At 62.5% G+C, this 461,373-nt stretch carries 406 protein-coding genes, 4 tRNA genes, 3 pseudogenes and 1 riboswitch (2 of these 414 cut by a window edge); of the genes and pseudogenes, 210 read left to right on the forward strand and 203 right to left on the reverse strand.

The features are described 5' to 3' along the window. The 5 genes from BLR13_RS15065 to BLR13_RS15085 form a co-directional block, all read left to right on the forward strand. Positions 1–249, forward strand: partial view of a hypothetical protein gene (locus BLR13_RS15065; protein ID WP_074822574.1) — the end only. The gene continues 327 nt to the left of window position 1, outside the view; only the last 249 of its 576 coding nucleotides appear in the window; the start codon falls outside the window, past its left edge; it ends in the stop codon at positions 247–249. A gap of 160 nt (positions 250–409) precedes the next feature. After that, a complete protein-coding gene (locus tag BLR13_RS15070) occupies positions 410–1,090 on the forward strand; it encodes a hypothetical protein (RefSeq protein WP_074822571.1) in 681 nt (226 codons plus the stop codon). A 214-nt stretch (positions 1,091–1,304) separates the two neighbouring features. Next, on the forward strand, positions 1,305–2,243 hold the full coding sequence (locus tag BLR13_RS15075; protein ID WP_074822568.1) for a hypothetical protein: 939 nt from the start codon (positions 1,305–1,307) through the stop codon (positions 2,241–2,243). Between the two features lie 327 nt (positions 2,244–2,570). After that, complete coding sequence (locus BLR13_RS15080) at positions 2,571–3,128, forward strand: hypothetical protein (RefSeq protein WP_074822563.1); 558 nt, start codon at positions 2,571–2,573, stop codon at positions 3,126–3,128. Next, positions 3,125–4,684: a DNA primase family protein gene (locus BLR13_RS15085; protein WP_083387609.1), complete on the forward strand. Its 1,560-nt coding sequence runs from the start codon at positions 3,125–3,127 to the stop codon at positions 4,682–4,684. The genes BLR13_RS15080 and BLR13_RS15085 overlap by 4 nt, the downstream gene beginning before the upstream one ends. 693 nt (positions 4,685–5,377) lie before the next feature. On the opposite strand, the gene BLR13_RS15090 is transcribed toward BLR13_RS15085, so the two are convergent. The 3 genes from BLR13_RS15090 to BLR13_RS15100 form a co-directional block, all read right to left on the reverse strand. Next, the gene (locus tag BLR13_RS15090; RefSeq protein WP_143039729.1) at positions 5,378–5,896 is read right to left on the reverse strand and encodes a hypothetical protein; all 519 of its coding nucleotides are present in this window, start codon (positions 5,894–5,896) and stop codon (positions 5,378–5,380) included. A 265-nt stretch (positions 5,897–6,161) separates the two neighbouring features. Beyond that, complete coding sequence (locus BLR13_RS15095; protein ID WP_074822555.1) at positions 6,162–6,605, reverse strand: very short patch repair endonuclease; 444 nt, start codon at positions 6,603–6,605, stop codon at positions 6,162–6,164. A 27-nt stretch (positions 6,606–6,632) separates the two neighbouring features. Beyond that, complete coding sequence (locus tag BLR13_RS15100) at positions 6,633–7,706, reverse strand: DNA cytosine methyltransferase (RefSeq protein ID WP_074822553.1); 1,074 nt, start codon at positions 7,704–7,706, stop codon at positions 6,633–6,635. A gap of 154 nt (positions 7,707–7,860) precedes the next feature. Between BLR13_RS15100 and BLR13_RS15105 the strand changes: the two genes are divergently transcribed. Beyond that, positions 7,861–9,270, forward strand: a complete 1,410-nt coding sequence (locus BLR13_RS15105) for an ATP-binding protein (RefSeq protein ID WP_143039728.1) — start codon at positions 7,861–7,863, stop codon at positions 9,268–9,270. After that, positions 9,270–10,298: an O-methyltransferase gene (locus BLR13_RS15110; protein WP_074822550.1), complete on the forward strand. Its 1,029-nt coding sequence runs from the start codon at positions 9,270–9,272 to the stop codon at positions 10,296–10,298. The genes BLR13_RS15105 and BLR13_RS15110 overlap by 1 nt, the downstream gene beginning before the upstream one ends. A 494-nt stretch (positions 10,299–10,792) precedes the next feature. Here BLR13_RS15110 and BLR13_RS15115 read toward each other — a convergent pair whose 3' ends face one another. After that, on the reverse strand, positions 10,793–11,794 hold the full coding sequence (locus BLR13_RS15115) for a hypothetical protein (protein ID WP_074822548.1): 1,002 nt from the start codon (positions 11,792–11,794) through the stop codon (positions 10,793–10,795). A 194-nt stretch (positions 11,795–11,988) separates the two neighbouring features. Then, entirely contained in the window at positions 11,989–13,497 is a 1,509-nt protein-coding gene (locus tag BLR13_RS15120) for an integrase family protein (RefSeq protein WP_083387607.1), read from the reverse strand. Between the two features lie 237 nt (positions 13,498–13,734). On the opposite strand from BLR13_RS15120, the gene BLR13_RS15125 reads away from it, so the two are divergent. From BLR13_RS15125 to BLR13_RS40180, 5 genes are all read left to right on the forward strand, one after another. Continuing rightward, positions 13,735–14,313, forward strand: a complete 579-nt coding sequence (locus BLR13_RS15125; protein ID WP_074822543.1) for a methylated-DNA--[protein]-cysteine S-methyltransferase — start codon at positions 13,735–13,737, stop codon at positions 14,311–14,313. 9 nt (positions 14,314–14,322) lie between these two features. Beyond that, positions 14,323–15,162 (forward strand): helix-turn-helix transcriptional regulator, encoded by an 840-nt coding sequence (locus BLR13_RS15130; RefSeq protein WP_074822540.1) that lies wholly within the window; start codon positions 14,323–14,325, stop codon positions 15,160–15,162. A 55-nt stretch (positions 15,163–15,217) separates the two neighbouring features. Beyond that, complete coding sequence (locus tag BLR13_RS15135; RefSeq protein WP_074822538.1) at positions 15,218–15,577, forward strand: VOC family protein; 360 nt, start codon at positions 15,218–15,220, stop codon at positions 15,575–15,577. 146 nt (positions 15,578–15,723) lie between these two features. Further along, the gene (locus tag BLR13_RS15140; protein WP_074822535.1) at positions 15,724–16,155 is read left to right on the forward strand and encodes an SRPBCC family protein; all 432 of its coding nucleotides are present in this window, start codon (positions 15,724–15,726) and stop codon (positions 16,153–16,155) included. Positions 16,156–16,285: 130 nt separating this feature from the next. Further along, positions 16,286–16,756: a hypothetical protein gene (locus BLR13_RS40180; protein ID WP_074822533.1), complete on the forward strand. Its 471-nt coding sequence runs from the start codon at positions 16,286–16,288 to the stop codon at positions 16,754–16,756. Positions 16,757–16,868: 112 nt separating this feature from the next. Here BLR13_RS40180 and BLR13_RS15155 read toward each other — a convergent pair whose 3' ends face one another. Continuing rightward, positions 16,869–18,311, reverse strand: a complete 1,443-nt coding sequence (locus BLR13_RS15155) for an MATE family efflux transporter (RefSeq protein ID WP_074822530.1) — start codon at positions 18,309–18,311, stop codon at positions 16,869–16,871. Positions 18,312–18,431: 120 nt separating this feature from the next. After that, positions 18,432–19,496, reverse strand: a complete 1,065-nt coding sequence (locus tag BLR13_RS15160) for a hypothetical protein (RefSeq protein ID WP_074822528.1) — start codon at positions 19,494–19,496, stop codon at positions 18,432–18,434. 135 nt (positions 19,497–19,631) lie between these two features. Between BLR13_RS15160 and BLR13_RS15165 the strand changes: the two genes are divergently transcribed. Further along, on the forward strand, positions 19,632–21,107 hold the full coding sequence (locus BLR13_RS15165; protein WP_074822524.1) for an amidase: 1,476 nt from the start codon (positions 19,632–19,634) through the stop codon (positions 21,105–21,107). 1 nt (position 21,108) lies between these two features. Here BLR13_RS15165 and BLR13_RS15170 read toward each other — a convergent pair whose 3' ends face one another. Further along, on the reverse strand, positions 21,109–21,792 hold the full coding sequence (locus tag BLR13_RS15170; RefSeq protein WP_074822521.1) for a TetR/AcrR family transcriptional regulator: 684 nt from the start codon (positions 21,790–21,792) through the stop codon (positions 21,109–21,111). A 90-nt stretch (positions 21,793–21,882) separates the two neighbouring features. Here BLR13_RS15170 and BLR13_RS15175 point away from each other — a divergent pair, with 90 nt between their 5' ends. Both BLR13_RS15175 and BLR13_RS15180 read left to right on the forward strand, forming a co-directional pair. Further along, a complete protein-coding gene (locus BLR13_RS15175; RefSeq protein ID WP_074822519.1) occupies positions 21,883–23,163 on the forward strand; it encodes an HlyD family secretion protein in 1,281 nt (426 codons plus the stop codon). After that, on the forward strand, positions 23,102–24,724 hold the full coding sequence (locus BLR13_RS15180) for a DHA2 family efflux MFS transporter permease subunit (protein ID WP_079586306.1): 1,623 nt from the start codon (positions 23,102–23,104) through the stop codon (positions 24,722–24,724). Before BLR13_RS15175 ends, BLR13_RS15180 begins: the two co-directional genes overlap by 62 nt. Before the next feature lie 16 nt (positions 24,725–24,740). On the opposite strand, the gene BLR13_RS15185 is transcribed toward BLR13_RS15180, so the two are convergent. Further along, complete coding sequence (locus BLR13_RS15185; protein WP_074831491.1) at positions 24,741–25,847, reverse strand: 2'-deoxycytidine 5'-triphosphate deaminase; 1,107 nt, start codon at positions 25,845–25,847, stop codon at positions 24,741–24,743. A gap of 123 nt (positions 25,848–25,970) precedes the next feature. After that, positions 25,971–26,050: riboswitch (SAM riboswitch) on the forward strand. 73 nt (positions 26,051–26,123) lie between these two features. Between BLR13_RS15185 and BLR13_RS15190 the strand changes: the two genes are divergently transcribed. Then, a complete protein-coding gene (locus tag BLR13_RS15190; protein WP_074822514.1) occupies positions 26,124–27,317 on the forward strand; it encodes an O-succinylhomoserine sulfhydrylase in 1,194 nt (397 codons plus the stop codon). A 38-nt stretch (positions 27,318–27,355) separates the two neighbouring features. On the opposite strand, the gene BLR13_RS15195 is transcribed toward BLR13_RS15190, so the two are convergent. The 3 genes from BLR13_RS15195 to BLR13_RS15205 are packed head-to-tail and all read right to left on the reverse strand — an operon-like array spanning position 27,356 to position 30,455. Next, entirely contained in the window at positions 27,356–28,420 is a 1,065-nt protein-coding gene (locus tag BLR13_RS15195; protein ID WP_074822511.1) for an SGNH/GDSL hydrolase family protein, read from the reverse strand. A gap of 14 nt (positions 28,421–28,434) precedes the next feature. Then, a complete protein-coding gene (locus BLR13_RS15200) occupies positions 28,435–29,193 on the reverse strand; it encodes an SGNH/GDSL hydrolase family protein (RefSeq protein ID WP_074822508.1) in 759 nt (252 codons plus the stop codon). Beyond that, positions 29,190–30,455, reverse strand: a complete 1,266-nt coding sequence (locus BLR13_RS15205) for an OpgC domain-containing protein (RefSeq protein WP_074822503.1) — start codon at positions 30,453–30,455, stop codon at positions 29,190–29,192. The genes BLR13_RS15200 and BLR13_RS15205 overlap by 4 nt, the downstream gene beginning before the upstream one ends. A 244-nt stretch (positions 30,456–30,699) precedes the next feature. On the opposite strand from BLR13_RS15205, the gene apaG reads away from it, so the two are divergent. Continuing rightward, positions 30,700–31,092 carry a Co2+/Mg2+ efflux protein ApaG gene (apaG, locus tag BLR13_RS15210; RefSeq protein WP_074822499.1) on the forward strand — a complete coding sequence of 131 codons (393 nt, stop codon included), beginning with the start codon at positions 30,700–30,702 and terminating at the stop codon, positions 31,090–31,092. A 673-nt stretch (positions 31,093–31,765) separates the two neighbouring features. On the opposite strand, the gene BLR13_RS15215 is transcribed toward apaG, so the two are convergent. Beyond that, positions 31,766–32,674: a LysR substrate-binding domain-containing protein gene (locus BLR13_RS15215; RefSeq protein ID WP_074822496.1), complete on the reverse strand. Its 909-nt coding sequence runs from the start codon at positions 32,672–32,674 to the stop codon at positions 31,766–31,768. 165 nt (positions 32,675–32,839) lie between these two features. Here BLR13_RS15215 and BLR13_RS15220 point away from each other — a divergent pair, with 165 nt between their 5' ends. Continuing rightward, positions 32,840–33,943, forward strand: a complete 1,104-nt coding sequence (locus tag BLR13_RS15220; protein WP_171944959.1) for an acyl-CoA dehydrogenase family protein — start codon at positions 32,840–32,842, stop codon at positions 33,941–33,943. A 29-nt stretch (positions 33,944–33,972) separates the two neighbouring features. Here BLR13_RS15220 and BLR13_RS15225 read toward each other — a convergent pair whose 3' ends face one another. The 4 genes from BLR13_RS15225 to BLR13_RS15240 form a co-directional block, all read right to left on the reverse strand. Beyond that, positions 33,973–34,350: a hypothetical protein gene (locus tag BLR13_RS15225; RefSeq protein WP_074822490.1), complete on the reverse strand. Its 378-nt coding sequence runs from the start codon at positions 34,348–34,350 to the stop codon at positions 33,973–33,975. A gap of 80 nt (positions 34,351–34,430) precedes the next feature. Beyond that, the gene (locus tag BLR13_RS15230; RefSeq protein WP_074822487.1) at positions 34,431–35,429 is read right to left on the reverse strand and encodes an Hsp33 family molecular chaperone; all 999 of its coding nucleotides are present in this window, start codon (positions 35,427–35,429) and stop codon (positions 34,431–34,433) included. A 187-nt stretch (positions 35,430–35,616) separates the two neighbouring features. After that, positions 35,617–36,543 (reverse strand): ornithine carbamoyltransferase, encoded by a 927-nt coding sequence (argF, locus tag BLR13_RS15235; RefSeq protein WP_074822485.1) that lies wholly within the window; start codon positions 36,541–36,543, stop codon positions 35,617–35,619. Then, a complete protein-coding gene (locus tag BLR13_RS15240; RefSeq protein ID WP_074831490.1) occupies positions 36,543–37,751 on the reverse strand; it encodes an aspartate aminotransferase family protein in 1,209 nt (402 codons plus the stop codon). The genes argF and BLR13_RS15240 overlap by 1 nt, the downstream gene beginning before the upstream one ends. Before the next feature lie 593 nt (positions 37,752–38,344). On the opposite strand from BLR13_RS15240, the gene BLR13_RS15245 reads away from it, so the two are divergent. Further along, a complete protein-coding gene (locus BLR13_RS15245) occupies positions 38,345–38,854 on the forward strand; it encodes a GcrA family cell cycle regulator (RefSeq protein WP_074822483.1) in 510 nt (169 codons plus the stop codon). A gap of 229 nt (positions 38,855–39,083) precedes the next feature. Here the strand turns inward: BLR13_RS15245 and phoB are convergent, their stop codons facing one another. The 10 genes from phoB to BLR13_RS15295 form a co-directional block, all read right to left on the reverse strand. Continuing rightward, positions 39,084–39,788, reverse strand: a complete 705-nt coding sequence (phoB, locus tag BLR13_RS15250; protein WP_074822480.1) for a phosphate regulon transcriptional regulator PhoB — start codon at positions 39,786–39,788, stop codon at positions 39,084–39,086. A gap of 28 nt (positions 39,789–39,816) precedes the next feature. Continuing rightward, on the reverse strand, positions 39,817–40,533 hold the full coding sequence (phoU, locus tag BLR13_RS15255; protein WP_027537441.1) for a phosphate signaling complex protein PhoU: 717 nt from the start codon (positions 40,531–40,533) through the stop codon (positions 39,817–39,819). A 24-nt stretch (positions 40,534–40,557) separates the two neighbouring features. Further along, positions 40,558–41,388, reverse strand: coding sequence for a phosphate ABC transporter ATP-binding protein PstB (gene pstB, locus BLR13_RS15260; protein WP_074822477.1), 831 nt, complete (start codon positions 41,386–41,388; stop codon positions 40,558–40,560). Further along, positions 41,385–42,230, reverse strand: a complete 846-nt coding sequence (gene pstA / locus BLR13_RS15265; RefSeq protein WP_074822474.1) for a phosphate ABC transporter permease PstA — start codon at positions 42,228–42,230, stop codon at positions 41,385–41,387. The genes pstB and pstA overlap by 4 nt, the downstream gene beginning before the upstream one ends. Position 42,231: 1 nt before the next feature. Further along, positions 42,232–43,233 (reverse strand): phosphate ABC transporter permease subunit PstC, encoded by a 1,002-nt coding sequence (gene pstC, locus BLR13_RS15270; RefSeq protein WP_091976517.1) that lies wholly within the window; start codon positions 43,231–43,233, stop codon positions 42,232–42,234. 209 nt (positions 43,234–43,442) lie between these two features. Then, complete coding sequence (gene pstS, locus BLR13_RS15275; protein ID WP_074822467.1) at positions 43,443–44,453, reverse strand: phosphate ABC transporter substrate-binding protein PstS; 1,011 nt, start codon at positions 44,451–44,453, stop codon at positions 43,443–43,445. Between the two features lie 140 nt (positions 44,454–44,593). Further along, a complete protein-coding gene (locus BLR13_RS15280; RefSeq protein WP_074822464.1) occupies positions 44,594–45,895 on the reverse strand; it encodes an ATP-binding protein in 1,302 nt (433 codons plus the stop codon). 142 nt (positions 45,896–46,037) lie between these two features. Further along, positions 46,038–47,093, reverse strand: a complete 1,056-nt coding sequence (locus tag BLR13_RS15285) for a lysylphosphatidylglycerol synthase domain-containing protein (protein ID WP_074822459.1) — start codon at positions 47,091–47,093, stop codon at positions 46,038–46,040. Positions 47,094–47,373: 280 nt separating this feature from the next. Further along, complete coding sequence (locus tag BLR13_RS15290) at positions 47,374–47,670, reverse strand: hypothetical protein (protein ID WP_074822454.1); 297 nt, start codon at positions 47,668–47,670, stop codon at positions 47,374–47,376. 2 nt (positions 47,671–47,672) lie between these two features. Next, positions 47,673–49,067: an OmpA family protein gene (locus BLR13_RS15295; protein WP_074822450.1), complete on the reverse strand. Its 1,395-nt coding sequence runs from the start codon at positions 49,065–49,067 to the stop codon at positions 47,673–47,675. A 167-nt stretch (positions 49,068–49,234) separates the two neighbouring features. On the opposite strand from BLR13_RS15295, the gene BLR13_RS15300 reads away from it, so the two are divergent. Beyond that, entirely contained in the window at positions 49,235–50,293 is a 1,059-nt protein-coding gene (locus BLR13_RS15300) for a polysaccharide deacetylase family protein (RefSeq protein WP_074822448.1), read from the forward strand. A gap of 202 nt (positions 50,294–50,495) precedes the next feature. Next, entirely contained in the window at positions 50,496–51,296 is an 801-nt protein-coding gene (locus BLR13_RS15305) for an SDR family oxidoreductase (protein WP_074831488.1), read from the forward strand. 131 nt (positions 51,297–51,427) lie between these two features. Here the strand turns inward: BLR13_RS15305 and boxB are convergent, their stop codons facing one another. The 5 genes from boxB to BLR13_RS15330 all read right to left on the reverse strand — a co-directional run bounded on the left by boxB (position 51,428) and on the right by BLR13_RS15330 (position 57,853). Beyond that, positions 51,428–52,864 (reverse strand): benzoyl-CoA 2,3-epoxidase subunit BoxB, encoded by a 1,437-nt coding sequence (gene boxB / locus BLR13_RS15310; protein ID WP_074831487.1) that lies wholly within the window; start codon positions 52,862–52,864, stop codon positions 51,428–51,430. Positions 52,865–53,023: 159 nt separating this feature from the next. Then, on the reverse strand, positions 53,024–54,712 hold the full coding sequence (gene boxC, locus BLR13_RS15315; RefSeq protein WP_074822444.1) for a 2,3-epoxybenzoyl-CoA dihydrolase: 1,689 nt from the start codon (positions 54,710–54,712) through the stop codon (positions 53,024–53,026). Between the two features lie 168 nt (positions 54,713–54,880). Beyond that, positions 54,881–55,324: a DUF309 domain-containing protein gene (locus BLR13_RS15320; RefSeq protein WP_244525183.1), complete on the reverse strand. Its 444-nt coding sequence runs from the start codon at positions 55,322–55,324 to the stop codon at positions 54,881–54,883. Between the two features lie 24 nt (positions 55,325–55,348). Beyond that, positions 55,349–56,164, reverse strand: coding sequence for an alpha/beta fold hydrolase (locus tag BLR13_RS15325; RefSeq protein ID WP_074822441.1), 816 nt, complete (start codon positions 56,162–56,164; stop codon positions 55,349–55,351). 126 nt (positions 56,165–56,290) lie between these two features. Next, entirely contained in the window at positions 56,291–57,853 is a 1,563-nt protein-coding gene (locus BLR13_RS15330; RefSeq protein WP_074822438.1) for a benzoate-CoA ligase family protein, read from the reverse strand. Positions 57,854–57,976: 123 nt separating this feature from the next. Between BLR13_RS15330 and BLR13_RS15335 the strand changes: the two genes are divergently transcribed. After that, complete coding sequence (locus BLR13_RS15335) at positions 57,977–58,885, forward strand: helix-turn-helix transcriptional regulator (RefSeq protein WP_074822433.1); 909 nt, start codon at positions 57,977–57,979, stop codon at positions 58,883–58,885. Here the strand turns inward: BLR13_RS15335 and BLR13_RS15340 are convergent, their stop codons facing one another. Both BLR13_RS15340 and BLR13_RS15345 read right to left on the reverse strand, forming a co-directional pair. Further along, positions 58,886–59,305, reverse strand: coding sequence for a hypothetical protein (locus BLR13_RS15340; protein WP_079586302.1), 420 nt, complete (start codon positions 59,303–59,305; stop codon positions 58,886–58,888). Between the two features lie 57 nt (positions 59,306–59,362). Continuing rightward, positions 59,363–60,154, reverse strand: coding sequence for an IclR family transcriptional regulator domain-containing protein (locus BLR13_RS15345; protein WP_074822430.1), 792 nt, complete (start codon positions 60,152–60,154; stop codon positions 59,363–59,365). Positions 60,155–60,256: 102 nt separating this feature from the next. Here BLR13_RS15345 and BLR13_RS15350 point away from each other — a divergent pair, with 102 nt between their 5' ends. Next, the gene (locus tag BLR13_RS15350; RefSeq protein WP_074822427.1) at positions 60,257–61,615 is read left to right on the forward strand and encodes an aromatic ring-hydroxylating dioxygenase subunit alpha; all 1,359 of its coding nucleotides are present in this window, start codon (positions 60,257–60,259) and stop codon (positions 61,613–61,615) included. A gap of 139 nt (positions 61,616–61,754) precedes the next feature. Further along, a complete protein-coding gene (locus tag BLR13_RS15355; RefSeq protein WP_074831484.1) occupies positions 61,755–63,191 on the forward strand; it encodes a glutamine synthetase family protein in 1,437 nt (478 codons plus the stop codon). Between the two features lie 99 nt (positions 63,192–63,290). On the opposite strand, the gene BLR13_RS15360 is transcribed toward BLR13_RS15355, so the two are convergent. The 9 genes from BLR13_RS15360 to BLR13_RS15400 form a co-directional block, all read right to left on the reverse strand. Continuing rightward, entirely contained in the window at positions 63,291–64,682 is a 1,392-nt protein-coding gene (locus tag BLR13_RS15360) for a hypothetical protein (protein ID WP_143039726.1), read from the reverse strand. Positions 64,683–64,739: 57 nt separating this feature from the next. Beyond that, positions 64,740–65,360, reverse strand: coding sequence for a hypothetical protein (locus BLR13_RS15365; protein ID WP_079586301.1), 621 nt, complete (start codon positions 65,358–65,360; stop codon positions 64,740–64,742). A 156-nt stretch (positions 65,361–65,516) separates the two neighbouring features. After that, complete coding sequence (locus tag BLR13_RS15370; RefSeq protein ID WP_074822420.1) at positions 65,517–66,245, reverse strand: ABC transporter ATP-binding protein; 729 nt, start codon at positions 66,243–66,245, stop codon at positions 65,517–65,519. Further along, on the reverse strand, positions 66,238–67,005 hold the full coding sequence (locus tag BLR13_RS15375) for an ABC transporter ATP-binding protein (RefSeq protein WP_074822416.1): 768 nt from the start codon (positions 67,003–67,005) through the stop codon (positions 66,238–66,240). Before BLR13_RS15375 ends, BLR13_RS15370 begins: the two co-directional genes overlap by 8 nt. Further along, positions 66,998–67,945 carry a branched-chain amino acid ABC transporter permease gene (locus BLR13_RS15380; protein WP_074822413.1) on the reverse strand — a complete coding sequence of 316 codons (948 nt, stop codon included), beginning with the start codon at positions 67,943–67,945 and terminating at the stop codon, positions 66,998–67,000. The genes BLR13_RS15375 and BLR13_RS15380 overlap by 8 nt, the downstream gene beginning before the upstream one ends. Further along, a complete protein-coding gene (locus tag BLR13_RS15385; protein WP_074822410.1) occupies positions 67,942–68,859 on the reverse strand; it encodes a branched-chain amino acid ABC transporter permease in 918 nt (305 codons plus the stop codon). The genes BLR13_RS15380 and BLR13_RS15385 overlap by 4 nt, the downstream gene beginning before the upstream one ends. A gap of 265 nt (positions 68,860–69,124) precedes the next feature. Further along, positions 69,125–70,297, reverse strand: coding sequence for an ABC transporter substrate-binding protein (locus BLR13_RS15390; protein ID WP_074822407.1), 1,173 nt, complete (start codon positions 70,295–70,297; stop codon positions 69,125–69,127). Positions 70,298–70,617: 320 nt separating this feature from the next. Beyond that, the gene (locus tag BLR13_RS15395) at positions 70,618–71,505 is read right to left on the reverse strand and encodes an RNA polymerase sigma factor (protein ID WP_074822404.1); all 888 of its coding nucleotides are present in this window, start codon (positions 71,503–71,505) and stop codon (positions 70,618–70,620) included. A 22-nt stretch (positions 71,506–71,527) separates the two neighbouring features. Further along, positions 71,528–71,836 (reverse strand): hypothetical protein, encoded by a 309-nt coding sequence (locus tag BLR13_RS15400; RefSeq protein WP_074822402.1) that lies wholly within the window; start codon positions 71,834–71,836, stop codon positions 71,528–71,530. Between the two features lie 174 nt (positions 71,837–72,010). Here BLR13_RS15400 and BLR13_RS15405 point away from each other — a divergent pair, with 174 nt between their 5' ends. Beyond that, the gene (locus BLR13_RS15405) at positions 72,011–73,417 is read left to right on the forward strand and encodes a DHA2 family efflux MFS transporter permease subunit (protein ID WP_074822399.1); all 1,407 of its coding nucleotides are present in this window, start codon (positions 72,011–72,013) and stop codon (positions 73,415–73,417) included. A 114-nt stretch (positions 73,418–73,531) separates the two neighbouring features. Next, positions 73,532–74,806, forward strand: a complete 1,275-nt coding sequence (locus tag BLR13_RS15410; RefSeq protein WP_074822396.1) for an NAD(P)/FAD-dependent oxidoreductase — start codon at positions 73,532–73,534, stop codon at positions 74,804–74,806. A 200-nt stretch (positions 74,807–75,006) separates the two neighbouring features. On the opposite strand, the gene BLR13_RS15415 is transcribed toward BLR13_RS15410, so the two are convergent. Next, complete coding sequence (locus BLR13_RS15415) at positions 75,007–76,233, reverse strand: ABC transporter substrate-binding protein (protein ID WP_074822394.1); 1,227 nt, start codon at positions 76,231–76,233, stop codon at positions 75,007–75,009. A gap of 23 nt (positions 76,234–76,256) precedes the next feature. Next, complete coding sequence (locus tag BLR13_RS15420) at positions 76,257–77,480, reverse strand: cytochrome P450 (protein ID WP_074822391.1); 1,224 nt, start codon at positions 77,478–77,480, stop codon at positions 76,257–76,259. Positions 77,481–77,563: 83 nt separating this feature from the next. On the opposite strand from BLR13_RS15420, the gene BLR13_RS15425 reads away from it, so the two are divergent. After that, positions 77,564–78,082 (forward strand): MarR family winged helix-turn-helix transcriptional regulator, encoded by a 519-nt coding sequence (locus BLR13_RS15425; protein WP_074822388.1) that lies wholly within the window; start codon positions 77,564–77,566, stop codon positions 78,080–78,082. A gap of 188 nt (positions 78,083–78,270) precedes the next feature. Here the strand turns inward: BLR13_RS15425 and BLR13_RS15430 are convergent, their stop codons facing one another. Next, positions 78,271–80,133, reverse strand: a complete 1,863-nt coding sequence (locus BLR13_RS15430; protein WP_074822385.1) for a feruloyl-CoA synthase — start codon at positions 80,131–80,133, stop codon at positions 78,271–78,273. 296 nt (positions 80,134–80,429) lie between these two features. Between BLR13_RS15430 and atzF the strand changes: the two genes are divergently transcribed. Further along, positions 80,430–82,238 (forward strand): allophanate hydrolase, encoded by a 1,809-nt coding sequence (gene atzF, locus BLR13_RS15435; RefSeq protein WP_074822382.1) that lies wholly within the window; start codon positions 80,430–80,432, stop codon positions 82,236–82,238. On the opposite strand, the gene BLR13_RS15440 is transcribed toward atzF, so the two are convergent. From BLR13_RS15440 to ugpB, 10 genes are all read right to left on the reverse strand, one after another. Then, positions 82,239–82,973: a GntR family transcriptional regulator gene (locus BLR13_RS15440; RefSeq protein ID WP_074822379.1), complete on the reverse strand. Its 735-nt coding sequence runs from the start codon at positions 82,971–82,973 to the stop codon at positions 82,239–82,241. Positions 82,974–82,975: 2 nt separating this feature from the next. Beyond that, on the reverse strand, positions 82,976–83,365 hold the full coding sequence (gene hpxZ / locus BLR13_RS15445) for an oxalurate catabolism protein HpxZ (RefSeq protein ID WP_074822377.1): 390 nt from the start codon (positions 83,363–83,365) through the stop codon (positions 82,976–82,978). Positions 83,366–83,367: 2 nt separating this feature from the next. Next, complete coding sequence (locus BLR13_RS15450) at positions 83,368–84,744, reverse strand: AtzE family amidohydrolase (protein WP_074822373.1); 1,377 nt, start codon at positions 84,742–84,744, stop codon at positions 83,368–83,370. 28 nt (positions 84,745–84,772) lie between these two features. Beyond that, the gene (locus tag BLR13_RS15455) at positions 84,773–84,955 is read right to left on the reverse strand and encodes a DUF4089 domain-containing protein (RefSeq protein ID WP_074822370.1); all 183 of its coding nucleotides are present in this window, start codon (positions 84,953–84,955) and stop codon (positions 84,773–84,775) included. Positions 84,956–84,974: 19 nt separating this feature from the next. Beyond that, the gene (locus BLR13_RS15460; RefSeq protein WP_074822367.1) at positions 84,975–86,690 is read right to left on the reverse strand and encodes a dipeptide ABC transporter ATP-binding protein; all 1,716 of its coding nucleotides are present in this window, start codon (positions 86,688–86,690) and stop codon (positions 84,975–84,977) included. Between the two features lie 100 nt (positions 86,691–86,790). Beyond that, a complete protein-coding gene (locus tag BLR13_RS15465) occupies positions 86,791–87,690 on the reverse strand; it encodes an ABC transporter permease (RefSeq protein ID WP_074822365.1) in 900 nt (299 codons plus the stop codon). 9 nt (positions 87,691–87,699) lie between these two features. Continuing rightward, positions 87,700–88,713, reverse strand: coding sequence for an ABC transporter permease (locus tag BLR13_RS15470; protein WP_074822363.1), 1,014 nt, complete (start codon positions 88,711–88,713; stop codon positions 87,700–87,702). A gap of 6 nt (positions 88,714–88,719) precedes the next feature. Then, entirely contained in the window at positions 88,720–90,342 is a 1,623-nt protein-coding gene (locus BLR13_RS15475) for an ABC transporter substrate-binding protein (protein WP_074822360.1), read from the reverse strand. Between the two features lie 241 nt (positions 90,343–90,583). Further along, positions 90,584–91,534, reverse strand: a complete 951-nt coding sequence (locus BLR13_RS15480) for an aminoglycoside phosphotransferase family protein (protein ID WP_074822357.1) — start codon at positions 91,532–91,534, stop codon at positions 90,584–90,586. 70 nt (positions 91,535–91,604) lie between these two features. Beyond that, positions 91,605–92,915 carry a sn-glycerol-3-phosphate ABC transporter substrate-binding protein UgpB gene (ugpB, locus tag BLR13_RS15485; RefSeq protein WP_244525184.1) on the reverse strand — a complete coding sequence of 437 codons (1,311 nt, stop codon included), beginning with the start codon at positions 92,913–92,915 and terminating at the stop codon, positions 91,605–91,607. A 272-nt stretch (positions 92,916–93,187) separates the two neighbouring features. Here ugpB and BLR13_RS15490 point away from each other — a divergent pair, with 272 nt between their 5' ends. From BLR13_RS15490 to BLR13_RS15540, 11 genes are all read left to right on the forward strand, one after another. After that, complete coding sequence (locus BLR13_RS15490) at positions 93,188–94,183, forward strand: TRAP transporter substrate-binding protein (RefSeq protein ID WP_074822352.1); 996 nt, start codon at positions 93,188–93,190, stop codon at positions 94,181–94,183. Positions 94,184–94,214: 31 nt separating this feature from the next. Next, a complete protein-coding gene (locus tag BLR13_RS15495; RefSeq protein ID WP_074822349.1) occupies positions 94,215–96,269 on the forward strand; it encodes a sensor histidine kinase in 2,055 nt (684 codons plus the stop codon). Further along, entirely contained in the window at positions 96,239–97,984 is a 1,746-nt protein-coding gene (locus BLR13_RS15500; RefSeq protein ID WP_074822344.1) for an ATP-binding response regulator, read from the forward strand. The genes BLR13_RS15495 and BLR13_RS15500 overlap by 31 nt, the downstream gene beginning before the upstream one ends. Beyond that, entirely contained in the window at positions 97,981–98,721 is a 741-nt protein-coding gene (locus tag BLR13_RS15505; RefSeq protein WP_074822341.1) for a response regulator, read from the forward strand. The genes BLR13_RS15500 and BLR13_RS15505 overlap by 4 nt, the downstream gene beginning before the upstream one ends. A gap of 215 nt (positions 98,722–98,936) precedes the next feature. Further along, positions 98,937–99,548, forward strand: a complete 612-nt coding sequence (locus BLR13_RS15510; RefSeq protein ID WP_074822338.1) for a sigma-70 family RNA polymerase sigma factor — start codon at positions 98,937–98,939, stop codon at positions 99,546–99,548. A 178-nt stretch (positions 99,549–99,726) separates the two neighbouring features. Further along, the gene (locus BLR13_RS15515; RefSeq protein WP_074822335.1) at positions 99,727–99,930 is read left to right on the forward strand and encodes a hypothetical protein; all 204 of its coding nucleotides are present in this window, start codon (positions 99,727–99,729) and stop codon (positions 99,928–99,930) included. A gap of 214 nt (positions 99,931–100,144) precedes the next feature. Beyond that, positions 100,145–101,554, forward strand: a complete 1,410-nt coding sequence (locus tag BLR13_RS15520; protein WP_074822332.1) for a cytochrome ubiquinol oxidase subunit I — start codon at positions 100,145–100,147, stop codon at positions 101,552–101,554. Beyond that, positions 101,551–102,561, forward strand: a complete 1,011-nt coding sequence (gene cydB, locus BLR13_RS15525; RefSeq protein WP_074822329.1) for a cytochrome d ubiquinol oxidase subunit II — start codon at positions 101,551–101,553, stop codon at positions 102,559–102,561. The genes BLR13_RS15520 and cydB overlap by 4 nt, the downstream gene beginning before the upstream one ends. After that, positions 102,558–102,689 (forward strand): DUF2474 domain-containing protein, encoded by a 132-nt coding sequence (locus BLR13_RS41720; RefSeq protein ID WP_091976526.1) that lies wholly within the window; start codon positions 102,558–102,560, stop codon positions 102,687–102,689. The genes cydB and BLR13_RS41720 overlap by 4 nt, the downstream gene beginning before the upstream one ends. A gap of 164 nt (positions 102,690–102,853) precedes the next feature. Next, positions 102,854–103,453, forward strand: coding sequence for a L,D-transpeptidase (locus tag BLR13_RS15535; protein WP_074831482.1), 600 nt, complete (start codon positions 102,854–102,856; stop codon positions 103,451–103,453). A gap of 60 nt (positions 103,454–103,513) precedes the next feature. Next, the gene (locus BLR13_RS15540) at positions 103,514–104,554 is read left to right on the forward strand and encodes an amino acid ABC transporter substrate-binding protein (RefSeq protein ID WP_074822327.1); all 1,041 of its coding nucleotides are present in this window, start codon (positions 103,514–103,516) and stop codon (positions 104,552–104,554) included. Between the two features lie 99 nt (positions 104,555–104,653). On the opposite strand, the gene BLR13_RS15545 is transcribed toward BLR13_RS15540, so the two are convergent. Together BLR13_RS15545 and BLR13_RS15550 are read right to left on the reverse strand one after the other, a co-directional pair. After that, positions 104,654–105,793, reverse strand: a complete 1,140-nt coding sequence (locus tag BLR13_RS15545) for an acyl-CoA dehydrogenase family protein (protein ID WP_074822324.1) — start codon at positions 105,791–105,793, stop codon at positions 104,654–104,656. Between the two features lie 174 nt (positions 105,794–105,967). Next, positions 105,968–107,152: an acyl-CoA dehydrogenase family protein gene (locus BLR13_RS15550; protein ID WP_074822322.1), complete on the reverse strand. Its 1,185-nt coding sequence runs from the start codon at positions 107,150–107,152 to the stop codon at positions 105,968–105,970. 159 nt (positions 107,153–107,311) lie between these two features. Between BLR13_RS15550 and BLR13_RS15555 the strand changes: the two genes are divergently transcribed. Continuing rightward, positions 107,312–107,857 carry a carboxymuconolactone decarboxylase family protein gene (locus tag BLR13_RS15555; protein WP_074822319.1) on the forward strand — a complete coding sequence of 182 codons (546 nt, stop codon included), beginning with the start codon at positions 107,312–107,314 and terminating at the stop codon, positions 107,855–107,857. A 66-nt stretch (positions 107,858–107,923) separates the two neighbouring features. Beyond that, entirely contained in the window at positions 107,924–108,418 is a 495-nt protein-coding gene (locus BLR13_RS15560; RefSeq protein WP_074822316.1) for a VOC family protein, read from the forward strand. On the opposite strand, the gene BLR13_RS15565 is transcribed toward BLR13_RS15560, so the two are convergent. The 4 genes from BLR13_RS15565 to BLR13_RS15580 all read right to left on the reverse strand — a co-directional run bounded on the left by BLR13_RS15565 (position 108,369) and on the right by BLR13_RS15580 (position 112,325). Then, positions 108,369–109,613, reverse strand: a complete 1,245-nt coding sequence (locus tag BLR13_RS15565) for an MFS transporter (protein ID WP_074822313.1) — start codon at positions 109,611–109,613, stop codon at positions 108,369–108,371. The two genes, BLR13_RS15560 and BLR13_RS15565, sit on opposite strands and share 50 nt — an antisense overlap. 148 nt (positions 109,614–109,761) lie before the next feature. Next, positions 109,762–111,006 (reverse strand): MFS transporter, encoded by a 1,245-nt coding sequence (locus tag BLR13_RS15570; RefSeq protein WP_074822310.1) that lies wholly within the window; start codon positions 111,004–111,006, stop codon positions 109,762–109,764. A 182-nt stretch (positions 111,007–111,188) separates the two neighbouring features. Further along, positions 111,189–111,896: a DUF938 domain-containing protein gene (locus BLR13_RS15575; protein ID WP_074822307.1), complete on the reverse strand. Its 708-nt coding sequence runs from the start codon at positions 111,894–111,896 to the stop codon at positions 111,189–111,191. Positions 111,897–111,959: 63 nt separating this feature from the next. Beyond that, positions 111,960–112,325 carry an ArsR/SmtB family transcription factor gene (locus tag BLR13_RS15580; RefSeq protein WP_074822305.1) on the reverse strand — a complete coding sequence of 122 codons (366 nt, stop codon included), beginning with the start codon at positions 112,323–112,325 and terminating at the stop codon, positions 111,960–111,962. A 154-nt stretch (positions 112,326–112,479) separates the two neighbouring features. Between BLR13_RS15580 and soxC the strand changes: the two genes are divergently transcribed. The 13 genes from soxC (at position 112,480) to BLR13_RS15645 (ending at position 121,610) form a co-directional block, all read left to right on the forward strand. Then, on the forward strand, positions 112,480–113,775 hold the full coding sequence (gene soxC, locus BLR13_RS15585; protein WP_074822302.1) for a sulfite dehydrogenase: 1,296 nt from the start codon (positions 112,480–112,482) through the stop codon (positions 113,773–113,775). Positions 113,776–113,827: 52 nt separating this feature from the next. Next, entirely contained in the window at positions 113,828–114,457 is a 630-nt protein-coding gene (locus BLR13_RS15590; RefSeq protein ID WP_074831481.1) for a c-type cytochrome, read from the forward strand. Between the two features lie 63 nt (positions 114,458–114,520). After that, complete coding sequence (gene soxX, locus BLR13_RS15595) at positions 114,521–114,844, forward strand: sulfur oxidation c-type cytochrome SoxX (protein ID WP_074831479.1); 324 nt, start codon at positions 114,521–114,523, stop codon at positions 114,842–114,844. Between the two features lie 43 nt (positions 114,845–114,887). After that, positions 114,888–115,379, forward strand: a complete 492-nt coding sequence (soxY, locus tag BLR13_RS15600; protein WP_074822299.1) for a thiosulfate oxidation carrier protein SoxY — start codon at positions 114,888–114,890, stop codon at positions 115,377–115,379. Positions 115,380–115,455: 76 nt separating this feature from the next. Further along, the gene (gene soxZ / locus BLR13_RS15605; RefSeq protein WP_074822296.1) at positions 115,456–115,767 is read left to right on the forward strand and encodes a thiosulfate oxidation carrier complex protein SoxZ; all 312 of its coding nucleotides are present in this window, start codon (positions 115,456–115,458) and stop codon (positions 115,765–115,767) included. Further along, positions 115,764–116,627 (forward strand): sulfur oxidation c-type cytochrome SoxA, encoded by an 864-nt coding sequence (gene soxA / locus BLR13_RS15610; protein WP_074822293.1) that lies wholly within the window; start codon positions 115,764–115,766, stop codon positions 116,625–116,627. Before soxZ ends, soxA begins: the two co-directional genes overlap by 4 nt. Further along, a complete protein-coding gene (locus BLR13_RS15615) occupies positions 116,624–116,932 on the forward strand; it encodes a hypothetical protein (RefSeq protein ID WP_074822289.1) in 309 nt (102 codons plus the stop codon). Before soxA ends, BLR13_RS15615 begins: the two co-directional genes overlap by 4 nt. 18 nt (positions 116,933–116,950) lie before the next feature. Continuing rightward, positions 116,951–118,693 carry a thiosulfohydrolase SoxB gene (soxB, locus tag BLR13_RS15620; protein ID WP_074822286.1) on the forward strand — a complete coding sequence of 581 codons (1,743 nt, stop codon included), beginning with the start codon at positions 116,951–116,953 and terminating at the stop codon, positions 118,691–118,693. Next, complete coding sequence (locus tag BLR13_RS15625; RefSeq protein ID WP_079586294.1) at positions 118,690–119,151, forward strand: hypothetical protein; 462 nt, start codon at positions 118,690–118,692, stop codon at positions 119,149–119,151. The genes soxB and BLR13_RS15625 overlap by 4 nt, the downstream gene beginning before the upstream one ends. Before the next feature lie 152 nt (positions 119,152–119,303). Beyond that, on the forward strand, positions 119,304–119,747 hold the full coding sequence (locus BLR13_RS15630; RefSeq protein ID WP_074822284.1) for a DsrE family protein: 444 nt from the start codon (positions 119,304–119,306) through the stop codon (positions 119,745–119,747). A gap of 104 nt (positions 119,748–119,851) precedes the next feature. Further along, positions 119,852–120,892, forward strand: coding sequence for an MBL fold metallo-hydrolase (locus tag BLR13_RS15635; protein ID WP_074822281.1), 1,041 nt, complete (start codon positions 119,852–119,854; stop codon positions 120,890–120,892). Positions 120,893–121,065: 173 nt separating this feature from the next. Further along, a complete protein-coding gene (locus BLR13_RS15640) occupies positions 121,066–121,323 on the forward strand; it encodes a hypothetical protein (protein ID WP_074822276.1) in 258 nt (85 codons plus the stop codon). A 5-nt stretch (positions 121,324–121,328) separates the two neighbouring features. Then, positions 121,329–121,610: a hypothetical protein gene (locus BLR13_RS15645; protein ID WP_244525185.1), complete on the forward strand. Its 282-nt coding sequence runs from the start codon at positions 121,329–121,331 to the stop codon at positions 121,608–121,610. A gap of 154 nt (positions 121,611–121,764) precedes the next feature. On the opposite strand, the gene BLR13_RS15650 is transcribed toward BLR13_RS15645, so the two are convergent. Further along, on the reverse strand, positions 121,765–122,007 hold the full coding sequence (locus BLR13_RS15650; RefSeq protein ID WP_074822274.1) for a hypothetical protein: 243 nt from the start codon (positions 122,005–122,007) through the stop codon (positions 121,765–121,767). A 166-nt stretch (positions 122,008–122,173) separates the two neighbouring features. Here BLR13_RS15650 and BLR13_RS41085 point away from each other — a divergent pair, with 166 nt between their 5' ends. Beyond that, positions 122,174–122,329 (forward strand): hypothetical protein, encoded by a 156-nt coding sequence (locus BLR13_RS41085; protein WP_091976529.1) that lies wholly within the window; start codon positions 122,174–122,176, stop codon positions 122,327–122,329. A 189-nt stretch (positions 122,330–122,518) separates the two neighbouring features. On the opposite strand, the gene BLR13_RS15660 is transcribed toward BLR13_RS41085, so the two are convergent. Then, positions 122,519–123,775 (reverse strand): hypothetical protein, encoded by a 1,257-nt coding sequence (locus BLR13_RS15660; RefSeq protein WP_074822272.1) that lies wholly within the window; start codon positions 123,773–123,775, stop codon positions 122,519–122,521. A 171-nt stretch (positions 123,776–123,946) separates the two neighbouring features. Between BLR13_RS15660 and BLR13_RS15665 the strand changes: the two genes are divergently transcribed. From BLR13_RS15665 to BLR13_RS15675, 3 genes are all read left to right on the forward strand, one after another. Next, a complete protein-coding gene (locus BLR13_RS15665) occupies positions 123,947–125,155 on the forward strand; it encodes an MFS transporter (protein WP_074822269.1) in 1,209 nt (402 codons plus the stop codon). Positions 125,156–125,259: 104 nt separating this feature from the next. Continuing rightward, a complete protein-coding gene (locus tag BLR13_RS15670) occupies positions 125,260–127,002 on the forward strand; it encodes an N-acyl-D-amino-acid deacylase family protein (RefSeq protein WP_074822265.1) in 1,743 nt (580 codons plus the stop codon). Between the two features lie 334 nt (positions 127,003–127,336). After that, positions 127,337–128,674, forward strand: coding sequence for an IS701 family transposase (locus BLR13_RS15675; RefSeq protein WP_083387700.1), 1,338 nt, complete (start codon positions 127,337–127,339; stop codon positions 128,672–128,674). Between the two features lie 94 nt (positions 128,675–128,768). Here BLR13_RS15675 and BLR13_RS15680 read toward each other — a convergent pair whose 3' ends face one another. Beyond that, positions 128,769–129,245: a MarR family winged helix-turn-helix transcriptional regulator gene (locus tag BLR13_RS15680; protein WP_074822260.1), complete on the reverse strand. Its 477-nt coding sequence runs from the start codon at positions 129,243–129,245 to the stop codon at positions 128,769–128,771. 98 nt (positions 129,246–129,343) lie between these two features. On the opposite strand from BLR13_RS15680, the gene BLR13_RS15685 reads away from it, so the two are divergent. Continuing rightward, positions 129,344–129,712, forward strand: a complete 369-nt coding sequence (locus BLR13_RS15685) for an antibiotic biosynthesis monooxygenase family protein (protein ID WP_074822257.1) — start codon at positions 129,344–129,346, stop codon at positions 129,710–129,712. A 415-nt stretch (positions 129,713–130,127) separates the two neighbouring features. On the opposite strand, the gene BLR13_RS15690 is transcribed toward BLR13_RS15685, so the two are convergent. Beyond that, positions 130,128–131,417: an MFS transporter gene (locus tag BLR13_RS15690; RefSeq protein ID WP_074822253.1), complete on the reverse strand. Its 1,290-nt coding sequence runs from the start codon at positions 131,415–131,417 to the stop codon at positions 130,128–130,130. Between the two features lie 245 nt (positions 131,418–131,662). Between BLR13_RS15690 and BLR13_RS15695 the strand changes: the two genes are divergently transcribed. From BLR13_RS15695 to BLR13_RS15720, 6 genes are all read left to right on the forward strand, one after another. Beyond that, positions 131,663–132,427 carry a class I SAM-dependent methyltransferase gene (locus BLR13_RS15695; protein ID WP_074831475.1) on the forward strand — a complete coding sequence of 255 codons (765 nt, stop codon included), beginning with the start codon at positions 131,663–131,665 and terminating at the stop codon, positions 132,425–132,427. Between the two features lie 39 nt (positions 132,428–132,466). After that, a complete protein-coding gene (locus BLR13_RS15700; RefSeq protein ID WP_074831473.1) occupies positions 132,467–133,132 on the forward strand; it encodes an ABC transporter ATP-binding protein in 666 nt (221 codons plus the stop codon). Further along, positions 133,129–135,591 carry an ABC transporter permease gene (locus BLR13_RS15705; RefSeq protein ID WP_074822250.1) on the forward strand — a complete coding sequence of 821 codons (2,463 nt, stop codon included), beginning with the start codon at positions 133,129–133,131 and terminating at the stop codon, positions 135,589–135,591. Before BLR13_RS15700 ends, BLR13_RS15705 begins: the two co-directional genes overlap by 4 nt. Next, a complete protein-coding gene (locus tag BLR13_RS15710) occupies positions 135,581–136,666 on the forward strand; it encodes a lipocalin-like domain-containing protein (RefSeq protein WP_074822247.1) in 1,086 nt (361 codons plus the stop codon). Before BLR13_RS15705 ends, BLR13_RS15710 begins: the two co-directional genes overlap by 11 nt. 27 nt (positions 136,667–136,693) lie before the next feature. Next, positions 136,694–137,086: an MAPEG family protein gene (locus BLR13_RS15715; RefSeq protein ID WP_074822244.1), complete on the forward strand. Its 393-nt coding sequence runs from the start codon at positions 136,694–136,696 to the stop codon at positions 137,084–137,086. A gap of 486 nt (positions 137,087–137,572) precedes the next feature. Continuing rightward, positions 137,573–139,159, forward strand: coding sequence for a porin (locus BLR13_RS15720; RefSeq protein WP_074822242.1), 1,587 nt, complete (start codon positions 137,573–137,575; stop codon positions 139,157–139,159). Between the two features lie 151 nt (positions 139,160–139,310). Here the strand turns inward: BLR13_RS15720 and BLR13_RS15725 are convergent, their stop codons facing one another. From BLR13_RS15725 to BLR13_RS15735, 3 genes are all read right to left on the reverse strand, one after another. Next, complete coding sequence (locus BLR13_RS15725; protein ID WP_074822240.1) at positions 139,311–140,504, reverse strand: ABC transporter substrate-binding protein; 1,194 nt, start codon at positions 140,502–140,504, stop codon at positions 139,311–139,313. Between the two features lie 182 nt (positions 140,505–140,686). After that, positions 140,687–143,842, reverse strand: a complete 3,156-nt coding sequence (locus BLR13_RS15730; RefSeq protein WP_074822237.1) for an efflux RND transporter permease subunit — start codon at positions 143,840–143,842, stop codon at positions 140,687–140,689. Then, positions 143,839–145,005 carry an efflux RND transporter periplasmic adaptor subunit gene (locus tag BLR13_RS15735; protein ID WP_074822234.1) on the reverse strand — a complete coding sequence of 389 codons (1,167 nt, stop codon included), beginning with the start codon at positions 145,003–145,005 and terminating at the stop codon, positions 143,839–143,841. The genes BLR13_RS15730 and BLR13_RS15735 overlap by 4 nt, the downstream gene beginning before the upstream one ends. Positions 145,006–145,479: 474 nt before the next feature. On the opposite strand from BLR13_RS15735, the gene BLR13_RS15740 reads away from it, so the two are divergent. After that, on the forward strand, positions 145,480–147,252 hold the full coding sequence (locus BLR13_RS15740) for an acyl-CoA dehydrogenase family protein (protein WP_074822232.1): 1,773 nt from the start codon (positions 145,480–145,482) through the stop codon (positions 147,250–147,252). Between the two features lie 7 nt (positions 147,253–147,259). Here the strand turns inward: BLR13_RS15740 and BLR13_RS15745 are convergent, their stop codons facing one another. Continuing rightward, positions 147,260–147,922 carry a glutathione S-transferase family protein gene (locus tag BLR13_RS15745; RefSeq protein ID WP_074822230.1) on the reverse strand — a complete coding sequence of 221 codons (663 nt, stop codon included), beginning with the start codon at positions 147,920–147,922 and terminating at the stop codon, positions 147,260–147,262. Positions 147,923–148,005: 83 nt separating this feature from the next. Here BLR13_RS15745 and BLR13_RS15750 point away from each other — a divergent pair, with 83 nt between their 5' ends. The 7 genes from BLR13_RS15750 to BLR13_RS15780 all read left to right on the forward strand — a co-directional run bounded on the left by BLR13_RS15750 (position 148,006) and on the right by BLR13_RS15780 (position 156,489). Continuing rightward, the gene (locus BLR13_RS15750; protein ID WP_074822227.1) at positions 148,006–149,160 is read left to right on the forward strand and encodes an iron-containing alcohol dehydrogenase; all 1,155 of its coding nucleotides are present in this window, start codon (positions 148,006–148,008) and stop codon (positions 149,158–149,160) included. A gap of 10 nt (positions 149,161–149,170) precedes the next feature. Continuing rightward, positions 149,171–150,733: an AMP-binding protein gene (locus tag BLR13_RS15755; RefSeq protein WP_074822224.1), complete on the forward strand. Its 1,563-nt coding sequence runs from the start codon at positions 149,171–149,173 to the stop codon at positions 150,731–150,733. Between the two features lie 252 nt (positions 150,734–150,985). Then, positions 150,986–152,581, forward strand: a complete 1,596-nt coding sequence (locus BLR13_RS15760; RefSeq protein ID WP_074822221.1) for an ABC transporter substrate-binding protein — start codon at positions 150,986–150,988, stop codon at positions 152,579–152,581. Between the two features lie 42 nt (positions 152,582–152,623). Then, positions 152,624–153,571, forward strand: coding sequence for an ABC transporter permease (locus BLR13_RS15765; RefSeq protein WP_074822218.1), 948 nt, complete (start codon positions 152,624–152,626; stop codon positions 153,569–153,571). Between the two features lie 25 nt (positions 153,572–153,596). Next, entirely contained in the window at positions 153,597–154,490 is an 894-nt protein-coding gene (locus BLR13_RS15770) for an ABC transporter permease (RefSeq protein WP_074822216.1), read from the forward strand. Further along, on the forward strand, positions 154,490–155,503 hold the full coding sequence (locus tag BLR13_RS15775) for an ABC transporter ATP-binding protein (RefSeq protein ID WP_074822212.1): 1,014 nt from the start codon (positions 154,490–154,492) through the stop codon (positions 155,501–155,503). The genes BLR13_RS15770 and BLR13_RS15775 overlap by 1 nt, the downstream gene beginning before the upstream one ends. After that, the gene (locus BLR13_RS15780; RefSeq protein WP_074831472.1) at positions 155,500–156,489 is read left to right on the forward strand and encodes an ABC transporter ATP-binding protein; all 990 of its coding nucleotides are present in this window, start codon (positions 155,500–155,502) and stop codon (positions 156,487–156,489) included. Before BLR13_RS15775 ends, BLR13_RS15780 begins: the two co-directional genes overlap by 4 nt. Positions 156,490–156,614: 125 nt before the next feature. Here the strand turns inward: BLR13_RS15780 and BLR13_RS15785 are convergent, their stop codons facing one another. The 9 genes from BLR13_RS15785 to BLR13_RS15825 form a co-directional block, all read right to left on the reverse strand. After that, on the reverse strand, positions 156,615–158,576 hold the full coding sequence (locus BLR13_RS15785; protein WP_074831470.1) for an acetyl/propionyl/methylcrotonyl-CoA carboxylase subunit alpha: 1,962 nt from the start codon (positions 158,574–158,576) through the stop codon (positions 156,615–156,617). Between the two features lie 5 nt (positions 158,577–158,581). Further along, the gene (locus tag BLR13_RS15790) at positions 158,582–160,198 is read right to left on the reverse strand and encodes an acyl-CoA carboxylase subunit beta (protein ID WP_074822210.1); all 1,617 of its coding nucleotides are present in this window, start codon (positions 160,196–160,198) and stop codon (positions 158,582–158,584) included. Between the two features lie 109 nt (positions 160,199–160,307). After that, positions 160,308–161,909, reverse strand: a complete 1,602-nt coding sequence (locus tag BLR13_RS15795) for an AMP-binding protein (protein WP_074822207.1) — start codon at positions 161,907–161,909, stop codon at positions 160,308–160,310. Positions 161,910–162,020: 111 nt separating this feature from the next. Then, on the reverse strand, positions 162,021–162,887 hold the full coding sequence (locus BLR13_RS15800) for a 3-keto-5-aminohexanoate cleavage protein (protein ID WP_074822204.1): 867 nt from the start codon (positions 162,885–162,887) through the stop codon (positions 162,021–162,023). Between the two features lie 58 nt (positions 162,888–162,945). Continuing rightward, on the reverse strand, positions 162,946–163,779 hold the full coding sequence (locus BLR13_RS15805) for a helix-turn-helix domain-containing protein (RefSeq protein WP_074822201.1): 834 nt from the start codon (positions 163,777–163,779) through the stop codon (positions 162,946–162,948). A gap of 173 nt (positions 163,780–163,952) precedes the next feature. After that, a complete protein-coding gene (locus tag BLR13_RS15810; protein WP_074822198.1) occupies positions 163,953–164,609 on the reverse strand; it encodes a glutathione S-transferase family protein in 657 nt (218 codons plus the stop codon). A gap of 59 nt (positions 164,610–164,668) precedes the next feature. After that, positions 164,669–165,880: an acyl-CoA dehydrogenase family protein gene (locus tag BLR13_RS15815; RefSeq protein WP_074822195.1), complete on the reverse strand. Its 1,212-nt coding sequence runs from the start codon at positions 165,878–165,880 to the stop codon at positions 164,669–164,671. Between the two features lie 25 nt (positions 165,881–165,905). Beyond that, entirely contained in the window at positions 165,906–167,063 is a 1,158-nt protein-coding gene (locus tag BLR13_RS15820) for an acyl-CoA dehydrogenase family protein (RefSeq protein WP_074831469.1), read from the reverse strand. A gap of 134 nt (positions 167,064–167,197) precedes the next feature. Further along, positions 167,198–168,352, reverse strand: coding sequence for an acyl-CoA dehydrogenase family protein (locus BLR13_RS15825; RefSeq protein WP_074822193.1), 1,155 nt, complete (start codon positions 168,350–168,352; stop codon positions 167,198–167,200). A 243-nt stretch (positions 168,353–168,595) separates the two neighbouring features. Here BLR13_RS15825 and BLR13_RS15830 point away from each other — a divergent pair, with 243 nt between their 5' ends. Then, positions 168,596–169,813 carry an ABC transporter substrate-binding protein gene (locus BLR13_RS15830; protein ID WP_074822191.1) on the forward strand — a complete coding sequence of 406 codons (1,218 nt, stop codon included), beginning with the start codon at positions 168,596–168,598 and terminating at the stop codon, positions 169,811–169,813. A gap of 228 nt (positions 169,814–170,041) precedes the next feature. On the opposite strand, the gene BLR13_RS15835 is transcribed toward BLR13_RS15830, so the two are convergent. Then, the gene (locus BLR13_RS15835; RefSeq protein ID WP_079586290.1) at positions 170,042–170,455 is read right to left on the reverse strand and encodes a nuclear transport factor 2 family protein; all 414 of its coding nucleotides are present in this window, start codon (positions 170,453–170,455) and stop codon (positions 170,042–170,044) included. 314 nt (positions 170,456–170,769) lie between these two features. Here BLR13_RS15835 and BLR13_RS15840 point away from each other — a divergent pair, with 314 nt between their 5' ends. Further along, positions 170,770–171,747, forward strand: a complete 978-nt coding sequence (locus BLR13_RS15840; protein ID WP_074822188.1) for an ABC transporter substrate-binding protein — start codon at positions 170,770–170,772, stop codon at positions 171,745–171,747. Between the two features lie 236 nt (positions 171,748–171,983). Further along, positions 171,984–173,012 carry an alpha/beta fold hydrolase gene (locus tag BLR13_RS15845; RefSeq protein WP_074822185.1) on the forward strand — a complete coding sequence of 343 codons (1,029 nt, stop codon included), beginning with the start codon at positions 171,984–171,986 and terminating at the stop codon, positions 173,010–173,012. 109 nt (positions 173,013–173,121) lie between these two features. Here BLR13_RS15845 and BLR13_RS15850 read toward each other — a convergent pair whose 3' ends face one another. Continuing rightward, positions 173,122–176,373 (reverse strand): adenylate/guanylate cyclase domain-containing protein, encoded by a 3,252-nt coding sequence (locus BLR13_RS15850; RefSeq protein ID WP_074822182.1) that lies wholly within the window; start codon positions 176,371–176,373, stop codon positions 173,122–173,124. 935 nt (positions 176,374–177,308) lie between these two features. On the opposite strand from BLR13_RS15850, the gene BLR13_RS15855 reads away from it, so the two are divergent. Both BLR13_RS15855 and BLR13_RS15860 read left to right on the forward strand, forming a co-directional pair. Next, entirely contained in the window at positions 177,309–178,862 is a 1,554-nt protein-coding gene (locus BLR13_RS15855) for an acyl-CoA synthetase (RefSeq protein WP_074822179.1), read from the forward strand. Between the two features lie 76 nt (positions 178,863–178,938). Continuing rightward, on the forward strand, positions 178,939–180,162 hold the full coding sequence (locus BLR13_RS15860) for an ABC transporter substrate-binding protein (protein WP_074822177.1): 1,224 nt from the start codon (positions 178,939–178,941) through the stop codon (positions 180,160–180,162). A 100-nt stretch (positions 180,163–180,262) separates the two neighbouring features. Here the strand turns inward: BLR13_RS15860 and BLR13_RS15865 are convergent, their stop codons facing one another. Next, positions 180,263–180,472 (reverse strand): cold-shock protein, encoded by a 210-nt coding sequence (locus BLR13_RS15865; protein WP_074822174.1) that lies wholly within the window; start codon positions 180,470–180,472, stop codon positions 180,263–180,265. A 179-nt stretch (positions 180,473–180,651) separates the two neighbouring features. Then, entirely contained in the window at positions 180,652–181,416 is a 765-nt protein-coding gene (locus tag BLR13_RS15870) for a helix-turn-helix domain-containing protein (RefSeq protein ID WP_074822171.1), read from the reverse strand. A 186-nt stretch (positions 181,417–181,602) separates the two neighbouring features. Here BLR13_RS15870 and BLR13_RS15875 point away from each other — a divergent pair, with 186 nt between their 5' ends. From BLR13_RS15875 to BLR13_RS15885, 3 genes are all read left to right on the forward strand, one after another. After that, complete coding sequence (locus BLR13_RS15875; protein WP_074822169.1) at positions 181,603–183,876, forward strand: marine proteobacterial sortase target protein; 2,274 nt, start codon at positions 181,603–181,605, stop codon at positions 183,874–183,876. A gap of 193 nt (positions 183,877–184,069) precedes the next feature. After that, on the forward strand, positions 184,070–184,639 hold the full coding sequence (locus BLR13_RS15880) for a class GN sortase (protein ID WP_074822166.1): 570 nt from the start codon (positions 184,070–184,072) through the stop codon (positions 184,637–184,639). Between the two features lie 200 nt (positions 184,640–184,839). After that, complete coding sequence (locus BLR13_RS15885) at positions 184,840–187,062, forward strand: acetate--CoA ligase family protein (RefSeq protein WP_074822164.1); 2,223 nt, start codon at positions 184,840–184,842, stop codon at positions 187,060–187,062. Positions 187,063–187,172: 110 nt separating this feature from the next. Here BLR13_RS15885 and BLR13_RS15890 read toward each other — a convergent pair whose 3' ends face one another. After that, positions 187,173–187,934, reverse strand: a complete 762-nt coding sequence (locus BLR13_RS15890; protein ID WP_074831466.1) for a S1 family peptidase — start codon at positions 187,932–187,934, stop codon at positions 187,173–187,175. Positions 187,935–188,043: 109 nt separating this feature from the next. Here BLR13_RS15890 and BLR13_RS15895 point away from each other — a divergent pair, with 109 nt between their 5' ends. From BLR13_RS15895 to BLR13_RS15905, 3 genes are all read left to right on the forward strand, one after another. Further along, on the forward strand, positions 188,044–188,679 hold the full coding sequence (locus tag BLR13_RS15895) for an HAD-IA family hydrolase (protein ID WP_074822163.1): 636 nt from the start codon (positions 188,044–188,046) through the stop codon (positions 188,677–188,679). 108 nt (positions 188,680–188,787) lie between these two features. After that, a complete protein-coding gene (locus BLR13_RS15900) occupies positions 188,788–189,735 on the forward strand; it encodes an AAA family ATPase (protein WP_074831464.1) in 948 nt (315 codons plus the stop codon). A gap of 7 nt (positions 189,736–189,742) precedes the next feature. Continuing rightward, positions 189,743–191,119 carry a vWA domain-containing protein gene (locus tag BLR13_RS15905; RefSeq protein WP_074822155.1) on the forward strand — a complete coding sequence of 459 codons (1,377 nt, stop codon included), beginning with the start codon at positions 189,743–189,745 and terminating at the stop codon, positions 191,117–191,119. On the opposite strand, the gene BLR13_RS15910 is transcribed toward BLR13_RS15905, so the two are convergent. Beyond that, the gene (locus BLR13_RS15910) at positions 191,113–191,466 is read right to left on the reverse strand and encodes an Hpt domain-containing protein (protein ID WP_074822152.1); all 354 of its coding nucleotides are present in this window, start codon (positions 191,464–191,466) and stop codon (positions 191,113–191,115) included. The two genes, BLR13_RS15905 and BLR13_RS15910, sit on opposite strands and share 7 nt — an antisense overlap. Before the next feature lie 162 nt (positions 191,467–191,628). On the opposite strand from BLR13_RS15910, the gene recQ reads away from it, so the two are divergent. Continuing rightward, complete coding sequence (recQ, locus tag BLR13_RS15915; protein ID WP_074822149.1) at positions 191,629–193,491, forward strand: DNA helicase RecQ; 1,863 nt, start codon at positions 191,629–191,631, stop codon at positions 193,489–193,491. Positions 193,492–193,494: 3 nt separating this feature from the next. Here the strand turns inward: recQ and BLR13_RS15920 are convergent, their stop codons facing one another. After that, positions 193,495–194,508, reverse strand: a complete 1,014-nt coding sequence (locus BLR13_RS15920) for a 1-aminocyclopropane-1-carboxylate deaminase (protein WP_074831462.1) — start codon at positions 194,506–194,508, stop codon at positions 193,495–193,497. A 159-nt stretch (positions 194,509–194,667) separates the two neighbouring features. Here BLR13_RS15920 and BLR13_RS15925 point away from each other — a divergent pair, with 159 nt between their 5' ends. After that, on the forward strand, positions 194,668–195,132 hold the full coding sequence (locus BLR13_RS15925; RefSeq protein ID WP_074822144.1) for an Lrp/AsnC family transcriptional regulator: 465 nt from the start codon (positions 194,668–194,670) through the stop codon (positions 195,130–195,132). A gap of 132 nt (positions 195,133–195,264) precedes the next feature. Next, positions 195,265–195,816 carry a hypothetical protein gene (locus BLR13_RS15930; protein WP_244525186.1) on the forward strand — a complete coding sequence of 184 codons (552 nt, stop codon included), beginning with the start codon at positions 195,265–195,267 and terminating at the stop codon, positions 195,814–195,816. Positions 195,817–195,840: 24 nt separating this feature from the next. On the opposite strand, the gene BLR13_RS15935 is transcribed toward BLR13_RS15930, so the two are convergent. Together BLR13_RS15935 and BLR13_RS15940 are read right to left on the reverse strand one after the other, a co-directional pair. Further along, entirely contained in the window at positions 195,841–196,149 is a 309-nt protein-coding gene (locus BLR13_RS15935; protein ID WP_143039725.1) for a hypothetical protein, read from the reverse strand. Next, the gene (locus tag BLR13_RS15940) at positions 196,137–196,316 is read right to left on the reverse strand and encodes a hypothetical protein (protein WP_074831459.1); all 180 of its coding nucleotides are present in this window, start codon (positions 196,314–196,316) and stop codon (positions 196,137–196,139) included. The genes BLR13_RS15935 and BLR13_RS15940 overlap by 13 nt, the downstream gene beginning before the upstream one ends. A gap of 220 nt (positions 196,317–196,536) precedes the next feature. On the opposite strand from BLR13_RS15940, the gene BLR13_RS15945 reads away from it, so the two are divergent. Beyond that, a complete protein-coding gene (locus tag BLR13_RS15945) occupies positions 196,537–196,845 on the forward strand; it encodes a hypothetical protein (RefSeq protein ID WP_074831458.1) in 309 nt (102 codons plus the stop codon). A gap of 17 nt (positions 196,846–196,862) precedes the next feature. Here BLR13_RS15945 and BLR13_RS15950 read toward each other — a convergent pair whose 3' ends face one another. The 3 genes from BLR13_RS15950 to BLR13_RS15960 form a co-directional block, all read right to left on the reverse strand. After that, a complete protein-coding gene (locus BLR13_RS15950) occupies positions 196,863–199,085 on the reverse strand; it encodes an SLC26A/SulP transporter family protein (RefSeq protein WP_074822137.1) in 2,223 nt (740 codons plus the stop codon). 68 nt (positions 199,086–199,153) lie between these two features. Continuing rightward, positions 199,154–200,224 carry a S1C family serine protease gene (locus BLR13_RS15955; RefSeq protein WP_349517736.1) on the reverse strand — a complete coding sequence of 357 codons (1,071 nt, stop codon included), beginning with the start codon at positions 200,222–200,224 and terminating at the stop codon, positions 199,154–199,156. A 287-nt stretch (positions 200,225–200,511) separates the two neighbouring features. Next, positions 200,512–201,255 (reverse strand): DUF2786 domain-containing protein, encoded by a 744-nt coding sequence (locus BLR13_RS15960; protein WP_074822131.1) that lies wholly within the window; start codon positions 201,253–201,255, stop codon positions 200,512–200,514. Between the two features lie 1,561 nt (positions 201,256–202,816). On the opposite strand from BLR13_RS15960, the gene BLR13_RS15965 reads away from it, so the two are divergent. Together BLR13_RS15965 and BLR13_RS40190 are read left to right on the forward strand one after the other, a co-directional pair. Further along, positions 202,817–203,290: a hypothetical protein gene (locus BLR13_RS15965; protein WP_074822129.1), complete on the forward strand. Its 474-nt coding sequence runs from the start codon at positions 202,817–202,819 to the stop codon at positions 203,288–203,290. Positions 203,291–203,310: 20 nt separating this feature from the next. After that, positions 203,311–203,790 carry a hypothetical protein gene (locus BLR13_RS40190; RefSeq protein WP_143039724.1) on the forward strand — a complete coding sequence of 160 codons (480 nt, stop codon included), beginning with the start codon at positions 203,311–203,313 and terminating at the stop codon, positions 203,788–203,790. 54 nt (positions 203,791–203,844) lie between these two features. Here the strand turns inward: BLR13_RS40190 and BLR13_RS42250 are convergent, their stop codons facing one another. The 3 genes from BLR13_RS42250 to nagA form a co-directional block, all read right to left on the reverse strand. Further along, entirely contained in the window at positions 203,845–203,967 is a 123-nt protein-coding gene (locus BLR13_RS42250) for a hypothetical protein (RefSeq protein ID WP_283806910.1), read from the reverse strand. Positions 203,968–204,172: 205 nt separating this feature from the next. Beyond that, on the reverse strand, positions 204,173–205,093 hold the full coding sequence (locus tag BLR13_RS15980) for a hypothetical protein (protein WP_143039723.1): 921 nt from the start codon (positions 205,091–205,093) through the stop codon (positions 204,173–204,175). A gap of 787 nt (positions 205,094–205,880) precedes the next feature. Next, positions 205,881–207,068 (reverse strand): N-acetylglucosamine-6-phosphate deacetylase, encoded by a 1,188-nt coding sequence (gene nagA, locus BLR13_RS15985; protein WP_074822113.1) that lies wholly within the window; start codon positions 207,066–207,068, stop codon positions 205,881–205,883. A gap of 155 nt (positions 207,069–207,223) precedes the next feature. On the opposite strand from nagA, the gene BLR13_RS42420 reads away from it, so the two are divergent. The 3 genes from BLR13_RS42420 to BLR13_RS16000 all read left to right on the forward strand — a co-directional run bounded on the left by BLR13_RS42420 (position 207,224) and on the right by BLR13_RS16000 (position 210,060). Further along, a complete protein-coding gene (locus BLR13_RS42420; protein ID WP_349517733.1) occupies positions 207,224–207,778 on the forward strand; it encodes a BadF/BadG/BcrA/BcrD ATPase family protein in 555 nt (184 codons plus the stop codon). Positions 207,779–208,151: 373 nt separating this feature from the next. Then, positions 208,152–209,045 (forward strand): N-acetylmuramic acid 6-phosphate etherase, encoded by an 894-nt coding sequence (locus BLR13_RS15995; protein WP_074822110.1) that lies wholly within the window; start codon positions 208,152–208,154, stop codon positions 209,043–209,045. After that, positions 209,032–210,060: an SIS domain-containing protein gene (locus BLR13_RS16000; RefSeq protein ID WP_074822108.1), complete on the forward strand. Its 1,029-nt coding sequence runs from the start codon at positions 209,032–209,034 to the stop codon at positions 210,058–210,060. Before BLR13_RS15995 ends, BLR13_RS16000 begins: the two co-directional genes overlap by 14 nt. 21 nt (positions 210,061–210,081) lie before the next feature. On the opposite strand, the gene BLR13_RS16005 is transcribed toward BLR13_RS16000, so the two are convergent. The 7 genes from BLR13_RS16005 to BLR13_RS16035 form a co-directional block, all read right to left on the reverse strand. Next, a complete protein-coding gene (locus BLR13_RS16005; RefSeq protein WP_079586283.1) occupies positions 210,082–211,278 on the reverse strand; it encodes an aspartate kinase in 1,197 nt (398 codons plus the stop codon). A gap of 1,045 nt (positions 211,279–212,323) precedes the next feature. Continuing rightward, complete coding sequence (locus tag BLR13_RS16010) at positions 212,324–213,553, reverse strand: ABC transporter substrate-binding protein (protein WP_074822102.1); 1,230 nt, start codon at positions 213,551–213,553, stop codon at positions 212,324–212,326. A 13-nt stretch (positions 213,554–213,566) separates the two neighbouring features. Further along, entirely contained in the window at positions 213,567–214,460 is an 894-nt protein-coding gene (locus BLR13_RS16015) for an NAD(P)H-dependent flavin oxidoreductase (protein ID WP_079586281.1), read from the reverse strand. 80 nt (positions 214,461–214,540) lie between these two features. Continuing rightward, the gene (locus tag BLR13_RS16020) at positions 214,541–215,293 is read right to left on the reverse strand and encodes a crotonase/enoyl-CoA hydratase family protein (RefSeq protein ID WP_244525187.1); all 753 of its coding nucleotides are present in this window, start codon (positions 215,291–215,293) and stop codon (positions 214,541–214,543) included. Positions 215,294–215,323: 30 nt separating this feature from the next. Then, positions 215,324–216,115: an SDR family NAD(P)-dependent oxidoreductase gene (locus BLR13_RS16025; RefSeq protein WP_074822093.1), complete on the reverse strand. Its 792-nt coding sequence runs from the start codon at positions 216,113–216,115 to the stop codon at positions 215,324–215,326. Then, a complete protein-coding gene (locus tag BLR13_RS16030) occupies positions 216,112–217,656 on the reverse strand; it encodes a class I adenylate-forming enzyme family protein (protein WP_074822090.1) in 1,545 nt (514 codons plus the stop codon). Before BLR13_RS16030 ends, BLR13_RS16025 begins: the two co-directional genes overlap by 4 nt. Further along, positions 217,653–218,306, reverse strand: coding sequence for a TetR/AcrR family transcriptional regulator (locus BLR13_RS16035; protein ID WP_074822083.1), 654 nt, complete (start codon positions 218,304–218,306; stop codon positions 217,653–217,655). The genes BLR13_RS16030 and BLR13_RS16035 overlap by 4 nt, the downstream gene beginning before the upstream one ends. A gap of 112 nt (positions 218,307–218,418) precedes the next feature. Here BLR13_RS16035 and BLR13_RS16040 point away from each other — a divergent pair, with 112 nt between their 5' ends. Further along, positions 218,419–218,841: a Zn-ribbon domain-containing OB-fold protein gene (locus tag BLR13_RS16040; protein WP_079586280.1), complete on the forward strand. Its 423-nt coding sequence runs from the start codon at positions 218,419–218,421 to the stop codon at positions 218,839–218,841. 13 nt (positions 218,842–218,854) lie between these two features. Further along, complete coding sequence (locus BLR13_RS16045; protein WP_074822077.1) at positions 218,855–220,000, forward strand: thiolase family protein; 1,146 nt, start codon at positions 218,855–218,857, stop codon at positions 219,998–220,000. Here the strand turns inward: BLR13_RS16045 and BLR13_RS16050 are convergent. Further along, positions 219,970–220,455, reverse strand: a complete 486-nt coding sequence (locus tag BLR13_RS16050) for a DUF6876 family protein (RefSeq protein WP_074822075.1) — start codon at positions 220,453–220,455, stop codon at positions 219,970–219,972. The two genes, BLR13_RS16045 and BLR13_RS16050, sit on opposite strands and share 31 nt — an antisense overlap. Positions 220,456–220,580: 125 nt before the next feature. On the opposite strand from BLR13_RS16050, the gene BLR13_RS16055 reads away from it, so the two are divergent. Next, positions 220,581–221,526 (forward strand): IS630 family transposase gene (locus BLR13_RS16055; protein WP_143039769.1). Its coding sequence is split into 2 segments (ribosomal slippage): positions 220,581–220,918 and positions 220,917–221,526, totalling 948 coding nucleotides; the frame shifts between segments, so codons are not numbered across the junction. A 482-nt stretch (positions 221,527–222,008) separates the two neighbouring features. Here BLR13_RS16055 and BLR13_RS16060 read toward each other — a convergent pair. Next, positions 222,009–223,121 carry an MFS transporter gene (locus BLR13_RS16060; protein ID WP_244525188.1) on the reverse strand — a complete coding sequence of 371 codons (1,113 nt, stop codon included), beginning with the start codon at positions 223,119–223,121 and terminating at the stop codon, positions 222,009–222,011. 229 nt (positions 223,122–223,350) lie between these two features. Between BLR13_RS16060 and BLR13_RS16065 the strand changes: the two genes are divergently transcribed. Next, positions 223,351–224,013 carry a TetR/AcrR family transcriptional regulator gene (locus tag BLR13_RS16065; RefSeq protein ID WP_079586278.1) on the forward strand — a complete coding sequence of 221 codons (663 nt, stop codon included), beginning with the start codon at positions 223,351–223,353 and terminating at the stop codon, positions 224,011–224,013. A gap of 61 nt (positions 224,014–224,074) precedes the next feature. Here the strand turns inward: BLR13_RS16065 and BLR13_RS42255 are convergent, their stop codons facing one another. The 3 genes from BLR13_RS42255 to BLR13_RS16080 all read right to left on the reverse strand — a co-directional run bounded on the left by BLR13_RS42255 (position 224,075) and on the right by BLR13_RS16080 (position 227,147). Then, on the reverse strand, positions 224,075–224,266 hold the full coding sequence (locus tag BLR13_RS42255; protein ID WP_079586277.1) for a helix-turn-helix domain-containing protein: 192 nt from the start codon (positions 224,264–224,266) through the stop codon (positions 224,075–224,077). Between the two features lie 511 nt (positions 224,267–224,777). After that, the gene (gene lysA / locus BLR13_RS16075; protein ID WP_074822070.1) at positions 224,778–226,118 is read right to left on the reverse strand and encodes a diaminopimelate decarboxylase; all 1,341 of its coding nucleotides are present in this window, start codon (positions 226,116–226,118) and stop codon (positions 224,778–224,780) included. Positions 226,119–226,187: 69 nt separating this feature from the next. Beyond that, the gene (locus BLR13_RS16080; protein WP_074822067.1) at positions 226,188–227,147 is read right to left on the reverse strand and encodes a 2OG-Fe dioxygenase family protein; all 960 of its coding nucleotides are present in this window, start codon (positions 227,145–227,147) and stop codon (positions 226,188–226,190) included. Between the two features lie 382 nt (positions 227,148–227,529). Between BLR13_RS16080 and BLR13_RS16085 the strand changes: the two genes are divergently transcribed. Together BLR13_RS16085 and BLR13_RS16090 are read left to right on the forward strand one after the other, a co-directional pair. After that, on the forward strand, positions 227,530–228,492 hold the full coding sequence (locus BLR13_RS16085; RefSeq protein ID WP_074822063.1) for a hypothetical protein: 963 nt from the start codon (positions 227,530–227,532) through the stop codon (positions 228,490–228,492). Between the two features lie 72 nt (positions 228,493–228,564). Continuing rightward, complete coding sequence (locus BLR13_RS16090) at positions 228,565–229,473, forward strand: polyprenyl synthetase family protein (RefSeq protein WP_074822060.1); 909 nt, start codon at positions 228,565–228,567, stop codon at positions 229,471–229,473. A gap of 240 nt (positions 229,474–229,713) precedes the next feature. On the opposite strand, the gene BLR13_RS16095 is transcribed toward BLR13_RS16090, so the two are convergent. Then, positions 229,714–232,158: a hypothetical protein gene (locus BLR13_RS16095; RefSeq protein ID WP_143039722.1), complete on the reverse strand. Its 2,445-nt coding sequence runs from the start codon at positions 232,156–232,158 to the stop codon at positions 229,714–229,716. A gap of 122 nt (positions 232,159–232,280) precedes the next feature. Here BLR13_RS16095 and BLR13_RS16100 point away from each other — a divergent pair, with 122 nt between their 5' ends. Continuing rightward, a complete protein-coding gene (locus tag BLR13_RS16100) occupies positions 232,281–232,469 on the forward strand; it encodes an SMI1/KNR4 family protein (protein WP_074822054.1) in 189 nt (62 codons plus the stop codon). 227 nt (positions 232,470–232,696) lie between these two features. Here BLR13_RS16100 and BLR13_RS40195 read toward each other — a convergent pair whose 3' ends face one another. After that, complete coding sequence (locus BLR13_RS40195; protein ID WP_143039721.1) at positions 232,697–233,515, reverse strand: hypothetical protein; 819 nt, start codon at positions 233,513–233,515, stop codon at positions 232,697–232,699. Positions 233,516–234,210: 695 nt separating this feature from the next. Between BLR13_RS40195 and BLR13_RS16120 the strand changes: the two genes are divergently transcribed. From BLR13_RS16120 to BLR13_RS16135, 4 genes are all read left to right on the forward strand, one after another. Next, positions 234,211–236,019 carry an ABC transporter substrate-binding protein gene (locus tag BLR13_RS16120; RefSeq protein ID WP_157793704.1) on the forward strand — a complete coding sequence of 603 codons (1,809 nt, stop codon included), beginning with the start codon at positions 234,211–234,213 and terminating at the stop codon, positions 236,017–236,019. A gap of 36 nt (positions 236,020–236,055) precedes the next feature. Further along, positions 236,056–243,981, forward strand: coding sequence for a hypothetical protein (locus tag BLR13_RS16125; protein ID WP_074822037.1), 7,926 nt, complete (start codon positions 236,056–236,058; stop codon positions 243,979–243,981). Beyond that, positions 243,978–249,143, forward strand: a complete 5,166-nt coding sequence (locus BLR13_RS16130; protein WP_074822035.1) for a hypothetical protein — start codon at positions 243,978–243,980, stop codon at positions 249,141–249,143. The genes BLR13_RS16125 and BLR13_RS16130 overlap by 4 nt, the downstream gene beginning before the upstream one ends. A 466-nt stretch (positions 249,144–249,609) precedes the next feature. Continuing rightward, positions 249,610–249,686, forward strand: a tRNA-Arg gene (locus BLR13_RS16135). A gap of 114 nt (positions 249,687–249,800) precedes the next feature. Here BLR13_RS16135 and BLR13_RS41355 read toward each other — a convergent pair. Then, positions 249,801–249,974 carry a hypothetical protein gene (locus BLR13_RS41355; RefSeq protein ID WP_197679553.1) on the reverse strand — a complete coding sequence of 58 codons (174 nt, stop codon included), beginning with the start codon at positions 249,972–249,974 and terminating at the stop codon, positions 249,801–249,803. After that, the gene (locus tag BLR13_RS41360; RefSeq protein WP_074822031.1) at positions 249,971–250,225 is read right to left on the reverse strand and encodes a hypothetical protein; all 255 of its coding nucleotides are present in this window, start codon (positions 250,223–250,225) and stop codon (positions 249,971–249,973) included. Before BLR13_RS41360 ends, BLR13_RS41355 begins: the two co-directional genes overlap by 4 nt. A gap of 489 nt (positions 250,226–250,714) precedes the next feature. Here BLR13_RS41360 and BLR13_RS16145 point away from each other — a divergent pair, with 489 nt between their 5' ends. From BLR13_RS16145 to BLR13_RS16155, 3 genes are read left to right on the forward strand one after another with little or no spacing between them, the layout of a single operon-like run. Continuing rightward, positions 250,715–251,920 carry an ABC-three component system protein gene (locus tag BLR13_RS16145; RefSeq protein ID WP_074822028.1) on the forward strand — a complete coding sequence of 402 codons (1,206 nt, stop codon included), beginning with the start codon at positions 250,715–250,717 and terminating at the stop codon, positions 251,918–251,920. 52 nt (positions 251,921–251,972) lie between these two features. Beyond that, a complete protein-coding gene (locus tag BLR13_RS16150; protein WP_244525189.1) occupies positions 251,973–252,425 on the forward strand; it encodes a three component ABC system middle component in 453 nt (150 codons plus the stop codon). Beyond that, positions 252,422–254,359 carry a DUF3732 domain-containing protein gene (locus tag BLR13_RS16155; protein ID WP_074822020.1) on the forward strand — a complete coding sequence of 646 codons (1,938 nt, stop codon included), beginning with the start codon at positions 252,422–252,424 and terminating at the stop codon, positions 254,357–254,359. Before BLR13_RS16150 ends, BLR13_RS16155 begins: the two co-directional genes overlap by 4 nt. Positions 254,360–254,558: 199 nt before the next feature. Here the strand turns inward: BLR13_RS16155 and BLR13_RS16160 are convergent, their stop codons facing one another. From BLR13_RS16160 to BLR13_RS16165, 3 genes are all read right to left on the reverse strand, one after another. Next, positions 254,559–255,347 carry a hypothetical protein gene (locus BLR13_RS16160; RefSeq protein WP_143039720.1) on the reverse strand — a complete coding sequence of 263 codons (789 nt, stop codon included), beginning with the start codon at positions 255,345–255,347 and terminating at the stop codon, positions 254,559–254,561. Between the two features lie 42 nt (positions 255,348–255,389). Then, positions 255,390–255,497 (reverse strand) — tRNA-OTHER (locus tag BLR13_RS40200). A gap of 6 nt (positions 255,498–255,503) precedes the next feature. Next, positions 255,504–256,013: a helix-turn-helix domain-containing protein gene (locus BLR13_RS16165; protein ID WP_074822014.1), complete on the reverse strand. Its 510-nt coding sequence runs from the start codon at positions 256,011–256,013 to the stop codon at positions 255,504–255,506. A 639-nt stretch (positions 256,014–256,652) separates the two neighbouring features. Between BLR13_RS16165 and BLR13_RS16170 the strand changes: the two genes are divergently transcribed. The 4 genes from BLR13_RS16170 to BLR13_RS16185 all read left to right on the forward strand — a co-directional run bounded on the left by BLR13_RS16170 (position 256,653) and on the right by BLR13_RS16185 (position 263,089). Beyond that, positions 256,653–257,174 carry a hypothetical protein gene (locus tag BLR13_RS16170; RefSeq protein WP_074822009.1) on the forward strand — a complete coding sequence of 174 codons (522 nt, stop codon included), beginning with the start codon at positions 256,653–256,655 and terminating at the stop codon, positions 257,172–257,174. Then, positions 257,171–257,350, forward strand: a complete 180-nt coding sequence (locus tag BLR13_RS16175; RefSeq protein WP_074822005.1) for a hypothetical protein — start codon at positions 257,171–257,173, stop codon at positions 257,348–257,350. Before BLR13_RS16170 ends, BLR13_RS16175 begins: the two co-directional genes overlap by 4 nt. A 202-nt stretch (positions 257,351–257,552) precedes the next feature. Further along, complete coding sequence (locus tag BLR13_RS16180; protein WP_091976541.1) at positions 257,553–259,094, forward strand: Fic family protein; 1,542 nt, start codon at positions 257,553–257,555, stop codon at positions 259,092–259,094. Beyond that, entirely contained in the window at positions 259,091–263,089 is a 3,999-nt protein-coding gene (locus BLR13_RS16185) for a hypothetical protein (protein ID WP_091976543.1), read from the forward strand. Before BLR13_RS16180 ends, BLR13_RS16185 begins: the two co-directional genes overlap by 4 nt. A 286-nt stretch (positions 263,090–263,375) precedes the next feature. Here BLR13_RS16185 and BLR13_RS16190 read toward each other — a convergent pair whose 3' ends face one another. Both BLR13_RS16190 and BLR13_RS16195 read right to left on the reverse strand, forming a co-directional pair. Further along, entirely contained in the window at positions 263,376–263,621 is a 246-nt protein-coding gene (locus BLR13_RS16190) for a conjugal transfer protein TraD (RefSeq protein WP_074821992.1), read from the reverse strand. Between the two features lies 1 nt (position 263,622). Continuing rightward, complete coding sequence (locus tag BLR13_RS16195; protein ID WP_171944957.1) at positions 263,623–263,949, reverse strand: conjugal transfer protein TraD; 327 nt, start codon at positions 263,947–263,949, stop codon at positions 263,623–263,625. A gap of 171 nt (positions 263,950–264,120) precedes the next feature. Between BLR13_RS16195 and traA the strand changes: the two genes are divergently transcribed. Together traA and BLR13_RS16205 are read left to right on the forward strand one after the other, a co-directional pair. Beyond that, complete coding sequence (gene traA / locus BLR13_RS16200) at positions 264,121–267,081, forward strand: Ti-type conjugative transfer relaxase TraA (RefSeq protein WP_074821987.1); 2,961 nt, start codon at positions 264,121–264,123, stop codon at positions 267,079–267,081. Positions 267,082–267,210: 129 nt separating this feature from the next. Then, entirely contained in the window at positions 267,211–267,426 is a 216-nt protein-coding gene (locus BLR13_RS16205; RefSeq protein ID WP_074821984.1) for a helix-turn-helix transcriptional regulator, read from the forward strand. 63 nt (positions 267,427–267,489) lie between these two features. Here the strand turns inward: BLR13_RS16205 and BLR13_RS16210 are convergent, their stop codons facing one another. From BLR13_RS16210 to BLR13_RS16220, 3 genes are all read right to left on the reverse strand, one after another. After that, on the reverse strand, positions 267,490–267,780 hold the full coding sequence (locus BLR13_RS16210; RefSeq protein ID WP_244525190.1) for a helix-turn-helix domain-containing protein: 291 nt from the start codon (positions 267,778–267,780) through the stop codon (positions 267,490–267,492). A 179-nt stretch (positions 267,781–267,959) separates the two neighbouring features. Next, positions 267,960–269,183 carry a tyrosine-type recombinase/integrase gene (locus BLR13_RS16215; protein ID WP_074821981.1) on the reverse strand — a complete coding sequence of 408 codons (1,224 nt, stop codon included), beginning with the start codon at positions 269,181–269,183 and terminating at the stop codon, positions 267,960–267,962. Positions 269,184–269,347: 164 nt separating this feature from the next. Then, positions 269,348–269,437 (reverse strand) — tRNA-Ser (locus tag BLR13_RS16220). Positions 269,438–269,643: 206 nt separating this feature from the next. On the opposite strand from BLR13_RS16220, the gene BLR13_RS16225 reads away from it, so the two are divergent. After that, positions 269,644–269,991: a hypothetical protein gene (locus BLR13_RS16225; protein ID WP_074821978.1), complete on the forward strand. Its 348-nt coding sequence runs from the start codon at positions 269,644–269,646 to the stop codon at positions 269,989–269,991. Between the two features lie 159 nt (positions 269,992–270,150). On the opposite strand, the gene BLR13_RS16230 is transcribed toward BLR13_RS16225, so the two are convergent. From BLR13_RS16230 to BLR13_RS16245, 4 genes are all read right to left on the reverse strand, one after another. After that, positions 270,151–271,614 carry a trehalose-6-phosphate synthase gene (locus tag BLR13_RS16230; RefSeq protein WP_074821973.1) on the reverse strand — a complete coding sequence of 488 codons (1,464 nt, stop codon included), beginning with the start codon at positions 271,612–271,614 and terminating at the stop codon, positions 270,151–270,153. Between the two features lie 198 nt (positions 271,615–271,812). Beyond that, complete coding sequence (gene otsB / locus BLR13_RS16235) at positions 271,813–272,646, reverse strand: trehalose-phosphatase (protein ID WP_074821969.1); 834 nt, start codon at positions 272,644–272,646, stop codon at positions 271,813–271,815. Between the two features lie 6 nt (positions 272,647–272,652). After that, positions 272,653–274,083, reverse strand: a complete 1,431-nt coding sequence (locus BLR13_RS16240; protein ID WP_074831452.1) for an MFS transporter — start codon at positions 274,081–274,083, stop codon at positions 272,653–272,655. Positions 274,084–274,363: 280 nt separating this feature from the next. After that, positions 274,364–276,397 (reverse strand): methyl-accepting chemotaxis protein, encoded by a 2,034-nt coding sequence (locus BLR13_RS16245; RefSeq protein ID WP_074831450.1) that lies wholly within the window; start codon positions 276,395–276,397, stop codon positions 274,364–274,366. 473 nt (positions 276,398–276,870) lie between these two features. On the opposite strand from BLR13_RS16245, the gene BLR13_RS16250 reads away from it, so the two are divergent. From BLR13_RS16250 to BLR13_RS16265, 4 genes are all read left to right on the forward strand, one after another. Next, entirely contained in the window at positions 276,871–277,356 is a 486-nt protein-coding gene (locus tag BLR13_RS16250) for a (2Fe-2S)-binding protein (RefSeq protein WP_074821965.1), read from the forward strand. Positions 277,357–277,443: 87 nt separating this feature from the next. Further along, positions 277,444–279,783, forward strand: coding sequence for a xanthine dehydrogenase family protein molybdopterin-binding subunit (locus BLR13_RS16255; protein ID WP_074821962.1), 2,340 nt, complete (start codon positions 277,444–277,446; stop codon positions 279,781–279,783). 12 nt (positions 279,784–279,795) lie between these two features. Continuing rightward, positions 279,796–280,596, forward strand: coding sequence for an FAD binding domain-containing protein (locus tag BLR13_RS16260; protein WP_074821959.1), 801 nt, complete (start codon positions 279,796–279,798; stop codon positions 280,594–280,596). Positions 280,597–280,756: 160 nt separating this feature from the next. Continuing rightward, positions 280,757–281,869: a CaiB/BaiF CoA transferase family protein gene (locus BLR13_RS16265; protein ID WP_074821956.1), complete on the forward strand. Its 1,113-nt coding sequence runs from the start codon at positions 280,757–280,759 to the stop codon at positions 281,867–281,869. A gap of 159 nt (positions 281,870–282,028) precedes the next feature. On the opposite strand, the gene hppD is transcribed toward BLR13_RS16265, so the two are convergent. Continuing rightward, complete coding sequence (gene hppD / locus BLR13_RS16270; RefSeq protein ID WP_074821953.1) at positions 282,029–283,147, reverse strand: 4-hydroxyphenylpyruvate dioxygenase; 1,119 nt, start codon at positions 283,145–283,147, stop codon at positions 282,029–282,031. Positions 283,148–283,269: 122 nt separating this feature from the next. On the opposite strand from hppD, the gene BLR13_RS16275 reads away from it, so the two are divergent. Together BLR13_RS16275 and BLR13_RS16280 are read left to right on the forward strand one after the other, a co-directional pair. Beyond that, positions 283,270–283,737 carry an Lrp/AsnC family transcriptional regulator gene (locus tag BLR13_RS16275; protein ID WP_074831448.1) on the forward strand — a complete coding sequence of 156 codons (468 nt, stop codon included), beginning with the start codon at positions 283,270–283,272 and terminating at the stop codon, positions 283,735–283,737. An 85-nt stretch (positions 283,738–283,822) separates the two neighbouring features. Beyond that, the gene (locus tag BLR13_RS16280; RefSeq protein ID WP_074831447.1) at positions 283,823–284,134 is read left to right on the forward strand and encodes a DUF1272 domain-containing protein; all 312 of its coding nucleotides are present in this window, start codon (positions 283,823–283,825) and stop codon (positions 284,132–284,134) included. Between the two features lie 124 nt (positions 284,135–284,258). Here BLR13_RS16280 and fahA read toward each other — a convergent pair whose 3' ends face one another. The 5 genes from fahA to BLR13_RS16305 form a co-directional block, all read right to left on the reverse strand. After that, the gene (gene fahA / locus BLR13_RS16285; RefSeq protein WP_074821949.1) at positions 284,259–285,530 is read right to left on the reverse strand and encodes a fumarylacetoacetase; all 1,272 of its coding nucleotides are present in this window, start codon (positions 285,528–285,530) and stop codon (positions 284,259–284,261) included. 225 nt (positions 285,531–285,755) lie between these two features. Continuing rightward, the gene (gene hmgA / locus BLR13_RS16290) at positions 285,756–287,102 is read right to left on the reverse strand and encodes a homogentisate 1,2-dioxygenase (RefSeq protein WP_074831444.1); all 1,347 of its coding nucleotides are present in this window, start codon (positions 287,100–287,102) and stop codon (positions 285,756–285,758) included. 2 nt (positions 287,103–287,104) lie between these two features. Continuing rightward, positions 287,105–288,058, reverse strand: a complete 954-nt coding sequence (locus BLR13_RS16295; protein WP_074831445.1) for an MBL fold metallo-hydrolase — start codon at positions 288,056–288,058, stop codon at positions 287,105–287,107. A 33-nt stretch (positions 288,059–288,091) separates the two neighbouring features. Continuing rightward, complete coding sequence (locus tag BLR13_RS16300; protein WP_074821946.1) at positions 288,092–288,319, reverse strand: DUF2783 domain-containing protein; 228 nt, start codon at positions 288,317–288,319, stop codon at positions 288,092–288,094. 9 nt (positions 288,320–288,328) lie between these two features. After that, positions 288,329–289,942 (reverse strand): FAD-dependent oxidoreductase, encoded by a 1,614-nt coding sequence (locus BLR13_RS16305; protein WP_074821943.1) that lies wholly within the window; start codon positions 289,940–289,942, stop codon positions 288,329–288,331. Positions 289,943–290,084: 142 nt separating this feature from the next. On the opposite strand from BLR13_RS16305, the gene BLR13_RS16310 reads away from it, so the two are divergent. After that, positions 290,085–290,648 carry a MarR family winged helix-turn-helix transcriptional regulator gene (locus tag BLR13_RS16310; protein ID WP_074821939.1) on the forward strand — a complete coding sequence of 188 codons (564 nt, stop codon included), beginning with the start codon at positions 290,085–290,087 and terminating at the stop codon, positions 290,646–290,648. Positions 290,649–290,702: 54 nt separating this feature from the next. Here the strand turns inward: BLR13_RS16310 and BLR13_RS16315 are convergent, their stop codons facing one another. Further along, on the reverse strand, positions 290,703–291,509 hold the full coding sequence (locus BLR13_RS16315) for an N-acyl homoserine lactonase family protein (RefSeq protein ID WP_074821936.1): 807 nt from the start codon (positions 291,507–291,509) through the stop codon (positions 290,703–290,705). A 498-nt stretch (positions 291,510–292,007) separates the two neighbouring features. Between BLR13_RS16315 and BLR13_RS16320 the strand changes: the two genes are divergently transcribed. The 6 genes from BLR13_RS16320 to BLR13_RS16345 all read left to right on the forward strand — a co-directional run bounded on the left by BLR13_RS16320 (position 292,008) and on the right by BLR13_RS16345 (position 299,218). Beyond that, a complete protein-coding gene (locus tag BLR13_RS16320) occupies positions 292,008–293,489 on the forward strand; it encodes a caspase family protein (RefSeq protein WP_074821933.1) in 1,482 nt (493 codons plus the stop codon). Between the two features lie 145 nt (positions 293,490–293,634). Continuing rightward, a complete protein-coding gene (locus tag BLR13_RS16325) occupies positions 293,635–294,306 on the forward strand; it encodes an OmpA family protein (RefSeq protein WP_074821930.1) in 672 nt (223 codons plus the stop codon). Positions 294,307–294,477: 171 nt separating this feature from the next. After that, complete coding sequence (locus BLR13_RS16330) at positions 294,478–295,401, forward strand: efflux RND transporter periplasmic adaptor subunit (protein WP_074821926.1); 924 nt, start codon at positions 294,478–294,480, stop codon at positions 295,399–295,401. Beyond that, positions 295,401–298,559, forward strand: coding sequence for an efflux RND transporter permease subunit (locus BLR13_RS16335; RefSeq protein WP_074821923.1), 3,159 nt, complete (start codon positions 295,401–295,403; stop codon positions 298,557–298,559). The genes BLR13_RS16330 and BLR13_RS16335 overlap by 1 nt, the downstream gene beginning before the upstream one ends. 57 nt (positions 298,560–298,616) lie before the next feature. Further along, positions 298,617–298,856: a DUF433 domain-containing protein gene (locus tag BLR13_RS16340; protein WP_074821920.1), complete on the forward strand. Its 240-nt coding sequence runs from the start codon at positions 298,617–298,619 to the stop codon at positions 298,854–298,856. Next, positions 298,853–299,218 (forward strand): DUF5615 family PIN-like protein, encoded by a 366-nt coding sequence (locus BLR13_RS16345; protein ID WP_074821917.1) that lies wholly within the window; start codon positions 298,853–298,855, stop codon positions 299,216–299,218. The genes BLR13_RS16340 and BLR13_RS16345 overlap by 4 nt, the downstream gene beginning before the upstream one ends. 15 nt (positions 299,219–299,233) lie before the next feature. Here BLR13_RS16345 and BLR13_RS16350 read toward each other — a convergent pair whose 3' ends face one another. Then, complete coding sequence (locus BLR13_RS16350) at positions 299,234–299,908, reverse strand: Crp/Fnr family transcriptional regulator (RefSeq protein WP_074821914.1); 675 nt, start codon at positions 299,906–299,908, stop codon at positions 299,234–299,236. Positions 299,909–300,127: 219 nt separating this feature from the next. On the opposite strand from BLR13_RS16350, the gene BLR13_RS16355 reads away from it, so the two are divergent. Continuing rightward, entirely contained in the window at positions 300,128–302,188 is a 2,061-nt protein-coding gene (locus tag BLR13_RS16355; protein ID WP_074821911.1) for an AsmA family protein, read from the forward strand. Between the two features lie 338 nt (positions 302,189–302,526). Then, positions 302,527–304,980, forward strand: a complete 2,454-nt coding sequence (locus BLR13_RS16360) for an adenylate/guanylate cyclase domain-containing protein (RefSeq protein ID WP_074821908.1) — start codon at positions 302,527–302,529, stop codon at positions 304,978–304,980. A 727-nt stretch (positions 304,981–305,707) separates the two neighbouring features. Here the strand turns inward: BLR13_RS16360 and BLR13_RS16365 are convergent. Continuing rightward, entirely contained in the window at positions 305,708–305,941 is a 234-nt protein-coding gene (locus tag BLR13_RS16365; protein ID WP_074821905.1) for an AbrB/MazE/SpoVT family DNA-binding domain-containing protein, read from the reverse strand. 132 nt (positions 305,942–306,073) lie between these two features. On the opposite strand from BLR13_RS16365, the gene BLR13_RS16370 reads away from it, so the two are divergent. Both BLR13_RS16370 and BLR13_RS16375 read left to right on the forward strand, forming a co-directional pair. Continuing rightward, a complete protein-coding gene (locus BLR13_RS16370) occupies positions 306,074–306,973 on the forward strand; it encodes an efflux RND transporter periplasmic adaptor subunit (protein ID WP_074821902.1) in 900 nt (299 codons plus the stop codon). A 149-nt stretch (positions 306,974–307,122) separates the two neighbouring features. Continuing rightward, positions 307,123–307,404: a GIY-YIG nuclease family protein gene (locus tag BLR13_RS16375; protein ID WP_074821898.1), complete on the forward strand. Its 282-nt coding sequence runs from the start codon at positions 307,123–307,125 to the stop codon at positions 307,402–307,404. 153 nt (positions 307,405–307,557) lie between these two features. On the opposite strand, the gene BLR13_RS16380 is transcribed toward BLR13_RS16375, so the two are convergent. Beyond that, positions 307,558–308,397: a caspase family protein gene (locus BLR13_RS16380; RefSeq protein ID WP_074831442.1), complete on the reverse strand. Its 840-nt coding sequence runs from the start codon at positions 308,395–308,397 to the stop codon at positions 307,558–307,560. Between the two features lie 356 nt (positions 308,398–308,753). Here BLR13_RS16380 and BLR13_RS16385 point away from each other — a divergent pair, with 356 nt between their 5' ends. The 8 genes from BLR13_RS16385 (at position 308,754) to BLR13_RS16420 (ending at position 319,245) form a co-directional block, all read left to right on the forward strand. Further along, positions 308,754–310,481, forward strand: coding sequence for a hypothetical protein (locus BLR13_RS16385; RefSeq protein WP_074821894.1), 1,728 nt, complete (start codon positions 308,754–308,756; stop codon positions 310,479–310,481). A gap of 293 nt (positions 310,482–310,774) precedes the next feature. Then, positions 310,775–311,500, forward strand: a complete 726-nt coding sequence (locus BLR13_RS16390) for a thermonuclease family protein (protein WP_074821892.1) — start codon at positions 310,775–310,777, stop codon at positions 311,498–311,500. Between the two features lie 202 nt (positions 311,501–311,702). Continuing rightward, positions 311,703–312,542 (forward strand): LssY C-terminal domain-containing protein, encoded by an 840-nt coding sequence (locus BLR13_RS16395; RefSeq protein WP_074821889.1) that lies wholly within the window; start codon positions 311,703–311,705, stop codon positions 312,540–312,542. Positions 312,543–312,694: 152 nt separating this feature from the next. Further along, on the forward strand, positions 312,695–313,879 hold the full coding sequence (locus tag BLR13_RS16400; protein WP_074821887.1) for a pyridoxal-phosphate-dependent aminotransferase family protein: 1,185 nt from the start codon (positions 312,695–312,697) through the stop codon (positions 313,877–313,879). A 252-nt stretch (positions 313,880–314,131) separates the two neighbouring features. After that, a complete protein-coding gene (locus BLR13_RS16405; RefSeq protein ID WP_074821885.1) occupies positions 314,132–315,193 on the forward strand; it encodes an ABC transporter ATP-binding protein in 1,062 nt (353 codons plus the stop codon). A gap of 27 nt (positions 315,194–315,220) precedes the next feature. After that, entirely contained in the window at positions 315,221–316,285 is a 1,065-nt protein-coding gene (locus BLR13_RS16410; RefSeq protein ID WP_074821882.1) for a substrate-binding domain-containing protein, read from the forward strand. Between the two features lie 23 nt (positions 316,286–316,308). Then, positions 316,309–317,385, forward strand: coding sequence for an ABC transporter substrate-binding protein (locus tag BLR13_RS16415; RefSeq protein WP_074821879.1), 1,077 nt, complete (start codon positions 316,309–316,311; stop codon positions 317,383–317,385). Positions 317,386–317,526: 141 nt separating this feature from the next. Continuing rightward, positions 317,527–319,245, forward strand: a complete 1,719-nt coding sequence (locus BLR13_RS16420; RefSeq protein ID WP_074821876.1) for an ABC transporter permease — start codon at positions 317,527–317,529, stop codon at positions 319,243–319,245. A 107-nt stretch (positions 319,246–319,352) separates the two neighbouring features. Here BLR13_RS16420 and BLR13_RS16425 read toward each other — a convergent pair whose 3' ends face one another. Beyond that, positions 319,353–320,459, reverse strand: coding sequence for a hypothetical protein (locus BLR13_RS16425; RefSeq protein ID WP_074821871.1), 1,107 nt, complete (start codon positions 320,457–320,459; stop codon positions 319,353–319,355). Continuing rightward, positions 320,459–321,895: an MBOAT family O-acyltransferase gene (locus BLR13_RS16430; protein ID WP_074821866.1), complete on the reverse strand. Its 1,437-nt coding sequence runs from the start codon at positions 321,893–321,895 to the stop codon at positions 320,459–320,461. The genes BLR13_RS16425 and BLR13_RS16430 overlap by 1 nt, the downstream gene beginning before the upstream one ends. 229 nt (positions 321,896–322,124) lie before the next feature. Between BLR13_RS16430 and BLR13_RS16435 the strand changes: the two genes are divergently transcribed. Further along, complete coding sequence (locus tag BLR13_RS16435; RefSeq protein ID WP_433994268.1) at positions 322,125–324,242, forward strand: S9 family peptidase; 2,118 nt, start codon at positions 322,125–322,127, stop codon at positions 324,240–324,242. Positions 324,243–324,388: 146 nt separating this feature from the next. On the opposite strand, the gene BLR13_RS16440 is transcribed toward BLR13_RS16435, so the two are convergent. The 6 genes from BLR13_RS16440 to BLR13_RS16465 all read right to left on the reverse strand — a co-directional run bounded on the left by BLR13_RS16440 (position 324,389) and on the right by BLR13_RS16465 (position 330,775). Further along, positions 324,389–325,108 (reverse strand): ribonuclease activity regulator RraA, encoded by a 720-nt coding sequence (locus BLR13_RS16440; protein WP_074821861.1) that lies wholly within the window; start codon positions 325,106–325,108, stop codon positions 324,389–324,391. A 109-nt stretch (positions 325,109–325,217) separates the two neighbouring features. Beyond that, positions 325,218–326,309 carry an SMP-30/gluconolactonase/LRE family protein gene (locus BLR13_RS16445; RefSeq protein ID WP_074821858.1) on the reverse strand — a complete coding sequence of 364 codons (1,092 nt, stop codon included), beginning with the start codon at positions 326,307–326,309 and terminating at the stop codon, positions 325,218–325,220. 111 nt (positions 326,310–326,420) lie between these two features. Then, positions 326,421–328,157, reverse strand: coding sequence for an L-arabinonate dehydratase (gene araD, locus BLR13_RS16450; RefSeq protein WP_074821856.1), 1,737 nt, complete (start codon positions 328,155–328,157; stop codon positions 326,421–326,423). Then, positions 328,154–329,014, reverse strand: a complete 861-nt coding sequence (locus BLR13_RS16455) for an ABC transporter permease (RefSeq protein WP_074821854.1) — start codon at positions 329,012–329,014, stop codon at positions 328,154–328,156. Before BLR13_RS16455 ends, araD begins: the two co-directional genes overlap by 4 nt. Positions 329,015–329,025: 11 nt before the next feature. Continuing rightward, entirely contained in the window at positions 329,026–329,790 is a 765-nt protein-coding gene (locus tag BLR13_RS16460) for an ABC transporter ATP-binding protein (RefSeq protein ID WP_074821848.1), read from the reverse strand. Positions 329,791–329,794: 4 nt separating this feature from the next. Next, positions 329,795–330,775, reverse strand: a complete 981-nt coding sequence (locus BLR13_RS16465; protein ID WP_433994282.1) for an ABC transporter substrate-binding protein — start codon at positions 330,773–330,775, stop codon at positions 329,795–329,797. A gap of 151 nt (positions 330,776–330,926) precedes the next feature. Between BLR13_RS16465 and BLR13_RS16470 the strand changes: the two genes are divergently transcribed. The 3 genes from BLR13_RS16470 (at position 330,927) to BLR13_RS16480 (ending at position 335,906) form a co-directional block, all read left to right on the forward strand. Then, positions 330,927–331,646 (forward strand): GntR family transcriptional regulator, encoded by a 720-nt coding sequence (locus tag BLR13_RS16470; RefSeq protein WP_074821844.1) that lies wholly within the window; start codon positions 330,927–330,929, stop codon positions 331,644–331,646. 188 nt (positions 331,647–331,834) lie between these two features. Continuing rightward, a complete protein-coding gene (locus BLR13_RS16475) occupies positions 331,835–332,269 on the forward strand; it encodes a response regulator (RefSeq protein ID WP_074821837.1) in 435 nt (144 codons plus the stop codon). A 133-nt stretch (positions 332,270–332,402) separates the two neighbouring features. Continuing rightward, entirely contained in the window at positions 332,403–335,906 is a 3,504-nt protein-coding gene (locus BLR13_RS16480; protein ID WP_074821833.1) for a PAS domain S-box protein, read from the forward strand. Positions 335,907–335,928: 22 nt separating this feature from the next. On the opposite strand, the gene BLR13_RS16485 is transcribed toward BLR13_RS16480, so the two are convergent. Next, positions 335,929–336,564: a response regulator transcription factor gene (locus tag BLR13_RS16485; protein ID WP_074821830.1), complete on the reverse strand. Its 636-nt coding sequence runs from the start codon at positions 336,562–336,564 to the stop codon at positions 335,929–335,931. A gap of 154 nt (positions 336,565–336,718) precedes the next feature. On the opposite strand from BLR13_RS16485, the gene BLR13_RS16490 reads away from it, so the two are divergent. Then, positions 336,719–337,171, forward strand: a complete 453-nt coding sequence (locus BLR13_RS16490) for a hypothetical protein (protein ID WP_074821828.1) — start codon at positions 336,719–336,721, stop codon at positions 337,169–337,171. A 43-nt stretch (positions 337,172–337,214) separates the two neighbouring features. Here BLR13_RS16490 and BLR13_RS16495 read toward each other — a convergent pair whose 3' ends face one another. From BLR13_RS16495 to BLR13_RS41725, 8 genes and pseudogenes are all read right to left on the reverse strand, one after another. Then, a complete protein-coding gene (locus BLR13_RS16495) occupies positions 337,215–337,538 on the reverse strand; it encodes a pilus assembly protein PilZ (protein WP_074821824.1) in 324 nt (107 codons plus the stop codon). A gap of 3 nt (positions 337,539–337,541) precedes the next feature. Beyond that, positions 337,542–338,414 (reverse strand): CheR family methyltransferase, encoded by an 873-nt coding sequence (locus BLR13_RS16500; protein WP_074821815.1) that lies wholly within the window; start codon positions 338,412–338,414, stop codon positions 337,542–337,544. Between the two features lie 29 nt (positions 338,415–338,443). Next, positions 338,444–338,830 (reverse strand): response regulator, encoded by a 387-nt coding sequence (locus BLR13_RS16505; protein ID WP_074821812.1) that lies wholly within the window; start codon positions 338,828–338,830, stop codon positions 338,444–338,446. A 42-nt stretch (positions 338,831–338,872) separates the two neighbouring features. Next, positions 338,873–339,349: a chemotaxis protein CheW gene (locus tag BLR13_RS16510; RefSeq protein WP_074821808.1), complete on the reverse strand. Its 477-nt coding sequence runs from the start codon at positions 339,347–339,349 to the stop codon at positions 338,873–338,875. A gap of 12 nt (positions 339,350–339,361) precedes the next feature. After that, positions 339,362–342,097, reverse strand: coding sequence for a hybrid sensor histidine kinase/response regulator (locus BLR13_RS16515; protein ID WP_074821805.1), 2,736 nt, complete (start codon positions 342,095–342,097; stop codon positions 339,362–339,364). 502 nt (positions 342,098–342,599) lie between these two features. Then, positions 342,600–342,980: a flagellar biosynthesis repressor FlbT gene (flbT, locus tag BLR13_RS16520; RefSeq protein WP_074831439.1), complete on the reverse strand. Its 381-nt coding sequence runs from the start codon at positions 342,978–342,980 to the stop codon at positions 342,600–342,602. Positions 342,981–343,146: 166 nt separating this feature from the next. Then, on the reverse strand, positions 343,147–344,856 hold the full coding sequence (locus tag BLR13_RS16525; protein WP_074821802.1) for a DUF1522 domain-containing protein: 1,710 nt from the start codon (positions 344,854–344,856) through the stop codon (positions 343,147–343,149). Between the two features lie 274 nt (positions 344,857–345,130). After that, positions 345,131–345,443: pseudogene (locus tag BLR13_RS41725) on the reverse strand (response regulator); the annotation flags it as partial. A gap of 178 nt (positions 345,444–345,621) precedes the next feature. Between BLR13_RS41725 and BLR13_RS16535 the strand changes: the two are divergent. From BLR13_RS16535 to BLR13_RS16545, 3 genes are all read left to right on the forward strand, one after another. Further along, entirely contained in the window at positions 345,622–346,347 is a 726-nt protein-coding gene (locus BLR13_RS16535) for a Crp/Fnr family transcriptional regulator (RefSeq protein WP_074821799.1), read from the forward strand. A 288-nt stretch (positions 346,348–346,635) separates the two neighbouring features. Then, a complete protein-coding gene (locus BLR13_RS16540; RefSeq protein ID WP_074821796.1) occupies positions 346,636–347,022 on the forward strand; it encodes a response regulator in 387 nt (128 codons plus the stop codon). Positions 347,023–347,339: 317 nt separating this feature from the next. After that, complete coding sequence (locus tag BLR13_RS16545) at positions 347,340–347,585, forward strand: hypothetical protein (RefSeq protein WP_074821794.1); 246 nt, start codon at positions 347,340–347,342, stop codon at positions 347,583–347,585. Positions 347,586–347,763: 178 nt separating this feature from the next. On the opposite strand, the gene BLR13_RS16550 is transcribed toward BLR13_RS16545, so the two are convergent. Continuing rightward, a complete protein-coding gene (locus BLR13_RS16550; RefSeq protein WP_074821791.1) occupies positions 347,764–348,372 on the reverse strand; it encodes a helix-turn-helix transcriptional regulator in 609 nt (202 codons plus the stop codon). Between the two features lie 718 nt (positions 348,373–349,090). On the opposite strand from BLR13_RS16550, the gene BLR13_RS16555 reads away from it, so the two are divergent. Further along, positions 349,091–349,501, forward strand: a complete 411-nt coding sequence (locus tag BLR13_RS16555; protein ID WP_371722545.1) for a hypothetical protein — start codon at positions 349,091–349,093, stop codon at positions 349,499–349,501. Between the two features lie 45 nt (positions 349,502–349,546). Here BLR13_RS16555 and BLR13_RS16560 read toward each other — a convergent pair whose 3' ends face one another. The 6 genes from BLR13_RS16560 to BLR13_RS16585 form a co-directional block, all read right to left on the reverse strand. After that, positions 349,547–349,753, reverse strand: a complete 207-nt coding sequence (locus tag BLR13_RS16560; protein ID WP_074821786.1) for a hypothetical protein — start codon at positions 349,751–349,753, stop codon at positions 349,547–349,549. Between the two features lie 175 nt (positions 349,754–349,928). Further along, positions 349,929–350,315, reverse strand: a complete 387-nt coding sequence (locus BLR13_RS16565) for a non-heme iron oxygenase ferredoxin subunit (protein WP_244525191.1) — start codon at positions 350,313–350,315, stop codon at positions 349,929–349,931. Continuing rightward, entirely contained in the window at positions 350,312–350,737 is a 426-nt protein-coding gene (locus BLR13_RS16570; RefSeq protein WP_074821780.1) for a Rieske (2Fe-2S) protein, read from the reverse strand. The genes BLR13_RS16565 and BLR13_RS16570 overlap by 4 nt, the downstream gene beginning before the upstream one ends. 2 nt (positions 350,738–350,739) lie before the next feature. Further along, on the reverse strand, positions 350,740–351,846 hold the full coding sequence (locus BLR13_RS16575; protein WP_074821777.1) for an amidohydrolase family protein: 1,107 nt from the start codon (positions 351,844–351,846) through the stop codon (positions 350,740–350,742). After that, positions 351,846–352,901, reverse strand: a complete 1,056-nt coding sequence (locus tag BLR13_RS16580) for an amidohydrolase family protein (protein ID WP_074821774.1) — start codon at positions 352,899–352,901, stop codon at positions 351,846–351,848. The genes BLR13_RS16575 and BLR13_RS16580 overlap by 1 nt, the downstream gene beginning before the upstream one ends. A 73-nt stretch (positions 352,902–352,974) precedes the next feature. Then, on the reverse strand, positions 352,975–353,949 hold the full coding sequence (locus tag BLR13_RS16585) for a Bug family tripartite tricarboxylate transporter substrate binding protein (protein WP_074821769.1): 975 nt from the start codon (positions 353,947–353,949) through the stop codon (positions 352,975–352,977). A gap of 88 nt (positions 353,950–354,037) precedes the next feature. Between BLR13_RS16585 and BLR13_RS16590 the strand changes: the two genes are divergently transcribed. Then, complete coding sequence (locus tag BLR13_RS16590; RefSeq protein ID WP_074831437.1) at positions 354,038–354,838, forward strand: IclR family transcriptional regulator domain-containing protein; 801 nt, start codon at positions 354,038–354,040, stop codon at positions 354,836–354,838. 28 nt (positions 354,839–354,866) lie between these two features. Here the strand turns inward: BLR13_RS16590 and BLR13_RS16595 are convergent, their stop codons facing one another. Next, complete coding sequence (locus tag BLR13_RS16595) at positions 354,867–355,907, reverse strand: glycoside hydrolase family 3 N-terminal domain-containing protein (protein WP_244525192.1); 1,041 nt, start codon at positions 355,905–355,907, stop codon at positions 354,867–354,869. An 80-nt stretch (positions 355,908–355,987) separates the two neighbouring features. Between BLR13_RS16595 and BLR13_RS16600 the strand changes: the two genes are divergently transcribed. The 5 genes from BLR13_RS16600 to BLR13_RS42595 all read left to right on the forward strand — a co-directional run bounded on the left by BLR13_RS16600 (position 355,988) and on the right by BLR13_RS42595 (position 360,931). After that, positions 355,988–358,045, forward strand: coding sequence for an acetoacetate--CoA ligase (locus BLR13_RS16600; protein WP_074821763.1), 2,058 nt, complete (start codon positions 355,988–355,990; stop codon positions 358,043–358,045). Between the two features lie 83 nt (positions 358,046–358,128). Next, positions 358,129–358,641: a peptide-methionine (S)-S-oxide reductase MsrA gene (gene msrA, locus BLR13_RS16605; protein WP_074821761.1), complete on the forward strand. Its 513-nt coding sequence runs from the start codon at positions 358,129–358,131 to the stop codon at positions 358,639–358,641. 423 nt (positions 358,642–359,064) lie between these two features. Further along, entirely contained in the window at positions 359,065–359,424 is a 360-nt protein-coding gene (locus BLR13_RS41730) for a hypothetical protein (protein ID WP_244525193.1), read from the forward strand. A 219-nt stretch (positions 359,425–359,643) separates the two neighbouring features. Continuing rightward, positions 359,644–360,393: an outer membrane protein gene (locus BLR13_RS16615; protein WP_074831436.1), complete on the forward strand. Its 750-nt coding sequence runs from the start codon at positions 359,644–359,646 to the stop codon at positions 360,391–360,393. Positions 360,394–360,637: 244 nt separating this feature from the next. Then, positions 360,638–360,931, forward strand: a complete 294-nt coding sequence (locus tag BLR13_RS42595; protein WP_433994269.1) for a PilZ domain-containing protein — start codon at positions 360,638–360,640, stop codon at positions 360,929–360,931. A gap of 1,223 nt (positions 360,932–362,154) precedes the next feature. On the opposite strand, the gene BLR13_RS16620 is transcribed toward BLR13_RS42595, so the two are convergent. Continuing rightward, positions 362,155–362,244, reverse strand: a tRNA-Ser gene (locus tag BLR13_RS16620). Positions 362,245–362,366: 122 nt separating this feature from the next. Between BLR13_RS16620 and BLR13_RS16625 the strand changes: the two genes are divergently transcribed. Beyond that, positions 362,367–363,230, forward strand: a complete 864-nt coding sequence (locus BLR13_RS16625) for an alpha/beta fold hydrolase (RefSeq protein WP_074821756.1) — start codon at positions 362,367–362,369, stop codon at positions 363,228–363,230. Between the two features lie 194 nt (positions 363,231–363,424). Here BLR13_RS16625 and BLR13_RS16630 read toward each other — a convergent pair whose 3' ends face one another. After that, complete coding sequence (locus BLR13_RS16630) at positions 363,425–364,525, reverse strand: ROK family protein (protein ID WP_074821753.1); 1,101 nt, start codon at positions 364,523–364,525, stop codon at positions 363,425–363,427. 388 nt (positions 364,526–364,913) lie between these two features. Here BLR13_RS16630 and rplU point away from each other — a divergent pair, with 388 nt between their 5' ends. The 3 genes from rplU to BLR13_RS16645 all read left to right on the forward strand — a co-directional run bounded on the left by rplU (position 364,914) and on the right by BLR13_RS16645 (position 366,501). Beyond that, a complete protein-coding gene (gene rplU, locus BLR13_RS16635; protein ID WP_074821750.1) occupies positions 364,914–365,387 on the forward strand; it encodes a 50S ribosomal protein L21 in 474 nt (157 codons plus the stop codon). A gap of 93 nt (positions 365,388–365,480) precedes the next feature. Next, a complete protein-coding gene (gene rpmA / locus BLR13_RS16640) occupies positions 365,481–365,750 on the forward strand; it encodes a 50S ribosomal protein L27 (RefSeq protein WP_074821745.1) in 270 nt (89 codons plus the stop codon). 154 nt (positions 365,751–365,904) lie between these two features. Further along, the gene (locus tag BLR13_RS16645; protein WP_074821742.1) at positions 365,905–366,501 is read left to right on the forward strand and encodes a GNAT family N-acetyltransferase; all 597 of its coding nucleotides are present in this window, start codon (positions 365,905–365,907) and stop codon (positions 366,499–366,501) included. Positions 366,502–366,541: 40 nt separating this feature from the next. Here the strand turns inward: BLR13_RS16645 and BLR13_RS16650 are convergent, their stop codons facing one another. Continuing rightward, positions 366,542–367,456 (reverse strand): DMT family transporter, encoded by a 915-nt coding sequence (locus tag BLR13_RS16650; protein WP_074821739.1) that lies wholly within the window; start codon positions 367,454–367,456, stop codon positions 366,542–366,544. Between the two features lie 207 nt (positions 367,457–367,663). Here BLR13_RS16650 and BLR13_RS16655 point away from each other — a divergent pair, with 207 nt between their 5' ends. From BLR13_RS16655 to proB, 3 genes are all read left to right on the forward strand, one after another. Next, complete coding sequence (locus tag BLR13_RS16655; RefSeq protein ID WP_074821736.1) at positions 367,664–368,146, forward strand: MaoC family dehydratase; 483 nt, start codon at positions 367,664–367,666, stop codon at positions 368,144–368,146. Between the two features lie 324 nt (positions 368,147–368,470). Continuing rightward, positions 368,471–369,529 carry a GTPase ObgE gene (gene obgE / locus BLR13_RS16660; RefSeq protein WP_074821733.1) on the forward strand — a complete coding sequence of 353 codons (1,059 nt, stop codon included), beginning with the start codon at positions 368,471–368,473 and terminating at the stop codon, positions 369,527–369,529. A 103-nt stretch (positions 369,530–369,632) separates the two neighbouring features. Continuing rightward, positions 369,633–370,775, forward strand: coding sequence for a glutamate 5-kinase (proB, locus tag BLR13_RS16665; protein ID WP_074831434.1), 1,143 nt, complete (start codon positions 369,633–369,635; stop codon positions 370,773–370,775). 66 nt (positions 370,776–370,841) lie between these two features. Here proB and BLR13_RS16670 read toward each other — a convergent pair. Then, positions 370,842–372,641, reverse strand: a pseudogene (locus tag BLR13_RS16670) (autotransporter domain-containing protein); the annotation flags it as partial. 85 nt (positions 372,642–372,726) lie between these two features. On the opposite strand from BLR13_RS16670, the gene BLR13_RS41735 reads away from it, so the two are divergent. The 12 genes from BLR13_RS41735 (at position 372,727) to BLR13_RS16725 (ending at position 383,967) form a co-directional block, all read left to right on the forward strand. Then, complete coding sequence (locus tag BLR13_RS41735; RefSeq protein ID WP_244525194.1) at positions 372,727–373,275, forward strand: hypothetical protein; 549 nt, start codon at positions 372,727–372,729, stop codon at positions 373,273–373,275. Positions 373,276–373,791: 516 nt separating this feature from the next. Next, on the forward strand, positions 373,792–374,901 hold the full coding sequence (locus BLR13_RS16675) for a helix-turn-helix transcriptional regulator (RefSeq protein ID WP_079586269.1): 1,110 nt from the start codon (positions 373,792–373,794) through the stop codon (positions 374,899–374,901). Between the two features lie 220 nt (positions 374,902–375,121). Then, the gene (locus tag BLR13_RS16680; protein WP_074821727.1) at positions 375,122–376,414 is read left to right on the forward strand and encodes a glutamate-5-semialdehyde dehydrogenase; all 1,293 of its coding nucleotides are present in this window, start codon (positions 375,122–375,124) and stop codon (positions 376,412–376,414) included. 22 nt (positions 376,415–376,436) lie between these two features. Next, a complete protein-coding gene (locus tag BLR13_RS16685) occupies positions 376,437–377,099 on the forward strand; it encodes a nicotinate-nucleotide adenylyltransferase (RefSeq protein WP_074821724.1) in 663 nt (220 codons plus the stop codon). Between the two features lie 223 nt (positions 377,100–377,322). Continuing rightward, positions 377,323–377,679 carry a ribosome silencing factor gene (rsfS, locus tag BLR13_RS16690; protein WP_074821721.1) on the forward strand — a complete coding sequence of 119 codons (357 nt, stop codon included), beginning with the start codon at positions 377,323–377,325 and terminating at the stop codon, positions 377,677–377,679. Positions 377,680–377,779: 100 nt separating this feature from the next. Then, positions 377,780–378,262 (forward strand): 23S rRNA (pseudouridine(1915)-N(3))-methyltransferase RlmH, encoded by a 483-nt coding sequence (gene rlmH, locus BLR13_RS16695; protein WP_074821719.1) that lies wholly within the window; start codon positions 377,780–377,782, stop codon positions 378,260–378,262. A 39-nt stretch (positions 378,263–378,301) separates the two neighbouring features. Beyond that, positions 378,302–379,678, forward strand: a complete 1,377-nt coding sequence (locus tag BLR13_RS16700; RefSeq protein WP_074821717.1) for a murein hydrolase activator EnvC family protein — start codon at positions 378,302–378,304, stop codon at positions 379,676–379,678. Beyond that, the gene (locus tag BLR13_RS16705; protein WP_074821712.1) at positions 379,675–381,045 is read left to right on the forward strand and encodes a S41 family peptidase; all 1,371 of its coding nucleotides are present in this window, start codon (positions 379,675–379,677) and stop codon (positions 381,043–381,045) included. Before BLR13_RS16700 ends, BLR13_RS16705 begins: the two co-directional genes overlap by 4 nt. Positions 381,046–381,208: 163 nt before the next feature. Continuing rightward, entirely contained in the window at positions 381,209–382,417 is a 1,209-nt protein-coding gene (locus BLR13_RS16710; protein ID WP_074821709.1) for a divergent polysaccharide deacetylase family protein, read from the forward strand. Positions 382,418–382,495: 78 nt separating this feature from the next. Beyond that, the gene (locus tag BLR13_RS16715; protein WP_074821706.1) at positions 382,496–382,999 is read left to right on the forward strand and encodes an RNA pyrophosphohydrolase; all 504 of its coding nucleotides are present in this window, start codon (positions 382,496–382,498) and stop codon (positions 382,997–382,999) included. An 83-nt stretch (positions 383,000–383,082) separates the two neighbouring features. Next, a complete protein-coding gene (locus tag BLR13_RS16720) occupies positions 383,083–383,592 on the forward strand; it encodes an RNA pyrophosphohydrolase (protein ID WP_074831430.1) in 510 nt (169 codons plus the stop codon). A gap of 153 nt (positions 383,593–383,745) precedes the next feature. Beyond that, entirely contained in the window at positions 383,746–383,967 is a 222-nt protein-coding gene (locus tag BLR13_RS16725) for a hypothetical protein (RefSeq protein ID WP_074821705.1), read from the forward strand. 22 nt (positions 383,968–383,989) lie between these two features. On the opposite strand, the gene BLR13_RS16730 is transcribed toward BLR13_RS16725, so the two are convergent. From BLR13_RS16730 to BLR13_RS16755, 6 genes are all read right to left on the reverse strand, one after another. Next, positions 383,990–385,624: an adenylate/guanylate cyclase domain-containing protein gene (locus tag BLR13_RS16730; protein WP_074821702.1), complete on the reverse strand. Its 1,635-nt coding sequence runs from the start codon at positions 385,622–385,624 to the stop codon at positions 383,990–383,992. Positions 385,625–385,813: 189 nt separating this feature from the next. Further along, positions 385,814–386,221, reverse strand: coding sequence for a F0F1 ATP synthase subunit epsilon (locus BLR13_RS16735; protein WP_074821697.1), 408 nt, complete (start codon positions 386,219–386,221; stop codon positions 385,814–385,816). A gap of 91 nt (positions 386,222–386,312) precedes the next feature. After that, positions 386,313–387,755, reverse strand: coding sequence for a F0F1 ATP synthase subunit beta (gene atpD / locus BLR13_RS16740; RefSeq protein ID WP_074821694.1), 1,443 nt, complete (start codon positions 387,753–387,755; stop codon positions 386,313–386,315). A gap of 57 nt (positions 387,756–387,812) precedes the next feature. Continuing rightward, the gene (locus BLR13_RS16745; protein WP_074821691.1) at positions 387,813–388,691 is read right to left on the reverse strand and encodes a F0F1 ATP synthase subunit gamma; all 879 of its coding nucleotides are present in this window, start codon (positions 388,689–388,691) and stop codon (positions 387,813–387,815) included. Positions 388,692–388,797: 106 nt separating this feature from the next. Continuing rightward, entirely contained in the window at positions 388,798–390,327 is a 1,530-nt protein-coding gene (gene atpA / locus BLR13_RS16750) for a F0F1 ATP synthase subunit alpha (protein WP_074821688.1), read from the reverse strand. Then, the gene (locus tag BLR13_RS16755; protein WP_074821685.1) at positions 390,327–390,887 is read right to left on the reverse strand and encodes a F0F1 ATP synthase subunit delta; all 561 of its coding nucleotides are present in this window, start codon (positions 390,885–390,887) and stop codon (positions 390,327–390,329) included. The genes atpA and BLR13_RS16755 overlap by 1 nt, the downstream gene beginning before the upstream one ends. Before the next feature lie 642 nt (positions 390,888–391,529). Between BLR13_RS16755 and BLR13_RS16760 the strand changes: the two genes are divergently transcribed. Next, positions 391,530–392,021, forward strand: a complete 492-nt coding sequence (locus BLR13_RS16760) for a septal ring lytic transglycosylase RlpA family protein (RefSeq protein WP_074821682.1) — start codon at positions 391,530–391,532, stop codon at positions 392,019–392,021. A gap of 164 nt (positions 392,022–392,185) precedes the next feature. Here BLR13_RS16760 and BLR13_RS16765 read toward each other — a convergent pair whose 3' ends face one another. Continuing rightward, on the reverse strand, positions 392,186–394,396 hold the full coding sequence (locus BLR13_RS16765) for a primosomal protein N' (RefSeq protein ID WP_074821679.1): 2,211 nt from the start codon (positions 394,394–394,396) through the stop codon (positions 392,186–392,188). Positions 394,397–394,535: 139 nt separating this feature from the next. On the opposite strand from BLR13_RS16765, the gene BLR13_RS16770 reads away from it, so the two are divergent. Then, on the forward strand, positions 394,536–395,507 hold the full coding sequence (locus tag BLR13_RS16770; protein WP_074821676.1) for a tyrosine recombinase XerC: 972 nt from the start codon (positions 394,536–394,538) through the stop codon (positions 395,505–395,507). 128 nt (positions 395,508–395,635) lie between these two features. Further along, positions 395,636–396,226: a DUF4337 domain-containing protein gene (locus BLR13_RS16775; protein WP_074821673.1), complete on the forward strand. Its 591-nt coding sequence runs from the start codon at positions 395,636–395,638 to the stop codon at positions 396,224–396,226. 68 nt (positions 396,227–396,294) lie between these two features. On the opposite strand, the gene BLR13_RS16780 is transcribed toward BLR13_RS16775, so the two are convergent. The 12 genes from BLR13_RS16780 to BLR13_RS16835 all read right to left on the reverse strand — a co-directional run bounded on the left by BLR13_RS16780 (position 396,295) and on the right by BLR13_RS16835 (position 410,467). After that, positions 396,295–396,825: a hypothetical protein gene (locus BLR13_RS16780; RefSeq protein WP_074831428.1), complete on the reverse strand. Its 531-nt coding sequence runs from the start codon at positions 396,823–396,825 to the stop codon at positions 396,295–396,297. A gap of 125 nt (positions 396,826–396,950) precedes the next feature. Beyond that, the gene (gene lpdA / locus BLR13_RS16785; protein WP_074821670.1) at positions 396,951–398,354 is read right to left on the reverse strand and encodes a dihydrolipoyl dehydrogenase; all 1,404 of its coding nucleotides are present in this window, start codon (positions 398,352–398,354) and stop codon (positions 396,951–396,953) included. A gap of 35 nt (positions 398,355–398,389) precedes the next feature. Then, entirely contained in the window at positions 398,390–399,136 is a 747-nt protein-coding gene (locus tag BLR13_RS16790; protein WP_074821667.1) for an SDR family oxidoreductase, read from the reverse strand. A 175-nt stretch (positions 399,137–399,311) separates the two neighbouring features. Further along, positions 399,312–400,553 carry a 2-oxoglutarate dehydrogenase complex dihydrolipoyllysine-residue succinyltransferase gene (odhB, locus tag BLR13_RS16795; RefSeq protein WP_074821663.1) on the reverse strand — a complete coding sequence of 414 codons (1,242 nt, stop codon included), beginning with the start codon at positions 400,551–400,553 and terminating at the stop codon, positions 399,312–399,314. 157 nt (positions 400,554–400,710) lie between these two features. Continuing rightward, on the reverse strand, positions 400,711–403,668 hold the full coding sequence (locus BLR13_RS16800) for a 2-oxoglutarate dehydrogenase E1 component (RefSeq protein WP_074821660.1): 2,958 nt from the start codon (positions 403,666–403,668) through the stop codon (positions 400,711–400,713). Positions 403,669–403,802: 134 nt separating this feature from the next. Further along, on the reverse strand, positions 403,803–404,687 hold the full coding sequence (gene sucD / locus BLR13_RS16805; RefSeq protein ID WP_074821657.1) for a succinate--CoA ligase subunit alpha: 885 nt from the start codon (positions 404,685–404,687) through the stop codon (positions 403,803–403,805). Positions 404,688–404,738: 51 nt separating this feature from the next. Next, positions 404,739–405,215 (reverse strand): DUF1579 family protein, encoded by a 477-nt coding sequence (locus tag BLR13_RS16810; RefSeq protein WP_074821654.1) that lies wholly within the window; start codon positions 405,213–405,215, stop codon positions 404,739–404,741. A 2-nt stretch (positions 405,216–405,217) separates the two neighbouring features. Beyond that, entirely contained in the window at positions 405,218–406,414 is a 1,197-nt protein-coding gene (sucC, locus tag BLR13_RS16815; protein WP_074831426.1) for an ADP-forming succinate--CoA ligase subunit beta, read from the reverse strand. Positions 406,415–406,534: 120 nt separating this feature from the next. Then, entirely contained in the window at positions 406,535–407,503 is a 969-nt protein-coding gene (gene mdh / locus BLR13_RS16820; protein ID WP_074821651.1) for a malate dehydrogenase, read from the reverse strand. A gap of 141 nt (positions 407,504–407,644) precedes the next feature. After that, entirely contained in the window at positions 407,645–408,829 is a 1,185-nt protein-coding gene (zapE, locus tag BLR13_RS16825; protein WP_074821647.1) for a cell division protein ZapE, read from the reverse strand. Positions 408,830–409,042: 213 nt separating this feature from the next. Next, entirely contained in the window at positions 409,043–409,579 is a 537-nt protein-coding gene (gene thpR, locus BLR13_RS16830; protein ID WP_074831425.1) for an RNA 2',3'-cyclic phosphodiesterase, read from the reverse strand. 171 nt (positions 409,580–409,750) lie between these two features. Continuing rightward, the gene (locus BLR13_RS16835) at positions 409,751–410,467 is read right to left on the reverse strand and encodes an arylesterase (protein ID WP_091976553.1); all 717 of its coding nucleotides are present in this window, start codon (positions 410,465–410,467) and stop codon (positions 409,751–409,753) included. Between BLR13_RS16835 and BLR13_RS16840 the strand changes: the two genes are divergently transcribed. From BLR13_RS16840 to BLR13_RS41740, 5 genes and pseudogenes are all read left to right on the forward strand, one after another. Continuing rightward, positions 410,466–411,179 carry an ABC transporter ATP-binding protein gene (locus BLR13_RS16840; RefSeq protein WP_074821641.1) on the forward strand — a complete coding sequence of 238 codons (714 nt, stop codon included), beginning with the start codon at positions 410,466–410,468 and terminating at the stop codon, positions 411,177–411,179. The two genes, BLR13_RS16835 and BLR13_RS16840, sit on opposite strands and share 2 nt — an antisense overlap. Further along, positions 411,176–413,746: an ABC transporter permease gene (locus tag BLR13_RS16845; RefSeq protein WP_074821638.1), complete on the forward strand. Its 2,571-nt coding sequence runs from the start codon at positions 411,176–411,178 to the stop codon at positions 413,744–413,746. The genes BLR13_RS16840 and BLR13_RS16845 overlap by 4 nt, the downstream gene beginning before the upstream one ends. A 243-nt stretch (positions 413,747–413,989) precedes the next feature. After that, a complete protein-coding gene (locus BLR13_RS16850) occupies positions 413,990–414,781 on the forward strand; it encodes a Bax inhibitor-1/YccA family protein (RefSeq protein WP_074821626.1) in 792 nt (263 codons plus the stop codon). Positions 414,782–414,975: 194 nt separating this feature from the next. Beyond that, complete coding sequence (locus tag BLR13_RS16855) at positions 414,976–415,515, forward strand: GNAT family N-acetyltransferase (RefSeq protein ID WP_074821623.1); 540 nt, start codon at positions 414,976–414,978, stop codon at positions 415,513–415,515. Positions 415,516–415,964: 449 nt separating this feature from the next. Then, positions 415,965–416,148 (forward strand): annotated as a pseudogene (locus tag BLR13_RS41740) (hypothetical protein); the annotation flags it as partial. Positions 416,149–416,871: 723 nt separating this feature from the next. Here BLR13_RS41740 and BLR13_RS16865 read toward each other — a convergent pair. The 3 genes from BLR13_RS16865 to acnA form a co-directional block, all read right to left on the reverse strand. After that, entirely contained in the window at positions 416,872–417,258 is a 387-nt protein-coding gene (locus tag BLR13_RS16865; RefSeq protein WP_074821617.1) for a DUF2794 domain-containing protein, read from the reverse strand. 456 nt (positions 417,259–417,714) lie between these two features. Beyond that, entirely contained in the window at positions 417,715–418,476 is a 762-nt protein-coding gene (locus BLR13_RS16870) for a DUF1223 domain-containing protein (RefSeq protein ID WP_074821615.1), read from the reverse strand. 157 nt (positions 418,477–418,633) lie between these two features. Next, complete coding sequence (acnA, locus tag BLR13_RS16875; RefSeq protein WP_074821614.1) at positions 418,634–421,354, reverse strand: aconitate hydratase AcnA; 2,721 nt, start codon at positions 421,352–421,354, stop codon at positions 418,634–418,636. A 223-nt stretch (positions 421,355–421,577) separates the two neighbouring features. Here acnA and ccmA point away from each other — a divergent pair, with 223 nt between their 5' ends. The 6 genes from ccmA to BLR13_RS16905 all read left to right on the forward strand — a co-directional run bounded on the left by ccmA (position 421,578) and on the right by BLR13_RS16905 (position 424,921). After that, positions 421,578–422,180 carry a heme ABC exporter ATP-binding protein CcmA gene (gene ccmA, locus BLR13_RS16880; RefSeq protein ID WP_074821612.1) on the forward strand — a complete coding sequence of 201 codons (603 nt, stop codon included), beginning with the start codon at positions 421,578–421,580 and terminating at the stop codon, positions 422,178–422,180. Further along, positions 422,177–422,845: a heme exporter protein CcmB gene (gene ccmB / locus BLR13_RS16885; RefSeq protein WP_074821609.1), complete on the forward strand. Its 669-nt coding sequence runs from the start codon at positions 422,177–422,179 to the stop codon at positions 422,843–422,845. The genes ccmA and ccmB overlap by 4 nt, the downstream gene beginning before the upstream one ends. Before the next feature lie 86 nt (positions 422,846–422,931). Next, the gene (locus BLR13_RS16890) at positions 422,932–423,663 is read left to right on the forward strand and encodes a heme ABC transporter permease (protein WP_074821607.1); all 732 of its coding nucleotides are present in this window, start codon (positions 422,932–422,934) and stop codon (positions 423,661–423,663) included. 4 nt (positions 423,664–423,667) lie between these two features. After that, positions 423,668–423,844: a heme exporter protein CcmD gene (gene ccmD, locus BLR13_RS16895; protein WP_074821605.1), complete on the forward strand. Its 177-nt coding sequence runs from the start codon at positions 423,668–423,670 to the stop codon at positions 423,842–423,844. Further along, positions 423,844–424,440: a DsbE family thiol:disulfide interchange protein gene (locus tag BLR13_RS16900; RefSeq protein ID WP_074821602.1), complete on the forward strand. Its 597-nt coding sequence runs from the start codon at positions 423,844–423,846 to the stop codon at positions 424,438–424,440. The genes ccmD and BLR13_RS16900 overlap by 1 nt, the downstream gene beginning before the upstream one ends. A gap of 112 nt (positions 424,441–424,552) precedes the next feature. After that, positions 424,553–424,921 (forward strand): ComEA family DNA-binding protein, encoded by a 369-nt coding sequence (locus BLR13_RS16905; RefSeq protein WP_074821599.1) that lies wholly within the window; start codon positions 424,553–424,555, stop codon positions 424,919–424,921. Positions 424,922–425,129: 208 nt separating this feature from the next. Here BLR13_RS16905 and BLR13_RS16910 read toward each other — a convergent pair whose 3' ends face one another. Both BLR13_RS16910 and ftsY read right to left on the reverse strand, forming a co-directional pair. Continuing rightward, the gene (locus BLR13_RS16910; RefSeq protein ID WP_074821596.1) at positions 425,130–425,729 is read right to left on the reverse strand and encodes a septation protein A; all 600 of its coding nucleotides are present in this window, start codon (positions 425,727–425,729) and stop codon (positions 425,130–425,132) included. A gap of 145 nt (positions 425,730–425,874) precedes the next feature. Continuing rightward, positions 425,875–426,822 (reverse strand): signal recognition particle-docking protein FtsY, encoded by a 948-nt coding sequence (gene ftsY / locus BLR13_RS16915; RefSeq protein ID WP_074821593.1) that lies wholly within the window; start codon positions 426,820–426,822, stop codon positions 425,875–425,877. 157 nt (positions 426,823–426,979) lie between these two features. Between ftsY and BLR13_RS16920 the strand changes: the two genes are divergently transcribed. After that, positions 426,980–427,615, forward strand: coding sequence for an RluA family pseudouridine synthase (locus BLR13_RS16920; RefSeq protein ID WP_244525256.1), 636 nt, complete (start codon positions 426,980–426,982; stop codon positions 427,613–427,615). 132 nt (positions 427,616–427,747) lie between these two features. Here BLR13_RS16920 and mtaB read toward each other — a convergent pair whose 3' ends face one another. After that, positions 427,748–429,013: a tRNA (N(6)-L-threonylcarbamoyladenosine(37)-C(2))-methylthiotransferase MtaB gene (mtaB, locus tag BLR13_RS16925; protein ID WP_074821589.1), complete on the reverse strand. Its 1,266-nt coding sequence runs from the start codon at positions 429,011–429,013 to the stop codon at positions 427,748–427,750. Between the two features lie 14 nt (positions 429,014–429,027). Continuing rightward, entirely contained in the window at positions 429,028–429,900 is an 873-nt protein-coding gene (gene dapF / locus BLR13_RS16930) for a diaminopimelate epimerase (protein ID WP_074821587.1), read from the reverse strand. A gap of 200 nt (positions 429,901–430,100) precedes the next feature. Here dapF and BLR13_RS16935 point away from each other — a divergent pair, with 200 nt between their 5' ends. Next, on the forward strand, positions 430,101–430,874 hold the full coding sequence (locus BLR13_RS16935) for a GyrI-like domain-containing protein (RefSeq protein WP_074821584.1): 774 nt from the start codon (positions 430,101–430,103) through the stop codon (positions 430,872–430,874). A gap of 5 nt (positions 430,875–430,879) precedes the next feature. After that, positions 430,880–431,575 (forward strand): SIMPL domain-containing protein, encoded by a 696-nt coding sequence (locus BLR13_RS16940; protein ID WP_074821581.1) that lies wholly within the window; start codon positions 430,880–430,882, stop codon positions 431,573–431,575. A 140-nt stretch (positions 431,576–431,715) separates the two neighbouring features. On the opposite strand, the gene BLR13_RS16945 is transcribed toward BLR13_RS16940, so the two are convergent. Beyond that, positions 431,716–432,696, reverse strand: coding sequence for an MBL fold metallo-hydrolase (locus BLR13_RS16945; RefSeq protein WP_079586261.1), 981 nt, complete (start codon positions 432,694–432,696; stop codon positions 431,716–431,718). Between the two features lie 565 nt (positions 432,697–433,261). Between BLR13_RS16945 and ffh the strand changes: the two genes are divergently transcribed. The 8 genes from ffh to BLR13_RS16980 all read left to right on the forward strand — a co-directional run bounded on the left by ffh (position 433,262) and on the right by BLR13_RS16980 (position 439,123). Beyond that, positions 433,262–434,803: a signal recognition particle protein gene (gene ffh, locus BLR13_RS16950; protein WP_074821578.1), complete on the forward strand. Its 1,542-nt coding sequence runs from the start codon at positions 433,262–433,264 to the stop codon at positions 434,801–434,803. Positions 434,804–434,853: 50 nt separating this feature from the next. Next, on the forward strand, positions 434,854–435,186 hold the full coding sequence (rpsP, locus tag BLR13_RS16955; RefSeq protein WP_074821575.1) for a 30S ribosomal protein S16: 333 nt from the start codon (positions 434,854–434,856) through the stop codon (positions 435,184–435,186). Between the two features lie 19 nt (positions 435,187–435,205). Beyond that, complete coding sequence (rimM, locus tag BLR13_RS16960; protein ID WP_074821568.1) at positions 435,206–435,730, forward strand: ribosome maturation factor RimM; 525 nt, start codon at positions 435,206–435,208, stop codon at positions 435,728–435,730. An 11-nt stretch (positions 435,731–435,741) separates the two neighbouring features. After that, positions 435,742–436,461: a tRNA (guanosine(37)-N1)-methyltransferase TrmD gene (gene trmD / locus BLR13_RS16965; RefSeq protein WP_074831420.1), complete on the forward strand. Its 720-nt coding sequence runs from the start codon at positions 435,742–435,744 to the stop codon at positions 436,459–436,461. A 105-nt stretch (positions 436,462–436,566) separates the two neighbouring features. Further along, positions 436,567–436,947 (forward strand): 50S ribosomal protein L19, encoded by a 381-nt coding sequence (rplS, locus tag BLR13_RS16970; protein ID WP_074821565.1) that lies wholly within the window; start codon positions 436,567–436,569, stop codon positions 436,945–436,947. Between the two features lie 136 nt (positions 436,948–437,083). Beyond that, on the forward strand, positions 437,084–437,218 hold the full coding sequence (locus tag BLR13_RS42260) for a hypothetical protein (RefSeq protein ID WP_283806909.1): 135 nt from the start codon (positions 437,084–437,086) through the stop codon (positions 437,216–437,218). Positions 437,219–437,295: 77 nt separating this feature from the next. Continuing rightward, positions 437,296–438,702: a 3-isopropylmalate dehydratase large subunit gene (leuC, locus tag BLR13_RS16975; protein WP_074821562.1), complete on the forward strand. Its 1,407-nt coding sequence runs from the start codon at positions 437,296–437,298 to the stop codon at positions 438,700–438,702. Between the two features lie 199 nt (positions 438,703–438,901). Beyond that, positions 438,902–439,123 (forward strand): hypothetical protein, encoded by a 222-nt coding sequence (locus BLR13_RS16980; RefSeq protein WP_074821559.1) that lies wholly within the window; start codon positions 438,902–438,904, stop codon positions 439,121–439,123. Between the two features lie 57 nt (positions 439,124–439,180). Here BLR13_RS16980 and BLR13_RS41090 read toward each other — a convergent pair whose 3' ends face one another. The 3 genes from BLR13_RS41090 to BLR13_RS16995 all read right to left on the reverse strand — a co-directional run bounded on the left by BLR13_RS41090 (position 439,181) and on the right by BLR13_RS16995 (position 440,734). Then, positions 439,181–439,750, reverse strand: coding sequence for a hypothetical protein (locus BLR13_RS41090; protein ID WP_074831419.1), 570 nt, complete (start codon positions 439,748–439,750; stop codon positions 439,181–439,183). A 311-nt stretch (positions 439,751–440,061) separates the two neighbouring features. Beyond that, the gene (locus BLR13_RS16990) at positions 440,062–440,361 is read right to left on the reverse strand and encodes a hypothetical protein (protein ID WP_074831417.1); all 300 of its coding nucleotides are present in this window, start codon (positions 440,359–440,361) and stop codon (positions 440,062–440,064) included. A 139-nt stretch (positions 440,362–440,500) separates the two neighbouring features. After that, a complete protein-coding gene (locus BLR13_RS16995; RefSeq protein ID WP_074821556.1) occupies positions 440,501–440,734 on the reverse strand; it encodes a hypothetical protein in 234 nt (77 codons plus the stop codon). A gap of 217 nt (positions 440,735–440,951) precedes the next feature. Between BLR13_RS16995 and BLR13_RS17000 the strand changes: the two genes are divergently transcribed. Further along, positions 440,952–441,188: a hypothetical protein gene (locus BLR13_RS17000; protein WP_074821553.1), complete on the forward strand. Its 237-nt coding sequence runs from the start codon at positions 440,952–440,954 to the stop codon at positions 441,186–441,188. Between the two features lie 5 nt (positions 441,189–441,193). Here BLR13_RS17000 and BLR13_RS17005 read toward each other — a convergent pair whose 3' ends face one another. Beyond that, positions 441,194–441,511, reverse strand: coding sequence for a hypothetical protein (locus BLR13_RS17005; RefSeq protein WP_074821549.1), 318 nt, complete (start codon positions 441,509–441,511; stop codon positions 441,194–441,196). Positions 441,512–441,619: 108 nt separating this feature from the next. Between BLR13_RS17005 and BLR13_RS17010 the strand changes: the two genes are divergently transcribed. The 3 genes from BLR13_RS17010 to BLR13_RS17020 all read left to right on the forward strand — a co-directional run bounded on the left by BLR13_RS17010 (position 441,620) and on the right by BLR13_RS17020 (position 443,559). Next, entirely contained in the window at positions 441,620–442,018 is a 399-nt protein-coding gene (locus tag BLR13_RS17010; RefSeq protein ID WP_074821546.1) for a metallopeptidase family protein, read from the forward strand. An 85-nt stretch (positions 442,019–442,103) separates the two neighbouring features. Then, on the forward strand, positions 442,104–442,709 hold the full coding sequence (gene leuD / locus BLR13_RS17015; protein ID WP_074821542.1) for a 3-isopropylmalate dehydratase small subunit: 606 nt from the start codon (positions 442,104–442,106) through the stop codon (positions 442,707–442,709). Positions 442,710–442,767: 58 nt separating this feature from the next. Beyond that, complete coding sequence (locus BLR13_RS17020; RefSeq protein ID WP_074821539.1) at positions 442,768–443,559, forward strand: hypothetical protein; 792 nt, start codon at positions 442,768–442,770, stop codon at positions 443,557–443,559. Positions 443,560–443,734: 175 nt separating this feature from the next. On the opposite strand, the gene BLR13_RS17025 is transcribed toward BLR13_RS17020, so the two are convergent. Continuing rightward, positions 443,735–444,613 (reverse strand): HpcH/HpaI aldolase/citrate lyase family protein, encoded by an 879-nt coding sequence (locus tag BLR13_RS17025; protein ID WP_074821536.1) that lies wholly within the window; start codon positions 444,611–444,613, stop codon positions 443,735–443,737. 218 nt (positions 444,614–444,831) lie between these two features. On the opposite strand from BLR13_RS17025, the gene BLR13_RS17030 reads away from it, so the two are divergent. After that, positions 444,832–445,482, forward strand: coding sequence for a carbonic anhydrase (locus tag BLR13_RS17030; RefSeq protein ID WP_074821533.1), 651 nt, complete (start codon positions 444,832–444,834; stop codon positions 445,480–445,482). A 108-nt stretch (positions 445,483–445,590) separates the two neighbouring features. Here BLR13_RS17030 and BLR13_RS17035 read toward each other — a convergent pair whose 3' ends face one another. After that, positions 445,591–446,625, reverse strand: coding sequence for an aspartate-semialdehyde dehydrogenase (locus BLR13_RS17035; RefSeq protein ID WP_074821531.1), 1,035 nt, complete (start codon positions 446,623–446,625; stop codon positions 445,591–445,593). Positions 446,626–446,798: 173 nt separating this feature from the next. Here BLR13_RS17035 and BLR13_RS17040 point away from each other — a divergent pair, with 173 nt between their 5' ends. Beyond that, positions 446,799–447,545 carry a hypothetical protein gene (locus tag BLR13_RS17040; protein WP_244525196.1) on the forward strand — a complete coding sequence of 249 codons (747 nt, stop codon included), beginning with the start codon at positions 446,799–446,801 and terminating at the stop codon, positions 447,543–447,545. Between the two features lie 216 nt (positions 447,546–447,761). Continuing rightward, on the forward strand, positions 447,762–448,142 hold the full coding sequence (locus tag BLR13_RS17045) for a hypothetical protein (protein WP_074821525.1): 381 nt from the start codon (positions 447,762–447,764) through the stop codon (positions 448,140–448,142). 176 nt (positions 448,143–448,318) lie between these two features. On the opposite strand, the gene leuB is transcribed toward BLR13_RS17045, so the two are convergent. Then, positions 448,319–449,431: a 3-isopropylmalate dehydrogenase gene (gene leuB / locus BLR13_RS17050; protein ID WP_074821522.1), complete on the reverse strand. Its 1,113-nt coding sequence runs from the start codon at positions 449,429–449,431 to the stop codon at positions 448,319–448,321. A 260-nt stretch (positions 449,432–449,691) separates the two neighbouring features. Here leuB and BLR13_RS17055 point away from each other — a divergent pair, with 260 nt between their 5' ends. Next, a complete protein-coding gene (locus tag BLR13_RS17055) occupies positions 449,692–450,555 on the forward strand; it encodes a DMT family transporter (RefSeq protein WP_074821515.1) in 864 nt (287 codons plus the stop codon). Positions 450,556–450,557: 2 nt separating this feature from the next. Here the strand turns inward: BLR13_RS17055 and BLR13_RS17060 are convergent, their stop codons facing one another. After that, the gene (locus BLR13_RS17060) at positions 450,558–450,968 is read right to left on the reverse strand and encodes a VOC family protein (protein ID WP_074821512.1); all 411 of its coding nucleotides are present in this window, start codon (positions 450,966–450,968) and stop codon (positions 450,558–450,560) included. Between the two features lie 160 nt (positions 450,969–451,128). Here BLR13_RS17060 and BLR13_RS17065 point away from each other — a divergent pair, with 160 nt between their 5' ends. Continuing rightward, entirely contained in the window at positions 451,129–452,331 is a 1,203-nt protein-coding gene (locus tag BLR13_RS17065) for a YbfB/YjiJ family MFS transporter (RefSeq protein ID WP_074821505.1), read from the forward strand. Positions 452,332–452,420: 89 nt separating this feature from the next. On the opposite strand, the gene BLR13_RS17070 is transcribed toward BLR13_RS17065, so the two are convergent. From BLR13_RS17070 to BLR13_RS17090, 5 genes are all read right to left on the reverse strand, one after another. Continuing rightward, on the reverse strand, positions 452,421–453,206 hold the full coding sequence (locus BLR13_RS17070; protein ID WP_074821499.1) for a molybdopterin-dependent oxidoreductase: 786 nt from the start codon (positions 453,204–453,206) through the stop codon (positions 452,421–452,423). A gap of 14 nt (positions 453,207–453,220) precedes the next feature. Next, positions 453,221–453,850, reverse strand: coding sequence for a cytochrome b/b6 domain-containing protein (locus BLR13_RS17075; RefSeq protein ID WP_074821495.1), 630 nt, complete (start codon positions 453,848–453,850; stop codon positions 453,221–453,223). 177 nt (positions 453,851–454,027) lie between these two features. After that, positions 454,028–454,582, reverse strand: a complete 555-nt coding sequence (locus BLR13_RS17080; protein WP_074821492.1) for a fasciclin domain-containing protein — start codon at positions 454,580–454,582, stop codon at positions 454,028–454,030. A 329-nt stretch (positions 454,583–454,911) separates the two neighbouring features. Next, entirely contained in the window at positions 454,912–456,204 is a 1,293-nt protein-coding gene (locus tag BLR13_RS17085) for a M20/M25/M40 family metallo-hydrolase (protein ID WP_074821489.1), read from the reverse strand. Between the two features lie 66 nt (positions 456,205–456,270). Continuing rightward, on the reverse strand, positions 456,271–457,032 hold the full coding sequence (locus BLR13_RS17090; RefSeq protein ID WP_074821487.1) for an SDR family oxidoreductase: 762 nt from the start codon (positions 457,030–457,032) through the stop codon (positions 456,271–456,273). Positions 457,033–457,152: 120 nt separating this feature from the next. Here BLR13_RS17090 and BLR13_RS17095 point away from each other — a divergent pair, with 120 nt between their 5' ends. After that, complete coding sequence (locus tag BLR13_RS17095; protein ID WP_091977521.1) at positions 457,153–458,667, forward strand: malonate--CoA ligase; 1,515 nt, start codon at positions 457,153–457,155, stop codon at positions 458,665–458,667. A 142-nt stretch (positions 458,668–458,809) separates the two neighbouring features. On the opposite strand, the gene BLR13_RS17100 is transcribed toward BLR13_RS17095, so the two are convergent. Both BLR13_RS17100 and BLR13_RS17105 read right to left on the reverse strand, forming a co-directional pair. Next, a complete protein-coding gene (locus BLR13_RS17100) occupies positions 458,810–459,484 on the reverse strand; it encodes a cytochrome c oxidase assembly factor Coa1 family protein (protein WP_079586256.1) in 675 nt (224 codons plus the stop codon). Positions 459,485–459,503: 19 nt separating this feature from the next. Next, positions 459,504–460,367, reverse strand: coding sequence for a sulfite exporter TauE/SafE family protein (locus BLR13_RS17105; RefSeq protein WP_074821479.1), 864 nt, complete (start codon positions 460,365–460,367; stop codon positions 459,504–459,506). 281 nt (positions 460,368–460,648) lie between these two features. Here BLR13_RS17105 and sdhC point away from each other — a divergent pair, with 281 nt between their 5' ends. Both sdhC and sdhD read left to right on the forward strand, forming a co-directional pair. Then, positions 460,649–461,047: a succinate dehydrogenase, cytochrome b556 subunit gene (sdhC, locus tag BLR13_RS17110; protein WP_074821476.1), complete on the forward strand. Its 399-nt coding sequence runs from the start codon at positions 460,649–460,651 to the stop codon at positions 461,045–461,047. Between the two features lie 20 nt (positions 461,048–461,067). Next, positions 461,068–461,373: the 5' portion of a succinate dehydrogenase, hydrophobic membrane anchor protein gene (gene sdhD, locus BLR13_RS17115; protein WP_079587878.1), read on the forward strand. The gene runs 69 nt beyond the window's last position; 306 of the gene's 375 nt are visible here — the first part of the coding sequence; the start codon lies at positions 461,068–461,070; its stop codon lies beyond the right edge, outside the window.

A 461,373-nucleotide genomic window follows, 5' to 3' on the forward strand; every position in this document is an offset into this window, starting at 1 on the left:
AGGACCCTTAGGCCGGGACGCGAACCGGGCACTTCAACGGAAGAGGTCGTCGAGAAGGCGGAGAAGATCGTGAGGTCCGACAACGAGAATGCGAACAATCCGTTCAACCCGAAAAAGAAGTACTCGTCGGATCAGGCTCGACAGAACGAAATCGGAAAGTTCATCACGTTCTTCGGCACAAAGTCCGCAGCAGCCGCCGCCAAGAAATTCGGAACGGACCTGGCGGGCCGTCCGCTGCGTCCCTCGTAACACACAAGTCTTCGCCGCCGCACGAGTACCAGCAATAAAGAGCTTCGGTCGATGGCTGACCGATACGAGCGGAGCCGGGCGTTCTCGAAGTGGGGGCCGCTCCCCCTCGCCGCGTTTTGGCCGGACTCCGCTTAGATTTTTCAACAGAAGGAACCACCCCATGCAAAGTATTTTTGACGCTCAAGGACTGCCCCGACGTGATCTCGACGAGAAATCGATTGCGAAGCTCTCGAAGCCTCAGCAAAAGGCTCTGTTCGCTGTGCAGTCCACCTACTTGGCGTCTGACGAAGCAGAGGTGGAGTTCATCGCCACCGAGAAAGCGACGCGCTCTGCCGCTCAGGACCTCAAGAAACGTATGGCTGAGTACGAGGCGGTCGTTCCGAGAAGGACATTCTACGACGAGTGGAAAGTCACCGTCGCAAAGCAGCCGGAGAGAACGATCTCGTCGGAGAAACAGGCGCAAATTGAGGCCGCGCTGCAGGCTGTGGACCACGCGAACGTTGCGCTTGAGCAACGCCGCGCTGCCGAGTTTCCCGCCAAGCAACGGCGCAAGGAAGCCCGACAGGCATTTGCTAACGCGCTCCGGGACTGGAGCCTCGTCGATGGCCGACCGAAGTCCGTAAGCGATCTAGTCAAGGAAAATGCCAAACGCGAAAGCGATCGCAAACTCGCGCTAATTGCAGCGGGACTTCCACCCGATCATGACGCGGTTCAATCCTCTGTCGGCGACAGTCACCTCGACCGGGTAAAAGCAAGCGGAGGTCGCGGTCACTCAGCTAACTTCGGGTACAACCGCAACTCGATGAGGGGCGCAACCGTGAAACCGCCCAGTCAGCGGTGAGCATCATGTCCGGCTACCATCCGCGCCCATGGCGACCGCGCAGGCTGAGCGACACTGCGGCAGCTGATCGGTCGAAGTATCTTAATGCCAGGATAAATGCCGCGATTGGCTTATGCCCCGCGCCGAAACATCCGCTGGATTTTGACGACAAGAAAACCCAGAGCGCGTCCTGGGGCAAGCGCGTTGTTCTGGGACCGAGAAGGAAATATTGATCATGCCGCTCACAAAGTACAAGCAGCCGGGCAAATTCGGCGAAGTGCTCGACAACATCCACACCTATGGCTCACTCGGAAAAGCCTCAAGAGCTAGCGCGGTTGACCCGTGGACGCTCGCACGCTGGCGCAGAATGTCAGAGGCCGGCGATCAGGATTTTCAGGATGTCGAATATCGGGGCGTGATCCAGCCGTTTCACCTTCACGTGGAAGACGCGATAGAGAACAGCGTCGATGAGATCGAAAGCAACTTCCGAGCTACCGCGCGCGACGGATACTGGAGGCCGGTGATCTGGCACGGGGACTACTGTTTTGAACCTGATGAGGCCGCGGAAGCCATGAGCGAGACAGAATTTCAAGACGCCGTTGAGCTAGGCCTCGCATGGCCGGACAAAAAGCGGCGCGTTAAAAACGAGGAAACCGGCCGGTGGGAGCGCGTTAAGATAACCGAGTGGATAGCGCCGAGCGTTGACGCGCAGGTGAAGGTGTTATCGTCATGGTCTGACCGTTACGCCGACAAACGTTCGCTCAAGCTCGATATGAATGTGAACCAGACCCTTGGCGTGACCGTGATCGGCAGTAGGCCAAGCGTTGCTCCTCCGCTGCCCGCACTTGAAACAATCCCGCCCGAGATTGCCAAGCCCAACGAAACGACAAGCGAAGCCATATATTCGGAGATCACTAACGAACGTTCGCTCGACGAAACGAGAACGGACCTCGCCGAGCAGGCGCTGGTGGAGCAGCCGGTAGGAACTGAAAACCTCCTCGACATGGAGCAGCGTGATATTTTGCAGCGTATGCGCTCGCACAATCCGCTTGCGCGTGAACTGGCGCAGAAGGCGGAGGACAATCTAAAGCGGCGCATCGCAGCTGGAGACCCCGATGTTGATCCTCGCCGGACGGGAAGAGGACCGACGCCCACCGGTTTCAAGGTGGTCTGATGCCTAAATTTGACTTCAAGCGCCGACGGCGCGGCAACGAACCTCAGAGCCTGGGGCTCGTGGTCGGCCTGCGAGCTTTGACACCTACACAGAATGGCGGAGTTGATGAGCTTGCAGTGTGGGAACAGGCGTACAGGCGCAAGGGGAGACCGGCAGTCGTCTTCGAAGAGGATGAAGATAACGTGCCATCATCATAAAGCGGGACGCCCGACCGGATCAGGGTCGAGCGTTTCAGACGCAGGCAGGCAGAGAACCAATGTCGTACAAATTCCAACACCACTGTCAATCCCAGGCTCGGCCCCCCGGCCAATCCCCGGAGGGCCGACCATGGCGAATTTAGATGAATTGCGGAAGCTCGACGCCGACACGCTCGGGGACATGCTCGACAACGCCGAGCGAGACTTTTTCGCCGCCGACGAGGCCGGACTGACGATGGTCGAAGGAATGGCTGGCATATGCAAGCGTCATAGGGAGATCGGCATTGCGTACTTCGGGGTGATACGGAAGCCACTACTTGCCCGCGTGAGAATGTTGGAGCGGGTCATATCGTCTAAGGTGATCACGCCGCACCAGTGGAGCGCCGCCGATGACGCGCACTGTGAAGCAGTTGCTCGACTGCAACTCATGTATGCCGCAGGCCGTGAGTTCTACACTACACGCGAGCACTGCGACGCGGAGGCACGCGAGGAGTACACCGAAGCCATAACGGAGATTTACTGGCAGAGATTTTGCGAGCTACGCGACACCGAGAAGCTCATCGACAGCGCGCGCAGAGAGGGCCAATCTATCAGGCGAAGCCTCAGGTCGCCCACAGGATACGTGAAAACGGGCAAGCATGTTCGCGGCGCTGATGGCGTCAAGATCCCGGTAGTGAGGAAGCAATGATGACACCGAACCCGTCTTCAGCCGACCCCGTAGTGCTGTCAGCGGCAACGCCGCAGCTCAGCGCGTCTAAGTTCAAGGCCACTGAGTTTCCAACGCTCATCTGCTATCAGAATGAGTGGATGTCTTGGGATGGTGCGGCTTATCAGGGGCTCGAAGCCGAGACTGTTGAGGCTCACCTGAGCGCGTTTATGGGTAACGCAAAGACGGCGACATATGAAGAAGTCACAGACCCGGAAACCGGCGACGACAGGCGCGCCGTCAAGCTGACGCCGTTCAATCCGAAGTCGCGCGATATCAACGATGTGTACAAGATGCTCAAGCATCTGTGTCACGTGCCGATCGGTACGATGGACCCGCCGTCGTGGCTTAAAGGCACACCAACGCAATATGCGAAGCTCCTCCCGAAAAACCTAATAAGTTTCCAAAACGGATTGCTCGATATCGAGACGCGCGTATTGCATCCAGCGACGCCGTTCTTTTTCACCCGAACCGCATTGCAGATGAACTATGACCCAAACGCGCCGGAGCCGACCCTATGGCTTGAGTTCATGCGGCAGGTAACGAAGGACCGACAGCCGCTCATTGAACTTACTCAGGAAATGCTGGGGTATCTCATCTCGACCGATACCAGCATGCACAAAATATTTTTCCTTTGGGGTCGTCCACGCTCGGGAAAAGGAACCATTTTGCGCATCACGACCGCGCTCGTCGGCGAGAAGAACATGCGCTATCCGAGCATCGAGACGCTGGCGGGTCGGTTTGGTATGCACAACCTCATCGGCGGCTCGGTCGCACAGATCACTGATGCAAATACGATGGACAACCGAGACCTCGGCAAGTGCGGTTCGCGGATGAACGGTATCAGCGGCGAGGATGGGCAAACGGTCGAGCGCAAAGGCATTGGCGATTGGAACGGCAAAATTTCGGTACGTTTCCAGATTGCAGGCAACACGCTGCCGAACTTCGGAACCAATACGGTTGCGATGGCGACGCGGCTCTTGATCATTCCATTCGACGAGACCTTTGAGGGCCGGGAAGATCGCGCGCTAACGGACAAGCTCATCGCCGAGCTTCCCGGTATTTTGAATTGGGCGTTGGTCGGGCTCGACCGCTTGCGACTGATGGGCGACTTCGTCGAGCCGAACGACAGCAAGGTCGCTAAGAAGCGGCTCGTGCATCTGTCCGACCCGATACATGGCTTCGTCGAGGACTATTGCGTCTTGAAGGGTGGCGCAGGCGTCGATAGGGATGTGCTCTATGGTGCCTATGTTCGGTTCTGCGAAGGCAATCATGTGAAGGCTAAGGGCCTCGGAGAGTTCACCGAAGGTCTGCAAGCCATCCATTCGAGTGTGCTCACGGGCCGTCGCCGCAAAGGCAACGAGGCACAAGTTCACTGCTATCGCAACATCACCTTAAATGACGAAATCGCCGAGAAGGTCTATCAGGTCGACCGGGACGAAAGCGACGACCTCGGGGTCGGCGTGCTGATCACAATCAAGCGCGACGTTTCGGGCTGGCCGGTGCCGCGAGCGACCGGTGGTGACTTCGCACCCTAACCCTTGGCCATTTGACGACCGCTCGGCTTGTCATCGGATTGCGGGGAGATGGCTTGCGTGAGGATTGAGGTTTTTGGGGTGTGCAGACTGTGCAGCCTTCTCCATTACCCAGCTAAACTATTTGAGATGAATATCTACAAAGAACTCCGCTTTAGCCTGCACAGACTGCACACCTCTGACAATGGCTTGCGGGGGAGCGGCACGCGCGGACTAGGGACACCGCGATAAACGTCGATAGCGTAGCCTGGGGGGACCGAAATTAACCTTAACGTCTACAATTCGACCGACTAATCTTAACCAGCGTTAAAGACTTGACAGGGGGTCGCGTTAATGTGGAATTAACCACTAAGTCATTGATCGCACTGCGAGATATTCCATATCACCCCATACGCGAATGATGCTGCACCGCGTTTCACGTTACGTCCCATGGTTGGCACGATACTTGTCCCGCGCCAGGCCAGAAATCGAGCAATATAGCTAACGACGCGGTCCCTCGGGTCCTAGGATCGTTAACCAAGAGTTACCGGGTAGTCATGGTTAACGGGGGGTAAACGCCATTTGGCTATGTCCCCTTGGACGTTCACTCACTTTGAAAAACGATGGCGGATTTCAAAAAATAAAAATCTAAATGCTGCAAATTGTTTTCGACCTACCTCGTCCAGGTCGCTGCGTCGCATTCGTTTCCTAGCGCATCTAAGCTGGCTTCCGCAAAAGCCCGACCAATCTTCGAAATTCTAGGTCGTTTTCTGCCCCCTTCCATTTGTTCACGAAGCGGCAGACCACCTGAAGATTGTCGATAGTGTAATGTGCTTCGCTGTCTATTCTATCAAGCGAGCACAAAAGCGCGACGTCGTCGCACTTTCCATCGAGCTGAAGCGGGATACCCGTGATCGCGCATCGGCCGCTTTGCATATCCAACAGATTCCGAATGTGATCCGACAATTCGCTTGGCGTCAAAGGCAGTAGCTTATTTTTGATCCTTCGAACAACCGCTTGACCGTTTGCGTTCGCCGCAGTTCGTACAGCCGTCTTGGCCATTCTGATTGTTGTATTCTGCATCGCGACATCTTCGGGTGCACTGGCCGCAATATTTGCAACGTCAGCGATCTTCGCAAACTCCGCCTCGGAGATCGATCGGACACCTCGCTGGAAATATCCCTTCCGCTGTCCTCCGATCTCAAGATAGCCCGACCGTCCTTGCTTAAATGGCACGGGGCTATCGAAGGGCCGGTAGTTTAAGACCTCGCACCTTAGCCTGTCAGGGGTGTCTCCAGTAACCGACCCTACGATCCCCATGCCAAAATACACTTGAAGTTGTCGGCCACCCGCCCTCTTCCGACCCCGATAGTAGACAAACGCCAAGCCAGGCAAGATTATGCGACGATACATCTTGGGAAATTGGTAGGACACACCGGTATCGTCGTCGTATGAGATGCCCGACTCTGTCGCTTCATTCTCAGAAAAGACAAGCGGCATGCTATCTCACAGATTTAACTGTTTTACGCTGGTCACATGCAGAAAGAAATTTCTGAACACGTTTTTCAACAAGGGTAGGCTTTTTCAATTGGCATTCCCAGACTGTCAGCACACGCCAGCCTTGTTTCTTAAGCGCCAGCCTCACGGCAATATCGCGCGAAACATTCCTCTCAAACTTCGCTTTCCAAAACTCTATGCGCGTCTTCGGCATCGATGCTTTGCGGCAATTTGAGTGCCTATGCCAAAAACATCCGTGAACTAAAATTACAGACCGAAGCCTGGGAAACACCAAATCGGGTGTTCCCGGCAACTCCTTTTTGTGAAGACGAAATCGATAGCCCAATCGATGCGATATCGCACGAACGGCACGCTCCGGCCCGGTGTGCTGCGACCGTACCTTGGCCATCAAGGCCGAACGGCGATCTGGCGTCAACCTATCCGTCATAGATCTTCGACCGCATTATGCGCGTGTTCAGGCCTTAAGACCATTATAGATCACTGCCAGGATTTCGCGCGCGATGATCGGACTAACACTATTACCGATCATTCGAAAACTGTGCCACGTGGTTGGATGAAAAAGGAAGCGATCGGGAAAGCCTTGCAGGCGGGCGGCTTCGCGTACGGTGATCACTCGATCTTTCGTTGGATGAAGCGGCCTAACCGCTTGATATGAGCCACGGTCAGAACCGGTCCCGGCCCTTATTGTTGGGCACTGGCCTGTCCAAGATAGGCGAACGTGCTTCCCGACTTCGTCCTTGCCCCCTTGGGGGACTGTAGCAAAGCGACCGACAATTTCCTTTTTGTGCGGTGTCTTCCGGTGCCCGGTCACCAGTTTTGTTTTGCCCCTGAGGCTTTGTGCGTAAGTGGAGCGGCTGCTATCTTTCTCCGAAGACCATAGATCAAATCCGCTCGAATCAAGGCCGCGTGGCTTTAGCTTCCCAAGGTCAGCTATGGCATCTCTAACAGTCACGGGACTCTTCCCGCCCTCGAACATTGAGGGATCAAATGCACGCATTTCGTTCGTGTCGTAACCAAAGACAAATATTCTGGGTCGACTCGTTGCCGCTCCAAAACTCGCGCTGTTGAGCAGCATTGGGCCAATCACACGGTATCGTTTGGGCAAAAGCTGCAGTCCATCATCGAGAACTTTGCGGTTGCGCTCGTAGGCCAGCCCCCGAACATTCTCCATGAGAAAAAATTTTGGGCTCACCTCTCGAACGATTCGAAAGAAATCGAGGAGCAAGCCTCGCCGCGGATCATCTTCATCCTGTCTCCCAATGGAGCTGAAGCCTTGGCATGGCGGTCCGCCGATTACGCCATCTACCTTCGAGCCAATAGCCTGTTTAATCGCGCGCGCGCTTTCTCGGCCAATATCCGCGATTCTCAGGTTCGACGACGGAAAATTATGGGCGAACGAAGACGTGAGGTGCAGGTCTTGGTCGATCGAAAGCGCCGAACGAAATCCGGCCTGCTCGGCGCCGAGAGATAGCCCCCCGCACCCGCAAAATAGATCGAGAACCTGCGGGCGATCTGGGCGGTGAGGCATGTCTATCGCAACTTTTCAACCGAGGAATCGGCGTATCGCTTAGCATACTAGAAGAGCTTTTGTCGATCGTTAACGGTCTATAGCCTAAATCACTAGTTGAATTCCCTGAGTTTCTCGCCATTCTGAGGGCATTAGGGCTAGGGAGGAATACGGAGTGGCCAAGACACCCCAACTGGGCGAGGCAAAAAACCCGCTCAGAATGAAAATCAATAAACGCTTCTTCGTCGATATGCTCACACGCGACATAGAGCTCGAAGACGCCGTGCTCGACTTGCTCGACAACTGTTTGGATGGCATCGTGCGATCCACGCCCAAATCACTCTCAGGCAAGAAGCCATACAGAAGCTATTGGAGCAAGATTACGCTCAACGAAGATACTTTCGAAATTGTCGATAACTGCGGCGGCATTCCCAAAAACTTGATTGAAAGGGCGTTTGGGATCGGTCGAGATATCGATCCAAACGAGCACTACAAGACTATCGGCATTTACGGCATCGGAATGAAGAGAGCCATTTTTAAGATGGCCCTCGAAGCGTCAGTTCAGTCGCATTGCGACTTCGGTTTCGAAGTTCAAATAAGCGAGCAATGGCTCAAGGACGAAGATGAGTGGAGATTGGACTATCACCGCCGGAAGGTGCCCTTTCAAAAGGGCACTCGCATTGCGGTCACAAAGTTGAGAAGGGACATCGCCAAAATATTCAAGACCGCCTCATTCGAAGCTCGCTTGCATGAATTCATTGCGCGCCATTATGCGATAATCATAAACAAGGGCTTTCGCGTCGAACTGAATGGGAAGGTCATCCTTGCCGCCCCTGTTTCGATCCTATCTACCAAATTCGACGATATCTCCGACGATAGTCCATCGCTTGCACCATACATGGCGAAGTACGAGGCGGATGGGGTGAAGGCAAGCCTTTGGGTAGGCATGTATCGCAGTCCGTCCGAATCCGAAGGTGACGAGGAAAGCGAGACGGAGCAACGTCAGAGCAGCGACAATTCGGGTTGGACGATCATATGCAACGACAGAGCAATAGTTTCGAACGACACGACAATTTTGACGGGATGGGGTGAAGCGGGAGTTCCTCGCTTCCACCCGCAGTTCATTGGAATCCGCGGCATATTAGCGATGGAATCGGACTATCCATTGAAGCTACCGCTTACGACAACAAAACGTGGCTTAGATGCTTCGTCTGAATTGTATTTAAACCTAAAGCAATTCATGCGAGAGGGGACAAAATTCTATACAAGTTTCACAAACCATTGGAAAGCTGACCGCGTAAAAGCAAAGAAGCTATTTGCGGAGGCTGAGTTACTCGAGATGCCGGAGCTTCGAGCTCTCATGTCTAAGAGCGAGCTCTCCGCAGTAAAAAGGCTGGATGGTGCTTTTAAATATGAGCCCCACCTACCCACACCCGCACCTTCGGAAATGAAAAGAATTTCGTTCACTCGGCACAAGGATGATATTTCGAAAGTGGCGTCGAAGATGCTTGGCGACCCAAAGGCTAAGCCCACCGATGTGGGGGCCGCCTGCTTTGACGAAATGCTGAAGAAGGTGTCGCGCTGATGACGGCCGCCGGCGCGCCGGGCGCATTCGGGGTGAATTACGCGATACGGCCTCACAAATTTGTCGACAGACGCGTGTTCGTAGAGGTCATATCAAGATATTCGAACTTCACGTCAATCGATAAGCACATTTACGTTGGCTTGGGCAGCTTCGCCATGGAAGATCACAAGCTGATGAATCTCTCGTTTGGCATCAGCCCCCTGCTTTCACTGGAAATCGACAGCGATGTATTGAAGCGCCAACAATTCAACACGCCTCTATCGTGCATTAAGCCGACCCGATATTCCACGAACGATTTCGTTGTGCGAAGAGCCTCAATTCTTGCCGAGATCGGGGCGTCGTCTGAGACGAATTCGATTGTCTGGTTCGATATGACGGATGCCACATCGTTGCGCGCAAACTTAGATAATTTTGGACAGCTGCTATCCGCGAGCCAGCCGGGCGATCTTCTCCGAATGACTGTCGATGTGGATGACAAGGCGTTCGGACGAAATAATCCTGACGAGACTTACGAAGACTTGCAATATCGCCGATTCGCCACGCTGCAAGAACTCATCGGAGCTCAGCTAAAGCCAGGAGCGACACAGGACGACATAGGAGAAAAGCTCGGTATTGCAAAGTTAGTTAGCCACGCATTTTCGTTGGTGGCGGAAGAGGCCTTCGATCACGACGCTCGCTACAAGTTTGAACCGATCTCGATAACGACTTACGCTGACGGCCACCGAATGTTGAGCGTCACGGGAGTAATCGTTGAACGAGATCGCAGCAAGGAGTGTAGAGAGCGGATGGCTCTCGCAGACGTTCCGGGAGGAGTGAATGACTGGCAGGAGTTGATCGAAATCCAGATACCTCAACTGACTGTCTGGGAAAAGCTAATGATTGATCGCGACGTACACTCCAGCGACCCAAGCGGCTTGTTACGGCTGATCGATTTTAAACTTCACGAAACAATACCGACTATCGATCTGTTGGGCGGCTATCAAAAATTTCAGCGCTTCTATCCAACGTTTCGGCATGTCTTGCTATAGAATTAGACCTTAGCCGTCACAAACGGACATCGTCGGTTTGGCGTGGCATGTCCGAAAAGTGGCTGAGCTCGAACATCGGCGCCGCCATCGCGATAGACTTTTCGGAATTTCTCAGGTGACCGTCATCTAAAACAGCCGACAGCGAGCTCTTGCTGGCCTTCTCTCTGTCCAGACGCTCACCTCAGAGTTTAGGTGGACCGGAACAAGCTGGACAATCCGGACCTGCAGCGTTTATGCGGATCAAAGCATCATAATTCGTGTGTCCAACAGACCATAAAGTATCACTCACGTCTAAAGTAAGGTCTGCTTGATCACACTCCGCGAGAAAAAACTCCAATGCGTTCGTCCCGTCTGGCCTCGTTGCGGATTCAAGGGCCTTAAAGAAGTTATACACCCCCCGAACTGTCAGGGGTCTGCTTCCAACATTCTTCTGTTGCTCGGCCATCGTTAGTCTCCCGTTTGAATAGCCTCAAATACGTAGTACGCTCACGTCCTCAAGGGACATTTAGCCGACCTACGCCCGTCCCCAATCGTGTGAGGGCGTTCTGGGTATTGATCTCTCGCTGGCGATCCAAGCCCTCCGACGCGGCCGCACGCACTCCCGCTTTTCCGGGAGCTAATATCCGGCCATATTCGTCAAACTGCGGTATGCCATTTTTCGTGGGCGGCAGGCTGACCAGGATGATGATTGTATGCAAATCTTGTCGGAAGTTATCGACATTGAGCCCGGCACTGGAGGGCACAAATCTGCCAACAACCGAATTCGTTGTTGTCGAGGGGTCAAAGTTGCCGGTCGACTTAGTCGTGAACGTAAGAGTGTCTGTCATCTGCGCTGTCGTGTAATCTGTTTTATCCCCAGCTAGATTTTCCCACTGGTTAGCGACCAAGAATGAATCGACCAGCGTGTTGATCCTCAGCAATCCGGCTGTTGGAAATAGATAGTTCGGCGCCTGCGGCTGATTTTGGCAGGCTTCTTCCTTCATCAGCCGCGCGAGGCTGTCGAACGTATCGAACACTCGGAAATGCCGGCTTGCCTCGCGGGTACGATCATTCTTGGCCAGCAGCCCAATAGTGTCGGTCCCAGCATTGAGAGCCTTCAACAAAGTGATATTCAGCCCCAACGTGTTCATCTCGGTTGAGTCAATAGTGAAATCGTAGCTGATGTTGGTGTCCTTGTAGAACTCGAAGGGCTTCCTCAGCTCGGGCGCGAACAGTGGCCATTTTAGAGCCCGATAGTTCGCAGAATTGCTGTCAAGCCAAGCCAACATCTCGTCGCGCGCCATGCGCTGATAAACAATGTAGCTTGCCGGCACCGCCGCAATATTCCGACGAATTACTGCCCGTATTGCGTCACGCGTCTGACACCGGATCGTCGCGGCGATCCTGTCGCTTGTGTACGGCTGGTCGGTGTTCGAAGGCAGATAGTCTTCAGGCAATGGATAAATTGAGCATCCGCCAAGAATAAGCACAATAAGAAGCCAGGCGAAACGTTGCATGGTGCCCCCATATCGCAACGACGATCGCAAAATTTTTTGTTTTCAACCCTAAGACGTCGAGCAACTTCCTGTCAACTATTGAACGGCTATTCGGCCCGGGCGGGCCACTATCGCCGCCGTCCTATGGCAGGCCCCCATTCATGATGGCTCGTTCGTTACCCTTGGCGCGCTCCAGCTCCCTCGCCCTCACCGTCTCAAACGATGCGGGTCGGAGCGGCGGCTTTTGCTCTTTTTCGGCTCGTTTCGACCCGGGTCGGCGCATCCGGCACGAGCGGCGCATCGTCATAGCCGCCGAGCGTAAGCCCGAGCAATTCGGAAATCCGGCGGCTGATCTTCTCTTGAGCTGCGCGGAGAGCCTGCGAGTTAGCGATCATCAACTCGTTAGTGTACTTCGCGGAGACGCCTTGCAGACTATGCCCCATCAGGAACGAAATCAGCATTTCGGATATTTCGAGAGAGACTGCGATGCTGCGGAACGTATGCCGAAGTGCGTTACCTGAGACGGGAAGACCTGATCGATGCCCAGCTTGACGGACGCCCGGGAAAATCAGATCGGCAGCTGCGACCTCATGATGAGACTTCTTGCGTTCGATCACGCGGACCTCGCCGCGCTTCATTCCGCGAAGACCCCTCATTGTGATGGTTTGCGGGGGCGCGTTGATGGCCATCGCCAGCGCGAAAGCAATCTCGCCAGTGATCGGCAGCGAGATATCGTTTCCGGCTTTCGCGTTCCGAATAATCATGCGCCGTGCGTCGAGATCGATATCGCTCTCGCGGATCATGGCAAGCTCAGTTGGCCGACAGCCGGTCAAAAGCGCGGCGAGATGATAGCCCTTATGTACCGGGTTTTCGATCTTGTCCCATGCCTTGCGCCACGCCGAGAAGTCGGGGAAGTCGAGCACGGCTTTCGAAACCTTGACCTTGCCCAGACGGATGCCCGAGGTTGGCGAGGCGGCCGGATTAAGCGTGCGATCAAGCCGCGCCTCTTCGCGGTAGCAGGCCCGAATGAGCCGTGCGCAATGGTCGGCGGTTGTGGGGATGGTCTTCGAAAGTTTCGCGTGCCATGTCTTCACGGCTCGCGGGTTCTGCGACATCTCGGAGAGCGTCCAACCGTCCCATTGAGGCATGATGTGCGCCTCAGAGAGCTTGCTGGCATTGAGCCACCATCGCGGTGGCTTCCCTTTGGCTTCGGCCTGCGCCTTGAGATGGGCGAGGTAGCTTTCAAAGGCTCTGCGGAAGGGCATTGCTTGGCGTTTGCCGGGGGCTGCTGTACCGGCGGCAACCGCACCCGAATATATGAGGGCTTCCTTGCGTGCCTCATCAGTGGTCACCGCAGGCCAGTTGCCGAGCGTCTTGAAGACCGATGACCGATTGCCCTTCGTCCGGCTCTGTTGGCGGAACCGCCAGACCGTAGATTTAGCGCCGAGGAAAACGGTCAGGCCGAAGACCTTGCTGTCGGGGTAGTAACCGCGAAACTTCTCATCATCGTCCGCGAGATCGCGCAACCATTCAATGTGATCGTCGTCGAGCAAACGGGGCTTGCGCTTCGCGTTCGGCTCCGTTTGAACTGGGGCCTTGCCGTTATGCGTGCTCTGAAAATCGTTGTGCCATCGTGATGTCATTGTGATGCCATTTGACCAGTTCGGATGCTGGGTTTTCAGCCGCCGAGACATCACAGATAACAAGAAAAGCCTGCGAAACATGGGCTTTAGTCAATGGTTTCGGGCGTATCTTGTAACGTGGTAAAAATCGGCTGATTAGATTGGGAAGCTGCCGTTCTACCATTGAACTACGCCCGCAAATGCTCGCCCCATGATTAGCCGACCCCGCGCGATCCGCCAAGCGGTTCCGGCCGCTCCGCCCCCGCCCTTAACCGATTGCAAAGATTCCGGATGCGCCGGTTCCGGACGGTGTTATGATGCCCGAGGGGTTGGTGGCGTATGGCGGGGCTTGGGTACACCATATTCGACACGGGGATTGGCCGGTGCGGCATCGCATGGGGCCCACTGGGCGTCATTGGCGTGCAGCTCCCCGAAGCCCGCGAGATCGATACCAGGCGGCGGCTGTACCAGCTTTATCCCGACGCGCGCGAACTTCGCCCGCCGCTGAACGCCGAGATCGCGATCGAAGGCATCGCAGCACTGGTGCGCGGTGGTAACAGCGATCTTTCCGACGTCGCCCTCGACATGACCGGCATCCCGGCCTTCAACCAGCGCGTCTATGCGTTCGCCCGCCAGATCCCGCGCGGGGAAACCCGCACCTATGCCGAGATCGCTTCCGGCCTGCGCGCCTCGGGCGCGGTCTATTCGGTGGCGCAGGCGATTGCCCGCAACCCCTTCATGATCATCGTGCCCTGCCACCGCGTGCTTGAGGCGGGCCACTATGCCGACAAGATCTCGCCGAACGGCGGCGCCATCTCCAAGCGGCGGCTGCTCTCGATCGAGGGCGCGCACCCGACCTCCAGCAAGACCCTGTTCGACGTGCTGCTGCCCGTTGCGCCGCCCCGGGCGCCTACTTAAGTAGGCGGGATGACCGCGACCACGCTGCTCGAGCGCCCATCCATCTCGGTATCCGACTTCCGCTGCGACGCCGGCCCGGGCGACCGGCCGTTCGCCGAACAGCATCGCTGTCACTCGATCTCCTATGTGCGCAAGGGCAGTTTCGGCCTGCGCTGCCGCGGCCGGTCCCATGAGCTGGTGGCGGGATCGGTGTTGATCGGCCATCCCGGCGACGAATATACCTGCACCCATGAGCACGTCTGCGGCGACGAGTGCCTGTCGTTTTTCCTGAGCCCCGAGCTGGTCGAGACGCTCGGCGACAGCAAGGCGATCTGGCAGGCGGGCTGCGCGCCGCCGCTGCCGGAACTGGTGGTGCTCGGCGAACTGGCGCAATCGGCGGCAGATGGCAACAGCGACATCGGGCTCGACGAGATCGGCCAGGTGCTCGCGAACCGCTTTATCGAAGTCGTCTCCGGCAAACCGCGCAAGGCGGCCTCGCCAGCCGCCCGCGACCGCCGCCGCGCGGTGGAAACCGCGTTGTGGATCGATGCCCATTCGCACCAGGCCATCGGCCTGGAAGACGCCGCCGATCAGGCCGGCATCAGCCCGTTCCATTTCCTGCGGCTGTTCGCGGACACGCTCGGCGTCACCCCGCACCAGTATCTGGTGCGCTCGCGGCTGCGCCACGCGGCGCGGCGGCTGGCCGACGACGACAGCGCGATCACCGATATCGCCTATGATGTCGGTTTCGGCGACCTCTCCAATTTCGTGCGCACCTTCCACCGCGCCGCCGGCGCCTCGCCGTTGCGATTCCGCCAGGCCTCGCGGGGGATGCGCAAGATTCTCCAAGAACGCCTTGCCCTCAACTGACTAGGGTTGCTCCAGGCCGCGCGGCAATCTCGCGCGCGTGTCACTGGAGAACACCATGTACGACCACATCGGATTGCGCGTCGGCAACCTCGACGCCAGCGTTCGCTTCTATACTGCGGCGCTCGCTCCCCTGGGCTATGTACTCTGCTCGCGCGATGATTCCGGCGCGGGCTTTGGCCCGAAGGGCGAGCCCGCGCTCTGGCTGCACCTGCACAAGGGAAATTCAAGCACCGGCGCACACGTCGCGTTCCGCGCGCCGGATCATGCGGCGATCGGAAAATTTCACGCCGAGGGCCTGAAGGCCGGCGGCCGCGACAATGGCGGCGCCGGACCGCGCGCCGATTACAGCCCGACCTATTTTGCCGCGTTCCTGATCGACCCCGACGGCAACAATGTCGAGGCGGTGTGCGCGTAGTGCGCGACCGCGTCATGCGAGCACCCGTAGGGTTGGCAAAGCGAAGCGTGCCCACCATCAATGACTCGATCTGATCGACGGTGGGCACGGCGCAATAGCGCCTTTGCCCACCCTACTCATCAACTCCCGACAACAGGATTCAAACCATGGCTTCCATCTACAAGGACATCATCATCGACGCCCATCCTGACGACGTCTGGGACGCCGTGCGCGATTTCGGCGCGGTGCATACACGGCTGGCACCGGGATTCGTGCTCGACACCAAACTCGACGGCGACGCCCGTATCGTGACGTTTGCGAACGGCTCGGTCGCGCGCGAAACCCTGGTCGATTGCGACGACAAGCGGCGCCGGCTGGTCTACGCCATCGCCAGCGAACGCCTGAAGCAGCACAGCGCGTCGGCGCAGGTGTTTGCCGAGAGCGATGGACGCACACGCTTCGTGTGGATTACCGATGTGCTGCCGAACGAGATCGCGCCCTATATCGACGCGCAGATGGATCAAGGCGCGCTCGCGATGCAGAAAGCGCTCGCGCGATCAGCAAAAGTGGCATCCGGTTTTGCGTCCGATCGCGCGTAGAAACATCAACCTGACGCAGCGTCGCGTGATCTTTCTCACAGATCGGCCAATCGCCCTCTCCTAGCCTCACCCCCGTGCGTTCGAATGGCACCGCGTCCGCGGGCATCGCCAGCGCACGGGGAGCCGAACCATGACTGGAGCTGACAAGGTGGTGTGCCAGGCGGCCACGCTGCTGCTGCTGTTTGCGCTCACGTCGATGCCGGCCAAGGCGCAGTTCTTTGGCGGTGGAGGCGGCGGCGAAGACATGATGACGCAGATGGCGCCGATGCTGGAAATGATGAAGGCGAAGATGGGCAAGCGCCGCTTCGCCATGATGATGCAGACCATGGGGCCGATGATGGGCCGCATGATGGAAGGCGGCGGCGGAGGTTTTGGCATGATAGGCGGCGGCGGAATCCCCGGCGGTCTCGGCGGGATGGTCCCCGGCGGCTATGGCGGCGGGTATATGCCCGAAGGTTACGGCGCCGACATCGGCGGCGGCGACATCATGGGGATGCTCGGCGGCGGTGGCGGCGGCGAACTGATGGGCATGGTCCCGCAACTGATGCGCATGGCCAATCTCGGCGGCGGCAGGTATGGCCGAAGGCATCGGCGGAGGTAGATATGAACTCCGTCATTCCGGGATGGTCCGAAGGACCAGACCCGGAATCTCGAGATTCCGGGTTCGATGCTTCGCATCGCCCCGGAATGACAGTCGTGGTCGCGGGTTTAACTCACGACAACGCCGGCCGTGCGGCCGGCACCTCGGCCTGCTTCGGTCCCCACCGCGTCAGGATCACGCTGGCGCAGGACAGCACGCCGAGCACCACCATCGATGCCGAAGCCAGCACGAAAAAATCCTGCGCGGTGGCGTTGTGGGTCGACAGCCACCAGCCACCGGTGCCGATGAACAGCAGCCGCGCGGTCTGCGCCATGACAGGGCCGATCACCTTGGCAGCACCCTGCGACGAAAAATACATCGACGACGCGAGACCGATGAAGGCGTACATCGGCGCCGCCGTCGACAGATATTGATGGCTCGCCGCGCGCACGCTGGCATCGCTGGTAAAGAGGTTGACCCAGACGTCGGGGAAAATCGCGATGAAGGTCGCGATGGTGCCGACCGCAAGGAAAGAGACAAATCCCGCGGTCCAGGCGACGCGGCGGGCGCGCGCGATACGTCCCGCGCCGACCGACATGCCGATCATCGGCACCGAGGCGATGCCGACCGCAAACGACACCGACGTCAGCAGGAATTCGAGCCGCGCGCCGATGCCGTAGCCGGCAAGAATTTCGGTACCGAAACTCGCCAGCATGTGGGTGAAGATGCTGATGGTCAGCACCGATTGCAGCGGCGAGAAGCAGGAGATGGCGCCGACCTTGAGGATGTCGAAGAACATCGCCCCTTGAATCCGCAGGCCGAAGATTTTCGGCACCACGCGCGACCGTCCTGAAAACAGGTACCAGGACATCACGGAGATGCTGATGAGATAGGCGGTCAAAGAGCCGGCGGCGACGCCGCGCATGCCGAATTGCGGGATCGGGCCGAGACCAAGGCCAAGCGTGCCGCCGAGAATGATCTGGCAGACCGCGGAAGACAGCATCATCAACGACGGCAGTTTCATGTTGCCGGTGCCGCGCAGAACGCCAGCCATCGTGTTCATCAGCCAGGGCGCGACGGCGCCGCCGAAGAAGATCTGCGTATAGGCGATCGCCTGCGCCAGCACGTTGCCGCGGCCGCCGAGCAATTCCAGCAATTGGGGCCCGAAGATCAGCATGCCCAGCATGAAGGTTAAGCCGAAGCAGAGGCCGATCAGCAATGCGTGCGAGGCCAGCGTCGAGGCGCGCTCGACGTCGCCGGCGCCGAGCGCACGCGCGATGGCGGAAGCCACCCCGCCGCCCATCGCGCCGCCCGACATCGTCATGGTCAGGATCACGCAGGGAAACACCAGCGCCATTGCGGCGAGCGACTCGACGCCGAGCCGGCCGATATAAGAGGTCTCGGCAATGACCACGCAGGTGCTGGCGCTGAGCGCGATCACGTTGGGCCAGGCGAGCCACAGCAGCGTCGGCAGGATCGGGCGATCGAGCAGCGCATTCTTGGCCGGCGCTTCCGGCGGCGGAAGCGGACGTTCCTCCTCGTCTACGGGCAGTTCGGCGACGGCAATATCGGGCATTTCGTCTCCCGCCGCGCAGTCTGATTGCTGCGCCGCGGTGTTTTCCTACCACGATCGGACAGGATTCCCTGTGCATGGGGCGCAAGGGGGGCCTGCACGATTGCAGGCGAGCAGGTTTCCCTACCCGATCGACCAGACAAACGGCGCCTTGCCGCCGACCGGCGGCTTCAAATGCACCGGAATGTGGCGGCCACAGCCGGCCGCCAGGCCCTCGAACAGGCCTGTGAGAACGCTGGCACAGGCCGGGTGATAATCGCCGACATCGGCCATTAATTTCCAGCTCTGCTGCCGGACTTCGAAGGCGCCTTCCGAGGCGCTGATCTCGGCGACATCGTCCTGTGACTCGAACAGCACGCGCAGGAAGGCGACGAAATCTTTCGCCGAGCCTTGCGCCGCTCCCTGACCCATCGCAAAGCTCTTCGCGATCTCGTGGAAATACTGCATGCCGATCAGCTTGCCGGTGAGGTGCAGCAGATAGGCGGCATCTTCCGGCCCGAACACCTGCACCATCACCGGCGCCGCCGTCTTCACATATTCCATCGCGTAGTTGCGATAGGCCTTTTCCAGCCGCGGCTTCGGCCAGCTATCGACCGGCAGCGCCGGCGCGGTGGCGGGATCAAACTGGGGCGATTCGAGATGCCGCGCGAATACCAGCCGCGCGTCGAGCTCCAGCGGATGATCGTATTCGCAGTAATAGCCTTCGAGCCCGTCCTGGCCGTCGACGCTCTGCTTGGTGCAGACGAAGCCGAGATTGAGATTGCCCAGCGCCACGCCGTTGTTGGCGTGCCATCCGCGCAGCATCGCGCGCGAAACTTCGCCCGGCACGCCGCAGATCGCAGTCCCGCGCCAGATCCAGCGCGGCGGCGGATAGCGGATCCAGGCCTTGCGGTCGGTCTCGTGCATGTATTCGACATGCACGCCGCCGATCCAGTTCGACAGATAGTGATAGCGCGCAGCGGCGACCGCGGGCGGCAGATGATCGAGCCCGAGTTTGACCAGCCCGGGCAGGAAGCGCTCCTGCTGCTGGCGGCGGAATACCCTGAATACGAATTCGGCGGCATCCGCGGTGCCGCGCCTAGAGACCACAGTGAGAATGAGGCCGGTGAAAAACGCATGATAGAGATCGGCGACGCTGCGCCACTTCGCCCATTGCGCTTCGTGTTCGCTGTCCTGCCGTCCGACCATCGTCGCTCCCTTTTTTGTGAAAGCACATTGTCATCGCGCGCGAAGTGGCGCAATGCGCCGCGCGCGAGGCTGGATTGCCTTGACGCGGGCGCTTGCGAACCTAAGGTCCGAAGCCACGCCGAAGGGATCGATTGCATGACATTGCCGATGAGCTGGGACGAATGGACGCGGCACGACGGCACGGCACTGGCCGCACGCGTTCGTAAGGGCGAACTCACCGCCGCGGAATTAGCCAAGCAAGCCGCCGCAGGGATCGCCAAGGTCAATCCCGCGCTGTCAGCCGTCGTCGAAGTGTTCGAGGACGCGATCGCCGATCCCGGCAGCAACGGCGCCAATCCAGATGGGCCGTTTGCCGGGCTGCCTTTCCTGATGAAGGATCTCGGCCCGACCATGAAGGGCCGGCTGCAGGAGATGGGCTCGCTGATCATGCGCGGCAATCGCGCGACATCCGATACGTTCCTGACCGGGAAATTTCGTCACGCGGGACTCAATCTCATCGGGCGCACCACCACGCCGGAGTTCGGGGTCTGCAGTTCGGCCGAAAATCCCGCCGTTTATATCACGCGCAATCCCTGGAACACCGACTACACCACCTGTGGATCGTCGGCCGGCAGCGCCGCGACGGTCGCGGCCGGTGTGGTGCCGATCGCGCATGCGACCGACGGCGGCGGCTCCATCCGGATTCCGGCCGGCGTCAACGGCAATATCGGGTTGAAGGTCTCGCGCGGGGTGTTCTCGCTCGCACCGCTGATGTCTGACCTGACAGGGCTGGTCTCGATCCAGGGCTGCCAGTCGCGTTCGGTGCGCGACACCGCGGCCTTTGTCGATGCCTGCCGCGGTCCGGCGCCCGGCGAGTTCATGCCGTTCTGGACTACGCCGGAGCCTTACACCGAGATGATCACGCGCGATCCGGGCCGGCTCCGCATCGCGCTCTCGCACCAATGGGGCGAATATCGCGCCACACCGCAGATCGCGACCGAACTCGCGCGGGTCGGAAAATTCCTCGAAAGCCTCGGCCATCATGTTGATTATGCGCTGCCGGACCTGGACTTCCCCGCCGCCTTCGAGGCGCAGACGGCCTGTTATGTCAGCAACTTCGCGCAGGTGATCGGCAATATGCTGGCCGCGCGCGGGCTCGACCGGCCACCGGCCGACCTGATCGAACCTGTTAACATCAGGATATGGGAAGCCGGACGGCACAACAGTTTCACCGAACGCGCGCGCATGCAGGCGGTGTTCAACACCACGTCGCGCGGCTTCGGCGATTTCTTCGAGCAGTGGGACATCATCCTGACGCCGATCACGGCGCTGCCGACACCGAAGGTCGGCACGACAGAATATCTGACGATCAGCGACAACCCGTCGGTGGCGGACTGGTTCGGCAATCTCTGGCGCAATTTTGCGTTCACGCCGCTCGCCAATCTCTGCGGCATTCCCGCGATCTCGTTGCCGCTCGCAACGCACGAGCACGGGTTGCCACTCGGCATTCAGGCGCAGGCCAAGCAGGCCAATGACGGCCTGCTGCTTCAGCTGGCCGCCCAGATCGAGCGCGCGATCGGCGGCAAATGGAATTCAGGCGAGAGGCCTGGCGTGCACGTGACGAACGGCTAGCTCAAGCTGCCCGATATCCCCTCAGGAACAGCGCGACGCATTTCCGAACCCGCGCCTCGATCTGCGGGCGCGATGGCAACGGCAGGCCACCGAACATGGTGGCGCGCCGCGGCGCATCCGCGACCATGCCGAGCAACATCCCGGCAACTTCTTCGGCATCGTCGAGCTTCATCAGCCCGCGGCTCTGCTGCATGGTCAGCCAGTCGGCCAGAGCCGTCACGGTTCGCTGGATGCCGTTGCGGTAGAACGCCCCGGCGAGATCAGAAAACTTGCCGGACTCCTGCAGCACCATGCTCTGCAGCGCAACGACCTCCTTGTCGAGCGCGAGATCGGCGCAGGCCATCAGCGCCGCGTAAAGCGCTTCGTCGATCTCGGCATGATCGATCGCCTCCAGATTGATTTCGGACAGGAACCGGTCGATCCGATCCGACGTCATGCCTTCGAACAGCGCCGCCTTGTTCGGGATTAAACGATAGAGCGTCTTGGTCGAGACTCCGGCACGACGGGCCACGCTCTCGATACTGGTCGCGGCATAACCGTTGTCCGAAAATTCGTGCCGCGCGGCTTCGTAGATGAGCTGGCGCGTGTCGCAGTCAGGACGGACCTGCGGCCGGCCCCGGAGGCGACGCTCTGCGCACGGATCCCCGTCTGGGTCGGACGTTTGGGTGATCTTGATCTCAGCCATGTGATTAAATGATGCCTGTCATTCCATTGACAGTTCAAACGTAGGGTCTATTTTGGAAAATATCAAGTTTCCTAATTTAGGGATACGGCCATGACCCGCCATTCCACCGCCTTCGAAATCGAGAGCCCGGTTCCAGCCGACGCCACCGAGGCCTTGCTGCCCGGCACCGGCGCTCCAACGAATACGGCTGCGCCAGCCGCGCCGACCGCCAGGAAGTTCAATCTCCGCAAGGCCTTGCTGACCGGTGCGGCGTTGGCGGTACTGGCCGGCGGCGTCTGGTACGGCTGGGATTACTGGACGGTTGGCCAGTATCTGGTCTCGACCGACGACGCCTACGTCAAGGCCGACAACACGACCATCGCACCGAAGGTTTCCGGTTACCTGCATGAGGTACTCGTGGGCGACAATGAGCGGATTAGGGCCGGACAGGTTCTGGCACGGATCGATGACCGGGATTTCAAGGTCGCGCTCGATCAGGCCAAGGCCGACGTCGCTGCGGCGAGAGCCACGATCGCGAGCAAGCAGGCGCAGCTCGAAGTCCAGCAGGCGGTCATCTCCGCGGCCGAGGCCACCATCGATGTCGACCGGGCCACGCTGACTTTCGCAGTCCAGGAAAACAAGCGCTATTCCGATCTTGCGACCACTGGATACGGAAGCGTGCAGAATGCGCAGCAGGCGCAATCGCGCAACGGCGGCGCGCAAGCAGCCCTGGCGCGCGATGCGGCCAACCTGACGTCAGCGCAAAAGCAGGTCGACCTGTTGAAGGCCGAGATCGTGCAGGCCGAGGCATCGCTCGCCCGCGCCAAGGCGATCCAGAGCCAGGCTGAACTCAACCTCGGCTACACCACGATTACGGCACCGATCGATGGCGTGGTCGGCAACCGCACGCTGCGGGTCGGCCAGTACGTGCAGGCCGGCACGCAGCTGATGTCGGTGGTGCCGGCCAGCGGCGCCTATGTGGTCGCGAACTACAAGGAAACCCAGCTCACCGACGTCCATGAAGGACAGGCTGTCGACATCGCCGTCGACATGTTCCCCGGCCAGATCGTGCACGGCCACGTCGACAGCATCGCGCCGGCCAGCGGCCAGGAATTCGCGCTGCTGCCGCCGGATAACGCCACCGGCAACTTCACCAAGGTGGTGCAGCGCATTCCCGTGAAGATCGCGCTCGACCGCGGCAAGGCTTCCATTGTGGAACTGCGGCCGGGCATGTCTGTCATCCCGACCATCGAGACCCGCGCGCAGGCGCCGATCCGTCAGGCCGCGGCCGGATCCAAGGTATCGAATTCTGTTCAGGGAGCATCGTGCCATGTCAAATCTCAACCCGTCAGGTCAGATATCCGCGCTTCCGACCTCGCAAGCCGGATCTGACAGCGCAGCCGTCGATCCAAACCGCGCCAGCGTCACCGTCTGGATCGCCGTGATCGCGGCCATGATCGGCTCGTTCATGGCGATCCTGAACATCCAGATCACCAACGCCTCGCTGCTCAACATCGAAGGCGGTATCGGCACCGGCGTCGACAACGGCTCGTGGATATCGACCTCCTATCTGATCGGCGAGATCGTCGTCATTCCCCTGACCGATTTTCTCAGCCGCGTTTTCTCGTTCCGCCGCTACATGCTGGTCAGCGCGGCGCTGTTCGCGGCCTTTTCGGTAGCCTGCGCCTTCACCCACGATTTGCCGTCGATGATCGCGATGCGCGGCCTGCAGGGGTTTGCCGGCGGTGTGCTGATCCCGATGGCGTTCACGCTGGTGCTGACCAAGCTGCCGAAGTCGCAGCAGCCGGTGGGGCTGGCGATCTTCGCGCTGTCGGTCACCTTCGCGCCCGCGATCGGACCGACCATCGGCGGCTATCTCACCGAGAATTACGGCTGGCGGACCATCTTCTTCGTCAACGTGATCCCAACAGCGGTAATGGTCAGTGCGCTCTATCTGACACTGCCGCGGCAACCGATGCAGCTCAAGCTGCTCCGGGAAGGCGACTGGGCCGGCATTTTCACCATGGCGATCGGATTGTCGGCGCTGCAGACCGTGCTCGAGGAAGGCAACAAGGACGACTGGTTCGCCTCGCCCTTCATCCTGCGCCTCGCGATCCTTGCGGTGGTCAGCCTGTCGCTGTTCGTGTGGATCGAGCTCACGGTCGAGAAACCGTTGATCCGGCTGCGGCTCTTGAAGGGACGCAATTACGGTTTCGGCGTCGCGGCACTGACGCTGGTGGGCTTTGCGCTGTTCGGCTCGGTTTACATCCTGCCGGCCTATCTCGGCCAGGCCCAGGGCTACAACGCCGAACAGATCGGCAACGTACTGGCCTGGACCGGCCTGCCGCAACTGCTCCTGATTCCGCTGATCCCGAAAATGATGCAGCGCTTCGATGTGCGCTACATCGCTTTCACCGGCCTGATGATCTTTGCCTATAGCTGCTTCATGAACACAGCGATGTCGCCGGACTATGCCGGCGACCAGCTCTGGATTCCGAACATCGTGCGCGCGATCGGTCAGGCCATGGTGCTGACGCCGCTGACCTCGGTGACGACAAGCGAGATCGCGCCGCAGGACGCCGCCGCCGCATCGGGTATCAGCAACATGCTGCGCAATCTCGGCGGCGCGATCGGCACCGCCGTGCTCGCCACCGTGATCACCAAGCGCGAGCAGTTCCATTCCAACATCATCGGCCAGTCGGTCACGCTCGGCCGCGAGGAAGTGCGCAACCGGATCGCCCAGACCACCGACTACTTCATGGCGCATGGCGTACCCGATCCGGCCGCCGCGCATCAGCAGGCGATCATTGCGCTCGGCAAGACCGTGAGGCATCAGGCGCTGGTGATGGGGTTCAGCGACACCTTTGCAGTGATCGGCGTGGTGCTTGTGATCGCAGCGCTGGCGGTTGCGCTGACGCGCAAGGCGAAGGCGGCGACGGCCGCCGCGCATTGAAGGCGACGTCCGGACTTTAGACCTTGAAATGCTTGGAGAGCTTCAGGCCCTGCGCCTGATAGTTCGAGCCGATCTTCTGGCCGTACATCGCGTCGGGCCGCGCCAGCATTTTCTCGTAGACGAGGCGGCCGACGATCTGGCCGTGCTCGAGGATGAACGGCACCTCGCGCGAGCGCACTTCGAGCACCGCGCGCGAGCCCTTCCCGCCGGCGCCGGCATAGCCGAAGCCGGGATCGAAGAATCCGGCATAATGCACACGGAATTCGCCGACCAGGGGATCGAACGGCACCATCTCCGCGGCGTAGTCCGGCGGCACCTGCACGGCCTCTTTCGACGCCAGAATGTAGAACTCACCGGGATCGAGGATCAGGCTGCCGTCGGGCCGCGCTTCTATCGGCTCCCAGAATTCGCCGACCGCGTAGCCGCCGCGGCGATCGATATCGACCACGCCGGTGTGGCGCTTGGCGCGGTAGCCGACGAAGCCGCTGGTGTTCTCGCCGGACAGATCGACAGACAGCGCGACGCCATTGGCGAGGTCGGCGTCATCGATATCGACCAGCCGTTCGGCCTCGTGCAGCGCGTCGAGTTCGTCGGCATTGAGGATGGCGTCGCCGGTGCGGAAGCGGACCTGAGAGAGCCGCGAACCCTCGCGCAGCAGCACCGGAAACGTCTTCGGGCTGATCTCGGCATAGAGCGGGCCGTGATAGCCGGCGCCGATCATGTCGAAGCGGCGGGTGCCGTCGGCGATCACGCGGGTGAACACGTCCAGCCGCCCGGTCGAACTCTTGGGGTTGGCGGCGGCGACGATCTCGGGCGGCAGCGCCAGGCTTTCCAGCAACGGGACGATGTAGACGCAATTCGTCTCCAGCACCGCGCCGTCGGAGAGATCTATTTCATGCAGCTTCAATTCGTCGATGCGCTCGGCCACGGTGGCGCCCGGCCCGGGCAGGAAGCTCGCGCGCACCCGGTAGGCAATATTGCCGAGGCGCAGGTCGAGGCTTGCCGGCTGGATCTGGCTTTCGACAAAGGGATATTCGGGCAGGATGAGACCCGCATCCGCCATCGCCGCGATCATGCGGTCGGGCAGAATTCCGTTGGCGTCGGGCGGCAGCGAAAACGACACGGCGTGGTCCTCTGAGGCGGCCCATCGGAATGGTCCGAATGCCATCCGGACCGCACAAATAAGGGCTTTTAGGGGTTATCCGATGGCCGCCTTGACGAAAAGGGCGCGAGGGAATATCAGCATGACTTATCCCGTGGTGATTTGAGCCGGCCGGCTTGCAGCCACGTTAAATAAGTCGCTAAACAGGCCGGGGACATGTGTGATCCCGGCCTGTGGAAATTTTTCCAGGCCGGTTTTTTGTGACCATTTTCAAGGGATGGTCACGACGGAGGTCACATGTCTGAGGCTAATTCTACCGCCCGCTATCGTCCCGAAACCCGGCTGGTCCACGCCGGCGCCCTGCGCTCGCAATATGGCGAGACCTCCGAGGCGCTGTTCCTGACCCAGGGCTTCATCTACGACAGCGCCGAGCAATGCGAGGCGCGCTTCAAGGGCGAAGATCCCGGCTTTCTCTATTCGCGGTTTTCCAATCCCAACATCTCGATGTTCGAGCGCCGCATGATCGAGCTCGAAGGCGCGGAGGCCGCGCGCGCGACCGCCACGGGAATGGCCGCGGTGACCACCGCGATCCTGGCGCCGCTGAAGGCCGGCGACCACGTGGTGGCGGCGAAGGCGATGTTCGGCTCCTGCCGCTACGTGGTGGAAGACCTGCTGCCCCGCTACGGCATCCAGTCGACGCTGGTCGACGGCCTCGACCTCGACCAGTGGAAGAACGCGATGCGGCCGAACACCAGGACCTGCTTCCTGGAGAGCCCGACCAATCCGACGCTCGACGTGATGGACATTTCCGCGATCGCCGAGATCGCGCATCAGGGCGGCGCGCGGCTGATCGTCGACAACGTGTTCGCGACGCCGATCTGGCAGAGCCCGCTGTCGCTCGGCGCCGACGTCGTGGTCTATTCCGCCACCAAGCACATCGACGGCCAGGGCCGCTGCCTCGGCGGCATCATCCTGTCCTCGGAAGCGTTCATCGCCGAGCACATTCACAACTTCATGCGCCAGACCGGCCCGTCGATGTCGCCGTTCAATGCCTGGGTGCTGCTGAAGGGGCTGGAGACGCTGGCCGTGCGCGTGCGCGCGCAGACCGAGACCGCGGCGAAGATCGCCGACGCACTCGCCAGCCATCCGAAGATTTCGCGGCTGATCTATCCCGGCCGCGCCGATCATCCGCAGGCTGCATTGGTGAAGAAGCAGATGCGCGCGGGTTCGACCCTGATCGGCTTCGAGGTCAAGGGCGGCAAGGCCGGCGCGTTCCGCTGCCTCAACGGGCTGAAGATCTCCCGGATCTCGAACAATCTCGGCGACGCCAAGAGCCTCGTCACCCATCCCGCCACCACGACGCACCAGCGGCTGGCGCCGGAAGCGCGCGCCGAACTCGGCATCAGCGAAGGTTTTATTCGCTTCTCCGCCGGGCTCGAACATGCCGACGATCTGATCGAGGATTTTGCGGCGGCGCTGGAGAAGGTGTGAGGTTTAGCTTCACCCTCCCCTGGAGGGGGAGGGTAAGTTCACATCGGCCGATAGGTCCGCACGTCGGACGGCACGTTGACGCCGAGCTTGATCTGGCCGACCGACTTGATGATGTCGTCGCCGAGCAGTTGCGCGAAGCAGGCGTAGCCCCAGTCGTTCATGTGCAGGCCGTCGGAGATGACGAAACTGTCGATCGGGATCGCCTGCTTCTCGTGCCAGTCGCGCATCACCTCGAAGCGCGGAAACACGCCGACGTGACGGAGCTCGGCGACCCTGCCGAGTAACTTCACCATCTTGCCCGCGCTTTCACCCTTGGCGGTGACCGCCGGAGAATATTGCGGATCGACCAGCACCAGATCGGCGCCGGCTTCCTGAATCCGCTTGACGCCCTCCTCGACCATGGTGGCGGTGTCGCCGGGATCGAGGTTGCGCAGCACCGCGTTGGTGCCGACCTGCCAGATCACCATGTCCGGATGCATGTCGATCACTTCGGCCTGCAACCGCTTCATCATTTCGGGCGCGTCCTCGCCGCCCTTGCCGCGATTGACGACGGTGATGTCGGCGCTCGGATACTGCCGGCGCAATTGCGCGGCGAGCCGGTTGGGATATTTGAATTCGGGCGACGACGCGCCGTAGCCGTCGGTCGAGGACGACCCGAACGCGACGATCACGACCGGCTGGCCCGCGGCGAGCTTGCTCGCGACATGCGGCAGCGAGCCCATCGATTTGGCGCCGCCCTTCGGCGACAGGCAAGGCACGCGGCTGAAGATATCGCTCGCCGATTTCGCGACCTCCTTCACCTTGTCGATCGCCCGGCCGGTGAGGCCCTTTGGCTGTGCCGGAGCGGCCTGATCGACGGCCGCAACATTGCCGGCGCCCGCCGCGCCTGTGGTCGGTGAACTGCCTGTCGTCGGTGAACCGCCAGTGGTCGGCGCGGCCTGCGGCTTGGCGGCTTCAGCCTTGGCGTGGTCGCCGAGTGCGGCCTGCTGCGCCACCTGCGGCTGGGCAACTTCCGCGTGTAGCGGCAAAACGCAGGCAGCCGTCAACAGCGCAAACGCGGCAGTGGCGAATGTGGTCAAACGAAAAGGGTAGTGACAACTCATTAACGCTAGTTCCCTTAATTCTGCTGCGCCACATCAAGGTGGGCGGTGTCGATCACGAATTTCGACAGCGCGCGGCCGAGACAGGCGTGAACGCGCTTGGCCAGATCCGGGCCGTGCGCGGTACTGAACAGGTCGAAATCGCCGGCGTCGTTCCAGTGGCGCATGATCGCAAACCGGTCGAACAGCGGAACCTCGTGCTGCTGTGCCACCACCCGCATATTATCTAGGTACGGCGGCGCAGAAATCATCGTCTCCGTGCGCGGACTGTATTGCAGATTGACCAAGACCACATCGGTTCCGGCGGTTTGCAGCGCAACAACACCTTCGTTCAAAGCGCTGCGAAAATCGTCGGGATCGACGGATCGCATAGCATCGACGGTGCCGGTCTGCCAGATGACCAAAGTAGGCTTTTTTGCTTCCACCAGCTTAACGAGCGTGCCGGCCGCTTCCTCGGCGGTTTTCGCGCTCTGTAGTTCTACGGATAGGTTGATCGCGAGCTGCGGCAGCCGCTCTTTCAGCGCCGCCTGCAACCTTGCGGGGTAGGCGCTGGCTTCCGACGAGGGGATGCTGGAGGAACGGCTGCCGACCACCAGGATGGTCAGCGGCTGGCCTTTTTTCACGGCCTCGGTGACCTTCGGCAGCGAGTTTTCGCTGGTCAGGAGATAGGCCGGCACATCGCAGGGCTGGGGAGCATCCTCGGCGCGCGCGAAGCCGGTGGCCGCCAAGCCGGCGAGCAGCGTCACGCCCAGCAAAGTCCTGAATGCGGACCTCATGCGCCCCCTCCCGCCATGTCGGCGTTGCCGGCGGCGCTTTTTGTTTTCGACGCACCCTTGTCGGCCGAGTGCTTGTACCACGAAATCACCCACGCCATTCCCCACATGATGAGGATTCCGGAGATGCTGACCAGCAAGTGCATTGCAGCACCGCCGGAGACTTCGGCCAGCACGAAATGCCCTGCGAAAGCCAGGAAGACACCGAGGCAGAATATCTCAAGCGAATGCTGGCCGCACAGGATCAATGGTCGCAGCCAGGGCGATTTCAGCCCTGGCCAATCCCTGGGCAGGAAGCGCACGGTGATGGCCGCCAGCGCCAGGAAATGGGCGAAGCGCAACACGTCCAGATCGGTCTTGTCGATCGGATACATCCACTGCTCGACGATGCGGGGCAGGCGGCCGAGTTGAGGCACAGACCAGGTCAGGGCGACGCAGAAAGCGGCAAACAGATAGACGAAGCAAATCCACATCGTCACCGGCGACGACAGCAGCCGCGACATCCGCTGCGCCCCGCCCATCGCGCACCAGGCCCCGAACACGAACAGCAACTGCCAGGCCAGCGGGTTGAAGAACCAGAAGCCGTTCGGGTAGGCCGTCAGGTACCAGTCGAAATGCCAGGTCAGCACATAGATCAGCGCCGACAGCGCCAGCGTGACGTCGGCCTTCCACTTCATCAGCCACAGGATCAGCGGCAGGAACAGCATCAGCACGATATAGAGCGGCAGCACGTCCATGTTGACGGGGCGAAATCTCAGCAGCAGCGCCTGGACGATGGTGACGTCCGGCTGCTTGAGAAAATCCATGATGCCCATCTCTTCGCTGTAGAGCGGGTTCTCGAAACTGGTGGCGACGTAGGAAATCTCGGCCAGGAAGATCGTGAACAGGAACACATGCGCGACATAGATCTGCCAGACCCGGCGCAGGATCCGCGCGGTCGCCACCACGACGCCCGCCTGCAGCATCGCGCGGCCATAGACGAAGGCCGCGGTGTAGCCGGAGATGAAGATGAATATCTCGGTAGCGTCGGAAAATCCGTAATTGCGGATCGTGAACCAGGTCAGGATGTTCGGCGGCAGATGATCGATGAAGATCAGCCAGAGTGCCAACCCGCGAAACAGGTCGAGCCGCAATTCGCGCTCGCCCGCCGCCGGGAACGCGATCGCCGGTGCGGACGCCGCCGCGGCATCGCTGGTCGCGGGCGCACACGTGGCTTTGGCACCTTCAAGCGGCGTACCGGCAACAGGATCGGCAATGGACGTCATTCGGCACCGTTGGGGCAGTTGGAAATTTCGCGCTGGCACTGTCCAAAATCGATCATATCGGCCCGCAAGTTGCAGACAAGATACGCAGGAACAAGGCCAGCCGCGCGCGGCTGCGCTTTAGAATGGAACTATGTTGAAACCGCGATGAAATCCGCCGCAACCGGCCCCCCCGGTCTTTCCTGCGATTGGTTCCGGTCGTTTTGTTGGGTATGATGCGCGACAGGATTTTCGAAGGCTTTTTCGCATGTACCGTGCCGTCACCCGTCAAATCGAAGTTACCGTCGAACCGAACTTCATGCCGGAACGCTCGGCGACCGACCGGGGCCAGTATTTCTGGTCCTACACAATCGTGATCACCAATACCGGCGCCGAGACCGTGCAGCTCCGCACCCGGCATTGGGTCATCACCGACGCGACCGGGCGCAAGCAGGAAGTCCGCGGCGAAGGCGTGGTCGGCGAACAGCCAGTGCTCGCGCCCGGCGAGCGCTTCGAATACACCTCCGGCGTGCCGCTGCCGACCGCCTCCGGCTTCATGGCCGGCCGCTACCAGATGGTCAACGAGAGCGGCGAACGCTTTGAGATCGACGTGCCGACGTTCTCGCTCGACAGCCCGGAAGGCAAGCGGGTGTCGAATTAGGGGCACCGCCGTCTCCGCGCATTGTGGACCGTAGGATGGGTGGAGCGCAGCGATACCCATTAATACCGCCCGTGTGGCGATGGGTATCGCTTCGCTCCACCCATCCTACGCGCCGTCATTGCGAGCGCAGCGAAGCAATCCATCGCACGGCATAACGGATAGATGGATTGCCGCGTCGCTTCGCTCCTCGCAATGACGTGTTGAGACATGCCCTCTTGTTCTCGCGGCGCGATGCGCCCGGAGTTTTGCAAGAAACCTTTACCCTCGAAATCAGAGGGCACAGGGAAGGCCGGGTGCGCGCCGCACCCGCGGTCTCGCGTGCAATGTGCATAAAAAAATGCTGCACACGAGCATACAGGTTCAGCGGAAACACTCCGGCCTTCCCTGCGCAATGGCTTTACGGCCTATACGCGTTCGTCCTGGTGACCGGCTTTCTTGCCACCATCGTCAGCTCGAAGCGTTAGCCTCTCACGAACTTGACGCCAGCACCGGGGCGTCGGATCCAAACGATTTCACCGTACGCAACAGCAGCGTTCGTCTTCGCCGCCGAAGGGCTGGACAGACTTTTGGTGATTTGCCCGTCGTGCCAATTTGTCGCGGGCCTTGTGACTTGCCTTGTCGGGCAAAATCGTCGCGGCCGGCGTGACGCGAGGGTGTGAAGAGCAGTCAAATTCTACGTTTGAAACTGCGCTTGCGACCAGAGCAGGAACTCCCGGATTGCTGTCTGCATCGGGTGATCGGGTCGATAGCTCACGTGGAAGCAATAGCCCGGCAAGATAACATCGGATAGACAGCGGAGGCTGCCAGCGGCCAATTCCGCCGCGACGATGATATCGCTGCACAAGGCAATTCCCTGTCCGGCAAGAAGGGCGGCGATGGCATGCGGCTCTTCGCGAAAGCTCAGACTGACGAGGTTGCCTAGCGGCGGGACAAGCGCGTATTTCTCCCGCGCAGCGATTTCCCAGCGACGCCATGTCGGCGCATTCGTATCCGAGGACGGCCAAGCGTAACTGATCAGAGGAAAGGTCGCCAAATCGGCGGGGCTGAGGCTATCTGTGACATGCCCCACAAGGGCCGGGCTCCCGACAACCAGGAAGCGATCGCAGGACAATTCGACAGATTGAACATCCGGCGGCGGTGATCGAGCGTAGCGGATGGCGATATCCGCCTCCCCTGTCTTCAGGTTCAGCACTTCGTCCGTTCCGATAACGTCGAGGTGCAGATGCGGATGCAGAGTTCGCCACAAGGGCAGCCGCGGCACCAGCCAGCGAGCGACGAACGCGTTCGTACCGGTGATACGCAGACGACCGCCGCGAGTCCCGACCGTCGCGCCGGCCACCGCCGCCGCCATCCGCGCCAGGCATTCGTTGACAACCGGGTAGATCTGCAGACCGGCGGGTGACAATTGCAGCGGTCGCGGCCGGCGGCGAAATAATGGCTGCCCGCAATGGCCTTCCAGCAGCCGAATCTGGTGACTGATCGCAGTCGGCGTAACGCCCAATTCAGCCGCCGCCTCCTTGAAGCTCATGTGCCGGGCGGCGGCCTCGAACGCTCGCAGCTCTATCAACGGTGGAAGGCCCATGCCTTTATTCTAGATGAACGGAATTCATCTGCACCTGAAATGTTGCCGTGTTGCCGACCGAGATCGTCACAGGGATGATGATCTATCGGACAACAGCAGGACCGCACCGCAATGATGCAACGAAAGCCGGAAGTCGTCGGAAAATTCCTGCAAAAGATCAGGCTGTTGAGCCCGCTGGTCGAAGAGCACCGCGCTGCATTCGACCGTGACCGGCGCATGCCAAAGCCGGTGTTCGATGCGCTCACCGAATGCGACCTGTTGCGCTTGTGGATGCCGGAATCCCTGGGCGGGCCAGAACTTTCCCCGCTCGATTTTCTCGAGGTGGTCGAGGCCGCATCGGAGCTGGAAGCCTCGGTCGGATGGATCATCGGCAACGGCGCCGGGATGAGCCGGGCCGCGGGCTATTTTCCCACCGACGTTTCCCGCGCTTGGTTCGCTGATCGGCGTTCTTTCGTCGTCGCCGCGACCGGCGGCGTGGGCACCGCGACGCGGGTAGCCGGAGGCTTCCGCCTCACGGGCCGATGGCCATTCGCCAGCGGCATTCATCACGCCAGCAAGATCATGGCGCTTTGCGCCGTCGCGCCGCCCGCGGGCGAAAGCGAGCCCGAACTGATCAGCTGTTACCTCGAGCCTTCTGACGTTACCATCGTCGATACGTGGCAAGTCTCCGGCCTGCGCGGCACCGGAAGCTGCGATTTCGAAATCAGGGACCGCTTTGTGCCTGGTGAGCACGTCCACGATTTCCTCAACTTCCAGCCGGCGCAAAGCGGCCTGCTCTACCGGATTCCCACCGTGTCGATTTTCGCGACGAGCATTTCTGCGGTGCCGCTGGGAATAGCCGGTTCGGCGGTGTCGACCTTCGCCAAGCTTGCCGGCAAAGCGCGCCCGGGATCGAAGGCGACGCCCGGAGAACGCGAAGTCATTCAGGATCAGGTCGGCCGCGCGGACGCCATCCTGAGGGCTGCCCGCGCCGGTCTACATGAGGCTCTCGGTGAGTTGATGGCGGCGATCGACGGTGGGGGGCAACGCCTGATCCATGCACGGGTGAATTTTCGATCTTCCGTGTCGCACGCGGCCGAAAGCGCGGTGCGCATCGTCGAAATGATGACGTCGGCAGCGGGCTCCATCGCCATCTTCGAGGGGTGCGGGCTGGAGCGCTGCACACGCGACATGCACGCGGCCGTCAAGCATATTGCGATGTCGCCCAACAACTACATCCTCGCCGGACGTGTGCGACTGGGCCTCGCTCCCGGGACATCCCGTTTCTGATCGGGCGCCGCATTCTGTTGCCCAGACGCCTACATCACCCGGATCGGCAACTGGACACTGACGCCGCGGCCCGCCGGAAACAACGCTTCCAGCACGACGAGATCGGGCCCGATATATCCGCGCTGGGAGGTGTAGATCGCCTGTACCCCCGGCACGCGGCGACGGTTGCAGACGTTGCGGGGGTTGGCCGGCGGAAAATTCGGAAACACGCCGGTCTGCCGGATGCTGACCCGGCCATGTTCGGGCGGCTGCACCACCCGCACGACGACCGCGCCGGCGGACGTACAATCGGGATTGGTGGCGTAGGCAAAGTACAATTGTAGCGGCCTGCCCGAGGCTACGACCTTGTCGGCCTGCGCCGGCGCCATCGACAACAACAGTCCCAAAACAATCACGACCAAACGCATTCCCGGATTCCCCAGCCACTGAGCCGACAGGCGGCGGCGAGGAAATCTACACGCCGGAATTGTGATCCGTCGAGAGGGCTCTACTCCACGCCCGCTTCCTGCGGTGTGAACTCATACACCGACGAGCAGAACTCGCAGGTCACGACCACCTTGTTGTCCTTGACCATGTCGGCGCGGTCCTTGGCGGCAAAATTCTTCAGCATCGCCGAGACCGCATCGCGCGAGCAGGAGCATTGCGCGCGCAAGGTGAGCTGCGGAAACACCCGCACGCCGCGTTCGTGAAACAACCGATACAGGAGTCGCTCGCCCGACAAATCCGGATCGATCAGTTCGACGTCCTCGACGGTCGCGATCAGCGACTGGCCTTCGACCCAGGCGTCATCCTCCTCGATCTCGGGCCTTTCCACGCCTTCCGGGACGTCGCCGGGATCGAGATCTTGCCGCGCCCGCTCCGGGGCCTTGGGCAGAAACTGCAGCAGCATGCCGCCGGCGCGCCAGCGATGTTTTGGACCTTCGCCGCCGCCACGCCATTCCTCGCCGACGGCGAGCCGCACCCGGGTCGGGATCTGCTCGGAGCGCAGGAAATATTCGTGGGCGGCATCTTCGAGATTGCCGCCGTCGAGCGCCACCAGGCCCTGATAGCGGCTCATGTCCGGGCCCTGGTCGACCGTCATCGCCAGATGGCCCTTGCCGAGCAGGGTGCCGGAATCCTGGCCGTCCTTCAGCTTTGTCGCGTCGTAGCGCGCATAGGCGCGCAGCCGATCGGGCGCCTGGAAATCCACGATCAGGAACGACACCGGGCCGTCGGTCTGGGTCTGCAGGATGAAGCGGCCGTCGAATTTGAGCGACGAGCCCAACAGCGTCGTCAGCACGATCGCCTCGCCCAGCAGCTTGCCGACGGGGGCGGGATAATCGTGCTTGGTCAGGATGTCGTCGAGCGCGGGGCCCATGCGCGTCAGCCGGCCGCGCAGGTCGAGCGCACTGACCTCGAACGGCAGCACCGCATCGTCGACGGGAACCGATGACGGCGCGCGGATAGGGGCCTCGGCCGTGATTTTGATATCGGGGGATTGTGACATGGCGCTCTATCTGGGGTCGGCGGGGGCGGAAAGTAAGGTCTCTCGGCGTCATGGCCGGACTTGTTCCGGCCATCCACGCCTTGCTTACCGATAGTCTTGAAGACGTGGATGCCCGGGACACCTAGCGCGAAGACGCGCTTCGCGCCACTGCCCGGGCATGACGAAACTTTAGGCTTTCCGACGCTCTCTACGCCACCGCCCCAAAACACCAGGCCAGGATGCCCTTTTGGGCATGCAGGCGGTTTTCGGCTTCGTCGAACACCACCGATTGCGGGCCGTCGATCACCTCGTCGGTGACTTCCTCGCCACGATGGGCCGGCAGGCAGTGCATGAAAATTGCGTCCTTCTTCGCCAGCGACATCAGCTTGGCATTGACCTGATAGGGCTTCAGCACGTTGTGACGATGTTCGCCTTCCTTATCGCCCATCGACACCCAGGTATCGGTGACGACGCAATCGGCGCCGCGCACGGCTTCTTCCGGATCGGCGCCGAGCACGATCGGGGCTTGGGTGGCCTTGATCCAGTCCTTCATCGCCTTGTTCGGCGCGAACTGCGGCGGGGTGGCGACATTGAGCTTGAACTTGAACCGCTCGGCGGCATGCGCCCAGGAGGCCAGCACGTTGTTGTCGTCGCCGGTCCAGGCCACGGTGCGGCCCTCGATCGGCCCGCGATGCTCCTCGAACGTCATCAGGTCGGCCATCACCTGGCAGGGATGCGAGCGCCGCGTCAGCCCGTTGATAACGGGCACAGTGGCGTAGGCGGCCAGTTCCAGGAGCGCCTCGTGGTTGAGGATGCGGATCATGATCGCATCGACATAGCGCGACAGCACGCGCGCGGTATCGGCGATGGTCTCGCCGCGGCCGAGCTGCATTTCCGCGCCGGTCAGCATGATGGACTCGCCGCCGAGCTGGCGCATGCCGACGTCGAACGACACCCGCGTCCGGGTTGACGGCCGTTCGAAGATCATCGCCAGCGTCTTGCCTTCGAGCGGCTTCTTCGCCTTTTCATGCGCCTTCAGCTTCGCCTTCATGGCGGCGCTGGCGTCGAGCATGTTGCGCAGCTCTTGCAGCGGCAGCTCGCTGATATCGAGAAAGTGACGGACGGGCTGGCTCATCACCCCGCCACCTTCTTCAACGCCGCTCCGGACAGCGCGATGCAGGCGCGCTCGAGCATCTGCACGGATTGCTCGATCTCGGCCTCGTTCACGATCAAGGGCGCCAGGAAGCGCACCACATTGTCGCCGGCGCCGACGGTGAGCAGCTTTTGCTCGCGCAGCGCATTGACGAGATCGCCCGAGGGCACCACGGCCTTGACGCCGACCAGGAGCCCCTCGCCGCGCACTTCCGACAGCACGTTCGGATAGCGATCGACCACCGAGGCCAGCTTCTGCTTCAACAGCAGCGACATCTTCTGCACATGGTCGAAGAAGCCGGGCTTCAGCATCACGTCGAGTACGGCGTTGGCCGCCGCGATCGCCAGCGGATTGCCGCCGAAGGTCGAGCCATGCGAGCCCGGCGTCATGCCGGACGCGGCTTCCGCGGTCGCCAGGCAGGCGCCGATCGGGAAGCCGCCGCCGAGCGCTTTCGCCAGCGACATCACATCGGGGGTGACGCCGAGGCGCTTATAGGCAAACAGATCGCCGGTGCGGCCCATGCCGGTCTGCACCTCGTCGAACGCCAGCAGCAGGCCATGCTTGTCGCACAACTCGCGCAACGCCTTGAAGAACGCGTTCGGCGCCGAGCGGACGCCGCCCTCGCCCTGCACCGGCTCGATCAGGATGCCGGCGGTATGCGGGCCGATCGCCTTCTTCACCGCTTCGAGATCGCCATGCGGCACCTGGTCGAAGCCGTCCATCGGCGGCCCAAAACCTTCGAGATATTTGGCGGAGCCGGTCGCGGCCAGCGTCGCCAGCGTGCGGCCGTGGAAGGCGCCCTCGAAGGTGACGATGCGATAGCGCTCGGGATGACCCTTGGCGGCGTGATACTTGCGCATCACCTTGATCACGCATTCCATCGCCTCGGCGCCGGAATTGCAGAAGAACACATAGTCGGCAAAGCTCTGCTCGCACAGCCGCGCGGCGAGTTTGTCGCCGTCGGGCGACTTGAACAGGTTCGACATGTGCCACAGTTTCGTGGCCTGCTCCTGCAGGGCGGCGACCAGTTGCGGATGGCAATGGCCCAGCGCATTGACCGCGACGCCCGAGGTGAAGTCGAGATAGCGATCGCCGTTGGTGGCGACCAGCCACGCGCCCTCGCCGCGCTCGAAGCCGAGATCGACCCTGGCGAAAACGGGGAGCAGATGCGACGTAGCGCTGTTGGTCATGGCGATCACTTGTTGTTTGAGAGCGGCCAGGTTTGAGAGCAGCCAGTTTGAGAGCCGCCAGGGCGCGTGAGCCTTCGCGCACGCAACCGCCAGCCACCCGAAAACAAAACGTGCCGCCTTTTGGGGCGGCACGTGAGGGCATTCTATGCTGGCGGCGGAACGTGTCAACACGCCGTAGAGCCTGCTTCGCAGGCTCGTTAATCTTCTTGTTTGAGCATGATCTTTTCGGAAAACCGGTGTCCACTTTTCCGGATCATGCTCAAGAGCCGGCTTCCTGCACTGCAAGAAAAGGCAATCCGTACATTTCCGGTGTGGTGGAAAACGCGCATTGCAATGCCTAGATGTCGGAACATGTGGACGCATGGCCGCGGACTCTTGCGCCAGAGTCACGCCATATTGTAGCGTCTGGGCTGTCGGGTACGACATCTCGTGCGGCAGTTCTGATCCCAAGAGTCTATTTGTACAGCGTACACGTTCGGGCGCGATTTTCGCGCCCGGCGAGGGCTAAGGGATTCTGACCGCTGGGATATTTGAGATTTGGCATCGCCAGCGCTGCCCCCGGTTGGCCAGCGCGAAGCGAAGGGAAGAATTCGATGACGGTATTGACCTGGTCTGACGATCGCGTCGAACAGCTTAAGAAGCTCTGGGAAGGCGGCCTGTCCGCCAGCCAGATCGCCGCGGAACTTGGAAATGTGACGCGAAACGCCGTGATCGGCAAGGTGCACCGGCTCGGTCTGTCCGGCCGCGCCAAGAGCCCCTCCTCGGCCGCGCCGCGCCAGCGCAAGGCCCGCCCCGCCCAGCACATGATGCGGGTGGCGCGTCCGGTCTCGCGCGGCAACACCGCGCTCGCCCACGCCTTCGAAGTCGAGATGGAGCCGGATCCGATCTCCTACGACAACGTCGTGCCGATGAGCCAGCGGCTGACGCTGCTGGAGTTGAACGAGGCCACCTGCCACTGGCCGGTCGGCGATCCCTCGAGCTCGGACTTCTTCTTCTGCGGCGGCAAGGCGCTCGGCGGCCTGCCCTATTGCGCGCACCACTCGCGCGTCGCCTACCAGCCGGCCTCCGATCGCCGCCGTCCGGCGCCGAAGCCGACCAGGTAAGTAGCCGCGTCGTCGCGCAGTAGCGGCACGCGCAATACGAGCCGTCGTCCCGGCCTAGTGCGCAATTGCGCACGGGCGCCGGGACCCATAACCACAGGAGCTTGTGGTTATGCCAGGCTGGCGCTCCAGCTCATTTCAAAATTTAACATCGGTGGTTATGGGTCCCGGCTCAAGGCCGGGACGACAGCGGAGCTTTAACCGCCGCTGTCGCAAAAACTATCGCGCCGCCCTACGACTCCGCCTTCGCGAAGCGATCGTCGAGCGCGTAGCCGGCGCCGCGCACGGTGCGGATCGGGTCCTGCTCACGGCCGGGATTGAGCAGCTTACGCAGGCGGCCGATGTGGACGTCGACGGTGCGCTCGTCGATATAGATGTCGCGGCCCCAGACGCTGTCGAGCAACTGCTCGCGCGAGAACACGCGGCCGGGATGCTCGAGGAAGAACTCCAGCAGGCGATATTCGGTCGGGCCGAGATCGATCTGGCGGCCGGAACGGGCGACGCGGCGTTTCTCACGATCGAGTTCGATATCGCCGTAGGTCAACACGGTGGCGAGCCGCTCGGGGCTGGCGCGCCGCAACAGGCCCTTCACCCGCGCCAGCAATTCGGGCACCGAGAACGGTTTGACGATGTAGTCGTCGGCACCGGTGGCCAAGCCACGGACGCGCTCGCTTTCCTCGCCGCGCGCGGTCAGCATGATGATCGGCAGCTGCTTGGTCTCCGGCCGCGCCCGCAAGCGGCGGCACAGCTCGATGCCGGACAGGCCCGGCAGCATCCAGTCGAGCACGATCAGGTCGGGCACCCGTTCCTTCAGCCTTGTATCGGCGTCATCGCCGCGGCCGACGGTTTCGACTTCGTAGCCTTCGGCATCGAGGTTGTAGCGCAACAGCGTGGTCAGCGCTTCCTCGTCTTCAACCACCAGAATGCGTGCGTTCATCGATTCTGCTTCCCTTGGTTTCGACGCGTCAGTTACCGGGTACTGTCGTGGCGAACGTCGTCATGTCGCCCTTCGGGCGTTTGTCGAGAATCTGCTGACCCTCGATCATGTAGAACACGGTTTCGGCAATGTTAGTGGCGTGGTCGCCGATCCGCTCGATATTCTTGGCGCAGAACATCAGGTGAATGCAGAACGAGATGTTGCGCGGATCTTCCATCATGTAGGTCAGCAGCTCGCGGAACAGCGAGGTGCAGATGGCGTCGACTTCCTCGTCGCCCTTCCAGACCGCCATCGCGGCCGGCAGGTCGTGCGCCGCATAGGCATCCAGCACCGACTTGACCTGCGACTGCACCAGATCAGTCATGTGCTCGAGGCCGCGGATCAGCTTCAAGGGCTGGAAATCGTTCTCCAGCGCCGCGACCCGCTTGCCCATGTTCTTGGCGAGGTCGCCGATCCGTTCGAGATCGGTGGCGACGCGCATGGCGCCGACGATCTCGCGCAGGTCGATCGCCATCGGCTGGCGCCGCGCGATGGTCAGCACCGCGCGCTCCTCGATGACATGCTGCAGGCGGTCGATCTCGGCGTCGGAGGCGACGACGCGGTTGCCGAGCGCGATATCGCGGCGGACCAGCGCATCGACGGATTCGGTGATCATGCGTTCGGCGAGGCCGCCCATCTCGGCAACCAGGCGGGTCAGTTCCTGCAGGTCGCCGTCGAACGCCTTGGCGGTGTGTTCAGAAGCCATGTGTTATCTCCTCCGGATCATGCTCTAGCCGAACCGGCCGGTGATGTAGTCCTGGGTTCGCCGATCGCTCGGCGAGGTGAAAATCTTGTTGGTGTCGTCGAATTCGATCAATTCGCCGAGATACATGAAGGCGGTCTTGTCGGAGACGCGCGCCGCCTGCTGCATGTTATGGGTGACGATGGCGATGGTGTAGTCCTCCGCCAGCTCCTGGATCAGTTCCTCGACCTTGGCGGTCGAGATCGGATCGAGCGCCGAGCAGGGCTCGTCGAACAGGATCACCTCGGGCCGCACCGCGACCGTGCGGGCGATGCAGAGCCGCTGCTGCTGGCCGCCGGACAGGCTGAGGCCACTTGCGTTCAGCTTGTCCTTGACCTCGTTCCACAGCGCGCCGCCGCGCAGCGCCTTCTCGACCCGGCCGTCCATCTCGGATTTCGAGATCTTCTCGTAGAGGCGGATGCCGAAGGCGATGTTTTCGTAGATCGTCATCGGGAACGGCGTCGGCTTCTGGAACACCATGCCGACGCGGGCTCGCAGCAGATTGAGATCGAGCTTGGGATCCAGGATGTTGGTCTGGTCGAGCATCAACTGTCCGGTGGCCTTCTGGCCCGGATAGAGATCGTACATCCGGTTGAAGATCCGCAACAGGGTCGACTTGCCGCAGCCGGACGGGCCGATGAAGGCGGTGACGCGGTTGGTGCCGAGCGCGAGGTTGATGTTCTTCAGTGCGTGGTGCTCGCCGTAATAGAAGTTCAGGTTGCGCGCCGTGACCTTGGCAGGCGCCTCGGGCAGCGCCGACGCCGCGGGAGGAAGGCCGCCAGCAGCGCTCATGGATGATGATACGGAAACGTCGGTCATTTTGCTGTCCTCTCGGCGCCGAGGATGCGTGCGCCAATGTTCAGGGCAAGAACGGTCAGGGTGATGAGCAAGGCCCCGCTCCAGGCGAGCTGTTTCCAGTAGACGTAGGGGCTCTGCACGAAATTGTTGATGGTGACCGGCAGGTTCGCCATCGTCTTGGTCAGGTTGAGGCTGAAGAACTGGTTCGACAGCGCCGTGAACAACAGCGGCGCGGTTTCGCCGGCGACGCGGGCGGTGGCGAGCAGCACGCCGGTGATCAGGCCCGAGCGCGCCGCGCGGTAGGCGATGCGGCGGATCACCAGCGAGCGCGGCAGGCCGAGCGCGGAGGCCGCTTCACGCAGCGGATTGGGCACCAGCCCCAGCATGTCCTCGGTGGTGCGCACCACCACGGGGATGACGATGACCGCCAGCGCCAGACAGCCGGCAAAGGCCGAGAAGCCGCCCATCGGCACCACGATGGCGCCATAGACGAACAGGCCGATGATGATCGAGGGCGCGCTGAGCAGGATGTCGTTGATGAAGCGGATGATCGAGGTGAGTTTGTCGTGCTTGCCGTATTCGGCCAGATAGGTTCCGGCGAACAGGCCGAGCGGCGCGCCGATGCCGACGCCGATCACGGTCATGATGATCGAGCCGACGATGGCGTTGCGCAGGCCGCCCTCGGTCGATCCGGGCGGCGGGGTGTCCTGGTAGAACACCGCCAGATGGATGCCGGCGAGGCCGTTATAGAACAGCGTGAACAGGATCAGCGCGAGCCAGGTGACGCCGAACAAAGCGGCGCCGACGCACAGCGCCCGGATCACGATGTCGAAGCGGCGGCGCGAGGCGTAAATCGGGTTCATCTCAGTTCCCCGCCTTCTTTTCCAGCCGCATCAGCATCAGCCGCGCGGCCGCCAGCACGAAGAAGGTCAGCACGAACAGCAGCAGGCCGAGCAGGATCAGGCCGGACTGGTGCAGCCCGTCGCTCTCGGCGAATTCGCTGGCGATCGCCGCCGAGATCGTGGTGCCCGGCGCGAAGATCGAGGACGAGATCTTGAACGAGTTGCCGATGATGAAGGTGACAGCCATGGTTTCGCCGAGCGCGCGGCCAAGCGCCAGCATGATGCCGCCGATCACGCCGACCCTGGTATAGGGAATGACGACATTGCGGACGACTTCCCAGGTGGTGCAGCCGACTCCGTAAGCGGCCTCCTTCAGCACCGGCGGCACCGTCTTGAACACGTCGACCGAGATCGAGGTGATGAACGGCAGCACCATGATCGCCAGAATCAGCGCAGCGTTGAACAGCGAGAGATAGGACGGCGGACCGGCGAAGATCGAACCCAGCACCGGAACGCCTTCGAAGATGCTGATCATGAAGGGCTGGAACGTGTTGGCCAGAAACGGCCCCAGCACGAAGAAGCCCCACATGCCGTAGATGATGGAGGGAATGCCGGCCAGCAGCTCGATGGCGAGGCCGATGGGGCGGCGCAGCCAGAGCGGACAGATCTCGGTCAGGAACACCGCGATGCCGAGGCCGACGGGAATGGCGATCATCATCGCGATCACGGAGGTGACCAGCGTGCCGTAGATCGGTCCGAGTGCGCCGAGCACCGGCGGATCGGCTGATGGCGCCCAGCGCGAGGTGAACAGGAAGGAGAAACCGTATTCCCTCATCGCGGGCCAGGCGCCGGCGATCAGGGAGATGATGATGCCGCCGAGAATGAGGAGCACCGAAATCGCGCAGGCGCGGGTGATCCAGTAAAACGTGACGTCGCCGAACTTGAAGGCGCTGAGGGCCCGGGCACGATCGTAAGGTCCAGCAGCAGCTTCCATTACGTCGCCTTGAACCGCCATGTCTGCCACGCCAATCCCCTGTACTTATAACCCAACAACCCGAAATCCTGTGCGCGGATTTCGCAGCTGGTTCGGCCGCGCGTTGTTCTTGGTTTTTGCTGTTGTTTTTGCCCCGCCCCGCCGGGAGGGAAAACCCAACCCGGGGTGAAGCCGGGTTGGGCAGAGGGAGCAGGCTCCCGTTGTGGTGTGAGCTCGTTATCGCAAGAGCGAAACGGGACTCAGCTCTTGATGTCGGCCGACCAGGTCTTCTCGATCAGCTTGACCACGGCATCCGGCATCGGGATGTAATCGAGCTCTTCAGCCATCTTGCCGCCCTTTTCGAACGACCACTTGAAGAACTTGATGGCTTCCTGGGACGCGGCCTTGTCGGTCGCATCCTTGTGCATCAGGATGAAGGTCGCCGCGGTGATCGGCCAGGAAGCATCGCCGGGCTGGTCGGTCAGGATCACGTAGTAGCCGGGCGCCTTGGCCCAGTCGGCGTTGGAAGCGGCCGCCTGGAACGCTGCGATGGTCGGCTGCACGGTCTTGCCGCCCTTGTTGATCAGCGCGGTGTAGGTCAGCTTGTTCTGCTTGGCGTAGGCATATTCGACGTAACCGATCGCGTTCTTGGTCTGGCCGATGTTGCCGGCAACGCCTTCATTGCCCTTGGCGCCAACGCCCGCCGGCCATTCGACCGCGGTGCCGGAGCCGACCTTGGTCTTCCACTCGGCATTCGACTTCGACAGATAGTCGGTGAAGTTGAAGGTGGTGCCCGAACCGTCGGAGCGACGCACCACGGTGATGGCGTCGGTCGGCAGCTTCAGGCTCGGATTGAGCTTGGCAATCGCGGCGTCGTTCCACTTGGTGATCTTGCCGAGATAGATGTCGCCGAGCACTTCGCCCGACAGCACCAGCTCGCCCGGCTTGATGCCTTCGAGGTTCACGACGGGGACGATCGCGCCCATCACCATCGGCCACTGCACTAGGCCGTCCTTTTCGAGCACTTCGGCCTTCAGCGGCGCGTCGGTGGCGCCGAAGGTCACGGTCTTGGCCTGGATCTGCTTGATGCCGGCGCCGGAACCGATCGACTGATAGTTCAGACCGTTGCCGGTTTCCTTTTTGTAGGCGTCAGCCCACTTCGAATAGATCGGGAACGGGAAGGTGGCGCCCGCGCCAGTAATATCGGCCGCGAAGGCCGACGTCGAAGCGGCGACCAGGCCGGCAGCGACGATTGTCTTGATGAAATTCATGGTCGGTCTCCATCTGGTGAGCGAAGCGTCTGATACGCCCGATCGCGCTCACGCCGCCCGTGTAGGTGCGGTCGATAGAGCTTTTACGAAGGTTTGGTGACAGTTGGATGACAAGTCTAAGCGATTGAAATTACTTGTATTTATGCCGGTATCGAGGTCTTCGCCTGGGGAAAACAGGCGGTAAAGGTGGCCCCGTTTTTGGGCACGCTTTCGATCAAAAGCCGGCCGCGATGGCGGTTAACAATATGTTTCACCAGCGATAAACCGAGCCCGGTTCCGCCCTGTGCGCGGCTGTCGCCGACATCGACCCGGTAGAAGCGCTCGGTCAGCCGCGGCAGGTGTTCCGGGGCAATGCCCGGGCCGAAATCGCGCACCAGCACGCGCACTTCCGGCGCCCCCTCGGCGGAATTCGCATGGACCAGGGAAACGATCACCCGGCCGCCCGACGCGCCGTATTTCAGCGCGTTCTCGATCAGGTTTTCGAACAGCCGCAGCAGCTCCTCGCGATCGCCCGCGATCGTCACCGGCAGTTCCGGCAGATCGATCTCGATCGCGACTTGGCGTTCGCGCGCCAGCGGTTCCAGCCCGTCGGCGACCTGGCGGATGATCGGCACCAGGTCGACCGAGGTATCGGGGCGGACATGGGCCGACAACTCGACCCGCGACAGCGACAGCAAGTCGTCGATCAGCCGCGCCATCCGCGTCGCCTGCGCATGCATGATGCCGAGAAAGCGCTCGCGCGCCTTGGCGTCATCCTTGGCCGGCCCCTGCAGCGTATCGATGAAACCCGAGAGTGCTGCCAGCGGCGTGCGCAGTTCGTGACTGGCATTGGCGACGAAATCGGCGCGCATTTCCTCGACCCGCCGCAGCGGCGTCTGGTCGTGGAAGGTCATCAGCATGCACTTGTCGGTGCCGCCGAACAGCGTCGGCACCGGCACCGGCGTGATGATCAGCTCCATCCAGCGATCGACCGGGACATGGTCGAGGTAGGTCGCCCGCCGCGGCTCGGTGGTCGCGATCGCCTCGCGCAGCGCGGTGATGATCTCCGGCGAGCGCAGCGCGAACTGGGCCAGTTCGTTCTTGCGCAGCGCCGGCGCGAGCTGGGCAGCGGCGGCGTTGAGATGCAGCACGCGGCCGGCGCGGTCGAGCAGCACGGCCGGATCCGGCATCCCGGCCACGACCGCGCTGACGGCGGCGGCCTCGACCGGATTGACGCCGCGGACATCCTCGCGGGACGTGACCGCGTTATGCAGCCGCCACGGCACCAGGGCTGCGGCAGCGATGCAGAGGAAAACCGCGGCGGCGCGCGCCGCCGAGAGTTCGGACAGGATCACCAGCACCGAAAGCGCGATCGCCGCGACGAGCAGAATGATGGCCGCATGGCGCAGGCGGTCCGGCCACGGCGCAAAGAAGGTGGATGAGGAGGAATCGTCTATCGCCATCGCGCCGGCTTTCTTCCCTCTGTCTCTATTAAAGACGCGTTTTCTACCGCAGATAAGTCTACGCAAGCTGCGTAAACTTGATTGCTATGCGAACCGGTGCCCACTTCGCTCGAAAACGCTTACCCTGGCGCTTTCCGCGGCTTCAGGCGCCGGAGTCTCCGCGCTCGCGCACATAGACCGCCTCACGTCTCGGCTCGGCGTCCGGGCCGGGCGTCATCTGGCGCAGGCGCTTGAGTCGCGCGCCGATGATGACCTCCCGAAGCGTCAGCAAGATTACAGATATGATGAACGGCGCAATATAGTAGAGCACGCGGAACAGCAGCATCCCGGCCAGCAGGTCTTCGCGGTCCATCTGCCACAGGCCGACCAGCATGGCGGCGTCGAACACCCCGAGCCCCCCGGGCGAATGGCTGGCAAAGCCCAGCAGCGTCGCCGAGACGAAAATGACCGCGACGACGACGAAGCCGAGATTGGGCTCGTCCGGCACCAGCACATACATCGCCAGCGCGCAGAACCCGAGGTCGACGATGCCGATCGCGATTTGCAGCAGCGTCAGCGGGCCGCCCGGCAGCATGACGGTCCACGGTCCGCGGCCGACGCCGCGCGGCTGGGTCCAGACCCAGACCACGTACCCCACCAAACCGACGATGATCGCAAACGCCACGACACGGTTGAGCCAGGGCGGCAGCAGGTCGATCGAGGAGGCGGCTTCCGGATGGTAGGCGATGCCCAGTCCCAGCACCGCGGCATTGCCGAGCCAGAAGGTCAGTCCGGCGAGGAAGCAGATCTTGGCGACGTCGATCGCGTTCAATCCCCAGGCCGAATAGATCCGGTAGCGAACCGCGCCGCCGGTGAAGACGCTGGCGCCGACATTGTGGCCGATCGAATAGGAGGTGAAGGCGGCCAGCGCGTTGACGCGGTAGGGGATGTTGCCGTGGCCGATCGCGCGCACCGCGAACCAGTCGTAGAATGTCAGCGTGAAATAGCCCGCAGCCACGAACAGCGCCGCCAGCCATATCTGGCGCGGTTCCGTGCTCTTGATGGCCTCGATCACCTCGTTGGAGTCGATGCCGCGCAGCATGTGATAGAGCACGTAGCAAGCGATCGCGATGACCGCGACGCTAATCACAACCCCGAGCTTATGCAGGACTTGCTTCTGGCGCAGAAACGAGATCGCCCTGCGTATTGCTTCCAGCATCTAGACCTCGAATTGCGATCCGGCGACGACGCTAACGGTGCGAAGCCCGCCGGCACCACGCTGCTCCCTGACCCCTCTGGTAGCGCGTTTTGGGCCGGAGTGGAATTCGCCGTAGGACAATAAAACGCGCTTCTTCAACATATTAGGCGGGGTTGATGACACCGGAAGCACAGTTTTGCTGCAATCGCGCCGCCCAAATGAGCTTTCGGGACGGGGAAGGGACCGGCTGATGGCGCGGGACGGCGGCAGGGGCTGCGCGATGACCTGCCCCTGCATCGTGTCAGGCCGCAGGCTGGCTGCGCGAAACCACCCAGTTGCGCAGCCATGACCCGACCGCGCAACCGCAGAGATAAAGCGCGAACATGATCAGGCCGAGGTCGAGCCAGTAGCCGAAACGGCCGGGAACCACGCGGGTGAGGGCCGCCGCAACCAGCGCCGCCGCCAAGGCCGCCAGCGCCCAGCGCCATTTCTTCGGAACGCCCTCGCCGTGCTGAACCACGGAAATCCAGCCCATCGCCAGCCCAAGCAGCACTGAACCCAGCAGCCAGCCCCAATAGAATGTCGCCAGATAGGCCATGCTTACCTCACCACGAAATCAATGCGGCGGTTCTGCGCCTTGCCGTCCTCGGTGTCATTGCCCGCAATCGGTTGCGTCGAGCCATAGCCAACCGCCATGAAGCGGTTCGCCGGCAGCCCCGCTTTGACCAGGTAGTCGGTGACCGACTGCGCCCGTTTCTCCGACAGCGCCTGGTTGGCCGCTGCGTCGCCGTCGGTATCGGTATGTCCGGCAATCTCGATATTGGCGTTCGGACAGCGCAGCGCGGTTTCGATCAGGCGATCGAGCAGTCCGGCGGAATCCGCCACGATATCGGCCTTCCCGGACTCGAACCGGATCCGGGCCTTGCCGAGCAGTTCGGCGAACAATTGCTGACAGACGGTGGCGTCGACCGGCGCTGCGGCCGGCTTGACCGAGATTTCCGGCTTGAACTGCCAGCCCTGCGGAAAATCCTTGCCGAGGCCGGCGCGGATCTGATTGCCAGCGGCTTCATAGAGCGCGTCGCCCGACAGCTTCACCTCGCGGTCGCTGACCACGAGCGTGCCGGTCGACAGCCGCGACAGCGCGCCGAGCGCGGGCACCACCGCATTGGCAAATCCGGCCGGCGCGCCGACGCTCGCCTTGAGATTATCGACGACCTTTTCACTGAAGAACTTGCGTCCCGCCGCCGCCACCAGCGCCGCATGGACGTTGTTGTCGGGCACATAGCCGGTCAGCGTCAGCGTCACCGCGACCGGATCCTTGTAGGCCTGGAAGATGTAGGGCGGCGCCTTGACGTCGTTGGCCGCCACCGAAAACCCTTCGGGAAGATTCTTCAGTGCAGCTGATATCGCTTCCCTGCCGCCGAGATCGCGCGCCATGCCCGACAGGCTGACCTTGGTGTCCGACAGCGTGATCTTGCCGTCCTTCAATTTGCCGATCTGGTCGAGCAGCAGCAGCGCGGCGTTGTCGAAACGCGGCGGCGCGCCGCGCGACAAATTCATGCGGTCAACGACCTCGATGCCGCCGAGATTGGCGCGCGCCGCCTCCGTCAGCTTGCTTTTGCTCTCCGGCAGCGGCGAACTGCCCGACAGCGTCACCCGGACGACGTCGCGCTCGGCCGACCAGACGAACGGCTTGGCTTCGGGAACGAGACGGGTTTCGTCATTGACGAGCCGAACGCCCGGCACGGCTTCCACCGAGGCGACCGCGCTCTGACGGCCGTCTTCCGAGAACGCATCGGCCACGAACGTCACATCGCGGCCCTCGACCACGATACGCGTCTTGTCGAGCACGGTATCCTTGAGCGCGGCGGTCGAACGCTGCACCAGATCGGCTTCCAGCGGTTCCGTGCTGGTCCAGGCCGCGATAGCCCAAAAGATGACCAGCGGAATTACCCCCGGCCACCATTTGCTGCTCCACCTGAAAAGTCCGTGCATTCGAGGTCCTGCGGATCCGGGGGAATTGAGAGAAAACAAACCCTTGCGAGGCTGTCAAACCCGAAATACCACAGAAACGTCTGCGCGCGGGTATTTGGCCGGCTAACCTTTTGTTCAATGGTCAGCCGTTAACTTGCAGTCAAACTCCAACCGGCCAACCGCTTGTGATGAAGCAGCTCCGCAACACCGTTATCCGGACCGGACTGGAAGTGCTTTCTCGGTCCGGGGTGCATCACCTGCTGCGACCATTCTTCGCGGGTGTCGGCGCCATTTTCATGCTGCACCAGGTCCGCCCGGGCCGCGACGCCGAATTCCAGCCCAACCGTCATCTCGAGATCGAGCCCGAATTCCTGCGCGCGACGCTGCAGCATCTTCGCCAGCTCGACGTCGATCTCGTCACCATGGACGAGGTGCATGCGCGGCTTTCGCAGCGCAATTTCGCGCGGCGGTTCGCCTGTTTCACCTTCGACGACGGTTATCGCGACAACCGCGATTTCGCCCTGCCGGTGATGCGCGAATTTGACGCGCCCCTCACCGTCTATGTCGCCAGCGATTTTGCCGAAGGCACCGGCCGGCTGTGGTGGGTCGCGCTCGAGAGAGCGATCGCCGGGGCATCCTCGGTCGAGATCCCCTTCGGCGGCAACCTCGCACGCCTCGATACCTCGACGCCGGCGGCCAGGCAGGCCGCCTTCGACCGGATTCACGACTGGCTGCGCGCCCTGCCCGGCGAGCACGATCAGCAACGCGAAATCTCAGCGCTATGCACGCGCCATGAGGTGGACGAGGCCGCCATTGTCCGCGACCTCTGCCTGTCCTGGGACGAATTGAAACCGTTCGCGGACGATCCGCTGGTCACGATCGGCGCGCATACCATCAGCCATTGCAACCTCGCGCGGCAGAGCGAAGCGAGCGCTTCGCTCGAGATCGCCACCAGCCGCGCGCGGATCGAGAATGCGCTGCAGCGGCCGGTGCTGCATTTCGCCTATCCCTATGGCGACCGCACGGCCGCCGGGGTGCGCGAATTCGCAGCGACGAAAGCGGCGGGATTCAAGACCGCGGTTACGACGCGGCCGGGCATGATCTATCCGGAAAGCGCCGGCCACCTGACGGCGCTGCAGCGGGTCTCGCTCAACGGCAATTACCAGGATCTCCGCATCCTCCCCGTCCTGACCTCCGGCACCGCCACCGCGATGTGGAACGGTTTTCGCCGCATCGACGCGGCGTAGCGGCACCCACTATTGTCGTCCCCGCGAACGCGGGGACCCATAGCCACCGGCTCCAATTATTGAAAAAGATGACGACTCCATTGCCCGACCGATAGGCCGCGGCGTATGGGTCCCTGCGTTCGCAGGGACGACAGAGAATGGAGTTTCTTGACTCGCTCCGCGCCCGCGCCCAAAACCTGCGGCAAATCAAATGGAGGAACGCATGTTCAAGGATCTGTTTTCGTTGAAGGGCCGTATTGCAGTCGTGACCGGCGGATCGCGCGGCATCGGCAAGATGATCGCGGCGGGATTTCTCGCCCAGGGTGCGGCGAAGGTCTACATCACCGCGCGCAAGGCCGGGCCCTGCGAGGCGACTGCGAAGGAGCTTTCGGCCGCCTATGACGGCGAATGCATCGCGCTGCCGATCGACATTTCGACGGTCGAAGGCTGCAACAAGCTTGCCGCCGAAATCATCAAGCTGGAGCCGAAGCTCGACATCCTCGTCAACAATGCCGGTGCGGCCTGGGGCGCTGAATTCGACGAATTCCCCGAGAGCGGCTGGGACAAGGTCATGGACCTCAACGTCAAGTCGCTGTTCTTCCTGACCAAGGCGCTGGCAAAGCCGCTGCGCGCCGCAGCCAGCCGCGAGCGGCCTGCCAAGGTCATCAACGTCGCCTCGATCGACGGCATCTTCGTCAACCCGGGCGAGACCTATTCCTACGCCGCGAGCAAGGCCGCCGTGATCCACCTGACGCGGCGCATGGCGACCAAACTGATCAAGGACAGCATCAACGTGACCGCGATCGCGCCGGGTGCGTTCGCCTCCGACATGAACAGGGCTGCGCGCGACCGCTCGGACGAACTCGCGGCGCGGATTCCGGCCCAGCGCATCGGCACCGATGAGGACATGGCGGGAATCGCCATCTATCTCGCCTCGCGCGCCGGCGATTACGTGGTCGGCAACACCATCGCGGTCGATGGCGGCGTGGTCTACGCGAATGCGGGGCTGGAGATCGCGGGGTAAATTGCTGTCGTCCCGGCGAACGCCGGGACCCATACCGCGTGATCCATCGATAGAGCGCTGTGGCAGACGTCATCGCAAAACAGTGAAGTCCTGTGGTTATGGGTCCCGGCGTTCGCCGGGACGACATAGACTCACGTATCGATCTTCACATACTCGAAATCGCCGGGCTTGTTGTCGATGCCGACCTTGGGCGGCGAGATCCAGGACGCGTACTGGCCGGTTTCGGTGACCGGCTTCATCAGCGAAGCGATGAAGTCGCCGTCGGCGGATGACGGCAGCCATTCGCCCTTGCGCTGGTTCCAGGTGGCGTCGTCGATCAGCACGCCTTCGGGCGTGGCGTGGATATCCCTGAACTCGCCGATCTGGCGATGGAACGCGACGTTCGGCAGCGTCAGCTTGAAATGGAAGCCGGCCAGCGAAATGATCTTGTTCCAGCGCAGCATGCCCTTGACGCAGTCCTGCGTGTAGTCGTCGCGCAGCCGCATGTTGAGTGCGGTCAGCGCCGGCTCGTCGACGCGCTTGATTACGCCGTCGACCAGCTTGAGCACCGGATAGGTCGCGCTCTTCAACTGATGGTCGTCGTCGATCTGGGTTTCCTTGTAACGGCCCTTGATGCCGGCATTGAAGGCGTTCGCCGCGTTGGTCGAGACTTCCGAACCGAACAGGTCCAGCGACAGCGAGTAATGCAGATGCAGCTTCTTCTGGATGGTCGGCAGGTCGATGACGCCGAGCGCGCGGACTTTGGCGATATCGTTGGGATCGGTGATGCCGGCCGCCTTCATCGCCTCGCAGGTGCGCTGCACGACGCGGCTGATGCCGGTCTCGCCGACGAACATGTGATGCGCCTCTTCGGTCAGCATGAAGCGGCAGGTGCGTGACAGCGGATCGAAGCCGGACTGCGCCAGCGAGTGCAACTGCATCTTGCCGTCGCGGTCGGTGAAGTAGGTGAACATGAAGAACGACAGCCAGTCCGGCGTCGCTTCGTTGAAGGCGCCGAGCATGCGCGGTGAATCTGCGTCGCCAGAGCGGCGGCGCAACAAGTCATCGGCTTCCTCGCGGCCGTCACGGCCGAAATATTTCTGCAGCAGGTAGACCATCGCCCAGAGATGGCGGCCTTCCTCGACATTGACCTGGAACAGGTTGCGGAGGTCGTAGAGCGAGGGCGCGGTCTTGCCGAGATGGCGCTGCTGTTCGACCGAAGCCGGCTCGGTGTCGCCCTGGATCACGATCAGGCGGCGCAGCGTGGCGCGATGCTCGCCCGGGACTTCCTGCCAGGCCGGCTTGCCAAAATTCTCGCCGAACGGAATGACGCGGTTCTCTTCCTGGGGCGCCAGAAGAATGCCCCAGCGATATTCCGGCATCTTGACGTAGTCGAACTTGGCCCAGCCGCGCGGATCGACCGAATAGGCGGTGCGCAGGTAGACCAGCGACTGCTGAAAGCCTTCCGGCCCCATGTCGCTCCACCAGTCCATATAGCCGGGATGCCAGCCCTCCAGCGCCTTCAGCACCTGGCGATCTTCACTGAGATTCACGTTGTTGGGAATCTTGGTTGAGTAATCGACGTTCATGAAGTTCATGGCGTGCACTCCTTGCTCGGTCTTGTGTCCCGGACGCGGTGCAGCGCGAAGCGGTGCGCCGCAGAGCCGGGACCATTTCAGTGACGGTCCGTGTGGGTCCCGGTTCTGCAGCGCGTCACTTGCGCGCCGCGCAGCGCCCGGGACACGAAATCAAACCCGCGTCATATCGAACTGCGCCTTCTGGCCGGTGCCGTAGCGGCGCAGCGCGCCGTTTTCGCCGACTGCGTTGGGGCGCTGAAAAATCCAGTTCTGCCACGCCGTCAGGCGCGAAAAGATCTTCGATTCCATGGTCTCGGGTCCGACGAAGCGCAAATTGGCTTCCATGCCGGTGAGCCCGTCGGGCGAGAACGAGGTGCGTTCTTCGAGGAACACCCGCACCTCGTCGTCCCAGTCGATATCGTCGAGCGCGAAGGTGACGAGGCCGAGTTCCTCGGCCTGTTCGGCATCGAGGCTGGTGCCGATGGTGGCTTCGGCGCGGTCCAGGTCGGACGGGTCGGCCTGGAAGCGCGACTGCAGCCGGGTCAGCCCGTGGCTCATCGGATAGGGCCCGAAATTCATCGCGGTGAGTTGGATCGACGGCGGCTCGCGGTTGTCGCCCTGCTTCTGTCCGATCAGCATGTACGAGCGGTCGGCGGCGAACACGAGTTCGGCCAGCGTGCCGACGAAGCAGGAGCCGGGCTCGACCAGCGTCACCAGCGTGCGCGAGGTGACGTCGATGCGCTTCAGCACCCGTTTCCAGTACTGCCTGATCTCGTTGACCAGCCAGTGCGCCTTGTTGGCCTCGAGGAAAGCGTCGGCGGCAATGATATTGGCGCGATCACCATGCGACTTGAACAGCAGCATCGCGATTTCGAGTTCGTTGATGCGCAAGTGAAGAATGGCGTCGTCGAGTTCGCGCGCCACCTGAAGCGGCCAGAACGCGGCCCCCTGCGCGATCAGGCCGTCGATATCGGCCGGGGGTGCAGCCTCCGGCGCCTTGATCGAAATGGTCGCGATCCGGGTCGCGCGGTCGATGTCGACGCTGACGAAGCCATAGCGGATCGAGGTGTCGTCGATGATGCGATGGAGCGGCGTCAGCGTGATGCCCTTGCCACTGCCGTTGCGCTTCGAGAGGCCGGCGAATTCCTTGGCGCGCTCGGTGACTTTGGCTTCGAGCTTGCTGTTCGGCGCGATCTCGTCGACGAGGCGCCATTGCACGGCGCGCTTGCCCTTGATGCCTTCCTCGATGGTGCAGAAGAAATCGGCATGGTCGCGGCGCACCTTGCGCTTGTCGACCACGCGGGTCAGCCCGCCGGTGCCCGGCAGCACCGCCAGCAGCGGCACTTCCGGCAGCGACACCGCGGCAGCGCCGTCGTCGGCGAGGATGATGTGATCGGTGGCGAGCGCCAGTTCATAGCCGCCGCCGGCCGCGGTGCCGTTGACCACCGTGATGAAGCGCTGCCCGGAATTTTCGGAAGAATCTTCCAGACCGTTACGGGTCTCGTTGGTGAACTTGCAGAAGTTGACCTTGTGGGCGTGCGTCGAGCCCGCCAGCATGCGGATATTGGCGCCGGCGCAGAACACCCGGTTCTTGCCCGAGCGCATCACGACGACCTTCACCGCGGGATGTTCGAAGCGCAGCCGCTGCACGGCATCCGCAAGTTCGATGTCGACGCCGAGGTCGTAGGAATTCAGCTTGAGCTGATAGCCTTCGAACAGCCCGGCATTCTCATCGACATCCATGGTCAGCGTGGCTGTGTCGCCATCGACGGCGACCTTCCAGTGCCGGTAGCGCGACGGATCTGTTTGGAAATCGATGAATTTTGCGCCGCCTGCGAGGACGCGATCTTCGCCAGCCATTGGGCCACCCTTGACGCTCTTATTGGCTTATCTGATTATGCACAATAATGCATGTCATTGGTCAAGTCCAGCCCAAAGCGCGATAACATGCATTTTATTTCATGTCCGGCTGACGGCTGAAAAGGCCACCCAATCGGCCTTGGCGAGCAGCGGCCGCTCCAGTTTGGCCTAGATCAGGCCGGCCATGGCCGCCACCGGAAAGCCGTCGGCGAAACCATCGCCGCCGGCGCTGCGCACCCCCAGCGCCTTGAGTTCGCCGAGTGCTTCGCGAAACAGCCGCGCCGCGGCGTGCGGCTTCTGCATCCGGAGCCGCAAATTCGCGGTCGCAATCAGGATGCAGGCGCGCAGCAGGATCCGCTCGCGGCCACCCTGCGGCGCCGCCGCCCACACCGCTTCGAGGATCTCCTGCGATTCCCAGAAATAGCCGCGGTCGTTCAGCGACATCGCGTAGCGCAGCGCCGGATGACGCGCCGGTACATTGCCCTGGAAGCGTGACGGCACCAGCAGCGTCACCTGCGCCAGCGTTTCGTAATCGGCATTGGCTTCGTCGGTTTCGCCGGGCACATAGGCCCATCGCGGCAGCGGCAGATTGGCGGCCGGCGATATCGTCATCGGGGCGTCGCCCAGATCAAAAGACTAAGCGGCCCGCCCCCGCGAACCATGGACACGCAACACGGCGTTGGCGAATTCGGTGATCGCATCCAGCGTCGGCCCCGGCGCTTCCCGATGCGGCTGATGTCCCGCCCCCGGGATAACAGTCACATCGACCGGACAATAGCACTCCTGCTGCGCGATCTCGACCTGACGCATTGTCCCATACACGTCGTCCACACCCTGCAGGATCGCTGTGGGCACGCGGATATAAGCCAGGAATTCCGAGATATCCCAGTTGCGGAAGGCCGGATCGAGCCAGGCGTTGTTCCAGCCGTAGAAGGCGTTGTCGACGTCCTTGTGCCAGCGCGCCAGCTTTTCCTTTAGATTCGTGGTCTCAAAGGCGGTCCTGATGGCGGCGATCGAAGCCACCGAAATATCCTCGACGATGAAGTGCGGCGCGATCAGCGCGATGCCTTCGACGCGGTGGTCCTGATGCGAACCGGCATAGATCGCCGCGATCGAGGCGCCGTCGGAGTGACCGAGCAAAAGGCCGCGGCGAAAGCCGATCGCGTCGAGCAGTTTTGGCAGCACGTCGCGCGCCTCGATATGCATGTAGTCGATCGGCCGCGGCAGTCTGACTGATGTCGAGGCGCCATAGCCGGCGCGCGAATAGACGAACACGCCGGCGCCGGTCGCGGCCTGGAGTTTTTCCGGAAAATCACCCCACAGCCCGGCCGAGCCGAGGCCTTCGTGCAACATCACGATGGTGGGCGCGCTGTCAGACGCGGGACCGATCATGCGGTATTCGAGTTCGGCGGCGCCGATGGTGAGGAAGCCGGTGGGGGAGAGGGTTGTCATTCTTTTTGTACCTGCGACCCGATATCTCTCGTTCGTCATGCCCGGGCTTGACCCGGGCATCCACGACTTTCTTCGTCACGGCGCTAAAGACGTGGATGGCCGGGTCAAGCCCGGCCATGACGACTGTTATTTTGCCCCATCCCGCAACTTGAACCGCTGAATCTTACCCGTCGCCGTCTTCGGCAGGCTTTCCACCACATCGATCCAGCGCGGATATTTCCACGGCCCGATCTTCTGCTTGACGTGCTCCTTCAGCGCCTCATGCAACCCGTCGACCTTGGTATCGGCGCGCAGCACCACGAAGGCTTTCGGCTTCAGCAAGCCTTCCGGATCGGCCTCGGGCACCACCGCGGCTTCCAGCACCGCGGGATGGGTGATCAGCGCGCTCTCGACTTCGAACGGCGACACCCAGATGCCGGAGACCTTGAACATGTCGTCGCTGCGGCCGCAGAAGGTGTAACGGCCGTCGGCGTCGCGGATGTATTTGTCGCCGGTGCGGGTCCAGTGGCCCTCGAACGTCTGCCGGCTCTTGCTGCGCTGGTTCCAGTAGCCCTCGCCGGCCGAGGGCGCATCGACCAGCAACTCGCCGACCTCACCATCGGCGACGTCGGCGCCGGCCTCGTTGACCAGCCGCACTTTGTAGCCAGGCACCGGACGCCCCGAGGAGCCGTATTTGATATCGCCCGGCGCGTTGGAGAGAAAGATGTGCAAGAGCTCGGTCGATCCGACGCCATCGAGAATGTCGACACCGAACCGCGCCTTCCAGGCATTGCCGACCGATTCCGGCAGCGCTTCGCCGGCCGACGTGCAGACCCGCAAGCGGTTGCCGGCACCGGTGCTTTTCAGCGTGTCGTCGTTGAGCATCGCGGCAAACAACGTCGGCACGCCGAAGAAGATGCTCGGATGATACTTGTTCATCAGCGCGAACATCGTTCCCGGCGTCGCCCGCTCGGAATTCAGCACCGTGGTGGCGCCGACCGACATCGGAAACGTCAGCGCGTTGCCGAGGCCGTAGGCAAAGAACAGCTTTGCCGCCGATAGCCCGACGTCGTCCTCGCGAATGCCGAGCACCTGCTTTGCGTAGGTCTCGGCGGTGGCGGCGAGATTGGAATGCAGATGCCGCACGCCCTTGGGCATGCCGGTCGAACCCGACGAATACAGCCAGAACGCGGGCTCATCGGGATGCGTCGCCGCGGTCGTGAAGGAAGTGCTTTCGTTGGCGAGTTCGTCGGAGAGCTTCTTGTGGCCGTGGGCATCCTTGCCGGAAACGATGACATGTTCGAGGTCCGGCATCCGCCCGACCATGTCCTTGACCACGGGCAGCAGCGCCTCGGAAACGAACAGGACGCGAGCGCGGCAATCCGCCAGCACGTAGGCATATTGCTCCGACGTCAACAGCGTGTTGAGCGGCACCGGCACGATGCCGGCGCGGATCGCGCCGAGGAACACGCAGGGGAAATCCACGGTGTCGAGCATGATCATCGCGACGCGTTCTTCGCGGCGGACGCCGAGCCGGCGCAGCATGTTGGCGACCCGGCAGGACTGCTTTTGCAAGTCGCCGTAGGTGAGTTCGGCGACGGTGTCGGTGAAAGCGAGCTTGGCGCCGCGGCCTTCCTCGACATTGCGGTCGAGCAGCCACGTCACCGCATTGTAGGAACCGGCACTGTCGGAACCGGAGTTGCCACTCACGACGCTCTCTCCCCAACTTTTAAGAATTATAATTCATATAAAGCCACTGCACACGCTTGCTGTCAATCTTCATCGGAACTATCCTTCCTCGCAGTGCATATCCTTGGATGTTCTTGGGCGGAAATGACCGACACCAGCGATCCCGAAACCGGCTTTCTCGAAGCGCTCGGCCAGCGCGTTCGCACCATGCGCGCGCTGCGCGGCATGTCGCGAAAAGTGCTGGCAAAAGTGTCGGGGATTTCCGAGCGCTATATCGCGCAACTCGAAGGCGGCAAGGGCAACGTCTCGATCGTGCTGCTGCGCCGGGTCTCGAATGCGATGGGCGCGCATCTGGAAGATCTGATTCCCGCCGCAGAGCCGGCGCCGGACTGGGCTGTCATTCGCGATTTGCTGCGCAAGGCAACGCCGGCGCAGATCGCGCAGGCCAAGGATGCGCTCGCCGGCGGGAGCCATTCGACACAACGGCGCAGTGCGTTCTCCGGCATTGCGCTGATCGGCCTGCGCGGCGCCGGCAAGTCGACACTCGGCAAGATGCTGGCGAAGAAAATCGGCTGGAGCTTTGTCGAGCTCAACAAGGAGATCGAGGCGCAGAACGGTTTGTCGGTCGCCGAGATCATCGCGCTCTACGGCCAGGAAGGCTTTCGCCGCATGGAGCAGGCCGCGCTGACGCAATTGCTGGCGCGCAAGGAACTGATGGTGCTGGCCACCGGCGGCGGCATCGTCTCCGAGCCGCTAACGTTCGATCTGATCCTGTCGTCGTTCTACACGATATGGGTCAAGGCCGATCCCGAAGAACACATGGCGCGGGTGCGCCGCCAGGGCGACCTGCGCCCGATGGCCGACGACCGCTCCGCGATGGCCGAACTGCGCAACATTCTCGTCAGCCGCGAACCGCTTTACGCGCGCGCGTCCGCCGTGGTCGATACTGCGGGCCTGAGTGTCGATGCCGCGGCAGCACGCCTGAGCGACGCGGTAGCGCCTGTGCTGCGCAGCGACGCGCAGGTGTTCGGCCTGCGCAGCGCGGCTTCCTGATCAGATATCCGCGATCCGGCAGACTTCTTCGTGGAAGATCAGATAGCGCTTCGGCGCGATCAAATGCGGCGTGTTCTCGCGCCACCACATGGCGGCCTCGGGGCTCCTCGCGCCGAGAATGCCGACCGCTGGAATGGCCTCCACCGCATAACCTGCGACGAGGTCAGCGCCGCCTCTGATGACGGTGAGCCATTGCCCGAGCCAAGACCGCGGCATCGACAGCACGCCAAGGCCGAGAAACCGGCCTCGGCCGGAATAGCGCGCCACCGGCAGATCGAGGCCGACCCATTTCTGCCGCACCCATAGCGGCGCCTCGCCGGGCGGTGCTGCGATAATACGAACGGTCCAGTCTGGCTTGTTCACGATGGCTTCCACGAAGGGTGCATCGTCTTCGTGCACGCCGCGCGGAAACGCGTTCATGGCGAAACGGGAAAATTCTTTTCCGGCTGCTGCCCAAACCCGCGTCGCAGGCCGGTCTCACACCAGCAACGATTTGACCGAGGCCGCCGCCTCGCGAAGCGGCGGCAGAAAACGTTCGATCATTTCGCTGGCCGAGACGCGGTCGACATGCGCGCCCATGTTGATGGCGGCGACGATCGTGCCGTCATAGCGGCGGACCGGCACCGAGATCGAGCGGAACCCCGGTTCGGCCTCGCGATCGACCAGGGAATAGTCTTGGGCGCGATCGCTCTTGATAGCCTGCAGCAGGCGTTTTTTGTCGGTCACGGTGAATGGCGTCAGCGGCGCGATATCCATCGCCTGCAGCGCCGCCGCAAGTTCATCGTCGGATAATCGCGACAGCAGCACACGGCCGACCGACGTGCAGAACGCCGGCAACCGGTAGCCGATATCGATGCCGGACGAAAACACCCGCGTCGGGCTGGCGCGCGCGATGAACACGACATCGTTGCCGTCAAGGATCGCCATCGAACTGATTTCCTGCGCATCGCTGGAAAGCCTGTCGAGCGCCGGCTGCAACACCGACACGACATGGTTGGAGGCGAGATAGGCCGACGCCAGCACCAGCACGCGCGGCGTCAGCCGAAACAGCTTGCCGTCGCTGGCGACGAAGCCGGCGCGTTCGAGCGTGAACAGAATCCGCCGCGCCGTGGCGCGCGGCAGGTCGGCCGCCTTGGCGAGGTCGCTCAGCGTCATCGGTTGTTGCCCGCCGCCGAACAGCTCGAGCACGCGCAGGCCACGGTCGAGGCTTTCGATGAAATCGGTCGCGCTGCGGTTGTCCGCCTCGCCCTCGCGCTTCAGCTTTGGCATGCTCTGCCTCCAAAATCCGCTTGCCTAAAACCGAGCCTACGTTAAAATCGCCCAAAAGTTCAATAGACGAACAAATCTAGCCTTTCGAAAGGTTCTCTCGCCATGATGAGCCAGGAAGCGAACGACCAGATCACCCGCACCGGGCGACAAGACCCCTGCGGCAAGCTGATGCGGATGTACTGGCAGCCGGCGGCGCTGGTCGATGAATTGCAGGGGCCGCGCGCGGTGCGACCGGTCAAGCTGCTGGGCGAGAATCTCGTGCTGTTTCGCGACGAGCAAGGCCGCTACGGCCTGATCGATCGCCACTGCGCGCATCGCGGCGCCGATCTGGCCTTCGGCCGCCTCGAGAATGGCGGACTGCGCTGCGCCTTCCACGGCTGGCTGTTCGACGTTTCCGGCCTGTGTCTCGAGACGCCGGCCGAGCCGAAAGACTCAAAACTGTGCCAGGGCATCAAGCAGCGCGCCTATCCCGTGGTCGAGAAGCGCGGCATCCTCTGGGCTTACCTCGGCGAAGGCGAACCGCCGGCGTTTCCGGAGATCGACTGCTTCGTCGCGCCCGACAGCCACACCTTCGCCTTCAAGGGCCACATCAACTGCAACTGGCTGCAGGCGCTGGAAGTCGGCATCGATCCGGCGCACGCCTCCTTCCTGCATCGCTTCTTCGAGGACGAGGACACCTCGACCGCCTACGGCAAGCAGTTCCGCGGCGCTTCCGCCGGCTCCGACATGCCGATGACGAAGATTTTGCGCGAATACGACAACCCGATCATCAATGTCGAGCATACCGAATACGGCATGCGGCTGATCGCGCTGCGCGAGATCGACGAGGAGCGCACCCATGTGCGCGTCACCAACCAGCTTTTCCCGCACGCGTTCGTGATTCCGATGAGCACGGAAATGACGATCACGCAGTGGCATGTGCCCATCGATGACGAGAACTGCTACTGGTACGCGATCTTCACCAGCTATGCGGCGCCGGTCGACAAGAAGAAGATGCGCGACCAGCGCCTCGAACTCTATGAGCTGCCGGACTACACCTCGCGCAAGAACAAGGCCAACGATTACGGTTTCGATCCGCACGAGCAGGCGACCGAGACCTATACCGGCATGGGCAACGACATCAACGTCCACGACCAGTGGGCGGTGGAATCGATGGGCGCGATCCAGGACCGCACCAACGAGCACTTGGGCACCTCGGACAAGGCGATCGTGCAGTACCGCCGCCTGTTGCGGCAGGAAATCGAAAAGGTCGTGGGCGGCGAAAAGCCGTTCATGTTCCTTGATGAAGCGCATGCGCGCAGCATCCAGGGCCCTGCGACGATGGACGGCATCGGACCGACCCGCGGCTGGGAAATTTACTGGATGGAAGTCGACGTCAAGCGCCGCCGCGGCGCGCCGTGGGCCGCGCCGGTGCCGAGCGAGATCGCCGGCAAGATCCGCCATCTGTCGGCGGCGGAGTGATGGTGTTTCCCCGTCATTGCCTGCAACAAACGCGAAGCGTCTGTGCAAGGGAGCGTAGCGACGAAGCAATCCATCTTGCTCCTGCAAGAAAGAATGGATTGCTTCGCTTCGCTCGCAATGACGACCAATGAGTGACGCGTTGAGTTTCGTTGAACGTCACGGCCTGTGGTCGAACGAACACAAAGAAGCGGCAAGCCGCCTGCGCCGGATCGTCGAGGAAAAGAAGATCGAGGTGATCCGGCTGTCGTTTCCGGACCAGCACGGCATTTTGCGCGGCAAGACCCTGGTCGCCAGCGAAGCGCTGGCTTCGCTGGAGAGCGGCTGCTCCATCACCACCACCATGCTGGCCAAGGACACCTCGCACCGCACGGTGTTCCCGGTGTTCACCTCAGGCGGCGGCTTTGGCATGAAGGAGATGGAAGGCGCCGCCGACGTCCTGATGGTCGCGGATCCCATCACGTTTCGCGTGCTGCCATGGGCGCCGGAATCCGGCTGGCTGTTGTGCGACCTTTATTTCAGCGACGGCCGCCCGGTGCCGTTCGCGACCCGGCAACTTTATCGTGGCGTGCTCGATCGGCTCGGAGCGCGCGGCTACGATTTCGTCGCCGGTCTCGAGGTCGAATTCCACATCTTCAAGCTGGAAGATGCGCGGATGTCGCCCGAAGACGCCGGCCAGCCCGGCACGCCGCCATCGGTGAGCCTGCTGTCGCACGGCTATCAATATCTGACCGAGCAGCGCTACGACCAGATGGAGCCGGTGCTGGAAATCATCCGGCGCGACGTGCTGGCGCTCGGCCTGCCGTTGCGCTCGGTCGAGGTCGAGTTCGGCCCGAGCCAGTGCGAATTCACGTTTGCGCCGACCAAGGGACTGACACCCGCCGACAACATGGTGCTGTTTCGCTCAGCCGTGAAGCAGATCGCCCGCCGTCATGGCCATCACGCCACCTTCATGTGCCGGCCGAAATTGCCCAATCTATTCGCCTCCGGCTGGCATCTGCACCAATCGCTGGTGTCGCGCGCGAGCGGCGAGAACGCGTTCATGGCCAGCGACAAGGGCGAAGCCTTGAGTTCGTTCGGCCGCGCCTATCTCGCGGGGCTTTTGGCGCATGCCCGTGCGTCAACCGTGTTCACCACGCCGACCATCAACGGCTACAAGCGTTACCGCACCTATTCGCTGGCGCCGGATCGCGCGATCTGGGGCCGCGACAACCGCGGCGTCATGATCCGCGTGCTCGGCGGCCCCGGCGATGCCGCGACCCGGCTGGAAAACCGGATCGGCGAACCCGCCGCCAATCCCTATCTCTACATGGCCTCGCAAATTCTCTCCGGCCTCGACGGCGTCGACCGCCAACTCGACCCCGGCCCGTCGGCCGACACGCCGTATGAGACCAAGGCGGCGCTGTTGCCAAAGACACTGCGCGAGGCGGTGTTCGCGCTTCAGGACGACCCGTTTTTCCGGCAGGCGCTGGGGCCTGAGTTCGTCGACTATTACGTCCACATCAAGAACGCCGAGATCGAGCGCTTCCAGGCCGAAGTCTCGGACTGGGAGCATCGCGAATATTTCGAGATGTTTTAGTCCTTCGGCTTCGGCCCGCATTCTTTGCGCGAACCGGCATCCACTTCACCGAACCACGATAACATCGCCTCATCCGAAGATGTGCCTGAGCCCTGGCGATCACTGTGCTGGAACAAGTTGCACAAAGGACGGAGCGCTTTCGAATTGGGCAACCTGCTTGTAGGCGCTGATCGCACCCGTCCGCTTGCTTCCTTGCCCGCGCGCAACCATCGCCATTCTTTGCATCCTTGCTGCGGGCAACCTCGCGACCTTAACGTCCTGTTGAACGTCGGGATATGATGCACCGAGCTGATCCGCATATCCCCCGTAGTTGGGCTTGAACGCAACGAGCCTTCGTTGTCCGCCGGCGCTGGCGACCTCATCGCTATTATCCCTGACATTACAGCCAGCCGGGGCATCGGGCTCGCCGTAGGACACTTGCCTGCCCCTGTCATAGGTCAAATCAACGATCCTTGCAGCGAGAGGATTTATCATGTGCAGGTCCACGGCGCCGCCTCGCACCGCATCAACATTGACAGTTCGGACCACAGGATTGCAGGGCGACCCGGCAGGCGGATATTCCTCAACGAGGCGTCGAGGATACGAAAGAACCTCGCCATACTGGGCAATGCGATCGATCGTGAGGCCCTGAACATTCGCGCGCAACACATTCTTGTCGATGAGGTGAGCACCTGTAACCGGCGACGGATCGAACGCGAACACCTTCCTGATCCGCTTGTTCGCAAGCGCGACGAACTGTGCCAGGCCGGCGCCCAGAGAGTGCCCCGTCGAAACGATCTGCGGCGCATGCCGGGCTCTCTTGTAGCAGTCGAGATTTCTTATCTGGTTGACGATGGCATTAATGTTGCGCTGGAGCTGATGGTAGTAATCATCATAGGGCGTGGCATACCGGGCCGCGTTGGAGGTCCAGTCCCACCGGTTCCAGCCCACTGTGCCGCGAAACGCGATACTTATCTCCGTGCACTCTTCCCTGCCCGCATGGGGGAAGCGCTGGCGAGCCCAGACGTGATACACCGGACCGCTGCCAAACTCCCATCCCCGTTTGCTGTAAGCATCCTTGCAAGCGTTATCCTTGACGTCGATGCATTTGAGTGGGGCACCGTCATTGCCGAATTGGTACTGCCATTCCCTGATGGCCTCCCGCGCCGGCATTGGATCGCCACCAAACACGCCCTGAACTGCATACTTGACGTCGTCGCCGTATCCCTCATTGTCGATCTTCATTGGAGAAGTATCGTCAGGTTGCTTGTCAAATTGCTTGAATGACAGATATGCCGCGGCAGACTGGATTGCGTAAGGCGCGTAGTATCGCGAATAACTCGGCAGGTCAGACGCCAGGATGTTGAGTGCCGGATCTTCTTTGGATTGCGCCGTGGCCGGGCTCACATACGCGGTTGCCATCGACGCCACCATGAAACTCAGGACAGCCGCTCGGAAATTCGTGCGCATGTTCAAAATCCCAAATATCAATTTATACGTGTAGAACACCACAAATGCATGGCCTTGACAATATGTCCGTTGTGGCCGGATCGCCCCCTCGCCCCGCACCTAAGCTGTAGAAGAGTCCCGCTTTCGCGACGCTGCACGGCGCCTGGAAACCAGGCGCGCCCCAAGCACAAGCAGGGCAAAGATAACAAACGCCACGAGCGCGACCGGCGCGCCATAAAAGAACTTCCAACCCAAACGGACGGCATCATGCGCGGCATTGCCGACGTCGCCGCCATAAATCTTGCATTCGGGAGGAACACCCCCTTCGTTGGGTTGGCATTTGGGGTTCACCAGAGGCCCGATGGCCAGGATCGGACCAAAGTACGGCAGGAACGCAAAGATCAGGGTTACACCGAGCGCGAGCAGCAACCGGCTCGCAAGTTTGCGCCAGCCAAGGATGATCAGCAAAAAGCAGCAAACCAGCCACGCAACGACGATGTTGTCGTCTGCGAATTTGGTGCCGACAGTATAGGCTGCCTTCAACGCGGACCGGATGACCCCACTTGCGGAAGGGGGCCCCACCGCACAGGCAAGCCCGGCGTCCGCGTCACAGCCGACCGCCGCCGCGTAGACACTCACCGCAAGGATCACTATCTCGGGAAGAAGCGGAAGCAGAACGAGCAACAGCAGGCCGCTTCTCCATAGCCAGCGGCCGCGACCTTCGTTTGGTTCCGTGTCCATCTATGAGCAATACATCAATGATCAGCGAACAAAACTACAGGTAGAATGCTAGTCCCATTTTCGCGATCTGGAAATGGCATTTTGCATTTGCTTGTGAAAATGCGTTCAAAGGCCTCGCCAGACTGTCGGTCCCAAAGTGTCCGGACCGGACGCCGCTCAAATCCCCAGATAGCGGTGCTGCAGGTCCGGCTCGGCGATCAACTGCCCGCTGGTCCCGCTCCACACCGTGCGGCCGCGCTCGATGATGTAGTGGCGGTCGGCGATGCGGGAGAGGTTGCCGACGTTCTTGTCGATCACCAGCACCGACTGCCCGCGTGCCTTCAGCATCGACAGGCAGTTCCAGATTTCCTCGCGGATCAGCGGCGCGAGGCCTTCGGTGGCTTCATCGAGAATCAGCAGTTTCGGATTGGTCATCAGCGCGCGGCCGATCGCCAGCATCTGCTGTTCGCCGCCGGACAGCGTCACGCCCATGTTGCTGCCGCGCTCGGCGAGACGCGGAAACAGCGCGTGGATCTTTTCAATGGTCCAGGGATCGGACGCGCCCAGGCGATTGCCTGACGCCGCGACCAGATTTTCGCGCACGGTGAGATTGGGAAAGATCTGACGGCCTTCCGGCACCAGGCCGATGCCGAGTTTTGCAATTTTGTACGACGGAAGGCTGCGTACCTCCTGGCCGCCAAAGCGGATGGTGCCGGCACGGGCGCGCGTCATGCCGAGGATGGAGCGGATGGTCGTGGTCTTGCCCATGCCGTTGCGGCCCATCAGCGCGACCATCTCGCCCGATCGAACGGAGAGCGTGAGACCGAACAGCACCTGGCTCAGACCGTAGCAGGTCTCGATGCCGTCGACTTCGAGCAGCGTATCAGCCAAATTCTTGTCAAGCATGGCTGGTCACCGCATGCTGGTCGCCGAGATAGGCGCGCTTGACTTCGTCGTTGTGGCGGATCGCGTCGGGCAAGCCCGAGGCGATGACGCGGCCGTAGACCAGCACCGTGATGCGGTCGGCGAGCGCGAACACCGCTTCCATATCGTGCTCGACCAGCACGATGGTGACTTCGCGCCGCAATTCCTTCAACAGCGCTACCATGCGCGCGGATTCGGTAACGCCGAGACCCGCCATCGGCTCGTCCAGCAGCAGCAGTTGCGGCTTGGTCGCGAGCGCGACCGCCAGCTCGAGCTCGCGCTGCTCGCCATGGCTCAGTTCGGACACCGGCACGTCGGCACGCTTTTCCAGCCCGACGCGCTTCAGCGCCGCCTGTGCGGCATCCCGCAGCGGCTTCTCCTTGCGCGCGGCGCCCCAGAAGCGGAACGAGTGGCCGTCATGCGCCTGCGCCGCAAGCGCGACGTTGTCGCATGCGGTGAAATCCGGCAGCAGCGACGTGATCTGGAACGAACGCGCCAGCCCGAGCCGGCTGCGTCTGTACGACGGCAGCCGGGTAACGTCGCGGCCGGCAAAATGAATCGTACCCGAATTCGGCATCACCTGACCGGTGAGCTGGCTGATCAGTGTGGTCTTGCCGGCGCCGTTGGGGCCGATGATGGCGTGCAGTTCGCCGGGCGCGACCTCGAGCGACAGGTTATCGGTCGCAAGAATGCCGCCAAAGCGACGGACCAGGTTTTCGATGCGGAGCAAGGGCTCAACCACGGCTCATCCTCCCGAGCAGGCCCATGATGCCGCCGCGCGCGAACAGCACGATCAGCAGCAATAGCGGCCCCATGATCAGCGCCCAGTATTCGGTGAACTGCGACAGCACTTCTTCCAGCACCAGATAAAGAATCGCGCCGATCACAGGCCCGAACAGCGAGCCCATGCCGCCGAGGATCACCATCACCATGAGGTCGCCGGAGCGGGTCCAGTACATCACGGCCGGGCTGACGAAGTCGGTATTGTTGGCGAGCAGCGCGCCGGCAAGGCCGCAAATCGTGCCTGAAATGATGAAGCAGACGAGTCGATAACGATTGGCGTGAAAGCCGATCGCCTGCATACGCTGTTCGTTGGAGCGCACGCCCTGCACCACCATGCCGAAGCGCGAATTGACGATGCGCCAGATCAAATAGAGGCCGCCGAACAGGCAGCCGAGGCAGAAATAATAAAACTGCACGCGGTTCGAAAGGTCGATCACGCCGCCGAAATTGCTGCGCTTGTAGATGGTCAGGCCGTCGTCGCCGCCGTAACGCGAAAGACCCGAGGCGATGTAATAGGCCATCTGCGCAAAGGCCAGCGTGATCATGATGAAGTAGACGCCGCGGGTGCGCAGTGAAAGCGCGCCGATCACCAGACCATAGAGCGCCGACACCGCAAGCGCGACCGGCCACTGGATAAAACCGGAGCCAATGCCTTCGAAGGCGAGGATACCGACCGCATAGCCGCCGATGCCGAGATAGGCGGCGTGGCCAAAACTCATCATGCCGCCATAGCCCATGATGAGATTGAGGCTGGCCGCGGCGAGCGCGAAGATGACGATGCGGGTGAACAGCGTCAGGATGAAGATGTTGCCGGAGAGCGCGGAATAGAGCGGCAGCAGCGCCAACCCGAGCAGGACCAGCGCCACCACGGCATTACGGGCGTTGAATGAAGAATTCATCGCTTGGCGGCCGGAAACAGCCCCTCCGGCCGCACCACCAGCACGATCGCCATCAGGAGGTAAATCAGCATCGACGACAAGGCGGGCGCCGCGGTCGAGGCGGCGGCGGAACTCAGCACCTTGCGCAGGAGATCAGGCAGGAAGGCACGGCCGAGTGTATCGATCATGCCGACGAAAATCGCGGCCAGAAACGCGCCGCGGATCGAGCCGATGCCGCCGATGACGATGATGACGAAGGCGAGAATCAGGATGTTCTCGCCCATGCCGATCTGCACGGTGAGGATCGGCGCCTGCATCAGCCCGGCGAGGCCGGCCAGTGCGGCGCCGAGGCCGAACACCAGCGTGAACAGCAATTTGATGTTGATACCGAGCGCGCCGATCATCTCGCGGTTCGAGGCGCCGGCGCGGATCAGCATGCCGATGCGGGTGCGCATGACAACGACATAGAGCATCGCGGCCACCGCAAGCGCGACCGCGATGATCGCCAGCCGGTACGCCGGATAGGATACGCCGGGCATGATCTGCACCGGTACCGTCAGCCAGGGCGGCAGCGGCAGCGCGAGGCCGGCCGGTCCCCAGATCAGCCGCACGGCGTCGTTGAAAAACAGGATCAGTCCGAAGGTCGCCAGCACCTGGTCGAGATGGTCGCGGCCGTAGAGATGTCTCAGCGCGACATATTCCAGCGCGATACCGAGCAGCAGCGTGGCGCCGAGCGCCAGCACGATGCCGAACACAAAGCTTCCGGTCCAGGCCACGAAGGTCGCGGCGAAATAGGCGCCCATCATGTAGAGCGAGCCGTGCGCCAGGTTGACGAAATCCATGATGCCGAACACCAGCGTCAGCCCGGCCGCCAGCAGGAACAGCAGCAGGCCGAACTGCAACCCGTTCAGCGATTGTTCGACAAAGACCAGCATGGTTCCCCAACCCGGATCATGATCGCATCAAACCGGATCGCGATCCACTCACTTTCTTTAAGCATAAAATATTCGGGAAATCCGGATTATGCTGCTTGCCTGGGCATCGCCGTGCCCAAAAACCGGATTCCCGTCTTCCGTTTCATACTTTGTTTGAGCAGATCTTCCGCGGAAAAACCGGCTTCCACCTCTCCGGATCATGCTCAGGCTTAAACAAAACAGCGGCAGCGCTGATGCACCGCCGCTGTACTTGTCATGGCCTCGATCACTTCATCGCGCACTTGTCGTGGAAGCGGTCCTGGTCGTCCTTGACGATGGTGGCCACCGTCTTGAGCGAGAGCTCGCCGTCGGCGCCCTTGACCACGTCCTGCAGGTAGAAGTTCTGGATCGGAATGTGGTTGTTGCCGTATCTGAACGGACCGCGCAGCGACTTGAAGTTGGCCTTCTCCATCTCCGCCTTCATCGCGTCCTTCTTGTCGGTGTCGCCCTTGACCGCGACCACCGCGCTGTTGATGAGCTGGGCGGCGTCATAGGCTTGCGCGCCGTAATAGGTCGGGCGCAGGCCGGTGTACTTCTTGCGATAGTCTTCGACGAAGCGCTTGTTCTCGGCGTTCGGCAGGTCGTTGACCCATTCCTGCGCGCCGGGAATGCCGATCGCGTTATCCTTCTGCAGCGGCAGCGACAATTCGTCGATGGTGAAGGCGGTATAGAGCGGGATCTGCGCCTTGATGCCGGCCTGCGCGTATTGATTGAGGAACTGGACGCCGGCGGCACCGGGATAGAACACGAAGATCGACTCGGCCTTGGAATTCTTCGCCTTGGTCAACTCGGCGGAGAAGTCGAGCTGGCTCGGCCACACCGTGTATTCCTCGCCGACCACCTCGCCCTTGAACGTCGACTTGACGCCGGCCAGCATGTCCTTGCCGGCGGCATAGTTCGGGCCGATCAGGAATACCGACTTGACGCCCTTCTGGTTCATGTAGAGGCCCATGGCCTGCGGCGTCTGGTCGTTCTGCCAGGAGGTCGAGAACACGTAAGGCGAACACAGTTCGCCGGCGAGCTGCGACGGTCCGGCATTGGCCGAGATCAGGAAGGTTTTTGCGTCGACAGCGGTTTTCAGCGAGGCCAGCAGCACGTTCGACCAGATATAGCCGGCGATGAAATCGACCTTGTCGGACTGGATCAGCTTTTCGGTCTTCTGCTTGCCGACATCCGGCTTCTGGCCGTCATCCTCGTAGATCACCTCGACCGGCTTGCCGCCCATCTTGCGGCCGAGATGGTCGAGCGCCAGCTCGAACGAGTTGCGCATGTCGTTGCCGATCACAGCGGTCGGGCCGCTGAAGGTCGAGACGAAGCCGATCTTGATGGTGTCGCCAGCCAGTGCGGGCTGCGCCAGCGCCAGAGCCGTGACGCCCGCCAGCCAGAATGCCGTTTTCATATTCACTCCCCTCCGTAATATTCGAACCAGTCCCGCCCAGCCGGGTGGCGGGCAGCGCTTGTCCCGCGCGCCTCTTATAAGGTGAGGTGTTGTGTGCGCGAAATCGCAAGCCAGCAGCAAGCACGAACCGCCGGCCCCTCTTAGAACCTTCGGCTCATACCCCAGCGGCCTGCACCATAATTCGCAGATGGAGGGGATGGCAAGAATTATAGTTCAGGTTGGCCGGCCGCGATTGTCGCAGCTTTGGTACTGGGCCAGCCTCCGATCTGCAGGCTGGCGGCTACCGCCCGGCAGCAAGACCCTGCCCCGCCCGAGGGGCATCAGATCAGATACACCGCACCCTCGATGACATAAGGCGCATGGCGGAAATCCCGGATGGTCGCGACCTTGCCGGCGGTCCAACCCAGCAGCATGAAATATTTCGGCCCTGCTCCCCGGTCGTTCGGATCGAACACCAGGATAGCGGGACGCCCCTCGAGCATTCCAGGCACCAGATGCCAGTCGCTGATGTTTGAATAATTGCCGAAATAGCGGGACACTTCGGCCTTGGCATCCAGGCGCGTCTTGCTGACGAGTTCGAGACGCACGTCGTCCGCGATCATGGCCCGTATGGCGTCGAAATCGCGCGCATTGAAATGGGCGACATAGGCGCCGAGCCGCTCGCGATCGGCTTCCGACAGCGACTGTTGCGGCACGTTTTCCGGCTCTTGGGCGAATACGCGCAACTGCGTTCGCCCGCGATGCAGCGCGGCCTTGGCCGCAGCCAGGCTGCACTCCATGACCTCGCAGATTTCCTGCAGCGAGCAGCCGAGCACGTCCATCAGGATCACGCTGGAGCGTTGCGCCACCGGCAGCCGCATGAAGGTGCGCAGGCTGGCGCTGGCGATCTGGCGGCTGGTCACGGCATCGAGCTGGTCCACGATCATCTCCACCTCCTCGGCCGATCGCATCGCTTCCTGCCGCTGACGCCGGCGCAGGAAGTCGAGCGCGGTGTTGTGCGCGATCCGAAACAGCCAGCCTTCAGGATTGCCGATCTCGCCGGCAGCGGCATGCGCCTCTACCGCCTTGATCAGCGCATCCTGCAGCACATCCTCGCCGTCGATCACCGAGCCGACCATGCGCGCGCAATAGCGATGCAGCTTTGGCCGCATCGCGACCAACCGGCGCGCAAAGTCGCCGGCGGCCGGCGTCTCGGAAACTACAGTCATTCTGCCTCCCGCAAGCGAGCCGTCACGTCTCGCTTAGCATCCGATAGTTGCCGACAATGGTAGCACCACGCGGCGCCGGCGGCTCGACGCAACGATCCCGAATGCCGTTCTGGAACGCCTGGAAGGCCGCCAGCTTCGGGAGCGGGCTGGAGCCGTCTTCCGCCGCGCTCTCGACGAAATGGATGAAAGTATCGTCTTCCAGCCGCAGCGTCATATAGCGGACGCCGTCCGGCTGCGCCGCCTTCAACTCGGCAAACACCGCCGCCACCAGTTCGGCATTCTTGTCGGCCATTTCCGGCCTGGTCTTGTACCTGATCAGGGTCCGTTTCATCGCGTTCTCCTTGTTCACAGGCTGCGGAGGCAGCGCGTCTCGACCCTAACGACGTTTGGGGCCGGCCAAAGGATGCGGTCCCGGCAAATATATTTTCCGCCGCATCCTTCCCCTCTCCCGGCTCGTCTTTGCGATGGAAGCGCCGCCCCGGCGCAGCAGAGATGGAGAACAGAAATGCAGGAGTCATACGACGGAAACCAAAAGAACTGGGTGCTCGGGATCACCTCGCTGGCCTCGTTCATGGTCGCGCTCGACACCCAGGTGCTGACATCAGCACTTGCCACCATCCGCGCCGAATTCGGGGCGCCGATGGAGACACTGCAGTGGACCGTGAATGCCTTCAATCTCAGTTTCGCAGTCCTGCTGCTGACCGGCGCCGCACTCGGCGACCGGTTCGGACGACGAAGGCTGTTTGCCGCGGGCATCGTCTTGTTCATGGCGTCGTCGGTGGCCTGCGCGCTGTCGACCGGCATCCTCTCGCTGATCGCGGCCCGGATCGCGCAGGGCGCAGGTTCGGCGCTGATCATGCCGCTCGGGATGGCGCTGCTGAGCACGGCATTCCCAAAGGAAGAACGCGCCCGCGCGCTCGGCATCTTCAGCGGCGTCGTGGGAGTGGCCGTGCTGGCTGGACCGGCGATCGGCGGCGCCATCACCGAAAGCCTGGGATGGCCGTGGATCTTCTGGATCAATCTTCCGATCGGGCTGGTCGCGGTCGTCATGGTCATGACCCGGCTGCGCGAGAGTTTCGGCCCGACAGCGAAGCTCGATATTGCCGGCCTCGTGCTGGTCGCGGTCTCGGCCTTCGCCTTGGTCTGGGGCCTGTTGCGCGGCAACGGCGCCGGATGGACCAGCCCCGAAGTGGTGACGGTCCTCGCCGCCGGATCGCTGCTGGCGCTGGCTTTTGTCGCCTGGGAATTGCAGACATCCGCGCCGATGGTCCCGATGCGGCTGTTCCGGTCGCGGGCGCTGTCGTCGGGCATCGTCGCGACCTTTTTGCTGTACGGCACCATGTACAGCGTGCTGTTCCTGCTGCCGCAATTCCTGCAGTCCGCGCTCGGCTATGGACCGCTCGGCGTCGGCCTGCGGTTGTTGCCCTGGACCGCCACACTGTTTGTGACCGCACCGATCGCCGGCAACATCGTGAACCGGATCGGCGAACGGCCGCTGGTGGTGGCGGGGCTATCGCTGCAGGCGATCGGTCTGTTCTGGATCGCAGCGATCATCGCGCCCGATACGGCCTATGCGCCCATGATCGCGCCGCTGATTGTCGCCGGTGTCGGCGTGTCGATGTCGATGCCGGCGGTTCAGAACGCGGTCCTGAGTTCGGTCAGCCCGGTCGAAATGGGCAAGGCGTCAGGCGTCTTCAACATGGGACGTTTCCTCGGCGGCATGTTCGGCGTGGCGCTTCTGGTCGCGGTGTTTTCCGGCACCGGCGCCATTGGCTCAGCCGCGGGCTTCAGCACGGGATTCGCTTCGGCCATGCTGGTTGCGGCGGTTCTCTCGCTGCTGGGCGCACTGGCCGGACTCTTCCTGCCGGCACGCAAGCAGGTCGCGACCGCGCCGACTCCGCAGAATGCCTGACCGCAAAGCGATAGGCTTTCGCTATCGATTGATCGGCAAACGCGCTTGGACCGGAGCTGCGTTTGCCTGCATAATCGGGGGACGGCAGCACGTCTGAACCCGAGGTCGCATCCCATGACGACAGCGCAGAAAGAAGCCCACCGCGTGGTCATCGTCGGCGCCGGTTTCGGCGGCCTGGAAACCGTCTTTGGCCTCGCCGGCGCGCCGGTCCAGATCACGCTGGTGGACCGGCGCAACCATCATTTGTTCCAGCCGCTGCTTTATCAGGTCGCGACCGCGTCGCTGGCGACATCGGAGATCGCCTGGCCGATCCGCTACCTCGTGCGCGCACGTCCGGATGTGACGACATTGTTCGCCAATGTGACGGGTGTCGACGCCGGGCAAAAGCGCGTGCTGCTCGACGACGGCGACGCCCTGCCCTACGACACGCTGGTGCTCGCCACCGGCGCGCGCCATGCCTATTTCGGCCACGACGAATGGGAGCCGTTCGCGCCAGGCCTGAAGACGCTGGAGGACGCCACCACGCTGCGGCGGCGCATTCTGGTCGCGTTCGAGCGCGCCGAGCGCGAGACCGATCCGGCACGGCTCGCGGCGCTCTTGACCTTCGTCATCATCGGCGCGGGCCCGACCGGCGTCGAAATGGCGGGAACCATCGCCGACCTGGCCAAGGACACGCTGGCGCCGGATTTTCGCAACATCGACACCCGCAAGGCGCGGGTGGTGCTGGTCGAGGCGGGCCCGCGCGTGCTGGCCGGCTTTCCCGAGGATCTTTCCGCCTACGCGCAGCGCTCGCTGGAGGAGATCGGCGTCGAGGTGGTGCTGGGACAGCCCGTCACCGAATGCTCGGCCGACGGCGTCATGTTCGGCGGCAACTGGCTCGACGCCAAAACCATCATCTGGGCCGCCGGCGTGCGCGCCTCGCCCGCTGCCGAATGGCTGGGCGTGCCGGCCGATCGCGCCGGACGCCTGGAGGTGCTGCCTGATCTGACCGTCCCCGGCCATCCCGACATTTTTGCCGTCGGCGATACCGTGGTGATCGCCGATGCGAACGGGAAGCCAGTGCCCGGTATCGCGCCGGCCGCCAAGCAGCAGGGACGCTATGTGGCCGCGCTGATCAACGCCCGCCTGAACGGCCGCACGCTGCCGCCATTCCGCTACAAGCATGCCGGCAGCCTGGCGCAGATCGGCAAGCGCAAGGCGGTAATCGATTTCGGCCGCATCAAGCTGCGCGGCAATCTCGCCTGGTGGATCTGGGGCATCGCCCACATCTACTTCCTGATCGGGCTGCGCAACCGCCTGTCCGTGGCGCTGAGCTGGCTCTGGATTCACGCCCGCGACCAGCGCGCTGCGCGGCTGATCACGCAAGGCAGCAGCAAGGTGGTGTGGTGATCGCGCTGGCGCGACCGCTCTGATGCACCCGAAGCGATGCAATCGTGCTCTTGGCCATCCTTCGAGACGCCGCTTCGCGGCTCCTTCGGAATAAGCGCGAATGCGCTTATTCCTGAGATGAGGACCTGAATTCCTCATGGTGAGGAGCGCGGCGTGCCGCGCGTCTCGAACCACGAGGCCAATGACCGTTCAGCGGGCCTTCACTTCACCAGCGAACATCCGCCATCCGCGATCGGGCGAAACGCCTGGTCGGCAGGAATGGTCGAAACCAGTTTGTAATAGTCATACGGATATTTCGATTCCTCCGGCTTCTTCACCTCGAACAGGTACATCGGGTGGATGACGCGGCCGTCCTGGCGGATGGTGACGTCGCCGAACAGTTTATCCTTGCCCTTGAACTTCTTCATTTCGGGCACGACGTCCTTGGCCTGATCGCTGCCGACGGCAGCCACCGCATTCAGATAAGCGAGCGTGGAGGCATAGACGCCGGCCTGGTTGCCGCTCGGCATCTTGCCGTTCATGCCGGGCCGTGCCGCGAAGCGTTTTGCGAAGGCGCGGGTGTCGTCATCCATGTCCCAATAGAACGCCTCCAGCAGTTGCAGGCCCTGCGCGACCTTCAATCCCATGCCGTGGACGTCGTTGACGAACAGCAGGAACGCCACCATGGTCTGCCCGCTTTGCTGAATGCCGAACTCGGCGGCCTGTTTCACGGCGTTGATAGTGTCGCCGCCGGCATTGGCGAGCCCGATCACCTTGGCCTTGGAATTCTGCGCCTGCAGCAGGAACGAGGCGAAGTCGGAGGTGCCGAGCGGGTGCTTGCTCGATCCCAGCACCTTGCCGCCGTGCTTCTCGATATAGTTGGTGGCCTCGGCCTCGATGCCCTGGCCGAGCGCGTAGTTGACCGTGACGAAATACCAGTCCTTGCCGCCACGCGCCATCATCGCCGCCGCCGTGGTGTTGCCGGTGGCCCAGGCGTCGTTGACCCATTGGATGGTGTTCGGCGAACAGGCCTTGCCGGTGAGATCGGAACTTGCGGTCGACGACGCCAGGAACGTCATTCTGGTATCGCGCAACAGCGAATTGACGGTGAGGCCGACGGCCGAGTTAGGCACGTCGACGATGGCGTCGACGCCCTCGACGTCGAGCCATTTGCGCGCGATCGCCGAGCCGACATCGGCCTTGTTCTGGTGGTCGGCATAGACGATCTCGACCTTGATGTTCTTGCCGCCGCCGCTGAAATCTTCCGCCGCCATCCGCGCCGCTTCCACCGAACCCATGCCGTTGGTATCCTGGAAGATGCCGGAGATGTCGTTGAGCACGCCGACGCGGACCACATTGTCGGAAATTTCTGCACGCGCCGCGCCGAGGCAGGCCAGTGACGCCGCGCCCGACAGAGCCAGCGCCAGATACCGTCCAAAACTCTTCATGACTCTCTCCCTTTGGATTTTCGTCAGGCCGCCGTGAAGGTGACCGGAAGGCTGTCGAGCCCGCGCAGCGTGTTGTTGTAGCGGCGCTTCACCGGGCCCGTGATCTCGATGCCGGCGACCTTGCGCGCCAGCGCCGCCATCATGGTCTCGCCTTCCAGCCGCGCCACCAGCTGACCGACGCACATATGAATGCCCGAACCGTATCCGACATGGCCGCTGGTGCGGCGCGTGATGTCATAGCTGTCGGCGTTCTCCCAGCGGCGCGGATCGCGGTTGGCGGCGCCGAGGAACATCAGGACTTTTTCGCCCTCGCCGATCATGTAGCCGCCGATCTCGACCTCGCGCGTCGTGGTCCGGAAGAAGGTCTGCACCGGGCTCTCGAACCGCACCGCCTCCTCGAACGCGTTGCGCGCCAGCGTCGGATCCTGACGCAGCTTTGCGAACTGATCGGGATAGCGCGCCAGGCAATAGACCGCGGCGCCGATGCCGTAGACGGTGGTGTCGAGGCCGGCCGACAGCAGCGAGCGCACCAGCAGCGGCGCTTCAGCCGCCGTGATATTGCCGGAATCGACGTGGGCATGAATGCAGGCGCCGAAGCCGCCGGGCGCAAGGTTCTCGCGCTGGCACTGTTCCGCAACATAGGCCTGATGCGGCGCCGAGCGCTCGATCGCGTCCTGCCGCAGCTGGTTCGGCGGGCCGAAGGCGTTGAAGACGAGGCCGGCATAGGGCAGCAGATTCTCGCGCCCTTCCTGTTTCAGGCCGAGCGCGTCCGGAAAGATCGAGAGCGGATAGGCTTCCGCGAGATCCGCGATGGCGTCGAAGCTCTTGCGCTCCAGCAATTCGTCGACCTTGGCTTCGGCGGCGGCGGCAAAACGACCGCGAAGCTGCTTCAACGCGGTCGGTGACAGCACGTCGCTCAGCACCGCACGGGTGCGGGTATGCGCCGGCGGATCGGCCTCGAGGATGATGCTCGGCGGACGCCACGGCTTCTCTTTGGCGAAGTCGCTTAAGCCCACCCCGCGGCTCGAACAGAAGGTGGCCGGGTCGTTCAGCACGGCATGCACTTCGGCATGGCGCGCTACGCCATAGATCTTCCATTTATCGAGATAGACCAGCGGACCTGCTTCGCGCAGTTGTTGCTGGGCCGGATGGAGATCGTCAAAGAACGCAGTCGAAAACGGATCGATATCCAGATGGGGGACGCCGGCACCGCTGCCATCCGTTGTGGAAGAACCCGTTGCACTCATCGACACCTCCCGAAGTTTATCCTTGTCAGGCCCGACCCTACGTCTCTATTGCTCGGCTGGCATTTCGCAGCGATGATCTGAAAATGAGCCCCAGTCCCCTCCCAAGGAAGCCGCGCCGGCCAAAACCGGCGGAATTCGTCGCCGCCGATGACGGCCCTTTGCTCGATCTCGACCGCTACGTTCCGGCTTTCATCACCTTCATCGCCAACAAGCTGTCGAACAGCGCGACCGTATTCTATCAGCGCAATTTCGGCGTCAACATCACGGAATGGCGGATCATGTCGCTGCTCGCGATCGAGCCCGGCATTCCGGCCTCGCGCATCTGCAACGTCATCGGTTTCGACAAGGGGCCGGTCAGCCGCAACCTGTCGATGCTGCAGAAGCGCGGCCTGGTCGTGATCCGTACCGCGCCCGACGATGGCCGTACCCACGCGATCTCGCTGACCGCGCGGGGACGCGCAGTCCACGACAAGGTCTACGCTGCCGCGATCGAGCGCGAACGCAGGCTGTTGTCGTGCCTGAAGAAGGACGAACGCGAAGTCCTGATCGACATGTTGCGGCGTCTGCACGAGAATCTCGGCGCCGTAACCGGCCAAAGCTGATCGCAAATCCGCATTGCGCGCCAAGGCGCCAATCCTCTCGGACATCCGTCTCTCCCGGCGCCGCATGGCAGTTGAACTGCTCTGTCGATCGCTGCGCCCGGGTGAAGCTCTCATAAATTAGTTGCCGCAGCAACAAAATAGTCAAAGTCAGGTATTGTCCTTGCCGATCAACAATTTGGACCCTGCGCTTACTGCGTGGAGCCGATCCATTCGGCCGACGCGTCGTCATCCAGCACGGCCACCGCGCCGGCGCGCCGGGTCAGCACCGCGCGCTGGTTGATGTAGCCCTTGTCGGTGATCTCGCCGCCATCGACGGAAGCCGGCTCCGCCAGCAACAGCGCGCGCGTCGCATGACCGGACGAGTTGCCGCCTTGCGCCTTCAGCTTTGCGAGTCCCTGCGCGATGCCGGCGCGAACCTTGTCGTTACCGATCACGTCCTTGACGTCCGCACTGTCGGGCAGGCCGGCATGCGCGCGGCACGCCGCGATGTTCGGAAATACCAGGAAGCGGACTTCGTCGCCGCCATGGCCTGATACGACGATGTCCTGCGCCAGCGGCGCCAGTGCGGCGATGCCCGCAACACGCAGATGGCCGACATTGACCCAGGTGCCGGAATTGAGCTTGAAATCCTCCGCGACGCGGCCGTTGAAAAACAATCCGAGTTCGGGTCGCGCCGGATCGGCAAAGGTCACGGCGTCGCCGATCAGGTAAAAGCCCTCGGCGTCGAACGCCTGCGCAGTCAGTTCAGGCGCCTTCCAGTAGCCCGGTGTGACATTCGGCCCGCGCACCCGCACTTCGAGCTTGTCGCCTGACGGCACCAGCTTCAATTCGGTGCCGGGGATGGGCACGCCGATATTGCCGGAGCGTTTGGCCTGAAAATGACAATCGGTCGCCAGCGGCGAGGTTTCGGTCGAACCCCAGGCCGACACCATCGGCAACGCGCGGCCGATGGTCTGGATCGAAAGCGCTTCCAGCGCATCCCAGAGATTTTGCGGGAGTGCCGCGCCGGCATAGAAGGCGAACTTGACCTCGCCAAAGAAACGCCGGCGCAATTCGTCGTCGCCACGTAACGCCGCGATCAGCATGTCAAAACCGCGCGGCACGTTGAAATACACCGTCGGCATCACGCTGCGCAGATTGGCCAGCGAAGTCGCAAACAGTCCCGGCGCCGGCTTGCCGCCGTCGACATAGAGCGTGCCGCCATTGCGCAGCACCAGATTGAAATTGTGGTTGGCGCCGAAGGTGTGGCTCCAGGGCAGCCAGTCGAGGATCACGAGGTCGCTGATGTGATCGAGGAACGACCAGGTCTGCGCCTTGGCCTGCTGGCTCGAGGTCAGCATGCGCTGGGTGTTGATCACGGCCTTCGGCGTGCCGGTCGAGCCCGAAGTGAACAGGAATTTTGCGATCGTATCCGGTCTGATCGCGGCAAACGCTTTTGCGACACCGGGCGTTTCAGACGTCGACGCGACAGCACGGAACGAGATGGCGTTATCGTCGTCTGCGTCGCCGCTGACGATCGTAGCCGAATGCAGCGGCGCGATTGCCGCCAGCGCCGCCGCGAACGGTTTCGTGCTGGAGATGTAGATCGCGCCGGGACTGAGCAACGTGATCATACTCCCAAGCTTGTCGAAATCCCGCGACATCAGCGAATAAGCCGGCGAGATCGACGCCGAGGGCACGCCGACATGCTGGGTGGCAAGCGCGAACAGCGCGTGATCGACGCTGTTGTCGGACAGGATCACCAGCGGGCGCTGGGCATTCAGCCCTTGCACGAGAATCCACGCCGCGGCCGCGCGCACCTTCTTCAGGGCATCCTTGTAGGTGACGGTGTCCCACGGCGCATCGACGCTGGCGCGGTCGGCGAGAAAGATCCGGTCCGGCGTCTCCCGCGCCCAATGCTCCAGCCAGTCGCCGATGCATCGCGCGCTTTCGCGCAAGGGTACGGTCGATTTCAGAACAATACTGCCGTCGGCCCGGCGATCGGCAACGACCGACGGGGTTGCGAACAGCGTCTCGGAAGGATCGCGGCTGGTGGCGGCGGCTGACGTCATCGGTTTCCTCCGCTGCCTCTCTGTCGGAGGCAGGCGGTTCCCTCTACGCGAGAACCGCGCGGTCCGGCAACGTGTCATCGCGCCCGAAACATCGGTTGCCGGTTGAGGCTGGACCTGCCCAATTCTTAATCAGAGACGGCGCCTCCCATTGGCATGAGAGGCCTGCGGCATTTCGCAATAACTTATGTAAGCCTATGAATACGCGTGCCTATTTCTGTATCCCGGCGCGCGCCTATAATGTACACAATGGCACATCGCTTGCTTCGTTCGAGATGAATTAATCAGCCAACCCAAAGATGGGGCATCCCTTGACCGAAACCGTTGCTGCGATCGTCGCCGCCCACCGCGCCGGCACCATGACGCCGGCGCAAACCGTGGCGCGCAGCTATCAGCGTATCCGCGACTACAATGATCCCGCCGTGTTCATCAGCCTGCGCGACGAGAAGGCGGCCATCGCGGAAGCCGAGGCGCTGAGCGCGAAAGACGGAGGTGCGCTGCCGCTGCTCGGCGTCCCCGTGGCGGTGAAGGACAATATCGACGCACTGGGCTTAGCGACGACAGCGGCGTGCCCGGCTTTTTCCTATTCGCCGGCGCAGGACTCGACGGCGGTGGCGAGATTGCGCGCCGCCGGCGCCATCATCATCGGCAAGACCAATCTCGATCAGTTCGCCACCGGCCTCGTCGGCGTCCGCTCGCCCTACGGCATTCCCGTCAATCCAATCCGCGCCGACCTGGTCCCGGGCGGATCGAGTTCGGGATCGGGCGTCGCCGTGTCGGCCGGACTGGTGCCGCTGGCGCTCGGCACCGACACCGCGGGAAGCGGCCGCGTGCCGGCGATGCTCAACAACATCGTCGGATTGAAACCGAGCCTTGGGCTGATCTCGACCGCGGGCCTGGTGCCGGCCTGCCGGACGCTCGATTGCATCTCGATATTCTCGCTCACCGTCGACGACGCGATGACTGCACTTGCCGCGATGGCCGGCCCTGACGGCGCCGATCCGTTTTCGCGCAGCCGGCCGCTAGGCGAGATCTCGGCGTTTCCCGGCCAGCTCCGGCTCGGTGTGCCGCGCAAGGGTCAACTGATCTTCTTCGGCGATACCGCGTCGGAGAAAGCCTATGGCGAGGCGCTCGAACGCTGGACCTCGCTCGGCGCCACGCTGGTCGAATTCGACCTCGAACCGTTCTACGAGACCGCGCGGCTGCTCTACGAGGGACCATGGGTCGCCGAACGCTATCTGGTGATCCGCAATCTGCTGGCGTCGTCGCCGGACTCGATCCATCCGGTGACGCGCGAGATCACGGCTGCGGGCGCACGCCTGACCGCCGCCGACACATTTTCCTCGCTCTATCGCCTGCAGGGACTGCGGCGCATTGCCGAGCGTACCTTCGCCAATCTCGACGCCATCGTGCTGCCGACGGCGCCGACCGCCTACTCGACCGCGCAGGTGCTGGCCAATCCGATCGAGCTCAACAGCCGGCTCGGCACCTACACCAATTTCGTCAACCTGCTCGACCTCTGCGGCCTGGCCCTGCCGGCGGCGATGCGGCCCGACGGCATCCCCTTTGGCATCACGCTGCTGGCGCCGGCCGGGCATGACGCGCAGCTCGCCAGCATCGGCCGCGCGTTCCACGCCGACACCAAACTGAAAATGGGCGCCAAGGGTTTGACGCAGCCGCCGCTGGCGGCGCCGTCGACCAGCCTGGTCGGCGACGAGATCGCCATCGCCGTAGTCGGCGCGCATCTCTCCGGCATGGCGCTCAACGGCGAACTGCAGGCGCTCAACGGCCGCCTGCTGGAAGCCGCCACGACCGCGCCGGACTACAAGCTCTACGCGCTCGACACCACGCCGCCGAAGCCCGGCATGCTGCGCGTCAATGCCGGAACCGGAACGGCGATCAAGCTCGAGCTGTGGGCGCTGTCGGCAGCGGCGTTCGGAAAATTCGTCGCCGCGATCCCGCCGCCGATGTCGATCGGCACCCTCCGTCTGGCCGACGGCCGCGACGTGAAGGGTTTTATGGTCGAACCGATCGCCGCGGAAGGCGCGCGCGATATTTCCACGTTCGGCGGCTGGCGCGCCTTCGTGGCGGAGAAGGCGGCGGTTTAGCTACAACGACACCGCGTAAAGCTCGTACTCGCCGCGCACCAGTTCGATATGCGCGCGCATCGCGGCCGCGGCGCCGACCTTGTCGCCGCGCAGGATCGCGACCACGACGCGGTCGTGTTCGGCCTGCGATTTCGCCAGCCGGCCGAGATTGCGGAATTGGGCCCGGCGAAACGGCTGCACCCGCACCCGCGTCGCCAGCGTCATTTCGGCGATGTAGTCGTTCTGCGAACCGGCATAGATCGCGTTGTGAAAGCGCTCGTTGACTTCGTGAAAGCGCTCGGGATTGCCGGCATGGCTCAAGACCCGCAGCTCGTCGTGGATCGCCTCGAGTTTCTGGCGCTCCGCCGCCGTCATCCGTTCCGCGGCCAATCCCGCGCACAGGGCTTCCAGCTCCGCCATCGCCTCGAACATGCCGGTCAGGCGTTCGAGCGAAGGCTGCGCCACCACGGCGCCGCGATGCGCACGGGCCTCGACCAGGCCGCTCGCCACCAGCTGACGCAGCGCCTCGCGCACCGGGGTGCGCGACACGCCGAAGCGGCGCGCGATATCGGTCTCGTCGAGCGCCGAGCCCGGCGCCAGCACGCCGCGCACGATCTCGTCGGCGAGTTGCAGCCGCAATTCCTCCGCGCGCGTCACCTTGTCCGGCAGCGACGATGCCCGGTCGACGCGCCGAACCGGCGTCTCGGGCTCGGTGCCGGACGGTGGAACGCGCGTCGGAAGATCATCCAGACTCATGTCTATGATCCCGGTTCGTTGATGATGCTGACATGCGCCGCGACGATTCTCCAGCCCTCCGGGAAACGCACCCAGGTCTGCATTTGCCGGCCGACCTTGCCGGCCAGCGAATCGCGATAGAACAATGTCGAGGCCACGGCGGAGTCGCGGCCATAGGTGGAGATCACGGTCTTGTCGGTTTTGCGCATCAGCCCGACCGGCGAGCGCGCGGCGCGAAAACCGCGGATCGCCCCATAACCATAGAGATTTTCGGCAATGCCATAGCGCAGCGTGCGGGAATCGTCGCGGAACAATTCGTCGAGCACCGCGACGTCGTTCGATACCAGCGCCTTTTCATAGCGCTCGAATTGGGCGGTGACCTCGGCCAACACGTCGGGAAGATCGATATCCATCGCTAAATTCCCCTCGGCGCAGGTGCGGCAGCAACGCCCATTCTTTCCAATGCATGCGCGACGCGCAGCGCGACATCTTCGCGCCACGGTGCGGCGATGATCTGGACCCCGATCGGCATCGGCTGCAGCGGCACCGGCACCGCTACCACCGGCAGACCGATGAACGAAATCGGTTGGGTGTGGATGCCGATATTGGCCCGCACCGGCAGATCGACGCCGTCGAGATTGAACATCACCTGGCCGAGTTTCGGCGCAATGCAGGGCGTCGCGGGCGCGATAATCACGTCCACCGTCCTGAACAGCTCCAGTACCCGGGCGCGATACCAGCGGCGGAATTTCTGTGCGCGGTCGACGAGGGGCGCCGGCACCATGGCGCCGGCGATCAGGCGGTCGCGCACCGCGGGATCGAAATCGTTCGGCCGCTGGCGCAGGCGGTCGAGATGCAGGGACGCACCTTCCGTCGTGGAGATCACGTAAGCCGCGGCGCGGGCGCGGGCGGCCTCGGGAATTTCGACCGTGCTTGTGGCGTTCAGCGCTTTCGCCACGCGCGCCACGGCTTCCACCGCCTCGGGGAAAACGTTGTTCTGGAAATAGCCGCCGGCGATCGCGACCCGCAATCCCGAGATATCCTGCGCCAGCAGCGGCGCCACCGGCTCGACCGGCCGCGTCGTGCAGGCGGCATCGTCGGCGTCCGGCCCCTGCATCGCGTCGTAGGCCAGCGCGAGATCGCCTGTGCTGCGCGCGAACGGGCCGAGGTGATCGAAGCTGGCGACGAACGGAAACGAGCGCGCGCGCGACAGCCGGCCATAGGTCGGCTTCAGGCCGAAGATGCCGCAGAACGAGGATGGCACCCGGATCGAGCCGTTGGTATCGGAGCCCAACGCAATCGGCACCAGTCCGCCGCCGACCGAACTGCCGGAGCCGCCGGAGGAGCCGCCGCTCATCCGGGTTGGATCGTGCGGATTGCGCGACGGACCGTCATGAATGTTTTCGCCGGTGAAGTCGTAGGCGTATTCGCCCATGTTGAGCGCGCCGACCAGCACCGCGCCCTGCGCCTCCATTCGCTCAATCAGCGTGGCGTCGCGCGACGATGGCGCAAGATCACGATTGATCTTAGATCCGGCGCGGGTTGGAAGACCCTTCACATCGAACAGGTTCTTCACCGCGAACGGCACGCCTGCGAGTGGGCCAACCTTTTGTCCGGCGGCGATCGCCGCATCGACCGCGCGAGCCTTGGCGCGAGCACGATCGGCGGTGACGTCGGTGAACGAATTCAGCACGCCGTCATGCCTGGCGATCCGCGCCAATGCGGCTTCGGTCGCTTCAAGCGCGGAAACTTTTCGGCCGGCCACCGCTTGCGCAATCGCCCCGGCTGACATCCCGTCGGTATTCACGGTCATGGCGCGGTCAGGCTGTATAGACACAGGCCGGCTCGGTTTCATCGGGCAACGCGAATTCATCGACCAGCCGCGCCAGCCTCAGCGATACTTCGAGATTTGCCCGCACGGCAGGTCGCCAGGCCTCTTCGACCGGCAGCGCCAGCGCCTTCGAAACGGCGTCGATGTAGTCGTCCAGGTGGTCAGCAGCCATTTCACTCCCAATCAACTTCTTAGTGCACCGGCAACGGCGGATGTGGGATCGCCGTCAGCAACTCCTTTGTATAGGCATCCTGCGGATTACCCAAGACCTGGTCGGACGTTCCCTGCTCGACGATCCGTCCCGCCCGCATCACGATGACACGATCGCACAATAGACGGACCACATTCAGATCGTGCGACACGAACAAATAGCTCATCCCCATCGAGGCCTTGAGGTCCTGCAGCAGGTTGAGCACCACGGCCTGCACGGAAACGTCGAGCGCCGCCGTCGGCTCGTCGAGGATCACGAGCTTGGGATGCAGCGCAATGGCGCGCGCGATGCCGACGCGGGCCTTCTGGCCGCCGGATAATTGATGCGGAAAGCGATCCAGCAGGTTGACCGGCAGGCCGACCAGGCCGGCGAGTTCCTCGCAGCGGGTCCGTAGCGCGTCGCCGCCCTTGATGTCGCCCATCTGCATGATCGGATCGGCGATGGCGCGGGCCGCGGTAAAGCGCGGGTTGAGGCTGTCGGTCGGATCCTGGAACACCATCTGGATGCTCTTGCGCAGCGGCGTCCGCGCAAAGCTGTTGGGAAGCATCCCGCCGATTTCGTCGCCGTCGAACAGGATGCGGCCCGAGGTCTGGTCCAGCAGCCGCATAACCATCATCGACGTCGTGGATTTGCCGCAGCCGGATTCGCCAACCAGCCCGACGCTCTCGCCATGGCCGACGGAAAAGCTGATGCCGTCGACCGCGCGAAACACTTCGGCTTCCACCGGAGGCCTGCGGCCGAACAGTTTGCCGAGCGTGGCGGTGGCGCCCTGGCGCGGATATTCCTTCACCAGCTTCTCGACCAGCAGCAACGGTTTGGCGGCGGCATCCGGCGTCGGTGCCGGCGCGAGCGTCGGCAGCGCCGCCGCCTCTTCCTCCGGCAGCAGATCGCGCAAGGAGACGCCGAGCCGCGGCGTCGCGCGCATCAGCTTCTTGGTATAGGCATGCGCCGGGTTGGCGAAGATGTCAGATGACTTCGCGGTCTCGACCACCCTTCCCTTCTCCATGACGATGACGCGGTCGCAATAGGCAGCGGCGAGGCCGAGATCGTGGGTGATCAGGATGGTCGACATGTTCCGCCGCTTGGTCAGCTCGACGATCAGGTCCATCACCGCCTTCTGCGTGGTGACGTCGAGGCCGGTGGTCGGCTCGTCCGCGATCAGGAGCTGCGGATTGCAGGCCAGCGCCAGCGCGATGACGACGCGCTGGCACATGCCGCCGGAGAGTTCGAACGGATAGGCGTGGTAGCGCTCGCGCGGGCGCGCGATCTTGACCTGTTCCAGCGCCTCGATCGCCTTCTCGCCGCGGTCGGTCACCGTCGACTGCTGCACATGCTGGCGCAGCACGTCCTCGATCTGGTCGCCGACTTTGCGGATCGGATTCAGCGCCGCGCGCGGATTCTGGAAGATCATCGAAATTTCGCGGCCGCGCAGGTCGCGCATCTGGTCTTCGGTCGCAGTCTTGACGTCGATGCCTGAAAATACCACCGAGCCCTCGGCGATCTTGCCGGCGCGGTCGAGAATGCGCATCACGGCGTAGGACGTCACCGATTTTCCGGAGCCGGATTCGCCGACGATGCCGAGCGTCTCGCCCTTGGAGACGGAGATATTGACGTGCTGCACGGCTTTGACGATGCCGCGCCTGGTCGCGAATTCGACCGTGAGGTCGTTGACGTCGAGCAACGGCTGCGCGGTCATGACGAAATCCTCCGCCCAACCAGCCCGTCATCCAAAAAACCGCAAAACAACCCCATGCAAAGTAGACCCGAGGTAAAATAACACCATATCTGGGCTGTCATCAGGTCCTCCGCTGCGGATCGACGATGTCGCGCAGTCCGTCGCCAAGCAGATTGAAGCAAAACACCGCAATCATCAGCGCCAGGCCCGGGAATAACGCGATCCACCATTCACCCGACACCATGAAGCCGGCGCCTTCCGCGACCATGATGCCCCATTCCGCGGTCGGCGGCCGGACGCCGAGGCCGATGAACGACAGACCGGCGGCATTGAGGATCGCATAGCCCATGGTCAGTGACATCTGCACGATCATGATCGGCATGATGTTGGGCAGGATGTGGACCAGCAGAATCCGGAACTCGCCATTGCCGGACAGCCGCGCCGCCTGCACGAAGCCGGCGTTGCGCCGGACATTGGCCTCGGCGCGGGCGACGCGGGCATAGAGCGGAAAGTTGACGATCGCGGTCGCGATGATGATGTTCTGCACGGTGTTGCCGAGGGCTGCGACGATGCCCATCGCCAGCACGAACAGCGGAAACGCCATGATGGTGTCGGCGATCCGGCCGACAATGCGATCGGTCCAGCCGCCGAAATAGCCGGCGGCGATGCCGGCAAGGCCGCCCATCAGGAACACCAGCACCACCGACGCCACCGCGATGAAGGTATCGAGCCTGGTCGCAACGATGACGCGGCTGAAGATATCGCGGCCCAACTGATCGGTGCCGAACCAGTGCGCCGCCGACGGCGGCTTCAGCGCCGCCACGGTGTCGCTGGCGAGCGGATCGTAGAGCACCACCCAAGGGCCGAAGATCGCCGCAAACAGAATCACGACCAACAGTCCGAATGCAAAGCCTGTGACCTTGTTCTCCCCGAGCACATAGCGGGTGTGTTCGAAGACCGCCAAAAATCCCGACGTACGCGCGGGACCGGCGGGTTCAACGGCAGGCGCAACGGTGCTCATGCTTACCCCTTACCCTTCAAGACGAACCCTGGGATCGATGACGCCATAGAGAATGTCGATGATCAGATTGAGCAGCACGTACATGACCGCCATGGTCAGCACGAAACCCTGCACCGGCGCGAAGTCCGACGAGATCAGCGCTTCGACCGCGTAGGAGCCGATCCCGGGCCAGGCGAACACCTTCTCCACCAGCACGTTGGCGCCGAGCAGGAACGAGAACACCATGCTGAGCGTGGTGATGACCGGCAGCATGGCATTGCGAAACGCGTAGGTGACGATCACGGTCGCCGGCGACAGCCCGCTGGCGCGCGCGGTGCGGACGAAGTCGGACGCCAGCACCGCCAGCATCGAGGCCCGCGTCATGCGTGCGATCGGCGCCAGCGAGAAGATCGCCAGCGTCATCGCCGGCAGGATCAACTGACTGAGCGCGGAGCGGAAGGTTTCGAAATCGCGCGCGATCAGGGCATCGATCAGATAGAAGCCGGTAACGGCGTTCGGCGCGCTGTAGAACACGTCGAGCCGCCCGAGCGGCGCCGGCGACCATCCGAGCCTGAAATAGAACACATAGACCAGCACCAAACCCGTAAAGAACACCGGCAGCGACACGCCGGCCGTCGTCGTGATCCGGCAGAGATGGTCGATCCACGACCCGGGCCGGTTGGCGGCCAGCACGCCAAGTGGGATCGCGATCGCGATCGAAACGATCAGGCCTAGCAGCGTCAGCTCCGCCGACGCCGGCAGCCGGTTTTTGATTTCGGTCGCGACCGGCTGGCCAGTGGTCAGCGAATTGCCGAAATCGCCATGCGCGAGATCGTTGGTGTAACGGAAGAACTGTTCGATCAGCGGCTTGTCGAGGCCGAGCTTCTTGCGGATCTGCTCGACCGCTTCCTTGCCCGCCGCTGGACCCGCGAAATACGCCGCGGGGTCGCCCGGCAACGCGCGCGTCAGCAGAAAGGTCACGATCACGACCCCGATCAGCGACGGGATCGCAAATAGCAGCCGCTTGCCGATCATGGTCAGCATGGCGGATTATCCCTTCGCCAGCGCGCGGTAATCGAGGCGGCGGTGGAACCAGTATTGATAGCCGGTGATGTTCTTCTGCATCGCGACGTTGACGAAGGGCTGATACAGCGGAATCCGCGGGATGTCGGTGAAGGCGAGATCGACCATGCCTTTGACGTCGGTGTCGTAGGTCGCCTTGTCGCCGGCCGCGGCGGCCGTGCGCGCGCCGTCGATCAGTCTGTCCATCTCCGGCGACTTGTAGCTCATGGTGTTGAAGACGGAATTGTTGCCGTGATAGCACCAGTAGAAGAAGTATTCGGGGTAATCGAGCCAGCCCGAGAACACGTTGGTGTAGAGCGGCATTTCCTTCTTGTTCAGCTCGGTGCGCCAGTTGGCGCCGGGCACCTTGTTGATCGTGGTCTTGATGCCGATCTGGGCGAGGCTCTCCTGCACCAGCACGCAAAGCGGCTCGTTGATCCCGGCGAAGTTGAGGTCGAACGAGATCGTGGTCTCGAAGCCGTCGGGATAGCCGGCCTCGGTCAGCAAGGCCTTCGCCTTCGCCATGTCGGTGAAATACTTGGTCGGCTGCGGCCACGCCACCTCGGTGGCCTTGCTGGCCGGCGCGCCGAACATCGGATTGGCGAGGCCGAACAGCACTACATCCATGATCTTCTGGTACGGCACCGCGTAAGCTATCGCCTCGCGCACCTTCGGATTGTTGAACGGCGGCTTGGTGACGTTCATGCCGAGATACTGGATGCCGTTGGAGAACGGCAGCGACACGATGTTGAGCTTGCCGGCCGCTTTCAGTTCCTGGAAATCCTTGTTCGGCAATTCATAGGAGATGTCGGCGTCGCCGCGCTCCAGCAGCGCCCGGCGGTTGCCGGCCTGCGGCACCATGCGCCAGATCACGCGCTTGATCTTCGGCAAGGGACCGCCGACCCACTCGTCGTTGCGCTCCATGATGACTTCGGTGCCCGCGGTCCACTTCGTCACCTTGTAGGCGCCGGAACCCGCGGTCTGCTGTTTTGTAAACTCGAGTCCCCAGGGGTCCTTCTCGGACGCGTTCTTCTTCACCAGCTCGGAATTGACGATGCAGGGCACGATGACGGCGAGATCGGGAATCGTCAGTTTGTCTTTCCTGGCAAAGTCGACACGGATCGTGTTGTCGTCGACGACGACGAACTGTTCGGCCTTGGTCAGCGAGCCCGCGCTCATCTGGAAGGTCGGGAAGCCACCGACGCTGACGGCGCGATCCAGCGACCACTTGGCGTCCTTGGCCGTTACCGGCGTGCCGTCGTGGAATTTCGCGTTCTTCTTCAGCTTGAAGGTCACCGACATGTCGCCGATGTTCATGTCCTCGGCGAGCTCGGGCTTGAACTTGTCGCGGTCGTAATACGGGACGCCGCCGGGACCTTCCTTCATCTCGTGGCTGATCAGGCGGTCGTAGCAATTCCACGACACTTCATAGCCGGGCACGTTGGTGCCGACGCCGTGGATGTCGAGATTGTTGGGGCCGCCTTCCGAAACGATCAGCAGCGTCTCCGACCGGGCGTCGGCCTTGGCCGCAGACCAGATCGCCGGCGCCGACGTGAGCGCGCTGGTCGCAGCCAATCCGGACACGGATTTGAGGAAATCGCGACGCTTCATGGGATGCTCCAACGCCTGAGGGACAACGGCTTTGGAGCTGGAATCGCAAGGTTCGTGCCAAACCTTAAGGGATTGCTAAGACACCGTTAAGGTATTGATATTTAGACGTGATATCGGGATTAGCCGATCCGGGGGCGAAGCGGCGCGCCCGTCACATTGCATACAAAGAGAATGGCTTGCTCATAAAATGGACAGCCTATTTCGTTGGCTCATTAATTGAGCGACGTTTCGTCGCATCTCCTCACACCGGCCAAACCAGATCCTGCAATTCGCGGAGGTCGCCGACTTGGTGCTGCCAGCCCTCGATGCAGATATGGCGGAGCGGATCGCTGGCACGATGCAGCAGCATCAGCGCCATCAGCCGCCGCTTCAAGGTGGCATCGATATAAGCGGCTGAATAACCGAATCCCTCCAACAGGCTCAAAACCCGGCGCGGCTTGCCCGCAGCCATGAAGGCGCTCGGACCCAGCAAGTCGTATTCACCCCAGCCGGTCATCACGTCCCCGAAGTCGATCAGCCCGGACAGCCGCCAATTCGCGCCGTCGCGGCTCAACAGGAAATTCTCCGGAATGTATTCACCGGTCAGGATCACCGGCGGCGTGTCCAGCGGAATCAGCGTGGGCACCTCGCGCAGGAGATCGTCCAGCCCATCGAGGAATTTCGGCGGCAAGCCGAGACGGACATGGCGCGCACGGCATCCCGCCATCTGCACCGCGATGAACCGGTCCCAGCGCGGCTCCATCAGGGAAAGCTCTCCCACCGGAACGCGCTGCACGTCCGCGATGGTCGCGCCGATCTGGGCGAGAACAATTTCCTTCTGATCTTCCGGCAAAGCTGGCCACGCGTCCCTACCGAGGACGCCGGATAGCCGCGTGATGACGAGATACGGCCAGCCGTCACGCTCGCCTTCGAACACGATTTCGGGGATCGAGATGCCAAGGCGGCCGCGCAGCAGCGCCAGCGATGCGCGCTCCGAAACAAACTGGCCGCGCAGCAAGGGCGGAAAAAGTTTCAGGATCACATCATCGCCGAGACCGATGACGAGATTGGTCCCGGTGGAGAAAATGTGCGGCGAAGCGGTCGGCAGGCCGTGGCCATGCGCAATATCGAGTGCCACCAGCAACCATTGCGAGGTGTCGGCGCGCCAGGCCTTGAACGCCTCGAAATTCGGTAGATCCGGCAATGGAAGCATCAGGAGCCCGGCCTAACTATTTTCGACGCGTTTTCTTCACGCGAACCGGTATCCACTTCGCTTAAAAACGCTATCTGTCCGGATTGGCGCGTTCGAACTGGCGTAGCATGCGGTTGCCGCGCTCGACGGCGAAATCGAGCGCGGCCTGGGCCGACCGTTTGCCACTGAAGGCCTGCTCCAGCTCCTCGTCGATGACGTCGCGGATCAGGACGAACGAGCCGAGCCGGATTCCCTTTGAATTGTCGGTCGGTGGCTTCAATGTCATCTGCTCGATCGAGATCGCAGCACCCGGATTGCGGTCGTAGAACCCCTGTGCGCGGGTGAGGTCGAAGGCGGCGCGGGTGATCGGCAGATAGCCGGTGTTCTGGTGCCAGGCGGCCTGGATTTCCGGCTTCGAAAGATAGGCAAAGAATTTTGCGACGCCGGCATATTCGGCGCGCGGCCGGTCGCGCAACACCCACAGGGTGGCGCCGCCGATGATGGTGTTTTGCGGCGCGCCCTGCACGTCGGGCCAGTACGGCATCATGCCGTAGCCGACCTCGAATTTCGAATTGGCCTTGATGTCGGCGCGCGTCGCCGACGAGCCGATGAAGATTCCGCACTCGCCTTTCTGAAAGCGCGGCTCGGCCGACTGCCCGCGGCCGCCATAGTCGAACACTTTCGTGGCCTGCCATTCCGCCAGTTGCGCAATGTGGCGCACCACCAGCGGGTTGTTGAAGGTGAGCTCGGCGTCGAGCCCGCCGAAGCCGTTGGCCCGGGTTGCCAGCGGCAGGTTGTGGAACGCCGAAAAATTCTCGACATTGATCCAGGACGGCCAGGATGTGGTGAGGCCGCAGACCGCACCGGCCGAGCGTAGCCGCTTCGCAGCGGTGCCGACCTCGGGCCAGGTCTTCGGCGCCGCCTCCGGATCGAGGCCCGCAGCGCGAAACATATCCTTGTTGTAATAAAGGATCGGCGTCGAAACATTGAACGGAAACGACAGCATGTTGCCGGCGACGTCGGAGTAGTAGCTGGTGACGGCGGGCAGATAGGCGCCCGGCGAGAACGGCTCCGACTGGTCGCGCATCAGCTCGAACACGGGATAGATCGCCCCCTTCGCCGCCATCATGGTCGCGGTCGCGATCTCGTTGACCTGAACGATGGCGGGCTGGCTGCGCGAACGGAAGGCGAAGATCGAGGCCGTCACCGTTTCGGTATAGTTGCCCTTATAGGCCGGCACGATCCGGTAGTCGGACTGCGAGGCGTTGAAACCGGCCGCCAGCTTCTCGACCTGCTTGCCGAGTTCGCCCGACATCGCGTGCCACCACATGATCTCGGTGGCGGCTTGCGCGGGCGACACCAGCCCGATGGCCGCGAGCGCTGTGAGCTGCAAGAATTTCAAGGTCAGTTTCACTGATGAACCACTCTGCTGCGCCGCTGCCCGCGATGAATTGGTTTAGCCGTCCTCTTAAATCCCCGGCACGGCAGTTTCAATGCGACTTTCAATCCGCCTTCCGTCCATCCGGAGCTTTGCAGCGCACAATCCACGATTGTAGCCGGGTCGACGCCTTGACTATCCCTTGGCTATCCCTTGATAGCCAACCCGCGGGAATTTCTGCTAAACCGCGTTGAACCTTTTCGTCCCGCCGCAGACTCCATCAACAAGGGGATTTGTTGCCAGTGTACCGCCGCGCTGACCTTTCGCGGACCATCAAGCTTGTTGTCGCGCTGTGTCTGACAGTCGTTTCAACGGGCGTTTTTGCGCGTGAATTTCGCGCCGCCGATACCCAGAACGAGGACTATCCGACCGTCCAGGCGCTGGGCTACATGGGCAGCCTGGTCTCGGAACGCAGCGGCGGCCGTCTCCAGATCAAGGTGTTCCATTCCCACCAGCTCGGCGAGGAGAAGGAGACCCTCGAACAGACCCGCGTCGGCGCGATCGATCTCAACCGGACCAACGTCGCCTTGATCGGGACGATGGTGCCGTCGATGAACGTGCTGGCGATGCCGTTTCTGTTTCGCTCGATCGAGCATCTGCAGAAAGTGCTGGATGGTCCGATCGGCAGTGAGATCCTGGACAGCTTCGAGCCCTACGGCTTCGTAGGGCTCGCATTTTACGATTCCGGCGCCCGCTCGATCTACAACAGCGTCCGGCCGATTCGTTCGATCGATGACCTCAAGGGATTGCGACTGCGGGTGCAGCAATCTGAACAGATGTCCGCGATGATCGGTGCGCTCGGCGCGGAGCCGGTCGAACTGCCCTATGGGCAGGTGCTGATCGGGCTCTCCACCAAGTTGATCGACGGCGCGGAGAACAACTGGCCCTCCTTCATCACCACCGATCACTACAAGTTCGCCGGCTTCTATACACTGACCAAACACACGATGAGCCCCGAAGTGCTGGTGATGTCGCAAAAGGCATGGTCGAGCCTGACACCTGAAGACCAGAGGATATTTCGTGAAGCGGCGCTGCGATCGAGCCGCTTCATGCGCGAGAAGTGGCGGGATCTCGAGGAGCGCTCGCGCAAGCGGGCGGAAGACGCCGGTGTCAGGATCATCACCGATATCGACCGCAAGCCGTTCGAAGCGGCGATGTCCGGGATCTATGCCAGGGCACAGCGCGACCCCGCGATGGCCGAGTTGATCGAACGCATTCGCAAGGTGGAGTGAATTGGCCGAGACGCCGCAACAGAACGGAGCAATGGAACGGCCGGCGAGCTTCGCCGCGCGCGGCCGTTTCCGCATCGTTCAGGTGCTGCGGGCGGTGCCGATCCGCTGGCGCATCCTGTCGATCGCGGGGCTAAACTCCGCGGTCGTCGTGGTGCTCGCCGCGCTGATCTGGAACGGCGCCGCGGTGCTGGGATCGGCCTGGGAAGATGTCCGTCAGGTGCGGGAATCCGACAAGATCCTGGCGCGGCTGGAAAGCGAAACCAGCCGCCTGCAGAACCTGATCCATCGCTACATCAACCAGCCGAGCCCGGAACTGTTCGCCGAAATCCTGCTGCTGCGCGAAGCCGTCCTCGGCACGCTCACCACGCGCGCATCGGCCGACCCGATGCTTTCAGGATCGGTCGAGCGGCTGGAGCACGTCACCGACCGCTTCCTCAACGGCTTCGGCGAATTGCGCGGGGTGCAGGCGACCATCACCAAGACCTACGAGCAGCAGGTGCTGGGCCCGGCCAAGGAGATGGCCGGGCTCTATTCCATCATCGAGGGCGCCACCGGCCACCGCGATGCACTGATCTGGCCGGCGCTCGGCAAATCCCGCGAGGCGTTCACGGGAATGCTGGTCGCCGCCAACTCCTATTACCTGTCGCTCGCCTCGGCCGCCGCCGAGGAGGCGCGCCGCAATACCGAGACGATCGAGAAAACCATTCCCGTCATGTCCGACCTCGCCGACAACGACCTGCAGCGCATGGCGCTGACGCGGTTGAACGCACGGACGCTGGCGCTGCGCGAGGGCTTTGCCAAGCTGACCGAGCAGCTCGCCAACCGGACCGAGCTGCTGCGCAACACCATCGACGCCAGCCAGGCCGATGCGATCGGCGTCATCGACGAGCTGTCGGTCAAGATGCGCCAACGCGAGCAGAAGGCGCAGGAGACCTTCGACCGGACGCTGTCGTCGATTTCGCGCCGGGTGCTGTCGATCGCGGTGATCTTCCTCGGCATCATCCTGTCCGCCGGCGTCCTGATCGCGCTGTCGATCCGCCTGCCGCTGCAGCAGATCATGGCGGCGATGCACGCGATCACGTCGGGCGACTACGACCGCGCCGTGCAGGGAACGACCGCCAAGGACGAGGTCGGCGCGATGGCGCGCGCGGTGGAGGTGTTCCGCGAGAACGCCATCGCCAAGCGCGCCACCGAAGACGAACTGCGCGCATCGAAGGAGAAGGCCGAGGGCGCGCTGCTCGAGCTCAACACCGCGCAGCAGAACCTGATCGACGCCGAACGGCTGGCCGCGCTCGGCGGCCTGGTCGCCGGTGTCGCCCATGAGGTGAACAACCCGATCGGCATCAGCCTGACGGTCGCTTCAAGTTTTGCGCGGCGCGCCGAAATGTTCGAGCAGGATCTGCGCACCGAGCCGTTGCGGCGCTCCAAGCTCGACGAGTTCGTCAAGACCTCGCGCGACGCCGCAGGGCAATTGGTGGCGAACCTGCATCGCGCCGGCGAACTGATCCAGTCGTTCAAGCAGGTCGCCGTCGACCGCTCGCACGCCGAGCGCCGGCAATTCTCACTCGGCGAAGCCACCGACCAGATCGTCGCGAGCCTGCGGCCGGTGCTGAAGAAGGCCGCGATCACGCTGTCGGTGGACGTGCCGGAGGGCCTGATGATCGACGGCTATCCCGGCTCCTACGGCCAGATATTAACCAATCTTTTCCTCAACGCCGCCAATCATGCCTTCGCCAACGGCCGTTCCGGGGCGATCACGATCACGGCGCGCGGCCGCGGCAGCGACGACGTCGAGATCATTTTCGCCGACAACGGGGCCGGGATGACGCCGGACGTGCAGCGGCAGGCGTTTGACCCGTTCTTTACGACGCGCCGCAACGAAGGCGGCACCGGACTGGGCTTGCATATCGTCTATAATCTTGTCACTCAACAACTCGGCGGCCGGATGATGCTGGAGTCAAGACTGGGACAAGGCACCACATTCCGCATTATCATGCCGAAAGTCGCCAAGGGCAGCCCCACACCAACAGACGCAGCAGCCGACGGAAATCCTCAATGGCCGAACAGGACGATGTCCTCCACCTGATCGACGATTCCGGAACTGTTCCGGAGGATTCGTCCGTCCGCAAATGGAAGATCGCCGTCATCGACGACGATGCTGCGGTGCATGAAGGCACCCGCTTTGCGCTGAGCGACTACAACCTCCACGGCGCAACGCTGGAAATCCTCTCGGCCTATTCCGCGGCCGAAGGCCGCACGCTGATGCGCAACAATCCCGACATCGCGGCCGTGCTGCTCGACGTCATCATGGAAACCGACGTCGCCGGCCTCGAACTCGTCGAATACATCCGCAGCGAACTCAAAAACGAGACCGTCCGCATCATCCTGCGCACCGGCCAGCCTGGCCAGGCGCCGGAGCGCCGCGTCATCGTCCAGTACGACATCAACGACTACAAGGCCAAGACCGAGCTGACGGCCGACAAGCTGTTCACCTCGCTGACGGCGGCGCTGCGCAGCTACCAGCAGCTCGAACGCATGGTGCAGACCCGGCGCGGGCTGGAAATCATCATCGACGCCGCCTCCACCCTGTACGACTTCAAGTCGATGCAGCGCCTCGCCGAGGGCGTGCTGACGCAACTCGCCTCGCTGCTCAACGTCGATTGCGCCGGCATCCTGGTGCTCCGCGACGACGGCAACGCCGACAGCGATTTCTCGGTGCTGGCGGGCTCCGGCTGCTACAGCCGCTTCATCGGCACCACCAGCTCGAAAGCGCTCGATCCGGATTTGCGGCAGATGGTGGAAGCCGCCTTCCTGCGCCGCAAGAACGAATTCGCCGACCACCGCAGCGTGCTCTATCTGCGCACCGGCAGCGGGCGCGAAGTCGTGGTGCTGCTGCAGGCCGAGCGACCGCTCTCCGACACCGACCGTTCGCTGGTCGAGATCTTCTCGAGCCGGCTCTCGATCGCGTTCGACAACGTCATCCTTTACCGGCAACTGCATGAGGCCAATACCCAGCTCGAGGACCGCGTCGCGCAACGCACCCGCGCGCTGATGCAGGCCAATCGCCGGCTCTCGGCGCAGTGGCTGCGGCTGCAGCGCGCCAACGGCTTCAAGAACGAAATTCTCGGCACTGTCGCACACGACCTGAAGAATCCGCTGGGCGTGATCCTCGGCCGCACCGAAATGCTCACCGAACTGATCGGCGCCGGCTCGCCCAAGGAAAACGTCTCCGCGCAGGTCGCGCACATCCGCGACGCCACCAAGCGCCTGACCTCGATGGTCGATCATCTGATTTCGGACGCGATGGCCGACGCCTTCGACATCACCATCCGTCGCGAGCCGGTCGATGTCGCCGCCCTCGTTGCCGAGGTCGTCGACGCCAACCTGCCCTCGGCGGTCAACAAGCAGCAGACGCTCAGCGTTTCGGCGCCGCCGAATTTCGTCACGATGTGCGACGCCGACCGGATCCGCGAGGCGATCGACAACCTCGTCAGCAACGCCATCAAATATTCGCAGATCGGCGGCAAGATCGCGGTGGCGGTCACCCATGAGGGCCACGACACCGTCATTCGCATCACCGATCAGGGCGCGGGATTGTCGCCGGAGGACCTCGGCCGGCTGTTCGGCCGCTTCCAGCGGCTTTCGGCCAAGCCGACTGCCGGTGAAAGTTCGACCGGCCTCGGCCTGTCGATCGTCAAGCGCATCATCGACATGCATGGCGGCCATGTGACCGCGGCAAGCGCCGGCCCCGGACAGGGCTCGACGTTTACGGTTACACTGCCCGCAACAGAGACGACATGACCCAGAGCCAACACATCATCATCGTCGACGACGAGGCGCCGGCCCGCGAAATGGTCGGCGATTACCTCAAGATGCACGGCTTTTCCGTGACGCTTTGCGACGGCGGCAAGAGCCTGCGCGGCGTGATCGAGACCAACGTGCCCGATCTCGTGGTGCTCGACCTCAACATGCCCGAGGAAGACGGGCTGTCGATCATTCGCGACCTCAAGAGCCGCATCAACGTTCCCGTCATCATGCTGACGGCGACCGCAAGCCCGATCGACCGCGTCGTCGGTCTCGAGCTCGGCGCCGACGACTACATCGCAAAGCCCTGCGAGCTGCGCGAATTGATGGCGCGCATCCGCTCGGTGCTGCGCCGAAGCGCGCCGGCCAAGACGGCCGCAGCGCCCGAAGCTGCGGCGGCGAAGGCGGAGAAGGAGCACCTGGTGCGGTTCGGCACCAAATGGCTCGATCTCGAGGCCCAGGCGCTGCGCGACGAAGAAGGCAACGAGCATCCGCTGACGGCCTCCGAATTCGGGCTGTTGAAGGTGTTCGCGGCCAACCCCAAGCGGGTGCTGTCGCGCGAGCGGCTCCTGGAACTGGCCAATGCGCGCGACGCCGAGGCCTTCGACCGCGCCGTCGACCTGCGGATCATGCGGATCCGGCGCAAGATCGAGATCGACCCGACCAAGCCCGCCGTCATCCGCACGATCCGGGGCGGCGGCTATCTGTTCTCGCCGACCGGCGACAAGGGCTAGGTCGCAGCCCCAGCGTCGGCTTCCGCGAAGCGTCTAACTTTCCGCGTATTGAAATTACTGGCATTTCGGCCCCGAATGTTTCGTCGCAGGCCCAGCGACGAAACAATTCTCCCCGGCACGAAACCATTTTTCCCTTTTGGTGCAGACGTCCCGAAACGTTGACTAACTAACAATCCTCCCAACGAACCGCCGCCAAGGCGAATTGGGAGCCTGTCATGCCGAACGTCATCGCCATCAACGCTGCAGCCCGCAAGTCGATCGTCGCGGCCCGCGCGACCTCTGATGAGATGCTGCTGGAGAGTATTGCCGAAGGCGGCCGTACCGCGATGCATGTGCTTTACTCCCGCCATAACGTCCGGGTTTACCGCTTCGTGCTGCGGATGGTGCGCGACACCACGTTGGCCGAAGACCTGGTCAGCCAGGTGTTCCTCGACGTCTGGCGGACCGCCTGCCAGTTTGAAGGCCGCTCCCAGGTCTCGACCTGGCTGTTGTCGATCGCCCGCTTCAAGGCGCTGACCGCGCTGCGTCAGCGCAAGCACGAGGATATCGACCAGGACGACGTGCTTGAGATCGCCGACGACGCCGATACTCCGGAAACGTCGCTCGACCGCAGCAACACCAGCGCCATCCTGCGCGCCTGTGTCGCCAAGCTGTCGCCGGCCCACCGCGAGATCATCAACCTCGTCTACTATCACGAGAAGTCGGTCGAAGAGGCCGGCGCCATCATCGGCATCCCGCAGAGCACGGTGAAGACCCGGATGTTCTACGCCCGCAAACAATTGGCCGACTTGCTTAAGGGCGCCGGGGTCGACAGCCTCGCTGCATAAAATACAGCATTTTCAACTGGCTAATAGGGCATCGGGAGCGGAAAACGGGCCAGTTTCGACGGACAAAAGATTACCGCCGGCGAAACAAATGAAACAATTGACGACATCCGGCGGAAAAACTCAGCCCCTATACCCTTAACTCAACAACGCAACACCAACGCCGAACAGGAGAGCCAACATGCTGAAGCCGTCCTTCCGCTTCTTCATTATCCCGCTCGGCGCCGTCTGCACCCTGGCCTCGCTGTCCGCCCAGAACGTCTCGCCCCGCGCCCAGCGCGATAGCGGCACCATGGTCGTCCGCGAACAGGTGATCGATTGCAGCACCCGGAACCCCAAGGAGGTCTGCGTGATCTCCGACGACAGCGGAACCAACCTCCGCTGAGACAGTTTTTACTGTGACTTTGAATTGCTAGCCGACCGATCTTCAACCTCCCAAGTTACCTCCAACGACCCGGCCGGGATGCCCCCCAGCCGGGTCGCTCTGTATTTGGACCCCGGTCATGTACGCAGGCTTGGCGAGTTGAGGCGCGCGGGTACTATCGTCAAACCCGGCGTGATAGTCTCCGCACCGGATGAATTGTGACGGATGGTGCGCGATGTTCGAAGGCTGGGATGCGGTTGTATTGGCCCGGGCGCAGTTCGCCTTCACGATGTCGTTCCACATCATATTTCCCGCCTTCTCGATCGGGCTCGCCAGCTATCTGGCGGTGCTGGAAGCGCTGTGGCTCGCCACCGGGCGCGAGGTATTCATCAACCTGTTCAATTACTGGCTGAAGATCTTTGCCGTCGCCTTCGGCATGGGCGTGGTGTCAGGGATTGTGATGTCCTACCAGTTCGGCACCAACTGGTCGGCCTTCTCGGACAAGACCGGCCCGGTGATCGGCCCGCTAATGGCCTATGAGGTGCTGACCGCGTTTTTCCTGGAGGCGGGCTTCCTCGGCGTCATGCTGTTCGGCCTCGAACGCGTCGGCCACCGCCTGCATTTCCTGGCGACACTGATGGTCGCGATCGGCACCTTGATTTCGGCGTTCTGGATTCTGTCCGCCAATTCCTGGATGCAGACGCCGGCCGGCTACGCCATCAATGCCGACGGGCAGTTCGTCGCCGCCGACTGGCTCAAGGTGATCTTCAACCCGTCATTCCCGTACCGGCTCGTGCACATGGTGCTGGCGGCATATCTGACCACCGCGCTCGTGGTCGGCGCGGTCGGCGCGTATCATCTGCTGCGCGACCGGCACCTTGCCGGCCCCCGCGTGATGTTCTCGATGGCGATGTGGATGGCGACGCTGGTCGCGCCGATCCAGATTCTTGCCGGCGACCAGCACGGGCTCAACACACTGGAGCATCAGCCGACCAAGATCATGGCGATGGAAGGTCACTTCGAGAGTCACAAGGACGGCGCGCCGCTGATCCTGTTCGGCCTGCCCAATCAGACCGCCGGCAAGGTCGACTACGCCGTCGAAGTGCCGAAACTGGGTTCGCTGATCCTCAAACATTCGCTCGACGCGCCGCTGGCCGGCCTCGACACGGTGCCGCGTGAAAACTGGCCGCCGGTGCCGATCACGTTCTGGTCGTTCCGCATCATGGTCGGGCTGGGATTCCTGATCATGGGGCTCGGCCTGTTCAGCCTGTTGATGCGTCTGCGCGGCAAACTCTATGAAACCCGGCTGTTGCACATGTTCGCGCTGGCGATGGGCCCCGCCGGCTTCATCGCGGTGCTGGCCGGGTGGATCACCACCGAGACCGGACGGCAGCCGTTCACCGTGTACGGGCTGTTGCGCACGGTGGAATCGGCTTCCCCGCTCGCCGCGCCCGCGGTCGGCTCCTCGCTGATCGCTTTCATCATCGTCTATTTCGCGGTGTTCACGGCCGGCGTGATCTACATCCTGCGCTTGATGGCCTCGCCGCCGCATCACGGCGAACAGGGCCCGCGCAGCGACATCCCGGCGCGCGCCGCCGGCATCACGCCCGCCGCGGGTGCGGCCGCCGAAGGAGGCGCGCGATGATCCCGATCGATCTTCCCACTATCTGGGCCTTCATTATCGCCTTTGCGGTGTTCGTCTATGTCGTGATGGACGGCTTCGATCTCGGTCTCGGCATCCTGTTTCCGCTGTTTCCGCAAAAGGCCGATCGCGACGTCATCATGAACAGCGTCGCCCCGGTTTGGGACGGCAACGAAACCTGGCTGGTGCTCGGCGGCGGCGGCATGATGGCGGCGTTCCCGCTGGCCTATGCGGTGCTGATGCCGGCGCTCTACACGCCCATGATTGCGATGCTGCTCGGCCTGGTGTTCCGCGGCGTCGCCTTCGAATTCCGCTGGCGCACGACGCAAACCGGCAGCAACCGCTGGGACATCGCCTTTGCCGGTGGGTCGCTGCTGGCGACCTTGGCGCAGGGCATCGCGCTCGGCGCCATCCTGCAGGGCGTGCATGTCGACGGACGGCATTATGCCGGCGGCTGGTGGGACTGGCTGACGCCGTTCAGTATCCTGACGGGCGCGGCGCTCGTCATCGGCTATGCCCTATTAGGGGCGACGTGGCTTGTCATGAAGACCGAAGGCGCGCTGCGCGATCGCGCCTATCACCTGAGCTGGCTGTTGCTGCTGGCGATGTTAGGGGCCATCGGCGCCGTCAGCATCGCCACCCCGTTCCTGCATGTGCAGTACACCCATCGCTGGTTTGCGTGGCCGAACATCATCCTGACCGCGCCGGTACCGATCGCGGTGGCCGGCGTCACCGTCCTGCTGCTGCGCAGCCTCGCCAACAAATACGACTTCCAGCCGTTCTTCCTGACGCTGGCGCTGTTCGCATTGTCCTATGCCGGCCTCGGCATCAGCATGTACCCCTATATCGTGCCGCAGAGCATCACGATCTGGCAGGCGGCTTCGCCCGAGAACAGCCAGATATTCATGCTGTTCGGCGTCGCCGTGCTGATACCGCTGATCCTCGGCTATACCGCTTGGGCCTACTGGGTGTTCCGCGGCAAGGTGAAGCCGGAAAGCGGGTATCATTGACGTCGCGGGAGCCAAATCCGCGTCCCCTTCGACAGCGCCTGCTGTGGTTCGCCACGCTTTGGCTCGGCGGGGTCGGCACCGTCGCCCTGATCTCGTTTGGCCTGCGGCTCTGGATCGCACCGAAATGAGCCCGCCATGACGCCCCCATGAATTGGGCGGCCGACAAAAATATAAGGCATTTCAGTGACCTATCCGCCACATTCGCCCTAAACTTGCCATCAAGCTGGCCCTGAGATTTGATGGTTCCGCTGATTTGGCCTTCGGCCAAGAGGCCACCAAGGAGAACTCCGCGATGACGAAGTTTCGGCACCTGATCTGGATGTTGATCGCAACAGCCGGTCTGATCCTTTCGACCTCGCAAAGCCAGGCGCAATTGCGCCAGCCCGACGTCGGCGACCAGCCGGGGTTGATTGCCGATGACTCGGTCGAACTGGATCCGGAGTTCAAGAAGACGGCGGTGCTCTATCGCACCAGCGAACCGGCCGGCACCATCATTATCTCCACCGCGGAGCGGCATCTCTATCTGATCCAGGGCAATGGCCGCGCGCTGCGCTACGGCATCGGCGTCGGCCGCGACGGATTTCAATGGCAGGGGCTGGTGAACATCACCCGCAAGGCGGAGTGGCCGGACTGGACGCCGCCGCCGGAGATGATTCAGCGCCAACCCTATCTGCCGCGCTTCATGGCCGGCGGCCCGGGCAACCCGCTCGGCGCACGCGCGATGTATCTCGGCACCACCGTCTATCGCATTCACGGCACCAACCGGCCCGACACCATCGGCACCGCCGTCTCCTCCGGCTGCTTCCGGCTGGTCAACTCCGACGTCGCCGACCTCTACGAGCGCGTTCCGGTCGGCACCAAGGTGATCATCCGGCAGAAGCCGGAACTGTAACGGCGACGCCTGCTCCCTCTCATTAGCCGATCCATTTCCCTGAAATTGGTGAGTTAAAAAATGCTACGTACATTTCGAGGCGGCCTCCTGATTGGTCTGGCGGTCGCAGTCGCGATCCTGGCCGGTGCCATCACCTATGAGCGCTATGACACCAAGACCCTGAAGCGAACGATCCGGCGCGGCGAAGTGCTGTGCGGCGTCAACAAGGGCCTGCCCGGCTTCTCGAACCCCGACGACAAGGGCGACTGGACCGGCTTCGACGTCGATTTCTGCCGCGCGGTGGCGGCGGCGATCTTCGACGATCCCAAGAAGGCGAGTTTTGTGCCGCTGGACGCCAACGAACGCTTCAAGGAACTGCAGAACCGCAAAGTCGACATCCTCTCGCGCAACTCGACCTGGAGCATGTCGCGCGAGACCAATTACGACCTCTACTTCCCGGCGGTCGCCTATTATGACGGCCAGGGCTTCATGCTGCCGCAGTCCCGCAAGATCGATTCCGCGCTGGACCTGAACGGCAGCAAGGTGTGCGTCCAGGACGGCACGACCACGCTGCTCAACCTCGCGGACTATTTCCGTGCCAACAACATGAAATACACGGAGATGAAGTTTCCGAAGCTGGAAGAGGTGGTCAAGGCCTACGAGTCCGGCAAGTGCGATACCTTTACCGCCGACGTTTCCCAGCTCTACGCGCTGCGGCTGAATCTGACCCAGCCGGCCGACCACGTCATCCTGCCCGACGTCATCTCCAAGGAGCCGCTCGCCCCCGTGGTGCGCCAGCGTGACGACGACTGGATGATGCTGGTGAAGTGGACGCTGTATGCGATGGTCAACGCCGAGGAACTCGGCATCACCTCGAAGAATATCGACGAGGCGATGAAGTCGAAGAAGCCGGATGTAATGCGGCTGGTCGGCACCGAGGGCACCTACGGCGAAGACCTCGGCCTGTCGAAGGACTGGGCCGCCCGCATCATCCGCCACGTCGGCAACTACGGTGAAGTCTACGACCGCAATGTCGGCTCGGGATCGCGCCTGAAGATCCCCCGCGGCCTGAACTCGCTGTGGAGCAACGGCGGCATCCAATACGCCCCGCCGATCAGGTAAATCTCTCCACCGTCATTGCGAGGAGCGTAGCGACGAAGCAATCCATACTTTCTTTGTGGCCATGGATTGCTTCGCTTCGCTCGCAATGACGGGGTTGCCTCAATAACTCTTCATCCGCGCCAGTTGATCGGCGTGGTAGTTCGCATCGCCGAACAATTCCTGGCAGACCCGCGCACGCTTCATGAAGAAGCCGATGTCGAACTGGTCGGTCATGCCCATGCCGCCATGCATCTGGACGCCTTCCTGGACCGCCCGCGTCGCGGTGGTGCCGGCGCGGGCCTTGGCGACCGCCACCGCGGCACTGGCGTGATCGAAATCACCGTCGAGCGTCTGCAGCGCCTTCAGCACCGCCGCGCGGGTGATCTCGATATCGATATAGAGTTCGGCGGCGCGATGTTGCAGCGCCTGGAATTCGCCGATCAGCTTGCCGAACTGCTTGCGCTCCTTGAGATACGTCACGGTGCGGCCGAATACTTCTTCGCTCAGGCCCACCATTTCGGACGCCACCGCGCCGCGGCCAATGTTGAGCACGCCTTCCAATAGCGCCCCGCCCTGATCGACCTCGCCGAGCACTTGATCGGCGTTGACCTCAACATTGGCGAATTCGATCCGCGCCGCGTTGTGTGAATCCACCATCGCGGTGCGCTCGATCGCAACGCCCTTGGCCTTGGGATCGACCAGGAACAGCGTCAGCCCGTTACGCTCGCCGGCGGCGCCGCCGGTGCGCGCCGCCACGATCAGGAGATCGGCGGTGTGACCGTCGACCACAAACGCCTTGGCGCCATTCAGCTTGAAGCCATTGCCGGATCGCACCGCCTGCAATTGGATCTGCAGTGGACGATGTTTGGTGCCCTCGTCGATCGCGAGCGCGGCCAGCAGCGAGCCGTCGGATATCTTCGGCAGATGCGCCGACTTCTGCGCGTCGCTGCCGCCGCGCGACAGCGCGGAAGCGGCCAGCACCGCGGTCGCGAGATACGGCGACGGCATCAAGGTGCGGCCGATCTCCTCCATCACCACGCCGGCCTCGACGCAGCCGAGCCCGCTGCCGCCAAAATTCTCCGGCACCAAGAGCCCGGCAAATCCCATCTCGGCAAACGCTTTCCAGAGCTCGCGGGAAAACCCGGTTTCGTCCTTGGCGTCGCGCAGTTGCCGCAGATGCGACACCGGCGCCTTGTCGCTGATAAGGCCGCGCGCGCTGTCGCGCAGCATGGATTGTTCTTCGGTGAGGACGAGTGCCATTGAGGAATTCCGGTTTAGAAGTGAAATAGACTGCATCGTCGTCCCTGCGAAAGCAGGGACCCATACTCCGCGGCGCCGCGATGAAGAGATGGAGTGAGCGTCACGATAAATACTTAACAGCGGTGGTTATGGGTCCCTGCTTTCGCAGGGACGACGTGAGAGCGATGACAGTAGCTACGCCCCCGGCAGATCGAGGATGCGCTTGGCGACGATGCCGAGCATCACCTCGCTGGTGCCGCCTTCGATCGAATTGGCCTTGGTACGCAGCCAGGCGCGCGGGCGGGCGCCACCGCGTGAGCGTTCGCTTTCCCATTCCAGCGCATCGGCGCCGCCAGCCGACATCAGGATTTCGTAGCGGCGCTTGTTGAGCTCGGTGCCGTAATATTTCATCGCCGAGGAAAACGCCGGATGCGACTCGCCGGCCTTAGCGAGATCGACCGCGCGTTCGGCGGCCGCCGACAGCGCCGCCTCGTCGATCTCGAAGGCCGAGATCTGGCTGCGCAGCATCGAGTCCTCCAGCCGGCCCTGCTCGTCGGTGCCGACGGAATCGGCGGCGACCTGGCCGAGCGGCCGGCCGACGCCGCGCTCGCCCATGCCCGAGATCATCGCGCGCTCGTGCTGCAGCAGATATTTCGCGACATCCCAGCCGCGGTTGACGGTACCGACCACATGCGATTTCGGCACCCGCACGCCGTCGAAGAAGGTTTCGCAGAACGGCGAGTAGCCGGAGATCAAGAGGATCGGCTTGGTCGAGACACCCTTCGACGTCATGTCGAACAGGATAAAGCTGATGCCGTCATGCTTCTTGGCTGACGCGTCGGTGCGCACCAGGCAGAAAATCCAGTCGGCGTAATTCGCATATGATGTCCAGATCTTCTGGCCGGTGATGACGAAATCGTCGCCGTCGCTCTCGGCGCGGGTCTGCAGCGAGGCGAGATCCGACCCGGCGTTCGGCTCGGAATAACCCTGGCACCAGCGAATAAGTCCGGCGGTGATTTTCGGCAGATGTTCCTTCTTTTGCGCGTCGGTGCCGTACTGCAGCAGTGCCGGCCCGAGCATGGAAATGCCGAACGAGACCAGCGGCTGCCGTGCGCCGATCGCCGCCATCTCCTGGCGCACGATCTTGGCCTGCTCGCCATCGAGGCCTCCGCCGCCATATTCCTTCGGCCAGTGTGGCACGGTCCAGCCCTTGTCACGCATCCGCTCGAACCAGACACGCTGAGGTTCGGACGAGAACTTGGCGTTGCGGCCGCCCCAGAAGGTGTCGCCCTCCGAGGTCATCGGCCGCCGCATCTCCGGCGGACAATTGGCCTCCAGCCAGGCGCGGGTCTCACGGCGAAAGTTTTCCAGATCGGACATATCGGCGTTTCCATGTGGGAATGTTGGATCGACCTTAGCTATCGCATTGCGGAATTCAATATGTCTCTGCGCTGCGCCATGCCCTGACCGCGGTGGTCATAGTCCCTATTCAGGTGTATCGCAGGGCGCGCAACGATTGAAAAACAAGAGGAAACGGACATGCGGCTGAAGTTGCTTTCGCCTGGCGAAATGAACGCCGAGCAAAAAGAAACCTACGACGAGTCGATCGCCGGCAAGCGCGGCGCCCCGCCGGCGCCGATGATGGCCTGGCTCAACAGTCCCCCGATGGCGAAGCATGCCACCCGGCTGGGCGAGCAGCTTCGTTTCAACACCATCTTTCCGGCAAAATTGTCGGAGATTGCGATCCTCGTCACCGCGCGGCACTGGACCTCGCATTACGAATGGTACGCCCACAAGCGCCTGGCGCTGAAAGGCGGCATGGACCCGAAGATCATCGACGACATCCGCGATCGCCGCACGCCGACCTTCGACGATCCCAAGGGCAAAATGATCTACGACGTCGCCAAATCGCTGCACGAAGGCCACGGCGTTTCCAAGGCGCTGTACGACGAGGCCGTGAAGGTGCTGACCGAACGCGGCATCGTTGAAGTCATCGGGCTGTGCGGCTATTACACGATGGTGTCGATGACGCTGAATACGTTTGAGTTCGGGCTGCCCGAGGGCGAAGTCTCCGACCTTGCGTAAGGGATGAGCGCTGCATAGATCGCGTTCAGGCGCGATCTATGCCCGGAAGAGAGATAGCGAGACTGCATGTCCCAAAACCCGCCCATCATTGCCGGTACGCGGATCGGGCATGTTCATCTCAAGGTCGCCGATCTCGACCGCGCGCTGGGGTTTTACTGCGGTGTGCTCGGCTTCGAGGTGATGCAGCAGATGGGCTCGGCCGCGGCGTTCATTTCGGCCGGCGGTTATCACCACCACATCGGTCTCAACACCTGGGAAAGCAAAGGCGGCCACCCGCCGCCGCCGGGCACCACCGGGCTGTTCCACACCGCGATCCTCTACCCCACCCGTCCGGCGCTGGCTGACGCGCTGCACCGCGTGATCCAGGCCGGCATCCAGCTCGACGGCGCCAGCGACCACGGTGTCAGCGAGGCGCTCTACTTACGCGATCCCGACGAGAACGGTGTTGAGCTCTATCGGGACCGCCCCAAGGAAGAGTGGCCGCGCACGCCTGACGGCGCGCTGTCGATGTTCACAAAGCGGCTCGATCTGGACGATTTGCTGCGCGCCCGCGAACCATGATCAGCACTGCGGCCGTCAACTCGACGCCGATGCAGCCGTAGAACGGCAGCGCGTAACTGCCGGACATATCGCGCAGCAGGCCGATCACCCCGGGACCGAACGCGTAGGTGATCTGGTTGATCGCGGTGATCAGGCTGACCAGCACGCCGAATGAACGCGGGTCGAACTCGCGCTGCACGATCAGCGACGGCAGCGTGATCAGGTTGCCAACCGAAAATCCGAACACCGCGCAGGCGGCGATGACGGCGATATCATTGTGCACGTTGATCAGGACCAGCAGCGCGCCGGCCTGGCTGATGAACGACAGCGACGACGCCAGCCGCTGATGGAGCCGGTCGATCACAAAGGAAAACAGCACGCGGCCGACCACCGCCATCGCCGTCAGGACGGCGACTGCAAGGGCAGCCTTCTCGCGTCCGATCCCCGAGTCCAGAAACGAGATCAGGTGGACGATGAAACCGACTTGCGCGAACAGCACCAGCGCGAACGCAATCGACACCGAGAGGAAGCCGATATCGCGAAACGCCTGCGCCCGGATCTGCGTCGGCGACGGCGCATCGGCCGCGGCCACGGAACCCGCATAGGCGTGAACCGGCGGCCGTCCGACGAAAATCAGGATCACCGGCACCATCAGCGCGACCATCACGACGGCTGACGCGATCATCGCACCCGAGAAGCCGAAATAGCCGATCGCGGCCACCAACAAGGGCACGCCGACGATGCCGCCAAAACTGGCGCCGTTCAGCGCCAGGCTGATCGCCATGCCGCGCTTCTTGTCAAACCAGAGCCCGAGCGTATTGTTGATGATGCTGAGGCTGGTGCCGGCCCAGCCGAACGCCAGCACCGCGTTGGCGAGAAAGAGCTGCCAGGGCTCGTTGACCTGACCGATCGAGATCGCGGCCGCTGCCATCGCGAAGGTGCCCGCGATCAGGCACTTGCGCGGACCGAACGCCTTGATCGCCTCGGCGACAAAGGCAACCAGCGCGGCGCCGAACAGATAGAAGAAGGTCGTGCCGGACGAGATCAGCGACGCCGGCCAGCCGTGCAGCCGATGCAGTTCGGCGACATAGACGCTCTGGCCGTAGAAGCCGAGCCCCCAGCCGAACGTCGCCAGCAGGAAACAGACGACGACAATGCGCCAGCCGTCGTAGCGGATGGAGGTTTCGTCCAACGTGATGTGACTGGAAGCGTCCAACGATCAACCCTCTTGAGCAGCGATCACACGCAAAGAGGTTCTTCGCGCTTCTACTGCAGCAAGTCGATAGCCACCCTCCAAGGTGCAAGGGTCATCGCTTCGATGCCCATCGAACTGTCAGCAGCTGTCAGCTAGCCCGCCTTCGGAATCAGATGCTGGGCTCGGGAAACTCGTCCACGGCCTGCAGGCTCGCCCGCCGCTTCGAAAACGACGCGAACAGCAGGATTCCGAGCCCCAGCAGCACCGGCGGGAACACCACCATGTTGACGGCGGACCAGCCGTAATGGGCCAGCAACTGGCCGGACGAGAACGAGCCCACCGCCATCATTCCGAACACCAGGAAGTCGTTGAAGGCCTGCACCTTGTTGCGTTCCTGCGGCCGGTGCGTCTCCAGCACCAGCGCCGAGGCGCCGACGAAGGCGAAGTTCCAGCCGATGCCGAGCACGAACAGCGTCGCCCAGAAATGCATCGCGGTGATCCCGGACAGACCGATCGCCGCCCCCGTGGCCTCCAGAACCAGGCCGAGCGCGACGATCCTGGGCGCACCAAAGCGCGCGATCAGCGAGCCCGTGAAGAAGCTCGGTCCGTACATCGCCACGATGTGCCACTGAATGCCGAAATTGGAATCGCTGACCGTGAGCCCGCACATCTTCATCGCCAGCGGCGCCGAGGTCATCACCAGGTTCATCATCGGATAGGCGATCACCCCGCACATCGCCGCCGCAATGAAGCGCGGCTGCCGCGCGATCTCGAACAGCGGCCGGCCGCCATGCAGATCGGCCGCTGCAGGCTTCGGCGCGTCGACGCCCGACAGCACCGCCATCGCCACCAGCGCAACGAGGGCCTGCATCACGAAGCTGAAGGCGAACAGGTAAGGCGGCCAGATATCCATGGTCCATTGCACAAGCTGCGGACCGAGCACGCCGGCGAACACGCCGCCCGCCATCACCCAGGATACGGCCTTGGGCCGGAACGCGGCGCTGGCGCCATCGGCCGCCGCGAAGCGATAGGATTGCGACACCGCGCCATAGAGCCCGCCGAGGAAGGTCGCGCCGCAAAACAGCCAGAACGACGCATGCAGGATCGCAAACGCACCGAGCGCGCCGGTCAGTACGCCGCAGAAGGTGCCGATGATGAAGGCGACACGGCGGCCATAGGCGCGCGAGATGGCGCCGGTCGGCAACGTGCCGGCGGCGAGGCCGAGCACGTACATCGACAGCGGCACGGTGGCGAGCGAGATCGACGGCGCCAGCGTCGCGCCGACGATCGAGCCGGTGGCGAAAATCACCGCCGAATTGGCGCCGGTCAGCGCCTGCGCCGCGGCCAGGCGCAGCACGTTGGCGCGCGCCCGCGCGTCATCAGCGATCTCTTGCGTGGCTGTCGTATCCAACATCGGCCATTCCCGCCCGGCAGGCCCCCGACGAAGAGAGCCTTGAATCATTTTCGGCACTATGGAGACGTGCGCCCGGGCTATCAACCGACGCAAATGGGCGCGCGCTATGCACCGGCGTCACCCTTAGGTGATCGCCGCGTCACCTCTTGGTGATCGCCGCGTCACCCCTGGTGATCGCAGCGTCACCCCTTGGTGATCGCCCCCGCGTCGCCCTTTGTCGATCGCGCGAAGGCCAGAATCAGGTTGTTGGCGGGCATTTCCACGGTTTCGACCAGAGCGAGGCCAACGCCATCGGCCAATGACCTGATATCTCCGATGTCGCGCACACCCCATTCGGCATCGCGCTCGCGCAGGCTGGTGTCGAACACGGCATTGCTGAGCGCGGTGTGCTTGCCGTCACGCTTGAACGGCCCGTAGAGAAATAGCCGCCCGTCCAGCCGCAGGTATCGCGCAGCACCGGCAAACAGCCCCTCAGCCACGCGCCACGGCGCGATGTGAACGACGTTGGCGCAGAACACCGCCAGCAGTTCGCCGGGGCCGCTGCCGTCCTGCATCGCCGCGCACCAAGCGGGATCGGAAAGGTCGATCGTGAGCGGCGGACGGATGTTGGGAAGGCCGGCATGGTCACGCCACGCCGCGATGCTGCTCAGATGGCGCTCGTTGGTATCGCTCGGCCACCAGGTGAGGTCGGGAGTTTGCTTTGCAAAATGGACCACGTGCTGGCCGGTGCCGCTGCCGGCCTCCAGCACATCGCCGGATTTGCCGGCGAGGAATTTCCGCAACACCGCCCAGATCGGCTCGTGGTTGCGGTGGAACGCCGCCGCATCCAGCCGTCCGTCGGGCTCGACCGGCCGGCCATCCTTGCCGAACTCAACGACATATTCCGCCATGGCAGTCTTATACCGTATCGGCGGACGATGGCAGCAACCAAAGTCGCCGCCGGCGGCGGTGCGTCACTTCAGATCCCCGCAATAGATTTCCTTCAGCAATTGCAGAACGCGCAAGGCATTCCGGTCGACAACGCGGTAGTGTAGCGTCTGCGAGGCCCGCCGGAATTCGACCAGACCGTCGGCGCGCAATTTTGCAAGGTGCTGCGACAGAGCCGACTGGCTGAGCTTGGCGACGCCGACGAGTTCACCGACGGTCATCTCGCCACGCGCTGCCAGAAAGCAAAGCACCAGCAAACGCTTCTCGTGACCCAGCAATTTGAGAAGTTGCGCGGCCTCACCGGCCTGCTTCGCCAGTTTCTTCAGTGACGCCGCGTCGTCGGCGCCGGTTCTCGGGGGTGTCTTCGTGGCTTTTGCCGCGGCGGCTCGCATTGCTTCATTTCCAATCGGTACCGGCGCCGACCAAGGCACCTGGAGCAGTTTACCGCGCCCATGATTGTTTAGCATTGACTAAATTAGTGAATGCCGATAGGTCTGAAAAAAAGCAACAAATCATGCGGCTACATGGCCGCGGGGAGAAGGAAACATGCGGCCCAGCTCCTGGCGCAGCATATCTCTATCGTCGAACGTTGCCGGCACGCCGCTCGGACGACGCTCCTTTCTGGGGCTCGGCGCCGCATTGACCGGCAGCCTCGCGATCGGCGCGAAGCCAGCCAATGCCGCGCCCGCCTCCCCGCCTGCGGATGCACCCTGGTCGCAATCGCTCGGCGCAGGCGTGGTCGATCGGCCCTATGGCAGGCCCGCCGACACCGAGGCCGGCGTCATCAGGCGCAACGTTCCGTGGCTGACCGCCGGGGCCGAATCTTCCGTCAGCTTTTCACCGCTGCAGGACCTGCACGGCATCATCACTCCCAATGGCCTGTTTTTCGAACGCTATCATGCTGGACGGCCAGACATCGATCCCGACCAGCACCGATTGATGATCCATGGCCTGGTCGAGCGTCCGCTGGTCCTCACCATGAAGGACATCGTGCGCTTTCCATCAACGTCGCGCATCCATTTCATCGAATGCCCGGCCAATGGCGGCATGGAATGGCGCGCCGCGCAGGTCAACTCGCTGCAGTTCAATCATGGCATGATCAGTTGCGCGGAATGGACCGGCGTGAGGCTATCGACCCTGCTCGACGAGGTCGGGGTCAGGAAGGAAGCGAAATGGGCGATGGTCGAGGGCGCCGACGGCGCGCACATGAACCGCAGCCTGACGCTCGACAAATGTCTCGACGATTGCCTTGTGGTCTACGCACAAAATGGCGAGGCACTGCGGCCGGAACAGGGTTACCCATTGCGGCTGGTGGTGCCGGGCTGGGAAGGCAACGTCAACATCAAGTGGCTGCGACGGATCAAGCTCGGCGACAGGCCCTGGTTTTCCCGCGAAGAAACCTCGAAATATACCGACCTGATGCCGGACGGCACCTCACGCGGGTTCACCTGGCTGATCGACGCCAAGTCGGTGATCACATTCCCCTGTCCGGAAAAGCCGCTCACGGGCCCGGGCCTCTATGAGATCAGGGGATTGGCGTGGACCGGCAATGGCAAGGTCAAACGTGTCGACGTCTCGACCGACGGCGGCGTCAACTGGCAGACCGCACGGCTGCATGAACCGGTACTGTCGAAGGCGCTGACAAAATTCACGCTACCCTGGCAATGGGACGGCCAGCCCGCGCTGCTGGAATCGCGGGCGATCGACGAAACCGGCTACGTGCAACCGACCATTGCGCAACTGCGGACGCAGCGTGGAACGAATTCGGTCTATCACAACAATTCGATCCAGACCTGGCAGATCAAGCCTGACGGGAGCGTATTTGATGTTCAGCTCGCGTGAACATTCCATGCTGCTCGGCTTTGGCCTGAACTTTGGCCTAGTCTTGGGCCTGATGCTGGCCGCCGGCACCTTCGCAGGCGCAGCAGAGCCCGGACACTTTGGTTATGGCAACAAAGCCACGCCCGAACTGATCGCCGGATGGAATATCGACGTGCGCGGAGACGATGGCGTTGGTCTGCCCGCCGGCAGCGGCACTGTTGAACGGGGCGCGGATGTATATGCCGAGCAGTGCGCCGCCTGCCATGGAACCTTCGGCGAAGGCGAAGGCCGCTTTCCCAAACTGGTCGGCGGCAAGGGAACGCTCAGGGGGGAACGGCCCGAGCCGACGGTCGGCAGCTACTGGCCGTTTGCGCCGACCTTATGGGATTACATTAACCGCGCCATGCCGATGCCCGCGCCGCACACATTGTCAGCCGATGACGTTTATGCTTTGACAGCCTATATTCTGAACCTGAACGACATCGTTCCGAATGAATTCGTTGCCGACCGGACCAGTGTGCCCACAGTCAAAATGCCCAATCGCGAAAGTTTCATCTGGACCGATCCAAGACCTGATACGATGGCCAAGCCATGCATGAACGCCTGCAACGATCCTGCGGAAACAAGGATTGTGTCCACGGCCGAAGGCAAGCAATTGACGCCGCGCACGACGGGACCGCTCGATACCATGCAGTCAAAGTAGAAAACGGGAACGCCATTGACCAAGCGCCTTTCAACGAAGCCTGTCACTAGTCCGGCGCTCGTCCTGCTGTTGCTGGCTGGTATCGTGGCATTCGCAAATCCTGCCCATGCGCAGTCCGCGGCCGCCGAAGGCCAGAAGATCGCTTTCGACCGCAGCAAGGGCAACTGCCTGACCTGCCATGTCATCAAGGGCGGCGACCTGCCCGGCTCGATCGCGCCGGAACTGGTCGACATCAAGAGCAAATATCCCAATCGCGCCGATCTCGTCGCCATTCTGACCGACGAAACCCTACGCAATCCGCTGACCGTGATGCCTCCGTTCGGACGAAACCGGATTCTGACCGAGCAGGAGATCAACGCGGTGGTGGATTTCCTGCAGACGCTGTGACGCAAAGCCGTGGCGCGCGAGCGCACGCGCGAGGAGATTTTCGATGGACAGGACTGACACACGGTTTTCAGCCCCGCGGCGGCTGATCCTGCAAGGCATCGGTGCGGTCGCACTGCTCGGCCTTGGCAATATCCCGTTCGTGAGTGGCGCGTTCGCCGCCGCTAACGACAAATATCCGGAAGAGGCCTTCAAGGCCAAAAGCGAGGCCGATGCGATCAAGGCGCTCTACGGCAAGACCGCGGAGGCTTCCGACAAGGTCAAGCTCGATGCGCCCGAGATCGCCGAGAACGGCGCCGTGGTGCCGGTATCGGTGACGACAACGCTTCCCGACGTGACCTCGATCTCGTTCCTGGTCAGCGAAAATCCGGTCGTGCTGGTGGCGTCCTACAAGATTCCCGCAGGCACGATGCCCAGCGTCGCCAATCGCATCAAGATGGCGAAGACTAGCAACGTCATCGTCGTCGTCGAAGCCGGCGGCAAGGTCTACAGCACCACCAAAGAGGTCAAGGTCACCGTCGGCGGCTGCGGCGGCTAACGCGCATGACCCGGAAAAGTGGGAACCGGTTTTCCGACCAGATCATGCGCAAACTGTAAAGCCAGGGGAATAAAAAATGCCATCGACCATTCGCGTGCGCGCAACTTCGAACGGCGACATCACCGAGGTGCAGGCGCTGATCCAACACCCCATGGACTCGGGCTTCGTCAAGGACGCCAAGGGCGAGATCATTTCGCCGCATTTCATCCAGCAGCTCACCTTCGAATATGACGGCAAGAACGTCTTCGCGGCCAACTGGGGCGGCGGCGTCTCCAAGGACCCCTACGTCAAGTTCGCCTTCAAGGGCGGCAAGAAGGGCGACGACCTGAAGATCAGCTGGATCGACAACAAGGGCGCGACCGACACCACCACGGCGAAGATTCAATGAAGCCGCGATCCGCGATCCATTTCGCTTCCGCCGCGCTCGCGCTCGCCGCGCTGGCGTTCGCAATGCCGTACGCGACGGCCGCCGACACGGTCGATCCGATCGCCGATGCCAAGGCGTTCAAGAAATTCTTCACCGACAAGTTTCCCAAGTTGAAGCTGGAAGACTTCGTCAACGGTCCGTATTCGATGAACGAGGACCTGCACAAGCAATGGGAAGAGAAGGAACAGTTTCCGCCCTACGAGTTCTCGCTCGAAATGGGCAAGGAGATGTTCACGAAGCCGTTCAAGAACGGCAAGAGCTATGAGGACTGCTTCCCGAACAAGGGCATCGGCATCCGCCAGAACTATCCCACCTTCGACGAAAAGGAAGGCAAGGTCATCACGCTGGAGCTGGCGCTGAACCGCTGCCGCGAGGCCAACGGCGAGCCGGCGTTCTCCTACGTGAAGGACGAAATGGCGGCGCTGACCGCCTACATGGCCTTCACCTCGCGCGGCAAGCCGATGGACATCAAGATACCCAGCGATCCGCGCGCGCTCGAAGCCTACGAGAAGGGCAAGGAATACTTCTACACCCGCCGCGGCCAGCTCAATTTCTCCTGCGCCACCTGCCATGTGCAGAGCCCGGGCGAGCGCATCCGCGCCGAAGTGCTGGCGCCCGCGCTCGGCATTCTCAACGCGATGCCGATCTACCGTTCGGAATGGAGCGGCATGGGCACCACCAGCCGGCGCTTCACCACCTGCAACAGCCAGATCCGCGGCGTTCCGCTCAGTCCGCAGGACGATGAGTATCGCAACGTCGAATATTATCTGTCCTATGTCAGCAACGGGCTGCCGATTTCGGGTCCGGGAGCGCGGCCATGAACATGCTTAAGCCGGTACTGGCTTCGATGCTTCTGCTCGCAGGCTCGGTGTGCGCGCTCGCCGCCAGCGAGGACGACTTCAAGGCGGCTTACGCCGCAGCCGAAGCCGCCAACAAAGAGGCCGCGGCCTTGCGCAACCAGTGGACCACGACAGCGGCGACGCTGGCGGCCGCGAAGAAGTCGGCCGACGCCGGCGACTTCGACAAGGCCATTGCAGCGGCGAAGGAAGCCGAGGCGCTCGCCAAGGCCTCGAGCTTCCAGGCCACCAGCGAGAAGACCCGCTGGAAAGACCTGGAAATACGCTAAGCGCGCGCGGAGAGACGCATGACCATCCGCCGCCGGGATTTCCTGACGCTAGCGGGCGCTGCAACGCTCGCAGGCAGCCTGCCGCGGCTCGCCCGCAGCGCCGACAGCGCCTACGATCTCGACCGCTTCGGCAATGCGCGCATCCTGCACATGACCGATACCCATGCGCAGCTCAAGCCGGTCTATTTCCGCGAGCCGAGCGTCAATATCGGCATCGGCTCCATGCAGGGCAATCCGCCGCATCTGGTCGGCAAGGCCTTTCTCGATCGCTTTGGCATCCGCCCCGATAGCGCCGATGCCTATGCCTTCACCTCCATCGAATTCGAGAAGGGCGCCGGACGGTTCGGCAAGCTCGGCGGCTTCGCGCATCTGAAGACGCTGATCGACCGGTTGCGCAGCGATGTCGGCGCCGGGCGCTCGCTGCTGCTCGACGGCGGCGATCTCTGGCAGGGCACCGGGCTTGCCAATGCCATGCAGGGCGCCGACATGGTGGATGCCGCCAACCTGCTCGGCATCGAGGCGATGACCGGCCATTGGGAATTCACCTATGGCGAGCAGGTGCTGCGCGACAATCTCGAGCGCTTCAAGGGCGAGTTCCTGGCGCAGAACGTCTTCCTCACCGAGGAGGCCGCCTTCAACGACGCCAAGGCGTTCGATCCGGCTTCCGGCCGCGTCTTCAAGCCGTCGGTCATCAAGGACATCGGCGGTCATCGGGTGGCCGTGATCGGGCAGGCGTTCCCGTACGTGCCGATCGCCCATCCCAAGCGTTTCACGCCGGACTGGAAGTTCGGCATCCGCGACGAGGAGCTGCAGAAGCTCGTCGACGGCCATCGCAACAACGACAAGGTCGATGCGGTGATCCTGCTGTCGCATAACGGCATGGATGTCGACCTCAAGCTCGCCAGCCGCGTCACCGGCATCGACGTCATCCTCGGCGGACACACCCATGACGCGGTGCCGCAGCCGATCACCGTGGCCAATGCCGGCGGCGTCACGCTCGTCACCAATGCCGGATCGAACGGCAAATATCTTGCCGTGCTCGATCTCGACATCGCCAAGGGCAAGGTCGCCAATGTGCGGTACCGGCTGCTGCCGGTGTTTTCGGAACTGCTGAAGCCCGATCCGGCGATGCAGGCGCTGATCGAGAAAGCCCGCGAACCACACGCCGCCGCGTGGGGCGACAAGATCGCCGCCGCCGACCGCCTGCTCTACCGCCGCGGCAATTTCAGCGGCACCATGGATCAACTGATCTGCGATGCGCTGCGCGGCGAACTCCACGCCGAGATCGCGCTGTCGCCGGGTTTCCGCTGGGGCACGACGGCGCTGGCCGGCCAGCCGCTGACAATGGAAGACGTGCTGGCGCAGACCGCCATCACCTATCCCGAGACCTATGTCGCGACCATGACCGGCGCCCAGATCAAGGACGTGCTCGAAGACGTCTGCGACAATCTCTTCAACCCCGATCCCTATTACCAGCAGGGCGGCGACATGGTCCGCGTCGGCGGCCTGTCCTATGCCTGCACGCCTTCGGAGACCGTGGGCAAGCGGATTTCCGAACTGAAGCTCAACGGCGGCCGCACGCTGGAGGCCGGCAAGAGCTACAAGGTGGCGGGATGGGCCTCGGTCAACGAACAGAAGGGCACGCCGGTCTGGGACGTGGTCGCCAGCCATCTCAGATCGGGCAAGCCACCCAACCGGGACGCGCCGGGTGTCACCCTGAAGGGCGTCGACGGCAACCCGGGCATAACGGCACAGCAATGAAGGGCCTTTCGACCATCCTTGGCATGCTGGCCGCGGCGCTGTTGATCGCGACGTCGGCACCGCCTGCGCGCGCCCAGCAGGCGCCGCTGCAGGACAAGCCGTTCGCCGAGCACAAGGTCGTGCTGCAGCTCTCGGACAATGACCCGCGCAAGCAAAGCATGGTGATCAGCGTCGCCAACAACCTGATGAAGTTCTACGACCCCGACAAGGTGGCGGTCGAGATCGTGGCGTTCGGCCCGGGCATCGAGCTGCTGCGCCCGGAAAATCCCAACCGCAAGCTGGTTGAAAGCCTGGTCGCGCAGGGGGCGCGGGTCGATATCTGCCTCAACACCGTCGATACGCTGGAGCGCGAAACCGGCAAGCGTCCGGACTACATTGCCGCCGCCACGCCGGTGCAGGTCGGCGTCGCCCAGATTCTGTTGCTGACCGAAAACGGCTACACACTGGTCCGGCCGTGACGGTCGTCATTGCGAGCGAAGCGAAGCAATCCACCTCGCCGCACAAAGAAAGAATGGATTGCTTCGCGGAGCCTGCATCGGGCGCGCATTCGCGCGACCCGTTGGCTCGCAATGACGGGGATAGATATGCATTCCATTTTGGAGAATTTGTAATGTACCGCTTTATAGCCGCCGCCTTGCTCTCGATCGCGTTTGCCGCCGGGGCCATTGCCGCCGATGCCAAGCCGCATCGCATCGCGATCCAGGTCGACCAGAACGATCCGCAGGTGATGAATCTGGCGCTGAACAACGCCACCAACGTCATCGAATATTACCGGGCCAAAAACGAGGACGTCGACATCGATATCGTCACCTACGGTCCCGGCCTGCACATGCTGCGGTCGGATACGTCCCCGGTGCAGGACCGCATCAAGCGGCTGAAGGACATGGTATTTCCCGGCAAGATCCAGTTCTCGGCCTGCAACAACACCAAGCAGGGCATGGAAAAGGCCGAAGGCCACGAGATTCCCATTGTCCCCGATGCCACCATCGTGCCGTCAGGCGTCGTCCATTTGATGGAATTGCAGGAGCAGGGCTGGAGCTACGTCCGGCCCTGAGGGTCTCCGCCGCCCCAAATCCGGCTGTTCCCAGGAGAAGGGATCGTTTGAGTACGCCGCCCTGATAGAATATCATGCTCCGGAATCAACATCCGGCAGTGGCCATGATCTTTCGTCAGCTCTTCGACAGCGTCTCGGGCACCTACAGCTATCTGCTCGCCAGCCGGTCCGGCGGCGAGGCGCTGATCCTCGATCCCGTGCTGGAAAAGGCCGATCGCTACTGCAAATTGCTGCAGGAGCTGGATCTGCGGCTGGTGAAGGCGGTCGATACCCACCTGCACGCCGATCACGTCACCGGCCTCGGCGAACTCCGCGACCGCACCCAGTGCATCACCATCATGGGCGAGCAGAGCAAGGCCGACGTGGTGTCGATGCGGGTCGCTGACGGCGACAAGGTGATGATCGAGGGGCTGAGCCTCGATGTCATGTACACGCCCGGCCACACCGACGATTCCTACAGCTATTTGATGGGCGACCGCGTCTTCACCGGCGATACGCTGTTGATCCGCGGCACCGGCCGCACCGATTTCCAGAACGGCAGCGCGCGATCGCAATATGATTCGATCTTCAACCGGCTGTTGAAACTGCCCGACGAGACCATGGTATTCCCCGCCCATGACTACAAGGGCGATACGGTTTCCACCATCGGCGAGGAAAAGCGCTACAACCCGCGCCTGCAGGTGCGCTCGATCGACGAATATGTCGAGCTGATGGGCAATCTCAATCTGCCGAATCCGAAATTGATGGACGTGGTGCTGCCGGCCAACATGCATGTCGGTCTGCACCAGGAGGACCTCGCCAAACAGGGACTGGCACTTAGCGCGCGCGATGCCATCGAGGGCTTCGGCCGGCCCGATATCCTGCTGGTCGATTTGCGCGAGAACAACGAGCGCGCCAAGCACGGCATGTTGGCGGGCGCGCTGCATGCGCCCTACCCCGGAATCTGCGAAAGCCTGCGGCCGGGCGGCATGCTGCGCGAAGTCGCGGCCGCGACCGGACGCCGCGTGGTGTTCTTCTGCGCGTTCGGCGAGCGCTCGGCGATGGCCGTTGCCGCCGCCAGGAGCGCGGGACTAGCCAACACCGCCCACATCGAGGGCGGCATCGACGCGTGGAAGAAGGCCGGCGGCCCGGTGGTTCACGGGTAGAGCGTTTTCGAGCGAAGTGACCGGCGCCCGGCGGGCCGCCCCTTCACTATGATGGCCAAATCCGCGCAATAACGCGGCTTTTGGAGCCTAAAATAACGCCCTAGACGCTGCGATCCGTGGTAACAGTCACCCAGATCGTTCGACGATATCGGTCGTGATTTCAGAGGTATAAGATGAACGATGAGCCCAAGAGTCCCGCCGAAATGAAGGAAATTCGGCTGCACCGCAAGCGCAGCCAGGAGGTCGAAGGCATCAAGGCGATGGCCGAAATAGCGGCCGCCGACATTGCGATCCGGAAACGGACCGAACAGTTGCGCGCGCTGCGTCTGGCCAGGGAAGCCGCCGATCTGGCAAACCCGCCGGAGCCGAAGGTCAAGGCCAAGCGTGTGACCAAAGCCAAGGTCGCAAGCAAGACCGCGAAAAAAGGCTGAGCATCATGAGCAAAGAGGATCGTGATCGCGCCCAGGCGCGCATGGACAAGCAAACGAGGGCCACCCAGGACGCAAGATCCGGGAAGGCTGACCGCGACTCGGCCAACAAGGCCGTGCTCGACAACATGGCGAAGCTGAGGGCGTTGCGACTGGCGCGCGAAGCGGCCGAGCCTCCGCGCGTTGCCGTGGCGAAGAAGGCGGCCCCGAAAAAGAAGAAAGCGGACGAACCCGCTCCGGCCCTGTCGGACTGGCTGGCAAGCCAGCAAAGCGGCGGCCGGCGCACGTAGAGCATTACCGGTTCTGATTGAATCAGAACCGGGCTCCACTCTTTTTGTTTCGACGCGTTTTCTTGACGCGAACCGCTATCCACCCCGGATCAAGCCCGGGGCGGGCTTTCGCTCGAAAACGCCATAGCGCAGGTCACCGCAGCAGGGCTGACGTTTACGCCGGCCCCGGCCAATCGATCATCGATCGCGTCTTGGTCTCGGCGTCGTAGACCTGCACCTGCAGCATCTGGAATTTGTTCTTCAAGGCCATGCCGGCTTCCTCGGCGGCTTCGACGGTGTCGTGATGCGACTTGAAATGACCGTCCACCACCAGCGAGTAGCCACTGACTGGCGCCTTGTCGGCTCGGATGATTTTACGCGGCTGCGGTTCTTCCGCCTCGATGCGGGGCTTCTTCATGCTGGCTCCGTGAAAACGCCCTTGGGGCTCTAACGCCGCAAAAAGGGCAGGAAATTTGCTCTGACCGGGGCTAGGATGAACACCAAAGTCGGTCAGATTGGTGTCATGCCGTTACTCTGAATCGACCCGCAGGGCAAACGCCGATTGATGCGGCAAAAGGGGTTAAATGGGCGGAACCGGCAAGAACAGCGAACCTCCGAAGAAAACCGACGATAAACCGAAGAAGCCGCCACGGATTCCCGTCGAGGACGATGATTACGAGGACGGCGACATCGCCACGCCGAAACGCGACCGCTCAGGCAACGACGACGAGCCGTTGTGAGGTAGTGGCCTAATCACCTCTCCCGCTTGCGGGGTCGAGACGAGCGAAGCTCGCTCTTAGGTCGGATTGCATCGAAAGATGCGATCCGGGTGGGGGAAGTCTCTCCACGAGCTCTGACACCAATTGTGCGGAAGCACCCCACCCCAACCCTCCCCCGCAAGTGGGAGAGGGAGCACGACACCGTTGACGTCATGCTTGATCCGCAAATCCCTCCCCCTCAATCACCCGGATACTCCTCACATCCAGCAGATGCGCGCCAAAGCCGCCGCGGGCGAGTTTGATCGCGAACGCGGGTGAGGCCAGCAAAAAACCCGCTGTCACTGCCAGCGGCACGGCGCTGATCCAGTCCAGTCCGACCGGCGTGAGTTCTTCGCGGCTGCCGGCATAAGGTCCGCTCGCCGCCGCGAGCTGCCCGCATTCCCGGATGATATCAGACCGCGTTCCGCCGCGCGATGCGGATCCCAACAGCGCCTGCATCGCCAGATGCGTCCGCACGCCCTCGCGGCTTTCTGGCAGCGGCGCCGGCGTCTCGCCGAGCGAAAGGCGAAGTAACAGGCCGACCAGATCGGTACCCGAACGATAGGCATTCATGGGCTCGACCAGCCGCGGATTGCAGTCGATCAATAGCGGCGTCGCATCGTCATGCGGCATGATATAGTCGACCGACAGCGCGCCGTGCCAATCCAGCGCTTGCCCGATCGCTTCGACATAACCCCGCACCTGCGGCCGGCTCACGCTCTGCTTGATCGCCTCGCCGCCGCCGACGCCGGGCGCGACCTGGCGATAGCCATGAAAGCCGAGCATCCGGCCGCGGCAAAACACCGACTGCGCCTTCTCGGTGGTGCCGGCGACGAGGTCCTGCACCAGCACCTCGTCCGCGAATGCATCGCTCGTCGCCAGATCGCGCAGCGCGTCTTCGAGATCGTCCGCATGGCGCACGAACCAGATGCCGCGGCTCGCGGTGCCGACCGAGGTTTTCACCACTGCCGGAAAGCGGATGGCCTCGCGCAGCGCCTGCGCAGATGTGACGATCCGCGTCGGCGGCTGCGGCAGTGCAAGTCGATCGAGCAGCCGGCTGAAGCCCGCCTTGCTGTGCGCCGTGCGGTAACTGTCGAAGCCCGGCAGCGCCAGACCGATGCGGCCCTCCAGACGCGGCTTTACCCGCGCGAACAGAAATCCCTGCTCATGCGTCGGCAGCAGCACATCGAAACGGCCGGTCGCGATCAGCCGTTCGATAAAGGCGAGATAGCCGGCAGGATCGGTCCGCAGCCCGGGACAGTGGTGAAATTTGCGCACGAAGCGCGAGAACCGCGCCAGGCACCAGGGCGAGGGATCGCAGACCTCGACGTGATGGCCCGACAGGCCGAGAATCGTGATGGCCTCGCGGGCTGAGGTACTGGAGCCCTCGGAGACGAGCACACGGAGCGGTTTGGTGGCATCGGGCATGCCGGATCATGGCCGCGCCGGCCCGTCCTTGTCTCCGGCTTTAATGACGCATTTGACGCATCCGGACGGTGCCGGGGCAGCCATGCAGCGGCATTCATGGACAAATAACGGACAGCCTATATTTTCACCGCGCCTTGCCGGGCCGTAAGCGAAACGGGGTTCTGAGCTGACATGGTCGATATTCTCGCCGCACCGCAGCAATCAAAAGCGGATACTTCGCTGCGCACGCTGACGGCGATTTCGATCGCGCATTGGGTCAGCCATTTTCACCTGTTCGTGCTGCCGATGCTGTTTCCGTACCTGAAGGCGCAACTCGGCGTCGGCTATATCGAGCTCGGCTTCGCGCTGACCGTATTCGGTGTCGTCTCGGGCCTGACGCAGGCGCCGATCGGCTACCTCGCCGACCATATCGGCGCCCGCAAGGTGCTGCTGGCCGGCCTCACCGTCGGCGGCCTCGCGCTGATCCTGCTCGGCATGCACTTGAGCTACACGTCGCTGATCCTCTGCGCCGCGCTGCTCGGCCTCGCCAACAGCGTCTATCATCCGGCGGACTATGCGATCCTGTCGGCGCATATGGACATCAGGCGGATGGGCCGCGCGTTTTCGATTCACACCTTTGCCGGCTTCGTCGGCGGCGCAGTCGCACCCGCGATCATGGCGGCTCTGGTGGCAACCGTCGGCGGCCTCGGCGCCCTGATCGTGGCAGGCGCGGTGGGTCCTGCGGTGGCGCTGCTGTTGATTGCCGTCGGTATTCCCGACGCCAGCTCGGCCGATCGCAAGGGCGACGGTTCGGCGGCGCCGAAGCAAAGCATCCTCACGCCTGCGATCATCGTGCTGACGATCTTCTTCATGCTGCTCGGCCTGTCGAATGCCGGCATCAGCAATTTCGGCGTCGTCGCGCTGATGAGCGGCTACGGCGTGACTTTCTCCGCCGCCAATATCGCGCTGACCGCGTTTCTCGGCGCCAGCGCGGCCGGCGTATTGGCCGGCGGTTATCTGGCCGACCGCACCCGCCGCCACGGCAGCGTGGCCGCCGCCTGCTTCGGCATCAATGCCGTCATCATTTCAGTCATCGCAACCGTCAATCTGCCGGTCGCGGTGCTGACCGCGGCGATGGGACTGGCCGGCTTCCTCGGCGGCGTCATTGCGCCGTCGCGCGACATGCTGGTCCGCAACGCCGCACCTGAAGGCGCCGCCGGCCGCGCCTTCGGCATCGTCTCCACCGGCTTCAATTTCAGCGGCATCTTGAGCCCGCTGCTGTACGGCTGGATCATGGACCAGAACATGCCGCATTGGGTGTTCGGCGCCTCCGTCGCCTTCATGGTGCTGACGGTGCTGCTGGCATTGGTCACCGACCGCAAGCCGGCGGGAACCGTTTAAGACTTCAAACGCGCTAACGCATCCCTGAGCCTCATCCCGGCCGGTTGACAGCCTCCCGGGACACCCGATGATGCGGCAACAAAACAGATTTGGGATGGAAAGCCATGACCTCGACCCCTGACCTCGTGATCCGCGGCGGCAATATTGCCGATGGCAAGGGCGGCGACCTCTACGAGGCCGATGTCGCCATCACGGGCGGCCGCATCACCGAAGTCGGCAAGGTCGCAGCCAAGGGCAAGGAGGAGATCGACGCCAGGGGCAAACTGGTCACGCCCGGCTTTGTCGATGTTCACACCCATTACGACGGCCAGGTCGCCTGGAGCCAGGACATCACGCCCTCGTCGCAGAACGGCGTCACCACCGCGATCATGGGCAATTGCGGCGTCGGCTTCGCGCCGTGCCGTCCGGCCGATCATGTACGGCTGATCCAGCTGATGGAAGGCGTCGAGGATATTCCGGAGCCGGTGCTGAGCGCCGGCATTCCCTGGGCCTGGGAAAGCTTCCCGGATTACATGGAGTGGCTGTCCAAGCGAAGCTTCGACATCGACGTCGGCGCGCAACTGCCGCACGCCGCGCTCCGCGTCTATGTGATGGGCGAGCGCGGCGCGCGCCGCGACCCCTCAACGCCCGAAGACAACAGAGCGATGGCGGCATTGGCGGGCGACGCAGTGCGGGCCGGCGCGCTCGGCTTCTCGACCTCGCGCACCCTCAACCACCGCACCTCGACCGGCGACTTCACGCCGACGCTGAAGGCCGGCGAGGATGAACTGACCGCGATCGCCGCCGCGATGCATGCCCAGGGCCGCAGCGTGCTGCAGTTCGTGCTCGATCTCTCCACCATCAACGAAGACCTGCCGATGATGCTGCGGGTGGCGGAGAACACCAAAATCCCGGTGACGTTCTCGATCACGCAGAACGACAAGGAGCCGCAGCGCTGGCGCAAGACGCTCGACATCATCAAGGACGCTTCCGCGCGCGGCCTCAATATCACCGCGCAGATCCCGGCCCGCCCGGTCGGGCTGATGCTCGGATTGGAATTGTCGCGCAACCCGTTCCAGACCCATCCGAGCTACAAGGCGATCGCCCATCTGCCGCTGGAAGAGCGGCTGAAGCGCCTGCATCAGCCCGAGATGCGCAAGGCCATCCTGAGCGAGCACGCCACCGCGACCGACGATCCGCTGTTCTTCCGGCCGAACTACGACAAGATGTATCTGCTCGGCAATCCGCCGGACTACGAACAGCCGCCGGAAAACACGCTGGGCGCGCAGGCCCGCCGCCAGGGCCGGCAGCCGGAAGAACTCGCCTATGAGGCGATGCTGACCGAAGAAGGCCGCGGCATGCTCTATGTGCCGTTCCTCAATTATTCCGACGGCAACCTCGATGCGACCCGTGAGATGCTGCGCGATCCGCATTCGGTGCCGGGACTGAGCGACGGCGGCGCGCATTGCGGCATCATCTGCGACGCCAGCTTCCCGACCTATCTCTTGACGCACTGGACCCGCGACCGCAGCCGCGGTGAAAAACTGTCGATTCCGTTCGTGGTCGCAGCGCAGGCCCGCAAGACCGCGCTGTCGGTCGGGCTCTACGATCGCGGCGTGATCGCGCCGGGCTTCAAGGCCGACGTCAACGTCATCGACTACGACAAGCTGCACCTGCATCCGCCGAAAGTGCATTACGACCTGCCGGTCGGCGGCCGCCGCCTGCTGCAGCAGGTCGATGGCTACGACGCCACCATCGTGTCAGGCGTGGTGACGCAACGCGGCGGCAGCGCCACCGGCGCCCGCCCCGGCAAACTGGTGCGCGGCGCGCAGGGCAGCTACAGCGAGTTCGGCGCCGCGGCGAGTTAGGCTGCAGCCCAACACAAGGTGGCGTCCCCCGCCTGGTGCGCAATTGCGCACGGGGGCGGAGAGCCATCGATTCGCGGTGAGCGCCAGCACAGCACATCCGGAGGTTCTGGAGGGTCCAGACACAAAATCGCGAAAACAACCCCATGCAAAGTAGAATTGCCCCCGGCTCGCAGCGAGCGTACTGCTTGCGTCCGCGGCGCGCGAGGAAAAATGGTCCGTCGTCGCGACCCAACTTAGCACTACTTTGGCAGATTTTGGCGATTGATCGGCGAAACTGGATTCCCGAATCACATTTTCAATGATTCATGGGTGGTCGGCTTTTGGAGGGCCGACCATGGTGGACACGACGCCGAAGTGGGAAGACGAGCTTGGACGCTGGCTTAAGCCATTCCTGGATCGCTTGGGTCACAAGGCGCGGCGGCGGATGTGTCCGCTTTATATCTCGGGATTGATTGGACCGGGCGATCGCAAGAGCGTCCAGCCGATGGCGGCGCGGCTGGCACCGGGTGAGTATGACCAGTTGCACCATTTCATCGCTGATGGCGTCTGGGATGCGGCGCCATTGGAGGCGGAATTGCTCGTTCAGGCCGATCGCCTGGTCGGCGGCAAAGATGCGGTGCTGGTCATCGACGATACGACGATGCCGAAGAAGGGCGATCGTTCGGTTGGTGTCGCTCCACAATATGCCTCGTCTCTCGGCAAGACGGCTAATTGCCAAACATTGGTGTCGCTGACGCTTGCGCGGGAGGAAGTGCCGGTCATGGTGGCATTACGTCTCTTCGTTCCGGAGATTTGGACGAGCAATCCGGTGCGTTTGAAGCGTGCGGGCGTTCCAGTCGAGCACCGCGCAGCGCGGACCAAGCCAGAGATCGCCTTGGCGGAGATCGATCGCGTGATGGCAGCCGGTATGCGCTTTGGCTGCGTGCTGGCGGATGCCGGTTACGGCCTCAGCGCGCCGTTCCGTCAGGGGCTAACGACACGCGGCCTGGCCTGGGCCGTCGGTATCCCTCGTCACCAGAAGGTTTATCCGGTGGAGGTTAAATTGATCTGGCCGGTTGCCAGTCGAGGTCGTCCCCGCAAGCGGCACATTCCCGATATCCTGTCGAGGGCAGCCGAAGACATGCTGGCCAATGCTAAGTGGCAAAATGTGAGTTGGCGAAACGGGACCAAGGGCCGGCTGGAAGCTCGCTTCGCCGCGATTCGCGTGCGGACCGCTGATGGACCTCCGCAGCGGATCAAGGACATGGGCCAGCAGCATCTTCCGGGGGACGAAGCCTGGCTTATCGGCGAACACAGGACGTCGGGGGAGAAGAAATATTATCTCGCCAATATGCCGGCCGAGATGAATCTGCGCACGTTAGCTGCCACGATCAAAGCTCGATGGATTTGCGAACAGGCCCATCAGCAGTTGAAAGAGGAACTCGGGCTTGATCACTTCGAGGGACGATCCTGGCAGGGCCTTCATCGTCATGCGCTCATGACCATGATCGCTTACGCATTCCTCCAGCATCGCCGTCTCGCACAAGCGGGGCGGAAAAAAAAGAATCAACGGTCCACCGCCTCAGCCGAGCCTGCCGGCCGTACGCCAAGCCATCGTCGATCTCATCGTTCAACCACGACCTCAGCGATGCCCGCACTGCAGAAGACAAATCGGCGGAAAGCAGCGGCGTGAATAAATCTGCCAAAGTAGTGTTAGGCCGTGGACTCATTAACGCGCAGCCATAGACGTATCGACGCGAGCTGGATGAACGCGAGGTAGTTGGCGGCTAGCCGCGCTCGTCAGGTTCATCTCCTCCCTCCAGTTTTTTTCGTAACGCCGTGACCACGCGATGCACCGTTTCTATTTCTTTGACCGACAGTCCGTCAGAGATGCCGTTGACCCAAGGCGCCTGCAATTCCATCGCTTCTTCGAAGGTCCGCCTTCCTTTCTCAGTCAGCGTGACGAGTTGAGCTCGCCGGTGATGCGGATTGACCTCGAACGCGACGAGACCCTCTTTGTGCAGGTCGTTGACGATCCGCTGCACGTTTTGACGATTGGCACCGAGGTCGCGAGCAAGCCACGCAACCGGTTGCGGACGTTCGGCGGATGTGATGGCGCCGAGGATCTGCCATCGGGCGCTCGTCAGCCCAAGACCGGCCGCCAACCGATCGCCGACCGTTAAGAGCCGGCTGCTGAGCCTGAACAGGTCGAGCATGAGATTGGTCAGGGCCTCGCCGGCTGGAGTTCGCTTGGTCTTTTTCATCTGTCACCATAAAACACTATTGACATTATGATGTCAATATGACATATTGCATCGCACCAGACAGACATCATGGAACCAAGTCGAAAAGGAAGCCTTACATGTCATTGCTGCGCCCTCTTGACCCCTCCTTCCCGATCGAACGCCAGATCGCAATCGAGGCCGGCCCCGTCGTGCTGGTGAATGTGGTCACGCTCGATAAAGCGGACGAGCAGACCTTTCTCAAGATCTGGCAGGACGACGCTGCTTTTATGAAGCGCCAGCCTGGCTTCATCTCCACCCAGCTTCACCGAGCTCTTGGCGAAAGCCCGACGTATCTCAACTATGCCGTCTGGGAATCGACCGCTCACTACCGGGCTGCATTCGGGCATCCGGAGTTCAGAGCCAAATTGCCGACCTATCCCTCCTCGGTCGTCGCTTCTCCACACCTGTTCCAGAAGGTCGCGGTGCCCAACATCTGCGTCGTATAGTTCGAGGCCGACGGTAGGGCCTTGGCGCATGTGGTTTAGAACTACCGGCAACATGCCCGGGTGAAGTGATCTTACAAATTCGGGAGAAGAACCGTGGCAAAGATAATCCATCCGGGCGACGCTGCTCGCTATTGCCGACGATGTCATCGAGTGAGTGAGAGAGCCGGAAATTGCTGCGCTGCAAGGAAGGCAGCTATTGGCACATCTCGGACCTTCGCGGATGTCCGCTCTTAGGCCGCTTCCGGGGGTGAAGCGACATCAACCGTCGTGATCCACGCCGCTGGAATTTATGATGAGTATACGGCCTAGTCTCATCCCTCTCCAGTTAAGCATCGGCATCGGTGGCTATGGTCCCCGCTCCACGTGCGCAATTGCGCACTAGGCGGGGACGACGCCGTTATGTTTGACGTGCTTTTCACGCGAACTTCGCCTGCGCCGTTTCCTCGCCTGCCGCCAGCCGAGCGCGTTCGGTATTGGGCCAGAGCAGCAGCAGGCCGAGCAAGCCCGACGCGACCAGCACCACGGCATTGATGGTGAAGCCGGTCATGTAGCCGTCGAGAGGGGTTGCCGCGTGCTGGATCACGCTGCCCATCACCGACGGCGCAATCATGCCCGCCAGCGTGTAGATCGCGCCATAGATCGCGATCACGGCGCCGCGCTGCTGCACCGGCGTGAATTCGCCGAGCATCGGCGGGCAGACCACATAGATCGATCCGCACAGTCCGGAGCCGACCACCAGCAGCGCGATCATCAAGGCGCCGGGCGCCACGTGAGGCAGCACGGCGAGGATCAGGCCGCCGACGATCAGCGGCGCCGAACCGAGCACGCCGCGGGCACCGCGCGTGGTGTAGCCGCGCGCCATCATCACCTGCGAGATCCACCCGGTCAGCAGCACGATGGTTGCGCCGAACACCCAGGGCAGCACCGAAATCCAGCCCGCGTCCTGTTGCGAGAAGCCCAGGCCCTTGACGATGAACGGCGTGAACCAGGTGAGACCGAGCGACAGCGCCCAATAGGCGCCGAAGGTCGCGGCACAACAGCCGAGAAACGTCCGCGAGGTCAGGAGCCGACCATAGGGAATGGCGGGATCCGCCGCCGCCATCGCGGCCGTCTGCACCAGCGGGCCCTCCTTGCCCATCACCAGCCATGCCAGCGTCCACATCAGGCCGACCACGCCGAGCGCGCCGAAGGCGTAGTGCCAACTGTGATTGACGATGATCCAGTTCAGCGCCGGCACCGCCAGGATCACGCCGAACGCCGAGCCCTGCGACAGGATGGCGGTGGGCAGCGTCCGCTTCTCGTCGGGAAACCATTTGTAGATCGCATGCGCCGCCACCGAAAACGCCGGCCCCTCGCCGGCGCCGAGGATGATGCGGCAGATCAACAGCGTGGTGAAGCTGACGGTGCCGACCATCGGAAACTGCGCCAGCGACCAGATCAGCGCCATCGCCAGCAGCACCCAGCGGGTGGCGACGCGATTGACGATGAAGCCGACGACGATGGCCGAGATCGAGAACAGGAAGAAGAACGAGGAGCCGAGCAGGCCGAACTGCTCCGGCTGCAGCTTCAACTCGTCCATGATCGGCGCACCGCCGAGACCTACCACGATCTTGTCGGCGAAGTTCACCAGCATGAACAGGAATAGCAGGAATGTAATTTTCCAGGCGCCCTTCGGCGTTTCGCTGGGCGTCGATTGCGTGGTCATGGCTGGCTTCTCCCCGTTATATCTTTGCTGTTTTATCGTGGCCGGTTGAACCGGGCTTGCCGGATGCTAGCCATGGCTTTCCCGGCAACGCAACTGCGGATTTTTGGAGAGGCCAGCGTGCGCTGCAACTGCAAGCTGCCCGCGCGATGCCCCCTGACGCAGATCACGATCCCGTCGTCGCCGGATTGAGGCCGTGATCTGATACCGCAGCCCTGATATGTTGCCGGAAACAAAAGGGAATGCTCATGTCTGGAACGGTCTATCGGCGCACTCTGCTCATCGGCGCGCTTGTCTCACTGACGATATCGGCGCCGTCAGTCGCTTTCGCGCAGGAAGCCAAGGCGCCCGACTATGAGGCCATCGTCGCCGCCCCCGACCGCACCGATGCCGACCGGCAGGCCGACCAGCGCCGCCAGCCCGCCAAAATGCTGGCTTTCACCGGGGTCAGGACCGGGATGAAGGTTCTGGATATGGAGGCCAGCGCCGGCTACAGCACCGAGCTGCTGGCCCGCGCCGTCGGGCCCACGGGCACCGTTTACGCCCAGGATTCGGCCGCCGTGATCGAACGCTTCGTCAAGGACAGGTTCGACATCCGCGCCCAGAAGCCCGCGATGAAGAACGTCGTCCATGTCGTCAGGAATTTCGACGACCCGATCCCGCCAGATGTTTCCGGCCTCGACCTGATCACGTTCTTCTTCGCCTATCACGACATCACCTACATGGAGGTCGATCGTGCGGCCATGAACAAGAAGATGTTCGCAGCCCTGAAACCCGGCGGCTTCCTGATCATCGCCGACCATTCGGCCAAGGCCGGCGACGGCATCAACGTCGCCAGGACGCTGCACCGGATCGAGGAGAGCACGCTCAAGCAGGAGATCGAGGCCGCCGGTTTCAAGCTGGTCGCGGAAGCCGACTTCCTGCGCCATCCCGAAGATCCGCGGGATGCCAAGGTGTTTCAGCCGACGGTGCCGAACGACGAATTCGTGCTGAAATACCAGAAGCCGCTATGAGGCGCGGCCATCGTGGCCATCACCAGCGGCAGCCCTGTTGTGCTTGATGTCACCGGCCTGACCAAGAGCTACCGCGCCGCCGGCGAAGAGATCGCCGTGCTGCGCGGGGTGAATTTGACGGTCCGCGCCGGCGAGAGCGTCGCGCTGACCGGCGAATCCGGCAGCGGCAAGAGCACGCTGCTGCACCTGATCGCCGGCCTCGACGCCGCCGACGGCGGCGAGATCAGGCTGGCCGATGCTTCCGTGTCGGAGCTCAGCGATGCCGGCCGCGCCGAATTGCGGCGCGACCGCCTCGGCCTGGTGTTTCAGCAGTTCAACCTGATCCCGAGCCTGACGGTGGAAGACAATCTCGTGTTCCAGTCGCGTATCGCCGGCCGTCACGATCCCGACTGGCACCGCGAACTGGTGGAGCGGCTGGGGTTATCGAATTTTCTCAAGCGCTACCCCGAACAACTATCCGGCGGCCAGCAGCAACGGGTCGCGATCGGCCGCGCGCTTGCGACAAGGCCGCTGCTGCTACTCGCCGACGAGCCGACCGGCAACCTCGACGAGGCCACCGCCGATGAAGTGCTGGCGCTGGCGCGCGATCTGGTCGCGCGCTCGGGCTGCGGCTTCCTGATGGTGACCCACAGCGCGCGGCTCGCCGCCACGCTCGACCGTCAGGTCAACCTCCATGCGGGAATCATTGCGGCGGTGATCGCATGACGCGCGCGCTCTGGACGCTGGCCGTGTTGCTGAGCCACTGGCGGCGGCATCCGATGCAGCTCGCCACGCTGTTGATCGGATTGATCTCGGCGACCGCGCTGTGGAGCGGCGTGCAGGCGCTCAACCAGCAGGCGCGCGATTCCTACGATCGCGCCGCCGCGACGTTCGGCGGCAGCCGCACCGCCATGCTGGTCGCCAGGTCAGGCGCGACCTTCCCGCAAAAGCTCTTCGTCGACCTGCGCCGCGCCGGCTGGCCGGTATCGCCCGTGCTCGAAGGCCGCATCCAGATCGACGGACGCTCGTTCCGCCTGCTCGGCATCGAGCCCGTGACCCTGCCCGCGGAAGTCGGCAGCGCGCCCGCCATCGGCAGGGCCGACCTGCAAGCCTTCATGACGCCGCCGGGAGAAATGCTGGTGGCGCCGGAGACGCTGTCCGATCTCAAGCTCGCCGAGGGCACAAGACCTCACGCCAACGCCGGCGCGCTGTTGCCGCCGCTGCGCGTGCAGCCGCAACTGGTGCCCGGCGTGCTGGTGGTCGATATCGGCGTCGCGCAAAGCCTCTTGAAAATGCCGTACCAGTTGTCGCGCCTCCTGATCGGCAAGACCGCAGGCAAGCGTGCGCCGCTCGAAAATATCACGGGCGACCAGCTTCGCCTGATCGAGCCCAACAGCGAAAGCGATCTCGAACGCCTCACCGACAGTTTTCATCTGAACCTGACGGCATTCGGGCTGCTGTCGTTCTTTGTCGGCCTCTTCATTGTGAATTCCGCTGTTGGCCTCGCCTTCGAGCAGCGCCTGCCGATGCTGCGCACCCTGCGCGCCTGCGGCGTCTCGGTGCGGATGCTGAACGCGGTGCTGGTCACTGAGCTGGTGTCGCTGGCGCTGGTCGCAGGATTGGTCGGACTGGTGTGCGGCTATTTCATCGCGGCTTCCCTGTTGCCCGACGTCGCCGCCTCCCTGCGCGGCCTCTATGGCGCACAGATTCCGGGGCAACTGACGCTCAAGCCGGAATGGTGGATCGCCGGCGTTGCCATCAGCATCCTGGGTGCGCTGGCCGCCGCGGCCGCCAGCCTCGCCAAGGCGCTGCGGCTGCCGCTGCTCGCGGCCGCGCAACCCCAGGCCTGGCAACAGGCGCAGCGCCGCTGGCTGGTGTTTCAAAGCATCGCGGCATTGGCCGTGTTCGCGACCGCCGGCGGCCTGCTGTGGTTCGGCGATTCGCTGATCGCGGGCTTTGCGGTGCTCGCAGCCCTGATGCTGGGCGCGGCGCTGATCCTGCCGATGTTTCTCGAAGCCGTGCTGGCGTTCGGTCAACGCTACGCCAAAGGCCCGCTCAGCATCTGGTTCTGGGCCGACAGCCGCCAGCAACTATCGGGACTGTCGCTGGCGCTGATGGCGCTGCTGCTCGCGCTCGCCGTCAATGTCGGCGTCGCCACCATGGTCGAAAGTTTCAGCCGCACCTTCCTGGTCTGGCTCGACGGGCGGCTGGCGGCGGATGTTTACGTCAACGCGGCCAGCGACGCCCAGGCGATCCAGATCAAGGCGTGGCTGCGCGAGCGCCCCGAGGTCGAGGCCATCCTGCCCGGCGGCCGCGCCGAGACGCAACTCGCGGGCGCGCCGATCGAAGTATTGGGCCTGCCCGATCACCCGACCTACCGGGACAACTGGCCGCTGTTGCAAGCGGCCGACAAGGCCTGGATCAGGCTGCGCCCCGGCGATACCGGCCTCGTCAGCGAACAACTGTCGCGGCGTCTTCATATCGGCCTCGGCGACCGCATCGACGTCCCGGCGCCTGATGGCAACTGGCCGCTCGAGGTGGTCGGTATCTATGCGGACTACGGCAATCCGAAAGGCCAGATCGCGGTCAATTTTGCCGCCTTGACACGGCGCTTTCCGGAAATCCCGCTGACGCGACTAGGCCTGCGGGTCGAACGGCCGAAGATAGCGGCGCTGATCGCGGCGCTGCAGGAAAAATTCGGCCTCGATGACCGCAACGTCGCCGATCAAGCGACCATGAAGGCGGAATCGACGCGGATCTTCAACCGCACCTTTTCCGTCACCGCCGCACTCAATGCCTTCACGCTCGGCGTCGCCGGCATCGCACTGCTCACCAGCCTGCTGACGCTGACCAATTCGCGGCTGCCGCAACTGGCGCCGCTATGGGCGATCGGCATCACGCGACGAAAATTGGCCGTCATCGAGCTTTTGAAGACGATGTCGGTGGCGCTGATCACGACGCTGTTGGCGCTGCCGCTGGGCTTGCTGGTGGCGTGGTGTCTGCTTGCGGTCGTCAACGTCAAGGCGTTCGGCTGGCGGCTGCCGTTCCATGTGTTTCCGCTGCAATTGCTGTGGCTGGTCGGCGTGGCGATGGTGGCGGCGCTGGCCGCATCCGCGCTCCCTGTCATCCGGCTGGCGCGCATGCAGCCGGCGAACCTGATCCGGATCTTTGCCAATGAGCGGTAACGGCGCCATCACCCGCCGCAGCTTTGCGGCCGGCGCGCTGCTCGCCGGGCTCAGCGGCAATGCGCTGGCGCAAGGCTTTGCCGGGCTCGGCGAAAGCGCTGGCGGATTCGAAGCTGTGGTCCCTGGCAGGGCCTTTTCGTTTCCCGCCGACCACGGCCCACATCCGGCGTTTCGCATCGAATGGTGGTACGTGACCGCCAACCTTGTCGACAGCGGCGGGACGGCTTACGGCGCGCAGTGGACGCTGTTTCGCCAGGCGGTCGCAGCCGGCGCGCCGCAGCAGGGATGGGCCAATCAGCAGATCTGGATGGGCCACGCCGCGGTCACCCGCGCCGACACCCACCGCTATGCACAGACTTTTGCGCGCGGCGGCATCGGCCAGGCCGGCGTCGAGGCCAGTCCGTTTCACGCCTGGATCGATGCCTGGGAGATGCGCGGACGCGATGCGATCGATGACAACAATATCGCGCCGCTCGAGCTCAGCGCAGCAGGCGCCGATTTCAGCTATGCGCTGCGCCTCGATGCGGAGCATCCGCTGGTGCTGCAAGGCGACGGCGGCTATAGCCGCAAATCGCTGCGCGAGCAGGCCTCGTATTATTACAGCCAGCCGTATTATCAGGTGAAAGGCAGCATCGTCATCGACGACAAGCCCGCCGACGTCTCCGGGCAAGCCTGGCTCGACCGCGAATGGAGTAGCCAGCCGTTGGCGGCGGACCAGTCCGGATGGGACTGGCTCTCGCTGCATCTTGCCGCCGGCGACAAGCTGATGCTGTACCGGATGCGCCAGACCGACGGCCAACATTACGGCTCGGGCAAATGGTTCGCGCGCGACGGCAGCACCCAACAACTCGCTTCCGCCGACATCACCATGACGCCGCAGGCCTTCACTGACATCGAGGGACGAAAGATCCCGACCGCTTGGCGCATCGCCATTCCCAAGCTTGCGTTCGCGATCGACTGCACGCCGCTCAATCCACGGAGCTGGATGGGCACGAGCTTTCCCTATTGGGAAGGCCCGATCCATTTTGGCGGCAGCCACACCGGACTGGGATATCTGGAGATGACGGGCTACTAAGAGCCCGCACATCAGGGGGATTACGCCATGTACCATTTCACCGCGCTCGTCACGTGTCTGGCGATCCTGGTCTACTTCTATTCTTCGATTCTGGTGTCGCGGGCGCGCGGCAAGTTCGGCGTCAAACTGCCCGCGATCTCGGGCAATCCCGATTTCGAGCGGGTGTTTCGCGCGCAGATGAACACGCTGGAATGGCTCCCGATCTTCCTGCCGTCGCTGTGGCTGTTCGCGATCTATGTCAGCGACACGATCGCTGCGGTGCTGGGGCTGGTCTGGGTGATCGGCCGCATCCTCTACATCCTGGGCTATGCGCAGGCAGTGGCGAAGCGCGGGCGTGGTTTCGCGATCCAGGCATTCGCGGCCATCGCGCTCTGGGTCGGCGCATCAGGCATGATCATCTGGCGTATCGTTCACGCCTGACGGTCATTTCGTTTTCAACATGAGTTGCCGCCGCGAATCCGGAGCGGCCAATTATACCTTCGACAATGCGCGCCTATCACAGTCGCGCGAGCACGGAGGAATGTCGTCTTCCCTTCATGCATTTCGTGAATATCATGCAGCATGCATCGTACACGTACGCTGCTGTTGCTCTGATCTGCCCCGTCCGTTGATCCCCAACGGGCGGGGTTTTCATTTGCGCGGTCCGAGCGTCGCCGCTCGAATCTTGACCATGCATCTGCCATTCGCTCCGGGTTGGTATGATGGTATTCATATTAAGGCGGAACGGCATCAATTACATAACACAATTAGCTTTCTAACTCATTGTTTCGTTGCGTAAAAACCACGGTCGTCCTGTGAAATGCAGCGTATGACGCCGTTGTCATTCTAAACCTCCGGTTCTCCATTATCTCCTCGGTTACGCTTCTACGTTCGAACCAGCGCGTAGATCATCACCGGAGACTAACGATGCAATTAAGAAAACTCATCCTCGGCTCGGCCGCCGGACTACTTGCCATCAGTGGCGCGCAGGCCGCCGATCTTCCCGTCAAGGCCAAGGCGGTCGAATACGTGCGGATCTGCTCGCTGTATGGCGCCGGCTTCTTCTACATCCCCGGCACCGACACCTGCGTCAAGCTCGGCGGCTACCTGCGTGTCGACACCACCTTCAACGGCGGTGTCCACGGACAGCCGGCGTGGAACGGCGACCTCGGCCAGCAAAATCGCTATCGCGATTATTTCGTCTCGCGGTCGCGTATGGCGCTGACGATCGATACCCGCACCGCGACCGAATACGGCGTGGTCCGCACCTTCGGCCAGGGCGACTTCCAGTTCAACAACCTCGGCGGCGGCACCGCCAACCCGGCCGTGCTGGGCGCCGCCGGCGTGAATGCGAATCTGCTTTCGACCCCCGGCGGCGGCTACGTCGCGGTCGAATATCTCTTCATCCAGTTCGCCGGCTTCACCTTCGGTAAGTCTTCTTCGGCCTACTCGACCCCGTGGAACGGTTTCCCGGGCAACATCAGCTCGAACCTGATGGGCGGTAACAATACCGACACTGGTGTCAACAACATCCAGTACACCGCGCAGTTCGGCAACGGCGTGTCGGGCACCATCGGTCTTGACGATCCGACGGTCTGGAACCGGACCACCGTCTACAACCTGGCCCTCGGCGTCGGCGTCGGCGGCACCGGCACCAACGCCTACGGCGGCACGCATGCTCCCGACATCGTCGGTAACATCCGCGTCGACCAGGCTTGGGGTCTGTTCCAGATTTCGGGCGCGGCCCACCTCGTGAACGCTTCCTACAACACTCTGGGTGCCGGTGGCGTTCCGACCGCCGCGTCTGAACTCAGCGGACATCCCGAAGACAAGTGGGGCGGTTCGGTGATGGCTGCGTTGCAGATCAAGAACATCCCGACCGGGCCCGGCGACGACATCAAGTTCGACGTCAGCTACGCCAAGGGCGACACCAAGAACGTGATCGCCACCAGCGGTAGTTCGCCGAGCTTCGCGATGTTCGGCGGCAGCGGCTTCGGCTATCAGAGCGTCGGCTTCGGTGCGACCACCGATGGCGTCTATCTGCCCGGCGTTGGCGGCACCGGCGGCATCGCCCTGACCTCGGCGTGGGGCCTCCGCGGCGCGTTCAATCACAACTGGAACCCCTACTGGTCGACCAGCCTGTACGGCAGCTACTCCGCCGTGAAGTATGACGGCGGCGCCAACGACAACCTGCTGGGTGCCGGATCCACGACGGCCAAGGGTGCTTACTGCGCCGCCTTCGCCGCCAGCCATCCGGGTCAGGCCCTGGTCGGCAACGCTGCCGGCGCCTACACCTGCAACCCCGACTTCAATGTCACGCAGCTCGGCGTGCTCACCCGTTGGACACCGGTCAAGAACCTGACGTTCTCGGGCGAAGTCCAGTGGCTCCACCTCGACCAGAAGATGTCGGGCAGCTCGGTGTTCACCGCGACGGCCCCGAAGCCGACCGCGCTCTACGAGTTCAAGGACCAGAACACGGTGTTCTTGCAGGTTCGCGCCCAGCGTAACTTCTGATCGCTTCTTAGGCTGTCAGACCACAACGGAACGCCGCGCTGTCGGACCGACAGCGCGGCGTTTCACATTTCGCGGACGAAATGCCGGAATAGCAAAACGGCGGCGATCGCACCGATCGCCGCCGTTTTTGTCGTTTCGTTCGCGCTCGGGACTACTTCGTCAGCGGGCAGCCCGAATCCTTGGCGGTCGGGAACGCCTTGTCGCCGGGGACGACCGCGAGCTGCTTGTAATAGTCCCACGGCTTCTTCGATTCCGACGGCTTCTTGACCTCGAACAGATAGAGGTCGTGCACCATGCGGCCGTTTTCGAGCACCTTGCCGCCCTGCGCGAAGTCGTCGTCGACCGGCAATTCCTTCAGCTTCCTGGCCACCGCATCCGAATCCTTGGTGCCGGCGGCCTTCACCGCCTTCAGATATTGCAGCGTCGCCGAATAGGTGCCGGCCTGGATCATGTTCGGCATCCGGCCGGTGCGCTTGAAGAAGCGGTTGGCGAGGTCGCGGCTCTTGTCGTCGCGATCCCAGTAATACCCCTCCGTCAGCACCAGGCCCTGGGCCGCTTCGAGCCCAAGACCGTGGACTTCGGCCAGCGTCAGCAAGAGGCCTGCGAGTTTCTGGCCGCCCTTGACGATGCCGAACTCCGCCGCCTGCTTGATCGAGTTGGTGGTGTCGAGGCCGGCATTGGCGAGACCGATGATCTTGGCTTTCGAGCTCTGCGCCTGCAGCAGGAACGAGGAGAAGTCCGACGAGTTCAGGGGAATGCGGACCGAACCCACCACCTTGCCGCCCTTTTCCCTGACGAGGTCGCCGGTGTCCTTTTCCAGCGCATAGCCGAAGGCATAGTCCGCGGTCATGAAGAACCAGGTATCGCCGCCGGCCTGCACCAACGCGCCGCCGGTGCCGACCGCCAGCGCATGGGTGTCGTAGGCCCAGTGGAAACCATACGGCGTGCAGGCGTCGCCGGTGATGCGCGAGGTCGCCGCCCCCACGACGATGTCGATCTTCTTCTTTTCCTTCGACAGCTCCTGGACCGCGAGCGCCACCGAGGACGTCGTCAGTTCGGTGATCATGTCGACGTTCTCGACCTCATACCAGCGCCGCGCGATGGCGGTGGCGAGATCCGGCTTGTTCTGGTGGTCGGCGGAGACGATTTCGATCTTCTGACCGAGCACCTCGCCGCCGAAATCCTCGATCGCCATCTTGGCGGCTTCGAGCGAATACTTGCCGCCGTAATCGGCGTAGACCCCGGACTGGTCGTTCAGAATGCCGATCTTGACGCCCTGCGCCGACGCCGTCCCGGCCAGCAAAAGAGCGCTCATGGCAACGGCCGCCAACAATCCTGCCTTCATATGTGCCTCCCAGCAGCTTCTGTTCCAAGAAATCTCGCGCAACAATATTTCATAACCCTGCGGCTGCCCATCTATTTCAGATAAGCCAATCGTATTGAGCAAGCGGTGATCCACTCTCCCCGTCATTCCGGAGCGCGCGTAAGCGCGAACCTCAGGGGTGACGGCGAGTCGGCCGCGCGCTTTCAGACCGCCTCAGGCTTGTTGCCGCGCCCGCCATCGGCGAGGTTGCGGACGATGACGTAGAAGATCGGCGTGAAGACCAGGCCGAACAGCGTCACCCCGAGCATGCCGAAGAACACCGCGACGCCGACCGCCTGGCGCATTTCCGAACCGGAACCGCTCGAAATCACCAGCGGCAGCACGCCGAGAATGAACGCGAACGAGGTCATCAGGATCGGGCGCAAGCGCAGCCGGCAGGCTTCGATCACGGCCTCGAGCCGCGGCCGGCCTTCGAGCTCGATGTCGCGCGCAAACTCCACGATCAGGATCGCGTTCTTGGCCGCCAGTCCCACCAGCACCACGAAGCCGATCTGAGTCAGGATATTGACGTCCTGTCCCATGATCCGCACGCCGATGGTCGCAGCCAGGAGGCACATCGGCACGATCAGGATCACCGCGAACGGCAGGCTCCAGCTGCCATATTGCGCGGCCAGCACCAGGAACACGAACAGCACGCAGATCGGAAACACGTAGAGACCGGAATTGCCGCCGGTCACCTGCTGATAGGACAGATCGGTCCATTCGAACGTAAAGCCGCTCGGCAGCGTCTGGTCGGCGAGCTGCTTGATGGTGCTGAGGGCGACGCCGGAGCTCGTTCCCGGCGTCGGCTCGCCCTGCAGCTCGGAGGCCGAGTACAGATTGTAGCGCGCGACGCGGTCGGGACCGGAGATGTCGCGGAAATCGACCACACTGCCGAGCATCACCATGTCACCCGCCGCATTGCGCGTGCGCAGCCGCGCGAGATCGGAGGTCTCCTTGCGGAACGGCAGGTCGGCCTGCGCCGTGACGTGATAGGTGCGGCCGAACAGGTTGAAGTCGTTGACGTAGGTCGAGCCGAAATAGGTCTGGATGGTGTCGTTGATGCCCGAAATCGGCACGCCGAGCTTCTGCGCCTTGACACGGTCGATGTCGACGAAGACCTGCGGCGTGTTGGCAGTAAAGGGCGAAAACACCGAGGTGAGATTGGGCGACTTGCGCGCGGCGGCGACGAGCTCGTCGGTCGCGGCGGCCAGCAGCTCGGGCCCGCGGCCCTGCCTGTCCTGGACGCGGATGGTGAAGCCGCCGCCGGTGCCGATGCCGGGCACCGCGGGCGGCGGGATCACGATAATGAAAGCGCCCTGGATCGCAGACAGGCGCTTGCGCAGCTCGGCCGTGATCGAGGTCGCCGTCAGTCCCTTCTTCAGGCGCGACTCCGGTTCGTCGAACACCGGGAACAGCGCCGCGGCATTGCCCGCCTGCGTGCGCGTCGCGCCGGAAAAGCCCGCAAACGCCGCGACCCGAACGATGCCCGGCGTATCCAGCGCGATACGCTCGATCTCGCGCACCACCTTCGTCGTGCGATCCAGCGACGCCGCCCCGGGCAGTTGCGCCGAGATGATGACGTAACCGCGGTCCTGCGCCGGAATGAAGCCTTGTGACGTGGTGACGAGCAGCCAGCCGGCGCTGCCGATCAGCGCGAGGTAGATCACGAGCATCACCGCCGTGTGCCGGATCACGAAGTCGGCCGCGCCCGCATAGCCGTGCGAGAGCCGGTCGAATGTGCGGTTGAACACGCCGGTAAATGCCGCCCAGCCGCGCGCGAGGACGTTCCAGTTTGCGGGCGGGCGCTTTTCGGCGTGCGGAACCAGGATCAGCGAGGCCAGCGCCGGCGACAGCGTCAGCGAGCAGAAGCAGGAGATCGCGGTCGCCACCGCGATGGTGACGGCGAATTGCTGAAAGAATTGCCCGGAGATGCCGCCGATGAACGCGGTCGGTATAAACACCGCGCACAGCACAAGCGCGATCGAGACCAGCGCGCCGCCGACTTCCTCCATCGTCTTCAGCGCGGCGTCGCGCCGGCTCATGCCGTGCTCGAGATGCCGCTCGACATTCTCCACCACGACAATGGCGTCGTCGACCACGATGCCGACCGCGAGCACCAGCCCGAACAGGGTCAGGTTGTTGATCGAGAAGCCGAGCGCGGCCATCACAGCGAAAGTGCCGACCAGTGACACCGGGATCGCAATGATCGGAATGATGGCGGGCCGCCAACCCTGCAGGAACACCAGCACCACGATGACGACGAGCGCCATCGCCTCGTAGATCGTCTTGATCAGCTCATGGACGGATTGCGCGATGAATTCGGTCGGATTGTAGCCGATATTGAAGTCGAGCCCTTTCGGAAAACTCTCCTTGAGCCGCACCATCGTGTCGGAAATGCTCTTGGAGGTGGCAAGCGCGTTCGATCCGGGGCGCTGGGTCACCAGAAGTGCTACCGCGGATTTCCGCAGCAGGAAGCTGTTGGTGGCGTAGGACAGCGCGCCGAGTTCGATGCGGGCGACGTCGCGCAGCCGGACGACACGGCCGTCGGCGCCGGCCTTGATCAGGATATCCTCGAATTGCCGCTGGTCTTTCAGACGGCCGGTAAAGACGAGGTTGGGCTGAAAGGCGCGGTCGGTGATCGGCGGTTCCGCAATCTGGCCACCCGCGATCTGAAGGTTCTGCGAGCGGATCGCCGCCAGCACTTCGGCCGAGGTCAGGCCGAGATTGGCGATGCGGTCGGGATCCAGCCACAGCCGCATCGAATAGTCGCGCGCGCCGAACATCTGGATGTCGCCGACGCCGTCGAGCCGCAGCAACTGGTCGCGGACCTGCAGCAGCGCATAGTTCGAGATGTAGAGCTGGTCGAAACTGTCGTCGGGCGACAGCATGAACACGACCATCAGGATGTCGGGCGAGTTCTTTCGGGTGGTGACGCCGTTTTGCTGCACTTCCGCCGGCAACCGCGGCTGCGCGATCGCGACTCGGTTCTGCACCAGCACCTGGGCTTTATCCAGATCGGTGCCGAGCTTGAAGGTGACGGTGATCGTGAGCTGCCCGTTCGAGGTCGCCTGGCTGTAGAGGTACAGCATGTCCTCGACGCCATTGATCTCCTGCTCGATCGGCGCCGCGACGGTGTCGGAGACGGTCTGCGCCGAGGCGCCGGGATATTGCGTGGTGACGACGACGGTCGGCGGCACCACCTGCGGATATTCCGAGACCGGCAGCGTGGTGTAGGCGAGCGCGCCGACGATCAGCAGCACGATCGACAGCACCATCGCCAGGATGGGCTGGTTGATGGAAAGCCTTCCGAGATTCATGACTTGCCACCCGCGGGCGCTTTCGCGGTCTGCGGGGTGACCTTGGCGCCGACGCGGGCGCGCTGCAGGCCGTCGACGATGACGCGGTCCTCCGCCTTGAGCCCCTCGCGGACCACGCGCAGGCCTTCGTCGAGCGGCCCGAGCACCACCGGCTTCGCCTCGACGGTGTTGTCTTCCTTGACGACGAACACGATCTTGCGCGACTGGTCGGTCGCGATCGCTGCGTCCGGCACCAGCAGAGCTTCGTAAGGCGAACTGCCGATCAGCCGGACGCGGGCGAATTGGCCCGGCAGGATCGACAGATCCTGATTGGGGATGACCGCGCGGCTGCGCAGCGTGGCGGTCGAGACATCGAGGCGGTTGTCGATAAAATCCATCTTGCCTTCGTGCGAGGGCTTGGTCTCGCCGGTCAGCGTGACCTGGACCGGGTTGGGCGTATCGCGCGAACTCGGCCGCTTGCCTTCGAACCAGAGCCTGCTGTTGCGCTGATAGGTCGCTTCGTCGACATCGAAATAGATGTAGATCGGATCGAGCGAGACGATCGAGGTGAGCAACGTCGAACTGCCCTCGCTGCCCTGCACGAGATTGCCGGCACTGACCAGATGGCGGCTGGCGCGGCCCGTGATCGGCGCAATTACATGCGTGAATTCGATATTGAGCTTGGCCGCCTTCAGCGCACCTTCGGCTATGGTCTCGGCGGCGTGCGCCGCCTGCAAGGCCTGGCGGCGCTGGTCGACGACCTGTTCGGAGACAGCACTGGTCTGGACCAGGGACAGGCCGCGGTCGAGATCGCGCTTGGCGAGTTCTGCCTTGGCGCGCGCATCGGAGAGCTGGCCGTCAGCCTGCTCGGCGACCGCCTCGAACGGGCGGGAGTCGATCACATAGAGCAGATCGCCGGCATGAACGATCGCGCCGTCGCGAAACTCGACGCTGTTGACGAAGCCGCCGACGCGGGCGCGAACCTGGACTTCCTCAACCGCCTCGAAGCGTCCGGTGAATTCATCCCAGTCCGTGACGGTGCGTTTCACCGGCTGCGCCACCGTGACCGGCGGTGCGGCGGCGGCGGCCGGTGGCGGCGGCTTGTCGCCGCAGGCGGACAGCGCCAGCCCGAGCAGCGGGATCAACGGCCGCAGGCCACGCAGCGAAAGGTTGAAACGCTTCATCGGCGAAGGTTTCGATGGCTCAGTCTTGCCCAACATCCAACTCCCCTGCACTTTCCGACCTCGACCGCACCGGTTGCCGCGGAACTGCCGCGGCGGAGGCCACAGATGTGAACGGTTCCCAGTTTGTGCAAGAAGGCGTCGGGAGCCAAGCAAAATCGTTATGCAACCCCCGCGCCTTCGTCGCCGGCGGCAGCGCTGCCCTTCCCTCGGGGGACGGCGCTCGAACGTTCCGGACGATGGAATCCTGCCAATATCCGCGTCATTCCCAATGCGATGACAAAAAAATGACGGCACACACATAATCTTCATCTTCCCGGCCGGATCCTTCTTCGTGCCGCCAAATGGATGGCTTCGCGGGGCCTGTCCTCGGGCGGCACTTCCCGCCGACCCGTTGGCTCGCAATGACGTTGAGGGCTCTGGAACAACCGCCCCGAAGGCGGTAAGCATCGGGAAAACCCGACAGGGAGACCCGCCATGGATGCGCTTTCACCCCGACATCAGCCGGATGCGGGCTTGCGCCGCGGCGCCGACCACATCGCCCCCGATGCCGCCGGACAAAACTTCTACGCCATCGACCGGGCCTTGCGCGACCTGCTCGCGCACTATCTGTCGCCCGCCGACTTCGCGCATCTGGAGCCGCATTTCGACCGGCTCGGCGCGCTCGCCGGCGGCAGGCTCGACGACCTGGCGCGGCTCGCCGACAAGCATCCGCCGATACTGCACCCGCGCGACCGTTTTGGTCGCGACGAGGACTGGATCGACTATCACGCCTCCTACCGTGAGATGGAACAGATCGCCTTCGGCGAATTTCAGTTCCACGCCATGAGCCATCGCGCCGGCGCGCTCGGCATGGACAGACCGCTGCCCGCGGTGGCGAAATACGCGCTGCAGTATCTGTTCGTGCAGGCCGAGTTCGGCCTGATGTGCCCGATCAGCGTCACCGACACCTCGACCCACCTGATCCGAAAATTCGCCAGCCCGGAACTGCAGGCCTACCTGCTGCCGAAGATGCTGTCCGGCGATGTCGCCACGATGTGGAAAGGCACGCAGTTCATGACCGAGCGCGCCGGCGGCTCCGACGTCGGCACCATCGAGACTACCGCCCGCCTGGAAGACGGCGAGTGGCGCCTTTCCGGCGACAAATGGTTCTGCTCGCATGCCGACGCCGACGTCGCATTGCTGCTGGCGCGGCCCGAAGGCGCCCCCGCCGGCACCAAAGGCCTTGCGCTGTTCGCGCTGCCGCGCCGGCTGAAGGACGGACGCCGCAACGCCTATCGCATCGTCCGCCTCAAGGACAAGCTCGGTACCCGCTCGATGGCGTCTGGCGAAATCCTGCTGGAAGGCGCCGTCGCCTACCTGGTCGGTGCGCAAGACCAGGGCCTCAAGCAGATGATGGAGCAGGTCAACCTGTCGCGGCTGTCGCATGGCGTGCGTGCCGCCGCGATGATGCGGCGCTGCGTCAACGAGGCCATGGTGTGCGCGCGCACCCGGCAGGCGTTCGGCAATACCATCATCGACTATCCCCTGCTCCGCCGCCAGTTGCTGAAGATCACGCTGCCGGCGGAACAATCGCTGTCGATATTCCTGCTCGCGGCGGATGCTATGGACCGCGCCAATGCCGGCGACAAGGATGCCCAGAATATCCTGCGCATCCTGACGCCGCTTTTGAAATTCCGCGCCTGCCGCGACAACATTCCGGTGGCGACCGGCGCGATGGAGGTGCGTGGCGGCAACGGCTATATCGAGGAATGGGTGCACGCCCGGCTGGTGCGCGACGCCCATCTCGGCGTGCTCTGGGAAGGCACCAGCAACATCAACGCGCTCGACATCATCACCCGCGCGGTCGGCAAGAGTTTTGCGCACACAGCGCTGCAGACGGCGCTGGTGAAATTGCTGGATCAGGCCTCGTCCATCCCCGCTGATTTCCGCAACCGGTTGCAGCAAACGCTCGTTCGCACCATCGCCTTTGCCGAGCGCGTCGCCGCCGAGCCGGAGGCCGAACAGAATGCGCGCCAGGCCGCAAGCGCGCTCTATCACGTCACCAGCGCGATCCTCATGACCTCGGAAGCCGCAAGGCCCGGCGCCGACGCGCGGCGCGCGCTGTACGCACGGCTTGTGCTGGAGCATCGGTTGAGCGTGAAGGATCCGCTGGCGCCGCAGCAGGCGCCGTGGGAGCACGCGGCGGCGGAGGTGTTGTTGTCGGAGCGGTCGGTTGCACTCAGTGAGATTGAGAAGCTGCTTATTTGAGGCTTCATCACCCCAACTCGCTCGCCAGCGTCTCCTGCTCCGGCAACGTTGCCTGAAATGCCGGCGTACCTTGCAACTTCTCCGCCAGCGCCTGCAGCCTGTTGCAACCGAGGCCCGCGAAGAACTTCGGCCGTTTGCCGCGACCGAACAGCCAGAACACCGCGACCGTGATATCGGCCTGCGTCATCTCTCGCCCCGTGAACCACGGCCCGGCAAATTGTCCGTCGAGCCAGCCAAAACCGTCGCGGACCTGCTTGTCGCAGGCATCAAGCCATGGCGCATGCCAGGCCTCGCGCGGCCGGAAGTGACGCTCGTAGAGACCGGCGACCAGCTTTTCATTGGCGCCGAGCGCTATCGCCACCAGCGTCAGCACGCGACGGCGGGCCGCTCCTGCGGCCGGCGTCAGCGACCGTGCGCCCGCCACCTGGTCGAGATGATCGAGAATGACCGCGCTGTCGACCAGCATCTCGCCATCGGCGAGCCTGAGCGCCGGCACCCGCGCAATCGGATTGAAGGCGGCCAGTTCCGCCTTGTCCGGGCCGAACGGCATCAGCGGCGCGTGATCATATTCGATGCCGTAGAGCCGCAGGGTCACCGCCACGCGGCGCACAAAGGGCGACGCATGACGGCCATACAGTACCGGCCTCGTGTCGGCATCATCTTCGGACATGACGTTCCAGATTTCCTGCGCTAGGCTCAAGACTTGAAAATTTAAGGCTTGCAACAAAGCCAAAATGTCCGGGGAGGACAAGCGTGCATAAAGGGCGTGTCGTATTCGGCGCCATGGAGGAGGTCGTATTCGGACGACCGGCATCCGAGGCTGTTGTCGAACAGATGGACCGGTTGGGCGCCAATCGTGCGTTCCTGATGGTCAGCGGGACGCTCAACCGCGAAACCGATGAAATCGAGAAAATCCGCCGCGCTTTGGGGGCTCGCTATGCCACCACCTTCGACGCGATGCCGGCGCACACGCCGCGCTCGGCGGTGATCGCCGCGGCCGATCAGGCGCGCGCCGCGAAGGCCGATCTGATCGTTACGGTCGGTGGCGGCTCGATCACCGACGGCGCCAAGGCGGTACAGCTTTGTCTCGCCAACGATATCCGGACCGTCGAAGGCATCGACCGGATCAGGGCCGTCAAGGGCGCACCGCCGGCGATGAATGCGCCTATTGTGCGCCAGATCAGCGCGCCGACCACGATCGCCGGCGGCGACTTCAGCCCCAGCGCAGGCGTCACCAACGAGACTACAAAAGTCAAAGAGGCAGTGCGTCATCCGCTGGCGATCCCCCGCGCGGTGATCCTCGATCCGGCGCTGGGCGCGCACACGCCGGAATGGCTGTGGCTGTCGACCGGCATCCGCGCCGTCGACCATTGCGTCGAGGCCATCTGCTCGGGCCGGTCGCACCCCTACGCCGACGCCCAGACCTTGAAGGGGCTATCGCTGCTGACCCAGGCGCTGCCGCGGGTGAAGGCCGACGGCAACGATCTCGACGCAAGGATGAATTGCCAGATCGGAACCTGGCTCTCGATGGGCGGCCTATCGTCCGGCGTGCCGATGGGCGCCAGTCACGGCATCGGCTATGTGCTCGGCGCCGAGTTCGGCGTGCCGCACGGCTACACCTCCTGCGTGATGCTGCCGTTCGTGATGCGCTGGAACAAGTCAGTCAATGCCGAGCGCCAGGCGCTGGTCGCCACCGCCATGGGCCATCCGGGCGAGGATGCCGGCGACGTGCTCGACGACTTCATTCGTGGCCTCGGCATGCCGCGCAGCCTGCGCGAGGTCAAGGTCGGCCCCGAGCATTTCGACCACATCGCGCAACAGGCGATGGCGACGCCCTGGGTGCCACGCAACCCGCGCAGGATCGAGGGACCGGCGCAGGTCCGCGAGATTCTTGAATTGGCTGCATAAAGGGAATTCGATGTACACCGGCAAGCATGCTCACCTTCGTCCGCTGCAGCCCGCCTTCATCATGGCGAGCACCGGCGAGGCCGTCACCTATCGCGAACTCGAGGCCCGCAGCAACCGGCTGGCGCACCTGTTTCGCAACCGCGGGCTCAAACGTCTCGATCACTATTCGATCTTCATGGAGAACAACAACCGCTACCTCGAATCCTGCGGCGCCGGCGAACGCTCCGGGCTCTATTTCACCTGCGTGAATTCCTACCTGACCGCGAGCGAACTCGCTTATATCCTGACCAACAGCCAGTCGCGGATTCTGATCACCTCGAAGGCGAAACTCGATATTGCGCGCGAGGCCTTGAAGGAATGCCCCAAGGTCGAGCTCTGCATCATCGCCGATGGCGCAGGAGAAACCTGGCCCGAGAGCGAGCGCATCGTCGGCCTGCAGCAGGCGACCGCGGGGCTGCCGAGCACGCCGGTCCCTGACGAATGCGTCGGCACCGCGATGCTGTATTCGTCGGGCACCACCGGCCGGCCAAAGGGAATCTTGCGGCCGTTGCCGGAACAGCCGGCCTCGCAGCAACTGCCGCTGTTCGATTTCCTGCAGAAGCTGTGGCACTATCGCGAAGGCATGGTCTATCTGTCGCCGGCGCCGCTCTATCATTCGGCGCCGCAAGCCGCCGTCAATCTGACGATCCGCAACGGCGGCACCGTCGTCATCATGGAGAGCTTCGACCCCGAGCGTTATCTTGAGCTGGTGGAGAAATGGGGCATCACGCATACCCAACTGGTGCCGACGATGTTCTCGCGGATGCTGAAGCTGCCGGCCGAGCTGCGCAGGCGCCACGACCTGTCCTCGCTCGAGATCGCGATCCACGCCGCGGCGCCCTGCCCCGCGGCCGTCAAGGACGAGATGATCGAATGGTGGGGGCCGATCATCCATGAATATTACGGCGCCACCGAAGGCCTCGGCTTCACCGCCTGCGACAGCGAGCAGTGGCTGGCCCATCGCGGCACCGTCGGCAAGGTGCTGCTCGGCGACCTGCATATCCTCGACGAGAACATGCAGCCGAGCCCGAAGGGAGCGCCGGGCACGGTGTGGTTCAAGACCGCAACGCCGTTCGAATATTTCGGCGACCCGGCCAAGACCGCCGAGTCCCGTTCATCCGACGGCAGCATGAGCACCGTCGGCGACGTCGGCTATGTCGACGATGACGGCTATCTGTACCTGACCGATCGCGCCACGTTCATGATCATCTCCGGCGGCGTCAACATCTACCCGCAGGAATGCGAGAACCTGCTGATCACCCATCCCAAGATCGCCGACGCCGCGGTGTTCGGCGTGCCCAATCCGGATCTCGGCGAGGAAGTGAAGGCGGTGGTGCAGCCGATGCCCGGGGTTGCGCCGGGGCAGGAACTGGCGGACGAGCTGATCGCCTTCTGCAGCCAGTCGCTGTCGCGCCAGAAAGTGCCGCGCTCGATCGATTTCGAAGCCGAATTGCCGCGGCTGCCGACCGGCAAACTCTACAAGCGGCTGCTGCGCGACCGCTACTGGGGCAACAAGACCTCGCGGATCGTGTGACGGGACGGAACCGCCCGTGAGACAGGTGAGGCATATTGGCGCGAGCCGTTGCCGTCAGTAGCGCGCCGAAACGCGGGCGACGGGTGAATTCCCTGCAAAATAGCGCCAATAGCGCGCCCACAAGTTCCGCCACGCGAACATGCGTAGTCCGAATTGCCAATCCCCGCATCGGCTTGGTTGGTTGCTACGGCGCTCTCCCGTGGTATCCTCGATACCAATCGGCCAGTTGAGACCGAAGTTCGAGGAGGGACCATGCGGAGCGTTCGCGCGCTTGCCGCGGCGGCACTGTTGTTGCTGCCGGCTTATCATGTTGCATCGGCGGCGGAACCGAAACAGGGCGGCATCCTCAAATTCTATCACCGCGACAGTCCGGGCAGCGCCTCGATCCACGAGGGCGCGACCTATTCGATCAACATCCCGTTCATGCCCGTCTACAACAACCTCGTCATCTACAATCAGCACGTCGCCCAGAACAGCATCGAATCGATCGTCCCGGAGCTCGCCGAGAGCTGGGCCTGGAGCAGCGACAACAAGACCCTGACCTTCAAATTGAGGCAGGGCGTCAAGTGGCACGACGGCAAGCCGTTCACCTCCGCCGACGTCAAATGCACGTTCGACATGCTGATGGGCAAGTCGCCGCAGAAGTTCCGCCAGAACCCGCGCAAGTCCTGGTACGATCAGGTCGACGACGTCGTCACCAATGGCGATTTCGAGGCATCGTTCAAGCTGAAGCGGCCGCAGCCGGCCCTGCTGGCGCTGCTGGCCTCCGGTTATACCCCGGTCTATCCCTGCCACGTTTCGCCGGGCGACATGCGCACCCATCCGATCGGCACCGGCCCGTTCAAGTTCGTCGAGTTCAAGGCCAACGAATCGATCAAGCTCACGAAGAACCCCGACTACTTCAAGAAGGGCCTGCCCTATCTCGACGGCATCGAGTTCACCATCATCCCCAACCGCTCGACGGCGATCCTCGGCTTCATCTCCGGCCGGTTCGACATCACGCTGCCGACCGAAGTGACGATCCCGATGATCAAGGACGTCAAGTCGCAGGCGCCGAAGGCGGTTTGCGTGGTGGAACCGAACAACGTGTCGACCAACATCATCGTCAATTCGTCCTCGCCGCCGTTCGACAATCTCGACATCCGCCGCGCTTTGGCGCTGTCGCTGGACCGCAAGGCCTTCATCTCGATCATGTTCGAGGGACAGGGCGATATCGGCGGCACCATGGAGCCTGCCCCCGCCGGGCTCTGGGCGATGCCGAAGGAAATGCTGGAATCGATCCCCGGCTACGGCCCCGACATCAACGCCAACCGCGAGGAAGCGCGCAAGCTGATGCAGAAGGCGGGCTATGGCCCCGACAAGCATCTCGCCGTCAAGGTCTCGACCCGCAACATTCCGGTCTATCGCGATCCCGCGGTGATCCTGATCGACCAGATCAAGAGCATCTATATCGATGCCGAACTCGATGTCGTCGATACCGCGCAATGGTTTCCGAAGATCGCGCGCAAGGACTATTCGCTCGGGTTGAACCTCACCGGCAACGCCGTCGATGATCCCGACCAGTCGTTCTACGAAAACTATTCCTGCGGTTCCGAGCGCAACTACACCAACTATTGCAACAAGGAGATCGAGAAGCTGTTCGACCAGCAGTCGGAGGAAACCGACGTCGCCAAGCGCAAGAAGCTGGTCTGGGAGATCGACAAGAAGCTGCAGGAAGACGTCGCCCGCCCGATCATCTTCCACGCCCGCACCGGGACCTGCTGGCAACCCTACGTCAAGAACATTACCATCATGTCCAACAGCTCCTATAACGGCTATCGTTACGAGGATGTGTGGCTGGACAAGTAGCGTCCGGTCACGACAGGCAGGCCGCCCAGGGAGAAACGTCAGGTGTTTGCTTATATCGTGCGACGCCTTGCCTTGATGCTCGTGACCCTGATCGGGATCTCGATCATCATCTTCGTGCTGCTGCGCGTCGTCCCCGGCAACATCGTCGACATCCTGTTCGACGCCGCCGGCTTCGTCGACCCCGCCGACAAGGCCAATCTGGAAAAGGAACTCGGCCTCAACCTGCCGCTCTACGTGCAATATCTGCACTGGATCGGCGGGCTGCTGCACGGCGATCTCGGATATTCCTACGTGTCGGAGAAGCCGGCCCTTCAAGAGATTTTGCCGCGGATTCCGATCACCGCGCGGCTCGCCGGCCTCGCGCTGTTGTTCTCGGCCTCGATCGGCATTCCCTTGGGGGTCATCAGCGCGGTGCATCAGGGCTCGCGGCTGGATTACGCCTTGCGCATCGTCAGCCTGAGCGGGCTGTCGCTGCCCTCGTTCTGGCTCGGACTGTTGATCCTGATGGCGTCGGTCTCGCTGTTCGGCACCATGCCGATCTACAATCCGAATCCGAAGACCTGGACCGAGGCGATCGCGATCTATTGCGTGCCGGCGATGGCGGTCGGCTTTCGCAGCGCCGCGCTGACCATGCGCATCACGCGTTCCTCGATGCTCGAAATCCTGCGGCAGGACTTCATCCGCACCGCACGCGCCAAGGGGGCTTCCGAGGCCTCGGTCAATTATCGCCACGCGCTGAAGAACGCCATTCTGCCCGTCATCACCGTGATCGGCATCGAAGCGGCCTTCCTGATCGGCGGCCTGATCGTGACCGAGACCGTGTTCAACATTCCCGGCGTCGCCCGCTTCCTGGTGGAAGCGCTGCGCTGGCGCGACTACCCGATCGTACAGAACCTCGTGATGCTGATCGCCGTGGTCGTGGTGTTCGCCAACTTCACCGTCGACATGCTGTACGCCGCGATCGATCCGCGCATCCGGTATACGGACTGATTTCAGGAAGATTTGGAGCCGCCGCTTGACTTCGATCAACTACGACAGCGAACTCAAACGCGCCGGCGCCCATTCGACGCATGGCTGGCGCCGGCTGACGTTTCTCGCGCAACGCTACATCCTCGGCACGGTCGGCCTCTTCATCTTGCTGCTGTTCGTCTGGGTGGCGATCTCGGCCGATCTGATCTGCCGTTACGATCCGCTCAGCGTCGATTCCGCGCACCGGCTGGCCTCGCCGGACTGGCGGCACTGGATGGGAACGGATTCGTTCGGCCGCGATGTCTGGAGCCGGATCGTCCACGGCGCGCGGATTTCGCTGGCGGTCGGCATCGGCTCGACCTTCCTGGGATCGTCGATCGGCGTCATGGTCGGCCTCGCCTCGGGCTATCTGTCGGGCTGGGTCGACCTGGTGTTCCAGCGGATCACCGACATCCTACAGGCGCTGCCGCTGCTGGTGCTGGCGCTGGTGATGACGGCGGCGCTCGGCCCGTCGCTGCCGAACGTGATCCTCGCGATCGCGATCCCGCTGATCCCGACGGTTGCCCGCGTGATCCGCGCCAATACGCTGGCGCTGCGCGAGCTGCCGTTCGTTGAAGCCGCCAAGTCGATCGGCATGAGCGAAACCCGCATCGCGCTGCGTCACGTGCTGCCGAATACGCTGGCGCCGCTGATCGTGCTGGCGACGGCGCAGCTCGGCTCCACCATCCTCACCGAAGCCTCGCTGTCGTTCCTCGGCCTCGGCATTCCCGAGCCCTATCCGTCATGGGGCCGCATGCTGTCGGAATCGGCGGCGGAATATGTCCGCACTGCGCCTTGGCTGGTGATCTTCCCGGGCATCGCGATCAGCCTCGCGGTGTTCGGCACCAACCTGTTCGGCGACGCGCTGCGCGACATCCTCGACCCAAGGCAGCGCGGCTGATGAGCGAAGCACAGGCGGAAGAAACGGTTCTCGACGTCAAGAACCTGCAGACGGTGTTCTTCACCAATTCGGGGCTGTTCCGGGCGGTCGACGACGTGTCGTTCACCGTCCGCCGCGGCGAGACGCTGGCGATCGTCGGCGAATCCGGCTGCGGCAAGAGCGTGACCGCGCTATCGATCATGCGGCTGGTGCCCGATCCGCCCGGCCGCATCGTCGGCGGTTCGGTGACCCTGGAAGGCACCAACCTGCTCGACCTCGACGAGGCCGAGATGCGCAAGGTCCGGGGCAACCGGATCTCGATGATTTTCCAGGAGCCGATGACCTCGCTCAATCCGGTGATGCGGATCGGCGACCAGATCACCGAAGTGGTGCAACTGCATCAGACCATGAGCAACAAGCAGGCGTGGGCCAAGGCGGTCGAGATGCTGCGCCTCGTCCGCATTCCCGAACCGGAGCGGCGGGCGCATGAATATCCGCACCAGCTTTCCGGCGGCATGCGCCAACGCGCCATGATCGCGATGGCGCTGGCGTGCCGGCCGACGCTATTGATTGCGGACGAGCCGACCACCGCGCTCGACGTCACCATCCAGGCGCAGATCCTGGCGCTGATCGTCGACCTGCAGAAGACGCTCGGCACCGGGCTGGTGCTGATCACGCACGATCTCGGCGTCGTGGCGCAGACCGCGCAGCGCGTCATCGTGATGTATGCCGGCAAGAAGGTCGAGGAGGCGACGGTCGAGGATCTGTTCGAGAACCCGCTGCATCCCTACACCCGCGGACTGATGGCCTCGATGCCGGCCGTGATTTCGCTCGAAGCCAGGGCCGACGCGCGGCTGACCGAGATTCCCGGCATGGTGCCGTCGCTGACCAACCTGCCGGTGGGATGCGCCTTCGCGCCGCGCTGCAGCCTCGCGATCGACCGCTGCCGCGCCGAATATCCGCCGCTGCAAGAGTTTGACGGCAAGCATCTGGCGGCGTGCTGGCGCGCGGCCGAAAAGGTGGCCGCGCCATGACCGACACGCCCCTGCTCGAGGTCACCGACCTCGTCAAACATTATGCGGTGCGTGGCGGCGTGCTGCGCCGTCGCATCGGCACCGTGCATGCGGTCGACGGCGTCAGCTTCTCGGTCGGCAAGGGAGAGACACTTGGTCTGGTCGGCGAGTCCGGCTGCGGCAAATCGACGGTCGCGCGCGCCGTGCTGCGGCTGGTGGAACCGTCCAGCGGCGCCATCAAGTTGAACGGCACCGATATCACCGGTCTCAGCAAGGCGGAGATGCGGCCGCATCGGCGCTCGATGCAGATCGTGTTTCAGGACCCGTTCGCCTCGCTCAATCCGCGCATGACCGCGGGCGACATCGTCGGCGAACCGCTCAGCGTGCATGGGCTGGCGACCGGCCGCGAGAAACAGGCGCGGGTCGCCGAACTGTTCGCGCAGGTCGGGCTGCGGCCCGACCAGATGAAGAACTATCCGCATCAATTCTCCGGCGGGCAGCGGCAGCGCATCTGCATTGCGCGCGCGCTGTCGCTCGGGCCGAGCCTGATTGTATGCGACGAGCCGGTATCGGCGCTCGACGTCTCGATCCAGGCACAGGTGATCAACCTCCTGATCGACCTGCAGCGCAAGCACGGCTTCTCCTATCTGTTCATCGCGCATGACCTTGCCGTGGTCGCCCATATCAGCCACCGCGTCGCAGTGATGTATCTCGGCCGCATTGTCGAGATTGCCGACAAGGCCGAACTGTTCGCCAACCCGCGCCATCCCTATACGCAGGCGCTGCTGGCGTCGGTGCCGATCGCCGATCCCAAAGCGAAGAAACTCGCGCCAATGATCGACGGCGACGTGCCAAGCCCGATCAATCCGCCGCCGGGATGCGCGTTCCACACCCGCTGCCGCTATGCGATGGACCGCTGCAAGGTGGAGCGGCCGGTGCTGGCGGAGGCCGGCGCGAAGCACGAGGTGGCGTGCTGGTTGAATGACGGGACGGGGCGACCGGGGTAGGCTTGTCGTCCCGGCGAAGGCCGGGACCCCTACCGCGTGATCTATCGATAATCTCCGGTGGCTGAGACCATTCGCCCAACAACTGCCGCGGCGTATGGGTCCCGGCGTTCGCCGGGACGACGGGGTTACGCCGCCTCGATCTCCACCACGATCTTTCCCGTCGTCACCTGCTCACCCTCGGCAACGTCGATGGCCGAGACCGTGCCGGTAACGCCGGCCGTATGCACGTGCTCCATCTTCATCGCTTCCAGCGTCATGACCGGCTGCCCGGCCGCGACCTTGTCGCCCGGCTTGACCAGCACGGCGACGACGCGGCCGTTCATCGCCGCGCGCACCTTGCCGTCGCCACCGCTGGCCGCGGCCGAGACTGGCGCCGCCAGCGTCAGGTCCCGGACATCCGTCGTGACGCCGCGATGCAAGATGTAGAGACGATCGCCATCGCGCAGGAACCTTGCGGATTCCATCAGCCCGTTGGTACGGAAACGAATGGTGTCGCAACCGAGTTCATCGATCGCGAAGCGCTGCTCGCCACCCGCGAACGAGGCCAGATAGCCGCCGTCGCGTTCGCGCACGATGTCGACCTCGTGCACGGCTTGGCCGAGATCGATCCGCGTCGTCAGTGGAAACGCTGCCGCCAGCGAACGTCCGCTGCGCCAGGCCGGGGCCTGCGGATGGGTCGCATAGAGCAGCAATGCGGCCAGCGCGGCCTCCGCCTTGTCATCGGTACGCGGCGCCAGCAGTTCAGCGCGATGGTTGCCGATAAAGGCCGTGGTCGCCTCACCCCTCGCAAAGGCCGGGTGACGCAGGCAGGAAATCAGGAATCCCTGGTTGGTGGTAACGCCGAAGGCTGCGGTCTGCTCCAAACCCGAGATCAGCTTGCCGCGCGCTTCATCGCGGCTCGTGCCATAGCTGATGATCTTGGCGATCATCGAATCGTAGAACGGCGGAATTTCGGAACCTGACTGCAGTGCATGCTCGACACGAACGCCACCGGGCATCTGCCACAGCGCCATCCTGCCGGATTGCGGCATGAAATCATGGCCGGCGTCCTCGGAGCACAATCGCACCTCGATCGCATGGCCGGAGAATTTGATGTCCTCCTGCACCAGTCCGAGCGGCTCGCCGCTGGCGACGCGCAGTTGCAGTTCGACCAGATCGAGCCCGGTGATCGCCTCGGTGACGGGATGCTCGACCTGCAGCCGCGTGTTCATTTCCATGAAATAGAATTCGCCGCTCGGGTCGAGCAGGAATTCCAGCGTGCCGGCGCCCTCGTAGCGCAGCGACCTGACCGCGTCGACGGCGACCGCGCCCATCCGCGCCCGCAATTTCGGCGTCACTGCCGGAGACGGCGCTTCCTCGATCAGCTTCTGGTGCCGGCGCTGCACCGAGCAATCGCGCTCGCCGAGATGAATGGCGTTGCCGTAGCGGTCGCCGAACACCTGAACTTCGATATGACGGGGATCGACAATGGCGCGCTCAAGAATCACGGTGGGATCTCCGAACGCGCCCTGCGCCTCGGATCGCGCGCTGCGCAGCGCGTCCGGAAATACGGCTGCGTCCGCGACCAGCCGCATGCCGCGCCCGCCGCCGCCGGCGACGGCCTTGATCATCACCGGGAAGCCGATCTTCCTGGCCTCCTTCAGCATCACGGCGTCGCTCTGGTCCGCGCCCTGATAGCCGGGCACGCAGGGTACACCGGCCTTGAGCATGATGTCCTTGGCGCCGGCCTTGTTGCCCATCGCCCGGATCGATTCCGGCGACGGGCCGATGAACACCAGCCCGGCGTCGCGGCAGGCTAACGCAAAATCCTCGTTCTCGGCGAGGAAGCCATAGCCGGGATGCACCGCGCCGGCGCCGGAGGCTTTCGCCGCGGCGATGATGGCGTCGATCCGCAAGTAGGATTGCGACGGCAACGCCTCGCCGATTCGCATCGCCTGGTCCGCCTCGCGGACATGCAGCGCATCGCGGTCGGCGTCGGAGTAAACCGCGACCACGCCATAGCCGAGCCGGCGCGCGGTGCGCATGATCCGCAGCGCGATCTCGCCGCGATTGGCGATCAGGATCTTGAAGAACGGCGTCCGCTTCATCATGCTCATGGGCGGGCGACCGAGAACTGCATGCGCTGGGGGATGCGCGCCTCGGCCTCGCGACAGATCGCCAGCACCTCCGAGAGCACGCTGCGGGTATCGCGCGGGTCGATCACACCGTCATCCAGCACGCGCGCGCTGGTCGAGAACACGTCCATCTGGCCGTCAAACACACCGATGATCTGCGCCTTCATCGCCTCCAGCTTTTCCTTCTCGATCGGCTTGCCGCGCCGTGCGGCGGCCGCTTCCGTCACGATCGCCATGGTTTCGGCCGCCTGCTCGCCGCCCATCACGGCGGTCCGGGCGTTGGGCCAGGAGAAGCAGAAGCGCGGATGGAAGCCGCGCCCGCACATGCCGTAGTTCCCGGCGCCGAACGACGCGCCGCAATAGATCGTGATCTGCGGCACGGTCGCCGACGTGACGGCCTGGATCATCTTGGAGCCGTGCTTGATCATGCCGGCTTCCTCATAGGCTTTGCCCACCATGTAGCCCGTCGTGTTGTTGAGATAGAGCAGCGGCGTACGCGACTGGCAGCAGGCCTGGATGAAATGCGTCGCCTTGTTGGCGCCGGGCACATCGAGCGGCCCGTTGTTGGTGATGATCCCGATCGCCTGCCCCTCGACGCGGGCGTGGCCGCACACCGTGGCGGGCCCGTAATTGGCGCCGAATTCCGTAAAGTCGGAATCGTCGATGATCCGCGCGATCACCTGCCGCATGTCGACCGGACGCTTGTGGTCCATCGCCATGATTCCGAGCAGTTCTTCCTGGTCGTAACGCGGCGGGCGCCAGGCGGGTTCGGCCGGCTTCGGCCGATCCCATTCCAGATTGGCCATGATGTCGCGCGCGATCCGCAGCGCATCGCGGTCGTCTTCGGCAAGATAATCACCGAGCCCGGAAATCGAGGTGTGCATCTCGGCGCCGCCGAGTTCCTCCTCGGTCGCGATCTCGCCGGTGGCGGCCTTGAGCAGCGGCGGCCCGGCCAGAAAGGCGCGGGTGCGGCCGCGCACCATCACGATGTAATCGGACAACCCGGTCTGGTAGGCGCCGCCTGCGGTCGAGGAGCCGTGCGTCACGGTGACGACCGGCAAGCCTGCCGCCGACAATCGTGCCAGGTTGCGAAAGATATTGCCGCCGCGAATAAAGTCCTCGACGCGGTAGCGCAGCAAATTGGCGCCGGCGCTTTCGACCAGTTGCACGTAAGGCAGCTTGTTCTCCAGCGCCAGTTCCTGCACCCGTAGCGTCTTGTCGAGCCCATAAGGCTGCAGCGCACCGGCATCGATGCCGGAATCATTGGCGCTGACCATGCAGCGAATACCAGCGACAAAACCGATGCCCGCGATCAAGCCGCCGCCGGGCACGCTCTTGTCCGCGTCCGGTACGTCGAACATGTAACCTGCGAGCGTCGACAGTTCGATAAAGGGTGTACCGGGATCGAGCACCAGCGCCACCCGCTCGCGCGGCAGCAATTGGCCGCGCTTGTGGAAACGGTCCTTGGCGGCAGCGGAGGCGGCGCGCGTCCGTTCCTCCAGCATGCGCATCCGCGCGATCTGCGCCAGCATGCCGTCGCGGTTGGCCTTGTAGGTGCTCCCGCCGGTCGCGATTGTCGATTCGAGGATGGCCATATTTACTCCGTCATTCCGGGATGGTCCGAAGGACCAGACCCGGAAGTTCGAGATTCCGGGTTCGACGCTTCGCATCGCCCCGGAATGACGTTGATAGGTTCGGGACCGCTCACGCGCTCTTCCCGGTAAAATGCTCGCTATACGACTGCCTCAATTCGACCTTGCGCAATTTGCCGGTCGCGGTCATCGGCATTTCGTCGAGGATGCAAATGAATTTCGGCATCTGGAAGCCGCCGAGATGTTTGCGGCAGTGCTCGGCGATCCCGGCTTCATCGGCCTGGGCACCCGGCTTCAGCTTGACGAACGCAGACACCGCCTCGCCCCATTGCGGGTGCGGCAGACCGACGACGGCCGCGTTCTGCACGGCGGGATGGGCCAGCAGCGTCTCCTCGATCTTGACCGAGGCGACGTTCTCGCCGCCGGACTTGATCATGTCCTTCTTGCGGTCGAGGAACAGCACCTCGCCGTGCTCATCGATCAAAGCGAGATCGCCGGTGTGGTGCCAGCCGAACTTGCGCGCCTCTTCGGTCGCTTTTGGATCCTTGTAGTAGCCCATCATCACGTTCGGGCCGCGATGCACGAGTTCGCCGGCCTCGCCGCGCGGCAGCAGGTTGCCGTTGTCGTCCATGATCGCGGTCTCGTTGACGATCAGCGACTCGCCCCAGTAATTGCCGAAGCGTTCCAGCTGGCGATCCGGCTGCGACATGGTGGTGGCCGGATACATTTCGGTCTGGCCGCTGGAGAGGACGAAATTCGGGCACATGTCGGCGATGGCACGCTCCAGCAGCGGACGGCCCATCGGCGCCATGGTGTAGATGCAGGTCTTCAGGCCCGAAAGATCGAACTCCCTGCGCCGCGGGTGATCGAGGATGGCCTGGTACATCAGCGACAGCCCGACAAACACGGTGAGCTTGTCGCGGACGATGGCTTCCATGCAGACCACGGGATCGAAGCCGCGCATCAGCGCCATCCGGCCGCCGACCGATAGGTAGCTCAACAGCAGCACATGGCCGGCGCAATGGAACAGCGGAAACTGCCCGGTGATGCCGTCGTCGCGGCCGAGCTTCATCTCGATACAATTGCTCATCACCGCCATCACCACCGCGAGGTGGCAATGCATCGCGCCCTTCGGGCGGGAAGTGGTACCCGAGGTGTAGATGATCATCGCGAGATCGCGTTCGTCGAACTCGATCTCGGGTTCGATCTCGGACTGGTCCTTGATCAGATCGGTGAAATTCTCCAGTCCTGACGCGGCGACCTTGCCGGCGAGATCGATCGCGATCATCTGCATGCCGCGCTTTTCCAGCGCGACGCGGCGGTCGGGCTGCGCATGCAGCATATCGTCGATCAGCGCGAACTTCACCTCGGCATGGTCGAGGATGTAGTCCATGTCTGATGGCCCGAGCATGGTGTTGATGGGAACCCAGACCAGTCCGGCGCGGTGAATGCCGAACAACGCTTTGACGAATTCAACCGAGTTGTTGCAGATCGTCGAAATCTTCTCGCCCGGCTTCAGTCCGCGCTGCACCAGGTAGTTGGCAAAGCGGTTGGCGTCGCGCTCGATCTCGGTGAAGGTGACGCGCCGCGCGCCGTCGGTGAGCGCCACGCGATCGGGAAACCGCGCCGCCGCCCGCTTGAGCAGATCGCCGATCGCGACGCGGCCGATCCGGCCGGGTCCTGTCACGCCGCCGGTTGCGGTGAGATTGGTCATGTTTTCCGCTCCCGTGAAACTCCGTCATTGCGAGGAGCGAAGCGACGAAGCAATCCATACTTTTTTGCGGATGAATGGATTGCTTCGCTTCGCTCGCAATGACGGGCTCAACTAATGCCTGGTCCCGAAAATCTGCCGCGCTTCGGCGGGGCTGGCGATCTCGCGGCCGGCGCGCCGGGCACAGGCGGCGATGGCTTCGATCAACTGCCCGTTCGAGGTCACCTTTTTGCCGTCGGCGAGATAGAAGGTGTCTTCGAGACCGGTGCGCAAATGCCCGCCGAGATCGGCGCAACGCTGGTGCAGCGGCCAGATTTCGCCGCGCCCGATCGCGGTGACCTGCCAATGCGCTTCCGGCAGCTTCAGCTTCAACAGGATCGGCAGCAACTCCGGATCGGCCGGCATGCCGGACGCCACGCCCATCACGAAATTATACTCCAGCGGCCCGGCATACATGCCGGTCTGCCGGTACATGTTGACGCAACGCACGATGCCGACGTCGAAGCATTCGAATTCCGGAATCGTACCGGCCACCTTCATGACGTCGAGATAATCCTGCACCTTCTCGACCGCGTTATCGAACATCATCGGCGGCCAGGCCCAGGTGTTGTCGGACTTGACCTTGAGATAGTTCAGCGAACCGGCGTTGCAGGCCGCGATCTCGGGTTTGGTCTCGCGCACGCAATCGAGCGCGCCCTGGTAATGCGGCCCCGACGTGCCGGTGGTGTGGTTGATGATGACGCCCGGACAGGCCTCGCGGATCGCCTGCTGAATCTCTTTGCTGACGCCGACGTCCCAGGACGGCAGATGGCCCTTGTTCGGCTCCTGCTGGCGCAGATGGACATGCATGACGCTGGCGCCGGCGTTGAAGGCGGCCTTCGCCTCGCGCGCCATCTGCTCGGGCGTGACAGGCACGTTGTGCTGTTTCGGATCGGTCAGCACGCCGTTCAGCGAGCAGGTAATGACGGCCTTGTCGCCCATGGATCAGCCTTTTGATGTCCGGAAGCTTTCGATTGCTTTCGCGATCATGCGGCCGGGATCAACTGGCTTCTTGCGTCCACGCGCTATTGTCGGCCTCGGTGCGACCGCTGGTATAGATCGCAAGGTCGCGCGATCCGGAAAAGATCGCGCGCGGCTTCAGCCCGTAGAAGCGGCGGATCGAGTGACTGAAATGCGTCGAGTCGGGATAGCCGATGTCCTGCGCGAGATGCGCGAGGTTGATGTCCTGGTTGGCGAAGTGCAGCAGATGCCGCGCGCGCTTCCAGGCGCGGAATGAACGGAACGAGATTCCGGTCTCTTCCTTGAACAGATGCAGGAAGCGCGACGGCGACAGCCCCGCCTCCACGGCACAGCTTGCCGCCGTCACCGGCTCGCCGCAGAATTTTCCGATCTGCACGATCGAGCGCGCCACCCGCGGATCGAGCGCGCGTCGCGGCAGGGCCTCGCCGAGACACAGCGAATCGAATTCGGCATTGGAGATATCGTCGTTGCCCTGACGCTCGCGCAACGCGACATAGGCGGCGCGAATCCGGTTGGCGAAAGCTTCGCTCTCGGGTCCGGAGAGACGCTCGACGAGGTCCTCGAACACACCTGATGGAACGCTTTCCGGCTCGATCACGAGACTGAGCACCGAGCGGTAGTCGCTGGCGATGGTGTGCCGGTCGTTCGGCAGCACGGCCGCCAATTCACAAAAGGTCTCGCGGCCATCGGCGGTGGTAAGCCAGAGCCCGCCCTCGATCGCGACATAGACATTGAAGGCGCCCGAGCGGCGCGCCCGCGGGCGGCCGAGCAGCCCTGCGTAAAACACGCGCTCCGGGGTGATCAGCATCAGATGGCCGGATTTGTGGCCGCTCTTGTGACCTATGTCGTCCATGGCAGATCCTCCTCGCGCGGCTCTTAGGCCGCTGCGACAGGGGGCAACCATAGCGCAAAATCGGGGTCTGTCACCGACAGAGATTTGGCCGAATGTGGCGGAAAATGCTCATGAAACCGTCATTGCCTGCAACAAACGCGAAGCGTTTGTGCAAGGCAATGACGGCGAACTGACTACGGCCGCACCCTGGCCTTCACACCCTGGTCGACGCCGGCCTGTTGTTCCGCCGCCACGGCGCGCTTGTAGCCGTTGCGTTGCTGCAACCGGGCCCAATAGGCAGCGACATTCGGCCCAAAATCCTTGGCCAGCCCGATATTGCCGGCCAAACGCAGCGCATAGCCGATCGCGATATCGGCGGCCGTAAAGCGGCCGGCGCACAGGGTCTCGGTGTTCGCCGTAGCCGCCTCGACCGCCCGCAGCCGGCCGAGGAACCATTTGGCATAATCGCCGGAGACCTGCGGATTGCGGCGCTCTTCCGGCTCAAGCTGACTGTATCTCAGCACCAGCGTTTGCGGAAAGGTCAGCGTCGCGTCGCTGAAATACATCCAGTTCAGGAAGGCGCCATAGGCCGGCTCGTCCACCCCGACCACCAGCGGCGTCGGTCCGTGCCGGGTGCCGAGGTAATGGCAGATGCCGGAGGACTCCGTCATCTTGGTCTCGCCGTCGACCATGAACGGGATCGTTCCGAGCGGGTTGATCGCTATGTATTCCTTGGCGAACACCCGCGGCGGGAACGGCAGCATCTTGAGCTCGTAGGGCAGCCCCTGCTCTTCCAGCATCCAGAGCGGACGAAACGAGCGTGCGCCGTCGCAGTGATAGAGCGTGATCATCAGGCGTTTCCTTGACTTTGTTCAGGTCAGTTTAGGACGAGGACGGCTCAGGCGCTACTTCAGCCGTTGCTGTGTTTTTTCAGTTCGAGACGCGCAATCTGGTTACGATGGACTTCATCGGGGCCATCGGCCAGACGAAGCAGGCGCGCCGTGGCGTAGGCTGCGGCCAGTCCGAAATCGTTGCTGGTGCCGGCGCCGCCATGGGCCTGGATCGCCCAGTCGATGACCTGGCATGCCATGTTCGGCACCGCCACCTTGATCATCGCGATTTCGGCCCTTGCCGTCCTGTTGCCGACGGTATCCATCATGTGCGCGGCATGCAGCGTCAACAGCCGCGACTGCTCGATCATGATGCGCGATTCCGCGATTCTTTCCTGCGTCACGGTCTGTTCCGAAACCGGCTTGCCGAACGCAACGCGGCTCCGGGTCCGGATGCACATCTTCTCCAGTGTCCGTTCGGCGAGCCCGATCAGCCGCATGCAGTGATGAATGCGGCCGGGACCGAGACGCCCCTGCGCGATCTCAAAACCGCGCCCCTCGCCGAGCAGCATGTTGGTAGCGGGAACGCGCACATTGTCGAAAACGACTTCCGATGCCCGGTCGGGTACGCCGTAGAATCCGAACACCGGAATCGGCCGCAGCACTTTTACGCCCGGCGTATCCATCGGCACCAGGATCATCGACTGCTGGCGATGGCGATCCGGATTGTCCGGATCGGTCTTGCCCATGAAGATGCAGATCTTGCAGCGCGGGTCGGTGGCGTTGGTGGTGTACCACTTGCGGCCGTTGATGACGTAATCATCGCCGTCGCGGACGATCGAACTCTCGATATTGGTGGCGTCGCTGGAGGCAACCGCCGGTTCGGTCATGGCGAAGCAGGAGCGGATTTCGCCCGCCAGCAGCGGCTTCAGCCATTTGTCCTGATGTTCCCGCGTGCCGTAGCGCGCCAGCACCTCCATGTTGCCGGTGTCGGGCGCCGAGCAGTTGAACAGTTCGGGCGCGAGATGTGACCGCCCCATCACCTCGCATAGCGGCGCATATTCGAGATTGGTCAGGCCGGCGCCGTGCTCGCTTTCGGGCAGGAACAGGTTCCAGAGACCGGCCTCCTTGGCCTTCGGCTTCAACTCCTCGACAACCGGATAGACCTTCCACGGGCCGAGATCCTCGGCCTCCTTATAGAACCGCTCCTCGTTCGGATAGACATGGCGGTCCATGAACGATTCGAGACGGTGTTTCAGCTCGGTGATCTTCTGGCTCTGGGCATAGAACATGGTCACACCGTCCTTATCTCTTCTCTTATTTCCTGGCGCCCGGCAGCGTGCCCATCATCTTGCATAGCACCGTCAGCATGACCTCGTCGGCGCCGCCGCCGATCGAGGTCAGGCGGCTGTCGCGATAGGCCCGGCTCACCGGCGTCTCGTTCATGAACCCCATGCCGCCCCAGAATTGCAGGCAGGCATCGGTCAGTTCGCGGCCCAGCCGCCCTGCCTTGAGTTTGGCCATCGTCGCCAGCCGCGTGACGTCCTCGCCCGCGACCAGCGCTTCGGCGGCGCGATAGATCAGCGCGCGCAGCAGCTCGACCTCGGTCTGCATTTCCGCAAGCTTGAAATGGACGGTCTGGTTGTCGAGGATCGATTTGCCGAACGCCTTACGACCACGGGTGTATTCGATCGTCTCCGCGATGATGAACTCGTGCGCCTTGAGGCAGGCGGCCGCACCCCACAGCCGCTCCTCCTGGAACTGCACCATCTGGTAGGTAAAGCCCTTGCCTTCCTCGCCGATGCGGTTGCGCTTCGGCACCCGGACATTGTCGAAGAAGATCTGCGCGGTGTCGGAGGAACGCATGCCCAGCTTGTCGAGCTTGCGCGCGATCTGCACGCCCTTGCTCTTCATCGGTACACAGATCAGCGACTTGTTGCGGTGGACCTGGTCGTCGCTGGTGTTGGCGAGCAGGCAGATCCAGTCGGCCTGGGTGCCGTTGGTGATCCACATCTTGCCGCCATCGATGACGTAATCGTCGCCATCGGAACGGGCGTTAGTCTTGATCGAGGCGACGTCGGAGCCGGCGCCCGGCTCGGACACGCCGATACAGGCGACCATGTCGCCGGCGATGGCGGGCGCCAGAAACTCGCGGCGGACCTCGTCGGAGCCGAACCGCGCCAGCGCCGGCGTCGCCATGTCGGTCTGCACCCCGATCGCCATCGGCACGCCGCCGCAGGTGATGGCGCCGAGTTCCTCCGCCATCATCAGCGCATAGCTGTAGTCGAGCCCCTGGCCGCCGAATTCGACGGGCTTGTTGAGGCCGAGGAAGCCGAGATCGCCGAGCTTCTTGAACAGCGTATGCGCCGGAAAGATATCGGCCTTCTCCCATTCGTCGACGAACGGATTGATCTCGGCGGCGATGAACTTTTGCAGGATGCGGCGGGGTTCGTCGTGGTCGGCGGTGAAGAGCATTTTGTTATCCAGAACCTTGTGCAGTTGATCTTTCGTCATTGCCGGGCTTGACCCGGCAATCCATCTCTTAAGAAGACTCTAGCGAAGAACGATGGATGCCCGGGTCAAGCCCGGGCATGACAGGTAGAGAGCAGTTACAGCCCCATCTGCCTCGAGGCGAGATCCTTCATGATCTCCTCGGTGCCGCCGCCGATGGCATTGACCTTGACCTCGCGGTAGATGCGCTCGACCTTGATGCCGCGCATGAAGCCGGCGCCGCCGAAAATCTGCACGGCCTCAGAGGCGCAGAACGCCATGGTTTGGGTCGCCTGGTTCTTCATCATGCATATCTCGGCGACCGGGCTCTCGCCCTGCCCGAGCCGCCACGCCAGCATTTCCAGCATCGCCTGCGACGCCGCGACCTTCTGCGCCATGTCGACCAGCTTGTGGCGAATCACCTGATGCTGCGCGATCGGTTTGCCAAAGGTCTTGCGCTCTTTGGCATAGGCGATCGCGTCCTCGACACAGACGCGCGCATAGGCGGTGCAGCTTGCCGCCATGCCCATCCGCTCGCTGTTGAAGTTGTGCATGATGATCTTGAAACCCTGGCCTTCCTCGCCGATCAGGTTTTCGACCGGTACCCGGCACTCGTCAAAATGCAGCGTGGCGGTGTCCGATGCCCACCAGCCCATCTTCTTCAGCTTGGTGCGCGTCAGCCCCGGCGTATTGCCTTCGATCAAGAGCATGCTGACGCCGCCCGGCCCCTCGCCGCCGGTGCGCACCGCAACCGTCAGATAATCGGCCCGCATGCCCGAGGTGATGAACGTCTTCTCGCCGCTGACGACGTAATGGTCGCCGTCGCGCCGCGCCTTGGTGCGCAGGTTGGCGACGTCGGAGCCGCCGCTCGGCTCGGTGATCGCCAGCGCCGAGATCTTCTTGCCGGCCAGCACGTCGGGCAGCACCCGCGCCTTCACTTCCGGCCGGGCGGCGCGCGCGATCGGCGGCGAGCCGATGGTGTGGCTCATCAGGCTCGAACTGACGCCGCCGGCCCCGGCGCGCGCCAGTTCCTGCGAGGCCACGATCTTCATGAACTGGTCGGCGGGCACGCCGCCAAACTCTTCCGGGAAGCCGAGCCCCAACAGCCCGATCTCCGACGCCTTGGCATAGAGTTCGCGCGGAAACTCGCCGGCCTCATCCCATTCATGGGCATAGGGCTCGATCTCGCGCGCCACAAAGCGGCGCATCACGTCGCGGAACGCCTCATGCTCCGGCGTATAGAAGGGGTTTTGCACCCGCGTCCGTTCCAGCATTTTTCTCTCCCGAGAGCATGATCCGGAAACGTGGGTTCCGGCTTTCCCTCGCGACAAACGCCAAAGGCGTTTGCGCGGAGATCATGCTCCAGCATAAAGGCGACGTTGCCCTGATTTGGCCCGCGCAAACTTGCGTCCAGCGGCTGGACAGCAACTCAACGCAAGACCGGCGGGATTGATCTGCCTAGCCTTTTGGCAAAAAACAAAATAGCACATACGGCCATTGGCCGGGGAGGATGAAGCATGATCCGATCGAGCAGGTTCGCCCCGGCAGCCCTTTTGTCAGCCGTGCTGTCGCTTGCGGCCTGGACGGCGGCGTCCGCCCAGCAACCCGGCATCACCGATACCGAAATCAAGTTCGGCAACATCATGCCGTATAGCGGCCCGGCGTCGGCGCTCAGCGTCACCGGAAAAGTGTTCGCCGCCTATTTCGACATGATCAACGAAAAGGGCGGCGTCAACGGACGCAAGCTCAACATGATCTCGCTCGACGACGGCTTCTCGCCGCCGAAGACGGTCGAGGCCACCCGCCGGCTGGTCGAGAACGACAACGTCGCTTTCATGTTCGGCACCATGGGCACCGCGCCGAGCTCGGCGACCGCCAAATATCTCAACGGCGCCAAGGTGCCGCATTTGTTCCTGATCTCGTCCGCCTCGAAGTGGAACGAGCCGGCGACGCAGCCCTGGCTGATGGCGCTGCCCTGGGCGCCCAACTATGTCGAGGAAGCCGGCATCGAGGTGCGCTATGCGCGTTCGAAAAATCCCAACGCGCGTTTTGCGATCCTTTACCAGAACGACGATGCCGGAAAGGACTATCTGCGCGGCGTCAAGGAAGCACTCGGGGCGGATGCCGACAAGGCAATCGCGATGGCGTCGAGTTTTGAGGTCGCCGATCCCACGGTGGATTCGCAGATCCTCACCCTCGCCAACACCAAGGCCGACGTCTTCCTGATCTACAGCGTGACGCCGCGCGCCTGCGCGCAGGCGATCCGTAAGGCCTACGAGACCGGCTGGCGGCCGATGCGCTTCATCGCTTCGGGCTGCGCCAACAAGGACACCGTGATGGTGCCCGCCGGACTCGAGGACTCGCACGGTATCATGTCGGTGGTGTCGCTGAAGCCCTATGTGCCCGACTCCAAGGACGCCGGGCTGATCGCTTACGGCGACTTCATGAAAGCGCGGCTTCCCAACGTCGATCCGGCCAATTTCGCCGCCGGCTACGGCTACATGGTGGCGCAGGCGCTGGTCGTGGTGCTGGAGCAGTGCAAGAACGACCTCAGCCGCGCCAACATCATGGCCCAGGCCGCCAACCTCAAGAACGTGCCGCTGTCGATGCTGTTGCCCGGCATCACCCTCAACACCTCGCCGACCGACTACCGCCCGATCAAGGACGGTTACATGGTCGAGTTTCGCGACAGCCAGCTCGCCGTGATCAGCGAATTGCTGCACGGCGGATCGTGAACGCCTGACTCAAAAGTAGTGCGGCAAAATCGGGCTTCGCACGTCGCTCGTCAGGCCCGGGCAGAAGCGCGAAGCGCGTCTTCGCACTGGATGTCCCGGGCATCCACGCCTTGGCTGAGAGATTATGAAATTCGAGTCTGCTTTCGGGGGTATTGCGGAAGCCGGACTTCGAGACCGTTCGGGCAGCTTTTCACCCGACGCAGACCTGTGCAAGGTTCTGCTCACGCATTATGTGGGCGGCGAGTCGAGGTAAACATAAAGGGACGCGATCTTGCCGTCCCGTGCGATGATGAAATCCACACCGGTGTACACGGGCGTCTCGCCGTTCGGCCCCGAGCCCCACGCCAGGCGTCCCGAATTGTGCAGAACCTGCGGCGAGCCATGAGGCGTATAGGCATAGTGTGGATGCGTCGCTCGGAGATCGCCGGCGAACTTGTCCAGCGCGTCGTGACCGACGAAAGTTCCGGTGGGCACGTACAGCACACAGTCCTCGGTATAAAGCTCCTGAATTGCGCGCCTTCGGCGAGCCGGATCACCTTCACCGAATACTTCCGGAAGATTGCGGTTGAGCAGCGTCTCGACACCACTCACATCTACGCCCACCGATGGTGGAACGCTGTTCTTGTCGGCATGCTGGTTCATCGGAGCTCTCCTTGTCCGTGGAACGATAATATCGTTGCTGGCTCGAGCAGCGAAACAGAAATAATTGAAAGTCATCGTTTCAGTTTTTGGTGTATGGGGCGAAGACGTGCTTCGTACTCCTGCCCGGCCATGACGGATGAAGGCCGGTCTGCTTTCGGGGGTATTGCCGCAGTCGGACTTCGAGGACGTCCGGGCCGCTTTTGAGACCCGAAGCGGACGTTCGGCCCCTCCAAATGCATAACTTCCGGCTCGCTGCCCGATCGCAAAGTGCTAGGCTTTGGACACTGCACCAGGACGTGTTCTCTGGAGGACACATGCAACGGCGCGAGTTCATCGCGGCGCTGAGTGCGACGGCGATGGTCTGGCCGTTTGCCGCAAGAGCGCAGCAGGCGATGCCGGTGATCGGCTTTCTCAGCAGTGCGTCGTCGCACGACTATGCGCCCATGATCGGAGCGTTCCGGAAAAGCCTTGGCGAGGCCGGCTTCGTCGAGGGCCAGAATGTGAAGATCGAGTATGCCTGGGCCGACGAGCAGTATGACCGTCTGCCGGCGCTGGCGGCCGATCTGGTTCGTCATCAGGTGAGCGTGATTGTCGCGGCCTCGACCCCGGCAGCCCTCGCACTGAAACCCGCAACCACGACCATACCGATCGTGTTTGCGATTGGGGGCGATCCTGTAAGGACGGGACTTGTCGACAGCCTTAGCCGACCCGGCGGCAATCTTACAGGCGCGGCCCACATCAACGTCGAGACCGCGCCAAAGCGCCTCGAACTGATGTATGAATTGATGCCCAACATGAAGATCGCTGGTCTTCTCGTCAACCCGACCAACCCGTTGGCGAAATCTGTTGTACAGGCCGTTCAGGCGGCAGCCAGCTCCCTGGGGCTAGAACTGAAGGTCGTGCACGCACACAGCGACGAAGAACTGGACGCTGCGTTCGCAAGTCTGTCCGGCTTGGGCGTCGGCGCCCTCGTCGTCGGCACCGACCCATTGTTCACCAGCCGAGCAGAAAAATTAGGCGCGACTTCACTTCGCCTGGCAATGCCTGCGATCTATCAGTATCGCGAATTCACCGCGGCTGGCGGCGTGATGAGCTATGGCGGCAGCATTGTGGATTCCTACCACCACGCGGGTCTCTACGTCGGCCGAATTCTGAGGGGTGAGAAGCCTCGCGACCTGCCGGTGCAGCTATCCACGAAGGTGGAGCTGTTCTTGAATTTGAAAAGCGCGAAGGCGCTCGGTCTGTCCGTGCCGCTTCCGTTGCTCGGGCGCGCCGACGAGGTGATCGAATGAGGAGCCATTGCTGCTTGCATGGGTCTGAAAGTGGCCCGGAGCGGCCTTGCGCTTTCTTGCACGCCGGGCCGGTTTGAAATTGGAACAACCGCCTTGGGCCCAGTGCGCCCGGCGGCGTGCCGCATGGTGCCGCCCGATCCAGCGCATCAAGGGATTTTGACTATCGGCCCAGCCCGCTTGGAGATAGTCAGCACGGGAGAGAGTTCGAAATCTCCCAACGATTTGCGGGAAACACCATGACATTCCGGATACGGACGATCTTCGCCGGCGTAGCGCTTTCGGCGGCTATGGTCGCGGGGCCCCTGGCGGCGCAGCAGCCGACCGGCGCAACATCGGCCTACGGGCCGGAACTGGAGGGGTTCGATTATCCGTATCCACTTCAGCATTTTGCTTTCACGTCGCAGCGGCAGTCGCTGCAGATGGCCTATCTCGACGTCAGGCCGGACCGCCCGAACGGGCGGACGGCGGTGCTGTTGCACGGAAAGAATTTTTGTGCCGCCACCTGGGAGCCGACCATCAAGGATCTGGTCGCGGCCGGCTATCGCGTGATCGCGCCGGATCAGATCGGCTTCTGCAAGTCGAGCAAGCCCGCCGCTTACCAGTTCACCTTCAAGCAGCTTGCCGGCAACACCCATGAACTGCTGGCCAGTCTCGGCATCGAGAAGCCGGTCGTGATCGGTCATTCGACCGGAGGCATGTTGGCGGCGCATTATTCGCTGATCTATCCGCAGGACGTCAGCCACCTCGTCCTGGTCAATCCGGTCGGGCTTGAGGATTGGTCCGCAAAGGGCGTGCCTCCGATCTCGGTCGACCAATGGTACGCCCGCGAGCTGAAGACCAATGCCGATGGCATCCGCGCCTACGAGAAGTCGACCTACTATGCGGGCAAGTGGGAGGATCGCTACGAACGCGCGGTCGACATGCTCGCCGGCCTCAATCGCGGTCCAGGCAAGGAAGCGGTCGCCTGGGACTCGGCGCTGATCTACGACATGATCATGACCCAACCCGTGCTGTACCGGTTTGGCGAAATCTCGGTGCCGACGTTGCTCATGATCGGCCAGAAAGACACCACGGCCATTGCCAAGGATTTCGCACCTCCCGAACTTCGGCCGAAACTTGGAAATTATCCCGAGTTAGGCAAAGCGGCCGCCAAGGCCATCCCCGGCGCCAAACTCATCGAGTTTCCCGACTACGGCCACGCGCCGCAGATGACGGACCCCGAAGGTTTTGACAAGGCGCTGATCGCGGGGATCTCCAAATCTTGAGCCCACAAGTTCTGAGCCCGGCAGCATGTTTTCGGCGGTACGGCGACGCTGGCCGCAAGCGCCGTTCCAGCTGATGTCCAAGGCCTGGTTCCAGCGGCCGTTGCCTAATTTATTCCTGCATCGCGAACCTGGACAATGAAACCTGCGCGCGACGTTCGAAGATGACGGCACCCTGGCGCCTGGCAATGTCGCCGGCGATCGCAAAGGCCGATCGTGCTTCAGCCTTGTTGTGACGGTCAAGAGCCAGCAAGCACTCGCCGCGCAAACGATAGATCTCCGGCAGATAGATGCCGATGCCTGCCTCGTCGATCCCGGCAATCGCGCGGTCGAGGTGACCAAGCGCGTCCGCAGGTCGGCCGGCGGCAAGGAGCACTTCCGCGGCGAGGCCGAGATAATATTGCGGCAGCGGGCCGACCGCGGTGGCGTTGGCGATCTCGGCGTCGATCAGCCGCACGGCGTTCGCGACCCCTGCGCCCGTTGCCGTCGCCCATCCGACGAGAATGAGACTGCTCGCACGCCATGGCGGCAGGTTGAACTTCTCGGCCAGCGCCGCCGCGCGATGCGCCGCGGTGTAAGTGGCCTCGGGGTCTCCCCCAAGCTGATGGCCGATACCGATGTTGTGCAGTCCGTGCCCGAGACTGTTTGGATGATCGAGCATTTCGGCGAGTGCGATTGCCTGCGTGAAATGCTGCCTCGCCTGTTGTTGTTCGCCCGACAGTTGCCACGAATTGCCGCACTGGGCATGCGCGCAGACGCCGGGATCGTGGCCGCCAAACGCGTGCGCAAGGTGACGGTGCTGCGTCATATCGTAAAGCGCGATGGCGTGCTGGCAGCCCTCCAGCGCGCCGCGGACATCGCCACGAAAATGCGCCGTCGAAAGCTGGCAATGATAGGCTTCGAGCAGCAACTCGCGGTCGCCGGACTGCTGCGCGAGCGACACCAGTTCGCTGGCGCGGTCGCGCGCCAATGCTGTCTTGCGTCTCAGATTGGCGTTGATCCAGAGACCCCATTTGGCCTGGAAGGTCGCAGGGCCGTCGCCGAGCTGCTCGCCGATCTCGCCGGCTTTGGTATAGGCCTTTTCGGCCTCAACGCTCTGCAGGCCATGCGCGACGACCGACGCCGAACCAAGCTTCAGCCAGAACTGCAGCTGCCGGCGCAAGCCAACTTCCGGCGGCAAGGCCTCGGCGAGATTGAGACCTGCCGTGAAATGCGCGATCGCCTCCACATAGGCCGAGCGGCTCACCGCCTGGTCGCCGGCGCGCATGCGGTAATCGCAAGCGAGAGAGACAAGCCCGGCTTCGCCGAAATGATAGGCCAGCAATTCCGGTTCGCGCGCAGCGACATCGCCAAAACGCTGCTCGAGGGCCTGGGCGACGCGCCCGTGCCATTCGCGACGGCGCATCAGCAACAGGCTTTCATAGGCGGCGTCACGCACCAACGCGTGCTTGAAGATGAAACTCCGGTCGAGGCCGCGCTCCTCGGGAAATACGATTCCCGAGGCAACCAGCTTTGCCAGCATGCCTTCGAGCTCACCGCTGGCCTTGCCGGAAACCGCTTGCAGCATGGCGAACGTGAATTGCCGGCCGATGACCGCGGCAATCTGGGCCATCTCGCGCGCGCCGCCGAGACGGTCGAGGCGGGCCATTAACGAGTCCTTGAGCGTCGCCGGCACCGCAGAACCTTCGTCCGCCGATTCCATCACGCTTCGGGTCAGCTCCTCGACGAACAGCGGTACGCCATCGGTCTTGGCAACGATGGTGGCGATCGTGTCGGCCGACAGGCCGTGCGCAGCCGCTACACCCGCAACCACTTGCATGCACTCGGGGCGGCCGAGGCGTCCGAGCGTGACCAGCGTTGCGTGAGGCCTCGCCAGCCAGGGTGGCACGAATTCCGGTCGCGCTGACACTACCGCAAGCAGCCGCGCCCGGGCGATGCTGTCGGTCAACCGCGTCATCATCTCGAGCGTGGTGGCGTCGATCCAGTGCGCGTCTTCCAGCATGATCACCACCGGATCGCCGTCGCCGGTCCGCGCCATGATTTCGACGATCAGGGCGAGGGTCGATGCCTTGCGTTGCGCCGGCGATTGAGCGGTGGCGGCTGTCTCGGCCAGCGGCACCGACAACAGTTCCGCCAGCAGCGGCAGCGCTACCGGATCGGCGATGCGCCGCGCCGCGAGCAGAACGCGGACTTTGTCGGCGCGCGCATCCGCGGCATCGGCAGGCGCAAAGCCGGCGACGCGACTGAGATACTGGATCACGGGGTAAAGCGCGCTGTCGCTGTGGTAGGGTGAGCATTGCAGGTTGATGCGCTCATGCGCTTCGCTGGCGACCTCCTCCTGCAGCGCCTCAATCATGCGCGATTTCCCGATACCGGCTTCGCCGATCACGGTCACGATCTGGCCGTCACCTTGCTGCGCCAGATGCCAGCGTTCGCGCATCAGCCCCATTTCATGCGCCCGGCCGATCAACGGCAGGCCTCCGGTGCGGATTGCGGCAAAACGGCTTTCGACCGAGGCTTCACCGCAAACCCGCCAGGCCGGGACAGGGCGGGCAAAGCCTTTCAGTTCGTGCTCGCCGGTGTGGCTGAGTTCGAAATGGCCGCCTGACAATTTTTGGGTCGACTCGCTGATGATGATGCAGTCCGGCTCGGCCAACGCCTGCAGCCTGGCGGCAAGGTTGGGCGTTTCACCGACGATGGTCCGCTCCTGTGCCAAGCCGGTGCCGATGATTTCGCCTACCACGACGAGGCCGGTGGCAATGCCGATCCGCGCCTGCACGCGCGTTCCGTCCGGCGCTTCGATTGCGCCGACCTCCGACAGGATTCCGATGGCGGCGCGAACGGCACGTTCCGCCGCATCCTCGAAGGCACGGGGAAAGCCGAAATAGGCCAACACGCCATCGCCCATGAATTTGGCGACGAAACCACCATAACGCCCGATCTCACCCGCCACCGCGTCCTGGTATTGCCGGATAAGACCGCCAAGCAGCTCCGGATCGAGCCTCGCCGACAGCGCCGTGGAGCCCACCATATCGGCAAACATCACGGTCACTTGCCGCCGCTCGGCGTCGCCCGACCCGGCTTCCTCCGAGGCTGATGGTTTTTCGCCGGACGAGAGCGGGCGGACAGAAGAAGATTTGTCGAGCGATGAAGTTTCGTCGGTGGAGGAAATGGAGGCCGCGACGGCATTGCGCGCCGCGATTGCCTTCAAGAGGCGGCGGCGATTACCCAAAGACAGACCCAATTGCGCGAGATCGTTGTCATCGAGGTCCGCCAGGATATCCAGATCGATGTCGTTTGCCTCAAACGCGTCGGCGTATTGCTCCAGGTTGTTTCCACGCAACCAAGCGCGAAGATCGCTCATGCAGTCGGCTCCCCAGCCCCTCTCAATTAATGCACATTGGCACATCCATGGAATTTCAGCACAGCATTTTGATGCGCCGAGGGACAGCCAACGCCCGATCAAATTTCTGATTTTCCGAAATTCTTCTTGACCGCGACCCCAAATCAGCCATACACATCGCCCGTCCCGTTCCACTCGGAGGGCGTTTCGCGATCGTCACAGACGCGGGATGGGATGCGATGGACGCGAAGGCCACTAAGACGAGTGTGGCCAAAGCGTACGGCGAAGTCGTGTGGGCCTGACGCCCCGGTGCTGGCGTCAAGTTTCGCGGGAAGCATTCCTGCAAATGACGGTGGCAAGAAAGCCGGTCACCGGGGCGAACTCGTATAAGCCGTAAAGCCATTGCGCAGGGAAGGCCGGAGGCTTCCGCCAAACCTGTATGCTCATGTGCAGCATTTTTTGATGCACATCGCACATGAGACCGCGGGTGCGGCGCGCACCCGGTCTTCCCTGCGCCCTTTGATTTGGGGGCAAGGTTTTCTTGCAAAACTTCGGGCGCATCGCGCCGCGAGAATACTGACACTTACCCTCCCCTGGAGGGGGAGGGTCGACGCGAAGCGGCGGGGTGGGGTGACGGTCTCTCCTCGTGAACAGTGTCCGAGTGGAGGGATCACCCCACCCCGTCTCACATTCCGCTGCGCTCCATGTGAGCCGACCCTCCCCCTCCAGGGGAGGGTAAGCAACAGGATGAAGTCTCGTTTGGAAAACGTCGTTGCGAGCGAAGCGAAGCAATCCATCTTCGTCAATGAGGATGGCCGGTGCACCTCGCCCAACCCGTCCCGGCGCAACCACTCAACGCAAGACAGCATCCGAATTCGGCCGCTCCATCCGGTAAACTGGGATAAGATCAGGTCGGGATCGGGCGGCGCCAGACCGCTGAAAATCAGGAGGAAATCTTGCCGGTTCGCTATTACGACTGGATCGCCCATTTCGGCCGCCGCACGCCGGACAAGATCGCGGTCATCGACCTCGCCAGCCAGCGCCGCTTGTCTTACGCGGAGTTCGACCAGCGGATCTCGCGGCTTGCCTCGCATCTGCGCGACCAACTCGGCGTCAAACGCGGCGACCGGGTCGCGGTGCTGGCGCTGAACACGACGGATACGCTGGAAGTGCAGTTCGCCTGCTTCCGGATCGGCGCCGTATTCCTGCCGCTGAACAACCGCCTCACCGTTCCGGAATTGCAGTTCATCGTCGGCGATGCCTCGCCCAGCGTGATGATCCACGATACGGATTTGGCGGAAGTAGCCCTCACCGTCGCCAAACTCTGCAACGTTGCGTCGGCCCTGCTGTTCGGCCCCGGCGCCTCCTATGAAGCGGCGATCGCGGCGGCGAAGCCGCTCGACACGCACGAGTCCGTCACGCTCGATGACATCTCGACCATCATGTACACCTCGGGCACCACCGGCCAGCCCAAGGGCGCGATCATCACCCATGGCATGACGTTCTGGAATTGCGTCAATCTCGGCGGCCCCGCTTACATCTCGCCGTCGACGGTGCTGCTCACCGTGCTGCCGCTGTTCCACACCGGCGGGCTCAATTGCTACACCAATCCGGTGCTGCATTCCGGCGGCACCGTGCTGATCATGCGCGCGTTTGATCCAGGCCTGGCGCTGCAACTGATCAGCGATGTGTCAGCCGGCATCAATCAGTTCTTCGGCGTGCCCTCGATCTACCAGTTCATGGCGCAGCATCCGTCGTTCGCGACTGCCGACTTCAGCCGCCTCGTGATCGGCGGCGTCGGCGGCGCGCCGATGCCGGTGCCGCTGTTGAAGGTGTGGGAAGAGCGCGGCGTCGCCCTGCAACAGGGTTACGGCATGACCGAGACCAGCCCGGCCGTGCTGACGCTCGACAAGGAAGACGCGGTGCGCAAGGCCGGCTCGTCCGGCAAGCCGGTGATGCACACCGAGGTAAGAATCGTTCGGCCCGACGGCTCGGACGCCGGTGTCGACGAACTCGGCGAACTCTGGGTCCGCGGACCGAACGTCACGCCGGGCTACTGGAACCGGCCGGACGCCAACGCGTCATCGTTCACCGACGGATGGCTGCACACCGGCGACGCCACGCGGGTCGATGCCGAAGGCTTCTACTATATCGTCGACCGCTGGAAGGACATGTACATTTCGGGCGGCGAGAACGTCTATCCGGCCGAGGTCGAAAACGTGCTGCATCAAATTCCGGCAATTGCCGAAGCCGCAGTCATCGGCATCCCTAACGAGCAGTGGGGCGAGGTCGGCATGGCGATCGTCGCTGTCAGGCCCGGCCACACCCTTGCCGCCGAGCAGATTCATGCGCATTGTGCCGCCAATCTGGCGCGGTTCAAATGCCCGCGCCTGATCGAGTTCGTGGATGCCCTGCCGCGCAATGCGACTGGAAAAATCCACAAGCCGACGCTGCGTAACAAATTCGGCGTGTCCAAAGCCACCGATACGGCGAGGGCGATCGCCTCGTAACTGCCGATTTAAAAAGAGCATCGCCGCGATTTCGTTAAGACCTCTCAACACAAAGAAACCAGGGAAGAAAATTTTCATGAAGAACAAGAAACTGTCTTTGCTTGCCGCGGCCGCGACACTGTCGTTGCTGACCACGCAGGGCGCGCTGGCGCAGAAGAAATACGACACCGGCGCCTCCGACACCGAAATCAAGATCGGCAATGTCGAGGCCTATAGCGGCCCGGCTTCCGCCTACGGCATCATCGGCAAGACCGAAGAAGCCTATTTCAAGATGATCAACGACCAGGGCGGCGTAAACGGCCGCAAGATCAACTGGATCTCCTACGACGACGGCTACAGCCCGCCGAAGACGGTGGAGCAGGTCCGCAAGCTGATCGAGAGCGACGAGGTGTTTCTGGTATTCAACGCGCTGGGCACGCCGACCCAGACCGCGGTTCAGAAATATCACAATTCCAAGAAGGTCCCGCAGCTGTTCCTCGCCACCGGCGCCAGCAAGTGGAACGACCCGAAGGACTTTCCCTGGACCATGGGCTTTCAGCCGAGCTACCGCGTCGAGGCCCGGATCTTTGCGAAGTACATCCTGAAGAACAAGCCCGACGGCAAGGTCGCGGTGTTCTATGCCAATGACGATTTCGGCAAGGACTATGTCGCCGGACTGAAGGACATCTTCGGCGACAGGGCGTCGAGCATCATCGTCGCCGAGGAAAGCTACGAGACCACCGAGCCCTCGATCAGCTCCCACATCGTCAAGCTGAAGGGCACCGGCGCCGACGTCTTCGTCAACATCGCAACGCCGAAATTCGCGGCACAGGCGATCAAGAAGATGGCCGAGCTGGAATGGAAGCCGATGCACCTGATGACCGACGTGTCGATCTCGATCGGCGCGGTCATGAAACCTGCCGGCCTTGATGCTTCCGAGGGCGTGCTGTCGGCCGGCTACCTGAAGGATGCGTCCGATCCGCAGTGGAAGGACGACGAAGGCATGAAGAAGTTCATGACCTTCATCGACAAGTACATGCCGGGCGCCAACATCTCCGATTCCAACCTGGTCTATGGCTACGCCGCGGCGCAGACCATGGTGCAGGTCCTGAAGCAGTCGGGCGACAACCTGACCCGGGAGAACGTGATGAAGCAGGCCGCCAGCCTGAAGGATTTTGCGCCGGATACGCTGATCCCCGGCATCAAGGTCAACACCTCGGCCACCGACTTCGCCCCGATCGAACAGCTCAAGATCATGCGGTTCAAGGGCGGCCAGTGGGAACTGTTCGGCGACATCATCAGCGCCGAGACCGGTGGCTAGCTAAAAGCAAAAAGCCCGCTGGCATGGCCAGCGGGCTTCTCTATTCAGAAGTCGATCGAAGGATCCCAGTACATCCGTGGGTAATCCGTGATCGATCGCCTTAACTAACGCGGAGATTTTCCGCGCTGGTTTTGCCGCGCATGCTGTCGACCTTCGCTTCATATGAAAGCTTTTGGCCTTCATTGAGCGAGCTCAGACCTGCACGTTCCACGGCGCTGATGTGGACGAATACGTCGGTTCCGCCGTCGTCGGGCTGGATGAAGCCGAAGCCCTTGGTCGCGTTGAACCACTTAACTGTTCCGGTAGCCATGTAACTATCTCCAACAAGATGCGTAAAAACGCTTTGCCCACACGACCTCCGTGCAGGCTTGATCCGATTTCAACGATGTCTTGGGAAGGGAGCCGATTTCGGCGCGGTCAACAAGGCAGAGCGGTTATTCGAATGAAGCTGATATAGTCTATTCCAGCGGAAAAGCAAGGCTCACGACACTAACCCGGCAAAAACATCGCAAATGGTTCGTCGAGCGTCCGCCGCAAATGGGTGCGGTATGCCCCGTAATTGGCATTATCGGGCAAAATCCGCCCAAATGTCGGGTTTTTGATCATTTTGACGGGCAAATACGCGATCGGGGCCGCGATCGGCGTCAGCAGCGAGCCGCGTCCCGCCAGCAAAGTCGTGATGATACCGAACATTTCGCCGGAGATCGGCAGCCGCGCGACCGTGATCAGGCGATGCTGGCCGTGCCGGTTGGTGACGAGATAGATGTGGCCCGACTGGTTCGGCACCGCCACTTCGCCATACTGCGTGTAGGCCGCATCCTGCCGCTCGCTCTCGTGGAAAACGAGACACGATGCCGCGGCGTCCCAGCTGATTGCGGTGAGGTAGGCGAAGATCGCGTTCTTGTCGCCGAACGAAGGACGCATCGTCACATACGTTCCTTCGATCCAGGCGACCGCGCGGCGCGAATAGGCGCCGAGGCCATCAGGCGCGACGTCGCCGTTGACGGGATGAGCGTGTGCCGGCGCTTCCGGCGTGGTGCGCAGGGAAACGCCGAGCGCCTGTTCGAGCCGAACTGTCGTCGCGAGCGTGAACGGGCGGCGGCCGCCCAGCACTTTCTCGAGCGTCGAGAGACTGAGTTTCGCAAGCTCGGCCAGGGACTGCCTGGAGATGCGGCGACGCGCGATCTCCTCACGAATCGTGTCCGCAATCTGCCGGCTTTGCTCGGCGGAAAGCTGCTTGTCCGGCGTCGCCATCGTCCCCCCTGTTCGGTCGAGCCAAGTGTACCAGACGCACAATCCATCACAAACCCGCACAAACCGGCCGCGGCCGGGGCGCGCCGGGCTGGCCCGCGGCTGAACAAGGCCGATCATTCCGCTCGCGCCAAAGCGCGGCATTCCGCACGCTTTCAAGCGGCGAAACCGCCTTTGGGAGTGAGCGACATGACGACATGCGACGAGATTGAGACGGACAGTAGCCGTAGCCTGGTGAGCCTGGCGCGGCTGGTGCTGTTCATGGTGATGCAGGGATTTGCCGTGATCCTGGTCGGGTTCGCGGCATTGTTCCTGAGCTTCGAGCCGGTGTGGTCGGCAGCCGGCCAACCGGCGGCTTTTCTCAAAGCCAGCGACGCACGCTCCGGCTCGCTGCTGCTGAAGACCGAAGACGGCTATGCCGACGCGTCGAGGCTCGGCATCGATGTCGATCTCACCGTATCGGGGCCGACGGTGCGCGCCCGCGTCACGCAGATCTTTCGCAACCCGACGCAAAACTGGGTCGAGGCTGTTTACGTCTATCCGCTGCCGTCGGGCGGCGCGGTCGATACGCTGAAGATGGTGATCGGCGATCGCGTCGTGGTCGGCGACATCAAGGAGCGGCAACAGGCCAAGGCGATCTACGAACAGGCCAAGCAGAACGGCCAGAAGGCGGCGCTGACCGAACAGGAGCGGCCGAACCTCTTCACCAATTCCGTCGCCAATATCGGCCCCGGCGAAACCGTGCTGGTGCAGATCGAATATCAGGAACCGGTGCAGCAATCCGGCAACGAGTTCTCGCTGCGGGTGCCGATGGTGGTCGCTCCGCGCTACAATCCGGCACCCGTGGTGCAGAGCGTCGACTTCAAGCCCGATGGCGGCGGCTGGGGCGCGGTGAAATCCGATTCCGTCCCGGACCGCGAACGCATTGCATCTGAAGTGCTCGACCCCGCGACCAACGCGCCGGTCAACCCGACGACCATTACCGTTCACCTGCAGGCCGGCTTCCCGCTCGGCGAGGTCAAGAGCCATCACCATGCGATCAAGACTGAAAAGAGCGTCGCCAGCACCAGCATCATCCGCCTCGCCGAAGGCCCGGTGCCGGCCGATCGCGATTTCGAACTGAGCTGGAAGCCCGCGGCCGAGAAGGCGCCGTCGGTCGGCCTGTTCCGCGAACATGTCGGCGACGCCGATTACCTGCTCGCCTTCGTCACGCCGCCCTCGGTCGAGCAGGCCCAGGAGAAGCCGCTGCCGCGCGAGGTAATCTTCGTGATCGACAATTCCGGCTCGATGGGCGGCGTCTCGATCATCCAGGCCAAGGCCAGTCTCATCTACGCGCTCGGCCGCCTGCAACCGGGCGACCGCTTCAACGTGATCCGGTTCGATCACACCATGGACGTGCTGTTCCCGGCGCCGGTGCCGGCCGACCGCGAGCATCTCGGCCAAGCCACCTCCTTCGTCAGCGCACTGCAGGCCAATGGCGGCACCGAGATGGTGCCGGCAATGCGCGCGGCGCTGTCCGACAGCGGCAATGACGCCAGTTACGTCCGTCAGGTCGTGTTCCTGACCGACGGCGCCATCGGCAACGAGCAGCAATTGTTCGAAACCATCAACGCACTGCGCGGCCGCTCGCGCATCTTCATGGTCGGCATCGGTTCGGCGCCGAACACCTATCTGATGACGCGCGCCGCCGAACTCGGCCGCGGCACATTTACGCATATCGGCTCGGTCGAGCAGGTCGAGGAACGGATGCGCGGCCTGTTCGCAAAACTGGAGAATCCCGCGGTGACCAATCTCACCGCAAAATTCTCCGAGGCCGCGGCCGACATCACGCCGGCGGCGATCCCCGACGTCTACCGCGACGAACCGCTGGTGCTCGCGGCAAAACTCGACAAGCTCGCGGGCTCGGTCGAGATCAAGGGCCGCATCGGCGACCGTCCCTGGGTCGTGACCCTGCCGCTGGCAAATGCCGCCGAAGGCAAGGGCCTGTCGAAATTATGGGCCCGCCGCAAGATCGCGGATGCCGAGGTGGCGCGCACCACGCAGCAGACGAGCCCCGAAGACGCCGACAAGGCCATTCTCGGGCTGGCGCTGCAGCATCAACTGGTAACGCGGCTGACCAGCCTGGTCGCGGTCGATAAGACCCCGAGCCGCCCCGCAGGCGAACCGCTCAAGGTTTCGGAACTGCCGATCAACCTGCCCGCCGGCTGGGACTTCGCAAAGCTGTTCGGCGATCGCCCACAGCTTCCGGCGGCACCGATGGAACGGCGTGCCGACAATGGCGACGCGAAGGTTCAGGTCGCAACGCTGAAACGTGCCCAGCCTCCGGTCGTGCAGGCCCCCGCCACCGTCACGCTGCCGAAGACGGCAACCGATGCCGAACTGAAGCTGATCGCGGGCGCGATCCTGCTGATGCTCAGCCTGATGCTGTTCGTCTACAACCGGCGTCAGTTGTTCGTGCACTGACCTCACGCGATGGAGGAGACGCCCCAACCTCCTCCTGAAAAGCGCGCGCGGCCTGCCCGTCCCCCCAAGGCCGCGCGCGTGAGGCTTCCACCACCGTCATTGCGAGCGAAGCGAAGCAATCCATCGAGCCACAACAAGGAGGAATGGATTGCTTCGTCGCTTCGCTCCTCGCTATGACGGAAGGACCAGCTAAATGCCTCGCTTCACCCTCCCTCTCCTCCTCGCCCTTGCGGGCCTCATCCAGTTCGGCCAGGGCGCCTACATCCACGCCAAGGCGCTGCTGGCCCAGGTGCTGCTGGAGCGCGCCTTCAACACCACCATCGCGTCCGGACAACAGACAAAACCGTGGTCATGGGCGGATACATGGCCGGTGGCGCGCATCGAGGTGAAGCGGCTCCATGCGCGCGCCATCGTGCTGTCGGGGAGCAGTGGCCAGGCGCTGGCCTTCGGTCCCGGCCATGTCGAACTGACGCCCAACGCGGGCGAGCGCGGGGTCGCGGTCTATTCCGCGCACCGCGATACGCATTTCGCATTCCTGAAGAATGTCGCGGTTGGCGACGAGATCGATATCACCAGAGGCGATGGCCGGACGTTCCGTTATCGGGCAGACGCAACTTCCGTCGCGCGTTTTGACGATTCCGGCATCGATCCCCTCGCAAGTGGACACGAACTGGTGTTGTCGACGTGCTGGCCGTTCGATGCGCTGACACCGGGCCCCGACCGCTACCTGCTGCATGCCACCATGATCGAACCCGGTTCCTGATCTCGCGGGCCTGTCAATGCCGGAGTGGCCCGAATTCTCCGCAAGCCGGGATATCGTGCGCAGGGCGAATGGTGCTGCGTGCCCAACGCGTGTTGCCACCCTCACCAAGTCTCAATAAAAAGACATCAACAAATGAAAATCATAGCGCGGCGACCGCATCGATCGCCACGGCCAAAGGAAACAACGGGTAAGGGAAGTCCATGGCAGCTCAGGCAAGTACCGCGTCGCACGGAATCGCAAAATGGTCGCCCTCGCCTGACGCCAGCGACATCGTCAAAAGCATCCATGCGATGCTGCACCCGCGTAATATCGTCCTGGTCGGCGCCACCGACAAGCCCGGCAACTATGCCGAGCGGATCTGGAACAACCTGATCAAGTACCAGTACGAAGGCGGGCTGTTTCCGGTCAACGCCAAGCGCGAAACCATCTGGGGCGTGCCCTGCTACAAGGATTTCGCCAGCCTTCCCGAAAAGCCCGACCATATCGTGGTGCTGGTGCCGGCGCGTTTCGCCGTCCAGGTGATCCGCGATGCCGCCGCCGCCGGCGCCCGCTCCGCCACCATCGTCACCTCGGGCTTCAGCGAGTTGCAGGACGACGACAGCCAGCGGCTGGCGGAGGAACTGAAGCAGGCCGTCAAGGAAACCGGCCTTGCCGTCACCGGCCCGAACTGCCTCGGCAATCTCAGTGCCGGCGAAAAGCTGTTCACCAACATCGACGACCGCATCGTCACCATGGAAGCCGGCCCGGTCGCGATCGCCGGCCAATCCGGCGCGATCGTGATGGCGATCCGCCAGGCGCTGGAAGATCGCGGCGTCGGCGTCGGCTACATGGTCACGACCGGCAACGAGACCGGCCTCGAGACGCCCGATCTGATGGCCTATTTCGCCGCCGATCCGAGCGTACGCGTCATCGTCGTCTATCTCGAAGGCGTGCGAAACACCAAGGTGTTCCGCGACGCCTGCAAGGCAGCGCGCAAGGCCGGAAAGCCCGTGATTGCGCTCAAGCTCGGTACCTCCGAGGGCGGCCGCGCCGCGGCGATGGCGCATACCGGCGCGCTCGCCGGCTCGATTGAGACGTTTGACGCGATTTCGACGCGCGAAGGCGTGATCCGCGTGCGCGGACTGGACGAGTTGATCGAGACCACCGAATGCTTCGTGCATGCCGAACCGCCGAAGAGCAATCGCCTCGCCGCCGTGTCGCTGTCCGGCGGCAAGCGCGGCCTCTTGATCGATGCCTTCCATGCGGCCGGCCTGAACTTCGCGCCGTTGAGCGCCAACGCCAGCGGACAACTGGCAAAAATGCTCGGCCCCGGCAGCATCGTCGGCAATCCGCTCGACGCCGGCTTTGCCGCCGTGGTCGATCCCTCCGTCTACATGAGTTCGATCCAGATCATGATCGACGATCCCGACACCGATATCGTCATCATCGACGCCGAACTGCCGAAGGCGCCGCACGAATTGCGCGAACGCAATCTGCGCATCGTCAACGATATGGCCGGCGCAGCCTCCAAGCCTGTGGTCTATATCAGCGCGATGTCCATTGGATTCACCGAATTCACCAAGGGCCTGCGCAAATCGCTGCCCAACATCGCGGTCATGCAGGGGCTGGACCGCGCGGTCGACGCCATCAAATCGCTGATCGACTATGCGCAGTTGCGCAAGGAAGTGCCGGATATCAAGTCGAGTTCGAAGGCGCCCGCCCGCGCGATGCTGGAAAAGATGCTCAAGAGCGCCAACGGCGCCGCGGCCCTCGACGAGGTCGCGTCGAAGAAGCTGCTCAAGGCCTATGGCATTCCGGTGTCAAAGGAAGAGATCGCGCAGACCGCGGCGGAAGCCGTGAAGATCGCCAAGAGCATCGGCTTTCCCGTGGTGGCCAAAGTGGTCAGCGCCGACATCCTGCACAAATCAGATATCGGCGGTGTGGTGCTGAATCTCAACAGCGCCGCCGACGTGAAGAAGGCGTTCAACGACATCACGGCGAGGGTGAAGAAGCTGAAGGGCAAGCCGAAGCTCGAAGGCATCCTGATTGCCCAACAGGTCAAGGCCGACCTCGAGCTCGTGGTCGGCGCGTCCCTCGATGCCGAGATGGGGCCGGTGGTGCTGTTCGGCACCGGCGGCGTCGACATCGAATTGATGAAGGACGTTGCATTGGCCGGCGCGCCGCTGGATGCGGCCGAGGCGAAACAGCTGATCGCCAGGACCAAGGCCGGCGTGAAAATGAAGGGCTATCGCGGCAAGCCGGCCCTGCACGAGGCTTCCGCCGTCAAGGCGCTGGTCGGCCTCTCCAATCTGATGGCGGACGCCGGCAACCGCATCGCCTCGATCGACGTCAACCCGTTCCTGATCAACAGCAAGCTCGGCGTCGCCGTCGATGGCCTGATCGTGCTGAACAATGCGGCGGCGAATAAGGCGGCGGGGCATTGAACTCGTAGGGTGGGCAAAGCGAAGCGTGCCCACCGCTCAACACATCGGTTCAGGAGAGATGGTGGGCACGGCGCAAGGGCGCCTTTGCCCACCCTACGCCTCCGCGAAAGCTACAACCCTGCGCCCCACTGCCGCGCGGTTTGCAAGATCCAGTCACGGTACAGCGTCAGCGGCGTGACGCCGGTGAGACCGCCGCAGCCCGCCGAGCCGTTCGGCCCGGTCGACCAACTGACGACGCCGACGATCGCTGGGCCGCTCTGCTGATCCTCGAACACCGGCGCGCCGGAATCGCCGGTGCAGGCGCCGAGCCCGTCGCGCGTGCCCTGGTTGACGGGATCGACGAGCCTGATCTGCAGCGTCCCGGGTTTGCCGGTCGCAACCAGCCCGGCGACACGGATGGTGCCGCCGCTCTTGCCGTCGCCGCGAACGGTCACGCCGATGCCGGCGATGGAAAAGCGGCTGCCGACGACGATCGGAATGTTGGGCATCCCCAGTACCGTTGGTACCTTTGCCTTGGCCGGTGCCTCGAGCCGCAACAGCGCGACATCGGCGGTGGCCCGATGCGCCAGCATGGTCTGCATGTTGAAGCCGGGATGGATCGCGACTGTCTTGACGTCCTGCAACGAAGGCTGCCTGTCCGCGCCATATTCGACGATCTTGTAGTCTGCGCCGGGCTGCACGCAATGCGCCGCGGTCAGCACCAGCTTTGGCGCGATCAGCGATCCCGTGCAGAAATTGCCGCGAGAACCGACGATGGTAACGACCGAACGGGCGACGCCGTCCGTCGACGGCGCGCCGCCGCCGACGATGGCGTAAGCGGGAACCGCTAGCAGCAGCGCGAGGCCGGCGATCATGGAAGGCAGAATTTTCATGACCGCAGCCATAACCCGCGCCACGACTGTCGCCAAGCGGCGGATCGGGCTGGTTCCATCGGCCATTCCGTGTTAGCCGCTCTGCAACATTTATCGATATGGGCAGAGAATGATGATCGAGGCCGTGATCTGGGATTTCGGCGGGGTGCTGACCACCTCGCCGTTCGAGGCTTTCTCGCGATACGAGACCGAGCGCGGGCTGCCCGCCGACATCATCCGGCGCACCAACGCCGCCAACCATCTGGAGAACGCCTGGGCGAAGTTCGAGCGCGCCGAGGTCGATATCGAAGCGTTCGACGAATTGTTCGCGAAGGAATCGCGGGCGCTCGGCGCCGAAGTTCGCGGCAAGGACGTGCTGCCGCTGCTGTCAGGCGACCTGCGGCCGGAAATGGTCGAGGCGCTCAAGCGCGTGAAGGCCAAATTCAAGACCGGCTGCATCACCAACAATCTGCCGGCCAACGCCATCGGCAGCCACAGCGGCCGCTCACTCTATGTCGCCGAAGTGATGGTGCTGTTCGACCACGTCATCGAATCCGCGAAACTCGGCTTGAGAAAACCCGACCCGCGCATCTACCAGATCATGGTCGAGACGCTGAAAGTGAACCCGAAGAATTGCGTCTATCTCGACGACCTCGGCGTCAACCTGAAGCCGGCGCGCGACATGGGCATGACCACGATCAAGGTGCTCAACGCCGCGCAGGCGATCACGGAGCTCGAAGCCGCGACCGGGCTGGCATTGCGCTAGACGGAAAATCGCGGAATTTGCGGCCTCCTTATGTTGAAACGAGGCTTGTCCTTTGCCGGGAACGCAGGCAGAACACTCTGAAATCACTTGAATTCGGAGTTGAAACCCGTGGCTGACAATCGGCCTTTGGCCTCGATCGAGGCAGTGGAAAGTGGTCTTGCGGCGCAGGGCTATATTGCGAGCCGCCAGATCGCTACGGCGGTCTATCTGGGGCAGCAGATCGAGAAACCAATTCTCGTCGAAGGCCCCGCCGGCGTCGGCAAGACCGAGCTGGCGAAAGCGATCGCGGCATGGCGCGGACTGAAGATGATCCGGCTGCAATGCTATGAAGGGCTCGACGAAGCCAAGGCGCTCTACGAGTGGAAATACGCCAAGCAGCTTCTGTATACGCAGATCCTCAAGGACAAGCTCGGCGAAGTGCTCGGCGGCGCCCCGACGCTCGAGGCGGCGCTGGAACAGCTGCATGACTTCGGCGACGTGTTCTTCTCCAAGGAATTCGTCGAGCCGCGGCCGCTGTTGCAGGCGCTGGAGCAACCCGCCGGCTGCGTGCTGCTGATCGACGAAATCGACAAGTCCGACGCCGAGTTCGAATCGCTGCTCTTGGAAATCCTCAGCGATTTCCAGGTCACGATTCCGGAACTCGGGACGGTGGTGGCGGTTGCGGCGCCGACCGTGATCCTGACCTCGAACAGCGAACGCGACCTCGGCGACGCGCTGAAGCGGCGCTGCCTGCATCTGCACATCGGCTTCCCCGAGCAGCGACTGGAAGAACGCATCATCGAAAGCCGCGTGCCCGGCATTTCGCAGACCCTGCGCAAGCAGATGGTCGGCTTCATCCACGAAGTCCGGTCGCTCGATCTGAAGAAATTGCCGTCGGTGAGCGAGACCATCGACTGGGCGCGCGTGCTGGTGCTGTTGCAGGCCACGGAACTGGGCCACGAGATCGTCAAGGACACGCTGAACGTGCTGCTGAAATACGAAGCGGATATCGAGGCCACCATGCCTCAGGTCTCCACCTTCATCGCCAAGACCTCGCGTCAGAACGTCTTCGGGTAACGCCGGCATGAGAGAAAACCTGCATCGCTTCTTTCGTGCGGCGCGGGGCGCGGGTGTCCGGCTCTCGCCGGCCGAGAGCATCGACGCGATGCGCGCGGTCGCCAAGGTCGGCATCGCCGATCGTGCGATCCTGCGCGATACATTTCTGCTGACGCTCGCCAAGACCCAGGACGAGAAGAAGGCGCTCGGCGATTGCTTCGACCTGTTCTTCGATCAGCCGGAGCCGCAAGCCCTGCGCGAGGACAACGAGGCGGACGAGCCTGACACGGAAGGATCCGATCAGGCAGCCGGCTCGCCTGGTGACGCCAGCGGCGGCGGCGAGCAGGCCGAGGGGCTGGGCCAACTGGCGCAGATGCTGCTGGCGCAGGACCGCAACGAGATTTCGGCCGCGATCGCCAACGCGGCCAGTGCAGCCTCGCTGTCGGATATCCGCTACTTCACCCAGCGCGGCATCTTCTCCGGCCGCATCCTCGAACGGATGGGTATCCAGCGTCTCCGCGACGATCTCGACGACCTCCAGGCAACCAACCCCGCGCTGGCGGAGCGGTTGACGGATGCGCTGGAGGGTTTGCGCGGCACCGTTCGCGAAACCGTCGCGCAGGCGCTGATGCTGTACGGCCGCGAGGAAGCCGAGAACCTGCGCAACGAGATTTTGCGCAACGCGCCGTTGTCCCGGATAGAGCCGCGGCAGATCGAGCAGATGCGGCATCTGATACGCCAGATCGCGCGCCGCCTGCGCGAGCGCTACAGCAAGCCGCGCAAGCGCCAGCGCCGCGGCCATCTCGACGTGCGCCGCACGATCCGGCGCAACGCGGCATGGGGCGGCGTGCCGTTCCTCACCGCCTGGAAACGCCGGCACCGCGACAAACCGAAGATCGTCGCCATCTGCGACGTCTCGGGCTCGGTGGCGCGGGTCTCGGATTTCTTCCTGCTCTTGATCCACAGCCTGCATGAGGTCGTCGACGACGTCCGCTCGTTCGCATTCTCCGCCCACCTGATCGAGGTCAGCGACATCCTGGAGAAGAAATCGCCGGAAGAGGCGATGGCCGAGATCATGTCCAAGGCGGGATTCGGCTCGTCCGACTACGGCAATTCATTCGCCGATTTCGAGAACGAATTCATGAACTCGCTGACGCCGCGAACGACAGTGATCGTGCTCGGCGATGCCCGCAGCAACAACCTCGATCCGCGCGCCGACATCCTGCGCCGCATCGCCGAACGCTCGAAGCGGCTGGTATGGCTCAATCCCGAGGGTCGCATGGCCTGGGGCTGGGGCGATTCCGAAATGCCGCGCTATTCGACTTTCTGCACCGTGGTCCGCCAATGCGCGACCGCGCAGCAGCTCGAACGCGCGGTATCGGATATCGTGGCGAGCTATCAGTAAGCCGGCTGCAGCAGGTTCGCCTGCGCAAATTCAGCCGTTTGCTCGAATGCCTGGCGCACGGTTTCGACGCAATCATGCAATTGTGGCGCGCTCATGCCCTCGATGCCGGATTCGAGGTCGCGCGCCAGCGCCGACAATTTTGCAAAGCCGAAGATCGCCGCCGAGCTTTTGATCGAATGCGCCGCCCGCTTGATCGACGGACGATCCGGCACGTCCGATATCATGATGGCCAGCTTGCGGGGCGTATCGGCCAGGAAAGCCTGCAGCACCTCGGCAGCGTCTTCGTTTCCGAGTTCGGAACAGAGTCCGCGGAACACGGATGGGTCGAACAGGAGCGCTTCATTCATGCGCGCGGTCTTTCCTCGTTGTTGGCCCGGGACGCCGGCCGAGCCGCCGAAGGCTAACGCAACCGCGTGGACGGCGCGTAAAGCCCGGCTGACAGAACTTTTCCTGAATTTTACGATCGGTTAGTGATATCAGGGATTTCCAGCTGGATGACCTGATTCCCCATGCCTTCCCCCGCAGCCCGTCACCGCGACAATGCCCCCGATGCGCTGTCCGTGCTGAATGCCGTGTTCGGCTTGCCGGCGTTTCGCGGCGCGCAGGAAGAAATCGTCCGCCACGTCAGCGGCGGCGGCAACTGCCTGGTGCTGATGCCGACCGGCGGCGGCAAGTCGCTGTGCTATCAGCTGCCTTCGTTGCTGCGCGACGGCTGCGGCATCGTGGTCTCGCCGCTGATCGCGCTGATGCGCGACCAGGTCGCGGGCCTGTTGGAAGCCGGCGTCAAGGCGGCGGTGCTGAACTCGACGCTAACTTTCGAGGAAGCCAACGACGTCGAGCGCCGTCTGCTCGCCGGCGATCTCGACCTGCTGTACGTGGCGCCCGAGCGGCTGTTGACGCCACGCTGCCTGAATCTGCTCGGTCGCGCCAAAATCGCGCTGTTTGCGATCGACGAGGCGCATTGCGTGTCGCAATGGGGGCATGATTTCCGCCCGGAATATATCGGCCTGTCCGTGCTCGCCGAACGCTTCCCCGACGTGCCGCGCATCGCGCTGACCGCGACCGCCGACGATCTGACGCGAAAGGAGATCGCCGACCGGCTCGGCCTTGCCGATGCGCCCCGCTTTGTCGCCAGCTTCGACCGTCCGAACATTCGCTATGAAATCGTCGAGAAGCAGAACGCGCCGACCCAGCTCAAGGCGTTCATCGACGAGCGCCATGCCGGCGACGCCGGCATCGTCTATTGCCTGTCGCGGGCCAAGGTCGAGGACACCGCCGCGGCGCTGACCAAGGCCGGCATCCCCGCTCTGCCCTATCATGCCGGCCTCGACGCCAGCGTTCGCGCCCGCAATCAGGATCGCTTCATCAACGAGGACGGCGTCGTGATGGTCGCCACCATCGCGTTCGGCATGGGCATCGACAAGCCCGACGTGCGTTTCGTGGCGCATCTCGATTTGCCGAAGAGCATCGAGGCCTATTACCAGGAAACCGGCCGTGCGGGGCGCGACGGCAAGCCGTCCAGCGCCTGGATGGCCTATGGCCTGTCCGATATCGTGCAGCAGCGCCGCATGATCGACGAATCCACCGGGTCCGACGCGTTCAAGCGCGTATCGGTCGGCAAGCTCGACGCACTGGTCGGTCTCGCCGAAACCGCGGGCTGCCGGCGCAGCCGCCTGCTCGGCTATTTCGGTGAGGCGGTCAGCGCTGGTAATTGCGGCAATTGCGACAACTGTCTGTCGCCGCCGCAGCTTCGCGACGGCAAGGTCGCCGCGCAAAAGCTGCTGTCCTGCGCCTACCGTACCGGGCAGCGCTTCGGCGCCATGCACCTGATCGATGTGCTGGTCGGACGCCTGACCGAGCGCGTCACCCAATTCGGGCACGACAAATTATCGGTGTTCGGCATCGGCTCCGAACTCAACGAGAAACAATGGCGCTCCGTGGTTCGCCAGTTGGTCGCCATGGGTCATCTTCAGGCTGACAGCGAGGCCTTTGGCGCGCTGAAGCTGACGGAGACCGCGCGCGCCGTGCTGAAGGGCGAGACCGACGTCATGCTGCGCGAGGCGCCCGCCGGAGCCCGTGTCCGGGCCAGCCGGAGCAAATCGCGACGCGGCGATCTGGCGCCGCGCGCCACCGACGAGGGCCGGCATAACGATGCCGGCCTGCAGACCGACCTCAGGGCATGGCGTTCGGAAATCGCGCGCAAACGCGGCGTGCCCGCTTATGTCGTGCTGCACGATTCGACCATCGACGGCATCGCCGCGTCGCGACCGACGACACTCAACGAGCTTCGCAACATCCCCGGGATCGGCGACAAAAAACTCGAGCACTACGGCGATGAGCTGATCGCGCTGGTGCGGGCGGCAGAGGCATGAGCGTCATCCGTTGCGGAACGTATAGGCGTATCCATTGATCGCCGGCGCGCCGCCGAGATGCGCGTAGAGCACCTTCGACCCCGCGGGGAAATAGCCCTTGTCGACGAGGTCGATCATGCCCTGCATAGATTTTCCCTCGTAGACCGGATCCGTGATCATGCCTTCGAGGCGGGCGCAGAGCCGGATGGCGTCCTTGGTCTCTTCTGAAGGCACGCCGTAGGCGGGATAGGCATAGTCTTCGATCAGTACAACATCGTCCGCGACGATCTCGCTGCCGAGTTCGACGAGGCTTGCCGTGTTGCGGGCGATGTCGAGCACCTGGGCCTTGGTTTGCGCCGGAGTAAAGGACGCGTCGATGCCGACCACCTTGCGCGCGCGGCCGTCCTTGGCAAATCCCACCAGCATGCCGGCATGGGTGGAACCGGTGACCGTGCAAACCACGATGTAGTCGAAGGCGAAGCCGAGTTCTTTCTCCTGGGCCCGGACCTCCTCGGCGAAGCCGACATAGCCGAGCCCGCCATATTTGTGCACGGAAGCGCCGGCCGGGATCGCATAGGGCTTGCCGCCCGCGGCTTTCACGTCCGCGATCGCCTGCTCCCAGCTTTGCCGGATACCGATGTCGAAACCTTCGTCGACCAGTCGCACGTCGGCGCCCATGACGCGGCTGAGCAGGATATTGCCGACGCGGTCGTAGACCGCATCCTCATGCGGGACCCAGCTCTCCTGCACCAGACGGCACTTCATGCCGATCTTCGCCGCCACCGCCGCGACCATGCGGGTATGGTTGGATTGCACACCGCCGATCGAGACCAGCGTATCGGCGTTGGAGGCGATCGCGTCGGGGATGATGTATTCGAGCTTGCGCAGCTTGTTGCCGCCGAAGGCGAGCCCCGAATTGCAATCCTCCCGCTTGGCGTAGAGCTCAACCTTGCCGCCGAGATGCTGCGTCAACCGCTCCAGCTTCTCGATATGGGTCGGTCCGAACGTCAGCGGATAGCGCTCGAATTTCTCCAGCATCGTCATCTCCATTGAGGGCCTGATCTGCAGAGATGCCCTATCACCAAGGGCCGGAAAGGTGCTCTCTAAGTTGATATCGATTTTCTAGACTTCTTGCGAAAAGTTCCATGAATGCTAGATTTTCATCCGTCTTCTCGGGAAATTTCGAGAGATTCTTCCATGGCCGGTCCGCTCGACCGCATCGACCTCAAGATATTGCGTCTGCTGCAGAATAGCGGCCGGCTGAGCAATGCCGAGCTGGCCGAAACGGTCGGCGTCAGCCCGGCTACCTGTCATCGCCGCACCCAACGCCTGTTCGACGAGGGTTTTATCGGCGAGGTCCGGGCGATGGTAGCGCCACGCAAAGTCGGCAAGGGCGCACTGGTCATGGTGGGTGTCGTGCTCGACCGCTCCACGCCGGAAAGTTTTGCGGCCTTCGAGCGGGCGATCGCGAAACTGAAATTCGTGCTCGATTGCCATCTGGTGGCCGGCGATTTCGATTATTTTCCCAAAATCCGCGTCGGTGACATGGAGGATTTCAACCGCATCCACGGCGACCAACTGATCGCGCTGCCAGGCGTCCGCCAGACCCGGACCTTCTTCGTCATGAAGGAGGTGGTCGACAATGCGCCGCTGGACTTTTGAGCCGGCTCAGGCATGGCCGCCGTACCACAAAACCGGCGCTATTTTGCCTTTAAGTGCTATGCATTGGTTCCTACCCACGATTCGATCGATGTACCACGGCGCCCCTCCCATGCTCCCTCCCGTCAGCCCGTCATGACGATGCGTACCTGCTGGCATGCTTTCGCCGTGGCCGCAGCCCTGCTTGCGACGCCGTCGTTCGCCGCCGATGATCCGGATACCATCATCTTCGCGATGATGTCGGGAAAGTGCCGCACCCTGAAAATCGCCGGACAGGATTTCACCTGCAGGGCCGTTGCGTTCTTCCAGACCGAGGAAGGCCGCGCGAATTTTACGGTGGCGCTCGACGATCCCGACGACGACAGCCACATCATCACCTTTTCCGGCGACAACGGCCGGCGTCCGGAAGCCAATCTGTACGAATTGCCGATCGACCGGATGATGCTGAAATCCAAGGACCGGCCGAAAGCCGATGGACTGCCGGTGCCGTTCATCGAAGCGTCGGCCGGCATGTGCAAGCAGGTCGGAAATTTCGTGACGATGCAGATGTCCACCATCTCCTGCACGGCGATGGACAAGAGCGGCAAGAAATACGAGCTGCAATACGAATCCGACGGCGAGCCGATGTCGGTGCGCCGCATCAAGCGGATGCGGGTCGGCAGCCCCGGGGTATCGCCATTCGATTAGGGTGTGCGGGCCGACGCGGCTCGCTCAACCCGGCGATTTGCCGGCGGTACCTCGCGAGGGTGACGGCGCAGCCGCGGGCTCCCGGTCTGGCAGGATCGTCGCCGCGATTTCAAACGCGACTGCCCATCTCGGCCTTTCTTCATCCTCGCCGGGTACGTTGATCTGCACCGCGACGCCGTCGCTGACGGCAAAGGATGCGGCCAGCGCGGCGGCTTCCAGCGCAGCACCCCTGGAATCGTAGACGCCGGCGATCTTGACGTTGTCGGCAAATACCGACCACCCCAGCGGCGCCTTCACGATTTCGAACACCGACCGCACCATCAGGAAACACACGAGCCTTCGGGGAACGGGATGATCGGCCAGGGCGGTCCGACATTGTCGTTGGTGGCCTCCGGCGGCCCGGCTGATATCAGCGATCTCGCCAGCGCGTCCTCTACCGGCACCAGCACGATCGCCGTCCGCACCGCTTCCATCACCTGGTCGAACTCAGTTTCACTCATCGCGCGCTCCATCGGCTCCAGCGGGCATTGATCTCCGCAAGGATGATTTGTGGGAACCGCGTCCGGGGACGGATCGCACGCAAGTTTGGTGTTTCGTGGCCCGCGTCCGGTCGCTTCGATGGCAAATTGCGGCGTAATCGCGTTTTCGAACGAGGCGGGCGCCGAAATCGGCCGGATCGCTCGATGCGTGATAGACTCGGCGGCGAATCAGGAGGTTTTCATGTCTGCAGACAGTGACAGCACCATCGCGTGGCACCGGGCCCAGCTCAAAAAGCTACGCGAGACCCTGAAGCATATCGAGACCGCCAGGTTCACGGTTGGCGAGCCCGCCCAATCGAGGAAGACCGGCAAGACCCAAAAGACCATCGCCGATCTGCAGCGAAAGATCAGCCAGTCGCTGCAAATCATCGCGGCCTACGAACGGCAGACCAGGCGTCCGCTTGCGACCGACCAGCAGAGCCTCGCCAGCGTCAGCTGGAGCAGCTGGAATGCGCAGACCGTGCCCACGCGAAGCAATAATTCACGATAAGGTTTCGGACGCCTCAGCTAGGTCTCCAGCTGCTGGATCGTCATGTTGGCGTAGCGGATGCGCACGCTCAGCTCCCGGCCCAAAGCCGTCAACAGCTTGATCGCGAGATCCGGCTGCTGCTGGCACAGCACCGCAAAGGAAGCGGCGCTCAGGCCGAACGCCTTGAGATCCTCGTCGGCGGTGATGGTGGCCGAGCGCGGTCCGCGATCGAGCAGCGCGAGTTCGCCGAACACCGCACCTGGCGCGAACGTCGCCAGCCGGATGTCGCCATCGTCGTGCAGGATGTGAACGCTGGCACGGCCCTGGGTGACGAGATAGAGCGCCGAGCCGGGATCGCCGCTGCGAAACACCACCTCTCCGGCCGACCACGCCACCGGATCGAGCCAGGCGCGCAACCGCTCGATCTGGTCGGCGGTGAAATCGCTGACCAGCGGCAGCCGGTCGAGCGGCCATTCCGATGACGGCACGGTTGCGGTCTGCCGCAGCAGATCGTCTTCGGCCCATTCGATCGCGCGGTCGATATCCGGAAATAAGCGGGCGGGCGCGTGGAAGGTGTCGGCGAGACGGGCGGCCGTCTCGGTGCGCGCGGACAGCACCAGCGCGAGCTTGATGCCGCGCGCGGCAAGCGCCGCGTCGATATCGCCGAGGATGCGGGCGCCGGTCGAGTCGATCTCGGTGATACGCCGCATTTCCAGCAGCAGGGTTGTGGTGCCCTGTGCGGTCTCGCGGTCGACGATCTGCGCCAGCCGCTCGGCGCTGCCGAAGAACAGCGCGCCCTGCAGCTCGACCACCAGCACCGAGGCGCCCTGCGCGTGCAGCACCGCAAGCTCGGCCGGATCGCGGTAGCGCCGCGAACGGACATTGTCGCAGCGATAGAGCTTTCGAATATTCGAGCGGCTCATGCGCACCACGAACAGAAATACCGCGAGCACGATGCCGATGAACACCGCCAGCACGACATTGACGGCGATCGACAGCAGCGAGACGAACAGGCAAACGCCGAGATCGAGCGCAATGGCGCCGCGCTGCGGCGTTCCCGGAGTGATCAGGCGCTGCGCCAGTTGCCGGGTCCAGGGCTCGATATGCTGGATCGCGATCACCATCACCGCCGCCGACAGCACCGCCCGCGGGATGTAAGCGAGCAGCGGAAACAGCAACGTCGCCGCCGCCAGTACCGCCACAGCATTGACGAGGACGGAAAGCGGGCTTTGCGCCCCGAAGGCGCGGTTGGCAAGGCTGGGCCCGATATTGATGCCGCTGGTGATGCCGCCGAAGGCCGCCGAAATCGCATTGGCGATGCCGAGACGAACCAGCAGGCGGTCGTCGCCGGCGCGCAGTTCGCCGGGCCGGCTGGCGAGTTTGGCGCAGAGCAGCGCGTCGATCGAGGCAATGATCGCCAGCGCCAGCGCGCTCGAGACGATCAGCGACCACGACTTTTCCAGCGGATCGGCCATCGTCAGGCCGGAAAAGTCGACCAGCACGGTACGCATCCCGGCACTCGCCGTCGGTGAACCGATGATCGGCCCCAAGGCGCCGCCGAGCCCGACGATAGCAAGCGCGTAGTAGGCCAGCATGCCGCAGCCGAGGCCAACCAGCATCGGTGGGATTTTGGTCGTGATCTTGCGCGCGTTCCACATCGTCGCAAAGGTCAGGACCGCGACCACGAGGCTGAGCGGCCGCGCCTCGTCGAGCGCGCCGAACACGCGCGTGAAGCGCACATTATGGTCGAAGCCGAGCACATTGCCGAGCTGCACCAGAAACAGCAGCACCGCGGCCATGTTCTGAAAACCGGCCATGACCGGATGCGGCGCGAACTTGATCAGCGAGCCGAGCCGCATCACGCCGAACAGGCCCTGGAACACGCCGCCGAGCAGGATGATGGCAAAGAACACCAAGAGCGTGGCCGGCACGCTCGGCTCGCCGCCTCCCGCGGTGTCGCGATGCAGCAGGGAAAAGAGCAGCAGGCCAAGGAAGAAGGTGGTGGTGATGCGCGGCGCGTAAAGGCGCGTAGAGCGATCGCCGAGCACGACGCACACCACGCCGGCGATAAACGCCGACATCAGCCCCGCCATCGCGCCATAGGCGAAATATTCATCGCCCAGCGTGACAAAGGCGAACATGCCGAACGCCATCGCGAGTGGAATGGCGACCGTCGAAGACACGAGGCCGGCAATGACGTCACCCCGCACCGTGGCGACGTTGAATGTCGCAGCGAGCGACGCCTCGGGTTTTGCTTCCATCCCGGTTACTTACGCGGGAGACAAGGGGGATGGCTAGTGGGAAAACACGCGGAGCGCGTGATCCGACCTTAATTCCTTGCCGTCTCGCTCTTCGCCTTTGCCTTGCAGGAAATCAAAAGGGTAAACGCCCTTGCATTGCGGGCAATGTCTGTCGTCTTCAACTCGGTCTTGCCGTCGGCAATCTGGTAGGGCACCACGCTGTTATCGAGAAAATCCCGCAACGCGCCCGTTTTGATGGCGAAGTTGATATTCTCGGGAATGCTGCCCGTTGCCCTGACGACCTTCAGCGCATTCAATTTTGCGGCAACCACGCCGACCACGTCGCCGCTGGCCGCCAGAAGCGGTCCGCCGCTATTGCCGGGCTGAACGGCAGCGCTGATCTGCAGGAATCGCGTGTCGTTCAACAGGCCACTGAGCGAGCTGACGATTCCCGTCGTGACCGTGAAATCGGAGGTGAGCAGTCCGTGGAACGGAAAGCCGATCGCAATGACGCTATCGCCGGACTGCACCGCCTTGTCCTTGATCTTGGCGACCTCCTTGAACGTGCCGGGGGCCTGAAGCAGCGCAAGGTCATTGGTCTCGTCGGTGGAAACGACACGCAGCGTGGCGGGCGCCTCACCGGTCAGGTTGCCCTGAATATCTCCTACGCAGCCGTCGACGACATGCTGGTTGGTTACGACGTGCCCGTTCGTGCTGACGAGGAAACCGGTGCCGGTCTGGTCAAACACTTTGTCGGGCTTGGCTGGCTGAGAGCCCGGCGGCGCCGTCGTGGCGGCAACCACCGGCTTGGCGACGGGGACGGCGAAGTCGCCGGCACTGGCGATGCCGCCCCGCCTGGTCTTCTCGACGCAGTTCAACACTGCCGGTAGCAACTGCGCGGTCTGATCGAGATTGAACTGGAAAAGCTGCCCCTGCGTATAGGCCGTCATAGCCCTCGCTTTTCGAAACTGGGTGATCAGCGACGAAGTGATCGGCATGGGAACGCGGACCAGCTTTTCGGCAATCGGCACGCCGTGAACATTGAAAGGCTGCTGGCCGTCGAAGGTAAGGGTGAGCGGAAAAGCCTCTCCGGTCTTCAGCGACCATTTGTCGTGAGCAAATGCGAGGCTCCATCCCCCACCTTTGTCGATCATCACCATGAAGTAGATGCCGCTGGCGTATTGGCTGCCGGCCGAGCAGTGCGTAAACGCGCCGGCCTGGTCGGTGTAAGCCCCGCCCTTCCAGTTTCCGATACTGATCGAACCGTAAGGCCCGCCCGCCTCGGCGTTCGAACCAGCAAACATCGCAGCCCACAGCGCTACGACGGCAACAACGCGGAAATTCATGGCAAGCCCCCAGCAAGATCAGGGCGAGCATATTTTGGCTTACAACCGGAGTCCAAGGCTTCTTTGAATTATGGGGCCGAACCTTCTCCCCTTCGCCGAGTTCAGTTGCGTTTCGCCCCGGCCCGTGGCGGTACCTCGTCGATACCGGGATTTATGGCCACCGACACGCCGGCGGCGCCGCCGGCTTCATAGGCCATCATCGACACCATCCGGCTATTGCTGCGCAGTGTCCGCAGCTTCATGTTGAGCTTGTCGAATTCGGCATCGACCACCGAGGTCTTGAGGACAACCAGCCCGCGGCCCGTGCTGTGGTTGACATCATCGCGACTGGCCTTCATCGCCATCAGCTTGTCCGCAATCGAAGCCACCATCCCCAGCGCGAACGAGGCGTTGGCCAGATGCCGCTCCTGGTGGCGCAACTGGCCGTAATCGGCCGAGGTCTTGAAGCGACCGAGCTCGGCGCGCACCGCGGCGTCGATCAGCTCGGTCAGATAATGCGCGACCTCGATATCCGGGCGCAGACCAAAGAAGACATAGCTGCTCGCGCCAGCCGCATCCTTCTCGCGCCAGACCCGGCAATCACAGAAATGAGCGATCGCGCCGATGCAGTCGTCGAGAGGAATTCGCTTCTTGCGATGGGTCTCATAGACGCGACGCTCGCATGGCGTCGCGCGCAGCTCGAGGTCGGTCAGTGACAGGTCGTAGCGATCGAGCAACTCCGCGACCTTGGCGGCCGCCGACAGCGCCTCATCCTCGGTGCAACCATTGTCGATGGTCTTGGCGCGCAAGGCCTGAATGCGGACCTTTAGCTTGTCGAGCCCGGCGGTGTCGAATTGCTGGTCCACGGATCATCTCTCCGAGAAAGTCCGACTAAGAAACACCGGGCGAAGGTGGCTGGCGGAGGGAGTGTCGGTCAATCCTCATTGGAAGATCAAGGATTTTCGACCCTCCTAGACCAAACCCACGATTTGGGCAACAGCCTGAGAAGGCCTATGCGCGTTCAGGCCGGGCGCCGTCGTGCCTGGTCGCCGCGGCTCCCACCAAAAATATCGAAAACAACCCCATGCAAAGTAGCCGGCGCCCGCCGCAGGTTTGAGCCGAATACTTGACACGTCGGGCAAATCAGCCGCACAATTTCATCATCGCAAAATCCGCTAAACGACCACGGGCACGCAACGGATGCTATCCGGTGTACGGTCAGGCACCTCTTCACCTGTGATCCGACGGCTGCATCGTGATAGCTTCAATGCATTGAAGCTATCACGTTCCGCGTGAGTACGTCGTTGAGGAAGAGCCGCCAACGTGAACCGGAGGTGGCTACCGAGTGAACCGCGCACGCAGGCGAATGGCTTGCCGTAGCCGTTACTCGCAATTGTTTCGTTCACTGTCCCCGTAGCTCCGTTCGGATTCGTCTATCAGTTGTTATGGAAGAAATCGGCCAATGGCCGGCACAACCGCTGGCGGTCGGGCCTGCCATTGTTCGCCAGCGGCCAAAATTCTTAAGATTTCATTTAGTCCTAGGCATGATCATCGATGACCGCAGAGGGTCGCGATCATGCAGGTCCAGTCATCAAACAGTTTTGAACATATCGGTTCGCTTGAAGACGAGACGAGCGGTCAACCGCCGTCACCCCCCGCGGACGCGGATTTGTCGGACTACCTCAGTCCAATTCGGGAAGACACGTTGCAACTCCTGAGGCCCAACGCCGGCCCGGTATATGTTCTTTGCTTTGCGGTTGCGGGCGCGCTTGCGCTGGGGTTTGGGCTGGGATGGGCGAGCGGCTCGACCTGGTACGGCACTCCAACCGCCATCGCCTCTATAGCACCACCAAATACGGCTCCCCCTCGAACCGAAATGAAGTCGGCTCCCAAGCCTGAAAGCGCTCGAAAACAGGCGGCGCTTGGTACGGGGTCCAATGGTTCGCCCAAGGCTCCGAATTTATCGATGGGCTCCGTGCTCCGCTCTGACGCACAGACTTCCAGAACGGCTGCGACGTCTCTCCCACTAGATCTGCCCACCGGCTCGATTGCCCCCCGCGAGCCACTTTACCCGGCACCGGAGACCCGCCCGGCTACGATTGCGGGTTGGACAGTTCGCGACGTTCGAGGTGGAACAGCCATCCTCGAGGGACCGGATGGAATCCGGTCAGCAATGGTTGGTGACACCGTGCCAGGTGTTGGCCAAATTGAATCGATCGTGCGCTGGGGCAACCGCTGGATCGTCGCCACAGCCAATGGGCTGATCGCCACACCCTAGCCATACAAGCCGAACCGCAAATGCTATTCCATTAACCTTGCTCAAAAGCCTTACGCGAGTGCATGCGATTTCTACCCCCATCGCCGCGAAGCTGCCTCACTGGATTGGAGAATTCATCAACTGGCGCTAGTCCTACGCGGGAGGACATCATGTTGAGAATGGTTTTGTTGGGCATGCTGATCCCGTTGAGTGTAGGAGTCTTGGCGGCAATGGAACTCAGAACCCCGCCGCGCCGTGGAGCGGCGGCCAGTCAGCCCGGTGTCGAGACAGTCGCCATTTCAGATTCACTTGGGGCGCTGGCGAAGACTGATCGACTTAAAGTTACCTATGCGAGCACCGACACAACGGCACCGCCTCCTCAAGTCGATGACCACATTGCTACATCGCAGACCGCGACTAGCAATGCTCCGGAGACTTTGAGGCCAATCAACCGCCATCCGCCTGTTCCAAAATTGACGAAGGTCCCTGCCGCTGCCCTACCCAAGTCGAGGCGAAGAACCGCCAACATCGGGCGAGCTGCCATCGCCGAACGTCAAAAGGTTGGCACCGACACCATGCCTTGCCGGCTGAGCGAGTTTGGTGGTCTGCGTAAGGCCCTGGACTTGGCCGGCTGCGAGATTTGATTCGGCGAGCCGCGACGACAATGTCTCTTCTCTTTCGCTGGACCGGCCTGGTTGATCCGGTTCCTGCCACAGGCGGACATTTGGCAGCCGAACTACCTTGCGAAGGCCAACGAAAAACCGGACATCAGCCACGCAAGCGATCCCATCCCAGCAGGCATAGCCTCATTCCAATCTCCAACTTTGACACATTTAGCAGCGAAGCTTTCTGTCGAATCATCGGACGATGGTGCGATAAGATGCCCCAAAATGAGCCCAATACATCCACTCCTGAACTGGTCAAGGATGAAAAACCGGTCGACGATTTCTTTGCGTCCAAGCTCGCTGACCGAATCCGAATAGACAATTGGCGCAGGAGACTGACTTACATTCGGCAAGAAGTTCTCGAAATCGCCGAGCAAGGCTCGCAACAAGGTTTTGTAGGCTTGAAACGGGAAACCGTGAAGCTCGCTAAATCAATTGAGCGATTAGAGGCCTTACTGGGCCTAAAAACGATTCAATAAGGCGCTCATCGCACTTATCCTGTTGTAGCGCCGACGAACCAGATTGGTGGAGCTTCATTCGGACGGCACGAACTCCCATTGCGCCGCAAGGTCTCGGATCTGCTCGAACTTGAGGATCGTCGGCTCGCTTTCCCGAACGATTGTTGCTTGCTTTCGTTCTTCGGGTGGCAAAATCATCGTCCTCACCACCGCTGATCGCAGCTTCATAGTGCCGTGATTGCTAAGGGTTACGAACTCTTCCGGGTCTATTATCATCGGTAGATACCCAAGCTACGGTTGGCTAGCCAACGCAGAAGCCCCCGAGTGACGAATTTCAAGTGTAAGCCCGACGAGCTAAGGTCTATTTACCTGCTACTCCCGGAACGTCTGCTATTCACGTAAGCTATTTGTCTGGCTTTTCTGCAACGTTGTATCCCCACATGAACAGGGCGGCCTCTATTTCTCGCGGACTCGCTTGGCATTCTTTTGCAACTTGCCAGATCAATTGCGATGCCCATCTCACCATCAAGGCATGGCAGCGATCTCTGGCTTGGCCAAACAAAACCGGAAAATGAATGCGCTTCGTCTCGGGAGAGCGCTTGGTCTCTCGATCTCGGGCGAACAGCAATTGATCGGCGAGATCATACTGGTGAATTTCCCGTTCTTCCGCAAATCTGGCAACGAAGAAGCCCAGCGCACCACCGATCCGGCCGTCGTAAATCACGAGCTTCTGCTCCGGGTCAGCCAAGCTCACGATCTTTGTCATCGTCGAATTCATGATCAAGTCTACGCCATCAAACGAATCCAGCGGCGCCCATTCATCCTTGATCAGATTGACTGCGCTGGAAAGTTTGTAGGAAATCTCATCCGCGTTACGCTCGATCCACTCAAATGTCCGCTTCTGTCGATGCTTATTGTCGACCCCACCCCAGTGCATTATCGCACGCGAAATGTAGCAGACATCGCTGCTGGAATTTCGGTAAATAGCGGATTGTAGATCAGCAGCAAGACGATCTAACTCGGCCTTGTTCTCAGAAAAGCCTTTCCCGCTCCGGGCATACTTCGATGCCGCATCGGCCAAGCCGACTGCCATCCATTTGCCATCAACAGCTCGGGACCATGCCGACGATTTTCCTCTGGAAGGAATGGCATAGGAATGAGGGCGATTCCCTACCCATTCACGTGCGAGGAACTGGCAAAAGTCGCGAATTTGCTTCTGGTTATGCGATGACGCGTGCGCCCCCGAGGCTACGGCGTCATGCGCCCGCCAAACCGGACCATTTCGCGGCCGACGCGGACCCACAAATCGAAGCGGTTCTGCCATGATCCGCATTACCTTGCGGGACCGACGTTGCTACGGATCAGTTCTGACAGCTGGGCCAAGAGCTTTCGGAGCCGGGCATTCTCCTCAGGCAGCGAATAGACTTCATCGGCATGTTTGTCACCACAAGGTGCCGGCCCATCCCCCTGAAGGGCATTATCCAGCAGCGAGAAAGCATCGTCGACAGGTTTGCTGGTCCAAAGGGAGGGGTCAACGCGGCGGCTTTGCCTGTGCGGCGAATGAGCTAATTCCATACCGACACTCCAATTCAAATGATTGAGCTTTCCCCCAGTCGCCTGTTCGCGCAGATCAAGTGATTTGAGTCGGCCGGCAAATCTTGGACGAAAATTGGAAACGCGTCGCGACAACGCCGGCTACAAAGCGGCGGCATTGCGGCACGGAGGGCATTGGTAATCTCTTGCTGCTTTCGCCCATCTCAACTTCGACCGCTTGGGCTGCATGACATCGAATACGCTAAGCTTGAGCGCGGCTGACCGAACCGACCAGAAAAGGGAAGCCTTAACCAGGATGAACCTCCCGAAGGCTTTGTGTACTCCCGGGAATGTCGGTGACCGAATTCTGAAAATAGACGTTATGGAAGAAGTCGGCCACTGACCCGCCGCACTCCCGCATCAAACGCCGGAATGCGTGGCTGACCACGCAGGGATCGAACCACAACATTCCCACCTGAAAAAAGACCTTTGAAATATCTAAAGAATTTCCGCCAATTTGGCGCCAAATTCGACCTGGAGACTTTTGCAGTTCGAAGTTGCGACAGCTGCCGATCTGATTACCCCCGTTCGGGGTTAGGGACGGATTGCGGGCGATTGCCGGCCACCCAAGTCGTAAGGACCTCGAGGTTTGGTGTTAATGCGACGATGTCTCCTTGAGCCCCAGCAACTAGCGTACCGCGATGTCTTTCGATTCCCAAAAACCGTGCCGGCACAAGCGATGCAGCGCGAAGCGCCTCGTCGAGGAACATTCCCCCGAATGTTGCGGCATTTTTGACAGCCGATGCCAGGTTTAGGTGGGCGCCGGCGAGCGTGCCGTTTTCGCAGACTAATCGTCCGTCCCGCAGTTGAATCTGCCTTCCCATGAGTTCGAAATGATCTTGCTCAGTGCCGACAGTGGGCATTGCGTCACTTACAAGCGCAATATTATTGGGATTTTTTGCAGAGAAGGCGGCGCGTACGACAACAGGATCGACATGGATGCCGTCGACAATAATGCCCGCTGTGAGACGGTCGTCTGTAAGGGCCACGCCAACGATGCCGGGTTCTCGGGCGCTCATGGCGGGCATTGCATTGAAGAGGTGTGTAACACCACTAAGCCCCTCGTCAACGGCAGCTGTCAGGGTGTCGGCAGTTGCCTCGCTATGACCGACTGAACATCGAATCCCGCTTGTAGCAAGGGTCTTCACAAATCTCGCAGGTACGCATTCTGGCGCCAGGGTCACCATGGACGAGCCGACTGCCGATAGCTCCCCTAGCCAATCAAGGTCTTCCATTGTCGCAGTCGCGATGTAATCGCCGGGATGAATCCCGGGACGTCGAGGACTGATAAAAGGACCTTCGAGATGAAGACCCAGGATTCCGTCACCACCTGCGACGGATTTTGCTGCAGCAATTGCAACGATGGCCTTCGCGCGGGTATCGCTTATCAACGTAGGCAAGCAGCTTGTGGTGCCGTACCGGCGATGCGCTTGGGCGATGGCACGCATCGCGTCCGGCGTTGGCTGATCATTGAGGAGAATGCCACCGCCGCCATTGACTTGCAGGTCGATGAACCCAGGCGCGAGTATCGTTCCGGGCGGCATAACTTCGGTTGACCAGCGACTCGCACTCTCATCACGGGACGTGATAGACTGAACGATCCCACCTGCGATCAAAATGAGCGCATGATTGTGCCATCGGTATCCATCGAAAATGCGGTCCGCCGAAATTGCAAACGGGGGTGGTTCGGCTTGCTCTGAACCCATCGCCTCACTTCCTCACTGGCGATCCTTGGTCGGGATGTGTTGCCCGCCTCGGTGCGCAGGAGCCATGGTAGCGGAACTCAACGAGCCAGCAAACGTTCCTGAGAGGGCAGCCGGAGCTTTTGCGCGTCAGCGCCACACAATTCACGAGTAATTGGATGAGCACCCCCGTTTCACCCAACTCTACTCAGCTCTATATCGGTATCGATGGAGGTGGAACCAGTTGCCGTGCCCGCATCGAAGACGCGGAGGGTAACGTATTAGGTCAAGGCACCGCTGGTCCCGCTACAACGCGGATTGGCGTCGATAGTTCTATGCAGGCGGTGCGCACGGCGAGTGAGGCGGCAGTAATGGATGCCAGTCTTATGCCGAGTGCCCTTGGTCATTTGATAGCAGGAGTGGGATTGGCCGGAATTGACCGTAAGGGAGCCCGTGAAGCGCTTATGAGCGTCACCCATCCGTTCCAAGACGTGGTCTTCGCAAGTGACGCGAACATTGCTTGCTTAGGGGCACATCGTGGTCGCGATGGTGGTATTGTCGTTCTGGGTACCGGCAGTATTGGTTTCGCTAGCGTAAAAGGCCGCGAGCTCCGTATCGGAGGATACGGATTCCCAATCTCTGATGAGGGAAGTGGTGCCGATCTCGGACTTCAGGCCGTGCGGCTCGCGCTTCGCGCACATGACGGCAGGATAAGTCCGAGCCCTTTTTGCTAGAAGTGATCGAAAAGCTTGGGTCTGATCCGGTTGCGTTGGTCGCATGGGCCGAACAGGCGACAGCCAAAGACTATGCGAGCTTGGCTCCGGTTGCGTTGACCTACGCAGAGGCACGTGACCCGTTTGCGGAGGAGATCGTAGCCGAAGGCGCCCGGCAGGCTGGCGTGCTCATTCGTTCCTTGGTGGAATTCGGTGCGCCCCACATCTCTCTGCTTGGGGGTCTGGCATCGCGCATGGTTCAGTGGCTTTCACCTGAGGTCGCGCACTTTCTGTCCCCGCCCGAGGCTGATGCAGTAGCTGGGGCCCTGCTTTTGGCCCGGCGCAAAGGATCCGTCCCAATCGATTCCAGCGGGCAGAGGAAAGGTGCGCAGATATGCTGACAGAGCACATAAATCCGCGCTTCGTCGACCTCGATTCGTGGTCCACCAGCGATATGATCGAAGCTATGTATGACGGGCAACTCACCGCTTGCGCAGCCGTAAGACCGGCCTTGCCGGCAATAAATGCCGCCGTGGATGACGCGGTACCGGCCCTGAAATGTGGTGGTCGCCTGGTTTATGTAGGGGCTGGCACTTCTGGCCGTATTGCTATTCAGGACGGCGCAGAGCTTGGTCCAACGTACGATTGGCCAAGCGACCGTATCGTTTTCGTAATGGCTGGAGGGCTGCAAGCGGTACTGGAGAGCGTTGAGGGCGCCGAAGACGACGAAACAAAAGGGGCTGAAGCAATCGCCAATGCTGAGCTTAATGAAAATGACGTTGTCATAGCTGTCGCTGCGAGCGGCACCACACCGTTCACTATCGGCGCGCTACGTTCCGCAAGAGCGAGGGGAGCCCTCTGTATTGCTGTGGCGAACAACCGAGGAGCGCGCCTTTTCGAACCAGCCCACCATCGTATCTTGATAGAGACCGGCACTGAGGTGCTTGCTGGCTCAACGCGGATGCAAGCGGGAACGGCACAAAAGATTGTCCTTAATCTGTTCTCTACCGCCGTAATGGTCAAGCTCGGCCGGGTTTACCGGGGTTTGATGGTCAGTATGCGCGCCAGCAATGCAAAGCTTCTTCGGCGCGCAGAGGTCATTGTTCGCCAGATTGTGGGATGCGCCGAGAATGATGCTGCCAAGTTCGTTGAACACGCGGAGGGCGACGTTAAAGTCGCAGTACTACTCGGTCTTGGATGGGAGCAGGCCGACGCCCGTGAAGCATTGCTCAAACACGAGGGTAATCTGAGAGCGGCCATTGACGAGCTAGCCCATGATCGACGATGACCGCTCCCAAACGGCCATGGCTCGAGAGATCCGTGAGATCCCGACGACGGCTGAGCGACTTCTGGCAGAACAGGCCTCAATCATAACAGTCGCAAATCGCATCAGACAGGCCGATCCGCGCGTCGTTGTGATTTCAGGCCGCGGGAGCTCCGGGAATGCTGGAACACTCCTTCGCTACCTGTTTGAAGCGCGGGCAGGTTTACTCGTTTCCACCTCAGCTCCGTCGGTTATGACAACCTACGAACAATCGATTGACATGCGGAACGCCGTTTTCATCGTCATATCACAATCCGGTCGAAGCCCGGATCTCGTGATGGGGGCCCAATCGGCAAGAAAAAATGGAGCGCTGACAATTGCAATTGTGAACGATTTGACCTCCCCCGTTGCCTTGGCCTGCGAATTGACGCTGCCGATTGGCGCCGGCCTGGAGCGTTCAGTCGCAGCCACAAAATCGGTTGTCCTTTCAATGATGATAGGTGCGCAACTCGTTGCATCGCTTACCTCCAATGATGATTTGATGGAAAAGATCAGGCAGCTCCCACAAAGATTTAGTGACGCACTTACCTGCGATTGGTCGGCATGGAGCAGCAGCCTAGCGGCAGCACGTGCTGGGTTTGTAATTGGGCGCGGGTTTGGATTAGGATCGGCGCGCGAGATCGGGCTTAAGGTCGCCGAAACCATGCGGCTACCAACGTTAAGCTATAGCGCAGCAGAGGTGAGGCATGGTCCCCTCTCCTGTGCTACCGTTGAGACGCCATTTCTCGTCCTAAGGCAGAACGACGGATCGTCTGCGATGGTGGATACCTTAATCGCCGATCTTCGCGCCAGGAACCTGAATGTCTTTTCCGTAGGGGATTCAGGCGGCACACTCCCTTGGATAGGAAACGACGATCCGATTTGCGATGCAATTACGATGTTGCTGCCAGCCTATGCCGCCGTAGAGCAGGCCGCACGAGATCGCGGTTTCGATCCAGACAATCCGCCAAATCTCACCAAAATTACAGAAACAATGTAATCGATGGCCATCGCGGCGACGCTAGATCAGGGAATGCAAAGCCTTGACCGCGGCTTCGCGAGTCTCGACAGGAACAAATAGGTTTACCGAATGCGGTGACAAAACATATTTGTCGGCGATAATTCCGTGATGTTGCAGAATCTGAATTGCCTTAAAGGGCAGGTCTGAAGAAACACCGCCGAAGCAAGTCAAGCTCACAGAACTTAAAGTCTCGCGCTGTTTGCGTAAGTCTTTGGTCCTTTCCACCGTTCGCAGCAGAGTGTCGAGCGACTCCGCGTCGCAAGTCATCATAATGCGCGTTTTTCCGGCAGTGAAAGCTGAAGCGAGAAGTTGCGGCCAAGGTAAGCCGTTCTCTTTGAGATGCCGCGCGAACTTCTCAAAACCTTGATTGAGATCTGACGAATCGATCTCAACATGCTCAACGCGAGCCATTGAGTTGACGGCCAAAACCTTTCCGCTTTCCATTCCTGCAACCCCTTTCATGACTTGCGTGCTGTGTTCTTCGCCGCCGCCCCATTTTTTTAGAACCAAGGGCACATTTTGGCTTTGTGCCAGCTCCACGCTGCGAAAATGCAAAACCTTCGCACCCCAAAAACACATTTCGGATAACGATGCAAAATCCAATTGGCGTATGGACTTTGCATTCGCCACGATGTGCGGATCGGCCGAGCAAACTCCGTCGACCTCTTTGATAATTTCACAGCAGTTAGCTTTTAACACCGCGGCTATGGCGACCGCAGTAGTGTCGCTGCCGCCCCGACCCAGTGTGGTGATTTCTTTGGTCACCGGATTCACGCCCTGAAAGCCCGCTAAAACCACGATGCGTCCGCGATCGAGTTCTTCGCGCACGCGAACGGGCCGCACATCTAAGATGCGCGCGGAGGAATGGGATTCGTCGGTCATCACTCCGGCTTGGCTGCCGGTAAAACTAATCGCCGGCACGCCTAGATCAGACAGCGCCATGCTCATTAAAGACATGCTGATGCGCTCACCCGCGGTTAGTAACATATCGAGTTCACGGCGATTTGGATGCGAGCTCACTTGATACGCGGTCTTAACAAGTTCGTCGGTGGTCTTACCCATCGCTGAAACGATCGCCACAACACGATGGCCACGGCTATGCAAATCGGCGAGACTGCTTGCGACCGCGCGAATTTTTGTCGGCGTTTCAAGACAGGCGCCGCCGTACTTTTGCACGATGATCGGATTGATGCGCATTTTACCTACCGGAGAATGCCCTGAAGGCGGACCTACATACCAGCGCGAACGAACTATCAGGTGGCTCTAAGCCCTTTCGGAATGCGAATGCGATAGTTGTGAACGCCCCTTCCCCATCCGCCGCGGCGCCGCGGCAAGGTGTGGGGCAAGGAGCCTTGACGCGCCAAGCTTTCGGCATTCAACAATTGCAAAGATTCCAGGCTTCGTTAGGGCCTCCCGTTGACGAAGTTGACTGCATCCTACACCGCTCATTGCGTCGTGATTGTCCAGTTCTGCCCGAGAATCGGCCGGCGCTGGAACTGCCACCTCTACCGCTCAGTGGGATCGAAATTTGTCTCCGCTGAAAGTCTCCCCAAAACGGGAGTTTTTGCGGTTTTGGCTGGAGACTTTCGGGAGGTTCTCGCTAGAGTTGCCGTTTTTCGGAGACTGAGAGACTAACCGGAGACGCAAGAAAAGCCTAAAAATACGGGATTTTCGTCCAAAATATGCTCGCTATCTATAGTTGAGCGAGTGGTTGGCTGGGGCGGAAGGGAGCGAACCTTGATATGGTGCCTCGAAATCTGGTGCTCTTGCCTGTTCGAGAGGAGTTGCTGAACCTCATTGCATCAGAACTCACAAGCATCTCGAAACACTCGAATTTCGAGAGCCGTACCGAATCCGTAGAGTCCAGAGCTCTAGAGAGAAATGAGCCATTCGGAGAAGAAGGTGAGGATTCTTGCTGATTAGAGGTCCGGAACTCCCATCAAAAATTGCTGCCAATACTGCGGTAAATTACCAACATCCTACCGCGGAGAAGCGATGGCTCCGACGAAGCTGGCGGAGAGAGTGTCAGTCAATCCCCATTGAAAGATCAAGCATTTTCGACCTTCCTAGACCAAAACCCACCGTTTGAGCTACCGACGGAAATTGAAGGGCCGGGCCAGAACTGGATGAGCCACCATCAGATTCCGCGACTGGACGGCGATCAGGCTGAGCGGTGCGACGGCAATTTGCCTTTCGCAAGTCGCTTGGTGGCATCGCCAATGGAAATAGATCGCGCCGTCGCTCACGGCGCGCTCAGCAAACCTCCCAACTTTTCGTACTTCTCACCCTTGAACTGCATCAGTTGAAACTGCTTGATCGGAACGTAGTCATTCGGGCTCGTGTTCATCGTGATGCCTGGAATAAGCAATGGCGCGGCGAAGCCGTTCAGGCTAGTTGCCTGCCGAAGCACGTTCACCCGGGTCAAATCGTCTCCGCATCGACGGATGACATGCGTCGTGGTCGCCGCGATCGTGTAGCCGGCAGAATACAGAGCGTCATCGCGGTCGGCGTCTGGCACATAACGATCCAGGAAGCCCATATATTCTTTCATGTCCGGCTCGGCGGCCCAGAGCGGGTTGCCGGGATCCTGCCGCGCAGAAAGCGCCAGCACGCCTTGAGCGTTCTCGAAGCCCGCCGGGCTCAATGTGGCTCGCGCCGAGGAATTTCCAGTGCCGAGAAACACCTGGGGTTTCCAGTTGAGCGCAGCCATCTTCCGCAGTGCCTGGACGGCCATCTTGGGTATTGTGACGAGAAGGACAGCGTCCGCGTCTGCCGCCTTCATCTGGACGGTTTGAGAGTCGACGGTGGGGTCGGTTGCGTAGTAGGTCAGTTCGGAAATGATCTTGGAAGCTCGCGATCCCAAGCCTGCTTTGAACCCGGCCAAAGTCGCCTTGCCGGCATCGTCGTTCTGGTAGAGGACTGCGATCTTGGCACTCGGAAAGGTGCTCGCGATATACCGGCCGAGCACGCCGCCTTCCATTTCGTATGTCGTGCCACTCACCATGGTCCATGGATAGTTGGCGGGATCTGACAATTTGCTTGCCGCAGCAGCGAGGAACAGCTGGGGGACTTTGCGAGCATTCATGTATTTCTGAACGGCGATGTTGCCCGGCGTCCCCATTGCTCCCGCAATGAACAGGATCTCGTCGCTTTCCACAAGCCGCCGGGCAGCTTCCACGGATTTCGGGGGGCTGTAGGCGTCGTCGTAGTTGATGAAGACGATCTTGCGTCCGTTGATTCCGCCCTGTTCGTTGATCATTCCAAAGTAGGCCTTCATGGCGTACGCAAGCACGCCGAACGAAGAGACGGGTCCACTCAGCGGACCGAATTGTCCGATACGGATTTCGCTGTCGTTCGCGCCCGGGTCATATGAACCGGCCGCACGACTGGCTTGTCCAATCAGACCAGTCGCGACGCTGATCGCTGCGCCGCCGAGCAGCGTCCGCCGATCGAATTTCACTTTTCTTCCCATGGCCCGTTTACCTTCAGGAGAAGCCGCTCGTTGAGGCGGCTTCGTATTGTTCGGCGACTTCTGCCACTAGCTCCGCGGCCCCTGTGATCGAGCGCACGCCTGAAACGGCGTGACCCGCGCTCCAGACTTCGAGCCACCGCCGCGGTCCATCGGGTTTCGTGCCGCCAAATTTTTGCTTGGCGCGCGCCTCGGATACGGACTCGTCGAGGTTTGAGGGGTCGAGCCCGGCAGCCAAAATCGAGGGCCGCAGCATGTTGGCATCGAGGCCCGTAAAAGCCCTTGTCAGCATGACATCATCGAGTGTGCTGTCGACCAGCATCTGACGATAGGCATCACCCGCCATGCTCTCCCGCGCGGCAATGAAGCGCGTGCCCATGTAGGCGAGGTCGCAGCCGAGCACGCGCGCCGCCGCTAGCGAAACGCCGTCAGTGATGCCGCCCGCAAGGACGATGGGGCCATCGAACATGGCGCGAACCGCACGAACAAAGGCAAACGGATTAACCCAACCGGTTTGACCGCCAGCTCCCGCGGTCAGCAAAATCAAGCCGTCTACACCGGCTTCGATGGCCTTCTCGGCATGGCGCAGCGAGGCGATGTCGGCGAACACGAGACATCCGACGTCGTGCAGTGGCTCGATAGCTGCGGACGGCGATCCCACGCTGGTGATCACAATCTCCACCTTGTGGCGTACGAGACAGGCAAGATCGTCCTTGAACCTTGCTTGTCGGATGATGAGGTTCGGACAGTACGGCGCGGCCGCTCCAGCCAGATACGCGAGATCATGCTCGATGCGAGTTAGCCAATGATCGAGCTCCTCGACCGATTGCGCGTTGGCCGTGGGAAACGCGCCAATCGCTCCCGAGCGGCAAACCGTCGTCACGAGATCTACCCCGGAGACGCGCAACATGGGCGCGACGATCAGGGGCAGCCTCAGCCGAGATCCGATCGCGGCGGGTAATCTGCTTGTTCGGGAAAGTGCATCCACAGCTATCTGCCTTTCCAGACTGGCTTGCGCTTCTCAGCGAATGCTTTCAGACCTTCCTGCCGGTCTTCTGACTTCAGTGCGCGTTCGGCGATCGGCATTTGCGACGTCCAAGCGATCTCATCGGTCCAGTTGAACGCCTGGAACATGATCTCCTTGGAAGCAGCAAGAGCGGTAGGACCATTGGCAAGCAACTCGTTGCCTAGCTTGATGGCGGCTTCCAGCGCTTGCCCGGACTCGACCAGGCGATTGACTAGTCCCCAGCGCTCGAAGAAATCGGCGGTTCTGAAACCGCCCGTCAGCGCGAGCTCCATCGCAACGTGATACGGAATGCGCTTGGGCAGCCTGAACAGACCACCGCCGATCGCGACCACGTTGTGCCTAACTTCCGGCAAGCCCATCTTGGCATCTCGCGCCGCGATGATCAGGTCACAGGAGAGACAAAGCTCAAGGCCGCCGCCCACCGCGTAACCCTCGACGGCGGCGATCAGCGGTTTGCGAGGCGGACGACGAAAAAGTCCGAACCCGCCGCGGTTGGTCGTAGCGCGTTCGCCCCGCATCGCGGCTTTCAAATCCGCGCCGGCCGAAAAGTTGCCGCCCGCGCCGGTTATGACGCCGAGGAAGAGATCGTCCTCCGCGTCCAGCCGGTCCATGGCCGCGCAGATGCCTTGTGCGAGCGCGGCATTGCACGCGTTCCTGGCCTCCGGACGGTTGAGGGTCACAATGAGGATATGTCCTCTCCGCTCGGTCAAGACCACCTGTTCACTCTCCCCCGTCATCGATCTACCTCAGAGCGCAAAGGTGAAGCCGCCATTTACCGGATAGGTTTGTCCGGTGATCCAGGGACTCGCGTCGGAGGCGAGAAACAGGACCATGTTGGCGACGTCGGTGGGCTTGCCCGGACGGCGGATGACGTACTTTTCCAATATCTTCTTCGCCCTCTCGGGATCGGCTTGCAGCCGCGCCTCGATTGCGGGCGTTGCTGTCGCGGCGATCGCGACGCAATTTGCCGTGATCTGATACCGTCCAAGCGACCGCGCCACCGCGCGCATGAATCCCGCAGCGCCGGCTTTGGCGCCGGAATACACGTCAAGGCCTGCTTCGCCTGCGCGCCCGGCGTCCGATATGATGGTGATGATGCGTCCGCCCTTGCGCTCAATCATGCCGGGAATGCACGCCGACGCGCAATTGATCACGCCATAGAGGTTGACGCGGATGAAGCTGTCCCAAGCCGCAGGTCCCGTTTCCCAAAAGGGCTTGCGAGCATCGGGGTCTGGATCAGCTCCGGAGTTGCCGGCATTGTTGACGAGAACGTCGATGGGGCCGAACGCTTTCTCGGCTTTGCCCACCATCTCCTTGACCGACGCGAGATCGGTGACGTCGGCCTGCACCGCTATCGCCTTGCCTCCACCATTCTTGATCTCGTTCGCGACCGCTTCCGCTCGATCGAGAAAATAATCGTTCACTACGACGCCTGCGGCCCTGTGAGCAGCAAAATGCAGCGCGATCTGACGTCCGACGTTCTGGCCGGCTCCGGTGATGAGGGCCACCTTGCCTCCGAGATCGAGCAAATCACTCATATGTTCCGGTCCTTTCCCTTCCAGAAGGGTTCGCGCAAGTCGCGCTTGAGAAGCTTGCCCATCGTGTTGCGCGGCAGTTCTCCGACGATGGATAGTTTTTTCGGCCGCTTGTAGGAGGCAAGGTGATCGCGACAAGAATCGAGGATCGCGCTCTCGCTCGCGGTGTGGCCCGGCTTCAATTCACAGAATGCCATCACCTGTTCGCCGAACTCGTCGTCAGGGATGCCGATCACGGCAGCGTCCTGGACATCCGGATGTCTGAGGATCGCAGCCTCAATCTCAGCCGGGTAAATGTTCACGCCACCTGAAATGATCATGTCCTTGGCGCGGTCGGTGATGAACAGATAGCCCTCGTCGTCGAGCATCCCGACGTCACCAACACGGAAGAAGCCGTTCGCATCGAGAGTATCGGGTCCGAGCGGCTGACCGTTCAGATAAGCGTGTATCGTCAGAGGAGTTCGAACCCAGATCTCGCCCGACCGGTTGCGGGGAAGCTCTCTGCCTTCGGAGCCACGGATGCTGATATCGACGTGCTTGTGAGGCAACCCACTCGATCCCGGCTTCTTCTCCTGCATTTCGGGCGGCAGGTAGCTGATCATCCCGACCTCGGTGGCGCCGTAGCCCTCGCCCAAAACACTGGGACCGAAGTATTCGATAATCCATTTCTTTAGCTCATACGAGACCGGCGCCGCACCGACGGAGAGAGCGCGGATGGATGAAGCATCGTAGGAGTCCAGCACTGCGCGCGGCAGCGCGGCAATGCGTTTGTACATCGTAGGAACGCCGACCCAATTGGTGACACGATACTGTTGGATGAGCTGCAGCGCCCGCTCCGGATCGAACCGTCGGAGCAGGATCGTGGGATTGCCAAGCCGAATCGCGTTCCAGACCTGAGAGGGTCCCGCACCATGATGCAGTGGAAGCGTGAGGAGATTGACGCCGCCTACCTCTCCCCTTCGAGTTCGCGCAACATCAGCGAGATACTCGATGCCGGCGGGATCCGATTCGATCGGAGGCTTCGCAACCCCTTTCGGCAGGCCAGTCGTTCCTGACGTGTAGAGAATGAGGGGCGGGCGACTATTTGCGAACCGGGCTGGTTCGGCAGATGCGTTCAGCAGGTCAGCGAAATCGACGAAACCGGGCGCCGGCCGATCGATCGACACTGCGAGCTTGATCGGAAGCCCGTCAAAGGCCGGCAGGAGTGCTGACGGATCTTCGTCATCACAAACAAAGACCTTTGCTCGACTGTTCGATAAGACGTACTGGGTTTCGGTCGGCGTTAACCGCCAGTTGAGCGCGAGCAAGCAACAATCCAGCTTCGCGAGCGCCTCGCTCAATATCGGCCACTCAATGCGGATCTGCGTCCGTAGCACCACGATGTCGCCAGCGACGACGCCCTTCGCAGCCATGCCGTTCGCCAGGCTATTAGCCTTCTCGTTCAATTCGGCCCATGTGAGGCGACGATCTCCTTCGATGAAGGCTAATCCACTCGGATTGCTCGCCGCCCAGGCTTCAACCGTATTCGCTTGCGCAGTGCTCATCTGCCCAGATCCTTTTGAAGGTTGGAAAGCAATCGATCGGCCATCCGCGGCAGATCGACACCCTCGGGGTCCAGGAGCCATTGCGCGACCGCGCCGCGCAAAGTTGCGAGAATCAGAGCAGCTTCAATTTCCGGATCGATATCGGGACGGACAACGCCGGAATCGATACCCTCTCTGAGGCGCCCGGCTATGTCCGCCCGCGCCTCCTTGTTCAGTCGGGCGACGGTGACGGCGAGGACGGGCATATGAATTGCACCGGCCAGCACCGCGTGAAATGCGCGAACGGTTTTCGCGCTCTGCTGCGGCGGCTGAAGATAGTGGCGGATAGAGGTGATCAGCGCCTCAAAGCCGGTTAGGCCCACGGCGCTGGCGCGCCGACGCTCCGCGAACGTTTCGACGATGAAAGTGCCGAGCGCAGAGAGCAGATCCTCTTTGGTGCGAAAATAATGAGAGGGCAGCCCACGACTGCAGCCGGCCCGATCTCCGACCTGCGCGAGAGTGAGCGCTTCGAAGCCCTGCTCTCCAACGAGCTCCGCCGCGGCCACCAGAATCCGTCTTTCCGCATCGTCGCGACGTTCCGCCTGCGTGCGCCCTCCTCGCTCCGATTGGGTCGGGCTGGCCGCCCGTCTTCGCTGCGCCGCTTGTGCCAATCTGGCCTCCCGGGTTGTCCAATTTCACTTGCCTCTTATGACAAGTTATGCTTGTTGACCATTCAACAAGTTTTTGTCGGTTAGTCAACAAGTTTCTTGAAAGGCCTCAGACATGGAATACAAGTATTTGAAATCTGGGCTTTATTCGGACGCTGCGAAGGACGGGGTCCCAGGCGAGCTGGTCCTCCATGGCGGTCGTTGCCACTGCGGATACTCGTTTTTTCCGATGCAGTCTTATGGTTGCGAGCGTTGCGGCCGACATGGCAACGACCTGAAGCCTTCTTTGCTTTCGACGCGAGGTACCCTGCTCGCGCGGGCAGTCGTGCATCTGCACGCAAATACCAATCGGACCGCTCCCTTCACGATCGTGAAAGTCGCACTCGACGACGGACCGGTGGTGCGAGCGCTGCTGGCCGAGAACGAGCCCGAAGGAGAACCCGGACAACGACTGCTTGCCAAGCTTTTCGCTGTCGAAAGCAGCGAAGCTGGCGAGAACACCTTCGACCTCCGCTTCGTTGCGGTCGACCCGATTTGATGGAGAGCAGGCAATGGCAAAAGTCCTTAACGAGCTGCGGCCGGTCTACGTGATCGGGATTGGCTGGCATCGATACCAAAATCCCAGCGAAACGCCTTATGTCGCGCTTGGTCTCACGGCCATCCGTCAGGCCCTCGCTGACGCGAATATCGAATGGCCCGCGGTGGAATCGACCTATGTCGCGACTGCCCTTCTCGGCATGGCATCCGGCCGGCCGATGCTGCGCCATCTGGGGGCAACGGGAGCGCCGCTGCTTCACATCGAAAACGCGTCGGCTTCGGGATCCACGGCCTTTCGCCACGCCTGCATCGAGGTCGCAAGCGGGATCAGCGAAATCTCGCTTGCAGTCGGAGTCGACAAGCGCAACCCGGTGCGACGCCCGGTAACCGGCTTGGACAATCTCGCCGAGGACGCCATCGTCCCCTTTACGCATTTCGCTCTGCTGACCAATGAGTATGCGACCCGTTATCGAACGAGCGTGGATGACATCGCTCTTGTCGCGGTGAAAAACCATCGCAACGGTGCAAAGAACCCGAACGCACAGCGCCAGCAGGAACGAACGTTAGAGGAAGTTCTGGGCGGCAAGAAGATATCAGGCTCACTGACTGCTCTGCAGTGTACGCCTGTGGGTGACGGTGCTGCCGCAGTGATTATCGCATCCGAGGAAGGCATCCGGCGCTATGGCGTCAATGCAGATCGCGCGGTCCGTGTCAGCGCGTCGGTAGGCCGCAGCGAGCGCGTCTATCCGCAAGGCACGAGCTACGACGCTGCGCTGACGCAGCAGACGACTGAGGCAGCTTTGGCGCAGGCGAAGCTAATGCCTTCGGACCTCGACATCATCGAGCTTCACGATGCGTTCACGGTGGAGGAACTTCAGTATATCGAAAGCATGGGGCTGTGCGGCGAAGGCGAGGGAGTGCGGCTACTCAAAGAGGGTGCACTTGATATCGGCGGGATGTGCGCCGTGAACCCATCCGGCGGGCTGATCGCAATGGGCCATCCCATCGGACCGACCGGCATCGGTCAGATCGGAGAGATTGTGATGCAGTTGCGCGGCGAAGCTGGCAGCCGACAACATCCTAACGCTCACGTGGGACTTGCGCACATGGTTGGCGTCGGAGCGGTGTGTTACGTGCACATCTTGGAGCATGGTGCGTAGCCGTCTGATGCCCCGGGCCAATCATGCCAGATCCGCAAAGAGGCCGCAGATGCGCGCGTGTGCCCTGCCATTTGCAGGTGAGCGGGCCGTCGCGACCGTTCATTGATCCTTATCACGATCGCGAGGCTCTGGTTGGCACACCACAGTATGATGCCGGGCTCTGGAAAATCGGTGAACGAGATGGCTTTGGTGTGGACTATGCGGTCATTGCCGTCCTCGCAATTCAGCGTGCCGGCGGAGTCCTTCACGTTCAATTTCCAAACCTGAAACTCTTCCGCACGCACCGCGAACTCGCTGCGCTGGGCAAGAGCTATGTAGTCCAGCAGCCAATAAGCTCTCGCGAGGTCTGCTAGATATTTTGCGCCGTCGGTATAAAGGACACTCGGGATTAAGGAATGGCGATACCACGTTGCCGAACCGGTGAAGGGGCGAAGGCGTTCGAAATCCAAAGACATATTGCCTCTCTTCTGCTTTCGGGTTGCGCATGCAAACCGACTAGAGCATTTTCCATTTTCTGTGAATCGAAGGGATTCCCATTGAGCTGCGAATAAGATTCTGTGGCCTTCTCGGACTGAGGAGGCTGGCAATGGGGTATTCGAACGACTTACGAATTCGAGTGATCCAGGTTGTTGAGGGTGGCGCGGCGGCGCGGGCTGCGGCAAGACAGTTTGTGATTGGGGATTCGACGGCGATCCGCTGGGCACAGCGCTGGCGGGAGACCGGTAGCTTTGAGGCCAAATCCAACAAGGGTCAGAGCCGGTCGCCGTTGAAGAAGCATGAGGAATGGTTGCTTGGGTTGGTTCGGCAGGAACCGGACCTGACTCTGGAAGAGATCCAGCGCCGTCTGCTCGATGAGCATCAACAAAAGGCGGGAATCGGGTCGGTCTGGCGGTTCTTCGACCGCCACGGCATCAGCTTCAAAAAAAAGCGTTCGGGCGGCCGAGCAAGATCGGCCTGACGTCGCCGCGGCGCGGACGGCATGGGCGGACAATCAACCCAAGCTCGATCCCGACCGACTGGTCTTCATCGACGAAACCGGCACCTCGACCAAGATGGCACGGCTGTACGGCCGGGCTCCGCGCGGCGAGCGGCTGGTCGGCAAAATCCCGCATGGTCACTGGAAAACCAGCACCTTTGTTGCGGGCCTGCGCTCCACAGCCCTTACCGCACCATGCGTCATCGACGGCCCGATGAACGGCAATGCCTTCCTCGCCTATGTCGAACAGGTCCTGGTACCGACCCTCAAGCCAAACGACATTGTCGTGCTGGACAATCTCAGTGCCCATAAGGTGCCGGGGATACGTGAAGCGATCGAAGCTGCAGGCGCAAAGCTGCTTTACCTGCCTCCCTATTCGCCGGACTTCAATCCGATCGAGCAGCTCTTCGCAAAACTCAAAGCCTTGTTACGAAAGGCTGCCGAGCGCTCCGTGGAGAGCCTCTGGAACCGCATCGCCTGCCTGCTCGACGCCTTCCTGCCGGACGAATGCGCCAACTACTTCCGCAACTCCGGATATGCCGCATGCTAGGTGGAAAATGCTCTAGCCAAGCGGCAATGAGCGAGGGAAAGCCGTCATCAGGTCGGAAAACCGCGAGGTGGGGCGGGCCGGAGCGTTAGCGACTACACGGCTCGCGCGTTGTCCGCCCGAAGGGTTGCCTTGACGGCTTGGGGCGGCACGCCCTTGAAACGCGTGGGCTATGCTCACGCTCGAAAAGTTTGGCCGCAGGAGCGGCACTCAGCGGCCCCCGACCGACCGCAGTCGGGAGACCGGCCGAAGGGGGCCACAGCATAGCTCCCGCTCTCGACTCGACACGGAACCGGCTATCGGCGAGCAGTGTGATTTGCGCCGTTTAGGGGGCGTCGGCCCTCGTCCAATTCAACTCCGGCCGCATCGTCAGCCACGCCCCATGTCAGCGATGGAAGCAATGTTGCGCACCTCTTCCCCGTGGATGGCCGGGACGAGCCCGGCCATGACGACTGAGCATTCGATCTAAGTGAGGCGGCGGCGCCTCAGCGATTGGTAAAGAGCGAAGCCACCATTGATATGATTGCAAGCACGACGATGACGGCGCCGTAAAGATAAGCTGCGGTGGAAAGCCCGATCAGCGGAACCGACAATCCAGCCGCGACCGCCGGCAGGCTGAAGGCCAAATAGGACTGCACGTAGAATGCAGAAAGCAGCCCGGCCCGCTGGTGTGGCTCCGCCGTCGGCAGCAGCGTACGCAGCGTTCCCGAGAAGGTTGATCCAAACCCCACTCCGGCGATCACGGTCCCCGCCAGCAATGCAGCGACTTGCTGCTCGTGGATTCCGAACATCGAGACGGCCACCCCCAGCGACAGCGTACTCGTGCCTGTCAAAATCAGACGCCGGGCCGGCCAGTCCCTGAAAGTCGCCACCGCGACGGCCGCCGTCAACATCAGCGCCGACACCACGACGCCACCGACCCAGGGCGAGTGGACAGCCATCGCCGTCGCCACCACGGTCGGCATCAGCGAGAGGTAGAGGCCGCCGAGCGCCCAAGCCGCCACGTTCGCTGGTGTGAGCTTGGCAAGGACAGACCTCGACTGAGTGGGCACGCTGACATGCGGCCGCAGCGAGGCCAGGGCCCCGGTCTTTCGCGAAATGCTTTCGGGCATCACCCAGAGCAGCGCGATCATCACCGCCGTGAGCCCAAGCAGAACGTCGTAGACCCTGTGCAGGGGGTCAGGCGCGAAGGTAATCAACGTTGCCGCCCCTAGCGAACCAGCCGTCATGCCCAAAAATGGGGTGACGCTGTTGAGCAGAGGACCGCGCGCGCGGTTGGTATCAAGGATCGCGGCGCCCAACGCTGTTGTGCCGACACCGACGCAAAGTCCCTGGACGGCCCGCGCCAGAATCAATTGCGCGACGTCCGCCGCCTCCGCGAAAAGGATCATCGCAGCGGCGTTCAGAAGCAGCGCCGCCAGGATCACAGGCCGGCGTCCCACGTAATCGGACAGTCCGCCAACCGTGAGCAAGGCGGCAAGCAGGCTCGCGACGTAACTCGCAAACACGATCGTGATCCAGAACGGCGTAAGATGCAGCGACTCCTGATAGAGTCGATAGAGCGGCGTGACCGCGGCGCTGCTTCCGGCGATCAGCATTGCCGCTGCAAAACTGAACAACGTCATGGCGCCCGGAGCCAGGGAGCGGGTCCAGCCCTGGGATTGGCTGGGGAGCGCTTTGGCGGGTGCGTCACACTGGGGAGTTGCGGGGCAGGCTTGCATGGAGGCTCCTAAAGCTAATATATAGCCTTAGTTACATAGGCTCGAGCCTTAAAGCAAATTATTTGCGTTAACGTTTTGGCATGGCAAGGTTGCATGGAGCAGGAGTGTGGCCGTTAAACAACGCATTCGTGTCGGCGGACGGAGCGCTCGGATCCAAAGTGCGGTGCATCAGGCGGTGAGGCGTCTCAGCGCCGCCACCAATCGCGATGAACTCACGGTGCCACAAATAGCCGCGGAAGCCGGCGTGACACCGTCGACGATCTACCGGCGGTGGGGCGATCTCTCAGCGCTGCTGGCGGACGTCGCCGTTCAGCGGTTGCGGCCGATCGCCGATCCTGAAGACACCGGCGCGGTGGCGTCGGACCTGCGAGTATTCATCGAACAATTCATGGAGGAGATGTCGTCCCCGGTGGGCCGGGCGCTGGTCAGGGATGTGTTTTCTCCCTCGGGGGAAACTTACCCGGTCCAGTGCGGAGGCTTTACCCGCGAACATCTGACGACCATCGTTTCGCGCGCGAAAGCGCGCGGCGAAGCGGCTTTCGATATCGATGAGGTGATCGACCACGTCGTAGCGCCGATCATTTATCATATCTTGTATGGCGATCGGGAATTGACCCTGGACTACTGCCATTCTCTGTTGGACCGGGTTCGATCGTTGCCTGCCGAGACAGCGCGCCCGGTACGGGCACCGTCGTTGCGAGCCAACGGGTCGCGCGAACGCGCGCCCGATGATACCGCTGCGAAAAATCTTCGTCTCCGACGTGATTGACCTCGACCCGTAAGAAGCCGCCCACAATGGCTTTGATGTCAGCTTCGTGGATGAGCGTGTGCTAGGCAGCCGAGGTCTCGGTCTCCCCAAGCACTTTTTTTTGGCCGAGCTGAATTGATCTCAGAAGTGTTCGCGCCAATCGACCGGGCTTGCTCCTTCCCTGCTCCCAGTCTCGGATATTTCCGATGGAGATATCGAAAGTGCGCGCGAACTCCCGTTGCGACAACCCTAGAGTCTTGCGAATGGCCGCCACGTCGATTGCACCCTGATCGACAACAACGGCGCGCTCCTTCCGACCGGCGTTCCTTAGGCCGCTTGGGCGCGGCGACTACAGCCTCGTCCGGAAATTTCTGTAAACAAATCAATATCTTGAGGCTGGCGGAGAGAGTGTCAGTCAATCCCCATTGAAAGATGAGGCATTTTCGACCTTCGTAGACAAAAACCCACCGTTTGACCCACGAAAACTTCAGGCTGATCCGTCTCCGGAATGTCGGACAGACAATTTGCCGGGCCAAGTGGGGCTGCATCGTGGCTTCCGGCCTGGTCGGTCGGCGCCACCACGCCGTATCAAGTTGCCCAGTTGACTGGGTTCATGACATCGCTGGTCTGAAGCTGCAGTGTGTTGTTCGTTAAGGGGACTTGCGAAGATCCGACGGCCTACGGCTAAATGTCGGTGAAGGACGCGGTTGAAATAGGACACATCGTTGAAGCCGGCTGCAAAGATGGTGTCGGGAGGCGCGGGTTGCGCAATCTCCGAATCTCGGTCAATCTACCTCTTTGACGAGGGGAATGGACAAATCGTCCGCCATCAGCTCGTCGAGCGTCTGACGCCGCCGCGCAACGACCCATTCGCCCCGGCTCGCAAGCGCGATCGCCGCCGCGGGCCGATTGTTGTAAGTCGACGACATGACGGAGCCGTAGGCCCCCGCATCCAGGATGGCAACCAGATCGCCCGGTGAGAATTTCGGCAGCAGCCTCGCCTTGCCGAACGTGTCCGAGCTTTCGCACACCGGCCCCACCACACCGGCCTCCGAGAGCAGGCCGGTGTTCACCGCGCAGTCCACCGGCACGATGCCGTGCCAGGCTCCGTACATCGCCGGCCGCATCAGGTCGTTCATGCCGGCGTCGACGACGACGAACCGGCGGCCATCGTTTTCCTTTTCCAGGATCACGCGCGTGACGAGGATGCCGGAAGGCCCGACGATCCAGCGGCCTGGCTCGATGATAATGTCAACCTTCCTGGCTAGTTCGCCGAGTTCGGACACGACGGCATCGGCATAGCTCTCGACCGAGACCGACGGACCGGGCCGGTATGAAATGCCTATCCCGCCGCCGAGATCGAGCGACCGCAAATCGTGGCCTTCAGCGAGGATGGTACGGGCCATCGCCGCGACGGCGCGGAACGCGGCCCTGAAAGGCGTGATGTCGGTGATCTGCGAGCCGATGTGCACGGAGAAGCCGACAAACTGCACGTTCGGGAGCGCGGTCCCTCGCGCCAGCATCATGGCGTCCCGCTGTGACATGCCGAACTTGCTGTCGGCACGGCCGGTGGTGATCTTCGCGTGCGTGCCCGCGTCCACATCAGGATTCACGCGCACCGCGAAACGGGCCGTCACGTTCATCTGCCGCGCCACGTCGGATAGCACGTCGAGCTCGGCAGGCGATTCGATGTTGACCTGGCGAATTCCGAAGCCCAGCGCCAGGGCGAACTCGTCGCGCCGCTTGCCGACGCCCGAGAACACGATGTCCTTTGCTTTGATGCCGGAGCGCACGGCCCTGACCAACTCGCCCTCGCTGACGACGTCGGCGCCGGCGCCACGACGGGCAAGGCAAGCGAGGATGCCGCCGGTGTCGTTCGCCTTGACGGCGTAGGCGATCAGCGGGGCGATGCCCAGGGCGTCGAACGCTGCCCGCAGGCGGTCGATTGTGTCGAGGCCATAGGCGTACACCGGCGTGCCGGTGCGTTCGGCGAGACGGCGAAGCGGCGCGTCATCCAGAGTCAAGCCGAGCGGCGTGGCTTGGAAGGCCGGCCGCGCGGACACGAGTTCCGAAATCGATGGGTCATCCGGCGCAAAATCGATCTGGTTCGTCACGGCGGTGGCCATGCAAGCTGCTCCCTATCTGCAAACGGAAAGAGACCGCATTCGGGCGGCCGCTTCCGCGATGGCGGCGCGTCACTCGCGTTCCAGCAACTGATCGGACGTTTCCGGCGAGAGCGGCGTGAAATCGACCAGCAAAACCGTGCGATGCCCCTTGGTGTTGTTGCGCGCGAACACCGGGAAGACGTAGTGGGCAAGGCGCCGGTCGTCGACAGTGAGCATGTCGAGCGGCCGCTCGAGCGTCAGTTCCGCGCGGCGGGCCTCGAACGGGATCTCGTTCGGATGCGTATCGGCGAACTGCCGCTCGACGGCCAGGCTTTCGCCGCCGATCACGTTGTAGCGATCGAGCATGATGATGGTCGTCGAGAGCTCGCCATCGACATGCGCCCGGTTCGGGCTGCTGATTCCCGGCCGCGCCCCTTCAGCTTCCAGGCAGATCAGGTGCAGCCCCACCTTCAGCCAGCCGCGCGCCTGGTTGGGAAACAGGGAAGACGGCGTGGCCTGGAAGCAGAGGTCGATGATGTCCTGCGCGCCGGCATGGTCGAGCAGGTGTGCCGGAAACGGCGCGAACCGCCGTTCGGCGACATAGTCGCGGTTCATGCCCGGCGGCTGCTGGTAGGTCGTGAACTCGTGTCCCGTCCCCTCCTCCACGCAGGGCGAGCACCGCACGAAGCGCTTTCCGGCGGCGGCGCGTCTTTGGTAGATGCCGCCATCATAGTAACGGCGGCGCCCGGCTTCGCGCCCGCCAGGGTTCTGGTCTATCGGGGCGTTGTTGCCCGCCTCTCGAGCCATCGCGATCCAGTTCAGCGCGGGCGCGCTGAGCGCGGCCTGAATATTCTCGCCCTTTTCATAAGCGTAGCCGTCGCGTTCGAGCGCATCCCGATAGCGCTCCATGGTCAGGTGCGGCCGGCCGGCGACGGGAAGCGCCGGCGCGATGCCGGGGGCAAGTTGCGGAGCAATCTCAACCTTGCTCAGCTCTTCATGGTTGTTCAGCGTGTCCGGGCCGTTGGGGCGGACAGACGTGGCGTTAGTCATGGCGAATTCTCCCTGGGTTGTTGGTCGTGTCGCTGCTTGCGGTCATGACGGCCTTCGCGCCGTCCGACATCGCGCCACCCTCGGAGAGTCTAACCTTAAGTAATAACGTTGATAGCGCCCTCGTATTAAACAGTCGTTCTGGCCAACAATTCAAACAGAAACAGCGCATATCTTCGCAAACATCTTATAAGTTATTGTGTATCTTGTAAAAACGTGGGATCAGTACCTTTCTTTTCAACATATAGCCGTTTTTATACTTTTATTTATGGCGCGATCGTTTTTTAAAAGATTTTTATAATTGCGCTGAATTTTGAAACGAATTTTCTAGCGCAACCGCCGCTTGCGAGGCACGATGTCGGCAATTGTCTCGGGGGGCTAAATTGTGAGTTTTGAAAAGGCGAAATCTATAACGTTTGCCTTGGTGTATTTGACGGATGCGCTCAAGAAAAAAAAGAAGAAGTTATCCGCTAAAGAACTAGCTAGCGAAATCAACAAACACGGGAGCGGAGTTATTGACGGCGGCAAGATCAGCGCGATCTTGCGTGGCTGGCACCTGCCGCCCCAAGAGATGGATGACTTACACGAAGCGCTTCAAAAGCTAATCGAAGCCCGAAAACTTGGGCTGGATCTATCCGACATCCCTCCGGGGTTGGCGGCCCAATACGAACTTCCGGCGATCTTTCGGAATAACGTCCCACACGGACTTCAAGGAGAGGTCATCGGCGACCTAGCCTCAAACATGGCCGGCGGATGGTCATTCTATTACGTCTCACCAATCGACCGAGCAGGCGAAATTGCATCCGAGGTTCGAAGCACTGCTGCGTACATCTATCCGACTACACCCGATGCGCGTTCGATGGACATTCGGATGGTATCGACGCGCGGCATCTGGAATGGGAATCTCTTTACGACGGGGCCACACCTGTACGTCGTTCTGAATGATATAGCGAAGAACGACGTCAGAAAGACCGAGACCATATTCTTCATAGTCAACCGCCCGCATTCGAAACGGCCCTTCATCGCAGGCATCGGCACGGCCTTGATTCGCAGCACAAATCTCTCAGTCCCACCCGTATTCGGATTCTTGTTTTTTGGCGAGAAGCACATTCCAACCGGCACCTCCAAGAGAGATAAGAGTGCTGATCCACTGATAAAGAAATTCTTCGAAAGTTCACCCCCCGACGAAGCCGACCTAGGCAAAATTCGCTCGGAGGCTTGCCTTAGCTTTTCGTGGGAAGAGTTTGAGCAGAATCGCCCGAGGCTCGCCGCATACATTAAGACCCTTGAGGTGAACGGAGCAGCGTTGGGCAAAGAAGTTCCCGGACTGCACCTTCGGTGGCCTTGAGGCATCGGCGCACGAATATCGATCTATGGGTTTGAGTAGATCTGGATGAGACCGATCAGTCGCAGGGAATGCATGAATCTCGACCTAGACGGACTTCGCCAAGCCAAAACACCCCTTGAGTTTTTGCGCGACGCGAAACCAATAATTGATTCAGCACTATCGACTGCAATTGCACGGCTTCCAACATGGGCAGCGGCAGAGCAGATACCATCCATCATTCGATATGCGACCTTCGCTGGAGATGGCGGCAAGAGAATTCGACCGGCATTGACGCTTTTGACTGCGCGGTGTTGTGGCACGCCGCTTGAAGACGTGATCGACTGTGCCGCAGCTATCGAACTCATTCACACCTACACCCTAATCATTGATGACATCCAAGACGGAGATGAAATCAGACGTGGCGAGCCGACAACGCACATCAAGTTTGGCCTAAATCTGAGTCTGCTCGCTGCTAACGTCCTACTTATAGAAGCGACTAGTCTCCTTCAGGAGAAACTTAGAATACCGGCGTTCCTGCTTCGAGAAATCTTGCACAAGCTGCATGCCGGACAGGAAGCGGATATCGAGTCAGCCAATTGGCCTCTCTCAAAAAGGACTCAAGATTCCCTAGAGTTTGTTTTTTCTGGGAAGACGGGCGCGTTATTTGGGTTGTCATGCGTATCCGGCCTTGGAGCTCAAGATCACGGCGAAGAAACGCTTATGGATCTCATCAATATTGGGAGCGAAATGGGAATTCTCTTTCAAGCAGCCGATGACTTGTTGGAGGCGATCGGCGATTCTAATCAGACGGGGAAGCCGGTTGGTAAGGATCGCGCTCAAAAACTTACATTCATGAGTTTCTTTGCTAACCCAAACGACGCTCGTGATGAAATTCAAAGACGGAAAGGCGTACTAGCGATGAAGATTCGCGCGAGGCTTCCCGGCGAAGGAGCCGACTTCTTGATCGAGTTCTTGGAGGCCCTCGTTGACCGATCCAAATAAAGAAAATTTCCTGTGAATATCCGACAAGGGGAGGGCTATGACCGCGCGGTCCTCGGGACATTTGCCGAAAGCAGAGAATCGCACCGTACGCCGAATTTCAAGGCCGCCGCAGGGCGGGTCCACTCGGCCGCCTTGTCCGAACGCGTCAAGCCAATGACCTTGTGGCCCCACGTTGAAAGTCGCGGAATGTGCAGGTCAAGGTGACGAGTTCACTCGGATAGCTTTCTAGCAATGTGAGCGTCAACAATGAAAGCCGATACAGATCGGCCCCGCATTTATGTTGCCGTTATGAATATCTATCGATACCGGCGGGCCGGGCGTGCCCGGAGGAGGATTTAAGGTGACTTTGCCAGTGGCCGGATCATACTGGGGAATGGCGCCCTTCGCCACGTTTTCGAGAATGCTCTTAAGGTAGTTGAGCTGATTTTGGAGGTCGTTCACTAGAGCGTCTGCCAAGGCTTTCTGATTGTTGATTTGGCCCTGCAGATCGAGAGCCTGCTTGGTGTCATCCTCCAAGATTTTCTTGATATCATCGACCTTTGGGAGAAGGTTTTGGCCAATATCGCTCAGCGTAATGTGTTGCAGCCGTCCGCGATAAAGGTCCATGATGAAGACGCAGTCCCAGAACATGGATTGGCGGCCGGCATCACGGCTGTCGTCTCTTTCCCATGCCCATTGAAAGCGCGGCACCTTGTTCGGGAGGTCGAAATCCAGAGCCGGGCACTGATCGACAATCAGATTGATCATGCGATCGTTCGCACCGTGCGCCAAATACTCGAAGAATGGATTGGCTGGCTCAGCATCAAGCAGCTTTGCACCAGCGCTTTTGAGCAAAGGATCGTCGAGGCGAAACTCTTTCAAGATCAGAAGCGCAACACCGGCCAGATGTCTCCCTGAAGCGTCTTTCCCCTCATGGCCCGGTTTACCTTTTTTTAGGTCCAGCCCGGCGACGTTGGCGTTGGCGACGACCGCCGCCTCGGCGGTGCCGTAGGCGACGGCAAGACCGCCAAGATCAGGTAACTTGATCAACTCCTCAAGATCGTTCCGCGCTGTAGCGAACTCGTCGGCGAGCGGCTTGAATGCCGCATCAAGTACATCCGGGTTCAGCGGTAACGGAGGCAGCGGTGGTGGGTTGAACTTGAGCTGCTTGTAGAGATCAGTGACCTTGTTCTCTAGATCACCCACCAGATTGTAGGCGGCTCGATACTGGGATAACGCGCCGCGAGGATCGGGTTGTAGCACGTTCGGGATCCCCAACCACTGCGCCAAGTTGCAAACGGTCGCGGTCGAAAGCTGTTCGCCAAGCTCTCCGCCAACTAGGGTAAGCAGCGGGCAGTCTACAAACTTAAAGATACAGTTGCCCCCGTCTTCCCCGCCTAGCGAGCAATAGCGCGGAATACTCAGGCGTGATCCAAGGCAGATAAGGGCTGTGCATGGTCCTCTGCTAGCGATCCAATTGGTCCATCGCCTAAACTGCAGCCCATCCCCTTTCCTCAAGGCGTAGAGCATCGCCCCGAGCGCTTGATCGGAGTTGAGATTAGGTTCCGTCACCGTATCCATGTTGCGCGCGAGAACATTTGGTGAGCGCCACCACTGCCAAGTTTTGCGGTTTTGCGAAAGGCGAACTTCGTCACAACCCGATTCTTCGCCGACGGAACACAGCAGCCCACTAAAAAGAAGCATATCCCCATCATTGCAGTTGCTACCGGTCTCGGTACTCACAGCCTTGTTGTCCCATTCCTTTGTAGGGTAACCGGTTGGACCACACCGAAATGCCCGCTTGCGCCATTCAGCAAGCAGCGCGTCTTGTTTCGCGAGATTTCCTGCAATCGCGGCATGAGCGCCAGCGTGGGCGAGCAGCCACGATTTAATGGCTATACACTGCGAATGCTGCAAGATGTTGCCGGAGGCTGGGCTGAGGCCAGCAAGATGGCGCAACCCTCTGAGCATCAATGCAGCCGTTTGCTTCGCGTCGCTGGTGACCTGCAATGACGCGGCTTCCGAGCGCCGAGTGGTGCACTCGGCGACATCACTGGAATTAGGGGCCAAGGTGAACTGGCCCTCACAGGTCAATGCCGCATCCGACGGAGCACTGCCGAGGTGCCCGAGTAGAATCGGCGTGACGTGGAATTGGGCCTGGATCGAAGCGGGCTCGGTCCGGGTGGTTGGAAGCGCCGTCGACGTTTGAATTGGCTTGCCGTCGGAGCCCACCGAGGTGCTGAAAATGGAGGGCCAAGTCGTCGGCGCGGCTCGGACGTCTCCGTCGAGCGCCAGCGTCAAATCGCAGCCGGATTGTTTGAGCGTATCGTCTAAGACCTCTAACGAGGCGGCAATCTCGGCGGATAGCGCTGCAGAAGGCTGGTCCGTCTGCACGATCACAGGAACTGGTTTGTTGCTTGGCGTGGCTCGGTGGGGCCGTTTCGGCACGCGGTAGTGCGAGCGCAAAAGATGTGGTGTTTGCCTGAAGGATGCCAAGTGAAGAGGATCAAAGAGTCGCTCAAACTCGTGCGCCGATCGTTCGAAAAGGCGAAAGATAGAGGACGGCAGAAGTTCGGTCGCCCCGACAGGCGAGACGGCGGCTCCGCCTAAGCAAATTGCCACACAGACCAAAATTATCGTGCGTCTGCATTTGCGAAAGTCTAGGAGAGCAAGCTTGATAAAGCTATTGACGAACAAAGATGGCATGATTGGGCACTTTCACCTTTGACGGCACAATCAATAGCTCAAGATGCGGCTGCTGCAAACAGCGACTGTCCCACGTGGGTGGTGCTGCGGTTAGTCTTGCCTGGTAACTAGGCGCCAAGTCCATGATCGAGGAATGGGGCTTCCCGCCGATTGGCGTCGGCATCGCCAGCACGCCGGCCGGGGGCCACGAACTGATTGTGCTGAACTACCGGACCTGCGGAAAGCGGGGCGAACGGCAGGTCGTGCACGTAGACCAGGAGGATGACTACAGCATCGCGGTCGTTGCGCCGGACTTCGAGACCTTCATTTGAGGCTTGGTCGCGGAGGCCGAATACGAAACCTCTGAGGAGCGTCGGGCTGCTGCGATCGCAACTGTCGAGCGGGGAACGTTATCACCCATTGTGGTGCGGGCCTTGGCCCGGCAGACCGTGGACGAGAAGGACTTCTTCGCCTTTCAAGACGACGAGCGCCCCCCTTCGCTCTGTCCTTGGGAGCCGCTCGAGGCTTGAACCTAGTCGCGGTTAGTCGTCGAGACTTATCATTTATATTTGACCGCGTTCGTTTTTACGCTTTTCGTGAATGCGAGATCCAATGCCGTCTTGCCGTAATCGGGCATGATCTGCAGGATCGGAACTGCCACATTGCCGTTGTAAGTGACGTAGGCTTCATAAGCAGGATATTGATCAACAGAGCCCTCAAATCGAATCGTGTTGGCACCGAGATCAATGAAGAAGATACCATCTATGTCGATCGCCGGCGCCCATTGAAAATTAGGATTATGACCTGAGGCGTGAATCTTCAACTGCGCTATCTTCGACGTGCCCGCAGGAACAAACGTAAATTTCTGATCAGATGTGTCTGTTTTCTCGCGGTTGATAATACTGCCGTCGCCACAATCAACGGCATTGGATTCGTTAGAAGGATGTTCTTGCTTGATTAAGCCCCCTGGTAAAGCCGGATCGACTGTGGCTATCGATGCAACACGGCTTGATGCGCGTATCTCCGTTGAGAAAGTTCGTTGATCCGTCGGAAAACAGCCCACGATTGAAGAACCGGGCGGTTGGACCATCGTGCCGCCTCCGCTGTTCGGGAGCGGGCGGACGGACGAATGATTTTTCGGTATGAACGCGCGAATGTAGACTTGGAGCTGATCGGCAGCAAGGGCAATAGGGCTAAACATTACAAGCGCGACACTCACAAGAGTCGCAAACAGCGCGAAATCAGCTATTGAGCGAACGAATCTATTCGCAATACCGGCGCATGCATTGTCATTGCGCCACTTCCGCCAGAACTCTCTGATACATCGATCGGCACCGCCGCGCGATCTATTCTCGCGATTTTGAATGGCGGCAGGCATCGCGTTGTCATTCCACGTGCAGACTCGCATCCTACCCTCCCGCCTTGGCGCAGGCGAATGAAGCCATCAGCATGATGGACAATAATGCAAATCCAAACCGTTTCATTGGATTTCCCTTTCGCTAAAGCTTTTAACTATTGATATGATTCATCACTCGTGACAGGGCTCGGCGCCGGCCGTGTTGCGGCTGGGACAGACTTCGGGAATTTCTTGCGGGCAGCTTTTTCGCCAGCTTTTCCCTGAGCAATTTCGTCTTGATCGGCTTCGGCTTGGCTGGTTCGATCTCTACAGGATTGGTGGGCACAGTGGACGTGACGGCTATTTCCGACGGAGATTGCGGCAGCCTCACCAGAGGCTGCGAACCGGGGGCCGGATACGATGATGTCCTGGCGTTCGGGGTTTGCTTTCCCGTCCGAGCCAAGCGGCTCATTGGCATAGCTAGCCGGCAACATGGCTTCGACCTCTTCAACGAGCACGGAATGGGACGTGCCGGTCCGCGCGCGCCGGTCCGCTCCCACTAAATTGCGCGCGTTAGCTCAACGCCCTTGACAGCCTTAGCGAGTATTCGCATTCTAGCTGTACTTTTTCAAAGCTACTATGCGTAATTGGTTGGGGGGCGGTCGACTACCGGCCGACAAGTCGCGCCGTTTGGCGCGACTGCGAACCGTAGCCTCCCTTTGCTAGGGATTTTTTTAGTGGCGTTCTTTCATCGCCGGGATTTATTGCGCGCGCTTGGGGTCGGCGGATTGGCGGTAAGTCCGGTTGGTCGAAGCGCCTTTGCTCGCGACGGCAACAAGCGCGACGCGAAGCGCGGAGGTACCGAGCCTGTCGATGCCAAACAAAGCGCTGCAAAGCAAATAGTCATTGGAAAGCAAACCAGCGACCTGTCGGGTTTCGACCCTCATCTCAATGTCTCCGCTTCGGCCGCAGAAATCATCGGCAATCTGTACGAGACGCTGATCGCCCTGAAGGACGGAAAGCCGCTCCCCGGCCTCGCTGAATGGGCAGAGCCCAACGGCTCGCTCTGGACCTTCACGATCAAAGCCAACCGGCAATTTGCTTCCAAAAACCCGATCAAGGCGGCCGACGCGGCCTTCAGCCTCCAGCGCGCGCTACGGGTGAACAGCAGCCCCTCCCATCCGCTCGCGCAGCTCGGGCTTACACCGATCAATGCCGACCGGTGCATCCGGGCTGATGATGGTCAGGTCCTGACAATCAAACTACCGGAAACCATCGAGAAACAGATCGTCCTGCATTGCCTGACATCGGCGTGCTGCAGCATCCTTGACAGCGAGCTCGTCAAGCATCGCTACTCTCCGACCGCCCCGGCTGTCGTTGACGCGGCGATGGCTGCGACCACATGCCGCTACGCCCCGCTCGAGCTAGGATACTCCCCCGGTCTTGGCCCTCCAGATGCCTGTCAGTTGCCTGCTCCTTTCGACTCAGGCGAAGCGTGGCTGAGGTTCAACAGCGCCGGCTCCGGCCCTTTTTTGATCAGAAATGCCGAGCGCACCGAAGAGGTGGTCCTGAGAAGAAATTTTTGCCATCCGGGCTACGACAAGTCCAACCGCCTCCCGCTGATCGTGCGCGATATTGCCGACCCACGGGAGCAGCAGCGTCTTCTGCGGTCCGGTGAAATTCAGGTGGCCTGGAACTTGGCTGCGGAGCCTCCGGTCGAGGGCCCTGCGGTGCAGGTCTCGAAGGATGCCAAGCAGACGACACGGTCGACCGGCCCGGCCATCGAGCAAGTCAAGCGGAGCAGGGCGAACCTGCTCTTGCTCTGCATGAATGTCACGAAGACGCCGCTCGACAAGCCGGAGGTTCGCAAGGCGATGCGTCGGACTATTGACAATGACTTGTTGAAGCAGTCGCTCATGACGCAACGCTGGGACGCGCAGTCCCGGTTTTTCCCATCCGCGATCGGCGGCTTCGACGTCAAAGCCCCGAGAGACCCTGATGACGAGGCGGACCGCAAAACACTTGAGAGCCAGAAATGCAGCCTCAAGCTAGATTACTTGGCCGGTGCGGGCCGCTCGACAGTAGCCAATGGACTAGCATCGCAACTCTCGAAGGTCGGGGTCAAACTCGCGCTCGACCCGGCCTCGTCTGGCCGAATCTTCCAGGAGCGGCTGGAGAAGCGTGAATTCGATCTGGCGCTCGTCTCGCTCAGTTCCGACTACCTGCACCCGCATAGCAACGCACAGGCCCTGTGCTCCAATTCCGACCTGGAGAATTCCAATACTTTCGATGGGCCGCATACGCTGGCCTGGCATTGCCACTGGGTGGATGGAAATTTCATGGACGCGGTCGCCTATGCGGCGAAGGAGCCAGATCCAGCAAAGCAATTGAATATCTATCAGGAAATCCAAAACGACCTGTTCGATTCCGGCCCATATGTATTCCTGCTCGAAGAGACTGCGTTCGTGAAAGGCGTCAAAGGCTCCCTTCCGCTGCTCGGCGCTCTCGACAATCTGACCCGATACAGTCCCCCAAAGCCGACGTAAGCACCCGACCCAATTGCGCTGGTTCACGAGTTCGACATGAACAAGGTTACGCGCCGAGAATTCCTGGAAGGCACAAGCGCCACGGTGCTGGCGAGTACGTCGGCCTACGCGCAGGAGCCCCCGGCCGGGCCGTACTTCGAGAGAGACGGCACCCGATACAAGCTGAGATGGCGCAACAGCGACATCTTCCACCTGGACCCGGCCGTTGTGATGCCCGGGGAGATACAGGCTCGCCAAACCGCCAAAAAGCTCATGATCGTCGGAACGACCGGGCCCGAGGTCCGTAGCGTCGAGTTCGTCATCGTGCAGTCCGGCGGCGAATGGAAGGTCGACGCGACCTGGCGGTTCGCGAACTTGCCCGAAATCACCGCGACAGTTGCGGTGCCGACATCTCCTTGCCCGATCACTTTCGAGAGCAAGCTGGACTCGCGGCAACTTGCCGCACTCGTCAAACATCTCAGCGGCGGCCGGATCGTCTGTGCCAGGAGCGCGGTCCTGCAGTTCGAGGTCGGCTCCCAACGGACGGAACTCATAGCCGGCTCCGGTCAGGAGTTTTCCGCTTTCGAGAAGAAGCTTTCCGGACAGCAGCTGCTGCTCGCACCGCTTCCCAAGTCGACGAGCGTTCAGCTCATCCACGACAAGCCATCCGTACTCATCGATGTGGCCAAGGACAAACATCTGCAATTGCAGTTGCGGGCGGCCAGGCACGCCAAGGCCAGCTTCGGACCTGGTCGGGATGCGCTGGAAGCGTTTGTCGAACTCCTGCTCCACAGTCCACGCTGCGAGACGACACGCATTCCCTGCCAATCGATATCCCGCGTCCTGGTGTCCGGCGACCAGAACTGGACGGTCACGCCGACGGACGACATCTGGCGGCTCAATACGCCGAAGACTTCGTTCGAGGCCAGGGTGGCGCCAGATGGCACCCAGCAGCCCTGCGCGCGCCCGATCGAAATCACCACACGCGACGGCAAGCTGAAGCATTTTTGCGTTCATACCCGCCTGGTATCGACGTCGCTTGCATTGGAAAATGTCGATCGCACGCGGTTCGATCTGGGTGAGGTCCCTCTCCAGTTGGCCAACACGCCGCCGCCAGTGGCCAAGACGCCGCCCTTTGTCCGTCCGACGCCGGTCTTCGCCTATGCCGCGCCTGACTCCCCGCTGCGGATCCCGCTCCCAGACTGCGCCAAACTGCGGTTGTGGCGCGGGCTGGATCTGTTCTGTCTGACTTTCCAGTTTCACAACATCGACCTGTCGCTCGGCAAGAAGATCCAGCTCATTCCGTTGAGTTGCGGGGACATCGATCCGGAGAGCAAGCCGGACGAGGCGGTCCTGCTTGCCGAATTTCCGCCGCAACACATCATGGAGAGGACGTTCCTCCGCCAGGACCGGCCACCGCCGGATGCCGGCGAGGAGATTTCTCCGGCGCAGTTGAGAAAATTACAACGGCTCGAGGCCGGCGGCATTAAGCCGTACGATCCCAAATGCAATTTGAGCGGCACGAGCGAGCCGAACCCGGATACCGACTCCCAGTGTCTGCGCAAAAAGATCCAGGGCGAAAAGATAGCTGCCGAAAGCCGCGACTTTCTTGGAGACCCGCCACCGACCAATCCGCCTGATCCGAAGGATATCTTTTTCCCCTTCGCATCGTTTGCGAAGGCGTGGGACGCGCAGTACGGAGATACACTGGGGCTCTGGATCGGTCCTGCCGGGCTTTTCAGTGTCACGGCGAGGCGAACCGCGCGCCTTTACGTCGAAGAGCTACGATCGAAGCGACTCAACGACCTTATCGCAAAGACAGACCCTCAGAAGTTCGAAAAAAAGGATTTCGAGGACGCCGCCGAAATTCTTGTACGGCCCGACTTCCCGATGAACCGCGCGGAAGTGTCCGATTGGATCAAGAAGGACTGGAAGAGCCCACCTGGTCCAGTCCCCCCAGTTCCCAGAGACCACCTCAAAGCGTTATGGCAGGAAGCCACGACGCGCTCCGATGATTTCAGGGTCTTTCAGAAGTTTGATCCCAATCAGGACAAGGCGGCGTCGCACAATTGGCTGTTGTTCCCGGACTGGCCTTTCACGGACAAAGAACTCAAATCTATTTACCAAAAAGCTGGCTTTACGCTGTCAGAAGCCCCCGACACGCAGCGTGAAAAGAAGATGCAGGAAGCGTTGATCGGACGCCTCGCCGAGTTCAAAACCGCACAATCCGATACGCTCCGCGACGGCCAAACGATCGACAAAGTCCCCGAAGGTTTTCGCCGGCCGGTCGAGGCCTGGATTTCGGCGCCCTCGCGTCTCGCTTTCGTCATGAATAACGGTCCGATCGGATTGACCGTCACTGAGCTGACTGCGTGGGAGAGCTTCGAACTCCGGGTCGTGCAGCGCGCCCGCCGATTGTATAGCAAACCAAAAGAATTGATCGAAGAATCAAGTCCCGCAAAGATCCTCGCAGACCAAGGTATCAAGACCTGGGACAAGACTGGTGCCGAACGCGTTAGCGAAATTGTTGGCACAATGCAGAAGCCGGGTGATTTCGATACCGCGCTGGAGATTCCAACAGGCTTGATCCTGTCTCCCGCGCAGGACGCACTCTGGATAACCCCAAAAAAGCTGCCACCCCGCATGGGCGGTTCAGCTACTCCACCAACGCCCGTCTGGCAGGCGCTCCTTCTCGAACGGCAAAAGAAATCATCGCTTCGCGCAGTCTGGTCACAGCATTTCGACGCGTTCGCGCGGGATACGTTTTCGAACGCCCCGAAAGATGGCGATTTGGAACTGCTGGAGAAATGGAAGGCGCCGAACGGCACGCACTATCGCACGGCGATGAGTCCGCAAGATCAGGCGGAACTGGTCGCGTTGACGTCAATGTACGGGCTGCCGGTCATCGCATCGAAGGACAAGGAAGTCAGCAGCCAGACCGAGCCGCCGAGCGAGGACGGCAAGAAGTATATCACTGACGCTGATCCCGACCCGAAGTCTCCTTACGCGATCTACATGCCGGTCCCATTGCAGGTGCGGCGGCTGGCGCTCGGCGCCACCGGCGCGATGCTGGACCTCGACACCACTTTTCCGCTGGTGACGTCAGCCAGGACCAAAAACAAGAGCGACCCGGGCTACTTCAAGAGCTTCAGCCTGCAACGCTGGCGTTCGCTGATCAGCGACGGATCCGACGTGATCACGACCGTGGTGCGCCGCGGCTACCTCTTCCCGCTGGGCCACAAGGCCTCGCTGATCAAGGTCACCGAACCCCGGCTGCGGCCCATCGATCCCGACAAACCCTCTCTCGGATACTCCGTCGAACAGGCAACGCGTATCTATATCGAGGTGACGCGGGCGTCCCATCAATACCCGGCCGTGGCTCAATCGTTCGAAGCCCGCGATTTCCAGCCCCGCGACATCACCTTGCTGACCTTGCGCACCCCGGACCTGGTCGATTCGTCCGACGACAAGCCATTGAACGATCCAATGCCTTTGGCCGGGACGCCAGAAGATACAGCCGAAAATCGCCTGAAAAAATTAAACGAGATCGTCGAAATGCCTGCCAAGGCAGCGCCGCACGGGCGTATCCGGGGGTGGGTCGACCGCAGGGACCCGCAGGAAAATCCCAGTCCCGGTCCACTGGTCGGCCAGCTTGCGGGCATTGTTTTCTGGCCGCGCACCGAGGTCGGGACGAGGGGCACCGTCAGATTCCGCATGCGCATCGACGGGCAACCCACGCCGGTTTCGATGCCGTTGATCTTCGCAGACCATCGCGCCGCCAGCGATCCGGCGACGATGAAGGCACTTGCGAAATACTACAGGGGAGAAGAGGTCGCCTATCAGGAAAAAAAGAAGAAGGAGCAGCAGCAAAAGCCGGAATCGAACGGGCAGCAAAAGCCCGACGATCCCGAGAAGAACAAGACCTGGGACTCGGACAAGCCCAAAGAATGGAACAAGGTCCAGCACAATGGCGCCTTGCGCACTTATGCTGATGAGCAGAACAAGGGACAATGTACCTTCGTCACCGACTGGCAATTGCTGGAGGCGGTGAAGGGCGACAGCGAATTCGCTTTCAACTCCGAGTTGGTCGCTGCTGAACAACCCCCCTTCTATCCCCGCATGGCCGGCGCGCAGGTGCGGCCGCAGCAGATCCAGGGCCTGACGGGATCGACAGCGCCGGTCCTGCAGGTCGCCTATGAGAGGAACTACGTCACCAACGGGTTCAATCCGCCGGAGTCGTGCGGGATAGCCGACCCCGAAACCTTCCTGCGGGTGACCAACGACCCGCCACCGAAGCTGGATATGGGCGCCCACGGCGATCAGGGCGGAGCCGTCGCTCGCCCGGCCAAGTTCATCTGCGGGTTGAACCGACGCTTCGGGATCGCCGGGCCGCCGCTCCCCGATTTCAAGGACTGCAGCATAGTTCCGGACAAGAAGACCGTCCAAGCGGTTGAGCCCGTACAACCACAAGCTCCGGGAGCTCCCGCGGCATCGGCTGCGGCGACAGCGCAGTTTGTTTCGGCACAGGTACTGCCTCCGCCGGCGTCCACGTGTTCTCCAATTGCGGCACCCCGGAAGTACGACAACAAGGAGCTGGCGATCGGACACTTCGGCGACGACGCCAAGCTGTTCGGGCTGATCAGGCTGAGCGACTTCATCGCCGCCATCACCGGTGAACTTGGCGCGCACATTCCACAGCTCGAGGAAATCACCAGCTTTACCGGCGAGGCGCTGGCGAACCTTGCGGCACAGCTTAAGCAGCCGATCGATGCACTGATCGCCCAGCTCAAGGAAAACGCTGGCGACGTCCTGTTCCCGGACTTTAGTTGCGCATTGCAGAATTTCCAACTGGGTCTGCAAAGCCTTGCCAGCATCGATAAAAGCGATATGGCGGCGCAAATCAATGCAGCAACTCCGATCTGGGCTTCGGGACAACGCGTCGTCCGTGAGCTCGAAACCATTGCGCGAACGCCGATCAGCCAGTTCGCGGACCGGCTTCGCTACTACCTCATCTCGTCGCAAGCGGACATCGCCAAACGCTTCCTGGAATTTGCGCCATGGAACGAGATCCAGAAGCAGCTCGCGGAACTCGTCGCAAAGGCAGCAGCAAATCTTCCGGGAGCGCTCGTTACGATTCTGGATGCAAGAGCGACTGCAAGTGACCTTCAAAAACTTTCCGACAACCTCAAAACCGCCGTTGCAGATCCTGCCGTCTGGAGGAGTCCAAAACCGCTCGACGAAATCGCGCGCCGCGTAAGCCCGCTACCGAACGGAATTATCGGGCTTCGCGAGGGCCCTCTTTACGAACTCGCCGAGAGCCTGACTACCCTGGCGCAGCAGAACCTCGGCAACGCCTTCGACGCGGCAAGGCTTTCGGAAGCTCTGAAGTGGGCCGCCGGCGCAATCGATAAAGCTTATGCTGTTCAGAAACAGATAAACGACCTGATCGGCTTGACTAACGCCGCGTGCGACCAAGGGATCGAGAGTCTACGCAAGCTGCCAACGGCGTTTGTAGATACTTCGGTACCCAATGCCAGCGTCAAGATCAGACGGCTGATCGTCGCCATCAACGACATAAAGGGCAGGTTACCCGCGAATCCAGGAGACCTCGCTGGAGTCGTCCAGCAGATGAAGGACTACCTCGATGAATGGGTCGCGCTCCTCCAGGCAGGCGCGGGTAGGCTCGATTCGGCCATCGCAAAAACTACGACCTTGGCCAGACGTGCGACTGGCAGCTTGCCTACCAATCTCTTGCCTCTTATGTGCAGGCGCTTCGATATCGCGTCCATTCAAATGCTGGCGGCACTGAACAAGGAACGTCAGGATCTCCTGAACATCTGGCTCGACTTCGCTGCCTTCCTTCCAACACTCCATTCTCCCCCCGTACTCCCGCCCAGGGCACCTGCTCTCCTGCCGATCTGGCAGGACGTCCAGACCCAGATGATCCAGTTCTTGCGATCGGCAATGACGGATACGGAGGCGGCCGCGCTTCGAGACGTGACCACCGCCGGAGCGGCACCATGGAAAGACGCAACCGACGAAATCGACAAACTGATCGCCGCGCTCCCGTTCCCCGAGATGAAGGCAATACTTAACGGCGCTTTGCAGGCACGGAGTAAAGCTGCCGATACGCTGGGTACCGTTCAGAAAGAGCTCGATCGCCAGCTTACCGTTATCGCATCCGGTCAATCCCCCGATCTAGCAGCGATCCAAAAACTCGCCAAGGAGGGCGTTGCCATCACTGTCGGTGGCGTTGTCACCACCGTCAAGGATGCCGCTGCGGAGGTCGTGTCCAAGGCAGAAGCCGATCTGCTGGATAAATTGGCGCGTCCGGCCATGGCCTACCTGCTCACAAAGTTCAAACCGAATCTGGATGAAGCCGCTGAGAACGTCCTGAAGCAAATTAGCACCGTCTATGACGCCATTCTCAGCCAGCGTAACCAAGCCTACAGGAATGTCCGCGAACGGCTTGGATCGGAGCAAAACCCGTCGACCGGAGTATTCAAGCTCATCGCGAAGCTGTTCGGCCCCCCGACCAGTGTCGAGGACGCCTGCACGGAGAGTTGGGATAAATTTCTTCTTTTGGTCCCGAACAACGCCGGCGGCGCTTGCCCCGACGAAACTAACGATGCGCTGAAGACCGAAGCCGATGATATCCGTGACAATAAGAGGACCGCAGATGATCTGAAGTATGTCCTGGACCTCTGGCAGGAAGGCAAGTCCGCACCACAGCGAATTCTGAAGCATATCGAGTACTTCGCGCGTGTCGGCGTTCGGTCCAGTATCACCAAGGTGCTCGACGTCGAAGATCTGCGCCAGAAGATCGCCGCTGCGCTGGCCGATGCATTGCCGACGACCAAAACGCTGAAAAGCAGCCTGTCCTTGCCGCTCAAGGAGACCTCGGTCGGCATCGGAACGTTTCGTCCGACCGGTTCCGAGCCTAAGCTCACGCTCAACGGCAAGGCAACGATCAACCTGCTGGACCCGACCTCCCCCACAACGGAAGTCGGCGGTCACGTCACGCAGTTCGAACTCGATATCCTCTCGATCATGACTTTCTCGTTCAGGCAGGGAGTCACCTACGCCAAGGGACCGAACGACGGTCAAGCCAAGATCACCGCCCCGCTGGGCGCCGAGGACATCAAGTTCGGCGACAAGCTGAGTTTCCTCGCCGATCTTTCCAAGTCTCTCACCTTCGGCGGAGACGGCGACGGCAACGGCCCCTACACGATCGTGCATATCAACAACCCGTCGATCGAGGCCGGCTACCGGATCGCGATTCCGGTCATCACGCTCGGCGCAACCTTTACCAACATCAATTTCGCGGGAGCCATCGTGCTCCCGTTTACGAGCGGCAGCGCCCGCGTTCGCGCCGCTCTCGGCTCGCTCGATAATCCGTTCATGATCTCGGTCGGGATTTACGGCGGCTCGGGCTTCATGGCGATCGAGGCAAGCCCGCAGGGCATCGAGGCGTTCGAGGCCAGCTTCCAGTTCGGTGGCATCGCGTCGATCGGCTACGGACCGCTGCAAGGCACGGCTTATGTCACGACCGGCGCCTATGTCCGAAAGGACGAGTTGGGCTGCACCTTCGCAGCGCTTTTCTCCGCCGGCTTTACCGCGCACATCGCATGCTTTGGAATCAGCGCGGCCTTCACCTTGCGGTTATACAAGCGCGCCGGCGACAGTTCGGTTTCCGGCGAAGCCGCGCTGACCTTCACGTTCTCCATCGGGCGTTACATCAAGATCAGTTACACCATTCGCGTGGCGCGCTCGATGCAGGCCGGCTTCGGCGGCGGCGGCAAAGAGGCCGCTTTCCTGCAGGGATCCGGCGTGCAGGTCGCGGCCCTCGGCAACTTCACGCCCAGTTGCTTCCCTGAGCCGCAAGCCGCCATCCTGGTGACGACCAGTCTGAGCCCGGAAGAAACCTGGTCCGCCTTCGAAGCCCAGTTCGATCCTGCTTTCCTCCCAGAAGCCGTCAAATGACACATATCGTTCCACCGAAGCCCGGTCACTATCCCACGCCGCCATCCGATGAGGGCGATGTTGGAAAAGACGAAGGCCCCATCAAGGAATACGTATCGCTGTCGAGCCGCGTCGTCGCGGACGGGTTCGACGGTGAACAAGCACGCTTCTGCATGCTGCTGCGTCCCTGGGTTGGCGCCGGCGCCAAACCAGTCGATATCAGCGCGTGGCCATCGGAGGTTCTGTCCAAAAAAGATCTTACCGGCGAATCAATCCCTTTGCGCATGATTCCGCTTCCGTCGAATCTGCCGACGGTGAAGGAGGAGGCCGAAAAAGAGATCCGCACGCTGGCAAACCAGGAGGCCAAGCTCGCTCACTTGCAAGCGGAAGCCAAGCCCGCCCATGCCGTCGACGTAGACCAAGCACGCATCGATCGGCTTTGGCGGCGCATGATGAACCCGGACGGAGCGGGCTCTGAATTCTGGAAATTGCTGACTACGACCCTCGCTTGTCCACCACCTGAGAACAAATGCAGCGCCTATCTACCGACACCGCATGGGCCGGCCTCTCTCATGTTTACCCTGCAAAGGGGGCGCGCCTTATTGGAAGCAATCGCGAGCCCGGATTCGCCGCTGGCGATGCGGGTCAATTCTGCCGCCCAGCTCAGTCTTGCGAGGCCGTGGTATCAGGAAGAGCGGCCGACGCGGCTTGCCAGTGCATCGCCCGATTTCGCTATCCCCACCCCGGACCTGGCTTCTCCGGAACATGAGGAATTCTGGCTGGCGCCCTACCGGAAGCGAACAGCTGCCTTGCTGGCCGGAGAAACTCCGCAGCCGATCTGGCCCGACGCGCGCACAATGGCCAGAACGATACTCGCCGGCGATCTCCCGGCGGCAGGCACGATGGAATGTGTACACGCCGCGCATCACCTCACCACGCCCGACGGCCACGCCGCGGTCTATTGCGCATCGCCTGATGATAATCTGGCGACGGCTCAGCGCCGACTGGGTGCCCTGCTCAGCCTGCCCACGCTCCAACGCCTGTTCGGCTTCGCCTTCGACCTGAAAGTCAAGAAGAGGGATATGATCGACGCGTTGTCGAAGCTAAGCGGCAGCGATGCGACGCCCTTCGTGGCCCTGGCTCCCGTCGACGCCGATGGGAGCTGGACGCTGGCGCGTTTCGAACCGAACCGCTCGATCTTCTGTCCAGCGTCATGGGAAGAAGTTTGCGGAGATATGGGCAAGGCGCCCATTACTCACGGCCTGCGGAACCTCGCCCGGCGCGACGACGACAACAATCCCGTCTACGACATCATCACGATCGATCCTGCTCTCGCCAGTGAGAGCAGCATCAACAATATGGCTGCCCAGAAAGCCAGCAAAGAGAAAGGTTCGGCGCTGGCACCGGTCGAGCGCAGTCAGCCAGTCCTGCACAACGGCGGGCTGCGGGTCATCGAAGCCAAGGACGGGGCAGCGGATGAAAAACCAACAAAATGCCCGTCGCACGACATCATCGAAGACGCCAATGCCCTGAAGATCGGCGATCGCCTGATGGTCGGCATCGAGGTCAGGGAAGGCGAGGTGTTGTGGCGGAGCCCCGACTATCGCGTCATTGAGTTCTGCGACCCCACGCCCGGAAAAGGGATCGACCCGAAGTGGGTTGAAGCGGAACTTTCGCGCCGTCACCTGAAGGCAGATGGAATCCGCCGGGTCCAGCTCGACGGCGCGATGGCGATGTCCGCCAGACAGCAAGTCGTCGACCCCATGGCTTCCGAGGCCCGCAAACCTCCCGACGATCCGGTCGCGAAGGCGGCGATCAAGATCATCGAGGATAGTACCGTCGCATTGTGGGGAAGCGATCCTGCCGGCGTGGCACCGCCGGAATTCGATCAGAAGACACGCAAGGCGATTACGAAAAAGACCATGCCCGTGATCGAGGAACTCGACATCACGAGACACTTCCGTTCGCCCAGCCATCGTCAGAAGCACGACATGTCTGTGCTGAGCCCGACACTGCGCTTCGGCTGGTCCTACTACACCGCATTGGCGCCGGTGTTCGAAGGTGGCGGAAGCTTGACGCCCGATGACGTCGCCAGAATAAGCAAGCGCGTACCCGCGGTATCCTTGCCACCGATCAAGGGATCTTCCGGCAAGCTGAAGGGGCGTCGCTTCCTGCGCCACGAACGCATCAATGCACCGATGGCGGTATTGCTCGAAACCGACGTGCCAACTCTGACGAAATTAGTCCCGCCCCAACTCAGCCCCGACATGTACGTCCGCACGACAAGGGAGAAGGGCCGTCTGGTCGCGTCGACACGCAGGCTCATTGTGCCGCCACCCATTCCACTCCAATTTGCCATGCTTCACGACGTGTTGCGGAACACCGGAAACAACGTCACCGTCCCCAAACAGGGGTTGAGCGGCCTGTCGCTGATGGGCGCACAGGACAAGACTGACGACCAGAAGCCCAACCGCGCACATATCGGCGAAATCTCATCGAAAAGCCGATACGTCTACTATCCGGATCCCGCCGCCAGCGTCATGGTATTCGGCCTCAAACTCCCGGCCGAGGCCGGGCTTGAAAGCGCACCGTTCATCGAGGATCCGGTGGCCATACCGGTCGGCGCGCGCACTTGGCCGGACAAATCCGTCGGCGAGCTTTCCCCATGGCCGAATGTCGTGCCGATTCATCTCGAAGTGAAAGCGGTGCCGGCCTATCCGGACGACCATGCCGCGCGCAAGCCGCGGATCGATTCGAAGGGGCCACGATGGTTGGCGCCAGACGGAAAGCTCTCCGAAAAGGCCAAAGGCAATGCCGTCAAGGTCCATCTCGTCGAAATCAGCCTCGCACCGGGCGAAGTCCTGGCCCTGCAGGCGTGGTGCGCGCCGACCGTCGCGCAGCTGACCGAATGGTTCGACGCGATCGAGTCCGCCGGACTTCTATTGATTGCCGAGACCACGCGGAAGACTGACCCGCACGCGGCTTGCATCGGTATCCTCAAGAAACAACTGAACAAGGATTTGCCGGCCGACCTGAAGCACAATGAAGAAGAGGCGACAAAGGCCTGCCTCGGCGCCGGCGGACTGACGACGCCACCTCGAAAGACGGTGCAGACGATTGCCGGCCTCGTCTATCGCGAACTGCTGCTGAAACCAAATGCGGTTTTGGCGAGCCCGCTCACGATGCGGCTGACGCACGCCGTCGACGACTGCCTTTTGAGCAAGCCGGAACTGGGTGCAGACATCGCGATCACGCGGCGCATATTCGCTACCGCTGATGCCGCCGATGCCGCCAAGACCACTGACCCGGCCCAATCGAAGCCGACCACTAGCGTCGCGGCGCAGACGCCCGCGGATTTCCTCAACAACACGCCCATTTCGGAATGGGGATTGAGCAGCACTCAGGAAGGCGCAACGAGTACGCTGATCGGCGGCCACATCTGTTTCGATCCGGCCAGCACCGGCGGGCTCTTGATTGAAGCGCTCTCCGCAGCTCCCTTCGACGACAGCCTCGACAACCCCGCGATGGGACTCACGAGGGAGCAGCGGCTTCGCGGCGACTTCGTACCGATTGAGACGAAGGATCCGAAGAAGAAGGAAGCGGAGAATGCGAAGCCGTTTGGCTTTTTCGTCAATTCCGGCGGCGCGGTCACATTTACGGAAAAGCAGGTCCCGCTGCTGAGACTCGATGGCCTGCCGCTGCCGCAAGACGGCCGATCCGGCCCTCGTCATTACTCCCTGCAGGAGCTCATGGCGGGTGCCTGGGGCGACGCACACCCATTTGGCCTGGCGCTGCGCGCCGCTCTGCCCGCTGCACTTCATTGCAGCGGTGCAAGGCGGCTGAAGCTCAAGGTTACCCCGATCAATCGGCACTCCGGCCTGCTGCTCTCCGATCACGATCATCCGGCTCCCGAAAGTGTCGCCCGGGAAATCTGGCTTCCGGCGACGACGAGGCCGGCGCCGCCTGTCATCGATCATGTCAGCGTTGCCTTGTCGCACAAGCCGATCAAAATGCTCACCAATACGGATGGATCCTTCACGGTCGGCGTCGAGCAATCGTGCGTCTTTACCATCTGGCACGCACGCCCGTTCTTCAGCTCGGGCGACGGAGAAAAGATCGCTCTCGTCCTGTGGCCCCCCGGGCTCTTCGCGCGCGGAATGACGCTCGACGAGAAAGGACAGGAGATACTTCCCAAGAAGGCAGACGAAGCACCCGCATTCTACGACGAGGATTTAGGCCCCGGGGGCCCCTACGTGACCCGATGGGGTGCGGATCCCCTCGCCGGCGATGATGTACCTCAAAGCAAATTTCCGACTGGACCTTTGATTGATCCGTCTCGGCTATCGTCGGCGGGCGAGCGCATCCCGCGCGCGTTCATGCCGGTGCCGATATCGAACCAGACCTGGGCGGCCAGCGATCAAACAGACGCCAAGCAGCAGGATCAGGCCGGCAGTCCCAAGAACGCGACGGCAGAGCAAACGCCCGTCGCATTCATGGCGGTAGCGCTCCAGGCCTTCGGGCCGCGCTTCGATCCGATCCGGGAGCTCTGGTATTTCCACGTGACGTTGAAGACCGACCCGCTGGCATTCCCGCGCGTTCGATTGGGACTCGTGCGCTATCAACCGCATGCGCGCGAAGACGACGTACCCTTTGACGGATCGGAGCCGGTCCGCCTCCGCGTCTCGACCCCGGTAAAGCAATGGGTCAAGCCGCTGCCCGGCCGCAAGGCTACGGTGACATATCACCCGATTGATAAGGGCCGCTTCGAACTCACTGTTGTCGTTGACGGGCCCTCCACCGATCCGACTGCAGAGAACAGAGTCCGGCCCCGTATGGTGGTGGAAGTCATTCGACACAGAATGCTCGAAGGTATCCCGCAAGAGGAGATTGTCAGGGATATCGACGGAAACCCGGCGGTTTGTGACGACTGGTCGTCGGACCAGACTGCGACCAACGGAACAGCCCAGCCCAAAGGCATCTTCTTCGCGTCTGACGGCGGCAGCTATCATTGGAACGCGCTGTTTACGCTAGACGGTCCTCCGGACCATGACGGCTGGTCGCACGCGGTAGTCGTGCGGGAGACCCGTGAGTTGGACCTTGCGCAGCCTACCGCAGACACCCGCAAAGCTGATACCGGCCCGGTCTTTCTTGCCCGAATTCCAGTGAAGCGGAGTCCGCCCTGAGGCGGAGATGGCATTCAAACCGTATGGTCTCTTCGCGCGGCAGGAAACTTTCGCATATCGATAGGTGCGTCGGTGCAAGTCACGAGCGCAATCTCGCGCGCAATCGCAGTTCGGCGCACAAAATCGTGCAAATGGCGGAGAGTGTCAGTCAATCCCTGTTGAAAGGTAAAGCATTTTCGACCTTCCTAGACCAAAACCCACTATTTGAGCTACGGCCGAACACTAGCGTTTCGCCTCGGATCTTTTCATGGAGTCCATCGTGGCTCATCGAAATACTGGCCAACCCTTCAATTTCCCTTCGGCGGGGGGCAGCAGGGTTGGTTGGCGTTGCCCTCCGAAGGCACGTGTCAAGCCGGCTGGTGCGCAAAGTGACGAAGAAAGAGTATTGGACTACAAAGGTTTGCGACGGCGCGCGTAGGGACTAAATTCCTGCACACAAACCGCGTAAGCACTACGTAAGCAGTAAGCACCCGTAGCTCAGCTGGATAGAGCGTCGCCCTCCGAAGGCGAAGGCCACACGTTCGAATCGTGTCGGGTGCGCCACTTCCGAACAAAACTGGCACTCCGGCCGGAACCGCGCCGCCGCCCGTGAAAAGGCGCTCAAGCACGGTCCGCCTGCCGATGATCCGGATTTCCTCGTCATCGACCTCGACATGGTCAACCACGGCCCGTCATGTAGGCTCGCCGGAATGGCGTCTCACCCGTCAGGACGTTCGTTCGCATGTCCTCGACGAATTTGGCGATCTTCTCCTGAGTGATCCGCGCCTCGGGGTGGGTTTCAGCGAGGGCGCGGTCGAACGCAACCTGCGCAATGCCGCGCTCATTCTTCATGGCGGCGACGCGTTCCTTGAGGTCTCGTCGGAGGGATCGACGATTCCGCCTTCTATCGCAGCGTTGAGCCTGCCGAGGCGCTCTTCGGCGTCGGCTAGTTTCGGCGCGCAGCGCCGTGAGTCGCGAGGCGTGACCTCGTCCTTGGGGGGCCTGCCGACAGGTGCATCGGCTAGAACGCCCACGCCGTTAGGATGATTGTGGCCTGAGGTTTTGACCGTCCGCTCGATCAGGAAGGAGTAGAACTTGCTCATTGTCTTACACACTGGGTGCAAATTATTCTGCGCGGTGAAACGGGACCGCCACCGACGTAATGAGAAACTGGCTTTGAGGCAGAAGCTCGACGATCTTTACGTCGCTCGTAATGCGCCGTTCACGAAGCCCAGCCGTAACCGACGTCCAGCTGACGGCACTGAAGGAAATCGTCAGGTCCCGTTGAAGGCGCTGATCGACTCGCCATAGTTGCACTCGCCCGCCGGGCGTTCTTCTCGCGGCTGGCTTATGCCGCGAAGTTGACGATGGTGTTGGCTCGAAAGCGAGGGCTCGTCGATACCCGCTTAGATCGGGGCCATGCTTCAGCAATCAAAACCCTTCATTTCCTGCGAATCATCGCCGCCAGATCCGTTTCCTGCGGTCTTTTCTGCATAACTTGCCCGTCCCGTTACTCTTCTCTTGACCGATGCCTAAAGGCATGCACGCATTCGTTGCATTAGAATAATGGGTTAGAAGGGGCCGGCAGACGTGTGACTACGAAGCAGCAAGCTTTTACCGCCGCGAGTTCAGCAGCCGGATATTACTATCAGGCTCGTCTCGCGCTGTTTGAAAGTTTGCGTCTCGCCTACGGCGATGAGAACGTCGATGTTGCCATCGAGCGCTTCGATGACGTTTCGTTCGAGAAAAATGGGCAGCCGCTGGAGCTGCTCCAGACCAAACATCACATTAATAAGGTCGGCGATCTTACGGACATCAGCGTTGACCTTTGGAAAACTCTGAGAGTTTGGTCCGAAGCGTCAAAAGCTACTCCGTCTATGCCCGGACGCACCCGCCTTGTCCTGATAACGACCGGTCAGGCACCTCCTTCGTCAGCGGCTTCCTACCTTCGCCCAAACGGCGAGCGCGACGTCGATAAAGCTGAGGCGTTGCTCATTGCCGCCGCGCAAAAGTCAGCGAATCAAACGTTGAAGGAAGCGTTCGTTGCGTTCCAGAAACTTGCTCCCGAGATGCGCACGCTGCTGCTCAGTTCCATAGAAATTCTGGACCACGCTCCTGTCCTCACCGAACTGGAGGCTGCTATTGAGGATCGTCTGAAGCTAATTGCACCACGGGGCAAAACGGCGATAGCGAGGGAACTGCTTGAGGGCTGGTGGTGGCCGCGTATCTGCAAGGCCCTGCAGGAAGGCGGTGGTGTGATTTCGATTCTTGAGCTTGAAGCGAAGCTAGATGATATCCGCGAAGCAATGAAACGTGACGCACTACCAGCCGACATGGAGCATTTCGACCCGCCTGATTCCGAACTTGAGGCACTCAACGAAATGCTTTTTGTCCGACAGCTTCGTACGGTTGGTGTCGGAAACAACCGGATACAGTACGCAAAACGGGATTATTACCGCGCCTTCACGCAGCGGTCCCAATGGACGCGCCAGAACCTGCTTTTCGATGGTGAAGTGGTTCGTTTCGAAAAAACCTTGGTCGAAGAGTGGCAGCCGCGCTTTGCCGTCATGTGCGACAATCTAAATGGAGCAGCATCAGAAGACGCAACGGTCCGCCAAGCCGGTCAAGAATTGTACCACTGGGTTGAGGCGGATGCCCGATTCCCTTTCCGGACAATATCCGCGAAGTTCCTCAACGTCGGCTCATATCATATCCTGGCTAATGATCTTCGGCTCGGATGGCATCGCGACTACACGACCCTCTTAACGAAAAAAGACGAGGGGCCTGATGTCAAATAAGACGAGTTGGGATTTAAGGTGGTCAGACCGGCCCTCCGAGGAAGCGCGGAACTTGAATCCGGCATTTTGCGGCGAGCTAATTTCCCGCGCCGTTTCAGAGTATTTCAGAACCCGCCAACAGTCTTTTAGTTTTGCGCTTTCATTTGCTGTCTTGCCTATTGCGCTTCACAAGCAGACGAGAGAGCAGCTTCCCGGCAATGCTTCGGCGGCATTTGCGGGCTGGGTAGCTGATCATAGTTCAACTATGGCAGAATTCCCAGATCGCGTTCTACGCCTTGTACCGGTAACGCGCGAGGCGCTCCTCTTTCTCGTCCAGCATAAGGTAATCCGCCTTGATGCCAGCGGCCTGTCTCCGGGCGCAAGGCCTATCGGCCGTGCTGCGCGGCCGTCACAGGTTACCGACGATGTAGCGGAAGCGCGAAGTGCCGCCGCCCTGCTAGGCAGGTGGTTCGCCAGCGAGGCGAATGCTACGTCCATCATGAAAGGTCTTGGAGTATCGCCATGAGTCTTCAATTGCGGTCAATTTCAATCTATTCGCACGAAGGCGAACGGCGCGACGTCGAATTCCGTTTGGGAAGTCTGAACATCGTCACCGGTGCTTCGAAAACTGGCAAATCGGCTCTCTTGGATATTGTCGATTATTGCTGGGGACGTGCAGAGTGCACCGTTGCCGAAGGTGAAATTCGCAAGAGCGTTTCCTGGTTCCTGCTTCACCTCGATAATAGTGGCGAAGGCATACTCCTAGCGCGCCGCAATCCCGGTCCGGCAGGACGAGCCAGCGATGATATATTCTTTGCCCGCGGTGTGGAGGAACTGCCAGCCGCCGTGGCTGGCTTTCGCAAGAATATCACCTTGGACGGACTCAAAACGCAGTTGTCAGCGATCCTGGGAATTTCTGAGAACCTGCATGTGCCGGAGCAAGGTTCAACCAGGTCGCCGTTAGAAGCGTCGTCACGCCACGCAATTATGTTCTGCCTGCAAGGCCAGGACGAAATCGCGAACCGGCGGTTGCTTTTTCATAGGCAGGGTGAGCAGTTCATGCCTGCGGCCATCAAAGACTCCCTGCCATATTTCCTTGGAGCAATCGACGAGAACCACTTTCTCGCGCTGAAGCGGTTTAACGAGGCCCGGTCGCGACTCCGCAAGCTTGAGCGCGAATATGCTGATGCGAGCGCCATCACGCGAGAAGTGTCGACCAGCGCACAGGCGCTTCTGCAGGAAGCTCGCCGCGTGCGGCTGGTGCCGCCCAATGCAGTGGCTTTGGACGTAGACAGTGTAATGGAGCTGCTACGGCAAGCTTCTGCTCCTCGCCCGATCGACATGACATCCACCGATGACCCGGAGGCCGACCTCGGAGAGCTTGAAGATCGACGGAAACGGCTCAGAAGCGGCCTGCAGGAAATCCGGGAAGAAATCGCAGAAGTAGAAAAACTTAATCGCGACGCATCGGACTTTGAGACAGAAGCCAAGGAACAGGAAGCTAGGCTCGCGTCAATCGGCCTCATCAAAGAGCCAGATGATCACGCGGATATTTGCCCGCTCTGCGAAAGTCATCTAACTGTACCAGTTCCATCCGTTCTTGAAATAAGACAGTCGCTTTTCGGAATCGAGGCTCAACTTGCCTCGGTACGTCGCGACTCTCCGCGCCTTCAGAACCGTCTTGCGTCGCTTGAAGCTCGGCGCACAGAGATCGAAGAGCAACTCAGGGCGGTCCAGCGGGACCTCGCCACGCGCATTCAGGACAATGAACGGCTTCGAATTCAACAGGAGGATTTTACAGAGCAGGCCCGTGTTTCTGGCCGCGTCGCTTACTACCTGGAAAATGTTAAAGCCATAGCGGGTGACAGCCGCCTTCCGCAGGCGATAGAACGGCTCCGCGCCGAGATTGCGGAGTTGGAGCAGGCGCTCGACGATGATTTCTTGCAAGGCAGGCTCGATACAGCCCTCAGTCTCGTCAACAGGGACCTCACTACCTATGCCCGCCAGCTTGGTCTTGAGCATGGCGACAATCCACTTAGGCTCGACTTAAAGAACCTTACTGTAGTTGCCGACACGGTCGATGGTCCGCTTTCGCTCAGTCAGATGGGGAGCGGTGAAAACTGGGTTGGCTACCATGTCGCGGCGCACCTTAGCCTTCACAAATTGTTCCTTCTCCGAAAACGTCCCGTGCCGGCATTCCTGATGCTCGACCAGCCATCCCAAGCCCACTACCCGCCCGAGCGGGATCAGAATGGGAAGATCGACGGGCTAGCCGATGAAGATCAGGCAGCAGTTCATCGCCTATTTGAGCTTCTCTGGAATTATTCAACAGACGGTAGTTCACGGACACAAATCATCGTTTCCGACCACGTCGAGTTGCTTGACTCCTGGTTCCACGATTCGATTGTCCAGCGTTGGAGGGACGGCATCACATTTGTCCCACAGACATGGCTCAAATAGTGCCGATGCCAAGCGTCCGATTGAGAACGACCGCAGCCCGGAAGCTTAGCGCGGCCTGATTTCAGGCCGCGCCAGAGCGAAATCCTCTTCGCGGAATACCGGCCTTTCTGAAGAGAGCTTCGGCTCCTAGGTGGCTCAAACCTCAGCTCCCGGCGATCAAAAGATTGGGGGCAAGGACGCGCGTTGGTGGCGACGAAGTTCAAGCTGTCAGCGCGCTCCAGCGATCCGAAGCGAACTGAGCGAGCCGCAATAGCTCGCTCAGAGCCGAGTGCGCCTCGACTTCCGTGATGGTTGTTTGCTGACCGTGTGAGGCGTCGTCGCGCCAATAGTGAAGGATATGGAGCGCCGCCTCGAACTGGCGCTTTACGGAATCTGTTGCCTGCCCGGTCACGTACCCGGTCACGCGGGTGCGCCCAGGGGCAGCCTCATACATCTTTAGCATTTTCGCCTCGTCGCCGCTTTTGGCGATCGCCGCGGCGAGGAGTATGGATTCAGCCGCCGCACCGGCCATAGAACATGACGCCAGGTAATTCGCGGTCCGATAGGTACCGACTGCCTCTACCGCGCGTTGCCCGAACCCCGCGCCGAACAGCGGTACGAAACCAGCCAATACTTCCGACATCCGGCTCATATCAATGAAAGGACGTGCGGAACCCTTTCCCAGCCATCTGAAGCCAAACGCCGTGATGGACCAGAGGTCCCCGAAATCGTTGGCCATCTCTTGATTGCGTGGGGCGACACGTCCAGGACGGAGAACTCCAATGCGGGCAAGCTCCCACGCGGCATCGTAGAAGACCGTGAACTGTGTGTCGGTGAGATCAACCGTACCGACGTTGGGAGTTCTCGTTCGCCAAAAGGCCTCAACCACCTGCGGAAGATAAAGATGAGCATATCTCGTGGCCACCAAAGCGGGCCGCGAAATATTTACCGGAATTTTCGCGAGGTGCTGAATCAGAAACTCAAACGCCTCCTCTGCCTGAATTTCCATCGTCCCCCCATTCGCGAGCATTGCGGGCAAGAAATACGAGGCTGGCGCAGTGGCAGGACTTGAACCTGCGACCTCCCCGCCCATACAATCAGATTGCCACATCCATTGTATGCCGACAGCAGGGCGCTCTATCCAGCTGAGCTACACCGCGTAAACCTAAGCCGAAGAGCCCTGAGCGGCCTGACGCAATCTAGTGCGCGGGCGGGCCGCCTGACGGCGGCCTTCCCGCGCGGCTTCCTCTGCCTTACGGAAATCCGGCTCAAGAGCCCGCAGCTTCGCGACCAGACCCGAAAGGTCATAAAAGTTGCTGAGCTGGCCACGATGGCTCGCTCGCTTCTCGCGTTTGACAAAGTCTGCCTGTTCGAGTTCGGCAATGATCTGCTGCACGCGACGGGGCTTAAGGTTCAGCCGCTCGCCGAGGGTCTTTTTGGTGGGATAGGGCTTGCGCTCAAGATCCCACCAGTAATCGGCAAGGTGCATCAGAAGCGCGAGCTGGGTGGCGTTGAGGCCAAGGCGCTGCTGCCCGCGCAGCAGCAGCGAGGGCACAATGCAAAAGCCAAGGTCCATGACTTTCTTGCCCCACTTGCGCTCCGAGCTCCGCTGAGCTTTCGCGCTGTTCAGCGGGATTATCTGGGCTGTTGGCGGGTCCTGAGTCTGATCGGTCATCGGGTGTAATCCTCCTCGGTCAACCTGCGAGATACGCCCTGAATATCGAGGGTACAAGGTTCGCCCCCCGGCAAATTCCTGCTGGGCACTCCGGCAGAGAATTGCCGGGGCCCGGAGGCGTGGATGACCGCCGAAGAAGTACGCATCCCATTTAGCACCTAAACCATGCTAACTAACGAGTAGTACGGGCCCCCGGCAGTACATTGCCTGGGGCCCGCGTGTAGAAATTTGCGAATAGCGCGGTGCGTCCTTCGGACCGGGCTCTAGGCATAGGCCCCGAGCCTTCTTCGCGGTTACGATCCGCGCAAGATCAGAGCGACAGCCTGCGGCTGACTTACTTCAGCTCAAAAGGGCGTCAGGGAGGGCGCTGCCCTCCCTCCCTTGGTGCGCGTTCTACCGGGCCGGCAAGGCACAGCCTTACCCGGCAGATCGATGGCGTGAGGACGCGCGGGCTTAAAAAGAAACTCGCATCGTTCGATGGCAAACTTGGAAGCGTCGACGAGGCTAAGGCGGCGGTTGGCCGCCGCGAGGCCGCATTCAATGCGCGGGTGAAGCAGCGCGTGACAAAGCGCAAGTCCGAGCTGTCGGCGCAGTTAGCTACCCGCCAGGCGGCAAAAGCGGGATGCGCGCGCGCAGGAGATGGCGACCGAACATGCTGCGGAGCGCATGGCGCTGCATGCGGCGCATAAATCGGAAGCGGCGAAGCCATTCGCCCGAGCGGCGGGCGCGATTCATGCGCTGCTCGATCGGGTGCCTGGGCTTCGGTCCGTGATCGCGCCCCTGCGGCGCAACCCCAAGCTCAATCCTGTCGAACGCCACCGCATCGAGCGCGACGCGCTGGACCGCCGTCACGAGCGGGAGCGCTTCACGCTTGGCCGCCGGTATGCGGCGCTCGGGCGGCTGGACGTGTGGGAGATTCGGTCCCTTGAGAACACCGTGCGGCGGCAGGTGCAGGAGATGAAGACCGCTCGCGGGCAGAAGGCGGAAACGCTGCAGGACCGGATCGAGGTCAACAAGCTCGATATCACCTTGCCAGCGGATAGCTTGCATGGAGTGGACCTGAAGCAGGCGAAAGGCTGGAAGGGCCGGCAACAGAAACCCACCGGTCAAACGGCGCCGAAGCGGCCAAAGGGATATCGCTTTACGCGGGATAACCGATGATGATCGGCATCGTCGACATGGTCGGCGCCGGCATGTTCGGCATCAGCATGTTCGGCATCATCGGCGCCGACGTCGGCGGCGGCGGCGGTGCCGGTCCGGCAGTGGCCCTGAAAGGCCCCGCCTTTGAGCAGGGTCTCGATCAGTCGATGCATCCGCTACCGTCTCAATGGCAGTAATTTCGTTCAAAAGATGCCCCCATGCGATCCGGGCGGCAAATGCTCCTAAAAATGAGCCCCTAAGCCACCTTTGATTGTGTGAAGATTTTTCGCGAGATTATCGTTGTGTGAAGCTTTTTCGTAGAGTAAGATGGTTTTTCGGGATTCGGCCAATTTGTGAAGGAAATTCACAGCCAGACAAGGTTTTTCAGGGATTCACAACGTGGCACACGACTTTTCAGGGCCTGTGAATGTTTTTCACGAAAGGCGGCTGCCCGAGACGGCGACCCCCGCGGGACATGCAGCGCTTATCCACGCCTACGACCTCCCGGTTCCGGTTCCCAGAAACCTTTCTGCCATCGGTACGCGCCACCGCATTATCGAGGGTGACGGCTGGCGCATCTACACGCCGCGCCACGCACCCGAAGCCACTCTCGAAGGACACCTTACCTTCGCCCTGAAATACGAAGGATTGGACCTTGCCGTATTGAAGCGGCTGTTCATGGCCGTGAAAGCAAGCGAAATCGCGGACCTCGTACGCCTTAAGCCAACCGGCGTTTACACCCGCCGCATCTGGTTCCTCTACGAATGGCTCCTCGGTAAAAAACTCAATCTGCCTGATGCGGACAGGGTCACTTCAGTTGACGTAGTCGATACCGAGCTTCAGTTCGCAGGGACCGGAGAAAGTTCGGCGCGGCACCGTGTTCGCAACAATCTGCCGGGTACCCCTGAGTTCTGCCCGCTCGTCTTCAAGACGGCGGCGCTGGATGAGTTTATCGGGCAAGACCTGAAGGAGCGCGCGCGCGCCGTTGTAAGCGAAGTGCCAAAGGACCTGCTCGCGCGGACCGCGGCATTTCTTCTCCTGAAGGATTCCAAGTCGAGTTACGTAATTGAAGGTGAAAGACCTCCGCAGGACCGCATCCAGCGCTGGGGGCGCGCTATCGGCGAGGCGGGGCGCGTTCCCCTAGACGAAGCTGAACTGCTGCGCCTACAGCGCATCGTTATCGGCGATGAGCGTTTTGTGAAGCTGGGCCTTCGCAGCGAAGGCGGGTTTGTCGGCGAACACGACCGCGAAACCCGACGTCCTATTCCTGACCATATCAGCGCGCGTCCCAAGGACCTTGCTTCACTGGTTAAGGGCCTCATTGCGTTCGATCACACCGCAGAAAACGAGCTCGATCCGGTGATCGCAGCGGCGGCGCTCGCATTCGGGTTTGTCTATATCCATCCGTTCGAGGACGGCAATGGTCGTATTCACCGCTATCTCATGCACCACGTTCTCGCACGGCGCGGTTTCAATCCACCCGGCGTGCATTTTCCGGTATCCGCTGCGATCCTCGACAGGATTGATGAATACCGCAGCGTCCTCGAAAGCTATTCGAGCAGACTTCTGCCGCTCGTCCAGTGGGAGCCGACCGAACAGGGCAACGTCAACGTTCTGAACGATACCGGCGATTTCTACCGCTTCTTCGACGCGACCCCGCACGCGGAATTTCTATACGCCTGCGTACGCAAGACAATTGATGAGGATCTTCCGAACGAGACAAATTTTCTGAAGAACTTCGATCAGTTCCGCGCAGGAATTGAAAGCATGATCGATATGCCGGAACGCACGCTAAACAACCTGTTCGGTTTCCTTCGCCAGAACGGAGGGCGTTTATCCAAACGCGCACTGGAGAATGAGTTTGCAGAACTGACGCCGGACGAGGTTTCAAAGATAGAGGAATTATATAGCAGTTCATTTGGCGATGCCGAGTCGGCATGAGTGAACTTACACCGTCTTCGCAAGACCAAAATGCATTCTCTCCTTCCAGCGGCGGAGCGTCGCTGGAAGGCTATTTTTATCAACTTGATGTCTCCATACTTACAGCTCTCGATCTCGTTCTTGCTAAGAAAGTCGCTCATGAGATTGTCCTTGAGCCAGCGACTGACGAAGACCTCGAAGCTGACATTGACAATGAACCAGGTGCTCTGTCTGAAACGATAACTCTTGATAATTACCGCCTGGTCCTTCAGTGCAAGCTCCGAAGCACCGGTCCATGGAAATATGAAGATTTAATTCGCCTTCTTGCCCATGGGAAAAAACGCAAGCCTGCGCGGGAACGGCTGACTGATCCCAAAATCCGTTATCTATTGGTAACTAGTGCGGACCTTGATGGCGTCGCCCGTCAATTGCGAGTTGAACTCATCGGCGAGTGGCCGCTGCCTAGCGATTTACCCATCGAAATAGGAAAAACTTTGCCCGCCGATGCGGGGGGGCGACTTGCCGTACTCAGCGCGATGGACCAAGAGAAGGTCAACTCGCGCACCGAGCGTTTACTGACTCAACGCTTTCGCGTGCCGCATGCAAATCTGCAAAGCTGCAGAGGCGTCTTACGCAAAGAAGCGCTCTTGCGCATGCGTGGCGCGGCGCACGGAGTATGGGCGCGCGACGATATTGAACGAAATATCACCATTTCCGGCGGCTATGTAGGAGAATCGGACGCTCTTGAAGGATTCGTCCCGCCGACAAACTGGGATGAATTGAAGACTGCGATTGAAACGAGGCACGCAGTCGTCGTCACTGGGGCTTCGGGCACAGGGAAAACAAGAGCGGCCAAAGCGCTTGTCGCCGATTTGCGCGACAAGATACCGGGCATCAGACACGTATTTCTTCAGGGCGGTCCGGAGAAAGTTCACGGCGACAAGGATTTTCGCCCCGTGGTTTACGAAATCGAAGACCCGTGGGGCCGTTTTCGCCTGGAGCCCGCGTCGATTCCTTGGAATGATGCTATCAGTGAGATACTGCGGTCCGCCGCTCCCGACAGGAAATTCGTGATTACGAGTAGATCGGACGTGTTGCACGAGAGCAATCCACGATCATTGAAGGGCAAGTGGCTTATAACCCTTGAAGAAGAAAATTACGGCCCGAAAGAACGGACAGCATTGTTCGAGAACCGTTTGCCGGGCCTTTCGCCGCGATTGCAGCCGATCGTTCTCCGCTATCGGCAGGAAGCGGTTGAACGGCTTACCACACCGCTGGAAATGCATCGGTATTTTTCAGTTCTGGCAGACGGCTTCGAAAGCAACGAGAATGAAGCAGAGTACGTCAGACGCTGCTTGTCCGACGCTCATCAAACTTCCATAGAAACCGCCCTCATCAATAATGTCCGCCAGCGCGGAGCATGGGCCTGGGCGGCAATCGTGTGGGGACTGTTTAAGGCGCGATCACGTCTGACCTTCAACATTCTGCCCTCCATCCAGGCAGGATTGACAAAACGACAAAGCGATTTGGAAGACGGCTTAGAGCCCTACGTCAACTTCCTGATCGCCGGTAGAAACCTGAGACAGTCAGAAGCGACGTTGAGCTATCAACATCCACGGGTTGAACTCGGCCTTGAAGAGGCTCTCAAAGAAAAGCCCGGCCTCTCTTCCCGAGTTCTAGCCTACCTGATTGACGTCCTGATCGACCTGGACAGAAGAACGGGCACCGATTGGGGGACGGAAGGTGCCGCTAATCTTGTTCAGGCCGTGCGCGAACGCTCCGTTGTTCAACTTGATCTCTCCACCGAAACGCAATCTCACCTCGACCGGTGGATCGATGATCGAATATCAGGCGCGGGACAAGACTTTAAAGATGATCTGACACTTGCAGCTTCCGTGGGGTCTCCCAATTGCATTCCGGCAGAGATTGCGAGATGGCTTCTAAGTCGGCCAAAAGATAAGGAAAGGTGGTTTTTCGAGAACTGGGTCGTTCCGGCCAGGATTCCCGAGTGGTTCCAAAGAATTCGGGCCGATTCCCGGACTAAAGATATCTGCATCGCGTTCATCACGCGTGAGCTTCCTCATGGCCATCGATTCTACCCCAATGACTTCGCCACGAGCATCGCGGGACTGTCAGATGGTTTAGAGCCAGCTTTCGCCGATGCGGCGTTTTCGATTGTCAAAGATGGATATAATCCGAATGCTGATCTGATTGCCGCAGGTGCCATTGTCGACTTGAACCGGTTCGAAATGATCGTATCAGCGGCGATTTCGTACCAGCGAGAGCTGTCAGCGAACCCCGATGACGGTTTCCTGCTAGCTGTTGCAAACGGCGAATACGATGACGCCGCAGCAGAGCACTATTACGAGAGCGCTTCTGAGGACGGACAAACCGCTGGCGAATTGCTTGAATGGTACGTCTCTGAGAGACGGGCAAACGACGGCTGGCAGGCTATTCGGGATCATGCCCATGCTAAGGGTTTGCTCTGGACGTGGATAAGAGTCGCCGAAAAAGCGAAGAATGCCACCACTGATGAATGGCTCGCTATCGCCAGTGCCGTCGAAGGCGAGTCAGAAGAGCGCACGCTCTGGGAAACCTTGCGCGGATCGTTACCTATTGAACTCCTGCCTAAACTCAGAAATCGGATAGTGCCGGGTGACCCGAATCGGGAAATCAGGGTTCAAGCTCTGATGACTGCCATTCGCGATGCGCCTTCTGAAATAATTCCGGCCATCCGTCTTCTGGAATCAGCGAAAGACGTGAGGAGGATGTTTGAACTGGCGCTGGATTTGGCTGCTGCAAATGCAGCTGACGCCAAAGAGAACCAGAGCGCTTACGGTCAAATGCGCGTCCAAATTCTTGAGGCGTTGCCTGCCGCTCTGGCAGAGGCAATGAATGCGGTGTTCTCATCACAATTCGAAGGGTTAAGCCGCGACGCGCTGACCTTTTTTCAGAATGTGGATGCGGAAGGGAATACTGAACTTAAGTTGGTTCAGGCCGAGATTCTTAGCAGAGCGGCTTTTGACGTTTCGAATTTGTTGGAAGACATATTGGGATCGCCTGATAATAGTGACGTACATATTCAGGTTGCGACCAATGCGGTCTCTATCGCTGCCCGCTGCGGATTGTGGTCTGTTGTCGAAGCAAGCCTCGGCCACCGATTTGCGGACGTGCGCCAAGAAGCTCTCGTAGTCCTTGCAGGAAGATCAGGCGGTCCGCTTACCCCGGAGCTTCGTTCCCTGGCAAATGACAAGGGACACCGGGTTCGTGAGACAGTGCTTCGCCTGCTCAAAGAACGTCCTCATCCTGACAATATGGACGCGATCTTGCAGTTAGCTTCGGACACGTGGAGTGCCGAGCAACGCTACCATGAGGAAGTCGCGGACTATCCGATCGCTCAAGGTGCTGCGGTGCTTTTGTGGAACCCTCCACAAATCAATGACAAATATATCTCTGTTATCGGAAAATTGTTTCAACAGACCGCTGACCATGATGTGAAACTGGCTCTGACCCGGGCGCTCGTCCGCAACGGTTCCGACGAGGCGCGGAAAAGAGTTTTAAGATACGCATTGAAGACCGGAAACCCGCCACATCACAGGTTAGCGGCAGAGGCATTGTTTCAGGAACGCCAATTCGTCGATGCAGCACTTGCTGCCGAAATTACGGACGATCAGCTTCTTTTAAGGACTGCGCCAGTTGCCTTTCCATTGACGCTCGTGGTCGGAGCCTGCGCCGACACTTCACGAGTCATCTCTGCAGCCAAGGAGCTGGCTGCGAAGCAGGAACGTCGTGCGTTGTTGATTCCTTTGGCGATAGCCGCTGCAGGCCGAGAAGGTTCACTTGCGGAGCAAATCATGAAGCTCTTGCCGACGAAGACTGCGGATGCACTTTCTCAGACGCTGGAAGGGACTGGAAAACTCTCGGCAGAAGACTTGAACGGGCTCGGCGATGTTCGAACGACCGAGACGGTGAAAACCGGGCTATCTGTATTCTTTGAAAATGCTAAGGATAAATGATTGCGGCACCAGCCCGTCACTGAAAACGAAATCGTGAAACGCAAGACAGCATCTTCGGCCGAGTGAGGCAGCACTTGGGCCCAAGCCATAGGTGGATCAAAAAGCCAAGGCAAGTGCTCCTGAGTTTTGGCTGGCAAGGACATGCAATATTCTGGCTTGAACGCTGAAAGTGTCCAATCGGTCAGATACTGCCATCTCGAAAAGGTGTTGCACTGCCCTTTTGGTGCAAAAAGCAGGAAGAACTGAAGACTGAGGTAGGCAGCGGCTAACGTGCCATTGTCGCGCATCAGCGATCTGTGCGTATGTGCGTTGCCGGGTCCATGTCGAACGCCTGCTTTCCCTTTGCGGTCCAGAGCGCGCGGGCCTGTTCGCGCTGATCGCCTTTGAGTTTCTCGGCGATCCAGATTAGCGCGCCGAGGATGATGGCGCGATCATCGCCGGTTAGCTCCACGACGCGAGCCTTGACGACGAGGCCGCCCAGTTCGATCAGGTGCCGCGTGCGCTTGCGGCGCGCAACTTGCCATGCGCGCATATCATGTCGTGCCCTTGCTGCCTGTTGACGGTTGCGTGCCGCCCGGTTGCGGCCGAGCGCCGCTAGTGTGGCGCTCAGCTGCCGGTGCAGTTCGCCGCGTCCGGCCCTGAAAGAACGCAACCCCGCGCTTGGCCCACGCCTCCCTCTTTCCAGTTTCCTTTGTCTCAGCCAGCACAATCAACGCGCCCGCCAGTTCGTCGGCGCTGAGCGTGTCAGCCCCGGTCGCGATGACCAGTTCACCAAGTTGCTGCACCTTACGGCTCTTGAGGTTGCGCGCCTTGTCCCCAAGTGCCTTCAGTTCGACATCAAAGTCCCGCGGCTTACGCATCACGTTCTCCAGCATTGTTGACGAGGGGATGATAGTTGATCCCTGGGCACAATGCTGCAAGGTCGCCGGGACGGTTTGAGACGGTGTAATCCCTCCCGAGATTTTTTGGAGGGAGGGCGCGCTTATACGTCGTTCCGACGTGCGCTTCGCTGTGCCACTGATCCGATCGCGATGGCGATCTATCATCTTCACATCAAAGTCATTGGCCGCAAGTCTGGCTCCAGCGCGGTGGCGTCAGCCGCCTACCGCTCGGGCTCGCGGCTGCGCGACGAGCGGCTTGGTCGCAGCCACGATTTTTCCGGCAAGCACGGCGTCGTCCATTCCGAGGTGCTGCTGCCTGAGAATGCGCCGGAGGCGTGGAGCGACCGGGAACGACTTTGGAACGATGTCGAAGCCTTCGAGGTTAGGAAGGACGCACAGCTTGCCCGCGAAGTGGAATTCGCCATTCCGCGCGAACTGACGCAGGCTCAAGGCATCGAACTGGCCCGCGACGTCGCGCAGGCAGAGTTTGTAAGTTTGGGCATGATCGCCGATCTCAATGTGCATTGGGACATCGGCGACGACGGCCTGGCTAAACCCCATGCCCACGTCATGCTCACCATGCGCCAAGTCACCGTGAATGGGGACGAGAACGGCTTTGGTCCCAAGGTCCGGAACTGGAACCGCACCGAGATGGTGGAGCGTTGGCGCGAACGCTGGGCCGAGCTTGCCAACGAACGGCTTGCGGAACTCGACATCGACGCGCGTATCGACCATCGCAGCCTGGAAGCGCAAGGCATCGCGCTGGAGGCGCAAAGCCAGATCGGCGCACCTGCGCAACGCATCGAAGGCGAAGGGATCGAGGCCGACCGCGCGGCGATGCACCGCGAGATCGCGCGTGGCAATGGCGCGCGAATCATCGCCGATCCTTCTATTGGGCTGGACGGGATCACGCAGCAGCAATCGACCTTCACGCGACGCGATATGGCTGTCTTCGCACACCGCCACAGCGACGGCATCGAGCAGTTCAATGAAGTCATGGGCGCGGTGCGCAATGCGCCCGATCTGGTCGAACTCGGCAAGGACGCTCGCGGCGAAGATCGCTTCACCACCCGCGCCATGATCGAGGCCGAACAGCGCCTGCACCGCGCCGCCGAACTCATGGCGGAACGGGAGCGCCATGAGGTGCGTGACACGGATCGCGAAGCGGCTTTGGCGCGTGCGGAAGCACGCGGCCTCGCCCTTTCCGGCGAGCAGGCCGATGCGCTGGCGCATGTCACGGACGGGCGTGATCTTGGAATCGTGGTCGGCCATGCCGGAACGGGAAAAAGCGCCATGCTGGGCGTGGCGCGGGAGGTCTGGGAAGCGGCGGGCTACGAGGTCCGGGGTGTGGCGCTGTCCGGCATTGCGGCGGAAAACCTCGAAAGCGGATCGGGCATTACGTCACACACCATCGCCAGCATGGAACATGGCTGGCAGCAGGGCCGCGACCTGCTCACGACCCGCGATGTGCTTGTCATCGACGAGGCGGGCATGGTCGGCACGCGCCAGTTGGAACGCGTACTGTCCCATGCTGCCGATGCCGGCGCCAAAGTCGTGCTGGTCGGCGATCCGCAGCAACTGCAATCCATCGAGGCGGGCGCGGCCTTCCGCTCGATCCATGAGCGCCATGGCGGTGCAGAAATCGGCGAGGTGCGCCGCCAGCGCCAGGACTGGCATCGGGAGGCCACCCGTGATCTCGCCAATGGCAAAACCGGCAAGGTGCTGGAGGCCTACCGCTCCCACGGCATGGTGCATGAGGCGCAAACGCGCGAGCAGGCGCGCGGTGATCTGATTGACCGCTGGGACCGCGAGCGGCAGGCATCACCGGATCGGAGCCGGATTATCCTCACCCATACCAATGACGAGGTGCGCACCCTCAACGAGGCTGCGCGCAACCGGATGCGTGCCGCCGGTGATCTGGGCAATGAGGTGCGTGTGACGGTCGAGCGCGGCGACCGCGGCTTTGCCAGCGCGGATCGCGTCATGTTCCTGCAAAACGAGCGTGGCCTTGGCGTGAAGAACGGCACACTCGGAACCATCGAACAGGTGAGCGCGCGGTCCATGAACGTTCAGACCGACGATGGCCGATCTGTGCGCTTCGACCTCAAGGATTACAATCGCATCGACCATGGCTATGCAGCAACCATCCACAAGGCGCAGGGTATGACGGTGGACCACACCCATGTGCTGGCGACGCCGGGCATGGATGCCCATAGCAGCTATGTCGGCCTGTCGCGGCACCGCGACGGCGTGGACCTGCATTATGGCCGCGACGATTTTGCCAATCCGGACCGGCTCACCCGAACCCTGTCGCGTGACCGGTCCAAGGACATGGCCTCGGACTACGAACAGCACGATCCGGCCCAAAACTATGCCGAGCGGCGCGGCATCACCTTCGGCGAGCGCGTTGCCGAGATCGTGCGCAAGGTTGTGCCGGAGAAAGTGCGCAATATGTTTGACGGCCTGCGGCCGTCTGCCGACGCGGTGCCTAGCCCGGACGACGCGCGGAGGCCGGAACGGGAAGCGCCGGAAAGGAAGGCGGCGGAAGACCCGGAAGCGGTGCTGCGTAAGGCCCGCACCAAGGCGCTGCTCCGCCATGCCCGAGCGGTCGATGCCATCTTCGATATCCAGGAGCGGGGCGGCAAGGCTAGCCCGGCGCAGGTGAAAGAATTGCACGAGGCCCGCAAGGTCTTCGAGGGAGTGCGGCCCCATGGCTCGCACGACGCCGAAGCCGCCTACAAGAAGAACCCGGAACTCGCCCTGGAAGCCGCTTCAGGCAACCCCGCCCGCGCTATCCGCGCTCTCCAGCTCGAAACCGAGTTGCGCACCGATCCGGGCCGCCGCGCCGACCGCTTCGTGGAGCGCTGGCAGAAGCTCGACCACACCAGCCAACGTCAATATCAAGCGAGCGACATGTCCAGCTACAAAGCGACGCGCTCGGCGATGGGCGACATGGCGAAAAGCCTCGAACGCGATCCGCAACTGGAATCCATCCTCGCCAACCGCAAGCATGAACTCGGCATCGCGTTCGAGTCAGGCCGTCGGCTCGGCCTCGAACTCGCCTTCAGCCACGGTCTCGACCTCGGACGGGGACGCGGAATCGGAATTTGACCCATCCGATTTACCGCCGACTCTTCGCCAAGGTACGGTGGCGGGTAAAACCCTCTTGCGGACCCTTTAATGCCTGCCCTGTCTGGTCTCAGCAGTCGTCAGAAACAGCCAGCAGGAGGCCGCGCGGCCATGCGCGAACCAGACCGTATCATCCGTCTGAAAACTGTCCTTTCCCGGACCGGGCTGTCCCGATCCACCATCTACCGCAAGATTGCCGAGGGCACGTTCCCGGCCCAGCTCAAAATCAGCACCAACGGGACTGGGTGGCATGAATCCGACATCAACCGCTGGATCGCCGATCCGGTATCCTGGCGTCCGAAACGTCAGTGCGATGAGGGCAGATGAGGCAGGTATATTACCTTTTTGATCGCCACCCCGGCCGGCTGGGCCGCCAACCGGGAATCTCGCTTACAGACGTGATTGATCATCTCCATAAGATGCAACGCGGCCGCGCCGAACCGCTTCTGCTGCCAGTCGGCGCTCGATGTAGTCGTTGATTGATTTGACTGTGATGCGTCGCGATTTGCCTTCAGTATAGCTTTCCAGTTCTCCTGTGTTGATAAGTTCGTACAGCTTTTTGCGCGAGACTTGGATCGCCCTCATCGTCTGATTCGGTGACGCTACGAGTGGGGCTTCAAACGCGATAGACGCGGCGCGAGACATATAAGCATCCTGTTGTCCCCGGATGTTTCTGAGCATGCCAGACTGATTTTTCGGAGCAAAGCATTCATGGGACGCTGCGCATTTTTCGGATGGCCGGTCGTGCTACTTCGCGCTCTTTTCGGTCCACAGCCTCGATTTCTTTTTGGTGTGGCATGGGGCAGAACCAGAAGCCCTGTGGATCAGTCTTGGGCGAAGGCTGAGTCGTGGAAGATAGATTAGCCCGCTTTGTCGAGGCGGATGAGATTTGATCCTGCGAGGAATAGCGCCCAATCTTTCATGAGGATGCGTCGCTTTTCGAGCTTTTGCCCGCGCTGGTAGGCTGCCGTGGTCTCTGATTTGTACTTGTGCGCCAGCGCTGCCTCGCGGACGCCATCGGGATACTCCGTACATTCTTCGGCCCAGGTTGCGAAGGTCGAGCGGAATCCATGGACCGTGACGTGACTGTAGCCGAGGCGATCCAGCACGGCGAGCATTGCATTCTCCGAAAACATTCCGTCATCGGGGTTCGGGAAGATCAGCTCGCCCTGGGTGCCATTGTGCATCTTGTCCAAGATTGCGAGCGCAGGATCGGAAAGCGGCACGACATGGTCCTGGTGCATCTTCATGCGTTCGCCAGGGATCTTCCAGGTCGATGAGGCCCGATCAATCTCGGACCAGCGGGCGTCCACCACTTCGTTGGTCCGGCAGGCCGTCAAAATCAGAAAGCGGAGCATCGAAGCTGCGGTGCCTCCTGCTGCGGACAAGTCAGTCATGAACTGCGATGCTTCGGCGTAGGGTAACGCTGGATGATGCCGCACGACGCGTTTCGGGCGCCTTGGAAGTTTCTCGCGGAGCTGTTTGGTGAGCTCGGCGGGATTTCGAAAATCGGCGTCGTCAACATTGACGTTCTTTGCGATGATCGTTTCGATCCGTCCGCGGACACGATTTGCCGTCTCGCGCTTCTCAACCCAGATCGGCCGCAGCAATTCGTAGATGTGGCTGGGCTTGATCTCCGGGATCGTGAGTTTTCCGATCGTCGGGTAGGCGTACCGTTTGAGCGACGACGGCCATTGATTGCGGTGCTTGTTGCTCCAGGTGGACCAGCGCTCGCGGATGTAGATTTCGGCGCATTGCTCGAAGGCAGGCAGAGCGACCTTGATCTCGTCGGCTTTCGCTTCCTCGCGCGCCGCTCGCTTCTCCTGCACGATATCAACGCCGGGTGTGGCGCGATTGCCTTTGACGCGGAGACGCGCAGCATCGCGAGCTAAACGCGCATCCTTTAGCGACACGTCCTTGAGCGAGCCTAGGCCGAGCCACCGCTGCTTGCCGTCCTTCCAGTACCGGTAGCTCCAGTTCTTCGACGTAGGGCTTGCGACGACGAGGTAGAGACCGTCGCCGTCAGGGTATTTGCCCGGCCGAGCTTCGCGTTCGACTTCGAGCGGTTTGAGCTTGCCGGGCATGTGTTCTCCCTCGCAAAACCCGTCCTCCGAACCCACGGTCAAAAGCTACGGTTTGCGCGGTAACTAGGGGTAACATTGCGGAACTAGCCGCAACAGCCTTCGTCGCGCTGATCGTTGATTTACCTGCAGATTCGAACAATCGGATACAAAGGAGAACAGTGTAGTGGCGGAGAGAGTGGGATTCGAACCCACGGTACGGTTTCCCGCACACACGCTTTCCAAGCGTGCGCCTTAAGCCACTCGGCCATCTCTCCAGCGGCCCTCTCTTGAAGGGGCAGGACTGATTTTGCAAGGGAGCGTGGCTATCGGCGCCGAAATTTACACAACCAATTGAATTTATTCGATAATTCTAGCGCGGGGTTCGTCGCTGCCATGGCCGGTGCTGGCGCCTTGAACCGAAATCCCGCTAATGCCGACGACCGTAGCGGCAACTCGGCGGGTTTTGCGGGCGGAGGACGGCATGAACGTCACGCGGATATTCCTGTTGTCTCTCCTGATGGCGGCTTCGGCGGCGGGCGCCGCCGGCCCCGCGATGGCGCAGGCCTGTACCCGCCAGGGCACCGATGTGAGTTGCGACGACGGCAGACGCGGGATGTTCGCGGGCGACGCCATCATCTGGGCCGACGGCACGCGATCGAGCCTGGCCTCGCCGCATCCAAGCGTGATCGTCGGCAACAAACCCTCCGTCATCGTTGGCCAGGGCGTGTTCGTCGGCGGCCGGGGCAAGGGGGTGGTGCCGATGGAAAACCCCAGCGACCCGCGCCGGGCGCGCTGCCCGGTGCTCGATGGCGTGTCGTATTGCTATTGAGGTTGATTGACGTCCCTCATGGTGAGGAGCGCGAAGCGCGTCTCCGGACGATGCTTCGCATCGCCGGGCGAACCATGAGACCCGTGGCCTATCCTTCGAGACGCGGCGAAGTGGCCGCTCCTCAGGATGAGGGGAGACTGCCGCGAGCGCTTCAAGCCTTTAATGATACCGCACGCCGCCATTGACCGAACGAAGCGGCCACGACGGGGTCGGCGGTTCAGCCGGGATCGGTCCCAAAGGGCCTGCATCGACTTGGCTTTCCTGCAGCGCGTCGATGAAATCGGCAGACCACTGCTGAATGGTGTGGTTGCGCAGTCTCGTCATCATCGCTTCCCAGCGCATCCGCCGTTCGGGCAGCGGCATCGACAGCGCGGTCGCAATGGCGCGCGCCATGCTGTCGATGTCATGCGGATTGACCAGCAGCGCGGCGTCGAGCTCGTTGGCGGCGCCGGCGTATTTCGACAGCACCAGCACGCCGGGATTCTCCGGATTTTGCGCGGCGACATATTCCTTGGCAACGAGGTTCATGCCGTCCTGCAGCGGCGTCACCACGCCGACCTGCGCGGTACGATAGAGACCTGCCAGCACCGCCTGGCCAAAACCCTTGTTGAGATAGCGGATCGGCGTCCAGTCGGCTTCGCCGTGGATGCCGTTGACGTCGCTGACGAGCCTGGCAAGTTCGCTCTGCAGGTTGCCGTAGGCCTCGATCGCGCCGCGCGACGGCGTTGCGATCTGCAGCAACGATGCCGCGCGCTTGAGCTGCGGCTGCAACGTCCACATCCGGTCGAACGCCTTGATGCGGTTGACCAGCCCCTTGGAATAATCCAGCCGGTCGACGCCGATCGCCAGCGCCTCGCCGTTCAGGCTGCGCCGCAGCCGCGAGACATCGGGATGGGTCACAGCCTTGGCGGCGAGTTGGGCAAACTTCTGCGGATCGATACCGATCGGAAACACCTCGGCGCGGGTCCGGCCGTGCTGCGAGATCACGACCCCATTGTGCACGACGAGCTCGAGATCCGCCTCCGCGTAGGACAGGAAGTTCTCGCAATCCTCATCGGTCTGAAAACCGACGAGATCGTAGGCCAGCATCGCCTCGATCAACGCACGATGATGCGGCACGCCGGCGATCACCGCGCGCGCGGGCCACGGCGTGTGCATGAAGAGCCCGATCGGTTGCGTGATGCCGAGATCACGCAGTTCCGCGGCCAGCGCCAGGAAGTGATAATCCTGGACCCAGAACATCGAATCCGGATTCTGGAATCGCAGCAGCGCGCGCGCCATGAATGCGTTCACTTCGCGGTAGCTGGCGTAATCTTCCTCGGAAGCGCGGATCAGGTCGGCGCGCGAGTGCAAGGCCGGCCACAAGGCCGAATTCGCGAAGCCTTCATAATAGCCGCCATAATGCGCGGCCGGCAGGTCGAGCATCGCGAGCGCGCCCGTCCCCAATGCCTCGATTTCGGCGAAAGGTTCCTTCTGGTTCCCGTCACGGACCCGCCCGCTGGAACCGACCCAGATCGCGCCCGATTTCTCGACGACGGGCAATAGCGCCGCTGCCAGTCCCCCGGTGATGGGTTCGTTCGGCTTGGCGCGCGCTACGCGATTTGAGACGATAACGAGGTTCACAGGTCCCCTCCTGATGGTTCGCTAGTGAGTTAACATCCATTCATCAATATGGTTCCTCACCACCGTTTCAACGAATTGAAACCAAATTCGGGCTAGCGCGGACGGAACTCACCGGAACTCACGAAAAATAAAAATCGCCGTGAGAACGCGGATGAAGCGCGCAAAAATGATGTTCGAAATCCGGCGACACCCGAATTTTTATGGCAGCGTTGCGTCCCTTTCGTCGTCAAGCAGATGCGCCAGAAATTGCCTGACATCATCAGGCGCATCGAAATGTCCGGCCACGCCCTTGGCGCGACGGCCGACCGAGAATGCGAGGCCGTCCATATCCGGCATGATGGCGAACACCGATTCATCGGTGACGTCGTCGCCGATGAAGAACGGACGGCGCCCCTTGAAAGGCTCGTGCATCATCAACTCGCGCACGCCGGTCGCCTTGGTGAATCCGGCATGCTTGATCTCGCAAACGCATTTTCCGGGCAGCACCTCGATCGGCGCGTTCGGCAGATCGGCCCTGATCAGCGACACCGCCTCGTAGATCGCCTTCTCCGCATGGGGTGCGAGCCGGTAATGCAGCGCCAGCGAATAGCCCTTGTCTTCCAGCAATATTCCGGGGCTGAGCTTGGCGATGGCGGCGAGCCGCCGCTTCAATTCCTTGTCCATCGGCGGCGCGTGGCCAGGGACGGCTTCGCTGTCGCCGCGGATTCGCATCTCCGCGCCATGACCGCCGACCGCCGGAAATTGATCCGGCGCGAAGATCAGATCGATATCGTTGAGCGAACGTCCGCTGACCATCGCCAGCGCGCCGCCGGTCCGCTCCAGCAGCCGGCGTAGCGTCTTCGCCAGTCCCGGCGGCACCCAGACCTCGCGCGGTGTCGGCATCAGATCCAACAGCGTGCCGTCGATGTCGAGCAGCACGGCACATTCGCTCAAATGCGGGATCAGTGAGCGCGGCACCGGAACGGAGTCCGGAGCCTCGTTCCGATCAGCGATATCGTCTTCCATCGGCATTTCAGCAAGTTCCTGATTCATCTCATTCTACTCCACAAAGGCAAGCGGCCGTGCAACGGATTCGAGCGATTTGCGCTCGGCCGCGATGGCGTATCGCCACGCGACGATGGCGGCTACGACCATCAATGCCGACCCGAACAGATAGCCGGCGAAAACAGAGTTGCGCGATCCGGTGTCGATCAACGCACCGAACAAAGCGGGGCCGGCGACACCGCCAATGCCGGTACCGATCGCATAGAACACCGCAATCGCGAGGGCTCTGACTTCCAGCGGGAACGTTTCGCTGACGGTGAGATAGGCCGCACTCGCCGCCGGCGAGGCAAAGAAGAAAATCACCATCCAGGCGATGGTCTGGGTTTGCGCGCTCAGGGCGCCGATCGAAAACAGATAGCCGGACACGGCGAGCAGCAAGCCCGAGACCCCATAGGTCAGCGTGATCATCATGCGGCGGCCCAGCGTGTCGAACAGCCGGCCGAGCAATAGCGGGCCCAGGAAATTGCCCGCCGCGAACGGCAGGATGTACCAGCCGACATGGTTCGCCGGGATACCGAAGAAGTCGGTCAGCACCAGCGCGAAGGTAAAGAAGATGGCGTTGTAGAAGAACGCCTGCGCGCCCATCAACACCAGCCCGACGATCGAACGCGTCCTGTAGGTCGTGAACAGGGTCTGTGCCACTTCCCGCAGCGGCGTGTGATCGCGCATCCGTATCTTGATCTTCGGCAGGGTCTGCTGTTGCACATCTCCCGTTGCCGACTTCTCGATCTCCGCGACGATCGCATGCGCCTCATCGGGACGGCCGTGGATCATCAGCCAGCGCGGGCTTTCCGGAATCCACATCCGCATCACGAACACGATCAGGCCGAGGCCGGCGCCGGTGAGATAGGCCAGCCGCCAGCCGAGATCGGGAGCGATCACGGCCGGATCGAGCAGGACAATGGCGCTGACCGCGCCCATCGCGGCGCCAATCCAGAAGCTGCCGTTGATCACGAGGTCGGTCCAGCCGCGATAACGCGCCGGCACCAGTTCCTGGATCGTGGAATTGATCGCGGTGTATTCGCCGCCGATGCCCGCACCGGTCAGAAAACGGAACAGCGCGTAGCTCGCCACGCTCCATGACAGAGCGGTAGCAGCCGTCGCGATCAGATAGAGCGCCAGCGTGATGAAGAACAGCTTCTTGCGACCGATCCGGTCGGTCAGCCAGCCGAAGCCCAGTGCGCCGAGCACGGCGCCGGCGAGGTAAGCACTGTTGGCTACGCCGACGTCGAAATTCGAAAATTGCAACGCCGGGCTTTCCTTCAACGCGCCGGCCAGCGAGCCCGCCAGCGTGACCTCGAGCCCGTCCAGAATCCAGGTGATCCCGAGCGCCAGCACCACGCGGGTGTGAAACCCGCTCCAGCGCAGATTATCGAGCCGCGCCGGAATGCTGGTCTCGATGATGCGATCATTATCCTGCTGCACCGATAGGGAGGCGACGGCATCGTCGTTCGCCTTCGAACCGTGCGCTGTCACCTGCACATTCATTGGATCCGACCAACGAAAAAATCCCCGGAACGGTTTCCCAGGGTTCCCTCGCCCAAATTTGCGGCAAACCGGATGCCCGCCACCTCAGACAACGCCCGCGCGGCTTCAGGGTTCCCGCAGTGCAGGAGGGGAACCGAGGCACGGTCTCGGAGACAATAATCACGGAGAAAACGATTAAGGGTCGTCCCGGCGAACGCCGGGGCGACCAGAAGGTAGCTTACGCTGCCCTGATATTCGCCATGAAGCGATCGAGCTCCTCGCGCAAGCGGGTGCTTTCGCTCGACAGCGAGCGCGCCGAGTTCAGCACTTCTTCCGAGGCCGAGCCGGTTTCGGTGGCGCCGCGGTTGACCTGCATGACGTTGGCGGCGGCTTCCTGGGTGCCCTGCGCCACGTTCTGGACGCTGCGCGCGATTTCCTGCGTCGCCGTGCTCTGCTGCGCGACCGCGTCCGCGATCGTGGTGGCGATATCGGAAATCTTGCCGATGGTGCCGCCGATCTCCTTGATCGCCGCAACCGACTCCTGGGTTGCGCCCTGCATGCCCGAGATATGGTTGGAGATTTCGTCGGTCGCCCTCGCGGTCTGGCTGGCCAGCGATTTGACTTCGGAGGCGACCACCGCAAAGCCGCGGCCGGCATCGCCGGCGCGGGCCGCCTCGATGGTGGCGTTCAGTGCCAGGAGATTGGTCTGCTCGGCAATCGCCGTGATCAGCTTGACGACGTCGCCGATCTCCTGCGCCGCGCGCGACAGCTTGCCGATGCGGCCGTCGGTCTGTTCGGCCTGCCGCACCGCGGCCTCGGCGATCTGGCTGGATTCCTTGACGCGGCGGCCGATCTCGTCGACGGAAGCCGACAGTTCCTCGGTCGCCGACGCTACCGACTGCATGTTGCTGGAGGCCTCCTCCGACGCGCCGGCCACCTGGCTCGACAGGCTCTGGGTGGTTTCCGCCGTCCGCGTCAAGGTGCCGGCCGCGGCTTCAAGCTGCACGGCCGACGCCGAAACGTTGCCGACGATGGCGCCGACCGCGGTCTCGAAATCGTCGGCGAAGCGAATGAGCTCGGCACGCCGCGCCGCGCTCGCGGCCTTGTTCTGCGCTTCCTGCGTGGCGGCGTCGCGTTCGGCGCGGGCCACGGCCTGCACCTTGAACTCTTCCACCGCGCCCGCCATCTCGCCGAGCTCGTCCTTGCGCCCGAGTCCGGGCAGCACGACGTCGAAATTACCGGCCGCGAGTTCGCGCATCGCACTGCACATCTTTGTCATCGGCCGGGAAATGCCCTTGCCGAGGAAGAAGGCCCAGACGCAGCCGAGCATGAAGCCGCCGGCCGCCAGCATCAGGATCAGTTGCTCGGTCTCGCCGATGGTCGTGTGCGATTCAGCCTCGAGCCGCTTCTGGTCGGCCAGCAGGTCTGCCTTCATTACGCCGGAGCCCTGGTTGATGGCGGCCGCCGACTCCGTCATTTCGATGGTCAGATCGTCGATCTCCTTGGAATTATCGACCAGCTTGGTCAGCGCCTGCCGGTACTCGTCCAGCATGCCGGAGACTTCCTTGATCCCCTGCTGGACCTTGTCGGTGTTCGTCGAGATCGCCTTCAGCGACCCCTCGACAAATTTGAGGCGCGCCAGCGCGCTCGCCGCGGTCGTCTTGTCGGAATTGACCACGAAGGTGTTGGCCAGCGCCGTCACTGCCTGAAACTGATCCAGCACGCGCTTCGACCCGAGGGTGACCACCTGGAGTTCGGCATCATCGGCGTTGCTGGCGAGATCGTCGAGCTTGTAGCGTAACGTGTTGCCGGTGCGCGCCAGCTGATTCTGAGTGATCTGCGTGCTCTGGTCCTTGACCTTGAGGATATCGGCGAAAATCTTGGTGAAGGCACGAAACTCCCGCTCCAGTTTCACGACCTGTTCGAGCCGGGCGGGGTTGGTGGTACCCTTCATCGAGGCAAGGATGGCCTCCTTCAGGCTGCCCTCGGCCGCCAGCGCCGCCTTGCCGTCATCTTCCTTCCCGGTCGCCACGAAATAACGGGCCAGCGACCGGTAGGAGATCAGTTCGCGGTCGATATTGCGGGCGAGATCGGCCTCCAGCACGCTGCGGCGGTAGGAGTCGACGCCCCCGGAAACGCGCTCGAAGCCGAGATAGGCAAAACCCATGCTGGCAGCCGAAATCGCCAGCGTCACGGCGAAGCCGAGCATGATCTTGGCGCGGAACCGGAGGGTCGGGAATTTGATCGATGACGACCCGGCACGTTTCAATATCCCCACCTCAAGCCCCCCGCCTTCGTTCTGAAAACTCAGGGATCGGGCGGCCCAAGGCCCCCGATCCCTGCGTAAAACTACGGCAGAATGGATAAGGGTGAGTAAATTTGGCCTAGGGCCCCTGGGGTTGTGGGGATTGAAGACACCGCCATTCTCTTACCCTCCCCTGGAGGGGGAGGGTCGACGCGAAGCGGCGGGGTGGGGTGACGGTCTCTCCGTTCGAACAGTGCCCGCGTTGATAGACCTTCACCCCACCCCGTCACGCATCTGGCGATGCGTGCCGACCCACGAGCGAGCTTCGCTCGTCTCGGACCCCTCCAGGGGAGGGTGAAGAAAATCGGATCGTGTGGTGACTGCTCCGCTCACTCCCCGCATGTCATCACAATGACCGGGGCGACCAAAATCCTAGTTGCCAAGTCCCCTGCCCCTGTCTCTAATTGGAATAATTCAAAAAACATCGGGAGGTATCACGCGTGTCTACCATCAAACTGACGGTGAACGGCAAGGCCGTCTCGGTCGACGTCGAGGACCGGACCCTCCTCGTCCATCTCCTGCGCGAAAATCTGAACCTGACCGGAACCCATGTCGGCTGCGATACCAGCCAGTGCGGCGCCTGCGTCGTCCATATCGACGGCAAGGCGGTCAAATCCTGCACGGTCCTGGCCGGACAGGCCGCGGGCTCCAACGTCACCACGATCGAAGGCCTTTCGAAGGGCGACGAACTGCACCCGATGCAGGCGGCGTTCCGCGACAATCACGGCCTGCAGTGCGGTTACTGCACCCCGGGCATGATCATGTCGGCGGTCGATATCGTGCACCGCTACGGCGGCAAGCTCGACGAAGAAACCGTCCGGCACGAGCTGGAAGGCAATATCTGCCGCTGCACCGGCTACCACAACATCGTCAAATCGGTGCTCGATGCGGCCGGCCGCATGAAGGTTTCGCAGGCGGCCGAATAGCCTCTGCCGGCGACCAAACCCGAATTCAAGACCGCCAGCTTTCGATGGAAAGGGCGGAAACAATAACTCCGGTTGGGAGGACAGAACATGGGCGTTGAAGGCATTGGCGCAAGCGTTGTGCGCAAGGAAGACCGCCGTTTCACGACCGGCAAAGGCCGTTACGTCGACGACATCAAGCTTCAGGGCATGACCCATGCCCATTTCATCCGCAGCCCGCACGCGCATGCCAAGGTCAAGAGCATCGATTCATCCGCGGCGATGAAGATGCCGGGCGTGGTCGGCGTGCTGACCGGCCAGCAGATCGTCGACGACAAGGTCGGCAACCTGATCTGCGGCTGGGCCATCACCTCCAAGGACGGCACGCCGATGAAGATGGGCGCATGGCCGGCGATGGCGCCAGAGACCGTGCGTTTCGTCGGCCAGGCGGTCGCGGTCGTGATCGCCGAGACCAAGAACCAGGCCAAGGATGCTGCCGAAGCCGTGGTTGTCACTTACGAGGAACTGCCTGTCGTCGCCGACATCCGCTCGGCGATCAAGCCGGGCGCACCGCAACTGCATCCGGAAGCCCCGGGCAATGTCATTTATGACTGGCACATCGGCGACGAGGCCGCGGTCAAGGACGCCTTCGGCAAGGCCGCCAATGTGGTGACGCTCGAATTGACCAATAATCGCCTGGTGCCGAATGCGATGGAGCCGCGCGCGGCGATCGCGGAATATGACGAAGCCGAAGAACACTTCACGCTGTACACGACCTCGCAGAACCCGCACGTCGCGCGCCTGGTGCTGTCGGCGTTCTACAACATCGCGCCGGAGCACAAGCTGCGGGTGATCGCGCCTGACGTCGGCGGCGGTTTCGGCTCCAAGATCTATATCTATCCGGAAGAAATGGTGGCGCTGTGGGCCTCCAAGAAGGTCCGACGCCCGGTGAAGTGGACCGGCGACCGTACCGAAGCCTTCCTGACCGACGCCCACGGCCGCGACCATATCTCGAAGGCGGAGATGGCGTTCGACAAGGACAACAAGATCATCGGCCTGCGGGTAAAAACCCACGCCAATCTCGGCGCCTATATGTCGCTGTTCTCGTCGTCGGTGCCGACCTATCTCTACGCCACGCTGCTGTCGGGCCAGTACAACATCCCGGCGATCTACGCCGAGGTGATGACGGTCTATACCAACACCACGCCGGTCGACGCCTATCGCGGCGCGGGCCGCCCCGAGGCGAGCTATCTGGTCGAGCGGCTGATGGAAACCGCGGCGCGGCAATTGAAGGTCGATCCGGCGGAACTACGCCGCCAGAACTTCATCACCCAGTTCCCGCATCAGACGCCGGTGATCATGGCCTATGACATCGGCGATTTCGGCGCCTCGCTGGACGCGTCGATGAAGGCGATCGACTATGCCGGTTTCCCTGCGCGCAAGGCGAAAGCCAAAGCCGAAGGCAAGCTGCGCGGCCTCGGCGTCTCCTGCTACATCGAGGCCTGCGGCATCGCGCCCTCGAAAGCGGTCGGCAGCTTGGGCGCCGGCGTCGGTCTGTGGGAGTCGGCCGAGATCCGCGTCAATCCGGTTGGTACCATCGAAGTCCTGACGGGATCGCACAGCCACGGCCAGGGCCACGAGACCACCTTCGCGCAGTTGATTTCGGAACGCCTGGGCGTGCCGATCAGCCAGGTGCAGATCGTCCACGGCGACACCGACAAGGTGCAGTTCGGGATGGGCACCTACGGCTCGCGCTCGCTCGCGGTCGGCGGCACCGCCATCATCAAGGCGATGGAAAAGGTCGAAGCCAAGGCGAAGAAGATCGCAGCACATCAGCTCGAAGCGTCGGAGAACGACATCGTCATCGAGAATGGCGAGTTCAAGGTCACCGGCACCGACAAGTCGATTGCCCTGCCGATGGTGGCGCTCGCCGCCTACACCGCACACAACCTGCCTGACGGCATGGAGCCGGGATTGAAGGAGACCGCGTTCTACGATCCCACCAACTTCACCTTCCCGGCGGGCACTTATATCTGCGAGATCGAAGTCGATCCCGCCACCGGCAAGACCTCGTTCGTCAACTTCGTCGCGGCGGACGATTTCGGCCGGCTAATCAACCCGATGATCGTCGAAGGCCAGGTTCACGGCGGCTTGGCCCAGGGCATCGGGCAGGCGCTGCTTGAACACGCGATCTACGACGCCAACGGTCAGCCGATCACGGCCTCGTTCATGGATTACACCATGCCGCGCGCCGACGACCTGCCGTCGTTCAAGCTGTCGCATACGCCGACGCTCTGTCCGGGCAATCCGCTCGGGGTCAAGGGCTGCGGCGAAGCCGGCGCGATCGGCTCATCGGCTGCCGTGATCAATGCGATCACGGATGCGATCGGTCACAACAAACTCGAAATGCCGGCCACGCCCGATCGCGTCTGGCACGCCATTCACGGTTGAGAGGAACGCATCATGTATGAGACAACTTACCATCGCCCCTCCTCGGTTGACGAAGCCGTGGCACTGTTCGCCAAGGGTTCGGAATCGAAGTACCTCGCCGGCGGCCACACGCTGATCCCCGTGATGAAGCAGCGGCTGGCCTCGCCATCCGACGTGATCGATCTCGCCCGGATCAAGGAACTGGTCGGCATCGAACCATCGGGCGACGGGATCGTCATCAAGGCCGCCACGACGCATTACGACGTGGCCCAGAGTAGTATCGTGAAGAAAGCGATTCCCGCGCTGGCCTATCTCGCTTCGCTGATCGGCGATCCCGCCGTGCGGCATCGCGGCACCATCGGCGGCTCGATCGCCAACAACGATCCGGCCGCGGATTACCCTGCAGCTCTGGTTGCGCTTGATGCCACCGTGAAAACCAACAAGCGCAACATCAAGGCCGGCGATTTCTTCAAGGGCCTGTTTACGACGGCGCTGGAGGACGGCGAGATCATCACCGCCGTCTCCTTCCCGGTTACGGGCAAGGCCGGGTATGCCAAATTCCCCCACCCGGCGTCGCGCTTCGCGCTGACCGGCGTGTTCGTGGCCAGGAGCCCGGGTGGCGATGTCCGCGTCGCCGCCACCGGGGCTTCGCAAAACGGCGTCATGCGGGTACCGGCGATCGAGGCAGCCCTGAAGGCCAACTGGTCGGCCAGCGCGCTCGACGGCGTCAAGATTTCCGCCGACGGTCTGATGAGCGATATTCACGGCTCGTCGGACTACCGCGCTAACCTGATCAAGGTGATGGCGCAGCGGGCGGTGGCTGCGGCGGGATAGTAGCGCCTAGACGCAAGTTGAACGGAACGGCGCGCAGCGATGCGCGCCGTTCTGCATTTTGGACAGATTGTCGGCAAAAGAAGCTTGCCACGGCCTCGCTTCGGCGGGACAAATTAGCTAATCAACTAATTAAAGATGCTTCCCTCGGGAGAGAAACAACGTGCTCGATAAACCAGCCGCCCAATCCGCTGCCCGCACCTCCGGCCCGCTCGCCGGTTTCCGCATCGTCGAATTCGCCGGCATCGGCCCGGGCCCGTTCGCCTGCATGATGCTGGCCGACATGGGCGCCGAGGTGGTGACGCTCGACCGCGTCGGCGCCAAGAAGAACCTGAAAGCGGTGGCAACCCGCGGCCGGAAAGTCGTCGAGCTCGATCTGAAGGACAAGGCGTCGATCGCGCAGGCGCTCGACCTGCTTAGCCATGCCGACGCGCTGATCGAAGGCTTTCGACCCGGCGTGATGGAGCGATTGGGGCTCGGTCCCGACGTGGTGATGGCGCGCAATCCGCGCCTCGTGTTCGGCCGCATGACCGGCTGGGGCCAGGAAGGCCCGCTGGCCAACGCCGCCGGCCATGACATCAACTATATCTCGATCACCGGCGCGCTGGCCGCGATCGGCACCAAGGAAAAGCCGGTACCGCCGCTCAATCTGGTCGGCGACTTCGGCGGCGGCGCGCTTTACCTCGTGGTTGGCGTGCTCGCCGCCATGCTCGAAGCGTCGAAATCCGGCAAGGGCCAGGTGGTCGACGCCGCGATGTGCGACGGCGCGGCTTCGCTGATGTCGATGTTCTTCGACATGACCGCGATGGGCCGCTGGACCGATGAGCGCGCGACCAATTTCCTCGACGGCGGCGCGCATTTTTACGGCGTCTATGAATGCTCCTGCGGCCATTTCATCTCGATCGGCTCAATCGAGCCGCAGTTCTACGCGCTGCTGCGCCAGCATGCCGGCCTCACCGACGCCGACTTCGACGCCCAGATGGATCGCAAGGCCTGGCCAGCGCTGAAGGCGAAACTGGAGAAGGTGTTCAAGAGCAAGACCCGCGAGGACTGGTGCAAGATCATGGAAGGCAGCGACATCTGCTTCGCGCCGATCCTGACCATGCAGGAAGCGCCGAACCATCCGCACAATGCGGCGCGGAAGATTTTCGTCGAACGCCACGGCGTCACGCAGCCTGCGCCCGCGCCGCGCTTCTCGCGCACGCCGTCCGCGATCCGCGACGCGGTCAGCGCCGATATCGGTGAATTGACCAGCGCGTGGAAGGCGGGACGGTAAGAAGTCCCTCCTCGTCATGGCCGGGCGTAGTAGTCTGCTTTGCGCAGACTACGTAAACTTGTCTGCGCTCCCGGCCATCCACGACTTACTTCCATCGGCGAAAAAGACGTGGATGCCCGGGACAAGCCCGGGCATGACGGCGGAATGTGACGCTGACGGTTACGCCGCGTTGTCCACCTTCAACACGCCGCGGCGAATCTGATCTTCCTCGATCGATTCGAACAGCGCTTTAAAATTGCCTTCGCCGAAGCCGTCGTCGCCCTTGCGCTGGATGAATTCGAAGAAGATCGGCCCGATCGCATTGGCCGAGAAGATCTGCAGCAGCACCTTGGTGTGGCCGCCGTCGACGACGCCTTCGCCGTCGATCAGGATGCCATCGCGTTGCAGCCGCGCGACGTCCTCGCCATGCTGCGGCAGGCGCGCATCGATCTTCTCGAAATAGGTCACCGGCGGCGGCGGCATGAACCGCAGGCCGTCGGCGCGCAGGGCCTCGACGGTGCGGTAGATATCACTTGCGCCACAGGCGATGTGCTGGATGCCCTCGCCTCGGTAGATGTTGAGATATTCCTCGATCTGGCCGGAATCGCCGGCGTCCTCGTTGATCGGAATCCGGATCTTGCCGTCCGGGCTGGTCAGCGCGCGCGAGAACAGGCCCGAGGCACGGCCTTCGATATCGAAGAACCGGATCTGGCGGAAGTCGAACAGCTTCTCGTAGAAACCGGTCCAGACGTCCATGCGGCCGCGATGGACGTTGTGGGTGAGGTGGTCGATATAGAACAGCCCGGCGCCGGCGGGACGGGCGTCGCGGACGCCCAGCCAGTCGAACTCGAGATCGTAGGCCGAGCCCTTAGCGCCGTAGCGATCGACAAAATAGAGCAGGCTGCCGCCGATGCCCTTGATGGCGGGAACATCGAGCGTCTTCTGCGCCGACGACGCGTCCGCGGGCTCCGCACCGAGCGATAAAGCGCGTTCATAGGCGTGCCTGGCATCGACAACGCGAAACGCCATCGACGGCGCGCACGGCCCATGGGCCGCGACGAAATCGTGGCCGTGGGTGCCGGGTTCTTCATTGACGAGATAGTTGACGTCGCCCTGGCGGTAAACCGTGATCCTCTTGGTCTTGTGGCGCGCGACGGGCGCATAGCCCATCAGCTTGAACAGCGCGTGCAATTCCTCCGGCCTCGGATGGGCGTATTCGACGAACTCGAAGCCATCGGTGCCCATCGGATTGTCGGCGCTGACGGTCGCGGCCGGTGCATCGTGCGGAAACGGACCCATCGCGGAATCTCCCTGATTTGGCTGGGTCGAGTCTCCGCCATATCGGGCGCAAAGGGCATGCAAAGGGACGCTCAATCGGCTATCATGATGCACGCTTTGTGCATCAAATGGGTATTTTGCGCATGATCCCGGTGGACGCCTTCGACCTCAAAATGCTGGCCGCGTTGCAGGACGACGGCCGCCTGACCAACCAGCAACTGGCCGACCAGGTCGGCCTGTCGGCCTCGCAATGCTCGCGACGGCGAATGCGGCTGGAGCAAGAGAAGGTGATCGCGGGCTATCACGCCGACCTCGCCGGCGAGGCGCTCGGCTTCAACCTGATCGCCTTCATCCACATCACGCTGGCGACGCACTCGCCCGACAATGCCAAGAAATTCCGCGCGCTGGTCAATCGCGTCGACGAGATCCAGGAGGCGTACTCGCTCACCGGCGACGCCGATTATCTGCTGAAGGCGGTGCTGCGCGACCTCAAGAGCCTATCCGATATCGTCAACAACGTGCTGATGCCGCACCAGAGCGTGGCGCATGTCCGCTCGTCGATCGTGCTTGATAGGCTGAAGGAAAGTTCGAAGCTGCCGCTGCGCGGCTAGCATGGCCCAAATCGAGGGAAATTCGCCATTCGCTTTCCCCACCCGATTTGCGATGATCCATTTCAAATCAAACCACGAGCCCGCCATGGCGCTGCAACTTCGGCCGAACTGCGAATATTGCGACAAGGACCTGCCGCCGAACGCGACGGAAGCGCGGATCTGCTCCTACGAATGCACCTTCTGTGCGGACTGCGCGGAGAACAAACTTCACAACGTCTGCCCGAACTGCGGCGGCGGTTTTGCGCCGCGGCCGATCCGGCCCGTGACCGTGATGCGGCCCGGTGTCTGCGTCGACAAACAGCCGCCGTCGGACAAGCGTGTGCACCTGAAGTACAGCCTCGAGGATGTCGCGGCACATTGCGCGAAGTATCGGGATATTCCACCGGAGAGGCGGTGACTAGTCGCAGTCATTCCGGGGCGCGAAGCGAACCCGGAATCTCGAGATTCCGGGTCTGGTGCTTACGCGCCATCCCGGAATGACAGCTTCAAATCGCTTACGCTCCTCGCAATGACGGGGAGCCTCACACCGCCGGCGTGATCGTGCCCTCGACCTCGCCAAAGCCGACGCGGTAGCCGTCGCCCTGGCACCAGCCGCGCATGATGAGCGAATCGCCGTCCTCCAGAAACGTGCGCTTGACGCCGCTGGGCAGTTCGACCGGCTCGGTGCCGTTCCACGAGATTTCGAGCAGGCTGCCGCGCTGGTCTTTCTCCGGGCCGGAGATGGTGCCGCTCCCCAGGAGATCGCCGACATTCATGGCGCAGCCGGAGGAGGCGTGGTGCACCAGTTGCTGCACCGACGACCAGTACATGTACTTGAAATTGGTGCTGGAGATATCAGCCGCCGCGTTCTTTGCACCGGCGTGCAGGGCGACGTCGAGATGCATGTCGTAATTGTTCGGCTGGGTTTGCCGTAAGTAAGCCAGCGGCTCCGGATCCTGCTTCGGGCCATGCAAACGGAACGGGTCCAGCGCCTCGCGCGTCACGATCCACGGGCTGATCGAGGTCGCAAACGCCTTGGCCTGGAACGGCCCGAGCGGGACATACTCCCACTGCTGGATGTCGCGCGCGCTCCAGTCGTTCAGGATCACGAACCCGAAGATCATCGCTTCGGCCTGTTGTTCGGTGAGCCGCTCGCCGATGGCAGAGGGCTGCCCGACCACCACGCCCATTTCGAGCTCGAAATCGAGCCGCTTGCATGGCCCGAAGCTCGGCAGGTCGACACTCGGCGGTTTCAACTGCCCGCACGGCCGGCGCACCGGCGTGCCGCTGACGACAACGGTCGATGCCCGGCCGTTATAGCCGATCGGCATGTGCAGCCAGTTCGGCTGCAGCGCGTTGTCCTTGCCGCGGAACATCACGCCGACATTGGTGGCGTGCTCCTTCGACGAATAGAAATCGGTGTAGCCGGCGACTGTGAATGGCAGATGCAGCCTGACATCGGCCATCGGCACCAGCGTGCGCTTGCGCAGTTTCTCGTTGTCGCGCAGCTCCGGATTGTCGTGGCGCAGCAATTCGCTGATCCGCGCGCGCGTCTTTGACCAGACTTTGGGTCCAAGCGCCATGAACGGATTGAGCGAAGACGCCGCGAATACCGCGGGCTCGTCGATATCGAACCGGCAGTCCTGTGCGAGCTGCCAGAGATCGAGCACGTCATCGCCAATCGCGACGCCGACGCGCGGCGCAAGCCCGTCATTTGCCGAGAACACCCCGTAGGGGAGATTCTGGATCGGGAAATCGGAGGTGGCGGCGACTGATATGAAGGAGCGGAGGGTGGGATCGTTGGGATGGGGCATCGTTTTTCCGGTGTGTGATGGGAGACGGCTGCTCACCCTCCCCTGGAGGGGTCCGAGACGAGCGTAGCTCGCTCGTGGGTCGACGCGACTGAAAGGAGCGGCGGGGTGGGGTGACAGTCTCTCGATTCGAACAGTGCCCGAGGGGAGAGATCACCCCACCCCGTCGAGCATCTTGCTTCGCGCGATGCTCGCCGACCCTCCCCCTCCAGGGGAGGGTAAGAAAGTTCACGGCTTGTTCGGATCGAACCGCTTTTCGAGGCCGTTCCAGCAGTCGGCGTAATCATCCTGCAAGGTCGCGGACTTCGCCGCATGCGCGGTGACGCGTTGCGGGTAGCGGGTCTCGAACATGAAGGCCATGGTGCCGGTCAGCTTCACCGGTTTCAATTCGCTGTTGCTGGCGTGATCGAATGCCTGGCGATCCGGGCCGTGCGGCAGCATCATGTTGTGCAGGCTGATGCCGCCGGGGACAAAACCTTCCGGCTTGGCGTCATAGACGCCGTAGATCAGCCCCATGAACTCCGACATGATGTTCATGTGATACCAGGGCGGACGGAAGGTATTTTCGGCCACCGCCCAGCGCTCCGGGAAAATCACGAAGTCGATATTCGCCGTGCCCGCGGTTTCCGACGGCGAGGTCAGCACCGTGAAGATCGAGGGATCGGGATGATCGAAGCCGATGGCGCCGATCGGCGAAAACGTCCGCAGATCGTACTTGTATGGCGCGTAATTGCCGTGCCATGCCACCACGTCGATCGGCGAATGCGGCAGCGTGGTCTTGAACAGCGAACCGCCCCATTTCACGTAGAGCTCGGTCGGCGTGTCCTTGTCCTCGTAGGCCGCCACCGGCGTCAGGAAGTCGCGCGAATTGGCGAGGCAATTGGCGCCGATCGGCCCGCGCTCCGGCAGCGTGAAGGCGCCGCCGTAATTTTCGCAGAGATAGCCGCGCGCCGGGCCTGCCGGAATCTCGACCCGGAATTTCACGCCGCGCGGGATCACCACGATCTCGCCGGGCTCGGCGTCGATCCGGCCGAACTCGGTGACGAGACGCAGATTGCCTTGTTGCAACACGAACATCATCTCGCCGTCGGCATTGTAGAAATGCTGATCGACCATCGATTTGGTGATGAGATAGACGTGTGCTGCCATGCCGGCCTGGGTGTTGGCGTCGCCGGCCGTGGTCATGGTCTGCACGCCCTGCAGGAAGGTCATGTCCTGCTTCGGGATCGGCGCCGGATCCCAGCGCAATTGCGCGATCGGCAGATCATATTCGTGGCACGGCGCGGTGCGCCACAGCCCGCTATCTGCTTTCGCGAACCGCCCCGAATGCCTCACCGACGGGCGGATGCGATAGAGCCACGAGCGCTCGTTGCTGCCGCGCGGCGCCGTGAAAGGCGAGCCGGAGAGCTGCTCGGCATAGAGCCCGTAGGCGCAACGCTGCGGCGAATTGCGCCCCATCGGCAGCGCGCCAGGCAACGCCTCGGTCTCAAAGCTGTTGCCGAAGCCGGACATATAGCCCGGGGTGACGTGGACGGAACGCTTGGCGATCGCATCCGGCGAGGTGTTGATATTCATGGTCATCCTCCTTGCAGGGCGGCCCACATTTCCTGGTCGCGTTTGTCGGTCCAGATCACGGGATCGTCGATCCCCGACGCCTCGTCGAACGCGCGCGAGACGTTGAACGGCAGGCAGTGCTCGTAGATCGCGAACGACGAAAATTTCGGGTCCATCACCTCGCGCGTCGCCGCCATCGATTCCTTCAAATTGCGCCCCCTGGCGACCGAGGTTTCGGCGGCGCCATACAACGAGGTGACGAAATCGCGCGTCATCGCGATCGCATCGCGCCCGGTCGACAAACCCTTCAGCGCATCGCCACGGCCCGGCGCAATCGCCTTGGGATTGAAGGCGCGGATTTCATTCAGCGTCATCGGCCATTCGCGCAGATGCGCGTCGCCGCAATAGCAGGCCGAGTGATACTCGATCAGATCGCCCGAGAACATCACTTCGGCATCCGGCACCCAGGCGACGATATCGCCGGACGTGTGCCCGGCGCCGAGTTGCATCAGCCGCACTTCACGTTTTCCCAGATAGATCGACATCTCGCCTTCGAAAGTCAGCGTCGGCCAGGTCAGGCCCGGAATGCTCTGCGCGTCCTGGAACAGGCGGGGAAACCGGCCATATTCGGAATCCCAGTCCTGCTGGCCGCGCTCCTCGATCAGCCGATGGGTTTCGGCTGACGCGACGATGCCCTGCGCCTTGTAGGCGGAGGCGCCGAGCACGCGCACCGCATGATAATGCGACAGCACCACATATTTGATCGGCTTGTCGGTCACGGTGCGGACGCGCTCGATCACCTTGTGCGCCATTGCCGGCGTCGACTGCGCGTCGAACACCAGGCAGCCGTCGTCGCCGACGATAACAGCCGAATTCGGATCGCCCTCGGCGGTGAAGGCATAGAGATCGGTGCCGATCTCGGAGAAGGTGATTTTCTTCTCCGCCATGTCTGTCGTTGACGCGAAACCTTTGGCCATCAATCCCATTCCTGACTTCGTTTTGAGACGTATTTATTGTTGCTGTTGTTGTTGCTGCTGGCCGGCATCGATCATCCGCCGTTTGGCGAGCGCAATCGCCTCGTGCAGGACAGCTATATCGCCGATGTGATTGGCGAGCACGAGCACCAGCGCCGCGTCGAGATCGGCGCTCTGCTCGTCGCTCAGGCCGCGATGCGCCTCGACGACGGCGCGGAATGCGTCGTCGGGCTTTACGAAATTCGAAGCGGTCGACAGCGCCATTGCAGAACCTCAGTTGTAGCCGGACGCACGCGCCAGTGCGGCATCGAGTGCGGGCCGGGTCGGATGCCGGAAACGGGCGGCGACGTAGCCGTCGGGCCGCAGCAGATAGGCGGTCCCGGGGGCTGCGTCGTAGCGCGCGCCGGCAAGGCCTTCGGAATCGATAAATCCATCGTCGCCGCCGATGCGGACCACGCTGACGCCGTCAGGCGCGTCGACGGCCGCGCCGTTGCCGAACGCGAGCAACGTGAAGCGCAAGCCGCTGCCGATGAAAGCCTCCGTCAGATATGTCGGCTCGCCGGAGCTCGCCTGCAGCGGCGCATCTGATATCGACGCGCCGGGCCGCGGGCCGCCGCGCCACGCATCGCCATCGGCGGTCGAGAGCGGCGTCTCGTAGACCGAAGGCGTCGACAGCCGCCCGCCATTGACCATGCGCTTGCCGAATTCGGTTTCCTTCGCCAGCGACAGCACCGCCTTGCGCAGCCGCGCCTCCTGAGGAGAGTTGGGCGCCATGAAATCGGTCGAGCGGGTGGATTCGCGGATATTCTCGTCGGCGGCCGCGCCGCGCTCGATGTGATAGCTGTCGAGCAGGGTTTGCGGCGACCGCTGGCGCAGCACCCGGTCAAGCTTCCACGCCAGGTTCTCGGCATCCTCGAGCCCGGAATTGGCACCGCGGGCGCCGAACGGCGAGACCTGATGCGCAGCGTCGCCGGCAAAGAGCACGCGGCCGTGGATGAACCGGTCCATGCGGCGGCACTGGAATTTGTACAGCGAAATCCATTCGAACTCGAACTTGTCGTGGCCGAGCATGCGCGCGATTCTGGGCCGGACATTCTCCGGCTGCTTTTCGACCGCGGGATCGGCATCGCGGTGAAGCTGCAGATCGATCCGCCAGATATCGTCAGGCTGCCTGTGCAGCAGCGCCGACCGCCCGGCATGGAACGGCGGGTCGAACCAGAACCAGCGTTCGGTCGGGAATTCCGCCGTCATCTTGACGTCGGCGATCAGGAACTGATCTTCGAACACTTGGCCGGCGAACTCCGCGCCCACCATCTGCCGCAACGACGAGCGGGCGCCGTCGCAGGCGACGACAAAGCCGGCCTCAAGACGATACGGACCATCCGGCGTCTGGATCGTCAGCGCCACACGGTCGTTGCGTTGCTCGAGCCCGACCACCTTGTTGCGCCAGCGCAGGTCGATGGCGGCAAGCTCCTCGACACGATCGACCAGGTAGGCCTCGGCATAGAATTGCTGCAGGTTGATGAAGGCCGGCCGCTTGTGGCCTTGCTCCGGCAGCAGATTGAACTGGTAGAGCTTCGAATCGCCGTGAAAGATCTTGCCGACGCTCCACACCACGCCCTTGTCGACCATGCGCTGGCCGATGCCGAGCCGGTCCCAGTATTCCAGCGAGCGTTTGGAAAAGCAGATCGCGCGCGAGCCCTCGCCGATCCGGTCGGCATCGTCGAGCAGCACGACGCTCTGGCCGCGCTGCGCCAGATCAATCGCCAGCGAAAGCCCGACCGGCCCGGCGCCGACCACCACGACCGGATATTCGGCCACATCGGCACCCGCCCGGTCCTGATCGGGATGCCTGCGATAACCGAACTGGGTTTTGGTTGATGCCATGCGGGCTGAACCTTGCGACTAGCCGTCCTTGTAACTAGTCAACCTTGCAACTAGTCATGGGCGTGCGACCTTGATAATAGTCGCATCTGCAACTATCTTAAATCCTGCGCGACTTCCCTAGTCAACTCAAATTGGAGCGATTTTGGCACAAGCGCCTTCCAGCGAGCGTACACCCCGGCCGCGGGCCGGCGTAGACCGGCGCTCGGCCGATGAAGACGCGGCCCGGAAGAGCGCCAGGCTCGATCTCTTCAAATTCGTGCCGTTCCGTCTGAACCGGCTGGCCGCCGAAGTCAGTTCGGCGCTTGCGGCCGAGTATCAGGCGCGTTACGGGCTTGACATTCCCGAATGGCGCGTGCTGGCGACGCTCGGGTTTCGCAATGACGCCTGCAGCGCGCAATACATCGCCCATTGCACCCGCACCCATAAATCGACCATCAGCCGCGCCGTCACGGCGCTGATGAAGCGGCAGATGGTCGAGCGCGTCGAGAACGCAGACGACCGCCGCGAATTCCGATTGCGCCTGACCCGCAAGGGCGCGACGCTCTATGAGGAATTGATCCCGCGCCTGCTGCGCAGGGAGCAGGAGATCCTGTCCTGCCTGTCCGCGCAGGAACGCAAGAACCTCGCCCTGCTGCTCGGCAAGATCGAGGACAGCCTAAAGCTGGTACGTGACAGCGAGCAGGCGGACGCGAAGGAAGCGTATTGACATCCCTCGTCATGGCCGGGCTTGACCCGGCCATCCACGTTCTTGTTTCTCGTTCTACTTCACAAACGATCGCGATGGCGGCAGATGCAGCGCAAAGGCATCGACCTTGTCGCTGGCGCGCGGATAGATCTCGCTCACGATCGGATCGTGGCCGGGGATGAAACGATCGGGATGGCCGGCGAGCTTTTCCACGATCTCCCAGCCCCGCGCCATGTCGCCGACATTGTAGACGATCGGAAACGGGCTGCGCTTCTGCAGGTTGGCGTAGTAATGCGCCGCGTCCGAGGCCAGCACCACCGGCCCGCGCGCGGTTTCGACCCGCACCACCTGGAGCCCGTCGGAATGGCCGCCGACGCGATGCACCGTCACGCCCGGCGCGATCTCGCCGTCGCCGGAATGGAAGGTGACGCGCTCGCCATAGACGTGACGGACCATCGTCGTGACGTGTTCCACCGAGAATGGATGCCGCAGCATGCCGTTGCACATGCAGCGCCCGGTCGCGTAGCTCATCTCGCGGTCCTGCAGATGGAACCGGGCATGGGGGAAGCGGTCGAGATTGCCGGCGTGGTCGTAATGCAAATGGGTGACGATGACGTCCTTGATGCTGTCGGCCTTGACGCCAAAGCCTTCCAGCGCGTCGACCGGGTTAAGCGTGAGCTTGCGGGCGCGTGCCTTGGCCTCTTCGGCATTGAAACCAGTATCGACCAGGATCTCGCGGCCGCCGCCCCGGATCAGCCAGACAAAATAATCGAGGTCCTGCGCCGTGGTTTCATGCGGATCCGGCACCAGGAAATTCAAATTCGGGGTGCGCGGCGACATCGTTGCATAGCGCAGCGCATAGATTTCGTAGGCATTTCCCATCGGTGTCACTTTTCTTGAGGTTTGGATTGGCCGATGCCGGCAGCAAGCCATTGTCATCCGCAAACGTCAAACCCGCCTCGCGCATGACAGCCGCGCCCCTATGTGAGAAGGATCACATTGCCACTAGCCGCCATCACCCGCCTTGCGCGCAATTGCGCACTGGGGCGGGTGATCCAGTATTGCAGGATGGCTCATGTGAGCCGTTAGGCCTCGGCGTACTGGATACCCGCTTTCGCGGGATATGACGGAAGGGCTTGACGGGAACCCCGCACAGTCACCGCATGACGCCGGCGCGACATCACCGGGAGCACGATTTATTCCCGCGGCTTCCCGGCCCAACGTCGCGGTTAATTGTCGCAATTAATGACGTCAGCGCAAGCGGTTGACGCGTTGCGGACGCGGTTTGATAATGCAGGATGCGTAGAGTAAGGTCGCCGCGGCGCAAGCTGGTATCGGCGCCTTTTTGGCTGGACTGCTGTGATCTGGACTGCCGGTATTATGAAAATTCGCCTTGCATTGCTTGCCCCGTTGATTTTTTCGGCCGCGCTTTTTTCGGTGGCGTCGACCGACCCGTCGTTCGCGGCAAGCGACCGCTATGCGCTGGTGATCGGCAACGCAAAATATCCGGATGCCGAAGCGCCGCTGAAGGAGCCGATCAACGACGCCCGTGACGTCGCCGACGAGCTCAAGCGCGACGGCTTCAACGTCGATGTCGGCGAGAACCTCACCGGCGAGCAGATGCGCCGCGCCTTTGACCGGTTGTACGGCAAGATCAAGCCGGGCTCGGTCGCACTGGTTTTCTTCTCGGGTTTCGGCGTGCAGTCGAGCCGCCAGAGCTACATGATCCCGGTCGATGCGCAGATCTGGACCGAAGCGGACGTGCGCCGTGACGGTTTCAGCCTCGAGACGGTGCTGGGCGAGATCAACAGCCGCGGCGCCGGGGTCAAGATCGCCCTGATCGACGCCTCCAGGCGCAATCCGTTCGAGCGCCGGTTCCGCAGCTTTTCCGCCGGGCTTGCGCCCGTCATCGCGCCGAACGGCACGCTGGTGATGTATTCGGCGGCGCTTTCGTCGGTTATTTCCGACAATGGCACCGACCACAGCCTGTTCGTGCGGGAACTTCTCAAGGAAATCCGCACCCCCGACCTGATGGCGGAGGAAACGCTGAACCGCACCCGTGTCGGCGTGACCCGTGCCTCGCGCAGCGAGCAAGTGCCGTGGATTTCGTCGTCGCTGGCCGAGGATTTCTCCTTCATCCCCGGCGGCACTGGACCGCGACCGTCGAGCCCGCCTCCGACGACAGTGGCAGCGCCGGCCCCCGCGCCCGTACCACCACCAGCGCCCACCCCTCCACCACAAGTGGCGGCTCCGGCACCGTCCGCGCCGCCCTTGCCGCCGCCACCGGCCCCGCCAACGGTTGAGGCCGCTATACCTCCGCTTCCGCCGCCAGCCAAACCGAGCACCCCGGCGGCGCCGTCGATTGCCGACGATCCGACCATCAAGAGCCTGACCGACAGGCTCATCGACAATCCCGACGATGGCGCCGCGCTGTACCGGCGCGGGCAGGTCTATGCCAGCAGGGGCCTCTACGACCTCGCCATCAAGGACTTCAACAATTCGCTGCGGCTGAACCCGAAGGACGTTGAGGCCTATAACAACCGTTGCTGGGCACGTACGGTGATCGGCGACCTGCAGGCCGCGCTGAAGGATTGCAACGAGGCGCTGCGGCTGCGGCCGAATTTCGTCGATGCGCTCGACAGCCGCGGCCTGGTCAACCTGAAGAGCGGCCAGACCAAGAATGCAATCGCCGATTTCGATGCCGCCCTCAAGATCAACCCGCGATTGACCTCGTCGCTGTACGGACGCGGCCTTGCCAAGAAGCGCAACGGCTCGCTTTCGGAAGGCGATCTGGATATTAACAACGCGAAGGCGATGGACCCCAATATTGCTAAGGAATTCGCCGATTACGGGGTACAGTGACGATTATTTGAGGCGAAGGACGGTGCTCGCTGAACCCCGCAGCAGGCGTCCAGACTAAAGAAGTAATAGGCCGCGGCCGATTGGTCCGGCAGCTCATTTGCATCACCTTTGGAACCGCGCGGGACGCCCGCAGGAGGGACTGGCAATGTTAAAGATATCTGCAACCCGAACCCTTGGCGCGATCCTGTCGATCGCCACGATCGGCGCCGCCATTTCGTTCTCGACGGTGACCGCCCGTGCCGAGGACAAGAACGTCACCGAAGATCAGATCGTCCGCGCGCTGGCTCCCGAAAAGAAGGCGCCGCTGACCCGCGGCCTTTCGGTCGGACCGCAGCAAACCGTCGACCCGGCCGCAGCCGCCGCCGAGGGCAAATTCGTGCAGCAGATCCGTGGCCGGTCCACGCGTTCGCTTTCGAGCACCGAGCGCGAAGAGATCGCCACCATCGTCAAGGACAAGCCCAAGATCGATCTGGAGATCAACTTCGACTACAATTCGGCCGATATCAGCGCGAAATCGCTGCCGTCGGTGCAGGCGCTCGGCCGCGCGCTGACCAACGCCGACCTAAAGGGCTCGACCTTCGTGGTCGCGGGCCATACCGATGCGGCCGGCGGCGAATCCTACAACCAGGACCTGTCCGAGCGCCGCGCTGACGCGATCAAGCGCTATCTCGTCGACAAATACGGCATCACCGGCACCGATCTCGTCACCGTCGGATACGGCAAGAGCAAGCTCAAGGACCCGAGCCAGCCGATGGCCGAGGTCAACCGGCGCGTGCAGGTCGTGAACATGGAAAACAAGGCCACCGCGTCCAAATAGCCGCGTCAAAGTAACGGGCGTGGCGCCGACCAGGATTTTCCGGCTACAATACGTCCCGCAACACCCTGCGGGACGTATTCGTTTTGGGCGGCATTCAAGGTTCTCGCAAGGCTCTCGCCCAACCGAACGCACTCCTACCTCATGTGACTTGCAGTCTGGATTGATCCGGCGATGAACCTCTCCGAATACCTCAAACCTGCGCTTGGAGTGGCAATCTTTGCTGTGCTGGGCGTCGGCTATTACTGGTTCGAGCACCGTTCCCACGCGGAAGAAAAGGAAACGCCGGGCCAGGCGCTGGTGATCGTGACCAAATCCACCAATGCCTGCTTCTCCGACATGGTCCGGGTCACCGGCTTCATCGTGCCGCGCCGCGAAGCGCAGGTCGGCGTCGATCAGGAGGGATCGAGGGTCACCGACGTGCTGGTCCGCGAAGGCGACACCGTCACCGAAAATCAGGAACTGGCGCGGCTGACACAGCCGCAGCAGCAGCCGGGGGCGCCCGCCGGCCGGCCCGGGCCGACATCGCTGCGCGCGCCAGCGGCCGGACTGGTCACCGAAGTCAGGACGGCGGCCGGCGCACCAGCCTCGCCGCAGGCCGGGCCGATGTTCCGGATTTCGGTCAACAACGAAATCGAGCTGGAGGCCGAGGTGCCGAGCGTCCATCTGCTCAAGCTCAACCCCGGCGCCACGGTGCGGATCAGCCGCGACGACGCCCCCGACGTCGTCGGCAAGGTCCGGCAGATCTCGCCGCAGATCGACCGCGCCACCCAGCTCGGCAAGGTCCGGATCACGCTGAACAACAATCCGTCGCTCAAGGTCGGCATGTTCGCGCGCGCCAATATCGACGCCAAACGTTCTTGCGGCGTCGCCGTTCCGCGCACCGCCATCGACCGTCTCACCCTGCAGGTGGTCAAGGGCAATACGGTGGAAACGCGAAGGGTGCGGGTCGGACTTACCTCCGACACATCAACGGAAATTCTTGAAGGCCTCGACGTCGGCGAAACCGTCGTGGCCGATGCTGGCACCTCGCTGCACGACGGCGACCAGATCAAGACCATGTTTGCCGATGAACTCGAGCGCACGCGGACACGCTAATGGCTTTGAATATCTCGGCATGGTCGATCCGGAACCCGCTTCCGTCCATCGTGTTTTCGATCATCCTGCTGGTGCTGGGCTGGGTGAGCTTCACCAAGCTCGCTGTGACGCGGCTGCCGAGCGCCGACATCCCGGTGATTTCGGTCGCGGTCTCGCAATTCGGCGCGGCGCCATCGGAACTTGAGTCGCAAGTCACCAAGACGATCGAAGACGGCGTCTCCGGCGTCGAGGGCGTGCGGCACATTTCTTCCTCGATCACCGACGGATTGTCGCTGACCACGATCCAGTTCGCGCTCGAGACCAATACCGACCGCGCGCTGAACGACATCAAGGACGCCGTCACCCGTGTTCGCGCCAACCTGCCGCAGAACGTCACCGAGCCGTTGATCCAGCGCGTCGACGTCATCGGCCTGCCGATTGTCACCTATGCCGCGATCTCGCCCGGCAAGACGCCGGAGCAACTGTCCTACTTCGTCGACGACGTCGTCAAACGCGCGCTGCAGGGCGTGCGCGGCGTCGCCCAGGTCGAGCGCATCGGCGGTGTCGAGCGCGAGATTCTGGTTTCGCTCGATCCTGACCGGCTGGCGGCCGCGGGTCTCACCGCCGTCAATGTCAGCCAGATCCTGCGCGGCACCAATGTCGACCTCGCCGGCGGCCGTGCCGAAATCGGCAAGAACGACCAGGCGATCCGGACGTTGGCCGGCGCCAAGACGCTGAACGAACTCGCCGGCACCATGATCCCGCTGTTCGGCGGCGGCGAAGTCCGGCTCGACGATCTCGGCACCGTCACCGACACCATCGCCGACCGCCGCACCTTCGCCCGCTTCAACGGCGAGCCGGTGGTCGCGCTCGGCATCAAGCGCTCCAAGGGCGCCAGCGACGTGGTGGTCGCCGCCGCCGTGCAGAAGCGCATCGAAGTGCTGAAGGCCGCGTATCCCGACGTCGATCTGAAGCTGATCGACACCTCGGTCGAATTCACCAAGGGCAACTATGACGCCGCGATCTCGACCCTGTTCGAGGGTGCTATCCTCGCCGTCGTCGTCGTGCTGTTGTTCCTGCGCGACATCCGCGCCACCATCATCGCCGCGATTTCGCTGCCGCTGTCGATCTTCCCGGCGTTCTGGGCGATGGATCTGCTCGGCTTCTCGCTGAACCTCGTCTCCTTCCTCGCGATCACGCTGTCGACGGGCATCCTGGTCGACGACGCCATCGTCGAGATCGAAAACATCGTGCGCCACATGCGCATGGGCAAGACGCCCTATCGCGCGGCGCTGGAAGCCGCCGACGAAATCGGCCTCGCCGTGATCGCGATCTCGCTGACCATCATCGCGATCTTCGCGCCCGCCAGTTTCATGTCCGGTATCGCCGGACAGTTCTTCAAGCAGTTCGGCATCACGGTGTCGGTGCAGGTGTTCTTCTCGCTGCTCGCCGCGCGCTTTGTGACGCCGGTGCTCGCCGCCTACTTCCTGAAGGATCATCCGCACGACGACCCGCCGCCCGGCCGCGTGCTGCAGACCTACACCAAGCTCGTAACCTGGTCGGTAAAGCACTACTTCATCACCGTGCTGATCGGCTTCGGCATCTTTGCCGCGTCGATCTGGAGCATCACGCTGCTGCCGCAGGGCTTCCTGCCGGCGCAGGACACCGCGCGTTCGCTACTGGCCATGGAGCTGCCGCCGGGTTCGCAGCTCGCCTACACCGAGAAGGTGACGGAAGAGATCGTCGCCCGTTTGCGCAAGCGCCCGGAGGTCAAGAGCATCTTCGTCGACGGAGGTCGGGTGCCGCCGGGAACGCTGGAGGTGCGGCGCGCCGCGCTGATCATCAATTACACGCCGAAGACGGATCGCAAGATCACCCAGCGCCAGCTTGAACTCGAGATCAGCCAGGAACTCGAGAACGTTCCGGATATCCGTTTCTGGTTCCTCGACGAAAACGGCCTGCGCGCGATTTCGCTGGTCGTGACCGGCGTCGACAGCAATATCGTCAACAACGTCGCCAGCGAACTGGCGACCCAGATGAAGCGGATTCCGATCATCGCCAACGTGATCTCGGAAACCTCGCTCGACCGGCCCGAGCTCCGGATCCGGCCGCGCGCCGAACTCGCCGCACGGCTTGGCGTTTCGACCGAGAGCCTGTCGCAGACGATCCGCGTCGCCACCATCGGCGACGTCGGACCGGCCTTGGCGAAGTTCGATGCCGGCGACCGCCAGGTGCCGATCCGCGTCCAGCTCGAGGACAATGCGCGCGGCGACCTGCAGATGCTGCAGCAGTTGCGCGTGCCGCTCGGCCAGCGCGGCGAACGCGGCGGCGTGCCGCTATCGGTCGTTGCCGACATCCAGCTCGATCAGGGCCCGACCAGCATCAACCGCTACGACCGGGAACGGCAGGCCACCGTCGCGGCCGATCTCGTCGGCACCGCAGCCCTCGGCGACGCCACCAGGAAGATCTACGAACTTCCGGTCATGAAGAGCCTGCCGAAGGGCGTGAAGGTGAGCCCATCGGGCGACGCCGAAAGCCTGAACGAATTGTCGGAAGGCTTTGCCACCGCCATCACCGCCGGCCTGATGATGGTCTATGCGGTGCTGGTGCTGTTGTTCGGCACCTTCCTGCAACCGATCACCATCCTGTTCTCGCTGCCGCTCTCGATCGGCGGCGCGATCGCGGCCCTGCTTTTGACCGGCAAGCAGCTCACCACACCGGTGTGGATCGGCATCCTGATGCTGATGGGCATCGTCACCAAGAACGCCATCATGCTGGTGGAGTTCGCGGTCGAGGCGATCCGCGAAGGCAAGAAGCGCGACGAAGCGATCATCGACGCCGGCATGAAGCGGGCACGACCGATCGTGATGACGACGATTGCGATGGCCGCCGGCATGATGCCGTCAGCACTGGCGTTCGGCGCCGGCGGCGAATTCCGCTCGCCGATGGCGCTCGCCGTGATCGGCGGTCTGGTTTTCTCGACCGTACTGTCGCTGGTGTTCGTGCCGGCGATGTTCATGATGATGGACGACCTCGGCGCCTTCATCTGGCGCTTCGGCAAACTGCTGCTCGCCTCCCACGCCGAAAGCGAGCCCGCGGGCCACGCATCCGATCACACCGAGCCGCCGGCCAAGGGCCCGCCAGCGGCGCCTCCGGCGATGTCACCCGCGGCGGAGTGAGAGTGCCAAGCCTCGCACGCACTAGCGAAATCTGTCGGCAAGCGCTATTCTATCATCATGGTGTTTACGCGCATTACCATTGATCCGGCGGTCTGTACCGGCAAGCCCTGTATTCGGGGGTTGAGATTTCCGGTAGCGCGACTGCTCGGGCTGATGGCCGCGGGTGAGGCACGCGAGACGATCCTCAGGAGCTATCCCTATATCGAATCGGAAGATATCGACGAAGCCCTGCGTTATGCGGCTTTCCTCGCTGAAGACGAGACGGTTGAGTTGTCGCCCTCCGTCCCTGCCAAGTGAAATTTCTGATCGATATGCCGCTCCCGCCGGCCATTGCGGGATGGCTTGTCGATCGAGGCCACGACGCCGTTCATGCTGTCGATTTGGGACTTCATCGCGCCTCCGACAGCGAGATCGTTGCACGTGCCAAGCAAGAGTCACGAACGGTGATCACCGCCGATCTTGACTATCCGCGTCTTCTCGCCGTGGCACGCGCCAGCGAACCAAGCTTGATTTTGTTCCGCAACGGCGATTGGACCGAAGATCAGGTGCGAACGAGATTGGGCGATATTCTCGCTGGACTGACCGAACGGGACATTGCTCAAAGCATTATTGTGGTGGATCGCGATCGTGTGCGGCGACGGCGGTTGCCGATCGAATAAGTCGTGCCTCGCCCCCTAATCGTTCCGCGCTACCGCCGTCAGCTTGGTCATGTTCTGCAGCAATATCCTGCCGCGCTGCAGGTCGAGGATGCCGTCCTTGCGCCAGAGCTGTAACTGACGATTGACGCTCTCGCGGGCAGCGCCGACGAAAATGCCGAGCTGTTCCTGCGAGATGTGCACTTCCGATCCGAAATCGTCGGACAGCGCGCAAAGCCGGCGTGCCAGCCGAACCGGCAGCGGCTGCAGCACCGATTCCTCCATCCGCTCGCTCTGCCAGCGGATGCGCTGGCACAACAGCATGATGATCTTGATCGCGACCTTGGGCTCTCGCTCGAGGAAGGCGAGGAAGTCCTCGCGCCGCAGCACGAACAGTTCCGACGGCTCGCCAGCGGCGGCGTCCGCGGTGCGGCTCTGGCCGTCGAGCACGGCGACCTCGCCAAACAGGTCGCCCGGGCCCATGAAATTCAGCGTCAGCCGGCTGCCGTCGGAGGCGCCGGTCTCGATCCGGATCTGACCGCGGCGGACCCCGTACAGGGCATCGCCGGGATCGCCCTTCTGAAACAGCATTTCGCCAACCCCGAGCTGCTCGGTGTGGCAAAGGCCGGAAATGCGCTGCAACTCGTCGGCGCCCAAATCCGCAAACATCGGATTCATTTTCAGAATGACCGCAAATTCGGCCTGTTTACTCATTGTATTGCCTTCCAAATCAGTCCCAACCCGCCTGCTAGCCGGTTAGCAAAATTTGACCGCCTGGAAGTGTGTCATAAGTCACATAACTTTGCAGTAGCCTTGGATTATTTTTGGCTTCTTTTGGGCCCTCTCCCTTTCCGGGATAAGCTCGCCCGATCGGCCGCGTGCGCCTGTGGCACGGTCGAACTCGATGCCGGTTAGCCGGTCTGGAATGACGAAATGAGAGCATTGAAAATCGCCGGCGCCGCCATCGTGGCCGTGATCGTCGTCATCGCGCTGCTGCTGGTGATCGGCGTCCCCTCCTCGTTCCTGACCTCGCAGATCGAGGCCCGGGTCGAGCGCGAGACCGGCTACAAGCTCACCGTCAATGGCGGCGCCAAGGTCGGCCTGTGGCCCTCGCTCAACGTCACCCTGAACGACGTCACCCTGCAGGATCCGAAGGAGCGCGATAACGACAACCGCATCACCGCCGGCAGCATCCAGGCGGATATGACGCTCGCCAGCGTATGGGCCGGCAAGCCCGAGATCAGCGAACTCGTGATCGTGCGCCCGGTCGTCAACGTGCCGCTGCAGCGCGAGCGCCTCAAGGATGCAGCTCCAGCGGCAAAGCCGCTGGCTGCCGGTGCCGGCAACGCCGTTTCGATCGAGCATGTCAGCATCACCGGCGGCACGGTGGTGTTTTCCAATCTGCGCGACCGCGTCGAGAACAAGATCGAGACCATCAACGCCGACGTCACCGTCGATGCCGATCGCAAGATCAGAATGACCGGCAATGCGCGCAGCGGCGACACCCCGCTGAAATTCGAGATCAAGGCCGCGCCGCCTGCCCCGCCGCTCGAACGGCAGAACATCCCGACCGAGATCAAGCTCGACGCACCCGGCCTGTTGCAGGCGCCGCTGTCGGCCAAGGCCGAAGTGCGGCTCAACGGCTCCGTGGTGATGATCAACGGACTGACCGGCGTGCTCGGCGACGGTGCGTTCAACGGCTGGGCCTCGGTCGATCTCGCCAGCAAGCCGCTGGTGAAGCTCGATCTGGATTTTCAGCGGCTGGCGCTGGCGAAATCGCCTGACAGCACCGGTTCCGCGGCGCAGCCGTGGAGCAATGCGACCATCGACCTCAACGGCCTCAATTATGTCGACGTGCAGGCGCGCATTTCCTCCGCCGAACTCACTGTTGGCGACGGCCATTTCGCGCCCGCCGCGATCGAGGCAACGCTCGCCAGCGGCGTGTTGAAGGCCCAGGTCTCCAATCTCGGCGCCTATGGCGGCAGCGCCAATGGCGACGTCACCATCCACGCCTCGACCGCCAATCCCAGCTTCGCGCTGCGCGCCGACCTCACCGGTGTCCGCGCGCTGCCGTTGCTGAAGGGCCTTGCCGATTTCGACAAGCTCGACGGCAAGCTGCAGACCAGGATCAGCGTGCGCTCGTCGGGGAACAGTCAGCGCGCGATCATGGCGAACATGTCGGGCACGACGTTCGCGGTGTTCCAGGACGGCGCGATCAAGGGGCTCAACGTCGCGCAGATGATCCGCTCGCTGACCGCGAGCACGCTGTCGGGCTGGCAGGAGAGCAGCGAACAGGCGACGGATCTGTCGCAACTGTCCGCGTCGTTCAAGATCGACAAGGGCCAGGCGCAGACCACCGACCTCAACCTGGTCGGCCCGCTGGTGAAGATGACCGGCGTTGGCACCATCGACCTCGGCACCAAGCAGATCGGGTTCCGCGTCGAGCCGAAACTGGTGATGACCACCGAAGGCCAGGGCCGCCCCACCGAGCCGGTCGGGCTCGGCATTCCCGTCATGATCGAGGGACCGTGGGGCGCGCCGCGGATCTATCCGGAGATGCAGGGCATGCTCGACAATCCCGAGGCGGCCTATGCCAGGCTCAAGGAGATGGGCAAGGGCCTGTTCGGCGCCAATGGCGGCGGACTCAACAGTTCCGGAATCGGCGCCGCGCTCGGCGGCCTGCTCGGCGGCGGCCAGGCCGGTGCCGCCGGCACGCCGGATACCGGACAGAGCGGCAAGCCCAACGATCCGCTCGGCGGCCAACTCGGCGAGACCATCGGCAACCTGCTGCAGCAGGGCCTGAGCGGGTTGGGCCAGGGCGCAACAGGGCAAGGCGGCGCACGTCCGACCCAGGGCCGCAGCATTCTTAACCCCAACGCGTCCACCCCGGCAGCTCCCGCCGAGACGACCGCGCCCCCGGCGCCGGCGGATGCGACCCCGCAGCAGGACAGCCAGCCGATGAACGACGTGTTGCGGCAGCTGTTCAATCGCTGACTTCTGCTCCCTCGCCCCGCGCTTGCGGGGTCGAGACGAGCGAAGCTCGCTCTTAGAGGGTTGGGGTGAGGGGCTCTATCCACGAGTGAAGCCTATCGAGAGACCTGTACCCCCTCACCCGGCGCTACGCGCCGACCTCTCCCCGCAGGCGGGGCGAGGTAAGTGACCGCTCGTTCCTCCAAGTCCTGCGATCCTCCCCAAATTCGGAGCTAACCATGCCGGCGGAGGGCCGGTCAGGGGCCTCAATTCGTGCTAGAACGGCCCGCATGCGCGCCCCACGGGGCGGCTTGCGGCCACGAAGCTGATGCGCCTTCGAGGCATGGCGCACGAGGGTCCGGATGAGCGGGGTGAGGGATAAGATCTGGTTCCTGCGCGAGGGCCTGTTCGCCAAATACGTCATCGCCCTGGTCGGCCTCGTCGTGTTCGTGCTGGCCGTCAACGGCGCCATGGAAATCTGGATCAGCTATCGCGGCATCAAGACCACGCTCAACGACGGCATGTCGGAGAAGGCGGAGGCGACGGCCAAGCACATCGAGCAATCGATGGCCGACCTCGAGCGGCAGATCTCCTGGGCGACGCGCGCCTATTCCAACACGGTCGAGCTGCGCCGCGCCGACTATGCGCAACTGCTGCGGCAGGTGCCGCAGGTCAGCCAGCTCTCGCTGCTCGACCCCAAGGGCCACGAGCAGCTCCGGCTGTCGCGGCGCACCGTCAATGTCGGCAGCAACCTTGATTTCTCCCGCGACATCTCCTTCACCGAGGCCGTTGCCCGCGGCACCGGCTACGCGCCGCCGTATTTCCGCGGCGAGCATCCGTATATGTCGATCGCGCTGTCGCATTCGGATTCCAACGTCACCGTCGCCGAGATCGATCTCGACTTCCTCACCGAATTCTTCGGCGATGCCCAGGTCGGCAAGGTGGCGTTTGGCTATGTCGTCGACGGCAGGGGCCAGGTGCTGGCGAGTTCGTCGAAGGGGCCGGAAGTCGCCAAGAGCCTTTCCGCGCTGCCGCAGGTCGCCGCCGTGATCAAGCCCGGCGGCGCGCCGCTTTCGGCCGGCACCGACAGTGCGGGCCATGACGTGCTGACGACGTCGAGTGCGGTGCCGAAGCTCGGCTGGTACGTGTTCTACGAGCAGCCGACCGCGCAGGCGCTGACGCCGATCCGCGATCAAATGGTGCGGATTGCGCTGTTGATCGCGCTCGGCCTCGTGGTCGCGATCATCGCCGGCACCATCATGGCGCGGCGCATGCTGGTGCCGATCACGGCATTGCGCGCCGGCGCGCGACGGCTCGGCGCCGGCGAGTTCGGCCATCGCATCGAGGTGAAGACATCCGATGAACTCGAAGAGCTCGCCAACCAGTTCAACAGCATGGCGGGGCAACTGGCCGAGACCTATTCGGACCTCGAATGGAAGGTGAAGGAGCGGACGCGCGACCTGGCGCAGTCGATCAACGAGCTCAAGGTGCTCGAGGAAGTCGGCCGCGCGGTCGCCTCCTCGCTCGATCTCAACGCGGTGCTGCCGACGGTCGCGGCCCGCGCGCTCGAGATTACCCATGCCGACGCGGTGCTGATCTACGGCTATGACGCCACGGGCCGCCAGTTCAATCTGACTGAGGCGATCGGCATCGACAAGGACGCCGAGGGCGGCCATCGCGCTATCGACGAGGCCGGCAGCCCGCTCGGCGACGCCGCCGCGAAGGCCGAGCCGATCTCGATTCCCAATCTCGATGCGACATCCGAACATCCGCTGCGCGACATGGCGGTCGCTGCCGGTTTCCATTCGGTGCTGGTGGTGCCGCTGGTCGACCAGCAGGGCATTCTGGGCTCGCTGGTGGTGCTGCGGCGGAGCGCCGGCGCGTTCTCGCCGAACCTGATCGGGCTGATGAAGACCTTTGCGCATCAATCCGTGCTGGCGATGCGCAACGCGCGGCTGTTCTCTGAAGTCGACCACAAGAGCCGCGAACTGCTGAGCGCGAACGACACGGTGCGGCAGCAGGCCGACAAGCTGCAGGAGCAGACCGACCAGCTCAGGGATTGGAACAGGTCGCTGGAACAGCGGGTGGAGACGCAGCTCGGCGAGATCGAGCGGATTCGCCGGCTTGAGCGTTTCCTCGCACCGCAGGTGGCGCAACTGATCGCCTCCTCCGACGGCCATGATGCGCTGCTCGACAGCCACCGCCGCGAAGTCACGGTCGTGTTCTGCGACCTGCGCGGCTTTACCGCGTTCACCGAGAGTACCGAGCCGGAAGAGGCGATGAACGTGCTGCGCGAATATCACGCCGCACTCGGCGAATTGATCTTCCGCTACGAAGGCACGCTCGACCGTTATGCCGGCGACGGCGTGATGATCTTGTTCAACGCGCCGATCCAGTTCGAGGACCACACCGCGCGCGCCGTCCGGATGGCGGTGGAAATGCGCGACGCCATCGGCGAGCTGACCGGGAAGTGGCGCAACCGCGGCCACAATCTCGGCTTCGGCATCGGCATCGCGCTCGGCTACGCCACGCTCGGCCAGATCGGCTTCGAGCAGCGGCTGGAATACGCCGCGATCGGCAGCGTCACCAACCTGGCTTCCCGGCTGTGCGACGAAGCCAAGGCCCACCAGATCGTGGTGTCCAGGCGCGTCTACGGCATGGTCGAACCCTGGGTCGAGGGCCGGCCGATCGACGATCTCAACCTCAAGGGTTTCAATCACCCGGTGCTGGCCGCGGAGATTCTGAGCTGGCGCGAGGAAGTCGACAACGTGGTGGATGCAGCAGCGTCGACCGCGCGGCGGAAGAAGACGTCATAACTTCTGTCGTCCCGGCCTTGAGCCGGGACCCATACCGCGTGATCTCTCGGTGAGCCGCGGCGGCTAACATCTCGTCCACATCAACGGCCGCGGCGTATGGGTCCCTGCGTTCGCAGGGACGACATCGAGGTATTGCCCTCGCACTCGATTCAAATTTCAAACAGCCAAAATCATCCCGCCGCGCCACGCGCCCGAGGATTTGTCCGTAAACCTCACCCTCAAAATATAGAGGGCGCAGGGAAGACCGGGTGCGCGCCGCACCCGCGGTCTCGTGCGCAATTGTTGCAAAGGAATGCTGCGCCCGAGCATACAGGTTTGGCGGAGGCATCCGACCTTCCCTGCGCAATGGCTTTACGGCTTATACGTGATCGCCCTGGTGACCCTGCTTTTTGTGACACCATCGCTCTCAGGCCGCGTTAGCCGCCTTCGAACTTGACGCCTGCATCGGTGCGTCAGACCCACACGATTTCACCGTACGCTAAAGGCCACCTCGTCTTGTGACCTCAGCGTGTCCACCGCAGCCCTTCCCACGCCGTGACGATCGCGATACGCCCCTCTGGCGGGATGGGATGCGCGGATTGTGCGGTTGATTCCACCAGCGATAAAAGCGGAATATTTTTCCGCGAAGGGCTGGACAGGATTCTTGGCATGCCAGCTGATTTGCCCGTCGGGCCAATTTGTCGCGGGCGCAGGGTGATCGCTTTGCGTCGGAACTCAATCCGAGACTTCACCGCTCATTGGCCCCGTCGCGATCGAACTTGTAGTCTTCGGGCAATGTCCATTTGCGCTTCGACAACTGATCGAGCGCGCGAAACCGCCTTGCCTCTTTGGTCTCGACCGCGATGGTGTCGTTGCCGACGGCGACGACATTCAACTCGCCGCCTTCCTTCAGCCCGAGCTGTTCGACCAGCGCCTTGGGCAAGCGGACGGCGAGGCTGTTGCCCCATTTGGAAACCCGCATCGACGCCTCCGAGATATACAGCTCATGTCTGGATATGGATATCTTGGGGCTTCAAGTGCTCGCCGCCAAGCCCTTGGCTCTGCCGCCGGCCTTCTGGTATCGATGCTCCTGTAAACCTGAACTGGATTGCCGATGACTTATTTCACCGCGTCCGCCCCGTCGCGAAAATGGCTTGCGGCCGTGGCTGGCCTGCTCTCCCTCGCCGCCTCCCCCACCCTCGCCGCCGACGATCCCGAGGTCGCCCCGAAGGGCGCCGCGGTTACGGTGCTGAAGGCGGCGAAATCCTGTTTTGCCAATATCGTCGAGGTGTCCGGCACCATCATTCCGCGCGAGGAGACGCAGGTGCGCCCCGAGCGGATGGGGCTGAAGGTTTCCGAGGTGCTGGCGGATGCCGGCGATACCGTCACCGCGGGCCAGGTGCTGGCGCGGCTGACCTTGCCCGAGGGCGGCTCGGTGACGGTGCAGACGCCGGTGGCGGGGCTGGTTTCGGCCTCGACGGCCGCGGTTGGTGCTGTGGCCTCGGGCAAGGGCGAGGCGCTGTTTTCGGTGATCGCGCGCAGCGAGTTCGACCTGGTCGGCCTGGTGCCGACGCGCGACATCGGCAAGCTCGCGGTCAACCAGGCCGCGCGGATCAAGATCATCGGCGTCGGCGAGGTCGACGGCAAGGTGCGGCGGCTGTCGACCACCGTGCAGCCGGACAGCCAGCTCGGCCAGGCCTTCATCGGCATCACCACCAACCGGCGGCTGCTGGTGAATTCCTCCGCCCGCGCGCTGATCACGACCGGGCAGAGCTGCGGCCTGTCGGTGCCGCTGACCGCTATCCTCTATGGTTCCGCCGGCACCGTGGTGCAGGTGGTGCGGCGCGCCCGCGTCGAAACGCGGCGGGTGGAAACCGGATTGATGTCGGGCGGCCAAGTCGAGATCCGCGAAGGCTCGCAACTGGTCGAAGGCGATATCGTGGTGGCCCGCGCCGGCGCACTGCTGCGCGAAGGCGATCCGGTGCGGGCGGTGACGGCGGCGGATGTGAAGTAGGGATTGCGGCGGCGCAAAATTTATTGTCGTCCCTGCGAAAGCAGGGACCCATACCGCGTGATCTATCCGTAGCGCGCCGTGGCTGATATTTTGCCCACAACAACCATCGGTGGCTATGGGTCCCTGCGTTCGCAGGGACGACGAAACGCATGTATTACGTTTACATCCTCGCCAGCCGCCGTCACGGGACCCTCTATATCGGGGTGACCAATTCCCTCGCCAAGCGGATGGAGCAGCATCGCAACGGCGAAGGCTCGTCGTTCGTCAAAACCTACGGCGTTTACCGGCTGGTCTATGTTGAATCCTACGAGCGGGCGGAAGAGGCCATCGCCCGTGAGAAGCAGTTGAAGCGCTGGAAGCGGGATTGGAAAATTGAGCTGATCGAGCGCGAGAACCTGGAATGGCGCGATCTGAGTGATTTGATTGTTTAGCTGCCCAATTACTGTCGTCTCTGCGAACGCAGGGACCCATACGCCGCGGCAGTTATTGTGCGAATGGTCTCAGCTATCGCGCGTCATCGATAGATCACGCGGTATGGATCCCTGCGCCCGTGCGCAATTGCGCACTAGGCAGGGACGACAGAGTTATCCGCCGATGCGGACGTCTTCCAGCAGGGAGGACGACACCGACGGCACCTGCTCGCCTTCGCTGGCGCGGGAGATGGCGACGCGGGTCTTGTTGAAGACGGTTTCGGCGCCGGTCTGCGCATTCAAATTGTTGAGCAGCTCGGTCACCAGCACGCTGTACTGGCCCTTGCCGTCATCCGTCACCTTGCCGGGCGTGGCCGCCGACAGAACCAGCGCGTTTTCCGGCGGCGAGATCGGGGCGAGGCCGTGGCTGAAGGAGCGAAAGCGGCGCTCATAGGGGTTGCGGCGGGAAGCGTCGACGACGACGAGCTTGGCCTTGGCGCCCTTCTCGGTCATCGCGTCCAGCGCCTGCTCGATGCTGACGCCGGTGCGGCGGACGTCGCTTTCCTTCCAGATCGCGGCATCGACCGGGATCATGTAGCTCTCGCGGCCGACCTGAATGCCGTAGCCGCCGAAGAACAGCATGACGACCGTGTCCTTCCTGATCTTGGACTTCATCCGCTCGACGGCGCGGGCCATGTCGTCCCGAGTGGCGTCTTCCACCACGTCGACGTCAAAACCCTGGGCGCGCAGCGCCACCGTCAGTCCGCGGGCGTCGTTGATGGGCTGCGCCAGCGGCGCGGCAGCATCCGGATAATGGCCGTTGCCGATGACGAGCGCGACACGCGCCGCACCGTTGCCGATCGAGCCGGTCTGCTCGGTCCCGATCGCCTTGGCGGCATCGAGCGAGCGCTTGTTCAACGCCGCATGGGCGCCGATCGCCAACGACACCAGGCCGACCAGAGCGACGGCAATGGTGACGGGGCGACGGGTGATGCGAAGCTGCGTCAAATTCATCGTTTCCATTCCCAATCGTTTTCCAGCGCGCGCCAGTTAGTCGCGCCAATGCCGGTTAGGTTTGAGGGGTTGCCAAATCTGTGCCGCTCAATTGCGCTCAATTTGCGGCACTGCAACAAAGAAACCCTTAACCCGCAGGGCCGGCCGGGGCAACCTCCTTTGGCGCATGGAGCCGATGGCGGTGGATGATGGCCGGAACTCGGGTCAAGTTATGTGATGTCAATCACATTTGTGTTTCCCGCGGACTTGTATAGTTTTCAAGGGCTTGCAGGCCGCGTTCGGCCGGCGGTGGCTGCCTTTAGGTCCCTTGGGGCTTCCGGCAGCCTCGGTTCACCGTTCCGGCTGAAAGAATCGGCATGGGCTTCCAGTATTTCGCCGGCGCGGCGCTTCGCGCGCTGACCGCCCGGAAGGACGGCCCGTCGCTGTACGACGTCTGCGATCCCGTGCTGCTGAACTATCGCGGCGGCGACCCCCATCTCGGAAAATTCTACAAGACCGCGCTCGGCAACCCGGCGTTGCGACCGCTGCTCCGCCGCACCGGGTTGCCCGCCCTGAACGACGAAGGCCGGCTGCAACGGCTGCGCGCGGCGCTGACCCATGCCCGCGACGCCGCCGAGCCGGACTGGGCCGCGGTCGGCGCCCCCATCGCCGAGCTGATGGCCGATATCGGCGTTGAACACCCCCAGCCGGCGAAGGTTGCGGCCACGGCCCGCGCGCCAGCTGCCGCCGAGATCGAGCGCGTGATCCGCCGCTGCGGCGCGCATCTGCTGGGCTCGTTTGCCAAGAACGGCTTCATCCCGACCTATGCGGCGTTCAACCTGCTCGGCGATCCCGACATGGGCGGGCGCGAAATGCTGATGGCGCTGACCGGGCTGAACGCCCGCGGCTACAAGAATTCGACCTTGCTGTTCAACCTGGCGCGGATCTTCATCGCGCATTCGCCGGCGCGCGCGCTGATCAACCCGCCCTGGACGGGGATCGCCGAACCGATGTGGGAGCCGGTACAGATCCGGCACCGCTCGGCCTATTACGACGCGTTCTTCACCGAGGCGCTGCTGAGCTTTGTCGAAACCGGCCTCGCCTCCGGCGAGGAGATCGCGGCGTCGCAGCGCGCGATTGCCGACATGGTGGAGTTTTGCCTGAAGACCAGCGCCGAGGAAGTGCCCTCGCATGACGGCTCCAAGGTGCGGGTGGTCACGGCGCTGGCGCCGGGGTCCGGGCCGCGGTTCTCGCGCTTCTTCGCGCAGATCAAGCAGGACCTCGGCTTCGGTATCTATGTGCCGGATTGCGACACCACGGCGTGTTCGTTCTCGGCCGCGACCCAGGCCGGCTCGACCGATCCGATTCTGGATCAGCCGCTGCTCGACTTCTACCGCGGCTATCAGGTGCGCGAGGGCGCCAACGAACCGCGCGTCACCGTGCCCTTGAACGACCATGTCGATTACGAGGGCGGCGTCGTCACCTGGATCGACAACCTCGCCGGCGAGCGGCCCTACGGCAACGACCTCGATCCGACCCTTAATCTCGACATTCTCGAGGTCAGCTTTCGCCATCTCGGCCGCTGGAAGATCCTCGAGACGCCGCAGCGGCTGGAAACCGTGCACCGCATCATCGGCTTCCAGCGCAAGCTCGCGGAAAGCGGCGCGTTCGCCCAGCCGCGCTCGCACATCTACTACCTGCCGGAGCTCTACTCGGCCTATTTCGGCCGCTGCCATGCCGCGTTCATGGCGTTGCCTTTGGTGGCGCGGCAGGCGATCGATCCCGACGGCCATTTTGAATTCATCCGCGGCAAGGTGCTGGCCTATGTCGAGGGCGAGCTGATTACGCGGGAAATGAATGCGTTCGATGCGGCCTTGGCGCTGATGGCCTTGGCGCATCTCGGCGCCGATGTTGCGACCTTTGCGCCGGCGCTGCATTGCATCGTCGCCCACTTCGGCGAAGGCGGCCGGCATGGGCCCTACAAGGCCTATGAGTGGAACAAGATGAAGACCCCGACGCGGATTCTGGTCGGCGGCCCCGAGGTGACGTCGGCCTTCGTGCTGATGGGGCTGGCGCTGGCGAGAAGGAAAATGGCGAAGAGATGAACGTCTCTTACCCTCCGCTGGAGGGGGAGGGTCGGCACGGATCGAGCGAAGCGAGATTCGTAACGGGGTGGGGTGATCTCTCAACTCGCACCGCTGGTGAGGAGAGACCGTCACCCCACCCCGCCGCTTCGCACCCTCCCCCTCCAGGGGAGGGTGAAGATTTCTCGCGTTAAGTTGAAGGCGGGCGGGTGCCCGGCTGTTGGCAAGCCGGTCTCAATACCCGCACAATGATTAGGCAGGTCTGGATTAGGCAGATTTGATTGAGGCCTTTGCGCTCACTTTCGGGATTGCCGATGACATCGAAGTTCTTGCTCGCCGCCATCCTGTCGCTGCTGCCGGTTCTGGCGCAGGCGGCCGATATCACTGGCGTCCCCAAAATCCGCGAAGGCGACCATATCCAGATCGGCAACAGCCGCATTCGCCTGGGCGGTATCGACGCGCCGGCGGTGGACCAGCTCTGCCTGAACAATTCGGGCGAGCGCTGGACCTGCGGCGTCGCCGCCCGCGACGAACTGATCAAGCATGTCGACGGCAAGAGCTGGACCTGTCATCCCAGAAACACCGATCGCCGCGGCCACACCGTGGCGCGCTGCGAGGTCGAGGGCGAGGACATCCAGAAATGGCTGGTGTCGAACGGCTGGGCGCTGTCCTACACCCGCGTCAGCCACGACTACGACGCCGATGAAAAAGCCGCGCGCGAGGCCAAGGCCGGGATGTGGCAGGGCGCATTCATCGCGCCGTGGGACTGGCGCGTCCGCAACAAGAAGACCGCCATTCTCGGCGCCGCCAAGGCGCCGGAAAATGCCAAATCGATCCTGTTGGCATCGGCCTCGGGCCCGGTCGCGCCCTCGCCCGACTGCACCATCAAGGGCAACGTCAACAGCTCGGGCGAATGCATCTATCACACGCCGGCCAGCCGCTGGTATGCGCGGATCCAGATGCATGTGAACAAGGGCACCCGCTGGTTCTGCTCGGTCGAGGACGCCGAAGCCGCCGGCTGCCGCGAGACCAAACGCTAGCGGCGTTGGGGGCCTCATGGTTCACAAGGCGAAGCGAAGCTTCGTCCGGAGACGCGCGGCGTTGCCGCGCTCCTCACCATGAGGAATTCACAGTCTCTCCTTCATCCTGAGGAGGCGCGTAGCGCCGTCTCGAAGGATGAAGCCTCCGCCAAAGACAGATAAGCTATCATCTGCCAGATCATGATTGCGAGAGCCCGTCCCCGTGTCTGACCTTTACGACGAACTGGAATCGCAGCGGCAGCGCGAGCATTCGCGGCTGGAGCGCGTTCTGCTGCTCTCGCTCGTCGTCGTCGCGGCCTATACCGCGCTGGCCTATCTGCTGCTGCCGTTGTTCTGGACTCATTACGAGCACCAGAAAGGCCTCGCCAACCTGCCGATGGTGACGCGCACCGCGCAAGGCATTCCCGGCGATCCCATGAATGTCGGCCTGGTCGGCAATCTCGGCGACGTGGTCTGCGCGATGCATGCGGCCGGCTGGTATCCGGCCGATCCGATCACGCTGAGATCGTCGATCGAGATCGTCGGCTCCGTGCTGCTGGACCGGCCCTACAGGGATGCGCCGGTGAGCAATCTCTATTATCTCGGCCGCCGCGAGGATCTCGCCTTTGAAAAGCCGATCGGCCAGAACGCCGATCGCCGCAACCATGTGCGTTACTGGAAAGTGCTGGACCAGGGCGAGGAAAAGCGTCCGGTGTGGCTCGGCGCCGCGACGGAAGATCGTGGCGTCGGCGTCAGCCGATATACCGTGGCGGTGACGCATCATATCAGCGCCGACCTCGACGCCGAACGCGCGCTGCTGGCGGCCGATCTGGAAAACGCCGGCATGGTCGACGCCAAATATCAGGTCACCGGCATCGGGCCGACGCTTGCGGGCCACAACGGCGGCGGCGACCTCTATTACACCGACGGCGAGATCTGGGTGCTGCGGCTGGTCGAAGCCTGCAAGAAGCGCGACGGGCCCGCGGTGACGATCCCGAGCCCGCCGGCGACCGAGATGAAGGATCAGATCTGGCACACGATCGCCGATGCGGTGTCGAAGTGATGCGGACCGATGCAGCGAGAACACTCGGAGCAATTGGGTCTTTTTGCGGCTCTGGATGGCGTCGCTGCACTCGCAATGACGGCTTCGATCGCATATTGTGGAACGCAGGGCTGAAGCTCCAAAGTTGAATCTCCGACAAGGAAAACCAACACATGACCGTTCGCGCGGGCCGGGAATTTCTGGCCATCCCCGGGCCCACCACCATGCCCGACGAAGTGCTGCAGGCGATGCATCGCCCGGCGCTCGACATTTATTCCAACGAGATGGTGGAGCTGACGCACGGCCTGCTCGCCGATCTGTCCAAACTGTTCAGAACCAAAGGCCATTCCTACATCTACATCGCCAACGGCCACGGCGCCTGGGAGGCGACCCTCTCCAACGTGCTGTCGCGCGGCGACAAGCTGCTGGTGCTGGAAAGCGGCCGCTTCGCGATCGGCTGGGGCAGTGCCGCCGCCGCGATGGGCGTCGATGTCGAGGTGCTGAAGGGCGACTGGCGCCGCGCGATCCGGCCCGCCGAGGTCGAGGCACGGCTACGCCAAGACAAGGATCACAAGATCAAAGCCATCGTCGCGGTGCAGGTCGACACGGCCTCGGGCGCCTACAACGACATCGAAGCCATCGGCAAGGCGATCAAGTCCTCCGGTCATCCGGCATTGTTCATGGTCGACACCGTGGCGTCGCTCGGCTGCATGCCGTTCGAGATGGACGCATGGGGGATCGACGTCGCGATGTCCGGTTCGCAGAAAGGCCTGATGACACCGCCCGGCCTCGGCTTCGTCGCCGCCAACGACCGCGCCCGCGAAGTGCACAAGAAGGCTGATCTGCGCACGCCCTATTGGGACTGGACCGAGCGCGACGGCAGCGAGCACTACCGCAAATATGCCGGCACCGCGCCGGTGCATCTGTTGTTCGCGTTGCGCAAGGCGATCGACATGCTCACCTCCGAGGGCCTGGAAAACGCCTTCCTGCGCCATAGCCTGCTCGCCGAAGCGGTGCGCCGCGCGGTTTCGGTCTGGGCCGAGGGCCAGGTGCTCGGCTTCAACATTGCCGAGGCGAACGAGCGCTCCAACACCGTTACGACGGTGACGATGAACGGCCATGATCCTGCTGCGCTGCAGCGCTACTGCAAGGAAAAATGCGGCGTGGTGCTCGGCACCGGGATCGGCGACCTCTCGGGCCAGGCGTTCCGGATCGCCCATATGGGTCACGTCAACGCCCCGATGATCCTGGGCACGCTCGGCGTGATCGAAGTCGCGCTCAATGCGCTCGATATCCCCCACGGCAAGGGCGGAACCGAAGCCGCGATCGAATATCTCGGCGAAAGCGTGAGTGCGTGACACTTCACCCTCTCCTGGAGCCCCGTTTCGATTGAATCGAAACGGAACTCTGGACTGCTTATCTTGACGCGCTTTCTTGACGCGAACCGGGGCCGCTTCGCTGGAAAACGCTCTGGCGGGGCGGGCTAAATTACTTGCAGCCCTTCGACTTACGGTGGCTTTTCCTCGCCGCATTTTTCGTGCTTATACTGGCATACAAGTATACAAGCGCCGGACGCTGATCCGCGTAAGAAAAATGCTGGAGGAATCCGATTGGCGTCCGTTGATTTGCGTGGCCTGACCAAGCGCTTTGGTGCGCTTGCCGTGGTCGATAACGTCTCGCTGCGGATCGATCACGGGCAACTGGTCTGCCTGCTCGGTCCATCCGGCTGCGGCAAAACCACGACATTGCGGCTGATCGCGGGATTTCTGGAACCTTCCGACGGCGAAATCCATGTCGGCGACCGGCTGGTATCGTCGAAAGCGCGCACGCTGCCGCCCGAGCAGCGCAAGATGTCGATGATCTTCCAGAGCTACGCGCTGTGGCCGCATATGACGGTCGCCGAAAACATCGTCTATGGCCTGCGCCTGCGCAAAATGGACCGCGACACCATTGCGAAAAAGCTCGCGGCGATTCTCGCCACCACCAAGCTCGAGCCCCTGGCGCAACGCTATCCCGGCGAACTCTCCGGCGGCCAGCAACAGCGCGTGGCGCTGGCGCGCGCGTTGATCGTCGAGCCCGAAACGCTGCTGCTCGACGAGCCCTTGTCGAATCTCGACGCCAATCTGCGCGAGGAGATGCGGTTCGAGATCCGCAGGCTGCACGACGAATATCGCTACACGACGGTTTATGTCACCCACGACCAGTCCGAGGCCATGACCACCGCCGACCTGATCGCGGTCATGAACGGCGGCAAGATCGACCAGCTCGGTTCGCCGGAAGACATCTACGCACGGCCGGAATCAGAATTCGTCGCGCGCTTCATCGGCGCCAGCAACGTCATCAAGGGCACCGCGCGCGACGGCAACCATGTTTCCTTCGCCGGCGCGACCCTGCAGGTGATCGGTGCGCCGCTCGCGGCGGGCCAGAGTGCGGCGGTTGCGATCCGCCAGCACGACATCGGGCTTTCGACCCAGGCGCCGGTTTCGCCCGATAACACGATCAAGGCCGTCGTCACCCGTCAGGTCTATCTCGGCGCCGCGCGCGACTACATGGTCGAAGTCGCCGATGGCACGGCGCTGCGTGTCACCACGCCGACCGAAACCAATGTCGGCAAAGGCAGCGAAGTCTGGCTGACAATGCCGCCGGACCGCTGCCGCGCCTTGAGCCGCTAAATAACAAGAAAGAAACGGGAGGACGCGATGAAACAAACAAGGCCTTCACGACGCGATATCCTCAAAGGCTCGACGGCGCTTGCGCTTGGAACCGTATTCGCCTCCGCGGCCCGCGCCGAGGCGCCGCCGCCGGAAGCGATCACGCCGCAACTGATCGAAGCGGCGAAGAAGGAAGGCAAGGTCGTCTGGTACACCTCGATCGACCTGTCGGTATCCGAGAAAATCGCGGGCTCCTTCAAGGCGAAGTATGGCGTCGAGGTGCGGGTCGAACGCACCGGCGCCGAGCGGGTATTCCAGCGGATCGGACAGGAATACGCCAGCAGCGTTTACGCCGTCGACATCGCCAACTCGTCGGATGCGTCGCATCTGCTGGCCTGGAAGAAGCAGGGCATCCTGCTGCCTTACGTGCCGGAAGACGTCGCGAAGTATTACAAGCCCGAACACCGCGACCCCGATGGCACCTTTGCCGGCTTCCGCGCCACGCTCAGCCCGATCGCCTACAATACCAAGCTGGTGAAACCCGAGGACGCACCGACGAGCTACAAGGACCTGCTCGATCCCAAATGGAAGGGCAAGATCGTCAAGGCGCATCCCGGCTATAGCGGCACCATCCTGACGGCCACTTTCGAAATGGTGCGCGATGTCGGCTGGGAATATTACGAGAACCTCGCCAAGCAGAACATCATGCAGGTGCAGTCGGCGACCGATCCGCCAAAGAAACTGTCACTCGGCGAACGCAGCGTGATGGCCGACGGCACCGAATACAATATCTTCCTGCTCAGGGAATCCGGCCAGCCGGTCGAGGCGGTCTATGCGACGGAAGGAACGCCGTTCATCGTCGGGCCGAACGGCATTTTCAAAGCCGCGCCCAATCCCAATGCGGCAAAACTGTTCCAGAACTACTGCTTCACGCCGGAAGCCCAGCAGATCGTCATCGACGCCGGTGGACTGCGGTCGTTGCATCAACAGGTGAAGGAGCATCCGGGGCGCAAGCCGCTGGCCGACATCAAGCTGATGAAGGAAGACGCCGCCAGCGCCGAGGCTCAAAGCGAAGAGATCAAGGCGCGCTATCAGAAGATCTTCCGCGTTTGACGAAGCCCGAGGGAGTTTCAGCCATGCGAAAAAAACTGAGCCGGCGCGATGTCCTGCAAGGCGCGGCAAACGCTTCCGCGGCGTTGGCAGCGGGAAGCGTGTTCGCCTCGCCGGCTCGCGCCGAGGCTCCCGCGCCGGTCGCGATCTCGCCCGCTCTGGTGGACGCGGCCAAGAAAGAAGCCAAGGTCATTCTGTATTCCTCGATGGACCTGCCGGTCGGCGAAAAGCTCGGCAAGGCGTTCGAGGCCGCCTATCCCGGCATCTCCGTGCAGATCGAGCGTTCCGGTTCGGAGCGGCTGTTTCAGCGGCTCGACCAGGAATTCGGCTCGGGCATCCGCGCTGCCGACATCGTCAACACCTCGGATGCGTCGCACATCATCTCCTGGAAGAAGAACGGCTGGCTGGCGCCGTTCGTGTCTGATGATATCGCCCAGCATTTCCTTCCTGACTATCGCGACCCCGACGGCATGTCCGCGACCTCGCGGATCTATCTGTCGTCGATCGCCTACAACACCAAACTGGTGAAGCCCGAGGACGCACCGAAAAGCTACGCCGACCTGCTCGATCCGAAATGGGCCGGCAAGATGGTCAAGGGCCATCCCGCCTATAGCGGCACCATCATGACCGCGACCTTCCAGTTGATCCGCGAGCTGGGCTGGGACTATCTGGACAAGCTGTCGAAGCAGCGCGTGATGCAGGTGCAGTCGTCGACCGATCCGCCAAAGAAGCTGTCGCTCGGCGAGCGCGCTGTCATGGCCGACGGCAACGAATATGGCGTCGTGCTGCTGAAGGAAGCGGGCCAGCCGGTCGAGCCGATCTATCCGACCGAGGGCACGCCGACGATCTCGGGGCCGACGGCCATCTTCGCTTCGGCGCCGCATCCCAATGCCGCGCGGCTGTTCCAGGCCTGGCTGCACACCCGCGAGACCCAACAGTTCTTCACCGACTACACCGCGCAATATTCGGCGCATGCGCAAGTGGTGCCACACCTGGGACGCCGAAAACTCTCCGACATCAAGCTGATGAAGGAAGATGCGGCCGGCGTCGAGAAAATGGCGGAAGAAATCAAGACGCGCTATGCGCGACTGTTCAGGGTTTAGGGTGCTGCCGCCCCCAACCAACAACGTCATTCCGGGATGGTCCGAAGGACCAGACCCGGAATCTCGAGATTCCCCGATGCGCATTGCGCATCTGAGGTTCGATGCTTCGCATCGCCCCGGAATGACGGAGAGACAATTTACATGACCATCACCACCACTGCCGCCCCGAAAGCCCGCATCGACTGGACCAAGCCGGTGCTGTCGCTGGTTGCGCTCTGCATGGTGGTGCTGATCGCGCTGCCGATGTCCTGGCTTGCGATCTACGCGTTCACCGACAAGGCGCGGCATCCGACGCTGCAGAATTTCGTCACTTTGTTCACCAATCCGGATTTCCTCGATCCGCTGCTGACCACCGCGATCATCGCCACCACTTCGGCTTTGATCTGCTGCCTGGTCGCCGCGCCGATCGGCTGGCTGGTCTCGCGCACCGACATGCCGGGGCGGCAGACCATCCGGGCGCTGGTGACGGCCTCGTTCGTGACGCCGCCGTTTCTCGGCGCGGTCGCCTGGGAACTATTGGCCGCACCGAACAGCGGACTGCTGAACCAGCTTTATCGCACCCTGACCGGCGCCGAGTCGGACTCCTATCTGTTCAACATCTATTCGCTGACCGGGATCATTTTCGTGATCTCCTGCTACACCTTTCCGTTCGTGTTCGTGCTGGTGGCCAATGCGCTCGACAATATGCCGGGCGAACTCGAAGACGCGTCCGCCATTCTCGGCGGCAAGGCCTGGACCACGGCGCGGCGTATCACGATTCCGCTGGCGCTGCCGGCGCTGGTCGCCGGCGCGCTGATCGCCTTTTTGCAGGCGATGACGCTGTTCGGATCGCCCGCGATCCTGGCGCTGCCCGCCGGCTTCCACACCATGACCACGAAAATCTGGAGCCTGTTCCAGTATCCGCCGAAGCTGGAACTCGCGGCGGCCGCCGCGGTGCCGCTGCTGGTGCTGACGATCCTGCTGCTGCAGGGCCAGAAATTCCTGCTCGGCCGCCGCGGCTATTCGGTGGTCGGCGGCAAATATGGCGCGCCGCGCCAGGTCGAACTGAAAGCCTGGCGCTGGGTCGCGCTGGCGTTCTGCCTGGTCGTGCTGCTCAATCCGGTGTTCCTGCCGTACATGGCGTTGCTCAACGCGGCGTTCTCGCCGAACGCGACCACGCTGGTGACGCCGTCGACCGCGACCTGGCACAACGTCGTCTTCGTGTTCACGGAATTGTCGTCGACCCAGCTCGCGCTCAAGAACACGGTGATCCTGGGCGCCTCCACCGCGACCATCGGCACCGCCCTCGCGCTGGTGATTGCCTATGTCACCACCCGCCGCGTGATTAGGGGCCACCGTATCCTCGGCTTTCTCGCCACCGCCCCCGTTGCGGTGCCCGGCATCGTGCTCGGCGTCGGCCTGTTCCTGAGCTACACGCGACCGCCCTTCGTGCTCTACGGCACGCTGTGGATCCTGCTGATCGCGTTTCTCACCATCAACCTGCCGTCGGCCTATCAGCAATTGCAGGCGGCGTTCGCCACCATCCATCCCGAACTGGAAGACGCCAGCCGCATCCTCGGCGCGACACGGCTGCAATCGCTGCGCCAGATCACCGCTCCCTTGCTGCGCACCGGCGTGATCGCGACCTGGTGCTTCATCTTCATCGGCGTGATGCGGGAACTGTCGGCAGCGATCGTGCTGTTCACCTCGCAGACCAAGGTGTTGAGCGTGCTGATCTACGATCTCAACGAAAGCGGCGACCTCGCCGCGATCTCGGTGCTCGGCATCGCGATGCTGGTGATTACCTTCGCGGTGGTGATGGCCGTCAACCGGATCCCGATGTTCGGCGGCAACGCGACGGCGCGGTTGAGGAATAGCTGAACCCTCATGGTGAGGAGGCGTGAAGCGCCGTCTCGAACCATGAGGCCACGGCTGTGCCATTCATCCTTCGAGACGCAGGCTACGCCTGTTCCTCAGGATGAGGCCTTCTACCGTTCCAGCCGATACGCATCGACCTGCGACTTGAGCTGCTCCAGCGACGCCAGCGGGGCCGACGGCTCGACGGCGTATTTCCGCTCCGCCAGCCACGACAGCACCTTCAGGTCGATCGCCGGCGAATGGTGGATGACGTCGCCGTAATTTTTAAGGTCATGCGTTACTTCCTTCACCGCACGAAAATCGAACAGGCGCACGTTGGGAAATTGCAGCAGGCGCGGAAACGCGTAAGCGGTAAAATCGTAGACGGTCTTCAGCGCCGACGGCGCAGCGTCCCGCATCGCCGCGAATTGCAGGATCGAATAAGGTGGGAAGTAAATATCAAACGTTACGTCCGGATGTTTCGAAATCAACCCAACGGCATCGCGCTCGAAGGCCCGGACCATCGCCTCATACGCGTAGCCGTCGGCGAGATAGCGGCTGCGCACGGGATCGGTGATGTGCTTGTAGGCGGCGAGCGCCTTTCTGGCATTGTAGCTTCCGGCGACGTCGTATTCGGGCGGCAGCGAATTGATGTCGTCGACATCGGCGATCGGGAACTTGAAGACCAGGTCCGACGTCAGCTGCGCGACGGCGGGCTCAAGCTGCGGCAGCGATCGCGCCAGGATCCACAGCGACTCCCGCGCCATCTGGCCGCTGAACAGATAGCCGGCAAGGCCCGCGGCACTGCGGCGATAGAGCCCAGAGGGAAGATAGACATCGGAATCCGGCTCCGGCGCATCGTGAAAAATCCAGTCGTCGAGCTGCCAGACCACGCGCTTGGGATGGCGCGCCATCGCCGCATCAAGCACAAAGCTCTGTTCGCGCGAGCTCGATCCCGTCATCGACAGTTTTAGCGAACGACCGCCCAGGATCCGGTCGATGTCGCGCTGACGGAAATGAATGGCGAGCGAGGTACCCATGACGGTGGTGTCGAATGGCTGGCTTTGGATCAGGCCGGCGTCCTGCATTCGCGTGTCAGCCGAGTACATCGCCGGAAACAGCCGCGCCGGGCGGAACAACTGCAGGGGATCGACGACAAAGTTGAGCGCCGCCGCCATCAGCATGATGAACGCGCCCGCGCACAGAAACTTCAGGAGATTTTTGGCGACAGGGCTCATCAGAACCTGAAGTAGATGAATTCGCTGTGCTGCTGGATTCCCAGGATCCCGAACGCCAGCACCGCGGCGGTGGCATAGAGGAACCAGGGACGCAGCCGCGCCTTGGCCAGATTGTCGCCGACAGTGCGGCGCGCGTGATCGTAGCCCATGATCGCCTGCGTGTTCGGCGCGAACCACGCCAGCGCGGCGTAGCCCGCGATGAGGGTAAGATTCGCGATCTCGGCGCGGCCGAGCGCGAGCCGGCTCGGATCGGCCATCCGCACCAACACATAGACAGCCGAGTCGATATTATCGGCGCGGAAGAACACCCAGGCGACGACAACCGAAAGAAACGTTAGCCCGGCAGCCGCCAACGTCGCGGCCGGCCGTAGCCGCGGCGCGACCTCCGGACCAAACCGGTTCCAGGCGTGATTGATACAGAGATAGGCGCCGTGCAGCGCGCCCCAAACCACAAACGTCCAGGCCGCGCCATGCCAGAGGCCCCCGAGCAGCATCGTGATGACAAGGTTGACATAGCGCCACACCGGGCCACGCCGGTTGCCGCCGAGCGGGATGTAGAGATAGTCGCGTAAAAACTGCGACAGCGTCATGTGCCAGCGCCGCCAGAAATCGATGATCGAGGTGGCCTTGTAGGGCGAGTTGAAATTCAGCGGCAGGAAGATGCCGAACATCAGCGATATTCCGATCGCCATGTCGGAATAGCCGGAGAAGTCGAAATAGAGCTGAAACGTATAGGCGAGCGCGCCGGTCCAGGCCTGATCAAAGGTCGGCGACCCCGGACCGAACACGGGTCCGACCAACGGCTGAATGCCGTCGGCCAGACAGGTCTTCTTGAACAGCCCGATCGCAAAGATGATCAGGCCGCACAAAATGAGATGCGGATCCGGGCGTTTTGTTTCGGCACGCTCGAACTGCGGGATCATGTCCCGGTGGTGCAGGATCGGCCCCGCGATCAGATGCGGGAAGTAGGTGACGAACAGCGCGTAATGCGGCAGCGCGTAGCGCGCGACCTTGCCTCGGTAAGCATCGACCAGAAACGCGATCTGGGTGAAGCTATAGAAGGAGATGCCGACCGGCAGCAGGATGTGGACGACAAAGCCGGTAGAAAACAGCGCGTTGAAATTGGCGGCGAGAAAGCCGGCATATTTGAAGATGCCGAGCACAAGCAGATCGCCGGCCACGCCGGCCGTGAGCACCACAAACCGCACCCTGGGGCGCAAATCCCTCGCAATCAAGAGATAGCCGACACCGTAATTGAACGCGATCGACGCCAACAGCAACAGCACGAACGGCCAGTTGCTGAACGCGTAAAACGCCAGAGACGCCAGCGCCAGCCAGATGACCGGGGCCAGATTGCTGCCGCGGCCGAGCGCGAAATAGCCCGCCAGCACGACCGGCAGGAACAAAAAAATGAACGAATAGGAATTGAAGAGCATCGGGCTTTCCCGGCGGGGCCGAAAAGCCTAACCATACAACGCGGGAGGCAACAACCCTGCGCGCCCGGGTGTGGCAATCCGCGCGTTGAGATACGATATAAGGCATCAGGTTCCTTCTCGTCATGCGCGGGCTTGACCCGCGCATCCATCTGGAAAGAAGGCTTCTTCAAAAGGATGGATTGCCGGGTCAAGCCCGGCAATGACAGCTTCCCAGACTAACGAGGATCGAGTGACACAGACCGTAACCAAAAAACCTTCGCTCTCGGCGCCGTCAGCGCCGCGCCGGCCGCATACGTTCACCACCCACGGCATATCAGTGACGGACGACTACGCCTGGCTCAAGGACGAGAAGTGGCAGGAAGTGCTGCGCGATCCCACGATCCTCGACGGCGATATCCGCACCTATCTGGAAGCCGAGAACGACTACACCGAAGGCCTGCTCGGCCACACCACGCCGTTGCAGAAGAAGCTGGTCGCGGAGATGCGCGGGCGGATCAAGGAAGACGATTCCAGCGTGCCGTCGCCGGACGGCCCGTTCGCCTATTTCCGTAAATTCCGCGAAGGCGGCCAGCACGAGATTTTCGCGCGCACGGCGCGCGACGGCGGCAATGAGACGACCGTGCTCGATGGCGACGCGCTGGCGGCCACCCACGACTATTTCAAGTTCGGCGGCAGCCGGCATTCGCCCGACCACAAGCTGCACGCCTGGAGCGCCGACACCAAGGGTTCGGAATATTTCTCGATCCGGGTCCGCGACTGGGCTGACGGCACCGACCGCGACGATCTGGTCGAGGAGACCGACGGCGGCGTGGTCTGGAGCACGGACGGCGCGAGCTTCTTCTACGTCAAGCTCGACGACAATCACCGCCCGATGCAGGTCTGGCGTCATCGTCTCGGCACCAAACAGGCCGACGATACGCTGGTCTATGAGGAGCAGGACTCCGGCTGGTTCACCCATCTGCACGAGAGTTCCTCCGGCCGGTTCTGCGTGATTGCCGGCGGCGACCACGAGACGTCAGAGCAGCGGCTGATCGATCTGGCGCATCCCGAGACGCCGCCGCGGCTGGTCGCGGCGCGCGAGGAAGACGTGCAATATTCGATCGCCGATCGTGGCGACGAATTGTTCATTCTCACCAATGCGGACGGCGCGATCGACTTCAAGGTCGTCACCGCTCCCCTCGCTTCGCCGGAGCGGGCCAACTGGCGCGATTTGATTCCCTACCGCGAAGGCGTCTATGTGCTCGATGTCGAGCTCTACGCCAATCACATGGTGCGGCTGGAGCGCGCCAACGCGCTGCCTGCCATCATCATCCGCGACCTCACGAGCGGCGAAGAGCATGCCATCGCCTTCGACGAGGCGGCCTACTCGCTCGACACCATGGGCGGTTACGAATTCGAAACCACCAACCTGCGGTTTTCCTATTCCTCGATGACGACGCCGTCGGAAGTCTATGACTACGACATGGCAAAGCGGACGCGCGTGTTGCGCAAGCGCCAGGAGATTCCGTCCGGCCACAACCCGGCCGATTACGTCACCACCCGCATCATGGCGACGGCACAGGACGGCGCTCAAGTGCCGGTCTCGATCCTGCACCGCAAAGACCTGGTGCGCGACGGCAGCGCGCCGCTGCTGCTCTATGGCTACGGCTCCTACGGCATGGCGATGCCGGCCTCGTTCGCCGCCAACCGGCTGTCGCTGGTCGACCGCGGTTTTGTTTACGCGATCGCGCATATCCGCGGCGGCGCCGACAAGGGCTGGGGCTGGTATCTCGATGGCAAGCGCGAGAAGAAGACCAACAGCTTTGACGATTTCGCGGCCTCTGCCCGCGCGCTGATCGAAGCTAAATACACGAATGAAAAACGCATCGTCGGCCATGGCGGCAGCGCCGGCGGCATGCTGATGGGCGCGGTCGCCAACCGTTCCGGCGAGCTGTTCGCTGGCATCGTCGCCGAAGTGCCGTTCGTCGACGTGCTCAACACCATGCTCGACGACACCCTGCCGCTGACGCCGCCGGAATGGCCGGAATGGGGCAACCCGATCGAGAGCGAAAAGGACTTTCGCACCATCCTGTCCTACTCGCCCTACGACAATGTCGCGGCCAAGGACTATCCGCCGATTCTCGCGATGGGCGGCCTGACCGATCCGCGCGTCACCTATTGGGAGCCGGCGAAATGGATCGCGCGCCTGCGCGCGACCATGACCGGCGGCGGCCCGGTGCTGTTGCGCACCAACATGGGCGCCGGCCACGGCGGCGCGTCGGGCCGATTCAACCGGCTCGACGAAGTCGCGATCGTCTATGCGTTCGCGCTGTGGGCGGTGGGGATGGCGGAGAAGGGCGAGGTGTGAGTCTCGCCTGTCGTCCCGGCGAACGCCGGGACCCATACCGCGTGATTTATCCATGGGGCAGGATGGCTGACGTCGTCTTCTAATTACCAAAGCCGGTGGCTATGGGTCCCGGGCCGCGCTTCGCTTGCCCGGGACGACATTGGCGCCTACCTTCCGTTCTTCTTCCGCCATGCCGCAAAATCTTTTGGCGTCTGCTCGTCGGTTGCGGGATAGAGGCCGAGGATCGAGCGGCCTCGGCCTACTTCCTCGGTGACGAAATCCTCGAACGCGGTCATCTCGACAGCCTCGTCGGCAATCTCATCAGCGAGGTGCGCCGGAATCACGATGACGCCGTCGCTGTCGCCGAGGATGACGTCACCGGGAAATACCGGCGCATCGCCGCAGCCGATCGGCACGTTGATCTCGATCGCCTGATGCAGGGTCAGATTGGTCGGCGCGCTCGGGCGGTGGTGAAAAGCGGGAAAGCCGAGTTTTGCGATCTCGGCCGAATCGCGAAAGCCGCCGTCGGTGATGACGCCGGCACAGCCGCGCTGCATCAGCCGCGTCACCAGGATGGCGCCGGCGGACGCCGCGCGGGCATCCTTGCGGCTGTCCATGACCAGCACGGATCCGGCCGGGCAATCCTCGATCGCCTTGCGCTGCGGATGGGCGCGATCACGAAACACGTCGATCTTGTTGAGGTCCTCACGCGCCGGCATGTAGCGCAGCGTGAAGGCTTCGCCGACCAGGACCGGCTGATCGGGACCCAAGGGGTGCACGTCCTGGATCATCTGGATGCGAAAACCTCGCTTGAACAAAGCGGTGGCGACGGTGGCGGTCGAGACGGTCTTCAGCTTGTTACGGGTGGCGTCGCTCAGTTTTGTCATGGTTCACGTCCTTGTTATTCCATCATTCCGGGGCGATGCAAAGCATCGAACCCGGAATCTCGAGATTCCGGGTCTGGTCCTTCGGACCATCCCGGAATGACGGCGTTTCTCAAACCGCGCCGTGGGCTTCCACATAGAGCGCGTAGACCGAATGGCAGCTCGCCATGTAGAGGCGGTTGTTCTTCGGGCCGCCGAAGGTGAGATTGGCGCAGCGCTCCGGCAGGCGGATGAAGGCGAGCGGCTTGCCCGCCGAGTTGAACACCATGACGCCGTCGAGATCCTCGGACCTGCCCTTGAGCTGGAACACTTTTCGGCCGCCGACATCCGACGGTTCGGCCTGCAGCGCGCCGTTCGAACCCCAGCCGCACCACAGATTGCCGTCGCGGTCGACACGAAAACCGTCGATCGAGCCTTGGTCGGCGGCGTCGATCACCTTGGTCTTGCCGCCGAGCGTACCGTCGGCGCCGACGTCGTAGCTCCAGATGCTGCGGTTGGGCGTGCCCTTCCACTCGACGATGTAGAGCTTCTTCTCGTCCGGCGAGAACGCCAGCCCGTTGGGATTGACGAGATCGGTGAGCACGGCTGTGATCTTGCCGTCCTTGGCGATGCGGTAGACGTTGGTGGTGGCCTGTTCGGGCTTGTCCTTCTTGCCTTCCCACTCGCCATTGATGCCGAACAGCGGATCGGTGAACCAGATCGAATCGTCGGACTTGACCACGATGTCGTTCGGCGCGTTCAGCCGCTTGCCCTCGAACTTGTCGGCCAGCACCGTGATCTTGCCGTCCTTCTCGGTGCGGGTGATGCGGCGCGTCACCGAATGCTCGCAGGTCACAAGGCGGCCCTGACGGTCGCGCGCGTTGCCGTTGGCGTAATTGGCATTGGCGCGGAACACACTGGTCTGGTTGGTCTTCTCGTCGAACTTCATGATCCGGTTGTTGGGAATATCAGAGAACAGCAGATAACCGCCCTCCGGAAAATACACCGGCCCCTCGGCCCAGCGCATGCCGGTCGAAACCTGTTCGACCGTGGAGGAATAGAGCCGGTATTTCGCAAAGGCAGGATCGAGGATCTGCACCGCCGGATCGGGGTAGCGCTGGTTCGGCGTGAACGGGAACGATTGCGCGAAGGCTGCGCGGGACAGCAGCGTCGAGGCGGCAGCGGCGGCGGCCCCTGCGAGGATATTGCGTCGGGTAATGGTCATGGTGGTCCTCCCTGTGATTGTTTTTGATTTGTCATTCCGGGATGGTCCGAAGGACCAGACCCGGAATCTCGAGATTCCGGGTTCGATGCTTCGCATCGCCCCGGAATGACATCAATAAATCGACGGTTCATCCACCGGCGCGCCAAAGCCGGTTTCGAGGAAATCGAAGTCGCAACCTTCGTTGGCCTGCTTGATATGTTTGGTGAACATCCAGCCGTAGCCGCGCTCGTAGCGACGCTCCGGCGGCTTCCATTCGGCGCGGCGTTTGGCCAATTCGGCCTCAGAGACGTCGAGATTGATGGTGCGCGCGTTGACGTCGAGCGTGATACGGTCGCCGTTCCGCACCAGCGCCAACGGCCCGCCGATATAGGCTTCCGGCGAGACATGCAGGATGCAGGCGCCGTAGCTGGTGCCGCTCATGCGCGCATCCGACAGCCGCACCATGTCGCGCACGCCCTGCTTCACCAGTTTGGTCGGGATCGGCAGCATGCCCCATTCCGGCATGCCGGGGCCGCCCTGCGGGCCGGCATTGCGCAGGATCATGACGTGATCCGCTGACACGTCCAGATTCGGATCGTCGACGGCCTTCTTCATCGACGGATAGTCGTCGAACACCAGTGCGGGACCGGTATGCTTGAGGAAGCGTGGTTCACAAGCGCTCGGCTTGATCACGCAGCCGTCGGGGGCGAGGTTGCCCTTGAGCACGGCGAGCGCGCCCTCGGCATAGATCGGATCCTTGACCGTGCGGATGACGTCGTCGTTATAGACTTCGGCGCGCGCGATGTTGTCACCGAGCGTCTGGCCGGTGACGGTCATGACGTCGAGATGCAGATGCTCTTTGATGCGGCTCATCAGGCCGGGCAGACCGCCGGCGTAGAAGAAATCCTCCATCAGGTATTTGTCGCCGCTCGGACGCACATTGGCGATGACAGGCACCTTGCGGCTGGCGGTCTCGAAATCGTCGAGCCCGATGTCCTGCCCCGCGCGGCGGGCCTGCGCGATCAGGTGAATGATCGCATTGGTCGAGCAGCCCATCGCCATCGCCACCGTGATCGCGTTCTCGAAGGCCTTTCGGGTCTGAATCTTGTCCGGCGTCAGATCCTCCCACACCATCTCGACAATGCGGCGGCCACTTTCCGAGGCCATGCGGATATGGCCGGCGTCGGCCGCCGGGATCGACGACGCGCCGGGCAAGGTCATGCCGATCGATTCGGCGATCGCGGTCATGGTCGAAGCAGTGCCCATGGTCATGCAGGTGCCGTAGCTGCGCGCGATGCCGGCCTCGACATCGACCCAGTCCTTGTCGGAGATTTTTCCGGCGCGCCGTTCGTCCCAGAATTTCCAGGCGTCGGAGCCCGAACCCAGCGTCTTGCCCTTCCAGTTACCGCGCAGCATCGGCCCGGCCGGAAGATAGATCGCAGGCAGGCCCATGCTGGTGGCACCCAGCAGCAGGCCCGGTGTAGTCTTGTCGCAGCCGCCCATCAGCACGACACCGTCGACGGGATGGCCGCGGAGCAACTCCTCGGCGTCCATCGCCAGCATGTTGCGATAGAGCATGGTGGTCGGCTTCAGGAACGATTCCGACAGCGAGAGCGCCGGCAGCTCCATCGGAAAACCGCCGGCCATCAGGATGCCGCGCTTGACGTCATCGACGCGCGACTTGAAATGCATGTGGCAGGGCTGCGCATCCGACCAGGTGTTGAGGATCGCAATCACCGGCCGATCCTTCCATTCCTCCGGCGCGTAGCCCATCTGCATCGCGCGCGAGCGATGGCCGAAGGCGCGCAGATCATCGGGCGCGAACCAGCGCGCGCTGCGGAGGTCGGCAGGGTTCTTTCTGGCGGTCATGACTGCGTGCCCCATTTCTGGACGGTATTGCGCTCGATGGTGCGGAAGATCAGGTTTTCGACAATGAGACCGATGATGATCACGGTCAGCAAGCCCGCGAAGACCGCGGGAATATCCAGCAGGTTGCGGTTCTCGAAGATGAACCAGCCGAGGCCGCCCTGCCCCGACGATACACCGAACACCAGTTCGGCGGCGATCAGCGTCCGCCAGGCAAACGCCCAGCCGATCTTCAAGCCGGTCAGGATCGAGCCGAAGGCGGCGGGGATCAGAATGCGCGCGACATACGGCAGACCGCGCAGACCGTAATTGCGGCCGACCATGCGCAGCGTGTTCGACACACTCTTGAAGCCGGAATGGGTGTTGAGCGCGACCGGCCACAGCACCGAGTGGATCAGCACGAACACAAGGCTGCCATTGCCGAGCCCGAACCAGATCAGCGCCAACGGCAGCAGCGCGATTGCCGGCAACGGATTGAACATCGCGGTGACGGTTTCGAGAAAGTCGGTGCCGATCCGGGTCGAGATCGCCAGAATGGTGAAGATTGCGGCAAGCACGATGCCGGCGCCATAGCCCATGAACAGCACCCTCAGCGACGCCCAGGCGCGCAGCGGAATGGTGCCGTCTTTTACCTTCTCGAACATCGTGATGATGGTGTCGTGAAAGGTCGGAAACAGCAGCGGATTGTCGAGGAAGGTGCCGTAGGCCTCCCAGGCGGCTGCGAGAAAGACGATGATGACGGCCTTGCGGACGAAGCCGTCGTTCCACAGCAGTTCCAGCACCGTCAGTTTGCGCTCGACCTCGACCGGCACATCCGCGGTAGCGGCGGTATCGCGCAGCAGGATTCTCGCTTCACCCATCGCGCGCTCCCTCAATGTGCCGTAACGGTATCGGCGAACAGCAGGTCGTGGATCTGCTTTTCCAGCCGGGCCGCGCTGCCGTCCTCGCTGGAGACCTGGTCGACATCGACCACCTCGGCCTTGACCCGTCCGGGATGCGGCGACAGCAGCAGGATCCGGTTGCCGATCTTGATCGCTTCCGCGATCGAATGCGTCACGAACAGCACGGTGAATTTGGTTTCAGCCCAGAGCTGCAGCAATTCGTCCTGGCAGGTGCGGCGCGTCAGCGCATCCAATGCCGCGAACGGCTCGTCCATCAACAAAATATCCGGCTCCATCGCCATGCCGCGCGCGATTGCGACGCGCTGCTTCATGCCGCCCGACAGCGTGTGCGGATAGGCATCGACCACCCGGGTCAGGCTGACCTTCTCGATATAGGCCCGCGCCCGCTGCTCCGCCTCCTTGCGCGGCAACCGGCGGGTCATCAAGAGCGGAAACATGACGTTTTCCAGCACCGTCTTCCACGGCAGCAACTGGTCGAATTCCTGGAAGATCATCATCCGGTCGGCGCCGGGCTCGGAGATCTCGCGGCCCGAGATCCGCATCTTGCCTTCGCTCGGCGTCATATAGCCGCCGACCGCCTTCAGCAGCGTCGACTTGCCGCAACCGGACGGGCCGAGCAGAACGAAACGGTCGGAGCGATCGACCGTGAAGCTGACCCGCTCGGTCGCGGTGACGACCGCGCTCGACGTCTTGTAGCGCAGCGTTACGTCACTGACGTCGAGAAGCGCGGCCATGGGCTCAATTGCCCTTCAGGTCATGCGCGACCGGCAGATAATAGTCGGTCCAGGCTTTCGGCATGGTCTTCAGCGTGCCGGTCTTGAACAGATGGGCGGCGAACTTCATGGTGCCCTGCGGCTGCAGGTTCCATTCCATCATGCCGGGCTCCTTGAGCCACGCCAGCAGATCCTCGACGCTGGTCTTGTCGCCGGTGACTTCCTTGTAGATTTCGACCGCGGTCTTGGTGTCGCTGCGGATCAGGTCCTGTGCCTCCTTGGTGGCGTCGAACACCGCCTGGATGATCTTCGGGTTGGCATCGGCGAATTTCGTCATGGTGAAGAATTGCGCCTGACTCAACGGCCCGCCCATGATGTCGGGCGACGACAGCACCACATGCGCGCCGGGCACGTTCTTCAGTTCGAGGAACGTAAACGGCGGGATCGCGAAGTGATTGCGCACCTCATGCTGGGCATTGGTCATCGCCACATAGGCGTCGGGATGGCCGAGCTGCACGGTGTTGGGATCGAGCTTCGCCCATTGGTCGGCGCCGAACGCCTCGGACGCCGCAATCTGCAGCACGATCGCCTGCGTCGAGACCTTGACGGTCGGCACCGCGATCTTGTCGTTCGGGCCGAAATCCTTGATGGACTTGATGTTGGCATCGCGACTGATCAGCGTCATCGGCTGCGCCGAGGTGGCGACAATGCCCTTGACCCCGCCGCGGGTACGATCCCACAGCAGCAACAGATTGCCGGTGCCGGTGTTGAGGATATCGACGCCGCCGGCCAAGAGCGCGTCGGTCTGCGCGCCGCCGCCGCTGAGATTGATCCACTTGGTGGTGACGCCGGGCACACCCAGCGCCGCGGCATGCTTCTCGATCAGCTTGTTCTTTTCCATGATGTGCGAGGGCATGTAAAAAATGCCCGGCTGCCGCGACAGCGAGATCTCGCTCTTGGCCTGGGCCAGGGCCTGCGAAATCACCGGCGAGCCCGGCAGCACCATGGCGAACACCGCAACGGCGAACGCGCCAGCCCGCAAAATCATGTTTTTCATGTGTATCTCCTCCGGCGGTCGCGTTGACGCCTTTGGCGAGATGCACTAATGTATTAGTGCATTTGATGCAAGCACCTTCTGAAACGGCTGGCCTAGCCTGATGACTCCATCGCCCACCGCCCCCCGCCGCGCCGTCGCGGGCTCAGCCGATCGGCTCGACCGCGACCGTCAGGCGGCGCCGCAGGTCTACGAACGCCTGCGCGGCATGATCATTTCACTGGATCTACCGCCGGGATCGCCGCTGTCGCGCGCCGCACTTGCCGGGCAGTTCGGGGTCTCTTCGACGCCGATCCGCGACGCGCTGATGCGGCTCGAGGAGGAAGGGCTGGTCGAGGTGTTTCCGCAATATGCCACCGTGGTCAGCCGGGTCGACGTGCGGCTGGCGCAACAGGCGCATTTCCTGCGGCAGGCGGTCGAACTCGAAATCGTGCGCGGGCTTGCGATCCGCCATGACGAGGCGTTCGTCGCCGAACTCAACGCGACCATCGCGCGCCAGCAGCAATTCGCCAAGGCCGGCGATTTCGAAAGTTTCATGGCCGCCGACAACGAATTCCACGCCCGGCTCTATGCCGCTACCGACAAGCAGGACATCTGGGCGCTGGTACGCAGCCGCAGCGGGCATATCGACCGATTGCGGCGGATGCACCTGCCCTCTCCCGGCAAGGCGCAGGATATCGTACGGCACCATAAACTGATCGCAAAGGCCATCGGCGCCGGCGAGCCCGACGAGGCGCAGAAGCACCTGCGCACCCATCTGTCGGGCACGCTCAGCGAACTCGCCCAGATCAGGGCGCGCTATCCGGAATATCTGAGCAATTGAGCGGCGCGGCGCTGACATGCAGGTCGCGCGGTTGTCTGGCCGGCACCATGCGGATAGAGCGCTTTCGCGGGAGCCTTTCGATTGCTGACGCGGAACCCCTGGCGAGCGGAAACGGTTGCGAGAGGACGGGCTTTCGGCAAGACTTACAACCTCCCGTTGGCCATTCCAGCGGGAGCGGAGAACCTATCTTGGCAAGAATACTGGTTGTCGACGACGATGTGGCGGTTCAGAGCACCGTCCGCCTGTTGCTGGAACGCGCCGGCCACAGCGTGGTCACCGCCGGCGACGGTCGCAAGGGACTTAGCTTGTGCGAGACCGGCGATTTCGATCTCCTGTTCCTCGATATCTTCATGCCGGGAATGGATGGATTCGAGACCATGCGGATGGTTCGTCAGCATCATCCGCTGATCTCGATCATCGTCATTTCGGGCCGGCCGATTTCTGTCGAGCCGGACTCCGCACCTGACTTCCTCACCATGGCCACCAAGCTCGGGGCGGTCTCGAGCCTGCAAAAACCCTTCAGACCCGCCGACCTGCTGGCGGCAGTCACCGGCTGCCTGGAAGCAGCCGGGCTATCCTCGCCGTCACCCCGGCCGTCCGGCGATGTTACTTCCTGCCGGTAATGCGGCGCTCTGGATTTTTGATTCAACGTGTTTTCCTGACGCGAACCGGTTTCCACTTCGCTGGAAAACGCTCTAGCATTGGCTTTGCCTGGCGACTCGACCGGGTCGCCACGGGAGGGCACGCGAAAGCAAGATGACGCTGACAACCAGGCTTGCCATCGCGATGATTGCGCTGGTCGCGATCGCGGTATCCGCGGTCGGATGGCTGAGCTATCGGAGCCTGGAACAGGCCGTCCTGCCGCGCGTGCTCGATCGGATCGAGACCCATTCGCGGTTGGCCGCCAGCGAGCTGGAGTCCCAGGTCCGCACCGGGCGCGGCGACATCGCCACCTTCCATGGGCTGGCGGCGGTGACGGGATTGATGCGGGCGCGTCTCAATGGCGGGATCGATCCAACCGATGGCACGTCCGAGGCGCTCTGGCGCGAACGGCTGGAAAGCCGGTTGGCCGCCCAGATGTCGCTGCGGCCGGCCTATTCGCTCCGCGTCATCGGCGTTGCGGATAGCCACCGCGAAATCGTCCGCATCGATCGCTCAGGTCCGAACGGCGCCGTCCGCGTCGTGCCGGATGCAGAGTTGAAGCAAGTCGGCGACGCGCCGTATTTCCGCGACACGATCAAACTGGCAACGAATGAAATCTACGTCTCGCCGGTCGATTTGAACGAAGAGAATGGTGTCATCGAGAACCCGCATGTGCCGACGATGCGGATTGCGATGCCGGTCCTCGCGCCCAACGGCAAGCCGTTCGGCATTGTCATCGCCACGGCCGATATGCGGCCCGGGCTCGACCGCGTCCGGTCGTCGGTCCGGCCTGGCGAAAGCATCTACGTGGTCGACGCCAGGGGCAACTATCTCGTTCATCCCGACCGGGCGCGCGAATTCGGTTCGCAACTGGGTACACCGACCGACTGGCGGAAAGACTTTCCGGATCTGGCGGCGTCGATCGGCGTCGCGAAAGGCTTCGCACAGATCGTGCAGACGGAGGCCGGGCGCCCCGGCGGCGAGGCTTTTGCGCCTACCCTTCTGGCCGGCAGCGAGTGGACCGCGGTCATCGAATCGGTACCGAATGCCGTCGTCATGGCGCCGGCGCAGGCGATCCAGAAGAGCTCGATCACCGTCGGATTGATCGCCGTATTGTGCGCAGCCGTGCTGGCACTGCTGATCGCGCGATCGCTGACCCGGCCGATCGTCCAGTTGACCAGGGCCGTCGAAGCCGCCGCCCGTAGCGGGACGGCGGTGATCCCGGTCGATGCGCGCGGCGAGACCGGCGTGCTCGGGCGCGCGTTTGCGCATGTGATGGAGGAAGCCAATGCCAAAGCGGTCGCGCTCGAACGCGAGGTTCAGGAGCACCGCCGCACCATAGCGTCGCGCGATCACCATGCGGAACGCGAGCGCCTGTTCAGCGCGGCGGTCGAATCGTCCAACGACGCCATCATTACAATGTCTCTCGACGGCACCATCACCGGCTGGAATTCGGCCGCCGGGCGTCTGTTTGGCTATTCAGCGGCCGAAACCACCGGTCAAAGCATCAGGCTGCTCGTACCCGACGACCGGTTGTCGGAGGTACAGGACAGCCTGCGCCGCATCGGCTGGGGCGAAAGCATCGAGCACAACGAGACGGTTCGGCTGCGGAAGGACGGCACGCCGATCGAGGTCTCGCTCAGTATTTCCCCGATCAAGGCGCCCTCGGGAGCGACCATCGGCATCTCCAAGGTGGCGCGCGACATCACCGACAGCAACAAGACCCGGCAGGTGTTGCGCCAACAGACCGAGGAACTTCGTCGCATCTTCGAGACCTCGCAGGACTTGATCCTGGTGATGGATTCTCGCGGATTTCTGGTCCAGGTCAGCCCGAGCTGCGAGGCCATTCTGGGGTTTCGGCCCGAGGAAATGATCGGCCGCAGCGGGACTGACTTCATCCACCCCGATCATCTTGAGAATGCCCGCGAGGAGATGCGCGCGGCACGGCGCGGGCTGCGTCCGAAGATTTCCGATACGCGTTGCATCCACAAGAGCGGACGAGCCGTATGGCTGTCCTGGCTCGGGACCTGGTCCGAACCGGGCAAGCGGTTTTTCTTCGTCGGCCGCGACATGACCGAAGGCCGGCTGGTGCAGGAGACCTTGCGCGAAAGCGAGCAGCTCGCCCGCGGCATCATCAATTCCGCGCTCGATGCCTTCGTCCAGACCGACGAACACGGCATCATCCGGGACTGGAATTCGCAGGCCGAGGTCATTTTCGGATGGCCACGGGCGGACGTGCTCGGAAGGAACGTTTTCGAAATGATCGCCCCGGATCCGACCGAGGGTCCGGTTCAGACAGGCCTGGGACACTTTCTGAAGTCCGGGCTCGAACAGGTTGCAAGGCCCCGCCGCGAGGTCCAGGCGCGACGGCGCGACGGAAATGAATTCACTGCCGAGTTGAGCATCACGGCGTTGAAGACCCGCGACGGATTTGTATTCAACTGCTTCATGCGCGATCTGACCGACAAGATCGCCACCGAGGACAGGATCAGGCAGGCCGAGAAGATGGAAGCCGTCGGCCAGCTCACCGGCGGCATTGCGCATGACTTCAACAACATCCTGACGGTGATCACGGGAACGATCGAAATCCTGGCCGACGCGGTCAAAGGCGAGCCGCAACTGGCCGCGATCACGCGGATGATCGACGAAGCGGCGTCACGGGGCGCCGACCTCACCCAGCATCTGCTGGCTTTCGCCCGCAAGCAGCCGCTGGAACCGCGGGAGACCGACGTCAACACGCTGATCATCGACACCGCCAAATTGCTGCAGCGAACGCTCGGCGAGCACGTCGAAATCGAATCGGTGTTCGAGGACGAGGTGTGCCCGGCCCTGGTCGATCCCAATCAGCTCGCCACCGCAATCCTCAATCTCGCGCTCAATGCCCGCGACGCCATGCCGGATGGCGGCAAGCTGATCATCGAGACCGGGGGCGTCGTGCTCGACGAGAATTACGCCAGGACGCACAGCGACGTCCGGCCGGGCCGCTACGCCCTGATCGCGGTGAGCGACACCGGGACCGGCATTCCGGCCAACATGCTCGACAAGGTGTTCAATCCGTTCTTCACCTCGAAAGGTCCCGGCAAGGGCACCGGCCTCGGGCTGAGCATGGTGTACGGCTTCGTCAAGCAATCGGCCGGACACATCATGATCTACAGCGAGGAGGGCCACGGGACGACGATCAAGATGTATCTGCCGCCGGCCTCGGGCACATTGCTGGCCGCCGAACCGACGCCGGCGCCTGTCGTCGAGGGCGGTCACGAGACAATCCTGGTCGTGGAAGACGACAAGCTGGTGCGCGACTATGTGCTGACCCAGCTTCATTCGCTGGGCTACGTCACGCTGGACGCGGCGAACGCGACAGAGGCGCTCGCGATCGCCAATGATGGCCATCCCTTCGATCTGCTTTTCACCGACGTGATCATGCCCGGCATCAACGGTCGCCAGCTCGCCAACGAAATATTGAGGCTCAAGCCCGGGCTGAAGGTGCTGTTCACGTCGGGCTATACGGAAAACGCGATCATCCATCACGGCCGGCTCGACGAGGGCGTGCTGCTGCTCGCCAAGCCCTACCGCAAATCGGATATGGCGATCATGGTCCGGAAAGCGCTCGCCGACTGAGCACGGTCTCTTTTTGCGCCGGTCAGGCCTGACGCTGGATGGTCATCACGATCCGCACCAGATCGGCGGCGTTCCGCGCTCCGAGCTTCTTCATGATATTGGCGCGGTGATCCTCGATCGTGCGCGGGCTGATCCCGAGATGGCGTCCCGCTTCCTTGTTGGATGCGCCCGCGGTGAACTGCTCCAGCACCTCGCGCTCGCGTCGCGTCAGTGGTTCGCGTCCCGGAAAATGCAGCGTCGCAATCCGCGATGCGGAATTTTCTGCCTGCCGGCGGGCAAATGCCTCGATCGCTTCGTCCAGTCGCGCCACGATTTCGCTGCCGCGAAACGGCTTTTCGATGAAGTCCAGCGCGCCGTTCTTGATGGCGGTGACTGCCATCGCGATGTCGCCTTGCCCCGAGATCATGAAGATCGGCGCGGGATAGTCCTCGCCGTGAAGCTCCTTCAGAATGTCGAGGCCGGATTTGCCGGGGATATTCACGTCGAGCAGGATGCAGGATGGCGTCCGGCTTCTCGCAACCGCGAGCAAGGCGGCGCCGTCTGCGAAACAGATGACCTGATAGCCGCCCGCCGTCAGGACCATCGACAGCGTGTCGCGGACGGCCGGATCGTCGTCGACCACGAAGATCTCCCCGCGGGAGAGGGCCTTTTCAGCCATGTTTCATCGTCCGTGCGTAGTGAATCATGACGCATACTCAGGTGACGGTATTCAACTCCATACCCGATCGAAACGCACCAGTATTTGTACGGGACGTTGGCTTAACGCACAAGTAGCGACGCGCCCCTTAAACAACAGAGTAAGGAGTGTACCCATGCAGAATGCAGCAGGTGACGGCATCGAGTCCGGAACCGACGGTCAGAATGACAGCTATCGATCGGTCGTATCAGACCTCGTCAGCCTGATCGAGCATGTCCAGGCGAGCCTGCGACTGATCGAACAAACGATGGTCCGGGAAACCTCGCCCGGCAGCCAGGAAAACGCCGCCAATGTCATTGTGCTGGACGACGTCTCGCCGCGCTATGTCAAGGCGACCGCGGCGCTGAAAGCCTGCGACGCCAATCTCGGCATCGCCCTCCACTCCCTGCTGGATTCCAGGACGCCCAGGCGCGGCACCAGCGGGTATGGCGAAGTCCCGCTTTCTTGCGGGGCTCGCGATGTCCTGCGTGACCGATCGTCTCGCGCGATCGGCCCTCTGCCGCAGCGACGGCCTGGCGTCCAGCATGCCACCGGCGCGCCGGCCGATCGGGACTCCGCCACGAGATGATGGAGAAAATCGACGCCGCGCTCAAGCCCGAGGCGCGATCGCCTCAGTTCGTCATTTCTTCGGTTTTCGACGTCCCGCCCGACGGCTTCTTGCCATGCTTGCCCCTCAGGAAATGAATGTCCATTTCCGTGCCGTTGACGCGAACCAGTTCGCATCGGCGGTAGGCAAGACCGGTCGATGACAGCAACAGGAAGAACTCCTTGAGATTGAGGCCCTGAATCGAGCCTTCAACGGTCAAGGTCGCGTCGTTGTCCGAGATCGCGTTTAGCAGGCAATCGCGACGCCACGTGCCGTCGATGGCCATGATGCAGACATCATAGCCCCGGCTGAACGTGACGCGCTCGGTTCCCTTGTTGTCTTCTGACATTCCTCAGCGTCCTGCCATCGCCGCCACTTTTGGCGGTGCCGTTGCGGCCGGTGCATTGGCGGCGCGCGCGCCGGTCGGCCGGTAGAGCCCGCGCTTGTCCGGAAACGGCTTGAACACATCCGTCAAGCCGACAACCGTTTCCGCTGCACCCAGCACCAGGAAGCCATCCTGTTCCATCGTCCTGGCGAGGCGGCCGAAGATGTTGATCTTGGTGTCCTGGTCGAAATAGATCAGGACGTTGCGGCAGAAGATGATATCGAATGCCCCGAGCTGGGAAAAATCGTGCAGCAGGTTCAGCTGCCGGTGCTGAACCATGGCGCGAATGTCGGCGCCGATCTGCCAGAGCTCGCCGTTCTGCTTGAAATATTTCACAAGCAACTGGATCGGAAGGCCGCGCTGGACCTCGAACTGGCTGTAGATGCCCGCCTTGGATTTCTCCAGCACTTCCTGGGACAGGTCGGTCGCGATGATTTCGACCCGCCATCCGGCAAGCGTAGCGCCCATTTCCTTCAGGCTCATCGCGAGCGAATACGGCTCCTGGCCGGTCGAACCGGCCGCGCACCAGATCCGGATCGTTTTGCGATTTGCACGCGCCTTCATGATCTCCGGCACGATCGAATCGCGGAAGTGATCGAACGGCACCTTGTCGCGGAAGAAGAAGGTTTCGTTGGTGGTCATGGCTTCGACCACCTGGGCGATCAGGGAGGACGAGCCACCCTTCATCTTTTGCACGAGTTCGCTGATGCCAGGCAGGCCGCATTTGCGCGACAGCGGAAGCAGGCGGCTTTCGATCAGATATTGCTTGTCTGCGGACAGGTCGAGACCGGAATGATCCTTCAAGAGCTTACGCAGATACTCATAGTCTGGCGGGGTCACGGGGCCTCTCAAGGGCAAGCGGAAAGAATTTAGACCGTCGGTTCCGTCAACTCGATCAGGCCGACTTCCTGGAATTTCGCAGTCACGATGCCTTTGTCGAACGGCTTCATGATGTATTCGTTGGCACCGCCGTCGATCGCGCGCGAGATGTGGTCGATGCTGGTCTCTGTGGTGCAGAACACGACCTTGGGCGTCTCACCGCCGGGCATGCGGCGCAGATGGCCGAGGAACTGGTAGCCGTCGATCACGGGCATGTTCCAGTCGAGCAGGATGGCCTCCGGCATGGCGCGCTTGCAGACGACCAGCGCGTCTACACCGTCTTCGGCTTCGATGACCTGAAAAGACATCTCTTCCAGGATGCGGCGCGCAATTTTGCGGACGATGCTGGAATCATCGACGACGAGACAGGTTTTCATTTCTGGGCCTCCTTGTCTGACGAGCGGCGCATGCCGATGGGGCTATGCTGCGAGGGCTGCTTTGGGCACGATTTCGAGGACGCGATCGACGTCGAGGACGACCATGAGCTGGCCGTCGAGCCGGTGGACGCCGCCGGCGAGCTTGGCCATGCGGGGATCGAGGTTGACGGGATTTTCCTCGCGGCTGTCATCGCGGAGCCTGAGAACCTCCCCGATCTGATCGATCAGCAGGCCGTAGGACTCGCCGCGCAGATCGACGCCGACCGCCATCGGCGGCTTGCCGTCTTCGTTCTTCGGCAGGCCGAGCCGGGCGCGCATGTCGACCACGGTGACGATGCGGCCGCGCAAATTGAGCACGCCCGCGATCTCCGCCGACGACAGCGGCACCCGCGTCAGCCGTTCCGGCATGAACACGTCCTGGACGCGGGAGATCGGCAGGCCGAACAATTGCCCGCCGATCACCGCGGTGACGTATTCGGCCACGGTGCCCTCGATGGTCTCGGTCTTGGTCGTTGTCATGATCTATTGCCCTTAAGCCGCGTGCCTGATCTCGGGGGCGGCGGTCTGTTCCTTCAGCGCCGCGATCAGGCCGGGACGGTCGAACTTGGCGACGTAGTCGTGGAAGCCGGCCTGCCGGCCGCGCTCGATCGCCGCCGGCGACACCATCGAGGACAGAGCGATGATCGGCATCGAACTCAGATGCTGGTCGGCGCGGATCACTTCGGCGAACTCGAACCCGTTCATGTCGGGCATCTCGATGTCGGTCAGCACCACGTCGAAGGTCTGGCCCGAGCGCAGCGCGGTGAGGCCTTCCTGGGCGTTGGGGGCGACCCGCACCCGGTAGCCGGCAGCCTTCAGCACCGGCGCCAGCATGTTGCGGAAGAACGCCGAGTCGTCGACCAGCAGCACCGACTGCGCCGACATCGAGGGCCGCATCTCCTTGCGCGAGAACCAGTCGGCGAACGCCATCGGGAGGAAGTGGCCGACGTCGATCACTTCGGTGGCCTGGCCCTTGATCACGGCCGAACCCAGGATGCCGGACTGCGAGCCCGCCACCTCGATGTGCAGCCGCTCCTCGACGATGTCGATGATCTCGTCAACCACGAGCCCCATCGAGCGGCCGTCGTCGGCGAACACCAGGATCGGCTGCGAGCCTGAGGTCTGGACCGTCACCCCGTCCATCTGCACCAGCGGCATCAGCTGCTCGCGGTACTGCACCATGTAGCGGCCGTTCGAGAGTTCGATCTTGTCGGTGGCGATCTCTTCCAGACGGGTCACCAACCCGAGCGGCACCGCCTTGGGCTGATTGGAGCCGGCGCGGAACACCAACAGCGAGGTCAGTTGCTCGCCCGAGGAGGCGTGCGCCGCGGCATGCTCGTCGGCGAGCTCGCGCGAGGCGGAGCCTGCCGCGCCGAGCGCCTTGGCAATGCCGTTGGGGTCGATGATCATGATCACGGCGCCGTCACCCAGAATGGTGTTGCCGGAGAACATGTCGATGTGCCGCAGTTTGGTCGACATCGGCTTGACCACGATCTCTTCGGTGTGGAACACGCCGTCGACCACGATGCCGAAGGTCTGGCTGCCGACCTGCGTGACCACGATAAAACCGTTCTCGGGGTCGGACGAGGAGCCGTCGTCGATCTTCAACAGCTTCTTCAGGTGCATCAGCGGCAACAGCTTGTTGCGCAGCCTGAGCACGGCGGTGTCCTTGATGCGCTCGATGCGGTGTTCGGAGTTGGCGCGGGCGCGAACCAGCTCGACCACCGACAGCTGCGGGATCGCAAAGCGGTCGCCGGCGGCTTCCACGATCAGGGCCGAGACGATGGCCAGCGTCAGCGGGATCTTGATGGTGACGGAAGAGCCCTCGCCGGCCACCGACTTGATGTCGATGGTGCCGCCGATCTGGTCGATATTGGTGCGCACCACGTCCATGCCGACGCCGCGGCCGGAGACCGAGGTGACGGCGGCGGCGGTGGAGAAGCCCGGCGCGAAGATGAACTTGTGGATCTGGGCTTCGGTCATCTTCTCCAGATCGGACTCGGAGACCAGACCGTTCTGAACGGCCTTGGCCTTGATCCGCTCGGTGTTGAGCCCGCGGCCGTTGTCGGCGATGCAGATGATGATGTGGCCGCCTTCATGGTAGGCGGAGAGACGGATGGTGCCCTGCTCGGGCTTGCCGGCGGCGGCGCGCTCAGTGGGCGTCTCCAGACCGTGGTCGGCGGAGTTGCGCACCATGTGCGTCAACGGATCCTTGATCAGGTCGAGCACCTGGCGGTCCAGCTCGGTGTCGGCGCCGTGCATCTCCAGCTCGATCTGCTTGCCGAGTTCGCCCGAGAGGTCGCGGACGATGCGGGGCAGCTTTTGCCAGGCGTTGCCGATCGGCTGCATCCGCGTCTTCATGACGCCTTCCTGCAGTTCGGCGGTGACGTTGGAGAGCCGCTGCAGCGGCACCTTGAACTCGGTGTCCTCGTTGCGGCGGGAGATCTCGAGCAACTGGTTGCGGGTCAGCACCAGCTCGGAGACCATGGTCATCAGGTGTTCCAGCGTGTCCACGTTGACGCGGATCGACTGGTTGGCGATTTTGTCGGCTTCCTGGACGTCGGTCTCGGCGGCGACCGCCTTCTTCGACGGCTTGGCTTTGGCGCGCGGCTCGGGGGCCGTCTCCGGCTCGGCGGCCTTGACGACCGGTGCGGGTGCGGGCGCAGGCGGCGCGACTTCGATGGCGGTCTCGCGGAAGGCGCGTTCGAGGTCGTCGAGCGAGACTTCGCCGGGACGCAGCGGACGCTCCAGCACCTGATCGACCAGCGTGCCCTGCGCGACCGCGGGCGCTGCGGGTGCAACCGGAGGTGCGGCGACCACCGGTACCGGTGCGGCTTCAACCGCGGCATGCGCGGCGCCTTCGGCCATCGCGTGCAGTTTCTCGATCAGGTCTTCGTCGGTGCCTTCCGGCTCGGTCTCGGTGGCCTCGAGGCCGGCGAGGATTTCCTTGATGCGGTCGATCGAGGACAGGATCAGCGTCACGGCGCCGGCCGTCACCGGCATGCCGTCGCGGAATTTGCCCATCAGGGTCTCGCCGGCATGGGCCAGCGCTTCGAGCCGCGGCAAGCCCAGGAAGCCGCAGGTGCCCTTGATGGTGTGAACCAGGCGGAAGATGTTATCCAGGATCTTGGCGTCAGTCGGGTCCTGCTCGAACCGCACCAATTGATTATCGACCGTATCCAGGCTCTCGCTGGTCTCGGTCAGGAACTCCCGCAACAAATCATCCATCAGAGCATGCCTTCCAAAATTCATGTCACGGTCGCTTCTCAGGCATACCTGTCCGGGTTTCACGACGACGTTAATTTCGTTGTCCGTGCAAATACGGAGGAAGCGAATTTTCACTATCCGCCTGCGCGCGTTCGCGATCGCATGCAACTTCAACAACGGCGCGCGTGGCGAATGACATGAAAGTCACGTTACACCTGTAACCATAGGCGTTCGGAATATTTCTCCGACATTCTTTATCTGCCGCAGCGCCGCGACCTGAAACATCATTCAATTTTGCAACAAATGCGTTCGGCATCTATCGGACGTTTACGACGTCTCGGCGCTTCGCTATCGCCTGGAGTCTCAGGCAGGCGGACTCGCGTAGGCATCATCGCCGGCCACGCGCGAATACGTGGCGTATCAGACAGTTTTGGTGATGCGGGAGATATCGACGTTTCGTGCGGACGCGCGACGATCACACGCGACGAATTGGAAAACGTCGTCTCGGGGCAGTCGGCCGGTATCAGGCCGCGAGCAGCGCTTCCTCGCGCTTCATCAACTTCCGGATTTCCTTGAGCGCCTTGTAGAGCGTTCCGGCAATCACATGACTGTTGACGCTGTCGATCGCAAGGCGATCGCCCGGATTGGTCTCGCGCAGGTCGCGCAGGAAACCCTGATAAGCCATCCGGTATCGCGGGATGTCATTCTTCAGATACATGGTCTGAACGCAGAGATAGAGCCGCTTGGCAGGCGTATTGGCGTTCTCGGGTGTGACGGTGTCTTTTTCGCGAAGGATCGGCGCATCGCCGTCGACCAGGAACGAGGTGCGCGTGCCAGAATTGACGAGAACAGTTTCGCCAATCACGATCCGTTCAAACGGTTTAAGTTCGACACGTAACGGCACAGTCTTCTCCCGTTCGAAGACGCGCGCGAGCGTAGTGCTCACGACGTTTGCGAAGCATCTTGCAAATGCGCGGCAAGCGAGCCGCCATCTGATCTTCAGGGATTTGGGATCGAGGGTGGCGGCGGGGTTTCCCCCGCCGCCTTGATCGATGAAGTCGTGGCCGAACTTAGCGGAGCAGCTGCAACACGCTCTGCTGCGACGTGTTGGCCAGCGACAGCGCGGACACCGCGATCGACTGGCGGGTCGACAGCGCCTGGCTGTTCGCCGCTTCCTCGTTGGTGTCGGCCAGCGTCAGGTTCGACGAGCCGGTCTGCAGCACGTTGATCAGGTTCTTCGAGAAGTCCTGGCGGATCTGCACGATCGACAGGTTCGAACCCAGCGCGGACGCTTCGGCTCGGAGCGAGTCGGAAGCGCTGCTCAGTGACGCCAACGCTTTGTTCGTGGCATTGTTGTCAATGAAGTCCGTACCGACGGTCAAGTTGGCAAGGCCGAGGCCCGCCGCGTCAAAGGTCGTGCCCGTGATGTTCAGCGTCGACTTGCCGGTCTCGTTGAACACCAGCTTCAGCGAGTCGCCATTCAGGAGGTTGACACCGTTGAACGACGCATCCTTCGAGGTCGTGGTGATCTGCGACAGGATGTTATTGAACTGACCAACCAGATTGGCGCGCGTGGCTTGAGCAGCCGCATCTTGCACGGGAGCCGAGGCCGACTTGCCGTTAAACAGATTGGTGCTGCCGGTGAGAGCGCCAATCTGAAGCGAAGCGTTGTCGTTGTTGGTCTGGATCGTCAGCGTACCGGAGGCATCGACCGTGGCCTGCAGGTTGTTGGAGGCCAGTGCGGCGTTCAGACCGTTGAGGTCCTTGACCTGGCCGGCGCCGGTGCCGAACGTGATCGACGTTGCCGTGCCGGTGCCGACCGCCGCGACGTCGAGAACCGTGCCGATGGCGAGGTTCGAGTTGGTCGAGGCGGTGCGCGCCAGGGTCGTGGTCGCGCCGCCGGTGCCGATGCCGAGCGAGGCCAGCAAGTTCGCATTGCTCGAGCTGATCGCAAGGTCGGCGGCGGTGCCGGTCGAGATCACGAGCTTGCCGCCAGTGACCGCGGCGGCGGTGCCGGTAGCGGGGACGGAGGCGGCGATGGTGGCGTTGCCGCCGCCGGTGAACGTAGCCGTCTGCACGCCGGTGGCAAGGTCAACCGCGGTGAGGAGGTCGCTGACCTTGCCCGCACCCGCATTGAGATAGACCGACGAGTTGCCGGAACCGTCGGTGACGATGTTGCCGCTGACGCCGGAGCCGGCGGGGACCGAGCCAGCCGCCGGAGGCGCACCGGTCTTGAAGGTGATGGTGTGGCCATCGACCGTCAACGTGTCGCCGTTGGCGATCGTCGCTGAAATCGAGGTAGAGGCAGCGGTGAAGGTCAGCGAGCCGGTAGAGGCCAAAGCGGCGGCGTTCGCGTCGGTCGCTGCCACGCCGGTCAGGGTCGCCGAGACGTAGGAGTTGCCGCCGAACAGGTTGGTGGCGGTTGCACCCGCGCCGAGGGAAACCGAGAAGCTCGACTTGCTCGAATAGCCGACCTGGGTCTGCAGAGCCTGGTTGGCAACCGACTTGGCGCTGTCCACCAGCTTCTGCAGCGAGGTGATGCCGGTGTTGGCAGCCTGCAGCACCTGCACGCCGTTGCCGATACCATCGAGCAGGTTGTTGATGTCGCTAGCGCGGTTGTCGAGCTTCGCCGCGGTGAAGAAGTTGGTCGGATTGTCGAGAGCCGTGTTGACCTTCTTGCCGGTCGAGAGACGGTTCTGGGTGGTCGCGAGCAGATCAGCGGTGGACTGCAGCGAGAGCAGGTTCTGGCGAACCGACGAGGAGAGGACGATACCTGACATAACTCATATCCTTCTGGATGAACACGATTGACGCAACGCCGAAACATTCATTCGGCGATCGTGCCACCCTGTCCCCGCGGAGCCTACGCTTTCGTTAACGGACGCTCCGTACAAATACCCTTCACGTCAAAAAAAATCGGCAACTCGGCTTATGGTAAACAGATCCTAAACGGCGCATGCCGCATGCGCGCGTCACGACGTCTGCACAAAGTCTGCGATACGAAGCCTGCGACGGCTGGCTCGACCGGACAACGCCTGCGAAGCGCGAACTGACTTCGGCGAGACACTCATTGATGACATCGGCAAAGCTATTGGCGTGAGCGGCATGCGCGGGCAACGCACCGTTCCGCGTTCGCGCGCCATGCGCAGGAAGTCCGGCGCCGGTCAGTCGAGGTTGGCGAAGGCGCGACCGGACATTGCGATCAGCGGAATCGCCGGCGCGCGCTCGTGAAATGTCCTGACCGATTCGAAACCACGCATGTGCGGCACGAAGATATCGACGATCATCCGGTCGAACCCGCAGCTTCCGGCGCGCGATGCCCGGCTTCGCCGCCATCGGCGACCGCTACTTCAAAGCCGTGGCGTTCGGGCTACTCCGATCGTCTAACGACCCGGTCGAAAAGCCTGTCAATTCTCCTTGCCAACCTTACGGGCCAGGATCATCATCGGCGAATTCGGAGTGTACGTATTGGGAGCCAGCGCCAGAGACGGCTTGATCCGCAAGGCTTTGGCTACGAGGCCATACCTATAAACAGGGAGACTGCTGTGGAATCAGCCCCCCGTTCCCCGAATGGATTTTTGTCTTCGCTGACTGCGGACGACTTCGAATTGATCCGCCCACATTTGCGCACCACCGATCTCCAGCAGGAGATGGTGCTGGTTGAAGTCGACGAGACGCTCAAACGCGCTTATCTCCCGCACCGTGGCGTGATTTCGCTGGTGGTCAAGCTCGCACGCGGCGAACACGTTCAGGTCGCTATGGTCGGTCGCGACAGCATATTCGGTTCGTTCTCCGCCCTCGGCGACGCCGTCGCGCTGAACAGCGCGGTGGTGCTGGTACCCGGGGTAGCCTCGACGATCGACATCGACCAGCTTCGCGCCGCGGCCGACCAGAGCGCAACGCTCCGCGCCGCACTGGCTCGACATGGACTGGCAGTCTATGCGCAGATTCAGCAAACCGCGGGCTGCAACGCCTCCCACACGGTGGAGTCCCGGCTGGCGCGATGCCTGTTGCAGACGCGCGACCTGTCCGGCAGCGACAAGCTGGTGCTGACCCAGGAATCAATGGCGCAGATGATCGGCGCCCGCCGCAACAGCGTATCGCTGGTGGCCAGCACGCTGCAGCAGGCGAACTTCATCCACTACAGCCGCGGGCATATCGAGATTACCAATCTGGACGGCCTGATCAGGACCTCCTGCGAATGCTACGGAACCGTGAAGGCCCAGTACACGAGGCTGCTGCACCCGCACATCCGCTGCGCGGCGGCGTGATGACCTGCGCACCGGCCGTGTCCCGATCGCTCTGATAGGTTCCCCGCCACCTTGCGCGCGAGGATTGTGCCGGGCCGCAATCGGCGGCCGCTTACCCCGTATAATTACTGCCAGCCAGGGGGTTTCGCGGCCGATCGGTCCAGCCCGGAATTAACGCGCTGTTCAATGAGCCCTGATATTTGTCACGCTGCTGACGGGTGCGAGTACGAGAAAAGCGGCGAAGCCTTTTCGCATGCTGCGCGCATTCACCCGTGTTCAGCGGCTTGTGAATTGCGCGGAGTTAAAGACATGGCTTTTGATTTGTCGATGCCGATCCTGGTGGTCGATGACTACAGCACCATGATCCGCATCATCCGCAATCTTCTCAAGCAGATTGGATTCGAGAACGTCGACGATGCCAGCGACGGATCGGCGGCGCTGGCCAAATTGCAGACCAAGCGATACGGCCTCGTGATCTCCGACTGGAACATGGAACCGATGACCGGCTACGACCTGCTCAAGGAAGTCCGCGCCAGTCCGGAATTCTCGAAGACGCCCTTCATCATGATCACGGCAGAATCCAAGACCGAGAACGTCATCGCCGCGAAGAAAGCCGGCGTAAGCAATTACATCGTCAAGCCGTTCAACGCGGCGACGCTGAGGACCAAGATGGAAGCGGTATTTCCCAACGAATAACCTCTGCCGGGGCGCGATGTCCCCGCACCGGATTTTGTTTTCACGCGCTTGCTCCATACGAACCGGTACCCGCCCCCGGATCAAATCCGAGGGCAGCTTCGCTCGAAAATGCCCCCGCGACCGCAAATCCGCATCGCGTAATCTTCGCGGACCTGGCCGGCATCGGCAGGCATTCCCGCATCGCAGGATCCGTTTCGAACATGGCAGGGCCGTGCGCCCGGCGCCATCGTGCACCCTGGCCGTACTTCTACGGCGTCAGATTTTCACAGACAGCTAATCTTGACTGGCGATAGTCGCGTGGACTGAAGGAGTACCTCATGTTCACGTTTGAAACGAGCGATCAGAAGGAAGTGCGGCGTTTCCGTATCGCGCAGTTCAACGGCAGAACCGCAACCGCTCGCGCCGCCGGCTCGGCGGTCACCGGCCACGTTCGATCGATCGTGGAAAACAAGGCGAGCGTTCCGGCCGCATGGACGATCACGATCATCCCGGAAGGGCCCAGGGCCACCGCCGCGTTACGGCCGTCGCCTCGCGTCCGCTCCTTCCTGGAAGACCGCTGCTAGGCAGCAACGGCGCTGTCCACGCCGCAACGCGCCTGTTCAGGCGTCCGCCGGCCATAGCGTTCCCGAGCGAAGCATGCCTCGGACTTGATCCGAGGGTGGCTGCCGGCTCGCGTAAGGCAGAAGACGCACTTCGTCCGCGAGCCCGACGGTGGCTGCATGGAGCATGACGGTTGATAGATCAGGCAGGCTGCAGCAACGCCTTGCGCACGAGATCGGCGGTGTTGCGGGCGCCGAGCTTGCGCATCGCCTCAGCGCGATGGCTCTCGAACGTCCGCGGGCTGATGTTCATTCGCAAGGCGCCCTGCTTGTTGGAGCAACCTTCGCTGATCAGGCTGAGCACTTCGCGCTCGCGCTTCGTCAGCGGCTTCTGACCGGACTCGGTCGCGAACATCACTCCCGGCGTACGCCCGACATCCCGGCTGCGGCCGCCCTGGCCTTGCTGGTGATCGCCATCGGCAGCCGCCGGGTGACTATCCGAGATCTGCTTGAGCAGGGCGCAGACACGTTCGGTCTGCTGAAGCGCGTTCTCGACGACCTGTTGCAGGTAAACGCGATTGCCGGGCGCCTGCGAAAATTGGTGGCTGTGCTGCTTGATCTCGTTCATGTAGAGCAGCAGCGCGGTCAGCGGACCATTCAACCGCCGGGCGATCGCAGCACCGGCCTCCTCCGTCGCCCTGACCCGCGCGGCGGACAGATGGACCAAGTCGAGATTGTCTTCGAGGGGCGTGATGTCCTTCACCCACTTTGAAAAGTGCGAATCGGCGGCTCGATCGTCTGCTTGGGACATATAACCAAGTTATCGGCTCCATTCTCGTTCATGGTTAATTTCCTCACCAGTAAGAATACGGGGCAACCCGGTACTCGACCGCTGCGATGGCCGAAGTTGAGAAAAAATGCGCGAAAACATCCGCAAACGGCGCATTTTGGTCCGGAATCCGGTAATTCTACCGATCAAATAAATTTATGGCCGCGCACGTTACCCCGTATTTTCACTGGGACCGCATTTACGTTTCTAATGGAGTCCGATCGATTTTGACGGCCTGCGCAGCCCTGCCGCACCGCAGCCAGGCGTGATGCGCGAGCCCGCGGTCCGGGCGCCCTTCGGGGGTTGAAATTTTGGACGCCCCGGCCGGATTGGGGTTTGGACGTCGTTACGATTGCGCGACGTCAGGTGCGCGGCCGCTTGAGGAATTTTCCCAGGAACCGACCCGAGACCACGAACCTGAACCACCAAAGCGCCAGCCGTCGCGTTTTCATCGGTCCCACCCGGCGGGCCGAGGCGGCCCGCGTGGCACCTTGGATAGCGCGGACGCCGGGGCGCCCCTGTGAGTTGCTTCACAATCGACCGTAGAAACACCGTCGCCGCCGGCCGCACACGGCCGCTTTTCGCGCCGATTCCGATTTACAGGCTTTGCCGGCCTCGCGATGATCGAGGTCCTCAATCATCCGGCACATCATTCAGGCGGGAGACGGCGATGTTGCAAGGCAAGGGACATTGGATGGCGATGGCTGCGCTGGCCGGAACCCTGACGTTCGGTTCAGCCGCCTTGTTCAGTTCAAGCGTCTTGGCGCAGACCGCACCCGCACCGGCGGAGAATGCCGCAGCCACGGCCGACAATGCCGTGATGCTCACCGTGTTCCTGAAGCACGATCAGTCCCGCCCGTTAAGCGAACTCAATGCACAGCTTGAGCGGCAGGGCTATTACAAGGCTTTCCCGCCGGCCGGCATCGAAGTCGTCAGCTGGTATGTGATGATGGGGATCGGCCAGGTGGTGACGCTGCGCCTGCCGGCGTCGCGGCTACGCGAGGTCAATCGCATCTTCGAGAATACCGCCTGGGGCAGCTATCGCACCGAGTTCTATCCGACCTACGACTACAAGGCGATCGGCATCGCGGCGCACGACAAGGCGCAATAGCAAGGCCTGCTTAGGAAGTGGCTGATCGATTCAGACGGTAGCGGATCAGCCGAGCCGGCTGATCTGTTCCTCGGTCACGACGCGCTCGACATTCTCGGATTTGCTCTTGATGCGGTAGCGCGGGCGGCCGTCGGATTCGATCGGCAGGCAGGAGACGATGGTATAGACGCTTCGTTCCTTCACCGTTGCGCGGCCCTGGGGGCCCTGCAGCTGGTGATGGACGTCGTCATTGATCGCGTAGTTGTGGGCCATCGTGCGTCTTTCGGTTGATAAGGCGCCTTTTAGTCGGAACAAGGCGCCAAAGCAACAAATCTCCGCAGCCCGATCGGCACCAATCGCCGTTCGGTTAGCCGGTCAAGGCCCAGCAGGGCTGGCCCAAGCAAGCCGGGCCTCGGTTCCATACGCCAAACACCCGATAAGCCCCTCGTCAATCCGCCACGCAGATCTCGACCCGGTTCCCGCTCAGCCGCGTCGGATAGACGCGAAGATCAATTTCGGCCGGTTCGCACTGCGCCTTGCCGGTCTTCACGTCGAAACAGGCGCCGTGCAGCGGGCATTCCACCATATCGTCCTCAAGCAGGCCGTCCGTCAGCAGCGCATACTCGTGCGAGCAGACGTTATCGGTCGCGAAGAACTCGCCGCCGACATTGTAGATCGCGATTTGCAGGTCGCCGATTTCAACGGCCATCATCGCACCCGCCGCGATCTCGGCGATGGCGCACACCGAGTGCCAAGCTCCGTTTTGCATCCTGTCCCTTTTTCTGAAGTGCGTTGCGCCCAGGCCATCGATCTGGCCACCAGAGGCGGTGCTCACAATTCGACGAACACGATCGCCTTCTCGATAATCACCGGAAACGTTTCGGCGGTCAGTCCACCATCGCCGCAGGTGTCCGGAGACGACGTCTCCTGTTCGACGCTGGTCTTGTACTGCCGGGTAAACAGCCCCTGCGGGTCGCAGTGCGATTTGCCGGTGCGCAAATCGAACTCCCAGCCATGCCAGGGACAGCGCAGTATTTCGCCGGGGCGCGACAGCCGATAGCAGCCGGGCACTTCCGATTCGGGCAGTCCGACGATGATGCCCCGGCTGAGCCTGGCGCCTTCGTGCGGGCAGCGATTCAGCAGCGCATAGAAGTCGCCGCCGACATTGAACACTGCGATTTCCCGGCCGCGAAGCGTCACGACCTTGTTGCTGCCAGGAGGAATTTCACTGACGAGCCCGACGCGCTCTTTCGGCATGGCTAGAACCTGTACAAATTTTCGGCGTTGCCGCGGCAGATCTGTTTCCGCTCGGCGAGGCTCAACTTCATCTTGAAGGCGTAGGAAGGATCGTCCTGGTCCCAATGCGGATAATCGGTCGAGAACAGCAACCGGTCCCAACCGAGCCAGTCGAAGCAACGCCGCAACTGCTGCTCGGGCCGGCCCGGCTCTTCCATCGGCTGTGTCGTGTACCAGAAGTGCTTCTTGACGTAGTCCGAGGGCGCGCAAGTGAGATGCGGCACTTCGCCCTTCATCCGCTCCCACAGCCGGTCGAGCCGCCAGACGAAGCTCGGCACCCAGGCAAAGCCGATTTCGACCAGCACGACCTTGAGCGCCGGAAACTTTTCGAACACACCCTCCATCACCATGCTGCTCATGACGGCGGGACCGCCCATCGTCGTCGCATAATGCTCTTCCATATAGAACGAAGGCCAGCCGCCGCCGGTCGAAGCGTGACCGCCGATGCCGTAGGAGTGAATGCCGAGCGGCAGACCATGGGCCTGTGCGGCTTCGTAGATCGGCCAGTAGCGTTGCCGGCCCAGCGGTTCGCTGCTGCGCGGCGCCAGCATGATCTGAACGAACCGGCCGTCGCGGGCGCAGCGCTCGATCTCTTTCACGGCCGCAACCGGGTCATCCTGCGTCACCACCAGCGAGGCACGAAGGCGCTCGTCGCGATCGAGCCATTCGGCGACCTGCCAGTCATTGTGTGCGGTGGCGAGCGCACGGGCGAAATCCTGATTGCGCTCGCTGGCCACGTTGCCGAACAACGGGATCAGGATCGCCTTGAGGATGTGAAAGGGATCGAGGTGCTGCTGCTGCATGAACGCCAGATCGGATCCCGGCGGTCCGCCGGCCGGCGGCCAGGCATCGCGCCGGCAGATCAGCGGGGCCGTCCGCGGATACTGCGTGGTATTGATGAACGGCTGGCGCAGATGCGTGCCGAATTGTTCCGAATGATCCTGCCAGCGGCGGGCGAGATACGGATAGAGGCTCTTCGGATTCTTCGGCAGCGGATGAATGTCGCAATCGATGATGCCGACGTCGCTTTTCGCGACCGCACCTGCGCGCGAGCTCTCGATGACGCTCATCATGATGTCTCCTGCAGCCGCGGATAGGTTTTCAGCGGATTTTCCGTTCGCAGCCGGCGCATCAGATCGGCGTCGAATCCCGCAGGCGCGAACTCGGCCTGTTCGAAATTCCAGTGCGGAAAGTCGGTCGAGAACAGCATCATCTCCTCACCGATCTGTTCGATCATTTCCCTGGCGATCTGCGGATCGGCCGGACCGTCGAACGGTTGCATGGTCAGCCGCACATGTTCCGCGACGATTTCGCTCGGCGGGCGCTTGACCCAGGGCACTTCCATGCGAAGGCCGCGCCAGAGCTTGTCGATGCGCCACAGGAAGGACGGCAGCCAGGTTACGCCGGAATCGGTCAGCACCACCCGCAGCTTCGGAAATTCCTTGAACACGCCCTCGGCGATCATGCTGAGAAGCTGGGTCTGGAAGCCGACGCTTTGCGCCGCCTGGTCCTCGATACGGAATGACGGCCAGCCGTTGGTCCAGGGCGCGAAGCGATAGGTGCTGCCGGCGTGGACGCCGATCGGCAGACCATGCGCTTCGGCCGTGGCGTAGATCGGCCACATCGACCGCTTGCCGAGCGGCGCATCGCCCATCACCATCAGCAACACCTGGACGAAGCGGCGATCGGGCGCGCGGCGCTCGATTTCCTTTGCGGCGAGTTCGGCATGCTGCCATGGCACGATGATGGAGGCGCGGAGCCGGTCGTCCTTGCTGAGCCAGTTGCTGATCAGCCAGTCGTTCATCGCGCCGCACAGCGCCGCGGCCAGATCCGCGTTGTAGACCGCCTGCGCGCCGTAGAGGCAATTGCAGATGGCGATATCGGTGTCGAACGCATCCAGCGCCCGCGCCTGTACCAGTTCGAGCGTGGCCGGGCCTCGCCAGTCCGGCCTGACCGCGGCCGGCATATTCGAGATATCGCCGGTCAACTCCAGGCGATCGATGCCGCGGCTCGTCACCTGCTCGTGCCAATACGCGTCGAGGAACGGCAGCAATTCGCCGGTCGTCGGCAGCGTCAGATGAAGGTCGCAGTCGACCTTCGGAAAGGAGTTGGCTTGTCGCAACAACGGGTCATTCCTTGTTTCGGCTTGACGCTTTCGTCGGGCCCCCATCTCGGCGAAGGGCTCCGAGACAGCCCCCCTATTCGACGCTGATGCCTGCTTCCCGGATGGTCTTGCCCCACTTGTCGGTTTCCTTGCGGATGAAGGCGCCAAACTCCGCGGGCGTGGAGCCGACGGGTTCGGCGGCCTGCTTCTCGAAGGCTTGCTGCAGTTCCGGCGACTTCAGCGCCTGAACGATCGCGGCATTGAGCGTGGCGATGACGTCCGGCGGCGTCTTGGCGGGCACCACGATTCCGGTCCAGCCGGTCGCCTCGTAGTCGGGCAAGCCGCTTTCGGCCAGCGTCGGAATGTTCGGCAACAGCGGCGAGCGCTTCTTACCGGTGACCGCGAGCGCACGCAGCTTGCCGCCTTCGACCAGCGGCAGTGCCGTGATCATGGAGTCGAACATCAGCTGCACGTGATTGCCCATCAGGTCGTTCAACGCCGGCGCGCTTCCCCGGTAAGGAACATGCGGCGCATCGATGCCGGCCTGATGCACGAACAACTCGCCGGACAGATGCATCGAGGTGCCGTTGCCGCCCGAGGCCCGGTTCAGTTTGCCGGGATTCTTCTTGGCGTAGTCGATCAGCTCCTTGACCGAATTGACCGGAAGATCCGGGCTGACGACCAGCAGCAGCGGATACTGCACCACCAGCGACACCGGTTCGAAATCCTTGATCGGATCGAACGGCAGATGCTTGAACAGGGTCTGGTTGATGGCGTGGGTTCCGGTCGTCGCCAGCAACAGCGTGTAACCATCGGGCGGGCTCTTGGCGACGAACTCGGCGCCGAGATTGTTGCCGGCACCCGGCTTCGGCTCGACGATGACAGGCTGGCCGAGCGACACCTGCATCTTTTCGGCGAGCAGCTGGGCGGTGATATGGGTCGGCCCGCCGGCTGCGGCCGGCACCACAATCTTGATGGTCCGGGAAGGAAAGCCGTCGGCGACGGCAGGTACCGCCCACGCCAGCGCGAACACCAAAGCCAGCAAATTCCCCCTCACGCCGCGCCCCATTTCCATTCCCTTCCGTTTCTTCTTGTTCGACTATCGAACGTATGGTCTACTGTCGAACAACCTAACATGTTCGACGGAGTTGGCAACCGTGCTTGGAATCGATGACGTCTGGACCGATGCGTCAAAATGGCCTGCTGGCAGCGACACCTTTGTCGAGGCTTTTGCGAAGGGCCTGCTGGTGATCGCGGCCTTCCACCATGAGCGTAGCCTCGGCCTGAGCGACATCGCCAAACGAACCAGGCTGTCCCGCGCCGGCGTGCGGCGGCTGATGCACACGCTGATCGCGCTCGGATTCGTGCAGCAGTCCGGCGATGCCTTCACGCTCACGCCGCGCGTGCTGCAACTCGGCTTTTCCTATCTGTCTTCGCTGACGCTGCGGGAAGTGGCGCAGCCCGTCATCGAAACCCTGTCGCGCGAGACCGACGAAGTGGTCGCGATATCCGTGCTGGATGGCGCCAACGTCATTTACATCACCAGGGCCGAGGTCACGAGCGTGCTGCGACGCGGCCTCACCATCGGCAGCCGCATTCCCGCGTTTTGCAGCTCGATGGGGCGGGTTCTGCTGGCGGGACTTTCGCCGGAAGCGTGCGAGGCCAATCTCAACGGCTCCGAGCGCCGTGCCTGGACCAGGCTGACGACGACCGATGTGCAACAATTGATGCACGAAATCGACATCGTGCGCCGGCAAGGCTGGAGCTTCGTCGGCGAGGAACTGGAAATCGGCGCCTGCGGCATCGCCGTGCCGATCCGCGATCCGAACGGAAACACGGTGGCGGCGATCAACCTCTCCACCAACCTGGCGCGGCATTCGCCGCAGGACCTGGTGAAGAATTTCCTGCCACGGCTGATGAAGGCAGGCCAGCAGATCGAGCAGCATCTGGTTGTTTGAAGGCCCGAGAGGGCCAAGCCTCATGGCGCTATGCCAGAAGCGTCTTTCTTTTTTGCACCCGCTCGATCGATCTTGCGATCGCCGCACCGGCCAAGACTCCGTCGCGCACGGCTTGCCGGACATGTTCCGCGATACCGGCCATATCCTGCTCCTGATCGAACAGGTTGTTGCCGATGCAGAGCATATCCATGCCGGCCCGGAGCGATTGCAGGCTGGCCTCCCTTGTGCCGAGCGCCTTCTGCAATCCCTGCATCTGCATGTCGTCGGTAATCAGGAGCGTGTCGGGAAGACGGTTGCGCAACCGGCCAAGTCCTGCCGCCGACAAGGTCATCGGATGATCCTTGTCCCATTGCCGGACGATGGCGTGACTGACCAATACCGCATCGCCGAATATCCTGGGCGCCAGCGCATAGAACAGCTCTTCCTGTTCGGACGTCAGCGCATCCGAAATGTCCATGAACTCCTGGTGTGAATCCACCACCGCGCCGCCGATGCCGGGAAAATGCTTCAGGCACAGGCCGATCCGCTGCTCGCGCGCGATCTCGCCGGCCAGCAGGGCATTGGCTTCGACTTCGGCGATGTCGGCGGAGTAGGACCGCTTGATCCGGCCAATATTCGGATTGTCAGGATTGTAGTCGACGTCGATCACGGGCGCGAAATCATAGTGAATGCCGAGCTGCCGCATCTCGGCAAAACTCGCCGTCAGGATTTTGCGCTTTTGATCCGGAGCGAGATGATTGAATTCCTTCGCGCTCGGCAGCGGCGCAAAGCCGCGGCCTTCCTTCAGCCGCCGCACCAATCCTCCCTCCTGGTCGATGAACACCATCGGGTGGGACGGCAGGCGGGCGATCTCCCCGCAGAGCCGCCGCACCTGTTTGGGAGATTCGATGTTGTTGTCGTATTGCCGGGTCTGGCAGGAGTAGTCGAACAGGATCACGCCACCGAGGCCATAACTACCTCCGAATTCGTGCAACCACGCCGGGATTGTCTTGCCGAAGAAACCGAGAATGAAGAGTTCGCCGATCTGCATTCGCGCGCTTTCGCCAACCGGCCAAGACCTGTCTGCCATGACGTTCCCTGTCGATTCTTGTATGTTAAAAGCGTTCGGTTGAACAGCAGCCGCCAGGCACAGCAAGAGTCGAAGAGATCATGACAGCACCACCCATTCCGCAAATGGCGCGATACCGCCAATGGCTCAGCGAGCAACGCGGCCTGCACTTCGCGGACTATGAAGAAATGCGGCAATGGTCGGTTCGCGAGCTCGACGCGTTCTGGCAGAGCATCCGGGATTATTTCGAGCTGCGATCGCCGACGCCGCACCGCGCCGTGCTGGCGCAGCGCAAGATGCCGGGCGCGGTCTGGTTCCCGGGCGCTGAGGTCAACTATGCGCGCCAGGTGCTGCGGCATGTCGAAGCGGCGCATGCCGCGGGTCAGCCCGCGATCGTTTCCTGCGGCGAAGACGGCATCCTGAAAGAGACAAGCTGGCCCGAGCTGCGGCGCAAGGCGGCCGCTCTGGCGATCCATCTCAGGGCCCGGGGCGTCCGCTCCGGCGATCGCGTCGCGGCCTACCTTCCCAACATCCCCGAGACCATCATTGCCTTTCTCGCCACCGCCAGCATCGGCGCGGTATGGAGCGTCTGCGCCCCCGATATGGCGGCGCCCGCCGTGATCGACCGGTTCAAGCAGATCGAGCCCAAAATCCTGATCGCGTGCGACGGCGTCACCTATGCCGGCCGCCGCCACGACCGGCGTCAGGTGATCGACGAGTTGCGGCAGTCGCTGCCGAGCGTCGAGCATGTCATCATCCACCGCGACGGCGCGGTTCGCCCAACGGGCTCCGATGTCCTGCTCTCGACAATCCTGTCGGCGACCGGCGCCGAGATCGACGCGTTCGAGCCGGACTGGCTGCCGTTCGATCATCCGCTCTGGATCGTCTATTCCAGCGGCACGACCGGACTTCCGAAGCCGATCGTTCACGGCCATGGCGGCGTCGTCATCGTGGCATTGCCGCTGAACGTGCTGCACAACGATATCGGCTGCAGCTATCGGCCGGAATCGTTCGGCGAGCGTTATCACTGGTATAGCTCGACCGGCTGGATCATGTGGAATTGCCAGGTCGCCGGCCTGCGCAACGGCACCACGATCTGCATCTTCGACGGCAGCCCAAGCGGGTCGAAGGAAAATCCGGACTGGTCGACGCTGTGGCGCTTTGTCTCGAATTCGAAGACGACGTTCTTCGGCGCGGGGGCGGCGTTCTTCGCCGGTTGCACCAAGGCCGACATTGACCTCGCCGCCAGCGGCGATCTGTCGCGCCTGCGGGCGCTCGGCTCGACCGGCTCGCCGCTGTCTGCCGACACCCAGCAATGGTTCAACGCGCGCTTCGCCCGCCTCGCCGAAATCAACGGCAGCATTGCGCAAGCCGGGATGTTCTGGGCCAACATGTCCGGCGGTACCGACTTCGCCGGTGCCTTCATCGGCGCCAACCCCGAATTGCCGCAGACGCCGGGCCTGATGCAGTGCCGGCTGCTGGGCGCCGCCGTTGAGGCCTTCGACGAGCGGGGCCGCGGCGTCATCGAAGAAGTCGGCGAACTCGTCTGCACCGAGCCGATGCCCTCGATGCCGCTAAAATTCTGGAACGACGACGGCGATGCGCGCTACCGCGGCAGCTATTTCGATACCTACCCGGACAATTTCGACGGCACCGGCCGCGGCGCGGTCTGGCGCCATGGCGACTGGCTCAAGATCAACACCGACGGCTCCTGCGTGATCTATGGCCGCAGCGACGCCACCATCAACCGCCACGGCCTGCGGATGGGCACCAGCGAACTGTATTCGGCGATCGAGGCCCTGCCGGAGGTGCTGGACTCGATGGTGGTCGACCTCGAATATCTCGGGCGCGAAAGCTACATGCCGCTGTTTGTGGTGCTGCGGGAAGGTTTCGCGCTCGATCGCGCGATGCGGACACGCATCAACAACGCGATCGAAGCCGGGCTGTCGCGGCGGTTTCTGCCCAACGAGATCTTCGCTGTGGCCGAGATCCCGCGAACGCTGTCCGGCAAGAAGCAGGAACTGCCGATCAAGAAACTGCTGCTCGGCCACCCGCTGGAGAAAGTCATCAACAAGGACGCGATGGCCAATCCCGGCTGCCTCGAATGGTATCTCGATTTCGCGGCGAAGCACTTGCAGAAGAATGCCGGAGCAGCATGAGCTGAACGGGCCCCCGGCCCGTTGAACGCAGCAACTCTCGGTCCTACATAGAGCCGGCCGAGCAAAACCAAGGGAGAACCGAGATGGCTGAGAAGACCGAGCGGGCCGTTCTGGCCGGTGGGTGTTTTTGGGGCATGCAGGATCTGATCCGCAAGATGAGCGGCGTGATTTCGACCCGCGTCGGCTACTCCGGCGGCGATGTTCGCAACGCTACCTACCGCAACCACGGCACCCATGCCGAAGCGATCGAGATCGTCTTCGACCCGCGGCTGCTCAGTTACCGGCAACTGCTCGAATTCTTTTTCCAGATCCACGATCCGTCGACGCGCAACCGCCAGGGCAACGACATCGGCATGAGCTATCGCTCGGCGATTTTCTATACCAGCCCCGAGCAGGAGCGCGTGGCCCGCGACACCATCGCGGATGTCGATGCGTCGGGAATTTGGCCGGGCAAGGCCACCACCGAAGTCGCGGCCGCCGGAGACTTCTGGGAAGCCGAGCCGGAACATCAGGATTATCTCGAACGCTATCCCGACGGCTACACCTGCCATTTCGTCCGTCCGGGCTGGCGCCTGCCACAACGCAAGGTTGGATAAAGGCTAAACTCCCGGCGACCTAAACGAATCCAATGCCGGCAGCGCACGTTGCTGCCGCTACCAGCGATACGGTGAATGTGGTTACCAATTAAATCAACCGCTCGCTTTTCCGCCTCCTGTAATATTTCGATAACATCTGCTCACTTATCTCGCTTTTCTGCCTTCGAAGGCTTCTTGGCCAACTCCGCTGCCATAAGGAAGCGTTTGGTTTCTGAGCTGAGATGGATCGAAACAAGGTCAAATAGCTTGCATGAGCGACTTCAAAACATCTGGCTTAGTTACGACGTCGAACTTCAAAAACACGATATCTCTTGTCCTTATGCTCTGCCACAAACGCGCGGCCCAAACGATCTGGTCTGGCAACTCGTCCAAATCCAGATCGGTTCCATTGCAAGACTCCCTGCACGGTAAGCCTCGAAACGGATGTCTGATACATTAGAGTTTTCCCACTTACCCCACCGGAGAGGGAAAATCACGAGCGTAAAGCATGCTTTTTTTGAAACTGCCCCCGCCATTTCGCAAAAAGTCTGCGACCGCGTTGTCCATGGTGTCACGATGCCGGACTGGTTTGTCACTTTTGAAATCCGCAAACGCGGCTTGCTGCATAAGAGAGAGCGCAGCCCTCGCGAAAGCAGAATGTTTGCGACCGAAGCCGAAGCCAAAATGTTCGCGCGTGCGAAATTGGACGAAGGACTGATCGTATTCGCTGGTACCGTCAGCCCCTATTCCCCCAAGCAATTAATCCTCCCAAACGACATCGCTCGTTGGCTCACCGAGCAGTAGCGCGAACGCGCTGAGTGACCTCCATTCTGAGGACCAGTCCGCCTCGCTCATCATGTCGGCTCGCGCTTGAGCGGCAGATAGCCGGTATTAGACACGACCACCCTTGATTTCTCCTTGAGTGTTGCCATTTTGGCACGCGCACTCGGAGTTCTTGGGTCTACCTTCGACACGTGTACGGCGGCACATTGCCATCCACATGCGAGCAAGGGGATTGAAATGATGAAGAAATTTCTGCTTTCCGCAGCCGTCGCACTTGGCGCGGCTTCACCTGCACTGGCTGCTGACATGGCCGTCAAGGCCGTGCCGATGGCCCCTATCCCGGTGATCTATAATTGGAGCGGCTTCTACATCGGCGCAAACGGCGGCTGGGGCCAGAGCCGCAACTGTGTGGACTTTGTCGGTGTGGCTGGCGTAGTCGTCGCTGATGGCTGCCGCGAGCGCTCCGGGGGCCTCGTCGGCGGCCAGATCGGTTATCGCTGGCAAGCCAACCAGTGGGTGTTCGGCCTGGAAGCACAGGGCGATTGGGCGGATCTCAGCAACCAGCGCGTCAGCGTGTTCAATCCTACGCTCTCCACTCGCACCAAAACCGATGGAATCGGCCTCTTTACCGGCCAGATCGGGTATGCATGGAACGCCTCGCTGTTTTACATCAAGGGCGGCGCGGCGGTGACAGACAACCGCTTTAGCATCCTCGATAACCTCACTGGCGTTGAACTGGCCGCGGCAAGCGCGACCCGCTGGGGTGGCACCGTGGGTGTTGGATGGGAGTATGGCTTCGCACCGAATTGGTCCGCCGGTATCGAATACGATCACCTATTTATGGGCCACGCGAATAATTCGTTCACGGCTACCGATCCGCGTCTTGTCGGTTTCCTCAACGATCGGATCAGTCAAGATGTGGATATGGTCACCTTACGCATCAACTACCGCTTTGGCGGCTACGGAGCGCCGGTGACCGCTCGCTATTGATCACTGCCCAACTCCAGCAACCCTAAGCCCCGGCATCGTCCGGGGCTTTTTTTCGGCCAAATGCGGGTTAGGCAAGTCGATGCCTTCCAGCACGCTAGTGGCAAGTTTCATTGAGCTCATTTCTCACTCGGTTCCACTTCTATACAATTTTAGAAAGTCATTCCGCCTGACTTTTAATTAAGAATTGAGCGGACTAAAGATTTTCCCTGCTACCCACGTTGTGATCAGTTTGGGGAGTTGTCTGATGATCGAGCTTCGGGCTCAGCAACGAATTTCAGTCAATTGCCTTGCGCTGCTTCAAGTTCACGGTGTTCGCGGCGTTCACCCCTGCCGAGTGGTGAACCTCCATGATCACGGAGCTGCGCTTCATTGCTCTACGCATCACGTTGCCGCCTTCGAGCTTGTTCTCTCATTGGATGGTTTCAAGACAACAAAGCACTGCCACGTGGTATGGAGGGAGGGGAATGCGTGCGGTGTCGAATTTCTAGATCGAAACCACGCCTCAGTCGCCAACGTGCAGGGGCCACGAATCGCCTAGGACAACCCGCGTTGCGTTCCGTGATGGTGAAATGTGCCATGCTAACGCTCTAGGGCGTGACTTCCGATTTTGACACGCGACGTACATGGCGCGATGTCCGAGTTGAATTCGCTTTCGGGTGTAAAACGGAAATTCGACTTTAAGGCTGTCAGGACCCTTTTGACCCCGAACGGACGTCGGGCGTTTAGGCTTATAGCGTTTCGCAGAGAACCACGTTGACGTTGCAACGGCGGCTCTACGATGGCCCCACAAGAGACATCCGCCAGCGCTTGGTGCGCACCGTCGGAGCCGATGTTTCATCAGTATTGATACAGATCAAGGTAGATGGACTCTGGCGGGTGATGTTGCGGGGCGATTAATTCGGGCAACACACTGCGGAGAGCAGGATGTCGAGGCTGAAACTATTTGGACCGTCGCTTGCCATTCTTTTGGCCTCGACCCTATCTCAGCCGTTGGCCACACCCATGGTCGTATGACCCCCGGGGCAGGGAAATTGTCAGACTAAGCATGTTCTTTGTGAAAGAAGCTGCGGCTACCAGCCGTTCACCTCGCAAACAGAACCAAGACCATAAGAACCACGGGAAGAGAACCGAAGCCGTATACCGCAGGAAAAAAACGGCATCGCTATCGAGAGCGGTGAAGATTCGCGGGTTGAGCCGCAAAAAGAAGCTGCGCGGCGCCGCTTCGGCAACACGTCCCGGCGACGTTTCAACTTCTTGAACGCCGGGGGTCGCTGGTGTGTGATGCTCCGGCGGAGGCGTTGCCGTCGCGGTGGGTGTCTCCGGCGTGAGGTTACGTAACGAGAAGGGCGTGGTGCTTGAACTTCGGGGCGCTAAGTTCGGGGTAGAGGCATCCGCCAATTTGGCCTCAATAACCATTACGATGAAATGATGCTGGCCAGCAGTGTCAACGAGCCGGGGTGCCCACGTTGCGCCCTAGGCGCCGTCGTCGATTTGCTTGAAGCTTCAAACGTCTGGGAGACGGGATACATGGGCAGGCCATCGAGCGTGGCGATCTTCCGCTTGAGACAATGACCGACCGGCAACTCATGGCGATCATCCGAGGCGGATCACGTGAACCGTTGATTGAACCTGCGCTTATTTGCGATCCTATTCCCGAAACGACATAGCGGTGGATTGCGCAGCGCTTGGGGACTGATTTGGGGACCGACCTACCAAATATTTCAAATATATAAGGAATATCAGGTACTTAAACGCATAATATGGCGGAGAGGGAGGGATTCGAACCCCCGATAGGCTTGCACCTATGCCGCATTTCGAGTGCGGTGCATTCGACCACTCTGCCACCTCTCCAGGCGCCAATTGGGGTGATTCCTCACCCGCGGTCGGGGCGAGTTCTAGGCGAGGACGGCAGGCCAGACAAGGCGCGGTGCCAACAATTCCGAGGGGCCTGAAGCCCGAAAATGGAGCCTGGAATGGAGCATTTGACGGTTCAGGCCAACAATGCGGCGTTCCACGTCGCCCGGATCGGGACCGGGCAGCCGCTGTTGCTGCTGCACGGCTGGCCCGAATTCTGGCTGAGCTGGGAGCCGGCCATGACGCGGCTCGCCAACCGCTTCACGCTGTACGCCCCGGACCTGCGCGGTTTTGGCGACAGCGACAAGCCGGAGGGAATATTTGGGCCCGATCAGCAGGCCGCAGACATTTTGGCGTTGATGGACGCGCTCGGCCTGAAGCAGGCCGGCATCGTCGGGCATGATGTCGGTGGCGCGCTGATGCAGCCGCTCGCCCGCACTGCGCCGGCCCGCGTGGCCGGATTGTTCTTCTTCGATTTCGTCTATCCCGGCATCGGACCGCGGATGGCAGAGCCGGAGCGGCTCAATAATATCTGGTACCAATCTTTCCACCAGATGGAGATGGCCCCTCACCTCGTCGGCGCCACGCGCGAAAGCTGCCGGCTCTATATCGGTCATTTCCTGCGGCAATGGTCGCACCGCAAGCACGCGTTCGACGACGTGCTGGAGCAGTTCACCGACAATTTTCTTAAAGCCGGCAATCTCGCCGGCGGCTTCGCGCATTATCGCGCCGCCCATGCCGGCCGCGTCAGAATGATGAAAGGCGAAGCGCCGCAATTGGCTCCGATCGAAGTGCCGACCTGCGTTCGCTGGGCCGAGCACGATCCGCTGTTTCCCTATGCGTGGACCGATCGGCTCGGCGAGACGTTTTCCGATCTCGATCTCGCGATGTTTGGGAATGTCGGACACTTTCCGCATCGCGAGGATTCCGATCGCGCGGCAAGCGAAATTGCGGCGTTTTTCACGCGCATCGGCTGGATCTAGATCAGAAAAAGGTGGGGCCGCCAGACGCGACAAAACACTGACGGCCCCGTGCCGCTTCATCGAAATTCTGGCTGGGAAGTGCGGCTTCGCCGGCCAGAGGGGAGCGACAAGATGACGGTAGCAATGCGGGCGGAAACGGCAACGCGATCTCGATTTTAACCTAACCAGTCAACCTTACCGCGCGAGAGCAAGGGTTAATCCTTGCTCTTCTTCGCCTTCTTCTCGTCCTTGCCGTTATCCTTCCGGCGGTTGGTAAAGCGTGCATTGCCGAGCCCGGTACCGATGGTCAGTACGCCCCAGTGCTCGACATCCTGCATGAACGGAACCTCGGAAAGCCCCTGCGCCACGCCATCGTTGTGCATCAGCACCACGGTGTCGTGACCGCCGATCTCGGGAATCGCTTCCACGAGGCTCGCCGGCAGATTGAATTTGCTGCTCTCCCAATTGCCCGGCAGATTCTGCGCGCCCTTCTCGATCGTGCCGTCCTCGTTGATGACCCCGGGACAGGCGATGCCGATGAACGGCGCCAGCTTCAGGCCTTCCTTCTCGGATGCGGCGATCAGATCCTTCAGCATCGTGACCAGCCGTTTCACCGCGCCCTCGCGCGTCGGCTCGTCGTTGGCGTGCCGCCATAGTTCGGACTTCCACACCGCGGCTTTGGAGAGATCCGGCGCCTTCTTCCAGCGCGTTGCGACCACGCCGCAGCGGATGTTGGTGCCGCCGATGTCGACGGCGAGAATGCTGTCATGGGCTTCGAAGATCCATGACGGCGCCAGATGCAGCGTGCCGATCAGGCCGGCGTCATCGGGATGAAAACGGATCGGCACCAGATCGACCTTGAAGTCTGCGGCCTTGAGGATGATGTCGGTGCGGGCGATCGCGAGTTCGCCGACCCGGCTCTGCCGAAAGCCGCCGCCGACCACGATGCGTTCGGTATCCGCCCAGGCCTTGGTCTTGAGAAATTTCCCGGTCACATGGGCCAATTCCTGCGCGAATTCCTCGATCGCGCCGTGCACCAATGCCGAAGCATGGATATCGTCGCCGACCAGTGCCTCGTCGAGCTCGCTCTTGGCGATCTCCCCGGCGGATTTCTTGCCTAACGGATCGTCGCCGTTCTTCTTCAGCGGCTCGCGCAACCCGTCCAGAATCGCGCGAAACGCCCCCTTGCTGGCGCGATCGCCGAGAAAGCCGTCGTCGTCCTTCAGCTCGATATTGAAGCTGTCGACCTCCACCGACGGTAGCCGGGTGGCGCCGTGGCGGGCGATGCCCGTGGTCGTGACGATGTCTTCTGCCATGTTGCCCCTGCCCTGCCCGATTTCGGCAGGACAACGGGCAGGGAACCCTTTGGTTTCAAGGGGGACGAATGGCGAGTGGCGAATAGCAATTGGCGCGTCCGTTCCACCCCATTGGCCATTCGCTATTCGCCATTCGCCCTTTTCGGCCCAAATCCCTCATTTTTGGCTACTTTTCGGGTCCGTTTTCCTTGACTCATGGCGTTCAGCGGCTATAAGTCCCCGCATCCGGCGCGGGATTTCTCGCGCCGCTTGTTTTTGCGCGATTTTGAGGGGTTCGCCCCCGATCCGCGCGAAAATCGTACCCATAACGACTGACCAAAAAGCCGACCCGGGCAAACCCTTTATGGGACACGTCCGAGGCCGGGATCGAACACGAAGGAATAAAACGATGTTCGCAGTCATCAAAACCGGCGGCCGGCAATACCGCGTCGTTCCGGATGATGTGCTCGAGGTAGGCAAGATCGCCGGCGATGTCGGTACGATCGTGCAGCTTGGCGAAGTTCTGGTCGTCGGCGGTGACACGCCGGTGCTGGGTCTGCCGACGGTTGCCGGCGCTTCGGTTGCGGCCGAAGTGCTGGACCACAAGCGCGGCCCGAAGGTGATCGCGTTCAAGAAGCGCCGCCGCAAGAATTCACGCCGCAAGCGCGGCTATCGCGACGAGATCACGGTGCTTCGCATCACCGAGATCCTGACCGACAACGCCAAGCCTTCGATCGGCCCGCGGCCGAAGCGGGAAAAGGTTGTCGCTCCCGCCGCTGAAGGCAACGAGGCACCGAAGAAGGCGCCCGCCAAGAAGGCCGTGGCCAAGAAGGCGGTTGCGAAGAAGGCTCCGGCCAAGAAGGCCGCCGCCGCGAAAAAGTGATCGAAACGTTTCGAGAAATTGAAGCGTGATAAAAAGTGAAATGATTCCGTCAAGGAATTGATCTAGAACTTAAAGCGAAGTCGGAGACGGGCCATGGCTCACAAAAAAGCAGGCGGTTCATCGCGGAACGGACGTGATTCAGCGGGCAAACGCCTTGGAATCAAGACCTATGGCGGCGAGCACGTGATTCCCGGCAACATCATTGCACGTCAGCGCGGCACCACCTGGCATCCCGGCCTTAATGTCGGCATGGGCACTGACCATACTCTCTTTGCCAAGGTAGAGGGTCACGTCGAGTTTCGCGCAAAAGGCAATGGTCGCACGTTCGTATCGGTAGTTCCGATGGCGGAGGCGGCCGAATAGACGGTGGACACAGTTTGAGTCCGCCGGGTCCTGTTGAACCGGCGGAGTCAAAAAGGGCTCCAGGGGAGGCGGGAAACCGGCCTCCCTTTTTTGTTGCGCGTGTGCCGTCAGGACACGCGCAATGACCGAAGAGCTGCCTTCAAGGAGCCCTCCCATGTTGCAGGACATCCCCACCCCGGCCTTGCGCAAGGCAAGTAGCTGCGTCCTCGAGACCGAACGGCTGACGCTGCGCCGGCCCACCCTCGCGGACGTAAAAGCGATCGCGTATCTCGCCAACGATCGCCGCATTGCCGAAAACACCCGCCGGCTGCCACATCCCTATTTGCAGGATCACGCCGTCGAATTCGTGCGCGCGATGGCCGCGGATCGCCGCGAGACCGTGTTCCTGATCGAACACGCGCATTCGCCGATCGGCATGGTCGGCATCGATTGGCGCGAGCTGGACACGCCGGAACTCGGCTATTGGCTCGGCTTCGAGCATTGGGGCCGCGGTTTCGGCACCGAGGCCGCGCGCGCGGTGATCGACTTCTTCTTCGAGGAGTTCGATGCCGAGCACCTGATCTCGGGCGCACGCGTCGCCAACCCGGCCTCGCGCAACATCCTGGAGAAGTGCGGCTTCCAGTGGAGCGGCGTCGAGCTGCACCGCTTCGAGGCGCTGGGATCCTCGACCCCGGTCGACTGCTTCCGGCTGTCGCGCAGCGTGTGGTCGTCGCTGAAGAACTGGGGAAGCTCGACGCGGCGCGAGCGGTAGTTCACTTACCCTCCCCCTCTAGGGGAGGGTGAGGCATGAATCACACCGGCGGATTGACCACGATTTCCTCGCGTCCCAGCCTCTGCTCGCGCAGGAAGATATAGAGCCCGGCGCCGATGATGATGGCAGCGCCGATGAGGGTTGCCGGTGACGGCACGTCGCCCCATACGGCGAAACCGAAGATCACCGCCCACACGATCATCGAATATTGATAGGGCACGACGACGCTGGCGGGCGCCAGTTTCAGCGAGCGGTTGACGCATAGCAGCGCGGCCACCGAAATCAGCCCGGCGGTGGCGAACAGGCCGAGGCTGCCGAGATCAGGCGTGACCCAGCCGATCGGCGACAGCAATGCGCCGAGCAGGAACGTGCCGGCGAATTGCGACGATGCCAGCACGATATCCGGGGTCGCCCGCAGCGAGCGCGTGATCAGCATCAGGAACGCGAACGACACGCTGCCGCCGAGTGCGATCATCGCCGGCCAGCTCACGGTCTGCGCGGAGGGTCGCATCGCAATCAGCACCCCGCAGAAGCCGACCAGGATCGCGGTCCAGCGCCGCCAGCCGACGCGCTCACCGAGCACGATCCCCGACAGCGCGGTGACGAAAATCGGCGACGCCAGGTAATAGGTGATGACGTCTGCGAGCGGCAGATAGACGGTCGCGAGAAAGAACGCGGCGACCTCGAGCGTGGACAGCGTCACGCGGAGCAGTTGCAGCCACGGCCGCTCGAGGCGGGTGAATTCGGCGCGCTGCTTCCAGATCATCGGCAACAGCACAAGGAGCGCGGCGCAGGCGCGCAGCCACAGCAACTGCCCGACCGAATAGGTCGCGACCATGAATTTGCCGAGCGCATCGCCGAATGAGAACATGAAGATCGACAGCAGCATCAGCCCGATACCGGCCAGCCGCGCGGAGCGCTCGTCATAGGTCGACAATTTGGCGAATAGGCTCATGCTGCGATGCTTTAAAGACGGTGACGCCCGGGATGTCTATAGCGGCACGCCGCAGGCGCCCAGAACCAAAATCGCGAAAACAACCCCATGCAAAGTAGAATGGCACGCGTGCGAACCGGTCGAACTGAACCAATTGTCGCAGCCGCGGCGCTGCGATACCGATAGACCGGCGACAATCCAAAGAAACGTCCGAGAGGAAACCCTGATATGACCGACTTCGATCCCGCACAGCATCGCATGGTGAGTGAACAGCGCTGGTTCGAAGATTTTGTCCTCGGCGAGCGCTTCGTGATCCCGAGCCGGACCCAGACCTCGGCGGTGTTCGCCGCGTTCCAGACTGCGAGCGGCGATACCCATCCGATCCACTACGATGTCGAATATTGCCGCGCCCGCGGCATGCCGGATCTGCTGGCGCATGGCTTCCAGACCCTGGCACACACCGCGCCCGGCGCCGGGCTGTTTCCATACATCGTCGAGGAATCGATGATTGGCTTTCTCGAGCAGTCGAGCAAGTTCCTGAAGCCGGTCTATGCCGGCGACACCATCTATCCCGCGCTCGAAGTGACCGAACTGGTGCCCGGCCGCACCACCGGCGTGGTGACGCTGCGCTCGACCGTGTTCAACCAGCGCAAGGAGCTGGTGCTGGAAGGGATGCAGAAGTTTCTGATCCGCCGCCGGGCGGCCAAATAGATTTCAATGTATCTGAGACGGTAAGCGCCCGTTGCCACGAGCCATGTGGCGACGGCCGCGCCTGTCAGCCCAACAAATTACCGATGCCTGATTAAGTGCCCTGCCGACCCTACTTACGGTGGTAAGCGCCGGAATATCGCCAAAAGCCTCAAAAAGGCCCGAAAATTAAGGCTTTTTGCCAATATTGCGGGCTTTGAGGGTTGCCGCACCGGCGGCCTTGGCTTACCTAAGGCCCCAGCAGCACCCCATGTTCCGAATTGATGTTTAACGCGTTTTCCAGACGCGAGACGATGTCCCGTTCGCGCGAAAACGCTATGGTGACCCATGAAATTTCTTGATGAAGCCAAGGTCTATATCCGCTCCGGCGACGGCGGAAACGGCTGCGTGGCGTTTCGCCGCGAAAAATTCATCGAGTTCGGCGGCCCGTCCGGCGGCAATGGCGGCCGCGGCGGCGATGTCATCATCGAAGTGGTCGACGGGCTGAACACGCTGATCGACTACCGCTACCAGCAGCACTTCAAGGCGCAGAAGGGCGTCAATGGCATGGGCAGCGACCGCCATGGGGCCAACGGCAAATCGATCGTGCTGAAAGTGCCGGTCGGCACCCAGATCATCGACGAGGATCGCGAAACGCTGATCCACGACTTCACCACGCTCGGCGAAAAATTCGTGCTGGCCGAAGGCGGCAATGGCGGCTTCGGCAACGCGCATTTCAAATCCTCGACCAATCGCGCGCCGCGCAATGCCAATCCAGGCCAGGAAGGCGAAGAGCGCTGGATCTGGCTGCGGCTCAAGCTGATTGCGGATGCCGGTCTCGTCGGCCTGCCCAATGCCGGCAAGTCGACCTTCCTCTCGGTCGTCAGCGCGGCCAAGCCGAAGATCGCCGACTATCCGTTCACCACGCTGCATCCGCAGCTCGGCGTCGTGAACGCGCAGGGCCGCGAATTCGTGCTCGCCGACATTCCGGGTCTCATCGAGGGCGCGCATGAAGGCGCCGGTCTCGGCGACCGCTTCCTCGGTCACGTCGAACGTTGCCGCGTGCTGCTGCATTTGATCGACGCCACCTGCGAACATGCCGGCAAGGCCTACAAGACGGTGCGCACCGAACTCGATGCCTATGAGGGCGATCTCGCCAACAAGATCGAGATCGTGGCGCTGAACAAGATCGACGCGGTGACGCCGGACGAACTGAAGAAGCAGAAGGACCGGCTGAAGCGCGCCGCCAAGAAGACGCCGCTGCTGGTCTCGGCCGCGACCGGCGAAGGCGTGCCCGAAGCGCTGAAGGCATTGGTCGAAGTGATCGGCGAAGCGCCGGTGTCGCTGAAGGCCAAGGGCGGCGTCCAGCAGGCCGAGCCGTGGGCGCCGGCGAACCCGCAAGACTGATATCGAGGCAGATATCAGCCGCGACTTCCTTGGCTGCGCCACTTCCAAATCAGGAAGCCGGCGCGTATTGCTTCCCGACATTCCGCTTCGTCAGACCAAGCCCATGAAACGCCCCGCGCTCAAGAATTTTCGCCGCATCGTCGTCAAGGTCGGCTCCTCGCTGCTGATCGATTCCAATGCGGGCGAAGTCCGCGCGGCGTGGCTGGCGGCGCTGGCGGCCGATATCGCCAAGCTGCATGGCAAGGGATGCGACGTTCTGGTGGTCTCGTCCGGCTCGATCGCGCTCGGCCGCAGCCGCCTGAAGCTGCCGCGCGGCCCCTTGAAGCTCGAGGAAAGCCAGGGCGCTGCCGCGGTGGGCCAGATCGCGCTGGCGCGGATCTGGTCGGAGGTGCTCGGCGCGCACGGCATCGGCGCCGGACAGATTCTGGTGACGCTGCAGGACACCGAGGAGCGCCGCCGCTATCTCAACGCGCGCTCGACCATCGCCAAGCTTCTGGAATGGCGCGCGGTGCCCGTGATCAACGAGAACGACACGGTCGCCACCAACGAAATCCGCTATGGCGACAACGACCGCCTCGCCGCGCGCGTCGCCACCATGGCGAGCGCGGATTTGCTGATCCTGTTGTCCGACATCGACGGCCTCTATGACGCGCCACCGGGCGCCAATCCGAACGCCAAACTGATTCCGATCGTGGAGTCGGTCACGTCAGAGATCGAGGCGATGGCGGGCGCGGCCGAATCCGAACTGTCGCGCGGCGGCATGTATACGAAGATCGAGGCCGCCAAGATCGCGACCACCGCGGGCACGCATATGCTGATCGCGTCGGGCAAGATCGAGCACCCGCTGCAGGCGATATCAGACGGCGGCCGCTGCACCTGGTTCCTGACCCCCGCGAACCCTGTTACCGCGCGAAAACGCTGGATCGCGGGTTCGCTGGAGCCCAAGGGCACGCTGACCATCGACGCTGGCGCGGTCGCCGCCCTTCGCGCCGGCAAGAGCCTGCTGCCGGCCGGCGTGATCCGGATCGACGGCCAGTTCGCCCGCGGCGACGCCGTGGTGGTGCGCGGCCCCGATACCCATGAAATCGGCCGCGGTCTCGTCGCCTATGACGCCGAGGACGCCGAAAAGATCAAAGGCCGCTCCTCGCCGGATGTGATGGTCATCCTCGGCATCAGCGGCCGCGCCGAAATGATTCACCGCGACGATCTGGTGGTGGGCGGACCCCGGCATACCGATCAGAGCTGATCGGCCCATGACTCAAGTCGGACATGGTCCCATCTCCGAAAAGTACCAATTTCAGAAGCCGTTGCTTTACCAGGCGTACCGCACCACGCCCTTGCCGGCGTAGCTGGTGGTGACGCTGGAGAACTCGCCCTCGAAGGTGCCGGCGGCCGACCAGCCGTTCAGCCATTTCTTTTCGACGGACGCCGTCAGCAGCACGGCATCGCTGGCTTGCCGTGCGCCGTTGACGACGAAGGAGGCGCCCGGCAGCGTCTGGAAGGTGGTGCCGATGGCGCGATCAGGGTTGTAGTCGTGCGCCCAGGCCGCACGGCCGCGCAGCGTGAACACGCCGTCTTCCATCGCGAATGATTTATCGGTGCGGAGACCGAGTTCGCTGCGCGTCGCCGTCACGCTCCTGGCGCCATAGGCCAGCGCAAAGGTGTTGGCGCCCGATATCGCCTGTTCGGCATAGGCCGGCAGGTCGAAGGTGGTGAACTGGCCCGCGGCGTAGGGCGTCAGGCCGATGCCCTGCGTCACGAACCGGTAGCCGCCTTCGACGCGGCCCGACCAGGCGTTGGCGTTGAACTTCGCCTGCAACTGGTCGAGGCCCGCAATCGTCAGCGTGCGGTTGGTGGTGATGTCCTGCCAGCCATAGGCCAGCGCGCCGGAGAGATAGGCCGCACCGATATTGTGGCGGACGAACGCGCCGGCCTGGAACAGATCCGAGCGGCCCGAGCCGAGCCCGTTGGCGACGCTGAAATTGGTGCCGCCGCCGGCGAGCGCGAAACCGGCCAGCGCGTCCGGCGACAGCCGGTAGTCGGCGCCGACGGCCGTGCCATAAAGATTGCTGCTGGTATTGTTGGAGCCCTGCACCGCGTTGCCGCTGGTAGTCTGCGACCCGCCATAGCCCGCCGCCCACACGCTCCAGCGCTGCGCGAACGGATCGGCCGCCACCGGCGCCTTGCGATAGATCGCGGCCAGCGCGTCGTTCGGATTGCGCCTGGCGGTCTGCTCGTCGGCATAACCGGTCGCGCCGCCGCCGGCCGACACCGGATCGCCGCGCCCGGCCACGAACGGATCGGTCATCACGCCCATGAACTGGTTCATCGCGTTGAAGGTCGACTGCTGCGAGCCGGTCGTAACCTCGCCGTCCGACTGGGTGAGCTGCGCCGCCGTCAAGGACGCAAACGCCATCGAGATGCCGCCGGTGGTGTTGAAGAATCCGGTCAGGGCGTTGCCGACATTCTGCTGGTTCTGGTTCAACACGCCGCCGGGCAAAACGAAGCTCAGGTTCAGGTTGAGATAGGCATTGTTGATATCGTAGCTCAGCGTCGAGGTCAGGTTCGCCGGCTGGCCCGTCGTCACCAGCGCGCCAAAGGGGCCGTTCACACCGCTGGCCGCCGTGACGATGGTGTAGCGCTTCGAAATGTAGCTGCCGGCGGCATAATTGGCGCTCACCGTGGCGCCGTTGAGCGTGGCCGCACCAGTGACGTTCGTGAACGACGCCGTCGTCGGATTGACCTGCACCAGGTAGGTTGCCGCCGCCTGCAGCACCAGGCTTCCGGTGACGGTCATTGAGGTACCAGCGGTGCCGTTGCCCGGCGCGAACGTACCGCCATTGACGGTGAGGCTTTGTGTATTGCCGACACCGCTCAGATTGCCTGCCGCCATCGTAAACGTGCCGGTGGTCGTGCCATTGTTGCGGAACGTGCCGCTGTTGGTGATCGAGGTCGTCGTGATGGTTCCGAGATTGCTGACGGTTGCGCCGGCAGCGTTAATTAGCGACGTCGCACTCAGCGTGCGTCCCGCCGAAACGCTAATACCGATCGCATTGGTCGAATTGTTGGTCACCGTGGTAAGGTTCGCGAATGTGCCGCCGATGACGTTCAATTGAGCCGTGTCGTTGTTCGTGAATGTGTTGTTGTCTGAGAGAAAAAAACCGGTCTGGTTAAAGACGCCCGCCCCCTGATTAACTATGGCGCCGCTGATAAGGGATCCGGCGTTGACGACGGCCGAGTTGATCAAGCCACCCGTGATCCGGGAATTAGTGAGAAAGCTGTTCAGAGTGCCGCCGGTGATAGTTACACCGCCGTTGATGCTTGAGAATGCTTTGTTGTCAAAGGTGCCAGCCGTATTAGACAAGCCGCCTTGCAAAAGGCCGCCATTACTCACGGTTCCCGAGTTGGTCACCAGACCCGAGACAACGCCGCTAAAATTGTTGAAAGTGCCGCCAGTGCCGTTGCTCAACGTGCCTGTGACCGACGAATTGTTGTCGAAGGTGCCACCCGAAGTAATGCTCACGTTCGATGTGAGCGAGACGAAATTAGCCACCACAAGTCTGCCGGCCGATATCGACGTGCTTGTAAAGCTGTTGTCGCCGGATAACGTCAAGGTGCTGGCCGCGGCCTGTGATAAGGTTGTGCCGGACATATTATTGGCGATGCTGATCGCCTGGCCGGCACTGGCATTGTTGGTCAAAGTGGCGGCGTTGCTGAAATTAACGTCCAATCCGGTAAGGGTGTAAGACTTCGAGTTGGCGTCAAACGTCCAGGAATCCGGTGTGACCGTAGCCGACAGATTTACCGAAGGGTTGCCGGTACTGGCGAATTGCGCCGATGAACCGGCGGCTGTCGGCGCCCCGGCGGACCAGTTCGTCGGAGTATTATAGTCTGTAGTGGCGGTCGTGCTACCGGCCCCGCCCCAAACGCTTTGGGCCTGCGCGACACACGGAAGCAATGCCGCCCCTGCCAACGCTGTTCCGGCCAGAAGCAGCTTACGACTACGCGCAAAAATCGTCATTTCCTTCGCGGCGGAGATACAACCGCGCTCCTTGCAATGCGATTTGCCAAAAATTAATCGACCTACCGGCTTTGAAACCCGCAGGATCTATTGATTGACAGTCCTTTCTGGGCATGGCTTCACCCGTTAGGGTGAATGGCAATATTGTGGCTCGCGAACAGCAACTTAAACTCAAGCCAGATTGCTTTGCTGCGTTAGACCGGCTCAATTCTTCGGCCGGCCCAATGGATTGGAAAGTCAGATGTCGTTCGACGCGCCTAACCGGATGCTGGATGTCATTTATGAGGCAGCAGCCTTACCTGATATGTGGCCGGCCGTTCTCGACGACCTGGCTGAAATGGTCGGAGGCGTCGGGACAATTCTGCTTACCACTGATCCGCGCAACTTGCGGTGGACCTGCTCGGACTCGGTAAGACAATTGTTTTTGGACTTCCTGGAGGGGCGCTGGCATGAGCGCAACCCGAGGATGGAGAGGCTGGTTTTGAATCGGCACTCGGGATTTGTTCGCGAGATCGATATGTTTGGCGTCGACGAAATGGACAGTAGTCCGACGTTCCAGGAGTTTCTGCGTCCGCGCGGGTTCGGCTGGGCGGTAGGAACCGTTGTCCAAGTCCCCAGCGAGGACATGCTTGCCTTTAGCATCGAACGCCGCTTCGCAGACGGCCCCGTCGAAGACCAGCACATACCGACGCTGAATGCACTGCGACCCCATCTCGCGCGTGCTGCCTTGATGTCCGCCCGGCTGCGTCTTGGTCGCGCTCAGGGAATGGCCGAGTCTCTCAACAGAATGGGGTTGCCGTCGGCGGTTCTGCTCGGCGACGGCAAGGTCATCGCCACTAGCCCGCTTTTCGAGAAGCTTGGTGGACAAGTCATATCGAGAGCTTTCGGCCAGATTGCTCTTGCCGATGCAGGCGCAAATGCCTTGCTTTCAGAGGCCATCCAAAATCTCAATTCCTCAGAATATCAATTTGGTGCCAAATCGATCCCCGTGCCCTCAAAAGGCGAAAGCGCCGCGGTGATCGTTCACCTGATCCCGGTCCGCCGTTCCGCGCATGACATTTTCGGGCCAGCGATGAGCATTCTGGTAGTGACCCCGCTCGGTTCCTCCCAGTCTCTGCCCGACGAGCTTCTCAATGGGCTATTCGATCTTTCGCCGGCCGAGATTCGCGCGGCCAATGGACTCCTTCAGGGCAAAACCATCAACGAACTCGCGGCCAGCATGGGGTTGTCCCGAGAGACCATCCGAACCCAGGTGAAAGCGGTTTTGGCCAAGACCGGATCGGCAAGGCAATCCGACCTGGTTTCGCTGTTGGCGAATGTGAGCATACCTCGTTGGCATGGGCCGCAGTAAAACTTCAACGGTGCCGGCAAACCGGGAGGTAACGAAGGTGTTTGATGCTATTCGTGGCAACGGCAAACCGATCTGGATTTGACCGCTTGCCTCACCCGGCTCGGCCAATGGCCTAGCCACCGTCAACCCGAGCCGCCTGCCTGCCATGCCGGTTCCGGACCTCGCCAAGGTCCCAATTTCCATGCTAGAACATGGCCTTAACCTGAGCCCGAGACCTCCGATGACCGCGCCGCTGAAGGCTATCGACGGCAACGCCGATCTGCCGGCTTTGATGACCGAACTCGCTGCCCGTGCCCGCGCCGCTGCGCGGGTGCTGGCGCTTGCCTCGCCCGAACAGAAGAACAAGGCGCTTGATGCGATGGAGCGCGCCATCCGCGCCAGCGCGCCGGCCATTCTCGCCGCCAATGCCGAGGATGTCGCTGAGGTTCGCGCCGCCGGTGCGACATCGGCCTTCATCGACCGCCTGACGCTGACGCCGGCGCGCATCGACGCGATGGCCGATGGCGTCGCCACCGTACGGGGGATCGCCGATCCCATCGGCGCCGTCACCGAGAGCTGGCAGCGCCCGAACGGCATGACCATCGAGCGCGTCCGGGTGCCGCTCGGCGTGATCGCCGTCATTTTCGAAAGCCGCCCCAACGTCGCCGCCGACGCCGGCGTGCTGTGCCTGAAATCCGGCAACGCCGTGATCCTGCGCGGCGGCTCCGACAGTTTCCGCTCCTGCCGCGCCATCCATGACTGCCTGGTGCAGGGCCTGCGCGAGGCAGGTCTGCCGGAAGCCGCCATCACGCTGGTGCCGACGCGCGACCGCGCGGCGGTCGGCCTGCTCTTGACCGGACTGAACGGCGGCGTCGACGTGATCGTGCCGCGCGGCGGCAAGAGCCTGGTCGCACGCGTCGAGGCCGAAGCCCGCGTGCCTGTGTTCGCGCATCTCGAAGGTGTCAACCACGTCTATGTCGATCATTCCGCCAATCTCGAAATGGCGAAGAAGATCGTGCTGAACGCCAAGATGCGCCGTCCCGGCGTCTGCGGCGCCGCCGAGACCCTGCTGGTCGATCGCGCCGGTGCTGCCGCAAGCCTGAAGCCGCTGGTCGCCATGCTGATCGATGCCGGCTGCGAGGTGCGCGGCGACACGGCCGTGCAGCACGCCGACAGCCGGGTAAAGCCGGCTTCCGAAGAAGACTGGGACACCGAATACGAAGACGCGATCATCGCGGCGCGCGTCGTCGACGGGCTCGATGAAGCGATCGCGCATATTCACAATCACGGCTCGCACCACACCGATGCGATCGTGACCGAAGACGCAGCTGCCGCGGAGAAATTCCTCAACGAGGTCGATTCCGCGATCGTGCTGCATAACGCCTCGACGCAATTCGCCGACGGCGGCGAATTCGGCTTCGGTGCCGAGATCGGCATTGCCACCGGCAAGTTCCACGCCCGCGGCCCGGTCGGCGCCGAGCAACTGACCAGCTTCAAGTATCGCGTTCACGGCACCGGGCAGACGCGGCCGTGAATGCAACCGCGTTTTCCGGCGAATGCACGCGGTGGCCGCGTTGAAGCCAGCTTCGGTCGCGTCGCAATCGGTCTCGCAGGCCATACCGCTCTACAGCAACGGCATGCGGATCGGCCTGCTCGGCGGTTCGTTCAATCCACCGCACGAGGCGCACCGCGCCATCAGCCTGTTCGCGATCAAGCGACTGAAGCTGGATCGGGTGTGGTGGCTGGTGACTCCCGGCAATCCGCTCAAGTCCAACGGCGCACTGAACGACCTCGACACGCGGATGGATGCCGCGCGCAAAATGGCCGACGATCCGCGGATCGACATCAGCTGTCTCGAAGCTGTCATCGGCGTCCGTTACACTGTCGATACCATCTCTTACCTGCGCCGCCGTGCTTCCGGCCTGCGCTTCGTCTGGATCATGGGCGCTGACAACCTTGCGCAGTTCCATCGCTGGCAAAACTGGCGGCGCATTGCCTCCGAGGTGCCGATCGCGGTGATCGACCGTCCGCCCCAGAGTTTCCGGGCGCTCGCCGCCCCCGCCGCACAGGCGCTGGTGCGCTATCGGCTGCCTGAGAATCAGGCGGCCCGGCTAGCCGATCAGCACGCCCCCGCCTGGGCTTTCCTCACCGGCATGAAATCGAGCCTGTCGTCGACCGGTCTGCGAAACCCGGACGGAAGCTGGAAGGCAAAGAAGTGACAGTCGGGTTGGAACCGGCAGGCGGGGTTCACTAGAATATTGAAACCATTAACCCCACATGCCTAATATAGTCCGTGGACGTCAGGATTCGGCGTTCGCGATACAGTGAAAGGAATGGTCCCTGGCCACATCTGTATTGTCCAAGTCTGTTTTACCCAAGGTTTCCAAGGCTACTAAACCGGCTACCAAAACCCCGCGTAAAACATCGACTAAAGCTGCGGCCTTGAAGGCGCAACCCGACGCCGACAAGACGCTGAATATGATCCTCTCCCGCCTCGACGATATGAAGGCGGAGGAAACGGTCACCATCGACCTTCGCGGCAAATCTGCATTTTCCGACTACATGATCGTTACCACGGGACGGGTCAACCGCCACGTCGGCGCGATCGCGGAAAATGTCACCAAGGCGCTGAAGGAAAACGGCATCAAGAGCATCCATGTCGAGGGCATGCCCAACTGCGACTGGGTGCTGATCGATTCCGGCGATGTGATCGTGCACGTGTTCAGACCCGAGGTGCGCGAGTTCTACAATCTGGAAAGATTGTGGACGCAAAGCCCGGCGGCCGCGAAGGCGATCTGAATTCCCCGGCCGATGCGAATCGGCGGGAGCGCATGTAGTTTGCGTGCGCGCGGCATAACGCGCGCGTGCCGGAGCATTCTCTCATGCGCCAAATCTTCTGATGCGTCTTCTGGTGGTTTCAATCGGTCGGCTGAAGCAGGGTCCGGAGCGGGAACTGGCCGAGCGCTATCGCGAACGGTTCGACGATATCGGCCGCAAGCTCGGCTTTCGCGGCCTCGAGATTCATGAAATCCCGGAAAGCCGCGCACGCGATGCTGCGACCCGAATCGCGGAAGAAGCAGCGGCGATTTCGGCCGCGATCCCCGAAAAGTCCGTCCTCGTCGCGCTCGACGAGCGCGGCAAGAGCGTCGATAGCGCAAGCTTCGCCCAGCAACTCGGCCGCTGGCGCGACGAAGGGGTCGCCAACACTATTTTCACAATCGGGGGCGCGGACGGACTTTCGCCCGATTTGCAGCGCAAGGCTAAATTGCGCATTGCGTTCGGCTCGGCGACCTGGCCGCATCAAATGGTTCGCGTCATGCTTCTGGAACAGATTTACCGCGCCGCGACCATTCTGGCCGGCCATCCCTATCACCGTGCCTAGGCACGGTGGCGTGAATACAGAAAGCGCTGATCAGGCCGAATGCACTCACTGCCGGACATTTACCCGCGCCCCGACGCCGCCAGCCGCAGGCGGCCGTTGGTGCTGTTGTCCGCAGGCCTCTTGAGTCTGATAAGCCTCTTGAGCCTGACAAGCCTCGCAGTCGCACCGGCGGCGGCGCAGGTAGCAGCTCCTTCCCCGCAGGCGGCCGCCGTCTCGCCCGACATCATCAAGCAGCGCGAGCAGGAGCTGGAAGCCGCCCGCGAGCAGCAGCGAAAAACAACCGAACTGCAGCAGAAACTGAAGGCCGATATCGCGGCGATCGGACAGGACCGTTCCAAGCTCAACCAGCAACTGATCGACATCGCAGCAGGGGTGCGCGGCGTCGAGACCCGCATTGTCGACGCCGAGGCGCGGCTGCGCCCGCTCGACGCCCGCGAGCAGCAGATCCGGGCTTCGCTCGATTCACGGCGCTCCGAGATTGTCGAGGTACTGGCGGCGCTGCAACGCGCCGGCCGGCGCACGCCTCCGGCCCTGCTGGTCCGGCCCGAGGACGCGCTGCAATCGCTGCGCACCGCGATGCTGCTCGGCTCGGTCGTGCCCGAACTGCGCGGACGCGCGGAAAAACTCTCCAGCGACCTCGGCGAACTGGTCGCACTGCGCAAGACCATCGCCACCGAGCGCGACGCGCTGGCGCGGGATCGCGACAGGTCGAAGGACGACCAGGTCCGGCTGGCAGCACTTGTCGACGAACGGCAACGCCAGCAGAGCGCGATCGAAAAGGACATGGAAGCCGAAGGCGCGCGCGCCATCACGCTGTCCAAGCAGGTCGACAGCCTGCAGGGCCTGATTGCCAAGATGGAGCAGGACGTCAAGAGCGCCGCCAAGGCGGCCGCAACAGCCAGCCTGCAGGGGGCCCCGAACGGCAAGCCCAATCCGGGCGCGCTGAAGGACCCCGCGCGGCTCAGCCCGGCGATCGCCTTCGCCTCCGCCAAGGGATTGCTGGCATTTCCGGTCAATGGCTCCAAGATTCGCGATTTTGGCGGTTCCGACGGTGCGGGTGGCGTCGAAAAAGGCATTTCTTTGGCGAGCCGGGCCGGCGCGCAGGTCACAACCCCGTGTGACGGTTGGGTTGTTTACGCCGGACCCTTCCGCAGCTACGGACAACTCTTGATCCTGAATGCCGGGGGCGGGTATCATGTCCTGATCGCCGGGATGGAGCGCATTTCGGTAAACATCGGCCAGTTTGTACTTACGGGGGAGCCGGTCGCGACCATGGGGTCGACATCCCTGGTTGCATCCATTCTCGCAACGACCGCGAGTCAGCCCGTGCTCTATGTCGAGTTCCGTAAGGACGGCACTCCAATCGATCCAGGTCCATGGTGGGCCGCAAATGAAGGCGAAAAGGTTCGCGGATGATGCGCAAGACTTCTGTAATTCTCCTCAGCGCCGCCGCCGGCGCGGCTTTGACGCTCTTCATCACGCAGCCTCGCGCTGTACTGATGGGATCGAGCGCGCGTGCCGCCACCTCCGACACCTATCGCCAGCTCAATCTGTTCGGCGACGTCTTCGAGCGCGTGCGCAGCGACTATGTCGAGAAGCCCGACGATTCGAAGCTGGTGGAATCCGCGATCTCCGGCATGCTGGCCGGCCTCGATCCGCATTCCAGCTACATGGATGCCAAGAGCTTTCGCGACATGCAGGTGCAGACCCGCGGTGAGTTCGGCGGGCTCGGCATCGAGGTCACGATGGAAGACGGCCTGATCAAGGTGGTCTCGCCGATCGACGACACGCCCGCCTCCAAGGCCGGCATCATGGCCAACGACATCATCACCAATCTCGACGACGAAGCGGTGCAGGGTCTCACCCTGAACCAGGCGGTCGAGAAAATGCGCGGACCGGTCAACACCAAGATCCGCCTCAAGATCATCCGCAAGGGCCAGGACAATCCGATCGACGTCACGCTGGTGCGCGACAATATCCGCGTCCGCTCGGTCCGCGCCCGCGTCGAGAGCGACGACATCGCCTACATCCGCGTCACCACCTTCAACGAGCAGACCACCGAAGGCCTGAAGCGCGAGATCGGCAATCTGTCGAACCAGATCGGCGACAAGCTCAAGGGCTACATCATCGATCTGCGCAACAACCCGGGCGGCCTGCTCGAGGAAGCGGTCACCGTTTCCGACGCCTTCCTGGATCGCGGCGAGATCGTTTCGACCCGCGGCCGCAATGCCGAGGAAACCCAGCGCCGCGCCGCGCATCCGGGCGACCTGACCAAGGGCAAGCCGGTGATCGTGCTGATCAACGGCGGCTCGGCTTCGGCGTCCGAAATCGTCGCCGGCGCGCTGCAGGACCACAAGCGTGCGACGCTGGTCGGCACCCGCTCGTTCGGCAAGGGTTCGGTGCAGACCATCATCCCGCTCGGCAGCGGCAACGGCGCACTCCGCCTGACCACCGCGCGCTACTACACGCCATCCGGCAAGTCGATCCAGGCCAAGGGTATCGTGCCCGACATCGAAGTGCTGCAGGACGTGCCGGACGAATTGAAGTCGCGCACCGACACCAAGGGTGAGGCCTCGCTGCGCGGCCATCTGAAGAACGACGGCGACGAGAAGACCGGCTCGCAATCCTACGTGCCGCCGGACGCCAAGGACGACAAGGCGCTGAAGACGGCCGCCGACCTGCTGCATGGCATCAAGTCCACCGCTGCGGTCCCTGCGCCCGCACCGGCCACCGGCGACAAGGCTTCGGCCGACAAGCCGGCGGCCAACAAGGCGGCGAACTGATCCTGCCAAATCGATATCGGTGAAAAGGGCGGCCTTCGGGTCGCCCTTTTTGTTGGCGGATCCAGCTTCCCGGCCACGCCGGAGCCAAAGCTTTTGCGCGCGGCGCAGGCGCTCGATTCGGGCCCATCGTGGTATCGTCGCTCCGGTTGATTCGGTGAGGTTCATGACGGAGACGGCCGACGAACTGAGCACGCCGCTCGGACAGAAAGCGGAGCGCCCGAAGCGCCGGTTTCGGCTGCCGTTCTCGGCGATGCAGGCACTGGCCGTGCTGCTCGGCCTGTTCCTGGTCGCCTTCCTCAGCATTGCGCTCTTCACCGACAATCCGCTGGGCGGCGAGCCGGTCGCCCAGATCGCCCTGCGCAAGCCGGCGGCGGACGAGAAGCCCGCCGCGGCCGCTTCCGGTCCGCATGCCGAACCGGCGGCGAAGGCCGAATCCAGACCGGCCGCTGCCGCCGAGAACAAGACCGTCACGATCATCGATGGCTCCAGCGGCAAGCGCCAGGATGTCGTGATCGGCGGCGACGCTGCCGGCAAGACCGACACCGAGGCCGTCGCGCCTGCCGCCGTCATGGCCGGGATAGATCCGCGGCTGCTGGAGAAAACACGCTACGGCATGATCCCCGTCGTCGCCGACGGTCTGAAGCCCTTTACCGTCTATGCGGCCGAGGCCGACCGCGCCAAGGCGGCCAAGATGCCGGTGGTCGCCATTGTCGTCGGAGGCCTCGGCGTCGGCGCCGCCAAGACGGTCGACGCCATCATGAAGCTGCCGCCGGCCGTGACGCTGGCGTTCACGCCGTACGGGGCCGACCCCACCAAGCTCGCAGAACGGGCCCGCGCCCAGCGTCACGAGATCCTGCTGCAGATCCCGATGGAGCCGTTCGACTATCCCGACAACGACCCCGGCCCGCAGACCCTGCTGACCAGCCTGCCGCCCGAGCAGAATATCGACCGCCTGTACTGGCACCTGAGCCGTTTCCAGGGCTATGCCGGGATCGCCAATTTCATGGGTGCACGCTTCCTGGCGACCGACGCCGTGATGCAGCCGATCATGCGCGAAGCGGCCAAACGCGGCCTTGGCTACCTCGACGACGGCTCCACGCCGCGCAGCGTCGCGTCGTCCCTGGCGGCAGGTCAGGCGATGCCGTTCGCCAAGGCCGATTTCGCCATCGACGCGGTGCCGACCTCGGCCGAAATCGACCGGACGCTGATCAAGCTCGAGACGCTGGCCAAGGAGCGCGGGCTGGCCGTCGGCGTGGCCTCGGCCCTGCCGATCTCGATCGAGCGGATTGCGGCCTGGATCAAGACCCTCGATAGCCGTGGCATCATGCTTGTGCCATTGACAACGGCGATGCTGAAATCAAAATCAGGCTAGAGATCAACCTGATGACGCCGATCCGGCCTTCCGGACGACGCCGGTTCGATCGATTGTGCCGCAAGGGAGCCGGACGGAATGGCGCGCTACGAAGACCTGCCTTACCGGACCTGCGTCGGCATGATGCTGATCAACGCAGCGGGGCTGGTCTTCATCGGCCGCCGCGCCGGCGGCATCGAACATGTCGATGAAACCCATGTCTGGCAGATGCCGCAGGGCGGCGTCGATCCCGGCGAAGACACCTGGGCGGCGGCGAAGCGCGAGCTCTACGAGGAAACCAGTGTCCGCTCGGTGGAGAAGCTCGGCGAGGTCGCCGACTGGCTGATCTACGATATTCCGCGCACCGTCGCCGGCCGCACCTGGAAGGGCCGCTATCGCGGGCAGCGGCAGAAATGGTTCGCCGTGCGCTTCACGGGCAAGGATAGCGAGATCAACGTGGCGGCCCCCGGAGGTGGCCACAAGGCCGAGTTCGTCAACTGGCGCTGGGAGCCGATGAAGAACCTGCCGGAACTGATCGTGCCGTTCAAGCGGCCGGTCTATGAGCGCGTGGTAAAGGAATTTTCCAGCCTGGCCGGCAACTGACGCTGTTTTTGACGCGTTTTCCGAACGCGAACCTGGATCCGCTCTCGGATCAAGTCCGGGGGCATGCTTCGCTTGAAAGTGCCATGCCCGACAAACCCTACCGCCCCAATGTGGGGATCGCTTTGTTCAATGGCGCCGGCCTGGTGCTGATCGGCCGCCGGTTCCGCGACGACGGGCCGGAAATCATCCTGCCCGGCCTCGAATGGCAGATGCCACAGGGCGGCATCGACGCCGACGAGAACCCGCGCGAGGCTGTCATGCGCGAGCTCTGGGAGGAGACCGGCGTAAGCCGCGCCGAACATCTCGGCGAGACCGACTGGATGAACTACGAGTTCCCGCCCTATGACGGACCGCCGACCCACCGCCTCGCCAAGTTCCGTGGCCAGCGGCAAAAATGGTTCGCCTTGCGATACATCGGACGTGACGACGAGATCGATCCGCTGGCGCCGCGCAACGGGCAGCCGGCCGAGTTCGATACCTGGCGCTGGGAACGGCTCGACCGCGTGGCCGACCTCGTGGTCCCGTTCCGGCGCGACGTCTACCGGGCGGTGGCGCGGCTGTTTGCCGAATTCGCGGGGCCTGCGACGGGCTAGGCTGTTAACTGAATTGGAACCGGGCCTGAATTTTTCTCGGTTCGCTCACGCTTTTTTTGCAACCGGCCCCCTCTCCGCTCGTACACACTATAGCGTCACTGTGTCCACGGATGGCGCCCCGGAATAAACTGCACCGCGAGATGTTTGGCTGACATGAAGGAAGTGATTGTGATGAAGCGCCGGCGGGCCTGGGAATGGCAGCTGCGCGATCGGAGCGGTATCCTGATCATGGGCGGGCGGGAAAAAAGCCGTCCGGCCGCGCGATACCAGGGCTATCGCGCGCTGTTCATGCTGCTGGCCTCCAGCTGGCGAGGCAACGATCCGGAGACTCCCCGGCCATCGGCCGCGCGCGGAGAATTCCGTCACACGCAATGAACCCGAACGGCACACCCGCGGTCTAATGCGGTCCGACGGAAAACGGGCCGATCGCGATGACATGGCAATCGCCGTCGCGCTTGACGCAATCGGCGAGTGCGGCATTGACCGCGGCCTGTTCGGTAGCCGCCTTCAATCCAAGTCCCGGCCGGCCGGCCGCGCCCACAGCGACCGCGTTCCAGCCGCTCGTTGCATCGGCGATCCGGCGGGCGACATCGTCGCGTGCCTCAGGGCTGATCATCGCGTTGCCGGCAGCCTTGAAGAAACCGGTGACCCTGAGCGTAGTCGGAATCGGAACCACGAAATTGTCATCGAGGGCGATGATCATGCAGGGAACGCCGGCGACGGCGCCGCATGATTCGAGGGATCGCCGCACGGCTTCGTCCACCGAATCCATCGCCGTGAAAAAGAAGAACGCGCCGCCAGGGCCTAGCGCGATCGTCTTGGTCTTTTTGCCCGGCACATAGATATTCTCAAACCTCGTCTTCCCGGCGTCGCGCGTGAGCGGTACGTCCTTGGAGGCGAACGGCTGTTCGGTCACCGCGTCATGCCTGACCCAGGGCAGCGGCGGCACCGGCGGCTTGCCGTGCGCGTAAACAACGTCGTCGCCGGCGGCGTAGAGCTCACATTTTCTCGGCGACTGCGCGGCATCCGCCCGCTTCTGGCATTGCTCGACGGCGGCGGTCCGGGCGGCCTCTTCGCTCGGTTGCGCGGTGACCCACGCGCTGAACCCGCCGGTGTTGAGCGAGAACGCCTTGAAATCGCGCGCCCCGGCATATTCGCCGGCAAGCGACGTGCGGGTTTTATCGCTGACGAACGGGACATTCGCGGCCGCGAATTTCTCCGTCGAACCGATCGGCGGCGGGGAAGGTGCGGGCGGCGGCGAGGACGTCGCGGCTTTCGAGTCGGGGGCGGCAGTCGGTGCGGCCGTCGGCGCCGGCACCGCCGATGGCGCCGGGCTCACATTGATCGCGGGCGTCGCAACCTTGACCGCCTGCGTCTCCAGCTTGGTGAAATAGAGGAAACCGCCGGCACCGATCGCGGCCAGACTGACCAGCGTCACCGCGACCGGCCACATCCAGGTCGGCTGTGCCGAAGCCTTGGCGGGTTTCTTCACTTGCGGGATCGAGTAGGTTCCGTCCTCGCGCCGCATCGCCACCATGTAGGCGTGTACCGGCGTCGGAATGTTCTTCACTTCCTGCGCGCCGATATCGGCGAACTGCACCGACAGCTTGTTGACGACCTGCTCATGCACCGCGCGCGAGACACAGATGCCGCCGACCTCGGCGAGCCCCTCGAGGCGCGCTGCGATGTTGACGCCATCGCCGAGCAGATCGCCGTCGCGCTCGACCACATCGCCGATGGTGATGCCGATGCGAAACGCCATCTGCCGGCTCGGCGGATACGCCATGTTCCGGGTGCGCAGGCTTTCCTGGATATCGATCGCGCAACGCACGGCTTCGACCGCGCTGGGAAATTCGGCGAGCACGGCGTCACCCGCAGTGTTGAAGATCCGGCCGCCGCCTTTGGCAATGAAATCGTCGGTCACCTGGCGATAGGACGCCAGTCGGCGCAGCGTCTCTTCTTCGTCCTCGGCAACCAGTCGGCTGTAGCCGGCAATATCGGCCGCAAAAATTGCCGCGATCTTGCGTTTCATGAAAAGCAGCCCCGGACAAAAATACGGACCAGCAGAATGCCGTCAGAAGTTCCCGGGTGCAACTATAGCGATTTCGGACTTGGTTGGGACCTGTCGGCAACCGGAAAACGCAAAAAAGCGCCCGTCACGATGTGACGGGCGCTGAATTCATTCGGGCCTTCAATGCGCCCCGACGCGGTGCGCCGGGGCCTAGTGCATTGCCGTCGTATTGAGTTCTTGCTGGATGCTCTTGAAGTGATCCAGCCGCTCGATCGCATGGTCGAGCTCCGAGCCTTCCTTCTCCGCAAGCTTGGCTTCCATCTCGGCGATGGTCTCGGCGAACTGCGCGCGGTCGATCTCGGCCGTCGAGGTGGCGACGTCGGCAAGCACGGTGAGGCCGTTCTCCGACATTTCGGCCAGCCCGCCGAGCACGATGATCTTCTGATGGGTCCCGCCGGTGGTGATGGTCAGGATGCCCGGACGTATCGCGGCCACGATCGGCGCATGTCCGGCCAGCACGCCGAAATCGCCTTCCACGCCGGGGACGTCAACCTGATCGACGTCGCCGGAGAAGGCGAGCTTTTCGGGTGAAACCAGATCGAAGTGGAAGGTAGCCATGAAATAGTCCTGCGAATGGCGAGTGGCGAATGGCGGGTAGTGAAGGAAGGGAGCGGCCTATTCGCCACTCCCTATTCGCTATTCGCCGCTCTTACGCTGCTTCGGCCGCGAGCTTCTTGCCCTTCTCGACGGCTTCTTCGATCGCGCCGACCATGTAGAAGGCAGCTTCCGGAAGGTGATCGTACTTGCCTTCACAGATGGCGCGGAAGCCCTTGATGGTGTCGGCGAGGTCGACGAACTTGCCCGGCGAGCCGGTGAAGATTTCGGCGACGTGGAACGGCTGCGACAGGAAACGCTCGATCTTGCGGGCGCGGGCGACGGCGATTTTGTCTTCTTCCGACAATTCGTCCATGCCGAGAATGGCGATGATGTCCTGCAGCGACTTGTAACGCTGCAGCACCTGCTGAACCATACGCGCGGTCTGATAGTGCTCTTCGCCGACGATCAGCGGGGAGAGCATGCGCGAGGTCGAGTCGAGCGGGTCCACCGCCGGATAGATGCCCTTTTCCGAGATCGCGCGGTTCAGCACCGTGGTGGCGTCCAAATGCGCGAACGAGGTCGCGGGCGCCGGGTCGGTCAAGTCGTCGGCGGGCACGTAGATCGCCTGCACCGAGGTGATCGAGCCCTTGTGCGTGGTGGTGATGCGCTCCTGCAGCGCGCCCATGTCGGTGGCCAGCGTCGGCTGATAGCCCACGGCGGAAGGAATGCGGCCGAGCAGCGCCGACACTTCGGAGCCGGCTTGCGTGAAGCGGAAGATGTTGTCGATGAAGAACAGCACGTCCTGGCCCTGATCGCGGAAATTCTCGGCGACCGTCAGACCCGACAGCGCAACGCGCATGCGGGCGCCGGGCGGCTCGTTCATCTGTCCGAACACCAGGGCGCACTTCGACTTGACGCTCGGATCGGGATTGTGCGGATCGGCGTTGACCTTGGATTCGATGAACTCGTGATAGAGGTCGTTGCCTTCGCGGGTCCGCTCGCCGACGCCGGCGAACACCGAATAACCGCCATGCGCCTTCGCGACGTTGTTGATCAGCTCCTGAATCAGCACGGTCTTGCCGACGCCGGCGCCGCCGAACAGGCCGATCTTGCCGCCCTTGGCGTAGGGCGCCAGCAGATCGACGACCTTGATGCCGGTGACGAGAATTTCGGCTTCCGTCGACTGGTCGGTATAGGACGGCGCCTCGGCATGGATCGGGCGGACGCCATCCGCAACGATCGGACCGGCTTCATCGATCGGCTCACCGATCACGTTCATGATGCGGCCGAGCGTGCCGGCGCCGACGGGAACGCGGATCGGCGACCCGGTGTCGGTAACTTCCTGGCCGCGGACCAGACCCTCGGTGGTGTCCATCGCGATGGTGCGCACCGTGGATTCGCCGAGATGCTGCGCCACTTCGAGCACCAGGCGGTTGCCGCCGTTCCTGGTTTCGATCGCGTTCAGAATGGCGGGCAGATGCCCTTCGAACTGCACGTCGACGACGGCGCCGATGACCTGGGTGATGTGTCCGGTCTGGTTTGCTGGTGCGGCCATAAAACTCTCTCCTTCGAATTCTGTCTCTAGAAGTCCGTCAGTCCATCGCGCGAATGGCTAGAGCGCCTCGGCGCCGGAGATGATCTCGATCAGCTCCTTGGTGATCTGGGCTTGACGGGTGCGGTTGTAAATCAGGGTCTGCTTGCGGATCATGTCGCCGGCGTTGCGGGTGGCGTTGTCCATCGCGCTCATCTGCGCGCCGTAGAACGAGGCGTTGTTTTCCAGCAGCGCGCGGAAGATCTGCACCGCGAGATTGCGCGGCAGCAGGCGCGTCAGGATCTCGTCTTCTTCCGGCTCATACTCGTAGGAGGTCGCCGGACCGGCGTTGGCGGCCGGCGCTTCCACCACCAGCGGAATGATCTGCTGCGCGGTCGGGATCTGGGCGATGACGGATTTGAAGCGCGAATAGAACAGCGTGCAGACGTCGAACTCGCCGGCATCGAAACGCGCCAGAACTTTCTTTGCGATATCTTCGGCGTTGACGAAACCGAGCTGGCGGACCGAGCGCAGGTCGAGATGCTCGACGATCTGCCGGTCGAACTGGCGGCGGAGTTGCTCATAACCCTTGCGGCCGACGCAGAAGATCTTGACCTCTTTGCCCTGGTTGATCAGGGCCAGCGCGCGCTCGCGGGCGAGACGCACGATCGACGAGTTGAAGGCGCCCGACAGGCCGCGTTCACCGGTGCAGACCAGCAGCAGATGCACCTGATCCTGGCCGGTACCGGCCAGCAGCGCCGGCGCACCGGGCGAACCGGCGGCAGCGGTTGCGATGTTGGAAATCACCGCGTCCATCTTTTCCGCGTAGGGACGCGCCGCTTCGGCGGCGTTCTGCGCGCGGCGCAGCTTGGAAGCCGCGACCATCTGCATCGCCTTGGTGATCTTCTGCGTCGCCTTGGTGGAGGCGATGCGGACCCGCATGTCTTTAAGTGAAGCCATTCTTAGTCCACCCCGGCGACCAGATCGTCACGACCCGACCGCAAGCCTATCTTCAATCAGGCCCGGCGTCGCGCCGGGCCAAAACTTCAACTGGCCGACCGGCCAATCAAGCAAGCGTTTTGGTGAAAGCCTCGACCACCGTCTTCAGCTTGGCGGCGGTATCGTCGCTGAGATCGCGGCTTTCGCGAATCGCGTTCAGGATTTCGACGTTCTTGCCGCGCAGCAGCGACAGCAGGCCGTCTTCGAACGGGCGCACCTTGTTGACCGGGAGCGCATCGAGATAGCCGTTGGTGCCGGCCCAGATCACGCAGACCTGCTCTTCCATCTTCAGCGGCGAGAACTGCGGCTGCTTCAGGAGTTCTGTCAGGCGCGAACCGCGGTTCAGCAGGCGCTGGGTCGAGGCGTCGAGGTCGGAGCCGAACTGCGCGAACGCCGCCATTTCGCGGTACTGCGCCAGCTCGCCCTTGATCTTGCCGGCGACCTTCTTCATCGCCTTGGTCTGCGCCGACGATCCGACGCGCGACACCGACAGGCCGACGTTCACCGCCGGACGGATGCCCTGGAAGAACAGGTCGGTTTCCAGGAAGATCTGGCCGTCGGTAATCGAAATCACGTTGGTCGGGATGTAGGCCGACACGTCGTTGGCCTGGGTTTCGATGACCGGCAGCGCGGTCAGCGAGCCCGAGCCGTGCTCCTTGTTGAGCTTGGCGGCGCGCTCGAGCAGGCGGGAATGCAGATAGAACACGTCGCCCGGATAGGCTTCGCGACCCGGCGGGCGGCGCAGCAGCAGCGACATCTGGCGGTAGGCGACGGCCTGCTTGGACAAGTCGTCATAGATGATCACGGCATGCATGCCGTTGTCGCGGAAATACTCGCCCATGGTGCAGGCGGTGAACGGCGCGATGTACTGCATCGGCGCCGGATCGGATGCGGTGGCGGCGACGACGATCGAATATTCCAGCGCGCCCTGCTCTTCGAGCACCTTGACGAACTGGGCAACGGTCGAGCGCTTCTGGCCGATCGCGACATAGACGCAATACAGCTTGATGTTCTCGTCCGGCTGCGCGTTGAGCGGCTTCTGGTTCAGAATGGTGTCGAGCGCGATCGCGGTCTTGCCGGTCTGACGGTCGCCGATGATCAGCTCGCGCTGGCCGCGTCCGACCGGGATCAGCGCATCGATCGCCTTGAGGCCGGTCGCCATCGGCTCGTTCACCGATTTGCGCGGAATGATGCCGGGCGCTTTGACGTCGACGCGCTTGCGTTCGGTCGACTGGATCGGGCCCTTGCCGTCGATCGGGTTGCCGAGCGCGTCGACGACGCGGCCGAGCAGGCCCTTGCCGACGGGCGTGTCGACGATGGCGCGGGTGCGCTTGACGGTCTGGCCTTCCTTGATCTCGCGGTCGGCGCCGAAGATCACGATGCCGACGTTGTCGGTTTCGAGGTTCAGCGCCATGCCGCGGGTGCCGTTCTCGAACTCGACCATCTCGCCGGCCTGGACGTTGTCGAGGCCGTAGACGCGGGCAATGCCGTCGCCGACGGACAGCACCTGTCCGACTTCGGTAACTTCAGCCTCCTGGCCGAAATTCTTGATCTGGTCCTTCAGGATCGCGGAAATTTCCGCGGCGCGGATGTCCATCAGCCTGCCTCTTTCATCGCGTGCTTGATCGAATTGAGTTTGGTGCGAAGCGAACTATCCACCATGCGGCTGCCGAGCTTGACCACAAGGCCGCCGATGATGGAGGGATCGACTTTCACGTTGAGCGCGACGTCCTTGCCCGTCACTGACTTCAGTGCGGTCTTGAGGGCGTCGAGATTCTTTTCATTGAGCGCTTCGGCAACCGTCACGTCGGCGGTGGCCTCGCCCTTGAACTTCGCCACCAGCGCGCGGAAGGCGCGGATCACATCGGTGACGGCAAACAGCCGGCGATTGGCGGTAAGGACCTTGAGAAATTTGGCGGAAGTGCCTGCAATTCCGGCCTTGTCGAGCACCGCGGTGAGCGCTTTCGACTGCGCATCTGCCGAGAAAACCGGACTGCGAACGAGGCGCGTTAGATCGGCGCTCTCGGCCAGCATGGCCTCGAATTTATCGAGATCGGCTCTTACTGCGTCGACGGATTTCTCGTCGCGCGCCAACTCGAACAAGGCCGTTGCATAACGACCTGACACTCCCGAAACGGACGGATCTTCAGCAGCCACTAGACGCTCTTTTTTAGCTGTCAAACTCGCAAGGGAAAAACCGTCGCCGCGTGAGCGGCGCCTAGCGATCCAAGCCCTTGGAATTCAAGCGGGACTTCGATTTTCGACCGTCACGCGGGGTAACGGGATCGTTAAAATCGCGGCTTTGCTAACATAGCAAGCGCGCAGGTGCAACATGACGGCGCGCGCTGGCGATGCCTTGTCGCACGTCAATTTCCGACGCCGCTCACGCGCCGTTTCGCCGTCCGTTCCGCACCGGGGAATCCCGGTCGGCAGCGGTCCGGCCCACGCCCGCCGGGCCTCAGCTCCTTAGTTCCACCCGTATCTGCATAGGGGCCATGAGCAGCCTTGATTGAACCTTTTTCAAGTTCCGCCGATTACTTGCGCAAATCTCGCAGTTGCGAGCGATGACTATACTAATCAGTAATCGCAAGTATTCGAATGGTTAAAATTTGGTTAAAGCCAACTATTACGGAATATTATCTGGTTAGTTGATCTGAGTAACAAGATATGTCAGCCGGGCATATACGGGCTTTACTGCCCAATTCATGCCTCATTGCGCCACCAAACGGCAGTCACTCAAACTGGGACGGGGGTTCCACTTGTCACACATGTGGCAATACTATCTGAGGGACTAGTTTAATGTTGAATACCAATAAGGCGGTGCTGGGAAATCTAACCCGGTCGCGTACGGCTTTCGCTCTGATCGCCGCAACTCTCCTGGTCGGTGGCAGCGTCAGCGAAGCTTCTGCCAAATCCAGGCATCATCGCCACCACGCCCACCAAGCGGCCAAGTCGACCGGCGGTGACTGGCGGGACGCCAACGCCTCCATGGGCGGCACTTCGGGCGGCCACAGCTTCACGGGCATGGCTTCCTTCTACGGCAACGAATCCGGCAGCAAGACCGCCTCCGGTCAGCGCTTCAACCAGAACGCCATGACCTGCGCCCACCGTTCGCTGCCGTTCGGCACCAAGCTCCGGGTGACCCATCGCGGCCAGAGCGTCGTCGTCACCGTCAATGACCGTGGTCCGTTCATCAAGGGGCGCGTGCTCGACCTTTCCACGGGCGCTGCCCGCGCCATCGGCCTGACCAGCGCCGGCGTCGGCCACGTCACTGCCGAGGTCGTCTCCTAACGCGCGTTGATCGCGTCGTTTTCCGGTCCACCAGATTGGGTAAGCGTTGCGTTGCGTAACGGTCGCGGATTCGTTCCCCGGGCCGACAAGAGCCTGCCGTCGCAAATGACGGCAGGCTTTTTTTGTCTTCTTACCCTCCCCCTCCAGGGGAGGGTAAGACAAGTTCACAAAAAGCTCTGCGGATCGACATCCACCTCGAGCTTGAGATTGCCCTTGGTCTTCGGACCTGCGGCGAGCCATTCGCGCAGGTAGTCGGACAGATCGACGTTGCGCAGCGACTTCACCAGAAGTCTGAAACGATAGCGCCCCTTGATCACCGCCAGCGGCGCCTCGGCGGGCCCCAGCACCTGGATGCGCTCGTCGATCGGGGCGATGGCGGCGAGTTTTCGTGCAAAGCCTTCTGCGGTCGGCCGGTCGCCCGCGGAAATGATCAGGCTGGCGAGCCGGCCGAACGGCGGATAGCCGGTGCGTTCGCGCGCGTCGATTTCGCTGCCGTAGAACGCCTCGCGATCGCAGGCGATCAGCGCCTTCATCACGGGATGCTCTGGTTGATGGGTTTGCAGATAGCCGACGCCGCGGCCCTGGTCGCGGCCGGCGCGCCCGATCACCTGGTTCAGCAACTGCCACGTCCGCTCGGCGGCGCGCGGATCGCCGTTGCCGAGGCCCAAATCCGCATCGACGACGCCGACCAGATTGAGCCGCGGGAAATTATGGCCCTTCGCCACCAGTTGCGTGCCGATGATGATGTCGACGCGTCCTTCCGCGATTTCGTTCAGCTCGCTGCGCATGGTCTCGATCGAGGTGATCAGGTCGCTCGACAGCACCATGGTGCGGGCTTCGGGAAACAGTTGGGCGGCTTCCTCCTGCAGGCGTTCGACGCCCGGGCCGACCGCGACCAGCGATTCCTCGGCCGCACAATGCGGACAGATATTCGGACGCGGCATCGAGAAGCCGCAATGGTGGCAGACCAGCCGCTGTCGAAACCGATGGTCGACCAGCCAGGCGTCGCAGATGGTGCAGGCAAAGCGGTGGCCGCAGGCCCGGCACAGCGTCAGCGGCGCGTAGCCGCGGCGGTTGAGAAACAACAGCGCCTGTTCGCGCTTCTCGATCGCGAATTTGATCTGTTCGGCCAGTGGCGGCGAGATGAAGCGGCCGCGCGGCGGCGGCGCGCGGCGCAGATCGATCGCTTCGATATGCGGCATGTGCTGGCCGCCGAAGCGCGACGGCAGCACCACGCGCTGATAACGGCCCTTGCGGGCGTTGACCTCGGTCTCGACCGACGGTGTCGCCGAGGCCAGAATGATCGGAATCTTTTCGATCCGCGCCCGCACCACCGCCATGTCGCGGGCATGATAGTGCGCGCCGTCGCTCTGCTTGTAGGCCTGGTCGTGCTCTTCATCCACCACGATCAGCCCCAGATCGGCATAGGGCATGAACAGCGCGGAGCGGGCGCCGACCACGACCGGCGCTTCGCCGGAGGCGATCGCAGCCCAGTTGCGCGCGCGGGTTCGCGGCGTGAGCTCCGAATGCCACTCCAGCGGACGGACGCCGAAACGCTGCGCGAAGCGATCGAGAAATTGCCCGGTCAGCGCGATCTCGGGCATCAGGATCAGCGTCTGCCTGGCGCGGCGAACGGTTTCGGCGATCGCCTCGAAATAGACTTCGGTCTTGCCCGAACCGGTGACGCCATCGAGCAGGGCGACGTGAAAGCTGCCATTGGCGGCCAGCGCCCGCATCGCATCGACGGCGCTGCGCTGCAGGGATGAGAATTCCGGTTGCTCAAAGGCCGGATCGGGCGCCGGCGGCGCCAGCGGCGGCGGCATCACCTCGATCGCCAACGTCCCCTCATCGACCAGACCGTCGATCACGCCGGCACTGACGCCGGCTTCCCTCGCCGCTTCGGACTTGCCATGCAGCAGGCCATCCGACAGCACCTCGATCACCCGCCGCCGTGCTGGCGTCAAACGACGTGGCGGTTCGCCGACCAGCCGCACGCCAAGCCGCATTCGCTCGGGGCCGAGATTTTCTCCCATCCGCAGGCACATGCGCAGCACCATGCCGCGCGCCGACAGCGTGTAATTGGAGACCCAGTCGACCAGATGGCGCAGCTCCTCCTTGAGCGGCGGCACGTCGAGCTTTTCACCGACATCCTTGAGGCGGTTGTGCAGACGCGGATCGGGCGTGGCGTTCTCCGCCCACACCACGGCCACGACCTCACGCGGACCGAGCGGCACGCAGACGACGTCGCCAGGCTTCAGTTCCATGCCGCGCGGCACCCGGTAGGAATAGGCCTGATTGAGCGCAACCGGCACCAGCACGTCGACGACACGCGTTGACGATGCCGATGAGGTGGTTTGGCGCGTGGAATGGTCCATCGAATCAGGCTCGGGGTGGCAACGGCTCAAGGTAAAGGCGCGTGGCGGCGGGGGCTACCCAAGTTAGCGAACGGTAAACGAAACAGGTGCGATATAATCGGGAAGAATCAGGGCGCCATAGCTCCATGACCCAAGCTTCATGACCCGATCTGCCGCGCCAGTTCAAACCATCGATCTCGATTGCGCCGACGAAGGTCTGGCGCTGGAGATGACGCGCTGGCTGACGCATCTGCGCGCCGAGCGGCGGCTGTCGCCGAAGACGCTGGAGGCCTATGCCCGCGACCTCCGGCAGTGCCTGGCCTTTCTCTGCGAACATTGGGGCAGGCGCGTGTCGCTCAAGGCGTTTGCCGCGCTCGAAGCCAGTGACGTCAGGGCGTTCATGGCGATGCGCCGCGCCGACGATATCGGCGGCCGCTCGCTGATGCGGGCGCTGGCGGGCCTGCGGTCGTTCGGACGTTTCCTGGAACGGGAGGGCAAGGGCAAGGTCGGTGCATTGTCGGCAATCCGCGCGCCAAAAATCGGCAAGAGCCTGCCGAAGCCGATCCAGATGGCCGCCGCCAAACGGTTTGCCGACGCCGACGAACGCGCCGGCGAGGATCGCGATCCCTGGATCTGGGCCCGCGACGCCGCCGTGATGGCGCTGCTCTACGGTTCGGGCCTGCGCATCTCCGAAGCGCTGGGGCTGAAGCACCGCGACGTGCCGAAGCCCGGCGAAGGCGACGTCATCGTCGTGACCGGCAAGGGTAACAAGACCCGGATGGTGCCGGTGCTGCAGAACGTGCTGGCGCTGATCGCCGACTACACCGCGATGTGCCCGCATCCGCTGCCGCCGGCCGGACCGATTTTCGTCGGCGCCCGCGGCGCGCAGCTCAGCCCCCGAATTATCCAGCTCACCATGGAGCGGCTGCGCGGCGCGCTCGGCCTGCCCGACAGTGCAACGCCGCATGCGCTGCGGCATTCCTTCGCGACCCACCTGTTGAGCCGCGGCGGCGACCTGCGCGCGATCCAGGAATTGCTCGGCCACGCCTCGCTCTCGACCACGCAGATCTATACCGGCATCGATTCGGAGCGGCTGCTGGAAGTCTACCGCACAGCGCATCCGCGCCGCTGAGCAGGCCATCGCCTCGCGGCGACACATTCCCGTCACACCGCCAACGGCCTGTTCGTCCCCGCTGTTGCCCCCTTGCGCCGGCGTTGCGGTTCGGCAATCGTGATCCGGTCATCAGGCAGGAGGGAATCATGAGCGCACATGAGAGCATGGAGCATGCGGAGCATGCCGAGGAAGCTTCGGGCGAAAACAGGAAGATCGCGCTGCTGATCGCGGTGATCGCCTTGTGCCTGGCGCTGTCGGAAACGCTGGGCAAGGGCGCGCAGACCGAGTCGATCAGCAAGAACGTCGAGGCCTCCAACCTGTGGGCCTTCTTCCAGGCCAAGAGCATCCGCCGCACCGTGGTTCAGGCCACCGCCGAACACGCCAAGCTCAGCCTCGGGACCATGGGCGACGATGCCGCCAAGGCGGCGCTGCAAAAGCAGATCGACGACTGGAACAAGACTGCGTCGCGCTATCGCTCGGAGCCGGAAACCCGCGAAGGCTCGGAACAACTCTCCGAGCGCGCCAAGGAAGCCGAGCACGAACGCGACGAGGCGACGGCCAAGTATCATCACTATGAACTGGCGTCGGCCGCGTTCCAGATCGGCATCGTGCTGGCTTCGGCGACCATCATCACCGGCATCATCGCTCTAGCCTGGGTTTCAGGCGCGCTGGCGCTGGCAGGCATCGTTGTGACCGCACTCGGCGTCTACGCGCCGCACTTCCTGCATCTGCACTGAGCCACCGCTGCTGCTGTCATCATCCGCCTTGTGCGCAATTGCGCACTGGAGCAGGTGATGACAGTAGTTCAGCGCGCTGAGTGCACGCTTTTACGGAAGCGCTGGATCAACCGCAGCATGCGCGATGACCAGCCATCGCCATCGCCGCGCACGATATCAAGAATCCGCTGCTTGACCGGGTCGACCAAAGCGGCGGCCTTGGCACGCAGGGCCAGCACGAATTCATAGAGCTTCTCGAACCACCGCATTTCCAGAAGCTTCACACGCGTCACGTCGAAGATGAAGGCGGTGACGCCTACGCCCAGGAATTTCGCGAACACGATGGTGACGACGGCGGCCATCCAATATTCATGGGCCAGCAGCCACAGCCCGGCCAGCTTGAGCGGAAACAGCGGAATCACCGGCACGAGAAACACGATCAGCGTCATCGCCGGCGACAGCGTGTCGACCCGCTCCGCCAGCCACTGCTTGAAGGCGCGCAGCGGGATCAGCGCGACGACGCGCGCCACGATCGGCTCGAGATGATCCCACAGCCAAGCTTCGACCAGGAAGATGACCGCAAGCAAAACCCAGAACGGTTGAAGTAGGCGGCGCATCATGGACGTCATCTCTAGAGCGGCCTGACTTTCGTCATCCCGCTCTATCTTCTCGTTTGAGCATGATCGTTCCGGAAAACCGGCATCCACGTTTCCGGATCATGCACCCGGCTTCTGCCGGACGTCGATCACATATGGATCGCCCGCTTGCCGACTGCAAGCGCCGCTTCCTTGATGGCTTCGGAGCGGGTCGGATGCGCATGGCAAGTCCGCGCCAGATCCTCGGCGGAACCGCCGAACTCCATCAAAACACAGGCCTCGTGGATCATTTCGCCGGCCTCGCGGCCGATAATGTGCACGCCGAGCACCCGGTCCGTTTTCGCATCTGCGAGAATCTTCACGAAACCGTCAGTGGTCTGGTTGACCTTGGAACGGCCATTGGCGGTGAAGGGAAATTTCCCCGACGTATACGCCACGCCCGCCTGCTTCAGCTCTTCCTCGGTCTTGCCGACCGACGATACTTCCGGCGTGGTATACACAACACCTGGGATCACATCGTAATTCACGTGGCCGGCCTGCCCCGCGATGATTTCCGCGCAGGCAACGCCTTCGTCCTCGGCCTTGTGCGCGAGCATCGGCCCCGCGACGACGTCGCCGATCGCATAGATGCCCTTCACGCTTGTGGAAAAGTGTGCGTCGATCTGCACCCGGCCGCGACTGTCGAGCGCAACGCCGGCCTCCTTCAGGCCGAGGCCCTCGGTGTAGGGCACGCGGCCAATGCAGACCAGAACCACATCGGCTTCGAGCGTCTCCGCCGCGCCGCCGGCCGCCGGCTCGACCTTGACCGCGAGCGTCTTGCCCGAGGTGTCGATGCCGGTGACCTTGGCGCCGAGCTTGAACGCGAAGCCCTGCTTTTCCAGGATGCGCTGGAACTGCTTGGCGACTTCGCCGTCCATGCCGGGCAGGATGCGATCGAGGAATTCCACCACGGTGACCTTGGCGCCCAGCCGGTGCCACACCGAGCCGAGTTCGAGCCCGATCACGCCGGCGCCGACGATCAACAGGCTCGACGGCACCTTGTCGAGCGACAGCGCGCCGGTCGACGACACGATGCGCTTCTCATCGATCTCGATGCCCTTCAGGCGCGCGATATCCGAGCCGGTGGCGATGACGATGTTTTTGGTCTCGACCACCTGCGTCTTGCCGTCGCTGCCGGTCACCTCGACCTTGCCGGCGCCGAGAATCCTGCCCTTGCCGCTGATGACGTCGATCTTGTTCTTCTTCATCAGGAACTCGACGCCCTTGACGTTGCCGTCGATGCCCTGCTGCTTGAAATTCATCATCGCCGGCAGATCGAGCTTCGGCGAGGAAACGCTGACGCCCATCTTGGCAAAGGAATGCCCCGCCTCCTCGAACATTTCGGAAGCATGCAGCAGCGCCTTCGACGGCATGCAGCCGACGTTGAGGCAGGTGCCGCCCAGCGTCGGGTCCTTCTCGACCACGGCGACCTTCATGCCGAGTTGCGCCGCGCGCACCGCGCAGACATATCCGCCGGGGCCGGTGCCGATGACGACGAGATCGTAGGTAGCCATGATCGAAGTCCTGTAGCTGAGAGATGTGACAGGGATTAGCGCCCGCCCGAGACATCCAGGATGGCGCTGGTAACGTAGGACGCCTCGTCCGATATCAGCCAGACGATGGCGTTGGCGATTTCTTCCGCGGTGCCGACCCGTTGCATCGGCACCATATGCGCGAGCCGGTGGGCGCGATCGGGCTCGCCGCCGCTCGCATGAATTTCGGTATCGATCAGCCCGGGCCGGATCGCGGCGACGCGAATGCCCTCGCCGGCAACTTCGTGACCAAGCCCGACGGTGAAGGAATCCACCGCGCCCTTGGAGGCCGCGTAGTCGACATAGGTATTGGGGGCGCCCAGTCTTGCCGCGACCGAGGACAGATTGACGATGACGCCGCCCTCGCCGCCATTGCGCGTCGACATCCGCTTGACGGCTTCACGCGCGCACAGGATGCTGCCGGTGACGTTGATCGCCATCATGCGCTGAATGCGTTCGGCCGACATGTCTTCGACCCGCGCCGACGGCCCGACGATGCCGGCATTGTTGATCAACGCGCCGAGCGTGCCGAAATCATCGGCGGCGCGGAACAGCGCCAGAATATCCTGCTCGCTGGCGACGTCGCATTTCACCGCGATCGCCTTGCCGTTCTTGCGCTCGATCGAGGCGACGACTTCCTTGGCCGCGGCGTCGTTGCTGGCGTAGCCGACCACGATCCGGAAGCCGCGCGCGGCGGCGGCAAGCGCGGCAGCGCGGCCGATGCCGCGGCTCCCGCCGGTGATCACAACAACCTTGTCCGTCACATCAGCCCCCAATAAGCGCCCGGTTCGGATTGAATCAGAACCGGGCTTTTACTCTTTTGTTGACGCGTTTTCTTCACGCGAACCGGCATCCACTTCGCTCGAAAACGCTCTGGTACGCATCGATCCACAGCGCGCGACGGCGGGCTCGAACGCCGACGCCGGCATGCCGAATGCCTCAGAGATCCAGCACCAGCCGCGCCGGATCTTCCAGGCTTTCCTTGACGCGAACCAGGAACGTCACCGCTTCCTTGCCGTCGATCACGCGGTGATCGTAGGACAGCGCCAGATACATCATCGGGCGGATCTCGACCTTGCCGCCGATCGCCACCGGCCGTTCCTGGATCTTGTGCATGCCGAGAATGGCCGATTGCGGCGCGTTCAGGATCGGCGTCGACATCAGCGAACCGTAGATGCCGCCATTGGTGATGGTGAAGGTGCCGCCCTGCATCTCGTCGATCTTGAGCTGGCCGTCGCGGGCGCGGCGGCCGAAATCGGCGATCGATTTCTCGATGTCGGAGATCGACTTGTGGTCGCAGTCACGCACCACCGGCACGACCAGGCCCTTGTCGGTGCCGACGGCAACACCGATGTGATAGTAGTTCTTGTAGATCAGGTCGGTGCCGTCGATCTCGGCGTTGACAGCCGGGATGTCCTTCAGCGCCTGCACGACGGCCTTGGTGAAAAAGCCCATGAAGCCGAGCTTGGTGCCGTGCTTCTTCTCGAACACGTCCTTGTACAGCGACCGCATCTCCATGATGTGGCTCATGTCGACCTCGTTGAAGGTCGTGAGCATCGCGGCGGTGTTCTGCACGTCCTTCAGCCGCCGCGCGATGGTCTGGCGCAGCCGCGTCATCTTCACGCGCTCTTCGCGCGCGGCATCGTCGGCGGGTGACGGTGCACGCACCTGCACCGCGGCCGCCGGCTGATTGACCGGCGTCGGCGCCGAAGCCGCCTTCTCGATCGCAGCCAGCATGTCGCCCTTGGTGACGCGGCCATCCTTGCCGGAGCCAGGCACGGTGGCGGCGTCGACGCCGCTTTCGGCGGAAAGTTTTCGCACCGACGGTGCCAGCGGCGCATCGGCCGGTGCCGCCTTCGGCGCCGGAGCAGCTACAGCTGCTGCGGCCGGGGCTGCGGCAGCAGCGGGAGCTTTGGCTGGCGCAGCGGCCGGCTTGGCACCAGCGGCACCCTCCGTGATCTGCCCGAGCAGCGCGCCGACGGCGACGGTTTCGCCATCCTTGGCGGCGATCTCGCCGAGCACGCCCGCCGACGGCGCCGGGACTTCGATGGTGACCTTGTCGGTCTCGAGCTCGACCAACGGTTCGTCCACCGCCACGGCGTCGCCGGCCTTCTTGAACCAGCGGCCGATGGTGGCTTCCGTCACGGACTCGCCGAGCGTCGGAACACGAATTTCAGTCATGGTCTGTTTCCTCAGTCGTTTGTGCCGTCATCGCCCGCCTGGTGCACGATTGTGCGCATTGGGTGGACGTTCCAGTACCCGAGAGAACCGTGATCAAAACGGACGGCCCGGCGTACTGGATGCCCCGCCTGAGCGGGGCATGACAAATGAAAAAATCCTAGTTCAGCGCCTCATCCAGCAGGGCCTTGAGCTGCGCCAGATGCTTCGACATCAAACCGGTGGCGGTTGCCGCCGACGCGGCGCGGCCGGCGTAACGCGGGCGCCTGTTCGGCGCGTGGATCTGGCTCAGCACCCATTCGAGATAGGGCTCGATGAAGTGCCACGCGCCCATGTTGCGCGGCTCTTCCTGGCACCAGACCACCTCGGCACCCTTGAAGCGTCCGAGCTCGTGCACCAGCGCCTTCAGCGGCACCGGATAAAGCTGCTCGACACGCATCAGGTAGATGTCGTTGATGCCGCGCTTCTCGCGCTCCTCGTAGAGGTCGTAATAGACCTTGCCCGAGCACAGCACGACGCGCCGGATCTTGTCGTCCGGCACCAGCTTGATGGGCTCGTCGGGCAGCATCTGGGCGTCATCGTACAGGATTCGGTGGAAGGTGGCGTTGGCGCCGAGCTCATCCAGCCGCGACACCGCGCGCTTGTGGCGCAACAGCGACTTCGGCGTCATCACGATCAGCGGCTTGCGGATCTCGCGATGCAGCTGACGCCGCAGCGCGTGGAAGTAGTTGGCCGGCGTGGTGGGATAGACCACCTGCATGTTGTCTTCGGCGCACATCTGCAGGAAACGCTCGAGCCGCGCCGAGGAATGCTCCGGCCCCTGCCCTTCATAGCCATGCGGCAGCAGGCAGACCAGGCCGGACATGCGCAGCCACTTGCGTTCGCCGGATGAAATGAACTGGTCGAACAGCACCTGCGCGCCGTTGGCGAAGTCGCCGAACTGCGCTTCCCACATCGTCAGGGCATTCGGCTCGGCCAGCGAGTAGCCGTACTCGAAGCCCAGCACCGCCTCTTCGGACAGCAGCGAGTTGATGACCTCGTAATGGCCCTGGTCGTTACCGAGATGGTTGAACGGGGTGTAGCGGCTCTCGTCTTCCTGGTCGATCAGCACGGAGTGACGCTGCGAGAAGGTGCCACGCTCGGAGTCCTGGCCGGACAGGCGGACGTGATGGCCTTCCTGCATCAGCGTGCAGAACGCCAGCGCCTCGCCGGTCGCCCAGTCGATGCCGACGCCGTTGTCGATCGCCTTGGCGCGATTCTCCAGGTAACGCTGGATGGTGCGGTGAACCCGGAAGCCGTCGGGCACCTTGGTGATCTTGCGGCCGATATCCTTCAGCACATTGACATCGACGCCGGTGACGCCGCGGCGGGCGTCTTCTTCCTGATCGGCAGACTTGAAGCCAGCCCATTTGCCGTCGAGCCAGTCGGCCTTGTTCGGCTTGTAGCCGGAGCCGGCCTCGAGTTCGGCATCGAGCCGCGCGCGCCAGTCGGCCTTGGCCTTTTCGACTTCGCCTTCGGTCATCACGCCGTCGGCAATCAGCCGCTTGGAGTAGATCTCGACGGTGCCGGGATGCGATGCAATCTTCTTGTACATCACCGGCTGGGTGAACATCGGCTCGTCGCCTTCGTTGTGACCGTGCCTGCGGTAGCAGAACATGTCGATCACGACGGGCTTGTGGAATTTCTGCCGGAACTCGATCGCGACCTTGGCCGCGAACACCACGGCTTCCGGATCGTCGCCGTTCACATGGAAGATCGGCGCGTCGATCATCTTCGCCACGTCGGACGGATAGGGCGAGGAACGCGAATAGCGCGGATAGGTGGTGAAGCCGATCTGGTTGTTGACGATGAAGTGCAGTGAACCGCCGGTTCGGTAGCCCTTCAGGTCGGACAGGCTGAAGCATTCCGCCACCACGCCCTGGCCGGCGAACGCCGCGTCGCCATGCATCAGCAGCGGCAGCACCGAAATGCGCTGGTCTGGCGGATCGCCGTGCTGGTCCTGCTTGGCGCGCACCTTGCCGAGCACCACGGGATCGACGATTTCCAGATGCGACGGGTTGGCGGTCAGCGACAGATGGATACGGTTGTTGTCGAACTCGCGATCGGACGAGGCGCCAAGATGATATTTGACGTCGCCGGAGCCTTCGACCGCGTCGGGATTGGCGGAGCCGCCCTTGAATTCATGGAACAGCGCGCGATGCGGCTTGCCCATCACCTGGGTCAGCACGTTGAGACGGCCGCGATGCGGCATGCCGAAGACGATTTCCTTCACGCCGAGATTGCCGCCGCGCTTGATGATCTGCTCCAGCGCCGGGATCAGCGCCTCGCCGCCGTCAAGGCCGAAGCGCTTGGTGCCGGTGAACTTGATGTCGCAGAATTTCTCGAAGCCTTCGGCCTCGATCAGCTTGTTGAGGATCGCGCGCCGGCCCTCGCGGGTGAAGCTGATTTCCTTGTCCGGACCCTCGATGCGCTCCTGGATCCAGGCCTTCTGCGCGGCGTTGGTAATGTGCATGAACTCGACGCCGAGCGTCTGGCAATAGGTGCGCTCGCAGATCGCGACGATCTCGCGCAACGTGCCGTATTCGAGGCCGAGCACGTGGTCGAGGAAGATTTTGCGGTCGAAATCGCTTTCGGCAAATCCATAGGAGCGCGGATCGAGTTCTTCGCGGTCGCGCGGCGCCTCGATGCCAAGCGGATCGAGCTTGGCGTGGAAGTGACCGCGCATGCGGTAGGCGCGGATCAGCATCAAGGCGCGGACCGAATCCCGCGTCGCCTGGTGGATGTCGGCGGCCGATATTTCGGCGCCCTTGGTCTGCGCCTTGGCGGCGAGCTTGGCGCCGACCGCCTTCTCGACGCTGACCCAGTTGCCATCCAGCGCGGAGGTCAGTTCGTCGCGCGGCGTGAGCGGCCAGTTGTCGCGACCCCAGGAAGCGCCTTCGGCGTTCTTCCGGACGTCAGTAGGGCTGTCCTTCAGGCTCTTGAAGAACTCCTGCCACTCGGGGTCGACCGAAGCCTGGTCCTGCTCGTAGCGGGCGTAGAGTTCGTCGATATAGGTGGCATTGGCGCCCTGCAAAAACGAGGAGAGGGCAAAAGCGGCATTCGCGTCCTGACGAGACATGAGGGCGTCCTGGTGATTTCGGTTCGCGCGTAACAGACGGCGCAAAAGCCGACCCGGAGGCCGGATCGGCTGGATAAAGAACCCATTACCCTATTTAGGACGAACTTTCCCGCCCAAAAGAACCAAGAATTGAATTAAGACTTCAATTTTTCGGCAAGGGTATGTCCGAGCCGGGCGGGCGACGGGGAGACCGTAATTCCGGCCGATTCCATCGCCGCGGTCTTGGATCCGGCGTCGCCCTTGCCGCCGGAGATGATCGCGCCGGCATGGCCCATACGGCGGCCGGGAGGGGCGGTCACCCCTGCGATGAAACCGACCATCGGCTTCTTGCGGCCGCGCTTGGCCTCGTCCTTGATGAACTGGGCGGCGTCCTCCTCGGCGGAACCGCCGATTTCGCCGATCATGATGATCGAGGTGGTCTTGGGGTCGGCCAGGAACATTTCCAGCACGTCGATGAATTCGGTGCCCTTGACCGGGTCGCCGCCGATGCCGACCGCGGTGGTCTGGCCGAGGCCTTCCTGGGTGGTCTGGAACACGGCCTCATAGGTCAGCGTGCCCGAACGCGAGACGATGCCGACGCTGCCGGGCTTGAAAATGTTGGCCGGCATGATGCCGATTTTGCATTCGCCCGCGGTCATCACGCCCGGGCAATTCGGCCCGATCAGGCGCGATTTCGATCCGCTCAACGATCTCTTGACCCGCACCATGTCGAGCACCGGAATGCCTTCGGTGATGCAGACGATCAGCGGGATTTCCGCATCGATCGCTTCGCAGATCGCATCCGCAGCCCCCGGCGGCGGTACGTAAATCACAGACGCGTCTGCGCCGGTCTTTTCGCGCGCCTCGGCAACCGTGTCGAACACCGGAAGGCCAAGATGCGTCGCGCCGCCTTTGCCCGGCGAGGTGCCGCCGACCATCTTGGTGCCGTACGCGATCGCGGCCTCGGAATGGAACGTGCCGTTCTTGCCGGTAAAGCCCTGGCACATGACTTTGGTATTCTTGTCGATCAGAACGGACATGATGGATGTTACTTTCGCAAATGGCCAGGAAAGGGAGAGCTAAAAGGAGAGCTAGTGGATCCGCCGGTACGCGCCGGTGAGCACGTCGGCCCATCCTTCGGCGTCAGGCGAGAACTGGATCTTCACGGTGTAGTTGTTGTCGTCGATGACTTCGTAGACATGACGCGCATTGCCGCGCAGCGAGCCGCGCACCAGGATCAGCGACCTGCCGCTCCAGCCGCCGGAAGCCGGCGACGGCGGATAGTAGCCGAGCGAGTCGTGCCAGAACAATTTGTAGAGCCGGTCCTCGCGATCGTAGGTGAACACGCCATGGGTGGCGAAGGTTTCCTTGCCGTCGCGGGTCTGACGGGTGTCCTGGATCAAATAGAAGCCGTTGAGGTCGATGCGCGCGACCACGCGCGAGGTCGCCGGTCCGCCCGCGGTCCAGCGCGACGGATAGACCATCTCCTCGCCACTCCACTCGCCCGCAAACGCCGCGAGCTTGCGGTGTTCCTCAAGCAGCGTCGGTGCGTCGAGATGGTCAGCCATTGCTAGCCTCCCTTAACGGCTTTCACGATTTTCTGCGCGGCATCGTCGAGATTGTCGGCGGGCACGACGTTGAGACCGGACTCGCGGATGATCTTCTTGCCGGCGTCGACATTGGTGCCTTCGAGCCGCACCACCAGTGGCACTTTCAGGCCGACTTCCTTGACCGCGGCCACTACGCCCTCGGCGATGATGTCGCATTTCATGATGCCGCCGAAGATGTTGACCAGGATGCCCTTCACTGCGGGATCGGCGGTAATGATCTTGAACGCCGCGGCAACCTTCTCCTTGCTGGCGCCGCCGCCGACGTCGAGGAAGTTCGCCGGCTCCATGCCGTAGAGCTTGATGATGTCCATCGTCGCCATGGCGAGGCCGGCGCCGTTGACCATGCAGCCGATGGTGCCGTCGAGCGTGACGTAATTGAGATCGTATTTCGACGCCTCGATTTCCTTGGCGTCCTCTTCGGTCTCGTCGCGCAATGCTGCGACTTCGGGATGGCGATACATCGCGTTGTCGTCGAACGACACCTTGGCGTCGAGCACGCGCAACAGGCCCTGCTTGGTGACAACCAGCGGATTGATTTCCAGCATCGCCATGTCCTTGGCGGTGAAGGCGTTGTAGAGCTGCACCACCAGCTTCTCGGCCTGCTTGGCGAGATCGCCGCTTAGATTGAGCGCCTTCGCCACCGTGCGGCCGTGATGGCCCATGATGCCGGTCGCCGGATCGACCGAGAAGGTCACGATCTTTTCCGGGTTGTTGTGCGCGACGTCCTCGATGTTGACGCCGCCCTCGGTCGAGACCACGAACGAAACTTCCGAGGTTTCGCGGTTGACCAGGATCGAGAGATAGAACTCCTTGTCGATGTCGGAGCCGTCCTCGATGTAGAGCCGGTTGACCTGCTTGCCGTGCGCGCCGGTCTGGATCGTGACCAGGGTCGCGCCGAGCATCTGCTTGGCGAATTCGTTGACCTCGGCGACCGACTTGGCGATGCGGACGCCGCCCTTGTCGCCGGCCGAGGCTTCCTTGAACTTGCCCTTGCCGCGGCCGCCGGCGTGGATCTGGCTCTTGACCACCCAGACCGGGCCGGGAAGCGCCTTGGCGGCAGCGTCGGAATCCGAGGCCTTCAAGACCGGCACGCCGCGCGAAATCGGCACGCCGAATTCATGCAGCAGGGCCTTGGCCTGGTATTCATGGATATTCATCGCGACGCTCCCCAAACCCTGACGCGGTGCGATCGACGTTCACACCGGATTTCCATCTGGTATACCATATACCAGATGGAGTGCAAATATTCCCTGCAATCGACTATTAGCCGAGCAGGATCAACGGCCTAGCAGGTCGGGCGCGATCTTCTTGCAGGCGTCGACCAGGCCCTGAACGGCGCCGACCGATTTGTCGAACGCTTCGCGGTCCTTACCGGCGAGTTCGATCTCGACGATACGCTCGACACCCTTGGAGCCGATCACGACGGGCACGCCGACATACATGTCCTTCACGCCATATTCGCCGTTGAGATAGGCGGCGCAGGGCATCACGCGCTTCTTGTCCTTCAGGTAGCTTTCGGCCATCGCGATCGCGGACGCCGCCGGCGCGTAGAACGCCGAACCGGTTTTCAGCAGATTGACGATCTCGGCGCCGCCATTGCGGGTGCGGTCGACGATCTCGTCGATGCGGGCCTGCGAGGTCCAGCCCATCTTGACCAGGTCGGGCAGCGGGATGCCGGCGACGGTGGAATATTTCGTCAGCGGCACCATGGTGTCGCCGTGACCGCCGAGCACGAAAGCGGTGACGTCCTCGACCGAGACGTTGAATTCATCGGCCAGGAAATAGCGGAAGCGCGCGGAGTCGAGCACGCCGGCCATGCCGACCACCTTCTTGTGCGGCATGCCGGAGGCCTTCTGCAGCGCCCAGACCATCGCATCCAGCGGGTTGGTGATGCAGATGACGAAGGCGTCGGGGGCGTATTTCTTGATGCCGGCGCCGACCTGCTCCATGACCTTGAGGTTGATGCTCAGGAGATCGTCGCGGCTCATGCCGGGCTTGCGCGGCACGCCGGCGGTGACGATACAGACCTTGGCATTGTCCAGCGCTTCATAGGAATTGGCGCCGGTCAGATGGGAGTCGAAACCGTCGACCGGGGACGACTGCGCGATATCGAGCGCCTTGCCCTGCGGCACGCCCTCGGCGATATCGAACATCACGACGTCGCCGAGCTCCTTCAGGCCGACGAGGTGAGCCAGCGTTCCGCCGATCTGACCGGAGCCAATCAAAGCAATCTTGTCGCGCGCCATGGGAAATTTGTCCTTCTGAGACGAAGAGGGAGGGAAAGTTGGACTGGACGGCTGGTTATCCCTTTCGATTGATACGTTCAAGTCGGGGCGTGCCCAATTGTCGGTCCTGCCTTGATTTCGGTCAGGGCTCTCTCGTCGCCGTCAGGTCTCCACCAGCCCCGTGGTGGACCCGCTCGCCGCTGAATCCTTCCGCCCGTGCGGGAGCGCCAGATAGGATTCCGAACTCATTTCGATCAGCCGCGAGGAGGTGCGCTTGAACTCGTTGGCCTCGACGCCTTCGGCCGCCAGGTACAGCGACACCGGATCGGCCGCGGCAGAGGCCATCAGCTTCACGGCATTGTCATAGAGCGTGTCGATCAGCGAGATGAAGCGCTTGGCGGCGTTGCGCTCGGCGTAGTCCATCACCGGAATGCGATCGATCAGAATGGTGTGATAGTCGTGCGCCAGCCGCAGATAGTCCGACGCCGCCAGCGGCTTTTCGCAGATATCGGCAAACGAAAACCGCGCGACGCCGTGCGCCGAACAGGGCACCCGCAGCATCCGGCCCTTGATTGCGATGTCGCGCGCCTTGCACGGCGCGTTGCCGGTCATCCTGCCCCAGGCCTTGTCGAGCGCGGTCTTGGCCGCAGCGTCGGCGGGCACCAGCCACATGTTCACGCCGACGAGTTTTTCCAGCCGGAAATCGGTGCGCGCATCGAGCCGCAGCACGTCCATGTGTTCCGATATCTGCGCGATGAAAGGCAGGAACAGCGCGCGGTTCAGGCCGCCTTTGTAGAGATCGTCGGGTGCCACGTTCGAGGTCGCCACCACGACGGTGCCGAGTTCGAACAGTTTTGAGAACAGCCGCCCCAGGATCATCGCGTCCGCAATGTCGGTGACGTGAAATTCGTCGAAGCACAGCAGCCAGGCCTGCTCGAAGATCGCATTCGCCGTCAGCGCGATCACGTCACCGTCGGCGATTTCACCGCGCGCGATGTTCTGGCGATAGCCGTAGATGCGCTCATGCACTTCGGCCATGAATTCGTGGAAATGGGCGCGGCGCTTGTGTTCGACCGGGCTGTGCTGAAAGAACAGATCCATCAGCATGGTCTTGCCGCGGCCGACTTCGCCATAAATGTAGAGCCCGCGCGGCGGCGCCTCGTCCTTGTCGCCGAACAGCCGCCCCAACAGACTGAGCTTGCGTGGCGGCTTGTAGCTCGCCAGCCGCTCGTCGAGCGCAGCCAGCGCCGCGACGGCGTCGGCCTGGGCCGGATCGGCCTCGATCGCGCCGGAGGAAACCAGCGCCTGATATTGGGAACGGAACGAATTGGGCGAGGTGGACAGCATAAGTCCACCTTACGGCCCCACCGCGACGGAAATTGCAAGTCGTGAATTAGTGGTGGGGGTATGCAAACGGCTCGCCGCACCCAAGCCGTCATACCCGCGAAAGCGGGTATCCAGTACCCTGCGGCTTCTCGGCTCGATTTCAGGCGTCTCCGGGATACTGGATCATCCGCTTTCGCGGATGATGACAGCCGTGAGAGCGGATGATGATCTACCTCACGCACTCAGCGCGTAGGAATCCTCGACCACATAGGGCCCGCCGCCGGTGGAGGCGCGGGAGGAGAACAGCACGAAACGCGAGGCCATGAAGGTCCGGCTCGGGAAATAGCCGCGCACCGAAAGATAATCGGCGACGTCCTGGCTCGAGGCGTCATGCAGCCGCGCCAGCGTGACATGGGGGACGAACTTGCGCCCTTCGGGATCGAGCCCGAGGCGTTGCATCAGCCGCTCAAGCTCGGCCTGCAATTCGATCAGCGGCCGGCACGGCTCGACGGCGGCGACCACCGCGCGCGGTTTCCTGCCGCCGAAACTCTGCAGCCCCTGGACCTTGACCTCGAACGGCTTGCGGTTGATCCGAAACAGCAGCGAGGCGATTTCGTTCGCCGACATGCCGTCGATATCGCCAATGAAGCGCAAGGTGACGTGATAATTTTCGGGATCGATCCAGCGTGCGCCGGGAAGGCCGCCACGCAAATTGGAAAGTTGCTGGCCAATCTCGGCCGGAATTTCCAGTCCTGCAAACAGACGCGGCATCGCAAGATCCTCGATGCAAAGGCGCGAAGCCGTGAGGCTCACGCCTGACAACAATCCCGGTGACGAATCACCGATACCTAATTTCTACCCGACTTATGTGACTCTGCGAAGCATGCGGCACGCGCGCGCTACAGGAAAAACGTGGGGGTAAGATTATCGATTGCCGGTTCTTCAACTGCGTTGCCCGGAGATCGAGCCAAGAAGTGCCTCCACAGCGGGCAGAATATTTCTCACGATGATATCGACGCCCTCCGCGGTCGGATGCAGGCCGTCGGCCTGATTGAGCCTGGTGTCGGCCGCGACCCCTTCGAGGAAAAACGGATAGAGCGGGACGCCGAAGGATTTCGAAAGCTCCGGATAGATCGCGTTGAATTTGGCGGCATACTCGCTGCCATAATTCGGCGGCGCCACCATGCCGCACAACAGCACCGCGATCTTGCGCGCCTTCAGCCGGGTCAGGATATCGGTCAACGCGGCGCGGGTGACGGCGGGGTCGGTGCCGCGCAAGGCGTCGTTGGCGCCGAGTTCGAGCACGACCGCCTCGGTTCCCTCGGGGATCGACCAGTCGAGCCGGTCGCGGCCGCCCGAAGCGGTGTCGCCGGACACCCCGGCATTGATCATCTCGACCTTTATCCCCTTGTCGCTCAAGGCTTTTTGCAGGCGGGCGGGGAATGCCGCCGAACCCGACAGGCCGAGGCCGGCGCTTAAGGAATCGCCCAGCACGGCGATTTTGACTGATTTGGCGGGGGCTGCGGCCGGGGTTTGCGCCAAAACCGCGCCTTCCATGATCCCTGCCGTCATCAAAGCCATAATCAACACGCGTATGTGCGCGAAGAATCGTCGCCAGCCCTCGACCCGAGCGGCGGAAGTGCCATATGACCGAGCCATGGACAGTCTCATCGAACCCTCTTCACTGATCGGCCTCCAGCCGGACACCATTTCCATTTCCAACGTCAACCTCTCGCTCGGCACCGGAGCCGCGCGGGTACATATCCTGAAAGATATCAGCCTTCGTGTGGCATCGGGCGAGGCGATCGGCCTGATCGGTCCGTCAGGCTCGGGCAAATCGACCTTGCTGATGGTGATGGCGGGGTTGGAACGTCCTGACAGCGGAGAGGTGGTGGTCAGCGGCACGCCGTTCAATGCCCTCGACGAGGACGCGCTCGCGCGCTTCCGCGGCCGTCAGGTCGGCATCGTATTCCAGTCGTTCCATCTGATCCCGACCATGACCGCGCTGGAGAACGTCGCGGTGCCGCTGGAACTCGCCGGCAACCCGAACGCGTCGGAACGCGCGGCGCAGGAATTGACCGCGGTCGGGCTCGGCGATCGCCTGCATCATTACCCGACGCAACTATCCGGCGGCGAACAGCAGCGCGTGGCGCTCGCCCGCGCGCTGGCACCGGACCCCGCCATTCTGGTGGCGGACGAACCGACCGGCAATCTCGACGAGGCCACCGGCAAGCAGATCGTCGATCTGTTGTTCACCAAACATGCCGAGCGCGGCATGACCCTGGTGCTGGTGACGCACGACACCTCGCTGGCGCAGCGCTGCGATCGCGTGGTGCGGCTGCGCTCGGGCCGGATCGACACCCATTCATGACCGTGATGGCCGAACCCGTTTACCGCAGCCGCGGATCGTCGCTGGCGCTGCGTTATGCCCTGCGTGAATTGCGCAGCGGCCTGCGCGGCTTTTACGTCTTCATCGCCTGCATCGCGCTCGGCGTGATGGCGATCGCCGGCGTCGGCTCGGTCGCCGCCAGCCTCAGCGAAGGCCTGACGCGCGAAGGTCGCACGCTGCTCGGCGGCGACGCGGCGTTCTCGCTGATTCAGCGCGAAGCCAAGCCCGAGGAAGTCGCGTTCCTGCGCACGCGCGGCGAAGTCTCGGTCGCAGCCGCGCTGCGCGTGATGGCCCGCACCGGCGACGGCAGACTGGCGCTGGTCGAACTCAAGGCGGTCGATAGCAACTACCCGATGCTCGGCGAGTTGACGCTCGCTCCCAAAATGCCGGTCGCGGACCTGCTCGCCGAACGCGACGGTGCGTTCGGCGCGGGGGTCGACTCCACACTGCTGGCGCGGCTCGACCTCAAGCTCGGCGACCGCGTCACCATCGGCAACGCCCCCTACCAGATCCGCAGCGTGGTCGAGGCCGAGCCGGACAAGCTCGCCGGCAATGTCGGCCTCGGCCCGCGCTTTCTGGTCAGCGAGACCAGCCTGCGCGCGACCGGCCTGCTGCAGCCGGGCAGCCTGGTGCGCTGGATTTACCGCGTCAGGCTGCCGGACAATGCCGCCGACGATCGCGCCGCGACCCGGTTGGTCGACGATGCGCGCGCAACACACCCGCAAGCCGGCTGGGAAGTCCGCAGCCGCGGCAACGCCTCGCCGCAGCTAGAGCGCACCATCAGCCGCTTCACGCAATTCCTCACTTTGGTCGGCCTTGCCGCCTTGCTGGTCGGCGGCGTCGGCGTCGCCAACGCCGTCAAGAGCCACATCGACCGGCGCCGCGACGTCATCGCCTCGTTCAAGGCGCTCGGTGCCACCGGCCGCGACGTTTTCACGATCTATCTGACGCAGGTGATCGTGCTGGCCGGGATCGGCTCGATCATCGGCCTTGTGGCCGGCGCCGCGCTGCCGTTCGTCATCGTCGGCCTGTTCGGCAAGCTGCTGCCGCTGCCGGTGATCCCGGCGCTGCATCCGGACGAACTCGCATTGTCGTTTATCTACGGCCTGCTCACCGCACTTGCCTTCGGCCTGTGGCCGCTCGGCCGGGTCCATGACGTGCCGGTCGCAGCATTGTTTCGCGAAGAGGTCGCCCGCGAGTGGCATCGCCCGCGCTGGAGCTATCTCGCATTGATGGCCGTGGTGATCGCGCTGTTGATCGGCGTCGCCATTGGGCTCGCCTACGACAAGCGGGTCGCCGCCGTGTTCGTGGTCTCCTCGATCGTCGTGTTCGCGGTGCTGCGCGCCGTCGCCGCCGGCCTGATGGCGCTGGCGCGCCGGCTGCCGCGATCCCGTATCACGATGCTGCGGCTGGCGATCGCCAATATCTACCGGCCGGGCGCGCTGACGCCCTCGGTCGTGATGTCGCTCGGCCTCGGCCTGGCGGTGCTGGTCACGATCACCCAGATCGACGGCAATCTGCGGCGGCAATTTCTGGCCGCCTTGCCGGACCGCGCGCCCTCGTTCTTCTTCATCGACATTCCGACCACGGAGGCCGACCGCTTCAGCGAATTTCTCAAAAAGACCGCGCCGGAATCGACGGTCGAAGACGTGCCGATGCTGCGCGGGCGTATCGTCGCCGCCCGTGGCGTCAAGGCCGACGAACTCGGCGCATCCCAGGATTCCGAATGGGTGCTGCAGAGCGACCGCGGCCTGACCTACACCGGCGAAATCCCCAAGGGCTCGAAGATCGTCGAGGGCGAATGGTGGGGCAACGACTATAGCGGCCCGCCGCTGGTCTCGATGGAGAAGAAGATTGCCGACGGGCTCAAGCTCAAGATCGGCGACGAGATCGTGGTCAACGTCCTCGGCCGCGACATCCCGGCGAAAATCGCCAACCTGCGCAACATCGACTGGCAGGGCCTCGGCATCAATTTCGTCCTGGTGTTCTCACCGAACGCCTTCAAGGGCGCGCCGCTCACCCATGTCGCCACCCTGACCGAGGCCCACCCGGACGCCGCCGGCGACGCCCGGATCATCAAGCAGGTCGCCGACGCCTTCCCGATGGTGACGAGCGTGCGGGTGCGCGAAGCGCTGGAAACCATCGGCGCCGTCGTCACCAACCTGGTGCTCGCGATCCGCGGCGCCAGCGCGGTGACGCTGATCTCGGCCATCCTGGTGCTGGGCGGCGCACTGGCCGCCGGCCACCGCCACCGGGTCTACGACGCGGTGATCCTGAAGACGCTGGGCGCCACCCGGGTCCGGCTGCTCGGCGCCTATGCGCTGGAATATCTGATGATCGGCTTCGCTACCGCGGTATTCGGCGTGATCGCAGGCTCGGTCGCGGCCTGGCTGATCGTGACCCGGATAATGACGCTAAGCTTCATATGGCAGGCCGGCAGCGCGGCAGGCGTGGTTGCCGCCGCCCTGATCGTCACCGTCGGCCTCGGACTCGCCGGGACGTTGCTGGCCCTGAACCAGAAGCCGGCCAGCGTGTTGCGGAATTTGTGACAAATTGTAGCGGCCGGCAGGCAGGGTTAACGCTGCTTTTGCTCGGGAATCGCCGATCAGAGCGACATTCGGCCGCGCGTGGAAGCTTGCAGCGAATGTGCTAGTTTCCCACATATCGGATGGGAACAGACCCGGTTTGATGACACAAAATTAATGTCGGCAAATCGCGGTAATCTGAGATAGATTTCTAACCGGCGTCGCAAACCCCTTGCGCTCCGCCGGGCAACCAACGGGAATTCGACCATGTCGGACCTAGACCGTAACTACGCTTCTCCTTTCGGCCGGGCCGCCGGGCGCGCTGATGCCGCGACCGTCGATGCCGGTCTGCGCGCCTACATGCTGCGCATCTACAACTACATGAGCATCGGCCTGGCCATCACCGGCCTGGCGGCGCTCGGTGTCTACATGGCGGCGGTGACGACGGATCCGTCGGCGGGCGCCGCCAAGTTCGGCAACGCCTTCCTGACGCCGTTCGGCTACGCGATGTATGTCAGCCCGCTGAAGTGGCTGTTCATCTTTGCGCCGCTGGTCATGGTGTTCGCGATCTCCGCCGGCATCAACCGGCTGCGGCCGGCGACGGCCCAGATGCTGTTCTGGGTGTTCTCGGCGCTGATGGGCATTTCGCTGTCGTCGATCTTCCTGGTGTATACCCACACCTCGATCGTGCGGGTGTTCTTCATCACCGCGGCGACCTTCGGCGCGCTGAGCCTCTACGGCTACACCACCAAGCGTGACATGAGCGGCATGGGGTCGTTCCTGTTCATGGGCCTGATCGGCATCATCATCGCGAGCCTGGTCAACCTGTTCCTGGCGAGCTCGATGCTGCAGTTCATCGTCTCCGTGGTCGGCGTGCTGGTGTTCGCGGGCCTCACCGCCTGGGATACCCAGCGGCTGAAGAACGACTACATCTACGGCTATGCCTCGCAGGGCGGTGACATTGCGGAACGGGCGGCGATCACCGGTGCGCTGTCGCTCTACCTGAACTTCATCAACCTGTTCACGCTGCTCCTGCAGCTGCTCGGCCAGCGCGACTAGCGCTTCCGACCAAGGCTTACGAGTTGAAGCCCCGGCCTCACGGCCGGGGTTTTTCTTTTGTCCCTCTGCCGTCATGCCCGGCCTTGTGCCGGGCATCCACGTCCTTCCTGTTGGAAAAGACGTGGATGGCCGGGCCAAGCCCGGCCATAACGGAAAGACGTTGATCCAGACTGATCCGCTGATATCTTTTTGCCATGTCCTCAGCAGAAATCAGGCCCGCGACCGAGGCCGACCTCCCCTTTGTCACCGAGATCTACGAACATGCGGTCCGCTATGGCACCGCGACCTTCGAGCTGATCCCGCCCGACCTTGCCGAAATGACCCGGCGCTTCCGGGCCTTGATGGACGGCGGGTTTCCGTATCTGGCCGCCGCGGTCGAAGGTCGCGTCATCGGCTATGCCTATGCCGGACCGTACCGGCCGCGGCCGGCCTATCGCTTCACGGTGGAGAATTCGGTCTACCTGCAGCCTTCGATCCACCGCCGCGGCATCGGCCTGCAATTGATGCAGCGGCTGATCACCGAATGCGAGGGCCGCGGCTACCGGCAGATGATCGCCGTGATCGGCGATTCCGCCAATGCCGGTTCGATCGGCGTCCACACCAAGACCGGCTTCCAGATGATCGGGACCCATCCCAGTGTCGGCCTCAAATTCGGCCGCTGGCTCGACACCGTGATGATGCAGCGCGCGCTCGGCGAAGGTGCAGGCACGCTGCCGGCGGATTCGAAGGCTTAACGCTGGAGTTGATTTCGATTCGCCGTAAGCGTGAAGCACTAACGATCGCGCGTGCTTCGGACGCGGCGCAACGCCGCTTCTGCGCTGAACCGCAGGGCCCGGACACAAAATCGCGAAAACAACCCCATGCAAAGTAGACCAGGTCCATTCAAGTCGCTGAGTTGGTAGCGCATGATTCGAGACTGCAGGTTTCGAAGCTTGAAACACGTCCGTCGCGGTGCCGCCAATGCTATGAAGTCACTTCCGCTTTCGGCGGCATTGCGGACATGGCCGGACTTGCTGCTGGCTCGACCCAGTCGCGATTGACCCGTTGCAGAAGTGGGGGAGCGGGAGCGTTACCCCCTATGCCGAGCACCGCAGTAACATGAACGTTATCAACATTTCCGCTAAAAAGTCGGAGCCTTGATCTGGGTTAAGCATTGACGTTGGTTGCACAACGGAGAAAACCCATGAAACATGCTCGAAAGACTGCCCTTGCAGCTTCTGCCTTTACGTGTGCGGCATTGTTGTCCTTCGGTTGGTCTGAGCAGGGCGGCATCTCGCTGTCAATCGATAGCGCCCAGGCGCGGGTGGGTCGCCCGCTGACCCCCGTGAGCGTTGCGGGTGTTGCGCGCCGGCAGACGCGGCGGGCTGTTTACGGCGCCGGTGTAGTCGGCGCAGGCGCCGCAGCGGTCGGCACGGCTGCCGCTATCGGCACGGCTGGCGCGGTCGCGGCCACCTCACCTAACTGGGGATGGGGAGGCAACCCCTACCAAACAGGCACAGGTTACTACGCAGGTGGTCCTTACTACGGTGGGAGTGTTCGGGGCGCCAACGCGGCCTACTACGGCGGTTACCCGTCCGCAGCGTGGGGCGGTGTGAGTAGCAGCGACCGCGCCCAGTATATCAAAAATCTACACGACTCAGGGTATGACCCGAAGGGCAACTTCAACGCGAACGGGACCATCAAGACGCAATAGCGTCAGGTCTCGTCGTTCAATTAGTAGCACCCCTCACTACGCAGTGAGGGCCTACTATGCGGGCGGCCCCTGGTACGGCTGCAGCGGGTGGGATAACTGCCAGGCGCGCAACGCCATCGGGTGCAAGTCCGGTACCATGACCGAGCTTGACGACGGACAGATGTACGCCTGCCAGTGAGCATACGAAAGATGAAACGAGGCGGCTCCAAAGCCCCTCGAAGCGCGTCGTCAGACCGAGGTCGCCGTCAACACATAAGTCCGATTTTGGCACATCGCGTCATTTCGCTGCGGCGCGGAATTTGGTCGCTATCGGGGCACAGCGGACATTGGTCAAGCCCGCAACGAACGAACTCGATATGAGTACGCGCCCTGATAGGGGCCGTCGCGCTCAAGTCTCCTACACCACCGCCAGCTTGCGGTCGATCACCAGCAGCACGCGTTCGAGCTCGTGGCCGCGGCGCAGGATCAGCCCGGTCGCCGTGATCACGCTGTAGATGCCCTGCTTGCGCGCCAGCCGCGGATCTTTCTCGATGCGATAGATCGGGACTTCGGAGGCGCGGCGGAATACCGAGAACACCGCGCGGTCCTTCAGAAAGTCGATGGCGTAGTCGCGCCACTCGCCGTCGGCGACCATGCGGCCGTACAGGTTCAGGATGCGATTGAGTTCGAGGCGATTGAACGTGACGCGATTTTGCAAGGGAACAGCTTGCCCGGGGCTCGCAACGGCCGCGCGCGCCGCTGCGCGGTTCTCGCTTGGATCGCCGTCCTCCGACATCGAACTCATCGGGTGCCTCCTGTCATCTCCATGACATGATTGCGCTAACCGCGGAGCGTCGCAAGAGCCTTTGTAGCCATGGCGGGAGCTGGATATCGGCGGAAGCCGCGACCGATTGTCCGGCGCGGTTTCTCCCGATACCGCAGGAAGTATCGAGTCACGCGATCGTTAGTGGAATCTTATTGCTGCCCTACTTCTGCCCATCGGGCGCCCCGCTGGATTGCGAGAAGATAATCCTGCGTTGGCCCGGTCCTTTCGGTTCCGGATTCCTCAGCCCCCAGCCCCCCGGGGCCGTCGGGATCGGGCCTGTTCGCAGGGGAGTTAATCCCGAACCTTGGGCCAACGAAAGTTGGTCCTTTTTCGTTTCTGGGGTTGCTCTGACGTTCTGCCTGGCGCCGGCCACGTTTCGATGGCCGCCAGCCTCCGCCGGCAGCCGCGACATCCGTTCCCAAAATACCAGCGAGCTTACCGCAGCGGCGTATAGGCCGCGCCGAGCATCGGGCCCGGCTTCTCGCGATTGCCGTCCTGGACATAGACGACCGCGGCATCGACGCCGTCGCGCGAGATATTCTCGATCGGCACGGTCCAGCTTCCGGAACTACCGTTCCAGTCGCCCACCTTCAGGAGGTTGCGCACCACATTGTAGTAGGTGATTTCCCGGCCGCGATTTTCGCCGCGCCCGATCGAGATCGGCACCGCCTTCGAGACCGAACAGATCCAGACCTCGCCGTGGGCGATCATCGGCGCCTTGCTGGCGGCGACCGACACATTGATCTGCTTGCCGGACAGGGTCATCGTCACCGGCACCGACATCACGCCATCGGCTTTGATCGTATCCTTGATCGCGCCTTCGATGCTGTCGCGATCGCTGCCGATCACATGCGCCGAACCGTTGACGATCACCTGCGGCGTATAGACGTCGCGATCGCCGCGCATATGCGAATAGGCTTTCTGACGGGCGCTGAAGCGCGAGTCCGCCAGCGTGTCCTTCCAGCCGAGATAATCCCAATAGTCGATCGGCATGCTCAGCGCGATCACCGAGGGGTCCTTGGAGAGCTCGCCGAGGATCTTGTCGGCGGGCGGACAGGATGAACATCCCTGCGAGGTGAACAGCTCGACTACCGCGCGCGGATCGGCATGGGCGGGGCGGATAACGGCGACGATTGCGCAGACACTGAGCGCGCCGGACCACCGCGAAATACGATTATAAACCATCATCGCTGTCATAGTGCGAACCGGTCGTGGCGATTTCCATCCGTATTTGTACGGGGCATGATCTGATCCCTGTGAGCGTGCCCCAAAACGCCGAAAGCGGCCTTTTCATAGGCCGCCTTCTTGCTTGTCGCCACTCACTTCGCAGTGAGGCACCGATCACAAATCCGCGTCAGGCCGCGAGATTGCGCAGCACATACTGCAGAATGCCGCCGTTACGGTAGTACTCGAGCTCGTCGAGCGTATCGATGCGGCACAGCAGCGGAACGCGCCGCAGCGAGCCGTCGCCGGACACGATTTCCGCCGTCAGGGTCTGACGCGGCTTCAGCTCGCCCTGCAAGCCCCGGATCGTGACCTTCTCGTCGCCCTTCAGGCCCAGCGACGACCATGAGGTGCCGTCCTCGAAGGTCAGCGGCAGCACGCCCATGCCGACCAGGTTCGAGCGATGGATGCGCTCGAAGCTCTGGCAAATCACGGCGCGAACGCCGAGCAGCCGGGTTCCCTTGGCGGCCCAGTCGCGCGACGAGCCGTTGCCGTATTCGGCGCCGGCGAACACCACCAGCGGCACGTGCTCTTCCTGGTACTTCATCGCGGCGTCGTAGATCGACATCTGCTCGCCGTCGGGCCAGTGCTTGGTGAGGCCGCCTTCCGGAATGTTGCCGTCGGCGCCCTTCAGCATGAAGTTCTTGATGCGGATGTTGGCGAAGGTGCCGCGCATCATGATCTGGTGATTGCCGCGCCGCGTGCCGTACTGGTTGAAGTCCGCGGGACGCACCTGGTGCTCCGACAGATATTTCCCGGCCGGCGAAGTCAGCTTGATCGAACCGGCCGGCGAGATGTGGTCGGTGGTGATCTTGTCGCCGAACATCGCCAGGATCCGCGCATCGACGACGTCGACGATCGGCTCGGGCTCCTTCTTCATGCCTTCGAAGTAGGGCGGGTTCTGCACATAGGTCGAGCTCATGTTCCAGCGATAGGTCTCGCTCTCGACCGTCTTGATCTTGCGCCAGTTGACGTCGCCCTTGAACACGTCGGCGTAACGCTTCTTGAAGATCGTCGCGGTGACGAACTTCTTCATGTAGGCGTTGATTTCCTTGGTCGTCGGCCAGATGTCCTTCAGGTACACCGGCTTGCCGTCCTTGCCGTTGCCGATCGGCTCGACCGAGAGATCCTTGGTCACCGTTCCCGCCAGCGCGTAGGCCACCACCAGCGGCGGCGAGGCGAGGTAGTTGGCCTGCACGTCGGGGCTGACGCGGCCTTCGAAGTTGCGGTTACCCGACAGCACGGCGGCGCCAATGATGCCGTTGTCGTTGATCGACTTCGAAATCTCCTCCGGCAGCGGGCCTGAGTTGCCGATGCAGGTGGTGCAGCCGAAGCCGACCAGGTTGAAGCCGACCTTGTCGAGTTCGAGTTGCAGACCGGAATTGGAAAGATACTCCGCGACCACCTGGCTGCCCGGCGCCAGCGAGGTCTTGACCCAGGGCGCCGCCTTCAGACCCTTGGCGGCGGCGTTGCGGGCCAGCAGGCCGGCACCGATCAGCACGCTCGGGTTCGAGGTGTTGGTGCAGGAGGTGATCGCCGCGATCACGACGTCGCCATGGCCGAGATCGAAATTGCGGGCCTCGACCGCATAGCGCTTCGAGATGTCCGCGGCCTTCTTGTATTCGGTGGTCATCGCCGCGGAGAAACCGCTAGCAACCGCCGGCAGCGCGACGCGGCCTTCGGGACGCTTCGGTCCGGCCATCGACGGCACCACGTCGGCAAGATCGAGCGTCAGCTTTTCCGTGAACACGGGATCGGCGGATTTGGCGGTGCGGAACAGGCCCTGCGCCTTGGCATAGGCCACGACCAGCTTGACGCGCTCCGGCTTGCGGCCGGAGGTCTTGAGATAATCGATGGTTGCGGCGTCGACCGGGAAGAAGCCGCAGGTCGCGCCATATTCCGGCGCCATGTTGCCGATGGTGGCCTTGTCGGCGACCGAGAGATGATCGAGGCCGGGGCCGTAGAACTCGACGAACTTGCCGACCACGCCCTGCTTGCGCAGCATCTGCGTCACGGTCAGCACCAGGTCGGTCGCGGTCACGCCTTCCTTCAGCGAACCCTTGAGCTTGAAGCCGATCACTTCCGGCAGCAGCATCGATTGCGGCTGGCCGAGCATCGCGGCTTCCGCCTCGATGCCGCCGACGCCCCAGCCGAGCACGGCGAGGCCGTTGACCATCGTGGTGTGCGAGTCGGTACCGACCAGCGTGTCGGGATAGGCCACCTCGAAGGTGCCGGTCTTCTTGCCGACCGTCAGCTTCTCCTTGCGGGTCCACACCGTCTGCGCGAGATATTCCAGATTGACCTGATGGCAGATGCCGGTGCCGGGCGGCACCACCGAGAAATTCGAGAACGCCTTCTGGCCCCACTTCAGGAACTCGTAGCGCTCCTGGTTCTGCTTGTATTCCTCGACCACGTTCTTGCCGAACGCCTTGTTGTCACCGAAGAAGTTCACGATCACCGAGTGGTCGATGACGAGATCGACCGGCACCAGCGGATTGATCTTCTCGGCGTCGCCGCCGAGCGCCTGCATCGCGTTGCGCATCGCGGCGAGATCGACCACCGCCGGCACGCCGGTGAAATCCTGCATCAGCACACGCGCCGGACGGAACGCGATTTCATGCTGCAGCTTGCGCGTCTTCATCCATTTCGACACCGCGATGATGTCGGCCTTCTTGACCGTGCGATCGTCCTCAAACCGCAGCAGGTTCTCGAGCAGCACCTTCATCGAATAAGGAAGCTTGGAAATTCCCTTCAGACCGTTCTTCTCGGCGGTGGGCAAGCTGTAATAAACGTAGGTCTTGCCACCGACCTTGAGGGTCTTGCGGCATTTGAAGCTGTCGAGCGAGGTCATGTGAGGAAATCCCAATTCTCAGTTATACCCGGCAAGGGTATTCAAGCACCGCCGTTTGGTCAGCCTATTGGCTTGCGGCGGCCGATTGTGTGCTGCATCAAGTTCCGGACTTATAGAATCTTTCTAGAAGCGCCGCCACCACGACAATCGCGCGGCAGCAGGGCGCGACCCACAAATTTGGATGCGCTACCCATAGGTTTTTAGAGGGCTGTGAAGGGACAAGATGCGGCTCTCGGGACGCCTGATCAATTGCATGCGTGGCGGCCGCGAGGTGTTTTCGGGCCTCGATTTCGAGGCTTCGTCCGGCCAGGCGCTTGCCGTCACCGGCCCCAACGGATCGGGCAAGACCTCGCTGCTGCGCATGATCGCCGGGCTGCTGGCGCCGGCGGGCGGGTCGCTCGACCTGGAAGGCGGCGAAGCCGAACTGACCCTGCCGGAACAATCCCACTATCTCGGCCACCGCGACGCGATGAAGCCCGCACTCAGCGTCGCCGAAAACCTGTCGTTCTGGCGCGATTTTCTCGGCGGCGATGGCGCAGATACCGGCCAATGCCTCGCTTCGGTCGGGCTCGGCCACGCCACCCATCTGCCGGCGGCGTATTTGTCGGCCGGTCAGCGGCGGCGGCTGTCGATCGCCCGGCTCCTGGCGGTGCGGCGGCCGGTCTGGCTGCTGGACGAGCCGACCTCGGCGCTTGATGCGGCCGGGCAGGACCTGTTCGCCGGACTAGCGCGCGACCATCTCGCCCGCGGCGGCATCGTCATCGCCGCCACCCACGCCCCGCTCGGCATCGAGGCGCAGGAGCTGCGGATAGGAGGCGCGACATGACCGCCCTCGCCGCACTGATCCGGCGGGACATCAGGATAGCGCTGCGCGTCGGCGGCGGCGCGCTGATCGGTGTGCTGTTTTTCCTGACCGTCACGGTGCTGATGCCGTTCGCGATCGGACCGGATCTGGCGCTGTTGACCCGGCTCGGCCCCGCGATCCTCTGGCTCGGCGCGCTGCTGGCGAGCCTGCTGACGCTCGATCGCCTGTTCACATCGGACCATGACGACGGTTCCCTCGACCTGATCGTGATGGGCCGGACCCCGCTGGAACTGGCCTGTGCGGCGAAAGCGCTGGCGCACTGGCTCGCCGCCGGGTTGCCGCTGGTGATCGCAACCCCCGTGCTCGGGCTGCTGTTGAACCTCGATGCCGCCGCGACCGCGGCGGTGGCGCTGACGCTGTTGGTGGGGACCCCGGCGCTGACCTTTACCGGCATGATCGGCGCGGCGCTGGCCGTGACATTACATCGCGGCGGGTTGCTGCTGGCGGTGCTGGTACTGCCGCTGTCGATCCCGGTGCTGATCTTCGGCGTCGCGGCCTCGCAGGCCGCGATATCCGGGCCGCTGTCGTTCGGAACGCCGTTTTCGATCCTCTGCGCGCTGTCGCTGGTGAGTTTCGTGATCGGGCCGTTTGCCGCTGCGGCCAGCCTGCGGCATGGGTTGGACTAGTTTGACGCCGATCAACTCTCGCGGAGGCGAAATGAAACAAACCAAGCCGCATTGCCTGCCCCGCCGCTGACGACTATCAGGATGCCATGACGCTGCTCGACCTCGCCAACCCCACGAAATTCCTGTCGCTGACGGCGCGCGTGCTGCCGTGGCTGGCGGGCGCGACCGCGATCCTGCTGCTGATCGGTTTCTATCAATCGGCGATGGCGCCCGACGACTACCAGCAGGGCGCCACCGTCAAGATCATGTTCATCCACGTACCGAACGCGTGGCTGTCGATGTTCGTCTGGGGCGTGATGAGTCTCTCGGCGCTCGGCACGCTGGTGTGGCGGCATCCGCTCGCCGATGTCGCCGCCAAGGCCGCCGCACCGATCGGCGCCGCCTTCACCTTCCTCGCGCTGGTCACCGGCTCGCTGTGGGGCCGGCCGATGTGGGGCACCTATTGGGAATGGGACGCGCGGCTGACCTCGGTGCTGATCCTGTTTCTGATGTATCTCGGCCTGATCGCGCTGTGGCGCGCGGTCGACGATCCCTCGCGGGCGGCGCGGGCCGCCGCGATCCTGACACTGGTCGGCGCGCTCAACCTGCCGATCATAAAATTCTCGGTCGACTGGTGGAACACGCTGCATCAGCCGGCCTCGGTGATGCGGATGGGTGGACCAACACTCGATAAAGCTTTCCTGATTCCGTTGCTGGTGATGGCGATCGGATTTTCGCTGCTGTTCGTCACCCTGCATCTGGCGGCGATGCGCAACGAGATCCTGCGCCGCCGCGTCCGAACCTTGCAGATGATGCAAGCCAGCCAGCAGGCGGCGTGACGCGATGGCGCTCGGTCCCTACGCCTCCTTCATCGTGACGTCCTATGCGCTGGTGACGGCCGTGGTGCTGATCCTGATCGCCTGGATCGCGATCGACTATCGCCGGCAGAAGGCGCGGTTGCGCGAACTCGAGGCCAGCGGCGTCACGCGCCGGTCCGGCCGCAACGCAACGGAAATCTGATGAGTGAGCCGACGCAATCGGAGGTTCCCCCGCGCAACCGGCGCTGGGTGGTGGCGTTGCCGCTGATCGGCTTCGCCGCCCTCGCCGGACTGTTTCTGGTGCGGCTGCACGGCGGCGATCCCTCCAAGATCCCCTCGGCCTTGATCGGCCGCCCGGCACCGCAAACCGCGCTGCCGGCGCTGGAAGGCCTCGTCGTCAACGGCGCCGCGGTGCCGGGGCTCGATCCGTCAGCGTTCAAGGGCAAGGTCAGCGTCGTCAACGTCTGGGCGTCCTGGTGCGTGCCCTGCCACGACGAAGCGCCGCTGTTCGTTCAACTGGCCAACGACAAGCGGCTGCAGGTCGTCGGCATCAACTACAAGGATTCCCCCGACAACGCCCGCCGCTTCCTCGGCCGCTACGGCAATCCGTTCGGCATCGTCGGTGTCGATGCCAACGGCCGCGGCTCGATCGAGTGGGGCGTCTACGGCGTGCCCGAGACCTTCGTGGTCGGCCGCGAAGGCACCATCCTCTACAAGATGGTCGGGCCGGTGACGCCTGACAATATCGACAGTGTGCTGAAGGTTGAGATCGAGAAGGCGCTGAGAGCGGGGACGTAAACCCAAATATTTCCGGCCTTTTATCTGCCGTTCATTCTGGGGCCATGGCGCCGCCATGAATCCGAAGCTAGCTTAATGGCGTTACTTAAACCGTCCTTGGAGGGACACTTCTATGCGTCATTTTACCCTCGCTTCCGTTCTCGCTACCGCGCTCACTTTGGGCATGCTGACGGCGACCCCGTCGATGGCCCAGACGGCGCAGCCCGCCGCCAAATCCGACGGCAAGATGATGGCGCCGGCTCCGAAGGCGCCCGCCGCCGAGTCGAAGATGGCGCCCGCGCCGAAGGTTGAGTTGCTGGATATCAACACCGCAACCGCCGACCAGCTCGACGCGTTGCCCGGCATCGGCAAGGCCTATTCGGCCAAGATCATCGCGGGCCGCCCCTACAAGGGCAAGGACGACCTGGTGAACAAGGACATCGTCCCGCAGAAGACCTATGACGGGATCAAGGACAAGATCATCGCCAAGCAGAAGAGCTGATTGCGTCCAGCCTCGATCTGAAGAACGCATCGGCGCCCTGCGCCGGTGCGTTTTTCTTTGGCGATTCGCTCACCCCGTGCCCCGGACGCAGTGCATCGCGAAGCGGTGCGCTGCAGAGCCGGGGCCCATCGTGCGGGGCGAGAAGTGTGGGTCCCGGCTCTGCGTCGCATCGTGAAGAACGCTGCGCCGCGGCCGGGACACGCAACAACTACTTCCGCACATCCCCGCCGTCCGCCTCGCTCGCCTCGAGCGTGGCCGGCTCCAGATGGTAGCGCTTGGTCAGCGGCATCTGCGCGATCGCAAAAACCATCGTCAGCGGCGTCACGCCGAACACCTTGAAGTTCACCCAGAAGTCGGTCGACTGGGTGCGCCAGATGATTTCGTTCAAAATCGCCATGCCGAAGAAGAACAGCGCCCAGCGCAGCGTCAGGATGCGCCAGCCCTGCGGCGTCAGGTTGAACATCTGGTCGAACATGATGGCGATGAAGGAGCGGCCGAACAAAAGCCCGCCGCCGAGGATCGCGGCGAACAGGCCGTAGATGATGGTCGGCTTCACCTTGATGAAGGTTTCGTCGTGCAGCACCAGGGTCAGCGTGCCGAACACGATGACGATGACGCCGGTGACGACCGCCATGATCGGAATGTGCCGCGTCACCACATAGGACGCGATCATCGCCGCCACGATCGCCACCATGAACGCGCCGGTGGCGACGAACAGATTAGCTTTGGCGTTGGCGACAAAGAACACCAGCAGCGGACCGAGTTCGGTCGCGAGCTTGAACAGCGGGTGCGGCTGGGTCTTGTCCATTTCATTCCCTGTGTTGCCGTCATCACCCGCCTTGTGCGCAATTGCGCACTGGAGCGGGTGATCCAGTATTCCAAAGCGCCTCGATTCCAATCAGCGGCGCGGCGTACTGGATGCCCCGCCTGCGCGGGGCATGACAAGTTAAAACCTAAGACTCAATCCCTGCGATCGCGTTGGCGAAATCCCGCGCGGTGAACGGCGCCAGGTCGTCGACGCCCTCGCCGACGCCGATGAAGTGCACCGGCAGTTTGAACTTCTCCGCCAGCGCCACCAGAATGCCGCCGCGCGCGGTACCGTCGAGCTTGGTCATCACGAGACCGGTGACCCCTGCGGTACGATGAAATGCCTCGACCTGCGACAGCGCATTTTGTCCCACCGTGGCGTCGAGCACCAGCAGCACCGCATGCGGCGCCGAGGCGTCGACCTTCTTGATGACGCGAACGACCTTTTCCAGTTCGTTCATCAGCTCGGCCTTGTTCTGCAGCCGGCCGGCGGTATCGACCAGCAGCACGTCGATCTTCTGCTCTTTGGCGGCGGTCAGCGCATTGAAGGCAAGGCTTGCCGAATCCGAACCCTGCGCACCGGCGATCACCGGCGATCGGGTGCGCTCGCCCCAGACCTTCAACTGCTCGATCGCCGCGGCACGAAAGGTGTCGCCGGCCGCCAGCATCAGCGTGCGACCCTCGGCGGAAAGTTTCGCCGCGAGCTTGCCGATGGTGGTGGTCTTGCCGGAGCCGTTGACGCCGACCACCAGAATGACGAACGGCTTTTGCGACGAGTCGATCTCCAGCGGCTTTGCCACCGGCGACAGCACCTTCTCGACTTCGGTCGCGACCACCGTCTTGACGTCGTCGGCCGAGATCGCCTTGTCGTAGCGGCCGGCGCCGACGGCGGTCGCGATGCGGCCGGCGACTTCGGTGCCGAGATCGGCGCGCAGCAGCACATCCTCGATATCGTCGAGCATGGCGCGGTCGAGCTTGCGTTTGGTGACGAGGTCGGCAACGGCGGACCCAAGCGAACTCGAGGTTCGCTTCAGGCCGCCCGAGAGCCGCCGCCACCAGCTCAATTTGGGGGTTCCGGGAGTGGTATCGTTCATGTCGGCGCTGTGTTAGCGGTTTCGCGCCATGAGCGAAAGTCACAACAAGCCGTTCGACGTTTCCCCGGCATCACTTGATGTCCGCGGGAAATCGTTTGATATCCCAGGCCTTTCGGCGGAAGAAATCCAGGCCCGCGTGCTCCACCGCGACGGCCTGATGCTTGTCATCAACAAGCCCGCCGGCCTGCCGGTGCATCGCGGCCCCAAGGGCGGCGCCAATCTGGAGGCCTCGTTCGACGGCCTGCGATACGGCCTGCCGCGGCCGCCGGTGCTGGCCCACCGGCTCGATAAGGATACCTCCGGCTGTCTGGTGCTGGGCCGCCACCGCAAGGCCACCGCTTCGCTTGGCCTGCTGTTCAAGCACGGCAAGATTTCCAAGACCTATTGGGCGGTGGTCGAAGGTGGACCCAGCGAGGACGAAGGCACCATCGACATGCCGCTCGGCCGCCTCAACGAGGAACGGGGCTGGTGGCAGAAGCCGGACCCGGACGGTCAAAAAGCCGTCACCAACTGGAAAGTCTGCGGACGCGGCGATGGCCTCTGTTGGCTGGCGCTGGAGCCGGTCACCGGCCGCACCCATCAACTGCGCGTGCACACGTCAGCCACGGGCTGGCCGATCGTCGGCGACAACATCTATGGCAGCGGCCCGCGTTTCGGCGAGCCGATCCTGCATCTGCATTCGCGCGAGATCGGGATTCCGATTTCGCGAAACAAGGAGCCGGTGCGCGTCGTGGCGCCGGCGCCGGAACATATGCATGAGCGGCTGCGCAAGTGCGGCTGGAACGGGGAGTAGCTTCCTCCCCCTCTCCCACCCTCCTTTGTCATCATCCGCGAAAGCGGATGATCCAGTACTCCAGAGACGGGTGTGATTGAATCGAGAAGCCGCGGCGTACTGGGTCGCCCGGTCAAGCCGGGCGATGACAGCTCACACTGTCAACCGCGAACCATCATTTCCCGTGACAACCAGCGCCATCACCGCGCCCGGCATTTCACCCTCAATCGCCACGGGGAGGAAATGCTCGGTGCGGCCCTGGCTCCCGCTCTCGATCAAAACCTGACGCGTTGCGCCCGTCTCCGACGCCAGACGCCTTTGCAACGCCGCCTCACCCGCCGCGCGCAATCGCTTCGCGCGTTGCTTGATCGCCTCGCCCGCCACCTGCGGCATCCGCGCCGCCGGCGTGCCCGGGCGCCTGGAGTAGGGAAACACATGCAGGAAGGTGAGATCGCATTCATCGACCAGGTCCCGCGAACGGGAAAACATCTCTTCCGTCTCGGTCGGAAAGCCCGCGATGATGTCGGCACCAACAGCAATATCCGGCCGCAGCCGCCGCACATGCGCGCAAAATTCAATGGCGTCGCGGCGCGAATGCCGCCGTTTCATCCGCTTCAGAATCAGATCGTCGCCGGACTGCAGCGACAGATGCAGATGCGGCATCAGCCGCGCATCGTCCGCGATGACGTCGAGCAGGTCGCGGTCGGCCTCGATCGAATCGATCGACGAGATCCGAAGGCGCTTCAGTTCCGGGACATGCCGCAGGATCTGTTTTGTGAGCTGCCCGAGCTTCGGTTCGCCCGGTAGATCGGCACCGTAGCTCGTCATGTCGACGCCGGTCAGCACGATCTCGGCATGGCCGTGCGCGGTCAACGCGCGGACCTGATCGACCACGGCGCCCATCGGTACCGAGCGCGAATTGCCGCGGCCGTAAGGGATGATGCAGAAGGTGCAGCGGTGGTCGCAGCCGTTCTGCACCTGCACGAACACCCGCGGCAGGCCGGTCTTGAAGCCGTCGAGCAGATGCGGCGCCATTTCCTTCACCGACATGATGTCGGCGACCGCGATTTTTTCGCTGGCCTCGATGCCAAAGCCGCCATCGAACGCGGAGCGCGCGTCGCGCCAGGCCTGCCCGCGCATTTTATCGTCATTGCCGACGACGCGATCGACCTCGCTCATTGCGGCAAACATGTCCGGCTGAGTCTGCGCCGCGCAGCCGGTGACGACGATGCGCACGTCCGGCCGTTCGCGCTTCAGCCGCCGGATCGATTGCCGCGCCTGCGCCACCGCCTCGTTGGTGACGGCGCAACTGTTGATGACGACGGTATCGGCAAGCCCGGCGCGCTCGGCCTCTTGCGCGATCACCTCGGACTCGAAGGCGTTGAGGCGGCAGCCGAAGGTGAGGACGTCGACGCTCATCTCACGCCAGCCCCTTAAGCAACCGACGCGAACAGCGCCGGGTCGAACCGGCCCTCATATTCGAAATCGGCGGTGCCGGTCATCAGCACGTGGTCGTCGCGCTCGCGCCATTCGATCGAAAGCTTGCCGCCGGGCAGCGTCATTTCAACCGTGCGGTTGGCGCGCTTGAGCCGGGCCGCCGCGACCGCGGTCGCACAAGCCGCCGAGCCGCAGGCCCGGGTCAATCCGGCGCCGCGCTCCCAGGTGCGCATCGTGATGTGGTCGCGATCGACGATATGGGCCAGCGTGATGTTGGCGCGCTCGGGGAAAATCGGGTGATTTTCCAGGAGCGGCCCAAAGCGTTCGAGGTCGTAGGCGTTGACGTCGTCGACCCAGAAGATCGCATGCGGGTTGCCCATGCTCACCACCGAGGGCGAATGCAGGATCGGCGCGTCGATCGGCCCGACCTGCAATTCGATGTAGCGGGTGTCGCGAAATTCTTCCGCCAGCGGAATATCCTGCCAGCCGAACTTCGGCGCACCCATGTCGATCGTATAGAGATCGGGCGCCGGACCCTGCCAGCAGTTCAACAGCCCGGCGCGGGTCTCGAACGTCGCGGCGGACTGGCCGGTCTTCTCGAACAGGCGGCGCACCACGCAGCGCATGCCGTTGCCGCAGGCGCCGGATTCCGAGCCGTCATTGTTGTAGATCTTGATGAAGGCCTCGGTGCCCTGCAGCCGCGGCGGCTGCAGCACCATCAACTGGTCATAGGGCACACCGGCGGGCGATGCCACCGCGCGCGCCTCCTCGGCCGTGACGCCGGCCTTCGAATCGCGCAGATCCACGACGACGATTTCGTTGCCGATCCCGTTCATCTTGGCAAAGGCGTGATTGGCGAGCGCGCTCATGGATTTTCCTAATTTCCGCCTGCTTATATGGCGAATGTTGGCCAATTGCCTAGTGCGCAGAGGTGCATGACGCATCTGTCATGGGACGAAAGCACGCCCCGCGTGTTAGGAACCCGTTGCGCCTTTTGCGGGCATCGGCCGGGACACGCCGCGAGCGCTTGATGTGCCGCAGGCGCTTTGGTGGGATGGAGAATACCTGAATGAACCGTATCCGCAGTTTCCGCTCGGCCCTGGTCGCGCTGATATCAGTCGCGGCGATCGCGCTTGCCGGCGCCGCCCTGGCGCAGACCCCGGCCGCCACGCCAACCCCGAGCCCGCAGGCCACCCCGGCACCGCCCGCCTCCGCACCCTCCACGGCGACACCGGCGGCTACACCCACCCCGGCCGCATCGGCCACACCAGCACCGGCTGCGACGCCGGCCCCGGTCGCGAGCCCGTCGGCAGCACCCTCACCCCCGCCGGCAACCGCACAGACCCCGGCCGCCCCGCCGCCCGCCGCGACCGTCCAGACCGCCGACCCCTTCGGCGAGCCGTTCGTGCTGGAGCCCAAAAAGGTGGTGGTCATGAAGGGCACCGCCAATTGGGATGCGGCGTTCGACACCCTGATCGATTCGTTCAAGGCGCTGACTGCGCTGCTCGACAAGCAGGGCATCAAGGCGGCAGGCAATTCGATGATCGTCTACACCTCGACCGACGATACCGGCTTCACCTTCCTGGCCGAAATTCCGGTCGAACAGGATCCGAAGAACCTCGCCAAGGACATGAGCATGGGCAAATCGCCCGAGGGCAACGCGCTGAAATTCGTCCATCGCGGCTCCTACGACAACATGGACAACACCTATGAGGCGATCACCAATCACCTCGACGACAAGAAGCTGGAAGCCAAGGACACCTTCATCGAGGAATACATCACCGATCCCTTGAAGACGGCCGAAGACAAGCTGGTGATCAACGTCTATGTGCCGCTGAAGTGAGACCCATGAAGCATTCGCTCGCGCTCGTCGTCGCCGCCGCCACCTGGCTCGCCGCGCCCGCGTCGGCCGAGACGGCGCCGCCGCCGGCGATCTCCGTGACCGGCGATGCCACCGTCTCGGTGCCGCCGGACCAGGCGCAGATCGACGGCGGCGTGACCTCCGACGCCAAGACCGCGCGCGAGGCCTCCGACGCCAACAATGCGGCGATGGGCAAGGTGCTGCTGGCGCTGAAGGGTGCCGGCATCGACGAGAAGGACTATCAGACCTCGCGGTTGTCGCTGCAGCCGCAATACGCGCCGAACCGCTCCGGCCCGTCGCCCGTGGTCGGCTATCGCGCCAGCAACCGCGTCACCGTGCGGCTGCGCGACGTTACCAAGGTTGCCGGCATCATCGACGTCCTGGTCGGCGCCGGCGCCAACGAACTCGGCGGCATCAATTTCATGGTGTCGCAGGCCTCGAAACTGCTCGACGACGCCCGCGAAAAGGCTGTCGCGGACGCTCGCCGCAAGGCCGAAATCTACGCCAAGGCCGCCGGCGTGACGCTCGGCGAACCGCTCAGCATTTCCGAGGAAGGCTCGGCCCCACCTGTCTTGCGCGGCAAGATGATGGCTCCGATGGCGGCCGGTGCCGCGGTGGCGCAGGGCGAAGAGACGCTGTCGGTGAGCGTGAGCGTGTCCTGGGCGATCAAGCCGAAGGAATGAAGGCGATCGATAGCTACGCCTGCAGTCCTCATCCTGAGGAGCGCGCATAGCGCGCGTCTCGAAGGATGGGCTACGGGCCTCATGGTTCGAGACGGCGCTTCGCGCCTCCTCACCATGAGGGATTACTTTCCCCGAGCCTTCTAGATCTCCACCACCTGCCCCGGCTTCAATGCCGCAAACCGCTCGCGCGGAATCTTCGCTTGATCGAGCGCCTCGCCGAGCGCGATGACAGGCGCGTCGATCGCTTCGTCGGTCAACTGGAACGTGCCGTGATGATGGGCCAGCGCCTGCTGCGCGTCGCAATCGGCCAGCGCCTTCACGGCGTCGGACGGATTCATGTGCTGGTCCTTCATGAACCAGCGCGGCTCATAGGCGCCGATGGGCAGGATCGCCAGCCGCAGCGGACCGTGCTTCTCGGCGACGCGGCGGAAATGCTTGCCCTCGCCGTAGCCGGAATCGCAGACGATGTAGAGCTTGCCGGCCGGCGTCTCCAAAACAAAACTCGCCCACAGCGCCTTGTTGCGGTCGAACAATCCGCGCGCCGACCAGTGCCGCGTCGGCACCAGGGTCACCGCGAGGCCATGGCCGAGCTCGACGCGATCCTGCCAGTCGAACGCCTCGGCCTTGATCGCCGCATCCGCATCGCGCATCGTGACGTCGTTGCCGAGCGGCGTGATCACCCGCGGTGAAAACCTGGCGGCGAGTTTCGACAGCGTCGCGAGGTCGAGATGGTCGTAATGGCCGTGCGACACCAGCACGATATCGATCCTGGGCAACGCGTCGAACGCGATGCCGGGATCGTTGTGCCGCTTCGGTCCGGCAAACGAGAACGGCGAGGCGCGCATCGACCACACGGGATCGACCAGGATATTGAGGCCCGCGGTCTGGATCAGCCAGCTGGCATGGCCGACGAACGACAGCCGCACTTTGTTGCCCTCGACCCGCGCCGGCGGCGTGTCGGCATGGGGGCTCGGCACCCACTCCGGCCAGTCTTCGCGCTTTCGGCCGGAGCCGAATTGCCAGCGCAGCACCTCGTCCAGCGATTTCGGCGGCGCGCCGTCGGGATCGAAGAAATGCAGGCCATCGAAATGGTCGGAGACGGGGCCGTCATAGGTTTTCATGAGGGACATCCAGATTGACGGCACACCCACGGCCGCGGCGGCGCCGGCTAGCACTGAAGCGATGGCGGGTGATGGGCACGGGAGGGGATCACGAAGGAAGGGAGGGAGGAGGCATGTCCCGATATATGGCGTGCGCCGGCCCAACGGGAACCCTGCGGCCATTTGGACCCCTGCGCTCTGCGCCGAAATTTTCCGAATTCCTGAAACCTCAGCTATTACAATGGCTTGATGGAGGTATAATAGTAATCCTTAGCAACTTTGCTTGACTTTGCCTCTTTCCGGGGGTTTAACGCGCCAACTTCTCGGAAAGACGTTCTTTTCGACCCGCCGCCCGGTCCCTGAGACCGGAGGCCAACGCCCGACAGCGCGATGCGCCCTCGGGCGCAGAAGTGTTTGGAACACGACCTGGCGTTCAGGTTGTCATACCCCGCGAAGGCGGGTGATCCAGTATCCCGGAGTTGCTCGTTTGAACCGAGAGGCTGCGGCGTACTGGATACCCCGCCTTCGCGGGGTATGACGGTGGTGAATTAAGCGCCTGCAAGATGCAGGACAGAGGATAACGGCATTGTTCGACAATCTGTCGGAAAAGCTTGGTGGGATTCTCGATCGGCTGACGGGCCGCGGTTCGCTGTCGGAAGCCGACGTCGATGCCGCGATGCGCGAGGTGCGCCGCGCGCTGCTGGAAGCCGACGTCTCGCTCGACGTGGTCCGCAGCTTCACCGATCGCGTCCGCGAACAGGCGGTCGGCGCTACCGTCGTCAAGTCGGTCACACCGGGCCAGATGGTCGTCAAGATCGTCCATGACGAGCTGGTCAACATGCTCGGCTCCGACGGCCAGACCATCGACCTCAACGCGGTGCCGCCGATCGCGATCATGATGGTCGGTCTGCAGGGCTCCGGCAAAACCACCACCACCGCCAAGCTCGCGCGCCGCATGACCCAGCGCGACAAGCGCAAGGTGCTGATGGCCTCGCTCGACATCTACCGCCCGGCGGCGATGGAGCAGTTGGCGGTGCTCGGCCGCGACCTCGATATTCCGACGCTGCCGATCGTGGCCGGCCAGAAGCCCGCACAGATCGCGCGCCGCGCGCTGGAAGCCGGCAAGCTCGGCGGCTACGACGTGGTGCTGCTCGACACCGCCGGCCGCACCACGCTCGACGAAGAAATGATGAGCGAAGCGGCGGAGATCAAAACCGTCGCCAATCCGCATGAAGTGCTGCTGGTCGCGGATTCCTTGACCGGCCAGGACGCCGTCAACCTCGCCCGCGCCTTCGATGCGCGCGTCGGCCTCACCGGCATCGTGCTGACCCGCGTCGACGGCGATGGTCGCGGCGGTGCCGCGTTGTCGATGCGCGCGGTCACCGGCAAGCCGATCAAGCTGATCGGCACCGGCGAAAAGACCGACGCGCTGGAAGATTTTCATCCGAGCCGCATCGCCGGGCGCATTCTCGGCATGGGCGACGTGGTGTCGCTGGTCGAAAAGGCCGCCGCCAATATCGACGCCGAAAAGGCCGCGCGCACCGCCGAGCGGATGCGCAAGGGTCAGTTCGACCTGTCAGACATGCGCGAGCAGTTGCTGCAGATGGCGAACATGGGCGGCATCAGCGGTCTGATGGGCATGATGCCCGGCATTGCCAAGATGAAGAACCAGATTTCGGCCGCCGGCATCGACGACAAGATCATCAAGCGCCAGGTCGCGGTGATCGATTCGATGACGCGGCAGGAGCGCAAGAACCCCGACATCCTCAAGGCCAGCCGTAAAAAAAGGATCGCCGCAGGCGCCGGCTCCAAGGTCGAGGAAGTCAATAAGCTGCTCAAGATGCACCGGAACATGGCCGACATGATGAAGGCCATGGGTTCGGGCAAGCGCGGCCCGATGGCCGGCATCGCGCAGGCGATGGGTTTTGGCGGCGGCATGCCGTCGCCGGAACAGATGAAGGCGCTGGCGGAGAAGATGCCGGGCGGCGCCGCACCGGGCGGCATGCCCGCACTGCCAAAGGATCTTCCGGCCGGCCTTCGTTCAGGCCTGCCGAATCTACCGGGTTTAACCGGGCTCAGCGGCAAGCCGAATTTGCCGGGCCTCGGCTTTCCCGGGAAGAAAAAGTAATCGCGATCAATTCACCAACACATCCATCCAACCACACGCAGGAGAACTAAATGTCAGTCGTTATCCGCCTCGCTCGCGCAGGCACCAAGAAGCGTCCGGTCTATCACGTCGTCGTCGCCGACTCGCGCTTTCCGCGCGACGGCCGCTTCATCGAGCGTCTCGGCCATTTCAATCCGCTGCTGCCGAAGGACAACGAGGCGCGCCTCAAGCTCGACATGGACAAGGTCAAGACCTGGCTCGCCAAGGGCGCGCAGCCGTCGGATCGCGTGACCCGCTTCCTCGACGCCGCCGGCGTCGTCAAGCGCGCCGCGCGCAACAACCCGGAAAAGGCCGTGCCGCGCAAGGAGCGCAAGGCCAACGCCGAAGCCGCAGCGAAGAAGTAAGGCGTAGCGGCGCACGACGGTGGCAGCACCGATTTGCGTCGCCCGGATCGGCGCCGCGCATGGCGTGCGCGGCGCGGTAAAACTGTGGCCGTTTACCGAAGACCCGCTGGCCGTGATGGATTACGGCCCGCTGACGACGAAAGACGGCGCGCGCCAATTCGAGGTGACGCACGCGCGTCCGGCCAAGGACCATCTGGTGGCGACGCTGAAAGGTGTCGCGACCCGCGCGGACGCCGAACGCCTCAACGGCATCGAACTCTATGTCGCGCGCGAAAAATTGCCCGCGACCGACGAAGACGAATACTACCACGCCGACCTGATCGGGCTTGCCGCGGTCAATGCGGCCAATGAGCCGATCGGCCGCGTGCTGGCGATCCATAATTTCGGCGCCGGCGACATCATCGAGATCGCGCCGCCCTCGGGCCCGACGCTGTTGCTGCCGTTCACCAACGCGGTGGTGCCCACGGTCGATCTTGCCGGCGGACGCGTGGTGATCGAACTGCCGCAGGAAATTGAAGGCGACGACGTCCCGACGATCACGTGATGGGTTCCCCGATGACCTGGCGCGCCACCGTTCTCACCCTGTTTCCGGACATGTTTCCGGGACCGCTCGGCGTCAGCCTGGCGGGCAAGGCGCTGGCTTCGGGGCTTTGGTCGCTGGAAGCGCGGGACATCCGGGACTCCGCCACCGACCGCCACCGCAGCGTCGATGACACCCCGGCCGGCGGCGGACCGGGCATGGTGCTGCGGGCGGACGTGCTGGCGGCGGCGATCGATGCTGCGGATGTCAACCAGAGCCGTCCACGCCTGTTGATGAGCCCGCGGGGTCGGCCATTGACCCAGTCGCGGGTGGTGGAACTCGCCGCGGGGCCGGGGCCCCTGATCGTCTGCGGCCGGTTCGAGGGCATCGACCAGCGGGTGATCGACGCGCGAAACCTCGAGGAGGTCTCGATCGGCGATTACGTGCTGTCCGGCGGCGAAATCGCCGCGATGGCACTGATTGACGCCTGCGTGCGGCTGTTGCCGGGCGTGATGGGCAAATTGGCCTCCGGCACCGACGAGAGCTTTTCCGAGGGACTACTGGAATACCCCCAATATACCCGGCCGCAGGAGTTCGAGGGCCGGACCATCCCGGAAACCCTCACTTCCGGCGACCATGCCAGGGTCGCGGCCTGGCGCCGGGCCGAGTCCGAGGTCCTGACCCGGGCGCGGCGGCCGGATCTGTGGGCCACAAAGTCCCGCCAAACCGGGACAAAAAGCACGACAGACGGGTGACAAGCGCGCGCCTTTGCCTTATACGGGCGCCAAATCCGCGCATGGATAGATGGACGTTCGCAGCCCGCGCTGGACTGGCTGGGCGCGCCGCCGATGGAGATTTCAATGAACCTCATTCAAGAGCTCGAAAAAGAGCAGTTCGACAAGCTCGCCGCCACCAAGACGATCCCGGAATTTGGCCCAGGCGATACCGTGATCGTCAACGTCAAGGTGGTCGAAGGCGAACGCACCCGCGTGCAGGCCTATGAAGGCGTCTGCATCGGCCGTTCCGGCGGCGGGCTCAACGAGAGCTTCACCGTTCGCAAGATCTCCTACGGCGAAGGCGTCGAGCGCGTATTCCCCGTGATGTCGCCGATGATCGACTCGATCAAGGTGGTGCGCCGCGGCAAGGTGCGTCGCGCCAAGCTGTATTACCTGCGTCAGTTGCGCGGCAAGTCGGCCCGCATCGTCGAAAAGACCGAACGCGCTGCGGCCGTCGGCGAGTAATTCATCTCTTAAGGAGATGCGACCAAAAGCGCGGGGTTTTGCCCCGCGCTTTTTTGTTGCCCGGTACCTATATGGACATCTGCCCTGTCCAATCGATTGATTGTCGCGGCCACGGGGCCTGTGTTAGAAATTTAAAATGGTTCCAGATCAGACCAGCAAAGCCGGCCGGCGCGTCGCCCCCATCGTGATCGACGACCGCTCGCGGCTGCCTGGCCGCTTCTTCGGACGCTTTGCGACCTCGGCGACCTCAGAGCTTAGCCGCGCAGCCTGATGCTGCGCTGAATCTCCTTCTGCTCGCGCGTCGCCGCGCCTGACCCTCACATCGAATTTCTTTTGGAGCTTACGCTCATGTCCAAACCGACCACGCTGTACGACAAGATCTGGAACGACCACCTGGTGCACGAAGCAGATGACGGCACCTGCCTGCTCTATATCGACCGCCACCTGGTGCACGAGGTGACCTCGCCGCAGGCCTTCGAAGGCCTGCGTGCCACCGGCCGCAAGGTGCACGCACCCGAGAAGACGCTGGCCGTGGTCGATCACAACATCCCGACCACCGACCGCTCCAAACCCAATCCCGATCCGGAAAGCATCGAGCAGATGCGGGTGATGGAAGCGAACGCCAAGGAATTCGGCATCGAGTACTTCAACGAATTCGACAAGCGTCAGGGCATCGTCCACGTCATCGGCCCGGAGCAGGGCTTTACGCTGCCCGGCACCACCATCGTCTGCGGTGACAGCCACACCTCCACGCACGGCGCGTTCGGCGCGCTGGCGCACGGCATCGGCACCTCCGAAGTCGAGCATGTGCTGGCGACGCAGACGCTGATCCAGAAAAAGGCCAAGAACATGCGCGTGACGGTCGACGGCAAATTGCCCGACGGCGTCACCGGCAAGGACATCATCCTGGCGATCATCGGCGAGATCGGCACCGCCGGCGGCACCGGCTACGTGCTGGAATATGCCGGCGATGCGATCCGCGCGCTGTCGATGGAAGGCCGCATGACCGTCTGCAACATGTCGATCGAGGGTGGCGCCCGCGCCGGCCTGATTGCGCCGGACGAGAAGGCATTCGAATTCCTCAAGGGCCGCCCGAAGTCGCCGAAGGGCGAGGCCTGGGACGCCGCGATGCGTTACTGGGACACGCTGCGCTCCGACCAGGGCGCGCATTTCGATCACGAGCTCAAGCTGGATGCCGCCAAGCTGCCGCCGATCGTGACCTGGGGCACCTCGCCCGAGGACGTGGTGTCGATCGCTGGCCTGGTGCCGGACCCCGACCAGATCGCCGACGAAGCCAAGCGGCTGTCGAAGCATCGCGCGCTGAAATATATGGGCCTGACGGCGGGGACGAAAATCACCGACATCAAGCTCGACCGCGTCTTCATCGGCTCCTGCACCAACGGCCGCATCGAGGATCTGCGCGCAGCCGCCAAGGTCGCCGAGGGCAAGACCGTCAACGCCCATGTCAACGCGATGATCGTGCCGGGCTCGGGCATCGTGAAGGAGCAGGCGGAAGCCGAAGGCCTCGACAAGATCTTCATTGCGGCCGGCTTCGAATGGCGCGAGCCGGGCTGCTCGATGTGTCTGGCCATGAACCCCGACAAGCTGGCGCCGGAAGAGCGCTGCGCTTCGACCTCGAACCGCAACTTCGAGGGCCGTCAGGGCTTCAAGGGCCGCACCCACCTGGTGTCGCCGGCGATGGCGGCGGCCGCGGCGATTGCCGGGCATTTCGTCGACATTCGGGAATGGCGTTAAAAAGCGTTTTCGAGCGACGCGGGCACCGCTTCGCCTAGCAATCAAGCTTGCGCAGATTGCGTAGACTTATCTGCGGCAGAAAACGCGTCAGAACAAAACGCGCGGTTTGTCTCGACAACGAGGCGTTCTGGAAACGCCTCGTTAACGGGCTGGGCGCAGATTGATCCCTTGCGGAAGGACTTTCGTGAGGGAACCAGCCATGGCGGATAAGCCCGAATTCGTCGATATGATCAGCGAGGCGACCAAGCAGTCGCGTCGCAGCAATCAGTCACGCATGGTCGACCTGCCGCCGGCGGCGGGGACCAGGGAAACCTCGCGTCTCAGCCATCGATCGGAACGGCTCGAGCAGTGGCGGCTGGAGAACATCACGCCATGGAAGATCAAGTCCTGGAAGTTCAAGGATTGGGGCTGGGGCAGCTAAGCCCGCGACAAGAAAAACAGGCGCCCGATCGGGCGCCTGTTTCTTTTTGGCGAGATCTCACCAGTAGCGATAGTGATGCCAGCGATGGTGCCGATGGTGATGCCACCACGGGCGATACCGGCAGATCCTGTGCGGCCCGTAATAGGTCCAGACCACCCGGCAGTAGCGGTGCGCATAGCCGTAATAGGCCGGATAGTAGGACGGTCCGTAGAAACGCCGGAAGTGATGCCGGTGAAAGAAGTGCGGCCGGAAGTAGGCCTGGCGATAACCGCCATGGTGAAATGCGCGGTAGCCGCCATAGCCACCACCGCGGAACACGGGCGCGGCGCGAAAACCACCGCCGTGAAATCCACCGCCGTGAAAGCCTCCGCCACCGTGGAAGCCACCACCTCCTCCGTGGAAACCGCCGCCGCCATGGCCACCACCGCCATGACCACCACCGCCATGACCGCCGCGAACCTGGATCATCGATCCGTCGGTCGCGACTTTCGCTGACGGCGCGGTGCCCGGACTGGCAAGCGAAAGCGCCTCGGCGCGCTGTTGTGGGCTGGCCGCGAGAACGAAGATCGCCGCAGCCGCAAGGCCCAGACGGCGGACAACGCCGCGTCCGGGATTGGAAATCATCATCGATGAACCTCCCTGGCCGGCGACGACGCCTTGCGCCGCACGGCGGCTGGCTTCGCCGCGTTGGTGTGCGGTCGCTCCCAACATGACGTTAGAGACAGGCGCGTGAACGCGCCATGAATGCGCGGGTCGTGGAGAAAATCTCTGTTGTCGTCCCTGCGAAAGCAGGGACCCATAACCACAGGATTTGGTTGTTACGCGAGGCGTCAGCCAAACTGCCTCATCGATAGATCACGCAGTATGGATCCCCCGATGTGCCATTGCATATCTGAGCTCGCGCTTCGCTTGGCCGGAACGACGGAAGAGATTCATCATCACCAGAACGGACCAAAGCCGAGGCCGAACGGGAACGGTGCCGGTGCGTAATAGGGATACGGCCGATAGTAGTACGGCCGCGCGTAGTAGTAGGGCTGATAATAGGGACGATACGGGCGATAGCCGTAGTGACGATAATGGTGCCGATGGTAGCGTCGCGCGCTGAAGTCGGTCGCAGCTTTCGTGGCGAAACTCTGCGCCTTCACCCGCAGCGTCGCCGCGACGGCCTGGTTGATCGCCGATGGGCCGGCAAACCAAAGTGCGCCCGCGACAAGGGCGGCGCCGATCAAACGCTTCATGATGAACTCCTGATTGGGATCGATACGCGGATAACGTGAAACCATCGGGCCGGTTTCGCAACCGCGACATCATGCGCCAGTGACGGCTGAAACGAAAATAGGCCCGCGATCAACGGGCCTATTTGAATTCTGTGAGATATTACCAGCGGCGCCAGTGACGATGATGGTGCCAGCGGTGGTGACGATGCCAGCCGCGGTGCCAGCCATGATGATGTCCCCACCTCACTTCGGTGGTATCCGCCTTGATATCCTGCTGCACCGCTGTGGCGGCGGCGGGATTGCTGAGCGACAGTGCTTGTGCGCGTTCGGTCGGAGCCGCGAGAACGAGCAATGCGCCGACGGCCGCGAGCCCGAGTACTTTCGTCACCTGCATCTATGGTCTCCTTGGGTTCATGTGAGCCGCATCGACGCGACGCAGTTCACATGCTGAAGCTGCTCACGTGAATGCGATGTGAATGATTGCGCCACGAACATGAATGCGGATCACGTATCGTTGTTCCGCAGCGCTGCGACAATATTTTCACGCACGTGCGCAAAACCGGCGTAGACTATCGTCGTATCTTCTTGAGCTTCTTCTTCAGGAGATCGTCATGACATCATCATGCATACGCAGTTCGATATCGCGCGCTGCGCTCGCAGTTGCCGTGGTCGTTACGGAAGTGTGGTGGGCCAATGCCGCGCTCGCCTCGCAGGGCCCGGGCGGCGGCATGGGAACCGCAGGTCATCTCACCCAGGTGGCGATGGCGATCCTGGTCTACGGCGCATCAGCGCTTGTCGTCGGCGCCGGGCTGATCGGCGCCGCACGCGGACGCCAGGTGCGACGATAGAGCGCTCAGCCGCGCCGCCAGTAGCAGTTCATGCGCGGGGTGATCACCGCGCCACTCGGCCGGTACTCCTGCACATAGGTCGCGGTGCAATCCCGCACCGCGTTGGGGCCCGGGTTGTAGCGGGGATAGACGTCCAGCTCCCAATCGGGCCGGTAGATCGGCACGCGCCGCAGCGGCCGGCGGCGTTGGGAAGAGGCGTCCGTGATCGCGGGCGCCGGTGCGCTGCGCAACCCCGACGACGCCGTTTGCGCCTGCGCCGACACTCCCGGGAGTAAGAGCCCCGCAAAGGCAGCCAATATTGCGACCGTCACAATCCGCTTCATTCCATCCACCCGAGCCAGATATCGGGCCGTACGGTCTCCGATTGGCGGGCCAAGGTCAACCGTTGCAAGGCAGTATCGACGGCCGGAAACGCACGCTAGAAAGGCGACATGTGGACCGAAGCAAAAGCCCCCTCGCTCGCCGACATGGAAGCCATGGCGCATGAGGTATTCGAGCGCCTGCCGGCGGACTTTCGCACCCTGTGCGAAGGCGTGATCCTGCGCGTCGATGATTTTCCGACCGACGAAGTGCTCGACGAGATGCAGGCGCAATCCGAATTCGACCTGCTGGGCCTGTTCCAGGGCACCGGCCTGCCGCACCAGAGCCATGGCGACATCGCCCGCCTGCCCAACATGATCTGGCTCTACCGCCGGCCGATCCTCGACTACTGGGCCGAGCACGAGGAAACGCTGGGCCATATCGTCCGCCACGTCCTGATTCACGAAATCGGACACCATTTCGGGCTCTCGGACGCCGATATGGAGGCGATCGAGGCCAATGCAGGCTAGATTTGCGTTATTGGGCCTTTTGCCGGGACGGTATTCGCGATAAATGACGGCCCTATCCCTCATTTTTTAGACCGGGAAGCGATCGATGGAAAAGTTCACCACACTGGAAGGCGTCGCGGCGCCGCTGAAGATCATCAATGTCGACACCGACATGATCATTCCGAAGCAGTATCTGAAGACCATCAAGCGCACCGGCCTCGGCAAGGGGCTTTTCTCCGAACAGCGCTACAAGGATGACGGCAGCGAGAACCCTGATTTCATCCTCAACAAGCCGGCCTACCGGCATTCCAAGGTGCTGGTTGCCGGCGACAATTTCGGCTGCGGCTCGAGCCGCGAGCACGCGCCGTGGGCGCTGCTGGACTTCGGCATCCGCTGCGTGATCTCGACCTCGTTCGGCGACATCTTCTACAACAACTGCTTCAAGAACGGCATTCTGCCGATCCGCGTCACCCAGGACGACCTCGACAAGCTGTTCGACGATGCCGACCGCGGCTCCAATGCGACGTTGTCGATCGATCTCGCCAAGCAGGAGATCCGCGGCCCCGACGGCGGCACGGTGAAGTTCGAGATCGACCCGTTCCGCAAGCATTGCCTGATGAACGGCCTCGACGACATCGGACTGACGATGGAGAAGAAGGCCTCGATCGACAGCTACGAAGCCAAGGCGAAAAAAGAGCGCGCCTGGGCCTGATCCTTTCCGGAAGAAGCCCCGACCAAAAATCGGGGCTCTTTTTTATGAGGCGGCGCGGATGCGGCCTGACGTCGTCAGCTTCTGGCACGGCCCGCTCGACGGGCTAAGGCTGACATGCCTGCGATCGCAGGTCGCCGCCGGACACAAGGTCACCGTCTACAGTTTCGATCCGCTTCCCGGCCTGCCCGACGGCGTCGGCAATGCCGAGGCTGAAGCGATCCTGTCGCATTCCTTTGCCGAACGGCTGCGTCCGCCGCAGCCCGACGGAAGCTGGCGCGACTGGACCATTCTGCAGTTCAGCGATTTCTTCCGCATGCGGCTGATGGCGGAAAAGGCCGGGCTGTGGCTCGACGCCGACGTGCTGCTGCTGAAGCCGGTCGAGATCGATCCGGCAAAACCATATTTCGCCTGGGAGCGTCCGCGCCAGCTCGGCAACTCGGTGCTGTATCTGCCGCCGGACGACGCAATCGTGCGTGCGTTCGAAGACCTGATGGAACAGGACGAACTGACGCCGGACTGGCTGGCGCTACGCCATCGGCTGACATTTGCGTGGCGACAGTGGCGCGGCCGTTCGAACCGCCTGTCCGATATCAGGGTCGCGATCTACGGCCCGGCTGCGCTCACCGCACTGGCGCGCCGTGGCGGCGAATTGCAGCACGCGCTGCCGAAGCAATCGTTCTATGCGGTGCATGCCGAGCCGAAACTGTTTTTCGAACGCTCGAATTTCTCAGCGCTGCTCGCCGACCCCGGCATCATCGGCCTGCACATCTCCCCCAAGGGCCGCGGCGGCGAGAAGCCGATTCCCGGCAGCCTGTATGCTTGGGCGGCGGAGACGTTCGGAGCGCCCTGATCTTACCCTCCCTGGAGGGGGAGGGTCGACGCGAAGCGGCGGGGTGGGGTGATGGTCTCTCCTCACGAACAGTGCCCGAGTTGAGAGATCACCCCACCCCGTCTCGCTTTTCGCTTCGCTCAATGCGAGCCGACCCTCCCCCTCCAGGGGAGGGTAAGATCAGCGCGCACCGATACTAGCTTCCCATCGCCGCGATCGCGTCGGCAATTTCGATCGTGCGCTTCGCCATCTCGGCGTGCAGCCGTTCCACCATCCGGCCATCGAGCTGGATCGCGCCGCGTGAGGCGTTTTCCGGCCTGGTGAAAGCCGCGATGATCTTGCGCGCTTCCGCGACCTCTTCGGCCGGCGGCGTGAAGATGGCGTTGCAGGCATCGATGTGGCTCGGATGGATCAGCGTCTTGCCGTCGAAGCCGAGATCGCGGCCCTGGGCGCATTCGGCGGCAAAGCCGTCGATATTGCCGATGTCGCCGTAGGGCCCGTCGAGAATTTCCAGCCCGTGCGCGCGCGTCGCCAGGATGCAGTGCGTGATCATCGGGATCATCGCCGCCCGGCCCGGCTGCATCCGGATCCGCGTCTCCCGCGAGATATCATTCGGCCCGAACACGAAACCGGCAAGCCTGATTTCGGAATCCTTGGCCGCGGCGGCGAGCTTGTCGGCGTCCAGCACCGCGCGCGCGGTCTCGATCATGGCCCAGACCTTGATCGAGGCATCGGCATTGATATCGCTGAGCCGGTTGGCGATGGCGTTGAGATCGTCGACGGTGGAGATTTTGGGAACCAGGATGCCGTCCGGTTTGGCCTTGCCGGCCATGCCGACATCGTCGACCCACCAGGGCGTATCGAGGCTGTTGATGCGGATCAAAACCTCGCGCTTGCCGAACCCGCCGGCCGCAACGGCCTTGGCGATCTGGTCCCGGGCCACCGCCTTGGCGTCCGGCGCCACCGAGTCCTCGAGATCGAGAATGATACCGTCGGCGGGCAGCGTGCGCGCCTTTTCCAGCGCCCGCGCGTTCGATCCCGGCATGAACAACAGGCTGCGGCGCGGACGGGTCATGGGCTGGTTTCCTCGAGCATTTTTGGAAACCCACGCGGCAAATTGGGTTCGACTTCGCCGAATCCAATTTGCCGGTGGCTTGTTGGTTGGGCAGTATCCTATCGGAAAACCGGTGCCCACTTTTCCGGGATCATGCCGTAACATTTCGGGCCGCGCGCCGAAAGCCTTGTTCCGGTCATCGGCTTATGGTTAGGCAAGGGCCAATCAAGGTGCAAAACATGGCTCCCTTTCCCGAACATCTGATCGAAGGCTACCGGACCTTCACCTCGCAGCGGCTGCCGACCGAGCAGACGCGCTACCGGGAACTTTCCGAGCGCGGCCAGTCGCCCGCGGTCATGGTGATCGGTTGTTGCGATTCCCGGGTGTCGCCGGAAGTGATTTTCGACGCCGGCCCGGGCGAGCTGTTCGTGGTGCGCAACGTCGCCAATCTGGTGCCGGTGTTCCAGCCCGACGGCGGCGCGCATGGCGTGTCGGCGGCGCTGGAATATGCGGTCCAGGTCTTGCGGGTGAAGCACGTCGTGGTGCTCGGCCATGCCCAATGCGGCGGCATCAAAGCCTTCATCGACGATATCGATCCGCTGTCGCCGGGCGACTTCATCGGCAGATGGATGCAGATGTTCATCAAGCCGGGCGAGAAGGTCAGCCAGCGCGAGCATGAGAGCCGGCAGGATTTTACGACCCGGATCGAAAAGGCCGCGGTGTTTCGCTCACTTGAAAACCTGATGACGTTTCCGTTCGTGCGCAACAGCGTCGAGCGCGGCGAGATGAGCCTGCATGGCGCCTATTTCGGCGTCGCCGAAGGCTCGCTGTTCGTGCTCGATCCGAAGGCCAAGGAGTTTCGCGGCGTCAGCGAGATCGCGACGACCTGAGCCGGCGATTCGTAGCCCGGATGAGCGCAGCGACATCCGGGACTAATACCGACATCACCCCGGATGTCGCTACGCTCATCCGGGCTACGGAATCTTACTCGCCGCCGCTTACGCCGCCTTCTTCTTCGCGCTGATCAGCTTGCGGTTGATCAGGCATTCGGCGATCTGGATCGCGTTCAGGGCGGCGCCCTTGCGCAGATTGTCCGAGACGCACCACAGCGACAGGCCGTTCTCGACCGTATTATCCTCACGGATGCGGCTGATATAGGTGGCGTCCTCGCCGGCCGCCTCATATGGCGTGACGTAGCCGCCCGGCTCGTGCTTGTCGATGACGAGGCAACCCGGCGCGTTGCGCAGGATGTTGCGCGCTTCATCGGCCGTGATCGGGTTGGCGAATTCGATGTTGACGGCTTCGGAATGGCCGACGAAGACAGGCACGCGCACGCAGGTCGCGGTCAGCCTGATTTTGGGATCAAGAATCTTCTTGGTCTCCATCATCATCTTCCACTCTTCCTTGGTGTAGCCGTCCTCCATGAACACGTCGATCTCGGGGATGACGTTGAAGGCGATACGCTTCGGGAATTTCTTGTTGACCAGTTCGCTGTTGGTGTAGACGGCCTTGGTCTGCGAGAACAGTTCGTCCATCGCATCCTTGCCGGCGCCCGACACCGATTGATAGGTCGCGACCACGACGCGGGTGATGGTGGCCTTGTCGTGCAGCGGCTTCAGCGCGACCACCAATTGCGCAGTGGAGCAGTTCGGGTTGGCGATGATGTTCTTCTTGGTGAAGCCCGCGACCGCGTCCGCATTCACTTCCGGCACGATCAGCGGCACGTCCGGATCCATCCGCCAGGCCGACGAATTGTCGATCACCACGGCGCCGGCGGCGCCGATCTTCGGCGACCATTCCTTCGACACCGCGCCACCGGCCGACATCAGGCAGATATCGACGTCCGAAAAATCATAGTGCTCGAGCGCTTTGACCTTCAGGGTACGGTCGCCATAGGAGACCTCGACGCCGACGCTGCGGCGCGAGGCCAGCACCACGACCTCGTCGGCGGGAAATTTGCGCTCGTCCAGGATGTTGAGCATTTCCCGCCCGACATTGCCGGTCGCACCGACCACCGCGACTTTGTAACCCATCGTTCACTCTCCGAAGAAAAATGCTTGCCCGCCGCGTCAAGCGGAAAGGGAAGAGGCAGCGCTTCTATGCGAGAAACGCCCGTAAGACAACGTTTTACCGTGCGTTTGGGCGTTTGATGCATTCGTTTCCGGCCCCACCGGGCCCATCCAATTATACGACAAGAATCCATCCCATGCTGTCGGGCTTTGTCGACGAAGTCTGCGGCACCGTGGCCCGGCTGTGCGCCTATATGATGACGCTGGCGCTGATGGCCATCGGCGGTATCGCGCTGTGGCAGCAATTGCCGGATGCGACCGCGATGGCGCCCTCCATGCGCGATGGCTGGGCGGTGGCGACGCGCTCGGCGCCGGCCTTTGCCGTCAGCCAGTTCATTTTCCAAGGAAAAACAGAAGTTTACGAGATATCCCGGCACCCCGAAGGCGGCCGCAAGGACGTCTTCCACTGGAGCGGACCCGACAGCAAACCGGTCGCCGAACTCGAACTCTATCGGCCGGGCGACGAGCAACAGGCCATCCCCGCCGTCGCGGAAATCGCCGCGCGAATGGACCCGGACGGCGCCCGCGAACTGGAATCCGCCGGGATTGTTGATAGCAAATTCGGCCCGGTGACCCTGCTCCGCCTGGTCGGCGGTACGGAGAATGCCCGCGCCTGCCTCGGCTTCATGAAGCGCATCGACGATCCCAATTTCCGCATTTCAGGCTGGTCGTGCCAGGGCGACACGCTCCCGGCCCGCCGCGCCGCGATCGGCTGCATGCTGAACCGACTGATGCTGCTGACGACTGGAAACGAGCCCAAACTGGCGGAATTATTCGCCCATGCCGAACTCAGGCGAAGCGATTGCACGGCGACTTCAGCGCCGGCGCTGTCCGCGGACTGGCTGACCGGCGCCGACAACCCGCGGCTGCGCGGCGCGCTTTGATACCGGTTGGCCGGACCGGGCTTCCGCAAGCCCCCGCAATTGTGGCGACATCCGGCCAAGACACTGGTTTTCATGAAACTTTCTCGCTTTGCCAGGCATTATTGTGAGCCGGTGTGGCGCAATTGACCTAGCGACCCCACGTCAGGGGCGGCTACAGTGCCCCAACCAGACGTGACGATCCGCCAGCCTGCGCGGGTTGACCAGGACGAGGATGTTATGACCCCGAAATTTCCTGCTGCGAGCAAGCTCGCGATGCTGCTTGCTGCCGCGACCATCGCAGCAGTTACTGCGACCTCCGCCAGCGCCCAGTCGCGGCCGAAGTACGACAAGGACGGCCGCATCGTTTACGGTGCGCAGGGCCCGAACCGGTCCTACCAGCAGGGTCCGCATACCCGCGTTTACGTCACCACGCGCTCCTGGCTCGACGCCGGCACCGAAGTGCTGCCGGGCGACCGCAAGTTCCAGGACTACGCCTTCCCGCCGGCGATCGGTTATCCGGATTTCGCGCGCGAAAACAACAACCGCCCGATCGACCGCCAGCCGCTTAACCCGCCGTCGGATCTCGGCGGTGTCCCCACGCCGTTCCCGCTGTATTGATCGCGACCACTTCGCTTCATGAAAAAGCCCGGTCTCACGACCGGGCTTTTTGTTTTGCAGTTTTTATTTCGTAGGGTGGGCAAAGGCGCGTCTTCGCGCCGTGCCCACCATCCTCCTTTTCGTCGGTAGGACGGTGGGCACGCTTCGCTTTGCCCACCCTACGCTGTCCGACGTGCTTACGCGTGCAGCTTCTGCAATTCCTTCAAGATCGCATCGCCCATCTGCGTGGTGCTGGCCGCCGACGTGCCCTCGGACTTGATGTCGGCGGTGCGCAGCCCGCTCGCCAGCACGGCCGCGATCGCGGCTTCGATCTTGTCGGCCAGCGCGCCCATGTCGAACGAATAGCGCAGCGCCATCGCAAACGAGGAAATCATCGCGATCGGGTTGGCGAGGCCTTTACCGGCGATATCCGGCGCCGAGCCGTGCACCGGCTCGAACAGCGAGCGGCGCTTCTTGGTCTTGGCGTCGATCTCGCCGAGCGAGGCCGAAGGCAGCATGCCGAGCGATCCCGTCAGCATCGCCGCGATATCGCTGAGCATGTCGCCGAACAGGTTGTCGGTGACGATGACGTCAAACTGCTTCGGCGCCTTCACCAGATTCATGCCGCCGGAATCGGCGAGCTGATGCTCGAGCGTGACATCCTTGTATTCGCGCGCATGGACCTGCGTCACCACCTCGTTCCAGAGCACGCCTGACTTCATGACGTTGCGCTTTTCCATCGAGGTCAGCTTGTTGCGGCGCTTGCGCGCCAGGTCGAACGCGACGCGGGCGATGCGTTCGATCTCGTAGGTGTCGTAGACCTGGGTATCGATGGCGCGCTTCTGGCCGTTGCCGAGATCGGTGATGGTCTTCGGTTCGCCGAAATAGACGCCGCCGGTCAATTCGCGCACGATCATGATGTCGAGGCCTTCGACGATCTCGCGCTTCAGGCTGGAGGCCTCCGCCAGCGCCGGGTAGCACACCGCCGGTCGCAGGTTGGCGAACAGGCCGAGATCCTTGCGCAGCCGCAGCAGGCCGGCTTCGGGTCGCACCTCGTAGGGCACGCTGTCCCACTTCGGACCGCCGACGGCGCCGAAGATCACGGCGTCGGCGGCAGTGGCCTTGGCCATGTCGCCTTCGCTGATGGAAACCTTGTGCGCGTCATAGGCCGAACCGCCGACCAGCCCCTGCTCGGTCTCGAAACGCGCGATGCCCGCCGCGTTGATCCAGTCGATCAGGCGTTTCACCTCGCCCATCACTTCTGGGCCGATGCCGTCGCCGGGGAGAAGCAGCAGTTTATGGGTCGCCATGGTTCGTTACCTCAAGACTGGTGGTTTGGTCGTCGTTGCCGGGCAAAAGTGCGAAGCACGTATTCGTACTGAATGACCCGGCAATCCAGCTTTCTCTGAGAGGATGGATGCCCGGGTCGAGCCCGGGCATGACGAGACGAAGAAATTCGCGCCGGAGTGCTAAAACGCCCGAAGCGGCTTGGCAAGGCGCTCCGTCGAGGCGACAATCTCCGGCCAAGCCCGCCCCAAGACGGACCTCAAGACGGACCCCAAGAAATCTCATGACCCCAGCGGTACTTTTCGCCTTTGCGTCCGCGATCTTTCTCGGCGCCGGGGTCGTCACGGCGCAACGGGGCCTGCGGACGGTCGAGCCGCTGTCGGGCGCCGCCATCAGCGTTCCCTGCTTTACGGTGCTGTTTCTGCTGCTGTCGCCGCTGATCCTTTGCAACGAGCCGGTGGTCTGGCGGGGATTGCCGATTTTTGCCGCCATCGGGCTGTTTTTCCCGGCGTCGCTGACGCTGCTGACCTTTGCCTCCAACCGCGCGCTGGGGCCGGTCGTGACCTCGACGCTCGGCAACCTCGCGCCGCTGTTTGCGGTGACGCTGGCGGTGCTGCTGCTGCATGAGCCGTTGCACGCCCACCAACTGGTCGGCGCCGTGATCGCGGTATCAGGCGCCGTCATCATCACCGTGACACGGCCGCGCGATCTCGGCAGCTGGCGAAGCTGGGCGCTGCTGCTGCCGCTCACGAGCGCGCTGGTGCGCGGCGTGGTGCCGCCGATCGTCAAACTCGGACTCGAAGTCTGGCCCAGTCCGTTATGGGCCTGCCTGATCGGCTACATCATGTCGTCGCTGGTGGTGCTGACGGTGCAGCGCTTGCGCAAGGGAAGTTTTGCCGTCGAAGGAACCCGTTCGGGCCGGCTCTGGTTCGCGGTCACCGGCATCTCCAACGGGCTCAGCGCGTTGTCGCTGTTTGCCGCCGTCCGCAACGGGCCGATCACGCTGGTGGCGCCATTGGCGGCGATCTATCCGCTCGTCACCGTGGGCCTGAGCGCCATCATGCTCAAGCACATCGCGATCACGCCGCGGATTGTGGCGGGAACGCTGCTCACCGTCGCGGGCGTTGCCCTGGTGCTGATTGGCTAGCCTTATTCGCTAACCTTGGCCGCGCTGGAAACCGCCCATTGAACGCCGAATTTATCGGTGAAGTTGCCGTAGTGATCGCCCCAGAACTGCATCTTGAACGCAACGGTGATCCGCCCGCCCGCGGACAACGCGTCGAACAGCGCCTCGGCCGCGCCGGCGTCGTCGGCCTCGATGAAGATGGCGCATCCCTTCATCGGCTCTGAATCGGCGCCGTCGGATGCGCAGAGGCTAAGCCAGGGGCCTTCGAAGCGGGAGAACAGGACTTTCTGATTCCAAGATGGCCCGTCGCGTTCCGCCAGCGGCGTGCCTTCGATCCGCCGCAGCTCGACGATCCTGCCGAGGCCGCAGCCCTGGTAGAACTGCAGCGCGCTTTCGCAATCGCCCTTGAAATAAAGAAAAGCGGTGGCGCGCATGCGGGGCTCCAAAGGTTGAAAAGGGGTTTGAAACGGATTTGGGGACGGTGCGGGTGGCAAGCAAACCTATCGTTGCTGGAATGACAAGACACCATTGCAGACCGCCGGCTGTGCAAGTCAGGCTTTGCCTGTCACAATACGGCCCTTGCCGGAGTTTTCAGTGAAATCCCCTGACGGTCGACAAAACTACCCGCATCCCGCGTGGCTGATCCTCGTGCTGTCGCTCGCGCCGACGATCGGTCTCGGTATCGGCCGTTTCGCCTATTCGCTGGTGCTGCCGGATATGCGCGATTCGCTGCAGTGGTCGTATTCGGCTGCCGGCTTCATGAACACGATCAACGCCGTCGGATATCTGGCCGGCGCCTTGCTGGCGTCGCGGGTGATCCGGCGCTTCGGACTGCCGCGCACGGTGCGCTGGGGAACGCTGGCCGCGGTGGCGTCGCTGGCGCTGTGCGCCATGTCGGGCAATTTCATTGTGCTGAGTTTTGCGCGGTTGCTGGCAGGCATCGGTGCCGCCGGCGGCTTTGTCGGCGGCGCGGCGCTGGCCGCCACGATTGCGCAGTCCCGTCCGGAACGATCGAATTTTCTGCTGAGCCTGTTTTACGCCGGGCCCGGGCTCGGGATTCTGTCGTCGGGACTGATAGCCCCGTTCGTGCTGCAGGCGTTCGGACCGGGTTCGTGGTGGATCATGTGGTGGGCGATGACGCTGCTATCGCTGGTCCTGATCCTGCCGCTGCTGCTGGCGCCGCTGGGCGCGGCGACGACGATCAATCAAGCGACGACGATCGACTTCGCCGCCCGGCCGGTGCTGATCTATCTCATCGCCTATTTCCTGTTTGGCGCCGGCTATATCGCCTACATGACCTTCATGATCGCCTATGTCCGTGACGGCGGCGGCGGCGCCCCGGCGCAGAGCCTGTTCTGGAGCCTGATCGGCATCAGCGCGTTCGCGACGCCATGGGTATGGCGACGGGTACTGGCGCTCGACCGCGGTGGTCTCGCCACCGCGATCATTCTCGGCGCCAACGCCATCGGCGCAGCGCTCCCGATCTTCGGCCACTCACCTGTGCTGCTGGCGATCTCGGCGCTGGTCTTCGGGGTTGCGTTCTTCGCGGTGGTCGGATCGACCACCGCCTTCGTCCGATTCAACTACCCGCCGGCCGGCTGGCCGATCGGGATCGCGGCGATGACAATCTCCTTCGGCATCGGCCAGACGCTGGGCCCGATCGTGGTCGGCGCGATCACCGACGCAATGGGCAGCCTGTCGTTCGCGCTGAACGTCTCGGCCGCGATGCTGGCGCTCGGCGCGGTATTGGCGGCGTTTCAGAAGAAGCTGGTGCAGGAAGCGGCGACTAGCGAGTAGCGAATGGCGAAGGCGAATTGTAGGCTCCCGTCATTCCGGGATGGTCCGAAGGACCAGACCCGGAATGACGGCTGAGAAGCTGGCGCCCTCTAACTCCCGCTGAACGAATTGTAGCCCTGGTCTTCCCAGTAGCCCCCCTTGTAGTCGTTGGTGACTTCCATCGACATCACGTATTTCGGGTTCTTGAAGCCGAGCTTGGTCGGCACGCGGATTTTCATCGGGAAGCCGTAGGCGCGGGGCAAGATCTCGTCGCCGAATTTGAACGTCATCTGGGTTTGCGGATGCAGCGCGCTCGCCATGTCAAGCGGCGAGTTGTAGCCGTCCTTGTCGGCGCACTGGAACCAGACATATTTGGCGCGGGTATCGGCGCCGATGATCTTCAGGAAATCGCGCAGCGGCGTGCCGGTCCAGCTTCCGATCGCGCTCCAGCCCTCGACGCAGATATGGCAGGTGATCTGCTTGACCTGCGGCAGCTTATAGAGCTCCTCCAGCGTCCACGGCTTGTTGTTGTCGACCAGGCCGCGCACTTCGAGCTTCCAGGTCTTGCCGTCGACTTCGGGCGCGTCGTCGACGTCGTAATAGGCGTTGAACGGGAACGGTTTTGTAATGTCGCTTTCCGAAAACGTCGGCGCCATCGCGTTGGGATTGAACATCCACGCCTGCACGCCGTCATTGAACTTCGAAACCTGCTTCAGCATCTGTTCGGCCGAAAAACTGTCCGACACGTCGCAGCCGGTCAGCAGCGTCAGCGCGCCGAGGCTGGCGCCCGAGGTGATGAAACGCCGGCGCGTCAGGTCCGGCATCGACTTCACGGCGTCGCCGAGCAGCAGCTTCTTGTCGACGCCCGGGATCAGGAGGTTGCGCATGCGGCCCATGATATTACTCCCTATCAACGGCCGATGATCATGGCGCGCAGGCTCTTGGGCACCAACACCGCGAGCGCGACATGAACCACCAGGAAGGCGACGATAACTGCCATGCAGATGAAGTGAACGTAACGGGCCACGTCATAGCCGCCGAACAGCGCCGTCAGCCATTGCAACTGGACCGGCTTCCAGATCGACAGGCCGGACAGCACGATGACGATGCCGACGACGATGATGCCGGCATACAGCAGCTTCTGCACGTAATTGTATTTGGAGAGATCGTCGTGCGACAGCTTGCCGGTCAGCGCGGCCTTGGTATCGGAGATCACGCCCGCCGGCGTGATCGGCAGCAGCTTCTTGCGGAAGCGGCCGGTGGCAAGACCGAGCGCCAGATAGATCAGGCCGTTGACCATCAGCAGCCACATCGCGGCGAAGTGCCACAGCAGCGCGCCCCCGAGCCAGCCGCCCAGCGTGATCGACGGCGGAAACGTAAAGCCGAACAGGGGCGAAGCGTTGTAGATCTGCCAGCCCGACATGATCATCAGCACCATCGCGACGGCGTTGGTCCAGTGCAGGGCCCGCACCCAGGCCGGCTGGATCACCTTCGTCGGGGTCGCTGTGGCGTGTTCGTCGCTGACTGCAAGGGTCGACATGGCTATTCCCGTTACCAACTCGTACCGGCTTATACGCCGGGAACCGGGTTCCTGTTACTGCCATGACGCGATCGGATCGATCCATGGCGCCAATCGAGTTCACAAAAAAGCGAGCCGGATTGCCCCGGCTCGCCGTCTTACGCGCCCCTGTCGGGACAACGCCGGGACGCGCGGGAGTTACGACGCCGGCATCAGCACGGTATCGACCACATGGATCACGCCGTTCGACTGGTTGACGTTCGAGATCGTGACCATCGAGGAACCGCCCTTGGCGTCGATGATCCAGACCTTGCCGTCGGCCTTCTTGACGGTCAGTTCTTCGCCCTCAACGGTCTTGAGCTTCTTGCCATCGGTCAAGTCGGACGCCTCGAGCTTGCCCGCGACCACATGGTAGGTGAGGATCTTGGTCAGGGTCGCCTTGTTCTCGGGCTTCACCAGCGAGTCGACGGTACCGGCCGGCAGCTTGCCGAAGGCGGCGTTGGTCGGCGCGAACACCGTGAACGGGCCCTTGCTTTCCAGCGTATCGACCAGGCCGGCGGCCTTCACCGCGGCGACCAGCGTGGTGTGGTCTTTCGAGTTGACGGCATTCTGGACGATGTTCTTGGAGGGGAACATCGCAGCGCCGCCGACCATCACGGTCTTTTCCTGCGCGCTGACCGGCGCGGTGATGGTGGCCGAGAAGGCAAGCGCGCTGAAGGCTACGGCGGACAAAAGTGCAATACGCTTCGACATGGACAATCTCCCGATTGATGAGGTGACCGACGGGTATCCGTCGGATCGTGTGAACAACAGCGGCGGAGGCTTCGAAAAGTCCGGCAGCGCCGTCGTTGGCCGAGTTACGGGAGGTTTCAGGGGCGGTTTCGAACTATAAATTATCGTGATGCGTGAAACTTTTGAGCAGGCGGGCCGTGAGGCTCCATGCACCACTGTTATGCCCGCGAACGCGGCATCCAGTACGCCGCGGCTTTTCGGTTCGACCATCGGTGTGTCTGGAATACCGACTCGTATTCTGCCCATCAAAAAAGAGGGCACAAAGAATCCGGGTGCGCGCTGTACCGGCCTTATTTCACCTTGTCCTGCGCCACATCCATAATCATGCGCACCGACAAATAAAGGCGCGGCACGATGGTCTCGAGCTTCACATACTCGGCGTCGTTGGAGTGGGCGCCGTAGCCGCTCAGGCCGAAACCCTCGATGACGGGGGCCGTGGTCTTGAGCGCGGCGAACGCGGCGTCGGTGCCGCCGCCGCTGGCAACGTCGAACACCTTCAACGGCAGCCCGAGTTCCTCGTAGATCGCGCTGCCGTGGGCGGCCAGGCGCCGCGAGGCGGGCGTGGCTTCCAGCGGCGGCCGGCGCATCTCGAACCGGAGCTGCACCTTGGCGTCGGGAATCCGCCGAGTCTGCACGCGCTGCCGCAGCGTGGCCTCCAACTGGGTGAAATCGGACACCCTCAACGCCCTTGCGTCCGCCTGGGCACTGGCCTGTGCCGGGATGACGTTGCGGTTGGTACCGGCCTGCGCGACCGTCCAGTTGAGAGTCAGGCCTTGGTCGCGCTGCGACAGGTCGCTCAATTGCAGCACCTGGTGCGACAGCTCGACCAGTGCGTTCACGCCCTTGTCCGGCGCCGAGCCGGCGTGCGAGGCCTTGCCGTCCACCGTCAGGTACGCCGCGCCGATACCGCTGGTGGCCAAGCGCAGGCGACCGTCCTCCCCGCCGCTTTCGTAGGAGAACACGGCGTCCTGTTCGCCCGCCATGCGGGTGATGGTGCTGCGCGAGCCCGGCGAGCTGATCTCCTCGTCGCCGTTGATCAGCACGGTCAGCGTGCCGTAGTCCGCGAACTTCAGTGTCTGCAGCATCGCCACGGCGTGCAGGATGAGGGCAACTCCCTGCTTGTCGTCGGCGATGGCCAGTCCGTAGGCGCGCTCGCCGTCGATGCGAAAGGGTTGGTCTTTCAGCATGCCGCGCAGATAGACGGTGTCCATGTGGGCGATCAGCATGATTTTCTTGCTGCCGGTCCCCTTGAATTCGGCGTTTACCATGGCGCCCGGCTTGGGCGGCGTGTCGCCCATCCGGTAGATGTCGGCCGGTTCGATGATCTCGACCTTGCCGCCCAGCCGGGTCAGGCGTTCGCCGATCAACGCCGCCAGCCCGGCCAGACCCTCGGCGTCCTTGCTGCCGGATTCGATGTTCACCAGGTCGCGCAGCGTGTCGAGCAGCGGGGCTTTTTCCTGCTGCGCCAGGTCGTGGATGCGATCCACCGGCGCAGCCGGCGCGGTCACGGCCGACAAGGCCAGGGTGCAGGCGGCGATACAGGCCAGGGAGAAATGCAGAGGGAACCGGACGGGACGCAACATCGTGAGCCTTTCAAAGAACGATCTGATGATTGAGGCTCGATCGAGCCTTCTGCCTTCGCAAAGAAACTAATCCCGATTCCCCGGCGTCTGGATGAAGCCGCGATTATGCGTCGGGCTGATCAGGATCTCATTCATGCACACCCGCGGCGGCATGCTGGCGACGAAGGCGATGGTGCGGCCGCAATCCTCCGGCTGCAGCATCTTGGCCTGCTCGGCTTCCGACGGCACCACCGGCCGCAGTTTCAGGATCGGGGTCGCGACCTCGCCGGGCGAGAAGCAGCAGGCGCGCAGGCCGTTGACGCATTCGTCCATGTTGAAGGAGTGGGTCAGCGCCTGCACCGCATGCTTGGTCGTGGTGTAGGCCGGGCCCGGCATTTTCGAGACGTGGCGGCCGGCCCAAGACGCAACGTTGATGATGCAGCCGTCCTTCTGCTTGCGCATCGTCGGCAGCACCGCGTGCATGCAATACAGCACGCCGTTGAGGTTGATCTCGACCAGTTTGTCCCAGCCTGACAGTTCCATGTCGGCCCAGCTTCGCTTCGGCACATTGATGCCGGCGCTGTTGACCAACAGATCGATCCGGGCATGTTTGCCGACGATCTGATCGGCGGCTTTGTTGACATCGGCCTTGTTGCTGACGTCGAGCGCGATGGCCTCGGCCTTGCCGCCGTTTTTGGTGATGTTCGCCACCACCTGGTCCAGCGCGTCCTTGCGGCGCCCCGAAACCACCACGATCCAGCCATCCGCCGCCAGTGCCTCCGCCGCGGCCTCGCCGATCCCGCTGCCGCCGCCCGTCACCCAGGCCACGCGTTTCCCGCTATTTGACATGCAAACTGTCTCCGTTGCTTTGTGAAGGGCGTTTTTGCTATTGAATTATGTGGTTGCCGCGTCCAACTGGACCGCACCCGCCCCCCGCAATGATGCATGAACGCGACCCGGAAAACCATCATGAACGCCAACCTGTTTTCTCGCCTGTTCGACAAGTTAGACAATCCGAACCGGCTCGCGATCGAGATGCCAGATGGCACGCACATCAGCTATGGCGACCTGATCGCCCGCGCCGGCCAGATGGCGAATGTGCTGGTTTCGCGCGGCGTCAAGCCGGGCGACCGTGTTGCGGCGCAAACCGAAAAATCCGTGCCGGCGCTGGTGCTGTATCTCGCGACCGTGCGCGCCGGCGCGGTATATCTGCCGCTCAACACCGCCTACACGTTGAACGAACTGGATTACTTCATCGGCGATGCCGAACCGTCGCTGGTGGTGTGCGATCCCTCGAAGGCCGACGGCATCGGCGCGATCGCGGCCAAGGTCAACGCCAAGGTCGAAACCCTCGGCGCCGACGGCAAGGGCTCGCTGACGGACGCCGCTGCGAAAGCGCCCGCCGATTTCGCCACTGTCGCGCGCGCCAACGATGACCTTGCCGCGATCCTCTACACGTCGGGCACCACCGGCCGCTCCAAGGGCGCGATGCTGACGCATGACAATCTGGCGTCGAACTCTTTCAGTCTGGTCGATTACTGGCGCTTCACCGACAAGGATGTTTTGATCCACGCGCTGCCGATCTATCACACCCATGGCCTGTTCGTGGCGAGCAACGTCACGCTGTTCGCGCGCGCTTCGATGATTTTCCTGCCAAAGCTCGACCCCGAACTGATCATCAAGCTGATGGCGCGGGCCACCGTGCTGATGGGCGTGCCGACCTTCTATACAAGGCTGCTGCAAAGCCCGGCGCTGACCAAAGAGTCCGCCAAGCACATGCGGCTGTTCATTTCGGGCTCGGCGCCGCTGCTGGCCGATACCCATCGCGAATGGTCGGCGCGAACCGGTTTTGCCATCCTCGAACGCTATGGCATGACCGAAACCAATATGAACACCTCGAACCCCTATGACGGCGACCGTGTCCCCGGCGCGGTCGGCCTGCCCCTGCCCGGCGTGTCCGTGCGCGTCACCGATCCCGAGACCGGCAAGGAGCTGGCACGGGACACGATCGGCATGATCGAGGTCAAGGGCCCGAACGTGTTCAAGGGTTATTGGCGGATGCCGGAGAAAACAAAAGCCGAATTCCGCGCCGACGGCTTCTTCATCACCGGCGATCTCGGCAAGATCGACGACAAGGGCTATGTGCACATCCTCGGCCGCGGCAAGGATCTGGTGATCTCCGGCGGCTTCAACGTCTACCCGAAGGAAATCGAAAGCGAGATCGACGCCATGCCGGGCGTGGTCGAATCCGCCGTGATCGGCGTGCCGCATGCCGACTTCGGCGAAGGCGTCACCGCGGTCGTGGTCTGCACCAAAGGCGCCGACGTCTCCGAGGCCGGCGTGCTGCAGGCACTCGACGGCCGGCTCGCCAAATTCAAGATGCCGAAGCGCGTGTTCGTCGTCGACGAACTGCCGCGCAACGCCATGGGCAAGGTGCAGAAGAATATCCTGCGGGACACCTACGCGAAGATCTACGCGAAGTAGCGGTCCCTCATGGTGAGGAGGCGCGTTAGCGCCGTCTCCGGACGATGCTTCGCATCGCCGGGCGAACCATGAGGCCACAGACGGGCCTACATCCTTCGAGACGCGCGCAAGAGCGCGCTCCCACGGGTGAACGCAATTGCGTTCATCCCGGGGATGAGGTCTTGAGGCGGGCGGGGAAACAGAGCCCGTGGAAACCTCCGAGCTCCGCCCTCGATTGCCTGAGAAGATCGATCGCATCCTCGCGGCCGTCGACCTTCAGCCGGAGATTTTTCAGCGACCAAACCCCGTTCTGTTTGATCGCTTCCAGGAAAATCCGCCCCGAGGCCTTCGGTCCGGTTGCTGAAAAATTCAGAAGCGCGCGTCCGGACGCTCCATTGGTTGAAACCGAGCCCACTGGAAAGCCGGTTGTGATCGGCGTTCCCAGCACGGCAACCGCATCAGCATTGGTCTGGAGCATGGATGTGCCAAGCTCATAGGCGTCAGAATGCCGGAGCGCATAGAAGACGCCGCCGAGGATCCCGCCGGCCAGCACGATGACCCCCAGGTAGATCACGACGCCCCAGATCGCCCACAGGCGCTGGGTCCGTTTGAAATGCTCGATGCTGTCCCAACGCCCGTTTCGCCACGCCCAACGGCTGCCTTTGGCGCCAAGCACGAAGACCATGATGATGCCGACGCCGGGAATAAAGCACAGCAGCGCAATGAAGGTGTTGTTGCCGACACCCCATATCCAGTTCAACAGAAACGCGCCCCAATTCCAGCGGTCGAGTTCAGGCGGAATCGTCGCTGGCATGATGGGAGGAGGCGTACTGGTCATGTCGACTCCCGCTGAGAGTTTACTGGCCCGACAGAAGACTTATCACAAACCGGCTGCCGACAATGAACAGGTAGCTGCCGAACGCCATCTCCAGCGTGCGCTTCGACATCGCGTGCGCAACGCGGACGCCGAGCGGCGCGACCAGCAGGCTGGTCGGCATGACCAGCAAGGCGCCGATCAGCGAGACGTAACCGAGCGCAAACGGCAGTTGCAGCGCCGTGACATCAGGGTAATGCGCCGCCGCCGGCCAGCCAGCATAGACGTAGCCGATCGCGCCGGGGATCGAGATCAGGACCGCCAGCGCCGACGAGGTCGCGACCGCCTGATGGATCGGCCGGCCATAGAATGTCATCAGCAGGTTCAGGAACAGCCCGCCGCCGACCCCCATCAGGGTCGAAAGCAGCCCGACGATGAAACCATAGATTTTCATCAGCGGCCCCTGCGGGAATTCGTCGCCGAGCTTCCAGCTGGCACGGCCGAAGATCAGCCGCGCGGCGGCGGTCCAGGCCACGCAGACGAACACGATCTTGAACAGCCGCTCCGGCGCGTAGCGCGCGGTGACGCCACCGGCGATGACGCCGATCACGATCGGCAGCAGCCAGGTCTTCAGGATCGCCATATCGACCGCGCCGCGGGCGTAATGGGCGCGGAACGAACTGATCGAGGTCGGGATGATGATGGCGAGCGAAGTGCCGATGCAGAGCGGCATCCGCACTTCCAGCGGCACGCCGGCGAGCCGGAAGCATTCGTAGAACACCGGCACCAGGATCGCGCCGCCGCCGATCCCGAACACGCCGGCGAAAAACCCCGATATTGCGCCGACCCCGACCAGCATCAGCGCCAGTTCGACAAGCTCAGTGACATTAAGCCCGGCGATTGCCATCCGTGGTTTCCCCCGTCGTGTGCCCTGAAGTTTCTTGGCCCGCGCGACGAGCCGCGCGCGTTCATGAATCGTGCTTCAGGTATACCAGCACTTGGCTAGCCATGGACCACCGCTTGGGTTTGTCAACGCCTGCAATTGCAGGCCTCCTCCATAGGTATGAACCGCCGTTCGGAATTGGTGATTTTGGTCGTTGCGCTCGCTGTTTCGACTTCGTAAATAGAATTGCTCTACCGCGATCCCAGATGGGCCGTTCATGGCCCCACCAACCTTCAAAGCCGCCGATGACCGCCAGGATCGAACGACCGCTTTCGCCGCATCTGCAGACATATCGCTGGACCCTGACGATGGCGCTGTCCATCGTCCACCGTGTTACCGGCCTGGCACTGTATTTCGGCACCCTGCTCTTGGCCTGGTGGCTGATTGCCGCCGCCTCGGGCCCCACCGCCTATGCCCATGTGCAAGCCTTTACTGGCAGCTTCATCGGGCGGCTGATCGTGTTCGGCTACACCTGGGCGCTGCTGCACCACCTGCTCTCGGGGCTGCGCCATTTCGTCTGGGACCTCGGCTACGGCTTCAAGCCCAGCGAGCGCGAGGGCCTGACCTGGGGTGCCGCGATCGGCGGCATTTCGCTGACGGTGCTGGTCTGGATCGTCGCCTACACGATCGGAGGCGGACGATGACCGCGCCCAAATCTTCCTCGATGCGCACCCCGCTGGCGCGTGTCCGCGCGCTCGGCGCCTCGCATTCCGGCACTGGCGATTTCTGGCGTCAGCGCCTTACCGCGGTGGCGATGGTGCTGCTGATCGTGCCCGTCATCGTGGTCGTGCTGATGCTGATCGGCCGCAACCAGGCCGGTGCCGCGCAAATTCTCGGCTCGGCGCCGATCGCGATCATCCTCTTGCTCTTCATCATCGCCAGCGCCTGGCACATGAAGATCGGCATGCAGGTCGTGATCGAGGACTACATCCACAATGAGAAACTGAAGCTCGCCAGCGTGATGGCGAAC

Source organism: Bradyrhizobium ottawaense (assembly GCF_900099825.1).
Lineage (GTDB): Bacteria > Pseudomonadota > Alphaproteobacteria > Rhizobiales > Xanthobacteraceae > Bradyrhizobium > Bradyrhizobium ottawaense_A.

Coding starts and splice junctions, on each gene's coding strand:
- BLR13_RS15500 (WP_074822344.1), top strand. CDS start 96,239: ATGGCCGAACAGGACGATGTCCTCCACCTGATCGACGATTCCGGAACT.
- BLR13_RS17035 (WP_074821531.1), bottom strand. CDS start 446,625: ATGGGTTACAAAGTCGCGGTGGTCGGTGCGACCGGCAATGTCGGGCGG.
- BLR13_RS15380 (WP_074822413.1), bottom strand. CDS start 67,945: ATGAATTCTTCATTCAACGCCCGTAATGCCGTGGTGGCGCTGGTCCTG.
- BLR13_RS16760 (WP_074821682.1), top strand. CDS start 391,530: ATGTTGAATACCAATAAGGCGGTGCTGGGAAATCTAACCCGGTCGCGT.
- BLR13_RS15815 (WP_074822195.1), bottom strand. CDS start 165,880: ATGTTCTATGCCCAGAGCCAGAAGATCACCGAGCTGAAACACCGTCTC.
- BLR13_RS16400 (WP_074821887.1), top strand. CDS start 312,695: ATGACCGTTCGCGCGGGCCGGGAATTTCTGGCCATCCCCGGGCCCACC.
- BLR13_RS15110 (WP_074822550.1), top strand. CDS start 9,270: ATGACGGCCGCCGGCGCGCCGGGCGCATTCGGGGTGAATTACGCGATA.
- BLR13_RS41730 (WP_244525193.1), top strand. CDS start 359,065: ATGTCTGATACATTAGAGTTTTCCCACTTACCCCACCGGAGAGGGAAA.
- BLR13_RS17040 (WP_244525196.1), top strand. CDS start 446,799: ATGCTGTCGGGCTTTGTCGACGAAGTCTGCGGCACCGTGGCCCGGCTG.
- BLR13_RS15905 (WP_074822155.1), top strand. CDS start 189,743: ATGAGAGAAAACCTGCATCGCTTCTTTCGTGCGGCGCGGGGCGCGGGT.
- BLR13_RS16765 (WP_074821679.1), bottom strand. CDS start 394,396: ATGGACCATTCCACGCGCCAAACCACCTCATCGGCATCGTCAACGCGT.
- BLR13_RS15625 (WP_079586294.1), top strand. CDS start 118,690: ATGAAGGGCCTTTCGACCATCCTTGGCATGCTGGCCGCGGCGCTGTTG.
- BLR13_RS16190 (WP_074821992.1), bottom strand. CDS start 263,621: ATGCGCGCATGGCAAGTTGCGCGCCGCAAGCGCACGCGGCACCTGATC.
- BLR13_RS15195 (WP_074822511.1), bottom strand. CDS start 28,420: ATGAGTTGTCACTACCCTTTTCGTTTGACCACATTCGCCACTGCCGCG.
- BLR13_RS16370 (WP_074821902.1), top strand. CDS start 306,074: ATGACTTATTTCACCGCGTCCGCCCCGTCGCGAAAATGGCTTGCGGCC.
- BLR13_RS15695 (WP_074831475.1), top strand. CDS start 131,663: ATGTCTGGAACGGTCTATCGGCGCACTCTGCTCATCGGCGCGCTTGTC.
- BLR13_RS16905 (WP_074821599.1), top strand. CDS start 424,553: ATGCGTCATTTTACCCTCGCTTCCGTTCTCGCTACCGCGCTCACTTTG.
- BLR13_RS16465 (WP_433994282.1), bottom strand. CDS start 330,775: ATGGTGCTGCCGGGCTCGCCGGTGATTTCGCAGGCCCTGGCCCAGGCC.
- BLR13_RS16005 (WP_079586283.1), bottom strand. CDS start 211,278: ATGCGCATCAATCCGATCATCGTGCAAAAGTACGGCGGCGCCTGTCTT.
- BLR13_RS15480 (WP_074822357.1), bottom strand. CDS start 91,534: ATGCTTCCATTGCCGGATCTACCGAATTTCGAGGCGTTCAAGGCCTGG.
- BLR13_RS17090 (WP_074821487.1), bottom strand. CDS start 457,032: ATGTCAAATAGCGGGAAACGCGTGGCCTGGGTGACGGGCGGCGGCAGC.
- BLR13_RS16215 (WP_074821981.1), bottom strand. CDS start 269,183: ATGCCCGGCAAGCTCAAACCGCTCGAAGTCGAACGCGAAGCTCGGCCG.
- BLR13_RS41355 (WP_197679553.1), bottom strand. CDS start 249,974: ATGAAGAATGAGCGCGGCATTGCGCAGGTTGCGTTCGACCGCGCCCTC.
- BLR13_RS16155 (WP_074822020.1), top strand. CDS start 252,422: ATGAGTCTTCAATTGCGGTCAATTTCAATCTATTCGCACGAAGGCGAA.
- BLR13_RS15170 (WP_074822521.1), bottom strand. CDS start 21,792: ATGGCTGAGATCAAGATCACCCAAACGTCCGACCCAGACGGGGATCCG.
- BLR13_RS15415 (WP_074822394.1), bottom strand. CDS start 76,233: ATGAAGAGTTTTGGACGGTATCTGGCGCTGGCTCTGTCGGGCGCGGCG.
- BLR13_RS15630 (WP_074822284.1), top strand. CDS start 119,304: ATGTACCGCTTTATAGCCGCCGCCTTGCTCTCGATCGCGTTTGCCGCC.
- mtaB (WP_074821589.1), bottom strand. CDS start 429,013: ATGAGCGTCGACGTCCTCACCTTCGGCTGCCGCCTCAACGCCTTCGAG.
- BLR13_RS15895 (WP_074822163.1), top strand. CDS start 188,044: ATGATGATCGAGGCCGTGATCTGGGATTTCGGCGGGGTGCTGACCACC.
- BLR13_RS15390 (WP_074822407.1), bottom strand. CDS start 70,297: ATGAAAACGGCATTCTGGCTGGCGGGCGTCACGGCTCTGGCGCTGGCG.
- lpdA (WP_074821670.1), bottom strand. CDS start 398,354: ATGGCTACCTACGATCTCGTCGTCATCGGCACCGGCCCCGGCGGATAT.
- BLR13_RS15370 (WP_074822420.1), bottom strand. CDS start 66,245: ATGCTTGACAAGAATTTGGCTGATACGCTGCTCGAAGTCGACGGCATC.
- BLR13_RS15635 (WP_074822281.1), top strand. CDS start 119,852: ATGATCTTTCGTCAGCTCTTCGACAGCGTCTCGGGCACCTACAGCTAT.
- traA (WP_074821987.1), top strand. CDS start 264,121: ATGGCGATCTATCATCTTCACATCAAAGTCATTGGCCGCAAGTCTGGC.
- BLR13_RS15760 (WP_074822221.1), top strand. CDS start 150,986: ATGCGGAGCGTTCGCGCGCTTGCCGCGGCGGCACTGTTGTTGCTGCCG.
- obgE (WP_074821733.1), top strand. CDS start 368,471: ATGAAATTTCTTGATGAAGCCAAGGTCTATATCCGCTCCGGCGACGGC.
- atzF (WP_074822382.1), top strand. CDS start 80,430: ATGGGGCATCCCTTGACCGAAACCGTTGCTGCGATCGTCGCCGCCCAC.
- soxC (WP_074822302.1), top strand. CDS start 112,480: ATGCGGCCCAGCTCCTGGCGCAGCATATCTCTATCGTCGAACGTTGCC.
- BLR13_RS15645 (WP_244525185.1), top strand. CDS start 121,329: ATGAGCAAAGAGGATCGTGATCGCGCCCAGGCGCGCATGGACAAGCAA.
- BLR13_RS15165 (WP_074822524.1), top strand. CDS start 19,632: ATGACATTGCCGATGAGCTGGGACGAATGGACGCGGCACGACGGCACG.
- BLR13_RS15920 (WP_074831462.1), bottom strand. CDS start 194,508: ATGCTGGAGAAATTCGAGCGCTATCCGCTGACGTTCGGACCGACCCAT.
- BLR13_RS16510 (WP_074821808.1), bottom strand. CDS start 339,349: ATGACAACGACCAAGACCGAGACCATCGAGGGCACCGTGGCCGAATAC.
- BLR13_RS16555 (WP_371722545.1), top strand. CDS start 349,091: ATGGCTGCGCTGGCCGGAACCCTGACGTTCGGTTCAGCCGCCTTGTTC.
- BLR13_RS16425 (WP_074821871.1), bottom strand. CDS start 320,459: ATGAGCCCTGTCGCCAAAAATCTCCTGAAGTTTCTGTGCGCGGGCGCG.
- BLR13_RS15440 (WP_074822379.1), bottom strand. CDS start 82,973: ATGAGTCTGGATGATCTTCCGACGCGCGTTCCACCGTCCGGCACCGAG.
- BLR13_RS16935 (WP_074821584.1), top strand. CDS start 430,101: ATGAACCGTATCCGCAGTTTCCGCTCGGCCCTGGTCGCGCTGATATCA.
- BLR13_RS15665 (WP_074822269.1), top strand. CDS start 123,947: ATGGTCGATATTCTCGCCGCACCGCAGCAATCAAAAGCGGATACTTCG.
- BLR13_RS15845 (WP_074822185.1), top strand. CDS start 171,984: ATGACATTCCGGATACGGACGATCTTCGCCGGCGTAGCGCTTTCGGCG.
- BLR13_RS15130 (WP_074822540.1), top strand. CDS start 14,323: ATGACCGCGACCACGCTGCTCGAGCGCCCATCCATCTCGGTATCCGAC.
- BLR13_RS15120 (WP_083387607.1), bottom strand. CDS start 13,497: ATGTTTCGCAGGCTTTTCTTGTTATCTGTGATGTCTCGGCGGCTGAAA.
- BLR13_RS16360 (WP_074821908.1), top strand. CDS start 302,527: ATGAGCGGGGTGAGGGATAAGATCTGGTTCCTGCGCGAGGGCCTGTTC.
- BLR13_RS15350 (WP_074822427.1), top strand. CDS start 60,257: ATGATGAGCCAGGAAGCGAACGACCAGATCACCCGCACCGGGCGACAA.
- BLR13_RS15070 (WP_074822571.1), top strand. CDS start 410: ATGCAAAGTATTTTTGACGCTCAAGGACTGCCCCGACGTGATCTCGAC.
- BLR13_RS16380 (WP_074831442.1), bottom strand. CDS start 308,397: ATGAATTTGACGCAGCTTCGCATCACCCGTCGCCCCGTCACCATTGCC.
- hpxZ (WP_074822377.1), bottom strand. CDS start 83,365: ATGGATATCGATCTTCCCGACGTGTTGGCCGAGGTCACCGCCCAATTC.
- BLR13_RS15715 (WP_074822244.1), top strand. CDS start 136,694: ATGTACCATTTCACCGCGCTCGTCACGTGTCTGGCGATCCTGGTCTAC.
- BLR13_RS15215 (WP_074822496.1), bottom strand. CDS start 32,674: ATGGGCCTTCCACCGTTGATAGAGCTGCGAGCGTTCGAGGCCGCCGCC.
- BLR13_RS17045 (WP_074821525.1), top strand. CDS start 447,762: ATGACCCCGAAATTTCCTGCTGCGAGCAAGCTCGCGATGCTGCTTGCT.
- BLR13_RS16540 (WP_074821796.1), top strand. CDS start 346,636: ATGGCTTTTGATTTGTCGATGCCGATCCTGGTGGTCGATGACTACAGC.
- BLR13_RS15230 (WP_074822487.1), bottom strand. CDS start 35,429: ATGTCACAATCCCCCGATATCAAAATCACGGCCGAGGCCCCTATCCGC.
- BLR13_RS15550 (WP_074822322.1), bottom strand. CDS start 107,152: ATGTCCGATCTGGAAAACTTTCGCCGTGAGACCCGCGCCTGGCTGGAG.
- BLR13_RS15175 (WP_074822519.1), top strand. CDS start 21,883: ATGACCCGCCATTCCACCGCCTTCGAAATCGAGAGCCCGGTTCCAGCC.
- BLR13_RS15430 (WP_074822385.1), bottom strand. CDS start 80,133: ATGACGTCAGCCGCCGCCACCAGCCGCGATCCTTCCGAGACGCTGTTC.
- BLR13_RS15095 (WP_074822555.1), bottom strand. CDS start 6,605: ATGACGGATAGGTTGACGCCAGATCGCCGTTCGGCCTTGATGGCCAAG.
- BLR13_RS42250 (WP_283806910.1), bottom strand. CDS start 203,967: ATGATTTTGCCACCCGAAGAACGAAAGCAAGCAACAATCGTTCGGGAA.
- BLR13_RS16890 (WP_074821607.1), top strand. CDS start 422,932: ATGACGCTGCTCGACCTCGCCAACCCCACGAAATTCCTGTCGCTGACG.
- BLR13_RS17005 (WP_074821549.1), bottom strand. CDS start 441,511: ATGAAGCGGATTGTGACGGTCGCAATATTGGCTGCCTTTGCGGGGCTC.
- BLR13_RS17060 (WP_074821512.1), bottom strand. CDS start 450,968: ATGCGCGCCACCGCTTTTCTTTATTTCAAGGGCGATTGCGAAAGCGCG.
- BLR13_RS15710 (WP_074822247.1), top strand. CDS start 135,581: ATGAGCGGTAACGGCGCCATCACCCGCCGCAGCTTTGCGGCCGGCGCG.
- BLR13_RS15820 (WP_074831469.1), bottom strand. CDS start 167,063: ATGCTCTTCACCGCCGACCACGACGAACCCCGCCGCATCCTGCAAAAG.
- BLR13_RS16560 (WP_074821786.1), bottom strand. CDS start 349,753: ATGGCCCACAACTACGCGATCAATGACGACGTCCATCACCAGCTGCAG.
- BLR13_RS16940 (WP_074821581.1), top strand. CDS start 430,880: ATGAAGCATTCGCTCGCGCTCGTCGTCGCCGCCGCCACCTGGCTCGCC.
- BLR13_RS15725 (WP_074822240.1), bottom strand. CDS start 140,504: ATGAAGGCAGGATTGTTGGCGGCCGTTGCCATGAGCGCTCTTTTGCTG.
- BLR13_RS42595 (WP_433994269.1), top strand. CDS start 360,638: ATGATCGAGCTTCGGGCTCAGCAACGAATTTCAGTCAATTGCCTTGCG.
- BLR13_RS15810 (WP_074822198.1), bottom strand. CDS start 164,609: ATGATCACGCTCTATCACTGCGACGGCGCACGCTCGTTTCGTCCGCTC.
- BLR13_RS17020 (WP_074821539.1), top strand. CDS start 442,768: ATGCGGCCTGACGTCGTCAGCTTCTGGCACGGCCCGCTCGACGGGCTA.
- BLR13_RS40195 (WP_143039721.1), bottom strand. CDS start 233,515: ATGCCTGCCGCCATTCAAAATCGCGAGAATAGATCGCGCGGCGGTGCC.
- BLR13_RS15320 (WP_244525183.1), bottom strand. CDS start 55,324: ATGACGATATCGCCGGCCGCCAATCTGCCGCTGCCGCGATGGGCCTAT.
- pstA (WP_074822474.1), bottom strand. CDS start 42,230: ATGAACCCGATTTACGCCTCGCGCCGCCGCTTCGACATCGTGATCCGG.
- BLR13_RS40180 (WP_074822533.1), top strand. CDS start 16,286: ATGACTGGAGCTGACAAGGTGGTGTGCCAGGCGGCCACGCTGCTGCTG.
- BLR13_RS15155 (WP_074822530.1), bottom strand. CDS start 18,311: ATGCCCGATATTGCCGTCGCCGAACTGCCCGTAGACGAGGAGGAACGT.
- BLR13_RS15425 (WP_074822388.1), top strand. CDS start 77,564: ATGAGCCCCAGTCCCCTCCCAAGGAAGCCGCGCCGGCCAAAACCGGCG.
- leuC (WP_074821562.1), top strand. CDS start 437,296: ATGTCCAAACCGACCACGCTGTACGACAAGATCTGGAACGACCACCTG.
- BLR13_RS17070 (WP_074821499.1), bottom strand. CDS start 453,206: ATGGGCCGCATGCGCAACCTCCTGATCCCGGGCGTCGACAAGAAGCTG.
- BLR13_RS15880 (WP_074822166.1), top strand. CDS start 184,070: ATGCCTCGCTTCACCCTCCCTCTCCTCCTCGCCCTTGCGGGCCTCATC.
- BLR13_RS16855 (WP_074821623.1), top strand. CDS start 414,976: ATGTCCTCAGCAGAAATCAGGCCCGCGACCGAGGCCGACCTCCCCTTT.
- BLR13_RS15670 (WP_074822265.1), top strand. CDS start 125,260: ATGACCTCGACCCCTGACCTCGTGATCCGCGGCGGCAATATTGCCGAT.
- BLR13_RS16460 (WP_074821848.1), bottom strand. CDS start 329,790: ATGGCCGCGCTTCTCGACGTCAGTGACGTAACGCTGCGCTACAAGACG.
- atpD (WP_074821694.1), bottom strand. CDS start 387,755: ATGGCCGCACCAGCAAACCAGACCGGACACATCACCCAGGTCATCGGC.
- BLR13_RS16275 (WP_074831448.1), top strand. CDS start 283,270: ATGATCCCGGTGGACGCCTTCGACCTCAAAATGCTGGCCGCGTTGCAG.
- BLR13_RS17095 (WP_091977521.1), top strand. CDS start 457,153: ATGAACGCCAACCTGTTTTCTCGCCTGTTCGACAAGTTAGACAATCCG.
- BLR13_RS16030 (WP_074822090.1), bottom strand. CDS start 217,656: ATGAGCACTGCGCAAGCGAATACGGTTGAAGCCTGGGCGGCGAGCAAT.
- BLR13_RS15420 (WP_074822391.1), bottom strand. CDS start 77,480: ATGAGTGCAACGGGTTCTTCCACAACGGATGGCAGCGGTGCCGGCGTC.
- BLR13_RS15785 (WP_074831470.1), bottom strand. CDS start 158,576: ATGAAGCGGACGCCGTTCTTCAAGATCCTGATCGCCAATCGCGGCGAG.
- BLR13_RS15475 (WP_074822360.1), bottom strand. CDS start 90,342: ATGAAGCGTCGCGATTTCCTCAAATCCGTGTCCGGATTGGCTGCGACC.
- BLR13_RS16365 (WP_074821905.1), bottom strand. CDS start 305,941: ATGCGGGTTTCCAAATGGGGCAACAGCCTCGCCGTCCGCTTGCCCAAG.
- soxB (WP_074822286.1), top strand. CDS start 116,951: ATGACCATCCGCCGCCGGGATTTCCTGACGCTAGCGGGCGCTGCAACG.
- BLR13_RS16495 (WP_074821824.1), bottom strand. CDS start 337,538: ATGTCAGAAGACAACAAGGGAACCGAGCGCGTCACGTTCAGCCGGGGC.
- rplS (WP_074821565.1), top strand. CDS start 436,567: ATGAACCTCATTCAAGAGCTCGAAAAAGAGCAGTTCGACAAGCTCGCC.
- BLR13_RS15885 (WP_074822164.1), top strand. CDS start 184,840: ATGGCAGCTCAGGCAAGTACCGCGTCGCACGGAATCGCAAAATGGTCG.
- BLR13_RS16625 (WP_074821756.1), top strand. CDS start 362,367: ATGGAGCATTTGACGGTTCAGGCCAACAATGCGGCGTTCCACGTCGCC.
- BLR13_RS15755 (WP_074822224.1), top strand. CDS start 149,171: ATGTACACCGGCAAGCATGCTCACCTTCGTCCGCTGCAGCCCGCCTTC.
- BLR13_RS16195 (WP_171944957.1), bottom strand. CDS start 263,949: ATGCGTAAGCCGCGGGACTTTGATGTCGAACTGAAGGCACTTGGGGAC.
- BLR13_RS16255 (WP_074821962.1), top strand. CDS start 277,444: ATGGGCGTTGAAGGCATTGGCGCAAGCGTTGTGCGCAAGGAAGACCGC.
- BLR13_RS16440 (WP_074821861.1), bottom strand. CDS start 325,108: ATGACAAAACTGAGCGACGCCACCCGTAACAAGCTGAAGACCGTCTCG.
- BLR13_RS15115 (WP_074822548.1), bottom strand. CDS start 11,794: ATGCAACGTTTCGCCTGGCTTCTTATTGTGCTTATTCTTGGCGGATGC.
- BLR13_RS16675 (WP_079586269.1), top strand. CDS start 373,792: ATGTCGTTCGACGCGCCTAACCGGATGCTGGATGTCATTTATGAGGCA.
- BLR13_RS16385 (WP_074821894.1), top strand. CDS start 308,754: ATGGGCTTCCAGTATTTCGCCGGCGCGGCGCTTCGCGCGCTGACCGCC.
- nagA (WP_074822113.1), bottom strand. CDS start 207,068: ATGGGTTCAGAGCAAGCCGAACCACCCCCGTTTGCAATTTCGGCGGAC.
- BLR13_RS16995 (WP_074821556.1), bottom strand. CDS start 440,734: ATGCAGGTGACGAAAGTACTCGGGCTCGCGGCCGTCGGCGCATTGCTC.
- BLR13_RS16525 (WP_074821802.1), bottom strand. CDS start 344,856: ATGTCAGGTATCGTCCTCTCCTCGTCGGTTCGCCAGAACCTGCTCTCG.
- ftsY (WP_074821593.1), bottom strand. CDS start 426,822: ATGAACGATACCACTCCCGGAACCCCCAAATTGAGCTGGTGGCGGCGG.
- BLR13_RS16920 (WP_244525256.1), top strand. CDS start 426,980: ATGCTTGTCATCAACAAGCCCGCCGGCCTGCCGGTGCATCGCGGCCCC.
- BLR13_RS15860 (WP_074822177.1), top strand. CDS start 178,939: ATGAAGAACAAGAAACTGTCTTTGCTTGCCGCGGCCGCGACACTGTCG.
- BLR13_RS17000 (WP_074821553.1), top strand. CDS start 440,952: ATGACATCATCATGCATACGCAGTTCGATATCGCGCGCTGCGCTCGCA.
- BLR13_RS16010 (WP_074822102.1), bottom strand. CDS start 213,553: ATGGGAAGAAAAGTGAAATTCGATCGGCGGACGCTGCTCGGCGGCGCA.
- BLR13_RS16280 (WP_074831447.1), top strand. CDS start 283,823: ATGGCGCTGCAACTTCGGCCGAACTGCGAATATTGCGACAAGGACCTG.
- BLR13_RS16780 (WP_074831428.1), bottom strand. CDS start 396,825: ATGATGCGCCGCCTACTTCAACCGTTCTGGGTTTTGCTTGCGGTCATC.
- soxZ (WP_074822296.1), top strand. CDS start 115,456: ATGCCATCGACCATTCGCGTGCGCGCAACTTCGAACGGCGACATCACC.
- BLR13_RS15925 (WP_074822144.1), top strand. CDS start 194,668: ATGGCCGGTCCGCTCGACCGCATCGACCTCAAGATATTGCGTCTGCTG.
- BLR13_RS15980 (WP_143039723.1), bottom strand. CDS start 205,093: ATGGCAGAACCGCTTCGATTTGTGGGTCCGCGTCGGCCGCGAAATGGT.
- BLR13_RS15675 (WP_083387700.1), top strand. CDS start 127,337: ATGGTGGACACGACGCCGAAGTGGGAAGACGAGCTTGGACGCTGGCTT.
- thpR (WP_074831425.1), bottom strand. CDS start 409,579: ATGCCGCGTCTGTTTGCAGGACTGGAAATTCCGGCCGAGATTGGCCAG.
- BLR13_RS16585 (WP_074821769.1), bottom strand. CDS start 353,949: ATGGGGCGCGGCGTGAGGGGGAATTTGCTGGCTTTGGTGTTCGCGCTG.
- BLR13_RS16490 (WP_074821828.1), top strand. CDS start 336,719: ATGCAGAATGCAGCAGGTGACGGCATCGAGTCCGGAACCGACGGTCAG.
- BLR13_RS17030 (WP_074821533.1), top strand. CDS start 444,832: ATGGCTCCCTTTCCCGAACATCTGATCGAAGGCTACCGGACCTTCACC.
- BLR13_RS16595 (WP_244525192.1), bottom strand. CDS start 355,907: ATGGCAGACAGGTCTTGGCCGGTTGGCGAAAGCGCGCGAATGCAGATC.
- BLR13_RS15650 (WP_074822274.1), bottom strand. CDS start 122,007: ATGAAGAAGCCCCGCATCGAGGCGGAAGAACCGCAGCCGCGTAAAATC.
- BLR13_RS16480 (WP_074821833.1), top strand. CDS start 332,403: ATGACGCTGACAACCAGGCTTGCCATCGCGATGATTGCGCTGGTCGCG.
- BLR13_RS16210 (WP_244525190.1), bottom strand. CDS start 267,780: ATGCTCAGAAACATCCGGGGACAACAGGATGCTTATATGTCTCGCGCC.
- BLR13_RS16650 (WP_074821739.1), bottom strand. CDS start 367,456: ATGAGCCTATTCGCCAAATTGTCGACCTATGACGAGCGCTCCGCGCGG.
- BLR13_RS15615 (WP_074822289.1), top strand. CDS start 116,624: ATGAACATGCTTAAGCCGGTACTGGCTTCGATGCTTCTGCTCGCAGGC.
- BLR13_RS15345 (WP_074822430.1), bottom strand. CDS start 60,154: ATGCCAAAGCTGAAGCGCGAGGGCGAGGCGGACAACCGCAGCGCGACC.
- BLR13_RS16410 (WP_074821882.1), top strand. CDS start 315,221: ATGAAACAAACAAGGCCTTCACGACGCGATATCCTCAAAGGCTCGACG.
- BLR13_RS16325 (WP_074821930.1), top strand. CDS start 293,635: ATGTTAAAGATATCTGCAACCCGAACCCTTGGCGCGATCCTGTCGATC.
- BLR13_RS15410 (WP_074822396.1), top strand. CDS start 73,532: ATGACGACAGCGCAGAAAGAAGCCCACCGCGTGGTCATCGTCGGCGCC.
- BLR13_RS16745 (WP_074821691.1), bottom strand. CDS start 388,691: ATGGCTTCACTTAAAGACATGCGGGTCCGCATCGCCTCCACCAAGGCG.
- BLR13_RS15640 (WP_074822276.1), top strand. CDS start 121,066: ATGAACGATGAGCCCAAGAGTCCCGCCGAAATGAAGGAAATTCGGCTG.
- BLR13_RS15455 (WP_074822370.1), bottom strand. CDS start 84,955: ATGGCTGCTGACCACCTGGACGACTACATCGACGCCGTTTCGAAGGCG.
- rpmA (WP_074821745.1), top strand. CDS start 365,481: ATGGCTCACAAAAAAGCAGGCGGTTCATCGCGGAACGGACGTGATTCA.
- zapE (WP_074821647.1), bottom strand. CDS start 408,829: ATGCTGTCCACCTCGCCCAATTCGTTCCGTTCCCAATATCAGGCGCTG.
- BLR13_RS16710 (WP_074821709.1), top strand. CDS start 381,209: ATGACGGAGACGGCCGACGAACTGAGCACGCCGCTCGGACAGAAAGCG.
- BLR13_RS15125 (WP_074822543.1), top strand. CDS start 13,735: ATGGCGGGGCTTGGGTACACCATATTCGACACGGGGATTGGCCGGTGC.
- BLR13_RS16845 (WP_074821638.1), top strand. CDS start 411,176: ATGACCGTGATGGCCGAACCCGTTTACCGCAGCCGCGGATCGTCGCTG.
- soxA (WP_074822293.1), top strand. CDS start 115,764: ATGAAGCCGCGATCCGCGATCCATTTCGCTTCCGCCGCGCTCGCGCTC.
- BLR13_RS16680 (WP_074821727.1), top strand. CDS start 375,122: ATGACCGCGCCGCTGAAGGCTATCGACGGCAACGCCGATCTGCCGGCT.
- BLR13_RS15510 (WP_074822338.1), top strand. CDS start 98,937: ATGCCGAACGTCATCGCCATCAACGCTGCAGCCCGCAAGTCGATCGTC.
- BLR13_RS16165 (WP_074822014.1), bottom strand. CDS start 256,013: ATGACCGATCAGACTCAGGACCCGCCAACAGCCCAGATAATCCCGCTG.
- fahA (WP_074821949.1), bottom strand. CDS start 285,530: ATGCCCCATCCCAACGATCCCACCCTCCGCTCCTTCATATCAGTCGCC.
- BLR13_RS15190 (WP_074822514.1), top strand. CDS start 26,124: ATGTCTGAGGCTAATTCTACCGCCCGCTATCGTCCCGAAACCCGGCTG.
- BLR13_RS16515 (WP_074821805.1), bottom strand. CDS start 342,097: ATGGATGATTTGTTGCGGGAGTTCCTGACCGAGACCAGCGAGAGCCTG.
- BLR13_RS15400 (WP_074822402.1), bottom strand. CDS start 71,836: ATGAAACGGACCCTGATCAGGTACAAGACCAGGCCGGAAATGGCCGAC.
- BLR13_RS15835 (WP_079586290.1), bottom strand. CDS start 170,455: ATGAACCAGCATGCCGACAAGAACAGCGTTCCACCATCGGTGGGCGTA.
- BLR13_RS16870 (WP_074821615.1), bottom strand. CDS start 418,476: ATGACAGCGATGATGGTTTATAATCGTATTTCGCGGTGGTCCGGCGCG.
- BLR13_RS15570 (WP_074822310.1), bottom strand. CDS start 111,006: ATGTTGGATACGACAGCCACGCAAGAGATCGCTGATGACGCGCGGGCG.
- BLR13_RS16980 (WP_074821559.1), top strand. CDS start 438,902: ATGGCGGATAAGCCCGAATTCGTCGATATGATCAGCGAGGCGACCAAG.
- BLR13_RS16315 (WP_074821936.1), bottom strand. CDS start 291,509: ATGGGAAATGCCTACGAAATCTATGCGCTGCGCTATGCAACGATGTCG.
- BLR13_RS16945 (WP_079586261.1), bottom strand. CDS start 432,696: ATGAAAACCTATGACGGCCCCGTCTCCGACCATTTCGATGGCCTGCAT.
- sucD (WP_074821657.1), bottom strand. CDS start 404,687: ATGTCCGTTCTGATCGACAAGAATACCAAAGTCATGTGCCAGGGCTTT.
- BLR13_RS15135 (WP_074822538.1), top strand. CDS start 15,218: ATGTACGACCACATCGGATTGCGCGTCGGCAACCTCGACGCCAGCGTT.
- sdhC (WP_074821476.1), top strand. CDS start 460,649: ATGACCGCCAGGATCGAACGACCGCTTTCGCCGCATCTGCAGACATAT.
- BLR13_RS15945 (WP_074831458.1), top strand. CDS start 196,537: ATGTCTGCAGACAGTGACAGCACCATCGCGTGGCACCGGGCCCAGCTC.
- BLR13_RS15180 (WP_079586306.1), top strand. CDS start 23,102: ATGTCAAATCTCAACCCGTCAGGTCAGATATCCGCGCTTCCGACCTCG.
- recQ (WP_074822149.1), top strand. CDS start 191,629: ATGCCTTCCCCCGCAGCCCGTCACCGCGACAATGCCCCCGATGCGCTG.
- BLR13_RS15340 (WP_079586302.1), bottom strand. CDS start 59,305: ATGAACGCGTTTCCGCGCGGCGTGCACGAAGACGATGCACCCTTCGTG.
- BLR13_RS15910 (WP_074822152.1), bottom strand. CDS start 191,466: ATGAATGAAGCGCTCCTGTTCGACCCATCCGTGTTCCGCGGACTCTGT.
- BLR13_RS16835 (WP_091976553.1), bottom strand. CDS start 410,467: ATGGCTCGGTCATATGGCACTTCCGCCGCTCGGGTCGAGGGCTGGCGA.
- BLR13_RS16445 (WP_074821858.1), bottom strand. CDS start 326,309: ATGACCATTACCCGACGCAATATCCTCGCAGGGGCCGCCGCCGCTGCC.
- BLR13_RS15085 (WP_083387609.1), top strand. CDS start 3,125: ATGATGACACCGAACCCGTCTTCAGCCGACCCCGTAGTGCTGTCAGCG.
- sucC (WP_074831426.1), bottom strand. CDS start 406,414: ATGAATATCCATGAATACCAGGCCAAGGCCCTGCTGCATGAATTCGGC.
- BLR13_RS41085 (WP_091976529.1), top strand. CDS start 122,174: ATGGGCGGAACCGGCAAGAACAGCGAACCTCCGAAGAAAACCGACGAT.
- BLR13_RS15800 (WP_074822204.1), bottom strand. CDS start 162,887: ATGGGCGACAAGGCCGTCATTACCTGCTCGCTGAACGGCGTGCTGACC.
- BLR13_RS15545 (WP_074822324.1), bottom strand. CDS start 105,793: ATGGCACTCGTCCTCACCGAAGAACAATCCATGCTGCGCGACAGCGCG.
- BLR13_RS17055 (WP_074821515.1), top strand. CDS start 449,692: ATGACCCCAGCGGTACTTTTCGCCTTTGCGTCCGCGATCTTTCTCGGC.
- BLR13_RS15930 (WP_244525186.1), top strand. CDS start 195,265: ATGACGATGCGTACCTGCTGGCATGCTTTCGCCGTGGCCGCAGCCCTG.
- BLR13_RS15240 (WP_074831490.1), bottom strand. CDS start 37,751: ATGACCAACAGCGCTACGTCGCATCTGCTCCCCGTTTTCGCCAGGGTC.
- BLR13_RS15325 (WP_074822441.1), bottom strand. CDS start 56,164: ATGACAACCCTCTCCCCCACCGGCTTCCTCACCATCGGCGCCGCCGAA.
- BLR13_RS15745 (WP_074822230.1), bottom strand. CDS start 147,922: ATGTCCGAAGATGATGCCGACACGAGGCCGGTACTGTATGGCCGTCAT.
- BLR13_RS15200 (WP_074822508.1), bottom strand. CDS start 29,193: ATGAGGTCCGCATTCAGGACTTTGCTGGGCGTGACGCTGCTCGCCGGC.
- acnA (WP_074821614.1), bottom strand. CDS start 421,354: ATGACCTCGCTCGACAGCTTCAAATGCCGCAAGACCCTCAAGGTCGGT.
- BLR13_RS15965 (WP_074822129.1), top strand. CDS start 202,817: ATGTTGAGAATGGTTTTGTTGGGCATGCTGATCCCGTTGAGTGTAGGA.
- BLR13_RS16990 (WP_074831417.1), bottom strand. CDS start 440,361: ATGAAGCGTTTGATCGGCGCCGCCCTTGTCGCGGGCGCACTTTGGTTT.
- BLR13_RS16840 (WP_074821641.1), top strand. CDS start 410,466: ATGGACAGTCTCATCGAACCCTCTTCACTGATCGGCCTCCAGCCGGAC.
- BLR13_RS15705 (WP_074822250.1), top strand. CDS start 133,129: ATGACGCGCGCGCTCTGGACGCTGGCCGTGTTGCTGAGCCACTGGCGG.
- BLR13_RS15870 (WP_074822171.1), bottom strand. CDS start 181,416: ATGGCGACGCCGGACAAGCAGCTTTCCGCCGAGCAAAGCCGGCAGATT.
- BLR13_RS15955 (WP_349517736.1), bottom strand. CDS start 200,224: ATGGTGATGATCGACAAAGGTGGGGGATGGAGCCTCGCATTTGCTCAC.
- BLR13_RS16725 (WP_074821705.1), top strand. CDS start 383,746: ATGAAGGAAGTGATTGTGATGAAGCGCCGGCGGGCCTGGGAATGGCAG.
- BLR13_RS16295 (WP_074831445.1), bottom strand. CDS start 288,058: ATGGCCAAAGGTTTCGCGTCAACGACAGACATGGCGGAGAAGAAAATC.
- ccmA (WP_074821612.1), top strand. CDS start 421,578: ATGCGGCTCTCGGGACGCCTGATCAATTGCATGCGTGGCGGCCGCGAG.
- proB (WP_074831434.1), top strand. CDS start 369,633: ATGAAACGCCCCGCGCTCAAGAATTTTCGCCGCATCGTCGTCAAGGTC.
- BLR13_RS15560 (WP_074822316.1), top strand. CDS start 107,924: ATGTCCCAAAACCCGCCCATCATTGCCGGTACGCGGATCGGGCATGTT.
- pstB (WP_074822477.1), bottom strand. CDS start 41,388: ATGACCGACGTTTCCGTATCATCATCCATGAGCGCTGCTGGCGGCCTT.
- BLR13_RS16420 (WP_074821876.1), top strand. CDS start 317,527: ATGACCATCACCACCACTGCCGCCCCGAAAGCCCGCATCGACTGGACC.
- BLR13_RS16330 (WP_074821926.1), top strand. CDS start 294,478: ATGAACCTCTCCGAATACCTCAAACCTGCGCTTGGAGTGGCAATCTTT.
- BLR13_RS16505 (WP_074821812.1), bottom strand. CDS start 338,830: ATGAAAACCTGTCTCGTCGTCGATGATTCCAGCATCGTCCGCAAAATT.
- BLR13_RS15395 (WP_074822404.1), bottom strand. CDS start 71,505: ATGACTGTAGTTTCCGAGACGCCGGCCGCCGGCGACTTTGCGCGCCGG.
- boxC (WP_074822444.1), bottom strand. CDS start 54,712: ATGGCTGGCGAAGATCGCGTCCTCGCAGGCGGCGCAAAATTCATCGAT.
- BLR13_RS16335 (WP_074821923.1), top strand. CDS start 295,401: ATGGCTTTGAATATCTCGGCATGGTCGATCCGGAACCCGCTTCCGTCC.
- BLR13_RS16485 (WP_074821830.1), bottom strand. CDS start 336,564: ATGGCTGAAAAGGCCCTCTCCCGCGGGGAGATCTTCGTGGTCGACGAC.
- pstS (WP_074822467.1), bottom strand. CDS start 44,453: ATGAATTTCATCAAGACAATCGTCGCTGCCGGCCTGGTCGCCGCTTCG.
- rpsP (WP_074821575.1), top strand. CDS start 434,854: ATGTCAGTCGTTATCCGCCTCGCTCGCGCAGGCACCAAGAAGCGTCCG.
- BLR13_RS16850 (WP_074821626.1), top strand. CDS start 413,990: ATGTCGGACCTAGACCGTAACTACGCTTCTCCTTTCGGCCGGGCCGCC.
- BLR13_RS15280 (WP_074822464.1), bottom strand. CDS start 45,895: ATGGCGATAGACGATTCCTCCTCATCCACCTTCTTTGCGCCGTGGCCG.
- BLR13_RS15535 (WP_074831482.1), top strand. CDS start 102,854: ATGACGAAGTTTCGGCACCTGATCTGGATGTTGATCGCAACAGCCGGT.
- BLR13_RS17105 (WP_074821479.1), bottom strand. CDS start 460,367: ATGGCAATCGCCGGGCTTAATGTCACTGAGCTTGTCGAACTGGCGCTG.
- BLR13_RS17085 (WP_074821489.1), bottom strand. CDS start 456,204: ATGTTGCGTCCCGTCCGGTTCCCTCTGCATTTCTCCCTGGCCTGTATC.
- BLR13_RS15775 (WP_074822212.1), top strand. CDS start 154,490: ATGAGCGAAGCACAGGCGGAAGAAACGGTTCTCGACGTCAAGAACCTG.
- BLR13_RS16655 (WP_074821736.1), top strand. CDS start 367,664: ATGACCGACTTCGATCCCGCACAGCATCGCATGGTGAGTGAACAGCGC.
- BLR13_RS16615 (WP_074831436.1), top strand. CDS start 359,644: ATGAAGAAATTTCTGCTTTCCGCAGCCGTCGCACTTGGCGCGGCTTCA.
- BLR13_RS42420 (WP_349517733.1), top strand. CDS start 207,224: ATGAGCACCCCCGTTTCACCCAACTCTACTCAGCTCTATATCGGTATC.
- BLR13_RS15495 (WP_074822349.1), top strand. CDS start 94,215: ATGGAACGGCCGGCGAGCTTCGCCGCGCGCGGCCGTTTCCGCATCGTT.
- BLR13_RS15840 (WP_074822188.1), top strand. CDS start 170,770: ATGCAACGGCGCGAGTTCATCGCGGCGCTGAGTGCGACGGCGATGGTC.
- BLR13_RS16320 (WP_074821933.1), top strand. CDS start 292,008: ATGAAAATTCGCCTTGCATTGCTTGCCCCGTTGATTTTTTCGGCCGCG.
- BLR13_RS16205 (WP_074821984.1), top strand. CDS start 267,211: ATGCGCGAACCAGACCGTATCATCCGTCTGAAAACTGTCCTTTCCCGG.
- BLR13_RS16080 (WP_074822067.1), bottom strand. CDS start 227,147: ATGACTAACGCCACGTCTGTCCGCCCCAACGGCCCGGACACGCTGAAC.
- BLR13_RS40190 (WP_143039724.1), top strand. CDS start 203,311: ATGTCTCTTCTCTTTCGCTGGACCGGCCTGGTTGATCCGGTTCCTGCC.
- BLR13_RS16910 (WP_074821596.1), bottom strand. CDS start 425,729: ATGGACAAGACCCAGCCGCACCCGCTGTTCAAGCTCGCGACCGAACTC.
- BLR13_RS16700 (WP_074821717.1), top strand. CDS start 378,302: ATGCACTCACTGCCGGACATTTACCCGCGCCCCGACGCCGCCAGCCGC.
- BLR13_RS15685 (WP_074822257.1), top strand. CDS start 129,344: ATGTCATTGCTGCGCCCTCTTGACCCCTCCTTCCCGATCGAACGCCAG.
- BLR13_RS16550 (WP_074821791.1), bottom strand. CDS start 348,372: ATGTCCCAAGCAGACGATCGAGCCGCCGATTCGCACTTTTCAAAGTGG.
- BLR13_RS15735 (WP_074822234.1), bottom strand. CDS start 145,005: ATGAAGCGTTTCAACCTTTCGCTGCGTGGCCTGCGGCCGTTGATCCCG.
- BLR13_RS16735 (WP_074821697.1), bottom strand. CDS start 386,221: ATGGCTACCTTCCACTTCGATCTGGTTTCACCCGAAAAGCTCGCCTTC.
- BLR13_RS16770 (WP_074821676.1), top strand. CDS start 394,536: ATGACCCGATCTGCCGCGCCAGTTCAAACCATCGATCTCGATTGCGCC.
- BLR13_RS15690 (WP_074822253.1), bottom strand. CDS start 131,417: ATGACCACGCAATCGACGCCCAGCGAAACGCCGAAGGGCGCCTGGAAA.
- apaG (WP_074822499.1), top strand. CDS start 30,700: ATGTACCGTGCCGTCACCCGTCAAATCGAAGTTACCGTCGAACCGAAC.
- trmD (WP_074831420.1), top strand. CDS start 435,742: ATGACCTGGCGCGCCACCGTTCTCACCCTGTTTCCGGACATGTTTCCG.
- BLR13_RS15075 (WP_074822568.1), top strand. CDS start 1,305: ATGCCGCTCACAAAGTACAAGCAGCCGGGCAAATTCGGCGAAGTGCTC.
- BLR13_RS15805 (WP_074822201.1), bottom strand. CDS start 163,779: ATGGACGACATAGGTCACAAGAGCGGCCACAAATCCGGCCATCTGATG.
- BLR13_RS16350 (WP_074821914.1), bottom strand. CDS start 299,908: ATGAGTAAACAGGCCGAATTTGCGGTCATTCTGAAAATGAATCCGATG.
- BLR13_RS15780 (WP_074831472.1), top strand. CDS start 155,500: ATGACCGACACGCCCCTGCTCGAGGTCACCGACCTCGTCAAACATTAT.
- BLR13_RS41360 (WP_074822031.1), bottom strand. CDS start 250,225: ATGAGCAAGTTCTACTCCTTCCTGATCGAGCGGACGGTCAAAACCTCA.
- BLR13_RS16800 (WP_074821660.1), bottom strand. CDS start 403,668: ATGTCTCGTCAGGACGCGAATGCCGCTTTTGCCCTCTCCTCGTTTTTG.
- BLR13_RS16720 (WP_074831430.1), top strand. CDS start 383,083: ATGCCCGACAAACCCTACCGCCCCAATGTGGGGATCGCTTTGTTCAAT.
- BLR13_RS15825 (WP_074822193.1), bottom strand. CDS start 168,352: ATGCTGGAACGGACGCGGGTGCAAAACCCCTTCTATACGCCGGAGCAT.
- mdh (WP_074821651.1), bottom strand. CDS start 407,503: ATGGCGCGCGACAAGATTGCTTTGATTGGCTCCGGTCAGATCGGCGGA.
- BLR13_RS41090 (WP_074831419.1), bottom strand. CDS start 439,750: ATGATGATTTCCAATCCCGGACGCGGCGTTGTCCGCCGTCTGGGCCTT.
- phoB (WP_074822480.1), bottom strand. CDS start 39,788: ATGAACGCACGCATTCTGGTGGTTGAAGACGAGGAAGCGCTGACCACG.
- BLR13_RS16060 (WP_244525188.1), bottom strand. CDS start 223,121: ATGCTGATCGCCGGAAGCAGCGCCGCGGTCACGCCGCTCTATCGACTC.
- BLR13_RS16125 (WP_074822037.1), top strand. CDS start 236,056: ATGAACAAGGTTACGCGCCGAGAATTCCTGGAAGGCACAAGCGCCACG.
- otsB (WP_074821969.1), bottom strand. CDS start 272,646: ATGAATCAGGAACTTGCTGAAATGCCGATGGAAGACGATATCGCTGAT.
- BLR13_RS15100 (WP_074822553.1), bottom strand. CDS start 7,706: ATGCCTCACCGCCCAGATCGCCCGCAGGTTCTCGATCTATTTTGCGGG.
- BLR13_RS16470 (WP_074821844.1), top strand. CDS start 330,927: ATGACTCCATCGCCCACCGCCCCCCGCCGCGCCGTCGCGGGCTCAGCC.
- BLR13_RS16685 (WP_074821724.1), top strand. CDS start 376,437: ATGCACGCGGTGGCCGCGTTGAAGCCAGCTTCGGTCGCGTCGCAATCG.
- BLR13_RS15225 (WP_074822490.1), bottom strand. CDS start 34,350: ATGCGTTTGGTCGTGATTGTTTTGGGACTGTTGTTGTCGATGGCGCCG.
- BLR13_RS16170 (WP_074822009.1), top strand. CDS start 256,653: ATGGCGACCGAACATGCTGCGGAGCGCATGGCGCTGCATGCGGCGCAT.
- BLR13_RS16100 (WP_074822054.1), top strand. CDS start 232,281: ATGATCGAGGAATGGGGCTTCCCGCCGATTGGCGTCGGCATCGCCAGC.
- leuB (WP_074821522.1), bottom strand. CDS start 449,431: ATGGCGACCCATAAACTGCTGCTTCTCCCCGGCGACGGCATCGGCCCA.
- BLR13_RS16730 (WP_074821702.1), bottom strand. CDS start 385,624: ATGAAACGCAAGATCGCGGCAATTTTTGCGGCCGATATTGCCGGCTAC.
- BLR13_RS15080 (WP_074822563.1), top strand. CDS start 2,571: ATGGCGAATTTAGATGAATTGCGGAAGCTCGACGCCGACACGCTCGGG.
- BLR13_RS16900 (WP_074821602.1), top strand. CDS start 423,844: ATGAGTGAGCCGACGCAATCGGAGGTTCCCCCGCGCAACCGGCGCTGG.
- BLR13_RS16340 (WP_074821920.1), top strand. CDS start 298,617: ATGGTGTTTACGCGCATTACCATTGATCCGGCGGTCTGTACCGGCAAG.
- BLR13_RS15365 (WP_079586301.1), bottom strand. CDS start 65,360: ATGGACACGGAACCAAACGAAGGTCGCGGCCGCTGGCTATGGAGAAGC.
- BLR13_RS16130 (WP_074822035.1), top strand. CDS start 243,978: ATGACACATATCGTTCCACCGAAGCCCGGTCACTATCCCACGCCGCCA.
- BLR13_RS15555 (WP_074822319.1), top strand. CDS start 107,312: ATGCGGCTGAAGTTGCTTTCGCCTGGCGAAATGAACGCCGAGCAAAAA.
- BLR13_RS15515 (WP_074822335.1), top strand. CDS start 99,727: ATGCTGAAGCCGTCCTTCCGCTTCTTCATTATCCCGCTCGGCGCCGTC.
- BLR13_RS16390 (WP_074821892.1), top strand. CDS start 310,775: ATGACATCGAAGTTCTTGCTCGCCGCCATCCTGTCGCTGCTGCCGGTT.
- BLR13_RS16600 (WP_074821763.1), top strand. CDS start 355,988: ATGACAGCACCACCCATTCCGCAAATGGCGCGATACCGCCAATGGCTC.
- argF (WP_074822485.1), bottom strand. CDS start 36,543: ATGAGCCAGCCCGTCCGTCACTTTCTCGATATCAGCGAGCTGCCGCTG.
- BLR13_RS15245 (WP_074822483.1), top strand. CDS start 38,345: ATGACGGTATTGACCTGGTCTGACGATCGCGTCGAACAGCTTAAGAAG.
- araD (WP_074821856.1), bottom strand. CDS start 328,157: ATGACCGCCAGAAAGAACCCTGCCGACCTCCGCAGCGCGCGCTGGTTC.
- msrA (WP_074821761.1), top strand. CDS start 358,129: ATGGCTGAGAAGACCGAGCGGGCCGTTCTGGCCGGTGGGTGTTTTTGG.
- BLR13_RS15790 (WP_074822210.1), bottom strand. CDS start 160,198: ATGGCCATCCTCGAATCGACAATCGCGACCGGCGGGAGCACCTACAAG.
- BLR13_RS17100 (WP_079586256.1), bottom strand. CDS start 459,484: ATGACCAGTACGCCTCCTCCCATCATGCCAGCGACGATTCCGCCTGAA.
- BLR13_RS16260 (WP_074821959.1), top strand. CDS start 279,796: ATGTATGAGACAACTTACCATCGCCCCTCCTCGGTTGACGAAGCCGTG.
- BLR13_RS15335 (WP_074822433.1), top strand. CDS start 57,977: ATGACCGACACCAGCGATCCCGAAACCGGCTTTCTCGAAGCGCTCGGC.
- ccmD (WP_074821605.1), top strand. CDS start 423,668: ATGGCGCTCGGTCCCTACGCCTCCTTCATCGTGACGTCCTATGCGCTG.
- BLR13_RS16025 (WP_074822093.1), bottom strand. CDS start 216,115: ATGAGTGATTTGCTCGATCTCGGAGGCAAGGTGGCCCTCATCACCGGA.
- BLR13_RS15470 (WP_074822363.1), bottom strand. CDS start 88,713: ATGCTGACCATGATCGGCAAGCGGCTGCTATTTGCGATCCCGTCGCTG.
- BLR13_RS16050 (WP_074822075.1), bottom strand. CDS start 220,455: ATGTCTTTGGATTTCGAACGCCTTCGCCCCTTCACCGGTTCGGCAACG.
- BLR13_RS16415 (WP_074821879.1), top strand. CDS start 316,309: ATGCGAAAAAAACTGAGCCGGCGCGATGTCCTGCAAGGCGCGGCAAAC.
- BLR13_RS15520 (WP_074822332.1), top strand. CDS start 100,145: ATGTTCGAAGGCTGGGATGCGGTTGTATTGGCCCGGGCGCAGTTCGCC.
- BLR13_RS16430 (WP_074821866.1), bottom strand. CDS start 321,895: ATGCTCTTCAATTCCTATTCGTTCATTTTTTTGTTCCTGCCGGTCGTG.
- ccmB (WP_074821609.1), top strand. CDS start 422,177: ATGACCGCCCTCGCCGCACTGATCCGGCGGGACATCAGGATAGCGCTG.
- BLR13_RS16865 (WP_074821617.1), bottom strand. CDS start 417,258: ATGAGTTCGATGTCGGAGGACGGCGATCCAAGCGAGAACCGCGCAGCG.
- BLR13_RS15140 (WP_074822535.1), top strand. CDS start 15,724: ATGGCTTCCATCTACAAGGACATCATCATCGACGCCCATCCTGACGAC.
- BLR13_RS15160 (WP_074822528.1), bottom strand. CDS start 19,496: ATGGTCGGACGGCAGGACAGCGAACACGAAGCGCAATGGGCGAAGTGG.
- BLR13_RS16705 (WP_074821712.1), top strand. CDS start 379,675: ATGATGCGCAAGACTTCTGTAATTCTCCTCAGCGCCGCCGCCGGCGCG.
- BLR13_RS15590 (WP_074831481.1), top strand. CDS start 113,828: ATGCTGGCCGCCGGCACCTTCGCAGGCGCAGCAGAGCCCGGACACTTT.
- BLR13_RS15795 (WP_074822207.1), bottom strand. CDS start 161,909: ATGACCAATCTCACCGCAACCGGCGGCGTGACAGGACCCGGCCGGATC.
- BLR13_RS16040 (WP_079586280.1), top strand. CDS start 218,419: ATGGAATACAAGTATTTGAAATCTGGGCTTTATTCGGACGCTGCGAAG.
- BLR13_RS15875 (WP_074822169.1), top strand. CDS start 181,603: ATGACGACATGCGACGAGATTGAGACGGACAGTAGCCGTAGCCTGGTG.
- BLR13_RS15290 (WP_074822454.1), bottom strand. CDS start 47,670: ATGGCCTATCTGGCGACATTCTATTGGGGCTGGCTGCTGGGTTCAGTG.
- BLR13_RS16015 (WP_079586281.1), bottom strand. CDS start 214,460: ATGTTGCGCGTCTCCGGGGTAGATCTCGTGACGACGGTTTGCCGCTCG.
- rplU (WP_074821750.1), top strand. CDS start 364,914: ATGTTCGCAGTCATCAAAACCGGCGGCCGGCAATACCGCGTCGTTCCG.
- BLR13_RS15575 (WP_074822307.1), bottom strand. CDS start 111,896: ATGGCGGAATATGTCGTTGAGTTCGGCAAGGATGGCCGGCCGGTCGAG.
- hppD (WP_074821953.1), bottom strand. CDS start 283,147: ATGGGTCCGTTTCCGCACGATGCACCGGCCGCGACCGTCAGCGCCGAC.
- BLR13_RS15950 (WP_074822137.1), bottom strand. CDS start 199,085: ATGGAAGCAAAACCCGAGGCGTCGCTCGCTGCGACATTCAACGTCGCC.
- BLR13_RS15680 (WP_074822260.1), bottom strand. CDS start 129,245: ATGAAAAAGACCAAGCGAACTCCAGCCGGCGAGGCCCTGACCAATCTC.
- BLR13_RS15890 (WP_074831466.1), bottom strand. CDS start 187,934: ATGAAAATTCTGCCTTCCATGATCGCCGGCCTCGCGCTGCTGCTAGCG.
- dapF (WP_074821587.1), bottom strand. CDS start 429,900: ATGAGCGCGCTCGCCAATCACGCCTTTGCCAAGATGAACGGGATCGGC.
- BLR13_RS15385 (WP_074822410.1), bottom strand. CDS start 68,859: ATGCTGGTCTTTGTCGAACAATCGCTGAACGGGTTGCAGTTCGGCCTG.
- BLR13_RS17080 (WP_074821492.1), bottom strand. CDS start 454,582: ATGTCGAAGCGTATTGCACTTTTGTCCGCCGTAGCCTTCAGCGCGCTT.
- BLR13_RS17075 (WP_074821495.1), bottom strand. CDS start 453,850: ATGTCGACCCTTGCAGTCAGCGACGAACACGCCACAGCGACCCCGACG.
- leuD (WP_074821542.1), top strand. CDS start 442,104: ATGGAAAAGTTCACCACACTGGAAGGCGTCGCGGCGCCGCTGAAGATC.
- BLR13_RS16545 (WP_074821794.1), top strand. CDS start 347,340: ATGTTCACGTTTGAAACGAGCGATCAGAAGGAAGTGCGGCGTTTCCGT.
- BLR13_RS16160 (WP_143039720.1), bottom strand. CDS start 255,347: ATGGAAATTCAGGCAGAGGAGGCGTTTGAGTTTCTGATTCAGCACCTC.
- lysA (WP_074822070.1), bottom strand. CDS start 226,118: ATGGCCACCGCCGTGACGAACCAGATCGATTTTGCGCCGGATGACCCA.
- BLR13_RS16810 (WP_074821654.1), bottom strand. CDS start 405,215: ATGGCTGACCATCTCGACGCACCGACGCTGCTTGAGGAACACCGCAAG.
- BLR13_RS16355 (WP_074821911.1), top strand. CDS start 300,128: ATGAGAGCATTGAAAATCGCCGGCGCCGCCATCGTGGCCGTGATCGTC.
- BLR13_RS17025 (WP_074821536.1), bottom strand. CDS start 444,613: ATGACCCGTCCGCGCCGCAGCCTGTTGTTCATGCCGGGATCGAACGCG.
- boxB (WP_074831487.1), bottom strand. CDS start 52,864: ATGAACGTCGATTACTCAACCAAGATTCCCAACAACGTGAATCTCAGT.
- hmgA (WP_074831444.1), bottom strand. CDS start 287,102: ATGAATATCAACACCTCGCCGGATGCGATCGCCAAGCGTTCCGTCCAC.
- BLR13_RS15865 (WP_074822174.1), bottom strand. CDS start 180,472: ATGGCTACCGGAACAGTTAAGTGGTTCAACGCGACCAAGGGCTTCGGC.
- BLR13_RS15505 (WP_074822341.1), top strand. CDS start 97,981: ATGACCCAGAGCCAACACATCATCATCGTCGACGACGAGGCGCCGGCC.
- rlmH (WP_074821719.1), top strand. CDS start 377,780: ATGCGTCTTCTGGTGGTTTCAATCGGTCGGCTGAAGCAGGGTCCGGAG.
- BLR13_RS15660 (WP_074822272.1), bottom strand. CDS start 123,775: ATGCCCGATGCCACCAAACCGCTCCGTGTGCTCGTCTCCGAGGGCTCC.
- BLR13_RS15450 (WP_074822373.1), bottom strand. CDS start 84,744: ATGTCAGCCGGGGCGATTGCGCAAGCGGTGGCCGGCCGAAAAGTTTCC.
- BLR13_RS16455 (WP_074821854.1), bottom strand. CDS start 329,014: ATGGGTGAAGCGAGAATCCTGCTGCGCGATACCGCCGCTACCGCGGAT.
- BLR13_RS15300 (WP_074822448.1), top strand. CDS start 49,235: ATGAAGCAGCTCCGCAACACCGTTATCCGGACCGGACTGGAAGTGCTT.
- BLR13_RS15465 (WP_074822365.1), bottom strand. CDS start 87,690: ATGAGCACCGTTGCGCCTGCCGTTGAACCCGCCGGTCCCGCGCGTACG.
- BLR13_RS15405 (WP_074822399.1), top strand. CDS start 72,011: ATGCAGGAGTCATACGACGGAAACCAAAAGAACTGGGTGCTCGGGATC.
- BLR13_RS16305 (WP_074821943.1), bottom strand. CDS start 289,942: ATGGCATCAACCAAAACCCAGTTCGGTTATCGCAGGCATCCCGATCAG.
- BLR13_RS15995 (WP_074822110.1), top strand. CDS start 208,152: ATGCTGACAGAGCACATAAATCCGCGCTTCGTCGACCTCGATTCGTGG.
- BLR13_RS15295 (WP_074822450.1), bottom strand. CDS start 49,067: ATGCACGGACTTTTCAGGTGGAGCAGCAAATGGTGGCCGGGGGTAATT.
- BLR13_RS16775 (WP_074821673.1), top strand. CDS start 395,636: ATGAGCGCACATGAGAGCATGGAGCATGCGGAGCATGCCGAGGAAGCT.
- BLR13_RS15940 (WP_074831459.1), bottom strand. CDS start 196,316: ATGAGTGAAACTGAGTTCGACCAGGTGATGGAAGCGGTGCGGACGGCG.
- BLR13_RS16570 (WP_074821780.1), bottom strand. CDS start 350,737: ATGCCGAAAGAGCGCGTCGGGCTCGTCAGTGAAATTCCTCCTGGCAGC.
- BLR13_RS15205 (WP_074822503.1), bottom strand. CDS start 30,455: ATGACGTCCATTGCCGATCCTGTTGCCGGTACGCCGCTTGAAGGTGCC.
- atpA (WP_074821688.1), bottom strand. CDS start 390,327: ATGGACATCCGCGCCGCGGAAATTTCCGCGATCCTGAAGGACCAGATC.
- BLR13_RS15460 (WP_074822367.1), bottom strand. CDS start 86,690: ATGACCGCGCAGCCGTTGCTCGACGTCAACGACCTCACGGTCGAATTC.
- BLR13_RS16375 (WP_074821898.1), top strand. CDS start 307,123: ATGTATTACGTTTACATCCTCGCCAGCCGCCGTCACGGGACCCTCTAT.
- BLR13_RS16300 (WP_074821946.1), bottom strand. CDS start 288,319: ATGGCGCTGTCGACCGCTTCGAATTTCGTAAAGCCCGACGACGCATTC.
- BLR13_RS16645 (WP_074821742.1), top strand. CDS start 365,905: ATGTTGCAGGACATCCCCACCCCGGCCTTGCGCAAGGCAAGTAGCTGC.
- BLR13_RS16090 (WP_074822060.1), top strand. CDS start 228,565: ATGAATCTCGACCTAGACGGACTTCGCCAAGCCAAAACACCCCTTGAG.
- BLR13_RS15850 (WP_074822182.1), bottom strand. CDS start 176,373: ATGAGCGATCTTCGCGCTTGGTTGCGTGGAAACAACCTGGAGCAATAC.
- BLR13_RS16715 (WP_074821706.1), top strand. CDS start 382,496: ATGGCGCGCTACGAAGACCTGCCTTACCGGACCTGCGTCGGCATGATG.
- BLR13_RS15740 (WP_074822232.1), top strand. CDS start 145,480: ATGGATGCGCTTTCACCCCGACATCAGCCGGATGCGGGCTTGCGCCGC.
- BLR13_RS42260 (WP_283806909.1), top strand. CDS start 437,084: ATGGTTCCAGATCAGACCAGCAAAGCCGGCCGGCGCGTCGCCCCCATC.
- BLR13_RS15305 (WP_074831488.1), top strand. CDS start 50,496: ATGTTCAAGGATCTGTTTTCGTTGAAGGGCCGTATTGCAGTCGTGACC.
- BLR13_RS15720 (WP_074822242.1), top strand. CDS start 137,573: ATGCAATTAAGAAAACTCATCCTCGGCTCGGCCGCCGGACTACTTGCC.
- BLR13_RS41735 (WP_244525194.1), top strand. CDS start 372,727: ATGGCGCCGCTGATAAGGGATCCGGCGTTGACGACGGCCGAGTTGATC.
- phoU (WP_027537441.1), bottom strand. CDS start 40,533: ATGGCTTCTGAACACACCGCCAAGGCGTTCGACGGCGACCTGCAGGAA.
- BLR13_RS16175 (WP_074822005.1), top strand. CDS start 257,171: ATGATGATCGGCATCGTCGACATGGTCGGCGCCGGCATGTTCGGCATC.
- soxY (WP_074822299.1), top strand. CDS start 114,888: ATGGACAGGACTGACACACGGTTTTCAGCCCCGCGGCGGCTGATCCTG.
- BLR13_RS15285 (WP_074822459.1), bottom strand. CDS start 47,093: ATGCTGGAAGCAATACGCAGGGCGATCTCGTTTCTGCGCCAGAAGCAA.
- BLR13_RS16000 (WP_074822108.1), top strand. CDS start 209,032: ATGATCGACGATGACCGCTCCCAAACGGCCATGGCTCGAGAGATCCGT.
- BLR13_RS16575 (WP_074821777.1), bottom strand. CDS start 351,846: ATGAGCGTCATCGAGAGCTCGCGCGCAGGTGCGGTCGCGAAAAGCGAC.
- cydB (WP_074822329.1), top strand. CDS start 101,551: ATGATCCCGATCGATCTTCCCACTATCTGGGCCTTCATTATCGCCTTT.
- BLR13_RS16630 (WP_074821753.1), bottom strand. CDS start 364,525: ATGGCAGAAGACATCGTCACGACCACGGGCATCGCCCGCCACGGCGCC.
- BLR13_RS16185 (WP_091976543.1), top strand. CDS start 259,091: ATGAGTGAACTTACACCGTCTTCGCAAGACCAAAATGCATTCTCTCCT.
- BLR13_RS16095 (WP_143039722.1), bottom strand. CDS start 232,158: ATGCCATCTTTGTTCGTCAATAGCTTTATCAAGCTTGCTCTCCTAGAC.
- BLR13_RS15830 (WP_074822191.1), top strand. CDS start 168,596: ATGATCCGATCGAGCAGGTTCGCCCCGGCAGCCCTTTTGTCAGCCGTG.
- BLR13_RS15730 (WP_074822237.1), bottom strand. CDS start 143,842: ATGAATCTCGGAAGGCTTTCCATCAACCAGCCCATCCTGGCGATGGTG.
- BLR13_RS16225 (WP_074821978.1), top strand. CDS start 269,644: ATGAACGTCACGCGGATATTCCTGTTGTCTCTCCTGATGGCGGCTTCG.
- BLR13_RS17010 (WP_074821546.1), top strand. CDS start 441,620: ATGTGGACCGAAGCAAAAGCCCCCTCGCTCGCCGACATGGAAGCCATG.
- BLR13_RS16045 (WP_074822077.1), top strand. CDS start 218,855: ATGGCAAAAGTCCTTAACGAGCTGCGGCCGGTCTACGTGATCGGGATT.
- odhB (WP_074821663.1), bottom strand. CDS start 400,553: ATGACTGAAATTCGTGTTCCGACGCTCGGCGAGTCCGTGACGGAAGCC.
- BLR13_RS15540 (WP_074822327.1), top strand. CDS start 103,514: ATGCTACGTACATTTCGAGGCGGCCTCCTGATTGGTCTGGCGGTCGCA.
- BLR13_RS15580 (WP_074822305.1), bottom strand. CDS start 112,325: ATGCGAGCCGCCGCGGCAAAAGCCACGAAGACACCCCCGAGAACCGGC.